Origin of the sequence: Hymenobacter sp. BT491 (genome assembly GCF_014349165.1) — a bacterium.
In the GTDB taxonomy this organism is placed as follows: domain Bacteria; phylum Bacteroidota; class Bacteroidia; order Cytophagales; family Hymenobacteraceae; genus Hymenobacter; species Hymenobacter jejuensis.
In genome coordinates, this window is the sequence record NZ_JACSJJ010000001.1 from 115,343 (window position 1) to 576,715 (window position 461,373).

Consider the following 461,373-nt stretch of genomic DNA (forward strand, 5'->3'; position numbering starts at 1 on the left):
GGTTACGGGCGCGCGAAAAGCGCGCGGGGATTCCGCGAAAACCGGCATCCTTTCCCAACCTGATCCTTCGCTTACTGAATACCGCAGCCGCTATCACAAAGCTTTCGGCCAACTGGCTTTTAGCTGGGAAACTGACCACGTACTATTGGGGCTGGCTTATCGCCTGACTAACGTCACGTTCGAGTCGCTTACTTACAACGGGCAACCTTTCGGCATGCGGCACATGCTACGCAGCGAGCCGAGTTTTATCGGCCGGGTGGGTTCGTCGTATTTGCAGCTGCAAGTGGCTACGGGCTTGTCGTTGGTGCCCAACTACTCAAACGCCAAAGGGTATGCCGACACCCGCTACGTTCGGGACATAAAAGACAGTAGCTGGTACACGAGCGTCGGCTTGGTCTTTTATCCGCACCGCTTGCCTAAGCATAGCAAGGATAAATAGAGTTGTGTAAATTATTGAAATACAATTAGTTGACAACAGATACTAATGCTTTTACCAGCGATAGTTTTGTTGCAAAACAGGAGGAGCGTCTATTATCATCTATTTTGGCTTTTCCAGCTTCGCAAACATGTTGTTCAGCGCCTCTGCCCAGGTTGGGTGGGCAAATACGGTGTCCTGAAGCGTGGTATAAGGCAGTTTGCCGGCCATTGCGAGCTGTAACATCGACATGATTTCGCCGCCCTGCTCACACAGAATCGCCGCACCTATGATCTGGTCTTTGTTGTCTACCAGTACTTTAAAAAAGCCGGCGGTTTGGCCGGTCTGGCGGGCGCGGCCGATGTACTGCACCGGCATCGTCGCTACCCGATACGGGATTTTCTTTTCCTGCGCCTGCGATTCGGATAGGCCAATGCGACCCAACTGCGGCTCGGTAAACACGACGTAGGGCAGCGGTCTTTGCTTGGCTGAGCGGCGTTTGCCCAGCAACAGATTGTCGCGGATGACGCGGAAATCGTCGTAGCTGATGTGGGTAAACTGCGGTCCGCCGTGCACATCGCCCAGGGCGTACACGCCGCGCACACTCGTTTCGAGCCGACTGTTTACCTGAATGTAGCCTTGCTCATCCGTCTTGATTCCGACTTTCTCTAAGTCAATCGCATCTGTGTTGGGGCGCCGGCCGGTGGCTACGAGCAGGTGCGTACCCCGCAGGCGCCGCTCGCCGGCGCGCGTATGCACCGACACGGTAATCGCGCCTTCGTCGTTGCGCGAAACCCGATGCGCCCGAGCGTTGAGCACAAATTCCACGCCTTCTGCTTCTATCAGTTCCTGCATGCTGCGGCATACGTCGTCGTCTTCGTGCTCCAGCAACTCTGCCCCCGATTCTACCACGGTCACGCGGCTGCCGAAGCGCCGAAACATCTGGCTGAACTCCAACCCAATGTAGCCACCTCCCAGAATGATCAGATGCTCAGGTACTTCCTTGATATTTAGTATGTCATTGGTGGTCAAATAGATATCTTTCGACAGGCCATCGATTTCCGGGATGTTGGGGCGGGTGCCGGTATTGATAAAAATTAGTGGAGCCGTAACAGTTTGCTCTTTGCCGCCAGCCAAGGCTACGCGCACGACATGGGGCTCGGTAAAGGCCGCGTGCCCGTTTAGCACCGTGATGCCTTTGTGCTGCTGCTCCAGGTTTTTCCGGATGCCGTCGCGCATCTCCTGAATAACGGCATCTTTACGTGCCACAATGGCCGCCATATTCACCTGTGCTTCTCCGGCTTGTATCCCAAAGTCAGCGGCCGTGCGGATGTGGTGGGCGCGTTCGGCCGAAGCCAGCATGGTTTTGGTAGGCGTGCAGCCGTAGTTGATGCAGGAGCCACCCAGCAGGTTTTCTTCCACGAGTACCACGCGCCGCCCGGCGTCGGCAAAAGCAGTGGCCAGGGGGTTGCCGGCTTGCCCGGAACCAATGATAAGTACGTCGCAGGAAATAGGCATTGGAAGCTGAGCATTAGAGAAATATGTTTGCTATACGGCCGACTGCGTGCGGTGGCCACACAACGAAAATTCGATCTTATCGTTTTGCCCTCATCCTTCGCCCGCCGTTCAAGCATGATTTTTCGCCTCCGCTACCTTTCGCTGTTTCTGCTGCCTTGGCTCGCCAGCTGCTCGTCTCTGTATTTTCCGCCGCCGCCGCAGGTGCCGTTGTTTACCCAAAAGGGCGAGTTTAGCGGCGGCATTCACACCGATTGGAGTAGCAATACCTCGTTGCAGGGCGCGTATGCCGTAGGCGAACACATCGGCGTGATAGGCGACGCCTCTTTCCTGCATTCCAACAAGCGCAAAAAAGCCGAAGACTTTGATTTCGGCGAATTCGGCGCCGGCTATTTCACGCGCATCCGCGACCGGCGCGTGCTGGAATTTTACGGCGGCTATGGTTTTGGCAAATCCAAGCGCGTGGAGCGCGACAGCCGTGCCGGTGATGTAAACTTGAGCGTGCAGGGCAACCTGATCAAGTACTTCCTGCAAGCCAACTACAGCTCGAAAGAAAGTACGACCTGGCACTTTTTCGACCGCGACTGGCCCGTCAGTTACGGTACCGCACTGCGCCTGAGCTACATGCAACTAACTGATGTTAAGATAAATAACGCCTATCATGAGCCGGAGGATAATATTTTCCTGGAGCCCATTACCTACACTCGGGTGCAAGTGCTCGGGCCGGTGCAACTACAATTAATCAGCGGCAGTAACTTCGGCCTGCGGCACCGAAAATATCTGAAAGCGGCTAACTCAGTGTTCCAATTAGGAATCGTGGTGAACTTAGGCGGACAGGAAGGGAAGCGGTAAAGCGTAGCAATTTTGGCGCTGTAAGGTCGCATTGCACGCACCCTTCGTTGAACGGAACGAGCCTCATTTGCCGACATTGTTAACAACGGCGGGCGTCTGCAAGGCGCCCCAACTGTGCTAGCTCTCTTATCACTGCACTCATTTAACAACAAAAAAGCCCCGACGTGAGCCGGGGCTTTTTCGTATTTAGAAAAGCAAAAAGCTTACGCTTCTACTTTGTCGCCTTGCAGCACGCGCAGCATTGTATCGCCGATTTCGGCCGGCGAATCCACTACGTGGATGCCGCACTCGCGCATGATGGCCATTTTGGCAGCAGCAGTATCATCGGCGCCGCCGACGATAGCACCAGCGTGCCCCATGCGGCGGCCGGGAGGCGCCGTCTGGCCCGCGATGAAGCCCACAACCGGCTTCTTGTTGCCGGTTTCTTTGATCCAGCGAGCTGCTTCGGCTTCCATGCCGCCGCCGATCTCACCGATCATCACGATGCCCTCGGTTTCGGGGTCGTTCATGAGCAGTTCCACGGCTTCTTTGGTGGTCGTGCCAATGATTGGGTCGCCGCCGATGCCGATAGCCGTAGTCTGGCCCAAGCCGGCTTTGGTGAGCTGGTCAACTGCTTCGTAGGTCAAAGTGCCTGATTTAGAGACGATTCCAACGCGGCCTTTCTGGAAGATGAAGCCGGGCATGATGCCTACTTTGCATTCGCCAGCGGTCATTACGCCGGGGCAGTTTGGCCCGATCATGCGCAAGCCGTCGCGGCCTTTCAGGTATTCCTTCACCGCAATCATATCCTTGGTCGGGATACCTTCCGTGATGGTGACAATGACTTTGATGCCGGCGTCGGCCGCTTCCATGATGGCGTCGGCCGCAAAAGCCGGGGGCACGAAGATGATGCTCGTGTTGGCGCCGGCTTGCTCTACCGCCTCAGCCACAGTGTTAAACACGGGGCGATCGAGGTGCCGGGTGCCGCCTTTGCCGGGCGTCACGCCACCCACTACGTTGGTGCCGTACTCAATCATTTGCTGGGCGTGAAACGAGCCTTCGGAGCCGGTGAAGCCCTGCACAATCACTTTGGAATCCTTGTTGACCAGAACACTCATAGGAGAGGGGTTAGAGGATAATTCGGTTTGAGGTGGGAAGTGCGACGGCCTCGCTGGGCTGCCGACCCACAAAAGTAGCCTTTTTTGGGCCCGCGGCAAGACCCGAATTTGCCGGGTTCGAGGGTGCTCCAAAGGTAAATTCGTACCTTTGCGGTCCTCTCTTACAAACCGCCCACCCAACTCTATGTATCTGAATCACATAGTCGAAGCCATTGGCAACACGCCGCTCGTTAAGCTCAACAAGGTAACCGAAGGCATTCGGGGCACTGTGCTGGCCAAGGTCGAATACTTTAATCCCGGCAATTCGGTAAAGGACCGTATGGCCTTCAAGATGATCGAAGACGCCGAAAAAGCAGGTCTCATCAAGCCCGGTGGCACCATCATCGAAGGCACCAGCGGCAACACCGGCATGGGCCTTGCGCTGGCTGCCATTGCCAAAGGCTATAAGTGCATCTTCACGATGAGCGACAAGCAGGGCAAGGAAAAGCAGGATATTCTGAAAGCCGTTGGTGCTCAAGTGATTGTGTGCCCCACCGACGTGGCGCCTACCGATCCGCGCTCGTATTATTCGGTGGCCCGCAAGCTGAACGCTGAGATCCCGAACTCGTTCTACCCCAACCAGTACGACAACCTCTCCAACACGGCGGCCAACTACGAAAGCACCGGCCCCGAAATCTGGACGCAAACCGACGGCAAAGTGACGCACCTTGCCTGCGGCGTGGGTACGGGCGGCACCATTTGCGGCATCAGCCAATACCTAAAGGAGCAAAACCCGAACGTGTTTGCGCTGGGCCTCGACACCTATGGTTCGGTCTTCAAGAAGTATAAAGAGACGGGAATTTTCGACGAAACGGAGATTTACCCCTATAAAACCGAAGGAATCGGGGAAGATATTCTGCCTCAGAATGTTAACTTTGACCTGATCGACATGTTCCTAAAAGTTAGCGACCAGGACGCCGCCGTCATGACTCGGCGATTGGCCAAGGAGGAAGGTCTTTTTGTGGGCTGGTCGTGTGGTTCGGCGGTGCACGGGGCGCTGGAATACGCCAAAGAGCATCTGAAAGAAGACGATATATTGGTGGTTGTGCTGCCCGACCACGGCACTCGCTACCTCGGCAAAATCTACAACGACGACTGGATGCGCGAGCAGGGCTGGTTATAGCCTCTGTTAACCGGCACGACGTCCTCACTTACAGCTTTATAACAATGACCAGAAAGCTCCGCAACGTGGTGTTGGTGGATGATAACGAAACCACCAGCTTCCTGAACAATCGTCTTCTGAGCCGTTTGGGCGTCGCCGATCAAGTGCTGACCTTTTCTCAGGCTGAGCAGGCATTCGATTTTTTGTGGGGTGCCGGCCGCGACCAATCCCATACCGTAGCGACGGACGTCCCGGAACTGGTATTCGTCGATCTGAAGATGCCGGGCATGGATGGCTTCGAATTTCTGAAGCTCTACAGCGCTCTCCCGCAGGATGTAAAGCAGAAAACGGTTTTGGCTGTGCTCACAACGTCCATGCACTCCGCGGATACCATTCGCGTAGCCCAGCACGAAGGCGTGGAGTACCTGGCCAAGCCGCTCACGGAAGAGAAGATGCAAAAGCTGCTAAAGAAGCGCTTCAACGAAAACTAATACGGTAACCGTCGATACAAAAGGCCGCTACTCTTCAGAGTAGCGGCCTTTTGTATTCGTATAATTCGGGGTTTAAAAGATTTTAGTGTTATTCACAAGTAATTGATTGATAATTAGTTGTGAATGATGATAGTTGTCTATACAACAGCATCTACAAACTGAAACGCTTCGCCGTCGAAGAGGCCTTTGTCGCTGAGTTTCAGACTCGGAATTACCAGTAACGCCATGAAGGACAACGTCATAAAGGGCGCTTCCAACGGGCTGCCCAGCTTTTTGGCCAGCGCATCGACGGCTGCGTAGAGCTTGGCTACTTGATAGCCATCGTGGTTCGACATCAGGCCGGCTACGGGCAAGGGGAGCAGCAACTCTTCGCCATCGGCCCCGACGGCCGCTAGGCCGCCTTTGGCCTCAATAACCAAGTTTACGGCGCGGGCAATGCTGTCGTCGTCGCAGCCGACGGCCGTAATGTTGTGCGAATCGTGGCCCACACTCGAAGCCAACGCCCCGGATTTCAGCCCAAACCCAGTGATAAAGGCCACCGCCGGTGGTGCCGTCGCGTAGCGATTGACGACGGTGAGCTTGAGCACATCCTGCGCAACATTGGGCACAACCAGGCCTCCGATGATGGAGGCTAGGATGTCTTGCCTTTTAGTAATTAATTGACCATCAAAGCATTGTATCACACGGGTGGTGGCTACTTCGGCCGGTGCCTTCACTTGGAAGTCGGCAGCAGTGAGGGGTTCAGCCTCGAAGTTATTGACCACTTTGCTGGGCACTGCCGAAATCAAGGTGGTGCCATTTTCAGCCACTAACTCACCATTGAGATAGGTTTGGCGCACCCGAAATTCCTTCAGGTCCTCGACCACGATAAAGTCGGCGGGGTCGCCTTCGCGGAGCAGGCCCACCGGCAGGCGGTAATGCAGCACCGGGTTCAGGCAAGCTACGCGCAGGACCTTCAATACATCCTGACCGCGGGCCACCGCGCGTTGCACCAACTGGTTGATGTGGCCCAGCACGAGCGTATCGGGGTGCTTGTCGTCGGAGCAGAACATCATGTGTTCGTAATGCTCTGGCAATAAATCAATTAACGCATCGAAGTTGCGCGCGGCCGAACCTTCCCGAATAAGGATGTGCATGCCGCAAGCCAGTTTGTCGAGGGCTTCGTCGGCAGTGAAACATTCGTGGTCGGTGGTGATGCCGGCTGCGGCGTAGCGGCGCGCCTCGTCGCCGCGCAGGCCGGGCGCGTGGCCATCGACAGGGCGGTTGTAGCGCTGAGCCAACTCAATTTTGCGACGTACATCCGGATCGTGGTGCAGCACGCCGGGCCAGTTCATCATCTCCGCCAAGTAGCCGATGGCCGGGTTCTGAAATAACTGCTCGATATCCTCGGCCGTGATAACTGCCCCAGCCGTTTCGAAAGGCGTAGCGGGTACGCAGGAAGGCGCCCCAAAACAGAACTTGAAGGGTACATGTTGCGCGTTTTCCAGCATGTATTCCACACCCGCCACGCCCAGCACATTGCCTATTTCGTGCGGGTCGGAAACCGTGGCAACGGTACCGTGCGTGACCGCCAAGCGGGCAAATTCGGCGGGCACCAGCAGCGAGCTTTCCACGTGCACGTGCGCGTCCACGAAGCCGGGCAGCGCGTAGGGCAGCGCCGGGTCGGGTGTGGCTGCGCCAGTAGGCTTGATGCTGCGGATCTGGCCATCCGCTACGTGAATCTCGGCTGGCGATATCGTACTGTTAATCAGATCGATATAGTTGGCGCGCAGGTGAAATTTGGCAGGCATAAGCTAGGAAGCGAGCGGTGTAAAATGGGTGTTGCTGAACAGCAGGCGGGTAAAGAACCTTATATTTGCGGGAAAACCCATAGCCGTGAATAAGATTGTAACGATGCTGTTGGCTGCTGCGCTCTTGGGCACCGCAATGGCTTCTACGAGTTGCGCCCGCCGCACGACGCAAGAGCGCAAAACGCGCGCATTTCAGCGCCACCACAAGCCCGGCGATCGTATGCCTTGTCCCACGCACGATTGCTAAGTTCTTGTAAATAAATAACTTGTGAAACGGCTGAGCTTGCCTGCGTAACAGAGTTAAATTCCCTGAGGCAATTTATTCGCCTGATTTGGGAGAGCAGTCCGTTTCCTCTTCATTACTACATGCCCGATTCATCACCTCTTGCGCAACTACAAGCCGCGGCCGAAGCCGTGCGGCGGCAGTTGAATCTTGCTGCCTATGATGCGCAGGCTGTGCAACACTTGGCGCAATTCATTGAAAGCCAGCGGCCCAGCATCAAGGACGCCGAGCGTGAAGGAGTCATTAATGCCTTGGGTTGCTTCTTGGGCCAGTGCATGGTCGAAACGTATAAGGGTGAATGGGCTACCGGCCCCGACAAAAGCACGGGCGTGGGCATCAACGGAACCCATTTTTTCAATCCCTTTTACCGTGTGTCCCAGCAACTTAACCGTGGCTTGTCAGAATCGGTGGCGGTCTTTTTTACCGGAATTCCAGCCCTTTTGAGTAGCCCTATACAGCGTAAAAACTGGATTAAATAGTAACTTTCGGATAAAATTTGAATTTTACCACGCCGGTTATTTAACTTTCTATTCCACCCGCCACCCTATTGTTTCACTTTGTGCCCGCCTCGCGACGGGTACTGATGACGTTTGTGCCGTGGAAGAGCTAAGAAGTGCCGCTGAGGCCGTGCGACAAAATTTAAATATTTCTGCCTTCGATGAAGCCGCTGTGCGCGCATTAGCAGAATTTATTGAGAAAGAGCGTGTTAACGCCAGCCCTGCTGACCGAGCCGCCGTAATTAATGCGTTGGGCTGTTTTTTGGGTGAGTGTATCGTCCGTAGCTTTGGCGGCCAATGGAACCGCGATACGGCCGGAGTGGTGGGAGTGCAGCTTGGGGCAGGCACTTTCATTAACCCCTTCTGGTACGTGGAGCGGCAGTGGCTGTACAAGCTGTCGGATGTAATTACCGGCCTGTATGCGTCCATACCATTGCGGGTGGCTGGAGGGGAGGAGCCCCGTCGGCGCCGCACTTGGATACCTGTGCCCTTGCCGCCTCAACGAATCGTAGCAACATGAAACAAATCGTCATTGCCATAGATGGCTACTCCTCGTGCGGAAAAAGCACGACGGCCAAAGCAGTGGCCGCCGAACTAGGCTATGCCTACATCGACACGGGAGCCATGTACCGGGCAGTGACGCTTTATTTGCTCGAACGGCAAATTGCCTTCGACGACCTGCCGCGCATTGAGCAGGCGCTACACGACATTCACATCTCGTTTAAGCGCAACCGCCGCACGGGCCGCAACGAGCTGTGCCTCGACGGTGAAATTCGGGAAGACGAAATCCGGCAGATGCGCATCTCCAATTCGGTGAGCGAAGTGTCGGTGATTCCGGCCGTGCGCCACGCGCTGGTGCGCCAACAGCAACGCATGGGCCGCAAGCGCGGCGTAGTCATGGACGGCCGCGACATCGGCACGACCGTGTTTCCCGATGCCGAAGTGAAGGTGTTTATGACCGCCGACGTACTGACGCGCGCCCGCCGCCGACAAGAAGAGCTGGCCCTGAATGGAGAATCGGTAGAACTAGACGATATTGTAGAGAACCTACGCAAGCGCGACCACATCGACTCAACGCGGGCCGAAAGTCCGCTGCGTCGCGCGGCGGATGCCGTATTGCTGGACACCACGCACATTACGATCGACGAACAGGTCGATTTTGTGCTGGAACGCGTTTCGGCCGTTCTCTTCTCGCCTGCGACGGCTTTGCCATCGTATGAGGAAGAAGGCGAACGTAATGGCAGCAATACTGTTATCTAGAATTAGGGCGCGAAAGTTGCTGCCAACTGCACGTCTTGTCTATTGAGAGAGTCCATGAACGTCACTATCGATAAAAATTCCGGCTACTGTTTTGGGGTCGAATTTGCCATTCAGATGGCGGAGGATGAGTTGGAGCACGAAGAAACCCTGTATTGCCTCGGCGATATCGTGCACAACCGTATGGAGGTAGAGCGCTTGCACGGCCTAGGGTTGCGCATCATCGACCGCGAACAACTGGCCGAACTGCACGATTGCAAAGTGCTGATTCGGGCCCACGGCGAGCCGCCGGAAACTTACGAGCTGGCCCTGCGCAACAACTTGGAGCTAATCGACGCCTCGTGCCCGGTGGTGCTCAAGTTGCAAAACCGCGTGAAGCACGCCTACGATACCTCGACCCGGCAAAATGGCCAAATTGTCATTTATGGCCAGCCCGGCCACGCTGAAGTAACCGGCCTGACTGGCCAGACCGGCAACCGCGCCATCATCGTGATGACCGATTCCGATCTGGATCAGATTGATTTTACGCGCCCCGTTACGCTCTTCAGCCAAACGACCAAAAGCACCGCCGGTTTCTACCGCATGAAGCAACTCATCGAGGAGCGCATCGCGGCGGCCAAGGGCGAGATAGCTTCCTTCGACGCCAACGACAGCATTTGCCGCCAAGTAAGTAACCGCGAGCCCGCCTTGCGCAAGTTTGCCGAGCTGCACGATGTGGTAATCTTTGTGAGCGGACGTAAAAGCTCCAATGGCAAGGCGTTGTTCAGCGTTGTGAACCAAACGAATGCCCGCAGCTATTTCATTGAGAATGAGCAAGAACTGCAAACCGAATGGTTCCTGGGGGCTCAGTCGGTGGGCATTTGCGGCGCTACCAGCACACCTATGTGGCTTATGCAGCGCGTAGCCGATCACATTGAGCAAGTTGCGCTGGAAGTCGCGTAAGCGTCTGGCAATCCTACTTTTTGTTACTTGCCCGGCCGTTATCGGCTGGGCTTTCTTTTGCTTTCTCGTTTCATGCGCCAGTATTTCAACTACTTCCTCAACGGCTTCCTCATCGTCGCGCCCATCGCCCTGACGATATACATCCTGTACGCGAGCATTCGGTGGCTCAACAACCTGTTTAACTTCTACGACATTCCCGGCTTGGGGCTGCTGCTGGCCATTGTGGCCATCACGGTCATCGGCTACGTGGCCAAATCCTTCATGGTGCGGCCCTTCTTGATCATCACCGAGCGGCTATTGCACCGCACGCCGCTGGTCAGCATTATCTATTCCAGCCTGAAAGATCTATTTGACGCCTTTGTAGGTGACAACCAGAAGTTTAACTGCCCTGTGCTGGTGCGCATCAACGAAGAAGCCCACTGCTACAAAATGGGGTTTGTGACGCAGGATAGCATGGCCGCCATCAACCAAGAGGCCCTACTGGCCGTGTATTTCCCGCACTCCTACAACTTCTCCGGCGAGCTGGTGCTGGTGCCCAAAGACAACGTAACCTACTTGGAGCTGCCCAGCAGCGAGGTAATGAAGTTTATTGTTTCGGGTGGTGTATCAAGGTTATAAATGCTTGACAATCAAATACTTATATAATAGTAATTTGAACATTTATAGCGCCGTGAAAACGGCGCACGTATAAGGAGGCACCATAAGTATTTGCGCTCCTTACCCATATCAGCATGTTCGTGGAAGCGGGCCGGACCCGACTGCATTACCAACGCTATGGTACTGGGCCGCGGGCCGTATTGGCCTTTCATGGCTACGGGCAGGGCGAAGGCCACTGGCGCGGCATGGCCGCCATCTTGGGCTCTGACGTCACGTTGTACGCTTTCGATCTGTTTTACCACGGCCAGAGCCAGCTGGCCAAAACCGATGCGCCCCTTACCAAAAAGCGCCTGAGCGAACTGCTGGGCCAATTTCTCAAGGAGAACGACGTGCAATCGTTTGGCTTACTGGCGTTTAGCATGGGAGCCAAATATGCGCTTACGGCCGCCGAGTACTTTCCGGAACGCGTAGAGCAGATCTGGCTGATTGCCCCAGACGGCATCCGGACGCAGTTTTGGTATTCGCTGGCGACGTATCCGCCGTGGATGCGCGGTGTGTTGGGGCGGGCCGTGTTGCGGCCACAACGCTTGTTGCGCTTCTTGGATGTGCTTCAGGAGCGGCGCCTCGTCAATACGAATCTGGTGCGCTTTGCCCAATGGCAGCTCGATAGCCGGGAAAAGCGCTTGCGCGTGTACCGTAGCTGGGTGGGGTTTCGCAAATTGGTGTTCGATCTGAAACACCTCGCGGCCATCCTGAACCGCCGTCCGACGCCGGTTACCTTTTTTCTGGGCAAACACGACCGCGTTATCCCGCACGCCGGCTTGCAGGAATTCATCAGGTCACTGACCAATGCGCACACCGTATTGCTAGACGCCGGCCACGCCGGCCTGATCTACGATGTGGCGGCCTACCTCCGCCGCCGCCCCGAAGAGGTGCGCTGGTAAAAACTCAGCGCTTCAGCTCCCGCTCGTAGAGGCGATAACTTTCACTGTCGAAAGTGACAAATACAATCGTCTGTAAATCAACATTTTGCTCTAAGAACAGCCGGACTTCGCGAACCGCGATGCCGGTGGCTTCGGGCTTCGGATAGCCATAAACGCCGGTGCTGATGCCAGGAAAAGCAACGCTGTCTAAGCGGTGCTCGGCGGTGAGTTGCAGGCTATTGCGATAGCAATTGGCCAGCAGTTCTGGCTCGCCTTTGCGGCCGCCATTCCAGACCGGCCCCACGGTATGAATGACAAAACCGGCGGGAAGCCGCCCGGCCGTTGTGATGACGGCTTCGCCAGTGGGCAAGCCGTTGGGATAAGCGGAGGCACGAACTGTCTTGCATTCTTCCAAAATCTCGGGGCCGCCAACGCGGTGAATGGCACCATCGACCCCGCCTCCGCCCAGCAGGGAGGAGTTGGCGGCGTTGACAATCGCGGCGGTATCAATCTGGGTGATGTCGCCTTGGTGCAGCAGAATGCGGCCAAAGCGTTGGGCAGTGGCGCGCCAGTCGGGGAGGAGAGAAGCCATGAGTCAGGAAGTGGAAAAGACGAGTCATAGAAGTCGGTTGGTCGCTGGAGCGAACGCTTCTTCTGGCGTATTCAACACTTGAGCGGCAAAGGTTGCGGTTTGGGAATAGTAAGATTGGGAAATGCAGTGCCTTCCGCTACTTTTATCTATTGCTAAACCCCTAATAATCATTCTCATGGAAGCTGCCAACCGTGATCCCGAACTGTGGCGCATGGCCAAAGCCCGCGCCAGGTTTAAGTCTCATTTGTTTACCTACCTGGTCGTAAATTCTGTGCTCTGGGTTATCTGGTTTCTGACCAACGATTATTCCGATTGGCATGGTCATGGGCGCCATTTCGACATTCCCTGGCCAGTATGGCCCACCGTATTTTGGGGCTTTGGCGTGCTGATGAACGGGATTCGCGTGTACAGCGACTTCGGCGGTCGGCAATCGGAGCGAGAATACGAGCGGCTGGTGCGCGAGCGAAAAGGCCGTTAAGACAAAGCAAAGGCTTGGAGGTGAGCGAATCTATATGCCTCTCTTGCGCAGGTACACGCAACCTTCCGGCTCGACAGCGGGTTTGAGGCAGTATGATGCGCCGCCTCCTAGCCTTTGCTTTCCTGACGCCCTTGGTCTTTGGCTTCACTACTGAGCTGCCCTCGGCAGCGGCCGATGCCAACTTGAGCAAGATCAAATTGCCCGCTGGTTTCGCCATCAGCTACTTCGCGCAGAACGTGTCCGGGGCTCGTGAAATCACGGTGGGCCCCGATGGCACTGTGTATGTAGGCACGCGCAACGACAAAGTATACGCCCTGCCCGACCGCAACAAAGACGGCCGCGCCGACGAAGTTGTGACCATTGCGACCGGGCTGAATGCCCCCAACGGCGTAGCCGTGCGCAACGGCGCGCTGTACGTGGCCGAAATCAATCGGGTGCTGCGCTACGACAACATTGCCCAGCATCTTAAGCAAAAGCCCAAGTCGGCGGTAGTGTACAACCAACTACCCAGTAAGGAATGGCACGGCTACCGCTACATTGCTTTCGGCCCCGATGGCAAGCTGTATGTGCCGGTGGGCGCGCCCTGCAACTCGTGTCTGCCCGAGGAGCCCATCTTCGGTACCATCAACCGCATGAACGCGGATGGTACTGGTTTTGAGATAGTTGCAAACGGCGTGCGCAACACCGTTGGCTTCGACTGGAGCCCGGTGGATAAAGCCCTCTGGTTTACCGACAATGGCCGCGACAATCTCGGCGACAACGCACCCGCCGACGAACTGAACCGGGCCAGCGGGCCGGGGCTGCACTTCGGGTTTCCTTATTTTTTCGCCGGCGACATTCCCGATCCGGAATTTGGGAAAGGCAAATCGGCAACTACGTACACGAAGCCTGCGCGCAAGCTTGGCCCGCATGTAGCGGCGCTGGGCATGAAATTCTACACGGGCAAGCAGTTTCCGGCGCAGTACCGCAACCAGATTTTCATTCCCGAACACGGCTCCTGGAACCGTAGCAGCAAGATCGGCTACCGCATATCGCTTGTGCGCCTCGACGCCACCGGCAAACAGGCTACCAGCTACGAGACCTTTGCGCAGGGCTGGCTACAAGGCCAGCAAGCGTGGGGCCGTCCGGTATGCCTGCTCCAACTTGCCGACGGCTCCCTATTGGTCTCCGACGACCAGAACGACGCCATCTACCGCATTTCCTACAAAGGCTAGAAAGCTCGCTTCCTTGTTGAGAGGGGGCGAGCTTTTTAGCCCTAACCTCCTCATTAATCTCTGTGGTTTATCTTGCCGTCCGATGAAAAACAAGCGAGTTGCTAAACGTGTTGTGGGGCGGCGGGAGTTGGTTGACTTTCCACAGTTTCAGCTGTGGGGGGTTGAGGCTAAGGTAGATACCGGGGCTTATACCGGCGCTATTCACTGTTCCAACATCAACGTCGAGCAACTGCCCGACGGGCGCGAACGACTGCGGGTGCAGTTTCTTGATCCGTCGCACCCTAACTTTGACGGCCGCCTCATGGAGTTTGATAGCTTTTTATTGCGCGACATCAAAAGCTCCAACGGCGAAGTGCAGGAACGCTACGTAATCCGGACGATCATCCGGCTGTTCGGGGAAGATTTTGACACTGAATTCTCGCTTTCCGACCGATCCGACATGAAATACCCGGTGCTCATGGGCCGCTCTTTGTTGCGGCGTGGGCGCTTTGTGGTGGATGTAGCCCGGCTTCACGTCTCGTACAAAACCGAGGCCCTGCGCAAACAACTTCGTTCCTGACGCATTCTGGCTATCCGACAGCGGCTCCTGCTCTCTTTATTACACTCTCTCAAGTATTTTCTGATGAAACTGGCGATTCTATCGCGTGAGCCGAAGCTATATTCTACCATGCGTTTAGTGGAAGCGGCCGAGCGCCGTGGCCACGAAGCCGTGGTTATCGATCATTTACACTGCAATCTGGTACTCGAAAAAGGCTCACCAGGCATTATATACCAAGGCAAACACCTCAAAGGCTTCGACGCCATTATTCCGCGCATTGGGGCTTCGGTGACGTTCTACGGCTGTGCCGTAGTGCGCCAGTTCGAGATGATGAAGGTGCGCACGGCCGTCGAAAGCCAAGCCATCGTGCGCTCGCGCGACAAGCTCCGGTCCATGCAAATCCTGAGTCGGGCGGGCGTTGGAATGCCCAAAACGGCCTTCACCAACTACTCCGACGAAGTAGTCGAGATGATCAAGCAGGTGGGCGGCGCCCCCGTGATCATCAAGCTACTCGAAGGCACCCAAGGCTTGGGCGTAGTACTGGCCGAAACCGAAAAAGCGGCTCAGTCCGTGATCGAGGCTTTTCATAACCTCAAGGCCCGCATCATCGTGCAGGAGTTCATCGCCGAAAGCAAAGGCGCTGATCTGCGGGCTTTTGTGGTCAATGGCCAAGTAGTAGGGGCGATGAAGCGGCAGGGCAAAGAAGGCGAGTTTCGCTCGAACTTGCACCGGGGCGGCTCTGGCAACCTCGTCAAGCTAAGCCGAGCCGAAAAAGCCGCTGCCTTACTGGCTACCAAAGCGTTAGGCTTGGGTATTGCCGGGGTTGACATGCTGCAAAGCAAACGCGGGCCGCTGGTATTAGAAGTTAACTCTTCGCCCGGTTTGGAAGGCATCGAGAAAGCCACCGGCCTCGACATCGCCGACAAAATAATTGAGTACACCGAACAACTGACTAAGAAGCACAAAGCCAAGATCGCTTCCAAGCACCCTGCCCATCAGCCCGATAGCCAATCGGATGTACCGGCGGTATGAGCAGGCTTGAGAGACGTAATCCATGACTGTTCAAGTATAATTTCTTGTAAATCAAGAAGTTATAATTAATCTGGTAGCAAGGGAATACACAGCAATCGGCAGCGTGCAAGCCGCGGGATGCCGCGTGGATAGGCTAACTGCTTATATTTAACCTTTCCGCGTAGCATATTGGCACCTTCCACTCCTCCTGATAGCATCCATCTCAACGGCCTGACCATCAAGCCCGGCGAGCGGGTACTCACGCGGCTGGTGATCTCGCGGCTGCCTTCCGGTACCGTCATCGATGTGCCGGTGCACGTGTTTCGCTCCACGCAGCCCGGCCCCACGGTGCTGCTCATGGCCGGCATGCACGGCGACGAAGTAAACGGCATCGAAACCATTCGGCGCATGATTCGCCGCGACTTGCTGCGCCCCCTGCGCGGCACGATCATCGCCATCCCGATTCTCAATATTTACGGCTTTCTGAACTTCTCGCGGGAAGTGCCTGATGGCAAGGATGTTAACCGTAGCTTTCCGGGCAATCCGCGCGGGTCGTTGGCCAGTAGGGTAGCGCATCGGTTTACCCGCGAGATCCTGCCGTTGGTCGATTGCGGCATCGATTTTCACACGGGCGGCGCGGCCCGTAGCAATTACCCGCAGGTGCGCTGCCAACTCGGCTACCCCGATAGCGATGCGATGGCGCAGGCGTTCGCGGCGCCGTTTACGCTGAACGCCTCTCTGCGGCCTGGTTCCCTGCGCGAAGCCGCTTTCAAGCAGCAAAAACCCATCATCGTGTACGAAACCGGCGAGTCGTTGCGGCTGGATGAGCACGGCATCGAGTTGGCCATTGCGGGTACGTTTCGGGTGTTGCGCTCGCTCGGCATGGCGGCCGACGCGCCCGCCGCCACGCAGCCCAACGTGGTGTGCATGCGCCACACGTGGCTACGCGCCCGCTTTGCCGGCCTCTTTCGGAGCCACGTGCAGGTGGGACAGTACCTGGAAAAAGGCGAAGTATACGGTAGCGTGGCCGACCCATACGGCGAAATGGCGGTGCGGCTGGAGTCGCCGGTGGCCGGGTATATCGTGGGTATCAACCACATGCCGGTCGTCAATCAGGGCGACGCGCTCTTGCACATCGGCATGGTAAGCGAAAGCGGCAGTCGGCTTAGCCAAGCGCCGCCGTTTGAGGAGAAGCCCAGCGCCCCAGAAGACCTGGACGCGGAAGAAGTCGAGGAAGAGCCGTAAGCCGGCCCACTCAGCCCAGCGAATCGGGTAATTATAGCAGGGCTTGAAATTCTGCGGGCCTTTTTGCGTTTCTTTGAAGGCCAGTTAGTTGGCATTCGTTTTAATTACCCTTTTTCTCCTGATGAACAATTCCCTGCGCCTGATTATCGACGCTGTGCTGGTCATTGCCGTGGCCGTGCTGTTTTACCTCCATTTTGCGGACAAATCTGCCGCTAAAGTCGCCCCCGCCAAGGTGGTTGCTACCAAAACCGACTCGACTGGCACTGTTACAACCGAGCCCTCCACGGCCGTAGTAGCCGATACCGATAAAGTAGCGTTCGTAGTATCGGACAAGCTTTTGGCTGATTACAAAGGCATGCAGGACGCCCGCAAAGCCTTCGAAGGCAAGGCCAAAGGCTGGGAGCGCCAGAACGAAACCTTGGTGCGCAACTTCCAAGCTGCCGTGCAAAAGTATCAGCAGCAGGCTCCTAGCCTCACGCCGGAACAGCGCGCCGCAACCGAGCAGCAGCTCGAAACCCAACGCATTCAGTCGGGGCAGAAGCAGCAGCAGATCCAGCAGCAGGCTCAGGAGCAAGAAGCCAAAATGACCAAACAGGTCCTCGACCGTGTGGACAAGCAAGTAGAAACGTATGGCAAAGCCAACGGCTACCGTCTCATTCTGATTTCGGCGCCCGGCGGCGCCATCGCCTACGGCCGCAAAGACATGGACATTACGGCCGCCGTGGTGAAGTATCTCAACCAAGAATACACCGCCAAGAAATAACCCGTTTCGGCTTGTAAAACGTCGGTAAAAGCGCCTGCAATTCTCCGGAAAGGCAGGCGCTTTTTCTTGCCTGCGCGGTGCTGGTCGCAACCTTTTGGGGCCGCCTTTTACTCCCGCTTGTGAACCGAGGGAAGCCTGGGAAGGAGTTTTATGATTCCTATTTTATAAACAATTGACTTACAACAATTTAACAGTTCGCGTATGAGGCGACTTCTTCGCTCTTTAGTACTCATCTTATGTTTACAACCCGCCGTAGCGAGTGCCCAGCAAGCTGGCAAGCACACCGTCAGCGGCTACGTTCGCGACCAACAAACTGGCGAAAACCTGATTGGCGTGGCCGTCATTAGTCCGGGTTCGGGGCTGGGCACGAGCACCAACACCTACGGCTTCTACTCGCTCACCCTGCCCGCCACCGATTCGGTGCTGCTGCTGGTCTCATACCTGGGGTATGCCAAGCAGAAATGGGTGGTCCCAGCTTCTGGCAACCTGACGCATACCTTTGGCCTACAGCCGCTTACCTCGGAGCTGGCGGGTGTAGAAGTAGTTGGGAGCCGCGAGGAAAAACTTGCGCAGAGCACGCGCATGGGCACCGTCAATATTCCGCTCAACCAGATCAAGGCTGTGCCGGCGTTGCTCGGCGAACGCGACGTACTGAAGGTGCTACAACTGCTGCCCGGTGTGCAAAGCGGCGGCGAAGGTACCAGCGGCCTGTACGTACGCGGCGGCTCGCCCGACCAAAACCTTATCCTGCTCGACGGCACTCCGGTTTACAATGCGTCGCATTTGTTCGGGTTCTTTTCCGTGTTCAATGCCGATGCGCTCAATAACGTGGAGCTCATCAAAGGTGGCTTTCCGGCGCGCTACGGCGGGCGATTGTCGTCGGTGCTGGACATTTCGATGAAGGAAGGCAACCTGAAGGAGTTTCACGGCGAAGGCGCCATCGGCCTGATCGCTTCCAAAATCACGGTCGAAGGTCCGATCAAGCAGGATACGGCTTCGTTCATCTTCTCGGCCCGCCGCACCTACATCGACATTCTGGCCCGGCCCCTGATTTGGGCGGCGACCAAGAGCGCAAGTGGCAGCAGCGCTACCGTAGGCTATTTTTTTCACGATCTGAACGGCAAGCTAAACTGGAAACCGAGCCGCCGCGACCGCTTGTACTTGAGCGCTTACACCGGCTACGATAAGTTTTATGCCCGCTACAACGATACCAATGAGGGGCTGGCCGACCGCGAAAACTCGGGCCTGGGCTGGGGCAACCTCACGGCCGCGCTGCGCTGGAACCACATCCTGACCGATCAGCTGTTTCTGAATACGCACTTCACTTACACGAAGTACCAGTTCAACGTCGGGATTGAGCAGGAAAGCCAGTACCGCGACCCGCAGAACGCCGTGAAGACGGATAAATTCAACTTGCGCTATCTGTCTAATATTCGGGACTTTAGCCTCAAGTCTGATTTGGAATATCTGCCCAGCCCCGACCATTACATTCGGTTTGGCGGGCAATACATTCTGCACTCGTTCAGGCCGGGCGCCTTGCAAGTGAAAGACAATTCTGGCAGCAACGACCTGAGCCGCCTCAACTCGGTGGCGCGCACCATGGCCAACGAAGCGTCGCTGTATGCTGAGGACGATTACCGGGTTTCGGAGCGCCTGAAAGTAAACGGTGGAGTGCGCCTCAACGGGTTTTGGGTCGATCGCACGTTGTATCCGTCGCTGGAGCCGCGCGTGTCGGCCCGCTTCCTGCTCACGGAGGAGTGGGCGCTGAAGGCCGCGTACGCCCGCACGACACAATACATTCACCTGCTCACCAACAGCGGCATTGGTCTGCCCACTGATCTGTGGGTGCCTGCTACGGCGAAGGTCAAACCGCAACGTGCTCAGCAAGTTAGCTTGGGCGCCGCACGTACGCTTCGGCACAAAGGGGAGGAGTACGAGCTGAGCTTCGAAACGTATTACAAGCCCATGCGCAACCTCATCGAGTACCGGGAGGGCGCCAGTTTTCTGGGAACTACCGACAACAACTGGCAGGACAAAGTGACCAGCGGGCAGGGCTGGGCCTACGGCGGCGAGGTCTTTCTGCAAAAGAAAACCGGCCGCACCACCGGCTGGATCGGCTATACGCTGGCCTGGAGCAAGCGCAAATTCCCGGAGCTCAACCAGGGCCGCATCTTCCCTTACAAATACGACCGCCGTCACGACGCCTCTTTGGTGGTGATCCATCATATCAGCCCAACACTCACACTGTCAGGTACTTGGGTGTATGGCACCGGCAACGCCGTTACGCTGTCGCAAGGTCATTTCACGCTGGATGGCTATGGCTATAACCAATTTGACGACTACGGTCCGCGCAACAGCTATCGCATGCGCGCCTACCACCGCATGGACCTCGACCTGAGCAAGACCAAGAAAAAGCGATGGGGCGAAGTCGTGAACAGCTTTAGCCTATACAACGCGTACAGCCGCAAAAATCCTTATTACCTGTTCCTGCAACAAGGCTCCGAAGACGAATTCGGCAACGTAACCCGCAAGCCCGGATACCGCGAAATCTCGCTGTTTCCCATTATTCCGTCGTTCAGTAAGAGCTTTAAATTCTAAGCATTTGATTATAAGGTATTTATGAAGAATATCATATTTTCTCTTCTGGCCTTGAGTGCCATGCTGGGTCTGGCGGCCTGCGAAACCGCCATCGACGTGCCCGCGCCGCCGCACACACCGCGCATTTCATTACTGTATATCCTCAACACCGATACCCGCGATTCGGCCGTATTGGGGCAGCGGCAAGTGTTTGTGAGTAGCAGTCAAGGGGTGTTTGAAACCAAGCGCCTGACCGGCCGCACCGACGCTACCGTGGAAGTGCAGGATGCCAGCGGCACTGTAATCGAGCGCTTCCAACCGATTGCCAACCCGAGCCCAGGCACGAACAGTTACTTCTACTACGACGGCTATTACCGGCCCACTATGGGCTTTGTGGCCCGGCCCGGCCAGACCTACACGATACGTGCCAAGGTTCCCAGCCTCGAAACCGCCGAAAGCAGCCTCACGCTGCCGGCTACGCCCGTCATCGCGTCGGCAACCTACACTCCCCGAACGCCGCCCAGATCCGATCCTTACAACAGCTACCAACAGCGGGTTTTTGGGCACCTCACTCTCGCCGTAGCCGACAACGCAGCCACTACAGACTACTACATCGCCTATGCCCGAGTGTTGGATGAGCGAGGCCGGTTGTGGGGCTACCTGGAGCGAGATAATAGTAATAACTCCAACGATGTCAGTAACTTACAGCGGTTTGAGCTGTCGGGTACAGGTATCTTGTACAACAAATCGCCCTACGCCGATACCAACGGTAACGGTCAGCAGTTGTCGTTGGCTAATGACGTACAAGGGTATTACAACGGCCGCTACACCGGCAACCCCGCCGACATTCCGGCGCCGGCTTACGTGGAAGTGGTGGTCGGCTCGCTTACCCGCGATATGTACCTGTTCTACCAATCGCTAGGACGCTACAACAACACCGGCGACAACCCGTTTGCCGAGCCGGCGCCCCTGTTTTCCAACATCCGTCCGGGTTACGGCTTGTTTGGCGGCACTTCCGCAACTACTTATCGTATACGGCTTTAGAAGTGATAGCCAATGGCAAAACTTCCATTAAACCTTAGCATCCTCAAGTAGTCTAAGGTAGGTACAAGCGTTTAAAACTCTGCTTGCTCTACGACTATGAAAAAATTTCTGAAAATACCTGCTCTGTTCATTTTGCTCCTGTCGGGTTCGCTGCTGACAGGTTGCGTAGCCTCGGCCGGCACAGCCGTCGTATCAACTGACCCTTACTACGGCCCGTATTATCGGCCTTACCCGCGGCCGTACTATCGTCCGTATTACCGGCCGGCTCGTGTGTACGTGCGGCCTGCTCCGGTAATTGTGCGGCCACAACGCGTGATTGTGGCACCCCGTCCTGGTTATTACAACAATAACATGCGTGGGCACCGTGGTTATCGTGTAAGATAAACGGTTGGCTATGAGCCACATACAAAAAAGGCCCGCTGATTGCTCAGCGGGCCTTTTTTGTATGTGGCTCTGAAATTAGAAAGTGAAGCGCAAGCTCAAAGCCGCATCGTTGTAGAAGCCGCTGTAGCCGTCAAACACCTCGAAAAATGGCTTGTAATCGACGCCTACTACGAAAGGCAGGTCGGGTAATTTGTATTCCAGACCCAAAATCAGGTCGGCCCCGAAGGCGATGTAGTTGGTATCGTCTTCGTAGTAAGTGTAATACACGTCTTTGTGCTTACCGCGCGTTTCCCACCGTCCTACGTAGTAGTAACGGCCACGATAGGAGCCTACGTGGCCACCGGCCCCGTAATAGAATTGCAGGTTTTTGACGTCGGCGACAGGCAGGTGCTTTTCTAGAAGCAAGGTTACGCGGGCGCCATGGGCCTTGTATTCGGTGGTAACCAGGCCTTCAAAAGCGACCCCGTTTTTGCCACTTATGAAATGCTTAAAAGTCAGGCCCGAAGAATATCCGCCGGCGCGCAACCCAAGGCCGGTGTTGTAGCCTGCTCCGGCGCTGCCGCTGCTTCGGCCTTTCTTGCTTTGTGCATGAGCCGCCCCTGACGTGAGCAGCAACAGCAGGATCATCAAACGTGGAAACAGTTGTTTCATAGGAAAATAGAAAGCGAAAAGGAAAGTTGATTCTCTTGCAAAAATACAAATCAACTTCGACGCTTGCTATTTTTATCTTCCAGTCTCCGCAATTTCGTCGGAAAGATGGACGCGCACACCGCCACCATCTTCGGCCGCGGCCCGGATCATGGCGCGGGCAACGGCCGCAGCCGGCACGGCCCGGTACTTACGCAAAGGCCCCAGCAGCAACGGATTCAGCAGCTTCATAAGTACAAAGCCTATTTGCTCGCCAAGCCGTTTTTCGCGGCGCTCGCCCAGCAGCAGCGACGGCCGGAAAATATGAATTACCCGAAACGGCGTTTGCCGGACGGCGTCTTCCATTTCGCCTTTTACCCGGTTATAATAAATGCGTGACTCAGCATCGGCGCCCATGGCCGAAACCACCAGAAACTGCGCCGCGAAATTACCGGCTGTGGTAGCGGCTAGTTTTACAACGTACAGATAATCAACCTTATAGAAAGCTTCTTTGGAACCGGCTTGGCGCATGGTGGTACCTAAGCAGCAGTACACATCATCGGCAATCAGGCTCAGCCGGTTTTCTTCCAGTTGGTCTAGGTCCATGACGCGTTGTTCCAGCTTGGGGTGTACCAGCGGCAAGGGCCGCCGCCCCACGGTGATAACTTTTGCGTAGCGTTCGGAGGCCAGCAGCAAAGGCAGCAATGTGCTGCCTACCAAGCCGGTAGCACCGGCAATGAGGGCAGTTTTCTGGGGAGTCATGGGGCAGTATAGCGTAGGGAAAGAAGCAAGGGGGAGCCGAGATTCGATTCCTCATACGGAAGAAGCGGCACAAAAAGCTACCTGCCTGCCCCCGAAGCTTACTTGCCTTCTACAAGTCGCGTCTCGTCTGGCGCTAGTTGCACTACGCCCTGTTTGTAAAGGCTGCCCAAGGCTTTTTTGAACACTTTTTTGCTCATGCCCAAGCGGCGGTAGATGTCGTCGGGCTCGCTTTTGTCGGAGAGGGGCAGCGTGCCGCCGGCTTTGCGCAACGCGGCCAGTAGCGTATCAGCGGCGGCCACGGCTTCGTCGTAGCCCGTGCGTTGCAGGCTCACGTCGAGCTTGCCGTCGTCGCGGACTCGTCGCACGTAGGCCGTGTGGATGTCGCCAAGGCGCAGCGGCCGGAAGACTTCGTTATGATAGAGCAAGCCGGGATATGCTTTGTTCACGATCACGGCGTAGCCCAGCTCCGACTCGTTGGCGACGAGCACCTGCACGGCGTCGCCGGGTTGGCCGGGGAAAGGCTCCTTGCTGAGGTAGCGTTCGTATTTGGCCGTGGCCACAATGCGGTCGGAAGTTTCGTCGAGGTACACGTACACGGCCACACGGTCGCCGGGGCGCAGGCGGCGGCGCTGGTTGCGGTAGGGCAGGAACAGGTCCTTTTCAAGACCCCAATCCAGGAAGGCACCGATGTCGCTCACGTCGCGCACCGTGAGCACCGCAAACTCATCCACGCGCACCAGCGGCTCCAGTGTGGTGGCAATGAGCCGGTCTTCGGAGTCGCGGTACACGAATACGCGCAGAAAATCGCCCACGCGGGTGCCCTCCGGCACGTACTTGCCCGGTATCAGCAGATCGCCGTCGTCGGAAGTCAGGTACAATCCAAAATCCACTTCGCGAGCTACTTCCAGCTCATTGTAATCGCCCAGCAGCATATGCAATCGGAAATTAAGTTCTCGGGTAAGCTCGCTACAAGCAAGCAGGCAAAGGTAGGTGCTTAAGAAATGTTATTCGAAACAAAGTCATGTATATAAGTGGTTGATTATGAATTGCTTATATACAAAGGCAAACATCGCTTCGTGATTCTTTTCTTCATACTCCGCAATTAATCGAAGCGGGCGGTGTTGGGCTGGCCAAAGCCAAAATCATTGAAGCCGTAATACGGCCGCGAGCTTTCGAAAATGCGCAACCCGTTGTTGGTGTATTGCCCGCGCGGGTAATAGCCGATCAAAATCTGGAGGGTGCGGATGGCCGTGTACTCGTTGCGGAACCGCAAACCGGCGCCAAATCCCATGTACGGCGACTCATGAAACGGCAGCCCACCTTTGATATCAGGCGTTATCCAGGCGGCATCGGCAAAGGCAATGGCCGCCAAGCGGAAGCCCAAAAAGGAAACCGGCGTAAATACGTTGGCCTCGTAGTTGACCACGAAGCGGCTGGCCCCGCGCAACAAGCCGTCGGTCTGGAAGCCGCGCAGGCCCCGCACGCCATCGATACTGAGCAGCGTTTCGCTATCGAGGCGGTGAAAGCCCAACGACGAGCGATTCCAGAAAAAGTGGCGCCACTGCCAGTTGCCGGTGTTATATAAAGGCGTGAAGTACAGGATTTCGGTGTTGAGCAGGCCTTGCTGCCAGTCGTTTTGGGGGCGGCGTAGGAAGCTGCCAAACTCGGCGTTGAGGTAGAGGTACCCGTGCAAGGGGTTGTAGCCCGCCCACGCCGCGCGCACGCCATAGTAATTGCGGTTGAACTCTTCGTTGAGCTCGTAGCCCATGGTAAAGCCCAGCAACGTACCCGTCGGGATATCCTCGGTGCGGCCGAAGCCGAATAGGTATTTGTCTTTGTAGTAGCGCCTTACGCTGTAGCCGATGGTGCCCAGCAGCAGGGAGGTAGTGCGGTACGCCGACTTGTTATTGACCGAATCGGTAATGGGCCGCTCGGAATATTGCGTATGAATGGTCCGTCCTGACAAAATCAGCCGCGCCGGGTTTTCGTAGGCCAAGTCGTAGCTATGCAGGCTGAAGGAGCGGCCCAGCCAGCCATCCTGTACCGTATAGCGCAGCGGATGAAACACATACGGCTGGCCTTCGGGCGGCACGGCCAGCGTGACGCCCTGGTAATAGTCGGCCAAGGAGATGGAGCCCGCGTAGCGCGTTTTGACGGAGTAGAAGCCGCGGCTAAATGTAACGTCGGCTTGGCGGAACTGGTCTTCGTTGCGGTAGTGCAGTCGCCCGGTAACGAAGTTGCGAAACGGCACCTGGTAGCTGCCTTCGTATTTCCAGGTTTGTGGCTTGCCGCGGCCGTACTCGTACACGTTGCGAAACTGGTGACCCTGCCCCAGAAAGTTATTATCGCGCACCCCAACCACCCCGGCGCCCACATCGCGCAGTTGGAACGAACCGGTAATGCTAAATACGTCTTTGGTAACTACCTCAATATCAACGCTATCTGCGGAGGTGGTTTGCTCGTTGACAAACACCCGCGCATCCAGAATTTCGGGCGTCTGGCGCAGCAAGCGTTCCGACTCAGACAGCGCCTGCGGCTGCAACTCCCGCCCGATCCGAAACAACAGCACCTGCCGCACGCGCGAGCGCACGGTTTTGATGTGAAAGGTATTGCCCGTTTTCTCGAGGAAGTTGCGCGGCTGCCGCGCCGGGTCGTTGATGCTGTAGCCGAAGGCATCGAGCGTCGTGATGTTGATGCGGCGCACAATCTTGTAGTTGTGCTGGTCAAACTGGCGGTCAAGGAGTTGGGCGTCGAGGCCAGCGCGGTCTTCGCGGCGCTCGGTGAAGTTGAACAGCGCCGACGCGGCTTTGCCCACAATGGTTTTACGCTTGGTATAGGCCTTCAGACCCGTCAGGATGCGCTCTTGGTCGAAGCGTCGGCGCAACGAATCGGGGCGGGTGTTTTCGGGTTGGATGCGCGTGGTATCCGGCACGGCCGCCGGCGCAGTTTGCTGGGCTTGCACCTGTCCGGCCACCATCCACAACACGAGGGCAGGCCACAGCCACCCCCCGCGCAGGCGAGGCAAAAAGCAGGGGAAAGCAAAGCGCAACATCATAAGGATAACGCAACAATAGCCGGCTTTCGGATGGCGCCGCGCTTCTAGCCCGACAAGATACAAAGTACGCCCGCGAAGGCCGCCGTCAAACAAGCAACGTCAAGGCCATGCGCAGATAGAAAACGGGCCGGAAAGCCGCAAAATTCCTTTTGAGTGCTTAGACCACGGCCCTCGCAAAAGTTAAAAATGCCGCAGGCCGCAAGGAACCATTCCTAAAAAAATTAGCTTAGTTATCTATTGTCAGGTTGGATATAAATCTTTATTTTTAAGCCATCAAACAGGTCGAATGAACGAGCGCATTCAGGAAAAGCTAAGTATTTTGGCAGACGCCGCGAAGTACGATGTATCGTGCTCCAGCAGTGGCGGCAAGCGCAAAAACGAAAATAAAGGCTTGGGCAACGCGGAAGGCATGGGCATTTGCCATTCTTTCACGGAAGACGGCCGTTGTGTGTCGCTGCTCAAAATTCTGCTTACCAATCACTGCATTTTTGACTGCGCCTATTGCGTGTCGCGGCGCAGCAACGACGTGAAGCGCGCCGCCTTCACCGTCGACGAAGTCGTGGACCTGACCATGAACTTCTACCGCCGCAACTACATCGAGGGGCTGTTTCTGAGTTCCGGCATTTTCTCCAGCTCCGATTATACCATGGAGCGCTTGGTTCGCATTATCAAAAAGCTGCGCACCGAACACAAATTCAACGGATACATCCACGTCAAAACCATTCCGGGCGCTTCGCCGGAGCTGATTCAGGAGGCCGGTTTGTACGCCGACCGCCTGAGCGTGAACATCGAGTTGCCCTCCGAAATGAGCTTGCAAAACCTTGCGCCGGAGAAGAATTACGAGGAAATTCTGACGCCGATGGCGCAGATCCGCGATGGCATCACCCAGAATAAGGAAGAAAAAGCCTTATTCAAGAAGGTGCCCCAGTTTGCCGCCGCCGGCCAAAGCACCCAGCTGATCGTGGGGGCTTCGGCTGAAAACGACCACCAAATTATTAAGCTTACCGATTCGCTTTACAAAGGCTACGGGTTAAAGCGCGTGTATTACTCTGGTTATGTGCCGGTTAGCGATGATGCTCGCCTGCCCCAAACCACGCAGCCGCCTGTGATTCGGGAGCACCGCCTCTACCAAACTGACTGGCTCATGCGCTTCTACGGCTTCGACGCCGACGAAATTCTGGATCCTGAACATCCGTTCTTGGATCTGGAGATTGATCCGAAGCTGGCTTGGGCTTTGCGCAATCGCCACGTATTCCCGATTGATGTTAATACTGCTGATTACGAGATGATTCTGCGCGTGCCCGGCATTGGGGCGCGTTCGGCTAAGCGCATTGTGGCGGCCCGGCGCTTTGCTTCGCTGTCGCTCGATCACCTGCACAAGTTTGGGGTGGTGCTGAAGCGCGCCAAATACTTCATTACCTGCCGCGGTCAATCCCTCGAAACCCGCGACTACGACGAGCAAAGCATCCGGCGCCAGATTTTATTTGGCGCCGGCTCTGTGCGTTCGGCGTTGGTAACCCAACAGCTTGACCTTTTTGCCCCTCCCGTACCTACCGACCTGTTTTCACAAGCCAGCTAAGCCTCTCTGAGCTATGACTATTTCTCACCGCGCCACCGACGCGTCGGCCGCCACGCAAACCGCTACCAACATGAAAGTTGTCCGTATGGCTTGTTGCTGCAAACTCAGCGACCTGCTGCCCATCGTGCGCCAACTCCACGAAGCTGCCCGCGCCAACAACGCAGCCGCTACGCAAACCACGCAGACCGAGGCGGCGTAGGCGTGCACCGACAACTCGCGGCCAAGAAAGGCGGTAGAAGCCGGCATGGGTTATCCTTTCGAGCACCACTACGTCCAGACCAACGGCATCAGGCTGCACGTAGTCCAGTGCGGCCCTAGCCAAGGCCCGCTGGTGATTCTGCTGCACGGTTTCCCGGAGTTTTGGTATAGCTGGCGTCATCAGATTCAGCCCTTGGCTGAGGCGGGCTACCGCGTTTGGGCTCCCGATCAGCGCGGCTACAACCTGAGCGACAAGCCATTGCATATACGTGACTATCAGGTCGCCACGCTTGCTGCCGACGTTATTGGCTTACTGGATGTCGCGGGGCATTCGTCGGCAATCGTTGTTGGGCACGACTGGGGCGCTGTTGTAACGTGGTGGCTGTCAATTAAATATCCAAACAGGATACGGCGAGCGGCGATTCTCAATGTGCCGCACCCAAGAACGCTGTCGCGGGCGCTCCGCCGCACGCCCTCGCAGCTGTTTAAAAGCTGGTACGTGTTCTTTTTTCAGGTGCCTTGGCTGCCGGAGCGGGCGACGCGCTGGCGCAACTGGCGCGTCGCCCGCTCCGCATTGCGTGGCACGAGCCGCCGCGGCACGTTTAGCGGTGCCGATTTGGCTTTATATCAGCAGGCTTGGTCGCAGCCGCGGGCAATGCGTAGCATGATTAACTGGTACCGGGCGGCCTTCCGGTTCCGCTCAGGATTAGGAAAGAATGCCCGCGTTAGAATTCCTGTTCGCATTATCTGGGGCAAGCGCGATGCTTTTCTCAACTCCCAACTCGCTCAGATGAGCTTGGAGATGTGCGACCACGGCCAGCTAACCTACCTGCCCAATGCCACGCACTGGGTGCAGCACGAAGAGCCCGCTGAGGTGAATCGGTTGCTGCTGGAATTTTTTAACGAAGCGCACGCATGACTCACGACTATACCTACGACGGCACCTTCGACGGCCTGCTTACGGTAGTGCTGGAAATGTACGAGCGCAAAGCCTGGCCCAACAGCGTGCAGCCGCTCGGGGCCGTGCAGGGCGGGTTGTTTACAGCCACGGTGCACATCGAAACCAACGAAGACAAAGCCACCCGCGTGTGGAAAGGCTTGCTAAAGTACATAGACGGCGAGACGCGTAATCGTTTGTACCACACGTATTTATCGGAGCGGCCCGATCGGGAGATGCTGATCAGTCGGTATGTGCAGCAGGCGGTGGAAGCACGGGGCCAAGTAGATATCTCGGAGAATTACGCCGACGATACCGTGCGCCTCGTGGCACACATTAGCCAGCAGCTCGGCCGCGAAAAGCACCGCATGGAAGCGTTCGTGCGCTTTGAAAAAACAAGCGATGGCCTGTTTCACGCTACCATCGATCCGGATTTTGATGTGTTGCCGCTCATTGCGCCGCATTTTACCAAGCGCTACGCCGACCAGCGCTGGCTCATCTTCGACCGGCGGCGGCACTACGGGCTGTATTACGACCTGCATCATACTGACATCGTGCAGTTTGAAGCCGACGCGCCGCAACGCAGCACCAGCGTGTCGGCAACGGTGCTCGACGAGCGCGAGCCGCTGTTTAAAGTGCTCTGGCAGACGTACTTTGACCACGTCAATATTCCGGAGCGCCGCAACCTGAAACTGCACCGGCGCCACATTCCGTTGCGCTACTGGAAATACCTCAGCGAAAAGCAGCCGCGCGAATTGCGCTTTCAGCCCATCAAAAACAAACGCCGTGACTCGCGCGGTGAGTAGCGCTTGGGTTGAATGAGTTAATTTGGAGCCAAATTCCGAATTGCTTTACGTCAACTAGCACCACTACATGAGCAAAATAGTCGTTTTCGGGGCCTCCGGCCAATTGGGGCAATGCCTGCAGCACGTCGCGAAAGAGCGCAACGTAACGGATGTCGTGTTTCTGCCCGAAGAGCAAGCCGATATTCTGGATGCGGCGAAGCTACAAGCCGTTTTTGCGCAATACCGACCCGCGTATTGCATCAATTGCGCCGCCTACACCGCCGTCGATAGAGCGGAAGACGACGTGGATCTGGCCCGGAAAATCAACCGCGACGGCGCCGAAAACCTGAGCCGGGTGTGCGACGAATTTGAAACCACGCTCATTCACATCTCCACCGATTTTGTGTTTGCCGGCACTGGCAATCAGCCCTTAATCGAAACCGACGAAACGGAGCCAATCAGCGTGTACGGCCTCACGAAGCTGGAAGGCGAGCAGGTGGTAGCCGAACACACCAGCCGGTATTTCATCCTGCGTACCAGCTGGTTGTATTCGGAATTTGCCAACAATTTCGTGAAAACGATGCTGAAGCTGGGCCGTGAGCGCGACGAGCTTCGCATCATCTGGGACCAGATCGGGACGCCCACGTACGCCATCGATTTGGCGGGCTGCATCTTCACCATCATCGAACGCCAGAGCCAGCAGTACGGCGTGTATCACTATAGCAATGAAGGTGTTACGTCATGGTACGATTTTGCCAAGGCCATTTTTGAGTTCAGCAACACAAGTGTCAACGCGGTGCCCATTCGCACGGCCGAGTACCCGACCAAAGCCACGCGCCCGGCGTATTCGGTAATGGACAAAACGAAAGTCAAGACCAACCTGCAACTGGCCATTCCGCACTGGCGCGATAGCCTGAAGGAATGTATGAGTCGTATCTAATTGATCGTCAAATAGATATAAAAAGGCCGCGATTCATGTGAATCGCGGCCTTTTTGCGTTTTAGCGCGCTTGCTGCTTACGACGGTAGAGCTGATTGATGAGAAAAGCGGCCAGCACAAACGAAAAACCGGTCGCGCTTACGCCCGCCCAACCAGCGTTGGCCCACGCAAACCCACCCGCCAACGAGCCCAACGAGCCACCGATAAAATAGGCGGTCATGTACACGGTGTTGAGGCGGCTGCGCGCTTCCGGAATGAGTGCGAAAATGCTCGACTGGTTGGAAATGTGCGTCGCCTGCACGCCCACGTCCAGAATAATGACGCCCACTACCAGTCCCGCGAGGTGGTAGCCGCCGAAACCGAGTATGGCGTATGCGGCCAAGGCCAGCAGCAACCCAATTCGGATGGCGTAATCGGGACCTTTTTTGTCGGCGGCTTTGCCAGCCAGCGGCGCGGCCAAGGCTCCGCAGGCGCCAATCAGGCCGAAAAAGCCCACGACGTCGCTGCCGTAATGGTAGGGGCTGCCTTCCAGAAAGAACACCAGCGTAGTCCAGAAAACACTGAAGCCCGCGAATAAAAAGCCGCCCACCAAGGCCGCCCGCCGCAACGGCTGCAAGTCGCGCGTCAGACTTACCAAGGATTTCATCAGGCTGGCGTAGGTGCCGGTGAAGGACGGACGGCTGGTCGGAAGTTTCAAGGCCAATACGCCCGTGAGCACCAGCATTGCTGCCGAACCAGCCCAGAACATCGTGCGCCAGCCAAAATGCGCGCCCACATACCCGCTTATAGTACGCGAAAGCAGAATGCCGATCAACAGGCCGCTCATGACCTTGCCCACAATGCGGCCGCGATCTTCGTCATTGGCCAGCGAGGCCGCCATCGGAATAAGAAGCTGCGGCACCGCCGAAAATATGCCAATCAGAACGCTGGCGACAACCAGCACCCCAAACGAAGGCGCAAAAGCCGCCAAGGCCATAGCCGCTGCTGCCAGTAGCAACTTCAACAAGATCAGGCGCTTGCGTTCGACTTTGTCGCCGAGCGGCACCACCAGAAACAGCCCCAGCGTGTAGCCAATTTGGGTGGCGGTGGCGATTAGGCTGACTTTGCTGTCGGAGAGGTGAAAGGTGTTGCCGATGTCGGCGAGCAACGGTTGGTTGTAGTAAATATTGGCGACGACCAGGCCGCACGTAATCGCCATCAGCCACACCAAAGCGGCATCGAGGGTCGGAGCAGAAACCGCCGAAGCCGGTTTTTCCTGCTCGAGAAGAGTTGATTTCATGAATTGTAATCCGTGGTAAGGCGGCCCGGTGGGTGGGTGGCAACGTGCGAAACCCAACCCCTAAATCCAGCCGCTTTTGCTCCCTTAAATGCTTTGGGAGTACCTAAATGTTACAACGGTTCAGGTATCTTCTTTTAATATTTTATATAAGTAATTGATAATTAAATAGTTATATAAAATATATTTCTGCCCTTGCATAGGCAGGTTCTCATACGGCGCACCGCTTTTTGTACAAGCCCGGTGTCATGCCTTCGTACTTTTTGAAAAGCACCTGAAAGTAATTGGTGTTGTTGAAGCCCACCCGAAAGCAGACGTCGGCCACGGTCGTGAAGGGGTTGCGCAGCAAGCGTTTGGCTTCGGCCAAGCGTTCCTGAATCACGTACTCGACGGGCGTAAGGCCAAATTCGCGCTTAAAGAGGCGAAAAAACGTCGCCTTGCTCATGCAGGCCAGCTCACAAAGCTTTTCCACCGTGATTTGTTCGGTGAGGTGCTGCTTGATGTAGTGCACCACGTGCGCAAAGCGGTGCGAGGTCAGGTGCTGGGCGTAGTTGTGGAAAATGAGCTTGCGCGCCTGTGTCTGCATCAGCCGGATAAGCAATTCTTGCAGCGTAAACGACGCCAGCACATCCTTGGCGGCGTGGGTTTCCTGCGACAGATGAATGAGGCGCTCCAGCGTGCCGGTCAGCTCGGGCGTGTTGGTCAGGTGCGCGTTCGCGGAGTTGCTCAGGTGCCAGGGCGTGTGGTCTTCGGCCAGCGGAAAGCGCTCGTTGAGCAAATCGACGGTGTGGCGAATGGTGTCGGCCGGAATGGCCACGGCCAGGCACTGCGTCGGGTTGTCGAGGGTGGCTTCCGGGAAGTCGATCTCCATGGTTTGCTGTTCGCCCACAATCACCGATTCGCCGGGCAGGTAGTCGAAAGCGGGGCGGTCGGGGAGGTGCATCACTTTTTTGCCCCGCAGCATGGTCGTGAGCACCAGGCTGCCCATGCTGAGCGGCACGCGGCTGGCCTGCTGGTGCGTTTCGAAAATGTTGAGCTCGAAGCCTTCCAGCGTGTACACCGTGCGGTTTTCGACCAGCGTATCCAGCTTATCGGGGTGGTGAAGGGCAATAGAAGTGGGCTGAGTGCGGCGGGACATGGCGGGTGGGGATAAAGGGCATGAAGGCGTAAGCAGTTCTCCGTTTCTGTAGTGGCCGGCCCTCCGTGGTGGGCAACGAAAACCGGCAGCAGAGGAGCAGAAATCAAGCCTTGAAAGGACAAGTCAACTTGCGATTATCATCAAGCTTAATGAGAGGATACTACATCTTTTCGGGCAATAATAGAAGCTACCTTGGAAGTAGTCTTAACTCCATAACTCCCACAGCATGGAAACGTTAGAAAAACCCACCACCCTGGTTGCCCGTCCTCAATTTAAAGATCATTACGATAACTTCATCGGCGGCAAATGGGTCGCGCCGGTGAAAGGGCAGTACTTCGAGAACCCTTCGCCCATCGACGGCAAAGCCTTCTGTAAAGTAGCCCGCTCGACCAAAGAAGACATCGAATTGGCGCTCGACGCTGCCCACGAAGCCTTCAAAACCTGGAAGCATGCCTCGGCTACCACGCGCAGCAACATGCTGTTGAAAATTGCCGATGTCATGGAAGCCAACCTCGAGCACCTGGCCGCCGTCGAGTGCATCGAAAACGGCAAAGCCATCCGCGAGTGTATGGCCGCCGACTTGCCCCTGGCCATCGACCACTTCCGATATTTTGCCGGCGTAATTCGGGCCGAAGAAGGCTCGGCTACGGAACTGAATGAGAACACGTTATCGCTGGTAATTCAGGAGCCGCTGGGCGTCATTGGCCAGATTATTCCCTGGAATTTTCCGCTGCTGATGGCCACCTGGAAAATCGCGCCTGCGCTGGCGGCCGGCAACTGCGTGGTGGTAAAACCCGCCGAGCAAACGCCCGCCAGCATCATGGTGCTGATGGAAATGATTCAGGACATCGTGCCGGCTGGGGTGCTTAACGTCGTGAATGGCTTCGGGCTGGAAGCCGGCAAGCCGCTGGCCTCGTCGCCGCGGGTGCAGAAAGTAGCCTTCACGGGCGAAACCACCACCGGCCGCCTGATTTTGCAATACGCTTCCGAAAACATCATTCCCGTTACGATGGAGCTGGGCGGCAAATCGCCTAACATCTTCTGCAAGAGTGTGATGGACCACGACGATGACTTCCTCGACAAAGCCATCGAAGGAGCCGTGATGTTTGCCCTCAACCAAGGCGAAATCTGCACTTGCCCCTCGCGGATGCTGGTGCACGAAGACATTTACGACGAGTTCATTGCCCGCGTAATTGAGCGCGTGAAAGCCATCAAGCTCGGTAACCCGCTGGACATGGAAACCATGATGGGCGCCCAGGCCTCCAACGATCAGTTTGAGAAAATCCTGAGCTACCTCGAAATCGGCAAGGCCGAAGGAGCCGAAGTGCTGGTGGGCGGCGACGCGTACCATCAGGAAGACGGAGCGCTGGCCGAAGGCTACTACATTCAGCCCACCATTTTCCGGGGCCACAACAAGATGCGCATCTTCCAGGAAGAGATCTTCGGCCCGGTGCTGTCGGTGACGACCTTCAAGGACAACGACGAAGCCATTGCCATCGCCAACGACACGCTCTACGGCCTCGGCGCCGGCCTCTGGACCCGCGATGCCCACGAGCTGTATCAGATGCCCCGCGCCATTCAGGCTGGCCGCGTGTGGGTCAATTGCTACCACGATTACCCCGCTGGCGCGCCGTTTGGCGGCTATAAGGCTTCGGGTTTTGGCCGTGAGAATCACAAGATGATGCTCAATCACTACCGCCAAAACAAGAACATGCTGATTTCTTACAGCCAGCAGAAGCTCGGCTTCTTCTAAGGTAAAATATTGATAATCAATGCAATATAAAGAGCGTCATGCTTCGCTTACGCTCTGCATGACGCTCTTTATATTTTAGTCGGAGGGCGATAAGTGTCTTTTTTTACAGTAGGTCGCGTTTCTATTAAAACGTGTTACTACCGTACATGAGACACTTGCTTTGTGCTGCTCCGGCGGCGCACGGGTGTTGTTCGTACCTATCGGCGTCACGTCCGCTAATTCATTCCTTTGCCATGTCCACCCTCACACCCCGCGTCTTGGTGACGCCTGCTGCTGAAGCTGTTATCGATTTGCTCCGCGAGGAACACGGCCCCTTGATGTTTCACCAGAGCGGCGGCTGTTGCGATGGCTCGTCGCCCATGTGTTTTGCCGCCGGCGAGTTCAGAGTCGGGGGGAGCGATGTGTGGCTCGGCCGCATCTACGGCTGCGATTTCTTCATGAGCGCCAGCCAGTTTGAGTACTGGAAGCACACCCAACTCACCGTCGACGTGACGAAAGGCCGCGGCGCCAGCTTTTCACTCGAAATCCCTTTGGGCGTGCGTTTCCTCATTCGCTCGCGGCTTTTCACGGAAGAAGAATCGCAGGCGATGGCACCCGTGTTCGCCGGCGATGAAGTGCCAGAGTTGTAAGTACTTGATTGTTAAATACTTGCGATAAGTATTTATTGCTGTTATAACTCGCTCACAATCACCCGAATATCCGTGTTGCGGCCGTGATCGTCGGCGCAGGAAATTTTGAGTGGCCCAGGTGCGGCCCGAAAAAAGACGCGCTCGGTAGCCGCCGCCGCGCGCAGAAACCGATCATTTACATACCAATACACTTGGCGCACCTCGTTGTTGGTGGTGCAGCTGAGCAGCAATTGCTGCTTTTCGCCACGGTTGAGCACGTATTCGGTGTTGGGAAGCGGCGACGTGATGCTGGGCGCGCGTTCGGCACCGCCGCGCACGAGCTGGCACTCCAGGTTGTGTGGCGGCAAGCGACGGTACGGAATGCCTTGGGTTTCCTTGTAGGCCACTATTTCGGGCAACATATTAGGATAAAGCTCGCGCCGGAAACCCACAACCGGCGCGCACGCCCGGCAATATGCATAGCGACCATCCGCCGACAGCAACACTTCCTTTTGGTGCTCGCAACGCTGGGTAGAAGACGTGCCCGGCAGGAAATAATCGATGAGTTGATTAGGGCAATTTGCCCCCGGCAGCAGCCCGGTTTCGGCGCACACCAGGCGAAAATCCAACGAGGCCGGCGGCTGAAACCAGTCGTTTGGCGAGTTGTAGGCAATGGTATTAAACAGGTCGAATAGCAACGGCGTGGCCACGTCGGCACCGGTAAGCGCCGGCGCGCCCTGTCCGCTGAAATTTCCAATCCAGACGCCGATCGTGTATTCGCGGTTGTAGCCAATGCTCCAGGCATCGCGGCGGCCGTAGCTGGTGCCGGTTTTCCAGGCAATTTTGGGCAAGTGCGTGCTGCTTTCGTAGCTAACCGGCAAATCGGGCCGCGTCAGCTGCGAAAGAATATCGGTAACCAGAAAGGCCGCCCCATCCGAGACCAAAGCCACCTCGCCCTTGGATCGAGCGGGAGACGCCGTAGCATTTGGCCGACTTACAATCCATTGCAAGGGCGCGTATCTGCCGCTATTCGCCAGCGTAACAAACAGATTCGTAAGCTCTTCCAACGAAGCGCCGCAACCGCCCAAAATGGTCGATAAGCCTAACCGCGGTGCATCGCGGCCCACGCGTTGGAAACCCGCCTCCCGCAGCTTGTCCGTAAACGTCGCGACGCCCATTTCGGAGAGCACCCGCACTGCCGGGATGTTCAGCGAAAAGGCCAAGGCCCGCTCCAGCGTCACTTCCCCATTGCAATGTTTATCGAAATTTTCGGGCCGATAGCCCGCAAAATTGGTGGGCACATCAGGCAAAACCAGCTTGGGCGTTACCAAGCCGCGATCCAAGGCGAGGGCATACAGAAAGGGCTTTAGCGTGCTGCCCGGCGAGCGAACGGCCTGAATGCCATCGACTTGGCCTTGCGTAAAAGCATCCTGAAAATCGGCCGAGCCCACATAGGCCTCCACGGCGCGGGTGCGGTTGTTGACGACCAATACGGCCGCATTCGAAATGCCCAATTCGTGCAGGCGACGCACGTAGTTGCGCGTTAGGTCTTCGGCTTTGGTTTGCTTGCTGCGGCTGAGGGTAGAGGCAATAATGGCTTGCCTTGGATGTTGCCGCACGAGCCGCCGCGCCAGGTGCGGAGCTAGGGTGGGGGCGGCATGTCGCTGCACCTCAAGGGGTTCTAGCAAGGCATCGGCGATGTCCTGCCTGGCAAATAAGCCTTCCGCGCCAAAACGACGCAGCCAGCGGTTGCGCTCGCGCCGGACGGCCCCGTTGTTTCGACCTAGCACCAAGCCCCGGGGCCGGTTCGGAATGACTGCCAGCGTAACAGTCTGGGCAAGCGACAGATAATCAGGGGGTTGCTGAAAGTACAGTAAGGCAGCTGATTTTATGCCTTCGACGTTGCCGCCGTACGGCACCAAGTTGAGGTAGAGTTGCAGGATCTCGGCTTTGCTATAGTGCGCTTCCAGCTGCACGGCACGCACTATTTCCAGCAATTTGTTGCCCATGGTGCGCTCCTTGGGTTCCAGAAGCCGCGCCACTTGCATCGTGATGGTGCTGGCGCCGGTGGTGCGGCCACGGCCAAACAGGTTGCGGGCGGCGGCCTGCACAAGCGCGAAAGGGTTCACGCCGAAATGCCAGTAAAACCAGCGGTCTTCCTTCGCCACAATGGCTTTGCGCAGCGCCGGGGTGATTTCGCGCAGCTCCGTTTTCATCCGCCACTTCTGGGTGGGGTTCAGAAAACCATGCAGCACCGAGCCATCGGCCGCCGTGACGATGGGGGAGTACTGCGGCGCGGGAGGCAACGGAAACAGGCGGTCGAGGGCCAGCAGCAGCGCCAACAACAGCCCCAGGCCCGCCAGAATCCGAATGAAGATGCGCCGCTTCATGCCAGCAAGATAGCGGCCCCGCAGCTTCACGCAGCCGGTTTGCCCCGGAATCTTTGCCGTGTATTCAACACCTTGTCCAACGCTTTTTTCCATGCCGCCCATCACCGATATTTCCCAGCTTGATTTGACGAAGCGCTACCCGTACGCCGATTATGTGTCGTGGCAATTCGATGAGTTTGTGGAGCTTATCCGCGGCAAAGTGAGCCGGATGAGTCCGGCCCTGCGAGTTCGACACCAGAGGATTTCGTTCAACCTAGGCACCAGCATTGGGTTGGCATTGCGCGGAAAATCCTGTCAGGGCTTTGCCGCTCCGTGCGATGTGCGGCTCACCAAAACGGTGCCCAACGGCGATGCCGCCGTCGAAACGGTGGTGCAGCCCGACCTGTGCGTCTTCTGCGACCCGGCCAAGCTCGACGAGTGCGGCTGCGTGGGCGCGCCCGATTGGATTATCAAAATCCTGTCGCCCGGCAGCACCGGCCACGACAGCAAAACCAAGTTCGATCTCTGCGAAGAAAACGGCGTGACCGAGTACTGGCTGGTAGACCCCGGTTTGAAAAACGTAGCTGTGTATGTGCTTGAAAATGAAGAGTATATTATTCGTGGTGAATACTGCGAACCCGGCCTCATTCCGGTAGCCACCTTGCCGGGACTAGCGCTGGAATGGCATGAGGTGTTTGAGGGCGTGTAAGCCGGCACTTTACGTTTCGCGGATGTAGCAGCGGATAACTTTGCCGTTCTGAAACAAAATGGTCAACGCGTCGCCGTCGATGGAAAGTACTTTCGGGGTCATGCCCAGATAATATTCCCATGCACCCGCGTTGCTAAGATTAGGGCGGCCCAGAAGAGCTTCGACCTGCGGCGGCGATAGCCCCAGCAAGCGTTGCGACGCCAGCAGATCATCCATCATTTCGTAGCGCTTCAGGGGGTCGGCGGCCCACTTTTTGGAGTTAAAATCGCGGTGCGGATAATACGCCAACGCATAGAGCGTGAGCCGAACGCCCGCCCAGCCAAGCAGCGGCGTGGTAATTGCTGCGGCCAGCGCCGCTATTACCACCAGATGCCGCCGTGGCTTCAAAAAGCGGCCAATTAATTGTCGATAGAGGTAATAAAAGCAGGTGCCGACAATCAGCCCAACTATCCCGAGCGCCAGGTAAAATGGGATTTCCATAGGTTTTTCAACAAGTGATAAATAAGGCTTGCGCACCTACCGCACACGCACCATGCCGGCCCCGTTATACGAGTGATAATCAGCGTTATACATCGCGTCGGCGCTTACGGAGCCTAGGCGGAAGGTGCCTTTTGATACGGCCCGCGCGACGTAGTAGAAATTTTTCGGCGTGCCCGTGACGGTGGTGAAAAGGTTGATGCGGTCGTCGCGCAGGTCGAGGTAATCGGGTTGGGCGGCGTCCTTGGCCCAGGTCAGGTCGCGGACGGCGCCGATGCGTGGGTTTTCAATTTCCAGGCCCGCCGGCAGCAAGTCGGTGATGGCTACGTTTTTAACCTCGCCGGCTGCGTCCGCTGCCTGAATCGTGATGCGGACCACCACCAAATCATTTTGCTTGAAAGAAGCTGAACCAACGGCGTTGCCATTGCGGTCTAAGAAGGTGCGCCGGACTTTCAGATAGGCGTCTTCTTCGCGCACGGTATTGGTGGGCGAAATGCCTTCCATCTCCCAGAAATAATAGAGGCTGCCCACGCCGCTGGTGCGCATAGCAATTTGCCGGTTTGCTATCGTGTTAATAGTCAAATTGTTGCCTGTGAAGTTGCCGACCAGCTTGTTATCAGCTAGTAGCGAGGCAGTTACGGTGCTGTTGGCGTTCTGGCGGGCTACTTTGCCCAAGGCCAGCAAGGCAAAGGCCCGTTCCTGGGTATTTAGCCAACCGGCCTGCTTCACTTGGCGGCTGAGCTGGCGCGTGAGCATGGTCACTTGCGAGTTGCCGGGGTCGGCTTCGAGTAAGGCGTTCAGCACCAGGGCTTCATCGCGGATGGGCGAGTAGAATGAGCCATCCAGGGCGCGGGCCGCCGCGGTTTCGCCGCCGAACTTGGTGGGTAGCATGTTGCGGAAGCTGCTCACGTTGCCGTTGAGCGAGAACGTGCAGGCCAGCAAGAACTTAGAGTCCTGAGCCAAGAGTTGGCGGTTGGCTTTATAGTAGTTCTGCGCCACGGCATCCTGCCGGCCGGCCAGCGCGAGCACGTACAGGCCGTAGGCGATTTCCTTTTTGGCGATGGTTTTCTGGCGCGCGATGTTGTTGGCGTCGAAGTACTGGTAGGGCTCGGTTTCGCGCTTGCGGTTGCGGAATTGCAGGTAGCGCAACACCTTGTCCAGCACCGACTTATTCACGTCGAAGCCGGCGCGCTGGGCTTCCAGCAGGAAGTGCGCGGCGTAGGCCGTGGCCCACCAGTTGTCGTAGTCGCCGCCGGGCCAGTAGCTGAGCGAGCCGTTGTAAAGCTGCTGCGACTCAATCTTGCGGATGGCTTCCTGCACGTTGTAGTTGGGGTTAAAGCGCGTGGCCTTGCCTTGCTGCCCCAATGTAGCCGCCAGATCGCCGTAATACAGCTGTGGAAACGCCGCCGACACGGTTTGCTCCAAGCAGCCGTATGGGTATTGCAGCAGGTAGCGCAGGTCTTTGGCAAACTCCGTCATCGGTGAGCGGCTAACCACCAGCTGGCTCCGCAGCGACGAAGGCAGAAAATCAGTTTTCAGGTTCAACGTTTGCCCGCTGCCACCTTTCACAATGCCGGAGCCGTTGCGCTTTTCAAGCGGCGAAGCAGGACGGATGGGGAGTTCGACGCTTTCGGTGAAGGTTTCTCTGCCATCCGAAGTAGTAGCTGAAATGGTCACTTTTCCATTGCCAATGGCACTTTTAGCCACAATACGGAAGCCTACCCGCTTTTCTGAGTTAGAAGGAATTTGGCTAAAGAATGCTTTCTCAATGCGTATTGATGGATTCTGATGCTCATAAATCTTCTCTATTGAGCCTTCCGCCTGTTGACTAATAGTTACCGTAATTTCTTTTGAAGTCGTATTCGTCAGCGTCACCGGCACGTCAATCGTGTCGCCGGGGCTTAGGAAGCGGGGGAGGCTGGTGCTGATGACTACCGGATCGGCGATGCGCATGGTGCGTTCGGCGGAGCCAAAGGCGTCGTCTTTGTAGGCGGCGGCCATCACGCGCACTGCGCCAGAGAATTGCGGAATACGCACGCGGTAGCGCACTTTGCCGCTGGCATCGGCGCGGAGCACGCCGCTCCATTTGGCCAGCAGCTTCACGCGCCGCGAGGGCACGGGCGTAGTGCGGCGCGAGAGGTCGTAGCCGTCGCCGCCGGAGCTGCTGGTGCCGAGCTCGGGCAGGAGAAACGGATACACGTCGTAAGCTGATACTTCCAGGGCGCGCTTCTGGTAGAAGTAGCCGTAGGGGTCGGGCGTGCGGTAATCCTTCATTTGCAGAATGCCTTCGTCCACCACAGCCAGCGTCACGTTGGCGCCGGGCGCTGTCGTCGCTTCGATGGTTTGCCAGGTTTGTGAGCGGCTTTGCTGGGGCACGTTGAGGGCCACTAGCAGGCGTGCCGCAGGCTTTTCTACCGTCAGCGGCACGAAGCCGCGGGCCACGGTGAGCGGCAGGCGGTTGTCGGTGATTTCGCGGATGGCGGTGGCCGTGACGTAGATATTCGGCACGTGATTGCCCCGAATCGGGATGCTGACGCGGGCCGATTTCTCGTCGGTGTTCACGTAGAAATGGTCCAGCACGCGGTCGCGCTCCACGGTCACGAGCACGCGGCCGGCAAAGGGCGTTTTGAGCAGCAAATTGGCCGTTTCGCCGGGTTGGTATTTTTCTTTATCGGCCTCAATCGTCACCTCGCCTTCGTTATTGACCTCGAAGGAATTGCTCTGCGTATCGCCGTAGCCGTAGGCATAAAAATGGCTGGCCACGTAGGTCTGCGCGCCCGGCCGCGACACGCGCACCTCGTACTCACCCGAATACAACGGCGTGAATTCCAGCTTACTACTGCCGCTAATCGAGCGCGTTTGGCTCAAAATCGGCTGCTCGCGCTTCTGCGAATTGTACACGTAGCGGCCGCCCTGGCGCTCAATCACCGTTTCCCACAGCAGCCGCACCACCTGAATTTGGGCCTGCGCGTTAGTTGACTGCCCCCCGGGCGTGAGGGCCACAAACTCCAGCGGCAGCGCCTGTTTCGTACTGATGAGCTCCGGTAAGTTTTTCACGCCGAACAGTACCGGCTGCGTCTGCACCTCAAAGGTGGCGAGGCGGTTTACCGGCCGGCCGCTTTCGTCGAACACCGTCGCGAACGCGGTGCCTTCCAGCGTGCCAAGGTCTTTGTGATCCGGTATTTCATAAATGGCAGTGCCAGAGCCATTTGCGGAAGTGGTGCCTTCGCGCACGGTTTTCTCAAAGCGGTCGGAGATCGGCGTTGATTCTTGGTTGCCGTAATTGCCCTTGCGGCGCTCGCCGCTGCTGATGCTAAAGCTGTAGTCGGCGTACTGCTTGGGGTGGAATGGCTTTTCTTTCAGCGAGAACTCAACCTCAAACTTGCGATCGGCGGCCGGTGGCCCGAAGAGGTTGGTAGCCACGATATTAGCCGAAACGCTTTGGCCGGGCTTTGCCACGGCGGGCGCAGCCTTCACGGTCACTTTCAGGCGGTCGGGGATGAACTCTTCCACGCTGATTTTGCGCGCGGTGAGCAGCACGTCGTTGCCGGTGAACACTTCCAAGGTGTAGAGGCCGGTCATCACGGCCGGGGGCAGAATAAAGCTCGATTCGAACGAACCCGCCGCCGTGAGCTTCTTGCGCAAACTCGCGTATTCTTTCCCCGTGGGCAGCAGCAACCGAATTTTCACCGGTAAATTGGCGGGCGGACTTTTCCAGTCTTCGGTGCGCACCACGGTGTTGGTCCGGATGGTATCGCCGGGGCGGTAGAGGTCGCGGTCGCCGTACAGAAAGGCTTGGTAGCGCGCCGCATTGCTTTGCAGTCCGCCCACCTCAAAGCGCGACGTTTCGACGCGGCTGCGGGGCAAGTCCAGAAAGGTGAAGTCGCTGCCACTCAGGGCCGTAACCATGCTCAGGCGGAAGCGGCCGTTTTGGGCGGTGCTGTCGAATTTGGCCACGCCCTCGCGGTTGGTGACGCCCTTGCCCATGATCTGGTTGTTGGAGCTCACAAACCGCACCTCCACGCCCGAAAGCGGCTTGGCGTTGCGGATGGAGTTGGCAAATACCAGCGTGCTGCCCGCCTTGCCCTGCTTCACGATCAGCCCGATGTCCGTCACGGCCACCAGTTTCGACACTTGCAGCCATTGCCGCTCGGTGTCCTGTATTTTCACCACGTACAGCCCTTTGAGCGGCCCCGTGAATTCAAGGTCTTTAAAGCTCAAATTCAACAGCCTCATTCCCTGTTGCTTGGGCAAGCCCGACACCGTGTAAGTGCGCTCCGAAAGTACGTTGCCGAGGTTTTCGACGTCGTAATACTGGAAGGAGCGGTCGATGTATTCGCCGTCTTCGCCTTGGTCGGACTCGCCATCCTCTTCGTTGTACTCGGGGTAGCCGTACTGGGTGCCGCCGCGCAGAAGCTGCTGAATGTTGTTGGCGTACACTTTCGCGATCGTCACCTGCACCTTTTCGATCTCCGAAACCCGAATGCCGAGGTTGCGAGCGCCCAGCGCGTCGAGGTACATGGCCTTGTCGCCGTTGGCAAAGGAGAGCGTGGGCCGCTCATCGACGAAGGACACGGTTTGGGTAAGCGGCTCGGCCAGCTGACCGCCCAACGCGCCGCGCAAACCGCTGCGTAGGCTTACTTGGTAGGTCTTATCCACATCGAAGCCACCTTTCAGCACAAAGCCGCTTTCCAAGGCTTCCACCGAAAACGCCACGGCCGGCTGCACGGCCACCAACGGCGTGATTTCGTCGGCTGACACCGGCTGGTTGGTGAGCACCGTGATGATCGGCTCGCCATCCACCAGCGAGGGCGTTACTTCGCGCACCAGCAAGGTCTGTTGATCGGGCACCGCTACTTGGGCCGCCAACGGTGACTTGGTGCCGCGGTCGCTGCCAATAGCGCGCAGGCCAGAGGCAATTTCAAGCTTGAGCGGTTCGCCTACGCGCACATCTTGCGTCAGAGCCACGCCTACAACGCTGTCGGCTTGGGTGGAATTGACGACTTCGAACGCCACCGGCCGACCGTCCTGCGTAATGCGCAAGAGCGGTTGTACGTCGGCGGGGCGTACAGCGTAGTTGAACAGCAGGTTGGCGCGCATTTCGGCCGTACCCGCCGCCCGGCGGCTCTGGCTCCAGAACAGCTGCGGATCTTTCAAGCGCAGGTCGGGCGTATGGAAGCGGCTGCGGCTGAGCTTCGGCAGGCTTTTTTCTTTTGCTGCAGCTAGCGCGCTAGGTCGCCACGCCGCCTGAAACGCCGTAGCCGGCCGAAACGGCTCCTGCGGCGAGAAGATCAGTTCGCGGTCGCCGGTCCACTTGAATTTGCCGCGCACGGTCGGTTCAAACTGCACGTACTGCACAGTATCCCAGCGACTTACTTTGCCTTGGCCCAGCGGTTCATCGAAAGTGAAAACGATGTTTTGATACGGCGAAATTTCCTCTCCCTCCGGCGAAGCACCCGCCTCATCCTTATCAGAACCAGACCTGGAACAAGCGCATAGCAAAGCCAACAGCACCAGCAGGGGCAGGCGAAGCAATCGGGAGGAAATCATGGGAAAAGGGAGTAACGGAGGGCGCCGGAAGGTATAGAGAAAACGGGATATTTGGGCGGGTATTGTGGTTGCGGTTAGGCTAATAAATTCGCATTTCTAGCGCTAGTTTAGCAAAGCATAACTCGTGCTTGCCATCGCGTCGAGGCTGTGCCTTGACTGCCGCAACGCGGCAATTTAGATTCCGGGCTATTCAGTAGTTTTCTGGTGGTGCGGTCTCAGATTGCTGCTAATACAGCAAATGAGGTCCAACCTCATTGTCATAAATTGTCATGCGTTACGCTGCGCTAAACTCGCGCCAGAGATGTGCGGCAATATGACAAAACTTAGTTCCTATGCTCGTCCGGATCTAAAACCTAGACGAGAATTTCACTTCCTTACTCTAAGTATGACCAGACCTATCAAATTGAGCCATGATGCTTCTGACGAGGATCTTCTGAATGCGGTACGTGATTGGGTTAGGCTTCTTGCTGCCGAGGAGTATGAAGAGGCGTTGCGGTACACCTATCAAGATCCATATTTTGAATGGACTCCTGATTTGATACGTGATGTAATTTATGGCTATGGATTTCCAGTGTTAGATGAGGGAGACGAGGTGTATAAGGTGACCTCCTTAGAAACGGCAGTAGAGACGAATGGTGGTCTTGGTCCGCGTGCAGAAGTTGATTTCCATATGCCTCGGAAACATAGAATCTCGAATACTCTGATAGTTGCCGAGATATGGTTTGGCCTTCCATTAAATGGGGTTTGGAGTGATGTAACGGCAACATTTAATGTGTTGTTTATGGAAGAGTGTGTTTCCCTAGAATTGCAAGAAATACACGTTTTCTGAATTAGAGCTCGGCGCACTTGCTCCCTACTCCGAACAACTTAACTCCAGCAATGATATACTCCGATCAACAATTAGCGCAGCAATTGGAGCGCACCGAAGCGCGGGCGAACGCGGCCTTTGTGGAAGCACGCGCCAGCCTCTTCCCGGAAAGCAAGGCGCAGTGGATTGAGGTTGCCGGTACGTATGCCATGTTCGATGGCCCAGAGTCGCCGCTGACGCAGACCTTTGGCTTGGGGCTTTTTGGCGAGGTCGCGCATCCGGATCTGGATAAGCTGGAGGCGTTTTTTACAGAACGGAGCGCGCCCATTTTGCACGAAATCAGTCCGATGGCCGATGCTGAGCTGTTGAGTTTGTTGAACGAGCGCAGCTATCAGCCGATAGAATACACCAGCGTCCTGTATCGCGATCTTACAGAAGATCTTGATTATCAGATTGCTGATAATAAACACTTAGCTACGCGCCTGATTGCAACCGGAGAAGAGGAGCGCTGGGCTCGCACCTTGGCGCAGGGGTGGAGCACCGAAATGCCCGACCTCTCGGATTTTATCCTCGAATTAGGCCAGATCACGGCCAACACCGCAGGCGCATTTCCCTTTCTGGCAGCCCTGCACGACGAGCCCATTGCCGCTGGTGGCCTCTACATCTACGACGGCGTTGCCCTGCTGGCCGGCGCCAGCACAATTGCGGCCGGCCGGCGGCAAGGGGCGCAGCTTGCGTTGCTCAATGCACGGTTGCAATACGCTGCCCAACAAGGCTGTACCATTGCCATGATGGGCGCATCGCCCGGCAGTCAATCGCAGCGAAATGCCGAGAAACATGGTTTCCGCATTGCATACACCCGCACCAAGTGGCAATTGTTATCTAATTGATTTAGAGGTAATTAGCCATTGCGAATTTGTCCGTCGCCACGTACAATCCACTTGTAGCTGGTGAGTTCTTCCAGCCCCATCGGGCCGCGGGCGTGCAGCTTTTGCGTGCTGATGCCGATTTCGGCGCCCAGGCCGAATTGTGCGCCGTCGGTGAAGGCGGTGGAGGCGTTGGCATACACGGCGGCGGCATCCACGCTGTTCAGAAACTGCTCGATGTGCACCGGGCTTTCCGAAACGATGGCTTCGCTGTGCTTAGAGCTGTGGTGCGCGATGTGCGTGAGCGCTTCTTCCAGATTATTAACCGTCTTGACGGCCATTTTCAAAGACAAAAATTCGGTGCCGAAATGCTCGTCCGTGGCAGGCTGCAACATATCCGTGGGGTACAGGCCGCGCAGGGCAGCAAAGGCCTGGGCATCAGCATAGAGCAGGACGTTGGCCGCAGCCAAAGGTGCCACCAACGCCGGCAAATCAACCAAGCGGGCTTGGTGCAGCAGCAGGCAGTCCAGGGCATTGCAGACGCTCACGCGACGGGTTTTGGCATTCGCGACAATGGCCCGGCCTTTGGCTAAATCGGCGGTTTCGTCGAAGTAGGTATGCACAATGCCCGCGCCGGTTTCAATGACGGGTACTTTGGCGTTACTGCGCACAAAATCAATGAGTTGCTGGCTGCCACGCGGAATCAGAACGTCCACGAATCCAACGGCTTGCAGGAGCGCTTCGGTCGCCTGACGGTCGGGGGGAAGCAGCGCAACGATGGCGGGGTCGAGGTTATGGCGCAAGATTACCTCCTGGATCACGGTCATGATCGCGGCGTTGGAATGCGCCGCGTCGCTGCCGCCTTTCAGGATGCAGGCATTGCCGGTTTTGAAGCACAGCGAAAACACATCGAATGTCACGTTCGGGCGGGCTTCGTAGATCACGCCTACCACTCCCAACGGTACACGCACCTTGCTGATTTGCAAGCCATTGGGTAGCTCCTTTTGCAGCAGCATCTCGCCCAGTGGTGATGTTAGCCTGGCCACGTTCCGGATGTCGTCGGCGATGGCTTGGATGCGCGCAGAAGTCAGGGTCAGCCGGTCGTATTTCGGATCGTCGGGCGTCATGCGGGCGAGATCCTTCTCGTTTTCGGCTAGCAGGAAAGGCGTTTGCGCCACGGCGGTTTCCGCTAGGTCGAGTAGCAGCGCATCTATCGTTTCGGTAGGCACCAATCCTAAGCCGCGGCTGGCCTCTCGGGTACTTTCGAAGGTGGCTTGAAGATTCATGAGCAGAAAATAGAATTCAGAACTTGAGTAGAACTAGGGCTAAGATTAAAGCTAGTTCCCCTCCTCAGCTGAGGAGGGGAACTAGCCTTAGCTTTGTTTTTTAGTTTGTGTTTATAAATGATTTATAATCAAGTATTTATGAAAAGATAATCATAATGCACCAGTGGCTTTTGGTTTTTTTGGCCGAGGCGCTCCTGCGCTTTTTCGGAGCTGTATTCGGCGATGCCTAGGCCGATGGGTTTTTCGTGTTCGTCGAGCAGGCGGATGATGTCGCCTTTTTGAAACTCGCCGATGATGCTCACGACACCTATTGGCAGCAGGCTCACAGCGTGCGTGGCGTCGGTGAGGGCGGTTTTGGCGCCGGCATTTACCCGCACGGCCCCTTTGGCTGCGCTCTCGGAATGCGCGATCCACTTCTTTCTGCCCGAAGCCGATTTGTTGGGCAGAAATCTTGTGTTGGCCACATCTTCCTGAAGCAGCCGCGGCAGCACGTTGTCGGTTTTGCCGTTGGCGATGTGCACTGTGATGCCCAATTGCGCCACTTTGTGGGCCATGTGGCACTTCGTAATCATGCCGCCGCGCCCGAATTGCGAGCGCTGCGTAGTCACGAACGACGAAAAGCTGGTGGTCGTGGGAGCAATTTCGGCGATGAGCTCGGAAGCTGGGTTCTTGGGATCGCCGTTGAAAATGCCGTCGACGTTGCTCAAGATCAGCAGCGCATCGGCGTCGAGCATGGAGGCGATGAGGCCGGCCAGCTCGTCGTTGTCGGTAAACATGAGCTCCGTGACCGAAATCACGTCGTTCTCATTCACGATGGGCACGATGTTGTGTTGCAGCAGCGCCCGGAAGCAGTTCTGCATGTTGAGGTAGTGCACGCGGTCGCGAAAATCCTCTTTGGTCACGAGCACCTGCGAGCACACCAGCTGGTGCTGGCCAAACAGCTCGGCGTACAGCGTTAGCAGCTTCACCTGCCCGACCGAAGCCAGCAGTTGGCGGCTCGTTACGGCGTCGGCTTTATCCGAAATCTTGATCAGGCTGCGCCCCGACGCCACGGCCCCCGACGACACCACAATTACCTCCAAGCCCTGCGCCTTGAGCGCCGCAATCTGGGCCACCAGGTGCTCGATGCGGGCGGCGTCGGGGAGGCCATCGGCTTGGGTGAGCACGTTGGAGCCAATTTTTACAATGATTCTTTTGTAGGGAAGCGCCATGATGCGAAGGTCGGTAAAGGGCTAGCCCGGCAGCGTTTGAGAGGCAGAAGGTAAGCCGAACTGCGCAGGAGGCCGTAATTTTAGAACTTCCCACGCTAAACTTCCTCCCTGATGCGCCTGCTGCTGTTGCCCGTTTTTCTCTTGTGTTACTTTCTGGCGCCTGCCCAACGCGTGACGGAGCGCGACTTTCGGAAATACTTTGACGAGCAGGGCGTAGAAGGTTCGTTTCTGCTGTTCGACGCCAAAGCTAACCAATACACGGCCTACAACCTTCCGCGCTGCCGCGAAGGCTTTCTGCCCGCCTCGACTTTCAAAATCCCCAATACGCTCATCGGCCTCGAAACCGGCGCCCTGCGCGACACCAGCGAAATCTGCCACTGGGACGGCGTACAACGCGAAATTGCCGCCTGGAACACCGACATGCCCTACGCCCAGGCCCTGCGCGTGTCGTGCGTGCCGTGCTACCAGCAGCTGGCGCGGCGCATCGGCGCGGCGCGCTACCAAACGTGGCTGGCCAAGCTAAAATTTGGCCGCATGAACGTAACCGCCGCCACCGTCGATACCTTTTGGCTCACCGGCACTTCGCGCATCACGCAGTTCGAGCAAATTGATTTCTTGCGGCGCTTCCAAAGCGGAAAACTGCCCATCGCCAAGCGCCACCAAGACGCCGTGAAAGCGTTGCTGGTCCTGGGCAAAGGCCCAAACTGGACGCTACGGGGCAAAACCGGCTGGACGGGCTTCTGGCGCGCCGGCAAAAGCAACCACAACGGCTGGTTCGTAGGCTGGGTCGAGCAAAACGGACAGGCCTATTTCTTCGCCCTGAACATGGAGCCCAAAAACGGCGGTCCGGCCACCCAAGAATTTATTCAGGGTCGCCGGGCCATCACCGAAAAGATCCTGCGCCAAGAGTTTCAACTCATGCAGTAAGCGGGCGTTGTTTAGAATGTTTTATTATAAAAAATTGATAATCAATTGTTTATAATAAATAGTGAATGTCGATGTGCTTGCCTGTAGCTCGCCGGCTTGGCTTGATCTGACGACATTCTATATCTTGGCGGCATGCCCGTTTCTTCTTCCTACACAACCCAAATCCAGCCCCTGACTCCCGTTCTCGAAACCGAGAGACTACGGCTGCGCGGCCTCCAAACTCAGGATTTAGATGAGTTTCTTGTCATGTGGTCAGATCCCGAGTTTTTCCGCTACCTGGGTGGGAAGCCGCAGAAAAGGGAAGAAGTGTGGCGCCGGATGATCGCCCAGCAAGGCCATTGGAGCCTGATGGGCTACGGCTACTGGGGCGTCGAGGAAAAGAGCACCGGCCGGTTCGTCGGCAACGTCGGCTTCGCCGACTTTCGCCGCGATCTTACGCCATCCATCGAGGGGATGCCGGAAATCGGGTGGGTGCTGGCGCCGCGGGTGCACGGCCTGGGCTATGCGACAGAAGCTGTACAAGCGGCCTTGGAATGGGGAGAGCAGCATTTCGAACCCAAGCAAATTGCCTGCATCATCGACCCGGATAACGCTGCTTCTCTGCGAGTTGCCCATAAGTTCGGCTTCCAGGAAATTGCTCGCACTACTTATAACAATGAGCCCATTTTGGTGCTACAACGGTAAGGAAGTCACTAATAACCGTGACAGATTTCATTCCAGTGCTAGTTGGAGTGATTTGAATCCGCTGTTTTGCCAATTTCATCTGTGATATTAATATATTTGTTGATTGTGTTCTTTGGGGAATAATCTACGAGCGTAGTGTCCTTAAAATAGAATATCCATTGTATAGGGTCAATTCTTGCAAGTGGCATTTTTCTCATTTTCTCTATCCTAGTAGAAACAGGAGTTACATGTTTTACAGACAAGAGTTTGTTTTCGCCATTGTCAACAATATAGAGAGTCATGGTGTCTTGAAGCACTTGTGTTGTAATAACTCTCTCGTCACTTGCAAGAGGTAAAGCGTTGGAAATCGATAAAAAAGTAGTGTCATTACTTATGGATGTGTAGATATTTACTGTGCTATCATTTTTGACTTTATTTTTTGAAAGCGCCTTGATAAATGCGGATATTATATTTGGAACAACAGAATTTTTAAAAACCACATTTGTATTTATTTGCTTTGCCTCATTACATGATGTTAGTGTGATAATCAAAATAAATGTTAATATGTTCTTCATCATTATGTATGTTTTTAATTCATATTGAAGATAGCTTCTAGTTTCCAAACGGTATAACCCTATGATCACACGGGGCAGAGCCCCGCGCGGTTGGCCGTTGTATAAGATCTACCATCCAGCCTGACAAAGGCCCAATTTCATCTAGTTTACGTCATACCGAACAGTACAGGAGGGTTGCGGCGAGGTATTCGCGTTACTTGGATACCATCCCACCACTCTTGGCGCCCACCTTCCCGGCGCGGACTTGTTTGTATGAAACGAGGATGCCTGTTTGTCCTTTGCTGGCTTGCTGCGATGGCGGCCGCTGCCCAGATCGTGCGCCAGCCTATTCCGGATAAGCTCGTCGTGCTCACTTTCGACGATGGGCCGGTGACTCACGCCACGTTTGTGGCCCCGCTGCTGAAGAAATACGGCTTCGGCGGCACGTTCTTCGTCTGCGAGTTTCCGCCTCACTTTGCCGACAAAACCAAGTACATGAGCTGGCAGCAGATCCGGCAGCTCGACCGCATGGGCTTCGAGGTGGCCAACCACACGCTCACGCACAAGCACGTCAATAAGCTGACCAAGCCGCAGCTGGTAGCCGAGCTAGATTCCCTCGAAAAGCGCTGCCAGACCTACCAGATTCCGCGGCCCGTCACCTTCGCGTACCCCGGCTACGACACGGCGCCCACCGCTTTTGAGGTGCTGAAAGAGAAAGGCTACCTCTTCGCCCGCGCCGGCTATGATCGCGCCTACAATCCTTTGGTCGATCATCCGTACTTGGTTCCGGGCTTCACAATGAAGACGGACAATAAGGCATTGATTATGAATGCCTTACAACAAGCCAAAAACGGCAAGATCGTGGTGCTCACGGTGCACGGCGTACCCGACTACGAGCACGACTGGGTGACTACGCAACCGGCTCTTTTTGAGGAGTATATGAAATACCTGCACGACAACCACTACCATGTGATTGCCCTGCGGGATCTGGCCAAATACATCAACGTGTCGGAAGCTGCGCAAAAGCTCAGTCTGACCATTCCGAAGTCAGCGCAATGAAAAATGAATTTCATGCGCGCATGTTGAGAAAGCTGCCAAACGGTATGCTGGCGCTGTTTTTATGGCTGAGCGCAACGGGAAACACCCAGGCGCAGCCTTCGACTGGCAAGCCGTTTCCTACTGTCAATATCCAAGTTGATCTCACGCAACCCAAAGGCCGCATGGACCCCGTGTGGGCGTGGTTTGGCTACGACGAGCCCAACTATACCTACATGAAGGACGGCCAAAAGCTGCTTTCCGAGCTGGCCGCCCTTAGCCCCACGCCGGTGTACGTGCGGGTGCACAACCTGCTTAACACCGGCGACGGCACCGCGGCTCTGAAATGGGGTTCGACCAACGCCTACACCGAAGATGCCAACGGCCGCCCGGTCTACAACTGGACCATCATCGACAAGATTTTCGATTCTTATATCAAGCGGGGCATGAAGCCGCTGGCCCAGATCGGGTTTATGCCGGAAGCGCTCTCGACCAAGCCTCAGCCCTACCAGCACCAGTGGGAGCCCGGCAAGCCCTACGAGGCCATTCATACCGGCTGGCGCTATCCGCCGAAAGACTACGAGAAGTTTGCCGAGCTGGTGCGCCAGTGGGTGCTGCACTCGGTGCAGCGCTATGGCAAGGCCGAGGTAGAAAGCTGGTATTGGGAGCTATGGAACGAGCCGGATGCACCCTACTGGGGCGGCACGCCCGAGGAATATCAGAAGCTCTACGACTACTCCATGGGCGCCGTGCGTCGTGCGCTACCAACCGCCAAAGTGGGCGGCCCGCATATCACCGGGCCGGGCAACGCGAAGGCCGCGGCTTTCCTGAAAGCCTTCCTGGAGCACTGCCGCAGCGGCAAAAACTACGTCACGGGCCAGACCGGTTCGCCGCTCGATTTCATTGCGTTTCACGCCAAAGGCGCCCCACGCGTAGTCAACGGAGCAGTGCAAATGAACTTGGGTACGCAGCTGCGCCAGATTTCGACGGGCTTCCAGATTGTGGCTTCCTATCCGGAGTTCAGTCGCTTGCCCATCATCATCGGCGAGTCGGACCCGGAAGGCTGCGCGGCTTGCGGCATGAAAACCAACCCCGAAAACGCCTACCGCAACGGCACGCTCTACGCCAGCTATACGGCCGCAGCGTTTGCGCGCAAATATGAACTAGCTGACTATCATAAAGTTAATTTCAAGGGCGCCGTAACGTGGGCTTTTGAGTTCGAGAACACGCCGTGGTTCTATGGCTTCCGCGATCTGGCTACCAACGGCGTCGATAAGCCGGTGCTGAACGTGTTTCGGATGTACGGCATGATGCGCGGCAACCGCGTGGCCGTAACCGGCAACATGGCCTACAACACGCTCGCCGTGCGCGACTCCAGCGTGCGCCGCGCCCCCGACGTGAACGCCCTGGCCGCCCGCGATACCACCGCCAACGCGGCTACCGTGATGGTCTGGAACTACCACGACGACAACCTGCCCGCGCCCGCTTCGCCGGTAGAAGTAGTCGTGAGCGGCCTCGGTGCGGCCAAAAGCGTGCAGGTAACCCAGTACCGCATCGACCAGACGCACAGCAACTCCTACACGGCGTGGCAGAAAATGGGCTCGCCCCAGCAGCCTACCGCCGCGCAAGTTGCCCAACTCGAAAAAGCGGGTCAGCTACAGCAATTCGCCGCGCCGAGCAAGGCTACCGTCACCAAAGGAGAGGTGCGGCTGAAAACAGAGTTGCCGCGCCAAGCCGTGGCCTTGTACAAGCTAACGTGGTAACCCTAAAAGCGCAGTTTTGAAGAGCGTGAAACGTGTAAACAATCAATTGATAATGAAAAACTTACATGCCTTCCTGAGCGGTTGCTTGGTTCTCTTCAGCATAAACGCTCAAGCCCAGGCCCAACTGGAAACCGGTTCGCAAAAGCCGATGCCTGCGCAGTGGATTGATAAGGACACGGGCCATAAAGTCGTGCGCCTAACCGATAAGGTAACCGGCAACAACGCCAGCTTCTACTTCCACAACAACCCGTTTGTGAAGGGCGCTGCCGGTGCCGGCGATAAGATGGTGTTTTATCACACCGACGCGCAGGGTAAGCAGCTTTATGCCTTGAATCTGAAGACCTTACAGGCTGAGCCGCTGACGCGCCACTTCGCGCAGGTGAGTGGCGAAATTGTCGCGCCCAAGCACCGCGACGTGTATTACCAGACGCAGGATACGGTGTACGCCACCAACATCGACACCAAGAAAACGCGGCGCGTATTCGTGTTCCCCAAAGATTTCAAGGCTAGCATTACCTCGCTCAACGCCGACGAAACCCAGCTGGGTGGTGCGTGGTCGACGGATGCGGAAAAGGAAATCTCGAAGAAGTATCCGGAGAAGTCCGATTACTTCAACCGCATTTACGAGTCGAAGCTGCCGCGCACGCTCTTTACGGTGAACGTGCAGACGGCGAAGCTCGACAAGCTGTTTACCGATAGCGCTTGGCTCAACCACGTGCAGTTTTCGCCCACCGACCCCAACCTGCTCATGTTCTGCCACGAAGGCCCGTGGCACAAGGTGGATCGCATCTGGACGATCAATACCAAAACCAAAGCCGTGAAGCTCGTGCACAAGCGCACGATGGACATGGAAATCGCTGGGCATGAGTTTTTTAGCCCCGACGGCAAAACCATCTGGTTCGACAACCAGTTGCCGCGCGGCGCCACCTTCTACCTGACGGGCGCCAACTTACAGACCGGTCAGGAGAAGAAATACCAGATGACCCGCGACGAGTGGTCTATCCACTTCACCATCTCGCCCGATCAGAAGCTGTTTGCCGGCGACGGCGGCGATGCCGGCCAGGTAGCGAAGGCCCAGAACGGGACCTGGATCTACCTTTTTCACCCCGAAGGCGACAAGTTTCGCTCGGAGAAGCTGGTGAACATGAAGGCGCACGGCTACAAGCTGGAGCCCAACATTCACTTCTCGCCCGATGGCAAGTGGCTGATTTTCAGAGCCAATTTTGAGGGCAGCGAGCAGGTGTACGCCGTGGAGCTGGCTCCGGCTGCGAAGGGCAGTGTCGGGAAAGCGGGTAAATAAGGAACTTCAGTAAGTAATTGATTAACTGATAGATACGGATCATGAGAAAAGGAGCTTTCGGAAGTGCGATGCGGTGGATGAGCTTGTTCTTCGCGCTGGCTGCTTTGCCGCTACAGGCCCAAAAATTGCCCAAGCAGAAGGACATTCTGAAGAAGATGACCTTGGCCAACGCCTACTTCATGAAGAAGTGGCCGGACCCCGGCAAGGAAATCGTGACCAACATCGCGCGGCCCAGCAACATCTGGACGCGGGGCGTGTACTACGAAGGCCTGATGGCGCTCTACAACACCGATAAGCAGCAGCGCTACTACGACTATGCCGTGGACTGGGGCCAGAAGCACAACTGGGGCCTGCGCAAAGGCATCACCGATCGCAACGCCGACGACCAGTGCGCCGGCCAGACCTACATTGATCTGTACCTGATCGACCCCAAGCCCGAGCGCATTCACGACATCAAGGCCAGCATCGACCTGATGGTGCAGAGCGACAAAATCGACGACTGGAACTGGATTGACGCCCTGCAAATGGCCATGCCCGTGTACGCCCGGCTGGGCGTGCTGTACAAGGACAATGCCTACTTCGAGAAGATGTACCAGATCTACAACTACTCGAAAACGCAGCACGGTACCAACGGCCTCTACAACCCGCAAGACCAGCTTTGGTGGCGCGACAAGGACTTTGTGCCGCCGTACAAAGAGCCCAACGGCGAAGATTGCTACTGGAGCCGCGGCAACGGTTGGGTAGTGGCGGCCATGGTGCGCGTACTCGACATCATGCCCAAAGACGCCCCGCACCGCGAAGAATACGAGCAGATGTACATGAGCATGATGAAGGCGCTGCCGCCCTTGCAACGCGCCGATGGCTACTGGAACGTGAGCCTGCACGACCCCACGCATTTCGGCGGCAAGGAGCTTTCGGGCACCGCATTGTTCGTTTACGGCATGACCTGGGGTATGAATAAGGGCCTGTTGGACAGCAAAGTATACAAGCCCATCGTGATCAAAGCCTGGAATGCCATGGCCAAAGAGTGCGTGCAGCGCGACGGTTCGTTGGCCTATGTGCAGGGCACCGGCAAAGAGCCCAAAGACGGCCAGCCCGTATCGCTCACTTCCCGCCCCGATTTTGAAGACTACGGCTTGGGTTGCTTCCTGCTGGCCGGCAGTGAGTTGTACAAGCTGAAATAGAACTAAAAATTAAAGACTAGTTCTCCTCCTCAGTTGAGGAGGGGAAATAGTCTTCTAGCTCCAACGCTAGTTCCTTCATGAATACTGAACGCCTCTCTGAACTATGAAAAAATCCACTTTCGCCCTTTCCCTTTTGTTAAGCCTTGCCACTGCACAAACCTGGGCGCAGGCACCAAAATGGCCGGCCATCACGCAGCAAACCAAACCCTGGACGCGCTGGTGGTGGGAGGGAAGCGCCGTAAACCCCAAGGACCTCACCAACCTGCTGGAACAATACCAGAAAGCTGGGCTGGGCGGCGTGGAAATCACGACGATTTATGGTGTGCACGGGGCTGAAAGTCAATTCATTGATTTTCTATCGCCGAAGTGGATGGACATGCTCACACACACGCTCACCGAGGCCGGTCGTTTGGGCATGGGCGTGGACATGGCACAGGCGTCGGGCTGGCCGTTTGGCGGGCCGTGGGTAACGCCAACTGACGCCTGCAAATACGTGACCTACCAAACCTACTCGGTGAAGGGCGGCGAGCAACTGAAAGAGGCTGTGACCTTCATGCAGAAACCCATCGTGCGGGCTATCAATCACCAGGTCGATATCAAGACGCTGGTGGATCCGGTGGCCAAAAACAAGGATTTGCAGTCGCTGGCGCTCGATCAGGTGCGGTTTGAGAAGCCGCTGCCGCTCCAAACGCTCATGGCGTATTCCGACAAGGGCGAAACGGTGGATTTGACCAGCAAAGTCGATGCGCAGGGCAAACTGAACTGGACGGCCCCGGCCGGCAACTGGACGCTGTACGCGCTGTTTCAGGGCTGGCACGGCAAGCAAGTGGAGCGCGCTGGCCCCGGCGGGGAAGGCGACGTGATCGACCACTTCTCCAAAACCGCCACCCAGCATTACCTCCAGCGTTTCGACGAAGCCTTTAAGGGCCACGACATCAAGCCGTTGCGGGCGTTTTTCAACGATTCGTACGAAGTAGACGATGCCCAGGGCGAATCGAACTGGACGCCACAGATGTTCGCGGAGTTTCAAAAGCGGCGCGGTTACGATTTGCACAAGTATTTGCCGGCCTTATTTGGCAAAGACACCGACGACCGAAACCACCGCGTGCTCTGCGATTACCGCGAAACCATCTCGGAACTGCTGCTCGAAAACTACACCCAAACCTGGAGCGACTGGGCCAAAACCCAAGGCGCCCTAATTCGCAACCAGGCCCACGGCTCGCCCGCCAATATCCTTGATCTGTACGCGGTTACGGACATTCCCGAGACGGAAGGCACCGATTTGCTGCGCATCAAATTCGCCTCGTCGGCGGCCAACGTCACGGGCAAAAAGCTGGCTTCGTCGGAGTCGGCGACGTGGGAAAACGAGCATTTCTTGTCCAAGCTCAGCGACATCAAAGTGGCGATGGATCGCTACCTGCTGGGCGGCGTCAACCACACTTTTTACCACGGCACCAACTATTCGCCGCAGGCGGCTGCTTGGCCGGGCTGGCTGTTTTATGCGGCTGTGCACTTCAATCCCAACAACACCTTCTGGACGGATTTTGGGAAGCTGAACACGTATGTGGCTCACTGTCAATCATTTCTACAAGAAGGAAAGCCCAACAACGATGTGCTGGTATATCTGCCCATCTACGATTCCTTTTCCAACCCCAGCGGCAAGGTGCTTTTGCAGCACTACGATGGCATCGAGCACGGCTTCAAGGGAATGCCCGTGGAAAATACCACCGAAGCGTTGCTGAAAAAGGGCTACGGCTTCGACTTTATCTCGGATAAGCAGCTGCAACGCGTAACGGGCGCCGGCGCGGCGCTGCACACCGGCGGCGTAACTTATCAGACGGTGTTGCTGCCCGATGTGCGCCTCGTGCCGCTGCCTACGCTAGAGCGCGTGCTCACGCTGGCCCAAAACGGCGCGACCATTGTGGTGCAAAACCAGCTGCCTACTGACGTGCCCGGCCTCGGCAACCTCGACGCCCGCCGGGCCACGCTGAAGAAGCTGCTGGGCCAGCTGAAGTTTGCGGACGCCGGCAAGGGCGTGCAAAAAGCGGCCATTGGCAAAGGCAAAATCTTGGTGGGCAAAGACGTGGATCAGTTGCTAGCTGCCGCCGGTGTGAAGCGCGAAGCAATGGTCGATCAGGGGGTGCAATATGTGCGCCGCAGTCATGCCAAAGGCCATTATTACTTCCTCGCTAACCATGGGGAGAAGGCTGTAGAAGGCTGGGTGAAGCTGCAAACCCCCGCCAAATCGGTGGCACTCTATAACCCCATGACCGAGAAGTTCGGCATGGCTTCGGTGCGCAACGCGGGCAGCACGCCGGAAGTATACCTGCAACTCGCACCGGGCGAATCGTGCATCCTGGAAACCAACGAAGCGGCCGTAACCGGCCCGGCTTATGCGTACCTGAAAACGGCCGGAACTCCGCAACCCGTAACGGGCACCTGGGACATCAATTTCGTGAAAGGGGGACCCGAATTGCCCGCCAAAGTGCAGACCAAAGAACTCGGCTCCTGGACCAATTTGAGCGGCGACGCGGTGAAGAAGTTCTCCGGCACGGCCACGTATACCACGTCGTTCCCCATGCCGACCGGCTCGGGCGAAGGCTGGATACTGAATCTTGGGAAAGTAGCCGAAAGTGCTCGGGTGCAGGTAAATGGGCAGGATGTTGGGACGCTAATCGGACCTGTTTATCAGGTATTTATCCCGAAGAGCCAACTTAAGGCGACCAATACGCTAACCGTGAGCGTGTCCAATGCCATGGCCAACCGCATTGCCGACATGGACAAAAATCACGTCGAGTGGAAGAAGTTCTACAACGTGAATATTGCCGCCCGCCTTCCCGAAAACCGCGATGCCAACGGCGTATTTACTGCCGAGAAATGGGCCCCGCGCGAATCTGGCCTGATTGGGCCCGTTACCCTGACGCCAGCCACCACGGGTGCGCAGGTGCAGTAAGGCCCTATTTGTTCTGAAACGAAACCCTGACAAGCTTTTCCGCTGCTGCATGAAGCAAATGACTTCTTTACGCATCTTGTTGACGGCCAGTATATTGGCCTCAACAACTGCGGCTTTCGCCAACGTTACCTTGCCCGCGCTCATCACCGACAACATGGTGTTGCAGCAAAAAGCCAACGCGGCACTTTGGGGGTGGGCCGATCCGGGTGAGGCGATTACGGTGAGTGCGAGTTGGGCCAAAACTCCGGTGAAAGCGGTCGCCGATGCGCAGGGCAACTGGCTCGTGCGCGTGCCCACAACCAAAGCGGGTGGTCCGTACACACTGACCATTCAGGGTAAGAACACACTGAAAATCAATAATATACTGCTAGGGGAAGTGTGGCTCTGCTCAGGGCAGTCGAACATGGCGTTTCCGGTGACGAAGCGGCCCAACAGCGGCTCGTACACGGGCGTCATCAACGCGGAGGAGGTAATCCCGAAGGCAAATTACCCGACCATCCGCATGTTTACGGTGCAGACAAAGACGGGCGATACACCGCAACGCGATGTGCAGGGCAATTGGGTGGCATGCAGCCCCCAGACGGTGGGCGACTTTTCGGCGGTCGCGTATTTCTTCGCCAAAGAAGTGCAGGAGAAGACCCACTTCCCGATTGGGTTGATCAATTCGTCGTGGGGCGGCACGCCCGCCGAGTCTTGGACGCGCAAGGAGGTGCTCGAAAAAGATCCTGATTTGCAGCCGATTCTGGCCCGCTACGAGCGGGGGCTGACGACGATTGAGCAAGACCGCGAAACCTACAAGGCGCAGCTTGCTGCATATCAACAAGAGAAAGCCGCCAACCCCAACACGCCGCGCATGCCACCGCGCGAGCCCGTCGGACCGACCAGCAACAAGTCGCCCTACAAGCTCTACAACGCCATGATTCACCCGCTGGTGCCGTACACGCTGAAAGGCGTGATCTGGTACCAGGGCGAGAGCAACGTCGATCGGGCCTATCAGTATCGAAAGCTGTTCCCGGCCATGATTGCGAGCTGGCGCGCCGATTGGAAGCAGCCCGACCTGCCGTTCTACTTTGTGCAAATCGCACCGCACCGCACCGGCAACCCCGAATTGCGCGAGGCGCAACTCTTGACCATGCAGACGGTGCCGCGCACCGGCATGGCCGTGATCACCGATTGGGGCGATTCGCTGGACATTCACCCGCGCAACAAAGAAGTAGTGGGCCACCGGCTCGCGCTGTGGGCCTTGGCGAAAGAATACGGCGCGAAAAACCTCGTCTATTCCGGGCCGATTTACCACGACATGAAAGTGGAAAACGGCAAAGTGCGCCTGAACTTCGAGTACGTTGATGGGGGCTTAGTAGCCCAAGGCGGTCCGTTGCGGCAGTTTGCCATCGCCGGTCCCGACAGCGTATTTGTGCCCGCGCTGGCCAAAATTGAAGGAAAATCGGTGGTGGTCTGGAGTGACCAAGTGAAGCAGCCAGTAGCCGTCCGCTTTGCGTGGCGCGAAGTGCCCAAACCCAACTTCTTCAACGCCGCCGGCCTCCCTGCCACGCCTTTCCGCACGGACAAATGGCGGACTTCGACGCAAGGGAAATTATAGCGCAGAGCCCCTGCCAGAAAACTTAGATCAATTTCCTGCTTCAGCTGAGGAAGGAAATTGATTTTATAAATAATTGACAGTCAAATACTTGTAGAAATGGAAGAAATCGCCTTCACCATGAAACTCAAACCCGGTGTGGAAGCCGAGTACAAGCGTCGGCACGATGAAATCTGGCCGGAGCTGTCGCAGGTGCTGCACAACGCCGGCATCCGCGACTATTCCATTTACCTCGACCGCGCCAGCGGAACGCTGTTTGCGGTACAGAAGCGCACCGAGGGCCACTTAGCCGACAGCTTGCCAGCGTTGCCGATCATGCAAAAATGGTGGGCGTACATGGCCGATCTGATGGAAACGAACCCCGGCAACTCACCCGTGGTAGTGAACCTGGAGCGTGTCTTTCACGCGGATTGAAATACCCGCCGGATCGAAAAGCGATCCGTATTTCTGTTGAGCTCGATATAAAGCTCAATAACAGGAGGGTACGGGAGGGTCTTGCGCTTGAGAGAAAGCAAGTTTGTATACCGCCTCAGTGTCCTTTTCCGGCAACCGGAATCGCACGGGCTGCTCCTTTCCTGCAAGCGATGCCTCGTATGAAATTGCTGCTTTCTCTACTCTCTTTATTCGCGCTGTGGGCAACCTTGGCGTTCCGCCCGGCTGCTGATGCGCCGGAATGGGTGAAGCAAGCAGGCGCGAAGGCTTTTCCGACGGGCAAAACCACGTTCGCCGCGGCTAAGTATGGCGCCAAAGGCGACGGTACGACGCTCAATACCAAAGCCTTACAAGCTGCCATTGATGCGGCCGCCAAAAAAGGTGGTATCGTAACGCTGGCTCCCGGACGCTACCTCACTGGCTCCATCTTCCTGAAAAAAGGGGTTACGCTACAAGTGGATAAAGGCGTAGAATTGCTTGGTAGCCAGAATATTAAAGATTACCCCGAGATCCCGACCCGCGTAGCCGGCATTGAGATGCCGTGGCCCGCCGCCCTGATCAATATTCTGGACCAGGAAAACGTGGCTGTTACCGGCCAAGGCACCATCGATGGCCAAGGCAAGGTTTTTTGGGACAGTTACTGGGCCTTGCGGAAAGACTACGAGAAGAAAGGTCTGCGCTGGATTGTCGATTACGACGCCAAACGCCCGCGCACACTGCTCGTTGCCAACTCCTCAAATGTTACTTTAAAAGGCGTTACGCTCCAGCGCGCAGGCTTCTGGACGGTGCACATTCTGTACTCCAAAAACGTTACGGCCGATGGTTTGGTAATCCGCAACAACATCGGCGGCCACGGTCCCAGCACCGACGGCATCGACATTGATTCGAGCGGCTACGTGCTGGTACAAAACTGCGACATCGACTGCAACGACGACAATTTTTGCCTGAAATCGGGCCGCGATTACGATGGTCTGCGCGTAAATCGCCCCACGGAGTACATCGTTATTCGCGACTGTATCGCCGGGGCTGGTGGTGGCTTGCTTACCTGCGGCAGCGAAACCTCGGGCGGTATTCGCCACGTGTGGGCGCACAATCTGAAGGCCAAAGGCACGTCTGCGGGCCTCCGCATCAAATCGGCGCTGACGCGCGGCGGCACCGTCGAAGACATCACCTTCGAGGACGTGCAGATGGAAGGCGTTGGGACTACCGTTGAGATCGGCATGAACTGGAACCCGAGCTACAGCTACTCCACGCTGCCCGCCGGCTACACCTCCGAAACCATTCCGGCGCACTGGAAAACGATGCTGATGAAGGTAGAGCCCGCGCGTGGACTGCCGCATTACCGCGACGTGAAAGTGGCTCGCTTAAAGGTGACCAACGCCAAACAAGCCATCCTCGCCGAAGGATTACCCAACTCTTTTCTCGAGAATTTTCACTTCGAAGACCTAGACATTACGGCCAGCAAAGCAGGCGGCATCAACTACGCCAAAGACTGGACGATGAAAAACGTGGACGTAAAGCCCGAAAACCGCGAACCGGTGGCCGTGCAAAACAGCTCCAACATGACTTTTTAGCGGGTGGGGACTTTGCTAAAATGCGGAGAAGCTGCTTCACTATTGAAGCAGCTTCTTTTTTTGTTTATAGTAAAATGGCCAGAGTTAAAGTTAGTTCCCCTCCTTAGTTAAGGAGGGGCTAGGGGTGGTTGAAAGACTAGAGCTAACTATCGCTCAACGATTGCCAACCACCCCTAACCCCTCCTGAGCTGAGGAGGGGAACTAGACTTAGCCTTAATAAACCAATACCACCAGACTGCGCGCGCCGTGGGCCCCGATGACTAGCGACTGTTCAATATCAGCTGTTTTGGAAGGGCCCGCGACGAAAACGCCGTAACCACCTGCCGATGGAAGCTGCGCATACGCCTCGTGCATGGTAGCCACAAGGTTGCGCTGGTCCAGCACCAGCACCAAATGCTGCGTGATGAAGGGCAGCGCCCGGTTCAGCATGTTTTGCTCGGGCAGCCAGATAGCGCCATTTTCCGCCACGCCAATTTCTCCTTGCAACACGGCCAAGTCAACGGCTTCGAGTATGTCGGTGGGCGTTTGGGTATCAACCGCTACGGTGGGCTTCACCAACGTAGAAGCACATCGGTAGGTAGCTGGAAATAGCTTTATGAGAGCAGATCCTAGGTGTTCCGGGCCAGCAACCTGGACTACTTCTCCGCCAATGCTGCGGAGTACTTCCGTGAAGCGCTCCAAGGAGGCCTCACCGCTGTATATGGGCACCGTGGGCAACGGAACTTCCTCGGGCTGATTGGCCCGAACGGCTGCTAAAATGCTTTCGCGGGATGTGCTCATGCCTTGCCGTTGGAGTTTTGCTGCTCATACCATTCGCGAAAGCTTTGCTTGGGCGGTGCGGGCATTTCACGCGCTTTGGCCCACGGATTCAAAGCTTTGGCGTGCGTAAAGCCGTGCGGCAACAACCGCAGCGATTCACGCGCTACCTTGCCGCCCCAGCCGTACACGCCTGGGCTCGACAACACGCGACTCAGGAGCTTCATGCTCCACTTTTTGGAGGCCGGCAATTCGTTATTCTCCCCAATGACTTGGCGCCACTTATAAAGCTGCGTGTGAATATCAATCTTGACGGGGCAAACATCTGTGCATGAGCCACATAGCGTCGAGGCAAAAGGCAGCGACTTGTGCTTGTGCATGTCGATGTTCGGCGACAGAATCGCGCCGATCGGCCCCGGAATCGTGAAGTCGTAGCTGTGGCCGCCGCTACGCCGGTACACGGGGCAGGTATTCATGCAGGCACCGCAGCGAATGCACTTCAGCGACGCCCGAAAGTCGGGGCGGCCGAGCTGCTTGGTGCGCCCATTGTCGACGATGACAATGTGCATCTCCTTGCCCGGCCCTGGCTTGGTGTAGTGCGAGGTGTAGGTAGTCACCGGCTGGCCGGTGGCGCTGCGGGCCAGCAGGCGCGTAAACACGCCCAAATCTGTGAGGCGCGGAATGAGCTTCTCGATGCCCATGCAGGCGATGTGCACTTTGGCGAGCGTCACACCCAAGTCGGCGTTGCCTTCGTTGGTGCACACTACCACACTGCCCGTTTCGGCCACGGCAAAGTTGACGCCCGAAATGGCTACTTGCCCCGACACAAACTTGGTGCGCAGGTGCAGGCGGGCTGCTTCGGTGAGGGTTTGCGGATCTTTTTCGCCTTTGAGAGTGCCCAGATGCAGGTGAAATGTTTCGCCCACATCTTCCTTTTTCAGGTGGATAGCCGGTAGCACCACGTGGCTGGGCGGCTCGTTGCGAAATTGAATAATGCGTTCGCCTAGGTCGGTGTCAACTACCTGAATACCATGCTGTAGCAAATACGGGTTCAGGTGGCATTCTTCCGTCAGCATCGACTTGCTTTTGACGATGCGTTCTGCCCCGTGCTTCCGCAGAATGTCCAGCACAATGGCGTTGTGTTCTTCGGCGTTGGCGGCCCAATGTACCTGCACGCCATTGGCGCGGGCCGCTTCTTCAAACTGCGTCAGGTAGGTGTGTAAGCGGCTGAGCGTGTGGTTTTTAATCTGAGAAGCCAACTCGCGCAACTCCTGAAATTCGGGAATGGCATAGATCGAGCGGTCGCGCTTTTGGCGCACAAACCACAGGGTTTCGTCGTGCCAGGTGGTGCGCTCCGCGTCCTTGACGAATTGCTCCGCCAACTCAGGATGGCTATGGTTCATACAGGGTTTCCATTAAGTAATTCGGCGGCGTGCATCACCTTGATGCCGAGCTGGCGGCGGCGCACAATGCCTTCCAAGTGCATCAGGCACGACATGTCGCCGCCGGTGAGTACCTGGGTGCCGTTGCGTACGTGGTCCTGCACCCGGTCCTGGCCCATGCGGGCCGAAACGGCTTCTTCGGCCACGCAGAACGTGCCGCCGAAGCCACAGCATTCGTCGTTGCGGTCCAGCTCCGTTAGCTCAATGCCTTGCAGCGACGACAAAAGCCGCCGAAGCTGCCCATCGCGCACCGGCGTTATTTCCGATTCGTTGGCCTGGTGCAGGCCCCGCTGACCGTGGCAGCTTAGGTGCAAACCGACTTTGTGCGGAAACGAGCCCGGAATTTCGGTCACGCCGAGTACGGTGGTGATGAAATCCACTAGCTCCAGCGTGTTTGTGCGAACGTGCTGAACCTCTGCGGTTTGGTCGATGATGTCGAAGTGCTTCCGGACGTGGTACACGCAGCTGCCCGCCGGCGCCACTACGTAGTCGTAATCGCGAAACGTCTTGACGAAATGCTGGTACACCGGAATTGCGTCGCGTTCGCACCCACTGTTGGCCATCGGTTGGCCGCAGCAGGTTTGCTGCATCGGAAAATCAGCTTTTACGCCTAGTTTCTCCAGCAGCTGCAGCGATGCCACGCCGACCTGCGGGTAAAATTGGTCCACGTAACACGGGACGAATAAGGCTACTTTCATAATGTGTTAATGAGGCTTTAAGCCTTCAGGGGCCTCAGCGCTAGGAGAGGCGTTCTAGTAGGAATACTAGGAAAGAAGACTAAACCTTACGTCGGTCATGCTGAGCTTGCCGAAGTATCTTACCGAACCAATCAGGTGAAGCGGTAGAGATGCTTCGGCAAGCTCAGCATGACATTTAAGAAGGGGAGACAGCGCTTTTTCCTGAGGTCTTCAGCTCACGAAAACAGCAGTTGCGTTTTCTTCAGCGCCTCGCCTTGCTCTAAGTGAATCAGAGCACCGAGGGCGGTGGCTTGGGGCACTTCCAATGTGCGGATTTTGGCGTCCGGAAATTGGCAGGCGAGCGTTTGCATAAACAGCGGGTTGCGCGCAAAGCCGCCGTCGACGTAAATCATTTTCTCGTCCTGCCGCACCAGGCTAATCGATTCTTTCAGAATGCTCATCAACCCCTGCATGAGGTGCTGATATGCCTCCACGGCCGTGCCGAACATCGACAAATCCCACTCCTGCGCCGGTTGCTCTGGGAAGGGGCCGGTGCCGTGCATACACCATGGCTTGAAAGCACTGGAAAGCTCGTCGGGCGGGCGCACCTGCACCAGCGAGTGGTAAAAATCGGGCTTGACGTGAAAGTGATGCGCAATGCGCTGGACCTGAAAATCGTGCTCGCGGCCGAAGAAAACGCGCGAAGCTTTGGTCATTTCCCCTTTCGGCGACAAAAAACTTAGGCAATCGCGCCGGAGCAATTCCGTGGTGAGCGGCTGGCGGTTGAAGGGGTTGAGCGTAATAGCCCAAGTGCCCGTCGAAATTAACAAAAAAGGTTCTTCGTGCTGTTGCAGATACGGCAGCACCGCCGCCGAGCTATCGTGCAGGCCTACGCCCACCAAAATGCCATCGACCACCGAAGCAATTGAGTCCTTGGTTAGTGGGGCCAGCTTATCATCCACGCCCTCGCGCAGCACCCAATCGTGGTAGCGCCCACGGGTAAAATCCCACAGACCGGTGTGGCAACCCAAAGAGGTGTAATCGCTAAATGCCTCACCAGTAATGATATACGACAAGTACTGCGGCAAGTGCAGCGAGGTGCGAATGCGGGCGTACTGCTCCGGCTTGGCATACTTCAGCCAGTATAGTTGCAGACCCGAATTGAGCATGCCCATCTGCGGGGAGCAGGTATCGGCGGCAAACTCTTGCGGGTCTTGCTCTAAGTCGAAGTAAAACCGAGCCGCATATTCCGAGGGCAGCGGCTTGAGGTAGTTGTACAGCGGCAGCACCGGCTGGCCATTGGCGCCCAAATGCACAAAACTGGCACCATACGACGTGAAATTCACCCCCTTCAGGTGGTAGTGCGGATTGTGGCGCAGGGCCTTCCAGCGATCCTGCACCCATTGGGCCAGGCGTGAAAGGGTTTCGCAGGGGAAGCCATCGTCGTCGACGGTTTCGATGCATACTTGCTGGTGCTCGTCGATGATCTGCCGATCCTCGTCGAACAGGATGACCTTCTTGTTGGTCTTGCCAACGTCGAATACGGCGTAGATGGACTTTTTCATAAGCCAGTGGAGAGGCTAAGCTTGCCGCGCTGCTGAATGAGCTTCTCCCGAATGCCTTCGGCGCGATAGGCGGCAATGGGGTCGAGTACGCCGCCGCTGTGGCGGTAGGCTTCGGCCACCAACGGCCGCACATCGGTCTGGAAGGCGTCGCGCAGCAGCTCCTCGGCCCGCACCACGTCGTTGTTTTCCTGGGCTTCCTGCAAAGCTTCGCGGTCGACGAGCAGGGCTTTGGCGTAGGAAGTCAGGATGTTTTGAATCGATTGCAGCAGGTCCTCCAACGGATCTTTGGTGTTGTGGCTGGCGTCGATCATGTAGGCCACGGCGGCGTTGGTAACGGCTTGGTCGCGGGCGCCGTCCACCAATTCGTTGAAAATCAGGAAGAGCTGGTACGGCTTGATGCTGCCGGTCGTGAGGTCGTCGTCGCCGTACATCGAGCCGTTGAAGTGGAAACCGCCCAAGCGCCCAAATTGCAGCAAGCGGCCCACAATCTGCTCGATGTTGGTGTTGGGCAAATGGTGGCCCAAGTCGACCAATACCTGCGCTTGTTTGCCCAGTTGCTGGCACAGCGAGTAGGAGGTACCCCAATCCGGAATCACCATCGAGTAGAAGTGCGGCTCGTAGGGCTTGTACTCAATGAGCATCGTCCAGTCGGAAGGCATTCCTTCGTAGATGGACGCCAGCGAGTCGGCGGTGCGCAGGTAGGCCCGGCGCAAATGCTGCTGACCCGGAAAGTTGGAACCATCTGCTAACCAAACAGTTAGCGTTTTGGCGCCCAAAGCCTCGCCGTGCCGGATGCACTCCAGGTTGTGCTCGATGGCTTGTTGCCGTACGGCCTGGTCGGTGTGCGACAGCGACCCAAACTTATATGAGTAGTGCTGGTCTTTTTGGTCCTGAAAGGTGTTGGAATTGACCGAGTCAATGACCAGCTTTTGCTCTTGCAGCAGCTGTTGCAGCGCCGGAATGTCGCGCGGAATATCCCACGGAATGTGCAGCGAAATCGAGTTCGAAGAGCCATTGAGCTGGTTGAGCAACCCCACATCTTCGATCTTCTCTTCGAGACTGCGCGGCTCGCCGCCCAGCGGGTAGCGCCCAAAGCGCGTACCTCCGGTGCCCAACGCCCAACTAGGAATAGCAACTTGAAAATCAACGAGTTGCTGAATCACTCCTTGCACATCCAAGGTGCGGCGGCTCAGCAAGTCGGTTAGGTAGCGGAGCCGAAATTCGTGGTCGGCCAGGCCGGCTTCGTTGAGGTCGTGGATTCGCTGTTCAGGTATCATTCGAGCAGGAGTTAGGCAGTGGGATTATGATAACCAAAGTAGCAGCCTTACCCGCCGAAACTCTTCTGAACTCTCCTGCCTACGCGCTTTTTAAATCAAATGAGTCGCAGGGTATTACAAAGAGCCCCGCCGAATCAGGCTGAAGGGATTTTTGACTTTCACGCGCTGTTTTTCGAGTAATAGCTCGGCTGCGGTGCGGCCCATATTCTCGAAGTCCGTGGTGATAACCGTCATGCCGAGCAGCTCTTTGAGGGGCGTTTCGTTGAAAGTCATGATGCCGATTTCGCGGCCCAGGAGGTAGCTGGTTTGGCGTACCTTTTTCACCAGCTCCGCCAAGTCAGTTTCGCGCACCACCACGTAGGCCGTGCCGGCTTGCAATACCTCGTCGATGGCATTTTCCTTCACCGCAAACTCTTTGTGGTAATTGATGCAGAACGTGCGGAAGCCCCAGGCAATCTCCATGGGATAGTTGCCGTCGCTGGGCAGGATGAGCACCATGCGATCGTACTTAACCAGCAGATCCTGAGCCGTTTCCAGAGCCCCGAAAATATCTTTGTCGAAATCCTGAAATACGCTCAGGCAATCGTGCTTGAGGTCCGGGATGTCTTTATCGAGCAGGATCAGTTGGCCGGCCGGAATCTGGTTCAGAATGCTTTTGTAATCGGCCTTGTCGAGGTCCTGCGCAAAGTGCGGCATCACCACGTAGTAGTTGTACTTGCCCAGGTTCTTTTCCATGATCTCCTGGAACAAGTGGGCGCTGTAGTGGTGAATCTGCAAATCGACCTGTGCCTGATCGCCGAGGGCTTGCAGAAAAGCGTAATAGATGATTTTCTTGTAGGAGCTTAACTTATTGAATATCAATAAGATCTTGATTTTGGTCGCGTCGTTGGCCTGTACGTAGTAGCCTTTGCCCTGCACCGACGTAATGAATCCGCGCTCGCGCAGCTCCCGATACGCCTTCTCGACGGTGTCGCGCGCCAAGTAATACTCCACACTCAGCTCGCTGATGCTGGGTAGCTGATCGCCTTTTTTGAGAAGCCCGCGCTCAATATCCGCCACCACCGATTGCACAATTTGCTTGTATTTGGGGGTCTTATCGAACGGTTTGAATTGCAGTTGATACATGCCTGTAGGTTCGGCGCGGTAGATATCTATGGAGCCACCGCCGTGATGACGGTCGCGGTCGAAGTAAGCAGATCTGGCAGGCATCGCGGATGGGATTTAGTAGAAAAAGATCGAGTGAAGCAGGTTGCGGGGAAGGAAGCAACTGTCCAAAAGGCTACAAAAACTACGGATATATAAGGACAACAAGAAAAAATAGGGTGCTTTTCTATGCAATCGTTGTCGGGAACGTTGCCGGAAGGCGGGATCTTGTTAAAGAGAGGGCGACGACCATAAAAAAGCCGGACCAGCAACAAGCTGGTCCGGCTTTTTAGAAGCTAGATACTGAGTGTCTTACCGGACGAAGGCCATGGCGACGCCGCCATCGACGTTGAGCACGTTGCCGGTGCTTTTGCTCAAGGAGCCATCCACGAACACGCGCACGGCTTTGGCAATGTCCTCGGCCAGCAGTTCCTCGCCCAGCAGCGTGCGCTTGGCGTAGTGCTGGGGCAGCTCCTCGACCGAGATACCGTAGGCCTTGGCCCGGCCCTGCGCCCAGGCGCCTTCCCAGATCTTGGAGCCGCGCAGCACGGCGTCGGGGTTGACGGTATTGACGCGGATCTTGTCGGGGCCCAGCTCGGCGGCCAGCAGCCGCGACATGTGCAGCTGTGCCGCTTTGGCCGTGCCGTAGGCCACGTTGTTGGGGCCGGCTACCAGGCCGTTCTTGCTGGCAATGTTGACGATGTCGCCGCCCAGCCCTTGTTGGCGCAGGATCTCCACGGCCTGTTGGCTGACGAGGAACTGGCCCTTCACGAGCACGTCGTTGAGGATGTCCCAGTCGGCCTGCGTGGTGTCGGCCAGGGGCTTGCTGATCGACAGCCCCGCACAGTTGACGATAATGTCCACCCCGCCGAACTGCAGCACGCTGGCCTGTAGCGAGGCGGCAATGCTGTCGGCATCCGTCACGTTGATCGGGGCCGAGAGGGCGCTGTCCCGGCCGTATTTCTGGCGCAGCTCGTCCTGGGTTTCCTCGAGGCGGTCGCGGTCGACGGCCACCACGCAGGCGCCTTGCTTCAGCAATTCCTCGCAGATGGCTTTGCCAATGCCGCCCGTGCCGCCAGTTACGTAGGCCACTTTGCCGGACAACGACTTGGGCGGGGCCATGCGCTGGAGCTTGGCTTCTTCCAGCAGCCAGTACTCGATGTCGAAGGCCTCCTGCTCAGGCAGGCCCTGGTAGGTGCTGACCGCTTCGGCGCCCTTCATCACGTTGATGGCGTTGGTGTAGAACTCGGCCGCCACGCGGGCTGTCTGCTTGTCCTTGGCGAAGGCGAACATGCCCACGCCGGGTAGTAAAATGATGACCGGGTTGGCATCGCGGATGGCCGGGGAGTTCGGGTGCTTGCTGCGCTCGTAATACGCGGCATAGTCCTGGCGGTAGGCCTCAAATTGGCCTTCCAAATAGGTTTTTACGCTGGCGGCGTCGCCCTGCACTTGGGCGGGGTCGAGTACCAGCGGCCGGATCTTGGTGCGCAGGAAGTGGTCGGGGCAAGAAGTGCCCAGGCGGGCCAGGCGCGGCAAGTCGTTGGAGTTGACGAACTCCAGCACGCGGGCGTCGTCGGTGTAGTGGCCCACCATGCGGCGCTGCTGCGAGGCCAGCCCGCGCAAGGTCGGCATCAGGCGCGCGGCCTGCTGGCGGCGGGTGGTGTCGTCGGGGGTGTTGGTCAGTTGTACGCCGCCAAACACGGGCTTGGTTTTGCCATAATGGGCTTCCAGGTACGTAGCGGCCTGCTCAATGACTTCCAGCGTGTTCAGGTACGATTCGTAGCTGGTCTCGCCCCAGGTAAACAGGCCGTGGCCCCCCAGGATGACGCCGCGCAGGTGTGGGTTGTCCTGCACGATCTTTTCCAGCTGCAGACCCAAATCGAAGCCAGGGCGCTGCCAAGGCAGCCAGCCCATGGTGTCGCCCCAGATCTCGTGCATGATCTGCTCGCCATCTTGGCTGGCCGCAATGGCGATCAGCGCGTCCGGATGCAGGTGGTCGATGTGCTTGAAGGGCAAGAGCCCGTGCAGGGGCGTATCAATCGAGGGAGCCGCGCTCTTCGGATCGAACAGGCAGTGGTTGAACAGGGCCACCATCTCGTCTTCGAACTGCAGGCCGCGGTAGCGGTGCTTGAGTTGGTGCAGCTTCTCGACGTAGAGCGTGGCGCAGCCGGCTTTCGTCAGCGTGCCGATGTCGCCGCCCGAGCCCTTCACCCACATCACCTCCACGGGCTGGCCCGAAACGGGATCGGTTTCGGCCACTTTGCAGGAGGTGTTGCCGCCCGCGTAATTGGTCAGGCGCAGGTCGGCGCCCAGCAGGTTGGAGCGGTAAATGAAGAGGGCCACCTCGTCGCCGGCCAGTTCGGCGGCTTTGGCTTCATCCCACAAATAACTGACGTGCTGGAAGGTGAGCGTTTTATCCATCTGTTTGCTGCTGTTTGTCTCCGGCGAGTTGAAGCCGGAAAAGTGCCGGATAGGTTATGCGATGCTTTTCAACAAATTACGCTGCTTGTATGGCTATTAAACCTCCTGCACTCTCCTGCTCAAGCCCGAAAAAATTCGTAATTCGAGCCGACCTCAACCGGCATGAGGAGTCTGGTCTTCCGTTTTCCCGATTTTCAGGAGAGAGCAGGAGGGTTTGGTTGCTCAAACTCAGCAGCTTTGGCTAAAACCCCACTCCCTATGAATATTTTGCTTGGTGTATTGCTTCATGCGCTCGGCGGCTTTGCCTCGGGTAGTTTCTATTTGCCTTACAAAAAGGTAAACGGCTGGGCCTGGGAAAGTTACTGGCTGATTGGTGGGCTGTTTTCGTGGCTAGTGGCGCCGCTGGTGCTTGGCTACCTGACGGTGCCGCACCTGTTCGACGTGCTACGACAGGCTTCTACCGAAACGCTGCTCTGGACGTATTTCTGGGGCATCCTCTGGGGCTTCGGCGGCCTGACCTTTGGCTTGGCCATGCGCTACCTGGGCTTGTCGCTGGGCATGGCCGTGACGCTGGGCTTGTGCGCCGTGTTTGGGACGCTGGTGCCGCCCATCTGGCAGGGCATGTTTGGGGGGTTGGTGGAAACCAAGGCGTTCGGGGAGTTGCTGAGCACCACGTCGGGCCAAGTAATTATGGCGGGGCTCGGGGTCTGCGTATTGGGCATTCTGGTGTGTGGTTTTGCCGGCATGCTGAAGGAAAAATCGCTGACTACGGAGCAGAAACAAGAATCTATTGCCGAGTTTGACATCCGCAAAGGATTGCTGGTAGCGGTCTTTTCGGGGATTATGAGCGCCTGTTTTTCGTTTGGCCTGACGGCCGGGCAATCCATTGCCAAACTGGCGGCCCAACAGGGCACTAATCCGTTGTTCGTCAACAACGCCATCTTGGTGATTATCCTGCTGGGTGGCCTGACGACCAACGCGATTTGGTGCATCTACCTCAATTTCAAAAACAAAACGTTTTCCGATTACGCCAACCCGTCGGCCCCGGCCCTGCGCAACGTCATTTTCTGTGCCCTGGCTGGCGTGACGTGGTATTTTCAGTTCTTCTTCTACGGCATGGGCGACAGCCAGATGGGCGAGTACCGCTTCTCGGGCTGGACGCTGCACATGGCCTTCATCATCACCTTCAGCAGCTTGTGGGGCCTGTTTCTGCACGAATGGCGCGGGGCCAACGCCCCCACCATGCGCACGATTTCGCTGGGCATCCTGACCGTGGTGCTGTCGACTGTTATCGTGGGTTATGGCAATTATCTTGCTTCATAACTATAAGTAATTGACTGTCAATAAATTATTGGGTAAAGTTAGAAAGCCCGTTCTTCGGCTCGGTTGAGCTGAAGAACGGGCTTTCTAGTTTTTGGGCTGCTTTACTTTTTTACATACTTGTTCAGCGGGCATTTCTTTAAGCCACGCAACCCTTCTATCACCGACTCGGCGTTTAGCTTGGCGCCGGCCTCGTTGGTGTGGGTGTGGTCTTCGACGAAGTAGGTAGCTTTCAGCTTAGTTTCGTCGCCGAGGGCATCGTACTTCTTGGCTACGATCTCGTTCAGGTCGATGAAATAAGCGTTTTCTGCCTTGGCGACGTCGGCGGCCCAGGTGCCGTAGCTACCGGTGCCACGTATGATTTTGCCGTTTTGCCACTGGTTGCGCGGCACCAACGACAGCACAATGGGCGTGGCGCCTTTGGCCTTGGCTTCCTTCACGTATTTGCGCATGTACCAGCCGTAGGTGTGCACTACTTCCTGTTTCTTGGTGATGGGGTTGTAAATCTCTTCGCTTTCCTCGCCAATGCCTTTGAGGGTGCCGCGGGCGCGGGCAGTGTCGGCGAGCGGGCCGTTGTCGTTGTGGCCGAACTGCATCATCACGAAGTCGCCGGGCTTGAGTTGGCTCAAAATCTTATCCCAGCGGCCTTCGGTGAGAAAAGTGCGGCTGCTGCGCCCCCCGATGGCATGATTGCGCACGGCAATGCGCGTCGTGTCGAAGTGCTCGGCCAAAAACGAACCCCAGCCCCACATGCGGTCGGCACCTTTGCCGCTGCCGTTGCGCACCGTGGAGTCGCCGATGAGGTAGAGAGTAGGGCGGGAGGCCGGCTTACTGGCCGCCACCAGCAAGCCCAAGGTGAGCAGGAGAAATAAAAAACGGTTTTTCATGGAACAGAAGGTTGGGAGTGGGTTTGGCCAAACGGTTGCCGGCACCAAGTCGATGTCCGCGTACACTGGCTGATTTACGCCCCAATATCTGGTGCGGGCTACATGCGGCTTTCGGGTACCTACCTGCTCGGCCTCGGTTTTTCAGCCAAATACCGCTCAGCTACGCACGCAATGGCTCCTATGCCAGCAGCTGTAGCTTCTGAAAAGGGAGAGGAGCCGGCCGCTGGTTAAAGGGCATTAAATCAACTAGAAAGAAAAATTCAGTTGGCGGCTTGGTACAGCACTCTACAGGAGGGTTTTGGACTTAGGATGAAATAGTTTGGGTGTGTCAAAGAACCCTGCCTCAAACATTCCCCCACATACCTATCCTGAAACCATGAAGATATGCTACGATTGGCGGCAGTGCCAGCCCCTGGTGCTAGCGGCGTTATTGGTAACTGCGGGCCCCGCCCTTTCGCCGGCGATGGCGCATCCGGTGGTTATTTCCGCGCCGCAATGGCAACTGACGGGCAAGGTAGTGTCGCAGGGCAGCGGCCTGCCGGGCGTAACCGTAGTGCTGAAAGGCTCGACGCAGGGCACCACCACTACCGCCGACGGTAGTTTTACTTTGTCGGTGCCCGAAACGGCTGGTACACTGGTGTTTAGCTTTATTGGCTACACCACGCAGGAAAAAGCATTTTCCGGCCCCGAGACTTTCACCATCACGCTGGCTGAAGACACCAAAAAGCTGGAAGAAGTCGTCGTAGTGGGCTATGGTACCCAAAAGCGCGCCGACGTAACCGGCGCCATTGCCAGCTTCGACGCCAGCAAGCTGCAAGAGCGGCCCATTACCCGCGTCGATCAGGCCTTGGTAGGGCAATTGGCGGGCGTGCAGGTACGCCAGACAACCGGCGCACCCGGCCGGGGCTTTTCGGTGCAGGTCCGCGGCTCGGGCTCGATTACGGCCAATAACGAGCCGCTGTATGTGGTTGATGGCTTTCCGCTGGAAGCGGCGGCCCAGAACGCCGCCGGCCGCTTTGGCACCGGCAGCCCGCTGGACAACATCAACCCCAACGACATTGAAAATATTGAGGTACTGAAGGACGCCGCGGCGGCCGCCATTTACGGTTCGCGTGCGGCCAACGGCGTGGTGCTGATCACCACCAAGCGCGGCAAATCCGGCAAGCCCAAGCTCACCTTCAATACCTACGCCGGCGTGAGCCAAGCCGTGCGCCACCTCGACATGCTCAGCGCGGAGGAGTGGGTCGACCGGGCTACTGAAATGATCAATGCCGCGTGGGTAGCTTCCGGAACCGGCCGCACAGCCAGCCAGACCACAGCGCAGCGGCAGGCCATTTTGGGCGTGAATACCATCAACCCCAACCTGATGCTTGACGAGCGCTGGGCCCAGCCCGGCCATCCGGGCCTGACCTACATCGACTGGCAAAAAGAAGCCTTCAAAAACGGTTTCACCCAGGATTATCAGCTGGCCGCTAGTGGCGCCAATGATTTCGTAAACTATTATGTATCTGGTGATTACCTGAGCCAAGGGGGCATCATGATCGGGTTAGGCTACAAGCGCTATTCGGCGCGGGCCAACGTAGAGGTGAAAGCCAACGATAAGTTTAAGTTTGGCCTCAACATATCGCCCAGCTACTCCGTAGCCAAAGACCCCGGCATCGAGGGCAAGGACAACTTGATGCACAACATCGTGTCCTTCACGCCGGTGCAGGAAGCCGCGGCGGGCCTCGACGCCAACACCGGCAACTTCACCAGCTATGCCTGGAGCCTGAGCCGCAACAGCCCAATTCGGGTATTGCAAAACACCACCGGCGACACCAAAACCTTCCGCACCCTGGGCACGCTCTACGGCGACTACCAGCTGCTGCCGGGCTTGGCCTTCCGCACCACGCTCAACATCGACAACACCGACGGCAACACCAAGTCCTACATGCCCGCCTTCGTGAGCGGCAGCGTGGGCAACCGCCAGGCCTCGGGCTCTTATAATGGCTACCGTCGGCAAACGTTTGTGAACGAAAACACGCTGACTTATAACAAGATCTTCGCCGAAAAGCACGACTTCTCGGCCCTGGCCGGCTATTCGTACAACAACTCCAAGATCGATGCCCAGCGCATCAGTTCAACGGGGGGCTTCGTCAACCAAGCGGTAACTACGCTGAACGGCGCTGTAAACATCAGCGGCACGGCCAACAACTTCACCACCGAGACGCGCAACGTGCTGCTCTCGTACTTCGGCCGCGTGCAGTATTCCTACAACAGCAAGTACCTGCTCTCGACCAGTATTCGCCGCGACGGTTCTTCGCGCTTCGGCGACAACACGAAGTGGGGCATTTTCCCCTCGGCTTCGGTGGGCTGGCGCGTGTCGCAGGAGAGCTTCATGGAAGACATCACGCCGCTTAGCGACCTAAAGCTGCGTGGCAGCTGGGGCCGCTCGGGCAACAACGGCATCGGCGACTACAGCAGCATTGCTACGCTGGGCATCTATAACTACACGTTTGGCGGCGCTACCGCCGCGGGCCAGGCGCCCAACCGTGTCAACAACCCCGACCTGAAGTGGGAAAAATCGCAGACGTTTGACGTAGGTTTCGATTTCGGCTTGCTGAAAAACCGCCTGACGGGTTCGTTTGACTACTACACCAAAACCAGCAAAGACTTGCTGCTCAACGTGCCCGTGGTATATGCCTCTGGTTTTGCAACGCAACTGACCAACATCGGCGAGGTGCGCAACAACGGCTGGGAAGTAGAGCTGACCAGCCACAACTTCACCGGCGACTTCCAGTGGAATACCTCGATCAACCTGAGCCACAACGCCAACAAAGTTGTGCACTTGGGACCCACCGACGCACCCATTGAAGTAGCTTCGGCTTTCGACATTCCCAACAACATTTTGCAGGTGGGCCAGCCCATCTACAGCATTTATGTGGTGAAGCAAATCGGGATTCTGAGTCAAGCCGACATCGACAACAAAGTGGCCCTCTACGGCCCGCAAACCGTGGGCGACCCTAAATACCAAGACGCCAACGGCGACGGCAAAATCGATGCGAAGGACCGCCAGATTGTGGGCCATCCGAACCCGAACTACATCTGGGGAGTTACTAACACCTTCAAATTCAAGGGTTTCGACCTGAGCGTGTTGGTGCAAGGGCAGCAGGGTGGCTCCATCTACTCGCTGTTTGGCCGCGCCGTCGACCGCACGGGGCAAGGCTACACCGACAACGCCCTGGGCTTCTACCGCGACCGGTGGCGCTCACCCGACGACCCCGGTGCCGGCAAGCGCGGCAAAGCCTTCTCGGGCTTTGGCCGCATCAAAAATACCGACTGGTTGTATTCGTCTGATTACTACAGAGTTAGAAACATCACGCTGGGTTACGACCTGGGCCTGATCCTCAACAACCGGATTGCGCAAGGGGCCCGCATCTACGTGACGGCCGAAAACTGGTTTGGGCACGACAAATACCTGGGCGGCCTCAACCCCGAGGCGGTGAACACCGACGGTGGCGATGCCAGCTTCCCCATCGGCGTGGATTACGGCGGGCTGCCGCTCACCAAAACGCTCACCTTGGGCCTCAACCTCACTTTCTAGTTTCAAGCTGACAGCGTAACCTGAGTTTTTTCGCTCAAAAGTCGCTTCTAACTTCTGCCTTTCCCATGAAAAAGACATACCTCACTCTGCTTGCGGCCTGCCTGATCGGGCTGGCCGGGTGCGAAAAAGACCTGAACCAAGCCCCGATTTCGAGTGGCTCTACGCCTACCTTCTACGCCACGCAGGCCGACTTTGAGCAAGCCCTCAATGCGACCTACAACATGCTGCGGGTAGGCGACAACGGCGGCTTTCCCGACCGGCAGCTCAACCTCTCCGAAACCCGCTCCGACAACATTTACGGCGTCGGGGATGCAGGTGTGCGCGACTGGGAGCCGGTCAATAATTTCCAGACCACACTGGCCACCAACCCGTACATCGCCGAAGCCTGGGATTCTGATTTCAGCGGCATCTTCCGGGCCAATACGCTGCTCGATCAGCTCGCCGCCAATGGCAGCGTAGTCGACGATGCCACGCGCAAGCGCTTCGAAGGCGAAGCCAAGTTTCTGCGGGCGCTCTATTACTTCGATTTGGTGCGCTACTTCGGCAAAGTGCCCGTTGTGGATCATGCGCTGGTGCCCAGCGAAGTTGGGAAGATTCAGCGGTCGCCGGTGGCCGATGTGTACAAACTCATCCTATCGGACCTGCAAACGGCCATCGACAACCTGCCGGTTTCCTACACCGGCACCAACATCGGTCGGGCTACTTCCGGCGCTGCCAAAGGCATGCTGGCTCTCGTGTACCTGACCCGCTCGGGGCCGACGTACGGCATTGAGGGCCCTGGGCTGGCTACCAACGAATACGCACAGGCCCTGAAGCTGCTCAACGAAATCATCGCCAGCGGCAAGTACTCGTTCCTGCCCAAGTACTCGGACATCTTCTCGTACACCAACGAAAACAACGCCGAGGTGCTGTTTGATGTGCAGTACATCCTGGGCGGCGTGGGTTTGGGCGCTACGTATCCGGGCTTGCTCGTGCCCGACACGTACTTCACGTTCCTGAAGATCCCATATCCTTCCGGGGGGCTCGAAATTCGGCCGATCGCGAATGATTTGCTGAATTCTTATCCGGCCGGCGACGTGCGCAAAACCTTCAACTTCGCCGAAGGCTTCACCAGCACCACGGGCTTCAAGGAAACGCGGTGGCTGATGAAAAAATACCTCAACGAAAACCTGAAAGGCTCTAACCGCAGCGACTGGTCCATCAACTGGATTGTGCTGCGCTACACCGACATCCTGATGATGAAGGCCGAATGCATCCTGCACGGGGCCGGCGGTACCCAGGCCGAAGTCGATGCCATCGTCAACCAGGTGCGCGCCCGCGCCGGCCTCGCCGGCACCGTCAGCAACGTGACGCTGCCCCAGCTGATGGAAGAACGGCGCCGCGAATTTGCCGGCGAGGGTTCGCGCTGGCACGACTTGGTGCGCGAAGGCTTGGTGCTGAACGTCATCAACGCCTGGATTCCGAAAGAAGATACCCGCAACCGCATGAGCCGCAACATCGACGCCAACCAGATCATCTATCCGGTGCCCCAAACCGAGCTGACTTCTTCCGGCGGCTTGTACCAACAAAATCCTGGCTACTAAAGCTTTGACGTAAAGTTCTGTATTACAAGGATTTATATAAAAGACGCTGGCTTTTAGTCAGCGTCTTTTCTTTTTTGCCTAGCCAGCAAAAGCACCGGTCAGTCGCATGGCAGGGCTGACGAAGTTCAGTATCTTGCCTTTGTTTGATATAAACGATTTGCTGCCAATGGAAGACGCTGCCATTGCCTCTGCTGCTGCCGTGCCCACGACGGATGCTCCAGACCTTCTCGCTCACCCTTTCCCCGCAAGTGATCATACCTGCCGCAACTGTGGATTTCAGGGTTCGGGCCGGTTTTGCCAGCAGTGCGGCCAGAGCTACGATACGCACCGCATTACGCTGCCGCATCTGGCGCACGAGGTATTTCACCTGTTTACCCACGTCGAGAAAGGATTTCTCTATACCCTTAAAGAGCTGGCTCTGAGGCCCGGCGACATGCAGCGCCGGTACCTAGCCGGCCAGCGTACCCGCTTTCAGAAGCCGTTTTCGTCGTTTTTTCTGGCAGCTACCATCACGGCGCTAGGGCAATACGCGATTAAAATGCTCCTCATCAAGATGTATGGCATGAGCGGCGAGTCGGAAGATTATTTCCGGCATTATTTCGCCCTGATGCAGGTAGGCTTGTTGCCCCTGTATGCATTCATTACGTGGCTTTTCTTCCGAAAATCGGGCTACAACTACGCCGAAATTGCGGTGGTCGTGTGCTACAGCCTCTCGCTGGTGGTACTCGTTGTGGTGTTGATCAACGCCGCCCGCCTCATTTGGCCGCATTTCGACAGCCGGTACGTGGAGCTGCCGATGGTCGTGCTCTACAACACCTGGACGTATTTCCGGCTGTTTCCCACGGCCTCACGCTGGCAACTAGCCCTGAAAAGCATGTTTATCAATACCGGCTGCTTCTTCCTGTCGCAGTTGGCCGGCTACGTCGCTTCACTGTATTTGGTGCATTGAGGTTGATATCAAGGCTCCGCTTCGGGAAAAATTCAGGAATCACGGGGTGTAGCCAAGCATTATGCCCGGGAGCGGTGTTATTTGCTCGATGCTTTCCCACAAACACGAAATCTTCTTGGAAGTAGCGCGGCTGCTGAGCTTCACCAAGGCCAGCCAGACGCTGTTTATCAGCCAGTCGGCGGTGAGCAAGCAGGTAAAAGCGCTGGAAGAACACTACAAAACGGGCTTATTCGAGCGCTTCGGCAACAGCGTGGCCTTGACGCCGGCTGGGCGGGTTTTGTATAATAAGTTGTTGCAAGCCAAGCAGTTGCAGCACGAATTGCACCAGGAAATTGCCAGCGTAAGCGAAAATTTCTCGCCGCGCCTGCACATGGTCATTGGGGCGAGCACCACCATCTCGCTCTATGTGATTCCGCCGGTGGTTTCGGCCTACCTGACTCGCAACCCCAATATCCTGCTCAGTCTCAAAAACCGCAACAGCGAAAACATCCTCAAGGCGCTGCTCGACCACGAAATCGACCTGGGCATCATCGAAGGCATTCACAAAGTCAGCAACGTCACCTACACGCCGCTGCTCACCGACGATGTAGTGGCCGTGCGGTCGTCGCGCAATCCCCTGAAGAAAAACGAATTAGAGGCCAAAGACCTATACGACATTCCGCTGGCCTTGCGGGAGTCGGGCTCGGGGACGCTGGCGGTGCTGGAAGAAGCCCTGGCCGCCCGGCATATCCGCATCGCCGACCTGCCGGTGCGCGTGCGGTTGGGCGGCACCGAGGCCCTCAAAAACTTTGTGCGGGTCGATACTTGCCTGGCTTTTTTGCCGCGGCAGGCCGTGGTAAAAGAGTTGGCTTCGGGCGAACTGATCGAGGTGAAATTCAGGGACTTGGCCTTGGTGCGGCGCTTCAATTTCATTCAGCGCAAAGGCACCGAAAACAACCTGCCTTACAAAGACTTCGTGCAATTCACAAAGCGTTATTATTCCAAATAGGAATAGCCTATTCCAAAATTGCGCCGATCCGGTTATAGCGAAGGGACGTACTTGCGAGTGTTTTCAACGCCCGAAGCCATGACCCCGAGTAGTACCACCGTCAGTCGAATTTACAACCTAGAGTGCTCCCGCTGCGGCACCCCGCATTCTGCTTTCGCGCTGCAACGCGTGTCGGAATGCTGCGCGCTGCCGCTGGTAGCTACCTACGATCTGAGCGAGCCGCTAAGTCGGCAGAGCATCAACACCAGCGACGGCACCATGTGGCGCTACCAGGAGTTGTTGCCATTGCTCGACGAAGAAAACCGCGTAAGTCTGGGCGAAGGCTTCACGCCACTGCTGCACCTGCGCGGCCTCGCCAACCGCTACGATCTGGCGTGGGTACAGCTCAAAGACGAAGGCCAAAACCCCACCGGCTCCTTCAAGGCGCGTGGCCTGAGCATGGCCATTTCCAAAGCGAAAGAGTTGGGCGTCAGCGGGTGCATCATCCCGACGGCTGGCAACGCGGGCGTGGCAATGGCGGCCTATTGTGCCAAAGCCGGGATGCGCGCTGTGGTAGCCATGCCGCGGCACACGCCCAACGCCTTCAAAGAAGAATGTTATTGGTACGGCGCCGAAGTGCAACTCATTGACGGACTGATAAATGACTGTGCCGCTTGGGTGCGCGAAACCAACGCCCCCGGCGAGCTACTCGACGTCTCGACTCTGAAAGAGCCGTACCGCTTAGAAGGCAAAAAGACGATGGGCTACGAGATTGCGGAACAGCTCAATTGGCAACTTCCCGACGTGATTCTGTACCCCGCCGGCGGCGGCACCGGCCTGATTGGCATCTGGAAGGCCTTTCAGGAAATGAAAGCCCTGGGCTGGTTGTCCGCTGATATTCGGCTGCCGCGCATGGTGGCCGTGCAGGCGGCCAATTGCTGCCCTCTGATCGAAACCTATACGGGCCGGCAGGCCAACGCCCACCACTACGTCGGCAAGCCCACCATTGCCAACGGACTGGCCGTGCCGCGCCCCTTGGGCGAACAAATGATGCTGCAAGTGCTTCAGGAGTCGCGCGGCACGGCCGTCAGTATTACCGACGCCGAAATGATCGAAGGCATGCGCGAGCTGGGCCGGCTGGAAGGCCTGTTTGTAGCGCCCGAAGGTGCCGCCGTCTGGATGGCTGCGCGCAAACTGCTTAATACGGGTTGGCTCGCCGCCGATGAAAAAATCCTGCTGCTTAATACAGGCTCCGGTCAGAAATACATGGATAACGTGGCAGGGCAGTATTAGCCGGCGAATTCTAAGTATACACGAAGGCTGTAGTGAAAAGGTGTTGTTTGGTCAGTTCATTGTAAACAACATCAGCAACGAACCAACCACCCCAGCCGCCGCTGCGCGACGGCGTCCCCTCCTCAGCTGAGGAGGGGAGTTGGAATAGTGCACCAAGTGAAACCTGATTTATAAATGATTGATTATTAGATATTTAATCTTAGAACTTGTTGCTTCTGCTGTTCGTTGGGTGGTTGCGGCCGTATAGGGAGTTCCGTCACCAACGCACTAGAGTATGGAAGCCAACCAGGAGCGGCTGTATGCCGACGTCGAATTTTTGACTTCGATTCTGCCGGCGCGCAATTACCGGAACATGGGCTCGCTCAACAAAGCGGCCGACTACGTGCTCGACGAATTTAAGAAGCTCGACTGCCAAACGACGGAGCAGCGTTTCCTGGCCGATCGGCGCGAATACCGCAACATCATTGCCTCTTTTGGGCCGCCCGACGCAGAGCGCATCATCGTGGGGGCGCACTACGATGTGTTCGGCGACCAGCCCGGCGCCGACGACAACGCCAGTGCCGTGGCGGGCTTGCTCGAAACGGCCCGTTTGCTCCATCAGCACCGCCCGCAGTTGCAGCACCGACTTGATTTTGTGGCGTATCCGCTGGAAGAGCCGCCTTTTTTTGCTTCCAAACAAATGGGCAGCGCCGTGCACGCCAAGTCGTTGCACGATGCCAAAGCGCCCGTGCGGGCCATGCTTTGCTACGAAATGATCGGCTACTTCAGCGACGAGCCGGGCTCGCAGAAATTCCCCAACGAAAAGCTGGCCGCCCAGTACCCAAACACCGGCAACTTCATCACGGTGGTAGGCAAGCAAGGGCAGGAGGCCTTTACGCAGCGCGTGCAGACGCTCATTCAGTCGTATTGCCACCTCGACGTGGAGCGCATCAACCTGCCTGAATCGATGGGCTTGGCCGGCCTTTCCGACCACCGCAACTACTGGGACTACGGCTACGACGCCGTCATGATCAACGATACTTCCTTCCTGCGTAACCCCAACTACCACCAAGTTTCGGACACCATCGACACGCTTGACTTTGAAAGGATGGCCGAAGTCGTGGACGGCGTGTACGGCGCACTTCTGAACCTGTAAGAAACAGGTGCCTGGTAATCCATTGATTATTAAGTAGATATAAATTGCGCTTGGCTGTTATTGTGGCAAATTCTGACTGAAAAGTCACGAAGAAGCAAGGCAGAAAAACCAAGTGTTGGTCGATGCTAAGTGCTTGGTTGTCGATTCTTTGGTGTTGCGGCGAAGCGAATATTCCACCTTCGCATACCCAATCCGCAAGGCGAGCCCGAAACCGTGGAGGTAGAAGAAATTCAGTTTCGCACGCTTCCAGCCGGCAGTGCCCTGCACCTGCCCAACCCCCACGAAGCCGAGCCGATAAGCTTTCTGCACATCTGGGTCAAAGTTGAAGCTGATTTGTAAATATTTGATAATCAGGCATTTGAATTTGAAACCTCGGATTTAGAAAATAAACTGGCGGAAGTAGTGCCCGCCGGTGCAGGTCGTCCGTTTGCCGCAAGTCTAGGCCGATTTGCCGGGCGCGCCGAAGCAACATACGCGGTGAAAAGTAGCCGTTCGCGCTTCTTCGCGTTTGTGGTGACTGGCGCTTTCGAAGTAGAGGGCCGCCTGCTGCACAAACGCGATGGGCTGGCGCTCTGGTATGTGCAGGAAGTAGAGTTGAAAGCGTTGAGCAACGACGCCCTAGTGCTGGTGCTGGAATTGCTCAATTAGGATAAAGCCATCTGTATGAAAGGCCCGGTACGGGGCTGGCCATGAGCCAGTTCCGTACCGGGCCTTTTGCGTGGCCAGCCTTTTTTAGAAAGCAGCGTCAGTCATTCCGAAAGCAATGGGCTGGTCGCAGCCTAAAATTTGCCGGATACCAAGCAAAGTTTTCAAGTCTCCGAAATCAAGGCAGAAATGACCGCAACGCGGGTTTTAGATGTGTAGTAACTGTGGGTATTAGTAAATTTTTAGGTGTTTTTTTAAAATATACATGCGTTTTATCAAAAGACACCTATAAATTAGGGGTGTAAAGCGGTCAAAAGCTGTTATATTTTTCAAAAAGGCATCGTGTTAGAAGGCCTTCCGGAAGAACTCATACTTATTTGAGTAAGCATGTCTACTTTGAAGAAGTCTCGTCCTAGTTACAGTTTAGTCACCCTGCTGGCATTGGTTGGTTTGAGCGGAATGGCAGCTTTTGTGCGTGTGCCGCACCCTACAGCCGCCGCAGGCTCGCTGAATGCCGCCGACATTGCTTGGATGTTGACGGCCACCGCCTTTGTACTGATTATGACGCCGGGCCTGTCGTTTTTTTACGGCGGCATGGTGCGGCCAAAAAACGTGATATCCACGATGTTGCAAAGCTTCGTGGCCTTGGGTGTCATCTCGCTGGTGTGGTACTTCGTGGGCTTCTCACTGGCTTACGGCGACTCTTGGCACGGCTTCATTGGCAACCCTCTGACATTCATTATGTTACGGAATGTGGGCACGGCACCGCATCCGCTGTTGTCGCCTAGCATTCCTTTTATCCTGTTTTTCGCGTTTCAGCTCAAGTTTGCCATCATCACGCCGGCGCTGATCACCGGCTCGTTCGCCGAGCGCGTGCGCTTTAAGGCGTATTTGGCCTTCATGGTGCTGTTTTGTGTGTTTATCTACTGCCCATTGGCGCACTGGACGTGGCATCCCGATGGCTTTTTGCGCAAGTGGGGCGTGCTCGACTTTGCCGGCGGCACCGTGGTGCACATCTCGGCGGGCATCGCTGCTTTGGCTGGGGCCATTGTGCTGGGGCCGCGTTCCAGCCACGGACGTAGTACTTCTTTCTCGACGCCGAACGTGCCGTTTGTGCTGCTAGGCACGGGCCTGTTGTGGTTCGGCTGGTTTGGCTTCAATGCCGGCTCGGCCCTCGGCGCCAACGAAACGGCGGCGCTTTCTTTTGTCAACACCAACTTGGCTTCGGCCGCTGCCTTGGTCGCTTGGATGCTGATTGAGGTAGTACGTGGCGGCAAGCCGACGGCCATGGGCGCCTGCATCGGGGCCGTGGTAGGCTTGGTAGCCATCACGCCGGCCGCTGGGTACGTCGATTACGGCCAAAGCATCCTGATTGGCGTGATTGCTTCGTTGATCAGCCACGCAGCCGTACACTGGCAGAACAGCCGCACCAACATCGACGACACGCTGGACGTGTTTCCGTGCCACGGCCTGGGTGGTATCGTGGGTATGTTGCTCACGGGCGTATTTGCCGATAAGGTAGGCCTAGTCAATGGCACGGCCACCGTATTCAGCTACCACGTATTGGGCCTCGTGATCGTGATTGCCTACACCTTTGCCGGATCGTGGCTACTGCTCAAGCTCACCGACCGCCTCTTCGGGCTGCGCGTAAAGCCCGCCGACGAAGAGTTGGGCCTCGACCTGAGCCAGCACGAAGAATCGACTTACCACGTCGACGAAGAATTCGAGAAAACGTATCGCAAAGAGGTAATCAGCGAGCGCGTCTAGAGCGGCAAAAGGCGCAAAAACTTATTCAGACAAAAAACACGGCGGTCGTGCTGAGCTTACCAAAGCATCTTAGCACGACCGCCGTGTTTTCGCGTTTACTACAGCAACGAACTGCGAAATCAAACTTCTGTTAGTCGCCCATCTTGCTGAGGTAAAAGGCTACTAGAAAGCCAATTACGGTGATAAGGCCCGTAAAATTATGAGCTACCTCGAAGGCCTCCGGAATCATGGTGTCGGCAATCATGGCCAGCACCGCTCCGGCGGCTACGGCCGTGGTGACGGCTATTACATCGGGCGAGAAATGGCTGAAAATGGAGTATCCCGCCAACGACGCAATGCCCGAAATAACGGCAATGCCCGTCCATAAAGCCAGCACAAAACCCGGCGAGCGGCCGGCCTTGCGCATGCCCGCGGCGCTGGACAAGCCTTCGGGCAGGTTGGATAAGAAAATAGCGACCACTGCCACGGTGCTTACGGTGCCGCCGGCCAGCAAGCTCAGCCCAATAACGATGCTCTCCGGAATGCCGTCGAGCAGCGCGCCCAATGCAATGGCCATGCTGTTGTCTTTATCGGAACTGGCGGCCGATTTGTCGTCGGATGATTTGGTTTTCTGCCGCTCTTCGTGCTGCTGCGTGCCCGAGCGCTTGCGGTGTTTGGCACCGGCGTGCGACAAAATCCAATTGGCGAGCGTGTACACCGCTGCACCCCCAAAAAAACCATACGCCGCCGAATCGAAGCCGCCTTTGCGGTAGGCATCTTCCATGAGCTCCAGCGACAAAGTCGAGATCAAAACGCCACTGCCAAAGGCCATTACGGCCGCAATCAGCCGCTGCGATACGTGGGCGTAGTAGCCAATAGCGGCCCCCAGCATGAGGGCAGAGCCTGAAACCAGGCCCCAAAAGCCCGCGAGAGCCCAAGTCGGAAAATGCATACAAGTGCGTATAAGTTGCGATGGCTGCTTATACGCGGTGTTGGGCCAATACGGTGAGAAGCTCTGCGTCGGTGAAGCCCTCGATTTCTACTTTCTTGAAAGGGACGGTGTGGCCCGTTACCAGCGCAAGCCGCGATTTCGGCACGGCCAGCAGGTCGGCCAAGTAGCTCAGCAAACAGGCATTGGCCTTGCCGTCCTGCGCGGGCGCTTTCAGCCGTACCGTAACTGCGCCATCTTCAGATACTTGCAGGGCGTTCTGGCGGGCATTGGGCTTGGCCTTGAGGTGCAGGACCGCCATGCTGCTACGTCTGGGAGTTGTAGGCGTCGTACACGTTCCAGGCCCACAGGGCAAACGGAATCACGATGGTCCACCACAGCAGGAAGCCAACTACGCCGCTAAGAATCCAAATAAAGACGGCTTTAAGTATTTGCCCCTTAATTAGTTGGCCCAGGCCGGGCAAGAAGAAAGAGAAGATGGCGGGAACGCCGTAGGTCTGTTTCATGGCTAAAAGAACGCGCTTAGAATACCCCTAATGATACCGGTTTCTGCGCACTTTAGGGCCGCTACGCTTGCGCAGGTTGTGTTTTTGCTCCCAGCCGCTGTTGGCCAAACGGGCACTGATCCAGCACCACGCAGCGGCCACAGGCGGGCGTATGAAAGTAGCAGCACTTCTGCCCGTGAAACATCAGTGCCTCGTGGTGATCGTAGACTTGCTGGGCATCCCAGTCGGGCGGTAGCAGCGCCGACAGCAGGGCGTGCGACGCTTCGGTGCCCACCTTCGGGCCGATCAGGGCCAAGCGCTGGGCCACGCGATGGTGGTGGCTGTCTACGGGCATGGCCGGAATGCGCAAGGTGCTGAACAACAGCGTGGCCGCACTCGTCTTGGGGCCCACGCCCGAAATAGATTCCAACCAAGCACGGGCCTCCGCAATGGGCATCTCGGCCAAAAACGCTAAGTCGCATGGTCCGTTGCAGCGCGTGCTGATTTCGCGGAGCACCGCTTGCAGGCGAGGCGCTTTTTGCTCGGGCCACGTGCAGGCGCTGATGGCGGCTTCTACCTCGGCGGTGGGGGCGTCGCGCACTTGCTCCCACGTCGGAAACTGCGCCCGTAATTGCTGGTAGGCGCGGTGCGAATCGGCGTTTTTGGTACGGTGCGACAGCAGCGCGCTAATCAGCTCGCTCAGCGGGTCTTTGGTGCTGAAAAACGGGAACGGCGCCCCGTATTCGGCGCAAAGCCGCTCGTGCACGAGCAGGGCTTTGCGCCGGCGCAGGTCAAAATCGGATAAGTCAACAATAGCTTCCACTTGCCTACCTACGCAGCACAAGGGGTTTGAGATGAGCTATTGGGCGCGATTGTAGAGCGAAATGGCTTGCTTGATGTTGCGTTGCTGCTTGCCCTGAAGCACCAGCGGCACAATGAGCAGCGGCAGGCCGGCATACACCAGCGGCGAGATGCGCGCCGCCCCGCTTTCGTTGGAGTTGAAAGTCGAAAAGATACCGGCGGCTACTACGCCAGCCGCGGCAACGTAGCTGAGCGTGGTAATGCGCTGATAGCTACGGGCTTGGTCGAGCAGGGCGCGGCTGGCGGGCAAGTCAGAAGTAGCGACGCTGAGGTTGCGCAGACTCAGATCCTCGATAGGACCGTTGTCTTTGCTAAAGTACTCGGTCTTAACGGTTTGGTAGCCGCCGTACGGGTAGCCGTAGCCATAGCCGCCAAAGCGCCCGAAGCCACCGTACGAGCTGTAGCCGTACGGGCTGTTTGAGTACTGGGTGCGCGTGATCGAGTACAGACTGATCCGGCCGACGCGGTCTCGGCGCAGCGTGGTTTCGCGCTTGGATTTGGGCAGCGTAGTGCGCACGTAAAAGCCCGTTTCATCTTCGTAATACCGCACTTGGTCGAGGTCGAACCGTTGGCCGTCGTCGAGCAGCAAATAACTCCGGCCAAATACGGGCTGCTTGACTATCACATCGTAAGCGCGGTACACTTGGCCGTTTTTTAGGCCCACGGCATAGCGCGTCGTGTTGGGCGGCGGCGCGGGCAGCGCAGTTTGGCGCTGCTGCTGGTGCTGGCGCACCGCCGAATCGGGCAGCGTGGGCTGGGTGTTGAGCTGGCGCGGCGCAGTTTGGGCAAAGGTGGTTGCCGTCGGCAAGGCCAGCAGGGACAGCGAAAAGAGGAGAGGACGGAGGTTCATGCAGTGAACAACGTAAATTTTTGCTGAAAAATGTGCCCGAAAAGTGGGGTTCGCATGAAGTTCAGCGCGATGACTATCAAGCAAATAAAGAACTCCTTTCTGACGGACCAACGCAAGCTCAGCGCACTCGGTAGCAAGACCCCATCACTAGCCTCCACGGTTGCATCAATGCAAAAAACGGCGGACGACACTAAGTCGCCCGCCGTTTTTTTTATTCTTGTAAATGATTAATATTCAATATGTTGTCTTCTGGCAGGCTACTTCAATAGCTGTTCCAGTAGGCTGATGCTATCTACCATGTCGGAGCCCGATTCGAAGTCCAACGGTTTGAGGATGTAGCCGGCCACGCCTAGGTTTTGGGCACTCAGCCGGTCTACATCCATCGACGAGGTCGTGGTCACGAACACCGGAATCTGATTCAGATGGGCGTGGCTGCGTAGTTCTGCCAGAAACTCGTGCCCGTTCATTTTAGGCATGTTCAGGTCCAGCAGAATCACTTCGGGTAACGGCTCGATGGGCTCCACGCCGTTGCGGCCAAGCAGCAAATCCAAGGCCTCGATGCCGTTGAAAGCGGTGTAGAGCTTGTGCGGAATGCTGAATTTGGCAAAGCTTTTCTCCACGGTCATCGTATCGAAAAAATCATCTTCTACCAGCAATACTGATCTCATAATATATTGATTATCAATCATTTATGTAATTGAGCTATGCGCTCACTTTGGAAGCCTGCGAGACTTTGGGCCACGTGAATACAAACGCCGCGCCGCGCTGGCCATCCGACTCGACGTGGATGCTGCCGCGTTCTTCCTCAATGATTTTGCGCACGATGCTCAGGCCGATGCCCGTGCTTTCGGCCGTGTGCCGGTCGCGCAGGGTTTGGAACATGAGGAAGATTTTCTCGTGAAATTCGGGCGCAATGCCCGGCCCGTTGTCGGCTACGGTAAACTCGTATGCTCGCTTGCGCTCGCGGCAGCTCACCGTGATGGTGCCCGCGCCGCGGTCGTGGTACTTTACGGCATTGCTCATGAGGTTGGTGAATACCTGCTGCAAGCTCAGCCGGTCGGTGGTGAGGGTAGGCAGGGTGGAAGCGAACTCCACCGTGAAATCAAGCGGCACGACCATTTCCACTACCTCGCTCACGAGTTGGTGCACGTTTACCTCCTCGAGCTGGTGCTGGGTGCGGCCTACGCGCGCGTACTGCAACAGCCCGTTGATGAGGTCTTCGAGCCGGCTTAGCCGCCCTTTCATCATGGCCAAATAGCTGCGCATCTGGTCGGAAAGCTCGTGCGAAAGCTCTTCCTCAATCCATTTCACCACCGTATTCACGCCCCGCAGCGGCGCTTTCAGGTCGTGCGATGCTACGTACGCAAACTGATCCAGCTCCTGATTGCGTTTTTCAAGGGCGCCAAATACTTCGTCCAGCGTCTGCGTCATGCGGTTCAGGGAGGTAGCGAGGTTGCCGAGGCTGTCCTTCTCCTTGTCCTTGATCTGAACAGAATAATCGCCCTGCACGACTTTATCGGCTAATTGCTCAATGATCTGGATGCGGCGGTTTGTGTCGAGGTTAACTTGCTCTAATTCAGCCTGAAGTAGATCATTGGCCTTCACTTCCTGCGAAATCTTGCGGAAGAGCCACAGCACCGTGATGATCGCGATCACGGCCGAAATGATGATGGCAATGGGCGTGGTTTTCTCGTAAAAATCTTGGCCCGCGTTGCGTTGGTGCAGCAGGTCTTCTTCCGTGCTGCGCATGCGCTGAATCACGTCGCGGAGGCGGTTCAGCAGAGCCCGGTCGTTGGTCAGGAGCGCCCGTGCCGCATCAGCCGAAGGCTTCTTCTGACGCCACTGATTCAAGAATACTTTTTCTTCCTCGGTGATTTGCCTAAGGGTGTCTAAGCGACGTTGCTGCACCGGATTGTCGGCGGTAAGGCGCCGCAGCGAATCCAGATTGGCATCGGTACCGGAAACTGCGGTGCTGTAGGTGGCCAGATAAGAGCTGTCGTTGAGCAACAAGTAGCCACGCACCGAGCTTTGGCCGTCGCGCACGCGCATGCGCAAATCGGAGGTATGTTGCAGCACTCTGTAAGTGTGCCCGACCAAACGCGTGTAGTAGCCCAGCCGCTGAATACTGAAATAGGCGGCCAGCGAAGTGGCCAGCAGCACCGCCAAGGCAATGCTGAAGCCCAGCAGAATTTTTGTATTTAGCTTAAGGCGCATAGACCACAAACTTACGGCCTTTGGCCCGGAATCCGTTGGCTTGGCAGCGGCACCGTATCTTCGCGGCTGGTTTCCAATTCCTGCTCTATGCCTGCCGATCCGATTACCAGCCCGCAGAATCCGCGCATCAAAAACCTGTTGCGCCTGCAGCAAAAGCCTGCCGAACGCCGCCAGCAAGACCTGACCATCATTGAGGGCTACCGCGAGCTGACCATTGCCCACCAGGCGGGCATCGAGGTAAAAGCGCTGTTTCTGTGCCCTGATCTTGCAACGCCCACGCAACAGCATGACTTGCAGCAACTTCTGGGGCCGGCGGTAGAGCAATTTGAAGTGTCGAAAGCCGTATTTGAGCGCGTGGCGTACCGCGAGGGCTCCGATGGTGTGCTGGCACTGGCGCGTCCGCCGCACCGCCGCTTAGCCGACTTAAAGCTGCCCGCAAACCCTTTGCTGCTTATTCTGGAAGCCGTCGAAAAGCCCGGTAACCTAGGCGCCGTGTTGCGCACTGCCGATGCTGCCCGCGTCGATGCCGTTATTGTTTGCGATCCGCGTACCGATCTCTACAACCCCAATGCCATTCGGGCCAGCATTGGCTGCGTGTTTACCAACCAATTGGTAGCCGCTTCCACCGACGAGGTATTGGTGTGGCTGCGACAACACGGCATCCGGAGCTTTGCCACAACGCCCGCCGCCGAAAAGCTTTACACCGACATGGATTTTCGCGTGCCATCGGCCATCGTAATGGGCACCGAAGCCACCGGCCTCAGCGACTACTGGCTGCAAGCAGCCGACGAGCGCATCAAAATTCCGATGGCCGGCTACATCGATTCGCTCAACGTCAGTACCTGCACCGCCATCATGACCTTCGAGGCCGTGCGCCAACGCGGAAAGTGAAATTACATAAATATTTGATTATTAAATATTTATGTAATTTCACTTTAAAACTTCGCCGTGACGGAAAGGTTCGTCACGCGGCCTTCGAGCGGCGCCCAGAGTTGACGAAACGTAGGGTTGGTGCGGTCGCCGAGCACGATGTTTTCTTTGCGCGTGATGCGGTAATTGAGCAGATTTTCGGTGTTGAGCACGAAGGCCAATGGACCGGTAGCGTACCGTGCCATAGCAGCCATGATGGGGTAGCCGGGCGTGGTAGTGCCGTCGTCGAGGTACTGCTTGCCAATGTAGGAGGCCTCGAGGCCGGCTCGCCAATGCTCGCTGAACTCGTACGTACCGACGCCGGCAAGCTTGTGGCGCGCGATCAGGCTCAGGTAAGGATTGGCGGTGTCGTAGCGCTTGCGAGCATCGGTGAACACATAGCCCAGGTATAGCTCTGTTTCGTCTTCCCGCATACGCACGTACGTTTCAAACCCACGCGTCAGGAAGGGCTTCGGCGCGTTGAAAAAGGTAATGAAGCCGGTCGTAGGGTCGAAGTTGAGCAGCAGCGGATGTTGAATGCGCGTCAGGAAAAACGACTGGTTGATGGTCAGCGAAAACTCCCCGTCGGTAAGCTGATAATTGAGATCCCAATTGGCGCCCGCCGATTGCTCGGCCCGCACCGTACTCGCAAAAGGCAGCACATGAGCGAAGTCACGCTCGTCGAGTTCATTCACGAAAAAAGACGGCGCTTTGTAGCCCAGTCCGCCACCCAGCCGCGACGAAACCCGCGCCGAAAATTTATATAGCGCACTGAGGCGCGGCAGCACAAACGTGCCGTAGCAGTTGTGGCGGTCGATGCGCAAACCGGTTTGCAGGTTAAACGCGGCAGTAAGCTTCCAGTCATCCTGCACGAATACGCCCGGCGTCACGTAGTTGTAGGGGCGCAGTTGCAGGTCTGCGAGGTTGCGCGGGCGGAAGCTTTCGCCGGTTACGTTGGCGCCCAGCACCACATCGTGGTGGCCCAGCGAGCCGTTGCGGCGCAAGTAGCTGCCTTCCGCGTAATACGACAGCTGGCGGGCGTTGAGGCCGGTGGTGTTGGTGCGGGCAACGCGGCGAAAGTCGCTCGCGCTGCCTTTCACAATCAACTGATCGCCGCGCTCGGCGTTGGTCGTGCGCTCGTAGCGGGCATCCACAGTGTTGCGCCACGATACGTTGGTGATGAAAAACTGGTGCTGCGAATCGGGTTTATCGTTCAGTACTTGCATGTCGCCGCCCTGCCGCTTTTCGTAAGTACTTGTGTATCCGATGATTACCTTGCTTATGTCATTTGGGTACAGAAAGAAGCGCGGGTGCACCGTCACGCTTCCCAAGCGCGGTACATCCGAAAAGTCATCGTGATTAACATCCACGCTCTGCTGCCGGGTGCCGCCTACAAATAGCGTGTACCCCACCTTGTCGTGGCGAGCGGAAAAATAGCCGTTGGCGTTACTCTCGCGCAGGGTACTCTGGTTGAGCAACAGCACATGTTCGGGCGCATTTTGCAGGGGCTCTTTTGAAATTAGGTTGATCATGCCCGCGATCGCGCCGCCGCCATACAGCGTCGACGAGGCGCCCTTGATGATTTCGACTTGGCGCAAATCCAGCGGCGGAATCTGCAGAATGCCGAAACTGCCCGCATAGCCGCCAAACAGCGGCAGACCGTCGCGCAGCAGCTGCGTGTATTTGCCCTGCAAGCCCTGAATGCGCAAATCGGCGTTGCCGGTCGTGGCCGAGGTGGGCTGCACCTGCATACTGGCCACGTCGCCGAGCAACGACACGATGTTGCCGGGTTTGAAACTGCCTTCCTCTTCGAGTTCTTCCGCGCACAATACCTCCACCCGGGTCGGCAGATCCTCGATGCGCGAGTTGGTGCGCGTACTGGTCACCACGATTTCTTCCAACTCATTGGCATTGGGAGCGAGCAGTACCAACAGCGACTCGCCAGGCGCTTGCGGCAGCGTCAGCCGCATCGTTTTGGCCTTGTAGCCCAACGAGGAAAAATCGAGTTGAACGGTTTCCTCCGGTATATTTTCCAGCGTCACCTTGCCTTTTGCATCCGCGGAAGCGCCGTTGGCGGTGCCGTGCACAACAACTGTTGCGCCCACCAGAGCTTCGTGCGTCACGCTGTCGCGGACGATGGCGCGGCAAGTATTTTGACCAAAAGCAGCTGAGGCCGTAAGCCACAGCAACAGAAAAAATGGTAATTTTAAATACATAGGAAAGCAGGCTGAAGCAGCAAGGATGCGGCTGCTTGCATGAAGAATGCAGGAAGAATCAGACAGCGCGTTAGTGCCACTGCAAATCGCCCTGAAGCATGGTGCCTTTCACCGCGAATGCGTCATCAAACAGGCATAAGTCAGCCAGATAATGGGCTTGTAGCAGGCCTAGCTCATGATCTTGATGAATGACCCGTGCCGGATAAAGCGTCGCCATGCGCAGGCTTTCGGCTAGCGAGAGCCCTACGTGTTGCACGCAATTTTGCACGGCTTGCATGAGGGTCAGCGCCGAGCCGGCGAGCGTGCCGAGTTCATCCACAAACCGCTCGCCGTCGCGCCGAAACCGGTACGCGCCCTGCGTGCTTTCCTCCACGGCGTCGGTAATCAGGAACAGGCGTTCGCCCATGATTTTCTTGCTAATGCGAATGGCGGCAAAGTCGCAATGCTGGCCATCGGCAATGATGCTGGCGTGCGCCGATTCGGCATCGTACACCGCCCCAACCATTCCTGGCTCGCGACTGCCCAACGGCGACATGGCGTTGAACAAATGCGTAGCCGCCGTAAATCCCTGGCGGAAGCCAGCCGTAGCCTGGGCATACGTCGCGTCAGAATGGCCCGCTGAGAGCACGACGCCCGCTTCGCGCAATAACTGCACTACTTCCGGCGTAGCGACTTCCGGCGCCATCGTCATGATTCGAAGTGCACCTTGGCTAAGATTCAATAAATCAGTTACTTCTGAAGTTGTTGGCGCCTTAATGAATTCGGCTTGGTGCGCGCCTTTTTTGATGGGGTTGATGTAAGGCCCTTCTAAATGAATGCCCAGCAGTCCGTAAGGGCTTTGTTGGCAAAAGGCGTTGGCCGCTTCCAGCGCCGCCCGCATCATGGCGGGTGAGTTGGTGGGCATCGTTGCCAGAAAGCGGGTAGTACCTTGGCGCAGAATAGCTTGCTGCAAGCCGGCCAGTACTTCCACAGTCGGCTCGACGGAAAACAGCACACCTCCGCCGCCATAAATCTGCAAGTCGATCAGGCCGGGAGCTACGTTGAGCCCACGGGCATCGGTGCGCGGTATGTCGGCAGGCAGGTCGGTGCTGGGCAATACCGCTTCAATGCGTTCGTCGCGGAGTAGCAGCGCGTGCTGAGGCAGCACCGCGGTGCCGGTATACAGGGTGCAATTGGTAAGAGCGTGGCGCATCCGGAATCGAAGGGTAGGGAGAATACGTAAGCGATTAGGGCCAAAACTACTACGTTGGCGCGCAGTGTATTCTTTTCTGGCTATTCGCAATTGCTTCACTCCATGGTTGAGCACCGCACTTTTCGCATTCATGGCCGCGTGCAGGGCGTTTTCTTTCGCCAATCCACGCAGAAGAAAGCCCAAAAATTAGGTCTCACCGGTTACGTCCGCAACGAGCCCGATGATACGGTTTGGATAGAGGCTGAGGGCCCAACGGAAGCTTTGGACGCCCTGGCACAGTGGTGCCGTAAAGGTCCGCCCGCCGCCCGAGTGGATAGGGTAGACGTGCAGTTGGGTGCCGTGCAGCATTATGCCGACTTTAAAGTGCAGCGATGATGTTTTAGGTATTTGTATAAATAATTGATTATTAGATATTTATGATACTAAAAAGTAACGAAAAAGGCCCGGCGTAAGCCGGGCCTTTTTCTTAAGCTATCTAGTTGCAGATGAATTAATCGCTGCTCTTCGACGAGCGCAACCGCTCATTTTCGTCCAGCAAGATTTTACGCATCCGCACCGATTTTGGCGTTACTTCCAGGTACTCATCCTTCTGGATGTATTCCATGGCTTCTTCCAGCGAGAACTGGCGCTTGGGCACAATCTTCGCGTTTTCATCCGAGCCAGAAGCACGCATGTTCGTGAGCTTCTTGCCTTTCTGGATATTGATAGTCAAGTCGTTGGGGCGGGTATGTTCGCCAATTACCTGACCAGCATATACATCCTCGCCCGGGTCAACGAAGAACTGGCCGCGGTCTTGCAGCTTGTCGATGGTGTAAGCAGTACCAGGGCCGGTTTCCAGCGAGATCAGCGAACCTGCGATACGGCCCGGAATCGGGCCTTTGTGCGGCTCGTAGCTCTGGAAGCGGTGGTTCATGATGGCCTCACCTGCGGTAGCCGTCAGCATGTTGTTACGCAAGCCAATCAAGCCACGAGCCGGAATGTTGAATTCCAAGTGCTGCAAGTCGCCTTTCGGCTCCATGATGGTCAGTTCGCCTTTACGCGCCGACACCAGCTCGATTACTTTACCCGAAGTTTCTTCCGGCACGTCTACTACCAAGTGCTCGATCGGCTCGAGGCGCTGGCCGTTTTCTTCTTTGAACAGCACCTGCGGCTGACCTACTTGCAGCTCGAAGCCTTCGCGGCGCATCGTTTCGATGAGAACCGACAAGTGAAGAATACCGCGGCCGTATACCAGAAAGGTGTCTTCTTTGTCGGTGGGCTCAACGCGCAGGGCGAGGTTTTTCTCGGTCTCCTTGTACAAACGGTCGCGCAAATGGCGCGAGGTTACAAACTTGCCTTCTTTACCGAAGAAAGGCGAGTTGTTGATCGTGAACAACATGTTCATCGTCGGCTCATCAATGCTGATGGTCGGCAATGCTTCTGGGTTCTCGGCATCGGCAAGGGTGTCGCCGATATCGAAGCCTTCAATACCCGTTACCGCGCAGATTTCGCCCGAGCTAACTTCCGAAACCTTGTTGCGGCCGAGACCTTCAAACACGTGAAGCTCTTTGATCTTAACTTTCTTGATGCTGCCGTCGCGCTTGCACAGGCTCATGTTAGCACCTTCTTTCAGTGTACCGCGGTGCACACGGCCAATCGCAATACGACCCACGAAAGCCGAGTAGTCGAGCGAAGTAACCTGCATCTGCGGGGTGCCTTCTGCGGTAGGAGCCGCCGGAATTTCCGACACGATGGCGTCAAGCAAAGGGACCAGGTTGTCGGTCTTCTGTTTCCAGTCGCGCGACATCCAGCCCTGCTTCGACGAGCCGTACAGCGTCACGAAGTCAAGCTGATCTTCCGAAGCGCCGAGGTTGAACATCAGGTCGAAAACCTGCTCGTGCACCTCATCAGGACGGCAGTTTTCCTTGTCTACTTTGTTTACGACCACGATAGGCTTCAGGCCTAAGTCGATGGCTTTGCCCAGCACGAAACGCGTCTGAGGCATGGCGCCTTCGAAGGCGTCGACGAGCAGCAATACGCCGTCGGCCATTTTCAACACGCGCTCTACCTCGCCGCCAAAGTCGGCGTGACCAGGAGTGTCGATGACGTTGATTTTTACGTCTTTATAACGCACCGACATGTTTTTGGAAACGATGGTGATTCCTCGTTCCCGCTCCAAGTCGTTATTGTCAAGAATAAGATCGTCGAAGTGTTGATGTTCGTCGAATATTTTCGAAGCGTGGATAATCTTGTCCACGAGCGTAGTCTTGCCGTGGTCAACGTGCGCAATGATTGCGATGTTCCGGATGTTCTGCATACAAAGGGTTTTGCGGGCGCAAAGGTACGCATTTATCAGCGCAAAAGCCCGCAGTATTAAAATGTTAACTCACTGTGGCTTAAATCCTCGGCAAGCTTCGCGATCCGAACTCTAGTCCAGCTGCGTATGTTGCAACACAGAGCAGCTATATAGTTGTTCCTTATGCTCTCACAGACTTTCATCAATTTCATGTTCATGCGCTCATCTTTGCTGATTTTGTTGGTATCGGGCATCACGTTGAGTACCGCTTGCTCGCAAAAGAAAGGACAAACCGTAGCCGTTGAGAAATCCTTGGCTTCCACTATGCCTTCGGTCTCGGCCAAAGCCTATCCGAAGCCCAAGCTCGTTACGGGCAAGCCCGGCGAGTTTCCAGTGCACAAAACCGACGCGGAGTGGCGCAAGCAACTCACGCCGGCCCAATATTTTATCCTGCGCGAGCAGGGCACCGAGCGCGCATTTGCCAATAAGTATTTCGACAACCACGAAAAGGGCAACTACTACTGCGCCGCCGACCACAACCTGCTCTTTTCTTCCGACACGAAGTTTGAATCGGGGACGGGTTGGCCGAGCTTCTGGGCTCCGGCAACTGAAAATAGCCTGAAGGTAACTGCTGACAACAGCTACGGCATGAGCCGCGACGAATTGGTATGTGCCAAGTGTGGCGGCCATCTAGGCCATGTTTTCGACGATGGCCCCAAGCCCACGGGGCAGCGCTATTGCATGGATTCGGACGGCATGATATTCGAGAAAACGAAGTAGCCAATCGCAGCTCCGATTTCGGGCGGCCCGTTGGCAAATTTTTGCCGACGGGCCGTTTCGTTTGTTATATGAATAAGTCGGATCGATGAAAATGAAGGCGCGCAATTAAATTAACCTCCGGCCAGGGTTAAGCGTTTTACAGAAGCTGACTTGCTCCGGGTTTGCTCTAAGAATGGCGAAATGATAACTAATTATAAATCAAGTATTTACGGTTTAGGGCTACTCGTCGGCCTCGGCTTGCTAACAAGCTGCACGGCTACCGAAGGAACCGCCGCCGAATCGGATCAGCCGCGCGTGCCCAGCGAAATCCGCAACGATGCCGATCGCAAAGCCGCTTATAACAGCAATGCCGGCTACGGCGGCTCCGTACCCGACGCCACGCCAGGACGCGTGCCCATTCGGGAGCAAGCCAGTGGCACCAACGCCCGGCAGCGCCCCGAAAGCGTGAACACCAACAACCCCAACACAACCACGCAGGAAACGCGCCTGCGCCGCCTCAACGACGCACCCCTCGATACTACCCGGCGGCCTTAAAACAGAAGCCCGACCACTTTCTTGTGATCGGGCTTCGCAAAGGATTTTCAACGGGTTGTTTTACGCGTTGTTGTCGGAAGTGCTGGCGTTATCTGTGGAGCTCGAAGTTGTATTGGTAATGGCTCCGTTGGTCGAGGGGCTACCCGTACGGCGCGGCGCGGCGGCCGGAGTCGTCCGTGAGGCGTTGCTCGGCCGGCCTCGGCGGGCGGCGGGTTCAACTACTTGAGCCCGACTCACTGGCACCGGACGTGCAGGCCGAACGGTGGGTGCCGGGCGCGAACTCACGGCAGCCGGACGTTTTGGGGTGGCCGGCGCCGTCAGGGTGATGGCGCTTTCCGATTCGGTAGAGATGCTATCCGAGCCAGCAGGCGTGGCGGCGTCATTTTGCTGCACAATGTTGTACAAAGCTTGCTCAAACAACCGTTGCGTTTCGATATCCAGACGTTGGGTAGCTTCTTTTACCACCTCTTTTAGCTTGGCTTTTGTTTCTTTGCGAATGCGCTTTACCACCTCCTTCATGCGGTTGTCGAGCTCTTTCTGCAACTGTTTGGCTGCCGATTTAAGGGCTTTTTTATGCCCCGCTCGCTTTAGGGTTCGGGCGTCCGTCATGATGTTGGAAGCACGGGCAGCTGCCTTTGCCGCTTTGCGTTGGGCCTTCAGCGCAGGGTCTTTCGGGGCCTTAGTTTCGGATTGCTCCTGGTCGGCTTTTTTCATGATTGAAAATAGAGTTAAATGATTTATTAACAACAAATTAGCGCGTCGTCATTTGCTTTTTGCTTTGCAAAAGCAGGTGGCAGGTTTGCGCACCATCCAGTGAATCGCTTATACGGGAGTTCCTGCTTTTCCTTGTTCCTTTACGCCTAATTAAGCAGAACAGCTAATTCCGCTCTGCTTCTTTAATTTACCTTTTTGCTCTTTCCCTTTCTCATGCAGTCTGATCCTCAACGTTATACAGTTACGGCAGCCTTGCCCTATGCCAACGGTCCGGTACACATCGGGCATTTGGCCGGCGTGTATTTGCCTGCCGATATTTATGCGCGCTACCTGCGCGCTGCGGGACGCGATGTCAAGTTTATTTGCGGCTCCGACGAACACGGTGTGCCTATTACCATTCGGGCGCAAAAGGAAGGGGTTACGCCTCAGCAAGTTGTCGATAAATACCATGCGCTAATTCGCGATTCTTTCGTTGATTTCGGAGTATCATTTGATATTTATTCGCGCACTTCTTCTGCTACGCACCGCGAAGTTTCCAGCGGCTTTTTTCTCAAGTTATATAACGATGGAAAATTCGTTGAGCAGACTTCGCAGCAGTATTACGACGAAAAAGCCGATCAATTTTTGGCCGATCGCTACATTGTGGGCACGTGCCCAAATTGCGGCAACGAAAATGCTTACGGCGACCAATGCGAAAAATGCGGCTCGTCGTTGAGCCCAACCGAATTAATTAATCCGCGCAGCATGCTCAGCGGCAACCAGCCGGTACTGCGCGACACCAAACACTGGTATCTGCCTCTGGATCAGTACGAACCGTGGCTGCGCGAGTGGATTATCGAAGGCCACAAAGGCGACTGGAAAGCCAACGTTTACGGGCAGTGCAAATCGTGGATTGATCAAGGCTTGCATCCGCGGGCAGTTACGCGCGACCTCGATTGGGGGGTGCCCGTGCCGGTGCCGGGCGCCGAAGGAAAAGTGCTCTATGTGTGGTTTGACGCGCCCATTGGCTACATTTCCGCCACTAAAGATTTATTGCCCGATACCTGGGAAACCTATTGGAAAGACAGCGGTACCAAGCTGGTGCATTTTATCGGGAAGGATAATATTGTCTTTCACTGCATTATTTTCCCGGCCATGCTTAAGGCGCACGGCGAGTATATTTTGCCTGATAATGTGCCGGCCAACGAATTTCTAAACCTCGAAGGCGATAAGATTTCGACTTCGCGCAACTGGGCCGTGTGGTTGCACGAATATTTGCAGGATTTTCCGGGCAAAGCCGATGTATTGCGCTACGTATTGTGCGCCAACGCCCCCGAAACCAAGGATAACGATTTCACCTGGAAAGATTTCCAAGCGCGGAACAACAACGAATTGCTGGCTACGTTTGGCAACTTCGTAAACCGCGCCGTGGTGCTCACACATAAATACTTCGGCGGCAAAATTCCGGCGCGCAATGAGCTGACAGATTTCGATCAGGAAGTGCTGCAGCAGCTCAGCGAATTTCCAACGCGCATCGGGCAATTAATCGATAATTATCGCTTCCGCGATGCATTGGCCGAATTGCTGAATCTGGCGCGTTTGGGCAATAAATACCTGGCCGATACTGAGCCGTGGAAACTCATCAAAACCGATGAATCGCGTGTAGCGACCATCCTCAATATTGCGTTGCAAATCACAGCCAGCCTTACCACGCTAGTAGAGCCATTCTTGCCTGCTACATCGGCCAAACTGGAGGCCATGCTGCAAATTGAAAAAACGGCTTGGTACGCCGCTGGCAACCCCGATGCGCTGCCCGCCGGGCATCAAGTGGGGGAGGCTTTCCTGCTATTCGATAAAATCGAAGATGCGACTGTTGAAGCGCAGGTGCAGAAATTGCTCGATACAAAAAAGGCCAATCAACTAGCCAGCGCGCCTGTAACGCCCGCTAAGGAAAACGTGTCGTTTGATGATTTCTCGCGCATGGATTTGCGCATCGGGACAATTATTGCCGCCGAAAAAGTAGCCAAAACCAAAAAGCTGCTCAAGCTCACCATCGATACCGGTCTGGATGAGCGCACCATCGTCAGTGGCATCGCCGAATTCTTTATTCCCGAAGCACTCGTTGGTCAGCAGGTAATGGTATTGCTTAATTTGGCTCCGCGCGAAATCAAAGGCATCGAATCGCAGGGTATGTTGCTGTTAGCAGAAAATGCCGACGGGTCCTTGGCATTAATGCAGCCCGGGCAGCAAACTCGCAATGGTAGTGCTGTTTTATAAATGATTGATAATTAATTAGTTATAAAATAAATAATTCTGGCTGCTGCGTTGAATAATTTTCAATGCAGCAGCCAGAATTATTTTACATTGACCACATTCATGGCCCGCTCTATGCCCAGCGCACCGAACGTAAGCACGGCGTCTGCGGCTTTTTCAATGCGCAACGGCAACTCGATTTGTTCGTCGGGCGAAAAAGGATCTAGCACGTAATCGACCTGCCGGCCTTTCGGAAAATTCGCATCCACGCCGAAGCGCAATCGGGCATATTCGTCGGTGCCGAGCGTTTCCTGAATGTGCTTCAAGCCATTATGGCCACCTGCCGAGCCTTTGCCTTTCAGCCGTAATTTGCCAAAAGGCAGCGCCAAATCATCGGTCACCACCAGCATTTGCGACACCGGAATTTTCAGGGCGCTCAAATAATGCGCAGCAGCTTTGCCGCTCAGATTCATGTAGGTAGTGGGCTTCACCAGCGTAAAGCTTTTGCCCTTCGACTTAATTTCGGTGACAAAAGCATGACGCCCAATTTCGAAATGCGCATCGTGCTTGGCCGCCAAGTAATCGGCAACCATAAAGCCGATGTTGTGGCGCGTATCGGCATACTCAGGGCCGATATTTCCCAGAGCCATCACAAGGAATTTCATATCACTGCTTTTTCGAATTAATGGGGAGATACGGGCTCCGGGACGGAAACAACGCCTCGAATGTATGCTTCACAAAAAAGGCCGCCCTGAAAGAGCGGCCTTTTGAGTTTGGGCGAATCGGCTGCAAAATTACGCGGCTAATTTCTCCCAAAAGTATTGATGCTATTTCTCGGCAGCCATCTGGCCTTTCAGCGCACGTGGGATGGTTACGGTAGCGATCGGAGCCAAGGGGTTGGTCAGGATGGTGTAGTTGGTAGGCTGCACCTTGTTTACCTTGATCGACTTGCCTAGTTCGAGGTCCGAGATGTTAACTTCTACGAAGTCGGGCAGGTTTTCGGGCGTGGCCTTCACTTTCAGCTTACGCAACTTCGACACCAGTTTGCCACCTTGCTGTACGCCGGGCGAAACCCCAATGAACTTCACGGGGATGTCCATCTTGACTTCTTTGCCGCCTTCCAGTTCGAGGAAGTCAACGTGCAGTAGCATTTCGTTTACGGGGTGGAACTGGGCGTCCTGTACAATGGCGCGGTACATCGTGCCTTCTACGTTCAGGTCCACGATGTGAACTTCGGGAGTGTACAGCAGTTCGCGGAAGAGAATAGCAGGAGCCGAAAAGTGAACTTGCTCTTTGCCACCGTACAATACGCACGGTACATAAGAATCAAGACGTAACTGCTTTGCATCTTTCTTGCCGAGATTCGCTCTTTTAAACCCTACAACCTCTAAGCTTTTCATAAAAAGTGTGTTTGAATATTCCGTTGCCCTGACCATCAGGGCAAATCGGGCCGCAAAGATAAGCGGTTTGTTTTATATTCGGAAGGTCAGATCGATTCTGCCTAGTAACGAGGCCGAAACGGTACTCCTAAATGAACAGCGAGCTAATGGACTCGTGCGTCACCACATTGCGGATGGCCCGGGCAAAGAGGTCCGCTAGGGAAATGACCCGTATTTTATCATTCTGCTGCCGCAACGGAATTGTATCAGACACCACCAGCTCCTGTAGCGCCGAAGCCCGGATGCGGTCGTGCGCAGGGCCGCTCAGAATAGCGTGTGTAATGACGGCGCGTACCGATTTGGCGCCGCGCTCCATGAGCAAATCAGCCGCTTTGCAGATGGTGCCGGCCGTGTCCACAATGTCATCTACCAGTACTACATCTTGGCCCGTTACATCGCCGATCACCTGCATAGAAGCGATCTCATTAGCCCGCAAACGCGTCTTGTCACATACCACGATCTCGGCGCCGAAGCGCTTGGCGAAAGCTCGGGTACGCACCACGCCGCCCACGTCGGGCGACGCGAAGATGAGATTTTCCAGGTTCAGCGACTTGATATACGGCACGAACATCGCCGCGCCATCTAAGTGGTCAACCGGAATGTCAAAAAAGCCCTGAATCTGGCCGGCGTGCAGGTCGCAGGTCATAAGCCGGTCAGTGCCAACGCTTTGTATAAAATCGGCTACTACCTTGGCCCCAATGCTGACGCGCGGCTTGTCTTTGCGGTCCTGACGGGCGTAGCCGTAATACGGCATCACGATATTCACCGATTCGGCTGAGGCGCGCTTGGCCGCGTCTACCATCAGCATCAGTTCCATGAGGTTTTCGGCGGGCGGAAAGGTGCTCTGAATCAGAAACACCGCACAACCACGCACGCTTTCGTTGAAGCTAGGGCCTAATTCCGTATCGGCGAAGCGCTGAATGCTCAGGTCACCGAGGGGGGTTCCGAATGCGTCGGCAATCCGAGCCGACAGTTCGGGATTGGAATTGCCGGCAAAAATTTTAACCTGTGGAGCCATGGTAAGGGAAGTAAAGGATGAGGACTGCAAAAAGGAATTGAGCGGCTCCGGGAAAATCGCGGAAACCCAATTTAGCGAAGGAGTAGGCCAAACCAAAAAAGCGAAAGGCGCCGGACTTCCTTTTCGAGGAAGATCCAGCGCCTTTCGCGTTACTTAACCAGTTGTCCGACCAGGGCTCGAACCTGGACTTTCTTGAATCAAAATCAAGCGTGTTGCCAGTTACACCATCGGACAAAATACCCATCAGCTGTGCCGTTTGGGTGTGCAAATGTACGACGGGTTTAATTCAAGGCAAATTTTGCAGCAAAAATTTTTTCCGCCTCCACCGCACCTATTGTGCACGGATGGGGTTTTTGCGGGGCTGAATCCCTGATTTTCAGCACTTCATGCTTTGCCAAACTTTCCGGTAATCCGGCTTTGGCAAAGCGGCATTTTAGCCGTAGTTTTGCGGCCTGAAACCCTTGCCCCACTCATTATAAAGATACGCAATGGCGAATACCGGAAAAATCACCCAGGTCATCGGTCCCGTCGTGGACGTGAGCTTCGCGGGTGAAGGCACCAAACTTCCCAACATCCTCGACGCGCTCGAAGTCACGAAAGACAACGGCCAAGTGGTCATCCTGGAATGCCAGCAACACCTCGGCGAAGATCGGGTGCGCACCATTGCCATGGACTCAACCGAGGGCTTGACCCGCGGGGCTGTAGTTCGTGACTTGGGCTCGCCCATCACTATGCCCACCGGCGAAGGCATCAAAGGCCGCCTGTTCAACGTGATTGGCCACGCCATTGACGGCATTCCACAGCCCAAAAGCGATGGTGGTCTGTCTATTCACCGTCAGGCTCCCCCTTTTGAAGATCTGGCTACTTCGTCGGAGATTCTCTACACAGGTATCAAAGTTATCGACCTGCTCGCCCCCTATGTAAAGGGTGGTAAAATTGGTTTGTTCGGTGGCGCCGGTGTAGGTAAAACTGTGCTAATCATGGAGTTGGTTAACAACATTGCCAAGGCCTATGCAGGTCTGTCGGTGTTTGCCGGCGTGGGCGAACGTACCCGCGAAGGCAATGACCTGCTGCGCGAATTCATCGAATCGGACATCATCAAGTACGGTGAAGAGTTCAAGCATTCAATGGAGCAAGGCGGTTGGGATCTCTCGAAAGTAGACGAAACCGAACTGGCTAAATCACAGGCAACTCTCGTGTTTGGCCAGATGAACGAGCCACCCGGAGCCCGTGCTCGCGTAGCCCTCTCGGGCCTGACCGTAGCGGAAAACTTCCGCGATGGCGACGGCACCGGCGCTGGTCGCGACATCCTGTTCTTCATCGACAACATCTTCCGCTTTACGCAGGCGGGTTCGGAAGTATCGGCTCTCTTGGGTCGGATGCCGTCAGCCGTAGGATATCAGCCTACGCTGGCTACCGAGATGGGTGCCATGCAAGAGCGCATCACGTCAACCAAGCGTGGCTCAATCACTTCGGTACAAGCTGTTTATGTGCCTGCTGATGACTTGACTGACCCAGCTCCGTCAACGACGTTTGCTCACTTGGATGCTACCACGGTATTGTCGCGTAAGATCGCCGAGCTTGGTATCTACCCTGCAGTAGACCCGCTCGACTCGACGTCGCGCATCCTGTCTGCCGACCTGATCGGTGACGAGCACTACAACACCGCCCAGCGCGTGAAAGAGATTCTGCAGCGTTATAAAGAACTGCAGGACATCATCGCCATCTTGGGCATGGACGAATTGTCGGAAGAAGATAAGCTGGTTGTATCGCGCGCTCGTCGTGTGCAGCGTTTCCTTTCCCAGCCGTTCCACGTGGCTGAGCAATTTACCGGCCTAGCTGGCGTATTGGTTGACATTAAGGACACGATCCGCGGCTTCAACGAGATCATCGAAGGCAAGTACGATCACCTGCCCGAGGCAGCGTTCAACTTGGTAGGCAGCATCGAAGATGCTGTAGCCAAAGGCGAGCGTCTGATCGCAGAAGCCAAGTAATTGTTAAAGGCGAAACCAACCACTATATAACTATTTGATTGTCAATTAGTTATATAGTGGTTGGTTTAACGATTCCACTTATGCATTTAGAAATCATCACGCCAGACCGGAAAGTATTCGAGGGCGAAGTGACAGCCGTCGTATTTCCCGGAAGCGACGGACAGTTCGAGGTTCTTAACAACCACGCGCCCTTGATTAGCACCTTGAAACACGGCGAAGTTACCGTGACCAGCGCTACCGGCCGTGAAGCCTTTCGCATTGAAGGCGGCGTAGTAGAAGTTCTTCGCAATAACGTAATTGTACTGGCTGAGGCCATTGTTGCTTAAGCCAGAACTGCTTTTTATGAAAAGCCTTTCCCAACGGGAAGGGCTTTTTTGTTTTGAATTGGGCTGTAAGCTTTAGCTTGCACTGGCTTTCGTGCTTGTCGGAAATATCTCTACAACGCACCGCTACTGCTGGATAAAGCTTACGTTACATGGAAATCCATCCCAAAATCACGCCCATATACCAGACTTCCGTTTTCAAGTTTGCGGATCTCCACGAGCTGGAAAGCTACTTCGAAAGCCCCGAGAGTCGGTACATGTACTCTCGCAACGGCAATCCGAATTCCGATGAACTGGCAAATGCCGTGACGAGGCTGGAAGCTGGCGCCGGCGGTATTGCGACCGGCTCCGGGATGGCCGCCATTTTTGCGGCCCTGATGGCTTTTTGCCAAGCCGGCGACCACGTGCTGTGTGCCGCCGATATTTACGGTGGGTCTTCATCGCTGCTAAACGCCGAATTGAGCCGGATGAACATCACGGTGACATACGTACCGTTTGAGGCCTTGTACTCGCTCGCGGAGTTCGTGAAGCCTACGACGCGCGTCCTGTTGGCCGAAACCATCAGCAATCCGCTGCTTCGCGTTGCCGATCTGCGCCAGTTGGCCGACGAATGCCATCGCCATGGGTTGAAGCTCATCGTGGACAACACGTTTGCCTCTCCCATCCTGACGCGCCCTCTGGCATTAGGGGCAGATATTACGTTGCATAGCGTCACCAAATACATTGCTGGCCACAGCGACGTGACGGCCGGTGCCGTAGTGGCCGCCGACCCTGACGTAGCGGTTCGCCTTAAGGAAATCGGTATGCATTATGGCCTGACGCTGAGCCCGATGGAGAGCTGGCTGGCAGTGCGGGGTCTCAAAACGCTGCACCTACGCATTCGCCAGCATTGCCTCAATGCCATGGCCATCGCTGAGTTTCTGAACCAGCATCCGTCGGTGGCCGCTGTGTACTATCCGGGGCTGCCAACGCACCCGCAGCATGTTTTAGCCGCTGAGCAAGGGAAGGGTTTGTTTGGCGGTATGCTTTCTTTCAAAATAGCCGACGAAGCCGAAAAAGTAAACCAATTGATGCGCCGTAGCCAACGTTTCCCGTTTGCGCCTTCGCTGGCCGGGGTAGATTCATCGCTGTCGTATCCGTTGGGCACGTCGCACCGCTACCTGACGCCAGAGCAGCAGCAGCAGCTCGGCATCACTACCGGCCTGATTCGGCTCTCGGCCGGCATAGAGCCAGTGGAGGAACTGATTGCCGATCTGGAGCAGGCGCTTGCTTAAAGAACCACCTCGCGAAGGGCTTCGACTACCCTTTGCAGGTCGTCCTCCGTCATGCTCGATCCGGAAGGAAGGCATAATCCTCTCATAAACAGATCGTTGCAAACTGCGCCCCCGTACGTGGGGGACGACGCAAAAAGGGGCTGTTGATGCAAGGGCTTCCAGAGCGGCCGGGCTTCGATGTTGCGGCTTTCTAGGTGTTGCCGCACCTGCTCCGGCGTAGCTGAGGTTTGATTAGCGTCGAGCAGAATGGTTGTAAGCCACCGATTGGAACGGCTGCCAACCGGTTCGTGAGGGCCGAAGCTAATCGCTGACACCTCGCGAAGTTTTTCTTTGTACCACGCATAAATTTCCCTTCGCTTTTTTACCCGATCCTCCAGCAATTCCATCTGGCCCCGCCCAATACCAGCTAAAATATTGCTGAGGCGATAATTGTACCCAGTAGTAGAGTGTTGATAATAAGGTGCTTGGTCTTTGGCCTGCGTCGCTAAGAAGAGCGCTTGCTGCGCCCAGCCTTGGCGGTTGGTAACTAACATGCCGCCACTGCTGGTAGTCAGGATTTTGTTGCCATTGAACGAGAAAACGCCCACCGCCCCGAAAGTGCCTAGCGGCCTTCCTGCGTAGTGCGCGCCCAAGGCTTCCGCGGCATCTTCCAGAACCGGAATCTCAAACTCCGCCGCAATGGCCAACAGCTCATGCAATTGCGCCGGTGTGCCATATAAATGCACCAGTATCAGTGCTTTAGGCTTTTTGCCTACTCGGATCCGGTCCTCGATGGCCTCACGCAGCCGCACCGGGCACATATTCCACGTATTTGGCTCGCTATCGACAAATACAGGCGTAGCGCCCTGATACACAATGGGATTGGCCGTAGCTACGAACGTGAACGAGGAGCACAACACCTCATCACCGGGCTCGACACCTAATAAGATCAGGCCCAGATGAATGGCCGCTGTACCAGAGGCCAACGCTACCGCGTAAGCTGCGCCGGTGTACTGACACACATCCTGCTCGAAACCCGTAATGTTGGGTCCTGTGGGAGCTATCCAGTTGTCCTCGAAGGCTTTATGAACGTAGTTGAGCTCGTGGCGACCAAGATGAGGTGGGGAAAGATAGATGCGGTCGTGGTCTCGGCTACGCATGAGTTTTGATAACGGTGGCAGGCACTCCAACGGCAGTGCAGTCGGCGGGCAAGTCGCGCACGGCAACGGCGCCGGCGCCCACAATGGTGCGAGCCCCTACGCGCACTTGGTTGATGACGGTGGCATTGGTGCCCAGATACACGCCCACGCCCAAATGGGCTTCGCCGCCGACATTGGCGTGGGGCATTAACGAACAAAAATCTTCCAGAACCGCGTCGTGGCCGATGGTGCAGCCCAAATTCAGCAGAACGTGCCTGCCCACCCGGATATCGGTGGTCAGGATGCAGCTTTGGGTGATAATGGAGCCTTCGCCCACGCTGATGTGCTGGTATTGCTGACAGGCCACGGAAGGATGAATCAGCGTTGCGAACTGCAAAAGGGGCGAGGTGAGCCGGCTGACCACTGCGGCCCGTGCTTGGCTATTGCCCACAGCCACAATGACTTGCAAGGGTTCCTTGGTAGCATTGAGGTCGGCGGCGGTGCCGCGGTACGGTACGCCGTGAATGAAGGCACTGGCAGGACTTGCGTCGTCGTAAAAACCAGTGAGCAGCCAGGTGGGCGTGACTTCGTTGATTTGACGAGCGAGCAGCAAAATTTCGCGGCCCAGCCCGCCGGCCCCAAAAATAACCAGCGGTTTTAGCGGCTTAGTCATGTTGCGGAGGCTCAGGGGCGACGAATGTACCCGTAAAGGCCTCAGTAGTAGCCTGACCCGGAGCCGTAATATTTCGGGCGCTTACCACCCGTTGAACAGTGAGTAACAAGATGCGAAGGTCTAATTTCAACGACAGGTTATCAGCGTACCACACATCGTATTCAAATTTCTTTTCCCAGGAGATCGCGTTTCGTCCGTTGACTTGCGCCCAACCCGTAATGCCCGGCCGAACCTGATGGCGGCGGGCCTGTTGCGGCGAATACAGCGGCAAGTATTGCGGAAGCAATGGCCGTGGCCCAACTAAACTGATATCACCCCGCAATACGTTCCAGAGTTGGGGTAACTCGTCGATGGAAGTGGCTCGCAGCCAACGTCCTAGCGGCGGCAGGCGGTCCGCGTCGGGAAGCAAGTGGCCTTGGGCATCGCGAGCGTTGGTCATGGTTTGGAGTTTGTAAAGCCTGAACAATTGACCGTGCCAGCCGGGGCGAAGCTGCCGAAATAACACCCGCCCTCGGTTTTGGAATGCCAGTGCCACCGCCGCTGGCAGCAGCAACGGCAACGTCAGCAGCACAAGCGGCGCGGCCAGCCCCAAGTCAAGCAAACGCTTGCCCCAGCGTCGGTACCAATCCAAGCCAATCAGGTTAGGCATACGAAAAAGCCGAAGCAATCAGGCTTCATGCAAGGCCAAAAATACCCTTTTTATGGCGCCTACGCAGTAGCTTGCGGCGCCGGCGCGACGAATTCTGCCGCTGGAATTCTGCTGCGTACGCTACCTCCCGATCATGCTAGTCTTCCCCAACGCCAAACTCAACCTAGGGCTTTACATCACCAGCCAGCGCGCCGACGGCTTCCGCAACCTCGAATCGGTGTTTGTGCCGCTGCCTTGGACGGATGCGCTGGAAATTTTGCCTGCTGAAGCTAATTCATTAACTCTTAGTGGCATACCTATTCCGGGTGAAGTAGAAACCAATTTGTGCTGGCGTGCCTACGAGTTGCTTAAGGCTGACTTTGACTTGCCGCCCGTGCAAATGCATCTGCATAAGGTCGTGCCCATCGGGGCGGGGTTGGGTGGTGGTTCGGGCGATGCTTCCTTTGCTTTGCGCGCTTTAAACGAGCTATTCAACCTGAATTGTTCGCCTGAGGTACTCGAGAATTATGCCCGGCGTTTGGGTAGCGACTGCGCTTTTTTTATTCGGAACAAACCTGTTTTTGCGCACGAAAAGGGCGATGTGTTCGAGCCAATTGCCCTCGATCTGACCGGCGTCGCGTGCAAAGTCATCTATCCTAATCTGCACATCAGCACCGGTGAAGCTTATTCGCGCGTCGTGCCGCGCACGCCCCGCCACGATTTGCGGCAAAGCATCGCGCAGCCTATGGAAACGTGGCGCGAAACTGTTGGTAATGACTTTGAAGATGCCCTAACGCCTTTTCATCCGGTGTTGGGCGAGCTGAAGCAAGCCTTATATACTGCTGGAGCAGCCTATGCAAGCTTATCGGGCTCAGGGTCTGCGGTTTACGGTTTTTTCCCGAAGCAGCAAGTCCCTCCCGTTTTACGGGTTCCCGACGATTATCTCGTCTGGGATGGGTTGCTGTAAGCGACGGGCCCGGCGCTGATTCCACTGGTCGAGGACGGGGTGAATCAGCACGCTAAACAAGATCACCAATGTGCCCAGGTAAAAGCCCGTCGACATCTGCTCTTCGCGGAAGCCGGGCACATGCAGCCAATACATCAGCACCGCCAGCAGGATGCCGTACACGGGTTCTAGGTTGACGGTCAGGTTGATAACGAACGCGGAGAGTCGCTTCATCAGCTCCACCGACGACGAGAAAGCATACACCGTGCAGACGCCTGCCAAGAGCAAGAGCCACACGTAATCCCAGGGTTTTAGGGCCAGATGCAGGCCCGCATTTTCGGTGAAATAGCGGCTGTACAGCGGAAAAAACAGCAAAATAGACAAGCACGCGCCCAGCATCTCATAAAACGTGAGGCGCAACGGTGGGTGCTCTTTCACCAGCTTGGAATTGAATACGCTGAACAAAGCCGACAGTCCCGCTGAAAATACCGCGACGCCCAACCCCAGCAGCTGATCGAATTCTGCCTGCGAAACCAGATACAAGCCCATCATCGTCAGCAGGCCCAGAATTACCTCGTACGCCCGCACTGGGCGCCACAAAATCAGAGGTTCGAGCAAGGACGTCCACAAAGCCAGCGTAGCCATACCGGCCAAGCACACGCTCACCGAAGAAAGGCGAGCCGCCAGAAAAAACGTGATCCAGTGCACGGCTACCAGCGCCCCGACGCCCAGCAGCCGCAGGGCTGCCAGCGGCCTGACGCGCCAGGTTTGCCGGCGCAACATCAACAACAAGCCTAGCCCCACAGACGCAATCAGCGTGCGCCAAAACACCAACTCCACCGGCGGCACCGAAATCAGCTTGCCCAAGATGGCCGTGAAACCCCACAACAAGACGATGAAGTGAAGCCGGAGATAATCTTTGAGCATAATAAGCTGATTGTCAGTAAGTTGGTAAATAACGGCTCGTCGATGCTTACTGCGGTACGAAACGATACAGCGCCAGCCCGATTATGGTAAACACAATGCTCGGTACCCAGGCCGCCAACATGGGCGAAAGCGTGCCCACCGCCGCTAAGTTGCGGCTCAGGATTACGAAAATGATGAACACGAAGGCCAGCACAAATCCCAGCGCAATCTGCCCGCCGACGCCCGCTCGCGACTTGCGGGCACTCAGAATTACGCCAATAATGGTAAGTATCAGAATAGCAAAGGGATACGCGTAGCGTTCGTATTTCTCGCTCAGGTACGTTTGCGTGTCGTCGGCGCCCCGATCGATTTTCTGCTTGATGAACGCGTTCAGCTCCGGCAGCGTGAGGGTTTCGGCGAGGCGGTATTTGCTGGCGAAATCCTTGGGGTAAAGATTGAGCGTTGTATCGCGGGCTGGCACGGTTTGCAGGTGTTCCTGCTGCCCGTTAAAAGTGCGAATTAGCTGCGGCGTGAGGCGCCACGCGTGCTTCGTCGAGTCCCAACTGATGGCATCGGCAGTGAGGCGGCGCTTGAGCGTGGTGCCCACAATGGTTTCGAGCGCAAAGCGGTAGCCGACGTTGTTGATGTTGTCGTAGCTTTCCATCTGGGCATAGGTTTCGGGCCCGATCTTGATGTGAAAGTTGCGCGCGTCGAAGTGATACTGCCGCTTGGTGTAAAGGCGCTCAAAGTTCACGCGCGTCTTGTTGGCCACCGGAATCAGCCAGCCGATGAGCCCAAACGTAGCCGCCCCGATAATCAACCCACCCATAACGTAAGGCAGTAGAAACCGGCGAAAACTCACGCCGCTGGCCAGAATCGCTACAATTTCGGTGCGCGAAGCCAAGCGCGCCGTCACGAATACGGTGGCTATGAACACCGTGATGGGGGAGAGCAGATTGGCGTAATACGGAAACAGATTGACGTAATATTCCAGAATAATCTGCTTGGCGCCGAGGTCGTGCTGGATGAAATCGTCGTTTTTCTCCGTGAAGTCAATCACGCAGATCACGGCCACCAGCACCACCACCGTAAAGAAAAACGAGGTGAGAAATTTCTGGAGGATGTATTTATCGAGCAGCTTCATGTAATCGTGGGTGAGGCAGATTAATGGGATGGGCGCTGATAATCAGCTTTTTACGGAGTTTTAAGCTGATTTGTATAAGTAATTGATAATGAAGTAGTTGTGTAACTGATAATTTACAGGCGCGTCATTAGTTGCTTCACCATGCGATCTTTCCACTCGCGAAAAGTGCCGGCCAGGATGTGCTCCCGCGCCTGCTTGACCAGCCACAAATAGAACGTCAGGTTGTGCACGGACGCAATTTGCGGGCCGAGCATTTCCTGACTCTGAAACAAGTGACGAACGTAAGCGCGCGAGTAAAACGTACTGACGTAGCCGCCTAGTTCGGCATCAATCGGCTCGAAATCGGTGGCCCATTTTTTATTGGTAATGTTCATCACGCCTTGCGTGGTAAACAGCATGCCGTTGCGCGCGTTGCGGGTGGGCATTACGCAGTCGAACATATCAACGCCTAACGCAATGTTTTCCAATATGTTAGCCGGCGTGCCGACGCCCATCAGATAGCGGGGCTTATCTTTGGGCAAGATGTCGCAGACGAGCTCGGTCATTTCGTACATCAGCTCGGCGGGCTCACCTACGCTCAGGCCACCGATGGCGTTGCCTTCGCGCTGCTGCTCGGCCACAAACTCCGCCGACTGGATGCGCAGATCTTTGAAAGTGCTGCCTTGCACGATCGGGAAAAGCGTCTGCTCGTAGCCGTAGTGGCCTTCGGTGCTATCGAAGCGGGCAATGCAGCGCTTGAGCCAGCGATGCGTCATGTCCAGCGAGCGCTTGGCGTAGTCGTATTCGCAGGGCCACGGCGTGCACTCATCAAATGCCATGATGATGTCGGCGCCAATGGTGCGCTGAATGTCCATCACGCCTTCGGGCGAAAACAAATGCTGCGAACCGTCGATGTGGGAGCGGAATTTGACGCCTTCCTCTTTGATTTTGCGCGTGCCGCTAAGCGAGTACACTTGGTAGCCACCGCTGTCGGTCAGGATGGGCCGATCCCAGCCGTTGAATTTATGCAAGCCGCCTGCCTGGCGCAAAATATCGAGGCCGGGGCGCAGGTAGAGGTGATAGGTATTGCCCAGAATGATTTGGGCCTGTACATCGTTAACTAAGTCGCGCTGCTGCACGGCTTTCACCGTACCCACTGTGCCGACCGGCATAAAAATCGGCGTCTGGATGGCGCCGTGCGCCGTGGTGACCACGCCGACGCGGGCTTTGGTCTGGGAATCTTGGGCTACGAGATCGAAGGTCATTCAGTCACAATTACAAACCGCAAAGGTAACCCCTTGGCGCCGTTTGCTGCTGATGAATACCTATTTTTGCCGGCTTATCCGGATACCCCGTGTTGCTTCTTTCTTTTTCGCCGGCCCTGTGGCTGTTGCTGGCCTGCGTGCTGGTGCAGATGTACTACGCGGCCTATTATTTTTTGCCATTCGCCAATCGGCCCACCGAGCCCGAGGACAACGCCGGCGCGGCCGAACCCGTGTCGGTGTTGGTGTGCGCGCACAACGAACTGGAAAACCTGCGGCGCCTGCTGCCTTTGCTCTTGCAGCAAGAGTATCCGGCGGGGTTTGAAATAATTTTGATTGACGACCGCTCAGACGACGACACGTATCTCTACGCGCAGCAGCTCGCCCAGTACTTTCCCAACGTGCAGCTGGTAACCGTGAGTACGACTCCGCTGGGCTTGTCGCCAAAAAAATATGCGCTGACGCTGGGCATCAAATCGGCGCGTTACGAGCAAATGTTGTTCACCGACGCCGACTGCATTCCGGCTACCAATCAGTGGATCAGGCTGATGCAACGCGGCTTTGCCCGCCCCGCCGACTTAGTGATCGGGTACTCGGCTTATGCGCCTGAATCTGGGTTTTTAAATAAGCTCGTCCGTTTTGAAACCCTACTCACCGGAGCACAGTATTTGTCGTTCGCGTGGCGAGGAAAACCTTATATGGGAGTGGGCCGAAACATGGCGTATTCCCTCCGTTGTTTCCGGACAACCAAAGGCTTTGCTTCTCACATTCGCAGCCTCGGAGGCGACGACGACCTGCTGGTGCAGGACGCCGTGCAGCACGGGATGCGGGTGACGGTAGTCGCGGAGCCGGCCGCGCACACGCTTAGCAAACCGGCTTCTACTTGGAGCGCTTGGTGGCATCAGAAACGACGCCACCTGTCGGCCGGCCGCCGCTATCGTTTGGCCGATCAATTCCGAATAGGAAACTTTATTGGTACTAATCTGCTTTTTTATTTCACAACGCTTGGACTACTATTTTCCCGCCCTGATTGGGTACCTTTGGCCGCAGTGTGGTTCGTGCGCACCAGCATCCTTTGCTTTACTTATTCCCAAGTTGGCCGCCGCCTTCATGACCGGCTGCCGATAGTTCTGCTGCCTGTCCTCGACGCTGTTTATTTTTTTTACTATCTCGCTCTGGGAATTTCGCTGTTCCTCTACCGTAACCTCCGATGGAAGTAAACAATCAGGAAATTCAAAAACAGTTTTCTGCTAAAGCCAAGCATGATTTCAAGCTGATTCGGGCAGCTGTGGAACAAGGCGATGAAAAAGCCTATGCCGAGTTGATGCAGATCTACAAAAAGCCGGTATACCACGTGGTCCTCAAGATGGTCCGCAACCCCGACGACGCCGAAGATCTCACGATCGAAGCCTTTGCCAAAGCGTTTCGCAACCTGCACAAATTCAACCCCGAATACGCATTTAGCACGTGGCTTTTCCGCATTGCCACCAACAACTGCATCGATTTTATCCGCAAGAATAAAATCAAAACCATGTCGATTGATTCGGCCATCAAAATCGACAACGGCGACGAGATCACCATTGATTTCCGCGATCAAAACTTGAACCCGCAGGAGTCAGCCATCAAAAATCAGAAAATCGAAATCATGCAGCACGTGGTATCGCGGCTGCCCGACAAATACCAGCGCCTCGTCACGCTGCGTTACTTCGATGAGTTGAGCTACGAAGAAATTGCGCAGGAGCTAAAAGCGCCGCTCGGTACCGTGAAAGCCCAACTGCACCGCGCCCGCGAGTTGCTCTATGATATGGTGAAGAACAAAAAGCATATTATATAACTATTTGATTATCAAATATTTATAAAAGAAAATGCTCCGGCTTCCAGTCGGAGCATTTTCTTTTTACAGATGCCGCGGTTTCGGCATGGGAGCCGTATGGCTACATCCGATACCTTTGTTCCGATGGACATCTTGTTTCGCTACTTCCCCGACCTTACCGACCAGCAGTGCCTGCAATTTGAACTGCTTGAGCAGGAGTTTCGCGGCTGGAACGAGCGCCTCAACCTCATTGCCCGCACCGACGTCGATAACTTGGCCGAACGCCATTTTTTGCATTCGCTGGGCATTGCCAAAGTGGTGCAGTTCGCGCCGGGCACTTCGGTGCTCGATGTCGGCACGGGCGGCGGACTGCCAGGCTTGCCGTTGGCCATATTATTCCCGGAAGTCGAGTTTCATTTGGTTGATAGCATCGGCAAGAAAATCAGGGCGGTGCAGGACATGGCGCATGCGCTGAAGCTGCACAACGTAACCGCCGAGCAAACCCGCGCCGAGCAATTGCGGCCCAAATACGATTATGTGGTGAGCCGCGCCGTTGCGCGCTTGGCTACGTTTTACACCTGGATCGAGCACCGCTACAAGCCCAGCGCCGATGCGGCTACAGGCCTGTATTATTTGAAAGGCGGCGATCTGGCAGAAGAAATTGACGAGTCGGGCTTGCCGGCTGCGGTTTACAACCTGAGCGATTATTTCACGGAGGAGTTCTTCGAAACGAAAAAAGTCGTGTTTGTGCCGAATAGCTTAGCCAAGAAACGCTAAGAGACTGCCGAAAATCTCGAATCAACGCAGTAGTTAGGCCGGGATTTGGGCCGTAAGAAACTCGATGGCTCTGCGCTCCGAGTAATATTCGCCATCGGGCGAGCCTTCGGCAAAACCGACGTGGCCGCCTTCCTGCGGCGTTTCGAGGAAAACATAATTGCTTTTCTCGGCCACCTCTCGCGGAAAGCAAGAGGGCGGCAGGAAGGGATCATTGACTGCGTTTACCAGAAGCGTAGGGATGCGAATCCCGCTCAAATACCGGCCCGAACTGGAATACTCGTAGTATTCTTCGGCTGACTTAAAGCCGTGCATAGGAGCCGTAAAGCGGTCGTCGAACTGCGGAAAGTCCTGCAGCTGATCGATGTCGGCCAAATCGATCTGGCCGGGCAGCAGCTCGGCTTTCTGCCGCATTTTTTCCCGTAGCGATTTCAAAAATCGGTTGAGGTAAATCCGGTTTTGGAAGCGCGAGATATAATGCGAACTCGACTTCAGATCGGTAGGCACCGAAAACACAGCAGCGCGTTCGACTTGACGCGGGACTTTATCGGGGTTTTCACCTAAGTACTTGAGCGTCACGTTGCCTCCGGCGCTAAACCCAGTGAGGTACACCCGCCGATAGCGCGCTTTGCCCAAGGCATAGCGTACTACAAAGTCAAGGTCTTCGGTGTCGCCGAGGTGATAGGTGCGCAACAAGCGGTTCATTTCGCCGCTGCAGCTGCGGTAGTTCCAAGCCAAGGCATCGAAGCCAGCCCGATTCAGCGCGCGCACCATACCGCGTACATACGGCCGGCCGGCATCACCTTCCAAACCGTGTGATACAATCGCCAGGGTATCAGTGTGTTGGTTAGGGAGCCGTGACCAGTCTAAATCCAGGAAATCTCCGTCTTCGGTTTCTACCCGTTCGCGCTGGTAGCTAACGTCCGGTACGGAGCGCAGAATGCTCGGGACAATAGTTTGTACGTGGCCGTTGAATAAGTAAAACGGCGGTTGATAGCGGGAGTGAGTGACGAGCGGCATAACGAATCAATCTAGTTAAGTAGCCGGCGGAATCTAAATATAACGAAAGCTCGGCATGCATACTAGTAAGATATGCCCGATTTTATGTCGTTTTGGTGAAGTAAAACGCTAAGCTTTTGAGTGTTCGGTTTGGGCCAAACCCAAATAAAGAGCCACTAGCAAAGCGATTCCGCCAGAAAGCGCAAAGGTAAGCGCCGGCCCACCCCAAAACCAGATAAACCCAGCCAGCGTGCTGGCTCCCAAGGCCGCTAAGCTGCTCAACCCAGCATAGGTGCCGAGGGCTGCTCCGGTGTCGGTAGAGGCACAAAGGTTGCTAAGCCATGCCTTGCTAACCCCTTCGGAGGCAGCACCATACAGACCATACAGCCCAAATAGAAACCCAAAAAACAGCGGGTCTTTGGCCAATGTGGCCCCGGCGTATACCAGTGCAAACAGCACCAAGCCTGTGGCTAGGGTACGGCGCGGTCCCAGCCGATCGGAGAGGTGGCCGGCTGGAAAAGCCGCGGCAGCGTAGACGAGATTGTAGAAAATATACAGCCCAATAACCGTGGCATCCGAAAGCCCCCTCTGCTTAGCCAACAGCAACAGAAAGGCGTCGGAACTGTTGAATAAGGCGAACAGTAACAAGGCACTGGCGACTCTACGGTAATTTGCCGGAGCTCGCCGCCAGTAGCTAAAGGATGCCCAAAACGGCTGGATGGGCTTGCCCGAAGGAGCGCGCGATCTTTCCCTGACCAGCAGCGTGATGAATATGGCCGCTACGCCGGGCAGAAAAGCCAAGAGAAAGAGGTTGTGGTAATCGGTGGGGCGTGCTGCCAGCCAGAATAAGGCCACAGTGGGCCCTAACACCGCGCCCAGCGTATCCATAGCCCGGTGGAATCCGAACACACGCCCTTTGAAGGCGGGCGTGGTCTCATCGGAGAGTAGCGCGTCTCGTGCGCCCGTCCGAAGGCCTTTGCCTAACCGATCGGTGGTACGCGCCAGAAACACCCACCACGGCAACTGCAGTACCGCCATCATGGGCTTAGACAGTGCGCTGAGCCCGTAACCCCATTGTACAAAGGGCAAACGCCGTCCTACGCGATCCGACCATTGCCCGAAGTAGCCTTTGCTCAGGCCGGCCGTTGCTTCCGCTACGCCTTCCAGAATTCCGATCAGCACTACCGAAAACCCGATGCTTTTTAGGTACAAAGGCATCACCGGATAGAGCATCTCGCTGGCCAAATCGGTGAACAAACTCACCAACGACAACAGCCAGATGGTTCGGGTTAGGTACTTCATAGGCAATAAGAGGCTGGGAGGAAGCCGAAACGCAGCGGTACGCTTACGGGTTGTTACGACCATGCTCGGCTCATGAGCGGAAAGTCAAATTGACAGTATGTGTTTGCTATTTCAAATCAAAGCCTTACCTTTGCCAACCCAATTGAAAACGAATTCGAGCAGAACGTCAACTTTTCCATCATGGCGAATCATAAGTCGGCCCTCAAGCGCATCCGCTCCAACGAAGCCAAGCGCGTGTTGAACCGTTACCAAGCTAAATCTACCCGTACGGCTATCAAAAAGCTCCGTGCCTCTTCCAGCAAAACTGAAGCTCAGGAGCTGTTGAAGAAAGTTACGTCGATGCTTGACCGTCTGGCCAAGAAAAACATCATTCACAAGAACAAGGCAGCCAACAACAAGTCGAGCCTGACCAAGTTCGTGAACTCGCTGGCTGCCTAAGCGGCAACAAACCAGCGTCTCTGCTCTATATAGAAAAGGCCTTGCGTGGATACGCAAGGCCTTTTTGCGTTGCACGCTTACGTATTTTCCAAAACAAAACCCCTTGCCACGATTGCGGCAAGGGGTTTTGTTTTGGAAGCTACGTAATTATCTGATAGACAAATACTTATGCAACACTTACTTTTACCATATTGGCTTTGCCTTTCTCGTTGATGGGCATCGAAGCTGTGTTGATGAATACGTCGCCCTTTTGCAAGTTGCCGGTCGTGGTCAGCACATACTTCAAGTCCGAAACGGTGTTATCGGTGCTCACGAAGCGGTCGTAGTAGAAGCCTCGCACGCCCCATACTAGGCTCAACGTGTTGAGAAGCTGGCGGTTGTCTGTGAAGATGAAGATGTTGGCTTTCGGGCGATACTTCGAAAGCTGGAAGGCCGTATAGCCGCGGTGCGTCATGCCCGTGATGACTTTTGCATTGGTGTCGCGGGCCAGCGAACAGGCTGCTGACAGTACGCTGTCGACCATGAACGAGTCGGAGGCTGGGTCGATGGGGAAGCCTCGGTTGTAGACGTCTTCCCGCACCGTTTCCACGCTGCGGATGGTAGCTACCATCGAGCGGATCACTTCGGTGGGGTAGGAGCCAACAGCAGTTTCGGCTGAAAGCATCACCGCATCGGCACCGTCGAGCACGGCGTTGGCCACGTCGTTGGTTTCGGCGCGGGTGGGGCGTGGGCTCGTGATCATGCTTTCCATCATCTGCGTGGCCACAATTACCGGCTTGCCAGCGCGGTTACATTTTTCGATGATAAGCTTCTGGGCCATCGGCACTTCTTCGGCCTTGATCTCAACGCCTAAGTCGCCGCGCGCTACCATGATTGCGTCGGTGAGGGCGATGATTTCGTCAATGTTTTTCAGGCCTTCAGGCGTTTCGATTTTCGCCACAACCCGGGTTTCCTTGCCGCTTTCGGCAATGATTTTTTTAATAAAGCGAATGTCTTCGGCCCGGCGGGCAAAAGATAGCGCTACCCATTCCACGTCGTTTTCAAGGCCAAATTGCAAGTCGGCAATGTCCTTCTCGGTCATGGCCGGTGCTGATACTTCCGAGCTGGGCAGGTTGATGCCTTTGCGTGGCTTCACTGTGCCGCCGTAAATGACTTCCGCCTCCACTTCCGTTTCGCGGTCGGTGCTGAGCACGCGCAACTCAATTTTGCCATCGTCAATCAAAATAGCATCGCCGGGCTTTACGTCGCGGGCCAAGCCTAAGTAGATGGTGCTCAGGCGGGTTGCTGTGCTAATCTCTTTCTCGCCGCACACCATTTTGATAATGTCGCCGGGCTTGATTTCGACAGCGCCGCCTTCTACTTCGCCCAACCGGATTTTGGGTCCTTGCAGGTCTTGCAGCAAGCCCACGTGGGTGCGTAAGTCCTTATTAAGACGGCGAACCGCATTGATCACCTGCAGGTGATCTTCATAAGAACCGTGCGAAAAATTGAGCCGGAATACGTCCACGCCTTCCCGAACCAAGGTAGAAAGCCGGTCATAGGTATTGGAAGCGGGCCCGACCGTAGCTACGATTTTAGTTTTATTGAAATGAGGAAGAGATTCCATGGGTTGACGGAAGAAGTTTTTGAGTTGTGAGCAAATAGTAAAAACGGCTGACATCCTGAAGGCAGCAGGGCGACAAAGCTCTGCGAGTGTATATCATTGATAATGAAATACTTATCTCGTGTGATGAGCTTCTTCGCGGCGCTCAGGACGGCAGCCGGGCAATTGAGTTGATGCTTCAAAAGAGCAGATTTTCTTTGAATTTCAAGGAGTTGGGGTCGAACTGACACGCGTATTGTACCTCTGGCAGGCGAGTCAGTCGATCCAATATTTCGTCGGATGCCAGCGCCCCGGTGCCGTTGCTGACCTGAATTAGGTAATCGTATTCCTTGATGTCGGGAGCCAAAAACGGCTTTTTCAAGATCGACGGATCGAGCGAGCGGTTACGCAACAAGCGCAGCGTGATGGCTTCGGTGGTGTGCAAATAGTTGCTGATCACGAGCCGGCCGCGGGCCAGCAAATCGTAGATCAGATCTTGTTGTTTGACCAGTCGCAAGCGCAGCGCGTGGTTTAGCGTCCAGGCTAGCTTGTGTTCCCGGCTCGATGAAACCACGCCGAAAAGATCGAAGTCGCACTCGTACTCAACGTCCAGCGTCAGCATTTTCATAGGCAGCTACGAAGGCAAAGAAGGGCAAAAGTACACACGTCAAAAGCCGAAAGGAACAGGCCCGGCCATAATCTTGTACCCTGAAGATTCGGGTGGGTTTGTTTGACAATGTTAGGGAAGATAGTGTTATTTGTGCCTAGTTTTCCTCAAACCCCCACGGAAATGTCTGAAATTGCAGAAAAAGTAAAGGCCATTATCATCGATAAATTGGGTGTAGAAGCTTCGGAGGTCACTCCAGAGGCTAGCTTCACAAACGATCTGGGCGCTGACTCGCTGGATACTGTCGAGCTGATTATGGAGTTCGAAAAAGAATTCAACGTGTCTATTCCCGATGATCAAGCTGAAAACATCGCGACCGTAGGTCAAGCGATCAGCTATCTCGAAGAGCACGCCAAGTAATTCCGGCCTCTTTTTCACGGCTTTCGCTTACCGGCCGGCCCGCCGCCGGCCGTTTTGCTTTTTAGTAGTTCTTCTTTTCGCTTCTTCCGCTAGCTTATGTCTCTTCGGAGAGTCGTTGTAACCGGCTTAGGTGCTCTTACCCCCATTGGCAATTCCGTCGCTGAGTATTGGGACGGGTTGTCGCGCGGCGTGAGCGGTGCGGCCCCCATCCAGCGCTTCGACGCCAGTAAGTTCAAAACCCGCTTCGCCTGCGAAGTAAAAGGGTATAACTCGGAGGACCATTTCGAGCGTAAGGAAGGCCGCAAACTGGACTTGTTTTCGCAGTTTGCTGTAGTAGCTGCCGATCAGGCGGTGCTCGATGCCGGCATTACCGACGCCATCGACCACGACCGCATTGGGGTCATCTGGGGCTCGGGCATTGGTGGTCTGCGCACCTTCCAAGAAGAGTGCGTGGCCTTCGCCAAAGGCGATGGCACCCCGCGCTTCAACCCCTTCTTCATTCCAAAAATGATTGCAGACATCGCGTCGGGTCATATTTCGATGAAGTATGGCTTCCGCGGTCCCAACTTCGTGACGGTTTCGGCTTGCGCCTCGTCATCCAACTCCATTATCGACTCGTTCAATTACATCCGCCTCGGCATGGCCGACGTGATGGTAACGGGCGGTTCGGAAGCGGCAGTGACAGAGGCAGGTATTGGGGGTTTTAACGCCCTGAAGGCACTGTCAGAACGCAATGACTCTGCCGAAACCGCTTCCCGCCCCTTCGATAAAGAACGGGACGGCTTCGTGTTGGGAGAAGGTGCTGGTGCACTTATTCTCGAAGCACTCGAACATGCCCAGGCACGCGGCGCCAAAATCTACGCCGAGATTATCGGAGGCGGCATGTCGGCTGATGCGTATCATCTGACAGCTCCGCACCCAGAGGGTAAAGGTGTGATTCTGGTGATGAACAATGCTTTACGGGATGCTAAAATCACCCCAGAAGAGGTTGATTACATCAACGTGCACGGCACAAGTACACCGCTGGGCGACATTGCCGAAGTAAAAGCCATTCAGCACGTGTTTGGCGAACATGCTTACAACCTCAACATCAGCTCTACCAAGAGTATGACGGGACACCTGCTGGGCGGGGCCGGCGCTATTGAGGCCATTGCGGCCATTCTGGCTATTCAGAACGGCGTCATTCCCCCGACCATCAACCACACGACCGACGATCCCGAGTTGGATTCCCGGTTGAATTTCACGTTCAACGTGGCGCAGAAGCGCGACGTAAACGTAGCGTTGAGTAATACTTTCGGCTTCGGCGGCCATAATACGTCGGTGCTGTTTCGCAAATTCCGCGACTAATGCCAAAGCCCGGTCAGCCACTTCCGCTGTTCGGTTTCTTCCGGCGGCTGCTGGGGCAAGACCGGGCTTTTCGGCAAGCTATTGCCACCGTCACGGGCAGCACACCCGATAATATTCGCCTCTATCACTTGGCCTTCACGCACTCGTCGGTGGTGCGTCAGCAGGGCGATACCGCGCGACACCAGTCCAACGAACGCTTGGAATTCCTCGGCGATGCCGTACTGGGGGCGGTGGTAGCCGAATATTTATTCCGCAAATTCCCGTACGAGCAAGAAGGTTTCCTGACCGAAATGCGCTCTCGTATTGTTAATCGCGAGAGCCTCAATCAATTAGCTTTGAAGTTGGGCTTGGATAAGCTGGTGCAGCTAGATCCAGGTCAAGGCCGCGCCGCGCGTTCGCGCTCGGTCAATGGCAATGCTTTAGAGGCGCTAGTCGGCGCCATTTACCTCGATCAAGGCTATAAGTCGGCGCGAAAATTCGTGCTCGGCAGGCTGATCAAGCCGTTTGTTGACGTAAAGTCTCTGACGCTGACTACCACCAACTTCAAAAGTAAGCTTATCGAATGGGCGCAGCGTGAGGGGAAATCCCTGCGCTACGATATTTCGGGACAACCACGGCCAGGTGGGGTGATGGAGTTTTCGGCAACCGTTCTCCTCGACAACGAAGCCGTGGCAATGGGCATGGGCTTATCAAAGAAACAAGCCGAGCAAACCGCCGCCGAACGAGCCCTCGAAGCACTAGGTATTTAAGGTATATCTATACAGATACTTGATTATCAAGTGGTTATATAGGTGTAGGTATTCTTGCTGGTAGCTTGGCTGCCCAACGTTTTGCGGAAAGCTTGCGGCGGAAAGCGCAACCCCAGGAGAGGCTTTGCGGTTAATATCTGATAGTATTTCGCTTCTTTTCCTCCTGCCTTATGAGAATTGCCGGCGCCGCCCTCAACCAAATCCCGATCGACTGGAAACATAACCTTCGCACCATCTGCGAGGCAATCGAGCAGGCAAAAGCGGCGGGCGTTGAATTGCTGTGCCTGCCGGAGCTATGCCTGACGGGTTACGGTTGCGAGGACTTATTTCTGCACGATTGGCTTTCGGCGGAGGCGCTGGAATATTTACAGCAAATCAGAAGCTGTACGCAAGGGATTTTGGTGTGCGTAGGCTTGCCCATTCGTCTCGCTGGCCGAACCTACAATACTTCGTGCGTGCTGCGCGACGGCGAAATCCTGGGTTTCGCGGCGAAGCAATTTTTGGCCAACGACGGCGTCCACTACGAGCCGCGCTGGTTTACGTCGTGGCGCGCGGGCGAAACGGGCATTGTGAGCTGGCAAGGCCAAGAGTGGCCCATCGGAGACTTGGTATTTGAGCATAAGGGGGTTCGTTTCGGTTTTGAGATTTGCGAGGATGCGTGGCGGCCCGACAACGAGCGTCCGGCCTGCCGGCTCATGGGCCGGGTTGATTTGATTGTCAATCCGTCGGCCAGCCACTTCGCAATGAGCAAAACGGACGTGCGCTACAACCTCGTCCTCAATGCTTCACGCAATTTTCGCTGCACGTATCTCTACGCCAACCTGCTGGGCAATGAGGCCGGCCGCATGATTTATGACGGCGAGATACTGGTTGCGCGCAATGGGCATTTGCTGACGCGTAATCAGTTGTTGAGCTTTAAAGAAGTGGATGTAGAATGCGTCGACGTCGATTTTTCGACGGAGCAACCCGTAGCCGAATCCATCGTGCCGCTGCCCACACCCGATGAGTACCGTGAGCTCAACCAAGCCCTGAGCTTGGCTCTGTTCGACTACATGCGCAAAAGCCGCAGCCGTGGTTTTGTGCTGTCGCTTAGCGGCGGTGCCGACTCCTGCATGTGCGCCGTTGCCGTAGCCGAAATGGTGCGACTAGGAGTGGCGGAGCTAGGCGTGGAAGAATTTAAACGGCGTAGCGGCTGTTTTTCGGCCGTTGAGAAAGTTGTGGCCCAGGTGGGTGCCGGCGGCCCGGCGCCTCAGCAAGTGGAAACGGCACCTGCCACCGAGGAAGACCCAACTGACAATTGGCAGCTGGTGCGGCGGTTGCTGACCTGCGCTTACCAAGGCACTGTCAATTCTTCGGATGACACCCAGCAATCAGCAAAGGAGCTCGCCGATTCGCTGGGAGCCGTGTTCTTCAACTGGACCATCGACGACGAAGTAAGTGGCTACGTAAGCAAAATCGAGCAGGCCTTGGACCGCCCCCTAGAATGGCAGACCGATGATTTGGCGCTGCAAAATATCCAGGCGAGGGTGCGGGCTCCTGGTATCTGGTTGTTAACCAATGTGTTAAACTGTTTATTGATTACAACGTCCAATCGCTCGGAAGCTTCTGTGGGGTACTGTACCATGGACGGCGACACGGCCGGCAGCATTTCGCCCATTGCGGATGTCGACAAAGATTTTGTGAAGAAATGGCTGCGCTGGGCTGAAAAGGAGCTGGGGTATGCCGCGCTTCGCCACGTCAATGCGTTGCAGCCTACGGCCGAGCTGCGCCCCCTCGCCGACAAACAAACCGACGAGCGCGACCTGATGCCTTACGTGCTGCTCAACCGCATCGAGCGGCTGGCTTTTTATAATCGCCTCAGTCCCAAGCAAGTACTTAATACCCTTATTGAGGAAGACCCCGCGCAGGACCCCGAGCAGCTCAAAACCTACGTCAAGCGGTTTTATTCGCTGTGGGCACGCAATCAGTGGAAGCGCGAACGTTATGCTCCTGCCTTCCACCTCGACGACTACAACGTAGACCCGCGCTCGTGGCTCCGCTTCCCGATCCTGAGCGGGGGCTTTCACGAAGAACTCGCGGCGCTGTAGCGTTTGCCCCATAAACCGGCTGGGTTTCCGTACTTTCGGCCTTCCATTTCCTTTCTCTTTTTCTATGAGCCTGCTTGCCTATATTACCTGGACGGCCTCGCCCATCATTGCCAAACTCGGACCGCTCACGTTGCGCTGGTACGGGTTGCTGTTCATGTCAGGCTTTGTGGTAGGGACGTTCATCCTGACGCACATTTACAAATCGGAAAAGGTATCGCCGCGGTGGGTAGATGTCATTACCATCTACATGCTGGTTGGGACCATAATTGGCGCGCGGTTGGGCCACTGTTTGTTTTACGATCCCGACTATTACTTAAAGCACCCGCTCGACATTCTCAAGATCTGGGAAGGCGGGCTGGCCAGCCACGGGGCTACCATTGGCATCTTGTTGGCTACCTGGCTGTTCGCGCGCAATAACAAGTTCGATTACCTGTGGGTGCTCGACCGCATTGTAATCGTGGTCGCTTCAGGCGGTGCCCTGATCCGATTGGGTAACCTGTTTAACTCCGAGATCATTGGCCGCGTGACCGATGTGCCGTGGGCATTCAAATTTGCGCGCTACAACGAGATTCACAACGAGCTGACCAACATTCCCAACGAGTTGCGGCACCCAACCCAGATTTACGAATCGCTGTTCTGCATATTTCTGCTAATTCTGCTCTACAGCATGTGGAACCGCACGAAAGAGCGCACCCCCCGTGGCTTGCTGTTCGGTCTGTTTGTAGTGCTGTTGTTTACCTTCCGTTTTCTGGTCGAATTCCTAAAAGAAAACCAGGTTTCTTTCGAAGATAAACTGCCCCTGAATATGGGTCAGTTGCTCAGTATTCCCTTGGTAATCATAGGGTTGTGGGTGGTGCTTCGGGCCGGCAAATGGCCCGGCAACCCCTACGGATTTGCGCCGCGTGACTTAGAGCAAGACGCCGCAGACGAGAAACCAAAGGCCATTGCCAAATCCAAATAAAAAGGGCCGCTCTCTGGAGAGCGGCCCTTTTTATTTGGGGGCATAAATACCTGCTACTGATTGGGTTGCAATGTGTATTGATACAGCGCACCTTGCTCAGTGCTGATAATTAGGCTGTTGCCGTAGAAGACAACTCCTTCCGTCTGGCCGGCGCCGGGCAGGGCAACGCGGTTCGGAGTGCTCTTGAGCATGGCTTCAAGGCTGTTGCCTTTGTAGAGAAACATTTCTTCGCGCCCCAGCAATACGAGGCTATGACCGTCAGGGCTGAGATTGGCATCGGTGACTTCGCCAGGTATACTCATGCTTGCAACCAGTTGCGCGGTATGCCGCCCCGGCTGGTCGGATACGGCGTACACGTTGCTGGTGCGTTGCTGCGCGCGGTCTTTGGTGAACAAATAGATTTTGCCATCGTGCCAAAGCGAGGCCTCGCAATCGAAGTTGCGGTCTTTCTTCGACGGTGGAAATTCCTTCTGATCCGCGTATGCAAAATGGATGCTGCCTACCTGCTGCGGGTTGGCCGGATTGAGGCGATAAATAACTAGATCGCGCCGCGTATTATCGTTGTTGCCGGTATCGCAAACGTAGATGTTGCCGCTGTTGTCTTTGGCCACGCTCTCCCAGTCTTTGTTGGGTACGCTCAGCTTGATCTCATTCAGAAGCTTGCCCTTCAAATCCACTTTGTAAAGCACCGGCTGGTTGCCGGCGTCGCCGTGGGTGTAAAACGTGCCAGGCTGCTCGGCATTGATAAGGCCGGAGCTTTCGGATACGCTGCCCGCCAATGAGCCAACGCGCTTCAGACCCGGTATTGATGCCCCAATGAGCTTGTTTTCGAGGCTCTCTTTTTTTGACTTTTTTTTGTCGCCCTTATCCGGGCCTTTATCGTTCTGCGCTTGCGAACAACTGGTACTGAGCAGAGCGCTTGCCAAGGTAGCAAGCGCGAAAAAAATGCGCATATCGCCGGAGTTTCAGGTAAAAAAGGCTGCTTCCGCTCACGGCAGAAGCAGCGTTACGAGGGGCTATACGCAAGCGCTCGCAATCAGGGTACAGGATCGTAGCCGTGACCGCCCCACGGATGGCAGCGGCTGATGCGGCGCAGCGCCAGCCGCCCACCCCGCCACGGACCGTATTTCTGCACCGCTTGTGCCGCGTAAGCCGAGCAGGTAGGCTGAAAGCGACAACTGGCCGGCGTAAGCGGCGAAATCAAATGCCGGTAAAACCAGATGAGGGCCAGAAAAAGCTGCCGGAAAAAATAAGCCATGGGTCAAAAGAAAGAACCGCAGCCCTGTGATCGGGCTTGCTGCTCTATAACAGCAAAAGTTTCTATGAGTGCAATGTACAAGTGTATAGCTCCAGTAATTTGAGCGATTTATAAGAATAATTAAATTATTAATATTTATAAGCTTATCTGTTTTACTCGCGTGGGCTTTTGAGTGCGAATTTGTGCAATTATCTTTGCGGCTGTTTATAAGTGAATTATCGTTTAGATCTATTCAAGTTGGTTGCCTATGCGAAAGCTATACTCGTGCCTTTGTCTTTTCTTATTGGTATCCGGTCATACGCTGCTAGCCCAAGGCAACGGCCCGGGCGTGCGGGGCGCCCGGGCGGCAGCGCTCGGCAATTCTTCCGTTACCATCAGTGACGTGTGGGCGATTGGCAACAACGTTGCAGGTATTGGCCAACTTACGCAGCCCACAATAGGGTTTTATGCCGAAAACCGCTTTTTAAGCCGCGCTTTCAATACAGCTGCGCTAGTTGCGGCCATGCCGTTGGGGCCGTTGGCAAATGGCAAGCCCAAGAGCGGAGTAGTAGGCTTCGAAGCACAGCGCTTCGGCGATAAGCTGTATTCCGAGCAGCGCTTGGGCGTAGGGTATGGGTACCGTGGGAGTTTGGTGAGCATCGGTGCCCGGCTCGATGTGCTGCAAGTGAGCATCGAACGCTTGGGCAGCCGACGTACTGCTGCGCTTTCGTTGGGCGGTCAGGCCGAAATCATTCCGAAACAGTTGGTATTTGGTGCCTATCTCTACAACCTCAACCAAGCTAAACTCGCTGAATACCAAGACGAACGCGTGCCCACCGTGTTAAAGGCCGGCCTTTCGTACCGACCCAACGACAAACTCATGCTTAACCTGGAAACAGAAAAAGACGTGGAGCAATCCGCTGATTTTAAGGCAGGTATAGAATATCGTCTCCTAGAAGCATTGGCGTTGCGGGCGGGTTTCGCTACCCTCACCGAGCAAACGACGGCTGGCTTGGGCTTTCAGGCTGGGCATTTGCAAATCGAGTATGCGGCTGCTTGGCAAACCGTGCTGGGGCTGAGCCAGCATTTGGCAGTAAGCTTACGGCTGGACGCCAAATGAGCCGGAAGCTGATGCACCGCCTGGCGGCTTTCCTGGGGCTCTTTCTAAGTATTGTGCCGGCGCTACAGGCGCAGGAATACGTACGCCCGGCGGCCGACCTCGACCGTTTGGTGCAGGAGCTGTTTGCCGAAATTCAGAGCGATCAAGTGCCGTATGAGGACGTGTACGAAACGTTGCTTCAGTATTACCAAACGCCCTTAAACCTTAACACGGCCACCCGCGAAGAACTGCGAAGTCTACTGCTCCTGTCCGAAGCCCAGATTTCTGCCTTGCTCCATCATCGCGAACAGGTTGGTATGTTGTTGAGTATGTATGAGTTGCAAAGCATCGACGGATTTGACCTGCGCAGTATCTACCGCGTGGCGCCTTTTGCAACGGTGCTCGATGGCAGCGTGGGAGGCAACCGCGGCCCGTTGTGGCAACGCGTCCTTCAAGAAGATAATAACGCCTTGCTAGTGCGCTACGAACGTGTGCTACAGCAAAGAAAGGGCTATACTGCCCCCGATACCACCAGCCGCCTGACGAGCCGCTACGCTGGCTCACCCGATAAGCTGCTGGTGCGTTACCGCGTCAGCCATGCCCACGACTTTAGCTTTGGTTTTACAGCCGAAAAAGATGCCGGCGAGGCTTTTTCCTGGAACCCTGGCTCGCGCCGTTACGGAGCCGATTTTTACTCGGCTCACTTCGTTGTGCACGAACGCGGCCGACTCAAAACGCTGGCGTTGGGCGATTACCAGCTGCAATTCGGGCAAGGGTTGTTGCTTTCTTCGGGCTTTCAGGTAGGCAAAGGCGCAGAGACGATCACGACCATTCGCCGCAGCAACGTGGGGGTGCGGCCTTATTCTTCGGTGTTGGAAAACTCATTTTTCCGCGGTGCAGCCGCTACTTTTTCCCTATCTAAAACGCTGCAAGCCACAGCTTTTGCCTCGTGGAAAAAGGTAGATGCCAGCATCCAGACAAGCACCGATTCGTTGGCAGAGTTCGATGAGTTTTCGTCGGGAGTTTTGCTGACAGGCCTGCATCGGACCACTACGGAACTGGCCAATCGCAAAGACCTGCGCGAACTGATCAGCGGCGGCAACTTTACTTACACCAGTCGCAACAGCAATTTCAGCGCCGGCCTCACGGCCGTTGATACGCATTTCGACAAAGCCATTCTGCGCCGCTCGGAGCCTTATAACGCGTTCGAGTTCAGAGGGATGCATAACCTAGCCGTGAGTACGCACTACAGCTACGTGCTACACAATGCGTTGCTATTCGGCGAAACGGCGCGCAGCAGCGGTGGCGGCTGGGGCACTGTGAATGGCGTGCTGGCTAGCTTAGCCTCCAACGTCGATGCTTCGGTGCTGTACCGACGGTATACGCGTGATTTTCATACGTTTTACGGCAACGCGCTCAGCGAAAACACCCGTAATATCAACGAAAGCGGTCTGTATATGGGTCTGAAAATGAGGCCGTTGTACAAATGGGAAATTTCGGCTTATTACGATCAGTTTCGATTTCCGTGGCTGAAATACCAGATCGGAGCCCCTTCGCAGGGCCACGACTGGCTGTTGCGCGTGGCCTTTTCGCCTTCCAAAACCAGTCTGCTTTACGCCCAAATGCGCTTGCGCGTGAAAGACCACGATGGCGACCTCGATCCGGTTCGGCCGGTGCCGGTGCCTACGGAGCGCCGCAGCGTGCTGTTGTTTTACGATGCCAACCCCTCTGCCACATTGAGCTTGCGTACGCGTTTGCAAGGCACGCATTACCGCGAAAACGACGGTCCGCGGCGTGCGGGGTACGTTCTGGCTCAGGATGTTACGGTGGCGGTGGTGCCGAGCGTACAGCTCAGCGCCCGTTACGCCCTCTTCGATACCGACGATTATGATACGCGCCAATACGTGTTTGAGCGCGACGTGCTGTATGCGTTTTCTGTGCCGCCGCTCTATGGGCAGGGTACGCGGGTATATGCCCTGGCCGAAGTCAAATGCAGCCGCCACCTGACGCTGTGGTTGCGCTACGACGAAACCCATTATCGGCACCACACTACGATCGGCTCAGGGCTGGAGGAAATCCAGGGGCCACGCCGCTCGCAAGTGAAAATGCAGGTACGATATAAAATATAAGTATCTGATTATAAAATGATTATGTGCAACCAAAAAGGTCATACAACAGCACGTTGTATGACCTTTTTGGTTGCTAGAAAACTGCTTGCTACTCCTTCAGAAGCCGCAGGACTGTAGTGCCTTCCGGAAGCGTCAGATGCAACTGGTAAACGCCCTTCGCCAACTGGCTTAGATCGAGGCGGTGGTGAAGCGGTGCAGCGCTTTTGGTGAGGGTTTCGGTGGTAACTGAGCGGCCAAGAGCATCCGTAACGCGCAGGCTCAGAGATCCTTGCTTGCCGTTGTCAACAGTAAGTTGAAAGACGCCCGCGCTTGGATTTGGGAAGAGCTCTACGCCTTTAAGCAGGGCCGCATTCTGGCTGCTGAGTACCACACTGGCAATGCTCTCGTTGGAGTAAGCCGACGGCCCGGCTGAGTTCACGGCCCGCACCCGATAATAGTAGCGTCCGCTGAGGGCCACCGGATCGGTATAGGTGGTTGTGTTGGCGGGCAGCGTAGCAATGCGTTGATAGGCCGTGTTGTTATCGGGTGAGCGCTCCAGCTCAAAGCCCGTTTCGTTGGTGGCGTTATCCGTCCACTGCACGTCGATGTTAGCAGTTCCGTTTGCGGTGCCGTTGGCAAACGCGATGAGGCTGGTGGGCGCGTTGGGCACGCCTAGAACGGTGCATAACTCAAGGCTCCAGCCTGTAAGCGCGCCACCGTTGCCGGCCGCATTATCGTTGATGGTCAGCGTCCAGTTGCCGTTGGCTGGGCTGTTGAGCAATTCGCTGAGAGAGTTGGCCGGACGATACGTCGCGCCCGCCGTAAGCGGGCAACTCAAGGCCGCCGCAGCTGTTTCGTCGAGGCTGATAGTGAGGGTGGAAGTACCCGCGCAGATGCGCGGAATCAGGATGGCTGTTCGCCCGGCCGGGTTGGTAAGCGAAATCTGCAATTCGCCCACGTTGGCATGGGTCAGGGTCAAGTTGCGGATGGCAATTGCCGATACGATTTCGGTCGTGCTTACCGGGATAACAGAGGTAGCAGTTGCCGGAGCATCGGCCGGAATGGCAACCGGGACTTGCGCAGCAGGGTACACTTGGCAGGTAGGCGTGCTGGTCTGGAACTGCGTAGCGGCCGAATAGGCGGCGGGGCCGCACAGGCCGTTGCCCCGCACCCGCCAGTAATAAACGGTATTGGCCTGGAGCGGAGCGAGCAGCGTAAAAGTGGTGCCGCTTATGCTTGTTTGGTTGACAATGAGGTTGGTAAATCCCGCATCCGTGGCCACTTGCAGATCGTAGCTGGTAGCGCTGGCCGCGGCACTCCACTCAAACCGCGCCCGGGTGGTGGTGCGCACTACGCTGGTTGGCGCAGTAGGGGTAGGCACCTGCGTAACGATGTCGCGCACCCGCACCCGTACTTGCTGCGATTGCGTAATGCCGTTGCTGGTGCCCGTTAGGTTGACGACGTAAATTCCTGGTGCAGTGCCAGTTGCGACGGAAATAGTGGCTTGAGAGGTTGTGCCTGCGCTGATGCTAGCCGGTGCAAATGTTACGCTAAGCCCCGTCGGCAGGGTGCCGGCCGACAGCTCCACGTTGCCCGAAAAGCCCTGCAAAGTGCTTGCGCCTACGGGTAGGACAACGGAGTTGCCGGGACAAACTTCCGTCAGGCTGCCTTCTACACATGAAGAGTTTAAGTAAAATGTGGGCCCTGTAAGTGCTTGAATAATAAAGTTTTGATCGGATATATCGAAGAAAATGTTGCCTACTGCTTGCACTTTGAGGCGAGCCCCGGTGGTGGCAGCAGTACCCGCGGGCACCGTTATCGACTCGCAGCCATCGTTGGGTGTGTTGGCGGCTAATACCACGGGGAAGGTCAGGCCGCCGTCGGTGGATAGGAGGATGTCTACGTTGGAGGCGCTAATGGGGGCTTGGTTGGTGTTGGACACGTCCCAGGTTACAAGCTGGGAAGCGCCGGCTTGCCACGTTGCGACCGTGTTTGGGGCCGTTACGACGAACGGCCCTGCCGTACCGACCACTGCCACGTTCATCGAATCGTAGTCAACGCCTCCACCGCCGGCCCGGTTATCCCGAGCGACGAGCCGAAACATCAGTTTGCGCGCATATGAAGGCAGCAATTCGCCGATTTGGTGCGTGTTGCCGAGCAAATCGGCGAGACGAGGAAAAGTCCGGAAACCCGAAGTAACGGGCGCAAAAACCCGAAAGAGTGGGGCATTGCCCGTGGGCGCGTTGGGGTTGCCCGAGGGGCCTAGGTCGTATTCTTCCCAGGAATAGGTGAGGGCATCGCCATCAGGATCGGTGGCGGAGCCGGAGAGCGCAAACGGCGTGCTGATCGGGATGCGGTAGTTCGCGCCAGCATTCACAACGGGCGGGTGATTGCCAGTTGGCGTCACCGTGGCACAATTACCAGGGCCCGTAACGTGCGCCAGAATTTGGTCGAAGCTGCGCGAATGAAAGTACGGATCGCTGTTGGTCTGGATGTTGTCGATGGCGCAAATGCCGGCATAGGCCATGATAGACGTGCCGCTGCCGGGCTCATACGCCGATGCCGAGGAGCGATTGCCGCTGCAATTGCCCGAAGTGCTATTGAACGTATGATCGGCGCCGAATTGGTGGCCCATTTCGTGCGCTACAAAATCGACGTCGAACGCATCGCCCACTGGGTTGGGCAGCCCCGTTACACCGCGGGCCTTTCCCTGAACGCACACTGACGGTCGTTGCGCAATGCCTCCGCCTCCCGTACTGAACACGTGGCCAATATCGTATTTGCTATCGCCAATGCGCTGATCTACAGTGCTTTGGTTTTGATCGAGCATGGCCTCCCCGTTGTTGTTGGTGTAGGGGTCGGTGGTGCCGTCGAGGAAAATAAGGGTATCGTTTTTGGCTACCAGTACGAGCCGGATGGCCAATTCGCGCTCGTAGATGCCACTCACGCGGTTTACGGATGTGACAATGCCCGCCAGCGCGCCTTCTTTGGTGCCCTGTTTGGTGGCAGCGTATTCGCCGGTGCAGGCAACCGCCAGGCGGTACGTGCGTAATTCGGTACCGTTGGAGGAGCGCAACAGCGCTCCGGCAGCCGGCGCTGCCGTCTGGGTATCGCCTCCGGTGAGGCACACCGCCCCCAGCGCGTTCGGCGCCATCGCTTGCTTAGAAAAGACCAAGTGGTGCGTTGCGTCGGCGGAGCTAGCCGGGTCGATGTAAATGGTTTGCGAACCAGTTAGGATCTGGGCGTGAAAACCGGCTGGTGACACATCCAAGCGTGCCGTAGCGGAAGGGTCGTCGATGCCCTGCGCTTCGTAGGTGCGGATCTGAGGATAGCGGGCCGCCAATTCGGGCGCCATTACGGGCACCGTCGCCACCCGAAAACGCCCGGAAGTGCCATCGGGTAAAGGCAGCGAAACCACAGTTGCGGAGTTGCGGGCGCCGGCGCCTTTTTCAGCAGGCGCCTGCTTCAATACTTCGCGCAGGGTCGAGAGTTGAAACGACACCGGCCGGAAGCGCAACAAGTCTTTGGTATGGCGGCGCGCCACAGCCGGAGCTTGCGGATCATCGGCCCACAGAACGCGTTGAGCTGCACTTTCGCGCGGGATTCCGGCCGCTGCTACCAATAAGCCACTAAGCAACGAAGCACGCCAACGTTGCCAAAATCTAGTAAACTGTATAGCCATAATAAGCCAGAATAGTCGTGAAAGTATAGCAGTGCGCGTTCCTTTAAATGTAGGCTTTTTGCTTCTAATTACCCCTGCGCGTTGCCAGTCTATAGAAGTGAAACCGTGACCGGATGTTGCACAAAAAAGCCTGCTTGCCAGAAAGGCAAGCAGGCTTCGAAAAGCAACGAAAGCCGAGTGACTCTTACGCATCCGTTTTCAACAACACGACCTGTACCTTATCGGCCGTGCTGATCTTGCGCCGAAAGTCGACGTAGGCCGGATAATCGGTGCGGGCAAAGCGGGTATGGGGCATGCTCAGGCGTCGGACATACTGCAACGTGCCATCGGGCAGGGCCTGTACCTGGGTGGTATAGGTGCCGAAAGCCGTGGTGAGCTGCACCGGCGCCGGCAGGCTTTCGGGCTTAACACCCGCTGGCACGTGAAACCGAATGGTGTCGGCCTGCGAGTACGCGTGGCTGAGCCATACCTCGCTCTGCCGTTCGCCAACCGGCGGTACAATGGCGGATGTTTTGCTTAATAAATTGATATTCAAGAAGATGCGTTTGCCGCTGGCGGCGGCATAATTAGGCAGAGCCAACGCCAAGGTTTCGGTTACTGCGGGCAACCCAGGGAAGGGAGTTGCCGCAAGGTTAAGCTTCGTGATGCTGAAGTTGGCCAAGGCTAAGCTTTCCGCAATCTTCTTTTTCTGCTCGCTTGCGTCCAAGCTGGTGAGCAACGCACTGACGCGTTCCTGCTCCTGGCCGGTGCGCACCGTCCGGATGGTAGCGGTGGCATTGCCTTGGGCATCTACGTACACATCGGCCCGGCGCTCCCGGCGGTTTTCAGCGGCTCCGTACTTTGGCGTAGCCACCAGATGACCACCGCTGGGCATCAGCAACAGCGCATGGCGGTTGCCAGTGAAGCTGCCCATGTAGTTGAAGGCGATGGTTTGGCTGGTGCATTCGAGCCACACGGTATCGCGCTTGGCTCCTTTGGTGAGGGGCACGCACAGCACCACGTGGTTAAACTGACTGCTCGGAAAATCGGTGTGGATGTCGGGTTCATCGGCCCGCACCAATGCGCAGTAGGAAGTAACCCCAGCGGCCTGCAACAAAGCTTTGCCATAGTTAGACAGCGCTTTGCAGTCGCCGTAGCCGGTGCTGCTGACGGTGCTCGCCGGGAAAGTTTGCCAGCCTCCGAGCCCCAACTGGATGGAGATGTAACGGGTATTGGCCTGCAAAAACTCGTACACTTTCCGGATGCGGGCGCGTTCGTCGGTTTCGCCCTGCACCAGCGCCGCAATGCGGGCTTTTACGGTTTCGGGCAACTCGTCGCGACCGGCGTTGAGCTCGTAGGTCCACTGGCTCAGCTGTTGCCACGACGTAAGGCTGCCGCTGTGACCCTGCACTTCAAAGGTGGTAGGCGCCGTAACCACCATGGGCACTTGCTCCGAAATAGGTGGGCTGTCGGCTTCGTCTTCAAAAGCCGGTAAGTTGGCAAGCTCCCATTGGTACACTTCCAACGAACCGTCCTGACTACGAGCTGCTTTCACGCCTTTCGGCAGATGCCGTTCTTGGTAGCGTAATGGCAGAGTAGCTGGCGTCAGTACCCGAAAGGTAGCGTGCTCCACGGCTTGCTGCTCCTCCGTCTGCGGGCTCCACGTTGAGTAGAAAAGCGAGTTGTCGGAAACTACTTCGTATTCAAAATCAACGGTGTAGGGATACGCAGTCTGGCGCAGGTCGGCGAGGCGGCCGCGGTTGTCGGTTGCTAAGCTAGAGCCATCCGAAAGGCCATAATCCTTCACGTCGTTGCTACGCAGGTTGTGAAGCAGCCGTCCGTCGGCATCGTACACGGCTCCGCGCAGGTAGTTGATGCTGTTAAGCTGGCCATACTGTACCAACTCCCGGCCTTGGCTGTCGCCGTTCTCGTCGAGTATCGTCACCACGCGGTGCACCGTGCTCACGGTCCGGCTCGGCGACTTTACCAACAGCGTTTCCTCATACTGCCGTACCACAGCATGCGCGTTTTCCCGCAGCGCCGCAGCTATTGTAGCCACCGGATATTTAGGCTGGCCGCCCGCGTTCGCCGCGCTAGCGGCTCCGAGAAGCACCCCAAAGCAGGATGCGGCTTTTGTTACAAAGTGCATACAGCCAAGATGTTATGATTTCTTCTTCAACACAATTTGCTCGGCCTGTTTGGCAATCAGGCGGGCGTAGAACTCGCGCAGCGAACCGTATTCGGCGGCTGAGTACACTGCCTTGCGCAAGCTCAGGCGGCTTGTTACCTGTAGCGAACTGGCGTTGGGTTGCACCGAGTACATGTAGCGTCCACCATCGTTGGGCAAGTCCAAAACCAAGGCCTTCGGAAGTTCATCAACATCATAACCACTTGGTATACTGATGTTTATGATAATCGTCTCATCAATGGGAGCGCCAAAGTCAACCGGGAAAAGGCGGTCTTCGTGAACAAACGGGTTTTTGTCGTCGCCAAAATGCCGGACTGGGTTTAGGTATAGCGTAGTGGCCGGAGCTTCGGCACCGGGGCTTACAAACTCGTAGTCCAGACCCAGCGGATTTTGCAGCGCCGAGCGCTGGGTAAAAGCGTATTTGGCAATGTTCCAGCCTTCGTGGTTGCTGGCCAACTTCTCCATGAATTTCTTCTCGCCTTCCTTTTGCAGCTTTTCGCGGGTGTAGACCCCAGTGTAGCCGCCGTGCTCCTGGTGTACTTTGCCCGTCCAGCCGCCTCGCTCGTCGAGTGTAAGTTGCACCATGCGGTAATCGACAAAGCGCTGAGCGGGCTTCAGATCAACCCAGCGCGATTGCGCGACATCGGGCATAATCAGGTGGCCTTGGCCATTGAGGCAGCGCGTAGGCAATACGCCGCAAGGCACGAATTCTTCGGTAGCATCGGCCAGCATTTCTTTGCCGTCGGGCAGTGCGATGTGTGCTACCACATAATTAAATTTAGACAGAAGCGGTTGTCCGGAAACATTTACCCAGCCGTTTTCGCGTGTGCTGAGCAAAACGGGGTTGGCCTGAAAACCGGCATCGCGCAGCAGCGCCACAAACAACAGGTTTACATCAGCCGCATTGCCGCTATGCTGGTCAAGAGCCTTGCGTAGCGTGCTGGTGGCGTAAATACGGTCGCTGCCATTATACTTCAGCGAGGTGCGCACGAGTTCGTGTACAGCCGCGATTTTGGCTGCCGGATCGGTGGCTTTGGCGAGCGCAGCGGTCAGCTGTTCCTTCAGGAACGTGTTGGTTTTCAATTGAGTACCAAACTGCTCGTCGGCGAGCAGATCCTTGTCGATCTTGTTCCAGGTGTCGGCTACCGGGTGGTAGCCTTCCTGCGGAAACTGATAGCCTGCCAGCTCAAAGTCGATGCTGGAGATGAAGTTCTCCGAAGCCGTCATGTACGGCTCCTCACGAAACGCCGGGACATTTTTCATCGCCCAACGGTTGTTCGTCACGTTAGCAGTGATCGTACCGGCGTTTGACGAAGAGCCGGCTACGCTGTTCATGTCGCCGTACACGCCAAACCCTGTCCGCGTCACGCTTTGCTCGCGCACATCCAAGGGCTTGTAGCCCCGCATCTGGATTTTGTAGTCGAAGTACTCGGGCATGGCCACCCGGTACTCGCTCCAGCGCACCGGAATGGAGTGCTGAAACTGCCAATCCTGAAAGTTGAACAAAAACTCCGACGTGATGCTGTAGGCAAATTCAATCACGGAGCCCACGCGCACGTTGGGCATCGTGAACTTCTGAATGTTGGTGTTCGCCGTCGATTTTTCCTTGAAAATGGACGTGGAGGCCAGTTTTTCTTTCACCACCTGCCCGTTGACCAAGTTGTAGGTGAAGCCACGCAAGTTGGCCAGGCGCTCTTCCCGGCTGTCTTTGTGGTAAAGGGATATACTCCGCGTAGCCCAGTCGTAGCCCGATTTTTTAAGAATTTTGATGCGCATTACGCGGTCGAAAACCAGTTTAAAGCCTTCGTGGTCAGTGATAAAGCGCGATTGACCGTAGTCGCACAGAATGACGGCTTCCGAAGCGCTGTCGGCCACAAAGCCCTGCTCTTTTAGATCGGCCTCGTCGATTTTGCCGAATTTGATGGGATCGGGGGCTTGCCCCGCCGCTGGCGAAGCCATAAAACCGCCCAAAAGCACTACCAAATAGAAGAGTAGCGAATGTTTCATGCAGTAGGATTGATAGAAAACGGAGTAATAAAGTATCTGCATTCGAAAAGAATGCTGTAGTCAGATGCTAGCAGAGTACAATTAGAAAAGGCGCCAAGCGCGAAGCAATATCTCGGCCAAACGGGCGCCAGTTACAATAATATGCAACGATATAACTATTTTAATTTAAATTTTAAATAGCTGGGTATTTTATTTATAAATTATTGATAATCAAGTAATTGTAAATGATAGCTTGGGCCGCAATTCGTACAGCGGCGCGCTTGATAACAGCCTTGGCAGCAAGTTAGCTTAAGCTAGTCTTACGTTGCAAGCGCACACCCCACATCAAGTACAACAATGCTGTTAATGCAAATGCCGCCGATAGTCCGTACACATAGGAGAGATGCGCTGGCACGTTGCCATATAGCCACCCTGCCGCCAAAGCGCCTATCCCAATGCCTGCCTCCAACGCGATGTACATCGTGGCCACGGCCCGACCGCGGCGGGTTTCTTCACTCAAATCGATGGTCCAGGCGTAGAGGGTAGGAGAGTTGAGCCCGGAGCCCAATCCAAACAAAACGGCCGCCACCAGAAACACAACTCCCGATTGTGCCAGGGCCAGCGTCACCAGCGCCACCACCAATATGGCCGTAGAAACCCGCAACACCGGCACGCGACCATACCGGTCGGAAGCACGCCCTGCTATCAAGCGTACCACCAAAGAGGCAATGGTGAAGAAGCTGAAAAACAGACCTTTATTGCCAAGGTGCAGCAGCTCGCTGTGGTCGGGCACGACGGTAAGAATGCTGCCGTAGGAGAACATGCACAACAGCGTTACCAGCGATGGGGCCAGCACCTGCGGCTCCAAAATCTCGTTCCATTGCAGGCGCAGCAACCGCCAGCTAAACCGTTCGCGCTGCGGCAAGGGCAACGTTTCGGTCATGGTGCCCTGCACGGCCAGCGACAGCAGCGCCGCTCCCGACGAGCAGTAGAACATGGTATTTAGGGAGAAATGATCGGTGATCAGGCTGCCCACGGCCGGGCCGGCGGCCATGCCCAGGCTCCCGGCTACGCCCAGCAACCCCATTGCCTCGCCCCGGCGCTCCAGCGGAATAATATCGGCCACGAAAGCAGCCGTGCCAGTAGGCTTAAATCCCGTGCTGAAGCCGTGCAGTAAGCGCAGCAACAGAAACCCAGCCACAGTCGTCACCCACGGATAAAAAAACCCGCACAGAAAGCACACCAGCGACCCAAACACCATTACCGGAATACGGCCGACCGTATCGGCGAGCTTGCCGCTGAAGGGGCGTGAAAAGCCCGCCGTGAGGGTAAACAGGGCAATGATGAAGCCTTTGTATTCCGCCCCGCCCAGCTGCGTCAGAAAATCGGGCAGTTCGGGCAACAGCATGTTGAAGCTGGCAAAAAACAGAAAAGAGCTCAGGCACATCAACCAAAAACCGGCTGTGTAGATGCTGCTGCGGAAAAAGGGCATGCCGCAAAGGTAGAAATTGCCTAGGCGCCGGTCTAGGCGATAACAAACATAGTTTTAGCACCAGACCAGCGTGAGGAGAAGGGCTGCCAAAACGGCCGCTTGTTGAGTTTGGAGCAAACCTTGTCGTATAGGTGCTGTATGTCTGGACTTTCTGATTTTTTTACGACGATTTCTGCCAAGCGTCCGCGCGCCGATGGCAAACCTGCTCTTACCGTGCGCGAACGCTTTTCGGCGCTCCGCAACCTACCCGAATTTCTGCGCCTGATCTGGGAAACCAGCCCGTCGCTCACCTTGGGCAACATTGCCCTGCGCCTAGTACGGGCCGCGCTGCCGCTGGCGCTGCTCTATGTGGGCCGGCTGATTCTGGACCTCATCGTTGGGCTGGCTCGCAATCCCAGCAGCACGACTTCCCTGACGCCGCTTTTTGAGCTGGTCGGGCTGGAATTTGGCTTGGCCATCCTTTCCGACGCCACGGGCCGGGCTGTGGCCTTGCTCGATAGCTTGCTCGGTGATCTGTTTGCCAACCGTTCGTCGGTGCGGCTAATGGAGCACGCCGCCCAGCTCGACCTCGACCAGTTTGAGGATAGCGCTTTCTATGACAAACTGGAACGTGCTCGCCGTCAGACACTTTCGCGCACAGTGCTTATGTCGCAAGTGTTGTCGCAGGCCCAGGATGCGGTCACGATGGCGTTTCTGGCGGTGGGACTGACGGCGTTTAATCCGTGGCTGCTCTTGCTGCTGTTAGTAGCCGTAATCCCGGCGTTTCTGGGCGAGTCGCACTTCAACGAGCGCAGCTATTCGCTGGTACACGGCTGGACGCCCGAACGCCGCGAGTTGGACTACCTGCGCGTAACCGGCGCCAGCGACGAAACCGCCAAGGAGGTGAAAATCTTTGGGTTATCGGGTTTTCTGATTGAGCGCTTTCAGCAGCTCTCCGATGAATTCTATAACAAGAACAAAAGCTTGGTGGTGCGCCGGGCCACGTGGGGCACCTTCTTCGCGGCGGTTGGGGCGGCGGGTTACTATGGCGCGTACGTGTACATCATCACCCAAGCCGTACGCGGCCAGATCTCGATTGGTCAGCTTACGTTTTTATCGGGCTCCTTTGCGCGGATGCGCGGGCTGCTGGAGGGCATTCTGAGCCGATTTAGCAGCGTAGCGGAAGGTGCCTTGTACCTGCAAGATTTTTTCGACTTTTTCCGATTGCAGCCCCGTATCATTCGCGATGTTACGCGGCCTGTGCGTCCATTCCCCAATCCTATCCGCCAAGGCTTTGAATTCGAAAACGTAGGCTTCAAATACCGCAACGCGGGCAAATGGGCGCTGCGCAACCTTAGCTTCACCTTGCAAGCCGGCGAGAAACTGGCTTTGGTAGGCGAAAACGGAGCCGGCAAAACCACGCTGGTAAAGCTCCTCGCCCGGCTCTACGACCCCACGGAAGGCCGCATTCTGCTCGATGGCTACGATCTGCGCGAGTACGACCCTGCCGAGCTGCGCCAAGAAATCGGGGTGATCTTTCAGGATTTCGTACGCTTCCAACTGTCGGCTGGACAAAACCTGGCCGTGGGGCGCATCGAGGAAAAGGAAAATACGGACCGCATTCAATCCGCGGCGGCGCAAAGCCTCGCCGATTCGGTCATTCAGAAGCTGCCAGCCGGCTACGATCAGATTATCGGGCGGCGCTTTGCGGGCGGCGTCGACTTAAGCGGTGGCGAGTGGCAAAAGATTGCGTTGGGTCGCGCGTATATGCGCGATGCTCAGTTGCTGATCTTGGACGAGCCCACCGCCGCCCTTGATGCCCGTGCCGAACATGAGGTCTTTCAGCGTTTCGCCGACCTTACCAAAGGCAAAACCGCCGTTCTGATCTCGCACCGCTTCAGCACCGTGCGCATGGCCGACCGCATCCTGGTAATTGAGAACGGACAGTTCGTCGAAATTGGCTCGCACGAGGCCCTGTTGGCCAAGGGCGGACGCTACGCCGAGCTGTTTGCGTTGCAGGCCGCGGGCTACCGCTAAATGTCGGTTTACGCCAAAATTTTGTACATGCTTTATCAATTGATACTCAAGATCTAAGCCTGATTTTATTGCGTATCTTAGAGGGTATGTCGGTTATGAATATCACAGCCTATGAAACCTTCTGTTACGCTGCTTTTGGGTGTGGGACTAGCCCTATCGGGCTGCTTTGCTTCCCGGGAAGCCCGCATCGAATCGGACTATAGCTACAACGGCAATTTCCGGCGCTATCGCACCTACGATTTCGTCACCGGCGACGGCTTGGCCTCCGATACCAGCCACATCGGTACGGTGCTGCGCGAAGCCATTCAGTCGCGCCTCCGCATTCAGGGCTACAAGCCCGCCCGCCGGCGTCCTGATCTGTTGGTGAACTTCCGGGTATTTGAAGGCAACCTGCGCTTTCAGGGATATGCGCAGGAAGACCTGACCACCTGGATCAAGAATGGGTTGGTCGAAGACGACGAAACGCCCAAAGAAGAACGGCAGCCTTACAAACCCGTCCGCTTGCTGCTCACCGACGGCACACTGCTGATTTCGCTCATCGATAACCACACCAACCGCGCCGTCTGGAACGGCTATGCCTCAGGAGTGGCGGTGCCGCCTGGCCCCCAAGGCGAAGTAATTCTGCGGCGATCGGTGCGCTCGATATTCGATCAGTACCGCATCTTTACCGAAGGATATATAAATTCAGATCGTTGATAATCAAAGAGTTATGAAATAGGTTGATTGGGCTTTTGACCAAAGCTCCTCAACAACGAAAAGCCCCGCTGCCGAGATTGGTAGCGGGGCTTTTCGTTGTTGAGGGAAACTGTTAGAGGGCTAGCGTCGCGCGGTAGGAATACGGAACTGTATACCCACGCTCGGCACCACCGTAACCCCTTTCAGGGTCGCCGACCGGTTGTTGAGAAGCTGGTAGGTGCCGTAATTCTGGTAGAAAATCGACACGGCCGGAATGAAATAGACGTAGCGATACCCAATCTTGACGTTGGCAAAAGCGCCGTAAGAGGAAAAGTTTTGCCGTTGCGTCAACAAGCTGGCTACCTGCTGATTAACCTGTCCGCTCCCCGGCCCCTGATAAATTCGGTCGGGGCGGAAACCGTAGCGCAAAAACGTGTGCGAGTATACCACTCCGTAAGAAAAGGCGCCTATTTCCTCCTCCGGCCCAAACGAATGGCTTACCACAAGCGGAATGATCAGGTCGTGGCGGGACGCCTGAAAGCGCAACAGATTGGAGATGTTGTCGAGGAAGGGTAGGTTGGGGAGCTTGGCCCGCTGCGTAGCGTATTGCAGTCCGATGCTGGCGTAAGTTGCGTTGGCTACGCGTCCGCCGGGGTTTTCGGGAGTGCCAACGGGGCCCAGAAACTGATACATAGCATCGAAAACATGGGAACCAAACGCGTACTTATAGCCCACATCCAACCGGTCGATGACGCCGTAGCGCAGGTACAGATCGGAAGCAGGCTGCACGGGATCGAGTACGTAGGCCAGGGCCGCAATTTGCAGTCTGTCAACTAGTTGGCTGTACTGGATGGTGTCTTTGCGGGCGGCTTCCTGCGCGGCGGTTTTCAAGGTGCTGCCGACGCGGTTGAGTGTTTCCTGCGGCACGTTGAAAGACATGTTGCCGCCCACCTTGAATTCGCCTTTTGGCGTCACTTTTCCCGTACTCACAATGGCGCGCGGGGCGGTACAGGCGGTGGCAAGCAAAAGGCCCAGGGCGGGCAAAAAGCGGAGTAGAGGCAAGCGATTCATGAAGCGGAGCAAGGAGATGAGGGGCAAAAGTCGGAAAAGAAACGAGTGCTGCGGCTGCTTACGCCAAAACCGGGCCGGATGTATGGCATCCGCTATACGGCAGCCGATGGGATTTTGCCATCTTTGCGGTAATGTTGACTGTGTTTTTGTGTTGGCTTGTAACGGCTTGGCTTACTGTTGCTTTCGGTTGGGTTACTTGGAAAATGGCGGCGCGGATGGGTCTGCCGGGTACTGGTGAGGTACTGAGTTTCGAATGGCTCAGTCTTACCGGTATAAGTGTCCTGACTGTTTTTCTGACGGTTTTATCATTGTTTCTTCCGCTGAACGAAGCGGTACAGATCATCAGCGGAACTACGGGCTTGGTCATCACGCTGGCCGGTCGCAAATCGTGGTGGCGGTACATAGTGCATAAGTGGCAACGGAGGGGTACGGCCTATTACGGGCAGGCCTTGTTAGTTACTATATTGATAATCTGGTTGTTATGGCGGGCGGCCAACCCCACTACCGCTTTCGACACCGGTTTGTATCACCTACAGACCTTACAATGGATCGAGCGCTATCCGGCCGTTCCGGGCTTGGGAAATCTGCACGGGCGGTTGGCCTTTAATTCCAGCCTGTTTCTGCCCATGGCCTTATTGCGGTACGGTACGCCCAGCGGGCCCGCGTATTGCTTGGGCTCTTACTTTTATCTGCTGATGGCTGTGGTGGTGGCTCGGCGTGCTACCGCAAGGCACGCCCCAACGCTATCCGATAGCTTACACTGGGTGTGGGCACCCATATTGTTGTTTTTCGCGCTGATATACTGCTTTCAAGTATGGCTGTCGTCCACTTATTCCGACTGTCCGCTGGCTGTGTTACTGGGCTTGCTATTCCTGCGTTTCGGCGAACAAAGACAATCCTCTTATAATCAAGGGGTTGATGCAAGCGACCTTCTGCTGTTGCTGTTGGCCCTTATTGCCACAACAATCAAGTTGTCAGCGGCTCCTGTGCTGCTGTTGCCGGCTTATAAAATTTGGCAAAAACGGCGTTTGGTAACCTGGCCGTGGCTAGTATGCTTGGTGGCACTGGTGGTTGGGGTAGTCGGGCCGTGGCTGGCCCGCAGCGTCGTGCTGTCGGGATATCTGATCTACCCCTTGCCGGCTCTCGATGTATTCGCAGTTGATTGGAAGGTGCCGGCTACCTACGCCCGCATGGAGCAGAACATCATTGCCAACACGGCGCGGCAAGCGGTGCAAAGCCCCTATGCGCCTTTTGCCGAGTCCTGGCATACCTGGCTTCCGCACTGGTGGTCGTTTGAAACGCCTTATACCAAAGCCGTGCTTCTGCTTGCGGCGCTGTCGCCGCTGGTGGTGCTGGTGCGCTGGCAGCAGCGGCCGAAAGAGCAGGATGGCTGGCTAGGAGGTTGGTTGGTGGCGTGGCTGGGCAGTACGTATTGGTTTTTTACGGCGCCGGATTTTCGTTTTGGCGCCGGGTTCTTGCTGGTAGCTGGGTTATGGCCCTGGCTTTCCGCGCGGTGGCTTGCTTGGAGTGTTCGGTGGCAGTACGCGCCCATGCTGCTGGTATTGTTCTACGCCTTGCACAATCTGCGTGAGCCTGTCTATGAATTTCGAACGAGTCCTGCCATGTTCCTGAGCAAGGCCATCTGGCCGGCTTTGCCGCCCGTACCGGAAACGGTAGAGGTGCCTATTCGCGGAATCGTGGTGCGCGTACCTCGCACAGGGGTACGCTGCTGGGGAGCTCCATTGCCCTGTTCATTTTGTGTAGAAGCAGATCTGGCACCCCGGGGCGCGACTCTGGCGGAAGGTTTTCGCTGGCAAAAAAGCAAGTAGCCCGAAAACTAGTCGCCATTTGTACCATAAAATGCTGATTATAAATATTTTGTCAATGTCTGTGAACAAGCAAGTCTTTTGCAAGACAACTGACGCCTCAACAGGCCGGGGCCTTACGTTTCTGACTATCTTTTTTTCCCAATGCTGAGTTTGCTGCTGTGCTGGTTGCTCGTAGCCGGCGTCACGCTGATCATTGGATGGTCGGTTTGGAGAGTGGCCGCGAAGGTGGGCCTTCTTGCTGGCCAGGAAGCCTTGCCACTAGAGCTGCTGAGCCTGTTGGGACTAAGTGTTCTGGCTATGGCGCTGGGAATCAGTTCTTTGTTTTTTTCTGTTGGGTTGTCTAGCCAAATTGCGGTTGGTGTGGTAGTCTTGGGGCTGCTGTTAGAGCAGCAGGCTGCCTTGCGCAGAACCATCCGGAATGCTTGGCGAGCAGCACATCCGCTGCAAGCGATTGTGTTTGCGGGGGTTCTGGCGGTGCTGGGCAGCTTTATCCTCTGGAAGGCTTCTTTGGGAATCCGCAATCCTGATTCAGGGCTTTATCACGTTCAAAGCATTCGCTGGATTGTAGAATACCCGGCTCTTGTTGGGCTGGGCAACCTACACGGCCGGCTGGCATTCAACTCCAGCGTATTTCAGCTAATGGCGCTGGCGCGGTATATGAGTCCGGTGGGGTCGGTATATAGCTTGTCGGGCTACTTTTTTATGCTGGTAGCAGTAGCTACAGCGCGTAGTGTTACTGCTCCTCTACGAGGAAAGCCCGCAGATGATGCTCGCTTGATCTGGCTGGCGCCGCTTTGGTTTCTGCTACTTTTGCAGGTGTACGGCCCCTGGCTTTCGTCACCTTCGCCCGACTGGGTGCCTCCTATTGTATGCTTCTTCCTTTTCTTCCAATACGCCCGCAAATGGGAGCGCGGACAAGGGCGGCAGCTAGATAGTAATACCTTGCTAACCTTGCTGTTAGCTTTGTTTGCGGTCACCGCAAAGCTGTCGGCACTGCCCATTTTGCTGCTGCCTCTGCATAGTCTGTGGGCGAGTAGGCACCAGCTAAACAGGCGTTGGATAATCGTGTGCCTAGTGGCGTTGCTGGTAGTGCTGGGACCGTGGGTGGCGCGCAATGTGCTCCAGACGGGGTACTTGGTCTATCCTTTGCCCGCCCTCGATGTACTGGCGGTCGACTGGAAAATCCCGATCAATTATGTGCGTCAGGAAAGCTACATGGTAACCAATTATGCTCGGCGCGTTGCCCAGCCTATCTGCACGGTGCCTGCACCGTTGTGGTCTTCGTGGCTGGCGCGCTGGTGGATGCACTTCTTGGAACCCTTCAATCGAGTACTGCTGGTAGCCGTACTGCTTTCGCCGCTGCTGGCTGCTTTCCGGTGGTGGCATCGCACCGACGCGGAGAATGGCTGGGCAGCCGGCTGGTTGATTGGCTTTTTGGGAAGCATATTCTGGTTTCTGGCCGGACCTGATATTCGTTTTGGAACTGGATTTTTGTTCGTGGCTGCTACTTGGCCGCTCATTGGTCCAAGATGGCCCAGCCGACGCGGCTTGGTCGCTGGGCTGCCCTTGGTGGTGATGGTTGCGTGGGGAATTCAGCATCTGCGGGATCCTTTTTACCAGTTGCGTACCCTCTCCAGTGCCATTACCAGCTGCTGGATTTGGCCCACACCCATTCCCGAGGCCGCCACTCGCCCCCTCGCCCTGCGAAACGGCCTCCAAGTAACAGTGCCAGTTACCGGCGACAAGTGCTGGAATGCCCCCTTGCCCTGTGTTCAATGTGCAGAAGTAGGCGTAGAACTGAGGGGTGCGACCATAGCCGATGGCTTTCGAACCGGTGACAACGCCCCGGCGGAAATGTGCTGTCTGCCAATACCCAAAACGCCCGAGGAAGAACTCGCAGAAGCCCGGCAGGATTCGGTACACCGCGCCCGTATGGCGCAGACGAATCGCAGAAATGAGCTGCGGTCTAGGTAAAATGTAGTTATTTACCGCTTCCACTTCGGCTACAATTTCCCCATGAATATACTTTATGGCGTTCCCGGCGAGGGACTTGGCCACGCCACGCGCAGCAAAGTTGTGATTCGGTATCTGCTCGACCAAGGGCACAACGTGTGCGTGGTGAGCAGCTCGCGCGCCTACCAAATGCTGGCAGCCAATTTTCCGGGCCGGGTGCACGAGATTCGGGGCTTTCATTTGGCTTACAAGCACCTTGCCGTGTCCAAATCGCGGACGGCGGCGCTCACGCTACGCTCAGCCCCGGAAAGCCTGCGCGTCAACTTTGCCAAATACCGCGAGCTGCTCTGCGATTTCCAGCCCGATTTGGTGATTTCTGATTTTGAGTCGTTCAGCTACTTCTTTGCCAAGTGGAAGCGCTTGCCGCTGATCAGCATTGATAACATGCAGATAATCAGCCGCACGCAGCTGGATATCACCGTGCCGGCTTCCGAACGCACCAACCTTGCGTTGGCCCGTCAGGTGGTGCGCGCCAAGCTGCCGCGCAGTCAGCGCTATTTTATCACGACGTTTTTTCAGCTGCCCATTACTAGGGAAAACACTACGCTTGTTCCGCCTATTATCCGGCCTGAAATACTGGCGGCGCAATCTACGGTTGGCAACCATGTGCTTGTGTATCAGTCAGCTACTACACAAAAGGATCTGGTGCCGCTGCTGCAAAGCTTGCCAGGGCAGGAGTTTCGGGTATATGGTTTCAATAAGGAAGAGGGCCACGGCAACGTACAATTGCGGGCATTTAGCGAGCAAGGCTTCATCGACGATTTGGCCAGCGCCCGCGCCGTAATCACCAACGGTGGTTTTTCGCTGATCAGCGAAGCGGTGTATTTGCACAAACCCATCTGCGCCATCCCGATTCCGGCGCAGTTTGAACAGTTTCTGAATGCGGCTCAAGTAGAAAAGCTAGGCTACGGCCGCCATTTTGCGGCGCTGACAGCTGATAACGTGAAAGCTTTCCTGTACGACCTCAGCGGGTTTGAGGAAGCATTAGCCAGCTACCAGCAGCACGGGAATGATTTGTTATTCAACGAGTTAGATAAAGCGCTTGAAACAATCAGCGAAGTTGTTTTGTAAGCAATTGTTTATCAGATATTTACAAAATAGCCATGCGGCTTTCGCCGAAGTTGGACAGTTCGGCTGATTTCCTTGGAGCCGGCATGAATGATCGGCAAATGTGATGGGGTTAGCAGAAATGGTAGCGGCCCGAGTACAGGCAGTGAATCCGGTTGGCGCCCCGCCGGGATTTTGGCTACTTTGTAGCCAACCATGAACCAACGTCCCTTTTCTGCCTCTGCTGCCGCGCTTTTTCTAGCGGGGTTGGGCTTGTGCCTGAGTGCCTGCGTTTCGCAGCCTCGGCCCGAAGCTCCGATTGCCACTGCGCCCAATAAGTTTGTGGCCGACGCCGTGCTACGCGAAATCGCTACGGCGCAGGATGAGCGTCGTACCGCCGTGCTGTTGCCGTACCTCGACCGCGCCGAGGCAAAGTACCGCCGCGAGGCCGCATGGGCATTGGCTTCAGTGCAGGACCGGGCGGCCACCGCAGCCCTCAGCGCTCGCCTCACCGATGCGGATGCGACCGTGCGCCGGGCCGCCGCCTATGCTTTGGGTCAAACTGCCGATTCGACGGCAGAAAGTGCTCTGCGACAACGAATTACAACTGAAAATGATCCGGTAGTCCGAAGCTATGTGCTCGAGGCGTTGGGCCGGTGCACGTCGCGGGCGGGGCTGGGCGCGCTGGTGCGGTTGCCAGGCAATTTGGCTGCCGATACCTCCGCACTAGTGGGGCAGGCTTGGGGACTCTACCGGGCAGGGCTGCGGGGCATCACCTCAGAGCCCGCGGTGGCCAGAACGGTCCAATTGCTCAACCGGCCCAACCCTTATGGTGCACGCATGGCTGCCGCCAATGCGTTGGCCCGCACCCGCGGCCTCGACCTGACTACCTACGCTACGGCAATTGGCAGCGCCGCCCAAACTGACCCCAGCTACGTGGTGCGCAGCGCGGCTGCGGCGGCCTTGGGCAAGGCGGGGCAGGCCCCTAGTGTGCCCGCTTTGCTGGCGCTGCTGGCCCGCCGCGACTCCGATTACCGGGTGCGGGTGAGTGCGTTGCGGTCGATGAATGCGGCCATGTATGCGCCGGTAAAGGAGGCAGCGTGGGAGTCACTTACGGATTCCAATAACCAAGTCGCCCTGACGGCTGCTGAGTTTTTTCTGGCCAATGCCAGCGACGAGCCCGGCACGCTCTTTCTGGAAAAAGCCAACAAGCTTTCGCAGTGGCGGGTACGGGCCACATTGTTGGCCACCGCGCTGAAACAAGCCGGTGCCGACCAGCAAGCTATTCAACGGGCGGTGGAAGAACGCTATGCGGCCGCCACCGATCCGTATGAAAAAGGCTATCTGCTCAAAGCCCTGGGCGAGGACCCAACGGCGTATGAGTTTGTGGAAAAAGCCACTTTCACACCAGCCCAGCCAGTAGTTATTGGTACTTATGGGATGGAGGCGCTGGTAAGCCAACGGCGCAAGCCCAGCTTTCCGGAGTCCCAGCAGGCGGCTTTTGCCCTTACGCTGCGGCGGGCCATCGGAAGCGGCGATGTGGCCGTGATGGGAACGGCTGCCGAAGCGATCCGCGATCCGAAGCTGGACATGCGACGCCTGTTGCCCAATGCCGATTTCCTCGTTCAGGCCCGCGAAAAGCTAGTGATGCCCCGCGATCTGGAGGCTTACCAGTCGTTGCAGCAAACTATTGAGTATCTGCAAAAAGCGAAACCGACGCCCGTTGTGCCGGCCCAAGCCGCTTCACATCCCATTGATTGGGCCTTGGTGCAGACCATTCCGGCTGGGCAACGCGCTGTGGTGCATACCAGCAAAGGCGACATCACGTTCAGCCTACTGGTAGAAGATGCGCCGGGCTCCGTGGCCAGCTTCGTGGCTTTGACGCAGCAAGGCTTTTACAACGGCAAAAATTTCCACCGGGTCGTTCCCAACTTTGTGGCGCAAGGCGGCTGCCCGCGCGGCGACGGCTGGGGCAGCACCGATTATAATCTGCGCTCCGAATTTGCCGATTTGCACTACGGCGAAGGTGCCGTTGGGCTGGCTTCGGCAGGCAAGGATACTGAAAGTTGCCAGTGGTTCATCACCCACGCGCCCACTCCGCACTTAGACGGCCGTTACACCATCTTCGCGCAGGTCGTGAAAGGCATGGATGTTGTCAAAAAGCTGGAAATCGGCGACCTGATTGAGCGTATAGAATTGATTCGCTGATAAATAATTGATAATTAATTGGTTATGCATGAGGCCCGTCTGGTAGCCAGACGGACCTCATGCATAATGAAGAAGTGAAGGGTATCCCTATTTGTCTTCGCGGCCGTGTACTTGAGCAGGCGGTGTAGTAGCTTCAACGGCCGTAAAGGCCTCCAAAATTTTGTACGTGTGGGAGGCTCCCTTGGGCACTACCCACGAATTACCCGGCTCCAGAACTACGGTCTGTCCTTCCGAGTGCAGCTCGGCCCGGCCGCTGATGACGTAGCCCACGGTTTCGTAGGGGCGGCTGGCAGGCTCTTTAGCGTCGGAAGGCTGTTCGTTTTCCCACATGCGCATCGAAACGTGAATGCCGGAAGCCAAGTATTTTTCGCCCTCGGGGCCTTTGGGAGAGTGGCGGGAGTCAATTTTGGTGATGGTCGTGTCTGCCATGGTTGTGTGCTTAAAGGCTAGGTAAAGAATACGTTAGTCCTAACGCAAGCAGAAGGGGAGGGGTTGTCCGGCGGCGCGCCGACAAACCTTCGGCGCAACCTGTGGTTATGAAGCGTTGCTGTCTCACTATCTTGACCTCATAAGCCGGAACCGGGTACTGCAACTCGTCAGCTTTGGCGCCCGTCCGTTCACTGTTCATGAACACCTCCTTCGTACAGTCTTTGGCTCTTGCGCATCAGCATACGCCGGCATCGCTGCCGGGGCCGGCTTTTTGTGCGTTCGCCGAGCGCCTACTGCAACTCCTTTTCCCGGAGCGCGCCGAGCGCCCGTTGCCCAATGCCGATGCCGTTGCGGCGCACTTGCAAGAGCTTCAAACCGACTTGGCGCATCTACTGAGTAACGTAACGCTCACCCAGCCCGCCGCGGCGGTTGCTTCCACGTTTATCGATCGCTTGCCCGCGATCCGGGCATTGCTACTACAAGATGCCCGGGCAATCGTGGATGCCGATCCGGCAGCGCAAGGCTTGGAAGAAGTAATTGCCTCATATCCTGGTTTTTACGCTATTTCCATGCACCGCTTTGCGCACGCCCTGCATCAGCTAGGGGTTCCGCGCGTGCCGCGGCTGCTGAGCGAATATGCGCACGCTCGTACGGGCATTGATATTCATCCTGGGGCTCGCATTGGCCCTTCCTTTTGCATCGATCACGGCACCGGCATTGTGATTGGCGAAACGGCTATCATCGGTGCCTACGTCCAGATTTTCCAGGGTGTGACCCTCGGCGCGCTGAGCGTAGCCAAGCATTTGGCGAACATCAAGCGGCATCCCACCATCGAAGACCATGTCGTGGTGTACGCTGGCGCTACCATTTTGGGCGGCAGCACGGTCGTAGGCAGCCACAGCATCATCGGGGGCAACGTGTGGCTAACGGAAAGTGTGCCGTCGCATTCGCGGGTGTATCACCGCGCCCAGATTCACGTAACCCGCTCGGAAGACCCTACTGCCGACATCACCTTTTCTATCTAAGCCTACGAGGGTGAGAAACAGCAACCGGGGGTCATGCTTTTTAAGTCGCGAACCGGCGTCGAGCGGCCGCAGATTACTTCATCTGCGCTACGCGGCTTTGTTATTCTATGGTTGTTGTCGGTCGGCCACTTCTTTTGTTTTGGCGCCACAGCCACATAGCATTCTGTAACTACTTAAACTGCTGATAATTAATTGAAATGAAAGCGAATAATATCCTCGAAACCATTGGCAATACGCCTTTAATCCGCCTCAACCGTATTTTTGCCGACCGTCCGGACGTGGAAGTGTGGGTAAAAACCGAACGCGCCAACCCCGGCGGCAGCATCAAAGACCGCATTGCGCTGTCCATGATTGAGCAAGCCGAGAAAGATGGCTTACTGACTAAGGATACTGTGATCGTGGAACCTACTTCGGGCAATACCGGAGTGGGGCTAGCCATGGTGGCCGCTGTGAAAGGCTATAAGCTAATTGTGGTGATGCCCGAATCTATGTCGATCGAGCGCCGCCGGCTTATGGCTGCTTACGGTGCCCAGCTTGAGCTAACTCCCCGCGAAAAAGGTACGAAAGGCGCCATCGAAAAAGCCCAGGAGATTGTGCGCGATACGCCCGGCACCTGGATGCCAATGCAGTTTTCGAACCCCGCCAACCTCAAAGTGCACGCCGAAACCACTGCCCAGGAAATCCTGCGTGATGCTCCCGAGGGCTTCGATTTTCACATTACGGGCGTTGGCACAGGCGGCCACATCACCGCCGTGACCGAGGTGCTCAAGCCGCATTTTCCCAACATGAAGACCTTTGCCGTAGAGCCGGAGCTTTCGCCGGTTATCAGCGGTGGGGCTCCGGGGCCGCACCCTTTGCAAGGTATTGGCGCCGGCTTTGTGCCCGATAATTTGCACCGCGAAATCCTGGATGGTGTAATCCAGATAAGCCAACAGGCTGCTTACGACATGGCTCGCCGCGCCGCACGCGAGGAAGGCTTATTTGTTGGTATCTCGTCCGGCGCCTCTTTGGCAGCTATCGCCCAAAAACTACCCGAAATGCCCCAGGGCAGCCGCGTACTCACCTTTTGTTACGACACTGGCGAGCGTTACCTATCGGTAGAGGGGTTGTTTGCATAAGTAATTGATAATAAAGCACATACAAAAAAGGCGTTCCGAGATATCGGAACGCCTTTTTTGTATGTGCTGGTAAAAACAAAACCCAGCCGAAGGGCTGGGTTTTGTAGGAGTGGAGAATATCGGAGTCGAACCGATGACCTCTTGCATGCCATGCAAGCGCTCTAGCCAGCTGAGCTAATCCCCCTTATAAAACCAATTGCCTGTTGCATTTGGTGGGACAAAAGTAAGGTTGAAATCCGGATCTGCAAACCGATGACGCAGGTTTCTCTAAAAATTAATGCGCTAGGCCACAAAAAAAGCGGGCGGAGAAAGTTCTCCGCCCGCTTCTGAGAAAGCTAAGCCATTGACTTAGTTGAAGGTATAGCGCAAGCCGAACTGCATGTAGTAAGTTGAGGCGAGTGCGTTGTTGTAACGGAACGTCGACGTGATTGGCTGGCCACGGTCGGTAGCCAGACGGAACGTTGGCTTAACCGTGCCACCGGGAACCAAGCTCGCCTGGTTGGTGGGTACCAAGATCGAAGAGTTGTTGATCGACTGCACCAAGCCCCAATCCTTGTTCAGGAAGTTGCCAAAGTTGAAGATGTCGACAGTGAATTGTAGCACGTTGCGCTTGTTAGCAATGTCTACAAACAAGTCCTGGGCGAACTTGATGTCAACTTGGTTGCGCCATGGCGTGCTGGCACCGTTGCGCTCAGCATACTGGCCACGACGCGTCTTCAGGTATTTGTCTTGGTTGATATACTGGAAGAACAAATCGCTTTGCTCAGCTGCCGTGTACACGTTTGGTGCGGCAGTGGTTCCGTAGTTGAAGTTCGTGAACGTGATTTCCGAAGCATCTTTTGGCACATAGATCAGGTCGTTGGTCTGGCCATCACGGTTTAAGTCGCCACCGTAACCGTAAGAGAAGCGGCCTTGGATCGAGCCTTCGTAGAACATCGAAAGCTGCGTGGCCAAGTGTTTGAAGTACTCCTTGCGGTAAGAAAGCGAAGCCACAATGCGATTGGGCACTACATAGTTGGCGTAGCTCAGGTTCGGATTGTTGGCGTCGTTTACGATAGGAGTAAGCGACCAAGTGTTGATGAGCTGGTCACCGCTGCCATCAAAAAGAACTTTCGCCTGGCTTCTTACATAAGCCACCGAAGCCGTCAGGCCGCTGTTGAAACGCTTATCAACCTTCGCAGAAGCTGACCAATAGTAGCCTTTGTGGGCGTTGCTCAACACGATTGGGTTGAAAGCAGTAGCGGTACTGCCTGTGCCACCGGGCAGACCTGCTGGCGTCAGCGGGTTGATGAATTTGGTAGCGTTGGTAGCCGGATAGATCTGGCGGTTATCTGGGTAGCCTGCTACGTTCAGGGATTGTGGAGCAACCAAGTTGTAGTTTTTGCCCAGTGCGATGGTCAAATCTTTGTTGTAGATACCTTCCAAGGTACCAACCAAGCCCCAAGGCAGTTTGGCATCAACAGCGATGCTGCTTTTCCAAGCCTGTGGGTTACGGAAGTTAGGATCAGTAGCGCTGATGGTGCTTGGGATTACTGCACCAGGCGTCGGCTGCGTTTCAGGACGGTAAGCGTTTGGATCTGGGTTGAAAGGCATGTTTGCGTAAGGCAACTTGCCGCCATTCAGCGTAGACCAGGTTTGGGTTACTTGGAGCAAGCCTGCGTCACCCGACTGCGATACGATCCATACGGTTGGAACCTTGCCAGCGAAAATGCCTGAGCCACCGCGTACTTGCAGCGAGCGATCACCTTTTACATCATAGTTGAAGCCAATTCTAGGCGACCACAGAATGCGGTTCTTAGGCAGTACACCCGTGTCGATTTTCTTGTTGTCGACGAAAGTTAGAGCTGCTACGAGCGGGTGCGTCTGGATCTCTTTTACGTTCAGATAAGAGTTAAGCTCAAGTCGCAAACCAGCCGTTACACGGAGCTTATCGGTTACGTTGATCTCATCTTGGCCATATACCGAGTACTGAGCAAACTTGAAGCGGGGATACGCCTGCTGGTAGTTCGGCAGCAGAGAATACGTAAGGGCGAAATCAACCGGGTTAGCTCCGTTTTTGAAGTCTTCAAACGTATTGAATGTATAGTAGCTGGTGGCAAAACGTTGGAAACCGTTTTTGGTGTTTTGCAGGTCAAATTGGCCACCCACTGTGAAGTTGTTTCTGCCAGTTGTGAAGTTGACGAAGTCTACTACCGAATAAGTTTGTACCTGTCTTAAGTTGCCATAAGTAAATGGCTCATAACCAAAAGAGGTATAAGGGTTACCGTAGGCAGTAGCAGTAGTGTTGCCATCCAGAATGTCTACGAAAGGAAACACCGAGCTATTAGAGCTGCGTGGGTCGTTCTGGTTTGTGTACGTGCCGCGCAGGGTGTTGTAAAACTTACCATTAACGGTAGAGTTCAATTCTGCTGCAAACGAGTACAGGTTTTGCTCCTGGAAGTAGTTCGAGTTACTGAAGGGCAACGCGAAGTTACTGGTGCGGGTGTTGGGGAAGCTGCCGAGTGGGCTTCTGGAAGTACTAACGAAGCTAGGCGCTTTGCTTTCTACTTGGCTATAGCGAACGGTGAAATGGTTGTTGCTATTGATGTTCCAGTCCAAGCGGCCCAAAATATTCGTCCGATTGCTTACAAAGGAATAATTTTGGTAAGGACCTGTCTCGTAGCCGTACTTAGAACTCAGGTAGTCGCTGATCTCGTTCAGGCGGGTTTCTGTAGGACGAACAACGTTAGAGCCGCTGTTGCTGCCATTTGAGGCAATGTTCTGCTGGCCTGGGCTGGTGGCATCTCTTTTTTCAGCGTTTATGAAAAAGAACACCTTATCCTTGATGATCGGGCCACCCAAACGGAAGCCGTATTGCTTGTCGTCGAGCTTCTGCTTTACGAAAGTCTGATCACCAACTTTGTTGCCTTGTTGGTTTTGATTACGCCAGTAAGTGTAAACCGAACCAGAGAAATCGTTGGTGCCCGAGCGGGTAATGGCGTTGACGGCGCTACCAATGAAGCCCGACTGGCGGATATCGAAAGGCGTTACGTTAACAGTGATTTCCTGAATAGCATCCAGTGAAATTGGGTTGCCGCCAGCAGGAAGGTTGGTGCCGATACCGAAGTTGTTGTTGAAGTCAGAACCGTCAACAGTAATGTTGTTTTGACGGTAGTTGCCACCACCTACAGCGCCAGGCGAAGTAGAAGAAGACTGAGGCGTCAGACGCAGGAAGTCGTTCAGGTTGCGCGTGATAGTAGGCAGGCGCTGAATTTCTTGCGTGCTGATATTTGTGGTAGAACCCGAACGTTCGGCGTTGAGCACCGAGCTTGGATCAGAAGCAGTTACGACTACACCACCCAGTTGCGTAGTTGTTTCGCTCAGGTTAATGTCCAAACGTTGATTCTGGCCCAACGTCAGGAAGATGTTTTCGCGAGTAACATCTTGATAACCAATAAACGTAACGCGTACCGTATAAGGCCCGCCTACGCGCATGTTTTGAATGTTATAACGACCCTCCGAGTTGGTTGGCGCTACGTACTGCGTGTTGGTAGGGGTGTGTATGGCAATGACGGTGGCCCCAGGCAACCCAGCTCCCGACTGATCGGTGATCACACCGTTCATCGTGGAGGTGGTGGTTCCCTGCGCCCAACCTTGCTGTACTGACAACACCGTCAGCAACAGCAAAAGCAAGTTGCGTAAACGTAACTGTTTCATAAATGAGGAAATTGGTGAAAAAAGGGGGTGCTCAAACGAAAAAAACGCTGCAAAACTAACGACCGCTAGGGGCATTCGCATTAAGTAATTATTACGATTATCCCTGGGCATCCGCACCTTGCGACTACAAATGTAAGGAGGGGAAATTCATAATCTAGGCCGAACAGCCTTAATAAACCTACTTAGGTAGTAATCACTCTCTAGGCTATTCTCCACCACGCCTAAGCTGCTAGAAGAGTGGATGAACTGAATTCCTTCCGGGGATGCTTCCGTGACCAATCCCACGTGCGTAATGGTGCCGCTGCCAGGGGAAGCCCCAAAAAAAATCAAATCGCCGGGTTGTAAATTTTGGGGTTTAACGGGTTCTCCCCAGGCTGCTTGCTCATTGGAAGACCGTGGAATTTGAACGTCGATCACTGCAAACGAGGCACACAATAGCCCTGAGCAGTCCATGCCTAAGCGCGTCGTGCCGCCGTACTTATAAGGAGTGCCTTGGTAGGAGCGAGCGGCTTCAATTACTGTGGCGAGATCTTCGCTGACGTTGCCCGACCGGGCACGGCTGCCCACCGGGCTTTTAACCACCATCTTGCTTTTTCGGGCTCCTGAACCGTATTTGGCTTTGGATTTTGCCACCGGTAATCCGGCCCGGCGCCGGCGCTCTTCGGCTTTCATGCGCGCCATTTCGCGGGCCGAATAATAGCGCCCGCCTCGGTAATTTACTTTTTTCGAACTACTGCAGCTGGCCAGCCAAACCAACGCTACCAATAACAGCGTTGATACAAAGCAACGCCACTGCGCCGAATGCTGTACCTTCGTAATGTGTTCCCGCATCGCGACAAAGATACGTGAATAGGCCATTTGACCTCCCTTCTTTCCTTCGCTATGGATTTTCAAGTCTTAACTCCTGAGCTGGTGACTGCTTTCGAACAGATTGTAGGACCCCAGCACGTGCTTACGTCTCAACATGCTGAGGCTGACGTATATGCCGGTTACGGCCGCGATCATACGGAAGACTTGCATTTTGCTCCCGACGTGGTGGTTCGTCCCGCTAACGCCGAAGAGATCAGCCAGATTGTACGGTTGTGCTACGAAAACAACATTCCAGTCACGCCGCGCGGAGCCGGTACTGGCCTAAGTGGCGGGGCCTTGCCCGTGCACAACGGCGTAGTAATATCCACAGAACGCCTCAACAAGATCATCCAGATTGACGAGCGCAACCTGCAGGCCACGGTCGAGCCGGGTGTAGTCAACCAGGTATTTCAGGAGGCTGTGCAAGAAAAAGGCCTTTTCTACCCCCCCGACCCGGCCAGCAAAGGCAGCTGTTTCTTGGGCGGTAACCTGAGCGAGAGCAGCGGTGGTCCAAAAGCCGTAAAGTACGGTGTGACAAAGGATTACGTGCTGAACGTGCAAGTGGTCTTGCCTACTGGCGATATCATCTGGACGGGGGCTAACGTGCTCAAAAATGCTACGGGCTACAACCTAACCCAACTGATGATTGGCTCAGAGGGCACCTTAGGTATTATCACTTGCATCGTCTTCCGGCTGATTCCGTACCCGCAGCAGAACATTGTGTTGCTGGTGCCGTTTCGCGATGAGGAACAAGCTGCGACGGCCGTTTCTGAGATTTTTCGCACGGGCATCGTGCCTTCGGGCATGGAATTCATGGAGCGCGAAGCCATCGAATGGTCGGCGCGCTACCTCAACATCGCCATCGACCTGCCCGAAGACATTCGGGCTCACCTGCTCATTGAGCTGGATGGCCAGGAACTAGATCAGCTATATAAGGAGGCCGAACACGTGTACGGCGTGCTGGAAAAATACGATATCGGCGAAATCCTGCTGGCCGATACGGCCGCGCAGAAAGACGAACTCTGGAAAATCCGCCGCAACATCGGCAATTCCGTGCGCTACAACTCTGTATATAAGGAGGAAGACACGGTCGTGCCCCGTGCCGAGCTGCCTACTTTGCTCAAAGGCGTGAAAGAAATAGGGCGCCGCTATGGCTTCCAAAGCGTTTGCTACGGCCACGCCGGCGATGGCAACCTACACATCAACATCATCCGCGGCGACTTGCCCGACGAGATGTGGCATCACGGATTGCAAGAGCCTATTAGTGAGTTGTTTCGCTTGTGCGTAAGCCTGGGCGGCACCATCAGCGGCGAACACGGCATTGGACTAGTGCAGCGGCCTTACATCGGCATTGCCCTAGGCGAAGTGCAGCTCAACTTGATGCGCGGCATCAAAAAGGTATTCGACCCGAAAGGCATCATGAACCCAGGAAAGATTTTTTAGCCTCAAAATGCGTTGTTGTATAAATGATTGATAATTAATTAGTTAAAAAAGGCCCGCTGTAGATGCAGCGGGCCTTTTTGCTAGTCGAGAGACTGGGTAAACTGTAGTGAGATCAACTCACAGCCACCTGTCTACAAACCTTCTTGTTCGCCTTTCAGCTTGTCTTCGCCGCCGTACGGGGCGCCAGCTGTAATATCGCCGCGCAAGCCGCCATCGGAAACGCCGGGAGAACTGCCAGGCTGCTGAGATGTGGTCGTATTTTCGGGCGCAACTTGTGAAGCCGTTGCAGGCTGTCCGCTGCCGGTGATGATGGAAGCCTGCTCCCCAACGGGCCCAGCCAGTTCATCTACCTTTTGGATATACTGACGCTTGGCATCGTCCTCACTCAGGCCCTTAAACTTGCTCCACGAGTCCCATTGCGCCTGCGACATGCCGGGGTCGCCGCTGGGGTTGTCGGGCGAATCGTCGCCTACTACTTCGCCTTTGGTATCGTGGTCGCCTTCAGTGGCTTGCTTGTAAAGGCCGTAGAGTTCGGTCATGTGCGGCGCGGCTTGGTCACCGGGAAGATTATCAACGCGCGTGACGGCGGCTTCAAACTGCTGCTGCAGGTCCATTTGCTGCTGGAGGTTCATATCTGAGTTTCTCAGGGGTGAATACTAGAAAGGTGTACTAGGCTGGCACGGCTTTGGTTGCGACGCCGCGCGACACTTTTCGGAACGCAAGTCCCGATTGTTCGTACTTTTGCCTGCTAATTATGTGTGGAATAACCGGAGTTTTTGCCTTTACGGACGCAGGCCGCAATACGCTGGCCTCTTTGCATGCATCCACGGATGCTATCGTGAGCCGAGGCCCTGATTCACAGGGGCATTTCGTGTACGATCGTTGCGGATTGGGCTTTCGCCGCCTAGCGATCCTTGACCTTACTGCCGACGGCAACCAGCCCATGACCGACGAGTCGGGGCGTTATACAATCGTGTTCAACGGCGAGATCTTCAACTTCCGTGAATTGCGGCAGAAGCTGATCAAGAAAGGGCATCACTTTCATTCTCAAACAGATACGGAAGTAATTCTGCAACTGTACATTAGCGAAGGCCGTAGCTTTATCAAGAAGCTGAACGGCTTTTTCGGCTTTGCCATTTACGACAAAGAGGAAGATTCGCTGTTCATTGCCCGCGACCGAATGGGGGAGAAGCCGCTGCTCGTCTACCGCGACGAAAACCAGCTGCTATTTGCCTCCGAAATGAAATCGTTGCTGGCCTTGGGCATACCACGCAAGCTCGATTACGTGTCGCTGAGCCAGTATTTGCAGCTTAATTATATTCCGGGTCCGGCTACTATTTTCAAAGGCGTAAAAAAGCTGTTGCCCGGTCACTACCTCTTTATAAAAGGCAAAAAGGTAGTGCGCAAGCGCTGGTACAAGATTCCATACGATCCGAAAAAAGTCCAGAAGAACAAGCTTACCTACGAAGAGCAGCAAAAGAAGCTGATCGACCTGCTCGACGATGCCACGGCCCGGCGCTTGGTGGCCGACGTGCCGCTGGGTGCCTTCCTGAGCGGGGGCATCGACTCGTCGGTAATCGTGGCGCTCGCCTCGCGCCATACGCCCCACCTGAACACGTTCAGCATTGGGTACCGCGACGAGCCGTTCTTCGACGAAACTAAGTATGCCAACCTGGTCGCGGATCGGTATAAGACCAATCACACTGTCTTTTCACTGACCAACCAGGATCTGTACGACCATATTTTCGATGTGCTCAACTACATCGACGAACCGTTCGCCGATTCTTCGGCGCTGGCCGTGTACATCCTCAGCAAGCGCACCCGCGAAAAGGTAACCGTTGCGCTCTCCGGCGACGGCGCCGACGAGATGTTTGCCGGCTACAACAAGCACATGGGCGAATTTCAGGTGCGGCAGGGCGGTTTCAAAGCCGAGGCAGTTACCGGCCTGAACCTGCTATGGGATGTATTGCCAAAATCGCGTAACTCCTTCTTTGGCAATAAGATACGCCAATTTCAGCGGTTTTCGCGCGGCATGCTCAACGGCCCCAAGGACCGCTATTGGGACTGGGCTTCGTTCGTGAGCGAAAAAGATTCGCGTAATCTGCTGAGTCCGGCGGCACGGCGTAAAGTCGGTAAGAAACTAGCCGAGAAGCGCCGTCGCGATATTCTGGAGAATCTGCATGCCGATGGCGACCTGAACGAAGTACTGCTCACCGACATGAACCTCGTGCTGCCCTACGACATGCTCACGAAGGTTGATCTGATGAGTATGGCCAACTCGCTAGAAGTTCGACCGCCCTTCTTGGACCCTAAAGTGGTGGACTTTGCTTTTTCGCTGCCCGTCGAAAGCAAGATCGATGCGAAGATGAAGAAGCGAATTGTGCAGGATGCTTTTCGCCCCATGCTGCCCGAGGAACTCTACAAGCGTCCTAAACATGGATTCGAAGTTCCACTTCTCAAGTGGTTCCGTAACGAGCTGCGGCCGCTTATCACCGATGACCTGCTCTCCGATGAATTTGTAGAAGCCCAGGGCTTATTTAGCGTCGATGCCATTAGAGCGCTCAAAACGCAGCTTTTTTCCCGAAATCCTGGTGATATTCATGCTCGGATTTGGGCACTCATAGTATTTCAGTGGTGGTGGAAGAAGTGGATGATGAATTAGTTAGTATATTTTGGATTAGATATATCACTTTTCCTCAAACGCGCACATTATGAAAATTGCAGTAGTAGGCACTGGTTATGTAGGCCTTGTGACAGGCACTTGTTTTGCCGAAGTCGGCATTGATGTCACTTGTATTGACATCGACCAGAAGAAAATTGAAAACCTCAAGAATGGCATTCTGCCCATATACGAGCCGGGCCTAGAGGAAATGGTATCGCGAAATGTGGCGAAAGATCGTCTGCATTTTTCTACCAATCTCGCCGAGAGCATCCAGGATTGCGACGTGGCTTTCATCGCCGTGGGCACGCCGCCGGGCGAAGACGGCTCGGCCGACCTGAAGTACGTGCTGGCCGTGGCCCGCGGCATCGGCGAGCACATGAACAATTACTGCGTAATTGTGACCAAGAGTACGGTTCCAGTTGGTACTGCCGCTAAGGTCCGCAACGCAATCGAGCAGGCGTTGGAAACTCGCGATATGGACCTTGACTTCGATGTGGCCTCGAACCCGGAGTTTTTGAAAGAAGGAGCCGCCATCGACGACTTCCTTAAGCCCGACCGCATCGTGGTGGGCGTGGCCTCGGAGCGGGCCGAAGAGGTGATGACCAAGCTCTACAAGCCCTTTTTGCTCAACGGCCACCCCATCATCTTCATGGACATCCCCTCGGCCGAGATGACCAAGTACGCGGCAAACGCCATGCTGGCCACCAAGATCTCGTTCATGAACGACGTGGCCAACCTGTGCGAAATCATGGGCGCCGACGTCAACAAGGTGCGCCAGGGCATCGGCTCGGACGCGCGCATCGGCACCAAGTTCATTTACCCGGGCATCGGCTACGGCGGCTCCTGCTTCCCCAAGGACGTGAAGGCGCTGATCAAAACGGCTTCCGAAAACGGTTACCAGATGCAGGTGTTGCAGGCCGTGGAAAGCGTGAATGAAGCCCAAAAGTCGGTGTTATTCGACAAGGTGCACCGACACTTCGGCGGCGAGCTGCGCGGCAAGAAAATCGCCGTGTGGGGCCTCTCCTTTAAGCCTAAGACGGATGACATGCGCGAAGCGCCTTCCATCGTAATCATTGATAAGCTATTGGAAGAGGGCTGCACCGTAACGGCGTACGACCCAGTGGCTATGCCTGAAGCCAAACATTCGCTGGGCGACCGCATCACCTACGCCAAAGACCAGTTCGAAGCGCTGATTGACGCCGACGCCCTGCTGGTGGTGACCGAATGGCCCGAGTTCCGCGCGCCCAACTTCGAGGTGGTGGCCCGCCTGATGAAGCAGAAGGCCATCTTCGACGGTCGTAACATCTACGAAGCCAAGGAGTTGCAGGAATCTGGCTTTACGTATCATTGCATTGGTGTGCGTACCAGCCACAAAGAGCCAGTAGTGCAGCAAGCTTAACTTTTGCCCGCAGGTAACTACAATTTCTCAAAACGTAGCGACGGTCAGGGCCGTTGTTAGCTTCGACTAGATTATGTCTGAAAAGAAACGAATACTTATCACGGGTGGGGCTGGGTTTCTGGGCTCACACCTTTGCGACCGGTTTTTAGCCGAGGGTTACCACGTTATCGCGATGGATAACTTGATTACGGGCAACCTGGCCAACATCGAGCACCTGTTTGGTAAAGAGGATTTTGAATTTCATCACCACGATGTGTCGAAGTTCGTTTTTGTGCCGGGGAAGCTGGATTATATCCTGCATTTCGCTTCGCCAGCTTCGCCAATCGATTATCTGAAGATCCCGATCCAAACCTTGAAGGTAGGCTCGTTGGGCACGCATAATCTGCTGGGCTTGGCCCGTGTGAAAAATGCCCGTGTGCTAATTGCCAGTACCTCAGAGGTTTATGGAGATCCCGAAATTCACCCGCAGGTAGAAGAATATTTTGGCAACGTCAACCCAGTAGGCCCGCGCGGCTGCTACGACGAAGCCAAGCGCTTCCAAGAAGCCATCACGATGGCTTACCACAACCACCACGGGCTGGAGACGCGCATCATCCGCATCTTCAATACCTATGGCCCACGCATGCGCCTCGACGACGGCCGTGTATTGCCAGCATTCCTGTCGCAGGCATTGCGCGGCGAAAACCTGACCGTATTCGGTGACGGTTCTCAGACGCGTTCATTCTGCTACGTCGATGACCTAGTAGAAGGCATTTACCGTCTGTTGCTGAGCGATTACCATTTGCCCGTCAACATTGGCAACCCGTCAGAGATCACCATTAAGGAATTTGGAGAAGAGATCGCGAAGCTCACCGGAGTAGAATTCAAGCCGGATTATCGTCCGCTGCCCGAAAACGACCCGATGAAACGCCGTCCCGATATCACCAAAGCCAAGGAGATTTTGGGTTGGGAGCCGAAGGTTGACCGCGCCGAAGGACTGCGTCGGACGCTGGAGTTTTTCAAAGAGCACGTCACGGTATAAGTGTCTGCTTAAATGGGAATCCCTGCTTGATGAAGTTCAGGCAGGGATTTCTGTTTTGTCGGAACTTCATTTTCCACTCCTGCCCTTATGGCCAAACGCCCTGATTTCTCAAAACCTCACCTCGTCGAACTGCCAACTATCGGTGATGGTGAAGTAGGCTATATCACTGTAGGGCAAGGCAATAGCCAAGTGCCTTTTGCTATCAAGCGGGCCTTCTGGACCTATGCTACTCCCGATCACATCGTCAGAGGCCGCCATGCGCACCACCAAACCGAACAGGTACTTGTCGCTATGGCTGGCCGTATTGTAGTGATGACAGAGCTAGCCAATGGCGAACTGATGACTTTCCGACTCGAGCGGCCTGACGTAGGAATATACATTCCGCCCAATGCCTGGCACACCATGCAATACTCCCGTGATGCTGTACAGCTTGTACTCGCCTCTACCGATTTTGAGGCTGAGGATTATATCTATTCGCACTCAGAATTTAAGCGAATTTGGGCATAATTGCCCGGCCGGCCCGTTGCCACTGCAGCCTGCTTTCAGGAAACTGCGATGCCCCTTTTTTCAGAGCAATGAAAATTCCGTTTGTTTCTTTCGAAGCACAAAATGCCCAGATCCGCGCGGCAGCACTGGCGGCGATGGAAACCGTTTTTGACTCCCAGCATTACGTGCTGGGGCAGCAGGTACAACGGTTTGAAGCAGAGTATGCGGCTTTCAATCAGGTGCAATACTGTGTAGGCGTAGGCAACGGCCTAGATGCCTTGCACTTATCGCTGCGTGCCCTTGGGGTTGGGCCCGGCGATGAAGTAATCGTGCCCAGCAATACCTACATCGCTACGTGGCTGGCTGTATCGCAGGTAGGAGCTACCGTAGTACCAGTCGAACCAGATAAAGAAACATATAATATTGATCCTGAATCAGTTGCAAAAGCGATTACGAAGTACACCAAAGCTATTCTGCCGGTGCATCTATATGGCCAAGCCTGCGACATGGAAGCGCTTATGGCTCTGGCGCACCGTCATGGCTTGTATGTAATTGAGGACAATGCCCAAGCGCAGGGAGCTGCATGTAATGGGCGGTTTACCGGCAGCTTCGGGCATCTCAACGCTACCAGCTTTTATCCGACCAAGAACTTAGGAGCACTTGGCGATGCCGGAGCTATTACCACCAACGATCCCGCATTGGCACACAGAATCCGTATGCTGGGCAATTACGGCTCCGAGCAGAAATACCACAACGATCTTATTGGCTATAACTCGCGCCTCGATGAGTTGCAGGCTGCTATACTTTGCGTAAAGCTGGCCAACCTTGAGTTCTGGACTCGACAACGACAGGAGATTGCTTCTATTTACCGGCAAGGGCTACAGGACGTGGCTGGGCTGGTTCTGCCTGCGTTAGCTGAGCAGGGCACCCATGTATATCATGCTTTCGTGGTACGCACATCGGCGCGTGATGCTCTGCGTCAGTTCCTGCTATCACAGGATATCGAAACCCTGATTCACTATCCGGTGCCGCCTCACTTGCAGCCGGCTTATGCCCCCCTGGGTTTTCGGAAAGGTAGTTTTCCTGTGGCCGAAGAACTCGCTACTACGAGTGTAAGTCTGCCGATCTGGCCGGGTATGGAACCGGGTACAGTACAGCGAATAGTGGAGGCAATCCGTAGCTTTCTCAGCCAGCCCCAACGCAACTGAAACCGAGCCGCGAAGGCCGGACCGTCTTGGTACACAGCAACTTCAGGGATCGGGACAGGAAAGCAGGGAATGAGCCGGCCGTAGCCTGCCTTCGACCTGAGCAAAGATGCTGGATTTAGCCTTTTACTTTTGAAGTGTAAGGGTGTAAAAACCTGATATTCAATTTGTTGTGTATTTATGGCGAATTCACAGAATTCGTTTGGCTATCTTTGTGCCGTAAATGCAGCGTTCGTATTGACTGATTTTGGCTAAAAGCCTGGCAACGGCTTCCCGACAGCGATGCATTAATTTTGAGTAAAGGCTCTAATAACCGATAACAACCTCCGAACCGAAATACCTACCCGATACGTGGAAACAACCCAAGCCCTGCAGGAAACCAACCCTTCGCCGAAGCCAATCGCCCCGGACGAAAGCTGGTCAGAAGTTATTGCGCCCAGAACGAGTTTGCTCGACCTTCGCTTGCGGGATGTATGGCGTTATCGCGACTTAGTTTCGATGTTCGTAAAACGCGATTTCGTTTCCACTTACAAGCAGACGATTCTGGGGCCGATCTGGTTTTTTATTCAACCCCTGCTCACCACGTTTACTTACTTCATCATCTTCGGCAAGGTTGCGAAGCTGTCGACGGATGGCATGCCGCAGATTCTGTTCTACTTATCGGGCATTACAATCTGGAACTACTTTGCCCAGACGCTTCTGACTACCTCCACGGTATTTACCAGCAACGCCCACATTTTCGGGAAAGTCTATTTCCCGCGTCTGACGATGCCGCTGTCCATTGTCATCTCCAACTTAATTCGCTTTCTGATTCAGTTTGCGCTGTTTCTGGGCGTGTGGACGTTTTACCTGGTAAAAAACAGTCCCGTGCACCCCAACTGGCTGATTCTGCTGACCCCTGCGCTGCTGGCACTGATGGGACTCATGTCGTTGGGGCTGGGGATGATTTTTAGTGCCCTGACCACCAAATACCGCGACCTAACCATGTTGTTAGCCTTTGGGGTACAGCTGCTGATGTACGCCACTCCCGTCATCTACCCACTGTCCAGCCTGGAGCCCAAATACAAATGGATAATTCTGGCCAACCCGCTGACCTCCATTGTGGAAACTTTCCGGTATGCTTTCCTCGGTTCTGGCTCGTTTAGCTGGGGCTACCTAAGTTACAGCCTGCTATTTACAGTAGTAATTCTGTTTGTTGGGACGATTATATTCAACAAGGTAGAAAAGAGCTTTACCGATACAGTGTAGGCGGTAGTAGTGTATTTTTTATAATATGTTGAATAACAGGTGGTTGCAAATAGGTTTTCATGGGTAAGTCTGCCAATAGCATCGTCATCACTTCTATCTTTGCCCCGACCGTAGCGGTGCAAAAATTTGCTCAGCTAGCCATGCATCAGCTTGTCGTTGCCGGCGACAAAAAATCACCCCAAGACTGGGAAAGCCCTGATACGGTTTACTTATCCATTGATGCGCAGGAGGACTTGGGCTTTAAGCTAAGCAGCAAACTGCCATACAATCATTACGGGCGGAAAATGATGGCGTATCTGTATGCCATCAGAGACGGTGCGGAGCTTATCATCGACACCGACGACGATAACATCCCGTACGAGGACTGGAGCTTCCCCGCGCTGGAAGGAGACTTTTTGACTGCCCCGGACAACCTGGGGTTCGTCAATATCTATAAAACCTTCACCGACAAGCACATATGGCCAAGGGGTTTTCCCTTGGATCTTATTACCAAGGAAAGCAGCCGCCTCCGGAGCGAGCAGCTCGCCACGGCTTCTGCCAAAGTAGGAATTTGGCAAGGCCTCGCCGATGGAGACCCCGATGTGGATGCCATTTACCGGCTCATCGACAACACCGAGTGTTTTTTTAATGACCATGCTTCCGTCGTGTTAGGCGAGGGGACTTTATGCCCTTTCAACTCCCAAAACACAGCCATCCGCCGCGAGCTGTTTCCGCTGCTGTACATGCCGGCCTACGTTACGTTTCGGTTTACCGACATTCTGCGTGGCCTAGTTGCCCAGCCAATCATGTGGACGCATGGCTACCGGTTGGGCTTTACCAAAGCAACGGTAGTGCAGGAGCGCAACCCTCACGATTACATGCGCGATTTCGAATCGGAAATCCCGTGCTACCTACACCCCAACAAGGTAATCGAAATCGTCAAAGCCAGCATCAGTCCTGCTAACTCGATATCGGAAAATCTGTACGCGGCTTACGTGGGCCTGCAACAGGCCGATATTGTGAGCAGCCAAGAGATAGAGCTGTTGAGCTTATGGCTGGAGGATATCGCTCCTTACGCCGGTAAACAGTAAGCTGCTGGTACACCCGAGATGAGTCACGACAACGCAAGCAATCCCTGTCTGGTCATTATATTCAATCATAAGTATGATAAGAATATAGAAGCGCTGGAACAGCTGTACGCTGAAAAATTCAGGAACATGTTCTTTTTGGTACCCTTCTACACGGGCACCAAGAAAAACGTGATACCCGTCTACGAAAGCTCACACTACTTTCAGGGATACATTGCCCAAGGCTTTAAGCACTTCTACCGCCCCGAGTTTACGCACTATTTCTTCGTCGGCGACGACCTGATCCTGACTCCGGCCGTTAACGAACGGAATTATCAGGCCGTGTTAGGGCTCGATCAGAACACCTCTTACATCCCGGAAATAATCACGTTTCATAATACCGGGTATTGGTCCAGAAAGCACCTGAGCATTTCTTTCTACGACAACCGAAACGGGAGCGAAGGCCGCCACGAACTTCCGGCGCCCGACGAAGCGCTGGCCCGCTTTGCCGAGCACAACATCACCCTTGGCAACCTTGGGTACGTTGATATATTTGGGAAAACCAAATGGCAGGACCTAGCCGACTCGCCTGCAAAGGCCGCCCGGAACCTATATAAGTACTATTGGCGTTGGCGTCATCTGAAAGCCCCCGCCGACAACAAGGTGAAGCTGCCTTATCCGGTGGTATTCGCTTACTCCGACATTGCCATCGTGTCGGCCGAATGCATTCAGCGCTTCAGCCATTTGTGCGGCGTGCTTTCCGCGCAGGGCCTGTTTGTGGAGATTGCCTTGCCGACGGCCCTGCTGCTGTCGGCCAAACGGATTATCACCAACAACGATCTGCCGTTTAAGGGAGTGGCCATGTGGACGCCCGAAGAAGTGCAGGCCGTCAGTGATCGCTACGGGTATAGCTTAAAAAAGCTCATAGCGGGTTTTCCGGAGGATGTGTTTTATTATCATCCCATTAAGTTGTCCCAATGGCATAGTAACTAAGCCATTGGAGTATTGCACTGCTAAAATCAACAGATACTATTCGCCAGAATAGTATTTCAGAAGTGAACTCAGCCAAAGGAATTTAAATGAGCGACGTTGCCATCAAAGTAGAAAACCTGGGCAAACTATACCGGCTAGGCGAAATCGGTACCGGTACCCTTAGCCAAGACCTCAACCGGGCGTGGGCCCGCATGCGCGGCAAAGAAGACCCCTTTGCGATAATTGGCGAGGTCAACGACCGCACTCGGAAAGGAAACAGCGATTTCGTGTGGTCGCTAAAAGACATCAGTTTCGAAGCCAAAAAGGGTGAGATATTAGGTATTATTGGGCGAAACGGAGCTGGTAAATCGACATTGCTCAAAATATTGTCGAAGGTGACCGCTCCTACCACGGGTACCATTAAGGTGCAGGGACGCATTGCCTCGCTGCTTGAGGTCGGTACGGGCTTTCATCCAGACTTGACCGGCCGTGAAAACGTCTTTTTGAACGGTGCGATTCTGGGTATGAACAAAGCCGAGATACGCGGCAAATTCGATGAGATAGTAGATTTCTCTGGCGTGGAACGCTACATCGATACGCCCGTAAAGCGCTACAGCAGCGGCATGTATGTACGCCTGGCCTTTGCTGTTGCAGCGTTTTTAGAGCCTGAGATCCTGATTATAGACGAGGTATTAGCCGTCGGCGATGCCGAGTTTCAAAAAAAGTGTCTTGGCCGAATGAAAGATGTCAGTGTCAATGACGGAAGAACAGTGCTGTTTGTAAGCCATGATTTAAACGCAGTAGCGCAATTGTGTACTCATGGTATCATACTGCAGAATGGCTATGTCGCTCATGATGGGAGAGCAAGCGAGGTCATTCCTTTGTATCTAAATCAAGGGAAAGAATCTTCTATATATATAAACAAAGCAGATTATCAGGATAAAAGTATGGCAATTAAAAGTGTGAAAATAAAAGATGTAAATGATGAAATAGCAAGTAATTTCATGTATGATGAAAATATAGTTGTGGAGTTTGATATTTTTATAAAGGATAAATCGGTTAAGGCAGATTTGTTTGTTATGGTGCTTGATTCAAGAAAAAAGCGTGTTTTTTCTTCTGAAACAAGTAATATTAAGGAACATATGAAATTAATAATTGATTCTAATTTTTTAGTTCGTGGTGATTATTCGATTCATGCTTTTATCAATCAGCCGAAGATCGCGCAATTAGACGTTGTTGAAGATGTATGTAATTTTAAAATACTTGATTCTGGCTCCGATTTAGCGAAGCATGGTGAATATGATTATGGGTCAGTATTCGGAAGATATAGCTGGGCATAATCTGGATTTATGTAAAAAATCGCCTCTTGTTCATCAAACCTTAAATAATAGATTCAATGAAAAATTTCTTGAAAAAAGCAGTTGATAAGTTGAAATATAAGGATGTTATTCCTTATGCTCCTGAAAAGAGTTATACGCCTGAAAAGATGCTTGATATAGTTTCTGCTTGGGCTGGTCATGAGAAAGTTATTCTCGATATAATTAAGAGATTTGATTTAGAGCAGAATTCTTGTTTAGAATTCGGTGTTGAATTTGGTTATTCAGCTGTAATTTTTTCTAATTATTTCAAAAAAGTAGTTGGCGTAGATATTTTTGTCGGTGATATTCATACAAACCATAAAGGAGACCACTATGAAGAGACTAAAGATAGATTATCTAAGTATGAAAACATTGAGTTAATAAAAATGGATTATAAAGAATGGTTAAAAAAAGATGATAATTTTTATGATTTAATTCACGTCGATATTGTGCATACCTACGAAGACACTTATAAATGTGGATTATGGAGTGCGCAACACAGTAAATGTGCAATATTTCACGATACTGAAAGCTTTCCGGAGGTAAAAAAAGCTGTCTATGATATAGCTAAAAAGACAGGTAAGAAGTTTTATAATTATCCAGAATATTATGGTTTGGGTATCATTGTTTAATTAATTGATGCTTGGCATTTTTTTGTGTTAAAGTGATTTTTGTTCAAAATTAGTATTGATGATTTCGATTATCATTTGTTCCCGCGAAAATGAGGCAATTCAAAAATTGTCATCGGAGTTAGCAATTAATGTGGGTGTTCCTTTTGAACTTGTTGTTATTGACAATAAAGATGGGAGGTATAATATTTTTCAGGCATATAATCTGGGAATAAGTAACAGTAAATACGACATTCTTTGCTTTATGCATGAGGATATAAGTATTAAAACAGCTGATTGGGGCCAGGTAATAAAAAATTTATTTGACAGAAATCAAGCATTAGGATTAGTTGGAGTTGCGGGAAGTAGTTATAAGCCAGTGATTCCTTCGGGGTGGGCTTCTCCTGTAGGTACAACTATTTACAGTAACGTTTTGCAGCATATTAAAAAAACGGGCGAGGTAATACATAATTTAAGCAATCCAAAGCACCAGTCATATTCAAAAGTGGTGGCCGTAGATGGGGTCTGGTTTTGTACAAAGAGAGAAGTAGTAAACAAGGTAGCCTTTGATGAAGCTACCTTTGCAGGTTTTCATTGTTATGATGTTGATTTCTCTTTGAGTGTATATCAAAAATTTGAGGTAGCTGTAACATTTGATATACTTATAGAGCACTTCTCTGAAGGTAGCTTTGATAAAAAATGGATAGGAGAAACAATTAAATTACATGAGAAATGGGGTAATTATTTACCTATAAATTCTGAAGGTATTAGCAAGCAACATCAGAGGCAAGAGGAGAAAGGGGCTTTTTATTATATGTTGAATAAAATGATTGATACTAATTATATAGATTATAAAATATATCAAATTCTATGGAAAAAAAATATTATTTCTCTGGTTGATATCGTTTTTTTTATGAAAATGAATTATCATATAACTAAGGCTTTTGTTAAGATACTATTTAGCGGTAATAAAGTAAAATCAATTTAAAGATGGACTTCAAGCTAGCGGTAGTTGTTCCTGTTTATAAACCATTCTCTAAATTAGATCGCTTTGAGTTGATCTCTTTGACACGACTTTGCAAAGTTTTGTATAATTATGACATTTATTTTGTTACTCACGTTGGTGTTGACACTGAGGAATATATTTTGAATATTAAAAACGTGGTTAAAATTTATACTTTACATTTTGATGAGTTTTACTTTAAAAATATATCTGGTTATAATAAGCTTTTAATGAATTATAACTTTTATAATTCATTCAAAAATTACAATTACATTTTAATATGTCAGTTAGATGTATTTGTGTTCTCTGATATGGTTCATGAATTTATGAAAAAGCGTTATGATTATATAGGTGCACCTTGGTTTGAGGGATTTGGCTCTGCTACGGGAAGTCACGAAATTATTGGTGTTGGCAATGGAGGGTTTTCTCTGCGTAACGTTGATTCCTTTTTGTCAATTTTAAACGTATTTAAATGGCTCAGATTTCCTTTTTTGTCTTTTTCTAATTTTTTCGAATTTTTTTCATACTTTACCTCATTTTTGAAAATAGTAAAATATGAAATATTCCGCGATAAAAGCATGTATCCTTCAATTTTGCCATGGGTATTCCCATACAATGAAGATGGGTATTGGAGTTTATACATAAAGAAATTTTTTCCTGGGTTTAAAATAGGGACTGTACAGGATGCTATTTCCTTTGCTTTTGAGGTAAATCCGGAAGTGCTTTATAAGCTTAATGGCAATAAGCTGCCAATGGCAGTGCATGCCTGGGAGAAATATGATCTTTCTTTTTGGAAGCCATATATAGAGAAGCTTGGGTATTCGGTCGGAAAATAATCTTAACAAAAATTCTTTGATGAATTACTCGTTACTAGCTTCGCTTCCCCGAGTGCCTCATAAAACCGGGTGGCCGTGGGATGCTGCAAGCGACGCTAACCTCGGAACGGAGAAGGATTTTCCTAAGATATCCATCATTACGCCCAGCTACAATCAGGGCCAATACATCGAAGAAACAATACGGTCGATTGTATTGCAGAATTACCCAAACTACGAGTTGATTATCATTGACGCCGGCAGTACCGATAATACGCTAGAGGTTATCAAAAAGTACGAGCCCTGGATAACGTATTGGGTAAGTGAAAAGGACCGGGGCCAAAGCCACGCCATTCGCAAGGGCCTGGCAGTAGCCACCGGCGACATCATCAACTGGATCAACAGCGACGACATCTGTGCGCCGGGCGCCTTTCATCACATTGCCAACGAGCTAACCCTCGACACAAAGGACGTGGTCTGTGGCTATTGCGACTACTTTTTGGGTGGGCTGGATAATCTGGATCTGCGCAATATGCGCATGGGCATATCGGCCACGGTGGGCGATACCATCTTAAGCCATAAAATAAACCAGCCTTCTACCTTCTTTAAAGCGTCCGTTATCAAGAGCCTGGACATAGATGAGCAGTTTCACTATGCTATGGACCTGGATATGTGGTACCGGTACCTGTTGATTGCGGGTCAGGATCGGGTAGTATTATCTGATAAGCTTCTGACTTACTTTAGGTTACACGATACGTCCAAATCCGTATCGGAGAGTGCGCGGTTTGAGGGCGATATCCGGAAGGTGTTCTACAACATCGTGTACAGCACCAACGGCTCGCCGGCGCTCTTGGCTTTCATGAGCCGTAGCATCCCGGAGTTTGCCGCTTTCACGCCTACCCGTTACCCAGTTCAAATTCCTGAAGCCGAGTTAAAGCCATTCATGCGTTTTCTGGCGTGGCGGGCTGTGAATTTCTACAACGAAGCGGGAGACCTGGCCGCTGCAAAAGAGTGCCTGCGCATTGCGCGGCAGAGCGGGCAGCCGCTTGACGCCACGCTCATCCGTCAGCTGATCAAGCACTACGCAATGCCGAAAGTTCTTCTTCGCTGGTTGGCGCGCTCTTAACGAAAGTCCTGTAGATGAAACTCGTAAGCATCATTATTCCTTGCCACAACTACGGCTGGCTACTGTCCGAAACCTTGGACTCGGTGCTGGCCCAGACTCACCAGCACTGGGAATGCATCGTTGTGGACGACGGCTCTACAGATGCCACGCGCGCCGTCATGGAGACCTACTTGGCGCGCGACCCCCGGTTCCGGTACATATACCGGGATGCAGGGGGAGTTTCGGCGGCCCGCAATACGGGCCTTGCGGCGGCGCAGGGTGAATACATGCAACTGCTGGATGCCGATGATTTGCTCGCGACCCGCAAGCTGGAGCTGCAGGTGGATTTTCTGGAGCGCCACCCCGATTTCGACATCACGTACGGGGATGTGCGCTTTTTTGCGCATGGCAACCGGGAGGTGGAGAGCAGATCTTATGACATGCTCGACCGGAGCTGGACAGTCGGGTTCACCGACGGCGGAAACCAGGTGATCGAGAAGCTCATGGAGCAGAACATCATGGTTGTCGACGCACCGCTTGCCCGCCTTAGCCTGATCCGAAAGGTGGGCCAGTTTGCAGAAAGCCTGCGCTCCATGGAAGATTGGGATTTGTGGATACGCTGCGCTATTGCCGGTGCTCGTTTTTATTACGACGGCCAAGCCGATACTTTATGCTTCGTGCGTGTGCATCCGACTAGTCTGACCAATAATTCGGACCGGATGAGGCATTACGAAATGCTTATGCGGAAGCGAAGCGAAAGTTTATTAAAAAGTCAACACCTGACACGCGCGTCAGGCATAAACCAGGAGAAAATAAAGCTGTACCTGGAGGCGGAAGCGGTTGGGGCCATGAAGCAAAAGCAGATCTGGAAAGGCGTGAAGTCGTTCTTCAAACTGTCGCGGCATACAGGCAAGTACATCTATTATGGTAAGAGCTTTGTGTATCATTTTATTCACACCGCAAGCTTGTCTAATTAATCTGTGATGCTGGGTTCAGATACTGTAGTTTTATTTATCTCTCATGATGCTACACGCACCGGCGCTCCCATTGTTTTATTGCATTTGCTGCGGTGGCTAAAAAGAAACACCCAGGTAGTACCTGTTGTACTGTTGCAGAGTGGGGGAGAATTGGAAGAAGAATTCCGGGCGGTTGGCGAAACCCACATCTGGAGTTTGCCTGTGTCCACGACACTCTGGCAAAACCGCTACGATCGCCTGACAGATAAAATCGGTAAGCACAAACGTCGTATTCAATCTCGGTTGAAACAGCTGAATCTTTCCCTGATCTACGCCAACACAGTAGTGTCGGCTGAGTTAGGGATCGAGCTAAAATCGGTACTGAATTGCCCGCTCGTATGCCATGTTCACGAACTGCAAACCATTATTCAGGAATCTGTAGGCAAGGATAAATTCACCCGGCTAAGCACCCAAATCGATCACTTTTTGGGTGTTTCAGAAGCCGTCTGCGCTAATTTGAGACAAGGGCACGAAATTCCGGCAGCCAAAATTTCCAAAGTATTTGAGTTTGTACCGGTATTGGAGCCTAGGCAGTTTGCCGAGGCTAGCCAGCAGGTCCGTCAGGAACTGGGCATACCTGCCGATGCGTTCTTGGCCCTCGGGGCCGGCACCCTTGACTGGCGAAAATCACCTGCCTTGTTTATTCAAATAGCGCAACACCTGCAACACTTGGAGGGGCGGCCGGTGTATTGTATTTGGATGGGAGGGCAACTGTCTGATTACAATGGACTTAGAGTGTACTATGATTTGGAGCGTGTGCATCTCGAGAATACCCTTCGGTTTGTAGGTTCCAAAGCCAACCCGCACGACTATATCAACGCTGCCGATGTTTTCGTGCTGACTTCGCGGGAAGACCCTTATCCGCTGGTATGCCTGGAAGCGGCCTCCCTGCACAAGCCTGTTTTGTGCTTCGCTGATTCTGGGGGGATGCCAGAGTTCGTATCGCAGGACTGTGGAATTGTAGTGCCGTACTTGCGCTCCGACCTAATGGCGCAGGCGATTGTTCGGTTACGCGACGATGCAGCGTTGCACCAGCGGTTGGGCACGAATGCTGCCCTCACCATGCGGGCAAATCACACCGTCGACACCACCGCTCCGCTTATACATCAGATTATTCTTCGGGTGGTTACCCAGAACATGTAGCCTTTTTTGTATACTTCTGATAATCAACGGGCTATGAATTCTTCGCAAATGACCCCGCTCGTGACGGTGATCATCCCCAACTACAACCACGCGCGGTATTTGCCGCGGCGCATCGAGAGCGTGCTGCAGCAGACGGTGGGCGAGCTGGAGGTGCTGATCCTGGACGACTGCTCGCCCGACCAGAGCCGGGAGGTGATCGCCGGCTACGCGGCCCGCGACGGGCGCATCCGCACCGTGTTCAACGCCGAGAACAGCGGCAGCACCTTCCGGCAGTGGAACAAGGGCCTGGCCCTGGCCCGGGGCACGTACGTGTGGATCGCCGAGAGCGACGACTACGCCGCCCCCACCTTTTTGGAAACCCTGCTGGCCCCGCTCGAGGCCCACCCCCACGTCGGCCTGGCCTACTGCGGCTCCTGGGTAGTGGATGAAGAAAATGTTATAACAGGAGATCATGACATTTTTTTAGGAGACTTAGATCCCGATTTATGGAAGCATGATTTTGTTATGAATGGACTTTCTATTGTAAGAAAGTTTATGTCTTATCGCAATATCATCCCCAACGCGAGTGCGGTGGTGTTGCGGCGTCAAGTACTCGAGCAGGTGGGCCCTGCTGACGAGGAATTTCGACTTAACGGAGATTGGCTCTTTTGGGCGAAAATACTTTCAGAATCAGATATTGCTTTTGTTAGTCAGAAATTAAATTATTTTCGAAAGCATTCTAATAACGTGCGAAGTGCTACCGTTACCAATGGTATTGCTTTGCTGGAGCTTACCCGTGTGTTCAAAGTTATTCAGAAGTACGGAGAGCCGGATGCATTCTTTTTTAACGAAATGTTTAAGGCTACTTTGGAATTATGGTTTAGGTCAATGGTCGAACACCGAATTCCTCTGAAACGTCATAGGTTGATTTATAATAATCTTGTTGATGTTGATAAAAGTTTTACTGGTCGATTTAGAAGAGATTTTTCTAAATTTCTGGTGGGCAATAATTTTAGTGGTGTAAGACAGCTGCTAGGAGATGGATTGCTTTATAAAATAATTAAAAGAAAAGTTTAATTAGAATTATCGCCTTTTAATTAGTCGTCAATAGCTGTTGGTGGATTGTTGGTATTGGTTCGTTATTTTTCTGTAAGCATTTAATTGATAACGGGTAATGCAACCTAGAGTCACGGTGATCATCCCCAACTACAACCACGCGCGGTATTTGCCGCGGCGCATCGAGAGCGTGCTGCAGCAGACGGTGGGCGAGCTGGAGGTGCTGATCCTGGACGACTGCTCGCCCGACCAGAGCCGGGAGGTGATCGCCGGCTACGCGGCCCGCGACGGGCGCATCCGCACCGTGTTCAACGCCGAGAACAGCGGCAGCACCTTCCGGCAGTGGAACAAGGGCCTGGCCCTGGCCCGGGGCACGTACGTGTGGATCGCCGAGAGCGACGACTACGCCGCCCCCACCTTTTTGGAAACCCTGCTGGCCCCGCTCGAGGCCCACCCCCACGTCGGCCTGGCCTACTGCGACTCCTGGGTCATCGACGAGCAGGATAACAAACAAGGCACTTATGAATACCTGCCAGGTGAGCAGGCCGCTGAACGCTGGAACACTGATTTTGAAGAAAGTGGGCTCAGCATTATCCGCGAATACATGTCTTACCGCAACGTGATCCCCAACGCGAGTGCGGTGGTGCTGCGTCGCAGCGTGCTGGAGAAAGTAGGACCAGCCGATACTTCACTGCGTCTAATGGGCGACTGGCTTTTTTGGGGCAAAGTATTGGCGGCCTCGGATATGGCTTTTGTGGCCCGACCGCTCAACTATTTTCGCAAACACTCCAATAACGTGCGCAGTTCAGCCCTGCTCAATGGCGTTGCTTTGCTAGAGGAAACGCACATCCTGCGCACGATGCAGCAGTATGGCCCAACCAACCCGGTCTTGCTGGAAAAGAAGATTGCCTTTATCCTGAAGCATTGGTATCTCTCTTGGGTGTATAACGATATTCCGGCGGAGCGCTACAAGCAGATGTACCGCAACATGCAGGCTGTAGCACCGGACTTTCGGCGGCGGTTCGCGAAAGAGTTGGGCAAGTTTTTATTTGCCGATAAGATGGCAGGACTTCGCCAACTCATCGGCGATGGTGTCATTTACCCCTTGTTTGGGCGCAGGCGGTCCTAAAAAACCCGGCTCCGCAACGGCGGTAGGTGAGGCAGCACACTTATTGCTAAATTTGCCTTTTCTCCACTAAGCATTTCTTCGCAGTATGCCACAAATGACAATTTGTGGCATACTGTGCACTTCCTTCTTCGCATTCCTCTCATGGAAAAAACCATTTTACAGGACAGCTATCAGATCAAGCGCAAACTACCGCTGAACTACGATGAGATCGTTGATAGGGACAAGTTTATTACCGAGCATTATGCGTACGGACACACTTATTTGTATCGGCTGAAGAACGCGTACGTCACGCCCTATGGGGTGGTGATGCACAACTGGAAAGTATTGAAGGATGCTATTTACTCTTACCAGCAAAATCTCAATTTTGTCCCGACGTTTATCAAGAAGATCCTGCTGGGCAGGGTCAAAAAGGTACCCGGCCTGAGCGTTTCTGCCACCCATGTCTGGTTCGAAAATTATTATCACTTCACCACCGAATGCCTCCCACGGTTATACAACCTGCGGCAGTGGGCCGATCAGGCCACGCTGATTCTGCGTGAAAACACCCCCCGTTTTCTGGACGAGTACGTGCGAATGACGGGCTTTACCAAGGTGGTCCGCATAAAAGAAAGCGAACTGGCCAAAGCTGAGGAGCTGCTCCTTTCCACGCATACTGCTACCAGCCTCGACCACAACGACGCGCTGATCCGGGAAATGGCTGCTTGGTATAAAGGGCGGGTCGAGCCGAGCAATTTCCGCTTTGGTGGCTACGAAAACTTATACATCAGCCGCCAGCGGGCTACCTATCGCAAAGTGCTGAATGAGCCGGAACTCATTGCCATGCTGGAACAGCGTAATTTTAAAGTCGTTAACTTGGAAGATTACTCTGTGCAGGAGCAGATAGCCCTGCTCAGCCAGGTGCGCAACCTCGTGGCAGTGCACGGCGCGGGCATGACCAATTTGATGTATATGCCAGCAGGCGGCTTGATGATTAATTTAATCCACGAACACCGCTACGACCCGGCTTTTTATACGCTGGCCAATGCTTTTGATCATGACACCATCATCGTGCAAGGCGCTGCCGCCCACGACGACGAGCGGGGACCTGCCTTCGATAGCTTCTCCGTCGATGTGACTAAAATTAAAGCTTACCTAGACCAATACATGAGATAGGTAGCTCTAGGGCCAGCCCGGTATAGAAGCAGAACCCTGTTTCGCAAGCAATAAGCCGACGCTTTCTGGTAGCCACTGCCCCAGATGCCTCACCTCAGCTACTGTCAAACCGTAGAACACATACGGGTTTGTCTGGTAAATAGTAGCAGAGATGCGGTTAGTCTTTGAATGCCAGGTGCTTAGCATGTTTGTTTTATTTATTAAATATCTGATAGTCAAGTAGTTGTAATTTAGCTATGCGGTGGCTGATTTACTTGAGCCACTGTCCTAATACGGTTGAGGACAAAAAACGCCTCCTGGATGCGTGGGAGAGCCAACTGCCTTTTGCACTGTATATTTGTACGCCGTTTGCCTTCTTGGTGCCAGACTTTTAGAGTATTAACAAAGGCTCTGACGACAGTACAACAAGGAGGAAGTAAAGGAAAGACTTCACTGCAGTTAGGCAGAGATTCATAACGCACTTCGGAAGATTTCACCACACTAATGAGTAACCAACCCCGCGCCAAAGGCATTGTTCAGGAGGCGTTAGCCAACGTTTTTTACTATCTCTCGCCTGCTGATAAACGCAAGTCGGTCTGGATGTTTATTCTGCTGATCTTGGGCTCGCTGATGGATGTTTTTGGTCTTGCGTCGTTGGTACCGGTGATCATGGCAGCTTCCAAGCCAGGATCCATCTTCAAATCTAGCGCTACTTTGTGGCTGTATAATTCCTTGGGCTTTACCTCTGAAAAGTCATTCCTTATCTTCCTAATAGTAGGAGTACTGATATTCTTCATCGCAAAAAACATCTATGTAACCTTTATTAACTATCAGCAGGTAAAATTCACGGCCCACATTGCTCTCAAAATAGTTAAAAATCAACTAGACAAGCACCTGAATATGCCTTTCGGAGAGTTCAGCAAGTTGGGCTCGCCCCACTTGCTGCATTGCACGATAGGTGTGCCCAACACATTTGTTGCATCCATTATAAGGCAACTGTACGCTCTGTTTTCGGATGGGCTGGTAATAGGTATTATTGTTCTGGGTATCCTGATTTACCAGCCAACGCTGTTTGTGATTCTGGGTGTGGTGCTGGGTTTGACTATGTACTTGACTTACAGGGGCTTGCAGCATAGGTCAACAGCGGTTGGAAACCAGATTGATGCGTTGAAACCGGTTTCTATCGGCTTGCTGACGGATGCATTTATCGGCTTTATTGAGCTGAAGCTGGCCGGCAAGCAAGAGCAGTTCAGGCGGCAGATTCTGCAAAAGCAGGAAGAAATACAAGACCTGGAGGCTGTTTCTTACCTCTTCACGCTGCTGCCCCTGAAATTTATTGAGATGGCTGCCATTATTGCGGTGGTCACTATTTATTTATACTCTCTGCTTTTTGCCAGCAATCCCGAAAACTTAGTAATGATAATCGGACTGTTTGCGGCGGCGGCATATCGCCTGATGCCATCGGTAAATCGGTGCATCTTGGCCTTGGTGTCCTTACGGCAACATCGTTTTACGTTCGACAGTCTGGCTAGCTCCCGCGAATACGCTGAGGAAACCTTGCCAAGCCAGCAGCCCTTGCGGTTCTCCCAAGAAATTGTTTTCGATAATCTTTCTTTCAGTTTTGGTGAGTCTGCCAAACCCGTCCTGAACAACGTGTCTTTCCGCGTAAAAAAGGGAGAAAAAATCGGGCTGATTGGCTCATCAGGTTCGGGTAAAACGACCTTGATGAATATTCTGCTTCGTTTCTATCAGGAGCAGCAGGGACATATTCTGGTTGATGGACAGCCTCTTTCCGACGAAAACTTGCAGGCGTGGTATAAGCTGGTCGGGTATGTAAAGCAGGATACCTTCCTGATGGATACGTCCATTAAGGACAACATCACCCTAAACGACGAGGTAGCTGACGAAGAGCGCTTGCAATACGCTATCGACCAAGCGTCTTTGCGAGGATTTATCAATTCATTGCCTGATGGCGTCAATACTCAGATTGGCGAGCGCGGCTCTCGCTTGTCAGGCGGACAACGCCAGCGCATCGGGATTGCCCGTGCTATTTATAAGCGCACGGAGGTGCTAATAATGGACGAGGCCACCAGCGCCTTGGACAACGAAACGGAGCGCGAGGTGAATGAGGCTATAAGGCAACTGGCGCATACTGATATTACCCTCTTCATTATCGCGCATCGCATTACCACGCTGCGGGATTGTAACCGTATCTACGAATTGAAGGATGGACGCTTGCATGCCGAATATCAATACGAAGAGTTAATCGATAAGACTATGTCTTTGGAATCGGCGCACACGGATAGCAAGGCATAGCATGAAAGTGTCGGTAATTATTCCTACTTATAACGGGGCGCATAAAATTCTGAACACATTGCAGGCGCTGGTGGAGCAGACTCACACTCCGGATGAAATTGTGATCGTAATTGACGGTTCCACTGATAACACTGCTGAGTTAGTTGAGGCCAACGCATTTTCCTTTCCTGAGTTGCGCGTAGTCGAGCAGGACAACCAAGGGCGAGCTGTTACGCGCAACCAAGGTGCTGCTGCAGCCTCTGGCGATCTGCTCATCTTTTTCGATGACGACATGCGTCCGCTGCCGGGTTGTGTGGCCGAGCATGTACGACATCACCAGCACCAGACCGGCACTATTGCCGTCGGTACCCAGATCGAAGATTTCGATAAGTGTACGACTGACTTTCTGCGATATAAGGCACTAACAAGTCGTAAATGGATGCAGAAATACGCAGAAGCATCATCGGTAAAACTTAACCCTGCCGAGCCGTTTATCACTGCTGCTAATTTTTCATTGAGCAAAGCGCTGTTCGATCAGATTGGAGGCTTCGATTCCCGCCTTACTGACGCTGAGGATTTCGATTTAGCTATGCGCGCTTCTGAAGCAGGCATAGAAATTTATTTCCTAAATCAAGCCCAGGCATGGCACGATGATCTTATTAGCTGCCGCGTATATGTCAAGCGCCTGCGGGAATACAGAGTTGCGCACCAGAAATTAGCGGCACTCCGGCCCAAGCTATACCCTAAATACGGCCGCTTCAGCCCGCCCCGGCCTGGTTTGCTGAAGGACGCCGCCTTTTCTTTCTTCGCGAAGGCGCAATGGCTTAATTTAATTGATAGCCAGAACTTGCTGGTTCTCAAGCCTGAGGAGGTTCGCTACAAAATATACGATGTGATTATAACAGCATTAGGTGTGTATTATACGCACCGCCCTATCTAGTGCTAGTGCGTGTCTAAAAAGGAGGAATGGCAGTGTAAAGCACAATACGGTCCCGGCAATACAGTCATGCGGGGTTGTTGGCTATGGCCCACTGCTGCAAACAGTTATGCTAGTCAGACGAACTCCCTAAAAAACCTCGTCCTTAAGCGCGCGCAAGAGTAAATATTGTTTGTCATCTAGCCAACTGTACGCCTCAGAACCTGCTCTGGTGCTACTGTCTGATAATGAGAGTGGGCGATGTATTTCAGTATCAAGGCTATTGTTTGGAACCCCGCAAGGATGAGTCTGGCACAGATTAAGTGATCTGTAAGGCGTTGCCCAGCACCGCTGAGCCCTTTTGTTGTGGCGATGAGTGAGGCAAAGGTACTCTGTCGCTCCAAGCGATGTGTTGTATCTTTGCCAAAGACTTGGTTGCAGTTACATCACGTAGTCAGAAGTTGAGAGATATTAATCTCCTCTAGAGTCGTGAGTCATACTTGGAAAACAATCTACTATGTACGTACTGGTCACGCAATCATTTGGGCGAGAAACAGAGTATCGCCGGGCCCTGTTCGCTATTCTAAGCTTCTGGGCATGGTACAGTGGAGATATTAAGCAAGTGCGCACCCATTTGTTCACTGATAACCCCGACTATTTTAAACCTTTTTTAGGTGATATTCCGATTGACTATACGTTGTTGACGCCGGAGAAAATAGCACTGATGCGTGGCAAGATTGATTTCATACATCGTATGAAAATTTGCTTAATCGATGAAACTTTTGTCAAATACCCCGGCGCAAAATTATTGTATGTTGATTCGGACACATTCTTTATTAAAGACCCTTTGCCTTGGATGCAAAGTATTGTGGATGGGCGGAGCTTTATGCACGTATTCGAATATAAATTTGAAGAATATCGTCACGTGCCAATGCCAACATATTGGGCATTTATTAACCTAATCGAAACTAAAATATTTCGTACAAGCAAGGGGGAGAGGCGCGTCAGCCTAGATATGGAATCATGGAATGCGGGAGTAATGGGGTTACCTAGTAGCGTGGCAGAACTACTTCCCGATATTTATGATCTCACAGATCAATTTTATCCACCAACCTCTCACAGTACATGTGAGCAGTACGCTTTTTCATTAATACTTAAAGAGCAAACACAACTCAGTGCTTGTGCTGAATATGTATTTCATTATTGGGAAAATGCAGAGAAAGTTACTGCTGATTTTGTATTTAATGAACTATTTATTGAAGATTATGGAGGTGTTTATAAAGAAACATTGCTTGAAAATATAAAGATTCTCACAACACGTTTGCCTGTTCTTTTTGAAGAGCATGTTCTATCACTGCAGGATAGGTCAATGCAGGCTTTTAGCCATAACAACTTCTATCTTGGTTACAAATTTGCATGGAAGGCCATAAAGAAAGGATCAGTTAATCCTGTCTTTTTTAAGGACGTTCTTTACCATGTTAAACGTCATCTGAAAAAATAATGGAAAAAATAAAAGTAGGACTTTGCGTAGCATACGATTGGTATTTTCTTGCCAATTCAATCCCGCTTATATATGATTCAGCAGATGTTATATGCTTAGGATTGGATAAAGACAGAATAAGTTGGGCTGGGAACCCATTTTCTTTTGATGAGGATGGCTTTCGTGCGCTTCTGAAGCAAGTAGACCCGCTAGGCAAAATTGATCTATACGAGGATGATTTTCATTTGCCTCACCTGACGGCAATGGAAAATGACACACGCCAACGTAATTTAATCGCTAAGCGAATGGGGGAAGGCGGATGGCATGTGCAAATAGACTCTGATGAGTATTTTTTAGCATTTCCTCAATTCGCTGACTGGCTTCGCCGAAAAAAATATTCTCGTCCTGTGAATATTCGTTGTCAATATATTATGTTGTTCAAGCAGTTGAATGATGGTTTTTTAGTAATTAATAATAAAGATTTTTTTAAGCTTGATGGTAATCCGATAGCTACGAATAGGCCTATTTATGAATACGCACGAGTAAATAGTTGGTTTAATATATATGCTCCTTATTTTATCTTGCATCAATCATGGGCAAGGCCTGAGCGGGAGATCCAAGAAAAGATATTCAATTGGGGCCATACAAATGATTTTGATAAAGATCAATATTTGAATTTTTGGATGAATCTAAATATTGACAATTATAAAGAGGCGAAAAACTTTAATCCTCTTATTGCCGAGAAATGGCCTTTTTTAGAATTTGTTCCTGCTAAGAATATTGTTGAATTAACGAATTTTTACACCTTGCATCCTCCTTATATGCCTAGTAAATTTCGATTAGGCATGCAAAACTCTATTTGGTATTCGCGAGTTAAGATGTTGCTTTCAAAAATGAATTGATAAAATATTTTTCTTATATCTAAATCTGGTAAGTAAATATTTTTCAAAATAAAGATGAAAAAAAAGCTTTTGTATGGTCCTTATAATGTTACACGTAGGATGCCCTTGAATTATTCAGATATTAGAGGGGTGAATAATTTTGTTTCGGCAAATTATTCTTATGGACCTACGTATTTATATGAATTGCAAAATGCTTATGTGTCTCCATATGGTGTTGTGATGCATGACTGGCGAGTATTAAAAGAATCAAAAGTTGCTAGACATCATGCAATGCCCAGCTTTTTGAAGAAAATATTTTTGAGAAAAATCAAGGTCGTTAATGAAGTATGTATTAGTGCTATAAATTCGTTTTATGATAATTATTATCATTTTACAGCTGAATCTCTTCCTCGTTTATTCGTGATGAGGGAGTTGGCTAATGATGCGGTTTTATTAATGCATGCTCAAATTCCTGAATTTATTAAGCAGTACTTGGACTTATTGGGTTTTAAGAATATTGTGTTTGTTCGATCAGATGAGGTTGTGCTTGCTAAAAAGTTGCTATTCCCAATGCCAACAGCAGATAGCTTACACCAGAGTGTAGTTGCTATGACGGAAGTAGCCAGTTGGTTGAAAGAAAAATGTCAGTGTGCATCAGCTTTATTGCCTGCCTATCAGAATATTTATATAAGCAGAAAAAGAGCTGCTTATCGCCAAGTCTTGAACGAAGATGAGGTAGTGGCCATGCTTCGGAAGTTTGATTTTAAAGTAGTGTGTTTTGAAGATTATTCCATCGTCGAGCAGATAAGGCTTCTCAGTAATGTGAAAAACTTTATCTCTGTGCACGGGGCCGGTATTTCCAATATTATGTATATGCCTGAAGGTGGATTGGTGATAGACTTAATTCATGAAAAACATTATGATCAAGCATTTTTTAATCTTGCTAATGCAATGAATCATGATATTTTATTTATGCAAAGTAAGCCAGCTAACATTGATCCACGGGGGCCGGCTTATGATAGTTTTTACGTCAATGTATCACAGCTGGAAGTGTATTTAAATAAGTATATGAAATAATATTGTATATGAGATTGGCATATATTATTTCTGGAGTTGACCGGATGGAAAGCTTGGAGCGTACATTGGAAGAACTGCAGAAGATCGGATATTATTTATATGTAATTCAATTAAATCCGAGTAGCGATAAGATGTCAGAATTCTTAAATGAATTTGGCATTGATACTGATGTGATTGCTTGTGGTTCCCCGACAAGATGGGTTGGTAGCATATGGAAGATGCGGAGGATGCTTCTGGAAAGGGGTATACAAATTGTGCATGCTCACTTTTTGCTCGGGGGATTATTGGGGATAAGTGCGGCAGCGTTAGCACATATCAAAACCCGAATTTATACCAGGCATCATGGCAGTGAACACCACTTGTATCACCCACGCGGCGTTGTTCTAGACAAATATATTAATGCAATTGCTACGGATATAATAGCCATATCTCCAGTGGTGACAACCATCCTTAGTGATAGAGAAGGAGTTCCACAGCATAAGCTCCATTCTATTCCGCACGGTCTTGATTTTTCTCGCTATGATGGAATTAGCCAATTGCGGGTCAATAAATTGAAAGAAAAATATGGCTTAGACAAAGATGTATTTCCGGTCGTAGGCGTAATAGCGCGCTATGATGCATCTAAAGGTCATGAATACATCATCAAGGCCTTTAAGAGGCTATTACCAGACTATCCAAGCGCAAAATTGGTGTTAGCCAACGCCAGAGGATCTTATAAAAATCGAATACAAGTTTTCTTAGCCGAGTTGCCTGTTGGGTCTTACGTAGAGGTTGAGTATGAGTATGATGTTGCCGCTATGTATAAATTATTTGACGTTTTTGTACACATTCCCACTTCGTCGGACTACGAATCTTTTGGCTTAGTGTATCTTGAGGCATTAGCATTAGCCATACCCTCGGTATTTACTCTCTCCGGTATTGGCAATGAGTTTTTGCAGCATGAAGCGAATGCTCTACTCGTCCCGTATCGGGATTCGGAAGCTGTTACCGAATCTATCAGGAGGCTCATTACTGATCAGGGGTTAACTGAGCGATTGAAAAAGCAAGGCCGGGCTGAGGTCTTGGAACGGTTTGCCTTCAGCCAGTACTTTTCACGTTTACTGCAATTGTACAAAAGTAAAATCTCTCGTTGAAGCTTACCTTTACGGTTCTTCTCGCCAATAATCTTTTCCATGTGCGGCATAGCTGGCTTTCTAAATATTACCTCCGCTTCGCCCCTTGACGAAGCAGCCCTGCGTGGCATGACAACCTGCCTCGCGCACCGTGGACCCGATGCGGATGGGTTTTACTTCGATGGCAAGGTAGGACTAGGGCACCGCCGGTTGAGCATTCTCGACTTGTCGACGGCGGCTAACCAGCCGATGCACTCGCACAACGAGCGCTACGTTATTATTTTCAACGGTGAGGTTTACAACTTCCACGAGATTGCGGAAAAGCTAGGCGTGCCGATGCGCACTACTTCCGACACCGAAGTGATTCTGGAAGCGTATGTGCGATTCGGGCCGGAGTTTGTGCACCTCATGAACGGCATGTTTGCCATCGCGATCTACGATAAGCAGACGCAAACGCTCGACATTTTTCGGGATCGGATGGGTATCAAGCCGGTCTACTATTACCTTGATAATCAGATATTTGCATTCGCTTCGGAATTAAAATCTATTGTTCATGTTCCCGAAGTCAAGAAGACGCTGACCATCGATGCGGAGGCCGTGCGGCACTTTTTGCATCTGGGCTATATTCCGCGGCCGCACAGCATTTATTCGCAGATCCGGAAAATGGATTCCGGCTCGTATGTGCGGGTAAGCGGCAGTGAACTGACTGAAACGCGCTACTGGAAACTGGAAGATCAGATCAAAGACCAGGTCATAAGCGACCGCCAGGAGGCCAAAGCCCAGTTGAACGAACTGCTGGTTAGCTCAGTCCGGTATCGGATGATTGCCGACGTGCCGTTTGGTACCTTCCTCAGCGGCGGCGTCGATTCGAGCTTAGTGACTGCCATTGCGCAGTCGGTTTCGAGCACGCCCGTCAAGACATTTTCCATAGGCTTCGACTCGGCTAAGCACAACGAATCGGATTATGCCAAGGCCGTCGCAGACAAATTGGGCACCAATCACCACAGCTTTCAGGTCACGTACAAAGAGGCCATGGACACGGTAGGCACGCTGGCCGGAATTTACGACGAGCCTTTCGCTGACTCTTCAGCCGTGCCTACGCTGATGGTATCGAAGCTGGCTCGCCAGCACGTGACCATGACGCTGTCGGGCGATGGCGGCGACGAATTGTTTCATGGCTACGGCATGTACACCTGGGCGAACCGGCTGGCCCGCCAGCCATTGCGGGGGTTACGACAGCCTGCGGCGGCCGTATTGGGTCAGATGGGCAATCGCTACAAGCGGGTTGCACAATTGGTAGCGTTTCCGGATGCCAAACGTGAGCGGAGCCACATCTTCTCGCAGGAACAATACTTGTTCACCGAAACTGAACTGGACAAACTGTTGCAGCCCAAGTGGCAGAGCAAAGCAGCGTTGCGCGAGCAATGGCAATGGCCCGCCGGCCGCACACCCACAGCGGCCGAAAAGCAGGCCCTGTTCGACATGCAATATTACTTGCAGGATGACCTCTTGGTAAAAGTTGACCGGGCTACCATGGAGCATTCTCTCGAAACGCGGGTACCGCTCCTGGATTACCGCGTCGTGCAATTTGCGCTTAACGTGGCGCCCCAATTGAAAATGCACGACGGCGAAAGCAAATCTTTGCTCAAAGACGTGCTGTATGATTACCTGCCGCGCAGCATTTTCCAGCGGCCCAAGTGGGGTTTTTCGGTGCCGCTTGGCACGTGGCTCAAAAACGAGCTGCACTATCTTATCGACGAGCATCTATCGGCTGAATCGATAGAAAGTGCTGGATTTGTGCAGTATAGCGCAGTAAAGCAGTTAGTTGATCGCTTTGAACGTGGCGAAGACTATTTGTACAACCGCATCTGGCTGTTGATTGTATTGCACCAATGGCTAGCCCTGCACCGCGCATCCGCATGATAGCAACCGACTCCACAGCGGCCGCCAACGCTGCTCCGCACGTTTTGTTTATTTCCTACGACGGCATGACTGACCCGTTGGGCCAGTCGCAGGTGCTGCCGTACCTGACCAATCTGGCAAAGCGTGGGTATCGTATTACCCTGCTTTCCACCGAGAAGCCCGAACGCTTCGAGCAGCACCGCGCTACTATCGAGGCGATCGTGCAGAAAGCCGGCATTACGTGGGAGTATATTTTCTTTCGTCGCAAGCCGCCAGGGCTAGCTAAGTTTTTCGATTTGAGAGAATTAAAGCAAAAGGCGCTTTCCATCCATCGCCGCACACCCCTCGACATGACGCACTGCCGTAGCTATGTGAGTGCCGCGGTGGGACTGATGTTGAAGCGCAAATTTGGCATCAAGATGCTGTTTGACATGCGCGGCTTTTGGGTCGACGAGCGAGTCGATGGCGGCATCTGGAACCTGCGCAATCCGGTTTTCCGGTATGCGTATCGGCAATACAAACAAAAAGAAGCCTCTTACATCGCCGCGGCCGACGGTATTATCAGCCTGACCGAAAACGGCAAGCAAGAAATCCAGACTTGGCCGGCTTACAAAGGGGCTCCCATCACCGTAATCCCGTGCAGCACCGATTTCGATCTTTTTCCGCTCATTGACCGGGCGCAACGAGCTCAAGGAAAAGCAGAACTAGGGATTCCTAATAATGATTTAGTTATCAGCTATTTAGGCTCGGTAGGTGGATGGTATCTGCTGGATGACATGCTGCGGCAGTTTTGGGTAATCAAACAGCAATTCCCGACGGCCCGCATGTTGTTCATTACGCAAGACTCCAAGGAGGAAATATTGGCGGCCGCCCGTAAGCTCGAGGGCCTGCGTGAAGAGGACTTTTTGGTCCGCGCTGCCACGCGCCAGCAAGTGCCCAAGCTGCTGGCCGCTTCCGACATCAACCTATTTTTCATCAAGCAGAGCTATTCTAAAAAAGCGAGCTCTCCAACTAAGCTGGGCGAAATTCTGGCGATGGGAATCCCAGTGATTTGCAACGCTGGCGTGGGCGACGTGGAGAGCATCATCCGCGACACGGACGGCGGCATTGCGATACCCGAACTTACCGAGGCATGGCTCCAGAAAGCGGCGGCACAAGTACCGCAGCTGCTGGCCAAAGATCCGGAGACGTTACGCCGCAACGCGCAGCCCTACTACGATTTGGGCCGTGCGGTAGCTTCTTACGAGCAGCAGTACGCACGCATCCTAAATCGGAAAGCGGCTAAGGCCTGATTTATGGCAACATCATATCGTATTGATAATCAATATGATGTTATCTAAGCTTTGTAAAAGCTATTGACCGCAGCAATGACGCGTTGCTGATCGGTTTCGGAAAGTTCGAAATATAAAGGCAAGCGCAGCAGGCATTCGGCGAAGCGGCGGGCGTGGGGCAATTGGCGACCGTCGTGGAGGTTGTGGTAAAACGGGCTGTTGTGCAGCGTTTGGTAATGGAAAACCGCCAAGATCTGGTGCTCCGCGAGGTGTTGGATCAGCGCTTGCCGCTCATTGGTATCACGGCAAATCAGATAGAAAATGTGCCCGTTGTGCGTTGCGTAAGCTGGGATGTCGGGCAACGCGCAATGGCCTGCTTCGGCTAGCGGTTGAAGCGCCGTCGCGTATCGGTGCCATTGCTGCAAGCGTTGCTCCCAGATGGCTGTGATTTGTTCGAGCTGGGCCCAGAGGTAAGCGGCCGTCAGCTCGGACGGCAGAAACGACGAGCCAACGTCAATCCATTGATACCGAGCGGCTTCACCGCGAAAGAAAGCGGCGCGGTTGGTGCCTTTTTCCCACAGAATCTCGGCACGCTCCGCAAAACGTTCGTCATTGATCGCTAGTAAGCCACCTTCGCCGGCAATCACGTTTTTAGTTTCGTGGAACGAGAAGGCGGCCAAATGGCCGATTGCGCCCAACGGTTTCTCCAGATAATACCCTTCGATGGCTTGGGCCGCATCTTCAATTACCCAAATGCCGTGTTCTTCGGCTAGGGCCAACAGCGGCGCCATGTCGCAGGCTACGCCGGCATAATGTACCGGCACTATGGCTTTTGTGCGCGGCGTAATCAGGGATGCAAGCTGACTGATGTCCAGATTCGGATTGCCTAAGTAGCTATCAGCGAATACGATACGGGCACCGCGGAGCACAAAGGCATTCGCCGTTGAGGTGAACGTGAATGAGGGCATGATGACCTCGTCGCCGGGGTGTAGATCAAGCAGTAGCGCCGCCATCTCCAGCGCTGTGGTTGCGCTCGTGGTCAGGAGGGCTTTGGGAATGCCGTAGCGTTGTTGAAAAAAGCGCTGGCAAAGTTGGGTGAACTCGCCGTTGCCCGAAAGTTTGCCCTGCGCCACGGCTTGCCGAATGTAGTGCAGTTCTTGGCCCGCTAGAAACGGTTTGTTAAACGGAATTGGCTTCATCAGAGGCGCTTACGTTGTTGCTTCGATCACGTAAAGCGGCCGATTTCGCACCCCTTCGAATATTTTGCCTACGTACAGCCCAATTATACCTAGCACTAAGATGATGAGGCCGGAGAAAAAGCTGATTGAAATGATCAGGCTGGCGTACCCCTGCACGACAATCTGGCCCAGCAGCGCTCTCACCAGCATAATCAGGCCAAGGGTGAAAGCGCCGCCAGCCAGTAAAAGGCCTAACCAGACAGTGAGGCGCAGCGGTTTATCGGAATAAGCCAGCAGGACATCGGTAGCCAGGCGTAGCTGCCGCACGATGTTGTAGGTGCTGGGCCGCCGATTGGCACCGTGCGCCACAGGTAGGGTGGTTTGCCGGAAGCCGGCCCAACGCACCATCGTCGGAAAGTAGCGAATGCTTTCGCGCAAGCGGCCCACTTCTTGGATAACCCGCTGGTGGTAAATGCCGAAGTTGGCTACCAAAGGATCCTGTGGCGTGCCAGACAGGTAGGAGAGGACGGCATAGAAGCCGCGCGAAAAAGTGCGCGTAATCCAAGGGTCTTGACGGGCCGTCCGGCTGGCCATCACCACGGCGTAGCCTTGTTGTGCTTTCTGATACAGACGGGCTATTTCTTCAGGTTGATCCTGTAAGTCGCAGTCCATCACCACAATCCATTGACCGTGGGCTACATCGAGGCCGGCCGTGATGGCGTGGTGTTGCCCAAAATTACGACTCAGCTTCAATCCGCGAATGCGCGGGTCGAGGGCCGCGTGCTGCTCAATGAGGAGCCAGCTGCCGTCGGTGCTGGCATCATCGACCAGGATGATCTCGTATTCATCGGTGAGAGCAGAGAGGGTAGCGGCCAGCCGTTGCAGCAATTCATTCAACACCGTTTCGGCCTGATAAACGGGACTGACAACGGAAAACAGCGGTGCGCTGGAGGAAACGGCCATCGGCGAAACTAGCAGGACGGATACTGCAGGCCCTAGCTGCAATGCCAATGCCTGATCCTATGAATGTCGACAAAGATAAATCCGTTTGGATAATGCTTCCCGGGCAAAAGCTTAAGTAAATCTGTGGAAGCTAGGAAGTAGCTGAATACTTTGGTATTTATCCGTGTAAATAGTTGGTAATTAGTTATTTGTGTAGATATGGAGTAGCGTTTTATTTCGTGAAAAAGAACCATGATTCTCTGTCCGAATCTTCCTCAACCCAACTGCAGGTCTCGTCAGGCGGCGTGTGCTGCCTTTGGCCGCGGCCGTTGGAAACTCGGCAGACTGCGGCAGTTGCCGTACCTTTGCCCGCTACTTCATGAGAATGCCCACGTGGGCCGCTACTGCTACTTATGCACATTTTATTTATAGTGCCGTATCCGCCCGGAAAAGCGCCATCGCAGCGGTTTCGTTTTGAGCAGTACTTTGATTTTCTGACGGAAAAAGGCCATACCTACCACGTAGCACCGTTTCTGTCGGACAGCACTTGGGCGATTTTGTATAAGCCGGGCCATACGCTGGCGAAAGTGCTGGGAATTTTGGGTGGTTTTGTGCGGCGGGCAGCGTTGTTGTTTACTGTGCCCCGCTACGATCGGGTTTTCATTCACCGAGAAGCCGCGCCTATTGGCCCACCCATCTTTGAATGGTTGATAGCCAAGGTGTTAGGAAAGAAAATTATTTACGATTTCGACGATGCCATCTGGATGAAAGACCCAGCCGGCGAGCAAACGTTCATCAGCAGCCTGAAGTGGCAGCAGAAGGTCGGCAGCATCTGTCGGTGGGCGTATAAGGTGAGCTGCGGCAACGCGTATCTGCGCGAGTACGCATTGCAATTCAATCCCAACTCCATCATCAACCCGACTACGCTCGACACCGAACACCTGCATAACCAAGTGCGCGACCAGCACCAAACCAGCCGCCCCGTGATCGGGTGGACCGGTACGCATACCACATTGCGCCATCTCGATTTGGTTTGGCCGGTATTGGAGAAGTTGGAAAATGAAGGCTACGACTTTGAGTTTCGCGTTATTTCCAACCAGCCGCCCGAGCACGCCGGATTGCGGTCGCTTACGTTTACGCCTTGGCGCAAAGCCACCGAGATCGAGGACCTGTTGGGCTTTCATCTGGGGCTGATGCCGTTGGTGGATGACCCGTGGGCGCGCGGCAAATGTGCTTTTAAAGCGCTGCAATACATGTCGTTAGGCATGCCTGCCTTGGTGTCGCCGGTTGGGATGAACACGGAAGTAGTGCAGGAAGGCCACAATGGCTACATCTGCGATACGGACGCCGAGTGGGAAGCGGCATTGCGCAAGCTGCTCGCCGATCAGGAGTTGCGGGCCAAGCAAGGCGCTATGGCGCGGCGCACCATTGTTGAGCGCTACTCCGTGGTGTCAAACAAAGAGAATTTTCTGGCCTTATTCCAGTAATCGCTAGTAGGTATATGGCTCATAATCAAGTAATTGCTTCTGAGAAGGGCAAATTCGTAATCTCGCTTGACTTTGAGATTAACTGGGGTGTGCGCGATCAGCAAACGCTGGCCCAATACGGCCCTAATTTGCTTGGGGTGCGGCAGGCGGTGCCGGCTATGCTGGCCTTGTTTGCCGAATACAAGCTGCGCGTAACTTGGGCCACGGTTGGGTTGCTGTTTTTTGCCAACAAGCGCGAGATGCTGGCGCATTTGCCAACCGTTCGCCCCGAATACGCCGACCCGAAGCTGTCGCCCTATCTGGCGCTCGATGCCGTAGGCGAAGACGAGGCCAGCGATCCGTACCACTTTGGCCTTTCGCTGATTGAGCAAATCCGTCGCACGCCGGGGCAGGAGATGGCGACGCATACGTTCTGCCACTATTATTGCCTAGAGCGCGGCCAGACGCCTGAAGCCTTTCGGCACGATTTGCAAGCTGCCCAGCGCATTGCTACCGAACAAGGACTTGAGTTGCGTAGCTTGGTGTTTCCGCGTAACCAGCACAACAGCAGTTATTTATCGATCTGTCAAGAATTAGGCATCACCAGCTACCGGGGCAACGAAGCCTCGTGGATTTATAAAGAGCGCAACGAGGAAGAACAGACGCTGTATAAGCGGGGTGCCCGTTTGCTGGATGCCTACGTAAATCTTTCAGGTCATAACTGTCACGCTATGAGTGACATAGCTCGTTCGTTTCCTTATAACATCCCCGCCAGTCGGTTTCTTCGGCCATGGTCGGGGCGGATGAAGGTGTTGGAAGGGTTGCGCCTCAAGCGCATTCTGAGCGGTATGGAGCACGCGGCTCGCCACGGCCTCGTCTTTCATTTGTGGTGGCACCCGCACAATTTCGGAGCTAATCTGCCCGAGAACATGGCTGTGCTCCAACGCATTGCCGAGCATTACCAGCACTTGCAGACTGCCTACGGGATGGAAAGCTTATCCATGCGCGACATAGCCGATCGTCTTCAACTCCAACAATCCCTGCCTGCATGAGCCAGTCTGCTTTCTCCGGGAAAAAAATCGTCATTCTCGCCGGCCCCGGCGAATCCACGGATATTCTGTTTCACGCGCTTGATCGGGAGTTTGGCGTCCACCGCATCATCGTGGAAACGCCAGTGAGTCAAAAGCAATTGCTAAAGCGACGATTGGAAAAACTAGGCTGGCCGACCGTGGCGGGACAGGTGTTATTTAAATTATTGATAGCGAAGCAGTTAGAGGGAAGCTCGAAGCGGCGCCTGCAAGCTATCAAACAACAGCAGCAACTTGATAGCCGTCCCTTACCTGAGGATCGGGTGATCCGGGTAAGCTCGGTAAATGCGCCAGAATGCATCGAGCAATTACAGCAATTGCAGCCCGACGTGATTGTGGTGAACGGCACCCGCATCATCTCGAAGAAGGTGCTAAACAGCGTGCCTTGCAAATTTATCAACACCCACGCTGGTATCACGCCGCTTTACCGGGGCGTGCACGGAGGCTATTGGGCGCTGGCAAACAACGATCGTGCGCATTGTGGCGTTAGCGTGCACCTTGTCGATCCCGGAATCGATACGGGGGCCATCATCGCCCAAGCCCTAATCGATCCGACCCCGGAAGATAATTTCGTCACCTACCCGCTGCTGCAACTAGCGGCTGGGCTGCCTTTGCTCAAGCAGGCCATCCGCGACGCGCTGCAAGGCACGCTGACGCTCAAACCGGCTCCCGAAGGGCAATCGCGGCTGTGGTCGCATCCTACGTTGCAGGAGTATCTGTACAATCGGCGGCGAACCGGCACGCGGTAATAAGTAAGTTACGAAGCAGGCGTTAGCTGCGGTCTAGAAACCACCACACGCCGCGGTGGGCGCTTAGTTTTCTTGGGTATGCTGATATTCTCAAGAATATACAGCCCCGACACATAAAAAGGGATCAGTGGAATCTTGTACCGCACCAAGGTTCCAAAATTAGAAGTAGATACACCCACGGCCACGGCAAAAATTAGGGAAAAGACGAAGCACAGGCTCAAGACCGGCGTGCTGCTGATGTAGCGCAGCGTTTTGCCCACCCCGACGCGCCAGAAAATGCGCAGCGTAAAGAACAGGAAAAACGTGGCCTCTATGGCAGAAAGCAGCATTACGGGGTTGCGGGCTTCAAACAGAAATGGCCGAAACAAAGAGACGATAATGGCCTGTGGAGCTAGCTTAGCCATGCCAGTAAGCGTGCCGTCGAGCTCGCCAATATGGTACGCAGAGCCGCCTTCTTTTATGCTGGTTTGGTACAAATAATCGGCAGTAATCTTGCTGCGTTCTCCAATTTTGGTCACGTCGTATTGGGCATCGCCGGCGGTTAACCGGGTAGTAGCAAAAAAGGCTACTGCCCCGCCCAAACCGAATAAAATAGGCTTTGCCAACATCCGGATCGTAGGATCTTTGATGCGTTGGCTATTTTCATTAAATACCCAAAGCAGCGCCGGCGGCAAAAAAGAAAGCAGGATATATACCTTAACGGCGAATAATAAATAGGCTGCTAAAAAACCAATTATTAACGACTGGGTAGGCCGTTTTTTTTGAATGGCTCCTTGGTAAAAGGCATAAAATAACCAACCGAGAGCCCCCATGCATAGCGAGTCTTTCATCAGCCCGGAGCCCCAAAAAAATACAGAGGGAATAAAGAAAACGGCTGTTGCTAAGCTCTTGTAAATCAATGGTTTGATTTTGACGAAAGTCAAGAACATGGCCCACATACCGCTAAAGCTAAGCCCGGCGAACATAAGGCCAATAACGGTGTAGGTGTTAAAGCAAAAGAGCCCGCAAATAGCGGCGATTCGTATCACCGAAAACTCTTTTGGTGCTGTATACCACTCCATTTGGGCAGCATAATTTGCCGTTGCTGGATCGTACTCACCGTGGGAGAAGATCAGTTTAAGGCCCACGGAAGGGGAGGTAGTGAAGGCGTTGAAAATTACTTTGACGTGGTTGAAGTAATTATAGGTATCGCCGCCGTGATAATAAAATTGATAAATCAGGCCCAGAGCGATTGCGCCAACAAATTTGGCTGTCAGAGCAGGAATGAAATATTTACGCGTAAAGGCATTGGTCGCTTTCTTGCGAACCGCAAACGCGATGGCATAAAAAATTCCCAAATAGAAAGGCGTCAGAAAAAGGTCTTGCAGCTCCATCGCGGTGGGTTACTTTTTATGAGCCTTTATGTACGCTTTGGCCTCGCGAAAACTTTCCGATTTGCGGTCGGCTTTGTCGAGCACCTCCTTGTAGTACCGTATCGCGGTTTTGGGATCCTCTTGTTGATCAGCAATGCGAGCAAGTTCCCGATTAGCGTAGAGGTAAAAGCCGCCGGTAGTTTCACTTGTGCTCTCGGCAAACACGATGCACCGTTGGTAGTAATCCTTGGCTTTCTCGATGTCTTTGTAGCGATACTCCATGAGCCACCCCAAGAAGTAGGTGGCGTACTTGCCGCTTATCGCTTCGTAGCCGGGCATACCCCGGTTGATTTTGTCCAGTATCTCGCGGCTTACTCGTTCGCATTCCCTGTGTTCGCCTTCATTAAAACAGAGCAGAGCGTAGAACCGCTGGAAATAGCCATTGTCGGGATAATTGGTTGCTAGATAACGAGATATGGGCATTGCGGCCTTGCTGTCCTCTTCCTCATTATTCAGAATCTTCATGAGGAAAAACTTCGCCTCCAAGCCGGTGTAGAAGCCGTTGTTGGCCACGTTACGCAACTGTTGCAAGCCCAGTTCACGATTGCCTTTGGGGAAGAACAAGAGCACCGGCCGCAGCAGCGGGTAGGTTTCCGAAATCCAGACGGCGTAATAATTAAACAGCGCTTGTCCGAACAGAAACTCTGGACTTAATCCGTTGGCTTCTTGGCTGATCTGCAAATATTCCAAGGCCCGCTTGCTACTGACCGTCGCCTTGCGCCAATTTTTGCGTTCGGCGTTCAGGCGCGCATCAAATCCGTAAGCAGCCGACAGGAAGAAGCAGGCCTCGTAGTTTTTGTTGTCGCGCTTGTAGAGCTGCTCGCCTTTGGTGATGGCCGTGTCCATGTAGGCGAAAAAGATCTTGTCGTACTGCTTGGTCTGGACGTTGGTGGGCACGATCTTCCACCAGGTGCTCAGGCCCAGCAGGAAATAGGGCATCGGGTGCTGGGGGTAGCGGCGGCGCAGCGAGCGGAACTGCTTTTCGGCCTTGTCGTACTTGAAGTTGTAGAGGTTCTGCACGGCCCCCTCCAACTCCAGCTGGATATCCTTGTCTAGCAGCAACCAACCTTTGGTGTCAACGGCCGAAGGCAGAATGTCTACGTTGTCCACGTCGATGTGCCGCATGGGAGCTGGGGCCTTACGCGCTGTGTCGGTACCCTGGGCCATCGTAAGAAAAGGCATCAGCGCCAGCAACAGGACAAATCGGAGTTTTAGAGTCATGGGTGACGTTTGGCAGCGGCCTCAGCAATTGTAACGGGTGCTGGAAGGCGACTGAACAGAGAAGCTAAAGTATAACTTTTATCCTAGCTTTGGCTAACTAACCGAAGCCCAATGCAGCTCTTGCGAACCTTATGCCAGATAGCGGCTCCTGCCGGGAACGAGGCTCCTTTAACGGAATTCTTGCTCAACTACATCGACCAAAACCAAGCCTCTTGGCGAGTGCAGCCACAAGTCGTAACCGGTAAGGAATTTCAAGATTGCATTATTTTGATATTTGGCCAGCCGCGGACGGCTATTTTTGCGCATTTGGATAGCATAGGATTCACAGTTCGGTATGGGCGACAGCTGGTGCGTATCGGCGGGCCCGATTTGCAAACCGGTTATCGGTTGGTAGGGCGTGATTCTCAGGGTGATATTGAATGTGCGCTCCTTGTTGAGGAAGAAACCGGTGAGTTGGGCTATGAGTTCACGCGTGACATCGATCGGGGTACCGAACTCACGTTCAAGTGCGATTTCCGCGAAACAGAAAGCTCCGTGCAATCCTGTTACTTGGATAACCGACTTGGGGTTTGGAATGCTTTGCGCGTGGCCGAGACGTTGGAGAACGGCATCATCGCATTTAGCTGCTGGGAAGAGCACGGCGGCGGCTCCGTGGCGTATCTGGCGAAGTACATCTACGAGCACTACGGCGTTCGGCAGGCCCTTATTTCGGACATTACCTGGGTTACAGAAGGTGTGCGCCCTGGTCAAGGCGTTGCCATTTCCCTGCGCGACTCCCTTATTCCGCGCCGCGCTTATGTCGAGCGCATCCGCCGCATTGCCGAGCAGTCGGGAGTGCCGTTTCAGTTGGAGGTAGAAGGCAGCGGCGGCTCCGACGCCAAAGAGTTGCAGCATGGCGCGCAGCCTTGGGATTGGTGCTTCGTGGGCGCCCCGGAAGACAACGTACATTCCCCCGACGAAATCGTCGACAAACGCGACATTGATAGCATGGTAGCGCTTTACCAAGTGCTGATGCGCGAGCTATAGCCAAACTCCATTCCACAAACCTAGCCTGATGGCCGGTTGGTAACCCCAACCGGCCTTTTTTATTGCCCACAGGCACATGGGCAAAGTAGGCCCGTTGCGTTTGGCTTTTAGAAAGTAAAGGTTGAGGATTAGGTAATAAATTCTATTTTACAACCCCATAGCAATCAATTCTTTCCAAAATCCAAACACCCACATCTTACCACCGCCTTCTATGACGAATTTTCTTTACGTAGTGCCCGCTTTGGGCGTATTGGCGTTGTTTTACACATGGCTGCGATCGGGCTGGGTTAGTCGGCAGGATGCTGGCGACGAGCGAATGCGCACCATTGCCGGCTACATCGCCGACGGCGCCATCGCCTTTTTGAAAGCGGAATACAAAGTGCTGACCATCTTTGGGTTGATTGCCAGTGCTTTTTTGTTTTACCTAGGCAGCACTGGCGAAAAGTCGAGCCCGGTAATCGTGATTGCCTTTATTATCGGCGCCGTATTTTCGGCTTTGGCCGGCTTTATTGGGATGAAAATCGCGACGAAGGCCAATGTGCGTACCGCGCAAGCCGCGCGAACTAGTTTGTCGAAAGCACTAAATGTCTCATTTTCAGGAGGTTCTGTAATGGGTATGGGCGTAGCCGGTTTGGCCGTGCTAGGCTTGGGTTCGTTGTTTATTATCTTCTACAACATGTTTGTGTTGCGCTACAACGGAGGCGCCAACGGCATCGAAATGGAGCGGGCGCTGGAAGTCCTGACGGGCTTCTCGCTCGGGGCGGAGAGCATCGCGTTGTTTGCGCGGGTTGGGGGTGGCATTTATACCAAAGCCGCAGACGTAGGCGCCGACTTAGTGGGCAAAGTAGAAGCTGGCATCCCAGAAGACGACCCGCGTAACCCCGCCACCATCGCCGACAACGTAGGCGACAACGTAGGCGACGTAGCCGGTATGGGCGCCGACTTGTTTGGTTCGTACGTAGCTACCATTCTGGCTACCATGGTGTTGGGCCGGGAAGTAGTGGCGGTTGGTGACCAATTCAACGGCCTTTCGCCCATTCTGCTGCCGATGGCCATTGCGGGCATGGGCATTGTGGCCTCGCTCATCGGCATTTTGTGCGTGCGGGTAAAAGAAGGCGGCAACGTGCAGGCCGCCCTGAACCTAGGCAACTACATCTCGGTAATTGTGTCAGCTGTTGCGGCTTTCTTCCTGATCCGCTGGATATTACCCAACGGCGATTTGGTAATCCGTGGCGTCACGTTCAATGCCATGAACGTGTTTTATGCCGTAGTAGTAGGCTTGATTGTAGGTACCTTGATGAGCATCATTACGGAGTACTATACGGCGATGGGCAAACGCCCGGTAATGAGCATTGTGCGGCAAAGCAGCACGGGCCACGCCACTACGGTTATCGGTGGGCTGGCCGTCGGTATGGAGTCTACTGTGCTGCCAATCATTGTGTTAGCTGCTGGTATTATTCTGTCTTATGAATGCGCTGGCCTATACGGGGTAGCCATTGCCGCTGCTGGTATGATGGCTACGACGGCCATGCAACTCGCCATCGACGCTTTCGGCCCGATCGCCGACAATGCGGGCGGCATCGCCGAAATGAGCGAACTGCCCAAAGAAGTGCGTGAGCGCACCGACATCTTGGACGCCGTAGGCAACACCACGGCCGCTACGGGCAAGGGTTTTGCCATTGCGTCGGCTGCGCTTACTTCGCTGGCATTGTTTGCCGCCTTCATGGGCACGGCCAATATCACTAGCATCGACATCAGCAATGCCCGCGTGCTGGCCGGCCTGTTCGTGGGCGCCATGATTCCGTTCATTTTCTCTGCGCTGGCAATTTCGGCCGTAGGACGTGCAGCCATGGCCATGGTGCAGGAAGTGCGGCGGCAGTTCCGCGAGATTCCGGGCATTATGGAAGGCACCGGCCGGCCGGAATACGAGAAATGTGTGGCTATCTCAACGCAGGCGGCTATTCGCGAGATGATGCTGCCCGGCGCTATCGCCCTGATCGTGCCCATCATCATCGGCTTTACGATGGGGCCTGAAGTGTTAGGCGGCACATTGGCCGGCGTGACGGTTTCGGGAGTGCTGATGGCCATGTTCCAGAGCAACGCGGGCGGCGCCTGGGACAACGCCAAAAAGTCGTTTGAAAAAGGCGTGATGATCGATGGCACCATGCAATACAAAGGCTCCGACGCGCACAAAGCTTCCGTAACGGGCGATACCGTAGGCGATCCGTTCAAAGACACTTCCGGGCCTTCGATGAACATTCTTATCAAGCTGATGAGCATCGTTTCGCTGGTTATTGCGCCCCATATCGCCGCTCCCGAGCGGGGCATGGCTCCCGTCGAACTGCCTAAGCACGAACTGGATATCCGGCCCAAAGTGCGCTACGCCGACGTGGCCCCTCAAGCCGCCGAAGCCTTATTTATGTTGTTGCGCGAAAGACAATAACCCGAAATTCGTCGCTGCGCTCTGGCTATTGATCTCACCTTCGAGCCGTAGCCTACTATCAACTCGCATCTGGAAGCTGCCTCTCCAAGCCGGAGGGGCAGCTTTTTTTCTACTACCTTTGGCCACGTTTTCGCTTAAGGCCTCAACCCCACTCGGATGCCCTTGTCTTCTATCTCTTTGCATAACAAGCAGTTCGCACCTTACCTGCCCGCTGCTGAAATCACTGCCGCAGTTCGAGAGTTAGGGGCGCGCCTCAACGCCGATTATGCCGACAAACAGCCGCTGTTCGTGGCTGTGCTCAACGGCTCCTTCATGTTCGCCGCCGATTTAATGAAGGAAATGCACGTTCCGTGCGAAATCGCTTTCATTCGCGTCGCCTCTTACGAGGGCACCAGCACAACGGGCGAGGTAAAGGAGATTTTGGGGCTGCGAGAAGAAATCGAGGGGCGCCACATCGTTATTCTGGAAGACATCGTGGATACCGGCCACACGATGCGCGCCCTGCTCCAGACGCTGCGTGCTAAGCAGCCCGCCTCGCTGGAGGTAGCGACGCTGTTCATCAAGCCCGAATGCCTGCAACACGAGTTGGATATTCGCTATATCGGGCTATCCATTCCCAACGAATTTATCGTGGGCTATGGCCTTGATTACGATGGCCTTGGCCGCAATTTCCCCGACGTTTACAAAGCTTTCTAGCCGGGTTACTACGGCCGAGTTCTGCTGAACTTCGTACGTGGCGTTTTAGCCCTGATTTGTTATCTTTCCCAAAACCACCCGTTTTTCCCTCCGCGAAACTCCTCGCTTTATGCTGAATATTGTACTGTTTGGCCCTCCCGGCGCCGGCAAAGGAACGCAAAGTCAGAAGCTCATTGCCCGCTACAACCTCGTGCATCTTTCCACAGGCGATCTGCTTCGTTCACAGATTGCGCAAGGCACTGAATTGGGGCTGCGGGCCAAGAAATTGATGGACGAAGGCCTGCTCGTACCCGACGAAGTAGTTATCGGTATGATTGAGAGCCAATTAGCCAATAACACCAGCGCGGCCGGCTTTATCTTCGACGGTTTTCCTCGTACCGTGCCTCAGGCCGAAAGCCTCGACGCCCTCACCCAGCGTTACAATACCGGCGTAACCTGCATGGTGGCGCTGGAAGTAAATGAGGAAGAACTCGTTACGCGCCTGCTGGAGCGCGGCAAAACCAGTGGTCGCCCCGACGACCAGGACGAAACCAAAATCCGGAAGCGTGTAACGGTGTACAACACCGAAACCGCTCAGGTAGCCGGCTACTACGCTACGCAGGGCAAGTTTCACGCCCTTAATGGCATCGGCGCCATCGAAGATATTTTTGGGCAGATTTGCGCCATAATCGACCGTCACCAAGGTGCCGCTACCTCCGTAACGGACAGTCAAGAAGCGACCGACGAAGTAAAGGCGTAACTTTGTGGCGTTGCCAACAGGCGACGTCCTTTTCTCTGTCCTCCCAAGCAAAGCGAAGGACCTTTTTGGATTATATTATAACTGCTTGATTGCCAGGCATTTGTGATCTAATCCAGAAAGGTCCTTCGCTTTGCCCTCTGTGCAGAGTTTTGCAGCGAGGCGAGTATGCTTTCGTCTTCTACATTCACCCTTCAGAATTTTTTACGCAGTGGCTTCCAATAATTTCATCGATTACGTCAAGATCAACTGCCGCTCGGGCCGGGGTGGGGCAGGTTCACATCACTTCTTCCGGGCCAAAGGTTTGCCCAACGGAGGTCCTGATGGCGGCGACGGCGGTCGGGGCGGCCACATCATTCTGGAAGGCAACTCCCAGCTCTGGACGTTGCTTCACCTGCAATACCGCAAGCACATCATTGCTGGCCACGGCGAGGGCGGCGGCGAAAACCTGCGTTCTGGCGCACAGGGCGAAGACATTGTGGTGCCCGTACCGCTCGGTACCATCGCCCGCGATGCCGAAACCGGCGAGAAAAAAGTAGAGATCACCGAGCACGGCCAGCGCGTGATCCTGACGCCCGGCGGCCGCGGCGGCCTAGGCAACGATCACTTCAAATCGGCCACCAACCAGGCTCCCACCTACGCGCAGCCCGGCGAGCCCGGCATCGACGAATGGATAATTCTGGAGCTGAAGCTACTGGCTGATGTAGGCCTGGTCGGCTTCCCGAATGCGGGCAAAAGTACCTTGCTCTCGGTCGTATCAGCCGCCCGACCCAAGATTGCTGATTACGCCTTCACAACGTTGGTTCCGAACCTGGGCGTGGTGGCCTACCGTGATTATCAGTCGTTTGTGATGGCTGACATTCCGGGCATCATCGAAGGGGCCGCCGAAGGCCGCGGCTTGGGCACGCGCTTCCTAAAGCACATCGAGCGCAACTCCATTTTGCTCTTCATGATCTCGTGCGACAGCGATGACATCGCCGCCGAGTACGGCATTCTGCTCAGTGAGTTAGAACAGTTCAACCCCGAGCTGCTGGAAAAGCGCCGCCTGCTGGCCATCAGCAAGGCCGACCTGATCGACGACGAACTGGAAGCCGAAATCCGGGAAACCTTGCCCAAGGATTTGCCCACCGTGTTCATTTCCAGCTTAGCCAACAAAAATCTTCAGCAGCTGAAGGATATGATTTGGCAGGAGTTGCACGCTAAGGAGTAACCGAAAGAGGTGAAGACATTGAAGTCTCAAGAGGCTTCAATGTCTGTTAACCTTGATGAATCCACTGTAAGTGACTGAGTTATGTTAGCCGAACGTCGTGGGGCTGTAAACTCCATCCTAGTACACGAGCTTGTATTCGGCTACCAACAGAGGGGTAATCCTTAGGATATTCAATACGATGATCTAGTCCTTCTTCAATTTTCCGGAAATGAATAATTTCAAGTAGGGCTTTTACATCCGGCAATTCATCAAGCTGGACGAAGACACCAAATATTGGGCAGGCTGTCACAACGCCTTGTACTAGTGTGCCCGGAGGAAAGGCCAGCATGAATTCGTTCCACTGTTGTTGAGTGTACTCAGGGAATTTAAAAGACTGCATAGCAAATGATTGTGCTGTGAATGTCGGACTTTTCCGTCATCACGTCTGAACTAACTGCTTATGTTGTGAGGTTTCCGTGCCAGATTGACAGCCAATTGGGCTTTGGCAAGTTCCTTGTGCCCTTAGTGTCCGCCCCATGGCTAACCGATTTACCCGATTCCGACGATTTTTAGCGAATATGGCTGACGATAAAACTCCACATCCCGACGATTTCACTGCCGAGCCTACCGCAGCATCTGCTGCCGATAACATTGCCGGCGAATTGCCCGAAGAGCCCAACGCTCCAGAAGTTGGCGAGGTTGAAACCGACGACGCTGCCAAAGCGCAGGCTTCTGCCGGCTCGGAGGTTAATGAACTGAAAGATAAATACTTGCGTTTGGCTGCTGAGTTTGAAAACTACAAGCGCCGCACGGCCAAAGAACGCACTGACTTGTTCAAGACGGCTAACCAGGAACTGATGGTGGCATTGCTGCCGGTGCTGGACGATTTTGAGCGGGCTCGTACCTATACCAAAGATGCCGACGACGCCAACGTGGTGCGCGAAAGCATCGACATCATTTACAACAAGCTGGTTAAAACCTTGCAACAGAAGGGCTTAACTGGCATGGAAACCAAAGGTGGCGCCTTTGACCCCGATTTGCACGAAGCCATCACGCAGATTCCATCGCCTTCGGAAGACTTGAAGGGCAAAGTGGTGGACGAAGTGGAGAAGGGCTACTACCTGGGTGATAAAGTCATCCGGCACGCCAAAGTAGTGCTGGGCCAATAAAAGACGCGCATACAAACTGCAATGGCAACGAAGCGAGATTATTACGAGGTGTTGGGTGTCGCCAAGACCGCGTCGGGGGAGGAGATTAAGAAGGCATATCGCAAGGTGGCCATCAAGTATCACCCCGACAAAAACCCCGACGACCCAACCTCGGAAGACAAGTTTAAGGAAGCCGCCGAGGCCTACGAAATCCTGTCGGACAACGACAAGCGGGCTCGTTACGACCGCTTCGGCCACCAAGGTGTGAACGGCGGTGCCGGCAGCCCGAACATGGAGGATATTTTCTCCCAATTCGGCGACATTTTCGGCGGCGGTGGCTTCGAAGGATTCTTCGGCGGTGGTGGCCGCGGCGGCAATGGCCGACGTGTGAAAAAAGGCTCCAACCTGCGCATCAAGCTCAAGCTTGATTTGGAGGAAGTCGCCAACGGCGTGGAAAAGAAGATCAAGGTGAAGCGCTACGTGGCGTGCAATACCTGCTCGGGCACCGGCGCCAAAAACGGCACCGACTTGAAAGAGTGCGGTACTTGCCACGGCCAGGGCCAAGTGAAGCGCGTAGTCAATACGATGCTCGGCCAGATGGTAAGTTCCTCTACTTGCCCGACCTGTAATGGTGAAGGCAAAATCGTGAGCTCGAAGTGCGACGTATGCCACGGCGAAGGCCGGCAGTTGCAGGAAGAGATCATTCCGATCAACATTCCGGCGGGAGTGGCCGAAGGCATGCAGCTAAGCATGAACGGCAAAGGCAACTACCCCGAGCGCGGTGGCGTGCCCGGCGACTTGCTCATCCAGATTGAGGAAGAACCGCACGAGTTTCTCAAGCGCGACGGCAACAACATCATGTTCGACCAATACATCTCGTTTGTAGATGCGGCGTTGGGCGCGAACATTGAGGTGCCGACCATTGAAGGCAAGGTCAAAATCAAAGTTGATCCTGGCACGCAGCCCGGCAAGATCCTGCGTTTGCGCGGCAAAGGCATCAAAGACTTAAACGGCTATGGGCGCGGCGACCAACTGATTCACATCAACGTCTGGACGCCCAAGAACGTGAGCAACGAAGAGCGGCAACTTCTCGAAAAGCTGCGCGATTCGCACAACTTTACGCCGAACCCTGGCAAAAACGAAAAAGGATTCTTTGAGAAAGTAAAAGAATACTTTCAATAAGTAATTGATAGACAAGTAGTTATAAAAAGCTCGCTTCTGTAAAGAAGCGGGCTTTTTTTGTGCCTTTCAAATGGCGTTATTTTAAATATAGCTTTCCGGAAATTTTTCCGCATTTCCCTGTAATGCGAGCGCGTACTCTGCGATTCATACAGTGAACTTTGGCGAAACTCCTCCCTTGCAACCCGAATACGCCCCGCCTTTTGTTGCCGTAATCAACGGGCATCAGCCGATGATTCAACGGATTTGTCGGCTGTATTGCCAGGATGCCGACGACCGCAAAGACCTGTTTCAGGAGATCGTGCTCCAGCTTTGGCGTGCCTATCCGCGCTACGAGCCGCGGGCTAAGCTAAGCACCTGGTTGTATCGCATTGCTCTGAACGTGGCAATTTCCAGTCTGCGACGGCGCACTCGTGCAGCCGGCACCGATGAGTTGAACGACGAAGTACTCAACGTTGCCCAAGCGCCGCAAAGTGGCTACGATGAGGAAGAAATAGAAGCCCTATACAAAGCCATTGAGCGGCTTTCCGACGTGGAAAAGGCGTTTGTCCTGCTTTACCTCGAAGAGCATACTTATGAGGAAATGGCTGATACTCTGGGGATTACCCAAAACAACGTGCGGGTGAAAATGCACCGCATCCAAGAAAAATTACGTCACCTGTTTAGCGTCATTCAATAATGGAACTACATGAATTGCGGCGGCGCTGGCAGCAACAACCTGCTTCCTCCCAAATTATTGAGCAGCAGGAACTTGATGCTATCTTGGCCCGGCAGTCCGATGGCATCATCGAGCGGCTGCGGCGCAGTGCCCGCCTGGAACTGTACCTGAATTTTGGGGTGCTGCTAGTCTCTCTGGCGCTAGCTTGGCTAGCGCAGCCATTCTGGGTGCGGATGTTAGGCTGGGTACTGGTGGTGGTGGGTGGCGTCTGTATTGTGTACTTGTGGCGCAAGCTGCATTTGTTGCGCCGCATGGATGATCCCGCGGGCGACCTGCGCGCCCACCTGCTGCGATTGGCGAGCGGCCTGCGCGCGCTTATTCGCTTTTACTTCCGCTTCACCCTGGCCATGTTGCCGGTAACGGGCTTTGTGCAGGTGCTGATGGTAGCGTCAACTGCCAAGCGCGACATAAGCCTCACTACATTGCCAGGCATTGCGCTGGTGGTGGGCTTGGTGGTGCTGCTGCCGGCGCTGCTGTACCTGCCGGTGGCCAGCGTAACGCGGCTGTACCTGCAGCGACTCTACGGCCAGCACCTCGACCGCCTAGAAGAATGCTTACGGGAATTGCAAAGCAGCTAATGACCAAGAATTATGTCCCTTATCCTGCATCGACAACCGCCTCCTAAAGCGCCCGAAAGTCCGGGCCACTTTCCTACATTTAGCATGATCAAACCTCTACCTCAGAAGCCGTGAGTAACATTCTCCAAGCCCTGAACGTGCGGAAAGCGTACGCCAACCACGTTGCCCTCGACGACGTGAGTCTCGACATTCCGGAGCGCAGTATTTTCGGCCTGCTCGGGCCCAACGGCGCCGGCAAAACCTCCCTCATTCGCATCATCACCCAGATTACGGGGGCCGACGAAGGTGAGATTCGGTTTCGCGGTGAAAAGCTGAAGCCCAGCCACATCGCCCAGATCGGGTACTTGCCCGAAGAGCGCGGTCTCTACAAAAAGATGAAAGTGGGCGAGCAGCTGCTTTACCTGGCCCAGCTACGCGGCCTGAGCAAAGCCGAAGCCACCGCTCGCATTAAGTATTGGCTGGAGCGCTTCGACATCAAGGTGTGGGCCGCCAAAAACGTGGAAGACCTCTCGAAAGGGATGCAGCAGAAAGTGCAGTTTATTGCTACCGTTCTGCATGAGCCCAGTCTGATTATTCTCGACGAGCCCTTTTCCGGCTTCGACCCCATCAATGCGAACCTGATCAAAGACGAGATCTTGGAGCTGCGGGAGAAGGGCGCAACGGTTATTTTCTCGACGCACCGTATGGAGTCGGTGGAGGAAATGTGCGACAACATCGCCCTGATCAATCGCTCACGCAAGGTGCTCGACGGCCCGGTGGCCCAGATCAAGGACACCTTCAAAACTAATACCTACGAGGTAGAAGGCAAAGGCCGCCTGATGGTTATTCACCCCGATTTTGAGGTGCTGGACCACAAAGAGCGCGAAAACGGCTACTTCTACGACCAGATTCGTCTGCACCACAACACCACGCCCAACGACTTGCTGCGCTACCTCATTAACAACGTGGAGGTGCACGCCTTCCGTGAAAAAATCCCTAGCATCAACGAAATCTTCATTCGCCGGGTGCAGGAAACCATGCCCGAAACCCTCGAAACTGCCAACGCCCTTCTGTAAGCCCTTATGAACTACAAATTTTGGCTCATCGCCCAGCGCGAATACCTGACTCGGGTGCGGAAGCGCAGTTTCCTGGTCCTGACCCTTATTGTGCCGCTCCTGACGGCCGGCTTCTTCTTTTTCATCGCCAAGCTGGCCATGTCGGACAAGGATTCCATCGACGTGATCGAAGTGCGCGATGAGAGTGGCCTGGCCCTAACCAACCGCTTGACTACCAGCGATCGGCTGGTGTTTCTGCCGGTTACAGGTACGCTGGAACAGGCCAAGCAAGGTTTTCAGAAAGCCAAGCACGACGGCTTGCTGTACCTGCCGCCCAACCTCAACGCCGACGATCCCGAAGGCATTCAGTTTTACGCCAAAGGCAACGTAAGCCTGAAAAAGCAGAGTGCCGTAGAATCGGCATTGAATAAGGCATTTTCGGAGCTGCGGATGAAAACTTCGGGCCTTTCGCAGGAACAGCTTGATCGCTTGCGTGCCAAAGTCAATATCACCTCGGTAAGCCTTGACGAACAAGGTAAAGAGAAGAGTAGCAATGCGTTAGCCACCTCAGGTGCCGCCTACGCGCTAGCCCTGCTCATTTACATGTTCATCTTTATCTACGGCGTGCAGATCATGCGCGGGGTAGGCGAAGAGAAGTCTAATCGCATTATGGAAGTGATGCTGTCGTCGGTGAAGCCTTTTGACTTGATGATGGGCAAAATCGTAGGCATCGCGGCCGTCGGCCTGACGCAGTTCATCTTGTGGGGCGTGCTGTCGTTTGGGGCGAGCTCGCTGGTAGGAACAATCGTAGCCAGCACCGCCAAAACCGATCCGGCCGCGACCGTTGCCCTAAACAAGTCGCGTACGGACGCAAATTCTACTTCCACCGCAACTACTACTGTAAAGCAACCCAATACTCGTCCCGAAGCCATGGCAATGGGCGGCAGAATGGCAGTTTTCAGCGCCTTGGGCGACTTGCCACTGGGTACTATTGCCATTGGCTTCCTGATTTATTTCCTCGGTGGCTACCTGCTCTACGGCGCCCTGTTCGGCGCAATTGGCGCCGCCGTCGACGACCAGACCGATACGCAGCAGTTCATGTTTCCCATCACGATGCCGCTGATTCTGAGCTACATCGTGGGGGTGAGTGTGATTCTGCCTAACCCCGATGGCCCGGTAGCGTTCTGGATGTCGATGATTCCGTTTACCTCGCCCATTGCGATGGTCATTCGGCTCCCGTTTGGCGTGCCGCTGTGGCAGATTGCCTTGTCGGTATCACTGCTGATCCTGGGTTTTCTGGGCACCGTATGGGTAGCCGCCCGCATCTACCGCGTAGGTATTTTGATGTACGGTAAGAAGGTGAATTACAAAGAGTTATCGAAATGGATAACGTATAAAGGATAAGTCGCTGAATTCCTTTCGAAAGCCCCGCTACCAAGGTTTATCCCGGTAGCGGGGCTTTCTGCGTACATAGTTTCTGATCTTTACCTGCCTTCGTTTGTTGCTTCTACCATGATCCGAAACCTGCTATTTCTACTGCTGTCACTGCTTACGCTGATGAGCTTCGCCCCGCCCAAAACCAAACCGGCCTATCGCCTTTTCACCGCTGCCGGCAAGTCGGCCGACTACGATAAGATGCTCAAAGAGCTGTCGCAAGCCGACGTAGTGCTCTTCGGCGAGCAGCACAACGACCCTATCGCTCACTGGCTGGAGCTGCAAATCGCCAAGGATTTGTTTCGGCTAAAGGGCGCGCAGCTTGTACTCGGCGCCGAAATGTTTGAGCGCGACGTGCAGCCTCTGGTGCTTCAGTACAACACCGGCGAACTGGACGCAAAAGCTTTTGAAGAACAAAGCCGCCCGTGGCCCAACTATGCCACAGACTACAAGCCGCTTTTGCAATTTGCTCAGCAACAGCATCTTGCGTTTGTTGGTACCAACGTGCCGCGCCGCTACGCTTCGCAAGTGGCTAAAGGCAGCCTCAGCGCCTTGGATGCACTGCCCGCCGACGAAAAGGCCTGGATGGCCCCGTTGCCCATCACTGTTGATTATGAGTTGCCGGGCTACAAAAACATGGTGAAGATGTTTGGTGGCGACGCTGCCCACGCCAGTGCAGGCGTACAAAACATCATTCAGGCACAGGCGCTCAAAGACGCCACGATGGCCTATTTCATTCGCCAAAGCCGCCAACCCGGCCAGACGTTGCTGCACCTAAACGGCAGCTACCACTCCGATAATTTCGACGGCATTTATTATTACCTCCACCAAGCCGACCCGAATTTGAAAATCCGCACGATTAGCACTGTGTCTCAGGAAGAAGTTGGAAAACTGGATAAGGAGAATTTGAAGAAGGCTGATTACGTGCTGGTTGTGCCAGCCGACATGACCAAGACGTATTAGCATGGGTAAAGTAGTCACGTTCCTGACGGCAGAATGGCGCAACCTGTTGATGGCCAACTATGAAGTTGATCCTCAAATCTTAAAGAAGTATCTGCCCAGCCGGGTTGAGCTCGACGATTGGAACGGCACGCATTACGCCAGCCTAATTGGGTTTCTGTTCACAAACACGAAAGTGCGCGGCATTGCTTTTCCTTTTCACCGCACTTTTGAGGAGGTAAATCTGCGCTTTTACGTCCGTTACAAAGACGGCAACACTTGGAAGCGGGGCGTGGTGTTTGTGAAGGAGATTGTGCCGCGTATTGCTATCGTGTTGGTAACGAATACATTGTACAAAGAAAAATATGCCGCGATGCCCATGCGCTACCGCTGGGATTCGTCCGAAGCGGGCAAGCTGAAAGTAGAATACAACTGGAAAGTGAAAGGCGAATGGAATTTTCTGAAAGCTACCGCCGACACGGTTTCGCAGCCGATTCCGGCGGGCAGTGAAGCGGAGTTTATTACCGAGCACTACTGGGGCTACACTAAAATGAGCGAAGCCGTTACGTCGGAATACGAAGTCGTGCATCCGCGCTGGAACATGCAGCAGGTGGTAGAATTCGAGAAGCACTGCAACGTAAAAGCACTCTACGGTGCAGAATTCGTGGAGCCATTGCAACAGCAGCCAAAATCTGTGTTTCTGGCCGACGGCTCAGCGGTAAAAGTGATGGGTGGGGGCAGAGTTTGAAAATAAATGCCCTACTACGTAGCAGGCCTGTACTCTGACTTATCGTCTTATGCTTTCTACCGCCAACTACAGGGATTTACCGGATCAAGCAGACTTACAGCGCATCTGCAAAGCGATTTCTGTGCTGGATGCGCTAAACTCGCCGGAGTGGGAATACCGCTATTACTTCTACAACAAGGATTGGGCGGAAGGCGAGGAGATGTTTGAGATGCGCGACGGCGAAGGCGACCAAATGCTGATTTTGTTTCGCGCCGAAGGATGCGTCATCAATGGCTATGCGCCCGAGTACGATCAGCCGGACAAGAACAAGTTGACGCGCGGCTTGCCGGCTGTGTTTGACGAGTTTATGTTTGGCGAACCCGTTAGCTCCATCGGAACCACCTTTTGCCTGTGGTACACCGCAGCACACAAGTGGCAACTGGGGCAGTTGGGGGAGGACGACGATGCTTCGGAGGACTTCTTGGATATACTCGACAGCAACCCCCAAACGTATATCGAGTGGGCCAGCGAATACTACGATGAGAATCAGGACCGGCCAGCTCCCTCGCTGGCTGCCGTAGCGAGTCTCTATCGGGGCGAAACACTAACGAAAAAGCTCGTCTTTGCCATTGTACCAGTGGTGGAGGATTGGCTACAACTAGAGTCGAATCTTCAGGAAATAGGTTATCCTTTTGATTTCGGCTAAGTATCTGAATATCAATTTATTAGGTGCGAAAAAAGCCCTGGCTACGAAGCCAAGGCTTTTTTTATAACTTATAATTTATAAACTCTTACGCCGAGAACGACGACCCGCAGCCGCAAGTGCTCTTTGCTTGTGGGTTGTTGAATACAAAGCCGCGCGCGTTGAGGCCATCTTGGAAATCGACTTCCATGCCCATCACGTACATGGCGTGCTTCTTATCCATGATCAGCGTAACGCCGTCCACGTCGTAGGTTTCGTCTTGGTCTTTGGGCTTATCGAAACCGAGCAGGTAGCTCAGGCCCGAGCAGCCGCCGCCTTGTACGCCCACGCGAAGGCCGTACTCGCCGGGCACATTCTTCTCGCGCAGGATATTTCTTACCTCCTCCAAGGCGCGGGGAGTGAGGCTGATAGGAGCAAGCTTGGTTGAAACGGCCGTTGCCATAGTGCGTTCGTTTTTAGGAAAGTAGAGTGCAAAGATACGAAGCTGTGTGCATACATAGTGTAGCCTCGTTTCGTATAGAACAGCAGCATGGCCCGTCCGGTTCACCGATTACCTTTACGGACTGATCCTCCTTCAACTTCCTTTCTGCACTCCTGCATGGATACTACCGCATACATTTTCGACCTGCTCAAAATCATCCTGCCCGCCCTCATTGTGGCGGGTTCTATATTTTATCTGATTCAGCAATACCTAGAAAAAGAGCAGCAACGCCGCCTGATTGAGCTGCGCCTGCAAAGCAGCAAGGAAACGCTGCCGCTGCGGCTCCAAGCCTACGAACGCGTAACGCTGCTGCTGGAGCGCATCACGCCCAACAACCTTTTGGTGCGTCTGAACAGCTCTGGCCAAACCGCTCCTGAGTTTCACCGCCTCCTGATATCTGAAATTCGGGCGGAGTACGAGCACAACCTTTCGCAGCAGCTCTACATGAGCGCCGAAACCTGGGCGCAGGTAAAACAAGCCAAGGAAAGCGTGCTCACCATGATCAACAAAGCATACCACGCGCTGCCTACGCCCCAACACGCCCGCGGCACCGAGCTGGCCAAGCGCGTGCTGGAAACCATTATTGCTGACGAAGTTGACCCGACCGAACAAGCACTCAACTCTGTAAAGCGCGAAGCTTCGAGCTTATTCTAAAAGACAACAGGCTGAGCTAAAGGAACTACAACCCACCTGTCATCCTGCGCAAAGCTCAGGATGACAGGTGGGTTTTTTATAATGTATTGATAATCAATTTGCTATAAATCTACGCGGTTGCCAGCTGTGAGCTGACCGCCCGCTGATAGCAGGCTTCGTAGATGGGCAGGATTTTATCAACTGAAAATTCTTCCGCCCGCGCCCGTGCGGCAGTTTTGAAACGCGGCAAATTCTCGTCGCTGAGCACGTAAAGGGCATTCTTGACCATATCGTCTACATCGCCGATTTCACTGACCATGCCGGTGATGCCGTGCAGGTTTAGCTCCGGAATGCCGCCCGCATTGGTACTGATGACGGGTACTTCGCAGGCCATGGCTTCGAGTGCTGCCAAGCCGAAGCTTTCTTTTTCAGAAGGCATTAAGAATAAGTCACTTACGCTCAAGACTTCTTCCACGGCCTCGAGCTTGCCCAAGAAGCGCACGTCGTGGCAATGGCCCAACTCGCGGCAGAGCTTCTCAATGCGCGGTCGGTCGGGGCCGTCGCCAACCAGCAGGAGCTTAGCCGGAACCTGTTCGCGCACACCGGCAAAGATTTTTACCACGTCGTCGACGCGCTTTACCTCGCGGAAGTTGGAGGTATGGATCAGCAGCTTTTCGCCTTCAGGCGCAATGGCTGCCCGAAAATGCCCTTTGTTCTGTTTTTTGAAGCGCTCGAGGTTGATGAAGTTCGGGATGACTTCAATGTCTTTCTCGATGGCGAAATACTGGTAGGTTTCCTTGCGCAAATCGGCTGACACAGCCGTTACGCCGTCGGATTGGTTAATGCTAAATGTCACAACGGGCTCATAGCTAGCGTCTTTGCCCACCAGCGTAATATCAGTGCCGTGCAGCGTTGTCACGACCGGAATGCGAATGCCGCGCGTAATCAAAATCTGCTTGGCCATGTAAGCCGCCGACGCGTGCGGAATGGCATAGTGTACGTGCAACACATCGAGCTTTTCATTCTGCACGATGTCCACCATTTTCGACGCCAGCGCTAGCTCGTAGGGCGGAAATTGGAACAGCGGATACGGCGGAATATATACCTCGTGGTAGAAGAGGTTTTCGTTAAAAAAATCGAGGCGAACGGGCTGGCTGTACGTGATGAAGTGCACACGGTGGCCGTTGAGCGCCAAGGCTTTACCGAGCTCAGTAGCAACCACTCCAGAGCCCCCGAAAGTGGGGTAACAAACAATGCCGATATTCATGGGAGCAGGGCGGGAAGGAGAGGAAAGAAAAAAACGAGGCAAATAAAAATTGGCGGTAAGCCATCTATACAGATTGTCTTACCGCCAAGTGCGGGTTAAGGGTTCGAAATCGGAGCCGGACAACAGATCATGTCTTGGTCAAAGACTTGTAAATAACGTCGTGGATGCGTGTGCGGATGTTGTATTGGCGCAATTTGTTGTTGCCACCGTCCGGATACACCCGATTGGAAAGAAAGATGTAGACGATTTTGTTTTGCGGATCGATCCAGACGCAGGTGCCAGTAAAACCGGTATGCCCGAAAGTGCTTGCTGGTGAAAGGTTTGACGTAGGGCCTTCCGGCTTTTCGGGGTTGCCACGGTCCCAGCCAAGCCCGCGCCGATTGCCAGCTTCCGACGAACGGGCGAACTCGCTCACAACCGGCGTCTGGAAGAAACGCTGCCCACCATAACGACCGTTCTGCAAATCCATCTGCATCAGAATCGCCAAGTCATTGGCATTGGAAAATAATCCCGCATGGCCGCCTACGCCGCCGATCATGGCCGCAGTCTGGTCGTGAACTGTGCCCTGAAGCTGCGTTTTGCGGTAGTATGTGTCGTTTTCAGAAGGCGCAATGCACGACTTGGGGTAACGCTGCAACGGGTTGTACGTCATCGTAGAAAGCCCCAGTGGCTGGTAAAACGTCTTCTGCAAAAATTCCTCAATCGGCTGATTCAGAATCTTTTCGCACAGGCGCTTCATGATGATGAAGCTCAGATCGCTATACTCGACCGGGTACTTGCCCTTTACCTTTGGTAGTAAGCCCGAACGCAACGTCCAGACCCACACCGAATCGTCGGCGGCTTTGGTGCTGTAGGTGCCAGGCACTACTTCATTAGGGAAATCGGCCGACTTGGCAGACGCGTAAAAAGTCGGCTTCAGGCCCGTTTTTCCCACCGTGCGCTCCCACGTCGGGATACCCGGCTTCAGGCCCGCCTGGTGCATGAGCACATCGCGAACCAGAATGTCTTTCTTGTTGGTGCTGCGCAACTCAGGCAAGTATTCCGACACCTTGGCATCTAGATTAAGCTTGCCTTGATCTTTCAGGTACATGACCGCCTGTAAAGTGCCTGCTACCTTCGTGACCGAGGCCAAATCGTAGAGAGTAGTGCTATTGACAGGCTGCGGCGACGATTTATCGTAGGTATAGTTGCCATAGCTCTTGTCGAAAACGACAGCACCGTCTTTGGCTACAATTACCTGACAGCCAGGGGCGGCCGCGTAAGCTACAGTTTCAAGCGCGATGTTGTCGATCTGGCTCAGGATGCGCGAGTCCATGCCCACGCTTTCGGGAGTACCGTAGCGCAGGCGGCGAAAATCCGGAGTTGGCAAGCCTGTGCCGGCCTTTAAGGTAGGCGATACCGTAACGGGCAAACGGCCCTTGGCCGGCAAAGCGCCAAATAATACCTGAGGCACTACTAACTGCGAGGGATAGTTGTCTTCGTAGCCGCACACCAGCGTCCGGGCTTCTTCTAAATACTTCAGGCCGTAGGCGTTACCCATGGCCACCACCACCGTTTTCTGGCGAGGATTTGCCTCGAGCTGCTTAATAAACTTCAACGCAGCCTCCCCAATGCCATAGCTGTGCACCGGCGTATTGTTCATGTTGTGAAGGCTGACCACCACTACATTGTAGGGAGCCAAACGCGGCAGCAAACGCTGAAATGATGAATCGGGCGCGTAGCGGTTGGGTATGGTGTAGACAGCGCCTCCTTGGTACTTGCCCATGATTTCGCCGAACGTGCTGCCGGCGTTGCTGCCAATCATGATGGTGGCAATGCGCAGAGTATCAAGACGATGGAAAGGAAGAACATCGTCCTGATTTTTTGCCACCGTGACGGCGTGCTCATAAATTTGCTGCTGCACCAAGCGGCTCAGGGGCCGGTTGAGGTTGGTGAGCAAATTGGGCAAATCGACAGGTTGGTAATGATTGAGCCCTGCCCAGTATTTGGCCCGCAGAATTTTGCGGACGCGGTAATTGACGTCTTCCTGGGTGATTTTGCCCGCCGTGATGGCCTCCCTGATTTTTTGCAAGGCCACCGGCACATCTTCCGAGAACAGCAGCACATCGTTCCCAGCTACCAAAGCTAGGGCATCGACTTCGCCGGGCTTATACTGCCCGGAAACGCTCTTCATGTTGAGCGCGTCGGTGAAAACCAGGCCTTTGTAGGCCATTTTTTCTTTTAATAGCCCCGTCACGAGGTTGTGCGAAAGCGTAGCGCTCAACGTCCGGACGGTGTCAAACAGCGGCATATACAGATGCCCTACCATGACCCCCATCACGCCGACCTGAAACGACTGCTGAAAGGGGTACAGATCCACGTTCGTCAGCCGGGCCATGTCGGAGTTGATGACCGGCAAAGCAATGTGCGAGTCGACGTCGGTATCGCCGTGGCCGGGAAAGTGCTTCGCCACGGCGATAATGCCATGATCCTGAAGTCCGCGGATGTAGGCAATGCCACGCTTGGAAACCTGATCTTTATTTTCGCCGAACGAGCGGTTGCCAATAACCGGGTTATCGGGATTAGAATTGACGTCGATGACCGGCGAAAAGCTCACGTGTACTCCCAATGTCTTGAGCTTCAACGCGATCTCGCGGCCCATTTGGTACACGTATTGATCGTCGTCCATGGCGCCCAGCGTCATTTGCTTGGCAAAGTGCATGGAGCTGTCGAGGCGCATGTCGAGGCCCCACTCGGCATCCATGGCGATCAGCAAGGGTACTTTGGCTTCGGCTTGGTACCGGTTGGTCAGGCTGGCCTGCCGGCGCGGACCGCCTTGCAGAAACATCAAACCCCCAATGTTATAGGTGCGCACCAGCTCGTCGATGTGCTGAACGTGCTTCTTATCTTTATTGGAATACGCGGCCACCATAAACAGCTGGCCAAGGCGCTGATCCGGCGTCATAGCGTTGAAAACGCTGTCGACCCAATTCTCCTCTGCCACCGACGGCGGTCGGGTGCCATCGTCGTCGTTCGGAGCCGACGACGAAACCACTAACCCCGTAATGGTCAGTAGGAGTACTAAAATTCCTATCCGAAAATCTTTGAGCATCGGCTCCTGGGGTTCGTCCTGAGGTTAACGCGTGGTTGAATGCGAGCGGAAATAGCCCTACTTTTGTCTAGCGCGGAGCGTGTCAGGAAGAAAGGTCAGTTGGGGCGATGACCTGGTATTGGCCTTTGCTACCCTTCCGCTTCACTTCCTAACGCATCGATTCGGGAGCCGGTTCGGTTCCGCGAACACAAAAGTTGGCCGCAAACTTACGGATTATTTCCCTACGCTTGACGCTGCGATAATCGCGCCAGCCTAATTTGCTGCCGCTAACCCCTTCATTCTCAACTTCAGTTCCCGGCCGATGGCGGACGTGATTCAGTTGCTTCCCGAATACTTAGCCAACCAGATTGCGGCGGGCGAAGTAGTGCAACGCCCGGCTTCCGCAGTCAAAGAGCTCCTCGAAAATGCCGTGGATGCGGGCGCCACCCAAGTGCAGCTCATCATCAAAGATGCCGGCAAGCAACTCGTGCAGGTCGTGGACAATGGCTCCGGAATGACACCAACGGACGCCCGCATGAGCCTGGAGCGTCACGCTACGAGCAAAATCCGAACAACGGAAGACCTATTCAAGATTCGCACCCTAGGGTTTCGGGGCGAGGCATTGGCTTCCATTGCGGCCGTGGCGCAGGTAGAAATTCGTACCAAGCAGCGCGAACACGATACGGGCACGCTGCTGCTGGTAGAGGGCTCGCAAGTGACTAGCCAGCAGCCGGTCGCGTGCCCGGACGGGACGTCGATTTCGGTCAAGAACCTGTTTTATAACGTGCCGGCGCGCCGAAATTTTCTCAAGAGCAATGCCGTTGAGATGCGGCATATTCTGGACGAGTTTCAGCATGTGGCGCTGGCTAACCCCCAGATTGCCTTCTCGTTATACCAGAATGAGCTAGAGGTATTCAACCTGCCCGCCGGCAAGCTAAGCCAGCGCATTGTGGCGCTGCTGGGAAATGGCTATAAAGAGCAACTGGCTGCCTGTGAAGAAGTTACGCCTTTCTTGACCGTTCGAGGCTTTATCGGCAAGCCCGAATCGGCCAAAAAAAGCCGTGGCGATCAGTTTTTCTTTGTCAATAACCGCTTCATCCGGTCGGCTTACCTCAACCATGCGGTGCTGGCAGCCTACGAAGGCTTGCTACCGCGCGACACCCATCCGTTTTACGTGCTGTTTCTGGAGCTCGACCCCAAAGCGATCGACATCAATGTGCACCCGACCAAAACGGAAATCAAGTTTGAGGACGAGAAGACGGTCTATGCCATCGTGCGGGCCGCGGTGAAACAGTCGTTGGGCATCCATAACATGGCGCCTTCGCTGGATTTTGAAGGTGACGTGAATTTTGCCCCGATTCAGCCGTTGCGGCTTTCGCCAAATTCCCGCAATCCGTTCAGCGACGATTACAAGCCCGATGCTTTAGCCGCCGCGGCCGCGCAAGCAGCTTCGCCTGCTTCGAAAGAAGCACGCACGAGCCGAAGCGATGCCTACGAGCGCGCTTTGCCCCAGCGCCCCACGGAACAGGCCAAACGCGATCTGGAGGAATTTTACCGGTCGTTGGGCCAAGTACCCACTCCGGCAGACGAAGTCCCCAAATCGCCTTCCTTCGACGACCCGATGGAGGAGGACGAAGCCCCCAATGCCAGTCCGGAGCTGCCATTACGGGAAAATAATGCTGGGCCCGGCAACCGCGTGGTGCAGGTGCATCAGCAGTATTTGCTGGTGCCGGTGAAGTCCGGGGTGATGCTTATCGATCAGGTGGCGGCTCGCGAACGTATTCTGTATGAGCAGTATACGCACGCTCTGGAACGCGACAACAGCGGTTCGCAGACGCTGCTATTTCCCCGAACGGTTACGTTTACGCCCTCCGATTTTGCGGTGCTGCGCGAAGTAACCGATACGCTTCAGGCACTGGGCTTCCGCTTTGCCGAGTTTGGCCCCAACACCATCGTGGTCGAAGGCATTCCGGCCGACGTGCCCGCCCGCGACGAAAAAGAGCTGTTTGAAGGCCTGATCGAACAGTTTCAAACCCAGGCCGGCAACGTGCGCTTCGACCGCCGCGAGCAGATGGCGCGGGCGCTGGCCCGGCGCGTAGCAACCAGCGCCGCGAGCAGCCGGTTGTCGGAAGTGGAAATGAATGCTTTGGTGGATCGGTTGTTTGCCTGCGCCGTGCCGAGCTACACGCCCGATGGCCGCCGGACGCTGGTCTTGCTGGAGCTTAGCCAATTGCAGGACTTCTTTCGTAAACCCTGATTTTCTCTCGTTAACTAGCCGATTCGTTAAGTGATTGGCTGTCAAGTACTTGTGTTTGTAAATACTTGATAATCAGATGCTTAGCTTTCTAACGTGCTTATGTTCAATCTGACCCCAACGGTTCGCATTATTCTCTTTATCAACATTGGGGTGTACCTGCTCCAAACCCAACTCGGTCCGCGGCTCGATTTCATTGCCTTGTTCCCGGTCTTCTCGGAGTTGTTTAAGCCCTGGCAGTTTCTGACGTATATGTTTGCGCACGGCGGCTTTATGCACATCCTGTTCAACATGTTTGGCCTGATTTCCTTTGGACCCCTGTTGGAGCAACGCTGGGGCGGTAACCGGTTCCTAACCTTCTGGCTGGTTTGCGGAATTGGGGCAGGCGTGTTGTACTCTGGCGTTCGTTACTACGAACTGAAGAAGATGAACGAGTCCCGCATCGAGTTTATAAACGAACCCAGCGGCGGAAACTTTGCCGATTTCTTCAGGGCCAATGCGCCTGAGGCTCGCGGGTACGAAGTGGTGGCGACGGCCTTACAGCGCAATGCTCAGGACAAAGGACTTGTGGCTTCTGCCACTGAGAGCGTAAACGCCGTGTATGAAAGAAGCGTCAATAGCCCGATGGTGGGGGCTTCGGGGGCACTCTTCGGGATTTTATTTGCCTTCGCGTACCTCTTTCCCAACACGGAGCTGATCATGCTCTTCTTGCCGATTCCCATCAAAGCCAAGTACTTAGTGTTCTTCTACGCGTTGTTTGAGCTCTACAGTGGCGTGCACCGCGCGCCGGGCGACAATGTGGCGCACTTCGCACATTTGGGCGGAATGTTGATTGGCTTTCTGCTGTTGAAATTCTGGGAGCACACCCGCACTCGGTTTTACTAAGTTGACATGAGTATTGTAAACGATATCCGTACCGCTTTTAGCCGCCGCGACAACGCCTTGAACCAGCTGTTGCTGATCAACGTGCTGGTGTTTGCCGTACTGATTCTCATTCGGGCGATCTTCTATTTCACCGGCATCGGTCTTTACGACGATATCCTGCGCTTCATTGCCTTGCCATCCAACCCGGTGGCCCTCATGTATCGGCCCTGGACGGTGCTCACGTACGCTTTCGTGCACGAAGGCTTTCTGCACATCCTGTTCAACCTGCTGAATCTCTACTGGTTCGGCTCGTTGGTCCGCGAATACCTCGGCGACCGCAAGCTGGTGAACCTGTATATCCTGGGGGCGCTAGCGGGCGCTTTTCTGTTTGTGCTGAGCTACAGCTTCGTGCCCGTGCTCCAACATGCCCCCGCGACTATCGTGCTGGGCGCTTCGGGGGCCGTAATGGCTGTTATTGTGGGTGCTGCTACACTGCTGCCCGATTACACGTTCAACCTTATTTTTATTGGGCCGGTCAAGATCAAATACATTGCGTTGGCGGTGGTGCTGATCTCCTTAGCCGGAGTAGATGGCGGCAACACAGGCGGCGAAATTGCCCATATCGGCGGCGCCATGTTAGGCTTTTTGTACGTGCGTCAATTGCAGAGGGGCCGCGATTTGGGCCGGCCTGTGCAAGCCGTCGGCGATTGGGTAGGCGCGTTGTTAAGTGGGCGTCCGCGGTTGCGCGTTACGCACCGCAGCCGCCCTGCTGAGGATACTACCGCGCCGCGCAAAGGCAAGCTCGTAAAGCCGGAGCAGGAGGAAATAGATCTGATTCTGGACAAGATTTCCCGTTCGGGCTACGAAAGCCTCTCGAAAGAGGAAAAGCAGAAACTGTTCCGGGCCAGCCAGAAGTAGTGAGTGCTTTTTTGAATCAGAAAACCAGAACCAACCGCATACAAAAAGGCCCGCTAGGATACTCTAGCGGGCCTTTTTGTATGCGGTTGATTTATAAGATATTATGCGGTTTGCGACATTTTGTCCAAGGCTTCCATTACTTCCTTCACGTGGCCGCGGGAAGTTTCGAGCAGGGCCTTCTCGTCGTCGTTGAGTTGCAGCTCGATTACGCGCTCGATGCCATTCTTGCCCAAGATTACCGGGGCACCGAGGTACACCCCGTCGATGCCGTACTCGCCTTTCAGCTCGATGCACACGGGGAACACGCGGCGCTGGTCGCGCACGATGGCTTCTACCATCTGGGCAGCGGCTGCACCGGGGGCATACCATGCCGAAGTGCCCATCAGCTTCACCAACTCACCACCGCCTACAGCAGTGCGCTGTACGATGGCATCAAGTTGCTCTTTGCCAATGAGTTCGGTAACCGGAATGCCGCCTACCGTGGTGTAGCGGGGCAGGGGCACCATGGTGTCGCCGTGGCCACCCATGAGCACCGCTTGAATGTCTTTGGGGCTCACGTTCAGGGCTTCGGCTAAGAAAGCGCGGTAGCGAGCCGTATCCAAGATGCCAGCCATGCCAAACACCTTCTCGCGGGGCAGGCCCGAGGTCAGGTGCGCCTGATACGTCATCACGTCCAAGGGGTTAGAAACCACGATGATGATGGCGTTGGGCGAATATTTTACTACCTGCTCCGTCACCGTTTTCACGATGCCCGCGTTGGTCGAAATCAGGTCGTCGCGGCTCATGCCGGGCTTGCGGGGCAGGCCCGAAGTGATTACCACTACTTCCGAACCAGCCGTGCGGCTGTAATCGCCGGTGACGCCAACCGTGCGGGAGTCGTAGCCGATAATCGGAGCTTTTTGCCAGATATCCAGCGCTTTGCCTTCGGCGAAGCCTTCTTTGATGTCAACCAGAACAACTTCGTTGGCGATTTCGCGGGTGGCAAGTACGTCGGCACAGGTAGCGCCTACGTTGCCAGCCCCAACTACGGTAACTTTCATCGGGTTAGGAATTGGGTGTATGAATAAGGATTCGCGGGGGTAAAAGTAAGCGAAAACGGTTTTCGGAATGAGCTTTTTATAAACTCTAAAAAAGCATCAAACCTATAGTTTGCACAGCACCAGCACACTCTGCGTTTCCTCCGTGATCTTGTAACGGTCGTCGGGGCGAAAGCCGATGACCCAGGCAATGCGCCCATCGGCCGAAACCAGCACTCGCACATTGTCCTTGAGGTTGAGCGGCACCTTCTGATCAATCAGAAAATCGCTGATTTTTTTCTTGCCCTTCATCCCGATGGGCATAAACCAATCGCCTTCCTGCCAGCGGCGCACAATCAGCGGAAATTGCAGGCGATCGGCGTCTAATGCTGTTATGTTTTTGCCTCTTGGAATCTCAAATCCTTCTACCTCAACTAGTTCTGCGGTAAGGCGTAACCCATCGGCATTCAGCTCACGTTGCCCGGCCATAAGCTGGTGCGTACCAAAGCTGGTGAGCTTCTTGGCCGTGATGACCAATTGGTCGCGGTCCTTTACTAAAGTATGCGAAGGCGATTCGAACCGACGACCGGCAATTGCGCCGAAAGAGCTAACTATCTCTTTTACAACAAGATACGAAAAATTGAAAGGGCGCAGCAATTCGTGGAGTACCAATGGGAGGGCAGCCGTGCGTTGCAGGGTCGCGATGCTCAGGTAAACTACCTCATCCTCTTCGCGGCGGGCCTCACGGGCAGTTTCCTCCACATAATGCTGCATAATTTCCTCGGCGCCGCCCACGCGCTCGGCAGTCCATTGCAGTGTCTGGTCGAGGTTGGGGTTGATTTCGCGCAGCACCGGCAGCACGTCGTGGCGGAGGCGATTGCGCTGGTAAGTGGTGCTGTCGTTGGAAGAATCTTCGCGCCACACCAAGCGGTGCTCGACCAAGTACTCAAACAAATCTTCCTTGCCAATGCCCAGCAACGGCCGCACTACATAGCCATTTTTCGCTCGGATGCCGTGCAGCCCCGCCAGGCCCGTGCCGTGGGTTAGGTTGAGTAGCATGGTTTCGGCGGCGTCGCGCTGGTGGTGCGCCGTGGCGATATAGTCGAGCTGTTGCAACTGACGCAGGCGCTCAAACCAATTGTAGCGCAGCACGCGTGCTGCCATTTGGGTAGAGATGCCTTCCTGAGCCGCAAATTCCTTGGTTTGAAAAAATTCGGCGAAATACGGCACTTCGTATTTCTTGGCCAGCTTACGCACAAATTGCTCGTCGGCGTCGGCTTCTTCGCCTCGTAACCCAAAGTGACAGTGCGCGATAGCAAATTGAACCCCCAAGCGGTGCAGCACATCGGCCAGCACCACCGAGTCCATGCCGCCGCTGACGGTTACCAGCAATTGGTCGGTAGCAGGGGAGAAGAGTTGATTTTCGTCGATAAATTGACGGACACGGTCGAGCATAAGAAGCGAATTCAGAAAAGCAATGCAGGCACTACAATGCAAAGATGGGCGTTACCAAGGCGCCTTCTGTACCTTTGTCGCGAAATGGCATTTTTAAAGTCTCTATTTTCTTTTCTGCTTGTCCTGCTGCCCCTCTTCGCCGTTGCCCAGCAGCGGTCGGTGCCGCAGCGCCCGACCCCGCCGCCGCCCAAAGGCCAGCGCATCGAGCTCTTGCCCGGCGCCGGCCAGCTGATTGGCGGTAAGTTCAACGGCGTTGAGATTCGGAAGTTGATCGGCAACGTCAGCTTTAAGCAGGAAAATACGCTGCTGTATTGCGATTCGGCCTATCAGTACATCGATCGCAATGCCATTGAGGCGTTCAGCAACGTGCGCATTGTGCAGGGCGATACCGTGACCATCACCGGCGACCGCGCCACCTACGACGGCGATACCCGCAAAGCCCGCATGACTGGCAACGTAACCATGCGCGACCCGCGTATGACGCTCACCACCACGCTGCTCGACTACGATCTCAACCGCAACCTTGCGTACTACAGCACCGGAGGCCACCTAACCGACCCGGAAAACACGTTGGATAGTCAGTTTGGCTATTACAATACGGCCACTAAAGTCTTCAGTTTCAAGCGCAATGTGGAGCTGGTTACCAAAGACAACCACATTTCTACCGATACGCTGCAATACAATACGGTTTCCAAGATCGCTTACTTTTTGGGGCCGACGCGCATCAAAGGACAGCAGGGCACGCTTTACGCCGAAAACGGCTACTATAACACCATTACGCGCCTGTCGAATTTCCAGCGCAACGCCAAGATCGAAACTCCCAACTATCTCATTGGCGGCGATAAGTTGATGTACGACGAAGCCCAAGCGTATGGGGTGGCTACGGGCAACGTCACGATGGTGTCGAAGAAGGACAACATCACCATCCGGGGTGAGGTAGGGCGCTACTGGCGGGGCTTAGGTCGGGCCAAGGTGTACGGCAGCCCGGTAATGCGCAATATCTCAGGTAAAGACACGCTGTATTTGGCGGCTGATACGTTGGTAAGCGTGGAGGGAAGGCCGCCACAGAACGCTGCTGGTGTGTTATATGCGTACCGGAAGGTGAAAATCTTCCGCCGCGACCTGCAAGGCCGTTGCGACTCGCTCACTTATAATCGGCAGGACTCTATTATTTACCTGGACAAAAATCCGGTGCTCTGGAGTGACCAGAACCAGCTCACTGCCGATAGCATGCAGATTCGGCAGCGCAAAGGCAAAGTCGATCAGATGCGTCTGTATGCCAACGCGTTCATTGTCGGGCAGGACACGCTCCTGAACTTCAATCAGGTGAAGGGCCGCAACATGGTGGCCTACTTTGTCGACAACCGCATAAAAAAAGTTGACGTGCTTGGCAACGCCGAGAGCCTCTACTTTGCTCTTGATGGTGACACCGCCGTGACGGGCATGAACAAAGCCGTCAGTTCGAACATGGCGTTGCGCTTCGCCGAGAACAAGCTCAAGACCATTTCTTTCCTGACCAACCCCGACGCCAGTTTCATCCCGCCGCACGAGCTCAAGGAACCCGACAAAAAGCTGAAAGGCTTTCAATGGCGGGCGACGGAACGCCCGGCGCGCCGGGCTGTGTTAGGAAAATACTTTGCTTCGCCGGCCAAGGCTAAGGTGAAAGCTCAAGCCAAAACCATTTCTACTAAACCCAAGCCCGCTGGCAAGTCTGCGCCGCCGAGCAAGCCCAAGGCCACTCCGACTAAGCCTGCGCCCCGGCCCCCGGCCACCAAATAGCCTGCCAGTAAGCTGCCTTTGATTCGGCTTCGTAATCCGTTACCTTTGCGCCCCCTATGCTCTCTTTTCGCCCTACCTTCTTTGTCCTGTTTCTGAGTGCGTTGCTGCTCGGCTCGTGCACCGGCTATCAAAAGCTACTCAAGAGCGGCGACGTCAACAAGAAGTACGAAGCTGCCATTCAGTACTACGACAAAGGCGATTTCTTCAAAGCCGGTACGCTGCTGGAAGACTTGATTCCGTTGCTGAAAGGCCGCCCCGAGGCGGAAAAAGCCCAGTTCTACTTCGCCAATACCAACTACCGCCAGCGCAATTACGTGCTGAGCGCGTATTACTTTAAGTCGTTCTTCGAAACGTATCCTAACTCGCAGTACGCCGAGGAATCGACTTTTCTGTACGCTAAGTCGCTGTTTCGCGACTCGCCGGGCTTCGAGCTCGACCAGACCAACACGTACACCGCGATCGAGTCCATTCAGGACTTCCTGAACCGCTACCCGACCAGCCAGTTCCGCCCGGAAGCGGAGAAGATGTCGCAGGAATTGCAGCGGAAACTGGAAGTGAAGGCTTTCGAAAGCGCTCGTTTGTATTACCAGCTGCGTTATTATCAATCAGCCGTTACGGCGCTGGGCTCTTTTCAACAGCAATTTCCGTCTTCGGCTTACAACGAGGAAGCGGCGTTCCTGAAATTTAGCGCCCAATACGACCTGGCCAAGGAAAGCGTGGAAGAAAAGCAACGAGATCGTTACCTAGAAGCCATCGCGTTTTACCAAAGCCTGGTCGACAACTATCCGCAAAGCAAGCGGCTGAAAGAAGCGGAGTCTATGTACGCCAACGCCCGCGACGAAGTAGCGAAGCTCAAGCCCAAAGACGCTACCGCAGTAAAATAAATTTTGTAACCGTTAAATTGTCAAGCTGTTAAGCTATTGATCATCAGAAACAAAATGCAGCCTACGGGCTTTATTTTGTAAGTGCTTGATAATCAAATAGATAGCAATTTGGTCGTTCAAACCTTTAGTCTTCCCAAGATGAAAACCCCGAATAACGTACCAGCTTCCATCGTAACCCGCAATCTGTCGGATTTTGCTGCTGAAACCGGCAACGTGTACGAGACGATCGCCATCATTTCGAAGCGCGCCAACCAGATTTCGGTGAAGCTGAAAGAAGAATTGAACGGTAAGCTGGCCGAGTTTGCAACTACCGTCGATAACTTGGAGGAAGTGTTCGAAAACCGCGAGCAGATCGAAATCTCCAAGCACTACGAGCGCCTGCCCAAGCCCACCAACTTGGCGTTGGAAGAGTTTCTGGAAGGCAAAATTCACTACCGCACGCCGTCGGAGTTCGACGAGAACGGCAATCTGCGTGTAGTCGAGTAAGCTTTAACAACGCTGCTTGATGTCGCTGCAAGGCCGCAAGATCCTGCTGGGCGTAACGGGCAGCATTGCCGCGTACAAAGCCGCCACGCTAGTGCGGTTATTGGTAAAGGCCGGGGCTGAGGTGCAAGTCATTCTGACTGCCTCGGCCGCGGCCTTTGTCACGCCGCTCACTTTGGGTACGCTCTCCAAAAAACCCGTGCTGACCAGTTTCCTAAAGGACGAAGCGGCCGGCGAGTGGCACAACCACGTGCATTTGGGCCTCTGGGCCGATGCACTGGTAATTGCGCCGGCCAGCGCCAATACCGTAGGGCATTTGGCTAATGGGTTGTGCGACAACTTGTTAGACGCAGCTTATCTGTCGGCGCGTTGTCCGGTGTTTCTAGCGCCTGCCATGGATTTGGACATGTATGCGCACCCCGCCGTCACGCGTAATTTCGAGCAGTTGCGGGCTTACGGCAACTATGTGCTGGAGTCGCCGGCCGGCGAGCTGGCCAGCGGCCTATCGGGGCCGGGCCGGATGCTGGAACCCGAAGCTATCGTGGCGGAACTCATGAAATTTTTCGGCGCATAGGCCACTACCGCATTTGTCAGCACACAATTTTCTATGCGCGTACTAATTACCGCCGGGCCAACTTACGAACCCATCGACCCCGTTCGGTTCATCGGCAACCACTCGACTGGCAAAATGGGCTACGCACTGGCCGAGGCTTTTGCCGAAGCCGGCGCGCACGTAACGCTGATCAGCGGGCCTACCCAGTTGTCGGTGCAACACGCTGCTATTCAGAAGGTTGACGTAGAGACAGCAGACCAGATGTTTGCGGCGGCTACCGCTGCCGCGCCCGAGGCAGATATCTGGGTATTTGCCGCAGCAGTTGCCGATTACAAGCCGCGTCACGTTGCCGAAAATAAGATTAAGAAAGAAGGTGATACGCTTACGCTCGAGCTAGTCAAGAACGTAGATATTGCCGCTACCTTGGGGCGCACCAAGCGGCCTGAACAATTTTCGGTGGGTTTTGCGTTGGAAACTATAAACGAGGAAGCCCACGCCCGTGAGAAGCTTGAGCGCAAGAATTTTAACCTGATTGTGCTCAACTCCCTCCGCGATAACGGTGCTGGTTTCCGCCACGATACCAACAAAGTGACGCTGCTGGAAGCCGGAGGGCAAATGACTATCTTTGAGTTGAAGCCTAAGGCCGAGGTGGCCCGCGACATCGTCCGAACCGTACTTGCCCGCTTGCACCCCGATGCGTAACTATCTGCTGCTGCTTCTGCTGATTTTGCTTTGTGCCTGCTCCGGTGCTTGGGCGCAAGAGCTGCAAGCAACCGTTGCCGTGACAACTGAAAACGTCACTATTTCGGATCCGCAGCTGGTGCGGCAAATGCAAAACGACATCCAGGGATTTCTGAATAACCGAACCTGGACAACCCAGACCTACCGGCCGGAGGAGCGCATTCAGTGTAAGTTCTTCGTGGGCATCACCGAAATTCCGCAGACCGGTACGTACCGCGCCACCGTGCGTATCCTGACTTCGCGGCCTGTATACGGTACCGGCTACGAAACGAACCTGCTGTCATTTGCCGATAAGGGCTGGATATTCAATTATTCGCCGCAGAATCCGCTCGATTACTCGGAGAATACTTTCATCTCCAACCTCTCGTCGCTGCTGAGCTTCTATGCCTACATCATCATCGGCATGGATCAGGACAGCTTCGCCCGGCTTGGCGGCTCGCCTTACTACGATCGGGCGCGCAACATTTTGACGTTGGCGGCCTCACAATCATCTACGAATGAGCAAGATCCCGGCTGGAAAGATGCCGAGCCACGCAATCGCTACTGGTTGCTCAATAACTTGCAGGATCCGCAGTTAGAGGCCTTCCGGACGGCCATTTATGCCTACTACCGGCAAGGCATGGACATCTTCATTGAAAAGCCGCAAGATGCCCGCGCCAGCGTGTTTACGGCCTTGCAAGGCGTACAGCAGGCCATCGTGCGGCGGCCCGGCACCTTGCTAGCCCGTGCGTTCTTCGATACCAAGTCCGACGAAATCGCCAACATCTTCCGCACTAGTCAAGATCCGCAGCAGAAGCAGCAACTCGTAACGCTGCTCTCGGAAGTAGACCCAACCAATTCGGCTAAGTATCAGTCGATTCTGCGGCAACGATAGCTGCTGGATAAACACCGGTAAAGCTGCTAAGAATATTGGCGCAAATTTGTTCTCTTGACAAAAGCGACTAATTTTATTAGTTGGAAGGGTGTTAATGCGCTGAAGCGACGAGTTCTTAAGGGAATTTGACCCTTCATAACGGCGTTTTTCGGAGCAAAAAGCCACTTTCTGCTCTTTAGTCGAACACTAGAGGGTAAATGCTGGAATCAGGAATTCTGAGAGGCGAAAAGCACCGTGAGCTTATTCGGTTCAGGATTTTTACGCTTACTTCTTAACTGACGACCCCGTGCTGGTTGACCTTCGCATAAAAAATTATGCTCTTATCGAGCAACTCGAACTTCGTCCTTCGGCACTGCTCAACATTATCACCGGCGAAACTGGCGCCGGTAAGTCCATTATGTTGGGCGCAATTGGGCTATTGCTTGGCAACCGGGCCGATTCGCGCATGCTGTTCCACACGGAACGTAAGTGCGTGATTGAAGGGCAGTTCAATATTTCGAACTATCAATTGCAGGACATCTTCGAGTCCGAAGATTTGGATTACGACGCCCAATGCATTCTGCGCCGGGAAATCAGCCCAACTGGTAAGTCGCGTGCTTTCGTAAACGACACGCCCGTAACGCTGGAAACCTTGCGCAAAATCGGGGCGAACCTGATGGACATTCACTCGCAGCACGATACGCTGCTGCTGGGCGACGCTGTGTTTCAACTCAACCTGCTCGATTTATACGCTGGCTTGGTGCCGACGCGAGCGCAGTACAGCAACTCCTACCGTTCGTTCCGGAAGCTGGAAGCGGATCTGAAAGCGCTCGAAGCGCAAGTGGTGCAGGCCAACAAAGAGCTTGATTATCACAGCTTTCTGCTGAATGAACTCGAAGAAGCCCGCCTCGACAACGAGGATCAGGAGGCTTTGGAGCAGGAAATCAAGCAGCTGGAGCACGCCGAAGAAATCAAGTTTAAGCTCGCGCAGGCTTATCAAAGCCTCAGCGAAAGCGAGTACTGCGCCACGGGCAGCATGAAGGAAGCGGCTGTATTACTTGGGCAGATTTCAACCTATGCCGATACTTTCCAGACCCTCAAAGAACGCCTCGACAGCTGTCTCATTGAGCTTCACGACATCGCCGACGAAGTAGAAGCCGCCGAGCGCCGCACTGAAGGCGACCCAGTTCGCATCGACGAATTGCAGGCGCGCCTGAATGTTCTCTACAACCTACAGCGCAAGCACCAAGTGCGCGATACGGCGGGCCTCATCGCCGTCCGCGACGAGCTGCGCCAGAAAGTTGGTTCGGTACTAAACCTAGACAAAGAAATTGCGCGCCTGCGCAAAGACACCGACGGCGCCCTTAACACGGTGAAACGCCAAGCGGCTAAGCTCTCGGAAAACCGCCTGAAAGCTTTCCCCAAGTTCGAAAAGGAGTTGGCCGCATTGCTTTCCGATCTGGGCATGCCGCACTCGCGCATTGTGGTGCAGCACAGCGCCGGGCAGCCGACTGCGAGCGGTACCGATGTGGTTAGTATTCTATTTACGGCTAACAAAGGGGCTCAGCCTCAGACGCTTAGCAAAGCTGCATCGGGCGGCGAATTCTCGCGTTTGATGCTGTGTATCAAATACATGCTGGCCGACAAAACGGCTCTACCGACCATCGTATTCGATGAAATTGATACCGGTATTTCGGGCGAGATTGCGGTGAAAGTAGGCCGCATGATGCAGCAAATGGCGAAGAAGCACCAGTTGGTTGCTATTTCGCACCTGCCGCAAATGGCTGCTGCGGGCGATGTGCACTACTTCGTGTACAAGGAAGATCGGGAGGACCGCACGATTAGCCGCATCCGTGAGCTTTCTGCCGAAGAGCGCGTGCGCGAGATTGCACAGATGATTTCGGGCGCCAACCCCAGTGAGCATGCTTTCCAAAGCGCTCGCGAATTGCTGGCTTTGCGCGGCGAAGCGCTGGCTGCTTAACCTTAATAAGTGGTTGAAAAAGAGAGGCTTGGCAAACTGCCAGGCCTTTTTGTTTTGACCTGGCAAAAGCTGCATTCAACTGCTGGCGCTCAGCCAAACAGGATAAAGCAAGAGGCTGCTGTAGGCCTAACTGATTGCGAAAGCGCGTTGGGGTTCCGGATGAAAAGCTATTTTTGCTTACTTCTTTCCTCCGAAAACCCACAACCACATGTCTAATAACCTACTCGCTGGCAAGGTCGGCATCATCTCCGGCGCGCTCGACGAAAAATCCATTGCTTGGAAAGTGGCCCTGAAGGCGCACTCCGAAGGTGCCCGTTTTGTGCTCACCAACGCGCCGCTGGCCATGCGCATGGGTGAAATCAAGAAGCTCTCGGAGCAGTGTGAGGCCCCGATTGTCCCGGCCGATGCTACGTCGGTGGAGGAGTTGGAAAACCTGTTTACGCAGGCCCAAGAGCACCTCGGCGGCAAGCTGGATTTTGTGCTGCACAGCATCGGCATGAGCACCAACATTCGCAAAGGCAAGCACTACGGCGACCTGAACTACGAGTGGTTTCAGAAGTCTATTGACGTGTCGGCGCTGTCGTTTCACAAGATGATGCATGTCGCTGAGAAACAGGATGCTATGAACGAGTGGGGCAGCATCGTGGCCTTGTCGTACATCGCCGCCCAGCGTGTATTCCCCGACTATACCGACATGTCGCAGGCCAAAGCCGTGCTCGAAAGCATCGCCCGCAACTACGGCTACCGCTTGGGCCGCCTGAAGAAAATTCGGGTGAACACCATCTCGCAATCGCCAACCAAAACCACCGCCGGCACCGGCGTAGGCGGTTTCGACGCTTTCTTTGACTACGCCGACAAGATGTCGCCGCTTGGCAACGCACCCGCCGAAGCCTGCGCCGACTACTGCGTGGCCCTCTTCTCCGACCTAACCCGCTACGTGACCATGCAAAACCTGCTGCACGACGGGGGCTTTAGCAGCGTAGGCATCTCGGAAGACATTGTAGAAGCCCTGACGAAGGCTAATTCATAATCAACTGATAATCATTTGATTGACAAAAGCCCAGCCACATCGGCTGGGCTTTTTTTGTAAACCTGCCGCTGGTACTGGACTTGCGCCGCTTTTCAAGCGAATATCCCTAAGCTGTGGCTCGCCTTCGGAAGTATTGCCTCACGCCGATATGGACGCAGGCAGTACTAAGCGTCCCGCGGCTTCCTGATAAAATTGGTAACCATTTGATGGTAACGAGATTGCTAATTAGTAGCCAGATGTTGTGGCTTCGTCTAGGAAGGAATTGGGGTGCTTGCTGCGATATAAGCTCAGTGGCACCGTGATGAGGCGATAGAGCAAAGCATGCGTGTGAGGGCTGGGAGCGCGCACGTAGGCTTGCTTCACGGTTTTGCCCTCGGCCAGAAAGGAAAACCGAAAGCCAGTGCCATCCAAAACGATGCGGCTGCGGTTGGCTTCGGGGTTTTCCAGCGTTTCCGGGCTGGCCAAGTACGCCGAATCGAGGAGCGCCACCAAGGCTTTGTTGCGGGCCACGGGTAGCAGCAGGCTGTCTTTGGTAAAATAGGAATGCTTTTCAATAACCACTTCGAGGGCATCCGACAAGGCCTTAATGCTGTCGCGTGGGAGGGACGGTTGCAGTTGCCGAGCCAGCTTTCCGTAGAGCGGGTCGGCGCGCAGCTGGGCTTGGTTGACGCCTTCCTGCTTCTGATAAATCAGCGTAACGGTGCGGCGCTCCCGCCGCATGGTAATATCGAAGCGGCGGCCCGATGCCGCCGAATGCGCGCTCACTTGGATAGTGTAGGGCGGCAGCGCGCCCGCCGAAGCGGCAGGGTTGCTGGAGATAAAAAGTAATAAAAACAGGATTTTCATAATTAAATGCTAATCAAATATTTGTGTAATAAACGTAATCAAGGGTCAGCGTAATCGGATGCAAAATGTCGGGCCAATACTTCGACGAAGACGGTAGTTCAACCCCAGCGGATCTGCAATGTTAGCAGGTTTGCCGACGATGAAAGCGAGCCTGCGCTTACGGGCTGGCCGATGAAAGGCGGCGTACAAAGCAACAACTTTCCCAAAGGGCGATCGTTGAAGAAAGCACCCGTTTGCCGGACCTGATTTTGGTAGCGGCCGCCGACGGCAAGCTCCAGAAGGCCGAAAGCCAGTTTTTGCTGCAAATAGGCAACCGCCTGGGCCTCACGCCCGAAGAAGTAATGCCCATCGCCGACAACCTGAGCGTGTTGAGCTTCATCACGCCGGCCGAAGGCCTTCAGCGCACTATGGAGTTGCAAACGCTGGTGCAAATGATGCTGGAAGACGGCGACATGGACGATCGCGAATACGGCCTGTGCCTGGAATACGCCAACCGCATCGGCTACAGCAAACAAATCCTGGACGACATGGTGCAGCAGCTCTCCGGCAACGGACCCGCCGCGAATAATCCGCCCACGGTAAGCTAAGCGGAGGCACAGAGCCAGCCGCGAAAGCAACAGAAGCACAGCAGGCGCCGGCAGGAGAGAGGAGGGAGCAAAATACTTGCTGATCTGCTTTCCCGGCCGGCGCCTGCTGCCGTTTTGGGCCGCGGCAAACTTTTTCTGTTCAGCTTCGTTCTTCGCCAAGAAATAGGAAAATACTCTTATGGCATGGTGATTGTACTTCACCTTTACAGCTGAGTATAATTTTCGGAACTCAAATTTCAATCGTCATGAAAAAGGCCACTTATATCATCAGTCTGATCTTGATCCTGGCCGTTGCTTTTGGCAACTCGGCCCAAGCCCAACGCAAGCCTTGGAGCCCCCAAGCTAAAGGTGCCGTCATCGGGACCGGCGTGGGCGCTGCTGCCGGCGCACTCATCAACAAGCGCAACCGCGTAGTAGGTGGCGTAGTGGGCGGTGTGGTAGGCGGTGGTGCCGGATACGGCATCGGCAAGCACATCGACAACAAAAACAAAGCGCGGATTGCCGCTGCCAACCGCGCTGCTGCCGAAAGAGCGGCCGCTAACCGCGCCGCCGCCAACCGGGCGGCCATTGCCCGGCGTGAGGCTGCTCCCACCCGGTCTGCTGCGGCAGCGCCTATGGCCAACAGCCTCGTAGCTACCAACGCTGCCGTAACAGGCGTAACGCCTGCGCCTTATGCAATGGGTGCGGCGTATCTGCCCAACGAGTCGTACGGCGACCATACTACGGCTTACTCCACCTCAGAGTACAGAAGAAAGAGCTGGTAATCCGGAGCTTCTCCCATTTCAAAGCCCAAGCTCCTGTGCTTGGGCTTTTTTTGCATCTTCGCGTCCCTCCCTCCAAACCCTACTTTCATGAAATCGCTGACCGGCATTTTGCTCGCCACTGCCCTCCTCGTGTCTTGCTCCGACAAGAAAGACGATGTCAACGTTCAGGATCTGAACCAACAGTTTATCAGTGCCTGGAATAACAAGGATGCCGATAAATTGACCGCGCTGTTGGCCGACGACGCCCAGTTTTTGCAAGGCGAAACGCACTTCAAAGGCAAATCGGAAGTAACCGACAAATGGGTGAAAGCCACACTCGGCACCATCACCGATCTGAAAACCAACGTGGTAAGCTCCGACGTCGATAGCCATCTGGCCTACGAAGCCGGTACTTTCTCGGTAGATGTGATGCCTTCTGCCCCCGACCAGCCCCACGGCATCGGGGAAGGCAATTTCATCCTGCTCTGGAAAAAAGGTGCCGACGGCGCCTGGAAATTAAGCTACGCCCAACTGGAAGATCTGCCCGTGCAGGTCAAAAACCAATAAACATATCATTTATACAAGTATTTGATTGTTAGAGACTTGTATAAATGCCCATTGCGGCTACATGATCGCTCCAAAACCAAAAAGGACAACCCACCGGGTTGTCCTTTTTGGTTTTAAAAGCTTTTGCAACTTTGTGCGAATCAGCGCTAAACCTCTTTCCGATGAACGTTCAGCAAGCATATAATTCTTGGGCCGCGACATACGATGCCGTTCTGAACAAGACGCGGGATATCGAAGCACTGGCCATCCGAAGCGTGGTGCCGCCCGGCGCATTTGCCGAAGCCATCGAGATCGGTTGCGGCACTGGCAAAAACACCGAATGGCTGGCAAGCTGCGCTGCACACGTCACGGCCGTTGATTTTTCGGCGGAAATGCTGAGCAAAGCCAAGGCGAAACTAGCGCTGCCCAACGTAGATTTTCAGCAGGCCGACATTACCAATGCTTGGGCGTTTGCCAGCACCCCAGCCAACCTGATTACCTGTAGCCTGATATTGGAACACATTGAAAATCTTGACTTTGTGTTTCAACAAGCTAGCGAGGCGCTGGCGGCCGGCGGACTTTTTTACGTTGGCGAACTGCACCCCTTCAAGCAATACCAAGGCAGCAAAGCCCGCTTCGACACCGCCCACGGCGTACGGGAGCTAGAATGCTACGTCCACCACATTTCCGATTACATGGAAAGTGCCCGGCACCATGGCTTGCGCTGCGTCGCGGTGCAGGAATGGTTCGACGACGGCGACCGTGCTACCACGCCGCGGGTGGTATCGTTTGTGTTTCAGAAACCTTGAGGCTACTGGAAATCAGCTTTCTTCCTCAGGGCTAGTATCGGCCTGAGTAGTAGCCTCGTAGGTGTCGGCGTATTTGAAGTCGTCGAGCCAATACGCCGAGCTTACAACTTCAAAGACCACGCTCTGGCCCTCGCTCTTGATCTTACGAAGCTGCCAGAGAATGTCCTGCGCCTCGGGAAAGCTAGTGCCTGCCAATTGCTCGCTAAACAGGCGTTTGAGCAAGGTGTTGTCCGGCATGCCTTGGGCCAGCAGCCTCAATACGGGCGCCTCCGGCTGCTCCTCAAACACGGTCAGGCCATCGGGCTCGGCGGCCGTTAGCTGCACCTGAAACTGCACGGCCTCGGTCCGCGGAAATTTGCCGTTGTAGGCTTCGTAGAGCAGTTGGGTCGCTTTAAAAAAGCCTTCGTGCTGCGAAAGCTCCGGGTTTTCTTCCCACAGCTTTTCGGTCAGCATTTGGTGGGCTAGGTTCTCGACCTGGCCGGCATTGAGCTGATCGGCAAACAGGTAGTTCAGTACCAATTCGGCGGCTTCGTTGGGCTCTAAGTCCGTCAGCGACATCAGGCACATGGCTTTCAGCTCCGCGGGCTCAATCTCTTCGGGGTTGTCGTAGCTCATGTTGCGCAGCAGCTCCTGGTAGTCGGAGTTTTGCCAAGCGTTCGGCAGTTCGGTAAGCGTATCGAAGGAAAGACGTTCTACAGTGAAATTTTTCATGGAGGGCAGCGCTGAATCTCAACGCGTTGTAAGTCAAGTAAAAGGCGCAGAATCGCGCCCCGACAATCTTGTTTACGGCTCAGCTCGCCAAAGACTCATCCAGCTGCTTTTAATTATTCGTGAAATAACACGGGATTTTATAAATAATTGATTTTAAGGAGATTATATAATTAAAATGTCTGTGCTTACCTCCCTTTCACACCGGGATAAAGCTCCTTTACTACGTCGCTCTGTACAAATTCTTTGGTGCGCACATTCATCATGCTCAAGCGGCCGCTGTACGCCGCCCCCTGATCCAGATTCCAGACGTTTTCGTGGTGGCAGGGTACCAGATGGGCAGGCCAAGTGGGCGTGTGGCCAATAAAGCACTCCTTGTAGCCTGTGGCCGGCTTCCGGTAGCGCCATAAGCTCCGCGTCCAGATCAGGTCGTACGGGTCTTGCGCTGCGATGGGCAGCTCGGGGTCATACCCGGCGTGCACGTACAGGTTGCCTAGGTTGTCTTCGAAATAAGGAAGCTGCTTACCGAAGAAATTTCGGAAATGGTGTTGGAGGCGGCTTTTGGGCACTTGCTGGTACGCCTCGTAGGTGGCTTTTCCACCCTGCAAGTACCAAATCTTATTTATGTCCGGAAGCGGCAATTGGGTAGCCATCCACTCGGCAGCCCACCAGTCGTGGTTGCCTTGCAGCCAGATGCTTCTGGGAATGGACAACAGCCGCTCCACGCATTCCGGTGTTTCGGGCCAGCCATCGGCCACGTCGCCCAGATGAATCAGGCGATCGATGCCCGGTCGGAAGGGGCTGCGCTCCAAAACTTGTTCCAAAGCGCGATAAGCCCCGTGAATGTCGCCTAGTACATAGGTTTCCATGCCTGCACTACGTCAGTCAAGATTACATGGGTGAAAGAAAGCCACGGAACAACGTCTGGAGAGCGCTATATCAAAAAAGGCATTTTTCCGAAAAAGACCTAAAATATGATGGCATGCCTAACATTATTATACCATTATTTCTGATAACTACCCTAAAATTTTAGGTGGTTTATTTTGACAATGCATATAATTCTATACATTAGGGGTAAAATGAAGGGTGGATACTTTAGGGAAATAGGTATTTTTCAGGCCGTTCCCTACGGATCGTTACCGCTACACACAAGCCACTAACCCGCAAGCGCCGGCTGGCAATGAACGCCTAGTGTAGACTGGTACTGCAGGACCAGGAGAGTTTTGAGAACAGCATAGCATACACTTTCAGCTAAGTGCGGATGACGCACGGGCCGCAATCCTGGCCCTGGTTTTCTGTGCGCTTTCGAAAGTGAGAACAAAGGCTCCGCATACCTGCCTGGCTTCCCAAACCGGCGGGCTCGTTTCATGACCTTTTTCGTGTGTCACTCATAACCCGGACCGTATGCTTTTTTGTACAACAGTTTTTGCGCTGTGCTCACCATTTATTGCCGATCCGGGAGATTCTGTGCAGGTGAAGCCCTTTAAAATTTCCGGCTACGCAGACGTGTACTACCGGCATAATTTTAATAACCCCAAAGAATCTCCTTACAACAACCTGACAAGCTTTACCAACAGCCACAATTCGTTTGAATTAGGCATGATTTCGCTGAAAGCGGAGCATTCTTTTGGCAAAGTAGGCCTGGTGGCTGACGTCGGATTTGGTCGGCGCGCCGAGGAATTTTCTTACAACGACGCCAACACCCGATTTGCGATCAAGCAGTTGTTTATTACCTACGCGCCCACCGACAAAATCAAGATTACGGGCGGCAGCTGGGCCACGCACGTGGGCTACGAGTCGGTGGACCCGTACCTGAATCGGAATTACAGCATGAGCTACATGTTCTCGTATGGGCCCTTTTTCCATACGGGCCTAAAAGCCGAGTTCACGGTGGGCAACAAGACGGTGCTGATGGCCGGCATTGCCAACCCAACGGACCTGAAAAGCGCCAGCCGAATGCCCAAAACCTTTATCGCGCAGGTTGCAACCAGCACCGCCGACGATAAAATAAAGGCTTATTTCAACTACCAGGGCGGCAAACAGCAGGATTCGATGCGCGTGCAGCAGGGCGATGTGGTCCTGACGTTTGCGCCGTCGCCGAAGGTTAGCTTCTCCTACAACGGCACGATGCAGTACCGGCAGGAGCGCACCGAAACCGGCTGGCAGAACTACCATTCGTGGTGGGGCTCGGCGCTGTATGCCAACCTCGATCCGGTGCCCTGGTTTGGGCTTACGCTGCGGGGCGAGTATTTCAACGACAAAAAAACAGTGCTCGGTTTCGGGAAGGATATCGTCGAAACCACGCTCTCCGCGAATTTCCGAAAGGACAACCTGACCATTATTCCGGAAGTGCGCCTGGACAGCAGCGGGTCGGGCGCGGGCATCTTCGCGGATAAATCCGGCAACAGTAAAAAATCAACGGTAAGCGGGCTATTGGCGGCGGTCTACAAATTCTGAAGAACGCGCTTGGGCGTCCGCTGCAAAAGCGGCCTGTCAGCTGCTTGGCTTTTCATTTAAACAAAGAAGGTTGAATTAAAACGATTACTCTCCCATGGAAAACACGCTTCCTTCCACCACCAAAATGAATTACGGCACGCTCACGCTGCTCGTGTTATTCGTGCTGAGCGGCATTGCGGCTTTTGTGCCCATGCCGCATCCGTCGGCGGCCGCGCCCACCGACCTCAACGCCGCCGACATCGCCTGGATGCTAACCGCTTCGGCTTTTGTGCTGCTCATGACGCCGGGTCTGTCGTTTTTCTACGGCGGCATGGTGCGGCCTAAGAACCTGATATCTACCATGTTGCAAAGCTTTGTGGCACTGGGAGTTATCTCCATTCTGTGGTATTTCGTGGGCTTCTCGCTGGCCTACGGCGACTCGTGGCACGGCCTCATCGGCAACCCTCTGACATTCCTGATGCTGCGGAACGTTGGAACCGCACCTAGCCCGGCTTTGTCGCCCACGATCCCGCTGATTTTGTTTTTCGCGTTTCAGCTTAAGTTTGCCATCATCACGCCGGCGCTGATCACCGGCTCGTTCGCCGAACGCGTGCGCTTCAAAGGCTATCTGGCGTTTATCGTCCTGTTTTGCCTGTTTATTTATTGCCCGCTGGCGCACTGGACCTGGCATCCCGATGGCTTTTTGCGCAAGTGGGGCGTGCTCGACTTTGCCGGTGGCACTGTGGTGCACATCTCGGCGGGCGTGGCAGCGCTGGCTGGAGCACTGGTACTAGGGCCCCGCAAAGCACACCGCGGCACCTCTTTCTCGACGCCGAATGTGCCGTTTGTGCTCTTGGGTACGGGCCTGCTGTGGTTCGGCTGGTTTGGCTTCAACGCGGGCTCGGCCTTGGGGGCCAACGAAACGGCCGCGCTGTCCTTCGTCAACACCAACTTGGCTTCTGCTGCCGCGCTGCTGGCCTGGATGCTGATTGAAGTAGCCCGCGGCGGCAAGCCGACGGCCATGGGCGCCTGCATCGGGGCCGTGGTAGGCTTGGTGGCCATCACGCCGGCCGCCGGCTACGTCGATTATGGCCAAAGCATCCTGATCGGGATGGTGGGCGCTGGTGTCAGCTTTATGGGTGTGCACTGGAAAAACAGCCGTACGCGCATCGACGACACGCTGGACGTGTTCCCGTGCCACGGCCTGGGTGGCATCGTAGGCATGATCCTGACGGGCGTATTTGCGGCGAAAGTAGGCTTGGTGCATGGCAGCACCACCGTGTTCAGCTACCATCTGCTGGGTCTCGTGATCGTGATTGCCTATACGTTTGGCGTTTCCTGGGTGCTGCTGAAGCTCACCGACATGCTGTTTGGCCTGCGGGTAAAAGACGCTGACGAAGAGCTGGGCCTCGACCTGAGCCAGCACGAAGAATCGACCTATCACGTCGACGAAGAATTCGAGAAAACCTATCGCAAAGAGTTGGTTTCGTAGCCTTTGCCTAATTGCCCGACTCAGTAGAAGGGCGCGTTGCGGACGCGGTGCGCTCTTCTACCCGGCTCGGTTTTATTGTCCATCCTTCACTTACGGGACTTCTCTCCATGTCAATTTTGCGCTTCAAAGCGCTGGAACTGGTCGATCATCGCAAGCCGGTTTTAGTTGTTCCAGCTACCGAAAGCCGGTCCGCCAGCTTCGGCAAAAACGTATTCAACACCGAAGCCATGCGCGTTTCCATGTCTGGCTCGGCATTCAAAAAATTGCAGGCCACCATCAAGCAAGGCCACGCCATCGATTCGGATCTGGCTGATGCCGTGGCAGCGGGCATGAAAGCTTGGGCCCTGGCCAAAGGTGCTACGCACTACACGCACTGGTTCCAGCCGCTGACCGGCGCCACCGCCGAAAAACACGATTCATTCTTCGACCTCGACGGCGAAGGCAAGGCCATCGACAAGTTCAAAGGCTCGGCGCTGGTGCAGCAGGAGCCCGACGCTTCGTCGTTCCCCAACGGCGGCATCCGCAACACCTTCGAAGCCCGCGGCTACACGGCCTGGGACCCCACGTCACCAGCTTTTATTTTGGAGACGGCAGGGGCGAAAACGCTGTGTATTCCCACGATTTTCGTGGCCTACACCGGCGAAGCGCTCGACTACAAAGCGCCGCTGCTCAAGTCGCTGGCTGTGCTTGAAAAAGCGGCCGTCGATGTCTGTCACTACTTCGACAAAGACGTGCAGCGCGTGCACACCACGCTGGGCATCGAGCAGGAATACTTCCTCGTGGACAAAGCCCTCTACGACGCCCGCCCCGATTTGGTCATGACCGGCCGCACGCTGTTTGGGCATGCGCCGTCCAAGGGTCAACAGCTTGAGGATCACTACTTTGGCTCGATACCAAGTAGGGTGCATGCTTTTATGCTCGAATTCGAGGAAGAGGCTACTAAGTTGGGTATTCCGCTGCGCACGCGCCACAACGAAGTGGCGCCCAACCAGTTTGAGTGCGCCCCGACTTTCGAAGACGCCAACCTAGCTGTCGACCACAACCAGCTCCTGATGGATTTGATGGGCAAAGTGGCAGAGCGGCACAACTTTAAGATCTTGCTGCACGAAAAGCCCTTTGCAGGCATCAACGGTTCGGGCAAGCATAACAACTGGGCCATGAGCACCGACACGGGCGTCAACTTGCTCGCGCCTGGCGGTCGGCCGAAGGAAAACCTGCAATTCCTGACCTTTTTTGTGAATGTGATCAAGGCCGTGCACCGCTACGGTGAGCTGTTGCGGGCCAGCATCGCGTCGGCTTCAAACGACCACCGCCTGGGGGCCAACGAAGCGCCGCCGGCCATCATGAGCGTGTTCGTGGGCTCGATGCTGGACTCGGTCCTGGACGAGCTGGAGCGCACGGCCAAGCTGCCCCTGGACAAGGGCGACAACATCTACCTCAAGCTGGGCATCGACAAGATCCCGGCCATCCTGCTCGACAACACCGACCGCAACCGCACCTCGCCCTTCGCCTTCACGGGCAACAAGTTCGAGTTCCGCGCCGTGGGCTCCTCGGCCAACTGCTCCTCGGCCATGACCACACTCAACGCCATCGTCGCCGATCAATTGATCGATTTTAAAGCCACCGTTGACGGCCTGATTGAGAAGGGCAAAAAGAAGGAAGTCGCCATTGTGGAAGTGCTCCGCGACTACGTGATTTCTTCTAAAAATGTACGCTTCGAGGGCAATGGCTATTCGGATGAATGGAAGGAAGAAGCAGCGAAGCGCGGCCTCGCCAATGTGCCTACGACGCCCCATGCCTTGGACGCGCTCATTCGGGAAGATGCAGCCGCGTTATTCGAACGCCATCATATCTTGACGCACGTCGAGCTACACGCCCGCCACGAGATTCTGCTGGAAGACTACATCAAAAAAATTCAGATCGAAGGCCGCACGATGGGCGATTTGGCCATCAATCACATCATCCCGACGGCCATTGCCTACCAGACCAAGCTCATTAACAACGTGTGCGGCCTACGCGAGATTGGCCTCGACGGCGACCATACCAACGTGACCCTGGATACCATCAAGGCCATTTCGCGCTACGTGTCCACCATCAAGACGGAAGTAGACGCGATGGTGGAAAGCCGGAAAGTGGCCAACAAGATCGAAGACACGCACGAGCGCGCCGTAGCCTATTGCGAAACCATTCGCGATCGGTTCGACGTCATCCGCCGTGCCGTGGATAAACTGGAATTGATGGTGGCCGATGAAGACTGGCCTTTGGTGAAATACCGCGAATTGCTATTCAGGCACTAAAAGAGCTTAATAACCAATGCCTTATGCCTAACGCAGCCGAAGTGGGAGAGAGGTGCTTCGGTTGCGCTCGGCATGCAAGGTTGGAAGATCTAGCGCAGCAGCTCAACGATAGCTAGGTCCTTACCATTGGGTTGCCAAGTCGTCGGTGGGCTTGTGCAACATGGTCTGAATCAGGTCGTTGATGATTTTTTTTGCGTGTGCATCTACTTCGGTTAGCTTCTGGTCGCGGTACTTGCTAGGCCGGGTGTACACGATTTTTTCGATGCTGGTGGTAGTAGGGCCAGTGCTGTATTTGCCCACACGGAGATAATCGGGTTCTGTATATAATATATTGGTAATCAAGTACTTATAAAATCCGTCTTTCACCGAAACGGACACTGCATACGTGTAAGCTTCCTGCCCTTTTTTGCGCGTAATCCGCGTCCGGACGACGCCCACTTCCTGATTGTTCCGAAGTTCCGTGGCCTTATAATCGCGCACCTGCTGCGCCGACCATTCCTGCGCCCGCGAGAACAATTGGTCTTTCGACGCATCGGCTACGGGCACTACCGCCGTGTATACTACTTTATGTGTGGCGTTGTCGAGGGGTAAAATCGAGAAAGTATAAGGCACCTGCTGAGCGCTGGCCGCACTGCCGAGCAGGGCAAGCCAGAGAATAAGTAAAACTTTCATGGGGTGGGGTTTGGGTACGGGGTGGAACCAAAACGGAAGTAACAGTATACGACAGAAGTGCCAAGGAGGTAGATCGCTGCCCGTGGTGGACGAGGCATTGGTTGTACATACTTAATGGCCACAAATTACGCGCCCAATTCACGATAATAATCGGGGGCGGCGTTACCGCGCGGGCGCCAAGATAGATCGGGCTCTGAAAAACTCGTCCACCTTGCTGTTAAACGCAGCGGCGTGCTCCCGTAGCGTGGCATGGCCGCTGTTGGGCACAATCCAGAGCCAAGCGCGGGGCAGATTCTGGTAAATGGCTACGGTGTGTTCGGGCCGAATTACGTCGTGATCGCCGGCAATGATAAAAGCAGGCGCCTTGATGCGGCCCAGCGCCGACAGCGGCACGTGCGGCTGGTTCCAATCGAGCAGGAATACCTTCCAGTCGTTTTTGCGGGTGGGGTCGGTGAACTTTTGGCTTTTGCCTTCCTGGTAGCCGCGCTTCATTTGTTGCCACAGTTCCGGCATGAGCGCCGTGGAATCAGGCCAGAGGTTGGCGCCGGTGGCGGCCAGCTTTTTTACCTTCTCGGGGTGGCGCAAGGCCAGCAGCAACGCCGTAATGCCGCCGTCGCTCCAGCCCAGCACATAGGCCGAATCGAGGCGCAATTGGGCGAGCAACGCGGCACAATCGTCGGCCATCATCTCGAAGCTCAAGGAATCGGCGCGATCCACGGATTTGCCGTGGGCCCGGCTGTCGAGGGCCAAGACGCGGTAGCGCTTGGCGAAGTAGGGAATGGTTTTCTGAAAGTCCTTGCTGCTGCCGCCATTGCCGTGCAAAAGCAGCAGGGGCGGGCCGGTGCCATACGCTTCGTAGTACAGCTTCACGCCGCGCACGGTAGCGTACTTGCCGGCGGCAGGGTTGTTGCCATAGGGTACTGTCTGAGCCACAGCCCATTGGCAAAGCAGCAGAAGCGAAAAGAACAGCAAGTGGCGTTTCATAAAACCAAGGTAATGCCTTATAAGCCTTGGTCTGCAAAACCGTTTTCGGCAACTACCAACGGCTTGCGCACGAAGTGGCTGTAGCGCTCGGCAGCAGTCTGGATTTCCTGATCGGTAGCTTGGCTCACAGGCCCGAAAAGCTTCTTAGTGACCACCACGCTGTCTTTTTTGTGCATTCGTGCCCACGTGCCGAGCACCCGCCCGTTCTGCACAATGGTCGGATTGAAAATGCCGTTTACCGTAATCACTTGTCGTGTGTAAGCTTCAGGTAGACAGATACTTCTGTTGCGGTAGCCCAACACATACTCATCGAAACCGGCCAATAGGTGCGTGTCAGTAACCTGCGGCTGCGGTGTAGGAGTAGCGAGTGAAAGCCAATAAGTTTCTCCATCCAGGGTTTCGCAGACCAAAACGGCCTTGTTCAGCTCCAGGCCTTGCTTGGCCTCCTTGAGCGTCAGACCCGACCACCAGGCAAAATCTGGCAGCGTGGCCGGGCCGTGGCTGGTAAAATACCGTTTGGCCAACTCCGCCAGTGCCTCTTCCCGACCTAGGGGCTGGGACGGGGCAATCCACTCATCCAGTAAGGTGAAAGTCGGGCTGGCGCCTCGCCGAGTGCCGTAGCAAAGCAGCTGCGAGAAAGCTGCTCTCTGGATGATGTGCGACAAACGAAAGCCGGTGGCCTCAATGCCCGCTTGCCCAAACACGCCGGATAATTCCTCGCGGGTTAGCTGATTGCCTCCCTGCAATGAGTTGATTAACAAATCTTTACAACGATCAAAGGTGGCGTCGTCAAGCGCCTCCTTCTTATACAATGTTGCGCAGGCGGCAATTCTGCGCGGCCCCACTAAGGTGAGCAGCCAACGAATATCGGCCGCCGCCACTACATGCAGCGTGCCTCGCAGCAACGAGGTACGGACGATGGATTTATCGGCAAATGCCTGCTCAATAGTCTCCTCAGTAGCTCCCGGCACCCTTATGCCAAGCGCCCATTTAGCCTGCGCATAGTCCTGCGCCTGAAGGGCGCCAAACCAAGCCGCTACTTCCGCGGGGCCAGTAAATCGCGGCGCGGTAAGCTGATGGTTAGCAAGGCGGAGTTGGGCAATATCGAGAGCGTTCATGCAGCGTATTATCGAGGTGCACGATTTGCGGCAGTTGGGTCATTGAAAGTAACGCTGTTGGCTCGCTGGTTTGGTAGCATTAGTCAACAGTGAGAAGCGACAGGCGGTGTATGCTCAGGGCAGAGTGGCTCAGGTGTCGGTCGTGACGTCATCCCATTCTTGGTCCATATACTTGATGAGCCAATTAAAGGAATAATGTCTTTCAAATACCACCCCTCGGTCGAGATTACCCGGATTTGGTTTTTGCTTCATTCTCGCATCGGTGCACGCCCAATTCAGCCTCAGTATTAAATCTGCTTGGTCGAGAATTTCCTTTTTGCTTCTCAGCTTAGCTTTTTCACGAAAATCATTCTCAGATAAGTCATGAATGATTTTCACGTCACTGGCCACATTACACATGCGATCGGGATAGCTCAAGGTGTCGACAAAGCCTAACGCCCACAGCATGACGTGTAAGCTTTCGTAGCGCCAACCGGCGTCGGTTTTCTGCTGTTCGGTCGGCCGCTTTGCCCTTGCATATCCTTGCTCGGTTGGCGTCAGCTTGGAAGAGATGTGAAAGTCCGCATCCATTTTTGCCAAGTAACGCTGCTCAAGCCCTTCGCTTTTTAAGCCGATGTAGCACAGCGCCAAGGCCCTATCAACTACTTCATCTTTCGTGCGGAAAGATGCCTCTGCCTCTGAATCGACGAATAGTGAATTTGGGTTTGTGTAAACAGGAATACCGTGAGCTTTACAATAAGCCTCAGATTGCATTCGTCTGTCTTTTTGATCTTTAGTAGGAACAATGTTTTCTACTGGTATTTTATCTTCCGACGAAGCTTTGGCATTACTATAACTACTGCAAGAGAAAAGACCAGTAGCTAGAAGAAGGGAAGAAATTCTGAGCATTTTTAAATGACAGTTTGAGAAGCAGGCAACACGCGGTTTTGCCGTAGTCTACAAACTTATCAATCTGCTCCAGACGCACAATCACCTCACTTTGCCGCTATAACAAAGAATTTCCCTTACCCCGCCGTATCCATTACCTCATCGCCATCGTCGGCCATCACGCGCGCAATTTTCTCGATATTCAGGCTGCGGGCGGAGGCGTCAAAAATTTCGCGGTAGGTGCCTTTCATGTCGTAAAGCTCGTCGTGGGTGCCGCTTTCCACCATGCGGCCCTGCTTCATGACGTAGATGCAGTCGGAATCCACGATTTGGGCGAGGCTGTGGGAGATGATGACCACCGTGCGGCCCTGCTTGATGGCATCGAGCGAGTTCTTGATTTGCTCCGTCGCGATGGCGTCGAGGGAAGCGGTGGGCTCGTCGAGGAAGATGATGGGTGGGTTTTTCAGGAACAGCCGCGCAATGGCGATGCGCTGCTGCTGACCACCGCTAAGTTGTTGAGCATCTGACTGATACTGTTTAGGTAATTCCATAATCTGCTGGTGCAGATAGGCTTGCTTGCCGGCTTCGACCACTTCCTCAAACGTCGCGTGCATGTTGCCGTAGCGAATGTTTTCTTCGATGGTGCCTTTGAAAATGTGGTTTTTCTGGAGCACCAACCCGATGCGCTGGCGCAGGGCGTGCGTGTCGTAATCGGCGAGCGGGCGGCCGTCGAGCAGCATTTTGCCGCGGTCGGGCTCGTAGAACTTGCAGAGCAGATTGATGATGGTGCTTTTGCCCGCGCCACTCAGGCCCACCAGCGCCGTGGTTTTGCCTTCTTCTATGGTCAGGCATACATCATAAAGGGCCTGTGTGCCACTGGGATAGGTAAAATCGACGTTGCAGATCTCGAATGTGCCGCGCACCTGATCGGGCTGGATAGGGCCGGTTGCTTCTTTGGCGTCGTCTGCGTCGAGGATGTCGAAAAAGCCTTCCGAATAGGTAAGGGCTTCGTTCATCTCGTCGTAGATGCGGTGCAGCTGCCGGATGGGCGCCGATACGTTGTTAAACAGCAGAATATGGAACATGATGGCCCCGATCGAAATCTGCCGGTCGAGCACAAGATAGGCCGTCAGGATGATGATAAGCACCACACCGACCTGCTCCACAAAGGTTTTGAGGCCGTCGTAGAGGAAGTTGGTTTTGCGCGTCTGAAGCTGGGCTTCTTGAAGGTTCTGTTGCAGCTGATTCTGCTTTTCCTCCTCGTAGTCTTCGCGCACGAAGCTTTTAATGACTACTGCCGAATCGATGAGGTTGACCAAGCCTTGGCTTTTCTGCTCACGCAGGCTGCGCAACGCCCGGCGCGTGCCGTTGAGCTTATCGGCCTGTCGGTAGCTGATCCAGAAATAGATCGGCAGAATAAATAGCGCCACCAGCCCCACGTACACGTTGGCCGTGAACATGATAACCAAGGCTACCACGGCATTGGCAAACAGCGGCAGAATGTCGATAAAGAAGTTTTGCACCAGCTTCATCAGGCTTTCAACGCCGCGGTCGATGCGGGTTTGGAGCTTGCCAGTCTGGTTGCCGCTTTCGGAGTAAAACCCTAACTGATAGCCCAGCAGCTTATGAATCGCGTCCTGCGAGAGCGTGCTCGACACGTTGATGCGAATTTTCTCGCCATAAAACTTCTGCCCGAACTGGATAAACGTGTTCACTATTTCCTTGCCCAGCAGCAGCGCACTCACAACTATCAGTAAATCAAGGCCTTGTGCGAGCCCTTTGTGGGCGTCGAGTAGGCCTTGCACCGTGTCTACGGTGTAGCGCAACACAAACGGGTTGACCTGCGCCGCCAGCGAGCCCACTAGCGTCAGGAGCAACGTGCTGATTACTAATCGCTTATAAGGAAGAACGTAGGGGTAAAGTCGGCGAATGATTTCCCAAAGACTCATAACAGGTGCGGATTGATGAAGCGGCACCTTGTTAGACGTGAGCAGTGGGAGTGGGGTTTATTCGGGGGTGTATGAAGGAGGGCAGGCTGCGCTGCGCATGGCGAACGCACGAAGCGAAATAATATTCAGCCGTCGTGGCTTACAGAAAGCTCGGTGTTCAGAAAGAATGTGAAACCCAACGGCTTTTCCTGTTTCTTTAAGGCAAGAAAATCTTCTGATCCTTCAATATCTTCTGGATGAACAAATTAGCATTTCTAGCGCTAGCCGGCAGCTTGGCGGCCAGTGCGCCGGCCGTGGCCCAACAGGCCGAAAAAGTCGATCAGGCCATGATTGCCAAGATCAAAGACGAAGGCCTGAACCGCTCCAAAGTAATGGAAACGGCCTTTTACCTCACCGATGTCTGTGGCCCGCGTCTCGCCAACTCCGAAGGCTTGCAGCGCGCCAACCAATGGACCAAAACGCAGCTCACCAAGTGGGGCTTGGTTAATGCCAACATCGAGCCGTGGGGCGATTTTGGTCGTGGCTGGGACATTGAGAAGTCGTACGTGGCCATGACCAAGCCGTATTACCATGCCATGATCGGGGCGCCGAAAGCCTGGACGCCTTCCACCAGCGGCCCCATCAAGAAGCAGGTTGTGTACGTGAAAGCCGCCGCAGAAACCGATCTCGACAAATACAAAGGCCAGCTGCGTGATAAAATCGTGATCACGGAAGTGACCTCGCCGCCCAAGGCAGGTTTTGAACCGGATGCTAAGCGCTACACCGACGAGGAATTGCAGAAAATGACGGCCGCCACGGCAGGCCCGTCGGCTCGCCCGGCTCTCTCCGACGATGCCATGGCTGCTTACCGCGCCCGCATCGCGCTGCGCGGTAAAATCACGGAGTTCCTGATGAGCGAAGGTGCCTCCGCCGTGTTGAGCAACCCCCGCGGCGGCTCCGACGGTACGTTTTTCACCAGCAACGGCGCGCCTTACGCCGCCGACGCTAAGCCTGTGCTGCCCGAAATTGAAATGGCTCCCGAAGATCAGCTGCGCATGATTCGGCTGGTGGAAGGCGGCATTCCGGTGGAAGTGGAGATGGAAACCATCACCAAGTTTCAAACGCAGGATTTGAAGGGCTACAACGTCATCGCCGAAATTCCCGGCACCGACCGCAAGCTCAAAAGCGAAATCGTGATGCTGGGCGGCCACCTCGACTCGTGGCACGCCGCCACTGGCGCCACCGACAATGCCGCCGGTTGCGCCGTGATGATGGAGGCGGTACGCATCCTGAAAGCCCTGAACGTCAAGCCGAAGCGCACCATCCGGATTGCCTTGTGGGGTGAGGAGGAAGAAGGCCTGCACGGCTCGAAAAACTACGTGAAAAACCACTTCGGCGACCCCGCCACCATGAAGATGCTGCCGGATCATGAGAAGCTGGCGGGCTATTTTAACCTCGACAACGGCACCGGCAAAATCCGCGGTATCTATCTGCAAGGCAATGAAGCAGTTGCGCCAATCTTCACGGCATGGCTGCAACCCTTCGCCGACCTCGGCGCGACTACTATTACGCCCCGCAACACCGGCGGCACCGACCACTTGTCTTTTGACGCCATTGGCTTGCCGGGTTTCCAGTTTATTCAGGATGGCCTCGATTACGGCACGCGCACCCATCACACCAACATGGATACCTACGAGCGCCTGCAACCCGACGACCTCAAGCAGGCTTCGGTGATCGTCGCCTCATTCGTGTACAACACCGCCATGCGCGACCAGAAACTGCCGCGCAAAGCCATGCCGCAGCCCAAGTCGTAAGTCAAGCTGAGCATAAACACAAACGCCCCGCTGGTTCCAAGACTAGCGGGGCGTTTGTGATTGGAGCGGTCTTTTGCTACCCCAACTGCTCGTGAAACAACCGTAGCGTCCGTTCCCAGGCCAGTTTGGCTGCTTCCGCATTGTAGCGCGCCGGCGATGAGTCGTTGTTGAAGGCATGATTAACTCCTTCGTACACATACAGCTCGTAGCGCACGCCGGCGGCTTTCAGGGCCGCTTCGTAGGCCGGGATGCCCGCATTGATGCGCTCGTCGAGGCCGCCGTAGTGGAGCATGACCGCCGATTTGATTAGCGGGACGTCTTCGGCTTTGGGCTGCTGACCGTAGTAGGCCACGGCAGCATTGAGCTTGGAATCGTGCACGGCGAGCTGGTTGGCGAGGCCGCCGCCCCAGCAAAAGCCCACGCAGCCGGTTTTGCCATTGCTGTCTTTGCGGTTGCGCAGGTATTCGAGGGCCCGAACGTAGTTGCTGAGGTTCTGCTGTGGGTCGAGCTTGCCAATCATTGTGCGTCCTTCGTCTTCGTTGGCGGGCGTGCCGCCGAAAGGGGAGAGCGCATCGACACCCAACGCTAGGTACCCGGCTTTCGCCACGCGGCGCGTTACGTCTTTGATGTGGGGCGTAAGCCCGCGGTTTTCGTGAATTACCACCACTGCGCCGCGCTTCTTATGGCCTTTGGGGTGCACTAAGTAGCCTTTCATGGTGGTGTCGTCGCCGGGCCAGGTTACGTCTTCCGCCACGAGGTCTTTGTCGTCCTCGGGGATGGTCGCGGCCTTGACGTAGCCAGGGTCCAGCACGGCCAACGCCGACATGGCCAGCGCCATGCCGCCAGTCAGTTTCACCAACCGCTCCATGAATTCCTTACGCGTTAGCGGCTTGTGGGTATATTCGTCGAAAAGATTGATAATGCGCTGATCCATAGCTAGATATGATTGGGAAGAGTGGAGAGGTGTGTTCTAGCTAAATCTACTACTAAAAAGCTAGCTCCCCTCCTTTTTTAAGGAGGGGTTGGGGGTGGTAAAAGGCGTTGTTTATGTAGAAAGTCATGCAGAGGCGCAGCCGAAGCATCTCTACTGGTTAGTAATCCAACGAAGCGGCAGAGATGATTCGCTCCGCTCTGCATGACCGCTGGGTTTCTAACATTAACCTTCTAGTTCTAGCTGACCACCCCGGCCTGCGGCCACCCCTCCTCGAAAATAAGGAGGGGAGCTAGCTTTTTAGCTCCAGCTTATTTGGCCATCTCGTTTTTGTACACCGAGCCTTCCTTCATCACGAACTTCACCTTTTCCAGAATCGTGATGTCGTCGAGTGGGTTGCCCTCCACGGCTACGATGTCGGCGAGCTTGCCTTTGGTGATGGAGCCGGTGCGGTCTTTCCATTCCAGCAGGTCGGCGGCGTTGAGCGTAGCCGATTGGATCGCCTGCATCGGCGTGAGGCCAAATTTCACCATGTAAAAGAACTGCTTGGCGTTCCAGCCGTGCGGATACACGGCGGCATCGGTGCCGTAGGCGACTTTCACGCCGGCTTTTACGGCTTTTTGGAAGTTCTCGCGCTGCAATTTGCCCACCGAGCGCTCCTTCTCGATGATCTTGGCGGGATAGCCCTTCTTGGCATATTCCGACAGGATGTAATCGTCGTCGTAGATGTCGGAGACGAGCCAAGTGCCGTTTTTCTTCATCAGCTTAATATCCTCATCGTCGAGCAGACTGCCGTGCTCAATGCTCGTGACGCCAGCCAGCACCGCCAGCTTGATGCCCTCCGCACCGTGGGCGTGGGCGGCTACTTTTTTGCCCCAGCGATGCGCTTCGTCCACGGCCGCTTTCATTTCCTCCAGCGAATAGAGAGCCGCCCCGGCGCTGCCTTCTTCGCTCAATACGCCCGCCGTAGCGTGAATTTTAATCCAGTCGGCGCCGAATTTTACGTTGTTGCGCACCCGCTTGCGAATCTCGTCGGGGCCGTCGGCAATGCCGGTGTAGTCTTTGTTTGTTCTCCAGTCAATTTCTGGCGAAAAGCCCGTCAGGTCGCCGTGGCCGCCCGTGGCGCTGAGCGCAAACGTAGCCACCAGCATGCGCGGACCGGGAATAGTACCCGCGTTGATGGCGTTACGCAACGACACGTCTATCAGGTCGCTGCCGCCCAAGTCGCGCACCATCGTAAAGCCTGCCGCCAGGGTGCGCTGGGTGTTGAGGTGGGCTACTACTGCCTTGTCAATGGCAGTTTTGCGGAAAATGTCTTCGTAATAATTATCGCCGGGCGTCATGGAGAGGTGCGTGTGGCAATCGATCAGGCCGGGTAGCACCGTGGCGTTGCTCAAATCGATTACCTCGGCGCCCTGCGGAATCGCCAGCGAGGGGCCCACGTCCACTATTTTATCGTTGTCGATGAGGATGATCTGGTTGGTGAGCACCGTGCCTTTTACCACATCGACCAGACGGCCGGCTTTGATGGCTTTGAGCTTCGACTGCGCTTGCGCCGCGTTGCAAAGCGAAAAATACAATGCAATGATTATCAGTAACTTAAGTTTCATGAAGAAAGGCTTGATTTCGAATGGTGATGAGTACGTGCTTTTAAAGCTACGCCTGTGTTCTTAGCTGCACAACGAACGCCCGATCGCAGCAAAAAGCCCAACCGGCTCGGTTGGGCTTGTATTGTTCTGATAATCAAGAAGTTATTCCTCTCGATTTACGGTATCGGGGCTGAAGGCAGGCACGCAGATTGACCAATATTCCACTTCTTCGTCGAAGGGGTTGGAATATTGCACCCGCGCGCCGGCTTTGATCAGCAGCGATTCGCCGGCCGTAAGCTCAATTACGTCGCCGTCGACTTCGAAGCGTTTGCGGCCGCGCACCACAATCGTAACCTCATCAAATTCAGGCGTTTGGTGCGGTTCGCCCCACTGCGGCGGCGCTACCATGTGCGCCACGCTGTACGCGCCGGTGTGCGTGCTGGCAAGGCCAATGTGCTCTTCGATCAGCTTGCCGTCGGTGGTGGGAACGCGGAAAGGATTTTGCTGGCGGAAATATCGTTTTTCGGACATCAGGAACAGGAGTTAGTTGGTTTTGGTGGGGCATTCGCCTTTGGTGAAAGAAGTAACGCCGGCGTTGGTGGCTACGCACGCGTTGCTGTATACTTTGCCGTCGCAGCCACAAACGGGGTCGTATTGCATGGTGCAAATGGCGTCTGTGCGAATCTTGCTGGCGTCGATGCAGGTCGTTTTGGCCGTGGCGGCCGGCTGCGCAGGGCGGCTACAAGCAGCGCTCAGCAATAGCAGGGAGGCAAGGAAAGTAGGTTTCATACGAAAAGGCAAAAATGGGTGCTGATGGGCAGATCAGTTGGAAATACGGGCGGCTAGCCGCCTGTGGCAATCTTGCGTATATATTTTACTTCAACTATTTTTAGCTTACTCCCAAAACCCCGGCCGCCGTGCTTCGTATAGGCAGGCAGACCGGCTAAAAGCAAGCCCACACAGCTTGCTGGTTACCTGCTCCGTTGGCAGAACCGCCGCTACACTATTGTTTCATCCTCCACTTTCTCCCCATTTACTAACATGTCGTATCACGAAGAAGACAACTCGGGTAAAATCCTTCTCGCCGCTCTTGCTGGTGCCGGTGCTGGCATCATTGCCGGTATGCTGATGGCCCCCGACAAAGGCAAAGCTACCCGCGACAATCTGAAAAACGCAGCCACCAAATATAGCGGCCAACTCGGCGAGCAGCTTTCCAAATACGGCGAGCAACTCGATACCCAATTCAAAGGCTACATGGAAAAGCTTGAAGATCTGGGTATTACGGGTGCTGGCAGCGGCCTCAAGCTGAAAGGCAGCTGGGACGAGGCCAAAGGCAAATTGCGTCAGCAGTATGCCCAGCTCACCGACGATGATCTGAACTACGTGGAAGGCCAAGAGGACGACCTTTTGGGCCGTCTGCAACAAAAGCTTGGCAAAGGCAAAAAGGAAATCACTAAGATCCTGAACGACTTGTAAGTCGTGTGACCTTTTTAAAAGATGACTGATAAAAAGCCTTTCTCATACTTGAGAAAGGCTTTTTTCTTCAACCCTGTTTCCGGCCGAGCCGTTAGTACACCAACAGCCAAGCACAACAAGTTGGCTTTCTTCCAACGCTTCCATCCTTTTCACGCTTACCTACTATGAAAGACAACAGTGGCAAAGTAATTCTCTCCCTGCTCGCCGGCGCAACGGCTGGCATCGTTGCTGGCTTGTTGCTGGCGCCCGAAACCGGCGACGAAACCCGCAGCGGCCTCAAAAAATCGGCTGCTAAGCTCGGCGACGACCTCAGCAAGCTGCTCAAAGACGGCCTCGCCCGCGTAAACGACCTCAAAGGCAACGCCACCGGCGACCAACAGCCCGCCGGGCAATCGGCCGCCGACGAAGTGCTCCAGTCCATGGCCGGCGATACCGGTACGGGCTCCCACCACGGCGCCGAACCCGTCACCAGCCCCGACGACCGCAGCATCGCCTCCACCCAATCGCCTAGCGGCACCAGCCTCAGCGACGTAGGTGGCGACGACGCTCCCGACGGAGGCCTCGGGCGCCCAGGCGCCAGCAGCTACGGCCAAGGTTTGTAGCATAAGTTTTTCGGGGATTTGCAACCCTCGTCTTCCGATTTCGTAAACCACTTCACAACCGACTTGAAAGAAAATCGGCGAGGTTTCAGAAGTAAAATTGCCGAGTGATAGAGCTTCTCGTAGGTTTTGGTTTACTAGCCTACTTGTAAAATCGTATCAGTCCATCGCAAGCTTCTTCTAAGTACCCCGATTGGAAGGGTAAGTCAGTTGATTAGTAGGAAAGCCTCTTGCGATTACCGCAGGAGGCTTTTCGTTTTTCTGGGCTTGTATACCAAGCAACTCAGATAAACTGAGTTATTGCTTGTTATTACAAATAATTGATAGTCAATCAGTTGTAAATATGTTATAAAATTGTTGCTCAGTTTGTAACACTAGCTTAGCACTCTCCGTAAAAGAAGCCATAACCGACTTAGAAGAAGATCGGAAAGTAATTCGAAGTAAAATTGCCGGCGGTAGAGCTTCTATCAGGGGTTGGTTTTAATTAACCTGGTAGCAAAATCGTATTTGCCCATCGCAAGTTTCTTCACGTTTTCCTTTCTGCTGAAAAGTTAGTTTTTAAAAGAAAAGCCTCCCGCGACATGCGCGGGAGGCTTTTCGATTTTTAGGCCCATGCCGTTGGTTACTTCGGCGCTTCCGTTTTGGGCGCGTTTTCCGACTTGGTGTACTCGGGCTTCATTTGCGGGAAGAAGAGCACATCCTGAATTGAGTTGGAGTTAGTCATGATCATGCTCAGGCGGTCGATGCCGATGCCCAGGCCCGCGGTGGGCGGCATGCCGTATTCTAGGGCGCGCAGAAAGTCTTCGTCGAGCACCATCGCTTCGGTGTCGCCGCGCTTGCCGAGCTCCAACTGGTCTTCAAAACGCTGGCGCTGGTCGATGGGGTCGTTGAGCTCCGAGAACGCATTACAGATTTCCTTGCCGTTACAAATCGCCTCGAAGCGTTCCACCAAGCCGGGCTTGGAGCGGTGCTTTTTGGCCAGCGGCGACATCTCGACGGGGTAGTCGGTGATGAAAGTCGGCTGAATCAGCTTTGGCTCGCACAGCTCGCCGAATAGCTCGTCGATGATTTTGGCTTTGCCCATGCTGGGGTCAAGTGGCACGTGCAGCTTGGCAGCAGTTTCGCGCAAGCCCGCTTCGTCCATTTCCGAAATGTCGACGCCTGAAAAGTGCTGGATGGCTTCGTACATAGTAAAGCGCTGCCACGGCCGCTTGAAGTTGATCAGGTTCTCGCCGACTTGTACTTCCGTTTTGCCGTGTAGCTCCATCGCCACGCGCTCGACCATCTCCTCCACGAGGTCCATCATCCAGTAGTAGTCTTTGTAGGCTACGTACAGCTCCATCTGAGTGAACTCGGGGTTGTGGAAGCGCGACATGCCTTCGTTGCGGAAGTCCTTCGAGAACTCGTACACGCCGTCGAAACCGCCTACAATTAACCGCTTGAGATACAACTCGTTGGCAATGCGCAGATACAGCGTCATGTCCAGCGTGTTGTGGTGCGTCTTGAAAGGGCGGGCAGCGGCCCCGCCGTATAACGGCTGCAAGATGGGGGTTTCTACTTCTAGGTAGCCTTTGTCGTTCAGGTAGTTGCGCATGGCTTGCACCAGTTGCGTCCGCTTGATGAAGGTGTCGCGCACCTGCGGATTAACAACCAGATCAACGTAGCGCTGGCGGTAGCGCTGCTCGGGGTCGGTGAAAGCGTCATAGGTAATTTTCTCGCCGGTAGCTTCATCGACGCGCTCCTTCACTACGGGGAGCGGGCGTAAGCTCTTGCTAAGCAGCGTGAAACCAGTGACGTGGATAGACGTTTCGCCTACCATCGTCACGAAGACGCGGCCTTTTACCCCAATGAAGTCGCCGAGGTCAAGCAGCTTCTTAAACACAGTATTATACAGCTCTTTGTCTTCGCCCGGACAGATTTCGTCGCGGTTGATGTAGAGCTGAATGCGGCCCGAAGCGTCTTGCAGTTCCGCAAACGAAGCCTTGCCTTTCACGCGCACCGACATCACCCGGCCGGCCAGACTCACGTCCTGGAAGTTGTTGAGTTCAGGATGGTAGTTGTCCAGAATTTCCTGGGCGTAGAAATTCACATCGAATAGCTCGGAAGGATACGGCTCGATGCCGAGCTTCTGAAGTTCCTCCAGCTTCTGGCGGCGTATCTGTTCCTGTTCGCTGAGGTGCTGCATGGGGAGTGTCGTTGAATAAGCCTGCAAAGGTAAACTCTAACCGCAGATTTTAACAGATTCATTGGCACTACGGGGCGCCACAAACAAAAAGCGCCGTCCCAGTGGGGCGGCGCTTAGGTCTATATGCAGTAGTGGGTGAAAAAGCAGTGCTATTAAGCAGCAATGTTCATCTGCGTAGGAGCTTCGCCCGTGAGTAGCGGCTCGACTTTGCTACGCAAACGCTCGGCTACGAAGCTGTTTTGCAGGTGCTTAGGCAGCTCAGCTACTATTTGCTGATATCGTGCCAAACCTACTGCTTTCGCGATGTAGCTTTCATGAATTCCATTCAGGAAGCTCACAATGTTGAGCAGCGATTGGTGAAACAGCTTGAAGTCGATCTCGGCTTCCACATAACGCTCGATCTCACGGCTGGTCTGGGAGATTTGCAGACGGCCTAGCAGATCGAAGATGGTGGTATAGCCCAAGCGCCACGTAATTTGCTGCCAGTGCGAAGCGGTCCACTTGTCGAGCAGCTTGCCCGTCTTCTGGCTGCGCAAGGCCGTGTTGGGGTTAGCCTGCACCTGCTGACGCGTCCACTGGGCTTTCATGCGGCGCGTGGTGCGCAAGAACTGTCCGATCTGGGCCTGAGCGTCAATCTCTTTAGCCGCGATGTGCAACCCCGCCTTATAACCGGCCAAAGGCAAACGGTGGATGCTAAAGTCGCCATACGGGCCAGCGGCATAGAACGACACCGGGCGCGGATAGGCATTCTTCACCACCAATCGGCCTACCTCGCGGCGCACCAACGACGGATTATTAGAACGTACCCCGGTCGTGTACAGAAAGCCCTGCAAACCGGCCATGATGGTGTGGTAAGCCTGGGGGAAAGTCCAGTGCAAGGCATTGCGCAGGTAATCTTCGTCGCCTAGCTCGGCGGTGGTCCGCAATGCGTACTCCGTGCTCCAGCAAGCGTGCAACAGCTTTGTGATGGCCTGCACGTCCGTATCCGTCAGCTCCGCTTGGTGCGCGCGGAAATAGGGAAGATGCTGCAAACAACCCGCCTCATCGTCGTACCCCTGGATGTGGTAGTTGATCGCAAAGAAATAGTTGAGGAAAACCTGGGCTGGAATGGATTTGCGCCACGTTTCCTCAGCTTGCTTCTGCTCGTCAGTCACGAGCGGGAAGATGTTGTTTTCCGTTATCGTTGTCATGCTAAGTAAACAGGGGCAGTAAGCTTTGAGTTGCATATTTACTAAAAATATTTGCCATGTTTAACCTTGTATAAGATGGTGATAATCATTAATTTATGTATGACACAGCAGATTGTTTTAGAACAGGAAATCTAGGTCGATTTACTAATTTAATTGTCAAAACGGAAATAGCAAAGAAAAAGCCCTCGCGCCATACGGCACGAGGGCTTTTTCTTTCTCTACGAAACTCTAGATTTCGTCTTTGATTACCGAAACGGCCTCGTGAAGGATGATGTCCTTCTTCAGAGGCTTCACGAAGCGTGAAGCACGGTTTACTTGTACCGAATCGCTGCCTTTGGCTTTGAGATCAACGGCCAGCGGTGCAATAGCCAGCGCTTGAGCGGCCTTCTGTACCTCTTCGTATTTATCGGACTCCACTTTGGCTTTCTGCTGCTCGGCACGGTACGCAGCCAGCTTCAGCGACACCATTGTTTCGTTCTTGCGCTTGACCATGCGCTGTACCATCTCGCTCATCAACCGGAAGCTAGGGTTGGTAGCCACGCGCTTCTTGCTGCTGTCGTTGAGCTTAGCAATTTGTGGGGCGTCGTTCCAGGTCTTATAACGAGCGGGGCTGATTTCATCCCACTTCAAGGGATAATCCGATTCCTTTTCGCCTTGATCGAGGAAAGCATACGCATCGGGCACCATGATGTCCGGAACTACACCTTTGAACTGGGTAGAGCCACCGTTAATCCGGTAAAACTTCTGCGTTGTCAGCTTCAGCGAGCCGAAAGGCTTCAAGTTATTAAACTCGGAAGGCAAAGCATCGTCCAGATCGAAGATGCGCTGCACCGTGCCTTTGCCGTAGGTAGTAGTACCCATTACCACGCCGCGCTTGTAATCCTGCACAGCGGCCGCCAAAATCTCGGAAGCAGAAGCACTGTACTTATTCACCAGCAAAACCAGCGGGCCACTGTATTGTACGCGTGGATCTTTGTCGGTCAGAACGCTAGCGGCGCCTTGGCTGCCTTTTACTTGCACCACAGGACCGTTGTCGATAAACAGACCAGCCATCTCTACGGCGTCTTGCAAAGAGCCACCGCCGTTGAAGCGCAGATCAAGTACCACGCCCTGCACGTTTTCCTGTTGCAGTTTGGCCAGCTCTTTCTTCACGTCTTCGGCGCTGCTGCGGCCGCCATTCTCGTTGAAGTCAGCGTAGAAGCCCGGCAACTTGATGTAGCCGATTTTCTTACCGCCTTCGTTGATTGTAGCCGACTGCGCGTAGGTTTCTTCGATTACCACCACGTCGCGCACAATTGGGATCACCTTCGTGCTGCCGTCGGCCTTACGGACCGTCAGGCGCACTTCAGTCCCCTTCTTGCCGCGAATCAGCGTGATGGCTTTGTCCAAGCGCCAGCCTTCTACCGATACGGGCTCTTCAGCCGCTTGCGCTACCCGCAGAATAATGTCGCCGGCTTTCAGCTCGCCTTGGCGATAAGAAGCACTGCCGGGCACAATGTCGTTTACTTTGATCTGGCCATCCTTCTCTTGCAACGTGGCGCCGATGCCTTCAAAACGACCCGTCATGGCCAAATCGAAAGCGTCCTTGTCTTTTGGTGCAAAATACTCAGTATGAGGATCATATGTATTAGCAATCGTATTAGCATACACGGCTAAGCGATCGTCGGCGTCGTTTTGGAGCAAGTCGTTGAACTGGTCGTCGAAATACTTTAGCACACGCTTGCGGGCTTCGGCTTCCATTTCGGCGGGCGTGCGAATTGGCTCAGAAGTAGTTGCAGCAGAAGGCGTTACCGAAGTAGCTGCCAGCGGTTTGTCTTTCTTCTTGGCCTGCTCGTCCATCATCTCCGACACGCGGATCATGGTCTGATACTTCAGGAACTTGCGCCAATCTTCGCGCTGGGCAGCTTTGTCGGCTGCAAACGTCATCTTGTCGGGTTCTGTCTCAAAAGACTCTTCGGTCGTGAAGTCGAAGGGCTTGGACAGGATATCGCGGTACAAGGCTTGGATATCCTTGGTACGCTGCGTCACCATTTGGGTGCTCAGGTCGAGGAACTCGTGCGAACCACGTTTTACCTCGTCATCGATATCGTTTTGGTACTTAGCTAGTTGGGCTACGTCCGTTTGAAGTAAGAACTTCTTGTTGACGTCTAGGCGCTTAAGATACAAGTCGTACACGCGCTTCGAGAAGGTGTCGTCGATCTTCTCGGGCTGGTAGTGCGCGACGGTGAGCCCCTGCAACATGGCCTTAATCAGTACCTCGTCTTTCTGGGGTGCGCGTGCGTCGTTGCGCCGGTACAGTTTGTAGGAAGCCAGCACAAAGACGGCCAACACCAAGGAGGCATACAGGCCTATTTTGAGTCGGGGGGAAGACATGGAAATGGCAGTAAGATGGTAAAATCAAGTTTAAGTAAAAGCGGCTCTGAGGCTTACGCAAGGCATGATGAGCCGGTTTACCTGAAAACGCCAACAACGGCTAAATAAGTGCCCTGCTGTTTTCGTCGGTAGCAAAAAGGCACAGTAGCACAAGGCTAAGTTGCACCGAATTTGCGACGGAAGTACTCTATTTTGAAAAAATCCTGCCAAAACGAAAATGCAGTGGATTGGCCGGCTGAAAATTATTTTCTCTACCTCTCTGTATAAACAAAAATGCCCTTCCGTGGGGAAGGGCATTTTGTATTTAATGGGCTTTAGCAGCTACTAAAAACGAGCTACACGGTCGCCTTGGTTGCGACGGAACTCATCTTCGAAATAACGAGCGTCTTCGTCGTTGCGGGGTTTCACGCCCATTACGATGCCGCCGTTTTTGATATCGCTCTCATACTGAGCAGCATGATCTTCTGGGATGCCCGAGCCTACTAGAGCGCCTACTAAGCCACCCGTCAGACCGCCCGCACCGGCACCTGCCAAGGCAGCTGCAATCGGGCCTGCAATCACCAAGCCCAAGCCTGGCAAGGCTACTGAAGTACCAATGGCCGCGATAGCGCCGATTACGGCACCGGCAGTACCACCAATGGCCGAACCTACGCCAGCGCCTTCCATGGCCTTGTCGCCTAGGTCGGTATCAGGAGTATTATCGCCAAAATGCTTTTTGCGGGTTTCATCCGACATGAGCAAGTTCACATCGTCTTTGCCGTAACCGCGCGACGATAGTGAGTTGTAAGCACGCTCGGCGCTGTCACGGTCTTTGAACGTGCTGGTCAGCATGCCACCCGAGGTAGAGCCCGAAGTTGAGCTATAAGAAGAGTCGCTGCTGCCCGACAGGTTAGAACCTGAAGTAGTGCTTGAAGAAGTAGAACCGGTAGAACCAGCCAAGCTAGAATCGCCGGTGGTAGAATTACTCATATTGCCGCTCGAACTGGCTTCGCTGCCTGTGCCGTAACCGCTACCGGCCGAGCCAGTACCATAGTTTGCGCCTGAGCCAGTGCCTGAATTCGTCGGGTTGATTGAATCGTTGGTGTTCATGGGGGTGGATAGTTATGTGAAAGGGAGAATAACAGTCACACATACCAGCAGTTGGAAAGGAAGCTGGTGTCGCTGACTTGGTTAGCTTAACGATGAGCCAGACGCAGGGGTTACAGAAATTTATCCTGCAAGTCAATTCGGGCTAGCTCATTTTTCCCTTTACACAATTCCTCAATCCATCCCTAATCTATGCAAAGCGCTTGAAATTTGCTTCGTCTTTCCAGAAAGCACGGCACTCAGTGCGCAGGTTTTTTAGGAAATCGGGATCTTGTTTTAGCGTGCGCCACTCTCCCAACCCGAGGCGCTCGCAGAGCTTAAAAAAATTATCTCCTTGTCCTTTAGCGCCTTTCACGGTTACCAAGCAGCTCAGCAAAGGCCGCCCGGCATGAAATTCCTTCTCGGAAATTTCGGACAGGATGTCGTTTAGGCGCGCTTTCTCGTGCGAAATCTCCAGGTTGAACCCTAGCTCGGCTTCCTGAACCAAGTTGAGGTAGCTAGTGGTGCCCACCTGGTGGCGGGAAAAGCGAATCAGATGGCTGCGTACTCTGCCGTTCATCAGCGAATAAAGAAGGGATTAGGGGTGGGAAATTAGCAAAAAAAAGCCTCCTGCTTGTGGTGGGTGCCCAAGCAGGAGGAACTTTTAAGCTAAAATTGTGCCGATAGGGAAAAATCCTATCTAATAGACTTCCGCCGCGAAATTTCTTTCTGGATTAATAAAAACTCCCGGCTGCTCTGCCCGGCAATGGCCGTATTCTCGTCGGCGCGGCGAAGCAGGTATGGCATTACGGCCTCCACGGGGCCGTAAGGAACATATTTGGCCGTGTTGTAGCCCGCATTGGCCAAATTATAGCTCAGGTTGTCGCTCATGCCATAGAGTTGGGCAAACCAGATGCGCTGGTCGCCGGGGCGTAGGCCGTGTTGCTGCATCAACTGCGTGAGCAACAGCGAGCTAGCTTCGTTGTGCGTGCCGGCACAAATGCTGATGCGGCCAACGTGTTCCACGCAATAACGCAATGCGTCGTTGTAAAGCTGGTCTGATGCCTCCTTCGTGGGGTTAATAGGAGTAGGATACCCCTGCGCCACGGCCCGACGGGCTTCTTTTTCCATGTAAGCCCCGCGCACCAGCTTGGCTCCTAGGTAATAACCATCGCGCTGGGCGTTTTCGCAGTCGCGCTGAATGGCTTCTAATCGATCGTGGCGGTACAGCTGATAGGTGTTGAAAACGATGGCCGACTCGCGGTTGTACTTGGCCATCATGTCGTAGGCGAGGTTGTCGATGGTCTCCTGAAACCAGCTTTCCTCGGCATCCACAAACACCCGAACGCCATAGCGGTGAGCCCGCTCACAAATGGCATCGACGCGGGCTTTGGAGCGATCGTAGCTGGCCTGCTCGGCGGCCGATAGAGGCTGGCTAGCCTGTACTTTCTCCAGCACTCCGCTATCGGCGAGGCCGGTTACTTTGAACACCGAGAAGGGAATGTGCTTGGAGCGATGCGCCAGATCGATGGTCGCCAGAATCTCGTCGCGGGTGTGGTCGAAGCTTTTATCGCTGCCTTCGCCCTCCACCGAATAGTCCAGAATGGTGCCGATGTTGTAGCGGCCTAGCTCTTCTACTACCGGCACACATTGCTTGATGGTTTCGCCCCCGCAAAATTGGCTGAAAATGGTGTTTTTTATAAGTGCCTTAGTACCAGGAAGATGCCATTTCAAGGCGACTTTCATCAGGCCGCCGCCGGCTTTCACTAGCGTGTTGTTGTTCATGGCGGCGAACAGGGCGTACATCTTGCGCAGTGCAAAATCGGGTTTGGAGGCAAACGCGACGGCCGTGTCTTCGAAGGAAATGGGCGGAGCTTGGGTTACAGGCATACGAAGCAAAATTTGGGCGGGGATTTTGGGTGGGCGAAGATACTTTTAAACATCGTTTCGGCGGACAGAGTTACCTTCCCGCCAAATCTTTTCCGGGTGGAGCGTGCAGCTTGGGCCTGCATCTTTTGCCGGTCTTGTTTGTTCTGTTATTAGTTATGGAAACCACTGCTGCTACCGATACTTTCTTCACTCGCAAATTAGCTGCCAAGGGCCAACCCCTGATTTTCGCCGGGCCGTGCAGCGCCGAAACCGAGGCCCAGGTCTTGACTACAGCTTGGGCCCTTAAGGATTTAGGCGTGGATTTGTTCCGGTCGGGAATCTGGAAGCCGCGTACCCGGCCCGGCTCCTTCGAGGGCATCGGCACGGTGGGCCTGAAGTGGCTGCAACGCGTGCGCACCGAAGTCGGCATCCCCGTTACCGTCGAAGTAGCCACGCCGCGCCACGTCGAAGAGGCGCTAGCACACGACGTCGATGTACTCTGGATTGGGGCGCGTACCACCGTCAACCCGTTTGCTGTGCAGGAATTGGCCGATGCGCTGGCTGGAACAGGCGTGCCCGTCATGGTCAAAAATCCGGTCAACCCCGACGTGGCACTGTGGGCCGGGGCGTTGGAGCGGCTGGAGCGCGCCGGCATCCGGGACTTGGCGGCGATTCACCGTGGGTTCAGCACGTTTGCGCCTTCGCGTTACCGCAACGCCCCGACTTGGCAAATCGCCATTGAACTCAAAACCCGCTTTCCACACATTCCGTTGATTTGCGACCCGAGCCATATGGGCGGCAAGCGTGACCTAATTTTGCCCATCGCCCAGAAAGCACTCGACCTCGATTACGATGGGCTAATCATCGAAACCCACCCCGACCCCGACCATGCCCTCAGCGATGCGGAGCAGCAAGTGACGCCGGCGCGGCTCGGCGAAATCTTAGGTGAGCTCAAGTACCGCTACCGCTCCAGCAACAACGCCGACTACATTAATAATGCTGAGGAGCTACGGCAGAAAATGGATGTGGCCGACCGCGAAATCGTCGAAGCGCTGGCCCGGCGCATGGCTTTGGTAGAGGAGCTGGCCGAATACAAGCGAGAAAACAACGTCAAGATTCTGCAGTTGGATCGCTGGAACGAAATCTTCACGTCGCGGCCGGAATGGGCAGCCAAGCTGCACGTCAACGAGAAATTCGTGGCCGAGCTATATAAGCTCATTCATTTGGAAAGTATTCGAAAACAAACGGAAGTGCTCAACCGCCCAGAATAGTACAAGCTCAGCACCTCAGGGAAAAGCAAGAAATGCGTTATTTACATAAGTATCAGATTGTCAGATGCTTATGTAAATAACGCGTTTCTTATTGCTGGTTCATCGCTGTAGCAAATTTGCGATGCGATGCTTCTTTGAAAAACACGTGGCTACCTTTCGTGCCACCCGCGTCCTCCAAGAACAGTTTATCACCGGAGACCGAGCAAAACTGCTCGTTATTATAGCCCCGATAGATGATGAAATGGCCTTTACGGTGGTTTTTGGCGCTTACTCCCCGGCGGACCGAAAACATGGCGGCTCCCGTCAGGCTGCCGTCGTGGTAGAAACGAGCGCGGCCACGCCGGTCGAATTCGATAACGTTGGTATGGCCCGTGTTGCTAGGCGTAGCGGCGTTCACACCGGATTTAGTTGTAGTTTGAACCCACTCCCAACGACCTACTAATTGTTCTTCGACGGTGGGCACGGAATCGCGACTGCAATTCCACGTAACTATAGCAAGGCCAACCAAGCAGCCCATAGCTAAAACCCGATAAAAAAAGTGCATAAAATTCTTAAATAGGCAAAACTAGTTTGTGAATGTATGAGCAGAACGTACCAGACAGGGTTGCATCAAAACAAGGTATTTTTGTGTGGTAAAACACAGAAGCAGAACAAATATTTCTTTTAATGCTACAATTTTCAGACCAATCTTTGGTAATCGGCCCAGAAGCTTTGCCTGCTTTGGCTACTTTGTTGCGGCAACCCGCGGTCAGTCGGGTGCTGGTGCTTGCGGATTCCAATACGGCGCGTGTCTGCTACCCACGGTTGAAGCCACACTTGCCCATAGACCATGTATTGATTGAAATTCCGGCCGGGGAGGAGTACAAGACGATCCAGACCTGCGACACCGTCTGGACTACCCTGACCGAAGAGCGCGCCGACCGATTTTCGGTGCTCGTAAACTTGGGTGGGGGCGTAGTAACCGATTTGGGGGGCTTTTGCGCCGCTTTGTACAAGCGGGGCATTCGTTGCGCCCAGGTGCCAACCACACTGCTAGCGCAGGTAGATGCTAGCGTCGGAGGTAAAACCGGCGTTGATTTTCTGGGTTTCAAAAACCAATTGGGTGTATTTCAGGAGCCTGCGGGCGTTTTTATCGAGCCGCAGTTTCTGGCCACACTTGATCCGCGCCAGCTCAAAGCTGGTTATGCCGAAATCGTGAAACATTGGTTAATTGCTGATGCTGAGGCGTTTAACACCGAGCGCCACAACGGCCTTTTTGTCGATGACTGGACTAGCATCATCCGCGAATCCGTGACTACCAAGCAGCGCATTGTAGCCGCCGACCCTTTGGAGGGTGGCCTGCGGAAAGTGCTCAACTTCGGGCACACGGTCGGCCATGCCATTGAGAGTTACTTACTGACACAACCGGGCCGCGAAGTGCTACACGGCGAGGCCATAGCTGCTGGCATGGTGTGCGAAACGTGGCTTTCGGTAAAAAAAGGGTTGCTCGATGAAGACGCCCTCGACAAGATCGAAACCTTCCTCTTTTCGGTGTTCGAAAAGATTCAGTTTATCCTGCTGGAAACCGAAGCCATCGCCGAATACGCCCGGCAGGACAAGAAAAACGCAGGCGATGTGATCAATTGTACCTTGCTGGAACGCATTGGCAGCGCCGTGTACGACCAGCCGGTGACGCTTGCAGAAATCATCGATTCCTTGCGTTATTACCACCGCCTGTAGCCATACAGTCGGCCTCAGAGTTTCATCTTTAAAGTAGTAAGTTATTAACGCTCAGTCTTCTCTGACCCTGCGCTGGCTCGGTGGCCAGCTCGGTGGTACGGCCCAACTGCCCGCTTCCAAGAGCGAGAGCAACCGCGCCCTCATCCTGCAAGCGCTCGCCGGCGGCGGCCAGCTCGACAATCTTTCGGATGCCAACGACACGCAACTGATGCGTCGCTTGCTAGCCGAGCCGAACGCCGAAGTAGTGGACGCCGAAGACGCTGGCACCGTCATGCGGTTTCTGACGGCCTACCTCACCGTTACCGATCGGCGGGTGCTGCTCACGGGCACACCCCGCGCTCAAGAACGACCCATTGGCATTTTGGTGGATGCGTTGCGGCAACTGGGAGCTACCATCGAATACGCTGCTAATCAGGGCTATCCGCCGTTGCGCCTGCAAGGGTGGCAGCCAGAGCTGACCGCCACCGAACCAGTTGAGCTAACCGTGCGCGGCGATATCAGCAGCCAGTACATTTCGGCCCTGATGATGATTGGGCCAACGTTGCCGGCGGGCTTGCGCATCCGGCTTACTGGCAAAGTCGGCTCACGGCCTTACATCCGCATGACGCAGTCCTTGATGCAGCATTTCGGCAACAATTGTCGCGATTTGGGTGCTGCTATTGAAGTGCGGCCGCAGCCCTATCATCCCGCCGATTACACCATTGAAAGCGACTGGTCGGCAGCGAGTTATTGGTACGCAATGGTTGCGCTAGCACCCGCCGGCTCCGAGATTACGCTGCCCGGCCTGCGGCAGCAATCGTGGCAGGGGGATCAAGCCATAGTGGGCATTATGGCGCAACTAGGCGTGGCCACGGAGTTTTTGACCGATGGCGTACGCCTTACACAATGCTCTTCGCAAGATTCAGTTAGTCAAGACTTTAGCGATTGTCCTGATTTGGCCCAAACGGTAGCCGTAGTAGCTGCGGCCAAAGGCACTGTACTGGAAATGACCGGTTTGGAAAGTCTGCGAATTAAAGAAACAGACCGGATTGCGGCGCTGCAAAACGAGTTGGCCAAATTTGGCGCCTCGCTCACGGAAGAAGGCACCGAGCTATTCTACGTACGTTCCAGCGATTTCCAAGTTGATGGCCAAACCATAGAAACCTACCACGACCACCGCATGGCCATGGCATTCGCTCCCTTGGCGCTGCTCGGACCGCTGGCAGTGCAGGCACCCGGAGTGGTATGCAAATCGTATCCGCAGTTTTGGGCAGAGCTGGAGAAAGCTGGTTTTGAGATTGGCTAGTTGCTAAGTGTTTGCAAGAGAATTAGTTAGTGAAGAAATATAAGCAGCCGCGTATTGCAAACGGCTGCCATACCAGCTGAACATTTCACCGTCGACAATGCGCACCTGAGCCGTTGGACATAGTGCTTGAAATTCGGCGATGTGCTTTTCGGCGAAGGGGTAAGGCTCAGAGGAAAGCAAAATGACGGCCGGCCGAGCCGCCGCCAGTTGGTCGGCGGTGATTTCGGGGTAGCGTGCTTGTTGCGAAAAAACGTTGGCAAACCCTGCGCGCGCCAGCATAGCATCGATAAAAGTGCCGGCAGCGGCTACCATATACGGTTTGCGCCAAATAAAATAGGCAGCGGAACGAACCGCTTGCGCCGGCGGCAATTCAGCAAACGTTACCTCGATTTGCTGGGCCAAGCGGTCGGCACGCTGGGCCATGCCGGTAATCAGGCCGACTTGCCGAATCATGCGCAGCGCTTCGGGCAGCGTCGAAATGTCGCTCATCCAGACCGGATGCTGTGTCGCTAGCTGTTCAATACCTTCCTGAGAATTTTCCTCCTTGTTGCCAATAATCAGGTCGGGTTTCAGGGCCATTATTTCCTCGACATGAAAGTTTTTGGTACCGCCGATTACCGTAGCGTGCTGGCGTGCTTCTGCCGGATGAATGCAGAATTTGGTTACTCCCACAATCCGCGCTCCCAGCCCCAAGTCGTAGAGTAATTCCGTTTGGGAAGGCACCAACGACACGATGCGTTGCGGCGGAAACGGCACCACCACTCGGCGGTTCATTTGGTCGGTGGTAGTTAGGGGCAAAGCCGGCGGGTGGCCTTTGTCGAACAACTCTTCCATTAGGGTCGGCAAAATCAGGAAGCCAAAAGTATCCAAACACAAAACGCCCGATATAGGCGGGCGTTTTGAATATTATAATGAACAGTAATTTAGTTAAGGATCTGATTAACAGTGGTTTCTATTTGAAATACCGGAAATCATGCCCGTCTTCGATGCGTAGCAAGGATTCGTAGATCAGCTTGATCACGTTGTCTACGTCCTCCGCATGAACGGTTTCTACCGTTGTGTGCATGTATTTGAGGGGCAAGGAGATAAGTGCCGAAGCTACGCCGGCGCTGGAATACGCAAACGCGTCTGTATCGGTGCCGGTGGCGCGAGTAGCCGCTGCGCGCTGGAAAGGAATTTCCGTTTCCTGCGCTGTCCCAATGATAAGATCGCGCAGGTTATTCTGCACCGCGGGGCCGTACGTGATCACCGGGCCTTTGCCGCAATGAATGTCGCCGCTGGTTTTCTTCTCGTACATCGGCGCCTGCGTATCGTGGGTTACATCGGTGATGATGGCCACGTCGGGCTGAATGCGGTGCGCGATCATTTCGGCACCGCGCAACCCGATTTCTTCCTGCACTGCGTTCACAATATACAAGCCAAATGGCAGCGTCTTGCCGTTTTCCTTCAGCAAGCGCGCTACTTCCGCCACCATAAAGCCGCCCACGCGGTTGTCGAGGGCCCGGCCCACGTAGTACCTGCTGTTCATCACCATGAAGTCGTCTTCAAAAGTGACCACCGAACCAACGTGAATCCCCATTTCCTCGGCTTCTTCGCGAGAAGCCGCTCCACAATCCAGAAATACGGTTTCGATGGTGGGCGCTTTGTCCTGCTCCACTTTGCGCACATGGATAGCGGGCCAGCCAAATACCGCTTTCACAATGCCCTTGGCCGTGTGAATGTTAACGCGCTTGGAAGGCGCTACCAACGGGTCGGAGCCGCCGTTGCGCCGCAAATAGATGTAGCCTTCCTTGGTGATGTAATTGACGAAATACGAAATCTCGTCGGCATGCGCTTCGATTACAACTTTATACTTGGCTTCCGGATTGATGACACCCACTACCGTGCCGTAAGTGTCTACAAAATAGTCATCTACGTAGGGTTTGATGTATTCAAGCCACAGCTGTTGGCCTTCTTTTTCGAAGCCGGTCGGCGAAGCGTTATTAATGTATCTCTCTAAAAAATCGAAACTTTCAGTGCGCATGTAGGTGTGAGATTAGGGCCGGAATAAAAGTGCTTTCGCGCAGAAGGCAGGTTTAGATGTGCTTTTGGCCAAAAACTTTGGAGCCTCAACAAGCAATAACGAAAGTAGGTGCCACTGGCAAAGCCGAAACTACAACGAAGGCTGCATGCCTCCTAACTCAACGGCATTTTCATCCGCCAGTTGAGTATTGTTGATATTTGTAATTGTATGATAATCAGGTATTTACAAAGGGATGTTGCCGTGTTTCTTCCGCGGCATCTGATCTACTTTGTTTTCCAGCATTTTAAACGCACGAATGAGCTTTTGGCGTGTCTGGGAAGGCAAAATAACTTCGTCGACGAAGCCGCGGTGCGCGGCCCGGTAAGGCGTGGCAAACTTGGCCTGGTACTCTTCAACTTTCTCTTGCAGCTTGGCTTCCGGGTCGGCGGCGGCCGCGATTTCGCGTTTGAAGATGATTTCGGCAGCTCCTTTCGCGCCCATCACCGCGATTTCGGCCGTGGGCCAGGCGTAGTTCATATCCGCCCCGATGTGTTTGGAGTTCATCACATCATAGGCGCCGCCATACGCCTTGCGGGTAATGACCGTGATGCGCGGCACAGTAGCTTCGCAGAACGCATACAGCAACTTAGCGCCGTTGGTGATGATGCCGCGCCACTCTTGGTCGGTGCCAGGCAGGAAGCCGGGAACGTCTTCCAGCACGAGCAACGGGATGTTGAATGAATCGCAGAACCGCACGAAACGCGCGGCCTTGGTACTGGCATTGATGTCGAGCACGCCGGCCAGCACAGCCGGCTGATTGCCCACAATGCCAATGCTGCGGCCACCCAAACGGGCAAACCCTACCACAATGTTTTCGCCGAAGTTCTGGTGTACTTCTAGGAAGGAGTCGGCGTCGATGATGCCATTCACCACGTCGCGAATGTCGTACGGCTGGTTCGGATTTTCCGGAATGATATTGTCCAGTTCAGGGCGCAACTCGTCGCCCTGCGCTTCATAAGGTAGCATCGGAGCCGTTTCCTCGCAGTTCTGTGGCATGTAGCTCAGCAACTGTTTGATATGGTTGATGCAGGTTACTTCGTTGGCGCACGAAAAGTGAGTAACCCCGCTCTTGGCGCTATGGGTGCTGGCGCCGCCCAACTCCTCGCTTGATACGTTTTCGTGGGTGACGGTTTTGACCACGTTCGGCCCGGTCACGAACATATAGCTTGTGTTTTCCACCATCAGAATAAAGTCTGTGATGGCCGGCGAATACACTGCTCCGCCCGCACACGGCCCCATAATGGCCGAAATCTGCGGTACTACACCCGAAGCCAGCGTGTTTTTGTAGAAGATATCGGCATAACCTCCTAGGCTCACCACGCCTTCCTGAATCCGGGCCCCGCCCGAATCGTTGAGCCCGATGACAGGCGCGCCGTTTTTCATGGCCAGGTCCATGATTTTCACAATCTTCTCGGCATGCGTTTCGGAGAGCGAGCCGCCAAACACCGTGAAATCCTGGGAGAATACATATACCAGTCGGCCATGTACGGTGCCGTAACCCGTTACCACGCCGTCGCCCAAGTAATACTCTTTGTCCAAGCCAAAATCCTTGGAGCGATGCATCACAAACTTGCCAATTTCCTCAAACGAACCTTCATCAGCCAGCAAATCAATGCGTTCGCGCGCCGTTAGTTTGCCCTTGCTATGCTGAGCATCAATACGAATCTGGCCGCCACCAAGTAGAGCTTCGGCGTTTTTGCGTTCGAGTATGTCGAGTTTGCTGAGTTGGATATCGACGTTGGAATCAGACATGCGGGTGGAATGCAGAGTAGGAATTGAGACAGGAACCAAAGGTAACCGGACAGCGCAAAAAAAGCTGCACAGTTTTGCGCTTACCATTCAACCGAAATTTTTAGTATTCTGGAAAATGTAAAATGGCATAGGCTATAACAAACAAAAGCCGGCTTCCACTGATGGAAGCCGGCTTTTATAGATTCGGTTATTACTTACTTGCCCTTCTCCGCATCCGGAGATTCGGGTGCCTCAGCGGGGCGCTCATCACTCGGCAGGTTCGGCTTCTCACCACTTTTTGAGACGGAGAAGTTGAGCTCTTCTTTACCGTCTTCAAAATCAGCTGTAATCACGTCACCCTGAGCGATTTCCGCCTTCAGGATTTCCTCCGCGATCGGGTCTTCAATGTATTTTTGAATGGCTCGGTTCAGCGGACGTGCCCCATACTTCGGATCGTAGCCTTTCTCGGCAACGAAGTCCTTGGCCTTCTCCGTCAGCTCGACCTTGTAGCCCAGCGTTTGGATGCGCGACAACAGCTTCGAAAGCGAGATGTCGATGATGCGGTGGATGTCCTTCTTGTCGAGCGAGTTAAACACGATCACGTCGTCCAAGCGGTTCAGGAACTCTGGCGAGAACGTCTTACGGAGCGCATTAGTGATCGTGCCCTTCGTGATCTCATCAATGTTCTCTGACCGGGCTTTGGTGCCGAAACCAATACCAGCACCGAAGTCCTGCAGGTCACGAGCGCCAATGTTGGAGGTCATGATGATGATCGTGTTGCGGAAGTCCACTTTGCGACCCAAACCGTCGGTCAGGATGCCATCGTCGAGCACTTGCAACAGCAAGTTATAGACGTCAGGGTGAGCTTTCTCAATCTCGTCAAGCAAGATTACGGAGTACGGCTTGCGGCGAATTTTCTCCGTGAGCTGGCCGCCTTCTTCGTAACCTACATAGCCGGGAGGTGCACCAACCAAGCGCGATACGCTGAATTTCTCCATGTATTCGCTCATGTCGATACGCACCAGAGCATCCTCTTTATCAAAGAGATATGTAGCGAGCACTTTGGCAAGTTCCGTCTTACCTACACCCGTTGGGCCGAGGAACACGAACGAGCCAATGGGTTTCTTCGGGTCCTTCAAGCCAACGCGGGTACGCTGAATGGCTTTCACCAATTGCTTGATGGCCTTCTCCTGACCAATTACGCGACCCTGAAGCTCTTCGCCCATGTTGAGCAGCTTCTGGCTTTCGTTTTGGGCCACACGGCTTACCGGAATGCCGGTCATCATGGCGATTACCTCGGCCACGTTTTCCTCCTTCACGGTGTAACGCTTCTTCTTGGTCTCGTCTTCCCAGTTCTTTTTGGCCTGGTCGAGCTGTTCGAGAAGCTTCTTCTCCTTATCGCGGAGCTGAGCAGCTTCTTCGTACTTCTGAGACTTCACCACGCGGTTTTTCTCCGTCTTGATGTTCTCGATGCTCTCCTCGAGCTTCAAGATATCTTCCGGCACCACGATGTTGTTGATGTGCACCCGGGCGCCGGCCTCGTCGAGAATATCGATGGCTTTGTCTGGGAGGAAACGATCCGACATGTACCGATCCGACAGCTTTACGCAGGCTTCGATAGCCTTGTCGGTGTACACCACGTGGTGGTGATCTTGGTACTTGTCTTTGATGTTGTGCAGAATCTCGATGGTTTCCTCCGGCGTAGTTGGGTCAACCATTACCATCTGGAAACGACGGGCCAAAGCGCCGTCTTTCTCGATGTACTGACGGTACTCATCCAGCGTGGTGGCACCGATGCATTGAATTTCGCCGCGGGCCAGAGCCGGCTTGAACATGTTCGAAGCATCCAGCGAGCCCGAAGCACCACCAGCGCCCACGATCGTGTGCAGCTCGTCGATGAACAGGATTACGTCGGGCGACTTCTCCAATTCGTTCATTACGGCCTTCATGCGCTCTTCAAACTGACCGCGGTACTTAGTACCAGCTACCAGCGAAGCAAGGTCGAGGGTAACCACGCGCTTATTGAACAGGACACGCGATACCTTTTTCTGCACAATGCGCAGGGCAAGGCCTTCGGCAATGGCCGTTTTACCAACCCCGGGCTCACCAATGAGGATCGGGTTGTTCTTTTTACGACGCGACAGGATCTGAGCTACGCGCTCAATTTCCTTTTCCCGGCCCACGATGGGGTCAAGTTTGTCGTCTTCGGCCAGTTTGGTGAGGTCGCGGCCGAAGTTATCGAGCACCGGAGTGCGCGACTTTTCGCCGGGCTTCTTAGCAGCCGAGGAGCTGCTGCCAGCCCCGCCGCGGCTAGAGCCACCAAACAGCTTGTCGTTGTCGTCGTCGTCGGTATCGGGGGCGCGGTCGGTGGGGGCAGTATTGCCGTGATAATCCAGCGAGTCGCGAACGGCTTCGTAGTTCACGTTGAATTTGCTAAGGATCTGAGAAGAAATATTGTCTTCGTCGCGCAAAATTGATAGCAGAAGATGCTCTGTACCAATGATTTCGCTCTTGAAGATTTTAGCCTCCAGGTAGGTGATCTTGAGAACTTTCTCGGTTTGTTTTGTCAGGGGGATCGAGCCGGTGATGCTCGTGCCCTGCGTGGCCGTATTACGGGTGGCCTGTTCGAGGGCGTACTTGAGCTCCTCCACCGATACACCCAATTTCTTGAGCAAACCAATGGCGGTGCCTTCCCCTTCGCGGATCATTCCCAGTAATAAATGTTCGGTACCGATATAGTCGTGACCGAGCCGGATGGCTTCTTCCCGGCTCAGGGAGATTACCTCCTTGACTCGATTTGAGAATTTAGCTTCCATGCAGATAAGTAATGAAGAAAAACGGAACCCCGCAACCGGAGCGGCGGATTGGGCCGATTCTACCTGAAAACAGGTTGATTCGGGCGAAGGTTCGAGCTGGGTACAGATACTACGTAAGAAATCTGCCCGCGGCCGGACCCTGCATAAACAGCAGGTCTAAGATACTGAGCCTCGGTACAAAAGATGCGCCAAAGCTCTGCGGGTAGGGCCGGACGCTGCCGTGGTCGGACGTGTTGTCAGGCTCCGCAGGATGCGCAGCTTTTGGTGTCAGCCAATCGCGTCGGTCCCGGACCGCTTCGGTGGGGTAGGAGGAATGATATTCGGCGGTAAACTCCACGGGAATTTGCAGCCGAAGGCAGCGCAGATAAAAACGCAAAAGCGTCAGGTTCAGGTCGAAGAGAAGTGAGTGTTTCTGTACGTAAATGTCGTGCAGGTAGTCGGCGTAGTATTCGAAATACGGACTGCTGCTGTATGCGGTTTGCAGGGTGCGCCAATGCTGATGAATCCAGTTCTGGCTGTAGTCAATTTCGAGCTCCGAAGTCTTTACTTTCTCGCTACGGTTGCCATTGACCACCGGCACGGTAAGCGGCTTTACGCCCTGCACGGTAAGTATAAGACAACGATTACGATACGTTTGTTTGTGGTAGTGCTCGTGTCGTTCCAGCCACAGGGCATCGGCACCGGCCAGCTCCGCAAAAAAGGCCGCCGGAGGATTGTATTGCGATTCAAATAAGATGGGCACGCGACGAATGTTCAAGGGTAAAAGCAGCTGCCGAAAGGCGTTGGTTTCGCCCGGCCGCACCAAGGGGCACGTACGCCTGAACCATTATCCTACCAAAAAGCCTTTTGCGCAGTAGTGCGTACTTTCACCCGACAATCTGACACGATGCGTCCACTCCTTATTCTGTTTTTTGCGCTGCTTGCTTGCACAGCCCGCGCGGCTTCGCCCCAACTCTTGCTCGACGTAGCTCGATTTCATAACGAAGACATGGCCGTGAAAGGTGCCATCGTGGAGATTTATGCGACCGTGCCGGGGCAGTCGCTCACGTACATGCGCCGGGCGCCCAAAGCTTTTCAGGCCGCCGCCGTGGTGACGCTGGAAGTGCTGAAGGCCGATGGCAAACCGGCCTACCAAGAAACCATCACGCTGAAGCCGCCGGTACTCAGCGATACTTCCATTGCCCTCAAAAACCCGGTTAGCTTTCAGAAGCGCATTGCCTTGCCCGACGGCCAGTACACGCTGCGCGGCAAAGTGCGCGACCAGTACCGCGCCGGCCAGGAAACTACTGTAGAGGTGCCTCTGGTATTAGAAGCCGGCGCCAAAAAGGCGAGCCTGAGCGACATCGTGCTGCTCTCGCGGCCAGCGGCTAAATCGCCGGCCCAGAACAGTTTTGCGCGGGGTGGCTACAACTTGGTGCGCACCCCCGGCGGTTTGTACGCCCGCGGCACCAGCCAGATTTTCTTTTACACCGAGCTTTATCAAGCTCCGCAAGGGCAGCCGCTGAGCGTGCGTTACAAGCTAGCCTCCGAAGAGGGAGCGGCTGCCGAAGCCGAAGTGCAACTGGATCAAGCGGCGGCGGGCCGGCCTACGCCGGTGGTCGGCGAACTGCCGCTGGGCCCGCTGCCTTCCGGAAAGTACACCTTTACGATGGAAGTGCGCGATTCGAAGAAACAGCTGATCGCTACGCAAACCACTCATTTGCAACGCGATATGGAAGAATATGCGCCTTCTGGCGCTTCTTCTAATTAGCTAATTGATAATGAAGTAGTTGCGGAAGGGATTGATTAAGCCGTGCGCACCTAGTTGTTTTGCAACCCAAAGTCCTGCTTATGTGGCAGGACTTTGGGTTTTGTATACGCCCGGTTTCGGTGGCAAATCGGTGACGCGTGGTTGATCGTTATGAGCACAATTTCAAAATCGTATCCGTGGTATTATCGGCCGCTTGAGTGGCTGTTGGTGGCCTTGGCGAGTTTGCCGCTGTCGGTGCTATATGTGATTGCCGACGGAGTGTATTTGCTCGTAGCTTACGTCGTGCGCTACCGCTGGCGGGTAGTGACGGAGAACCTGCGCAATTCTTTTCCTGAAAAAAACGAAACCGAGATTGCCGCCTTGGCACGTGGGTTTTACCGCCATTTTTCGCAAATCTTGGTCGAGATTCTGAAGCTGCGTACCATATCGCACGCCGAGCTCCAGCGTCGCGTGCGCATGCGCAACCCAGAGGTGATGACGGACTTGTTTGACCAAGGGCGTACGGTGCTGGCGATGGGCTCGCACGCCGGCAACTGGGAGTGGATACTTTCGGCCGGCGCTTTCTGGTTTCCCGACAAAGCCGATGGCGTGTATAAGCCGCTCAGCAACCCGTTTTTCGAAGATTTTATGTACCGCCTGCGCACCCGTACCGGCGCCCGTATGGTGCCCATGCGCGACACTCTGCGCGACCTAGTGCGGCGGCGCAACGAAGTGCGGTCGCTGAGCCTGCTGTCCGATCAGGCGGCCGGGCCGGAAGACCAGCCTTACTGGACGACCTTTCTGCACCAGGACACAAGTTTTTATACCGGTGCCGACAAATTGGCCGCCCAGTTTCACTACCCGGTGGTGTACGTGGGCATCCGGCGCGTGCGGCGCGGCTACTACGAGGTCTGGCTTGCCCCGCTGTACGACGGCGACAGCCCGCTCGACAAAAACGACTTTGTGCTGGCCGAGAAATTTGCCCGGCAACTGGAGCTCGACATTCAGGCGGCGCCCACCGAATACCTCTGGTCGCATCGGCGCTGGAAGCACAAGCGCACCCCGAAGCCCGCCGTATAGCTGAACAGTCTGCGTTTTTTTGCATCTAGTAGTCCCACTTAGTTGGTGCGATTGTTTTTCTTCCCCTGCTTACAGATTTGCCTTGCCTATGCCCACCCATGCCGTTTCGGCTGCCACTACCCATCACCCAAAGCCAACTCGCCAGTTTGCATGGTATTTCTTGCCCCTAGAAGGGCTGTTGATGGCGCTCGCGTACTTGCCCATGCCGGTGCTCTACCTCGTTTCCGATTTCCTGCGCTTGTTGATGCAACACGGGTTAAAATACCGTAAGAAGGTGATTGTGAGTAACTTGCGTAATTCATTTCCGGAGAAGTCGGAAGCGGAGATTCAACAAGTGGCAACAGGTTTCTACCGGCACCTGTCCGACCTGATTGTGGAAATCGTGAAGCTGGCAGCCATCACCCCAACCGAGCTAAACCGTCGCATCACCATCGTAAACGGCGAATTGGGCGATGCCTATTTTGCCAAAGGGCGCACCATCATGACCCTGGGCTCGCATTTCGGCAACTGGGAGTGGGTGGCGCCGGCGGCGGCCATGCGCTGGCCCGGCAAGGTAGATGCTGTGTATAAGCCCTTGAGCAACAAGTTCTTCGATTACTTCGTGTACCGGCTGCGCACGCGGTTGGGTACGGCGCTCATTCCGATGCGTGAAACGATGAAAGACATGGAAACGCGGCGCGGCGAAGTGCGGTCGCTGAGCATGCTCTGCGATCAAAGCCCATCGAAAAGCAAATACGCGTACTGGACGCGCCTTCTTCACCAAGACACCGCTTTCCTGACCGGCGCCGACCGCCTGGCCGTCGAATACAATTGTCCGGTGCTCTACGCCAGCATTCAGCGGGCAAAACGGGGGCACTACACCTTCACGCTGCACGAAATCTACGATGGCAATGCCACGCTGAACTTGGCCGAACATCCTATCACCGAGGCATTTGCGCGCTGCATTGAGCACGACATCCGCCAGCAGCCTTCCGACTATTTGTGGTCGCATCGGCGCTGGAAGCTGAAGCGCGAAGAGGAGTAACAAAAAAGCCCGGTATACCGGGCTTTTTTGTTACTCGTCTGATTGTGAAGAAGTTATAAATATTGCTCGATGTCGCCGGCTCCCTGCCGAACGAGCTCGAAATCTTCGTTGGTACAATCGACTACGGTGCTGGCGATGTTGTTGCCGAAGCCGCCGTCGATGACCATATCCACGAGTAGGCGGTATTTTTCATACAGCAAATCGGGATCGGTGGTGTACTCCACCAAGTCGTCGTCGTCGCGGATGGACGTGCTGACAATCGGGTTGCCGAGCTCGCGCACCAAGCTCGTGCAAATCGCGTGGTCGGGCACCCGGATGCCCACCGTTTTGCGTTTCACGCCGCCGTAGCGCGGGGCTTTGGGGCTGGCCTCGAAGATGAACGTAAAGGGCCCTGGCAGCGCCTTTTTCAGCACTTTATACACCGGCGTCGTGATGCCGTGGGCGTAGTCGGTGATGTGCGAAAGATCTTGGCAGATAAACGACAGGTTGGCTTTATCGGGATGAATGCCTTTGATGCGGCAGAGTTTCTCGACCGCTTTGGCATTGTGGATATCGCAACCCAGGCCATAAATGGTGTCGGTAGGATAAATAATAACGCCCCCATTGCGAAGCACTTCTACGGCTTGCAGAATGCGGTTGAGGGGCGGATTATCGGGATGGATGCGAAGCAGTGTGGCTGGCATAGCAGGACGGAAGTAGATGGACAATCGGAAAGGAAACGCCGACGGGCGCCGGGCAAGGTAATACGTGGCGCATGTACCTGCCACTCATTCGCGCTTTTTACCCGGAAAGTTGTGGTATAGTTTTTCGGGGCTTCCCAAAAGCCGTTTCTGAGCGCATGGCGTACTGTAAGGCCGCGTTTTTTCGGCTTTTATTGCTTTATAAAAGTGCGGGTCACCAAACCCGCCTGGGTCGTGAGCCGCACCGAATACAGGCCCGCGCTAAGGGCCGTAACGTCAAGTGGTAGCTCATCGGCGGTGGCAACGGCGTGGCGCACGCATTGGCCCAGGGCGTTGAGAACATCAACCTGCGCGCCGCGCCCCGCCGCACCCAGCCGCACCACCAGTTGCGAAGTCGTCGGATTGGGAAACACAGAAACAGCCAGCTGCCTCGCCGACGAGTTGGTACCCGTCACGATGTTGGTAACTCCGTTTATTCGTACATTATCAATGGCCCAGCTACCCGCTTCATTCTCAGACTTATAACCATACAACCGAAACTCCACCAAACCCTCGATTTTGGAAAAGGGCGCCGGCAAATTAATCTGGCGGTTGGTGCGCGGGTCCTCGTTGTCGGGCACGGAAACCTTAGCCACATCCGCCGTGAAGTTGTCGAGGCTGGAGCGCAGCACCCACTCGCCAATGCCGGTAGCGGAGCGCTTCTCGTCGAGGATAAAGTTGTCGAGGCGAATGACGTAGCCCTTGGCCGGCTGCACCGAAAAAGAAAAATAATCGGCTGCGTCGGGCGCAGCGGCACTAGTCCAGCCGATGGCCGCAAAAGCGTCGGCAGCCGGCGTCGGCGCAACGCCCGTGCCCCGATTCATTGGGGTAAACGTAGCATTAAGCGGTTGGGCATCAACCTGATAGCTTTCTTCGTTGCCGCGGGCAGCTGTGAAGGAGTATACCGCTAACTGAGCTTGCGCGGCCGAAACAGCACCCGCCCAAAGCACAGCGGCTACGCCCGCCGTTTTGGTGAAATTGCGGAAGAAGTTTTTCGTCATGGAGCAACGGATAAAGAAAAAGCGTTGAGAGATAGAACTCGTACTTTTGGCGTCTTCTAGCTACTCTAAACGGTGTGCCCGCGCAAAGGATTGACGACGGGCCTTACTTCTCTTTCTGTTACGTTGCCACTCATGGCCAAAACCCACCTCGACTACAAAGCGCAGGCAATCAAGCGACGCAATCGGTACGCTACCATAACGGCCGTTCTGGGGCTGTTTTTCGTCTGCTTTTCCTATTATTTCTATCAGATTTTTTTCACAGCCAACGTCGAAACCAAAGGCCAGCCGACCTACGTGCTCATCCGGCGCGGGCAGCCGTACAAAGCCGTGCTCGACAGCATCAACGCTACGGGCGTGATTGTCGACCGGCTGTCTTTTGCTTTCGTAGCCAAGCTCATGAAGTACGATCGGCTGGTGAAGCCCGGTCGGTATGAGTTGAAAGATGGCTATACTAACCGTCAGTTAGTCAGTGACTTGCGTGCAGGCCGTCAGTCGCCGCTGAAATTGACGTTTCAGAACATCCGGCTGCGCGAAGACTTGGCCAAGAAGCTCAGCACCGCCATCGATTCCCGGCCCCATCAGTTCGACTCGCTTCTGAGCAGCCCCAGCTACACCCGCAGCCTGGGCTTCGACACGACGACCATTCTGTCTATGTTCATCCCGAACACCTACGAGCTGTATTGGAATACGTCAGCCGACAACCTCATGCACCGCATGAAAAAGGAGTACGAGAAATTCTGGACGCCGGCCCGCGATGCCAAGGCCAAAGCTCTGGGCCTCAATCGTCAGCAAGTCAGTACGTTGGCCAGCATTGTGGAAGCCGAGCAGCAACAGCACGCCGACGAACGCCCCCGCGTGGCCGGCGTATATCTCAACCGCCTCAAGCGCGGTATGCTCCTGCAAGCCGACCCTACCGTAGTATATGCCAACCGCGACTTCACCATCAAGCGCGTCCTGAACGTGCATCTGGCCAAAGATTCGCCTTATAACACCTACAAATACAAGGGGTTGCCACCCGGCCCCATCAACCTGCCCAGCATCGCCAGCATCGACGCCGTGCTGAACCCGGAGCAGCATAACTACTTGTATTTCTGCGCGAAAGAGGATTTCAGCGGCTACCACGCCTTTGCTACCAACGAAGCAGCTCACCTCGTCAACGCCCGTCGGTACCAGGCTGCCCTGAACCGCATGGCGATTATGAAGTAGGACGCGTAAAAGCTCATCCGAAAGCAGATGCGTGCGCTCCGCGCGTTGAATTATTCCAACTAGCACATTCAAAGATGTATACCTCCGACGTCCAAATCCGAGTCCGCTACGCCGAAACCGACCAAATGGGCTACGTGTACCACGGCAACTACGCAGCGTATTTTGAAGTGGCTCGTACTGAGGCATTTCGCCAATTGGGCATTCGTTACAAGGACCTTGAAGCCGATGGCGTAGGAATGCCGGTAGGGGAGATCCGCACTCGTTTTCGTCGTCCTGCCCGCTACGACGACCTGCTGACTGTGCGCTTGTTGTTGCGTCAGCCAGCGGAAGGCTCGCGGATCCTGTTTGAGTACGAGATTTACAACGAAGCCCAGACGCTGCTTACCGAGGGCCACACGCTGATGGTGTTCGTAAGCACGGCCACCGGTCGGCCCGTCCCGATTCCGGCGGATATTCAGGGCAAGCTGGCCCCGTTTTTTACGGATGAAGAGATTGTAGGTCCGGTTATTCCGCCCGTGCAAAAGCGCCCAGACGACGCACCGGCGCCAGCTACTTTTGGCAAGTAGACTAGCCCTTTTATTTTTATAAGTTATTGATAAAAAGAAGGTTATAAAACTATAAAATCTCGGACGTGGCAACGCGTCCCTACCTAATAGCTTATGCATCTGCCCGTTCGCCGTTATCAGTTTTCCGACGTGCGCAAGCGGCGTACGTACCGCAAGTTTATCGTGTGGCTCAAGGGGTTGCACATTGCCGAAGGGCGCGCCTCGGTGTACGATGTCGTGGATCGGATGATTCAGGAAGCCAAGCTCGACAGCATCACGAAGCGGGCGAGCTACATGGCGTTCAACTTCACGATTGCCATTTTCCCGACCATCATCTTCCTGTTTACGCTCATCCCGTACATCCCGGTCCCGAACCTAAACGTGGATATCCTTCAGTTTCTGAGCGACTTAATGCCCAAGGAAATGTACGCCGCCACGGCCACGACCATCGAAGACATCGTGAACATTCCGCACGGCGGTTTGCTTTCCTTCGGGTTTGCTACGGCGCTGGTGTTGAGTTCCAACGGGCTTATGGCATTGCTGGACGCCTTCGAGAAGAAGTATCCCTCGTTCAAGCGCCGTACTTACCTACGCAAGCGCGTGATCGCTACGCTACTGACGGTGGTGCTTTCCTTCGTGCTGCTGTTTGCGATTGCCGGTATTTTCTTTGGTACATATATCATTGATGATCTGGTGTTTAACGAAATAGTGCCCGAGCAGTTTACCAGCCAGCTTATTGCCCTGATCAAGTACGGATCGGTCGTGGGGCTATTCCTGATGACCACATGCCTGGTGTATTACTACGTGCCGCCCGTGCACGACAAATGGCCTTTCATTTCGGCGGGCGCCGTTGTGGCTACGTTGCTGATTTTCTTGGTGTCATTTCTGTTCATCCTCTACGTCAAGATTTTCGACAGCTACAACCATTTTTATGGGTCGGTGGGCGCGTTGGTAGGCTTTATGGTATGGCTCGACTTCGTGTGCATGACTCTGATTCTGGGCTTCGAAGTAAACGTCAGCATCGACGCCGTGACGGGAAGACTGAAAGTGCGGTAACTGCTTCACAGCGAACAGGTAACGCTCAATACTTGGTCTGTGGCCTCACCACAAGCTGCTGGCCCGCGTAGAAAAGGGAAAAATTTGCCGAGCCGAGCTTGCACGGCGTGCCGCGCCCTACTACTTTTGTCGTCCCCAAACCACTCATTGGGGCCTTAGAGAGGTGGCAGAGTGGTCGAATGCGACGGATTCGAAATCCGTTATACCTGCAAGGGTATCGGGGGTTCGAATCCCCCCCTCTCTGCAACTGGCTTTTTCGTTCGCTGAAAAGCCATTGTTTATATCTTAAGCGAACGGCCATCCAGAGGAGTGGCAGAGTGGTCGATTGCGGCGGTCTTGAAAACCGTTGAGGGTTAAACCTCCGGGGGTTCGAATCCCTCCTCCTCTGCAGAAAAAGCCCCGTTTCCAGTTCGGAAGCGGGGCTTTTGCTTTGATGGGTACGATTGGGGGTACAGTAATTTATGCCATCCTGCGAGTCAGTTGTCTTTGTTGACCTCATTGTCACCTGCCTTGGGGCCGGGGAGAGCTTCAAAGCCCGGCGCTATCGCGGCTCGATATCCATTTGTAGCAGCAGGCCTTCTTGGAGGGTGTATACGTGCGTCACCGATCCCTCGAATACCAAGTTTCCCTGTTTGTCCTTCACAACTTGTTGCACCATCACTTCTAGTCTGCCGTCGGGTAGCTCGCGAATATGCGTGGGGTCGACGTGCGGGTCGAGTTGCTGCCACTGCCGCTGCCAGTACGTGCGCACTTCGTCATGGCCCGTGGCATAGCCGCCTTCCCAGGCCCGCGACCAGCGCACCTGTGGATGAAGCGTGGACAGTATCGCCGGGAGGTCGCGCGAATTGAACGCCGCATAAGCTTGTCGAATCAAGTGTTGAGGAGTGTCCATGTGTCGGAGTCGTTGGGGTTTAGTAGTTAATCTCATTTGGGCGCTGCGATCACCGATTACCCTCAGAAAAGTGTTTGCAGCGAACTATTCCGCCAAAGCAATATCGCGTCGGCCAACTTGCACAGCCCCGGGCCAAACCGGTGGTCCGCCCCGGTCCCGGTGCCCCCGCTCACATATCCTGACCAGCCCGTGGCTGCGTCCCGGGCACCGTTGAGCAGCTGCGAGCACGGGTGCTGCTGAAGGCCCAGCCGTCGCCCGCGGCCTGTAACTCGTAGCAACCCTGCCAGCAAACGTACAGCTACCCGAATCCGACGTCATGCCAGACCTGCACCGCGGGTGTTTCCTCAGGGGAGTTAAGTTCCTGCTTGTCAAATAGTTATGGCCATTTTTGAGCAAAGTTGGCCAAATGAGGGCGAACAGTGCCCGCCGAAACGGACTTAAAATTCCAGGATAAAGCCGACAGTGGGTGTCACGAGGCGATTATCGTTGGCCAGCAGGATGGGCACTGCGTTGCTGCCGTTGTTCTGGATGGGCTGGCCGTCGGTGGTCACGAAGCCGGAGTTGTCGGGTAGGCGCTGGAAGGCGTACTCGTCGGGGCCGGGGTTGTTGAGCACGAAGGCATTCTGCACGTCCAGAAACAAATCCAGCGAGAGCTTGCGCCAATTCAGTCGCTTGTCGAGCCGGAAATCGAACTGCTGGAAGGGCTTCAGGCGCTGCGTGTTGAGGCGAGCGTAGTCGAGCACGGGCCGGCCGGTGGGCAGGAAGCTGGCCTGCGAGGCCGCCAAATCATACGGTGTGTAGGGTGAGCCGCCGGCCGCCCGGTACTTGATGCCCATCTCCCAGCCCCGGCCCAGCTTGCGCCCCAGCAGCGCGGAGGCCAGAAAGCGCGAGTCCCAGGCCGAAGGCTTGTACACCCCGTCGCGCCCCGTAAACTCGGAGCGAAAACCGGTGAGCGACACCACGGCAAACACCTTGTTGGTGAGCTTCTGTTGGAAGAAAAACTCCAGCCCGTAGGCGCGGCCCCGGCCGGTGCTGGTCACGGCCTCGTTGCCCAGGGCCGTGAAATCGCCGCCCAGGTTGGCCAAGCTCAGGCCGTCACGCACGCTCACCGGGTAGTCGTTGTACTTCTTGTAAAAGCCTTCCAGCGTGAAGCGCGTGGCCGGGCCCGGCAGCCATTCCAGGCCCGTGACGTAGTGGTCGGACTGAATGTAGCGGTTGTTTTTGTTCACCAGATTGCCGGCATCGTCGCGGAAGCCCAGCAGGGTGTTGACCGGAATTTTGTAGTAGCGCCCCACCGAAACGTTCAGGTTCAGCGTGGGCCGCAGGGCGTAGCTGGCCGACACGCGCGGCGAGAGCGTGCGCCCCAGGTTACGGCCGTCGGTAGTGAAAGAGTTGCCGTCGGTGCGCAGGCCGGCCGAGAGCGTAAGCCGGTCGCCGTCGAGAAACGAGCCGGTGAGCTGGCCAAACGCCCCGAAGCGGAAAAAGTCGATGGCCGTCTGAAAGCGCACGTCCACGTCGGGCTGCAGCACCTGGCCCGAGGCGTCGACCACGGCGCGCCGCACCCGGTTGAAGAAGCGGTTGTCGTACTGCACGTACTGGCCCATCAGCCCGTAGCTATACTGCCAACGGCCGGCCGTGCCGTTCACGTCGGCCCGCAGCTTGTTCTCGGTTTCCATCGAGCGCGTGAGCAGGATGCGCTTATTCTCGTCCGTCACGCCGGGGCCGCCCTCAAACAGGTCGAGGGCGTTGTGGAGTTGCGTGCGGCTCAGGGCCACGTTCACAAAGCCCTTGCGTATGAGGTGGCGCAGGTTCAGGCCGGCCGTGTAATTCCACTGGGCAATGGTGGGGTTGCGCCGCAGAATAAGCTCCTTTTCCGGCGTGGTCTTGCTCGGCACTTCCACCCGAAAGTGGTCGATGGCCCCGAGGCCCAACGTGGTGAGCGTGGTTTTGGGCGAGATTTTGCTCGTCACCTTGTACTGAAAGTCGTAGTAATCGGGCCGGATGGGCAGGTCGAGCACCTTGAACAGCAACTGCAGATACGAGCGCCGGGCCGACAGCAGAAATGTGGTGCGGGCCCGGCCGCTGCTGTCCTTGCGCCCCAGCGGCCCTTCCAGCGTGCCCGCCACCTCCGTGCCCGAGGTGCGCAGGTTGCCCTGCACCCGCTCGGCGTTGCCGTCGCGCTGCCGGAACTGCAGCACGGAGCTGAGCGGGTTGTCGTAGCGGGCATGGAAGGCCGAAGTGCTCAGCGTCACGTCCTCAATGAAGCTCACGTTCAAGATGCCCGCCGGCCCGCCGGCTGAGCCCTGGGTCTGGAAGTGGTTGATGACCGGCACCTCTATGCCGTCGAGGTAGTACACGTTTTCGTTCGGCGCTCCACCCCGGATGATGATGTCGTTGCGAAAGCCCGCCGTACCGCCCGTGCCCCCGCCGCCCACGCCGGGCAGGGTCTGCACCACCTTCGAGATGTCGAAGTTGCCGCCCGGGTTACTCTTGATTTCTTCGGTGGTGATGCGCTGCACGCTCAGCGGGGTTTCGGCCGTAGCTACCCGAATGGCGCGGTTGGCCACTACCTGCACCTCGCCCAGCTGCTGCGTCCCGGAGTTCAGCTCCAAGCTGAGTACGTTGGCGTTGCCGCTGTTGACTAGCACGTTGGCGCGCAGCAGCGGGTCGTAGCCGATGAAGGTAGCCCGCAGGTTGTAACTGCCCGGGGGTATGCCTGTGAGCCGGAACCGCCCTTCGCCGTCTGAGGCCGTGCCCAGCGTGGTGCCTTCCAGCGTGATGGTGACGCCCGGCAGCAACTCCTGTGTTTTGCGGTCGCGCACGCTGCCCGAAATCGTGCCTGTGCTTTGGGCCAGCGCCGTGGCGGTGAGAAACAGCAGCATCAGCAGTTGGGCCACTACTGGCGGCAGGCAACGAACGGAGAAGGACATAATAGATGGGTTTCACTCTAAAATTTCATCAAAATTACATGATAACGAATAATACCATTCTATTTTGCCTGGCAATTTCCTTTGCTGCGGCACCGCGCGTAATTTTGGAGAAGCGTATTGCCCACCCGGCTTACTTTCGACGCGCTTCCGGCTTATGATGTACGACCTGCTTTCCGACCTGCTGCCCCTGCTAGGCCAGTATCAAGAGGCCACCCCGGCTGACCGGCAGGGCGTGCAGGACTTTGCAGAGTGGGTGCGGCAGCACGCCGCCCCGGCGGCACCCGCCAACCCCCATGCGGCCGCCCGCACGCCGCCCAGCCCCTACGAAACCGAGGAGTCGGTGCTGGTGAAGCTCCTCACCTTTATGCACCGGTACGTGCGCGGCTACGTGCGCCTGGCCCTGGCCGACACGCCCCTAGTGGGCTTCGATGATTTCAGCTACCTGATTGCCCTGTTTGCCGGTGGCCCACGCACCCGCACCGAACTGATGACGCGCAACATCCATGAAAAAGCCACTGGCACCGAAGTCATCCGGCGGCTGCTGCGGCACGGCCTGGTGAGCGAAGGGCCCCACGCCACCGACCGCCGCCGCAAGGAGCTGCGCCTTAGCGAGGCGGGTCGGGCGCTGCTGTTCAGTGTCACGGGCCGCATGTCGCAGGTGGCGCAAATGGGTGCCGGCGACCTCAGCCCCGCCGAGCGCCGCGAGTTGCTGCACTTGCTGCACCGGCTCGATGCCTTCCACTTCCCTGTATTTGCCGAAGCGCGGCCCGCCTCCTTCGCGGCCCTCATGGCCGAGCATTTTCCGGATGTACAGGCTAATTGGCCCCCGGCCGGCGCGTCGCACGGTTCCGGCTCGTAAGGAAGGCCGTCGCGCAACCTTTGTCGTTCGCACGACTGCTTTAGCGACAACCAACCACGCGACGGAATTGCGTAGCAGCAAAGTGTGACTGGAAGACTTGGACTTAACCTTATTCATTCAACCGCTTCACAAATTATGAGATTGGTTGTAAGAATCCCTTGACGAGACGTACACTACTCCATCAGCAGGGAGTAGCGCTTTCATTTTCAGAAAGGATACTTCAGGTCCGATAAGACCAGCGTATCGGGCCCTTTCGGGCTACCAAAACGGCAAGCTGTCGCATAAAATCCTTCCTGTTTTGAGACAGATTCGGATAACCAACGAGTGGACTAACCGCCTAATCGGGGATAAGCTCGCGGGCCCGGACAAAATGGTGCTGGATGCCTACACGGCGCCTTTCGGCGGGCAATATGCATTGGGTCCATCCGGACTGCTGGGGCCTGTCCGAATTATAGCCGTCGAGAAAGCCGAGAGCCTTGGCAGTAAACCTCACTCTTTAACCATGCAAACCAAATGAAGCCTGTTTCCCACTTCTCTGTTGCCCTGGGTTGTATTGCCATCAGCTTGTTACCCAATGCCTTGCAGGCTCAGGCCCAGACGCCAGCCCCGGCACCTGCCCCCGTAGCGAAGCCGGCGCGCGTGGTGGCCGGCATTCCGGTAAACTATAGCGAAGATTCTGTTGGCACCTACACGCTGCCCGACCCGTTGGCGTTGAGCAATGGAAAAAAAGTGACCGATGCCACCACCTGGGGCAAGCAGCGGCGGCCGGAAATCCGGACGTGGTTTGAGCAGAACGTGTACGGCCGAGCCCCCGGCAAGCCGCGCAACCTACGTTTTGAGGTGTTCGACAAAGGCACGCCCGCCCTCAATGGGAAAGCCACGCGCAAGCAGGTAACAGTGTATTTTTCCGAGCGCAACGACGGGCCGAAGATGGACTTGCTGGTGTACCTGCCCGCGAATGCCACCAAGCCGGTGCCGTTGCTGCTCAACGTCAACTTCATGCCCAATTCCTCGCTCATCGATGACCCCGGTGTGCGGCCCGGGCAGCTCTGGAACAAGGAAAAGCAAAAGGTACCTGCGCCCGCTTACAATCCCAGCGGCCCCATGAAGCTCACCGTAGAGCCGTTCCTCGACAAAGGCATTGCCGTCGCCTCGGTGTATTACGGCGACATCGAGCCCGACTTTGATGGTGGCGTCAAATACGGCGTGCGCAGCCTGTACCTCAAGGCCGGCCAAGAGAAATTTGCGCCCGACGAGTGGGGCGCCGTGGCCGCCTGGAGTTGGGGCCTGAGCCGGGCGCTGGACTATTTCGAAACGGATAAAGCTGTGGATAGCAAGCGCGTAGCCCTGCTCGGCGCCTCGCGGCTGGGCAAAACCGTACTCTGGACCGGCGCCAACGACCCTCGATTCGCCTTGGTCATTGCCAGCGTGTCGGGAGAAGGCGGCGCAGCCTTGGCCCGGCGCAACTACGGCGAAACCATCGCCCACTTGGTGGCACCTACTCGGTATCCGTACCAGTTCTGCCAGAATTACCAGCGGCTCGCCAATCGTACCGACGCACCCATGGACTCGCATATGCTGGTAGCCTTGGTCGCGCCGCGGCCCTTGCTGCTGCAAACCGGCAGCACCGATTACTGGAGCGACCCCAAAGGGGAGTTTTTGTCCGCAGTGGCTGCTACGCCGGTGTACAATTTACTGGGTCGGCAGGGCGTACTGGCCGGGCCGATGCCGGCACCGGGCCAATTGGTTGGACAAACACTTAGCTACTACATGCACGAGGGCGGTCACGGCATTATTCCCTCTGATTATCAGGCGTTTGCAGAGTTTTTGCGGGTAAATCTCTTGCAAAGCAGGTAGGAAGCTATGCTGCGGTCGGGTTTGGTTCGTATTCGGTTGCTAGGTGAATATTAGGGCCCGCTTGCCGACCCGACGGGTGGAGGCAGGTGTTCGTCGAACCCTTTGACCAACAGCCAGATCGCCACCGCGATTTGGATGGGGAGCAACGGCATCGCCAGCGTGCCGATGGCGCGCTGCCCCAGCAACATCATAAGGGTGACGCCACTGAATTGGAGGACGACGCCCAGCAGGCCGATTCCAGCCAACACCCGCGGTACCAGGCGAAAGCGCAACAGCGAACCATAAAACACAAACAGCCAAGCTCCAATTGCCACCAACTGCGTGGTATGGGCCGCTCGCCGGGCAGCCGCGACAACTACCCCAACCACTTGGTAGCGCTCAGCCTCGGCGGCCCCAGCGGCCACAAACGCCTGGCTAACGGCCAGCATGGACAGGGTGTGTGCTGCCTGCCCAGATCCAGGGTGGCGCTGCCGGCACACACGACCACGAACCCGATCGCTGCCGCTTGGCTATGGCGCCGCCAGATTGGAAACGCCGTGATTCCCAACAACACAGTTAATGTGGCGCCGACAAATGAAAGCAACACCGCCGCGCGAATCGTTGCCGCATGCGCTGCGCCCGCCGTCAGGAACGCTAGCGAGCCCCCAACGAGGGATTGGGTTAAGATAAAGGGCAGTGTGAGCGCGGCAGCTAACTGCAACAACAAAAGCAAACCTACTCGCCGGCCAATAGCAAAGGCCGACCCAAGGGATGAGAGACCTGTGAAGTGCATAGGAAGAAGGTCGGAGCAGATGGTAGAAGGTAGTGGGGTGCGGACGGAGGCGCGTGGCTAATTACCTGGGCAGCCAGCAGCTCGGTAGCGAGAGGGGCCGGAGTCGGATGCGGCAGGCATCGAAGGAAGGTGTCGCAACTTGCTGATTCCTTTTTAGTTAGCTCTCGCTTAGGGCCAAAAGTGTGCTCAATGCAGTGAGTCAGAGCTAATATGACCTTTACAACGGCCAACGGCCCGACGGGCAGCGCGAACAACTCCCGGTTGCGCTCCCATCTAACCCGCCGTAGTACGCATCGCGTATTAATATCTAGCATTTATATATGTCTGATTATGAGAAGTTTATGAATCTGCAAGAAATCGCTCAGCAACGGGAAAACCGCTCTATCTAATTGTCTTTGGAGGGCACAGGTCAGCGGGGGAATTCAGCCGGAGCACGGGAGTGACCCTTGGTGCTGTACCCATCCGCACAGCATCAGATCCATAACGCGGTAGCGGCAGCCATTTCGCCCACCGCCAGATAGGTAGTAGGCAGCAAGATGCTTCACATTCAGGCTGGCGAAAAAGGGGGTTCGTTTGCAGAATAATGCGTTTCTTGGCCTTTCACCCAAACGACTATCTATGCAGATTTCCTGGGCCGCGGCCCGGCGGTGGCAGCCGACTCCGGTGCGGTTGCTGGGCGCGGCGCTGCTGCTGCAGGCGGTTTTAGTGTGGCGGGCTTTTGGGGCCTTGCTGCGCGAACCCGGCCAGCACCTGCTGATGAGCACCTACGACGGGGCCAAGAACTACTTCACCTTTCAGGCCTACGTGCAGCAGCCCTGGGCCAACGGCCTGCGCTGGTTCGGCCAGATGAACTACCCCTACGGGGACTACCTCTTCTACACCGATAACACCCCGCTGCTGGCCGTGCCCGTCCGGCTCTGGTCGCACTACGTCTTCATCCTCGCGCCTCATGCCCTGGACGTTTACCACGCCCTGCTGCTGGCGGGGTTTTTCTTCAGTACGGCCTTGCTGACGCTGATTTTGCATCGGTTGCTGCGGCACTGGGGGCTGGTGCTGCTTTTTGCCGTGCTGCTGCCTTGGCTCAACCCGCAAACCAGTCGCCTGCTGGTCGGCCACTTCAACCTAGCCTACAGCGGCGTTGTGCTGCTGGCCATCTGGGGTCTGCTAGGCCTCTACGACCGAGTCGAGGCGGGGCGCCCGGTGGGCCGGTGGGTTGCTTGGCTGGTAGGGGCCTTTGCCTTGACTGGGCTGGTGCACCTCTACTACCTGCTCATCCTGGCCCTGACCACGGCCGGCTTCTTCGCTGTTTGGCTGCTGCGTAGCCCGCGGGCGCGTACCGCTAGAGTGGGAGCAGTGCTCACGCTGGCGCCTGTGGCCCTGTGCTACGCGGTGGTGCGCCTCACGGACGGCTACTACTCGCTGCGGCGCGAGGCCACGGGATTTAATTACGGCCCTTGGCGGTTGCAGTTCTCGGCTTTGTTTCGGGCCTACGATTACCAGCGGGTGCATTTCTTAGTGGAACCCCGCGACCCACCCCCCTACGAATCGGCGGCGTACTTGGGGGCGTTTGCCTTATTTGGCCTCACTTTGGCGGTGGCCGTTTGGGCGCTCCGGCCGCAGGCAGTACGTGCGTTCCGGGCCGCGTGGCGGACTACCCCGGAGCGGCAGTTTCTGGGGCTGTGGTTGGGCGCTTCTCTTTTGGGGCTGGCGGTGGCGCTGGGCACCGAGTACGACGTAGCCGACGGCCAATACAAGGTCTACAACTACTTCAGCGTCTTCTTTTACCTCCAGAAGCTGACCGGCGCCGTGGCCCATTTCCGCACAGTGGGCCGATTTAGCTGGCCGTTTTTCTGGGCCGTGAACCTGCTTGTGCTCGCCGGCCTCGACTATTGGCTGCGCGTCAGCCGCTGGCCGTGGCGCTGGGCCGTGGCCATTGGCTTGGTTGCCCTGGCTTTGCTCGACACCTATGATACCGTGAAGCACAACCGCGAGGGCTTGTTGCCCAACGTGCTCACCGATCCTGCCCAATTTCCCGAGCTGGCGCCTTTGCTGCAAGGCCTTCGGCCCGAGCAGTACCAAGCCCTGTTGCCGGTGCCCTTCTTCCACGTGGGCAGCGAGGACTTGCCTTTGACTGTGGACGACGACAACCCCCATTCATTGCATGCCTACCAACTGGCCCTGCGCACCAATCTGCCGCTGATGGCCAGCAAGATGTCGCGCACGCCCCCGGCCCACGTGCAAGCACTGCGTACCCTGTTTGATGCTGATGGGCCTGCTCCCGAGCTGCGCACCCGGCTGCGGGCGGCGGGCAAACCCATTTTGGTGCTGTTTGACCAGAGCTACTACGACGGCACCAACCCGCTGAGTGCCCAGCAAAGCAACCCCCAGGCGCGAGCGCTTATCGAAGCGGGCGGATCCTTTCCTGCCCGCCAGCACCTCACGTTGCTGGCCACGTCGGGCAAGTTGCGTCTCTACCGCTGGGACGTGCCATAAGGGGGAGCAGCTTTTTCTTGATAGTGCGTAGAAAGCAAAGGAGTTTTATCTTTGATTTCTACAATCGTAAGCCATGAAATCTGACTCGCTCGAAGAACTCTACACCAAATTCCCGCCTGGGACGTCGCCAGCCGTTGACCGGCAGCGGGAAGTCGGGCATTTCAACGTGTTCAACGTGGCAGACCTTATGCTCAGCTACCGCAGCCGGCCGCCGATGACGTTTGACCGGCGGGCTTTCTACAAAATCAGCCTGATTCGCGGGCGCAGCCGGATTGAGTACGCCGACCAAGGAGTAGAGGTAAACCACAACGCCCTGTGGTTTGCCACGCACCGCGTGCCTTATCGCTGGTTGCCACACGACTTGGCGCAGAACGGCTACTTCTGCGTTTTTACTGAAGAATTCCTGCTGCCTGCCAAAAGCGGTATGGTGCCGAGCGAGCTACCCGTTTTCCAACCGGGTGGGGTCCCGGTGCTGATCATAACGGATGAAGAATACGCGGCGCTTGAAGTCATCTTCCGGAAGATGGAACAAGAAATTGCCTCCGATTACTTGCACAAGTACGACCTGCTGCGCGCCTATTTGGTGGAGTTGATTCACCACGGGCAGAAACTCCAGCCGACTACTGCCTTGGCGCCTACCCCCAATGCGTCGGCCCGGCTGGTTGGCCTATTTACCGACCTGCTGGAACGGCAGTTTCCTCTGGAAACTCCGCATCAGCAACTGCGCTTGCGTACCGCCACGGACTTCGCCTCGCATTTGGCCGTGCACGTCAATCACCTCAACCGGGTACTGAAGGAAACGACCGGCCACACCACTACTGCATTGATTAGCAACCGGGTAGCGCAGGAGTCTAAGATGCTGTTGAAGCAAACCAACTGGACGGTTTCTGAAATTGCCGACAGCTTGGGCTTTGCCGACGTAGCGCATTTCTGCCATTTCTTCAAACGGCAGACGGGTTTAGTCCCGAGCGCCTTCCGCGGGTAAGGTGGTTGTTTGAATTATACAGTAAATGGTTTGGCCCGCGCAACTACGTTGCTGCCGCGCCGCTGGACCTTTGCTGAGTATTAATTCACCGTCTAACCACACTGCCACATGCGAGTCTTCGTCACCGGCGCTTCGGGCTTCATCGGCTCGGCTATTGTTCAGGAATTACGCGGCGCGGGCCACCAGGTGCTCGGCTTGGCCCGTTCCGAGGCCTCCGCTCAGGCTCTCACGGCCGCGGGCGCCGAAGTTCATCGAGGCACCCTCGAGGATGTAGACAGCCTGCGGCGCGGCGCCGCGGCCGCAGATGGGGTCATCCACGCGGCCTTCATCCACGACTTCTCACAGTATGTGGCCGCCGGCGAAACCGACCGGCTAGCCATTGAAGCGCTTGGCGAAGCACTGTCCGGCTCAGACCGTCCCTTGGTCGTCACTGCGGGGCTGGCTGGGTTTGCCCTAGGCCGCCCCGCCATCGAAGAAGACACCCCCACCGTTGGGCCTCGTATGTCGGAGCAGACAGCCCTGAAACTGGCGGCGCAGGGCGTGCGCGCATCTGTGGTGCGCTTGGCGGCCTCAGTCCACGACGACGGCGGCTACGGCTTTGTGCCGACGCTCATCCGCATTGCCCGCGAGAAAGGTGTGGCCGCATACCTGGGCGAAGGTCTCAATCGGTGGCCGGCGGTCCATCGGCTCGATGCTGCTCACCTGTTCCAGTTGGTGCTGGAACAAGGGGCAGCGGGCGCCTGCTACCACGGGGCAGCCGACGAGGGCGTGCCGCTGCGCGACATCGCAGCCGTCATCGGCCGGCACTTGGATGTGCCAGTAGTGTCCAAATCACCCGAAGAAACGGCCGACCATTTTGGCTGGATGGCGCGCTTTGTGGGAATGGATGCGCCGGCCTCCAGCGCGCTTACGCAGCAGCGGCTAGGCTGGCACCCAAGCCATCGCTCGCTGCTGGCCGACCTTGAGCATGGGCGCTACTTCGAGAGCGTATGACCACGCCGCTAATAATCGCAGCAGCCTGCTTTCCCGGTGCTGGTAAAGGCGATTTCTGCCCTTGATAGGGCTATAGTGGGCCCACCCGGAAGTGCCTTTCCAGCACCGCTACTGGGGCGTATTCGTCGCTTATGCGCTATATTTTTGAACTTACGGCCCGGCTTGGTACAGCCGGGCCTTTTTGCGTTAGGGCCCCGCAAGCCACTAAGAGGATGCTAGAACAGAAAATCACAGCCAGTCGTTAATTTATAAACATTTGATAATCAATTACTTATCTAATAGAATAGAAAGCCGGCAATGATTTTTCTCCCACTTCCAAGCCGCGCAGCCATCAACTAGCTTTTTCAACCCTGACCACGCGCGCTCTCCCCACATACAGTCCCCTTCAACCTTTTCCGTATGCTGTTTTTACCCCCGGCTCGCAAAGCCCTTCTGTTGCTCTACCTGTGCGCGCTGAGCGTGTTGGCGCAGGCGCAAGAAGTCAAATCGCCCAATGCCCAACTTACGCTTCGGTTTGCGCTGCAAAACGGCGGTGTGCCAACCTACCGCCTGACGTACAAGGGCCGCGACGTAATTAAGCCCAGTAAGCTAGGCTTCGAATTGAAAAATGCCCCCGCGCTTACCAGCGGTTTTGCGGTGGCGGACTCCAAGCAGCGCAGCTTCGACGAAAGCTGGCAGCCGGTGTGGGGCGAGGTCAAAACCATCCGCAACCACTACAACGAACTGGCCGTGACCTTGACGCAGGCGGCCACCAACCGCACTGTGCTCGTGCGCTTCCGCGTGTTCGACGACGGCTTGGGGTTCCGCTACGAATTTCCGCGGCAGAAAGCCCTCGACTACTTCGTGGTGAAGGAAGAGCAGACGCAGTTTGCTTTGGCCGGCGACCACAAAGCCTTCTGGCTGCCCGGCGACTACGACACGCAGGAATACAGTACCGTCACGTCGAAGCTCTCGGAAGTGCGCGGCAAAATGAAAGCGGCCGTCACGCCCAATGCTTCGCAAACGACGTTCTCGGACACGGGCGTGCAAACGCCGCTCATGCTCAAAAGCCAGGACGGCCTCTACATCAACCTGCACGAAGCGGCCCTGATCGATTACTCCACCATGTCGTTGGAGCTTGACGACAAGAACTTCGTGCTGACTTCGCACCTGACGCCCGACGCCCTAGGCGACAAAGGCTATTTGCAAACGCCCTGCCTTTCGCCGTGGCGCACGGTGGTGGTCAGCGACAAAGCCGCCGACATTCTTGAGTCGCACCTGATTCTGAACCTGAACGAACCCACTAAGTACAAGGACGTTTCGTGGATTAAGCCGGTGAAATACGTGGGCGTGTGGTGGGAGATGATCACGGGCAAAAGCACTTGGTCGTATACCAACCTGGAGAACATCAAGCTCGACTCGCTGGACTATTCCAAAACCAAGCCCAACGGCACGCACGGCGCCAACACGGCCCACGTTAAGGAGTACATCGACTTCGCTGCCAAACACCACTTCGACGCCGTGCTGGTAGAAGGCTGGAATACGGGCTGGGAAGACTGGTTTGGCAAGAGCAAGGATTACGTCTTCGACTTCGTGACGCCCTATCCGGATTTCGACGTGCAGGAGCTGCACCGCTATGCGGCCAGTAAAGGCGTGAAAATCATCATGCACCACGAAACTTCCGGCTCGGTGCGCAACTACGAGCGCCACATGGATGCCGCTTATAAGTTCATGGTCGACAACGGCTACAACGCCGTGAAAAGCGGCTACGTGGGGCCCATTATTCCGCGCGGCGAGCACCACTACGGGCAGTGGCTCAACAACCATTACCTCTACGCCATCACCAAAGCGGCCGAGTACAAAATCATGGTCAATGCCCACGAGGCCGTGCGTCCCACGGGCTTGGCGCGTACTTACCCCAACCTGATCGGCAACGAAGCGGCTCGCGGCACCGAGTACGAGGCCTTTGGCGGCAGCAACCCCGACCACACCACCATCCTGCCTTTTACGCGCCTGATGGGCGGCCCAATGGACTACACGCCCGGCATTTTTCAGACGCAAATCAGCGCCATCAACCCCCAGAACACGTCGTTTGTACACAGCACGTTGGCCCGGCAACTGGCCCTGTACGTGACCATGTACAGCCCTTTGCAAATGGCGGCTGACCTGCCCGAAAACTACAATAAGCACCTCGACGCTTTCCAATTCATCGAAGACGTGGCCGTGGACTGGGACGACACGCACGTGCTGGAAGCCGAGCCCGGCGACTACGTGACCATCGCCCGCAAGGCCAAGGGGAAAAGCAGCTGGTTTATTGGCAGCTCCTGCGACGAGCAGGGCCGCACGTCGAAAATTAACCTGAACTTCCTGGACCCCGGCAAGAAGTACGTGGCCACGATTTATGCCGACGCCAAAAATGCCCACTACGAGAAGAACCCGCAGGCCTACACCATCCGCAAAGTCAACGTGACTAGCAAGTCGAAGTTGACGCAGTATTGCGCGCCGGGCGGCGGTTACGCCATCAGCGTGATGGAAACAACCCGCTAGTACAACCCGTCCGAATTCGTACGCAATTCGTCTGCTACTAAAAGCCCCGTTTCCAGTCTGGAAATGGGGCTTTTGGCTTAGCGTAACGCGCCAAGTTGTTTTTCGATTTGTTAAAGGAATTAAATTATTGATTATCAATATTTTATCATGAATACAAGCACTTGCAAAACTGCGCCAGTAAATTTTGAGAAGCTAAGGGCGCAGTACGTAGTCCAGCGCCGGGTCCTGGCCGGCCAAATAGCTGCTGGCCTGCTGCTGCACCTGGTGGACGGGCTGCAAGGTTTCTACTGCTAAATCGCGGTATAGCCACCGGGCCTCATCGGCCGTTGGGGCCCGGCGCGAGTACCCGTGAAAGCGGTCGGCGTAATGCACAGTCAGGCCCGAGTTAGGCAGCACGAAGTTGCCGCCTTCGGCCCAGAAATCCAGTGTGTCGCCTGCCGGTTCGCCCACAACCTGCGCGTCGGCCAGCTGTCGTAGTTGGGCGGCGTGGTACAAGCCGGCCGAAAATGTGGCTCGCCCAGTCAGCACATACACCCGCACCGCGTGTTGCCGTGCCTGAGCGGCCAACTCCTCGAAGAAGGGCGAGGCTACGTCTAGGTTACCGCCGGTGTTGAAGCGCAGATCTACGATGAGCTTGCCCCCGGCAAGCGCGGGCAACAGAGGCAACACTCGCGCACCCCACGCCTTCACCGATTCGCCGCTGGGCATGTCGCCCGCGCGGTTGTATTGCAGGTAGAGCGCATGTTGCGCTGGCAAAGCCTGGTGCCAGTATCCCTGCTCGGGCCGCCGCAAATACAGCGGCAGCCGCGCGCTGTCGGCCGGCAGCACGCTCTGCCAAGCGGCCCCGCGGCCGGGATGCAAAGGCGAGAGGTCCCACCACGCCTCCAAGGCCTGACGGCTGCGCTGCCCTGACAGAGGCACCAACTGTCGCGCCACGTGCTGCCCGGTGCGCGTGCGCACCACGAGCGGCAAGGTCCCGGCCGTGTCGGTAAGTATTCCTAGTCCTTGCAGGATTTCCGGGCTGGTGAGCGTGTACGTGCTGATGTACGCTTGCCAGGACGCATTGCCTGCATAAAGCGGTGCTACCCGCCGCAGAGCCTGAGCCGCGTTAAGCCCCGCTAGGCGCAAGACTTTAGCGCCGAGCAGATCCGCGTATTCGGCCGTCGTTTTGACGACGTACAGGCCGTCGCGGAACCACCACACCCGGATGGGATAGCGTCGCAGCTCGGTACGGTTGCGCAGCAGATAGAGGCGGGTGTGAGCGTTGCCAGCTCCGGCTACGGCGCGAGCCAGTCCCACCACGCGTTGGGGCTGAGTCTGGTTGACTGCTACAGCTTGCAGGTGCTTTACTTCTTGGCGGAACGCAGTGCGCGCCGCCGGCGTAAAGCTGCGGTCGTGGGCCAGCAGCGAGTCGCAGGCCACCTGCAAATCCTGTTGCCACTGGGTCGGGGAGAGCGGGAGGAGGCGCTGGGCGTTGGCCGGCACGGCTGGCAGCAAGCAACACAACAAACCCGCCAACAGGAGGCCGGGGCACCAGCGGGAAACAACCATGAAGCAGACGTAAGGACCGACACCGTTGCCGACCACCGAAAAGATGCCCTAGCCTGCTTCAGGGTTGCTTCTGATCGCCCGGGCTATTCCTCAGCCGATATGGCCGCGGGGCCTTCTGTCAGGTTCAGCAGTGGGCCCAGCAACAGGGCGTTGGCAAACAAGCGCGAAGTGCCGTGCCAGTAGTGCCGGAAATTGGGGTCGTCGGCGAAAAGAACGACGCGCCCGGCTCCCACTTTGCTGACCACCACGGCCGCTGAGTTGCTGATCTGTTTTAGGTTGGCCTGTGATACATAGCCGCTTACGAGGGGCTTGGCCGCGTATTGCACCACCGTTGCGTAGGGGTTCCGGCTAGGGCGCAGGAAGGTGGTGCCGTTGCGGAACACGTACAGGCGGCGGTTGGTCAAACCGAAGCCAATGGGGTTGGTGATGTCGATATCGGCGGCGTAGATGGAGCCCGCAATGGCACGGGTGCCTTCCTGTTCTTGCTGCACAAAATCGGCGCGGCGCGCGGCAGATTGCTTGCCTTTTGCGGAGGCGGTAGCCGTGGTATCGGCCCAGCCGCTATTGGCCGGAATCAGTAGCTTCTCTTTTACAATGCCTTGTTTAACAGCCCATTCCGAAGCGTTCTTCAAGGTGATGAGCGTGCCGCCTTCCTGCACCCACTGGCGCAGTTTTGCTACGGCGGCTTTGTCCAGTGATGTGTAAACGCCGCCCACCAACACAATGCTGGTATAGCGACCCAGCGGCGCCCGTCCGAAGTTGCCCAACTCAATCCGGCTCATTGGCAGACCGAGCTGCTGACTGGCCACAAACCATGCTTCGCCCACTTCCGAGGCGTTGGTGCCCGTTCCTACTAAAATAGCTGCTTTTGCTTCGGGCACGGCCCGCACGTTGCTGGAACCCAGGTCGATACCGCCTGCGCTGAAGCCAGTGGCCACGCTCGTAAACGTCACCTGATTCTGTCGGCTCACGCGGCTCACAATCTGAAACACCGTGTCAGCAGAGAGTTTTTGGCCGGCTACGGGTATCACCAACGTGCCATAGCCAAAATCGGTGTGCTTTTCTTTGGTGCCTGCGCTAAACGGCTTGAAGCTGACTTTCGCCACGACGCCGGCCCGTTGCAGAGCCGTGAGCGATTTGGCAGCGTTGTAGTCCGACCAGGGTAGCAGGTAAGCGTAGCTGCTCTGTCCGCCTATTACGCTGCCAGTCAACTCTTTAACTTTCTGGACCGGCGCGCCTTGCACCAAGTTGGTATTCTTCTGTTTCGACACGGCCAAGCCGTATGCGTGGGCTTGGCTCCAACCGGTTACGTCGTAGAATACGCTGTCGTGGAATGTGGTTAACTCTTCGAATAAAGAGTTGACGATGCGGTACTGGGGCTGACTGGTGGGCACTACGTAGGCTTTGCCTTTTTCAAACTGCTGCTTGTCGAGCGTAACGTTCTTGCCCAGTTCATGCACCTCGATTTTGTGCTGAAGCAACAGCGACAGGAATTTGTTGGTGAGCGTCTCGTCTTGGGCGTTGCCGAAGACGTAGGCTTTGGTCGGAAACTTGTGGGCGTCGGTGAGCGCCGACGTGAAAAAATCGCGCTGGTGGCGCAGATACAGGTCTTTTTCCTCTACTGCCCCGCGCACAGTTGCCAGGCCCGTGGCTACGTGGTTGCGAATGGTAAAAGGAAATTTCACCACGCCGTTGACGCTTTCCTGCGCCAGGCCGCGCGAGCTGCCGACTTCAAATGTGATGCCCACGCCGCCCTCAAAATCGGGGTATGTCGAGCCGTAAATGGGCGACAGGTTGTCGTACTGTTCCTTGGTCCAATACAACGAACCTAAGTTATCCAGGGCTTTGGCGAAGTACTTGGCCATGTGCACGTTAAGTACTTCGTAAGTAGCCCGCGGAATCAGGTCGTTTTCGGTGCTGAAGGGTTTGGAAGGCTCGAAATAGTAGGTGCCGTTGGTGCCCATTTCGTGAAAGTCGATCATCACGTTGGGATACCATTCGTGGAAGAACGCCATGCGGGCGCGGCTTTCGGGCTGCGTCAGGGGCAGCCAGTCGCGGTTGAGGTCGGTGTAGAAGTGGTTGGTGCGGCCGCCCGGCCACGCCTCAGTGTGCTCACGATCCAGCGGGTCGGTCACGTTGGGCCACGACTTATTCTGGTCAAACCAATGCGAGGCGCGGTCGCGGCCGTCGGGGTTTTCCAGCGGGTCGAGGGTGATAACCGATTGTTCCAGCCACTGCTGGGTTTCGGAGCTGGTGGAGGCCGTGAGGTAATAGGCCAGCAGCAAAGCAGCTTCGGAAGAGCTGCTTTCGTTGCCGTGCACCCCAAAGTTCAGGCTTACCACTACGGGCAACTTACGATAGTCGGGCGCGGCTAATTTCGGGTCGACCAGCGCCCGCCGGGCCTGCTGGATGCCGGCCAGATTCTGCTGGTTTTCGGGCGTGGTGATGGTGGCCACCACCTGTGGGCGTTCCTCAAACGTGTTGCCGATCACCCGCAAACTCACCCGATCCGACACCCGATCCAGCTCGCGTAGGTACGCCACGATTTGGTCGGAACGCGTGTAATGCGAGCCAATGGGGTAGCCTAAAAACTGCTCCGGAGTAGGGATTTTAGCATCGAAGCTGTTGGCCTGAGCCGCGGGGAAGTAGTAGCTGTTTTGCGCGCTAGCCGGTACGGCCAAGCTGAGCCCCAAGGCCAGCAGTGCCGCGGAAAAATATGATTTCAACATGAAAGCTGTTGTTGTAAATTATTGATTATTAGGCACTTGTGTAAAATTCACAAGATGCTAGTAACCAGGGTTTTGCTGCAAATCGGGGTCGGCCACGAGGTCGTTGAAGGGAATCGGGAACAGCCAGCGCTTCTGATCGGTAACGCCGAGCACGGTGCCGGCGCGGCCAGTGCGCACGAGGTCAAACCAGCGATCGGCCTCGAAGGCAAACTCCACCCGGCGCTCGTTTTCAATGGCCAGCAGCAACTGATCGGCAGTGGTAGCGGTGGTTGGGCCAACCCCGGCGCGGCTGCGCACGGCGTTCAGATCGGCAATGGCTTCGGGCAGCTTGCCCAACTTGGCGCGAGCCTCCGAGCGGATCAAATACTGCTCCGCGAGGCGCAACACATAGCTGGGGTCGTCGCGCTGGGCCGAGCGACTGTAGAGGTTGCCATACGTGACGTTGGCACCGGCAATGACCGTGGTAGCCAGCAGCGCGGAGCGGCTGCCGCCCACGGCCGGGTCATTGAGCAAAGCAATGGCCGCTGGCACCGGCTGGAAGTTAAACTGGCCGCCCAAAGCGCTGGGGAACCAGTTGTTCCACATGGTATTGGCGTCGGAGTTGCTGAAGGTCAGCTCGAATACGGATTCCTGGCTCAGAAAAGGTGCCGTCGAGAAGGTGCGGTAAGGCGTTGCTAAGCGGTAGTTGCTAGTGCTGATTACTTGGGTGGCATACGTCTCAGCATCAGCCCATTGCTGGCGGTAAAGGTGCAGCCGCGCCCGCAAGGCGCGAGCGGTAGACTTCACAGCCCGGTTGCGGGTGGTGCCGTCGGGCAGCAGGGTTTCTGCTTGGGTTAGGTCGGCGAGCACCTGGTCGTAGGTTTGGGCAAGGGTACTCCGGCCTACGCCTTTGCCGTTTTCCTTGGTGCGGGTAGGGGTGAGCACCAACGGCACACCGCCCCAGCCGCGGCCGAGGTCGAAGAACACCAGCGCCCGCAGGAAGTAGGCTTCGCCCAGCAGTTGGTTTTTCTCGGCCACAGGCAGCAACGGATCGTTGACGCCCGGCACGCCGGCAATGACATTATTCGCCGCATTAACGGCCTGATACATCTGCGTCCAGGCTTCGGTAATCAGCACATTATCAGCACTTAGCTGGTTCTGATCAATTTGCAGGAATTGATTAAGCGTACCGTTGAAGCGCACATTCTCGCCGGGCAGAAAACCCAGCACGGGCCAGTTGAGCTGGTAATATGCCTGCACCCGGTCGTAGGCCCCGATGGTGGCGGAGCGGGCACTGCCGGCATCCGTAATGGCCTTGTCATCAGGCAGTTGCTGAGCCGGGGTAGGTTCCAGTAAGTCGTTGCAGGCCGTGAAACTCAGGGTAACGGCAGCGGCCTGGAAGGCAAAAAGAAGGCGGTATATCGACTGTCTCATCTTTGTAAAAGGCTTATAATCCGACCGTTACGCCCACCTGGAAAGTGCGGGGCTGGGGCACCGTGGCCCAGTCGATGTTCTTGGTATTGCTCACGCCGCTCTGCGAATTGACTTCCGGGTCGAGGCCCGAATAAGGCGTGATGGTAAAGAGGTTAGCAGCCTGCACGTACACGCGCAGGGAGTTTAGGTGCGCCTTGGCGATTGCATCTTTCGGTACGGTGTAGCCCAGCGTGAGCGTGCGCAGGCGCAGGAAAGAGCCGTCTTCGAGGTAGCGGTCGCTGAGGTTTTGAACCACGCCGCCGTAGTTGTTGCTGGAAGCCACCGTAGTCAGGCGCGGGATGTCGGTGATGTCGCCGGGCTTCTGCCAACGGTCCAGTTGTTCGCGCAGGTACCCAATGTTGCTCTGGGTGCCGCCGTGCACCAGAAAGAAGCGGTTCATGTTCATGATCTTCGCTCCCTGCTCGAAGTTCAGCGTGACGCCAAAGTCGAAACCTTTGTAAGTCAAGGAGTTGCTTACTCCTCCGAAGTACTTGGGCCAAGCATTGCCAACCAGTTTGCGGTCGGCTACCGTGATCTGGCCGTCGCCGTTTACGTCTTCGTACTGCGCATCACCGCTTTCGGGGTTCACGCCGGTTTGGTGATAGAGCCAGAAAGAATACAGCGGCGCGCCCTCTTCCAACCGGAAAATATCGCGCGAGCCCGAGGTGATCGGGGCCGCCAGCTTCTCGATCTTGTTCACGTTGCGAGCCACGTTGAAAGTGGTGCTCCACTGCACAGCCGGCTTCGAAAGCCAAGTTGCAGTGAGCTGAGCTTCAATGCCTTTGTTGCTCACAGCGCCGTAGTTTTCAACTACCGAGGAGAAACCCGTTTTGCGCGGCACGGGCACGTTCAGCAGCAGGCCGGAGGTGTATTTGTCGTAGTAATTCAACTCCAGCGCCAAGCGATTTTGCAGCACGGCTGCGTCTAAGCCCACATTCCATTGCCGTGTTGATTCCCAGCTCAGGTTGGGGTTGGCCAATTGGAGCGGCGCGGTGCCCGGCAGGTCGAGGTAGTTGGCGCCGCCCTGCACCAAGCCCAACGCCGCAAAGTCGCTGATACCGGCTTGGTTACCCGTTTTGCCCACGCTGGCGCGCAGCTTCAACTCCTGAAAAACATTGAGGTCGCGAATGAAGCTTTCTTCGCCCAAACGCCAGCCAAGCCCAACGGCCGGGAAATAGCCCCAGCGCTTGTCGCTGCCGAAGCGCGAAGAAGCGTCGGCCCGCACGCTCAGGTCGGCGGTGTAGCGCTGCTTGAAGCTGTAAGTGGCTTTGCCAAAGAACGATACCAACCCAGCCTGCGAGCGCGACGAAGAGCCCGTTTGCGTGGCCGCGGAAGCAATAGTCGTCAGGTCGTTGCCGGGAAACTGCTGACCGGCCAGGCTCGTGCGCTGGAACGTGTTCTTTTGCAGCGTGTTACCCACCAAAGCTTGCAGTGAGTGGTCTTCGCCAAAGTTGACGTTGTAGTTCAGGGTCTGCTCGTTGAGCAGGGTAATGTCGCGCGAGAGGAAGGATGAAGCCGTGCCGCGGGGCTGCCCGGCCAAGATGAGCGTGTTGTTGAAGTTGTTCTCGTACATGTCGTTGAAGTCGATGCTCCAACTGCTGCGCAGGGTCAGGTTTTTGAGGAAATGATATTCCCCGTACACGTTCGAGATGATGCGTGAGCCCACCGCATCGTTGTTCAGATTGTCGATGAGGGCTTGGTGATTGTCAAACGAGCCGTACTTGGCGTAGGAGCCGTCGGCGTTGTAAATCGGTAGATTCGTCCGCGGAAACAGGGCCGAGTTGATGACGCCCACCGGGTTGTTGTCGTTGCTGCTTACGTTGCGATGCGTGCGGGTCAGGGCGGTGCTGGTGCCGATGCGCAGCTTGTCGGTCACGGTGTTGTCGAGGTTTACGCGCAGGCTGAACCGGTCGAAAGCCGTTGGCTTCGCAATGGACTCCTGACTGAAATAGCCCGCTCCGATGTAGAATTGCGTTTTGTCGGAGCCGCCGGCGGCCGAAAGCTCGTAGCTCTGCGTCTGGGCCGTCCGAAACACATCGCTGAGTCGGTCATACGTCTGCTGCTCTTCCGGCAAGCCACGGCCGCCGGAAGCCACTGAGCGATAGGGTACTTGCGCTGGGTTGCCGCCGTCGTTCAGAAACCGCTCATTTTCCAGCGTTGCCAACTCCGGACCACTCACCAACTTATACTGTTTGGCCGCCTTCGACCAGCCATGGTAAGTGTTGAACGTGATCCGAGTTTTGTCACCGGCCTTGCCGCGCTTGGTGGTGATGAGCACCACGCCGTTGGCCCCGCGCGAGCCGTAAATCGCCGTGGCATTGGCGTCTTTCAGGATCTCGATGTTTTCGATATCCTGCGGATTCAAGTCAGCTAAAGGGTTGGAAGACACTTGGTTGCCGAGGCCGGTAGCAATCAGGTTGGTGTTGTTGATAAACACGCCATCCACCACGTAAAGCGGGTCGTTGCTGGCGTTAACGGAGTTGCTGCCCCGAATCCGGATGAACACGCCGCCGCCCGGCACGCCCGAGTTGGCCGATACCTGCACGCCGGGTGCTTTGCCCTGCAACAATTGGTCGGCGCTGGCGGCCGGAATGTCTTTCAAGGCATCGCCCTTCACCGAACTGATGGCACTGGTCAGGGTCTTGCGGTTTTGCTCGCTGTAGCCCGTCACCACCACTTCGTTGAGCTGCTTGACATCGGCTGTCAGGGCAATGCGCAAGGGGCTCGAAGTCGCCTCAATGGTTTGGCTCTGATAACCTACTGCGCTAATAACGAGGGTGTTGCTGCCCGCTGGCAAAGCCAGCGAAAACTGGCCATTGGGGTCGGTGGAGGCACCCGCTGTGGTGCCTTTTACCACTACCGTCACGCCCGGCAAAGGGCTGCGGTCGGTGACGTCGGTGATGGTGCCGCTTACGGTTTGTGCAGGGGCCGTTTGGGCATACCCCGCGCTGACGAGGCTCACTACAGCCACTGGCACCGTCAGAAAAGTAAAGAATCTCATGTGGAAGAAGGTTACAGATGTGCGCCAAAATGAGCTTGGCTGGTTTCCGGTTTCGCTTTCCCCTTTACCCCATCAATAGCTGTATAACATTCTGATTATCAGATATTTATACTTATTGGTGGGCGTAACTCGTAGCGCATTCACCACTGTTGCGGCGAAGGCTAAAAAGGATGGGTAAGCGGAAGATTGAAGCGCTTCCTTCCCGGCCTCGACTTGTGCACAGTCGGGCGCAGTTGCCTCACGAAACGGAGAGCAGAAACTCTAGTGGGAAGGGGAGAAGCGGTTTGCCAGAAGGATTTCCGGCGCCTACGGTCGCACCCGTCCGGCGGGAGTGCGACATAGGGGGCCAAGACCGAGAAGCGGCCTCAACAGGTGGTACGGACCCAAGGTGCTAGATCAGAGCCGTACGCGAGCAAACAAAAGGAGAAAGGGAACAGCCTGATCCTTAGCAGCTCATGCCCAGAATTGGCATACAGACCACTGGGCGCAGCATAATACAACACCCATGCTGTACAGCAGCGAGGTTGATTTTGATGGCGGGGGAGCTGGCGAAGCTTTTCACGGCATTGTTGTTTTTATATGGTCAGGACTTGGCACCGTTTCGGATGATCCGAGGGTTGTCGGCGTTTCATAGAGCCTGTCTCTCCACGCCTCTGTATAAAAACAATCCTTTGATGGGGAAAGAATTGATGTCCTAAAGGTAGGGACGCGTTTTTCAAAAACGCAAATTTTATTCTGATTTCTCGGTCAGGTAGTATTTATGTGGGATACCCAACAGGCCACAACGCACCTCGTGTGCATTGTGGCCTGCGGCTTTTGTCTGCATACTGTAAGCGCAGCTAATAGGGATATTAGAGAAAACAAAAAACACATATCTTATTGATAATCAATAAGATATGTGTTTTTTGTTTTCTGATTTTTCTGCTGGGCTATGGCTGAATGTATCGGGCGAAAAATTCGTAGGTGCGCAGCATCTGGTCAATGCGCTGGCGGTTGTCGCCCGACCGGGTGAGTTCGTGCGTGCCGCCAGGGTGGCGCACGTATTCCACGGGGCGGTTCAGCACTTTCAGGCTCCGGTAGAGCATTTCACCCTGCACAAAACCGGTGCGGCGGTCGTTTTCGCCGTGAAACATAATGTAGGGCGTGGTGATGTTTTGCACGGTCGTAATGGGCGATTCGCGGACGAGCGTGGCTTTCACGGCGGGCTCCCAGGGGTAGCCGCCAAAGTAATCGGGCACGAGTTGCCAGGCGTTGCCTTCGCCAAAAAACGTGGCCAGATCATAGACGCCCCGCTGCGAGCAAGCGGCCTTAAAGCGGTGGTCGTGGCTGATAATCCAGGCGACGAGGTATCCGCCATACGAGCCGCCCGTGATGGCGAGCTTTTCGGCGTCGGCCCAGCCTTCGGCCACAGTTTTGTCGAGGGCCGTGAGCACGTCGCTGCTCGGGCCAGTGCCCCAATCGTTGACGTTGGCACGCAAAAAGTCCAAGCCGTAGCCGCCCGAGCCGCGCGGGTCGGCATACACTACCCCGTAGCCTTGGCTGCAGAAATACTGAAATTCGTGCCACATGCTGGCCTCACCGGGGCCCCACATCGCTGCGGGGCCACCGTGAATTTCGAGTAGCAACGGGTATTTCTTACTGGCCTGGTAAGCAGTAGGTTTCATCACCCAATAGTCCACGCTCAGGCCTTTGTCGTTGACAAACGTATGCTTTTCGGGGCGCGACAGCTGACGCGTTTGAACCCAGTCGTTGAAGTGGCCAATGCTTTTTACCTTCTTTAACTCGGCGTCGGCGAGGTAAAGACCCGACGGATTGGCGATTTCGGTGCGGGCAAACACCACTTTGTCGCGGGCGACGCCGAAGCTGGTAATGCCGCTATCGTAATCCGAGAGTTTCTCCACTTTTCGGTTGCTGAGCTTCGCCCGATACAGGGGAACGCCGCCGTTGCTTTGGGCCGTGAAATACAGGTACTTATCATCTTGGCTCCAGGCAAGGCCGGCTTTGGCTCGGTCTAGAGGAAGGGTCACAATATCTTTGGATGAGCCAGCCAGCGGCATCACCGCCAGCGTAGCTACAGAAGCGTAGGAAGCGGGGCCAAATTGAAACGCCAGCCATTTGCCCGAGGGCGATACGGTCGCGCTGGTGTATGAAACCCCTTTTTGGCCCAGCAGCAACCGCAACTGAGTGCCGTTGCGATTGGCCAGGAAAATCTGGCTTTCGCGGGAGCGGTCGGGGTTTTGCAGGGAGTCGAGCTGCCCGGTCAGAATCAGGTGCTGGCCGTCGGGCGTAAAGTCAACTTGCTTAAAGTCATAGAATCCGTGCGTAACCGCTACCGGTTTGGCACCGGCCACGGCATCGACAACGAAGAATTGCGTAAATGATTGATCAGCAGATACATCCCTTTCATCCTGAAAATTGAGCTTGGTCAGCACTTTTGCTTTTTTATCGACCACGTCGTTCTCCAGATACGCTCGGATTTCGGCCAAGCTACCGTCGGCGTTGGGCTTGGCCGAAGAGGTAACTAACTGCTCGTTTTTATCGAAGCCCGGTTTTTCAAACGACCATCGGGGCAAGGCTTTGGCTGGGTTCAGCAGCGAATCGCGCAGCAGCGTATTGATCGGAATGGAGGCCGAAAACAGGATCTGCTTGCCATCCGGCGACCATTTCGGACTGGAGGCGCCCAGCGTGTAATGCGTCAGTTGCACGGCTTCGCCGCCTTCACTGGCTAATAAAAACACCTGCGGCTTTTCGTCCACGGTGCGGGTAAAAGCCAGCTGGCGGCCATCGGGGCTCCAGGCCGGCTGGGCCGCGCCTTCCTTGGCATAGGTTAGCTGTCGGACGGTAGCCGTGCCGTCGGTGTTGACCACGTACACTTGGCTGACGTTTTTGTAATCGGATTTTTTGGCGGCGTCGGGTTCCGTGCTCAGCACCGTGAACGCCGCCTTTCGGCCATCTGGAGTGAGCGTAATGCCGCCTACTTGCTGAATTTTGAGCAAATCGGTGACTTTGATCGGCTCCCGGCTAGGCTGGGCAAAACCGGAGTGCGCAAATAACAAACCGCAGAGCAGAAGTAGCTTTTCTTTCATAAGTGCACAAGAGTTTCCGCAAACTCGAACAAAATCCGCTAAGGAACTAGCCTGGCGCCCAAGCCGCTTGTACTGGGCGTGAAGCGCAAGAAACGGGATTGCGCTGCTCAGGCTTTTACAGTGTTGAACTCATGCACATTCTTAAAACAGAAACCCCATTTTCAGCATGAAAACGGGGTTTCTGTAAACGAGCGCCGGATAAAAGCCGGCTTTATCAGGACTGATCGAACTGGCGGGCGACGAAGAAAGCGGCGGCAGCGGCCAACGCGCCGGTACCGGCCATTTTGAAGGCGCCCCACACAGGCGGCTGGCCGGTCATGCGGCTTTTGAAGTACCCGAAAACCAGCAGGCACACCAACGTAATCACGGCCGACCACAGCAACCCCTGCGAGGGGGTATCCGTGACGAAATAGGCGCTGAGCGGAATCAGGCCGCCCACGGCATAGGCAATGCTGATGGTGGCCGCGCTTTTGGGCGCTTGTTTGGGGTCGGGCTTCTCCAGGCCCAGCTCGTACCTCATCATAAACTGCACCCACTGCTCTTCGTTGGCCGTAAGCTCGTGCACGGCAGCGGCGCGCGTAGCGGGCGAGAGGCCCATTTCGGCCAGCAATTCGTCTACTTCGGCTCGCTCGCGGTCGGGTACCTCCAGCACTTCGCGGTGCTCACGCGCAAGCTCCGAAGCGTAGTGCTCAATTTCGGTGCGACCGGCGAGGTAGCCGCCCAGCCCCATCGCAATGGACCCGGCCACGACTTCGGCCAAGCCCGCCGTAATCACCAGCCCCGACGACTGTACTGCCCCGCTTAGTCCCGCCGCCAGTGCAAAAGGTACCGTAAGCCCATCCGACAAGCCAATTACGATATCCTGCAACATGGCCGAACTGGTCAGGTGGTCTTCGTTATGCGGGTGCGCGCCGGACATAGCAGAATGGGTTAAAATGAGTTATTAGGTAAGATATTGATTATTAATTACTTGCAACAAGGCGGCTAGCGTTGTTAGGCTACGGCATGGTAAACGACAAATCAGCACTGATGAGGTTGGCCGTTAGGCCGGTGCTTTGGCGGTAATAGGCGTAGCGCAAATCCAAGGCTTTGAACTTGGCCACCCGCCCGCCAAAGGGCGTTTTGAATCGGCCCAGCCCATACACCGGCGAATAGCGCAGACCCAAGCCCACCTTGTTGGCCGAGAAAGAAGCCAAGTCGTAATCGGAAGTGTAGTAAGTATCTGTAAGTGAGTGCGCTAGATAAGGCGCAAAATACTTGGCCGACGTTTGGGTGTGGTAGCGATAGAAGGGGTAGACCACAAAAAACGGCGTTACTTTCACCGGCGTTTCTAGCTCAAAAGTGTGGGCCTGAATACCAAAATTGTCGTTGTAGAAGCGGTAGAAACCGCGTACCTGCACCAAGTCGGTGGCGTAGTACGTGGCGCGCAGACCCAGCGGGTATTTGTAGCGCTGGCGCGGCAGTAGCTCGGTTTTGGCCGTGCCCAGCGCCCCACCGGTTTCGCGGAAATATACCCGGTGAAACGGCGTGCTTAGCAAGCCGCGTTGGGCTACTAGCTCGGTGCTCACGGCCAGTTGCAGACGCTGGGTTAGTACCTGCGAGTACACCAAGTTCAGGTTGTAGCTCTGGCGCGTGTCGAAACCCGAGCCGTGTTCCTGACCGCGGCCCGCCGGACGCAATTCCGCCGGTAAGATGAGCGTGGCCCGATCGAAGAACGCCTGGCCCGCTACACTTAGCTCGCGGTTGCCGTCGGCAGAGGCGTGTGCCCACGAAGCGGTCAGGTTAAACGACAGGTAATCATACTCTTTCGAAAACCCGCCGCCCAGCCCCACGATGGTTTGCTTGTCGGCCAGCTGGCGCGAGTAGCCCAAATCGACGTGGTAACGCGTATCGCTCGACGAGGGCGACGACAGTACCTGATCAATCCGGTCGGTGGAAGCCGAAGCGTAGTAATCCATACCCACGTTGGCCGATACGCGCGTCACGGAGTCCAGGGGAATGTTCAGGATGATGGTGGGCGTCAGGTCGGTCAGATGCTGGGTGCCGCGGCCCCCTTCCACAGCGCCGTGGTCGCCGTCCTGCTGGTAGTAGCTGGTCAGGATATTGACTTCCGTTTCGCCTTGGTTGGTAGGGTTAGGCGGGTTCGGAACGGTGGTATTGGGCGCGCCGTACCCATCGACCCGGTTTGGGGTCGGGGTGGCCTGCGCCCAGGTGAGGGTAGGGGCCAGCACCAGGAGCAGCGGGGCAGCAAAGCGCAGAAAAGAAGCGCTAAAATTGCGGTTCATATATAATGATCTTAAAATCAATTAGTTGCAACCGCAGCCGCCACCTACCTTGCCTCCGTTGGCTCCGCCAGCGCCTTCGCGGTAGCTCTCGAAGTTGGTTTCGTACACTTCGATGCGCTTGTTGGCCAGCTTCATGTCCTCGTCGTTGAGGTACACCTTCTGGTAAGCCGCCACCGATACACAGCTTGCCAAGCCGCTGCTGCCCGCCAGCGCTAGTACTAGCCCCAAAATCAGGCGAGGCAAAGGATTGGTTTTCAGAATCTTGGTCATGGTTTGGAAGTAGAAGCTGCCTGGGACTTGGGGTTGGAATAGTAGTTGGCAGTCATGCCTTTGGAAGTCAGCGTACGGCCGTCGTTGGTGATAAGTGCGCAATCGATGCCCTGAAGGCGATTAATAAAGGCCAACCCTTCTTCCGGACCTTTTACAAACACCACTTCGTCGAGGCCATCGGCTACTTCTACGTCGGGGCAGATGATGGTCACTGAGCGCAAGCCCGTGGCCGGGTAGCCCGTATGCGGATTGATGATGTGGCCGTAGTATTTGCCCTTTACCGTGAAGTACTGCTCGTAGTTGCCGGCCGTCACCACAGCCATGTCGGTCACGGTAAGCCACGACGAAACCGACTGCGGATAAGCCGGATCGCCGATGGCAATGCGCCACAGCGAGCCATCGCCCTGCCGGCCCCAGCACGATACGTCGCCTGAGCCGTTGATCAGGCCGCCCTGGATGCCCATTTGCTTCATCAGGGCCTGGGCGCGGCGCACCCCGTAGCCTTGCAGAATGCCCGCCAGGTTCATGCGCATGCCTTTTTCCTGAAGCATCACGGAGTGAGCGGCCGGGTTGAGCAGCACTTTCTGGTAGCCAATGCGGCGCACCGAAGCACGCACCACGGCCGAATCGGGGAGGGCGGCGTGCTCCTGCCGGTCGAACTTGTAAATTTTCTCGCCCCCGGCGAAGGTGATGTCAAAAGCGCCGCCGCTCAGCGCCGAGAGCTTTAGCGTGCGGGCAATCAGATCGTACACCTCCTGATCCACAACCACCGGATGCAGGCCCGCAGCGCGGTTAACCTGCGTAATCTGCGACGTAGAATCCCAGTACGAACACAGCCGGTCGATGCGCTGCGCCTCCCGGATGCCCGCCCGAATGGCGCGCCACGCCAGCGAATCGTCGGCCGAAACCGCCGTAAACGTAAAGTGAGAGCCCATTAGGTGGGCACTGCGCGTGAAATTGCGGGCTTTGGGCGCCGTCGGTTGGGCGCGGGCTATAAAGCTGCCAGTCAGCAGAATACTGAGCAGGAACAGCGCCGACGCCTTTTGCCAGAAAGCGTCGAGTAGGGTCAGGGGGTTGCGCACAGGGCTTATTTCTTGGCCAGCAACTGCGTCAGATAAGCGTCGTAGGCGGCGGGGCCGCCGGGGCGGTAGCCGGTCTTGGCCAGCACTTTACCTTCGGGCGACAACAGCACCACCAGCGGAAACGAACCTTCTTTGTTTAGTTGGGCCGCGGCCTGCTCGTTGAGCTTGGTTTGGGTGGCAGGCAGCTTGTTTTTCTTGCTGCGCGGAAAGTCGAAGCGGGCCAGCACAAACTTGTCTTGCGCGTATTGCGCAAACTCAGGCTTATCAAATACTTCCTGCTTGAGCATGATGCAGGGCTTGCACCAGTCAGAACCCGAAAAAACCGCCAGTACCGGTTTGTTGGAAGCTTTTGCTTGTTGCAAAGCCGCATTCAGGTCGGCAGTCCAGGTAACGGTGGGCGACGACTGCGCGGTAGCTCCAAAAGCAATCAGCAGCGCGAAAAGACACAGAGCAAGGAAACGCATGGAGAAGAAAGGTCAGAGTGAAAATTAAAATCAACTTAATTCACAAACTGTGCTACCATACGATAGCAGTTCCATTACGACGTGTTCTTAAGCGTATTTTAAGAATTTCCGGGCTGGGAAAGCCAGAGAATGCTTTTGCGTTGCCTTGTAACTATTTGTGCAACAGATAGTTGCAAGGGGGAGTTAGATGAGATTCTGCCAGTTGCTCTAAGCAGCGTTAGCTGCGGGCCGTCGACTTCCGTTCGATCAGCTCGGAGTTCAGAACCAGGCTTTGCGAAGCGGTTAGGGCTCGGTTTTTATCCAAGGCCGTAAACAGAATGCAGGCGGCTTCGCGGCCCATAGCATAAGCCGGCTGCTTAATAGCCGTGAGCGGCGGATCGAGCAGGGAAGCGATTTCCAGGTTGGAAAACCCGATGATCTTGACGTCCCCGGGGATGCTCAGGTTCAGGGCTTTGCAGGCCTCGTAACTGCTTATGGCCAAGCGCTCTACGGAAGCAAAAATGCCGTCGACCTTTTGCGTTTCGAGCAGCTGCTGAATCAGCGTACGGTTGTGCTCGTTGCTCTGGTGGCCGCTTACAATCAGGTTGGCATCAAACGGAATCGCGTGATCTTCAAGGGCTTGCCGGTAGCCTTGCATGCGCTTCTGCCCGATGGACAGGTGTTCGGAAATCAGCAGGTACGCAATGCGCCGACAGCCGGCCTCCAGCAAGTGCCGGGTGGCTTTGTAGCCGCTCTCAAAATCGTTGGTCGTTACCCTGACCGTGGCCATTTCCTCGCACACCCGGTCGAAGAAAACGATGGGAATGTTCTTGTTTTTGAGCTCCTGCAAGTGTGCAAAATCGGCGCTTTCGCTGGCCACCGACATCAGAATGCCGTCCACGCGCCCGTTGGCCAGATACTGCGCGATGGCGGCCTCGCGGGTGTGGTCTTCGTGGGTGAGGTAAATGAGTACGTGGTAGCCGTTGTGGCGTGCTACTTCCTCTATGCCGTTGATTACCAACGAGAAGAAGCTATTGGCGACCTCCGGAATAACCACGCCGATGGTCTTGCTTTTTTGGCGCCGCAAACTGCTGGCGTGCGGATTGGGCTCGTACCGCAGCTCACGAGCCAGCGCCCTGACGCGCTCTTTGGTATCAACGGCGATTTCATGGCTGTCGCGAAGGGCTTTCGAAACAGCCGAGATGGATAAATTTAATTCTTGGGCAAGCCTTTTCAGGTTAACGCTACTCATGCCCCTAAATTCCGCAAAATTAAGGACAACTCACCTAGGTGCTCATTCTGTCAGCCCACTGCAAAGCAGTGCGTACAGCGTTTGGAGCGCGATTCTGCGCACAGAATCAAGGACATAGTATCCGTCTTTGCAACACGCTAGCTAATAGCCACTTGCTCACATGAGTGTAGGCTTATTCGCCTCCCTTGGTACTGTCGAGATAGGCTGTTTGCAATCGATTTCGAAAACGGTTTCGTGAATAAATAGGATAAATTCCGTTGCGCGGGCGCAAGTTTTCGGTACTTACTGCTCTCAAGGAAAATGCAGGAATCGGTATGAGCTTGCGTTTCCCTCGCTTTTATTTCGCTCACTTTCCGTTTCACCGCATGAACATTCGACCTCTGCTGAACGCCCTAACGGCGCTGGTGCTGCTTGTGGGCCCTTTCGCTAGCCACAACCTGCGGGCGCAGTCGGCCCAGTTGCAGAATGCGCCCGGCCGGCGCATTCTCAACTTAAATGGCAGCTGGAACTACATCATCGATCCGTACGAAAACGGCTTTTACGACTACCGCCGCGAAGCTTTCGATCAGTCGAAGTCGGGCAAGGGCGGCTACTACGACAATCAGAAACCCAGCTCGAAGCAGGAAACCGAACTGATTGAGTATGACTTCGATAAGTCGGCGGCGTTGCAGGTGCCCGGCGACTGGAACTCACAGGACCCGAAGCTGCTCTACTACGAAGGCACCATTTGGTACAAGAAGAGCTTCAGCCTGACGCCGAAACCCGGCAAGCGCTATTTTCTGTATTTCGGAGCGATCAATTACGAATCGCATATCTATTTGAATGGCAAGAAGTTAGGTATGCATAAAGGCGGCTTCACGCCCATCCAGTACGACATCACCGATCGCCTCAGCAGCACCGGCGACAACTTCGTGATCGTGAAGGCCGACAACACCCGCCACGCTGACGAAGTACCGACTATCAACACCGACTGGTGGAACTACGGCGGCATCACCCGCGACGTGTTCATTGCCGAAACCCCGGCCACCTACATCACCGATTACAAGGTTCAACTGGCCAAAAACGACCCCAACACGCTGGCGGGCTACGTGCAGCTTAGCGGCGAGGGAAAAGCCGGGCAAACCGTAACCCTCAACATTGCCGAGGCCGGCATCAAAAAGAGCCTGAAGACCGACGCCGAAGGCCGCGCCACGTTTGCGGTCCCGGCCAAGAAGCTTACGCGCTGGTCGCCCCAAAACCCGAAACTGTACGCTGTGAGCCTGACCAGCGGCCCCGACGCGGTGCAGGACCGCATCGGGTTTCGCACCATCCAGACAAAAGGCACGGACATTCTGCTCAACGGAAAATCGACCTTTTTGCGCGGCATTTCCATCCACGACGAAAATCCGCTCATTCCGGGTCGGGCGCGCGGTGAAGGCGACCTGCGTATGCTCCTGACCTGGGCTAAAGAGCTCGGTTGCAACTATGTACGCCTGGCGCACTACCCCCACAACGAAGCCATGCTGAAGCTGGCCGACGAAATGGGCCTGCTCGTGTGGGCCGAAGTCCCCGTGTACTGGACCATTGCTTGGGAAAACCCCGCCACTTACCAAAACGCCGAAACGCAGCTCACGGACCTTATTTCGATGGGAAAAAACCGCGCCAGCATCGTGGTGTGGTCGGTGGGCAACGAAACGCCGCCCAGCGACCCGCGTCTGAAATTCATGACCAGCCTGGTCAAGAAAGCCCGCAGCCTCGACGATACCCGCCTGATTTCGGCTGCTTTGGAGCTGCACCGCGATGGCTCTAAAATAACCGTAGACGACCCGCTGGGCGCCGAACTCGACCTGACCAGCTTCAACGAATATGCCGGTTGGTATTGGGGCGGCAAGCCCAGCGAAATCACGCAGTATACTTTCGACATCAAATACAACAAGCCCGTCATAATCAGTGAGTTTGGCGGTGACGCCCTGGGTGGCTACCACGCCGACGCCGATACCCGCTGGAGCGAGGAATACCAAGAGGCCCTGTACCAAAACCAGTTCAAAATGCTCAGCGGCATTGCCGGCCTGCGCGGTCTGACCCCTTGGATTCTGACCGACTTCCGCGCCACGCGCCGTCAGCACCCCGTATATCAAAACGGCTTCAATCGCAAAGGCTTGATTTCCAATACGGGGCAAAAGAAGAAAGCTTTTTACACCGTGCAGGAATATTACCGCCAAATGGCGCAGAAATACGATGGCAAATAACCTCCCCGTTTGGTAGCCTCCATGCGTTGCGCTGCTGTAAAATGGCCCGGCTTCCTCGGCTTGCTGTTGCTCTTACTAGTCGCCGAAAGGCTACCGGCGCAGGGCCTGCAACCCCGACTTCGCGAACAGGCTACGCCGCCTAAAACGAAGGAGAAATTTAAACTGTATCTACTTGTAGGTCAATCAAATATGGCTGGACGAGGTGCGGTGGAAGCGCAGGATACCGTACCCAACCGGCGCGTATTGCGCCTGAACAAAGAAGGCGTCTGGGAGATTGCCAAAGACCCCGTGCACTTCGACAAAGCGGCGGCAGGCGTAGGGCCTGGCCTGACGTTCGGCAAAACGCTGGCCGGCTTGGATACGAGCGTAGTTATTGGCTTGGTTCCGTGCGCGGTAGGGGGCTCCGGCATCAATGTCTGGCAACCGGGCGCCTTCTACGCTGCCACCAATACCAACCCCTACGACGATGCCATCAGGCGGGCCAAAGCGGCCATGCAAAGCGGCACCTTAGCGGGCATTATCTGGCATCAGGGAGAGTCGGACAGCAAGCCCGACTTGAGCTCGGCCTACGGCAAGAACCTTACAGAACTAATTGCCCGCTTCCGCAGGGATTTGCAGTCGCCCGACGTGCCGTTCGTGGCGGGGCAATTGCCGGAGTTTCAATTTGTGCAGCAGGATAGTGTTGGTAAACAACACGTTAACGCAGCAGCAATTCGCGTCAATGAGGCCGTGGCCCGGCTAAAAAAGACGGTGCCACACTACGATTACGTCACGGCCGAAGGTACCCGCGACCGCGGCGATAAGCTACATTTTGACGCGGTTTCGGCCCGCCTCATGGGCCGTCGGTATGCCTTGGCTATGAAGGCGCTACAGCAAAAAAATGCCAAAGATCGGTCACGCGTCAAAGTGAAGTAGTTCCTAGGTCATCAAATTCTAGCTTATTTGTTGAGGTGAGAAAGCAGAGCCTGCTTGCCAATAGGCAGGATTAGCTAGATCAACTATCGAACGGGAAGGTTGGTGCTCTGGGACCTGCCAAGGCCCGTTACACTGGAGCAAGTAAGGCTGGCAATAGTATTAGTCGAAGAATGAATATTGCCTTCTGAATTTTATAATATTTTTAATATTTATCTTGCTTCATATGTCAGAAAAGGCATTTACATTGAACTGTTCTTTTAGGGTTTGCGATCAGTTTATATGGCTTTTTCTACTTCGTTGCGTCTTTTTCGTCGGGCTTCTTACGCGTTGCTAATGGTGGCAGGTACGGCCTGCGCCAGCATTCACGAACGAGCATATGCCGTGCAGGAACAACCGGAGGAAAGCCATCAGCCGGAAAATCAGTTGGAACTGCTGCGTTTCCGCCTCGTGCCCGATGCCAGTGGGCAGCGCGTGCAATGGGTGACTCCTGATGAACTGGCTTGCTCTTACTTTGTGGTCGAGCGCCGCACCGAGCAAGGAGCATTTCAGGCGCTGGGCCGCGTGCCCGGCGATGCCATGGCCGTGAGCGCTCGCAGCCATGAGTTCGTTGATACGACGCCGGTGCAGGGACGCGCGCAATACCGACTGCGGCAAGTTGACTTAGATGGCTTGGTGCACACTGGCCCCGTCCTTGAGACGATGCCAAGCAGCACAATTTTCGCCGCGCGCTAAGAAAAATTTATCAGAAGGCTAATAAAAGTAACTGATATAAGTATTTGATCGTCAAATAATTATATCAGTTACGAGAGGTTAACGCTGCCTCGTGCAACGGTAGGCTAGCGCTGCCCAGGATGTGGCGCGATGATTTTTCCTGTACCAGCACTACGGCGCGCAGGTTTTGGGCTTTCCACTGCGCATTCAGGTTTAGCGGGGCTGTGGCCGAGAAGGTGCCGTTGTCGAGGGTGGTGCCCAATGGGCGCAGGCTTCGCACCACGGACGCGTGTCGGAGCAACCGGCCCGAATTTTCGCCCCGGCCCACTTGGCTCGACAGGCCGCTTTCGTTCAAGGCAAGCAGCACCTCGGCTGGGCCGGTGCCGGCGGGCAGGTTGGCTACGGTTACGACCAGCATATTATTCGAGCGGGCTAGGGTAACGGTCGCGCGAGGCGCTTTGGCAGCCTTGGCAATGGACTGTGCTACAAGCTTTTGCTGGCTGCCCACAAATTCGTACTGGCCATTTACGATGGCTTGGGGCGTGTACGAGCCCGTGCCGAATAGGGCGGCGTAGTCGCGCTGGCGGCGGGTGAAGACGGCGGACGAGAAGGGGTCTTTCCAGCCCAGGTTGTTCCAATAATCGACGTGCTGGCCCAACACGATCACCTCCACGCCCGCAATAGTCTGCGTGGTTTCGAGTTCGCGCAAGGCCGCATCGGCCGCCGGGCAGCTCGAACAACCCTCCGAAGTGAAGAGCTCCACCACTACCGGCACCTTGCCCGCCGCATCTGGCTGGCGCCCCATCGGCAAGGCGTTCCTGAACACTGCGGCCGAAGCGGCCGTCACGCAAAGCAGCAGAGCGAAGGCGAAGCGTTTCATAGGAGCGGACGTTTGGCGTTTCGTAAGGGTAGACGGGCCACTTTCCCAAACCTTTCCGGAATGGAGAAAAACGACGCTATAGTCTAACGCCTTGGTTTCGTGGAGGTTGCTAGAGGTGCAAAGGCAACAAGGGCTGATGGTGAGTAAGAAGGAGCAGAGAGCAATGAAGTAGCCAGAACTTATTGTAAATATAAATAATTGACTATCAATATAATAGCTATGTACTTAGCAGTTTGAAAAAGAAGTAGCGCCGCAGTACTGTTTAGCAGATGTGGGCGTCTGTTGGCACAAGTAAGGCGCCAATGCTGTTACTATTGCTGGCAAGCTCGCTTCCTGATGCTACTTTCACTTCGTCCCTGGATTCGATGAAAAAATTAGTTGAAAAGCATCCGTTGGCCATTCGTTGGTTTCACTGGATCAACTTCCCGGTGCTGGCCCTGATGATCTGGAGCGGCATCCTGATTTATTGGGCCAATGACGTGTACCGCCTTGGCTGGGGCAACGTCACGCTGCTGAAGTTTTTTCCGAAGTCGTTTTACCAAGCGTTTCACGTCGATCATAAGCTGGCGCAAGGCATGGCGTGGCACTTTGTGCTGATGTGGGTTTTTGCCCTGAACGGGCTGCTGTACGTGAGCTACACGCTCGTGTCGGGCGAGTGGCGAGCGCTGGTGCCCAACCGCCGCAGCTTCGCCAGCGCCTGGCAAACCGTGCTACACGACCTGGGCATCCGCAAGGAGCCGCTGCCGCCGCAGAAGTTCAATGGCGCCCAGCAAATCGCGTACACGTCGGTGGTGCTGATGGGGGCGGGGTCGCTGCTGACGGGCCTTGCCATTTACAAGCCTGTGCAGTTCGCGTGGCTGACCTCGCTGCTGGGGGGGTACGAATGGGCGCGCATCGAGCATTTCACCCTGACCGTTGGCTACGTGCTGTTTTTTGTGGTGCATATCGCGCAGGTGGTCAGGGCGGGCTGGAACAACTTCCGCGCCATGGTCGCCGGCTTTGAAATCGTGGACGAACCGGCCGTGCAGCCGTCAAGCGCCTCATTACCGACGGTGGCCTCTGCCGCGCCTTCGTCCCAGGCTTAATTTTCTTTGTCTCATGGCTTACCCCGAATCCTCCCAACCTGCCGCTTCCGGTCCGGCTTTGCCTGAGTCCCAACCGACAACCCCCGTTTCAGATGAAGCCGTGGAGCGCCAGGCTGCGCGCCGGACGCGCCGGGCTTTTCTGGTGGGCGGTGTGGCGGCTTTGGCGGGCATTGTAGGCTGGAACTGGCTGCTCGATGCGCCGCAGGAAGATGGCTTGGCGGGGCCGTTGCGCCGCGTGCTCGATGCCAACGGCCGTTTGGCCACGGCGTATTTTCGCAATACGCGCCTCGCCACCGAGTTTCCGAAAAGCCACGCCAAGCCGCTGCGGAAAAACGGCACCGAAGGCCTGAAATCGGCGCTGGGCGCGGTAGCTTGGCGCTTACAGGTTCAGGGCTACGCCCCTGCAGGCACCACGCCTCGCATGCAGGAATTCACCCTCGATGAGGTGAAAGCGCTGCCCCGCGTCGAGATGACTACCGAGTTTAAGTGCATCGAAGGGTGGAGCACCATCGTGACCTGGGCTGGCACGCGCCTCTCCGATTTTTTGGCGAAATACCCGCTGGCTACCAGTTCCGGCCGCCCCGTCGATCCCAACAATCCGCCCACCGATCTGGCACCGTATGTAAGCTTGGTTACGCCCGATAAAGAATATTACGTGGGACTCGAAATCGAAAGTGCCCTGCATCCTCAAACCCTGCTGTGCTACGAGATGAACGGCGCTCCGCTCACGCCCGAACACGGGGCACCGCTGCGGCTGGTTACGCCGCTCAAGTATGGCATCAAGCACATTAAGCGCATCGGTACCATTGCCTTCCTCGACCAACGCCCGCCCGATTATTGGGCCGTTCGGGGCTATGATTGGCACGCTGGTCATTAGATAGTGATGAAGCAGTAACAGCGCAAAATACAGCGTTACAGATCACACTAATCGCCTCATTCTGTTGTTGTAAGGGCTTCCCACCTAGCGCGTCGGCTCGGTCCGAAACCACCCCCTCCTTTTTGACTCTCTATACCTATGCAAACCCGTAATTTCTTTTTTGCCCTAGCTATCGCAACCAGCAGTTTGGCTTCGCTGGCCTTCGTGCCGCTGAGTCCCGATAATCCGACTGTAAGCTTGAAACGTTCCACGGCTAGCCCTGCACCCAAAGACCTGACGGGCTTAGCGGTGGCTACTTTTGCCGGGGGCTGCTTCTGGAGTAATGAAGAAACATTCGAAGAAGTACGCGGCGTCACAGCCGTGGTGTCGGGCTATGCAGGCGGCACTGTCAAAAATCCGAGTTACGAAGATGTGGCTAGTCAGCGAACCGGCCACGCCGAATCGGTGCAGGTGTACTACAACCCCAAGCAGATAACCTATCAGCAGTTGCTCGACGTGTTTTTCCTCGGTGCCCACAATCCCACTGAGCTCAACCGCCAAGGCCCTGATACTGGCCCTGAATACCGTTCGGTGGCGTTTTACCGCTCTCCGCAGGAAAAGCAGCTTATTGAAGCAACCATCAAGCGCATCGACGCTTCTCACCATTACGATGCGCCCATCGTAACGCAGGTGGCGCCCTACACGCAGTTTTGGGCTGCCGAAGACTACCACCAAGGGTACTACCGCTTGCACCCTACGCAAGGCTACATCGACCATGTATCACGGCCGAAGGTTGAGAAATTCAGAAAGGCCTTTCCCAATCTGCTCAAGCCTGCCGAAGTGCTTTAGGAACTCGCCGGATAATTTATTTAGCTAAAAAAGCCCGCTTCCATGTTGGAAGCGGGCTTTTTCGTGTGAAGAGACACTATGCTATGCGCAGCTTTAGCTCTCGTTTATAAGTGTTTACAACACGGTAGCTGATGCGAATTTGTGGGAAACAATGCGTAAAATATTAGCTAATATCATTGGATATAATGCTAAATATATTAGATTTGTATATCGTATTTCTGGCCACCCACTAGCTCTTTACTTCTATGGATAAGCGTTTGCGATATCAGGTTCGGTGCCAGGTTACTTTGGCGCAACTTGATTGTGGTCAGGTAGTTGGCCTGCACCAAGAAGAACACCACGTGACCAGCGACACAGCCGAGCTTAACGAGCTGTTTGTGGATTTGTGTGATCACTTTCGCAGCCCGCGTTTGCTGGGCCTGCAGATCCTTTCCATCCGGCGCCAACGACGCATGCTCCGGCGCATCCGTCCCTTGCCCTCCGCCCTGATGGTCGTGCGGTAGACGCTTACTTTTTGCCAGTCGGTAAGAAGCGAAAGCGTATTACTCGGCGTTGCTGTGCCACTGAATGGCAAAATAGCCGCACGGCGTGCTGCCCGTGTTGGTAAAGGCATGCGGCACGTTGGACCGCAGCAAGATCACGTCCCCCGTCGTGGCTTTGTGTGATTTGTCGCCGATCAGCATTTCGCCGTTGCCTTTGGTCATCAGAATAATTTCTTCGGCGCGGTGCGTGTGCGGTGGATGGCTGGCTTTGCCGGGGTTGAGTACCGTTGCGTGCACGTCAAACCGTTTGAATACCGACGAGGGCCGATCGAACACGGGGCGGGTTTCGCCCTTGTCGGTTTTGGTCATCTTAAACTGGCTCCAGTCCTTCAGAAAAGAGCCGCCTCCAGCCTGGCCACGCTGCACGTCCACGGGGTCTTTCGCCTTGAATTTCAGCACGTAATACGTTGCCGGTACCTTGGTGGCATTGCGAAAGCTTTGTTTGTCGCCGGCCACAATGAGCGCGAGGCCGCCGGGGCCCAGCGCCTTAGTCGAGTCTTTCACGGTTGCCGTCAGGGTGCCCTCCTTCACGATCACGAGCTCTTCCGCATCGTTGTAGCCTTGCAGCGGGTGGTTCATTTGCCCCGGCCCGAGCGTGGAGGTATGAATGGTCAGCTCTGCCAAGTCTAGCGTACTGCCTTTGGCCAGTTGCCGGCTTTCGCGCCCGCCGTCCTTCTTTACCGCTTGATTAGTAGGGCTATACACTGCCGAGGGCAAGTCATCGGTTTGCACGAAACCAGCAGTAACCAAGGCGCCAAGGGCCAGCAATGTCATTTTCATAAAGCAGGTGGGTAAACTCAGGTAGTGAGAAGGAAGAAAAAGCAGAGGGAAGATTTGAGTGGTTGTTAAGTAAGTATCTAATTATCAAATAGTTACTTATTAGGGCTTTGCAAAGCCATTTCCAGCCCTTTGGTGGTGGTGTAGTATTTGGCGAGCATGTTGGGCACTTCCCATTGGGGCATGTTCCGCTGCTGAAGGTACTCCAGAAACTGCTGGGTGACGCGGGCAAAATGCGATTCGTGGCCTTCGCGGTAGCTGTCGGGGATGAGCACCTCCCAGCCCTTATCCGATTTTTTCAGTGCCACGCCGGGGTATTTTACCTGAATCGGCTGGAGTGCGTCTCGCAGGGTCTTTTCGTACGCCGCATTGTTTGTGCGCGGCTCCACATACAGGGCCGTTTGGTAATGCTGCGCGGCGCCCTGCCGAACCACCAGATTGGCTTTGGTGCCCCGCAGCATCGAATAATGCGTGTCGCCGGCTCCTTCGGGCGCTTTGTACGCCCAGATGGCCGAAACCTTGGCGTGCACGCCCAACAGCCGGTACACAATCGAGCCGTTGCTGTATACTTTCAGCAGGCTGTCGTTGGCGAGGTCTGGTTTTAAGTAAGCCGGAAAGGCCGGGAGCTGGGTAATGGTCTTGAACTGACTGAGGCTCATGTCGGTAGGCCAACGCTTGGCCGAAAGCACCTGGATATCTTTTTTATAATCCAAGGCCTTTTCCGGAAAGCATTCCCACTGTACCAAGTCCACGAGGTGCGTGGTCACATCCACAATGCCTTCGCCTTCCTGCCGGACATCCATAAACCACGGTGGCCGCGTTAACACGTTGCCTGACACGTACTTATAAAAGTAGTGCACGCTCTCCTTTACGACAGCCGGGTTGTCAGGCGTGCCTTTTTCCAGGGTGCCAAACACCTGCGGCAGTTGAGAAAGCGCCTTTTGCAGCACAGTGGTGATCTCAAACCGCTCCGTCATGATGTCGTAGAGCAGCAAGTTGCGTTGGCGAGCGGTCGCAAAGGCGCTTTCCAGCGTTCTGAACTCCTGGCTGTTGATTGCCATCGGCTTGTCGGCCAGCACGTTAAAGCCAGCTTTTAGCGACTCAGCGATGTACTCGGTTTTCTTTTGATTGTTGCCCGCAATAACCACCACGTTGCCCGCTTTCTCGGCCAGCATTTTCTGAAAGAAATCGGGGCCGGTGTACACCTGCTCTTGCCAGTGCGTGGGGTTGTCGGCGCGGGTGTTGTACGCCGTAATCCTATCCAGATGCAGTTGCACGTCGGGGCCGGCCGCGGCATACACGTGCACCGTCGGGTCGACGGTTGGGTACATGGACTTTTGCACCAAGGCCGCATGAAAATGCCCCGGATCAAGCGTTACCAATCGCACGGCGGCACTCGGTTTGTTGGTAGTTTGCCCCAAGCAGGAGAGGGTAGTCAGAAAAATGAAGGGCAGGGCAAGGCGAATAGTCTTCATTTTCTCGAACTAAGGGTCTGGTAAACCGCAATCCAGTTACCTGATTTGGGTTCTGTGGTAAATGCTTGACAATTAATTAATTAGCCAATCATGGTATAAGGCTTGCGCTGAGGACGCGAAAGCATGCCGTTGGCCTCGTCATCATTCTTGAAGCGTTCTTTGGCAGGGTCCCAGTACACTTTGCGTTGCAGCTTCATCACGATGTGGTGAATCAGGCAGGTAGAGCAGGAGCGATGCCCAACCTCTACGGGCGCAATCGGCGGCTTGCGCGATTTGATGCACTCCAGCCAGTTGCCGTGGTGCTCTTTGCTCTCGTAGAGGTGTATTTCGTTCGGCCCAATCACCGATTGGATGAGCTTCGGATCGCTGGCGTCCAGGGCTTTGGCTGCCTGAATGCTGGCCGGGTCGCTGGCCGTGGCCTTGGCGTCGCCGCGCGACACGAAGATCCAGCCGTCGGTTCCTTCGAACTTAATGCCGTTTGGGAAGCTGTCGCTGATGATCATGTGTACGCCGTTGGCATACAATCCCTCGGTCTTGAAGGGTCCGTGCACGTTCCAGAGGCCTTTTTTGGGAAATTCGGCGGTGCCCCACACCTCTATCGGGCCGGTGTGCTCGGTGTCCATGGCCCAGTGCGCGCAATCGACGTGGTGGGAGCCCCACCCCGTGATCATGCCGGCGCCAAACTGCTCGCAGCGCAACCAGCCGGGGCGGTCGTAGCCCTGCTGCGGGTGCACGCGCTTTTCGGTGTAATACACCTCCGGCGTCGAGCCCAGCCACATATCGTAGTTTAGGTTTTTGGGCACCGGCATGGGCGGCTCTTCGTCGCCGGAAGGGTCGCCGGGCAAGCCGATGTACACGGTTTTGAGCTTGCCGATGCGCCCGTTGCGCACCAATTCAGCGGCGTAGCGAAACTGGCTGGTCGAGCGCTGCTGGCTGCCGATCTGGAAAATGCGGCCGGTTTTTTTCACCGCGTCGCTCAGCGCCCGGCCTTCCGCAATGGTCAGGGAAGTCGGCTTTTGGCAGTACACATCCTTGCCCGCCTTCACCGCCGCCATTCCGATGAGCGCATGCCAGTGGTCGGGCGTGCTGATCAGCACGGCGTCCACGTCTTTGTTCTGCAATAAGGCTTGGTAATCGTGGTAAACCTTCACCCCATCGAACGGCTTGCCGTTTTTCTTGGAGTAATAGTCGTTGACCAACATTTTGGCGTCTTCGGCGCGCTTGGTATCCAGGTCGCAAACGGCCATGATCTGGGCCTGGTCGTACTGCCAGACGCCGGGCATGTCGTGGCCGCGCGAAATCCGTCCGGTGCCAATAGCGCCGATGTTGATGCGGTTGCTGGGCGCGTTTTTCCCAAAAACGCTGGCCGGCACTATCGTCGGGAAGCCGCCAAACGCAATGGTCGCCACGGCTGCTTTGGCCGAAGTTTCCAGAAAATTCCGCCTGGAAACCTGAGGTGTTTTTTCTTCGCTCATGCGCTTTGTGGGTTAAAATGGCCAGAAGAAAATCCTTACTTAAGCTTCACCGTGACTTTGGGCGCGTGGCCGAAATACTGCCAGCCGCTCTCGGCTTTTTCTTTCGTAAAATGCCCGTTGTACACGATCAACCGGTACTTGAGCGTGTAAGTCTGGCCCGGATTGAGCAGCCAGTTTTTGTTCTTGGTGGGCGAAAAATTCGCGAACATGTCGCCGCGGCCGTTCATCGTTTCGGGCCAGATGCGCAACGGCTCGGGGTAGTTGTAATTGGTTGGGTATGACATCATTACCAAGCCGCCGTAATCGTTGTCGAGCTGGCCCTGCACGATGCACCAGCGGGCCGTCGAGCCGTCGGCTTCCTTGCGGGTTTTGCCTTCGGAGGTGAGCACTTCGCTGTTGTCTTTGTTCCATTTTTCGGTGGTGCGCCAGCCAAACCCACCATACCGATACGCCAGCAGCAACACCGGGCTGGGGCTAGCGCAATTCATGTTGATGGTCACGTCAGCAATGTAATAGTCCTGGTTTGTAGGCTGATACACGCGCACCGATTGCAGCTCGTTCAGGGCGACTTTTTCGCCGCCTCCTTTTTTGAAAGCCACGTGTTTCTGCAACACCTCGTATTCGCTGAACACCGGCCCGCTGGTAGTAGCCACCGTATTGGCAAAGCGCACCGTGCCTTTGCGGTCGCGGATATTCCAGAAATCAACCGTGTCTTTTTCAAATAACACGTGCGTCCACGGGTTCCAGATGCCGTAATGGTGGTAGTGATCCGGCGCCTGAATACGGGTCAGTTCCTGCCCATGCGGCGTCCAGAGGGGATGAATAAAGCCGCTGCGCTTGTAGGCCGTATCGATGCCCGCGGGCGGATACACGGTTTTGTAATTATACCGCAGCAGGTTTTTAGTGCCCGCCTGAATGGTCAGCGCGCCTTTTTCATCTTTTACGTTGATGCTGGCCGGGGCTTTTTTGCCGGTCCCTTTTACCAGTTCGTAAGTGTGCTTTGCAGACTTGGCATTTGCGGTTTCAATAATCCAATGGATGAACCGTGCGTTCCCACTCTCAATCTGGTAAGCAATCGGCGTCCGTTGGCTGCCCTGTACCTCTACCAGCTGCAAAACCGAATCGGGTAGAAACGTAATGGCGTCCAAGCTCGTCGTGACCGGGATGCTTAATCCGTTGGCAGGTTGCGCCAGATTAACTTCCAGTGTTGCAATTTTTTGCGCTACCCCCACGGTATGTATCCCGGCGAAAAGCAGAATCAGCCAATATTTCATCGTCATTATAGCGTCTGGCTTGGTCTTTCATCTCCGGGCTCGCAATCGGCAAGTCTGGGCGAAGTGGATGCTAAGTAAGGAAATAGTCTGAGGGCCAAGCTGCTACGAGCTGTAGATAAGCCAAATAGAGTATCACAATCGTTTCCGGAAACGGTTGTGATACTCTATTTCTGGTCTGGCCATGCGGTTGCGTTGCCACTCGCAGAAACGTTGCTGGGGGATGCTTCGACAGCGCTAAGTTACAAGCTACGAGAATAAAGTTATTCATAACATTCTGACTATTAATGTCTTATATTGGAATGGTGAAATCTGCTTAACAGCCACATTTCCATCGGCATATCATCCTATTCGTTGCCACAACCACTGTTGGGCTTCTGCGTAGAGCCTACCGCTTGGGTTCGGTGCCAAAATCGGAGCAGGCAACTCTTTTTTTCATGCTGAAATGGCTTTTCCTGAGCTTCGTAGCTCTCTGTTTTCTCCCGTCATCGGCTGCTGGCTATTCCGTCCTGACCCATCAGGCCAACGTCGATTCGTGCTGGCGGCGCTGCTTGGTGCCGTTGTTGACCCAACGCTACCCCGGTGCCACTCCGGAGCAGTGGAAAGAAGCCAAATCCTACGCCTACGGCGGCTCCATTATCCAGGACATGGGCTTCTATCCATTTGGCTCTAAGCTATTTACAAACCTGACGCATTACGTGCGCAGCGGCGACTTTGTCCGCAATCTGCTCGACGAAGCCCAAGACCGCAACGAATACGCGTTTGCGCTGGGCGCGATGGCGCATTACGTGGCCGACATCAAGGGGCATTCGGAAGGCACCAACCGGGCCATGCCTTCGGTGTATCCGGAGCTGGCGGCCAAGTACGGCGATGTCATTACGTACTTCGAAGCGCCCAAGCAGCACACCCAACTCGAGTTTGCTTTCGACGTGGTGCAACTGGCCGCCGGCCGGTATCGCTCCGATAATTACCACGATTTCATTGGTTTTCAAGTGAGTAAGCCGGTGTTGGAGCGGGCTTTTCAGAAAACGTACGGGCTGGAACTGGGGCAGGTGGTGCTCAACGTCGATGTTTCCATTGGCAGCTTCCGCTTTGCGGTGCAGCAACTGATCCCGACGGCGGCCCGGGCAGCCTGGCACGCGGAGCGGAAGAATATTCGCAAGCTCGATCCGCAGGCCCGCCGTCGTGATTACGTGTATCGGCAGAGCGAGCGTAAGTTTCGGCGTGAGTACGGCGTGAAGTACGAAAAGCCGGGTTTTGGCGCGCGGCTGGCCTCGAAATTCATTGGCATTTTGCCCAAAATCGGGCCGCTCAAGCCCTTTGCTTTCCGCCTGCCTACTCCGAAGGCCGAAGCGTACTTCAAAAAGAGTTTCGCCGATGTCATGGCCGACTACTGCCAGATCTTGGAGCGCGAAAAGGCAAATACTACCGCTTCGGCCAAGCCTCTGCCCAACTACGATTTCGACACGGGCCACACCACCAAAGCTGGCGAATATGGCTTGGCCGACGAAACCTACGGCGAGTGGCTGCGCAAACTGGCCGACAAAAAGTTTGAGGGCATAAGCCGGCCTCAGCAGCAGGACATCGTGCAGTTTTTTGGCGATATGTCGCGCCAGCCCGTCAACGAAGACGAGAAGAAAGCCAAAACCCAGGCCGAAACCCGCGAAGCCCTGAAGCAACTACGCCAACTAACGCTGGTGCCTAACGAAAGCCCCGCGAAATCAACTCCCTAAAATGCTTCAGAAAGCGATAGTGGATAAGTTAATAACTTGTTGATAACTAAACATTTACAAAGTAAAAAGGCCGCTCATATTGCATGAGCGGCCTTTTTACTTTGTAACGTAGCTGCCTTTACTGGCCGCCGCCTTCCTGCACCAAGCTGCCGCTGAGGCGGCGCAGCACGGTTTCGGCTTCCTTGGCTTGGTAGCGAATGTCGAGCAACCGGGTTTCGGCGTCGATGCGGTTGCGCTGGGCTTCGCGGAGCTCAAGAGGCGTCAGTAAGCCGAGGCGGTAGCGCTCCAGGGCAATGGCTACGTTTTGGCGGGCAAGGGTAATGTTATCTTCTTCTAATTCAAGTAGTTGTAGTCGGTTTTGGTATTGCGCATAGGCTTGCTCAGCCTGCGATTCTAAGTTGAGCCGCGTCTGATCCAACTGAATGCGGCTTTGTTCTTCGGCTACGCGGGCGTTCTGCTCCAGCCGGTTGCGGTTGAACCCGTCGAAAATGGGCACGGAAGCCACCACGCCGTAGTTAGGACCAAAAACGCGGTTGGTATTAGAGCCCAGCACGCTGCCTTGGGCCGTATTGATCAGGAAGGCGTTGTTGATGTTGCGCGTAAGACCATAGCCCCCCGTCAGATCGACCTGCGGATAGCGCGAAGCCCGCACCAACTTGCGGTCGAACTGAGCCACATCTACGCCGAAGCGGGCCTGCTGCAAACGCGGGTTGCGCGCTACAATTCCTTGGTTGATGGCTTCCCGATCGAGATCGCGCGTGACCACAATCGAGTCGGAGGGACTGAAATCGAGTTGCGGACCGCGGCTGAGCAAGTTGTTGAGGTTGACTTTGGCCGTTTTCAGCGCTTCCTGTTGCTGAATGAGCAACGAGCGGTCGGCGTTAAAATCGACGCGCGCCGTCAGAACTTCCACCTTGGCGCTCACGCCCACATCTACCTGCGCCTGCGTCAGGTCAATGCGTTGCTGACCGATGGCCAGCGCTTGTTCCAGGGACTTGATTTTGCCCGATTCGCGCACCACGGCGAAGTACGCGTTGGAAATGGATTCCACGGTTTCTTCCATGGTCGCGCGGGTGATCTGGCGCTGGCCGTTTTCCAGCGTCCGCAGCCGGTCGTAGGCGATGAACATGCCAAACCCGTCGAAGATGGTCCAGTTGACGCCCACGTTGGCATTCAGCGCGTTGGCCTTGCCACCGTTGATGACCACCGCCTTCTGCTGCTCGCGTTGCTGCCGGGTGTTGTTGATGTTGAAGGTGCGCGAAAAATTACCGTTTACCGAGGGCAACTGGCCGGCGTTGCCGCGCGTCACGTTGTTGCTGGCAATTTCTTCGTCGCGGCGGGCCAGCTGGATGCCGAAGTTGTTTTCCAACCCAATGCGGATGGCTTCCTGCAACGAAAGAGGCGGTCCCTGCGGCACCGTTTGGGGTTTTGCTAGTTGATTTTGTTGCTGGGCCCGCCCCACCAACGGCGCGAGCAACAACAGCAAAAAGAGGTAGCGGGTGTTCAACTTCATTCTAAACGCAAAAACGCGGGCGGGAAACGTAAGTAATTGATAATTAAATACTTATAAATAAGCAACTTAGGCAGCTACTGCTTCGCGGGGCTCTGCCTCGGGCTTCTTCTTGCTGTGCTTTTTGGCCGTAGCAAAGTACGAGTACATTACCGGCACCACGTATAGCGTAAGGCCGGTGGCAAACAGCAAGCCGCCCACAACGCCAATGCCCATCGCACGGCGGCTAAGGGCGCCTGCGCCCGTCGCCACGGCAATCGGCAGAATGCCTAGCACGGCGCACAAGCTCGTCATCAAGATGGGGCGGAAGCGGGCCGTAGCGCCTTCCACGAGGCCGGTCATGTAGTCGGCGCCGTGTTCCACGCGCTGGTTAGCAAATTCCACGATCAGGATACCGTTTTTCGTCACCAGACCCACGAGCATGATGATGCCGATTTCGGAGAACAGGTTGACCGTTTGGTTGAAATACCATAAGCTCAGCAACGCGCCCGACAACGCCAGGGGCACCGTAATCATGATGATGCCAGGGTCGCGGAAGCTCTCGAACTGTGCCGCCAGAATCAGGTAAATCAGCACCAGAGCCAAGCCAAAGGCAAATAACAGGGATGAGGAGCTTTCCTCGAAGTCACGGGAAGCACCGGAAAGCGCCGTTGAAAACGAATCGTCGAGGTCCTTGCTGGCAATAGCGCGCATGGCCGCAATGCCGTCGCCCATCGTTTTGTTGGGGCTAAGTGCCGCCGAAATTGTGGCTGAGTTGTAGCGGTTGAAGCGGTAGAGTTGGGGTGGTGTGCTCTGTTCTTCCAACCGGATTACGTTGTCGAGCTGCACAAGCTGGCCGGCACGGTTTTTCACCGAGAGCGTGCGTACGTCTAAGGGCTGGTTGCGGTCTTCGCGCGCCACTTGGCCAATGATCTGGTACTGTTTGCTGTCTTTGATAAAGTAGCCGTAGCGCGAACCACTAAGGCCGGCTTGCAACGTCTGCGAGATGTCCTGCACCGAAATGCCCAGCGTCTGTGCCTTTTCGCGGTCGATCACCACGCGCAGTTCGGGTTTGGTAAACTTCAGGTTGACATCGACAAAGCTAAACGTGGGATCTTGGCGGGCGGCCTCCAGAAACTTCGGTACCGCTTCGCGCAGTTTTTCAAAGTCCTGGTTCTGAAGCACAAACTGCACTGGCAAGCCGCCACCGCTGTTGCCAATGCTTTGGTCTTGCGACACGGAGGTGCGGCCGCCGGTCAACTGCTTCACGCCGTTGGTGAGGGCATCGGCAATCTGCTGCTGGCTGCGCGTGCGTTCAGAAGCATCTTTCAGTAGTATGCGGGCAATGCCCGAATTGACGACGCCAGCACCGCCACCGCCACCGGGGGCCGTCACAGTCAAGATGTTATCCACATCATCGCCAACGGTGTCGGCCACCAGTTTGGTGAGCTCGGCCATGTAGTCGTTCATGTACTCAAACGAGGCGCCTTCCGGCCCCGTCGCCGATACGTTGATGCGGTTCCGGTCTTCGATAGGAGCCAACTCAGAGGGCAGCGCACCCATAAAAAACCAGATGCCCACGCCCGTCAGGGCTACAATGCCCCAGGCCATCCAGCGGTTCCGTAAAAACGTCTCTAAACTGTGCTGATAACCGGTAGTGATCTTCTCGAAAAACGGCTCCGTTTTGCGGTAAAACCAATTGTGCTTCTCTTGGCGCTTCAAAATCTGCGAGCACATCATGGGCGTCAGGGTCAGCGACACGAAGGCTGAAATCAGCACCGAACCGGCCAGCACGATACCAAACTCGCGGAACAAACGGCCCGTGATGCCTTCCAGGAAAATAACCGGCAGAAACACGGCCGCCAGCACGATGGTCGTCGAAACAACGGCCATCAAGATCTCTGCTGAACCTTTCAGGGCGGCTTCGCGCGGGTCGTCGCCTTCTTCAATGCGTGAATAGATGTTCTCCAGTACTACAATGGCATCGTCCACTACCAAGCTGATAGCCAACACGATAGCCAACAGGGTAAGTACGTTGATGGAGAAATCAAGCAGGTACATGATGAAGAAAATCCCGATCAGCGACACCGGAATGGCTACCACCGGAATAATCGTGGAGCGCCAGTCACGCAGGAACAGGAAAATCACGACGACCACTAGCACAAAGGCCTCAATAATAGTGTCTTCTACCTCGGCAATGGAAGCGCGAATGAACACCGAGTTGTCGAAGCCGGTACTGAGTTTAAGGTCTTTGGGTAAGTCGGCTTGATACTGCTTGACGCGCCTGTTGAACTCGTTGGCAATGTCGATCTGGTTGGAGCCTGGCTGCGGAATCGCGTTGATGCCAATCATTGGCACACCGTTGCGGCGCAGGGCCGTCTGGTCGTTTTCGGGATAGAGTTCAGCGTACCCCACGTCGCTGAGGCGAACCAGCGAAGTCGGGTCGTTGCGCAAAATCAGGTTATTAAAGTCCTCCACTGTCGAGAGGCGACCCATTGTGCGCAACGTGAGCTGGGTGTTTTGGCCTTGTACGGCCCCGCTCGGCAGTTCTACGTTTTCGCGGGTCAGGGAGGTCTGTACGTCCACTGGCGAAATGCCCAGCGCGGCCATTTTTACCGGATCAAGCCACAGGCGCATCGAGTATTTGCGCTCGCCCCATATCCGAATTTCGCTCACCCCCGGAATGGTCTGGAGGCGCTCTTTCAGGACGTTGTTGGCGTAGTCGGTCAATTCCAGCAAGCTGCGCGAATCGCTGCTAAGGTACGTCAGCACAATGGGTTGGGAGTCGGCGTTGGCCTTGCTAACGGTGGGCGGATCTACGTCGCGGGGGAGGCGGCCCTGCGCGCCCGATACCTTGTCGCGCACGTCGTTGGCGGCCGCTTCAAGGTCGGTGTCAAGGTCAAATTCGACGGTGATTTGCGAGCGGCCGTCGCGGCTGACCGACGTCAGGTTGCGAATGCCCGCGATGCCGTTGATGCCTTCTTCCAGCGGCTCCGTGATCTGGGACTGAATTACGTCGGCCGAAGCGCCAGTATAACTAGTTGATACAGTGATAATTGGCGGATCGACGCTGGGGTATTCCCGGATACTGAGATAGCGGAAGCCGATGATACCAAAGATAACGATGAGCAAGCTCATCACGATGGATAGCACCGGCCGGCCAATGCTAACGGATGAAAGACTCATATACTAAGGGCGGTTAGAAAGCTCAACAAATCGGTCTCGGGTACTTCGGCTTGCTACATCTGCAAACTATCTAATAATTAGAAAGTTGCGAATGAAGCAGGGCGGCCGTAGCGCCAAGGAATATTTACTTTTGGATGGCTACGCGGTCGCCAGGTTTAACCTGTAGGATGCCGGTGCGCACAATGCTGTCGCCCACGGCCAAGCCATCGGTGATCTGGATCACCTTGTCGGAGCGGATGCCGATTCTCACTTTCTGGCTGATGGCTTTGCCACCTTTGATCTTGAATACCGAATATCCGCTGGCTTCCGGAATGACGGCTTCGGTCGGAATCTGCAGAGCGTCAGCCGTTTCGCCGAGTTGCAGGTTGATTTTTACAAACGCGCCGGGCCGCAGTTCCGAGTTGGTATTCGGGTAAACGGCCCGCGTGGTCAGCGTCCGCGACACCGGGTCGATCTGCGGATTGACGGCGTATACTTTGGCTTGGTATTTTTTGGTAGTGCCTTCGTCGGTCACCACCACCGGGTCACCGACGCGCACGGCGTTGGCAAACCGGCTGGGCACGGCAAAATCAATCTTGACGGGCTTCACCCGCGAAATGGTAGTGATAGACGTACCCGGCGATACATAAGCCCCCACCGACACGTTACGCAAGCCCAAGATGCCATCGAATGGAGCCCGAACGTAGGTTTTGGCCAGGTTGGCTTGCAAGGCCTGTAAATCGGCCTGCGCGGTAAGTAGTTGATTATTAGACTGTTCGTATTCCTGGCGGCTGATGTATTCTTTTTCCAGCAAGGTGCGCTGCCGTTGCTCCTGGTCGCGGAAGAGCTTGATGTTGTAGCGTACTTTGTTGAGCTGCGCCTGAATGTCGGCGGCGTTGATAGTGAACAGCAACTGGCCTTTCCGGACCGGTTTGCCTTCCTCAATGTTGAGGCTGGTGATTTTGCCCGCGATCTCGCTTTGCACCACCACCGACTCGTCGGCCAGCACAGTGCCTGTCGACGAAACCTCGTTGGCCAGCGAAGTAGGCTGCACCACGTACACTTTTACCGGAGTGCGTGCGCCGCCGCCGCCGCCTTTGCCACCCTTAGCGGCGCCCGGCCCACCGGCTGCCCCTTTGCCGCCGCCACCTTTTCCGCCTTTGCCAGCAGTTGGGGTAGGGAAGTAGTGGATCTTGACAAATGCCAGCGCCCCGATCAGGGCCAGGGCAAGCACAATCCACAACACTCGGCGTCCGGCGGGGCGCGTTTCGGCAACTTCTGGTTCTTGTTCTTTCGTCTGCATGTACGATCTAGGGCGGGCTTCCCAATTCATCAAGCTACCTAAATCACAGGTAGTCAAGGTTCCACAACGACAGGGCTGCCTTAAGGGTTCGGTTGGAGTTGGTTAGGATGTCAACAAAGATCGTAAGACACAAAAAAAGCCCGCAGGTTGCAGCCTTTTTTCTTTGCCGGAGCATTTTAAACGGCCCGGCCTTTTCCAAAAGGCCGGGTTTTGACTTTTTTGCCGGCCTTATTGGCCTGCTAACTTGCCCCCATGAAAACTCCCAAAGAACCGACCGAAAAGCAGCGCAATTTTTTTGAGGATGTGCACGAAGTAGTGCGCCTGGTGCCGCCCGGTCGCGTGACCACGTACGGCGCCATTGCGCATTACCTCGGCGCCCGCCACGGCGCGCGCATGGTGGGCTGGGCCATGATTGCCTCCAATCCGGCGCTGGGACTGCACGCGGTGCCCGCGCACCGCGTTGTGAACCGCAACGGCTTGCTCACGGGTCGGCACCACTTCGCCACGCCCACCGCCATGCAGGAAGCTCTCGAAGAAGAAGGTGTGCGCGTCGAAAACGACGAGGTTCAGGAATTCAAGCGCCTGTTCTGGGACCCCAGCATAGAGCTGATGTAGCCTGCCGCAGCAAACGGCCTCTAAAGCAAAAACCCAATGAAAGTCATTTCATTGGGTGCATAAATAATTGATAATCAATTATTTGGCTCTATAATGCTGGTATGGCGGCGTGCGCTTCAGCTTTGCGAATGACCGTCAGGATGGCGGCGTGCACTTCCTCGGGGTCGGCATTCTTGAGCAGGTAGCCGTGGGCGCCTTCGGCCCGCAGGCTTTCAATGAGTTCCGGCTCGTCGTGCATGGAAATAATGATAACGCGCACGTGCGGAAACTGCGAGCGCAGCAAGCGTGTAGTTTGCAGTCCGTCGAGGTTGGGCATCTGCAAATCCATCAGAATTACGTCCGGCACTTTGCCGTGGTCGAGGTGTGCGAGTAGTTCTTCGCCGTCGCCCGCCTCAAAAATGACCTCCATACTGGGAAATCCGCTGACCAGCGCGTGCAATCCTTTCCGAAAAAGGATGTGGTCATCGACAACGGCAATGCGTACGCTGGGCGAAGTCATAGAGAGGAAATAGTGCTAGTTTCTTGATTTGCAGCAAGGTACTGAAGCGGTAAGGAAATCCAAACCTGACTGCCCAGTCCCGGCGACGACTCGTGCCGAAGCGTTCCGCGTAATAACGCAACTCGGCTGCGTAGGTTCGTCAGGCCCAGGCCCGTACGCGAGCCAGGGCTGGGCTGCACATCGCCGGCCGAGGGGTCGAAGCCCACGCCGTTGTCGATGTATTGTAGGGAAAGTGAATCGACGCCAAAGTTGATCATGATGTCGATGTTGGCGGCTTTGGCGTGCCGCAGCCCGTTGCCGAGCAACTCCTGCACCACCCGGTACACCGTCAGCTCCTGCTGCGGATCGAGGCGGCGGGGCGTGCCGTTCTGGGTGATGTGCACCCGCGTGGGGCCGTCTTCGGGCACGGTGCGGGCGAGGGCTTCGAGCGCGAACGGCAGGCCAAATTTTTGCAGCACGGCCGGCAGCAGGTTGCGCGAAATGCGGCGTACTTCCCCAATCGCCTGGTCGAGCAGGGCCGTGGCCTCGCGCGTGAGATCGGGGCGATTGAGGGTGCTCAGGTGCAGCTTCACAATGGAAAGCGTGGTGCCTACGCCGTCGTGCAGATCGGCAGCGATGCGGCGGCGCTCTTCTTCCTGAGCCAGCAGGGCCGCTTCAAGTGCTTGTTGCTGAGCTGCTTCCCGGATTTCGCGCACCTCGCCTTGCTGCTGGAGCAACCGCCGCTGGTAGCGCACCACAAACCCGACAATGCCCAAGGCCAGCAGGAGCAGAATCGGCGTGATCAGGATAAGAGGAAGCAGCGCGTCAGGCATACACAGCAGCAGAAAAAGAAAAGGCCGCCGTCGCGGGCAATGGGTGGATAAGATACGCAGGAATACGTCCGAAAGCACCCGAAATTGAGGCCCGGATCGGATGTTAAGACCAATACACAAACGGCCCCGCAAGGAGCGCGAAGGGCGAATCAGCTAAAACTTCGAGATAAACTTAACTATATAAGCAATTGAGGATGAATTAGTTACAAAGCGGCCGTTTCGTTTGGTAATTCGGCGGCCATTGGCTTACGCCTGGGCCGCAGCGACCTCGGCCGTGATCGGGGCTTTGGGTCGAAACCGGCCAAACCGCAGCCACTTGGGCAAGGCTTGGCGCGGCGGCTTGTTTAGCGGAAAATATGCAAACAGCCGGGTCAGCAGGCCCATCGAGATGCCGTAGATAAACGGGAAGGGAAGATTGAAAAGATTGTCCAGCCGTGCGTGCTCTTCGTAGGAGAAAGCAGGGTTCTTGTATTCAATGTAAACGGCCAAATGAATAGCCGCCAAAGCCGAATACAGAACCAGCACAGCTATGCTCAGCAGGAGTGCCGGCCGGCTGTTGGAAAGTTGCTCCACGGGCTGGCTACTCAGGTAGTCGAGGTGCACAAAGGCCAAGGACAGCAGCACCAAGGTTGCCGCCGAGCGGGCATACACATTCTGGTGTTTCATCCAGCCATTTAGCACGGTCGCGTCCAGCAAGGCCACAATCCCGAACAATACGACCCCGATCACGATGCCCACGCGCACCTTCGGCAACGGCACAAGCCGATAGTAGGCCAAGCCGAGCAACGGCACCTCGGCGGCGGTGGTCAGGTGAAAGACAAAGATGTTGTTGTGCAACGCATACCGGCCGAAGGTGCTCAGACACCACATGCCCGTTAGGGTCGCCACGAAATAATAAACGGGCAAAAAGCGGTAAGGAATGTGCCGGCGTCTGATCCAGGCGGCGGCGAATGGCACCAACGGGAAGCACTCGGCTGACCTTACCATCAATCTCTGGAAAACCGCCATTGCGTCCATAGGCACTTCGTAAAGCAAGTGCGATTAAGGCAGCATCAGCGGGCTATTGACGCCACATTCGTTGGGGCATTGGTTGCCCTGATCCAGCACCACATAATCGTCGGTCTGGTCGGCACCGGGCGGCGGCGTCACGATGTCGTTGCCGTTGATATCGACGGCTACCAGCACCACGCGGCGTGTTCCGGAGTCTTCGGTGGCTTGGTAAATGCGCAGGCCCTTGCACTCGTCGCCCCACTGGGCCATAAAATCCTCGAGGTATTGCCGGCTAAAAGCCGTGGCCCAGGTAACGTCCTGCGTGGTGCCGTCTTCGGCCTTGGCCGGATGATCTTTCTGGTATTTCTTCGTCCATTTGGCAGCCTCTTTCAACGAGATTTTCTGGCCGGCGGTAACAATCGGATTAGTAGGCATTTAGCAAAAGCGTGCAGAAATTAAGAGAATAGGAAACAGCGAATAGCTTACCGGGAGTAAGCCTCTGAAACGGAGGTAGAATCGGAGCTTGGTACCAATAATAAGGCTTTGCTGAGGAAGCCGTACAAAATCAGGGTCAGGACGGAGCTAACGTTGAACATCAGCCAGATATCATCGAGCAGCTTAGCGGCTATGAGCATGTTTTCCAGCAGATACAACCCCACTGTGCCCGCATAATAGAGGGCCACCCCAACGCTCACCAAAAACATAGGATCCTGCTTGGGCTCAACGTGTCGCACCGAGCGTAGCATCTGCTCGAAATACAGCAGCGACAGGCACAGCAATCCGATGGTTTGCAGCGCTACCGTGTATGCGTTGCGTTGCCACAATCCGCTGATTAACAGACTATCGGCGAAAGCAAATGCCACAAACGCCACGCCTGCCAGCCGTAGCCAATACCGAATCGTAGCGGAAGCCAAGAAGTTGTAGAAAAGCCAGCCCAGCAACAGCGAATCGAGGAGGGTGCCGAGGTGCAGCAAGGCAATGTTGTAATGCAGCAACCGCTTGGCAAGCTCCGATAGCACAAACAAGACCAGCCTAGCAACGCAAAACCATCGTAATGGCACAAAGGCAGGAGCCAAGTTGCGTCCTGGCCGGAAGGCCACTACCAAAGGCAAGAATACGGTAAGCTCCGATACAACGTAAAATATTTTACTGAAGGAAACCAGCCAATCAGTAGAAATAGGTTGCATCTTAAAATGCTTATAATCAAGCGTTTAGCTCATTTTCGGTAGCGCAGCTAGGTGGGCAGCAGGGGCCGTTCACCAGAATCAGGCTGGTTGCTTCTGCTGGTGCTGCCAAGGCTACGGAGCGCTCAGCGCCCTCGGGGTGGTGCAGCAGATCCTTTTCCTCGGCATTGACGCCCACAACCACAAAGCCGTGTTGCCCTTCGTCGCTTTTGGAGTTATAAATCCGAATGCCAACGCAGTCGGGGTGGTTGAGCAGGTGCAGGAGCTTTTCTTTGCCAAAAAACTGCGAGGAGATGCTCTCCGGATGGTCGGTGCGGTGTTTCTTGGTGAGCGAAGCCGCGTGTTGCTTGTGCGTGAAGGAGCCTTCGGTGCCGTCGAATGCCATGAGGTACGAGGAGTGGAAACTGGAGGAAGTACAGAAAGGATTGGATTTTCAAATATAGTCTAAACTATATTGTGACTCAACCAAATTCCGACTTAAGGGCGGCTGGCAGCGCCTAAAACAGCCGGCCGCGCGGCGCACCCCGGTCGGTATCGTCTTCGTCTTCCTCCTCGTCTTCTTCTTCACCGTCGGAAAACTCTTCCTCCTCTTCTTCCAGATTTTCCTCTTCCTCATCCAGGTTTTCAAACACCCGGTCGATGGCGGATTCGGCCGAGCGCAGCTTTTGCTTGCACAGCCGAATGAGTTCAGCCGAGCGCTGCACGCGCGCCGTGAGGTCGTCAACGTCCACGGTTTCGGTTTCGAGGCTGCGCAAAATGGTTTCTAGCTCCGCAATGGCTTGGCGGTAGGTGATATCGTTGGTCATAAAGCAAATCAAGTTAAAGCGGAAGGGCAGGAGCCGGGCTGGGCTGGCGGGCGGTGATGCACGCCTGTAAATCGGCTTCCGGCAAGCGTAGCAATACTTCGGTGCCCGGCGTAGCGGCTTCGAGCGGGAGAGCCTGGCCATCGGAGCTTAAAAGCTGGACGATGGGAGCGGGCGCTTCCGGCAGCCGATAGGCCGTGGCATGCGCCAAACGCAGCTCGGCGCGGTGCAGCACACGCTCTGCTAGCAACTGCACGTGATAGCGCTGCCGCAGCAACTGCTCGCGCCGCCGCCGATGCAGGCGCCGAAACCGCTGCTCCAGCAGCCGCCCGAACTTGCGCAGCCGCCGTTGCTGCCCCGCCAGCGCCCGGCCAGCGGCCCGAGGAAGGGCATGCCGAATGCGGACTAGTTGCCGAAACTGCTGCCTGAGCTGCGCGCGCGGTGCCACCGTAGCCGCCCGAATGCGCTGCTGCAACGCATCGCGCTGCTGATCGAGCTGGCCTTGAGCCGCTTGTTGGGTGTAGCGGGCCAGTCGGGTAAGGTAGTCGTTGGCGTCCTGCACCTGGGCGGCTGCCAGCTCCCGAATGCGCCCGGCGTAGCCGCTAAATACGGCATCGAGGCGGGCCAAGCGTTCGGTCAGGAAAGCGGCTACCGCCGTGGGCGTTTTGAGAGAAAGATGTGCCGCCAAGTCGATCACGGCTTCGTCGCGTTCGTGCCCGATGCCCGTGAGCACCGGCACCGGAAAGCTGCCTACGGCGGCGCTTAGGCCGTAATCGTCGAAAGCCAATAAATCGGTTTTGCTGCCGCCGCCCCGGATAATGATCACAGCATCAAACTGTTGACGACGCGGGCGAATCAGATCCAAGGCCGCCCGAATGCTGGCGGGCGAGTCTTCGCCCTGCATCGAAGCCGGAAACAGGGCTACCGCAAAATCGTAGGGTGACTCGCCGAGCTGGTGCACAAAGTCCTGAAAACCAGCCGCAGTAGGAGAGGAGATAACCGCCAAGCGCTGAGGCCCCAACGCTAGGGAAAGCTCCTTCTGCCGATCCAACAACCCTTTGGCTTCCAGCTTTTTAATGGTCAGCAGGCGCTGGCGGGCCAGTTCGCCCACCGTGTACGTCGGGTCGATGGCCAGCACGTCGAGACTCAGGCCGTATTGCTCGTGAAAAGTCACTTTTACCCGCAGCATCACCTTCAGGCCGAGGCGCAACGACTGGCCGGTTTGCTCCTCAAACGCCGGAGCGAGCTGCTGAAAGCGCTGGCTCCAGATGGTAGCGCGTGCCTGCGCCTTGAGCTGCGCGCCGCGCCCCGTAACGTGCTGATCAGTAAGGACTAAGTAGCAATGGGCGCCGTCGAAGCGCGGCAGCGTAAGATCCGCAATTTCGGCCACTACCCAATACGATTCCGGAAAGCGGTCGGCAAGGGTTTGGCGCACGCGCACCAGCAATTCGGCAAGGGCCAGCGGTGCCGGCGGCAGCGAAGGGGACAACCCGATTTCAGAACGGCGATTAAACAGCGGCGGCATAGGGAAGCAAGGTACGGATTTAGCCCCGGCTGCAACACCAAAAACCGCTCCTTAGGTTCAGCAACACATGCGCCGGATTATAACACTACACGCGAAATTTCAGTCGAGTATAGACAAATGCTAATTGATCAATGTGGAGCCAGTGGAAAGTGGTGCTCCTGCTTTTTCGGTATTTAATTTCCAGCTAAAGTTTTCTGAGAGCGTTGCCAGAGAAATAATAATTTAAAAATAAAATATTTATCCGTAAGTAATTAACAATCAATATTTTATGTAAAATAAGATTCCGGCATACTTAAGCATTTTTCCTGCTTATGTAAGTAAAGCCACGGAATCGGAGGGGCAGAGCGATAAGGAGGTTCTAGCAAAATGCCATTTTCTGAATTTAGCACATAACTATGTTAAGTCAAACTAGGATAATATCGCTTATATTTCTCGCCTGATTTTTAAGTCCCTCACAATTCACAGCTTACATGAAAAACAAAAACAATTTAACGCTGGCTGCCGTGGCCATAGCGGGATTGGCTTTGGCGGGTTGCAGCTCGTCGAAAACCGCCGCTACGACTACTGCGCCAGCAACTACGGCTTCTGCCACGGCGGCTCCGGCCGAAGAGCCCATGGTAAAAGGCGTAGGTCTGGACGTAACAAATATTGATGCGGCCGTTTCTCCTTGCGACGACTTCTTTCACTACGCAAGTGGTAGCTGGCTGAAAAACAATCCGATACCGGCCGCCGAAGTTCGTTGGGGCAGTTTTCAGCAGCTAGCCGAACGCAACAACGCCGTTAGCCGTCAGATTCTGGAAGAAGCCGCGGCCAACCGCAGCGCTACCAAAGGTACCAACGCACAAAAAGTAGGCGATTTCTACGCCTCGGCCATGGATTCGATGGCCATCGAGAAAGCGGGCATCGCGCCCCTGAAGCCCGAGCTGGCCCGCATTGATGCCGTCAAGGACTTGAAAGGCCTGCAAACCCTTATTGCCCACGAGCAAATGCTCGGCACCGGTCCGTTTTTTCGGGCTGGCGTGGCGCCCGACCGCAAGATGAGCACGGTGTATGCCGTGAACCTCAACCAAGGCGGCCTGAGCATGCCCGACCGCGATTATTACCTCAAGGATGATGCGCGCTCGAAAACCGTACGCAATGCGTTTGTGACGTACATGACCAATACGTTCAAGCTCATGGGCGACAACGAGGCGACGGCGGCCAAGAAAGCCGCGGCCGTGTTGCGCATCGAAACCAAACTGGCCGAGGCCTCGAAAAGCCGCGTAGAGCTGCGCGACCCGAACGCCAACTACAACAAAATGACATTGGCGCAAGCCAACACGGAGTTTCCGAACATTGGTCTGCCTACTATGCTGGCGCAGAACAAGTTGGGCGCAGCCAAAGAAGTGATTGTGGGGCAGCCTGCGTTCTTCAAGACGCTGAGCGGCATGATGAAATCGGAGCCGCTGGCGGATATGAAAACGTATCTGCGCTGGCAGCTGGTGAGCTCTGTGGCCTCGGCCCTGCCAAAAGCGTACGGCGACGAGCAATTCCGCTTAGAACAAGTACAAACCGGCGCCAAGCAACAGCAGCCGCGCTGGAAGCGCATGTTGGCTTCGACGAACGGTGCTCTCGGCGAGGCTTTCGGCCAACTCTGGGTAGATAAGGCGTTTACACCGGAAGCCAAGGCGAAAGCCATGGAAATGGTGAACAACCTGAAGGCTTCATTTGCCGAGCACATTCAGCAGAACACCTGGATGAGCGACGCGACCAAAGCGGAGGCGCTCAAAAAGCTGAATGCCTTTACCGTGAAGATCGGCTACCCCGACAAATGGAAGGACTATTCGGCGCTCAACGTGAGCCGCGACTCGTATTTGCAAAACGTGCTGAATGCGCGTCAATGGTCTTATAATCAGAACATTAACAAATACGGCAAGCCAATTGACCGCACTGAGTGGGGCATGACGCCGCCGACAGTGAACGCGTATTACAATCCGTCGATGAACGAGATTGTGTTCCCGGCTGGCATCATGCAGCCGCCGTTCTTCGATCCTAAGGCCGACGACGCGGTGAACTACGGCGGTATGGGTGCCGTAATCGGGCACGAGATGACGCACGGTTTCGACGACCAAGGCCGTCAGTCGGATGCGGTGGGCAACCTGCGCGACTGGTGGACCAAGGAAGACGCAGACAAGTTTGTGCAGCGTGCTACGCTCGTGGGCAACCAATACAGCGCCTTCTCACCCGTTGATTCGGTGTTTGTAAATGGCAAGCTGACGATGGGTGAAAACCTGGCCGACCTCGGCGGGTTGAACCTGGCCTACACGGCTTTGCAAAAGCAGCTGGCCGGCAAGCCCAAAACCAAAGTAGACGGCTTCACGCCCGAGCAGCGCTTCTTCCTGGCCTGGGCCCAGATCTGGCGCACAAATTCTCGGCCGGAATACTTGCGTCAGCAGGTATTGACCGATCCGCACTCGCCGGCGCAGTTCCGTACCAACGGTCCGCTGCAAAACATGCCGGAGTTCTACGAAGCATTCGGTTGCAAGCAGGACGCCAAGATGGTGCGCGCCGAAAACGTGCGGGCTAAAATCTGGTAATCAAGCTTCAGCTAATTGCTTAAGTTAAAAAGGTGACTAACATGGCGTTAGTCACCTTTTTTGTTTCGATATGATTAATTTTAGAATCTGAGTACCCGAAGCCTTTCAGGGGTGTGCTCAGATTCTACTTATCTTTCTTTTCTGGTTTCCTAATCCACTCATATTCCACCCATGAAAAACCGAAATAGTCTGACCCTGGCCGCCGTGGCCGTTATGGGTTTGACCTTGGCGAGCTGTAGCTCGTCGAAAACTGCTGCTACCACCGCCCCAGCGGCGGACAGCGCTCCGGCTACAACAGCTGCGCCGGCCGCCGAGCCCGCCGTGAAAGGCGTAGGCATTGACGTTGCCAACATCGATACGTCGGTGTCGCCGTGCGACGATTTTTTCCATTATTCCAGCGGCAACTGGCTAAAAAAAGACCAGATCCCGGCCTCCGAAACTGGCTGGGGCAGCTTTAATGAGCTCATCGATCGGAATACGGCTGTCATGCACGATATTCTGAATGATGTTGCTAATCAGGCTACTACGGCGGCCAAAGGCAGCAACACCCAAAAAGTAGGCGACTACTATGCCTCGGCGATGGATTCGATGGCCATCGAGAAAGCGGGCATCACGCCCTTGAAGCCCGAGCTGGCCCGCATCGACGCCATTAAAGACCTCAAAGGGCTGCAAACTGCCTTAGCCCGCCAGCAAATGCTGAGCACGGGTTCGGTGCTCAACATGGGCGTTGGGCAAGACGAAAAGAACAGCACGCAATATGCGGTTCAGTTTCGCCAAGGCGGCTTGGGCCTGCCCGACCGCGATTATTACCTCAAGGATGATGCGCGTTCGAAAGCCATTCGTGCGGCCTACGTGACCTACATCACCAACACGTTCAAGCTCATGGGCGAGAGCGAGGCGACAGCCGCCAAAGAGGCCGCCGCCATTATGCGCATCGAAACGCGGCTGGCGAAAGCTTCGAAAACCCGCGTGGAGTTGCGCGACCCCTACGCCAACTACAACAAGATGACCGTGGCCGAGCTGCAAAAGCAGTTCCCGAACTTGGGCATCCCGACGCTGCTGGCCCAAACCAACCTGGGCGCGGCCAAGGAAGTGATTGTGGGCCAGCCAGCTTTCCTGAAGGAAGCCAACGCAATGCTCAAAACCGAGCCGCTCAACGACTGGAAGACGTATATGCGCTGGCATTTGGTGAGCTCCGTGGCAGGCGCCCTGCCCAAAGCCTACAGCGACGAGCAGTTCCGTTATTCGCAAGTCCTCAGCGGCGTCAAGCAACAGCAGCCACGCTGGAAACGCATGCTGCGCTCCACGGACAATGCATTGGGCGAAGCCTTTGGCCAAGTGTATGTCGACAAAGCCTTTCCGCCGGAAGCCAAAGCCAAAGCACTGGAGCTAGTTAATAACCTGAAAGCGGCCTTTGCCGAGCACATTCAGCAAAGCGATTGGATGAGTGCTGCAACCAAGGCGGAGGCTCTGAAGAAGCTGAATGCCTTCACCGTGAAAATCGGTTATCCCGACAAGTGGAAGGACTATTCAGCCCTGACCATCACCCGCGATTCGTACCTGAAAAACTTCTTGAACTCCCGCATCTGGGCCTCGAACGACGAAGCGAATAAACTCGGTAAGCCCATTGATCGGGGCGAGTGGGGCATGACGCCGCCGACGGTAAATGCCTACTACAACCCGCCGATGAACGAGATCGTGTTCCCGGCCGGCATTCTGCACCCGCCGTTCTTCGACCCGAAGGCTGACGATGCCGTCAACTACGGCGCTATTGGCGTAGTAATCGGGCATGAAATGACCCACGGCTTCGATGACCAAGGCCGGCAATACGATGCGCAAGGCAACCTGCGCGACTGGTGGACTAAGGAAGACGCAGCCAAATTCACGCAGCGTGCCGACGTAGTAGGCAAGCAATTTGACGCGTTCATGCCGCTGGATTCGCTGCACATTAACGGCAAGCTGACGATGGGCGAAAACCTGGCCGACTTGGGTGGCCTCAACATCGCCTACACGGCCATGCAGAAAGCCATGGCCGGCAAGCCGCGCGTCAACTACGACGGCTTCACGCCCGAGCAGCGCTTCTTCCTGGGCTACGCGCAGGTGTGGCGCAGCCAGATGCGCCCCGAAGCCCTGCGCCAGCGCATCCTCACCGACCCGCACTCGCCGGGTCAGTACCGCGTTATCGGTCCGCTCATGAACATGCCCCAGTTCTACGAAGCCTTTGGCTGCAAAGAGAACTCGAAAATGATGCGTGCCGCCGCCGATCGCGCCAAGATCTGGTAGATAATTTAATCATCTAATAATCAATTATTTAAAAGGTGATCTGCGCAAAGCAGATCACCTTTTTTATTGGAGTTTAAGATGACAGACGGGAACGAAGGAAAAATATGTAGCAAGCCGACCGAATTGCTGGCGGCCATCCCCGCAGAGTGCTGTGCCTAGCGCTTGGTATTATCGTACGACATATGTTTATACAAATAATTGATTATTAACAAGTTATATAAGTATCTATGATTTCTGCAACGCGGTTGCTTACATTCAGCCACCTAATCTCACTTTTTCATGAAAAACAGAAATACTATAACGTTAGCCATAGTGGCAGCGGGCCTTTCGCTGGCGAGCTGTAGCTCGTCGAAGCCGGCTGCTACCGTGGATTCGGCCGCTACCACTGCCCCTGCAACTGCCGCGGCCGAAGAAGCCACGGTGAAAGGAGTCGGAATTGCGGTCGCCAACATCGATCCGTCGGTGTCGCCGTGCGACGACTTCTTTCAGTATGCCAATGGCAATTGGCTGAAAAACAATCCGATACCACCGGCCGAATCGTCGTGGGGCAGCTTCGATGTACTGTCGGACAACAACTTGGCCGTGATGCGCCAGATTCTGGAAGAAGCCGCGTCCAAATCGCAGTCGGCCGCCAAAGGCAGCAACGACCAGAAAGTGGGCGACTATTTCGCCACCGGCATGGACACGATGGCGATTGAGAAAATCGGGATCGCGCCGCTCAAGCCGGAACTGGATCGCATTGCCGCCGTCAAAACGCTGAAAGACCTCCAAACCGCGCTGGCACGGCAGCAAAAGTTGCAAACTGGTGCGCTGGGCTTCGTGGGTGTGGGCCAAGATGACAAGATCAGCACGCAGTACGCCGTGTTTCTGTACCAGGGTGGCCTGGGCATGGGCGACCGCGATTATTACCTCAAAAACGACACCCGCTCCAAAACCGTCCGGGCGGCCTACCGCACCTACCTGACCAACATGTTTAAGCTGCTCGGCGACAACGCCGCCACGGCCAGCAAGAACACCGAAACGGTCATGCGCATCGAAACGCGGCTGGCGAAAGCCTCGAAAACCCGCGTGGAACTGCGCGACCCGAACGCCAACTACAATAAAATGACGGTGGCGCAAGCCAACCAACAGTTCCCGAATCTGGGCCTGACGGGCCTGCTCGGCCAGCTAAATCTGGCGCCGGCAAAAGAAGTGATTGTGGGCCAGCCGGTTTTCTTCAAGGAAGTAAGCACGATGCTGAAAACCGAGCCCGTGGCTGATTGGAAGACGTACATGCGCTGGCACTTGGTGACGTCGGTGGCGCCGGCGTTGCCGAAAGCTTACGATCAGGAGTCGTTTCGCTTCACGCAGGTGTTGCGCGGCGCCAAGCAGCAACAGCCCCGTTGGAAGCGCATGATTCGCTCCACGGATAACTCGCTGGGTGAAGCGTTCGGCCAACTCTACGTTGACAAAGCGTTCCCGCCGGAAGCCAAACAGAAAGCGCTGAACTTGGTAAATAACCTGAAAGCGGCTTTTGAGGAACACATCAAGAGCCTCGACTGGATGAGCGCTGCCACCAAAGAGCAAGCGCTCAAAAAGCTCAACGCCTTCACGGTGAAAATCGGCTATCCGGATAAATGGAAAGACTATTCGGCGCTAACTATCAGCCGCGACTCGTACCTGCAAAACGTGCTGAACGCGCGGCAGTGGAGCTACAACGACAACGTGAAGAAGTACGGCAAGCCCGTCGACCGGACGGAATGGGGCATGACGCCGCCCACGGTAAACGCGTATTACAACCCATCGATGAACGAGATTGTGTTCCCGGCCGGCATTCTGCAACCGCCGTTCTTCGACCCCAATGCCGATGATGCCGTCAATTATGGAGGTATCGGGGCGGTAATCGGGCACGAAATGACCCACGGGTTCGACGACCAGGGCCGCCAGTACGACGCCGAAGGCAACTTGAAAGACTGGTGGACCAAGGAAGACGCCGCCAAATTCACCCAACGTGCCGCGTTGGTAGATGAGCAGTTCAGCGCGTTCTCGCCGCTCGACTCGGTGTACGTCAACGGCAAGCTGACGATGGGCGAGAACCTGGCCGACCTCGGTGGTCTCAACATCGCGTACACAGCCATGCAAAAAGCCATGGCTGGTAAGCCCAAAACCAAAATTGATGGCTTCACGACCGATCAGCGGTTCTTTTTGTCGTGGGCCCAAATTTGGCGCAACACCAGCCGGCCGGAGTATCTGCGCCAGCTGATTCTGACTGACCCGCACTCGCCGGAGCAGTTCCGCACCAACGGCCCGCTGCAAAACATGCCGCAGTTTTACGAAGCCTTTGGCTGTAAGGAAGACGCCAAAATGGCCCGCGCCCAAGCCAAGCGCGCGCGCATTTGGTAGGTTATTTTGCCTTTATGGTTATATGAAAAGGGCGGTTCGTGTGCAACGAGCCGCCCTTTCCGTACGACCATGCATGTAGCCTGTAAGTAGGCAAATCGAGCTTGTTTTATAACTATTTGATTATAAGTTAATTATAAATAAAGGCCGGTTGGCTCTTACAGTTTCAGACTTTAATTTTTTGGTAGCATAACTCCCATTTTCATGATCAGACAACCTCGCCTGACCCTGGCCACCTTAGCAGTAGCTGGGTGGGCTATCGCGGGCTGCGCCACCAGCAACCCCAGTGCTACGGCCACGGCTCCGGCCGCTGCCACTACGCCGGCTCCGGTAGCCGAAACCGTCGCGAAAGGCCAGGGCCTCGGCCTAGCGTACCTCGATAAGTCGGTAGCACCCTGCGACGACTTCTTCCAATACGCCAACGGTAACTTCTTTAAGAACAACCAGATACCGGCTTCCGAAACGGCGTGGGGCGTTGATAACGAAGTAAGCGACCGCAACCAGGCCATCATGCGGCAAATTCTGGAAGATGCCGCCACCGACCATACGGCGGCAAAAGGCAGCAACAACCAGAAAGTAGGCGACTACTATGGTTCCGGCATGGATTCGGTCGCGATTGAAAAGGCTGGTATTGCGCCGATTAAGCCCGAGCTAGACCGTATTGCCGCCATCAAAGACCTGAAAGGGTTGCAAACAGCACTGGCCCGCCAACAGATGTTGCGCACAGGTTCGGTGTTCAGTGTGGGGGTTCGGCAAGATCCCAAAATCAGTACGCAGTATGCCGTGGCCATGAGCCAAGGCGGCCTAAGCCTGCCCGACCGCGATTATTACCTTAAAGATGATGCGCGTTCCAAAAGCATTCGCAACGCCTACCTCGCGCACCTGACGAACACCCTCAAACTGCTCGGCGACAACGAGGCAACGGCGGCCAAGAACGCGGCTACCGTTGTGCGCCTGGAAACCCGGCTGGCCAAAGCGTCGAAAACGCGTGTGGAATTGCGCGACCCCTACGCCAACTACAACAAAATGACCGTGGCCGAGGCCAGTCAGCAATTCCCGAATCTGGGCTTGCCGACGGTGTTGGCGCAGGACAAACTGGGCGCGGCCAAGGAAGTGATTGTGGGTCAGCCCGTGTTCTTCAAAGAAGCTAGCACGATGCTGAAAGCCGAGCCGCTCAGCGACTGGAAAACCTACCTGCGCTGGCACCTCGTGAACGCCATGACGCCGGCTTTGCCGAAGGCCTACGTCGACGAGAACTTCGCCTTCGAGAAACTGCTTTCTGGCGCGCAACAGCAGCAACCCCGCTGGAAACGCATGCTCCGCGCCACCGACGCTGCGCTGGGCGAAGCGTTCGGCCAGCTCTACGTTGACAAGGCCTTTCCGCCAGAGTCGAAGCAGCGGATGCTGGAAATGGTGCGCAACCTGCAAGCCGCTTTCGCCGAGCACATTCAGGCCAACACGTGGATGAGCGCCGCTACCAAAGAGCAGGCGTTGAAGAAGCTGAATGCTTTCACCGTAAAAATCGGCTACCCCGACAAGTGGAAGGATTATTCGGCCCTGACCGTCTCGCGCAACTCGTATGCGCAGAACGTGATCAACGCCCGCATCTGGTCGTTTAATGAAAACGTCGGTAAGCTGGGCAAGCCGGTCGACCGCACCGAATGGGGCATGACGCCGCCCACGGTGAACGCGTATTACAACCCTGCCCGCAACGAAATCGCCTTTCCGGCCGGCATTCTACAGCCGCCCTATTTCGATGCCAAAGCCGACGATGCCGTCAATTACGGGAGCATTGGGGCCGCCATCGGCCACGAGATGACGCACGGCTTTGACGACCAAGGCCGCCAGTACGATGCCGAGGGCAACCTGAAGGATTGGTGGACCAAGGAAGACGCTGAGAAGTTTACCCAGCGCGCTTCCGTCGTCGGGAGCCAGTTTGATGCTTTCTCGCCCCTGGATTCGCTACACGTCAACGGCAAGCTGACGATGGGCGAGAACCTGGCCGACCTCGGCGGCTTAAGCATTGCCTACACGGCTTTGCAAAAACAGCTCGGCGGCAAGCCCCGCGTCAACTACGACGGCTTCACGCCCGAGCAGCGCTTCTTCATTGCTTATGCTCAAAGCTGGCGCTCGCAGCGGCGGCCCGAGGCGCTCCGTCGCATGGTGCTCACCGATCCGCACGCCCCGGAGCAATTCCGCGTGAACGGACCGCTGCAGAACATGCCGGAGTTTTTCCAGGCTTTTAGCTGCAAAGACGACTCGAAAATGGTGCGCGGCGAAAGCAACCGGGCGCTTATTTGGTAAGCCTTCTTGAAGCTTTATCTGCAAAAGGTAGTCGGCAATCGTCGGCTGCCTTTTTTCGTGCGGTAAGGATCGGCTTGCTGCCTCGGTTGCTTGCTCCACCAACAGACCTGGCGGCGCGATCCGTGCGTAAGTCGTTATTTGCGGTTTCTTCCTTAATCCCGCGTAGCATGTTCTCTCTTCCCAACCTTTCGTCGGCACCAAAGATTTTGCTATTTGGTAATCTATTGATAGTCAATTTATTATCTGGATGTAATCAACAAGCCAAAACCTCAAGCGAAAGCCAACCCGCTGCTGTAGCCCCGGTTGTGGCGGCTGCGCCGCCCGACTCCAGCCACTTAAATCTTATGGCCGAGCCCAAAGTAAACGACCTGTACGTGGTTCGTTTTCAGCCCACCGGCTCTACCGACACGCGCTATTATTTCTATCGCCTTTACCGCGTCACGTCCGATAGCGCCTATTTTCACCCGGCCCGCCAGCCCGTGGCTACGCCCGATGCAATCGCAACCAGCCCAAATTTTTTTGCTCCCAAAAGCGTTCCCTACACCCGACAAGAGCTACAGGAGCTAACCAAAGAACAGCCCGGCGACGAGCAAAAAACAGTGTTGGTCAGTATTCGGCGCGAGTAAGCCGGTTCTGGAAGCTAGGTTCAGAATGGCGTCCAAAGCATTCTGCGACCTAAGCCGAAACCCACCCCGCGCCCGTCATCCAGAGCGCCGCGAAGGATTTCTATATGAGTAACACACCCAAAGAAGCGGGCGAGATCCTTTGCGGCACTCTGGATGACGGACTATATAAGTATCTGTGATTTAGTTAGTTGTATTTATACTTTGGGGCGCTTCTAATTAAGCCCAACCTTGCCCTGCATCGACTCGAACAGCTTCGGGGAATCGAATCCGATCCCTTTCTTGAACACGATTTCCATGTTCCGGATTTGCTTGATGTCCTGTTCGGGGTCGCCGTTGATCAAGATTAAGTCCGCCGTTTTCCCTTCTTCAATAGTGCCGATTTCTTTTTCGCGGCCCAGATAAATGGCGCCGTTGAGCGTGCTGATCTTGATGGCTTGCACGGGCGTAAAGCCGCCTTCTACAAGCAACTCGATCTGGCGGCGGTTGGAGTAGCCTGCAATGGTGCGGCCCGCACCCGTCGGGTCGGTGCCCGACACGAGCAGCCCGCCCGCATCGTAAAACTGCTTTTCCCAGGCCAGCTCTTTCTTAAACAAGGCCACGCTGGCCGAATCCTTCTGCTGGTTTTGCTGCCAGGTCTTGGTTTCGCGCTCCTGCACAGCCGGCATCAGCGCCGAAAGGCCACCGCCTAACACCACTTCGCGGTTGGTGTAAGGCTCAAAAACCGGCAGCGTGGAGGTAAGTGCCACTTTTTTGCTAATCAAAAACTGAATCAGGTTTTTCATTTCCGGGCTGTTGGCCGGCAGGTTTTGCAAGGATTTGCGCGCGGCCGGATAGTCGGCAATGTTTTCCTGCTTATTAGCCTGAAAATCAGAGCTGGCCATGAAGCCGTGCTCCAAATTGTCGATGCCGATTTCGGCCGCTTCGCGGTAAGTAAGCGAGCACAAATGCCCCGTAACCTTCAGGTTGCGCTGGTGCGCTTCCTTCACCACAGCCGCTAAATCGGGCTTCGTGACGTGCATGTACATCTTGAAAGAAGTGCAGCCTTTGTCGGCCCAATAGGCCGTGGTACGCGCGGCGTCTTCAGGCCCTTTGATGGTATTCAGGGCCGGGATATCCAGGGCCGGTTCCTCGATGTAGGGCGCGGTCACGTCCATGTCCGGGCCAATGAGCTTGCCTTCCCCGATCATGCGCTTGATGGCCAGATCGGTTTGGGGTTCGATGCTGCCGGCCGTCCGGATGGTGGTCGCGCCGCCGGCCAGATACAGCCTCGGGAACGAATACGGCATCTGGGCGATGTTGAAATACGAGCCCATCGGCATGGTATAGTACAGGTGCTCGTGCAGCATCACCAACCCCGGAATCAGGGTTTTGCCAGCGCCGTTTATGACCTCCGCGCCGGCGGGGATTTTTACTTTCTTCACGGGCCCAACTTGGGCGATACGGCCGTCGCGGAGCAGCACAGTTTGGTGCAGTCGCGCGGGCTTGCCGGTGCCGTCGATGACCTTCACGTCGGTGAGCACCACGCTGGCCGCCTTCACCTTGATGAACTCGCTCACCTGCGGCGTAACCTGCTGGGCAAAAGCTGGCGCGGCCAACGCGCAGAGCAACACGACCGCACAGGCCGACCAAGAAGAACGAGTAGTGATCATGCAGATTAGGAAGGCAAGATGGGGGTAAAAGGGAATGTAATACGACTACTTCACGACCTCAACCGTGACGGTAACGTCTTTCTTGGGCCACTTATAAGGATCGACGGGCTCGGCGGCTATTTTGTCGATAACCTCCAGACCTTCAATTACTTCCCCAAACACCGTGTAGCGGCCGTCGAGGGAAGGCACCCCGCCTACGGTAGCGTAGGTGTTGAGCTGTTCGGGGGTGAGCTTGCGGCCTGCCATCGCCTGCGCTTGATAAGGGGTGAGCTTTTCGCCTTGCACGAAATAATAATCGGTGGAGGCGGAGAGCTTGCCGGGGTTTTGCTCGTCGTCGTAGCGGGCCATGCCCAGCGCGCCGCGTTTGTGGAAGTGCTGCGGCCGAATTTCGGGCGGCAGCCGGTAGCGCCTGATCGGCATGGTGGTGTGGTCGGAGCGCCCAGCCTGCACCGCAAATCCTTTGACTACCCGGCTAAACACCGTTTCGTTGAGCAGGCCTTTGCGCGCTAGCAACAGGAAATTGGCTTTGTGAATGGGCGTATCGTCGTAGAGGCGTACGCGCATGTCGCCCAGGCGGGTATGCACGATCACCTCCGAGCCCGGATGTTCTTTCAGGTACGGCGTAAGCAGCGAAACCACATTGCTGTCGGCTAGGCTGGTGAGTTCCGGGCCGGGCACGGCCGGGGCAGCCGGCTTGGCATCGGTCGTTTCGACAGCGGGCTTTTCAGGCTGGCCGCAGGCCGTCAGAAGAGCCAAGGCGACCGCCAACGGCCACCCGCGATAAGCTGGCAAATGGAGAAACCGGGTAGGCACAGGGTAGGGCATAGGCAAAGCAGCAAACCGGCACGCAGAAGTATGTCCCGTGGGGTGGAGATGCGGCAAGATAAAAACAAAGGCTGCCATTCGTAAATAGCAGCCTTTGTATGTAAGTGTTTGAATATAAATGAGTTATAGTTTGATGCCCAATTTCTTGGCAATGTCCGAGAACATCTGCGGGTCAAAATCATCGGCGCCAGGTGAGTTGAGTTGCGGCTCTTCTTCCAAATCAGAATATGGAACGCCCTCAAAGCCGCCTTGCACAAGTTCCAGCGGCTGGCCGTCTTCGGGGTGCGTACCGTTCCAGATGATGCCGGCTTGCTTGGATTGAATGAAACAAAAAAGAAGAGCCTACTCCGATTGCCGGAGTAGGCTCTTCTAACGGCCTGATAACGCTAGGGTTTGTATAACTTATTGAAGATCAGCTATTTACTCAACTGTAAGGGCTAGTTCCAACCGTCGTCGGTTTTGGCAGCTTTTACCTTAGTTTTCTGCTTGATACCGTCGTCGGTTTTGGCTTTTACTTTGGCCTTAGCGGGGGCTGCAACCGGAGCGGGCTGAGCAGCGGGCGCGGGCGCAGCGACGGCCGGCTCGGGCTCGGTGGGCGCCGGAGCCATGTCCACGGCCGACTTAATCTCGTCGGGGCGCTCTACGGTTTTCTCTTTCTGCATGGCCAGCAACTGGTTTTGAGGCACCAGCTGGTTGTCTTTCCACAGCTTCAGCTCCGAGGCCAGCTTTTCCTTTTCCTCCTTGCTGGGCTTTTTCATCAGCAGGTCGAGGTCGGGGCTGCCGGCGTCTTTCCAAGCGGTCAGCCACATCGAAGCCACCATGGTCGGGGCCAGTTGCAGACGGTTCATGACCATGCCGCCTACTTTTTCGTGGTAGGCATCGGCGAAGGCGTCGGAGTAGGCACGGCGCGTTTTGCCGTACTTGTGGGAATAAGTGTACTTGGTTTCGGGCGTGTATTTGCGGCTCACTTCTTCCTCCATGTCGAAGGTGGCACCCAAGAAGCCATACGAGCGCTGCACTACCTGCCAGATGGCCGCCTGCGGGTCTTTCAGGTAGCTGCCGGGCTTGGAGCGCAGCTTGTAATCGGCGATGTGGCGCTCCGGCAGTTTGCTTTCCCAGAGGCTATGCAAACCGGCTTGGTTGCTGAGCTGGCCGTCGTAATTTTCGGTGGTGTGCAGCGGCACAAACGCATCCGAAACGTAGTGGCCCAAGTCGGCAGAAAGGGTGATGATGGCCACGGTATCACGTTGGCGGAACGCTTCCGTCAGCTTTTCCTTTACTTCCGTTACCACCCACGGCACCGTCCCGTATTTACGCAGCGTATCGGCCGAGTATTTGGCCACAGCTTTGTCCCATTCTTTGGGCATGGCGCCAAACGGATCGGATCCGTAATGGTCCATGTCGATGAAGTGCTTCGGCGCTTCGGCGGGGTCGCTTTCGCGGCGTTCGTCGGGAGCCGTGATTTTTTTCACCAGCTCGCCCATGTGCCGGTAATAGAAGCCCTGCATGGAGCCGGGCAGCGAATACACGGCCAGCTGAGCGATGGTTTTGTGCGCAAAAAAGCCCCAGCCGGGCGAAAGCACTGGCAGGAGCAGCACGAGAGCAAGCGTAAAACTTAGTTTTTTCATTGAGTAGAAATGAGGCGTCACTGTGGGTGCGCGAATTTCGCGATTATTTGGCACTAGCTTTAGCTTCATGACCAGCATCTCCAAAAAGAAAATCAATTATTCCATCGGCGAGCGCCTGCGCAATTACCTGCACGCGTACGACCGCGAAACGAAGCTGCCGGTCACTTACAAAGACCTGTTGCGCATCAGCGGCGCCTACCCGCTCGTCGATAGCAAGGGCCGCGATACGCTCTGGGAAACTGTGTTTTATGAGCCCAGCACGCTCATGGAGTTGTCCGACGGCTTGACGCAGGTGTATGCTTTGCTCAAAACCGATGGCGATTTGTCGTTTACGGTGCACCTGATCGCCGACCGCATCGACTATTGCCGCTTCGGCAACTCCAACCCGTTTCGGGTGCGCATCGTCAATCAGCTCAACGACAACTATGATTATTTTTACGTGAAGCGCGCCGATGCTTCGCGCGTATACGGACTGGAGCTAGAGCACCTGCTTTCGCCTAACAACATCAACTACTTGGTAAGCGGCGAAACGCTGATTGAGGAGCACATTGCGGGCATCCCCGGCGACGATTTTATCCGCGATCATTTGCAGCGGCCCCACCTCAACCAAGTGCGCATTGCCAAGGAGTTCGTCAAGTTCAACGAGCGGTGCTTTGCCCGGCTGCTCGGCGACATGCGCGCCTACAACTACATCATCAACGTCACGCCCGACTTCGAAGACGAGCAATACCGCGTGCGGGCCATCGACTTCGACCAGCAGAGCTACGAAGGCAAGAAAACGATGTATCTGCCGCAGTTTTTCAAAGACAACCGGGCCGTGGTGCTGCTGTGTAGCAAGCTGTTGAAGGCCGAAACCATTCGGCAGTATCAGACCGAGGAACGTACGCTCATGGCCCGCCGCGCCCGCTCGGAGCGTTACCGCCTCAAGGATTTGATCGACTGCATGCGCGCCGACGACATTTCGCCCGCTGAGAAAACCGAGCAACTCAAAGCCGAGTTAAACGAGCACCACCACACGCAGGAATTCAACCGCTGCCGCTCGATGGGCGATGTGGTACGCCTGAATCTGCGGCTCATGCTGGCGCGCCCGCGTCCCCAATAAACCTTAGGTAATACATTGATTATCAAAGGATTATAAAATGAACCCTATTTTGCTTTCTGCATCAGCGTAGCTTGCTCGGGGCTGTCCTGATGGCGGCTCATCAACTCGCTGATCTTTAGATAGATAAACTCGGCGGCTTGCTGGCGCAGCTTTTCGCCGGTGCCTTTGAACACTTCGCGGTATTCGTGCGCGCGGCCCTGCCACAGAATGGTGATGAAAACCGTCCCGACGGGCTTTTCGGGCGTTTCGGAAGCGCCGGGGCCGCACAGGCCGGTCACGGCCACGCACACATCGGCGTTGGGCAGTTGGCGTTGCAGGCCCTGCACCATTTCGTTGGTGGTCTGTTGGCTTTCTGCGGTGTAGTCTTCTAGGGTTTTCTTCTTTACGCCTAATAGGCGCTGCTTCGCTTCGGCATTGTAGGTTACTACTGAGCCGAGCAGGACTTCACTAACGCCTTCGGCTTCAGCAAGTTGAGCAGCAACTAAGCCGCAGGTGCAGCTTTCGGCGAGGGCCAGGGTGAGCTTGTGCTGGAGAAATTGCTTGACAAGAACGGAGAGGTCGGTGGGCTTCATACAAGAATGATTGTAATGGCACTGCCTTACGAAACTGTGTACAGGAAGTTAAAGCCGAGCTTAGTCAATATGACATTTTATATTGTTGAATTACTGGCGTAATCAATTGACGAACAATCAATTGTGTAAATATCATGCAGGGTTGGTTTTCCGCTTCATCAGTCGCCATATGGGGTAGCTGGCGGCTACCAAGCCAGCGGCCAGCAGGGTGTTGCCCGGTTCGGCTACGGCATTGCCAATCAGAAACAGCACCGAGCCCAACAGGACCAGCCACGTCGTAAACGGATGCCCCCAAGCCCGATACGGCCGCTCCAAGTTGGGTGCCGTGCGGCGCAGCACCAGCACAGCCGCAAAGCCTACCGTGTAGTAGCCCACAAATAAGATGCTCGTTACGGCTAGCAATTGGGCTGCTGTGCCCGTCGCGACCAACACCAACGTCAGGCCCAGAGCCACCAAAAGCGCGGCCCGCGGCGTACCGCGCGGATGCACGCGGGCTAGGGGAGAGGGCAGCAGCCGGTCGCGGCTCAGGGCAAACAGCACCCGCGTGGCCATCAGCAGCACCGAATTGAGTACGCCCAAGTGCCCCAGCACGGCCACCGCCAACATGACGCGCCGGCCCCAAACACCAGCTAATTGAGCCGCTACTTCCGCCAAGGGTAGCTCGGCCGTCGTGAGCTGATGGAAGGGTAGTGCGTGCAACAGCACCGCATTGAGCAAAGCATATATCAGAATGATCAGCCCGACGCCGCCCAGCATGGAGCGCGGCACCTCGTGGGCGGGGTCGTGGTCTTCCTCAGCAAAATAAATGGCCGCGTACCAGCCATCGTAGGCAAAAATGACCGACTGAAACGCCACCACCAGCGCGGCAGCTCCGGGCATACTGGTAGTAGTCGGAGCCGGAGCCGCGGGCAGCCACCAAGCAGCCGCCAGAATCACAAACAGCGCCAAGCCCATCAGCAGCGAAGTCAGCTCCTGCGCGCGGCTGGCTGCTTGCACGCCACGCCACTGGATGAGCCCCAGCACAGCCACCGACCCTAGGCTCACCACGCGCTCGTGACCTGCCAACGCAGGCACCAGCGCGGCGGCATACGTGCTCATCATCAGGGCGACTAAGGCGCCGGTTACGCAGCTGCTCATCCAGTCGCCCCAACCCACTACTACGGCTACAAACTCGCCGAAAGCGCGGTGGGCGTAGCCGTACCAGCCGCCGGCCTGGGGCAGCATTGCGCCGAGCTCGGCAATGGCATTGGCGCCGAGCAAGGCGTACAATCCGCCGGCCAGCCACACCAGCAGCACGCCGCCGGAAGCGCCTACAGCTTCGGCAATCTCCCGCGGCGACCGGAGCACGCCGGTGCCCGTAGTGCCGCCCACCACCACAGCCAGCCCAAAGCCTACGCCCAGCAAGCGCAGCAGCCGGCTAGAGCGGCGAACTGGAGAAACAGCAGTGTTGTCAGACACGGAAAGATGAATAAAATCCAAAGCAGGCCATAGAGAGCCACAGCCCACTATTCGGCTGTCATCCTGAGCTTTGCGAAGGACCTTGTCACGGCAGAACAAATAATTGTTACGTGACAAGGTCCTTCGCAAAGCTCAGGATGACAGCCGATTATAAAAATGCCCCATGATTTATAACCTAAGTAGGTGTGGCAGGAGAATGCCAGAGGGATCTTCGCTTGTGCAACCGCCTTACTTAAACTGCACACCTTGCTTCATGACGAAGCTCACGTGCTGCATCACCTTGATGTCCTGGAGCGGATCGCCATCGACAGCAATGAGGTCGGCGAATTTTCCGGGCTCGACGGTGCCCAGGTCTTTGCTTTGATCAAGTAAGTCGGCGGCGTTGACGGTGGCCGTGCGCAGGGCTTGCAGCGGCGGCATGCCGGCTTCTACCATGTATTGAAATTCGAGCCCGTTGACGCCGTGCCGCGACACGCCCGAATCCGTACCGAACGCAATCTTGACGCCCGCCTTGTAGGCTTTGCCAAAGGTCGTTTGCAACATAGGCCCAATCGACAGCGCTTTGGGCACAACTGCCGCCGGAAAGTACCCCGCGATTTTGGCCGAATCGGCCACCGACTTGCCGGCAATAATTGTGGGCACGTAATAAGTGCCCATTTTCTTGGCCAGCTTCATGCCTTCGTCGTCCATGAGCGTGCCGTGTTCGATGCTGTTCACGCCGGCCCGAATGGCCCGCTTGATGCCTTCGGCGCCGTGGGCGTGGCAGGCCACGCGCAGGCCCAGATCGTGAGCGGTTTGCACCACCGCCCGAATCTCTGCTTCGCTGTACTGCGGTCCGCTGCCGTCTTTCGACAGGTCGAGCACGCCGCCCGTGGAGGCAATCTTGATGACATCGGCGCCGCGTTTAAACTGCTCGCGTACGGCTTGTTGGCACTGGTCGGGGCCGTTGGCAACGCCGGTGGCCGGCGAAACGGGCATCTTGTCGATCAGCTCATTCGAAAGCCCCACGGTTCCGTCCATGTGGCCGCCGGTGGCCGAAATGGCCGTGGCCGCCGTGAAAATGCGCGGCCCAACGGCCTGCCCGCGGTTGATGGCATTGCGCAACGACACATTAACGCCGGAGCCACCCATATCGCGCACCGTCGTGAAGCCCGCAAACAGGGTTTTCTGGGCGTCGCCCAAAGCCCGGTAGGCAATATCGGCGGGGTTCAGAATGAAGCCTTCCACGAAGCTGCTCTTGCTCGGGTGCGACTCGACGTGTACGTGGCAGTCGATGAGGCCTGGCAGTACCGTCTTGGTTTTCAGATCGATAACCTTGTCGCTGGCGCCGCCCGCCTGGAAACCTGGTTGTACGGCTACCACGCGGCCTTTTTCGATGACCACCGTCATCTCCGACTGTGCTCGGTCGGAGCGCATGTCGAGCAGGCGGCCGCACTGCACGTAGGTTTTCTGGGCGTAGGCACTCGAAAGGCCCAAGCAAGCACTGCCGGCAAAGGCAACAAGCGAAGTAGAAAGGCGCATGGGAACGGGAAAAGTGAAAGAGTAGGAAAAAGGATGCATGCAGCATAATCTGGGCAGATTACCTAACTTGCTCGACCCTATACTAGTCCATTCTTTTCCTCCAACCTAATCTTGCCATGGCAACGCACGAAGAATTTGAAGCCGCCGCCCAGCGCGCCCAACAACTCCCCACCAAGCCTTCCAACACGGTGCTTTTGCAACTCTACGCGCTCTACAAGCAAGCCACCGAAGGCGATGTGCAAGGCGACCGCCCCGGCGGCTTCGATTTCAAGGGCATCGCCAAATACGATGCCTGGTCCAGCCTCAACGGCAAAAGCAAGGACGCCGCCCGCCAGGAGTATGTGGAGCTTGTAAACTCACTTTTTGTATAAGTATCTGATAATAAAGTAGTTAACAAAAAGGGCTCGTGCGAAAGCACGAGCCCTTTTTGTTGGGTAAAATGGTAAGTACCTATCCGACTACACCTTCGGAGCAGGCAGGTCGAAAGCTTTGGCATCGTGTTCGAAATGGCCTTTGTGCGAGCCGTCGCAGAAGGGCTTGTTGGCCGACAAGCCGCAGCGGCAGATGCTCACGCGCTCGCGGCCGGCCAGGCCGTAGTTCTGGCCTTGGGCATCCACGATTTCGAATTCGCCCTCTACGCGCAGAGAGCCGTTGCTGAGGACGGTGATTTTGGTTGGCATGGGAAAAGAAGTTGGTGAGAAAATGAGGTTAGGTAAGTACTTGATTATCTATTCTTTGCAATGACCGCCGCCGCAAGTAAGCGGGGTGAAGATGCCGGACAGAATAGCCCAGCGGTTGTTTTCGTATTTCCACATCAGCCAGTACTTGCCGGTGATGCGAGTTTTGGACTGGTCCTGCGTGTTGGTCCACGACTCGTTCCATTCGCCGGTTTCGTAGGCAACCTGCCATTGATCGTCGATTTCGGTGAACTGCGTGCGGTTCATCCAGGCGATGTCGGGGCGCAGCCGGAAGAGAGCCCGGAAGTTGCGCATGTTTTCGGCCGCACCCACGCGGCTGCCGTTGGCGTTGGAGAGCGTAACCTGGGCCGAAAACAACCCCGCCAGCGCCGTGGTGTCGCGGCTGTTGAAGGCCTTGTTCCAGGTTTCACTGCGCGCCTTAAGCAGCTCCAAGTGCTTTTGCTTGGAAATCTGGCCGTAGCTCAGGTGGCTAAGGCTACACAGCACAGCGATGAGCAGGAGAAGAGCAGAGTAGTTTTTGATCATTGCAACGGAGAAAGCAAGGGCTGAAAACCGGAAGGTAATGTAAATCACCAGGCCCGTCAAAGGTAAGGAGCGACCAACTGCCACCGCCAACAAAAAACCCCAACCAAGTGGTCGGGGTTTTTTGTTGGCGGTGCGCAGGGCAGTTACTGCGTGAGTACGGCCGTAAATACGCGTTGCTCAGTGGTGCCATCGGGCAGCACCGCTTTCACAAACAACGGATAAGAGTTGTTGGCACGGCTGCCGGTACCGGTGCCCGCAGCGCCGGTAGAAGGCGCACCTACTATGGCGCCATCGGCGGTGTTACGCAATGCGCTGGCCGGCACACTCAGGGTTGCGGTCCCGTTAGAAACGGTCAGCGTACCCAAATCTTTCGACTTAGAAGGCGAGTACGTGCTGGTAACCTGCACGCCAGTAGCCGTAGCCAAACCGCTGATTTTGAGCGTTAAAGTGGCGTCTTTTTTATAGTCACCGGTGATTTTCTCGATGTTGTCATCGAATGTGATGCTAGTCTTCGGGATGATCATGTCATCCAAAACGCCATCCTTCTTGCAACTGCCTAAAAACAAGGCAGTTACTAGAAGCAAGAAAAAGGTATGAACGTATTTTTTCATGTGAAATCAAGTTGAAAATAGACAAGGGGGAAGCAAGCAAAGCCAACCGCGCGCTACTTGCCCACGCACGGTTCACTGCTAGAGGCCTGGATCCCAGAAAACGGAAGCGGTCGTCAGGTCTGTGCGAGCGGGCGTGTTTTCCCGGTTGGCCACGCGCTCCAAGTCGGAGTAGGGCAGAATGCGTGGGATCTGCTTCAGCACCCCGTTGGAAACAGGTGTCAGGGCTGGGTAGCCCGTGCGGCGCCAGTCCGACCAAGGCTCTACTGCCACCCCGTAGTTGGCCACGTACTTCTCTTCGATGATCGTGCGAAGCGACTGAGCCGACAATGCCGTCAGCGGTGTCAGCTTACCCAAATAAGCCGTGATATCGGCAGCGGCTACCCCTGCCATTTGCATGGAAGCCGTAACGCCAGCGTTGAGCTTGGCTTGGGCATTGACTACGTCGCCGGTGCGCAGGTAATATTCGGCCAGAATGAAGTTGTATTCGGCAAACGTGAGCATCCGGATCGGGGCATCCCCGGTGTAGTCCTGTACACCGGTACCGGTCCGGGCGCCGCGCAGGAAAGTATTGATGCGCGAAAAGTTAGTCGACAGGTTCACGCCTGTGCCGTTCGCTACCCCGCGATATCCCGTAAACGAACCATCGGTAGCGGTATAGACCGTGAAATAAGAAGGCCGGCGTGGGTCGGTTTTGGCATTCATCAACTCCACCAGCGTAGCGCTGGGGAAGAAGTTGTTCAGACGGCTCGTTTCAAACTGGTTGATCGGGTTGGTCTTGCCTGCTACGGCGTCAAAAGTGAGCTGGAAGTTGTCCGTGTTGTCCTGCATAAACGTAGCCGGCCCCTTGGCTAGCAGCGTAGCAAAGCCCGGATTGACCGTAGCACTCAGCTTATTGGAGTAGTGCAGGTACAGGCGCAGCTTCAGCGTGTTGCCAAACTTCTTCCATTTGGCCAAAGCACCCCCGTAAATCAAATCGTCGGTGGTTGGCGTGAGCGCCGAGGCTTTGTCCAAGTCAGCGATGCCATCGTCGATGAGCGGGATGAGCTTGGTGTACACGTCAGCCGACTTATCGTAGACCGGCTTCACGTTTTCCCCAAACTTCAGGGCGTCTGTGAAAGGAATGTCGCCAAAAGCATCCGTCGTGACGGAGAAAGTATAAGCCTGCATGAGCTTGGCAATGCCCGAGTAAGCGGGGCTGGTGCCGGTGGTTTGCTCGTTGAGCTTCTGCATGTCGGCCAAGGCGCCCCCGTAAATGTTGGAGCGCCACAGGTTGTTAACGTCCGTAGCCGAGATGTTGTACGTGTCGTAGTTAACGGTTTGGACAGAGGCACCACCTTGCCCGGCGTTCTGCTGAACGAACAGGGAAGTGTAGCGGTGAATGTCCGATCCCATCAGAAAGCCCATTTGCGTTTGGGCCGAAACCAAGACATTGCTTGCGGGAGCTACGAGAACGGCATTCGGACTCGCATTGACATCGAGGAAATCATCGCATGAGCTAAGAAAGCCCAAAGCAGCCGATAGCGCGATATATTTAGTAAAGCGAAGAAATTGCATGTTGTTGAGATAAGATGCCGTTAGAAGGTAAGCCGGATGGAGCCGCCGAAAGTACGGGCTTGTGGCAACGCGTTGAATTCTAAGCCTTGCGAGTTGCTCACGCCTTGGGCGTTTACCTCAGGGTCGATGTGCGGCACGTTGGGGGCGTACAAAAACACATTGCGGGCATTAAGGCCTAGTTCTACCGTGCCAAGGAAAGTCTTGTCCGTCAATGACTTGGGCAATGAATACGTGAGGGCAACCTCGCGCAGACGAATCCAAGAAGCATCGAAGATGATGAATTCGGCTACGCCCGAACCGTACAGATCCGTGAAGTAGTCTTCGGCGGTGATCTGGGTGGTGTTAGGCGAATAGGTGCCGTCGCTGTTGGCCACTACCCCTTTGTGGATGTAAGTGCGGCCGCGCTCCTGCGTTTCTTTGGCTGCGCCCGAGCGACGCAAATCGGTGATGTTACGGCCATAAATATCGCCGCCGTAACGCACGTCGATTAACGTATTGAGACTCAGGCCTTTCCAAGAGAATGTATTGGTGAAGCCACCCGTCCACTGCGGGTTAGGGTTACCCACTACTTGGTTGTCAAGCTGAGGCGTTGGGCGGCCCGTAGCGCTGAGCAACAGTTCGCCGTTGGGAGCGTGCTGGAATACGCTACCGAAAATAACGCCGTAAGGCTGGCCTGCAATCAGACGCGTGCTGGGCGTAACGAAACCACCCAAGGTGATTTGCTCTACACCAGGAGCCAGCGATTTGACTTTGGTTTCGATGTGCGTCCAGTTGATGGAGTTGCTGTAGGTGAAGCCACCAACCTTAATGGGCGTGGAGGTCAGCAACACTTCGATGCCTTTGGCTTCTGATTTGCCGATGTTCTGATACTGGTTTGTGAAGCCCGAAGCAGCAGCAACCGGTACCGCAAAGATGATGTCGGTACTTACTTGGTTGTAGGCCGTTGCCTCCAAGCCCAAGCGGCCCTTAAAGAAGCTCAGGTCAATACCAGCTTCATAGCTCGTCGTGAACTCTGGTCCTAAAGTGGAGTTGCCGGCTGCATCATCATACGTCTGACCCGACAAACCGCGGAAAGGGTAGCTTACAGCCGGACCAAAGCCGTCGGAAGGACCCGTAGCCGTGAAGTAAGAATCGGTGAGGTAAGTATCAGCTTCACGGCCTACTTTGGCGGCGGCACCCCGGATGGTACCCGACGAGAAAATCGCGTTGTCCTTCAACGAAGGAATAAGCTCGGTGAAGATAATGCTGGCCGAAGCGCCTGGGTAGAAGTAGGACCGGTTTTCCTTGCTGAAAGTAGAAGACCAGTCGTTGCGACCACGCAGAGTCAGGAACGCGATTTTGCGGTAGTCAAAACCTGCTTCGCCAAATACCCCAATCAGGCGGCGCTGCGTCTGGGTGCCGTAAGGCGTGTAGTTCAGGGTGTTGCGGATGTTGTCGTAGCCGCGAACCTGAATGTTGTTGCCTACGACGCCGATGTCGGTGGTGCGGCGCTGGTTGATCTCGTTGCCCAAGAGCACCCGAACCCCGAAGTTCTCGTTGATGTCGTGGTGGGCATTCAGCAACAAGTACGAGCTAAGCTCGCGACGCGTGTAGCTTTCGTCTTCGATGGCACCCACGCCACCCACGGCCGAGCCGCCTTTGCTATCACGAGCGTTGATGCGCTTGAAGGTTTGGGAATAAGTGTCCGTACCCAATTTGTAGTCAAGCGAAAGCCAATCCGTGAAATCGTAGCCTACGCTCACGTTGCCCACGATGCGGTTTAGTTCGTCGTGGTAGCGGTTGTTTTTGATGGTCCACAGGGGGTTGTCATCGGTGCTGTACCACGTGTTGTTGGACGACAGGCGGCCGTTGGTAGCCGTTACGTCGCCGGGTACCTGTTGGCCACCATTAGGCAGCTCGAAAGGGTAGCGGTTGATGTCGTAAGAGCGGGGCAGAAACCACGTGCGGAAGAATGGGTTAGCCAACTGGTTGCCCTGCTGCGTCCGCGACGAAGCGTTGTTGGTGAAAATCGCGCTGATGCCGGTCCGTAGTTTCTTGGTCAGGTTAGCGCTGCCGTTGAAAGTGACCGTGTTACGCTTCAGGTCGTTGTTGTCCAGGATGCCTACTTCGTGCAAGTTGCCGTAAGAAGCGTAGTAGCGCGTGCGCTCAGTAGCACCGGAAAGCGAAACGTTGTTCTGGAAGTTAGAGCCCGTTTTGAACAGATCCTTTACGTTGTCTGGGTTAATGCTCAACTGCTCCTGCTCGCCGCGGAAGTTCGTAACGGTTTGACCGGTTACTGCGGGTCCCCATGAGAGGTTGCTAAGCGGGTTGAAAACGCCCCGGCTGCCCTGGCCATAGGTATTCTGGTAATCGGGCAGGCGACCTACTTTTACAATGTTGTAATTCGACAGAAAGGTAACTGTCTGTTTCTTAGAGCCTTGTGCGGCGCCTTTCTTGGTCGTGATAACCACTGCACCAGCAGCAGCCCGCGAACCATACAGAACGGCAGCAGCGGGGCCTTTCAAGATAGACACCGATTCGATATCGTCTTGGTTGATGTCGATGGCACGGTTGGAGTTAGAAACGCCAGCCTGGAGTGAGTTGCCACCGCCGCCGTTGTCAATCGGAATACCGTCTACTACAAACAACGGCTGGTTGCTGCCCGTGAATGTCGTCTGGCCACGAATGAAGATGTTGGCCGAAGAGCCCACCATGCCGTTAGCGCCTTGTACCCGTACGCCGGCTACTTTACCCGCCAACGAGCTTACTACGTTGGTCTGACGTGCCTGCGTCAATTCCTCGTTTTTGATCTCCGAGACCGAATAGCCCAACGATTTGCGTTGTTGCTCAACTCCAAACGCTGTTACGACGACTTCGCTCAGCTGCTTGGTGTCTTCAGTCAGCCGGATGTTAATTTTAGAGTCGTTGCCGATGGGGCGCTCGGTCGCCAAATAGCCCACGGAGCTAATAACCAGTGTGCCCCCGGTGGCCGGTACGCTCAGTGTGAAGGTGCCATCGGCATTGGTTGATACACCCTGGTTGGTGCCTTTCAGAATGACGGTGGCACCCGGAAGTCCGTTGCCGGACGTTTGATCCGTTACCTGACCTGAAATACTTCGGTTTTGAGCTACTGCCTGCTGCAACAGGGCGAGCGAAAACAGAAGTACCATGAGTAGTAATTTTCTCATGTGAACTAGTGTTTAAATGAAAAGATGAAGAATGAGTGAAAATCGCTTCCGCAATCAAGCTAGAATATCTATAAAAGCAAGACTCACAGAAAAATACTTTGTGAAGATAAAATTGGAAATAATTCGGCGAATCAATTAAAAATATCAAAAAACTAAGTAATTAATTGTATTTTTCTCGTAAATAGAACGCTAACTCACTCTTCTTAGCTTTGGCTATAATGGGTTTAATTATATTGTCACCCCCAATTTGAAAGGTAACCCCAATATCATGGTGGTCTTTGAGAGTGGTCCTTAGCTCACAAAAATGATAGTCCCACAAAAAAAGGCTACCCTTCGGTCAGGGTAGCCTTTTTTACTTGGTTGGGGCTGCTTAGATCAATTGCGCACTACCAGCGAATTCGTAGCAATTTCGGTAGCCGGGATTGGCCACACATACAACGTATTGGTTGGCGCAATAGCACCTACCGAACCTTTGCCCGGAATGGTAGCATTAAGGCGCATCAAGTCGTTGTTGCGAATGCCTTCGCCTAGGAACTCGATGCGTCTTTCCAGCAGAATGGCATTAACAGCGGCATCCGTAGCAGCAAAAGCAGGGTAGATGCCGGCTGGATTGGAGCGGCCCCGCACGGCATTGAGCAGAGCAAGTGCCTGCGGGTCGGCGGCACCGGCCGTGCGGAAGCGGGCTTCGGCAAGGTTCAATAGTACTTCCGCATACCGAATCACGGGGGCTTTGTCCGTATAGGGCGTGCCTGTGGGGTATTTGTTCAGGAAGAACTCCGTACCCGACTTAGTTACGAGGCTGGTGCGGCGCACGTCGGTAGCCGCAAATCCAGCGTTGGCCAGAATACCGTTGGGGTTCAGGCTATACTCGCCGTTGCCGATGGGGGCCGGTGCGAAATAATAAGCCAACTGGTTCTGCGTACCGGGGGCGTTCTGAGCTGTGAAGGGGAAAGAAAGGATGCTTTCCGTTGTCTCCTGAGGCGCTGCAAAGACGGTTGCAATAGAAGCGTTCAACGCATTCGGTACACCAGTAGCCGCCGCGAAAGGAGCAGCCGTCGGTACGATTTTGTTGGCTTCCTTGATTACGTCGGCATAGCGACCCATCGACAAATAAACTCGCGTTTTCAGTGCGATGGCCGTGTTGCGGTGTGCCCGCGTCACGTTCAGCGGGGCGCTGCCGTTCGTCAGAGGCAGGTTTGTTTCGGCATAGTCCAAATCGGCCAAGATTTGGGTATACACCTCGGCTACCGTACTCCGGGCCAACTCGTTGCCAGTAGCATTGGTTTCGGCCTGCAAGCGTAGGGGCAAACCAGGCTTGCTGCCATTTCCATCGGCGTAAGGACGAGCATAAAACTGCAGCAGCGAGTAGTAGCTCAGGGCGCGCAGCAACCGGGCTTCGGCCTTGTAGTTAACTGCCGTGGTGGTGGCGAAATCTGCTTTGAAGGTAGGCGCAACGTACTTAGCTGCGTTGGCATCCAGCCCCGCCAAGAACACGTTGATCTGGTTGATGGCGCCGTAAGCGGCCGTCCAAAGGTTAATCACGTCATTCTGAGACGTTTCTGTAATCGTATGGTTCCAGACACTTAGCCCCGTAACGGCGTTGGACGTACGGTTAATGAAGTCATCGGCCCGGATGTCGCCGTAGATCTGGTATCGGCCGCCTAGGAAGTTGCCGACTTTGACAAAGCTATATAAGCCATTGACTTGCAACTCGATACGAGCTGGGGTGTCGAATACAACTTGGTCGGAAAAAAGGGTTTTAGGAACCGGATCTAGTAAGTCTTTCTGGCAGGAGAAGGTGCCCAGCGCCAACAGCGTGGTGCATACCGCCACCTTCACTTTTTGCTTTACAATATTCATCAGAATGCTGTTTTTAGAAACCAATGTTTAAACCTACCGTGTACGTTCTGGCCTGTCCAACCGAGTTGCGGTCGACGCCTGCACCGGTATTATTGGAGCCGTTGGTAGAGATTTCCGGGTCGATGCCCGAGTACTTCGTCAGCAGCGCAGCGTTCTGCACCTGACCATAAATCCGGGCGCTGGCTACGCCAAGCTTGCCCAGTACAGTTGGGTTGAGCGAATACCCCAGCGACACCTGACGCAGACGAGCGAAGTCGCCTTTTTCAACGTTCGACGACATCACGAGGGCCGAGCCGTTCGAAACGTTGTCGCCGTACACCACGCGGGGCCAATCTGCTTTTTGACCTTCCGTGGTCCAACGGTTGAGGATATCAACTTCGTTGTTCCAGAAACGCTGGTCGTGCAGGCCCGACTTGGTGCCGTTGTAGATGTAGTTGCCACCCGAAAACTGGATGAAAACACCCAAGTCGAAGCTGTGATAACGGAACGTGTTGTCGAAACCACCGTACCACTTCGGCAAGGTTGGGCCGTAGTACACACCGTCCGTGAGCTGGTTCGGAGCCGTAGCAGCTTTGCCGTCCAAGGTCGTCCAGCCGGTACCCAAGTGGTCGTACTGCACTACGGTGCCGTCCGCTTTTTGCAGCATGCGGCGACCGTTGGCAGGGTTCACACCCAATGAAGGGATCGCCAAGATTTCGCCTACTGAGTGGCCAACTTCGGTGAAGTTTACCGTCTCCAGGCCCGACGTAGCCGTGCCAATGCGCTGACCTGGGGTAGCCAATGCCAACACCCGGTTTTTCAGCGTGGTGAAGTTGCCATTCATCGTCCAGGTGAAGTTCGTTTTCTGAATGGCGTTAAAGCGCAGGTTCAGTTCGATGCCCGTATTACGCATCGATCCAACGTTGCCCAAAATGACGTTGGCGTTGGTGAAGTCGCCGGGAGCGCCGCCGCCAGGAATGCCTTTCGAAGGCGCTTGCGGTACACTCAGGATCAGGCCATCGACGAGGTTGCGGTAGTACGAGAAGTCACCCTGAATCCGATCTTCGAGCAGGCCGAATGCCATACCAACGTCGGTTTTCTTACTGGTTTCCCAAGTCAGGGCTTTGTTGCCGGCGCCGCTGAAATACAGCGAAGCAGCGCCGCCGTACAAGCTGGAAGAATAAGTTTGCAGCGAAGCAAAGTCGTCGATGCCTTGGCTGTTGCCTACTTCACCGTAGCTGCCCGTGAATTTCAGGAAGTTGATGGCGGTTGCGAAGGGCGCGTTTTTCCAGAAGTTTTCTTCCGAAACGATGTAGCCCACCGAAGCGCCGTAGAAGTTACCCCATTTCTTGGCCCAGGCCGAATAGCCATCGCGACGAACGTTGACCGAAGCAAGGTATTTCTTGCCGAAGTCGTAGTTCAAACGGCCGAAGTACGAAAGCAAGTAGTTCTCGCCCTGGAAGTTACCGGCAACCGCGATGTTGGTGAAGTTGCCCTGGAACGTATTAAAGAAAATGTCGGCCACCGACGTGCGGTTGGCGCCCCACCGATCGACAACGGTGCGCTGCTGCTCGTTACCCAGCAACAACGAGATGTTGTGCTTGTCGGCAATGGTACGGTCGTATTGCAACGTGTTCTGCCAGTTCCAACGCTTGTTGGTGCGGTAGTAGTTAAGTGCTTGACCACCAGATGAATAGCCATCGCCAGCAATAGAAGTGTAGAAGGCACGGTCTTCAAACGAAATGTTGTTGATACCGTAGCTCGTGCGGGCATTCAGGCCTTTGATGATTTCCCAGTTGGCATACACGCTGCCCTGGATCTCGTTGCCATCCGACTTGAAGTAGTTGTTCTCCAGATCCACAACGGGGTTGTAGTAGCCAGGGAGCAGGGGTGCGCCAGTCGCCGACGAGGGGTTGGTGTTGGCACCTGGGCCAATGCCCGCGCCGCTGGTGTTGTAGCTGCCGTCGGGGTTGAAAGCGGGTACGTTAGGAGGCAAAACCAAAGGCAGACGGCCCAAGCCAGCTGTTCCGAAGGCGCCATCGGCCACCGAGCCCGAGTTGGGCGAGGAGTTTTGGGTGTTGGAGTAGCCAATGCGTGCGCCAACGGTGAAGTTGTTGTAGACTTTGTGGTCTACGTTTACGCGGGCAGAGGTGCGCTTAAACTCGTTTTTCTCCAACATACCCTTCTGAGTAGTGTAGCCAACTGAAGCGTAAAAGGAAGTTTTCTCGGTGCCGCCCGAGAAGTTGACGGTGTTGGCGTTCGAGAAACCGGTGCGATAGATGTAATCGTACCAGCGCGTATTAACGGGGTTGCCGTTGCCATCCAGCGTTGGCTTGAAGCCTTCCACGTTGGTTGCGGCCTGGCCGAGTGCTGCACGGTTGGCGTTCAGGTTGCGAACGGCTTCGTTCTTGATGCTGATGTATTGCTCGGCATTGAGCATATCATACAAGCGTACGGGCTTGGACCAGCCAGCCCACGAATCGAGGGAAATGTGGCTTTGGCCTTTCTTGCCTTTTTTGGTAGTTACCAGAATAACGCCACCGGCAGCACGCGAGCCATAAATGGCGCTGGCCGAGGCATCCTTCAGCACTTCCATGCTTTCGATGTCGTTGGGGTTCAGGTTACTAAGGGGGTTGTTGGGTACGCTGCCTACTGCGGAGCTGTTGCCGCTGAAAGCCGGGATACCGTCAATAACTATCAGAGGAGCGGAGCTCAGGTTAATCGAGTTCACACCCCGGATGCGAATAACCGGCGGGTTGTTCAATACCCCGTTAGGAGTCGTGATGTTAACGCCCGTTGCCCGACCCTGTAGGGCTTGGTCGAAGCTCTGCACTGGGGCAGTGGCAATTTCCTTACCGCTGATGGAAGCCACCGAACCCGTCAGATCGCGGCGGGCCTGCGTACCATAGCCCACTACTACTACTTCGTTGAGCTGCTTGGTGTCCTCGGCCAACCGTACATTAATCGTGTTATCAGTGCCAAGCGTACGTTCGGCAGCCAGATAGCCTACCGAACTAATTACGATGGTGCCCCCGGCTTCGGGCACGCTGAGCGTGAAGGTGCCGTCGGCATTGGTCGATACACCCTGGTTGGTGCCTTTCAGAATGACGGTGGCTCCTGGCAGACCACTTCCGGAAGTCTGATCCGTTACTTTACCTGAAATACTTCGGTTTTGGGCTACTGCCTGCTGCAACAGGGCGAGCGAAAACAGAAGTACCATGAGTAGTAATTTTCTCATGTGAACTAGTGTTTAAGTGAAAAGATAAAGGATGAGTGAAAATCGAAGCTACAATGAAGCTCTAGAATAGCTATAAAAGCAAGACTCACAGAAAAAATACTTTGCCATTATAAAATTGCAAATAATACTGTGAAATCGTTGATAATATCAAAATATAAAGCCGTTAATTGTATTAAATAAATAAATTAAAAGTACTTAGCTAAATTTTAATTTTGCCTGTAACGGATTTAATTATATTGTGCCCCCTATTTTTATGAACAAGCTTTGGTTTTCTTAAGAACTTTGAATTTTTCTTAGATATTGCTCTGAGTTGGGTGTAAAAATTCGGCCCAACGCTCCTGCAGTATGCTACAGGAGGGTTGGGCCGAACTTATGACTATGGCAAGAAAAGTGGCAGCAAAGCCGCGCGCGGGTTCTGCCCTAAAGATTCTTACGCATTACATAATCGTTCATCCAATAAGGGCCAATCGGGACATCGACCTCGCGGTGACGGTGGAAACCCTGGCGTTCGTAGAAAGCGATGGCGGGATTATAGCGATTTACGTTCAACTCCAATGTATGTCCTCCGGCTTGTTGCACGGCATTCTCCACGGCTTGTACTAAATATTGCCCCAAGCCTTGGCCTTGATGCGAAGGCAATACATAGATCTTGTGCAGCTTAAAAAGCGATTCGGCGGCCGGTTGGGGAGAAAAAGAGGCATAGCCCGTAGGCTGCCCATCGGCGTAGAGCAGCAAAAATGTATGCCCTTCGTCGGTCATCTGGCGCTGTAGCGAGGCCGGCGTATAGATCACCCGGTACATATAGTCGATCTGCTCCTTCGAGATAATGAAGCGATAAGTAGGCTCCCAAGTGGCCTCGGCCAACCGAATAATCGTGGGAATGTCGGCCACAGTGGCGGGCTGGACGGTAATGGAGGCGGTATCGGAAGGTGACATACGCTGCAAAAACGCGATTTTTTAGAGAATAAACGAACCCTGTAGCATTGTGGCCACGTTTTGGGACGGAAATTGCCGAGTTGAAAATACTTTCGGCCCCCGTGGGCCGTTTCTACCCGAACCAAATTCCCTTTCTCTATGAAACGTCTTGTGTTGCCGTTGTTCCTGCTCACAGTTGCCACGGTCGGTGCGCCCAGCGCTGCCTCGGCTCAGCAAACGACCACCAAAACCACTAGCTCCACTTCCTCCACTGCCGTTTCGGTAGAGCGGGATTTGCGCTCATTCAGCGATTGGGTGAACGATAAAGTAGACAAGGCACAAGCGGGCGCGCGTCGTAACTGGCCTAAGCTGATGTCGGATTTTGATCGCCAGAGCCAGCGCCTCGACCGGGCCACCGACAGTCTGTCGGCGCAGGGCAAGCGCGAATACAGCGCCCAAAAATCGCGGTATCAGGAGTGGGCTGCCGAGCAGCAACGCCTTGACTCGCAAGCCCGCCAGCCCGAAACGGCTCAGGATACGCAGAAGCGCTTGCTCAACGAAGACGTGAACATTGCCAGCGCCCGTGCCACTGAGCTGCCAGATCTGTATTTGCGCCTGCTCGAAACCACCCGCGACCAGCGCAGACAGTGGTCGCAGGCCGATTGGAGCGCCGCCAGCGTGGTATTGGAGCGTCTGAACGCCCGCTACGATAAAGTCCGCGACCAACTCACCGTGGAAGACCGCCTGCGGGTGCGCTCGTTGCAGGCAGAATTTCGGACGCTGGAAAAAGCCCGGGCCGCCAAAGACCTGATCAACGAAAGTAAATAGCATCATGTTCACGCATAACTACTTGATTATCAAGTAGTTATGCGTGAACATGATGCTTCTGCAACCACTCCCAGGCGGTATCTATGTTGTAGAAGGTTTCTACAGCCAAGTTGTGACTGGTAAGGCTTTCCAGAAAATCAAAGCTGGTCAGCTGATCGTGGTACTCGGGCGAGAACACGTAAGCAAACGCCCTGAGCCCCTGTTGCATGGCCTGCGGAAGCCACTCAAATTCGATGAAAGGAAACGCATCGGACCAATCGCCGGTGGCCTCGGTTTTGTCGTCGAGCACCAACTGAAAAGGAAACTGCTGTTGCAGCGGAATGGCTGTTTCGGCCACGCGTATTACTTCGTTGCCGGTCAGGTTGCCCTTCCAGAGCACGTGCAGCAGGTAATCGGCGGGGTAATAGCGCAGCACCGCAATCAGCTGGCCGTGCTCGTCGTAGACGTCCGGGAAGGCCGTGTACACACTGGAAAGAGTTGCCATACAAGGGATAGCTTAAAAGGAGAAGCCAAAGCTTAGCTTAATCAGTAGGGCAATAGGTAGTGGCAAAGCGGCGCGGTACTCAGGGCGAAACGACGCTCACAAGCCAACGACAACCCAACTAAAATACAGGCGGTAACTCTTTCGTGCGCAGGCGGCGCAGAGCCGCCTCGCTAAAAAGTATGCCAGCCTCGAGTAGGTGCCAATGGCTTGCGGCGAAAAGGCAATGTAGCAAATAGGTAGGATTTTAAAAGGGGCGGGGTTCACGGGGTTTCTGCTACTTTTGCAGGCTCTTTTCTGCTTCGCAATCTGCTACCTGCTCATGCACATCGCTATCGTCGGCAACATCGGGGCCGGCAAAACCACGCTGGCCAACAAATTGGCGCATCATTTCAACTGGGAAGTGTTTCTGGAAGACGTTGACGACAATCCTTACCTGAAGGATTTCTACGACGACATGCCCCGCTGGGCGTTTCACTTGCAGGTGTACTTTCTCAACAGCCGCTTCCGCCAAACCCAGCACATCAAGCAGATTCAGCAGCAGCGCAAAGGCGTAATTCAGGATCGCACGATCTATGAAGACGCGCACATCTTCGCCGCCAACCTGCACCAGTCGGGCCTGATGACGCCGCGCGATTTTGAAAATTATCTGGGCCTGTTCAACTCCATGATCAGCATGGTGGAGCCGCCGGATTTGCTGCTTTACCTCAAAGCCGACTTGCCCAAGCTCATTCAGCAGATTGAGAAGCGCAACCGCGACTACGAGAACAACATCAAAATCGAATACCTCAAGAACCTCAACGAGCACTACGACCACTGGATCAGCAACTACAAATCCGGGAAGCTGTTGGTAATCGACGTCAACAACCTTGATTATCTGCACAACCCCGAAGACTTGGGCTTTATAATCGAGCGCATCAACGGAACGTTGTTTGGCCTGTTCTAGGCTGCTGCCTCATGATGAAGCGCGAAAGGCCTGTTTCACAAGTAATTGACTATCAATTACTTGTGAAACAGGCCTTTTCTATGTAAGCGGCTCAAACCAAACGTGTGGTTACTCTTCGGCCAAGGCTTGGTTTAAGAACTGCACCAGCGGTTGGCCCGCGCGCAGGTCAGCCACCACGGTTTTAACAAAATCGGGGCGCAGCACGTCGGCGTCGGAGAAGCTTTTGAACACCGTAAAATCCTTGAGCTTCAGCCATTCGAGGTCGGGGTCGTTTTTGTCGTAGCCTTTTGGTGGCCGCTGCAAGCGCTCGCCCTCCAGGCCGGCCGGGAAGTGCCGCAGCAAATCGGCATCCTGACGCATTTGATGAAACGCATCGGAGTTGTAGTGAATTTCCTGGCGAATACGCGCCAGCCCTGCCGATTCGGGGTGCCATTTGCCCACCCCGATCCAGGAGTCGCCGGGCTCGATGGCCAGGAAGTAGCCGGCCCACGGCGCGTGCCGTCCGCCGCGCGTCATGCCCGCCCCCATGTGCCGTTTATAGGGCTCATCGCTCTGCTGAAAGCGGTCGTTTTTGTTGATGCGGTACATCGTGTCGTTGGCCGTGAGGCTGCGTAACTCGGGCTCAAAATCCTGCACGCCCTGCAACACGCCCTCGACCAGCTCCCGAAATACGGCACGGGCGCGGTGGTACTCGGCCCGGTTAGCGTCCATCCAGGACTTGTGATTATTAGCGGCTAATTCGCGCAAAAAATCAAGCAAAAAGGCAAGCGTCATACACCGACGAGTTGAAGAAAGGAAAGTCGAAACACCAAGGGCACTGCGCCAAACAAAAGCGCCGCTTCAGTGCTAACTGAAGCGGCGCCAGAGAGGTTGCGTCGTTGTGGAAACTGCCTAGCGCATGGCCTGCGTCAGCATCGCGGGCTGTTGCGCGTTGAGCGACCAATCGAAGGGTAAAAAATCTACTTGGGCCGTGGGCTCGATGCGGATGGGCGCGTAGCGGTTGAGAAAGGCAATCAGGGATTCGCCTTCGCCAAACTCGGCGGCATACCAGTTAAACAGGCTCGACACCTGAATACGCTCGTGGGCTAGTTGGTTGCGAGAGTGATCGGCGAGGAAATAGCGCACCTGATCGTCCAATTGCTTTTCCAGGCCAGTGGCAGTGTAAGCTTCGTTCAGGAGGGTGGGGCTGGCCGCCGCCGCGCACACCAGCGCAAAATGAACGCGCGGATCGCGGAAATGCTGGCCTAGAATCTGCCGCTCAATCTCGTTCAGCGAATACCATTTTTTGCCCACTCGCACTTCCTTGGTATCCCAGGGTGAGCGGTAGCCTTTCAAGGTCTTGATGCGGATCTCATTCATCCGGTCCACCTCGTAATACTGCACGATCAGGTTGATGGTAGCGGCGTTGTAAATGTTTATCCAGTAGGCTTTTACCTCAGCAGCGGGCCACGTGGTTTCGTCGGGTGCATTTTGGGCCAGCGTATGCAGGTAGGCTTGCAGCTGGCCTTCGTCGTCAATAAAACCCTGATAATCAACCTTTCCGTCGCGCGAAACGTGTTTGGTCAGCAGTTCATCCCATGCTTGGTGCAGCGCTTGGTGCGTGGTGGCTTCACTGGCTTTTCCCAAGCCCGGAATTAACAGGCAAACCAAGAGCAGAAGAACCAAGCGGAAACACTTGCGCGTGTGCATAGGGGCGGTGGGCTGATTTTCACCAAAACTGATTTCTAGCCGCTGCTTTCAGATCCTGAAACTCGGCTGGTGGAAATAGTAGTTTTGTGAGAAAAGGCGGTTAGAGTTTGACTATTAACTAAGAATGATCAAATCTACATGAGATTATTTATATATTCAAAAATATTATAAAATTTTTCTTGTCGAATAGGACTATATGCTGTTCTGATGCAACAGAGGGCTATTTGCTCTTGGAATAGTATAGTTATTTGAAGCTGTCAATCTGTACGGAGGTACCAACACGCAGCGTTCCATAGCCGGGCCCGGTTACATTTTGGCCAAATATCACTTTGTTGCCCGTTGTACGATAGGTAGCCAGCGTACGCAACGGCTCGGGAGTTTTGGTGGCCGTTTGCTGATTAATGGTCGTTACGACGCACCGCCCGCAACCCCGAACCGCCCGAAATGGCAAGCCCTCAATCGTAAAGCGATCCCAATCGTCTTCTTCGAAAGCCGTGCCTCCCGTAAACACAAGATTAGGTCGGAAACGATTCATCGGTACGGTTTCGGACAGCCGGCTATTGAGTTCGTCGAGCGATGCCTGCCCGATCAGCAAAAACGGATACCCATCGGCAAAGCTCACCAGTTGCCCTTCCGGATTGAACTCGGGTTCTACGTCGCGCCGCACCATATCCGACATGTACACCAGCTTGCAGGGCCGGCCGAGTGCTTCGCTCAGCCACTCGTCGGCGGCTGGGGTGCCGCGCCACGCAAATACCATATCGTCCCAGATGGTTACGAACAGGGTGCGCTCGGGTGTGGCCTCAAAAGGCACGTACAGCGGGAGCAGCTCAGGCCGGGTGCGGTGAGTAAGCAGAAAGCCGTTGTAAGCCGGTGAGACGTGCAAGAGAGCCATTTCGGCGGTCTGCCGCTGGGTCATGAACTGGTTGCGCTCGTCCACGATCAGCCAGCGCCGGTCGTGGCGCAGGCCACGGGCTTCGACAGTGGCTTCGGTCACGCGAATGCCGCCGAGCGATTTGACGGGATAGAGATAAAGGTCGGAGAGAAGGAGAGAGGACATAAGGGCAAAGGTACGACGGGAGCCGGATGGACACGGCCCACGCGAGCGCTACGTCAGTTAATTGGTGCAGCTCAGTAAGCCGCTTTAAGCAAAACGCATCTGCTCCCGAGCGGGGGCAGATGCGTTTGGAAAGGCAGGTTTCGCACGAGGCGAATGAAAAGCCTATTGTTTTACGAAGCGGGCTTTTTGCAGGCGCGAGCCAGCGCCTGCGGCCTGAACTACATAAATACCTGCTGGCAACCCAGCTACCGATAGTTCGGTAGTGCTACCCGAAACGGCTTGGTGCAACACCCGCTGGCCTAGCAGGTTATACACATCGACCGTACTAACGCTGTTGGATAAATAATTGATATTCAAGGTATTGACAGCAGGTATTGGGCTCATGCTCAGGGCATTGCTGCTGGCAAAAGCATCCGGCTGCACCGCTACTATGGGGGAGTAGGCACTGGTACCGTCGGTGTTTTTCTGATGCAGGCGGTAGTAAAGCGAAGCGCCCTGCGGAGCCGTGCGATCGAGGTAAGAGTAGGCAGTGGTTTTGGTGCTATTGCCTTGTCCTTTTACAAAACCTAAGGTCAGCCAGCTGCCCGAAGCCGTCTGACGCTCAACGTCAAAGCCTTCGTTCTGCTTCTCGGAAGCCGTAGTCCATTGCAGCTGAACGCCGGCCGCGCTGGCTTGGCCCGTAAACTGCGCCAGCTCGACGGGCAGGGGATTGCGCTGATCGGAAAGCGTCCAGAAACCGTTGAGGCTGACATTATCGAAGTTGACGAGGTTGGCGCCAGCGTTGGAATCTCTGGAGTCACGTCCAATCAAGGTCCACGGCCCGTCCAGTGCTGGCGCTTTGAATAATGCTAACTGCCCTTCGGGCGCGCTGTTCTCGCTATCCCGATAGAAGAAGGTAAGGCTAGCGCTAACGTTTTCAAGATTGGTAGGGCGAATCTCGAACACACGGGCAATGCCTTGGTGGCCGTTTCCGCTGGCTCTTATCCCGGTAAGCCGCCTGACCGTTGTGTTGCCTGGGACGGCAATTGAAGTTATCTGTAGTTGTAATCCCATGCCCCGATCTGTCGTGGTGCCTGCTCCTCCAAAACCAAAGGCACCTTGGCTGGTAATTGGCCGGTTCTGCATCTGAACGGTACCCAGAACGTAGCCTGTGCCCAGCTCACTGAAAGTAGCAGTGGGGTCTAAGTTTATGGAATACTTGTTGACGTTGGCGGGTACATCAGTGGTTGACAGGGTCAAGTTCGAGACGGAAAAAGCATGTCGAACGGTAATGTTGCCGGCTAAGTTTTTAGCTGCACCGGTCAGAACAACATCATAATACGTCCCCAACGCAAGGGTATTTGTAGCATCACCCAATGGAGACGTATAACTCATTTGCTGAAAAGGCCTAACGACTTGCGGGCTTACAGGGTCCGTATTGTTGACGCTATAGTAGTACGTGTAGTTGGGCCCGGCAACGTTGGCTGCTGGTACGGAGTTGGTACGCACGCCGCCAGTAGTCACATAGCCTTGCCAGCCGAACGCTGCCGGTAACACGGGAGTTGGAGTAGTGCCATAGAAACGCGCCCACGGAATGCGTACTTCACGCGTGTTATTGATCGTTGCCATGGTTATGGTGCCGCCTGGTGCGCTGGTACCGGTGACGGGACCCCAAGTTTGCGTGCCTCCATTGCTCACAGCAAGTCGCATTTCGGGAGTGGTGCCGATTGATACTTCCGCATCCGCCTTGAAGGGCAGATAAATGGCTAAGCCCGAAGTAGCAGGTACCCCGGTATTGCCGTCAGGGTCGGTATCAAAGTATATGGAGATAGGGTCAGTGGCGTTGGGACCTGCAACTGCCACATACAAATAGGTATTATCCCACGTCATGTACCAAGTGCTACCGCCGCTGGTAACCCAGTTTCCATTCTCGGCCCCATATTCACAAGGAGTTGCACTACCATCCGCCTGAATAGGGCACTGTTGAGCCCGGACGTAGGAAGTGCTTGCTAATAAGAGTGCTCCTAATCCAAAAAGTACTTTGGTAAGATGGTATAAATATGTCATAATCTAGAAATTTATTGATTATACGAAGATAATAAAGGATATGGTGATTTATATAATTTTTTGTGCGGATAGTGAAGATAGCAGTTCCTTAATATTGCAAAAAGGCATAGACTAAAAAGCGTGTTTTAATGTATTTGATTTAAATACAGATAGTTAATATAAGGTATAAAGATAATTATGCGGGGCTATTATCTCTCCTTTGCGACAAAGCAGATTATTGTACAACTCCACCGTAAGTTATGCTTGAGATAAGCACTTGTCAGTGAATAACTTATACCAACCAATGGTAAGGTGTTAGACAACACTCAACTCTAGGCGCACCGACTATGCAACTGAAAAATTTAGTCTCAAGGGGCCAACTGATATCAGGCTCAATGGCTGGTTTTGAGCTAAGACGTGATGCTGATTGGCTTAAAACTCATCCAACGAACCGTTTGGGCGCCATCTCTGATGATAAGGCTGCGGCATAGCGCATTCTGTTTCTACCTTTACCTTCTTCGCCTCAATACACCTTCTGATGCGCCTAAACTTCTTTCGGGCTGCGCTGCTGGCCTTGCTGTTGCCAATCAACGTCCTTGCTCAAACGCCCAAATCCTACTCGGCTGCCGATATTGCGCTGGGGCTCCGTAAGTTAAATGTCTTAGGGTCAGTGCTTTATGTAGCAGCGCATCCCGACGACGAAAACACGCGCCTTATCGCCTACATGGCCAATGGGAAGCTGCTTGAAACCGGTTACTTGAGCTGCACCCGCGGCGACGGTGGCCAGAATCTCATTGGCCCAGAGCTGCGCGAGCAGCTCGGCGTCATCCGGACGCAGGAGTTGCTGGCCGCGCGCCGCATCGACGGTGGGCGTCAGTTTTTTACCCGCGCCAACGACTTCGGTTTCTCCAAAACGGCCGAAGAAACCTTTACCATCTGGGACAAAGAACAGGTGCTTTCCGATATGGTGTGGGTGATTCGGCAACGGCGTCCCGATGTGCTCATCACCCGTTTTCCGCCCGACAGCCGTGCTGGCCACGGCCACCACACGGCGTCGGCCATGCTGGCTATTGAGGCTTTCGACGCGGCCGGCGACCCCAAGCGTTTCCCGGAGCAACTAAAATACGTGCAAGCTTGGCAGCCCAAGCGCCTGCTCTGGAACACGGGCAGCTTCTTTGTTAAGCCCGGCGATGACATGAGCGGCTACCTTAGCCTCGATGCCGGGGCCTACAATGCCCTGCTCGGCCAGAGCTACGGCGAAATCGCGGCCCGCAGCCGCTCGCAGCACAAAAGCCAAGGCTTCGGGGCCGCCGCCACGCGTGGTGAAGCACTGGAATATTTCCAACCGCTAAAAGGAGAAAAGGCCGCGAAAGACCCGTTCGAAGGCGTAGATATGAGTTGGAACCGCGTAAAAGGCGGCGCGGCCGTGGGCAAGCTCATCGATGAGGTAATCAAGAAGTACGACCCCGCCAATCCGGCGGCGAGCGTAACGGGGTTGTTGAAGGTGCAAAAAGCTCTCGATAGCCTGACGCCGAAAAGCCTATCCGAGGATGAGTTTTGGATACAGCAGAAAAAAGAGCAAGTCAAGACGCTGCTTCGTGCTTCACTGGGGCTTTACCTGGAGGCAACGGCCAATTCTTCTACAGTAGTAGCTGGCGATAAGGTGCCCATTTCAATCGAGATAACGCCTCGCTTTCAAGCTTCTAAAGAAAACCCTGCTGTTGAGTTGCTGCGCATCGCATACGCGGGAAAGGATTCAGCTGTAAAAGACATGAGGCTAACCAGCGGCCGACAGCTTTTGCTTCGTAAGCAGCTAGTGTTACCTAGTGCTGCTGTACTGGCTTCCCAACCTTACTGGCTACGTACCCAAGGTACTGTGGGGATGTATAGCGTAGAAGATCAATTGGGACGGGGCAAACCAGAAAATGATCCGGCATCGGAAGTAAAGCTAATCTTCGGGATTGATGGTCAAGTAGTTGAGTATACCGTTCCCGTCCAATACAAAAACACCGACCCCGTAGAAGGCGAAAAATACCGCCCGCTTACCGTCGTTCCGCCTATAGCCGTGAATATCGGCGGCCGGGCCTACGTCTTTGCCGACAACCAACCCAAGACTGTGCCCGTGACGTTGCGCGCCGGCAAGGCTGGGGTGAAAGGCACGCTGGCGCTTACGCTGCCTACAGGCTGGAAAGCCGAGCCGGCCAGCTTTAGCTTCGACCTGGCCTCCAAAGATGCGGAGCAAACCGTGCAGTTTCGGGTGCAGCCCGGCGCGGGCGCAGCCGAAGGCAAAACCGAGCTGCGCGCCGTGGCTACCGTCGAAGGCCAGGCGTACTCGCGTGGTTATCAGGCGATTCAGTATAATCACATTCCAACGCAAACGCTTTTCCCCGAGGCTGTGGCGCCGCTCGTGAAGCTGGATCTCAAGCGCAAAGGCCAGGAAATAGGTTATCTCATGGGCGCCGGCGACGAGGTGCCCGATGCCCTGCGCCAGATCGGCTATAACGTAACGCTGCTCAAAGAGTCGGACCTCACCGCCGACAACCTGCGTCGCTTCGACGCCGTGCTCCTGGGTATTCGGGCCTACAATACCCTGGATCGGTTGCGCTTTCTGCAGCCCGTGTTGCTGGAATACGTGCAGCAGGGCGGTAATCTCATCGTACAGTACACCGTCAACTCGCGGGTGGTGCTGCCCGAAATCGGGCCGTATCCGCTCAAGCTCTCTTACGATCGTGTTACGGTTGAAAATGCTGAGGTACGGTTCCTACAACCCAAAAACCCTTTGCTGAATACGCCCAACAAAATCACCAGCCGCGACTTTCAGGGCTGGGTGCAGGAGCAGGGCCTGTATTACCCCAACTCCTGGGACGCGCACTACCAAACCGTCATCAGCAGCAACGACCCCGGCGAAAAGCCCAAGGATAGCGCCATTTTGGTAACTGATTATGGCAAAGGTCATTACATGTACACAGGCTTGGCATTCTTCCGCGAATTGCCGGCTGGCGTGCCCGGTGCCTACCGCCTCCTGACCAACATGATTTCACTGGGCAAGTAAATGGCAGCGGACCCTCAGCCAGCGCCGCGGCGCGAATTGCTGTACTTTATTGCAGCTACCGGTGTGCTGGGCTTGGTCGCACTGCTGGTGCTGGACAGGCCGCTGGCAGTCTGGCTGCATCAGCACGAGGGACTGCGACCGTTCTTTTCAACGCTCACCACGGGCGTTGATACGGTGTTTGAGGCGCTGTTTTATTTTGGCAACCTCGGAAACCTGCCCGCGGGGTATGTCATTCTGTTCTTGGTATTTCTGTTGGGGCGATTTTGGCTGCATTCGCCCAATGCCGGGGTGTTTTTGCTGGTTTTGCTGACGCGGGTGAACAGCGAAGTAGCCGTCAACTTGCTGAAAATCTATTTCCGGCGCCCGCGCCCCAATGTATTTCTGCTGCACGGCATGACCGGTACCGGCTTCTGGCAGAGCGCGGGCTTTTGGCAGACTGCTACGCTCGATTTCTCATTTCCTTCAAGCCACGCAGCTATATACCTCAGCATGTTTTTACCTGTGGCGTGGTTCTACCCGAAATATCGCTGGCCCTTGTTGGTGCTGCCGTTGCTCATAGGAGCCGGGCGAATGGTGCTGGAACTGCATTTTCTGAGTGATGTGCTGTTTGCGTGGTTTATAGTAGGCATCATTATGCTGCTTTTCAGCCGCTTGCCGTTCATTACGCCCCGACCACCGTTTCAGCTACGTCGGCTGCGCTCCGCAACTTCGGGTTTGCGCGGCTCTTCGGATAGCGGAAAGGAGAATTAGCTCTACTTTTCAGGTATGAAGCACAAGTTGCCCACCAAAGAGCATGCAGGACCAGAGAAGCCGCCGTTGTTTAGCTCGTGGCGCGGCTGGTATGCGTTGGTGCTGGGGGCCTTGGCAGCAGAGATAATCCTATTCACCGTCTTAACTCGCTGGTTCGCGTGAGTGCTCTCGACTGGCTGGTACTAGGCAGCACGCTGTTGTTTATTGTCGGATATGGCACCTGGCGAACCCACCGCGCCGGCCATTCTCTGGATTCTTACTTACTGGGCAATCGCGAAGCCAAATGGGGCAGCATCGGCCTGAGCATCGTCGCGACGCAGGCCAGCGCCATCACCTTTCTTAGTACGCCAGGCCAAGCCTACGACGACGGGATGCGCTTCATTCAGTTTTACTTCGGCTTGCCGCTGGCCATGGTGCTGATTGCGGCCGTAGCCGTACCGATTTATCACCGGTTACGCGTTTTTACGGCCTACGAATACCTCGAAACGCGCTTCGACCGGCGCACGCGTACGCTGGCGGCATTGCTGTTTCTGGTGCAGCGCGGGCTCAGCAATGGCCTGTCGCTGTATGCCCCGGCGCTGGTATTATCGGCCATTCTGGGCTGGAACGTCAGCCTGACTGTCTGGCTCATTGGCGGCCTGATGATTAGCTACACCGTGGCAGGAGGCACCCGCGCCGTGGCCGTTACGCAGCAAGGCCAGGTAGCCGTGATTTTTACCGGCATGGTGGTAGCCGGCTACTTGCTGGTGCATTATCTGCCGCCCGGCGTCGGGTTTGGCGATGCTATGCAAGTGGCTGGTAATCAAGGAAAACTGAATCTGGTTGATTTCCGCTTCGATCCGAAAGACCGCTACAACTTCTGGACCGGCATGACGGGCGGCCTCTTTCTGGCGCTGTCGTATTTCGGCACCGACCAAAGCCAAGTGCAGCGCTACCTCTCCGGCGAAAGCGCCGCTGAAAGTCGGTTGGGCCTGTTGTTCAACGGGTTGGTAAAAGTGCCCATGCAGTTTGGGATTCTGTTGGTGGGCGTGCTCTTGTTCGTGTTTTACCAGTTCAATCAGCCTCCCATTACCTTCAACCGCCCTGTCCGCGAGCACTTGGTACGCTCTGCCGAGTTTGCGCCGGCTTTGCGTACGTTGGAGAAAACGCAAACCGTCCTGTTCAACGCCAAGCGTGCGGCTACTGCCAACCTGCTTACGGCCTTGCGCTCCGACAATGCCGCCCAAGTAACGGTCGCTCAAACGCAACTGCAAGCGGCTACCGCCGCCTACGGTGGCCTGCGCACCGACACCCAGGCCCTTATCAAAAAGGCAATTCCTACGGCCGAGGCCAAAGACACCGACTACGTTTTCCTGACGTTTGTGCTGCACTACATGCCGCGCGGGCTGGTGGGGTTGCTCATCGCTGTGGTCTTGAGTGCAGCCATGAGCAGTGCCGCCGCGGGGCTCAACTCGCTGGCCTCCACCACCATCGTCGACTTGTACCGTCCGTCGCGGCCCGATTTGTCGGAAGCGGCTTGCGTGAGTGCCTCGCGCTGGGCTACGGTCACATGGGGCACGCTCGGCATCGGATTCGCGCTGTTCGCCGCCCGCCTCGAAAACCTAATTCAGGCGGTCAATATCCTCGGTTCGCTGTTTTATGGTACCATCCTTGGGATTTTTGTGGTTGCTTTTTTTATGAAGCGAATTGGCAGCAAAGCCGTGTTTTTAGCGGCCATTCTTACCCAATCGCTCACGTTTTTGCTCTTCTTTACCACCGATATCGCTTACCTCTGGTACAACATCATCAGTTGTGCGCTGGTGATGCTGATCGCGGCTGTAGTGCAGATGGTGATGCCTCACGAAGGCATAAAAAAGCCCGCTTAGTAATCTAAGCGGGCTTTTTTGCTATCCAGAAGCCAGGATTACTTCGCAGCTGGTGCTTTGTTACCGGCGATCAGATCTTCGTTCATCTTCACGTATTCGGCATTTTTGGCTTCCAGCGCCAGTTTGCGCGATTGCTCGGCTGAGGCCACAGCGCCTTTAAAGTCCTTCAGCTTCATCTGGATTTTGGCCTGCGTGTGCAGGTTCCAGAACTTCGGATCGGTGGCGTTGGCCTTCTGAATCCAAGTTAGGGCTTGCTTCAGATCTTTGTTGTTGTCGTAGTAATATACGGCAGCAGCAGCGTAGTCATTGGCCGTGGCGTTGGCGTTCTTCACTACTTTTTCTTCGATCTGCGCCTGCACTTTCGCATCGACTTCGGTCGTGACCTTGAACTTGGCGCCGGTCAGTTCCCACTGCATGTCCACATTGGTGGTGGCAGGGGTGAGGTCGGCGAAGTTGACGGTGAACGTTTCTACTTTGTTGCCCAGTTTATAGGGCTTAGCTGGGAAACGGGCTACGTCTTGGTCGTCTTTAAAGCCGTCAACGTCAGCGCCTTGCTTCGTGCTCTTGTTGAGCACCACCATCCATTCGGGCTTGTTCGGAATGGTGTAGAGGCCGTATTCGCCAGCCGGCACTTTTTTGCCTTCGATGGTTACATCGTCGGAAAATTTGATTTTGGTAGTGGCGTTAGCGCCCGTGCGCCAGCGTTTGCCAAAGGGCACCACCGTGCCAAACACGGTACGGCCCTTCGCACTCGGCCGCGAATACGTGATGGTAATATCTGTGAGGCCCACACGCTGGGTAACAGTGCTCAACGGGCTAGGCTGGGGCGTAGTGATCTGAGCTTCAGCGCGGCCAGATAGCAGCAGGCTGCCCAATACGAGCGTTGCGCCTAAGGTGCGGGAAGTCTTCACGAGGGAAGTTGTCATAAAAAGAGTGGGGTAAAAGGAAAATTGGATGGGTAAAAATACGCAAATCGCCCAACCAGCCACTTTTTAATGCACCGCCAGCCCTTGCTCATGTACCAGCTCCAACAAATCATCCGGTGTGGCTGGCCCGATAACGCGGCGCGTATCTACGTAATAACAAGCAACTTGACTCGGATAAAGCAACAGCCAATCGCCCACGCACACGGCATGGTGTAAGGCCTTCCAACGCGTTTCAAAAGTGCCTGCTACGCTGCTACCTTTGATCGATTTTGTATCAAATTGATAATCAATTGGTTGGTGTAAGCCGGCGTTTTGGGCATAACCGCGCCGCAACAACTGCTTCACCTGCCACGGCCGCCATATTGCAAACGCCACCGCTAGCGCCCACACCGGCACAAAACCCCAGGAAATTTCCGCTGCCGAGTTGCGCACATATTGCCAAATGCCTAACACTAAGCTGATTGTGAGCAATACCAACGCAATGTAAAGCAGCCAGTTAAGCCGACGCGTGCGAGGCTGCCGTCGCCATAATTCGTAGTTGACAGCCACGTATTCGTCGGCTGACATTGTGACCTGGCGGACTTGGATAATCAAAAATAGAAGCTGAATATGAGGAGTTTACGTAAAATTAGACTTGCTACTACGCTTCAGTATTTACCGTTATTAACAATAAGGAAGTACTTGATGTGCTGCTTTTGTAAAAATTGAAAAAGGGGTATTACTTGGCTTAACAACAAATCTTTATCGGCTCGAATGCAGAAGTATAGCCTTTTGCCATAAACGGCGCGGCTAACTTGGTTTGCATTAGATATATAATCGAAGACTTGATTATTCCTGTATGTTGCTGGAATACCCACGGGAAATTGGCTGCGATCACTTTCTGGAGCAGAAAGCCAAGCAGGTAACAAACGAATATCGTGGCTTAAAAACGGAATTTTGTGTAGGTCTTTTAACTGAGCCTTAGTGAAGTAGACTTGATGCTGAGCAGCCACCTGCTGAATTAGTAGCGATTGCAGTGAATCGTCGTTTACCTCTATATAAGAACGGTTTTTAGAGTCGACTGAAATGATTAAAGCTTTATCGATCGTTTGCCAACAAACTTGAGTGTTAATTGAAGGTAGTCGTACTGGTGGGGTAGGGTAAGTAAACCGTCCTCCAATCAGAAACGGAAGACTAAACAAGAATAGTACTCCTGCCCAAGGTCCTAAGCCGGGTTGTAGCAATAAAGGGCGCAGGCGCTTTATTCGAGTGGGCAACATAACAGAATGGTTATATATCATAGGAAGATAAAGGAAAGGCCGAAACATTGTTTCGGCCTTTCCTTTATTCTAACTGTAACCTAATCGCTTAACTCAACTCAAACTGCAGCTTCAGCAGGTTCGCGTACAGGCCGTTTTCGTTGTGGCTTAGTTCGTCGTGGGTGCCTTGCTCCACGATGCGGCCGCCTTCGATCACCAAGATCTTATCGACTTTGCGGATGGTACTGAGGCGGTGAGCAATGATAATGCTGGTGCGGTTCTGCATCAGCTCGTCCATGGCGCCTTGCACCAGCTTTTCCGACTCCGAATCGAGAGAAGAAGTAGCTTCGTCGAGAATCAGGATAGCCGGGTTTTTTAGGATGGCGCGGGCGATGGCCACGCGCTGGCGCTGCCCGCCCGAAAGCTTGATGCCGCGCTCGCCCACTACCGTATCCAAGCCTTCGGGGAAGGAGGAAATAAACTGCCAAGCATTGGCTTTGCGAGCGGCAGCCGTGATTTCGGCGTCGGTGGCGTCGGTTTTGCCGTAGGCGATGTTTTCGCGGATGGTGCCGCCGAAAAGCAAGGTTTCCTGTGGCACAATGCCGATGTGACGACGCAATTCGGTGAGGTCGTACTGGCGCACTTCGCGGCCGTCGATCAGGATTTTACCGCCGCTCAGCTCGTAAAACTGCATGAGTAGCTGCACGATAGTCGACTTACCCGCCCCGCTAGGCCCAACCAACGCGATCTTTTCGCCGGCCTGAATCTCGAAGTTGATATCTTTCAGGACGGCCAGATCGGGACGCGTCGGATAGCGGAAAGCCACGTTCTGGTAGTCAATATCGCCGCGAACGGATAACGGAGCTATACCCGCGAGGCGTGGCTTGTGCGTAGGTTCGCTCGGCTCGCCCAGGATTTCCAGAATGCGCTCGGAAGCACCCAGCGTGCTTTGCACCTTGCCGTACATTTCGCCCAAGCCACCCACCGAGGCGCCAATAAAGGCGGTGTAGATGATAAACGAAACCAATTGACCCTGAGTGAGTTCGCCAGCATAAACCAGCGAAGCCCCACGCCACAGCACCAGAATAATGCCGCCGAAAAGGCCAATAATCACGAACGACACAAAAGCCCCGCGGTAGAGGTTGCTTTGCAAAGCCGCCTTCACCGCTTTATTCAGCGATGAATTGTAGCGGCCGACTTCAAACAGCTCGTTGGTAAACGCCTTCACCGTGTTGATGGCTTGCAGCGTTTCTTCCACAATGACGTTGGTTTTGGCCAGCTCGTCTTGGGTGGTTTTGGCCAGCTTGCGAATGCTGCGGCCAAATACAAAGGCGAGCAGTACCAGTACCGGAAACGTAGCCAGCATAAACAGCGACAGCTTCACCGAGGCCACCATAATCAAGATGGTACTGACGACGAGCGTCACGATCTGGCGGAAAAATTCGGCCAGCGTCAGCGAAAAGGTGTCTTGAATCTGCCCCACGTCGGAGGTGATGCGCGAGGTGATTTCGCCGACGCGGTGCGTTTCAAAAAACGGGATCGGCAAGGTCATGAACTTGTTGTACAGCGCTTTGCGAATGTCGCGCACGGTAAACTCGCTGACCTGCGTAAAAAAGTAGATACGTCCGAAGGAGAAAATCCCCTGCATCAGAATAACGCCAAACAGCACCAAAGCTATCCGGTTGATATCCAAGGTGAGACCGCCGGGAGTAGTAACCCGCTTGCCGTTAGCGGCGTCCACGAGTTTGCCGGCTACCCACGGAAAAGCCATGAACGTACCGCTCGACAAGGCTAGCAGCACCATGCCAAAAATAAACTTGACGCGGTACGGCAGCACGTAACGGAAAATCCGCAGGCTCCGCTGAAAACTCTCTTTGGTTAGTTTGACTTTTGGTACGTCGCTGCCGACGTTGCCACTCGTATTCAATCCACTTCTGGCCATATAGTCGGATAGGGGCGGGAACGCGTTTCCGCCCGCTGGTTATGTAATCGGGACCGTTGTTGAGCTAACGTAAGGTACTGTTCAACAGCGGGTTAGTTTATCAATTATTCAAACTTGGTTTTGGTTTTTGCCTTCTCCACGTTCAAGTTGGTCGAGTTGCCGAACGGTACCGGCAGCCGAACCTGCACGGCCACGGGTTCGCCCTTGCGGGTGGCAGGCTTCCACGCAGGCATCAGCTTGAGCACGCGCAGGGCTTCTGCATCACACTCTGGCGTGAGCGGCGTCACCACCGTCAGGTTCGCAAGTTTTCCGTCGGGCTGAATGGTGAAAGCCGTTACCACGTTGCCGTTAACCTGCTTGACGCGCGCGGCCTCCGGATACTTTACATTCTGCTGAAAAAAGTCGTTCAGGGCCTGCGCGCCACCCGGAAATTGCGGGGGGACGTCGGGCCGGTTGGCCGCCGGTTTGGCCTGGGCCTGCATGTGGCCTGCCTTCAGTTCGATGGGATGCTTGGCGGGCGGAGTGGCCGGCGTTTGGGCTTGTGCGGTGGCGCCCGAAGCTACGAGCGCAAGAATGAAGAACAGATGTTTCATAGGTCAGCGAGGTGCCTCAGGCAACCTACTGCAAAGGTACGCACAAGTACCCGCGCCGACTGCCGTCTTCGTTAACAACGCTTAGCGCGCTGGGTTCAACTCCGCGACCCGCGGCCGTGAAATTGCCAGCAGCCCCATAAAGGTGAGTAACCCGTTCAGGATCAGGATCTCAAACCCAAATTCATACCCGCCAAACCACTCCTTTGAGTGGGCATTGATGATATACGTGATGATGGGCGTCGCCAGGCAGATGTACGGTACCAGCTTGTCGGTGAGGCTGCGGCGCGTGAAAATGCCAAACGAGTACAGGCCCAACAACGGCCCATACGTGTAGCCAGCCGCCTTAAATACTGCCGTGATCACGCTCTGGTCGTTGATGGCCTTGAAAATCAAGATGATGATAATCAGGACGATAGAAAACGCAAAGTGCGAAAGCTGGCGCATTCGGGTTTGCTTTTGCTCGGGAAAGCGCTTGATGTCCAGAAAATCGACGCAGAAGGACGTCGTGAGCGCCGTCAGGGCCGAGTCGGCGGAGGCGTAGGTTACGGCAATGATGCCCAGGATGAAAATGATGCCCGCAAACAACGTGAAATGCTCGGTGGCCAGCAGCGGAAACACATTGTCGCCCACTACTTTACCGGCGTCGTTCAGCGGCAGCTGAATGCCCTTGGCCGCGGCAAATTTGTACAGCAACACGCCCAGCGACAGGAAAAAGATGTTTACAAACACCAGCGAAATCGTGAACCAGAACATGTTTTTCTGCGCATCGGCGAGATTACGGCAGCTCAGGTTCTTCTGCATCAGATCCTGATCGAGGCCCGTCATGACGATGGTAATGAACGCTCCCGACGCAAACTGCTTCCAGAAGAACTTGTCGTCCTTCAGGTCGGAGAAGTAGATGCGCGCCATATCGCTGTTCTTTACGGTCTGCACCATTTCCTTGAACCCTAGATTCAATTCGCTGGAAATCAAATAGATACTTACGCCAACGCACAGCAGCATCGCCATCGTTTGGAAAGCATCGGTCCAGAGGATGGTTTTGAGTCCGCCGCGGAAGGTGTAGAGGTAAATCAGTAGAATACTGACACTTACCGTAACAGCAAAGGGCACGCCCATCTGATCGAACACGGCAAACTGCAACACCCCCGCCACCAGAAACAGGCGAAAAGACGCGCCCACGGCCCGCGAAACCAGAAAATAAAACGCTCCGGTTTTGTAGCTCCAGAACCCAAATCGCTGCTCCAGGTAGGTATAGATCGAAACCAGCTGCAAGCGATAATACAGCGGCATCAGCACCATGCCAATCACCAGATAACCAACGATATAGCCAAATACCACCGCCATGTAGCTCCACGACTGCGAGTACACCATGCCCGGCACCGAAATGAACGTGACGCCGGAAAGCGAGGTCCCGATCATGGCGAACGCCACCATGTACCACGGGGCGTTGCGGTTGGCCACGAAAAAGCTCTCACTGGTCGCTTTGCGCGAGGTGAGAATGGAAATGATGACCAGAACCGTGAAATAGCCCGCAATCAGGCTCAGTACAAGGGTGGGGGACATTCGGAAACGGGAATGTGGAGTGTTACATCTGAAACGAGGCTGCACAGGGCCTCACCGATCGCCTGTGGGTACTCTCAGGCAGAACGTAACATCAAAGCTAACCAGCAATTCAACATTCAGCATTCTGCCCCCGACATTTCCCTTACTCCCAGTCTGGCCAGCGCATGATTTCGCCCACGGCCGGCGCGTGCAATTCGCCCCGAAGCATGCCGCCAGCGGCTACTTCTTGCAGGAGGCGCAGGGGCTCGGAAGCGGGCTCGTCGGAAAGGTCGAAGGTGCCGTAATGCATGGGCACGACGTGGCCGGCCCGCATAATGTTCACGGCTTTGGCCGCTTCGTGCGGATTGACGTGGCTCAGCTGCATCATGAAGGCCGGCTTGTACGCCCCAATCGGCGCGATGGCGATGTCGATGGGGCCAAATTGCTGTTCGATTTCTTCAAAATGGTCGGCGAAGGAGCTGTCGCCGGCAAAATAGATCGTGCGGTGGTCAGCAGTCCGGATCATGAAGCTGCCCCACAACACCCGGTTCAGGTCGTTGAGGCCGCGCCGATGCCAATGTGAGGCCGGTAAATAGCTGATTTCCAAGGGCAAGTCAGGCCGCAGATTATACTGTTGCCACCAACCGGCTTCCTGCACCACCAAGCCCTTGGCCATGTCGCGCAGCAGCGGAGTCATCTGCAACGAGGTCAGGACCTGCATCTGCGGATTTTGACGAGCCAGCAGTCGCATGGATTTCTCGTCGAGGTGATCTCGGTGGCCGTGGCTAAGTAACAGATAGTCAATGTTTTGCAATTCTTCGGGCTGGCAGGGTAGTGGATGCCGCCGGCGCAGAAATGGCGAATCGAACAGGACCGGGTCGAAAAGCAGTGTCGCGCCGGCTACGCGCAGCAAAAAGGTTGCGTGGCCCAGCCACACCAGCATGTCGTCGGTGGAGTTGAAGAACTCGGTGCAAGGCACCACGGTGGGTGCCCACGTGTCGCGCTTTTTCTCTTCCTTCTGCGGATTTTCGGTCAGCACTTTCCAGCGAAAAACGGTGCCGAAGCTTGGCTCGTAGAGCGTGTCGCCGTTGCAGAATTCGCGCCCGATCATCTTGTTGCCAGGGTAGCCGGGGCGAATGGTTTTCAGGTTTTCGTTGCGAACGAAGTGGGTTTTAGCCATGCGAAGAGGAAAGAGAAGCTATACAACTGCCAGATTATGAACTCAGTAGCAGTGGTAGCAAAACAGTATAGGTAGTTTGGCAGCGCCGAAGTGCATCAAGTGCAAGCTACGCCACTCACTTCCAGCACAACAAAAAGCCCGGGCATTTTGCCCAGGCCAAATTGATAAAAAACAGAAATGCATAAAGCGAGCCTAGTAGCCAAACGGGGCGTAAGGTGAGCCAAGCAAACCAGGCGTATAGCCATTCGAAACCCGCACGCCGCCCGACACGGAAAGGTGCTCCGTAACCCGAAAATCGGCCCGCAGATTTACGCCCGATCCCATGTTGCCCAGGCCCGAATACGGACTGAAACCGCGCGCTGCCGGCATATTGGACAGGTCTTTCCAGGCGCTGCCAGTGAGGGCTACCCGATCGCTGAGGGCGTAAGTGCCGCCCCCTTGCACCAGATAGTGGTTCGTGCCCATCGTCATTCCCGCCAACCGACTGCCTTCCGCCGGAAAAAAAGCCGTACCCGGCATGGAGTGGAGGTACGTGACGCCTCCAAACAGGTAAAACCGGTCGGTGAGGCGATAAGAAGCCGTGGGGCTGAGGTAAGTGGCTGATCCATAGCGCCCTGCAAACATAGCGCCGGCATTGAGGCTGTACGAAACCCGTGGTGCTTTCAGCCCCACCGGGGCAGGCTCAGCGGCCGAAACCGGCGCCGATTGGGCCATCGCCGACCCAGCTTGGGCCAAAACCAGCAACGCCAACAAGCCAGTACTATAGAGGAAGCGCAACATAAACGAGGCAGGAAAAGAAGTTTGCTCTGCTAAGATACGAAACCCGCTAGCAGGAAGTCGTGGGTTTGGTGCTTTCGTAAGGCTTGTCGGCGGGGAATAATTCCCTGGTAACGTTGAGAGACAGATTGTCGGTTACAAGTTGCTGCCTGTTATGAGTTTTTCTTGCTTCTGAGTAACTTATTGATTGTAAATAAGTTAAGTAACATTATTTTGCTTTGCTTCCTAGCCATGCTGCGCGGAAAGTCTTCATCTTTTTGGTAAGCGGCTGCTTAACGGTTTCGTAAGGCACGACCTCTACCAGCGGATCTTCGGCCAGCGTTACCTGAGCCGTACGCTGCTGCCCACGCGAACGGTATTCTACCGGAAGTACGTCGCCGGGCTTGTGGTTCGCCAGCAGATCAACCAGCGTTTTGCGGTTCACAATACGTTGGCCGTCAAGCTTCGTGATTTGGTCTTCGCGGTCGAGGCCGGCCCTGTACAGCGGGCTGCTGATGATGGTGGTGCCGGCTACCGTAACAGTGCTGTCGGGGTTGAAGGTGAGGCGGTTAAAGCCCAGGCTAGCCTGTCCGGCGTGGGCTTTGCGTACCACGAGGCCCGCTGGAGCCAGCAGCTCGTCGAACTTGAGCTGCTCATGCCCCAGCAGGTGCTGCCGGAAAAAGCGCCCGGCAAAAGCCGTGTCCCGGCTTACCTGGCCCAGCACACGCTGCAAATCGGGAAGGGTGTAGGGATGCTCGGGCGCGTAGTCGCGTTGGGGCTTGCCGTACTGCTGCCACACCGCGCGCATAAAGGCGTCGAGGTCGGTTTTGTAGTTCTGACGCAGCAGCATATCCAGTGCCAACGCATTTACCGCCCCGATGTAATAGTATGATAGATAAGTATTTGAGCGATTGTTGGGGTCGATGCTCACGGCCGCATCCACAAATGGCGCTTGCTGACTCATCTGCACGGGCGAGTATTGCTGCGCACCCGGCGAGTTGACCATCGCATTCACCAGTCCGCTTACTTCTTCCAAATATTGTTTGTCGGTGAAAGCGCCTGCGCGGCGGAGCAGCAAATCGCCGTAGTACTGCGTGAAGCCTTCGGCAAACCACAGCGCTTCGCTCATGTTGGCCCGGTCGAAGTCGAAGGGCTCCAAGGACTTAGGTCGGATGCGCTCTACGTTCCAGGAGTGAAAAAACTCGTGTGAAACCGTGCCTAGGTTATCGAGCGCACCCGTGCGCAGCGGGCGGGCACTCGTGATGCTGGTGGAGTTGCGGTGCTCCATGCCGTCGCCGCTAGTGCCAGGCAAGTAGTTGGCCACGAAGGTGTACCGCCCGAAATCATAGGCTGGCAACTCGCCAAACACGGCAGCGGCTTCCTTCACTACCTTCTTGGCTTGGTCGACGTAGGCATCCAGCTCGGCATCGGTGCCGTCGTGCAGCACCGACATTTCGATGGTGCGCCCTTGTTCCTGCCACGAGCGCACTTTTTGCGCCCCCAGCGAAGTAGGACTATCCATCAGGTATTGCAGATGCGGCGCGAAGTACGTGCCTTTGCCATCGGGGCGGAGTTGGGTGGCCACCTGCCAGCTCGCGGGCGCGTCGAACCGAACCTCGATGGGGCGCTGTTCGAAGCCGCGTGCGTAGGCCAGCGTAGCGGGCATGTTGAGGTGGGCGTGCTGAAAATCGATGCCCGCGTACGTGCCGTCGGTGCGATCGCCGAAAAGCGTGTAGGCGAAGCGCACGGTGCCATCGTGGCCGCTTACGTCCCAGCTGTACGGATCGGAGCGGCTGATAGACAATGCTTTACCTTTTGAATCGGTCGCCTGCACATTGTACACGTTCTTGGCAAACTCATGCAGCGCGTAGCGGCCCGGAGAGCTGCGCGCCATTCGGACTTGCAAAGTGCCCGGTTTTACCTCGGTAAAAACGGCCGTGACCTGCGCTTCGTGGTGTACGGCATTCGGGAAGGCAACTGTGTATTGCACAGGACTTTGTGCTTGCGCAAGAGTGGTCAGGGTACAGGCAAAAGGAAGTGCGCAGGCGAACAGGAGCGTCGCGGCCGGGTTCCGCATAAGAAATGAGTAAGAAAAAGCTGAAACGGTAAGAACGGGCCGAAAATAGTGATTTGGCTTTTGAGCCAACTGCTTTTCTGCCAAGAGCTAAGCCGCACGGGCTACTGCCCCGACGGAGGCAGCTCCTCGAAGAGCTGATCGCACTTACGTTGCCGGGCCCTCGTTCAGGACCGCGGCCTCTACTAAGCCGCCGTAGAAAAACTGCTGCTTTTGAATGTGCAGCCCCAGCCTGGCCATTTCCTCCCGAAACGGCGGTAGTTGCCGGCCACTGATGCCCGTGGTAAGGCGAAAGAACTGATACATAGTGCTTAGCAACAGCCGTTGCCACCACCAGCGCGGCGGATAGAAGTCGGCCAACAGCCACGGCGCACTTGGATTGCGAGCTTCGTAGAGGCGATGCACAAGCGAGCGCGTCCGAATGGGTTCAAACAAATCCAGCAGGAAAAACGTGATCAGCGCGTCGAACTGCTCGGTTGGCAACAGCGCATTTTCGGTGCCCAAGCGAAATTTTACTTGCCCCAACAAGCCGGGTAGCGTTTGCTGCATCAGCCGCCGCGATTTGTCCAACATAGCCGGGGCCGCCTCCAAGTACACTACCCGAGCAGTCGGCCGCCGGCGCAGTACCTCCGTCAATACCCAGCCCGAGCCCCCGCCGATGATCAGCACGTTGGGCGAGCCAGGCGGCAGCCCAGCCAACGCCGCGCGCTGCGCCTGTTGCAACGCCCGGCCAAATACCAGCCGGGCCAGCGGGTCGTAGAAAGTCGCTACCCGGTCGAAGCCGGCATCGGGAAGGGGCATAAGGAGTGGTCAAAGTGAGCCTGCAAAAACGCCCAGGCCGCTTGCTGCGTTGTAGGAGCAGCTTCGCATAGCGCTCGTGTTGGCGCAAGCTAAAGCATATGCCCCACTTATGACCAACGCCCTTCGTCGCCTGCTGGCCGGGTTTACGCTGTTTCTGACCGAATTTGCGATCACGCTGATACTGGGCGTGTTAGGCGTAGTGGCTTTTCTGGCGCTGAGTCGTGAGGTGTTCGACCAAGATGCCGCAACCTTTGATGCCAACGCTTTTGGGTGGGCGCAGCACTTGCTGGGCGCTAAGCGGCAACAGTGGGTAGAAGCCGTCACTTTCTTTGCTTCCCGCAATTTTATCGTGGTGGCAGCACTTGCTCTTATCGGGTATTTTCTGTTGCTGCGCCGGCATCGGTGGTATACGCTTATGGTGCCTGTGGTGGCTTTGGGAGGCATTTCGCTCAATCTGGTGCTCAAAAACTTCTACCAACGGCCGCGTCCGTTGTTGCCGTTGGTGTCGGCCACGGGCCTGAGCTTCCCCAGCGGTCACGCCATGATCAGCGCTACTTTTTACGGCCTCCTGATTTACCTAGTACAAACGCACGTGCGGCACTCGGCTTGGCTACGCTGGACGCTTACGGCGGGGCTGGTGGTGCTGATTCTGCTGATCGGAATTACGCGAGTATACCTGCGCGTACACTACGCCACCGACGTGATTGCGGGCTTCACGGCTGGGGCCGTATGGCTCGTTATTGCCATTCCTATGTTGCGGCGCTTGGAGGATGTGGTAAAAAAGCGGTTTCGGGCCGTTGCGCAACCAGTTGAGAAACAGTTATAACGGGGTTCAAACCCTGGCTTTGGGTAATTTTTTTCGGGCGGCATTGTCAGAAATTGCGCGCCGCCTGTATCTTTGCAGCGTTAAAAGACACCTCCAAACGGGAAATCAGTCTTTTGGCCTCTAGTTGCGCTTGTGGCGAAATTGGTAGACGCGCTGTCTTCAGGCGGCAGTTCCGAAAGGTGTGAGAGTTCGAGTCTCTCCGAGCGCACCACGAAAGCCGACCCCAAAGGGTCGGCTTTTTTCGTTTCCGTCGGCTTCCCGTAGTACAAAGTTTTCCGCTTCTTCCAACGCTCCCAGTTATGAAACAAGCCCGGCGGCTTCTGGCGCTGCTCGAAATCCTGACGGCGGAGGTACTGCTGATGGGGCTCGTGTTTGTCAGCTCCCTGCTCGCGTTCTTTTACTTGGCGCGGGTGGTTTTTGTGGAGCACTCCACGGCGCTCGATCAGTTTGGCTTTGCAAAGATGGATGCGCTGCGCCAGCATGAGCCGGGCCTCACGGCTTGGGTCGGTGTGATTACGTTTTTTGCTTCGCTGCCTTTTCTGGTGATGGTAGGCCTTATCGTGCCCGCTCTGATGTGGTGGCGGGGCTTGCGACGCGAAGCCACCGAAGTTTTTTTGGCCGTTGCAGGAGCCTCGGCGCTGAACCAGCTGCTCAAAAGCAGTTTCCATCGGGTGCGGCCTAGTTCGGCCTTGTTGCAGCAGATGGGCCTGAGCTTTCCCAGCGGCCATTCCATGATCGGGATGGCTTTTTACGGCTGCTTGGCCTGGATTTTATGGCGCCATCGGCAGCACCCGCTCTGGGCCGTGCTGCTCATGGCGTGGTCGGTGCTTATCGGCCTGACGCGCGTGTATTTGCACGTCCACTACACCACCGATGTGCTAGCCGGCTTTGCCGCTGGGTTGTTTTGGCTGATTCTACTGCGGATGGGCTTTCACTTCTGGTGGCGCAAAGAAGAGGAAACGCGGAAAAGCGTCCAATCATAACTAGTTGACTATTAACTAGTTATGATTGGACGCTTTTCCGCGTTTTAGCGGCAAGTGCTGGTGCTACAATTTTACTTTGACGCGCAGGGCCAAGAGGCCTTTCACGCCCTGTAGCTCTTCCAGTTCCAATTCCTCGATTTCGGGTTCGAGTAAGCCCCTATCTTGCAGATAGTCAAGGTATTCCATGTATTCTTCGGCGTCGCGCTGTTGTGCGTACACCAGCGCAATATGCCCCGGCTGGGTAAGCCGTTCGCCCGTTCCCAGGATGGTCGCTTTGTCGACGCGCTTCTTGATAATCTCGTAGCGGATGTTGTAGGTGCCGTCGACGTCAAACTGTCGCTCATCTTGCCGGAAACGGATGCTTAGCGGCTGGCTGTGAATCAGGATAAGCTGCGTCGTTTCGAGCGGCACCACCAAGCGTTGTTTAAGCGAGCTAGAGATGCGCGTAACCTCGACCATGACCAGTAACTGCCACAGTCTCAGGTTTTTCAGGAAAACTAGGTCAAACGGCTTATTCTCTACCAACGAGGCGCCGACGTAAATGCTGTGCTCGACGCCGTCGGTTTTGAACCGCTGGAAATAGTGCGGAAACATTTCCTGGGCCTTGGCTTCTTCTTCGTCGAGGTAGTCGCTGACGGTGTCGTTGAGCAGCGTGACGCTTTCCTCGAAAGCCTTGCGCCGCTTGTACAGAATGCCCAGTTCCGGGTCGATGTTGCTCCAATAATCGGCAATGACGGCGCGGAGTTCCGGCGTATTCTGGCCCAAATATTCAAACAGCGGCTCTACCTCGCGCTTCAGCGATTCCAGAATGTTCACCTCGTCGCCCGACAGAATGCCTTGTCTGAGTCGGCGTAAGTTCTTGTTAACGTAGAACTTAAGTTCGTCTAAGATTGGCAGGGCCTGAAACTCCGAGGCTTTTTTGAGGACTTTGTTGGCCAGCGAAAGGTGCTCAATCAGGTCGCTCTGGATGGCTTCGTTACGGGCAATGCTGCTGCCCCGAATGTCCGAGACGCCGTAGAGTGGGTACACGTCGTGGAAGACAATGTCCTCCATCTCCGCGTTTTTATTGCCTTCTTCTATCTTCTCCAGCAGATTGAGCGCCGCGTCGGTGAAGCGCCATTCCATGCTGGGGTGAATGGCCGTAAACTTCTCTTTGATAATGGATTGCACGCGCGTCTGGATTTCTTCAGCGTTGCGCTTGACGGCCACAGCAAACAGCGGCACAAACTGGTTGACCATCTCCAGGCAGAACTCGTTCAGATCGCCGGTGTTGGGCGAGCCGAGTTCGAGCAGACCCACGGTGTCGTCGCCGTAGGGCAGCAAGGCCAAAATGGCGCTGCGAATGCCGATATCCAGGATTTGCTGGCGAAGATCTTCCGGAATATCGGCCTTTTCCACGTCTTCGAGCACCAACGGCTGCCGGTCGAGCAGCAGGCGCTGATAAATCTGGCGGAAGCCCGAGGACGCGTCCTGGTTCTGAATCTGCTTGGTCAGAAAGCTGTGGTTAATCTTCCGCCCAAAATCCACGAAGGCGCGCTTCTTTTCGTCGTACGCCGCAATGCCGAGCTGCAAAAACGGGCGCTTGAAGAGTACACGCAGCTTCTCCTGAATTTGCTCCAGGCGGTCGGACGCCTGCAACACGTCGCGCTCCAGCAGGTCGTATTTCAACTCCGACAGGATTTCCTGATCGGTGACATCGACCAGATGCACAATGTTGAACCCAACAAATTCAAACTTTTCGGGCGGCAACAGTTCCCGCCACAAATCGGAGCGGTGCAGGTTGCGACTCAGCTGGTCAATCTGTTCGGGTGAAAGTTCAGGCTTTTCTCCTACTAAGCTCACTTTCAAGAACTTATGGTTATAGTCCACGCCGTAGTGTCGATACAGGCCGATGCTGTAGTCGGGCACGGTGAAGATGATGGTACCCGGACTCGGAAGCCGCACGCCGTAAATTTGTTCCAGCACCTGCAAATACGCCAGCCGCGTCAGGTACACTTCCATCGCCCGCATCGTTACGTTGAGCGGCTGCTTAACCGTTTTGTTGGGATTGAGCAGTACTTCGCCAAAGCGCGGCGTATGGTAGAAGCTAAAGCGCTGAAACGGACCCATCACCCCGCTGATATCGGAGTAAAAAGAGGCCGGCGGAAACACCGCTAGCATCAGCGTTTCCACTAAGTCGCAGCCGCAGTTGAGGGTTTCCAGGTCGGAAATGGGGCCGTGGGCCCAGTCGGCTTCGGCCACTTGCTCGCCGATGGAACGCGCCAGCAGGGCTACGCCGGGGTTGCTATCCGACTCACGCTCGCGCCAGTACGCGATAAGCGGCTCGAGGCTGAGCGTCGCCTTGAACGGAAAGGTCCCGATGACCGGAGGAACAGGTGATTCTTTGAGCATAGCAAAAATAAAACACGCTGTTTTCGTAATTGATTTCAACGCCTGCCCTGTGCGCCAGGGCAGGCTTCTATACGCTATTGCGCCCAGCAGCGGCCACGGCCAGCAACCGGGCGCAAAATGGGTTTATGCTAAGATAATGATTAATAGCGGGTTGTGCTTAGGCCAGAACCCTATGCTTATGGGGTGATGACAATCGGGTTGAGCAGGTTTTTGCCCGTAGCATCGGTGAGGTCGTAGGGCTTGCCCTGAAAGACCAGGGTTTTCTTCTTGTTGCGGTAGCAAGTGCAGCAGCCGTTTACATCGTCGAAGTCGCCGTCTAGGTTGATGTTGCGGACGTGGTAAATGGCCTTGGTGCGGGGCAGGTAAATGTCGTAGCGATACGAGTTGAGCTTGCGCGTGCCGGTCTGTAAAAAGGGCGCGTTGTTGTTGAGCAAAATGCTGTCGCCTGCATTGACGACGGGCCGATACAGCCGCACCTTATCGGGTGTACTTTTCGCCGAATCGCTGGTGACGAGGTAGCGCGTCAGCACCACCGAATCGACTTGCGCCGGCTGAAACCGGTTGGCACTGCTCGGGTCGAGGTTAAAGCGAAACACGACGGCATCGGCGTAGGCATCCTGGCAAGTGCAGGCTACGCTGCCGCAGCAAGCCGCCACGAGCGCAGCCGAAGAAATAACCAAAAGCCAAGTAAAAAAGGAGCGAAGCATACTGCGAAGATAAGCGCCGGCCGCTTGCTCGGGCACAACAAAAAAGCCAGCCCGAAGCCGGGCTGGCTTTCTACGCATTGAACGGTGGATTATTGTTTGACAAAGCGCTTGGTTTCGGAGCCGGCGCGTGTCGTGATTTTGTAGTAGTAAGTGCCGGAAGGCAAGTCGCCCACGTTCACCGATAGGGTTTGCGGACCTTTTTCCTGCTGTTGGCTTTGCTGCACTGTGCGCAGCGTGTTGCCACGGCTGTCCAGCAAATCGATCGTTACCGGGCCGGCTTTTTTTACGCTGTATTCCAGCTGACTCGTGACGACGGCAGGGTTCGGATACACGTTAGAATCGGCACCGAGTCGCTCCGCGCGGTCGCTTTGTTGCGGGGCGTTAGGGTCCATGAGCAGAAACACGGCCGGTCGGAAAAAGCGCCCAGCACCGTTTTTGTGCCTGCCCTTGCCCGTACGGGCCAGTTGGTTAGGCTGGTCGCTGGCAGGAGCATATTTGCCGGCAATCGCTTGCAGATCAGCCGTCCACTTGGCTTTCTGCGGCTCGACTTCCTGCGCCAGCTTGCTGATGTTGGCGTCGTATTTCTGCGCCAGTTGGGCCACGTTCAGCATCACCGCGCGGCTTTCAGTGCGTAGCTGTTGCAGTTGCTGTTTTTGGGCATCGGTCAGGGCGGCGCGAGGGGTGTTGGCCGCCGCACCGGCTGGCCGCAGGCTTTGGCGCAAGGCTTTGCCGCGCTCGCGCACCTGCTGCAACTGCGTGCGATACGTTGCCAGTTGCGACTTGTCGGCGGCGGAAAGCTGTTCTTCCAGCTTCAGGCGTTGCTGGCGCACAACGGGCAGAACATTCTGGCGGACGTAAGCGGCGGCTTCTTTGCGCCCTGGCTTGTTGCCCCAACGGCCCTGGGCTCCTTCCTGCGCTTGGCTGCTCAGTCCGCTTAGCAGCACAAACAAGGTCAGCGTCAGGGTTTTGAAGAAATTAATTTTCATAAAGGAATACTGATAGGAGATGATGACTCGGGAAGTATTCCATAGATGCGGCCACAATAGCTGCGTTTAATGAAGTGCATAAAAAAACCACTCTGCTTACCAGAGTGGTTCTGTAAATAATTGATAGTGAAGTTCTTATATAATTATGTTTTTCTCCGTTGCTAGAGTCCCGCGCTTACAATGCTCCGCTTGATGCCTTCGGGGAAAGGCGATACGTTGATTTCGTGCATCTCCAACTTGATGGCGTTTTGATCAATGGGCTCAGTGGCAAGTAGTTGCATGCGCAGCGTGTCGGAATCGGTTTCCAGCTGCGGACGAATCTGGGCGAGGGCGAGGCGCAACGCATCGGCATCGGCTAGGCGGGGCGCATCGCTCTGCGAATAGCCGTGGTACATGGCGACCCGCACATTGGAGCGGCCAATGCCTTCATAGGTGCCGATAACCTGGCCCCGGTCGTTCATAATCTGGACTTCGGCGCGCAGGCTGGTCCGGCGATATTCTAGGGGCATCCCGAAAAGGCTCGGCGCCATGAAGGTCAGCATCTGGAAAGCCTGGAAGCCGCGGCCGGCGCGGGCGGCAGTAGCCTCGGTTACCTGGAGGCGGGCGTAGCCAAACAGCAGGCTATCGCCCGAATCGGTAATGTTTTGGTTAATTTCGTTTTGAAACAGCTTTTGCGGGTCTTCGGGCAGGGCTCCGTCGGAAGCCGCCAGCGGTCCTGTCTGCACAGCTACCTCCAGCGTAGGCAGGCGAGTCGAAAGACTGGCGCTAGGCGTGCGAAACATAGCCTGGTCAGCCGATTTGCATCCTGCTAATGTGGCCCCGCTGAGCAAAAGAAGGAATGTTGAGCGTAAAAAATGTTTCATATTACCTGAAAATCAAGTTTGTAAGCCCGATAGAGGTAACAAATTTACTGGCTTTCCAAGTAGCATGAAATAACATTTATATTAATATTCTTCTAAAATGTTTGATCTCTTGCAGGGTGAAATCGGGTAATGTGATTAAACAAAAAAGCACCTGCATTTTCCGCAGGTGCTTTCGGCAAGAGGTTGCCCGTGAGGATTTTGACTTTAATGCAGCTGTTGGGCTACGCTGCTATCCGTTTCGGCCAGCTCGGTGAGGGGCTCACCGTAGTAATCGTCGATGAATTCGCCTTCCCACCGGGCCACGACCGCCGAGGCCAGGCAATTGCCGATGACGTTTACGGCTGTGCGAGCCATGTCCATGAGGGCATCAATGCCCAAAATGATGAAAACCGGCCATGCCGGCAGGTTAAACGATGCTACCGTAGCCAGCAGAATCACGAGCGACGCGCGCGGCACACCGGCTACGCCTTTGGAGGTAAGCATGAGGGTGAAGACCATCACCAGCTGCTGCCCAAACGACAGTTCGACGCCGGCGGCCTGCGCCACAAATACCGCAGCCAGCGATAGATACAGCGTCGTGCCGTCGAGGTTGAAGGAATAGCCCGTTGGCATGACGAACGCAACAATGCGGCGTGGCACACCGATGCTTTCCATCGCTTCCATAGCTCGCGGCAACGCGGCTTCGGAACTGGTGGTGGCAAAGGCAATGCTCACGGGTTCGGCGATGGCTTGCACGAAGCGTTTGACCGGGATGCGGGCAATCAGGGCGATGGGCAGCAGCACCAGCAGCAGAAACGCAAAGAGCGCCGCATACAGCGTCAGGAGCAGTTGGGCAGCATTCAGCAGCGGGGCAAAACCCATTTTGCCCACCGTGTAAGCCAGTGCGCCGCCCACGCCCAGCGGCGCAAAAAACATCACCACGTTGGTGAATTTGAACATCACTTCCGACAGGCTTTCGGCCCACACCAGCATGGGGCGGCGGTGCTTCTCGTGCACCATGGCTAGGCCAATAGCGAAAATAATGGCAAAGATTACTACCTGAAGCACTTGCCCTTCGGCTACCGACTTGGCAATGTTCTCGGGAAAGATGTGCAGAATAATATCCGAAGCGGTTTGGCTGACCGCTTGCAGCTTTTCTGCCCCAGTGTCGGCACCGGCCTGGCTGACGCCCACGCCGGCCCGCGAAATATTAATGGCCGCCAACCCAATGAACAGCGCGAACGTGGTGACAATTTCGAAGTACACCAGCGCCTTCAGTCCCATTTTGCCCACCTGTTTCAGGTCGGCGTGGCCAGCAATGCCGACTACCAGCGTGGCGAAAACCAAGGGGGCAATGATGGTTTTCACCAGGCGCAAAAACGCATCGCTGAGCACCTTCATGTTCAGGGCCATGGCCGGGAAGTCGTGCCCAAACTCAGCGCCCACAAACATGCTGACCACAATCCAGAACGTGAGCGAGCGGCGCTGGGCCGCGTAGGCCGCCAGCGCCAGCAAAAACAGCCAACGCGCAATGCGGGGCACCTGAACCGAGAGCGAGTCGGGATTGTAAACCTGAAAAATAGTAAGAGCTAAGGCAATCAGGAAAAGGATGCCTGCCAGCGGAACGAGGCGCGAAAACTTCATGCGGAAAATGCAAGGGGTGAGAGGCGAAACTCAGCAAAGATAAGTTTTGTCCGTTGCCGGTTGCGGGTGTCCGCCACCGGTTATTGAATCCCGGTGGATATCTTTCGGTTTCGAATGCTGTGTCGCGCCTGCTACTGCCTCAATAGCAGCGCCGAACACCCGTTAAGCCCTCTTTGCATGCTCACTTGGTCGCTGGAACCCTACGAACTACCGTTGCGCTTTACCTGGAAGATTTCCCGCAATGCTTCCGATGCCAAAACCAATCTGATTGTATCGGTGCGCGACTCGGCCGGCGGCCCCGTCGGGTGGGGCGAAGCAGCGCCCAACGTCCGCTACGGCGAAGTGCCCGCTGAATTGGCTTTAAAGTTTAATAAATTGATTGTCAACGGTTTAAATAAAATTAAATCATTGACTGAACTCGACGAATTTCTCAACGCTAATGCGCCGGCCCATGCCTTGCGGTTTGCTATTGAGTCGGCGTATGTGCACCGCGAGGCCTTGCGCACCGGCCGATCGGTGGCGCAGGTGCTGGGGTTGTCTGCGCCGGCCGCAGCCGTGCCTACGGCCTTCACGCTCCCGATTATGGAGCCGGGTGCCGTGGCTGCTTTCGTGCGGGAGCAGCGCATGGAGCGGTTTAAGCTTTTGAAAATCAAGGTGAACCAAGAAAGTGGCTTTGACCTACTCCGCGAGCTAAACCGGCTGTTGCCCGGTCGGCCGCTCATCATCGACGGCAACGAGGCCTGGCACGATGCCGACAGCTTGCTGCGATTTTTGGAGCAGGCCGCAACGCTACCCGCTCTTTCGGTGCGGGCTCTTGAGCAGCCGCTGCCGGCCGCCTGCGCCGACCATTACCGCTACTTGCGCTCGCGCGTGCCTTATCCGCTTTTCGCCGACGAATCGGTGACCGACGCTGCCGACTTTGGCGACATCGCGCAGCAATTTCACGGCGTAAACATGAAGCTGATGAAGGCCGGAGGCTACCTGAACGGTGTGCGTCTGTTGCGTCAAACGCAATCTCACGGCCTCCAAACGATGCTTGGCTGCATGGTGGAAACGACGCTGGGCATCTGGTCGGCGCTGCAAGTCAGTAGCTTAGCTCAAATCTGCGACCTTGATGGTATGCTCGTCGTGCGCGACGAACCTTTCGGGCTGGTTACCGAAGCCGACGGCTTGCTCCGGCCCCAAACCGAGGTGCCGGCGCTTGCCTTGCTAACCGAACCACGCTAGCCAAACCTTATTTGACTTGGCTGAGCTGCTGGTCGAGCGCTTTGAGTTGCTGATCAATCTGGGTGGTGTTGGCCGGGCGCTGGCCGCTGCTGAGCAAAGAGATCTTGTCGTTGAGCAACTGAATTTTCTGGGCCATCAGCGTGATCTTGCTGTTTAGGCTCGTAAGGCGGCTTTCCATCTCGGCGGCGCTGCTAGGCGTGTCGCGGTCGATGTACTGCTGGTATTGTGCCGTGGCAGGCACCGAATTGTCGCCGCGCGCGGCAGCGGCGCTGGCGGGCGTCGCAAACACGATATCGCCCTGCATGGTCACGTAGTCGCCTTCGCGCAGCGTGGTCATTTTGCCTACCGGCAGCTCCACAATACCGCTTTTGTAGTTGACTTTGGTGCCGTTGGCGAGCTGCACATTTTTGGTAAGAGGCGTGATTTTTGTGCCCTGCCGCAACACTACCGCGCCGTCTTTCATCAGAAACTGGTCGGTAGAGTTGGCCGATACCGCGCCGGCTGGTTTGGGTGCGGTTTTGGATTGAGCCGCAGCAGCCAGCGGTAGTGAGAGGGACAAGGCCAAAAGAGCAGAGGGGAAGACGCGGTTCATGGAGATGAAAATCAGGGAAGAGGGATGAGCTTTCTCTTACGCGAAAGCGTAAGAGAAAGCTGCAAAGGCAGGTTTGTAGGAATATTTTCAAAAATCTTCGGAACCATGTTGCAACATTAAATGTATGTACATATATTTGCAACGCATTCCGGTAACGGCTTATGCTTTCTATGAAAATTGAAGACGAGATCAAGCAGCGCACTTTCAAAAACGAATACCAGAAAGCCTACATCAACACGGTGTACACAGCTGGTTGGCTAGAGCAGCGGCAAGCAGCTGCCTTCCGCGATTTTGGCATTACGTTGCCGCAATACAATGTATTACGCATTCTGCGGGGCCAGCACCCTAAGCCTTCTACAGTTAATCTCTTGATTGAGAGAATGTTGGATAAGACCAGCAACGCCTCTCGCATCGTGGATAAGCTGGAAGCGAAACAGCTGGTAACCCGCACCGTGTGCCCCTCCAACCGGCGGGCCGTGGACATTCGCATCACCGAACAAGGCCTAAACCTGCTGCTCAGCATGGACGAGGTCGCCAATCAACATACGGGCCTAAGCAACCTCAGCGAGGGCGAAGCCGCCCAACTCAACGCTTTACTCGATAAAATCCGCGACTGACGGCTTTCAGTTACTTTTCTTTTTCACTCATGAAAAAAATTGCTCTGTCGGCCCTGGTAGTGGCCACCCTGTTCACTTCTTCGACTTACGCCGAAAATCCTGCTGCCACCAAGACTGCGCCCCGCACGACCAAAGCTGCCGGTACCGTTTATAAGCTGCAACCCCAACTCAGTACCTTGGGCTGGGACGCCAAAGCCGTAACCCACGGCCACAACGGTACCCTGCAATTCTCTGATGGTCAATTGGTTGTGAAAGGCAATCAACTGATCGGCGGTACGGCCACCGTGGACATGAAAACGCTGAAAGCCACCGACATCACCGATGCCGAAAACAACGGCAAGTTCATGGGCCACATGAATTCGGATGATTTCTTCAGCATCGCGAAGTACCCAACGGCTACTTTCAAAATCACGAGCGTAACGCCGATCAAAGGTGCTGCTGCCAACGCCAACAACGCCACCATCACTGGCGACCTGACCATCAAGGGCAAAACCAATCCCGTGACGTTCCCGGCGAAAGTAGGCGTGAAAAACGGCGTAGCGGCTGCTAGCGGCACAGCTACCATCGACCGCACCAAATACGACATCAAATACGGCTCGAAGTCGTTCTTCGAAGGCATTGGCGACAAAGCCATCTACGACGAGTTTACGTTGAACTTCAACGTAATCGCCAAGCAGTAATTTCGTAACGTGCTTATAATAAGCGCGTTATACATACCCGTTGCACCAACAAAAAAGGCTTCTCCTGTTCAGGAGAAGCCTTTTTTGTTGGTTCGCTGTCCAGTCTAGCGGCCAGAGCCCGAGGACGCGGGCGCTAGCTGAGCAGGGGAAGCAGGTGCTGCTTCGGGCGCCGCAGCGGGCACCGACGGGGTAGCAGGCGCCGCCGTGGGCGTTGGCTGCACCGTGACCGCGTTGTTGCGCAGCACCAGGTGCAGGGGCGATAAGCCGGCTTCCCGCAGGCTCACGATTCCGTAAACGGTTTCGCCGGGTTTGATGAACCGGTTCGTCAGGTCGAAGCTGGTAAACTCGCGCTGGAGGTTCTTATTGGCTGCACTGGCGCCCAGAATGTTGCCGCCCGCGATGGCAAAGCCCGTCGGCAGAAAAGTAGCGCCGGTCGTCTGGCCTGTATTTGCGTTATACGTGCCGCCCACATTCACATTGGCCATGAGGTAGAGCAGGTAAATCCAAACGCCCTGTTTCAGGTCGAGGGAGGCCTGCAAGGAGGGCACCGGCTGCACCGGCCGGTCGCCGAAGTACAGCTCCGTGTCGCGAGAGAAGTTCAGCTCCGAAGCCGTGTTGTTGGTCACGCGAACGGCCACTACTTGGTAGCCGCGCTTGCGTTCTCTCTTAACGTACTTCTTGTTGTGGCCGCCCGTGGCAAGAGCGCTGTACTGGTAGCCAAAGCTGATGGGCGCGTTCTGCGAAGTAACGGATTGATAGCTCGCTATCCGGTTCGGACGAATAGGTGCGTAGCTGCCAGCGCATCCGGTGGCCATTAGCAGGGTGCTGCCTGTCAGGAAATAAGTAAAGTTTTTGAGCATAGAATAAAGCAAAGGATGAAGTGAAGAATCGGGCAAACAGTGATAATCGTGTTTGCTGCAAAACTATACTTCATCTTTTCTTCACCAAGTGCGTGCCCTTATATTCCTTTATAATTATAACATTATCCGGCTTAGGTTATAAAATTCAGAAGGTGCTAAAAGCAAAGTATTTAGCTTGGGATATGCAGCTCGTGAGGTAGTACAAACTTAAGGTTGCGACTCTTGCTGCGCCCGTGTAGCTGCCCCAAAAACTCATCTACTTCCGACTTGTATTCGAGCCACAAATCCTCGTGTAAGTTCTGCAAAATCAGCTGCGTGGTGCGGGCCGCCAGACGCGCGGTGCTCACAAAAAAACCGTTGTATACGCTTTCGAACTGACCGGTGTAGTTGTCAAAAATCAGCCGCAGCGTGTACAGGTTCAGGTCGACTTCCAGGCGCTTGTCTTTGGTAATGCGGCGGGCGCGGGCTGTTTCCTTGGTGGCTTTGGAAAGCGCTTTGTTGAGGCTGCGGTTGAGCAGGCGGCCCGTCACGGCCACGTTGAACAGCTCGTGGATGCGGTCGGAGGTTTCCTCGAACACCTGCTCCAGCGTTACGTCGGGCAGTAGCTCGTAGGCGAAGGTTTCGTACAGCTCGGCATCGCGGCGCACGGCGCGCAGTAACAGGGTTTCCTTCTCCTTGTCGGAGAGGCGTTTGAGGGCCTTTTTGAAATCGGCGGAAGGAACAGGCATTAGAGAGAGTCAGTTAGGACCGGGTAGAGGCGGGAAGAAGGCCGAAAGTACGCCGGATTTCGGAGTGCGGCGTACCCGTTGCAGCCTACGGATTGAGGGCGGTTTGGGTAGTATAGATAAAGCCGAATACGACGAAACGATTCTGCCAGCCAAGGGGTTATAGAAGGCCGACGGGGCATATCAATGCACTTTTTGCCTGATTTTCCGTATTTTTGCACTATGAATACCAAACCGCAAATCGATTACGACGAGGACGTACTGCTACTGGAGGAAACCATCGATGTGCGCGACCTGATCGTGTACAACGACGACGTCAACACCTTTGAGCACGTCATCCAGACCCTCATCGACGTGTGCGGCCACGAAGCCGAACAGGCCGAGCAGTGCACGCTGCTTATTCACTACAAAGGGCAATGCACGGTAAAGCACGGCGCTTACGACGAGCTGGCCGACATGTGCACTGCCATTCACGACCGCGGCATTTCGGCCGACGTAATGTAGTATTTGGTAGCAAACACAGGTAGCGGTTCGCTTTTCACTCTGGTAGAAAAGCGAACCGCTATTGTTTCATATACCAAGACCTGTTTTGTAAGCAATTGATAATCAATTACTTGTATTTAGATGGAATTTCCTTCCAAACTGATAGAGAACGCCGTAGGGGAGCTGGCTAAGCTGCCGGGCATTGGGCGCAAAACCGCGCTGCGGTTGGCGTTGCACCTGCTCAAAGCCGAAACCGAAACCACGAGTTCGCTGGCCGAAGCACTGGCCAAAATGCGCTTCGAAATCACGTATTGCGACACTTGCCACAACATCTCCGACACGGAGGAATGCAGCATTTGCGCCAACAAGCTCCGCGATCATGGCACGGTGTGCGTGGTTTCGGACATCCGCGACGTGATTGCCATTGAGAACACGGGCCAGTACCAGGGCGTGTACCACGTGCTGGGCGGCGTGATTTCGCCCATCGAGGGCGTCGGCCCCTCCGATCTGCACATCGATACGCTGATGCAGCGCATTCCGGAGTCGGAGATAAAGGAGATTATCCTGGCCATCAGCCCTACGATGGAAGGCGACACGACGGCGTTTTATTTGTCGCGCAAGCTCAAGGAGTTTCCGGAAGTGCACATCAGCAGCATTGCCCGCGGCATTCCGGTGGGCGGCGAGCTGGAGTACACCGATGAGGTCACGTTGGGCCGCAGCATCGTGGAGCGCCAGCGGCAAGTGCGCTAACGAAGCGTACAGAAGCGGAAGGGGCGGAGTCTGCTGCCGCCTGTCGAGTTTGATTTGCAGCGCTAGAGTTACTATCTAGTGTAAGTCTTTCAACGGCAGGCGGGGCAGGCGCCGCCCTTTGTGCATTTGGTGCGGCAACTCTGCTTACCTTTCGCAGCACCCGAATCTTTGCTTTCTGCGCCCCGTGAAGCTATCCGTCGTCATAGTCAACTATAACGTCTGCTATTTCCTGGAGCAGACGCTGCTGTCGGTGCGGCGGGCGGTGGAGAAGCTGGGCGCGCCCGCCGAGGTGTTTGTCGTCGACAACAACTCCGTGGATGGCTCCGTAGCAATGGTACGCACCCGATTCCCGGAAGTGATTCTGCTTGAAAATCAAGACAATCCGGGTTTCTCCAAAGCTAATAACCAAGCCATTCGGCAGGCGCGGGGCCAATATATTCTGCTGCTCAACCCCGATACGGTAGTCGAGGAAGATACCTTCCGGGCCTGCTGCGATTTTCTGGACCAACATCCCAACGGGGGCGGCTTGGGGGTAAAAATGCTGGACGGGCAGGGCGAGTTTCTGCCCGAAAGCAAGCGCGGGCTGCCTACGCCTTGGGTGGCTTTTTACAAGGTGTTTGGGCTCGCCAAGCTTTTCCCGAAATCTCGTTTATTTGGCCGCTACCATCTGGGGTATCTTCCTAAGGATCAGATACATGAGGTCGATGTTCTGAGCGGGGCGTTTATGCTGCTGCGCCGCGAAGCGCTGGACCAAGTTGGGCTGCTCGACGAAGACTACTTCATGTACGGCGAGGACATCGACCTCTCGTACCGGCTCACCCGCGGCGGCTGGAAAAACTACTACTTTCCCGGTACGCGCATCATTCACTACAAAGGCGAAAGCACGAAGCGCACGAGCGTCAATTATGTGTTCGTGTTTTATCAGGCGATGGTCATCTTTGCCCGCAAGCACTTCGCGCCGGGGCGAGCGGGCATCTTTTCAGTGCTCATCAACTTGGCCATCTGGCTGCGGGCCGGCATGGCCGTGGCTCGGCGGCTGCTGGTGCAGGCCGCTCCCGTGCTGCTCGATGCCGGCCTGATTTACGCCGGCATGTACTTGCTGAAGACGTACTGGGAAAACAACCACAAATACGTCCGGGTACCGTATCCGCCGCAATTTATGCTCGTGGCGGTGCCGGCTTACATTGCTGTGTGGCTCGGGTCGGCTTACCTGGCGGGTGCTTACGACCGGCCCACGAAAACCTCGCGCATCGTGCGCGGCATATTCGTCGGTACCATCCTGATTTCAGCCTTTTCCAACTTTCTAGATGCGTACCGTTTTTCCAAAGCGCTCATTATTCTGGGCGGTGTCTGGAGTGTGGCGGCTTTGGCAGGAAGACGGGCCCTGGAGCATTTTGTGCGCTATCGCAATTTTCGCCTGAGCGAGCGTCGGCACAAAAACGTCGCCATCGTCGGGTCGTGGGAGGAAAGCGTTCGGGTGCGCCACCTGTTGGAAGCCTCGGGTGTGCAGGCGCGCGTAATTGGCTACGTAAGCCCGGTGCCGGTACCCGATGCCGTCATGGCCACGGCCACGGACTTCGAGCCTGCCGAAGCACCCGCTTCGCCCGTCGGCGATTTGCTGGGCGAGGTGCGCCAGCTCGACGACATCATCCAGGTCTATGAGCTCAATGAACTGATATTTTGTGGTAAAGACCTGTCAGCCAGTCAGATAATAGCTCTGATGGTGAGCTTGCACGAACACCAGACGGTAGCTTACAAAATCTTGCCGCAGGACAGCGAATATATCATTGGCAGCTCCAGCAAAGACGCGCCCGGCGATTATTACGCCCTCGACATTGCTCTGAACCTGTTTCAACCCCAACAAGTCCGCAACAAGCGCCTGCTCGACGTGTTCTTCAGCCTTGGGCTGCTGCTTGGGGCACCTGTTCTGATCTGGGCTGAGCAAAGCAAAATGGGGTTTTTGCGCAATTGCCTGCGTGTATTAGCGGGAGGCTACACTTGGGTAGGGCTGCGCTACGCGGCCGGGCCGCGTCGTACGGCGCGTGCGGTGCTATCGCCCGCCGATGCGGCCGACGCGGCCGTGACGCTAACGCCCGCCGCCCGCCGGCGCCTGGAACTGCTCTACGCCAAAGACTACGAGCCGTCGGCCGATTTGCGGATCATGTTCCGCCACTTTCGGTGGTTGGGCACCGAAAGGAAATCATCAACCAAAAAATAGAGAAATTGCCTGTCGAGTTGGTTGTATCCCTTACATTAACCGTGGAAGGGAGACGCCGGTAGCTTTCTAGGGGCTACTTACATTCTCCGTACTTTTGCCGCATTCCATTCAGTTTCGTTTCCTATGGCCAGTTCCGCTGCACTTGCTGCCTCCGTTTTATCCGATCGCATCAGCGCGTTACAAGAATCGCAGACCATTGCCATGGCCAAAAAGGCCCGCGAATTGATCGCCCAAGGCATTGACGTCATCAATCTGAGCTTCGGCGAACCCGATTTTCAAACGCCTGAATACATCAAGGACGCCGCCAAGCAGGCCCTCGACGAAGGCTACACCAAGTATACGCCAGTGCCCGGCTACGTGGATCTGCGCCAAGCTATTGCCGACAAGCTGAAGCGCGAAAACCATTTAGACTACGAGTGCGAAAACATCGTGGTCAGCACCGGCGCCAAGCAAGCTCTGGCCAATACCGTGCTGAGTCTGGTGAACCCCGGCGAAGAGGTCATCGTGTTTGCGCCTTACTGGGTAAGCTACGAAGAGATGGTGCGGCTGGCCGAGGGCGTTTCGGTTACGCTGATGGGCGCGCTCGAAAACGACTTCAAAGTGACGGCTGCGCAGCTCGAAGCCGCCATCACGCCACGCACCAAGCTCATCATGTACTCCTCGCCCTGCAACCCTACGGGCTCGGTGTTTTCGCGCGAGGAACTGGCCGAGATTGCGGCTGTGGTAGCACGCCACCCGCAGGTGCACATCATTGCCGACGAGATCTACGAGTACATCAACTTTGTGGGCGAGCACGTCAGCATCGCACAATTCGATGAGATTAAAGATCGCGTTATCACCGTCAACGGGTTCTCCAAAGGCTACGCCATGACGGGCTGGCGCGTGGGCTACCTGGCGGCGCACAAGCAAATTGCGTCGGCTTGCGAGAAAATGCAGAGCCAAATTACTTCTGGCACCTGCTCCATTGCGCAACGCGCCGCGCTGGCTGCCTTGAAGGGTGGTCGTTCTTCGGCCGATGAAATGGTAGAAGCCTACCGCCGCCGCCGCGATTTGGTGCTGGAGCTAGTGGCTGATATTGAAGGACTTATCACGCCCAAACCCAGCGGCGCCTTCTACATTTTCCCTGATGTAAGCGGCTTTTTTGGCAAAACGGCCCCCGACGGTTCCGTTATCGAAAATGCCACGGACTTGGCGATGTTCCTCCTCAACGATGCCCACGTAGCAGCCGTATCGGGGGAAGCTTTTGGTGCTCCTAGCTGCGTGCGCTTCAGCACAGCTGCCGCCGATGAAAAGCTGCGGGAAGCATTTCTGCGAATCAAAGACAGTCTTAAGCGGTTGGTTTAACTATTTGTGTATCAATAGTTTGCAAAAGAACGCGCTGCGGTGCGTTCTTTTGGTTTTAGAGCAATTCTGACACTGCGGCTTTGGTTTTCGGAGCAAGATTGCCTGCCAAAATCGAATGGGAAGCATCCCTGAAGCCATATCAAGGGGCTAAGTTGAACTTGGCGTCTTGCATGCGAAAAATGCATTCTACCTTTGCGCCTTCATTTCAAATCACTGCAATGCCCACTGCTCCGTCGCCCACTGCGCTTCCCGATTTGTTTGACGCCTTCAACCGGCTTACGGTCCTGATTGTGGGCGATGTGATGATGGACGCGTACGTGTGGGGCAAGGCCGGGCGTCTTTCGCCGGAGGCGCCGGTGCCAGTTGTAAACGTCAGCCGTACCGAGCAGCGCTTGGGCGGGGCCGCCAACGTTGCCCTGAACGTGCAGGCGATGGGCGCCACGCCGTTGCTCTGCGCCGTAGTAGGCGACGACGCTGGCGGCGATCAACTGCTTGGTTTACTGCAAGATAAAGAACTATCGGCCGAAGGTATTGTGCGTAGTTCGCACCGCCCGACTACCGTAAAGCAACGCATTCTGGCGGCCGGACAACACCTGTTGCGCATCGATTCGGAAGTAGAGCACGATCTGAACGCCGAAGAAAGCCAACTGCTGGTAGCCCGTTACGAAGCCTTGTTGCCCCGCGCCGACGTGGTTATCTTCGAAGATTACGACAAAGGCGTGTTGAATCAGGCTAGTATCCAGCACTTTGTCACGCTGGCCCGCAAGCACGGCGTGCCCACAGTAGTCGACCCGAAAAAGAAGAATTTCCTGGCCTATACGCAGTGCACGCTCTTTAAGCCCAATCTGAAGGAACTGCGCGAAGGCCTGAAGCTGGATTTCGACGATACCACCGCCGACCGACCCATGTTTGAAGCCGCCGTAGATCGCTTGCGCGAATTGCTGCAGCCCGAAATAATATTGGTAACACTCTCAGAGAGAGGAGTTTTTAGTGAGTCAGCCGCGACAGGCCGTACCTACATTCCGGCGCACGTACGCATGATATCCGACGTATCCGGGGCCGGCGATACGGTGATCAGCATTGCGGCCTTGTGCGTGGCTTTGGGCGTAGCGCCGCCGGTGTTAGCGGCTTTGGCCAACCTAGGCGGCGGCTTGGTGTGCGAGCAGGTAGGCGTAGTGCCCATCGAGAAGCAGCGGCTGCTCGATGAAGCTATGCAGGTAAAGCTATTGGGCTAACAATCAAATTATTGCCCAATTATTACTCCGTATTTGTTAACCAGCCCAGGCAGGCCTTCGAGTACGAAGCGGGCCTTTTTGAGCGGGTTGATGTCGGGGTCGATGATGAACCCGGTAGCGGTGCGAAAATCGGCGCCGGAAAGCTGCGTTTGGTGAAATACCGCTCCGTTGAGGGTGCATTCTTGGAAATCAGCGTTGGCTAGGTCGGCGCCAGTGAAGTCGGCGTCTGTTAGGTTGCAGTGCCCGAAGTGCGTACCCGGCATCCGCTTGCCATAAAAGGAAGCATAGGAGAGCTGGCAGCGGTCGAAATGCACTTCAAACAGCATGTCGCGGCAGGCCGTAAACTGCAATCCCGAGAGCTTACAGTCTTGAAAAGCAACGTTTTGCAGCCCCGTGCCCGCCAGCGAAGCCAACGACAGGTTGCAGCGCTCAAACAGACAGTCGACAAACCGCTTATTGCCCAAAGTGGCGCTGGCAAAGTCACCGCCGATAAAATGGCATTGCTCAAATTCAGCATGCGGACGCAAGTGTTCGCTGGTCCAGCGCTCAAATACGTTTTCGGCCGGAAATTTATCCGGCTTGCAGGAAACAGAACGACGTTTCATACAGAGCAACAATCCGGGCTAAAGGCTGCCTTCGCGCGCTAACACGCTGAATTCCTTCACCGTATTGACGAACACCTTCACGTTGTCCGGATTGGTATCGGGGTACACGCCGTGGCCCAGGTTGGCAATGTGGCGGTGCGGACCAAATTGCTTAAGCATCTGAATAGTAGCGTGTTGTACTTGCTCGGCCGTGCCGTATAGGGCACAAGGGTCGAGGTTGCCTTGCAGGGTTTTGTCGTTGCCGATGGCGGCGCGTACTGCCCGCGGGTCTTCGTTCCAGTCCAAACCAATGGTGCGGCAATTCAGGCGGGCAAATTCCGGAATGGCGAAGTAAGCGCCCTTGGCAAATACCGTAACTGGCACTTCCGGAATCGCGTCGCAGATTTCGGCGATGTAGCGCGTCGAGAATTCGTGGTAATGAGCCGGAGGTAATATACCAGCCCACGAGTCAAAAACCTGCACCAGATTGGCACCGGCAGCTACCTGCGCCTTCAGGTACGCGATGGTGGTTGCCGTGATTTTGCGCAACAACTCGTGCGCCAGTTCTGGCTCGGCATACAGCAAACGACGGGCTTTGGAGAAGGTTTTGGATCCGTGTCCTTCCACCATATACGCCAGAATCGTCCAGGGGGCGCCGGCAAAACCAATCAGCGGCACACGGCCATTGAGGGCCCGCTTGGTCACGCGAATGGCTTCCAGCACGTAACCCAAGTGCTCCTCGGGGTCGGCGATGCGCAGGTTTTGCACGTCCTTTGCCGATTTGATGGTGGTCGGGAAGAGTGGCCCGCGGGCCTCCAGCATCTCGTAAGGCAAGCCCATGGCTTCGGGCACCACCAGAATGTCGGAAAAGATAATGGCCGCGTCAACGTCCAGCGCATCCACCGGCTGAATGGTGACTTCCGCTGCCAGTTCTGGTGTTTCGACAAGCTCCTTAAAACCGCTCAGACGTGCCCGCAAAGCACGGTATTCGGGCAAAATGCGGCCGGCCTGGCGCATGAGCCAGACGGGAGTACGTTCGGTTTCTTCGCCACGAGCGGCGCGGAGCAAAAGGTCGTTTTTGAGCATAACAGAAGCAGATGGAACTGCAAGTTACAGTGCCCAAATGAATAGCGGTATTTATTTAACGTAACTATTTGATTAATAGATAATTACGTATTATTATGACTGAGAAAGCATCTCGCAAACTCTAGCTGCTCAAGCCCGGAAACAGTGCCTTGATCGCCGTAGCTAAAAAATTGACACCAATAGCCAGCGTAATAAAACCCATGATGCGTGCCAGCGCCGACATGCCCGGCCGGCCCAAAAACCGCGTCAGGCGCAAGGACGACATCAGGATGATGTAGCTGGCCAAGGCCACCAACACGAACCCCAGAAAGATCAGCGCCATATCGAAGAAAGAAAGGCGGCCAGTAAACAAGCTGATGCACACGGCCATCGAGCCCGGCCCCGACAGCATGGGCATGGCCAGGGGCGTGAAGGAAATATCGTCTTTGTGCTTGCTCTCCTCCAGCGCGGCGGGCGAAACGCGGTCGCGGTTGCCGCCGGGCGTGAGCAGGTCGAAGGCCGAGCGCATGAGCAGGATGCCCCCAGCAATGCGCAGGTGATGAATATTGATGCCGAAAAAGTTGAGGACATACTGGCCCGCAAAAAACGAAACGCTCAGTACCCCAATCATATACAGACAAGCCCGTAGCCCGATTTGCTTGCGCTGGCTGGGCGTTTCCTGCTCCGTCAGGGTCAGAAATACGGGCATGGCCCCAAACGGATTGACCACTGAAAAGAGCGTAGTAAACGTAGCGAGCAGAATTTCCATAGGCGAAGGCAGGTCGGCGGGGTAAAGGTACGAGGGAACCGCAATCGGCAAATCCCACAAATTAGTATGTTTACTCGCTACAACCGCCTGCGGGCTGACGCGTAGAAGCCCTAAAATGGTAAAGTAACTGACTTTGCATTTTTCGGATTCTGGGCAAACTCGGCCGGCTTCTTGTACCCATCTGTACCCATCCCAATAGCAGCTCATTGTCTTTTGTAAGATGTTGTGTTGCTGTAGTTTACACTTCTACCCACCCATTGCCTATCGGCATTACTTTACTGCATGGACGTTTCGCTGGGGCTGTCAATAGTCCGGGGTTTGATCCTCTTGATTGGCATTGCGGCCATCGTAGCTACGCTCTTGCCCTTGCTACGGGAAGAGGCATGGTGGATTCGCATTTTTGATTTTCCGCGCTTGCAAATCACGGCCGTGGCGGCCATCAGCGCGGTTGGGGCTTTACTTCTGGGTGTACACCACTGGGCGGCCGGAATAGGACTTATCGCGGCTTTGTTCGTGTGCGCGCTGTATCAGTTTTACCGCATCGCGCCGTACACGCCGTTGCGCCCTCGCCAAGTAGAAAACAGTAGCCCGGCGGGTTTGGCCAACAAACAGCGCCAGCTCAGCATGATGGTGACCAACGTGCTGATGACCAACCGCGATTCGGAAGCGTGCCTGCGTGTGATTCGCGACTGCGATCCCGACATCATCTTGGCCGTCGAAACCGACCAATGGTGGTTGGAAAAGCTGAGTGTGCTGGAAGCCACGCATCCGCACACCGCCTATGCGCCGCTGCCCAATACCTACGGCCTGTTGCTGTTTTCGCGCCTGGAGTTGATTAATCCGCAGATTAAATTTCTCCTCGACGACGACATTCCTTCATTTCATGGGCACGTCAAAATGCCCTCGGGCGAACTGGTGCGGTTGTATTGCCTGCACCCCAAGCCGCCGGCACCCCAAGAATCCAAAACCAGCACCCGCCGCGATGCGGAATTACTGCTCGTGGGCAGCGAGATTGAGAATTCCGAAGAACCCACCATCGTGGCCGGCGACATGAACGACGTGGCGTGGTCGCATACTTCCGAGCTGTTTCGGCGCCTGAGCGGCTTGCTCGATCCGCGCATTGGGCGCGGCTTACTCCCGACGTTTCACGCCGAATATTCGCTGATGCGCTGGCCTTTGGACCATATTTTTCACTCGCCCGATTTCAAAGTAGCTGACATTCGTCGCTTGCCTTACACCGGCTCCGATCACTTCCCCATCTGCATTCGCCTTAGCTACGAGCCCCACGCCAAAGCCCAACAAGAAGTGCAAGCCGAAAAGCCTGATGCTGAGGATTATAGAGAGGTTGAAGAGAAAATCGAAAAGGGCTTTCAGGAAGAAGCTGACGAAGAAATGCAGGAAGCTATGAACCCGAAGTAGAAAACGAGTTCTTCTGCCTGATTTGCGTATTGCATTGCTAATCAGGTTGATACAAGAAATCCATCTGGCTGTTCTGCACGCTGGCGGGCACGCGCCGCATTACGGCATCGCGCAGAAAAGTGAGCACAGGGTTTTGCAGCTGCGCCACCCGCCCCATCTGCCACGATAGCTTGACTACGCGGGTCGTGCGAGGGCGACGCAGGCGCTCAAACTCGCGAAAAGCGTCTTCGGGCTTGGGCTGCCGGCTGAGGCACGCGGCCAAAACGGCGGCATCTTCCACGGCTTGTCCTGCACCTTGCCCTAAGTTGGGAGTAGTGGCATGCGCTGCGTCGCCGAGCAACAATACGCGCCCAAATGCAAAGTGGCGCAACGGCTTGATATCCAGAATGTCATTCCACAAAAGCTGGTCGTCGCGCGTCAGGGCCAGCATTTCGGGCACGGGCGCATGAAAACTGCCGAAATGCCGCTGCAAATCGGCCACGCGAAATCCCCGAAAACGCGGGTTATTGGCTTCCGGACTGTTGATGCAGGCAAACCAATAAGCTTGCCCATTGGCCATCGGGACGTATCCAAAACGCCCCGGCCGGCCCCAAAATTCCGAAGCGTATCCGGCCTTCAGGTGCAGTGAAGTGGCATTGACCACTGCCCGCCAGCATGTATAGCCTGCATAACGCGGCTGGCTCTGGGGCAGTAGCTGGCGCCGCACCCGCGAACGAATCCCGTCGGCACCGATCAGGGCGTCGGCAGTCGTTGCCGAGCCGTCGGCAAAATGGGCCGTTATGTCGTCGTGTGTCGCCTCAAAGCGCTCAAAGGGCTTGCCCACTTGCACGATTCCGGGCGGCAAAAGCCTAAGGAGCGCATGCTGGAGCGTAGCGCGGTGAATGCCAAGATTGTCGAAGCCCAGGCGCTCAGTAAATGGCGTTGTATCCGCAGCATTCAGCAGATCGCCTTGCTGGTTGTAGAGGTGCAAATGCGTCACCGGATGACCCAGCGGCCGCACGGCGTCGTGGGCTCCGAACTGTGCTAACGCCCGCATGGCATTTGCGCCCAGCACCACGCCTGCACCTACTTCGCGCAGCTCCGGAGCCGCTTCCACGACCTGTACTTCGTGTCCCTGCCCCAGCAGCGCCAGCGCCGTAGTCAAGCCCCCTATTCCAGCACCGATGATGAGAAATCGCATGGTAAACAGATTGTTAGTCAGTAAGCTAAGGGCGCAATACGTTGTTTTTTATGAAGATGAAACGCTTCACCTATTCTGTTGAATTGGCCTCAAAACACAAAAGCCCGAAGCATTGCTTCGGGCTTTTGTATATGTTTGGTTATCAATTACTTATTGCCAACTTCTTCGTAATCCACATCAGTTACGTTGTCGTGGGGCTGGCCTTGCTGACCGTTGCCGCCGTCGGCGGGGCCTTGGCCGTCGCCGCCGGGGTAGCCTTGCGGCTGACCTTCGCCTTGCGTAGCGTTGTACATCTCGGTCGAAGCAGTTTGCCAAGCGGCGTTGATAGCAGTCATGGCCGTATCAATCTGAGCCAAGTCTTTGCTTTCGTGCGCTTTACGCAAGTCAGCAAGGGCGTTTTCGATGGCGGTTTTGTTGCCAGCGCTCAGTTTGTCACCATACTCTTTGAGTTGCTTCTCGGTCTGGAAGATCATTGAGTCGGCTTGGTTCACCTTCTCAATGCGCTCTTTCTCAGCCTTATCCGATTCTTCGTTGGCTTTGGCTTCGTTGCGCATCCGCTCGATGTCGGCGTCAGACAAGCCCGACGAAGCTTCGATGCGGATTTTCTGCTCTTTGCCGGTGCCTTTGTCCTTAGCCGATACGTGCAGGATACCGTTGGCGTCGATGTCAAAGGTTACTTCGATTTGCGGAACGCCGCGCGGTGCTGGCGGAATATCGGCGAGGTGGAAGCGACCAATCGTGCGGTTTTGCGAAGCCAGCGGGCGCTCGCCTTGCAACACATGGATCTCAACCGAGGGCTGGTTGTCGGAAGCCGTCGAGAACGTCTCAGATTTCTTAGTTGGGATCGTGGTGTTCGACTCGATGAGTTTGGTCATCACGCCGCCCATTGTTTCGATACCCAGCGAGAGCGGAGTAACGTCGAGCAGGAGCACGTCTTTCACTTCACCCGTCAGCACACCGCCTTGGATGGCAGCACCCACGGCTACTACTTCGTCGGGGTTAACACCTTTCGAAGGCTTCTTGCCGAAGAATTTCTCTACTTCTTCCTGAATGCGCGGAATGCGCGTCGAACCACCCACGAGGATTACCTCGTCGATATCCGAAGTCGACAAGCCAGCGTCTTGGAGCGCCTTTTTGCAAGGGTCCATCGAACGACGCACCAGAGAATCAGCGAGTTGCTCAAACTTGGCGCGGCTCAGTTTTACCACCAAGTGCTTCGGGCCAGTAGCCGTGGCGGTGATGTAAGGCAGGTTGATTTCGGTTTCGGTTGAGCTGGAAAGCTCCACTTTGGCTTTTTCGGCGGCTTCTTTCAGGCGCTGCAGAGCCATGGGATCCTGACGCAGGTCCATGTTTTCGTCACGCTGAAATTGCTCGGCCAAGAAGTTGATGATAACCTGGTCGAAGTCGTCGCCACCGAGGTGGGTGTCGCCGTTGGTGCTTAGTACTTCAAACACGCCGTCGCCAAGCTCCAAGATGGAGATGTCGAAAGTACCACCACCTAGGTCGTACACAGCGATTTTCTGGTCTTTGTGCTTTTTATCCAATCCGTAAGCCAGTGCAGCGGCCGTCGGCTCGTTGATGATACGCTTTACGTCGAGGCCCGCGATAGCACCAGCTTCTTTGGTAGCTTGACGCTGAGCATCGTTGAAATATGCCGGAACTGTAATAACGGCTTCGGTTACGGGCTGGCCGAGGTAATCTTCAGCAGTCTGCTTCATTTTCTGAAGCACCATAGCCGAAATCTCCTGCGGAGTATACTGACGGTCACCGATTTGCACGCCGACCGTGTCGTTGGTGCCGCGGGTTACGTCGTAGGCTACGTGCTTGGTTTCCTCGGTTACTTCCGAGAAACGACGGCCCATAAAGCGCTTAATCGACGCGATGGTATTCGTGGGGTTGGTAATGGCCTGACGCTTAGCTGGGTCACCAACTTTGCGCTCGCCTTTGCCATTGTCGAGGAACGCCACAATCGAGGGGGTTGTGCGGCGACCTTCGCTGTTCGGAATCACCACCGGCTCGTTGCCTTCCATGACGGCCACGCACGAGTTAGTAGTGCCGAGGTCAATACCGATTATCTTTCCCATATTAAATGGATATCGTTAAAGAGTTAAGGTGTCTGGTTTTGGATGCGATTTGCTCGCGGTGGGGTAGGTACAAGCAACGTACCAAGGCCAAAAACTGCCTTTTCCCGTGACAGATTGTCACCAAAGCGCCACGCTATGCCCAGAATCCCGACGGAGTGACTTTCACGGGAAATTATTAGGAAGGGATAACGGAAGAATTGGCGGTAGTAAGGCTAGGCCTCACTAGATAGCTTGCAGAAGCCAATAGATGGACAGCAATTACTTTATAGCCAGATACCCGAATGCAGCACCATAACTTGACTTTATGCTCTAAACTAAATAGCTAAGTCAGGTTTCATCCTGACGAAGGAAGGAACTTGTCAGGATGACACGCGTGAGGAAGAGAAAACGAGCCTGCTGAGATGGCAATTACCGACTGGGCTTTTTATCCCCGCTTGCCATTGCGGGCTGCGCCGGGGTTGCGGGTAGGCTTGTTTGTGCGACCTGCGCCCGTAGGCTTTGGTTTGCTACCGACGGGTTTTTTAGGTGCTACTGCATTTGGGGCGGCCGTTTTGAGAGTTTTTGGGGCTACACGGCGCTCCGCCGGGTCTTTGGTCGCCGAAAAAGCAGCTTTTAGCTTCTTAATTTCTTCGGGTGTCAACTCCCGCCATTTTCCCGGCGCCAGGCCTTCGATGCCAAGGTGAGCGATGCGAGCCCGCACGAGGCGCAGCGTTGGGAAGCCCACGGCCGCGGTCATCTTGCGCACCTGCCGGTTCATGCCCTGCGAAATCGTGATTTCTAGCCAACTGGTCGGGATGTTGGCCCGGAAGCGAATGGGTTTGCTGCGCTCCCACAACTCGGTGGGCTCGGGGATGATTTTGGCTTCGGCGGGCGCGGTAAAGCTGCTTTTCATGTCGACGCCGCGCCGCAGCGTAGCCAGCGCTTCTTCGGTGGGTTCGCCTTCTACCTGCACCCAGTAGGTTTTGGGCACTTTGAAGCGCGGCTCCGAAAGACGGTTTTGCAGCGGTTTGTCGTCGGTGAGCAGCACGAGGCCTTCGCTGTCGTAATCAAGCCGGCCGACGGGGTACACGCCCGGCACCGGCACAAATTCTTTGAGGGTGGTACGCCCATTCTCGTCGGTGAATTGGGTGAGTACTTCGTAGGGCTTGTTGACGAGGATGTAACGCATGGGAAAAGAGAAAGAAATTCGTTGTATACTATGCTTAATCGACTGGTATTCTGAATTTTGCGCGCAACTTCTGCGCAAAGCTTAGAATGGAGGTGCTTTATTAACTAACTGATTGTCAATTAGTTATCGCTGAGTGCTTTTTGCCTGTTTCAAGCGGGCTTGCAGCACATGATTGGCAAGCAAGGGCCGAACCACGCCTTTCGGAGATACCACAAACTCCCCGCTGTCGCGCATAGTGAAGCCGGTGCCGTTTTGCTCTTTGTAAGTGTGGCTGACAAAAGTACCAATGCGTACCGAATCGGCGGGAGTGGGCGCCGGGACTGCGGCCGGCGCTGCTACTGCCTGAGCCGGGGCATTGGCAACTGGGATGTAGTCGGCGGGCCGATCGGCAAGCGCGTTGAGCTGCGCCAGGCTGGCCACGTAAGTCAGCGAATCTTTGCGGGTGTAGGGCCGACACGTAAAACGCCCCGCCTGATAGTAGCGCGTGTTGCTCATGCCGTTGCTGATGAACTCCGAAACGGCCGATTGGGCCCGCTTCTCAACCGAAGGTTTGCAGGCTGGCAGGAAAGAGGCCGCGGCGAGCAGGCCAAACAAATACAATTTCATACGGGAGGGAATGCTGACTTTGCGGCTCTGAAACAAGCTGCAAACAAAATGAATTTCAGCGAGTTAGATGCTGCCCGAGTATTTGCGGGTAGCCCATTCGGTGGCGAGCAAAGCCAAGATCAGGAAGAACAGCCACTTCAGGTTGATCACATCCTTGATGTCGTCCTGACTGTAGATAACGGGCTTATAATCAGCCTTTTCTATGTCCTGGCTAAGCTGTTGAAACTGAGATGGGTAGTAGAGGCGCGAGCCGCTGCGACGGGAAAGCTGGTGCAGCAGGTTGTGGTTGGCGCGGGCATCAAGCGCTTCGAGCTGCTGCTCCTGCACCAGCAGCTCGCCCCGGTCTTGTTGGGGCTGACCACCGAGGGTAGCGCGGGCGGCGTAGCGATAGAGGCCGCCCGGCAACGCCCCCAAATGCAGGGGTGCCGCATCGTCACTGGTGGTGAAAGTGAAGGTACGGTTGCGGTTTTTTTCGTCGGTGAGCGTAAGCGTAATCTGCTGACCGTAAATGCGTTCGAAAATAGCGTTATAGGTCTCGGCGCCGAAGGTCACGTCGTCGGAGGTGGTAAAGGCGTCTTGCGTGGGGTATACATCGAGGCGTTTTTTGTTGGTGTTCTGGGTGAGTAACTGCAACGTCCGGATGATGAGGCGGTCGTAGGCTTCGGGGCGGTCGTCGTGGTCGGCAGCTTCGGTAAGGCGCCATTGCCAACTGCCGTCGGTCAGGAGTGTCGCCTGCCGATGCTCCGATGAGCCGCCAAATACGAGCAGCGGCTTTTGGGTTTTCAATCGACCAACTTGCTGAAAAAGAGCTGCTTCGGCTCCGCCACCGAACCGGTACTCGGCAAAAGGCACCGGCGCTGGCGGATAGGTCGCGTAGCGCCGCAGAGATTCTTCCTCAAACGAAAACCGCGAGAAGGCTGGGTTCAACACGGGCGTTACCTCATCCGTTTGCTGGGCGCGCGGCGTGAGACTCAGGCCCGTACCCAAGGCGTTGTACGCACTCAAATCAGACTGCGGCCCCAGAATATAAAACGCCGGAATGCGCTTCGCACGAACCTGAGCCAGCACTTCGGCGCCTACGCCGCCCTGCGCCGGCAGTTGGTGCAGGATGGCTACGTCGTAATCCTGCGCCTTTAGCGGCGCGATGCCGGGCAGGTAGGTAGTCAGGTCGAAGTTGTCGTTTTGCAGAATGGCGGCCCGCAGCGCTTTCAAATCGGGGTGGGGCGCGGCGCCGGCCAACAGCACGCGCAACTTGCCTTTCACCACTTCGACGTAAACAAACTTAGAGTTGTTGAGCGTGGTAAACTCGCCCGCTTTCGGCGTGATCAGTACTTCGTACCGGCGCTTGCTGGGCGCGGGAGCGGTTACGAGGAACGTAGTTTTCTGACGTCGCCGGCCCGCGGGTAGGTTTACCTGCTTGGTTTGCAACACACGGCCGTTTTCACGCAGCTGCACAGTGGCCGTGCCGCCGCCAAAGCCGTCGTAACCAATTTCTGCCTCAATCGGGAAACGGTTGCCGCTGAAAGCCACGCGGTTGTAGTTAATCGTCGGCAGGCTCAGGTCTTTTTTGGGCAATGTATCGCCCACGGCCACGCTGTAAATTGGGAAGTTGTACTCCGAATACACCGGCGAACGGCCCTGATTGACAATGCCATCCGACACCAGCACCACGCCCGCCAGGTTGCGGCCGTCATACGCATCTTGAATGTTGCTGAGCATGCCGTCCAGGTCGGTAGCGGCCGTTTGAAAGCGGATGGAGTCGGGTCGCGAGGGGTGAGCTGAAGGGTCCAGGGTTTGAATCTCGACCTTGAAGCCGCGGCCGCGTAGCGTTTGGCTGAGCTGCTCCAAGCCGGTAGTCGTTTGCTGCAACGTCGGGACCGGCGTAAACAGCCCTACCGACTGCGAGTTATCGACGGCCAGCACCACAGTAGGGTTTTCGGTAGTGGTAGTCGTCGTTTTGACGAACGGCGACAGCAGCAGAAAGCACAGAAAGCTTACCACCAAAAAGCGCAGCAAAGCCAGTCCGTAGTTCAGCGGCTTGCTCCAAGGCGCTTTCGCCGAGTACAGAAGAGCTGCATAACCCACGCCGGCGGCCAGGCACAGCAGAATCAGCCAAGGAGAGGAGGCGAAGGATATCAAAGGCGATACAGGGATAGAGCACTAAGAACCCCGAAGCGAGCGGTTTGGTTGCTTGCTGCGGTTAGCTGCCAAAGCATGGCAGTAGCTTGGGCGAAGTTAGGAAGTTGCGGCAAAGGAGCAGCCGCTTCAGATACTGCCTCCGATATCTTATCCTGTCACAAGTTCCAGCTTGACCTTATTTCGTCGCCGGGCTACCAGTGCCACGCAGCATAAAATTCCGCCTGCAACCAGCGCTGCACCCACAAATTCAGGCGACGTGTAGCCCAGGCCGGCTGCAATGGGCAGGCCGCCTAAATAAGCACCCAGCGCATTGCCCGTATTAAAGCCTGATTGACTAAGCGACGATGCCAGCATTTCGGAGCCTTTCGCTGCCCGAATCATCAGCATCTGAATCGGCGCCGCCGTTGAAAATGCCAGGGCGCCCGTCAGCATTGTCATCAGTAGTGTCGGGATCTGGTAGTGCGCCGCGATCGGGATAATCAGCAGTGCTACTGCCATGGCCATCAGCAGCCACGAGGTTGCCCGCAGCGGCGACATGCGGTCGGTGAGCCAACCGCCGAGCAAGTTGCCCAGGGCCATGCCCACGCCGGCCAGCACCATCAGGAAGGTTACCGCAGTGTTGCTGAAGCCCGTAACGTCGGTAAACAGCGGCACGATGTAGCTGAACCACGCAAAAAAGCCGCCGTTGCCCAATATAGTGATGCCAATAATCATCCAGGGTTCCAGCTTGGTAAAGGCATGAAACTCATCTTGCAGTCGCGTTACTTTCGCCGGCAGATCGGGCAGCCACTGCCGCACGCTCCACACCGTGAACAATGCTACTAACACAATGATTATGAAGGGAATACGCCAGCTGAAATTGTGGCCCAAATACGTGCCAATCGGTACGCCGATGATGTTGGCGATGGTAAGGCCCGCAAACATGATCGAAACGGCTTGCGCTTCCTTGCCCGGCGTCGCCAAGCGGCCCGCTACCACTGCACCCACGCCGAAAAAAGCCCCGTGCGGCAAGCCGGAAATAAACCGCGTCAGCAGCATAATCTCGTAGCTAGGCGCCAGCACCGAAAGTCCGTTGCCGATGGCAAACAGGCCCATGAGCAACGCCAGAATCTGCTTGGGCGGCAGCTTGCCGGTAAGAGCCACCAGCAACGGCGCCCCGACCACCACACCCAGCGCGTAGGCCGAAATAAAGTGCCCCGCCGTCGGGATGCTGATGTGCATGGCTTGTGCGATGTCGGGCAGAATGCCCATCATGACGAATTCCGTCATGCCAATGGCCAGCCCGCCCAACGTGAGGGGCACCAGTACAAGTTTTGATTTCATGGAAAGCTTTGGTGGCGCTTTGGGCCGCGCCGTAAAAAGGGTCGGGCCGCTAAGCTCCGTAAACCGAAGCCTAACAACCCGACCTGCTTTGTTCTTGTTCAAAAAGGCTGGCTTATGTCAGCATGCCGCCGTCTACCTGCAACACTTGGCCGGTGATATACGCCGACTCATCCGACGCCAAGAAAGCCGTGGCTTTGGCGACGTCTTCGGGCGAGCCGCCACGCTTGAGCGGAATGGCTTTGCGCCACTCGTCTACTTGCTTGGGGTCAAGGGCATCGGTCATTTCGGTTTCGATGAAGCCCGGCGCGATGGCGTTGCAGCGAATGTTGCGCGAGCCCAGTTCCAGCGCCACCGACTTCGTGAAGCCGATGATACCGGCTTTCGAAGCTGCGTAGTTGGCTTGGCCCGCGTTGCCTTTGATGCCCACCACCGACGTCATGTTGATGATGCTGCCGGCTTTGGCGCGCATCATGGGTTTGGTGGCGGCTTTGGTCAGGTTGAAGACCGATTTGAGGTTCACGTTCAGCACCTGGTCCCACTGCTGCTCGCTCATGCGCATGAGCAGACCGTCCTGCGTGATGCCGGCATTGTTGACCAGAATATCCAGTTTGCCAAACTCAGCCACTACATCTTCTACCAACTTCTCGGCTTGGGCGTAGTCAGAAGCATCTGAGCGATAGCCTTTTACCTTGGTGCCGTGGGCGCCAAGATCTTGTTCGAGCTGCTGGCCTTTCTCTACGCTGGAGAGGTACGTAAACGCCACATTGGCGCCAAGCTGGGCAAAATACACGGCAATGGCGCGGCCGATTCCTTTGGAAGCGCCCGTGATGAGGGCGGTTTTTCCGTCGAGCATTTTTGTCATGGTGACGAAGGTAAGTAGCGTAAGCTTTAGCTTGCGCTTTCATCCGACGAAATGTGGCGCGAAGTCCTGCTCAGGACACGTCTGCGCTGCGCAAGCTTGTGTATGCGGGAAGTTGACATTTGCATTTTAGGCGCGGGCCCCGGCGGCGCAACGGCGGCGCTGCATCTGGCCAACGCGGGCCACCATACGTTGCTCCTCGACCGCGCCACCTTCCCGCGCGATAAAATCTGCGGAGATGCACTTAGTGGCAAGGTAATCAACGAGTTGCGGCGAATTAATGAGCAGTTGCCTGCTCGTTTGGCGTCGTCGCCTATTCAGGTAGCATCCTGGGGCATCAACTTTTACGCTCCCAACGGACAGCGGCTGGCCGTGCCCTTCAAGCCGCATTTCGACAAAGCCACCGATCGCGCCGCGGGTCATATCGCCAAACGCATTGATTTCGATAATTTTCTGATCGAAGAAGTGCGCCGGCGCCCCGAAATAGAACTGCTTGAAGGTGTGGGGATTACGCAGCACGAGCGCACGGCCGAAGGGCGTTGGCTGCTCCGCACCGCCGATGGGAATGTCGTGGCTTCAGCACGTTTGCTGCTGGTGGCCAACGGGGCACAGTCGGCGTTTGCGCGCCAGGTTGGCGGCCACAAACTAGAGCCCGACCATCACTGCGCCGGCCTGCGGGCTTACTACCGCAACGTTCAGGGTCTCAATGCCGACAACTTCATTGAGCTGCATTTCATCAAAGATTTTCTGCCCGGCTACCTCTGGGTTTTTCCGTTGCCCAATGGCGAAGCCAACGTGGGAGTAGGTATGTTGACCAAAGCCGTATCAGAAAAGAAAATCAACCTGCGCGAGCGGCTTCACGAAATCCTGGAAACGCATCCGGCTCTGCGCGAGCGCTTTGCAAGCGCCGAGCGCCTTGGGCCCGTACGCGGATTCGGCTTGCCCCTAGGCTCGAAACGGCGCGCGCTGTCCGGCGACGGTTACCTGCTGCTCGGCGATGCCGGCTCGCTCATCGACCCATTTACGGGCGAAGGCATCAGTCATGCCATGGTAAGCGGTCGGCACGCCGCGGATTGGGCCGCGCAAGCTATTGATTGCAATGATTTGACAATCAAATACTTACAAAAATACGATGCGGCTGTGTATCGGCGCTTGTGGCAGGAATTACGCCTGAGCCGCGCGATGCAGCGGCTGCTGGTTTATCCGTGGCTCTTCAACTTTGTGGCCAACCGCGCGGCCAACAACCCTACGTTAGCCGAAACCTTGTCTAACATGTTCATGGACTTGGACTTACGCGAACGTCTGCGGCAACCTAGCTTTTATCTCAAGCTGCTATTTGGCCGTAAATAGTACGAGTTACTTGTTTGAGTAGCGACGTAATGTCTTGGTAATCTTTGGGTTAAGTTTTGCAGCCTTTTCCAAGTCGGCGCGGGCCTCGGTGGGCTTGTTAATGGACGAATAACTGATGCCCCGCGCTTCGTACGCGTCGGCGTAGGCCGGGTCGAGCTCGATGGCGTGGGTAAAGTCCGGGATGGCACCTTTGAAATTGAACATCTGCATTTTGGCAGTGCCCCGGCCAAAAAATGCTTCCTTATCGTCAGGGCGATACTTTAAGGCTTTGGAAAAGTCGGAGATGGAGGCGTTGTATTCCTTCAGTTTGAGGTGCGTCAGGCCCCGGTTGTAGTACGCATCAGCATTGGTAGGCGTGATGCGCAGCGAAGCGTTGTAGTCGAGCATGGCCTCACGGTAGTCCTTGAGGTTGCTCTTGGCTTTGGCGCGCGCCAAAAGCGCATCTGCGTCGCGCGGCGACGCCTTAAGCCTAACATCGGCTGCCCGTATTTCTGCCTTATAATCAACCGGAACGGCCGTTTTAGCTGCGGCGGGTGCGGCCCGTGGGGGAGCAACCGTTGAAGTAGCCGACAGCTTGGCATCGGGTGCCGTAGCGGCGGCACCCGTCGAGTCGATGTAGCGCGGGTTGCCGGGCTCGTGTTGCATTTCCCGCTGCGAGGTGAGGGTCCTGGGTTTTTCGGTTTCTACGGTGGTAGCGCATTGCGTTGTGAGCAGCAAAACCAGCGCGCCCGAAAGGAGGGGAAGTATAGTTGATCTCATAGGGTGAAAGTCAGTAGAAGGAACAAAAACCTTGTACAGGCCTCGTTATGGCGCTTTCTACGACTCGATCGGAATGTTGGACACCTTCTGACCGCCTTTTTTTGTTATTACACAAAGCCTGCGCATTCCGCGCGCCCGGCATTGGGGCGAGTTGCGCGGGCTGCCTATCTTTGTCGCGCCCTGGCGGTCCGCGTCCGGCGCGGTTCTTATTCTTCTCAATCAACCAATACACTAACATGGCATTGCAATACGACCTGGTCGTTATCGGCAGCGGCCCCGGCGGCTACGTAGCCGCTATTCGGGCTTCGCAGCTCGGGCTAAAAGTAGGCGTGGTAGAGCGCGAGTCGCTCGGCGGTATCTGCCTCAACTGGGGCTGCATCCCGACGAAAGCGCTGCTCAAAAGCGCGCAGGTATTTGAATACCTCAAGCACGCCGACGAATATGGCCTGACAGCCGGCCAGCCGGGCTTCGATTTCAATGCCGTGGTCAAGCGCAGCCGCGGCGTGGCCGATGGCATGAGCAAAGGCATCAATTTCCTGTTTAAAAAGAACAAAATCGAAACCGTGTTGGGTACCGGCAAACTGCTGGCTCCTGGCAAGGTGGAAGTCACCAAAGCCGACGGCTCGAAAGAGACCGTAGAGGCTAAGCACATCATTCTTGCTACCGGCGCCCGCGCCCGTGAGTTGCCCAACTTGCCCATTGATAATCAGAAGATTATTGGGTACCGCAAGGCTATGTCGTTGGAGCAAATGCCAAAGCGAATGGTAGTAGTCGGCTCGGGCGCTATCGGCGTTGAGTTTGCCTATTTCTACCGTACAATGGGCGCGGAAGTGACCCTTGTGGAGTTCTTGCCGCGCATTGTGCCAGTGGAGGATGAGGAAGTATCGCGTCAGATGGAGAAATCCTTCAAGAAAATCGGCATCACCGTCATGACCAATTCGTCGGTGGAAAAGGTGGACACCAGCGGTCCCGGCTGCAAAGTGACCATCAAAACCCAGAAAGGTGAAGAGCAGGTGGAGTGTGACATCGTGCTTTCAGCCGTCGGCGTGTCCACCAACCTGGAAAACCTAGGCTTAGAAGAACTCGGCATCAAAACCGATCGTGGTCGCGTCGTCGTTGACGATTATTATAAAACCAACGTGGACGGCATCTACGCCATCGGTGACATTGTGCCTGGTCCGGCGCTAGCGCACGTCGCGTCGGCCGAAGGCATTATCTGCGTGGAGCAGATTACCGGCCATCACCCAGAACCCCTTAATTATCAGAACATTCCGGGTTGTACGTATGCGCAGCCTGAAATCGCCTCCGTGGGCCTCACCGAGAAAGAAGCCCGCGATCAAGGCCTCGAGATTCTGGTAGGCAAATTCCCGTTCTCCGCTTCCGGCAAAGCCTCGGCTTCCGGTTCGAAAGACGGCTTTGTGAAGGTCATTTTCGACGCCAAATACGGCGAATGGCTCGGCGCCCACATGATCGGGGCCAACGTCACCGAGATGATTGCCGAAGTAGTGGTAGCGCGCAAGCTCGAAACCACGGGCCACGAAATCATCAAGTCGGTGCACCCGCACCCCACCATGTCGGAAGCCATCATGGAAGCGGCAGCGGCGGCTTACAACGAAGTGATTCACTTGTAAGAAAAAGCGTTCATAGAAAAATCCTGGTTTCATTCTTAAAAAGAAGAAACCAGGATTTTTATTTAATAAGTCTGTAATATCCTCTAATGAGTCAGATAGCTACTGAAAATTTAAGTGTAGGAGCCAACCAATCCAACAAGATTCACCTCAAAGGCTTAAATGGTATGAGAGCAATTGCTGCGTTGGCGGTAGTTATCTCTCATACCAACATGGGGCTCTATGAGTTTGGTTTGGCCAACGCCGCTTCACTTGATCTGGCTGGCTATGGAGTAACATTGTTTTTTGCGCTTAGCGGATTTCTGATTACTTATCTTTTGCTAAAGGAAAAAGAGAAAACCGGAACTATAGCAATAAAGGAATTTTATATTAGAAGAATCTTAAGAATATGGCCTCTCTATTATTTTTATATTGGTTTATGTATTTTATTCTTTTTGGCATCAGGCCGATCGGGTGAAGTTAATTCTTCAATATTGTTCTATTTATTTATGTTTCCTAACATCCCATTTATTGGGATCGCAGGTTCATTAATGGGACTAATAGGGCATTACTGGTCGTTAGGGGTTGAAGAACAATTTTATAGCTTTTGGCCTGTTCTGGTCAACAAATCTGCCAATGTTTTTAAATCGCTTATTGCTTTTGTTATTATCTTTCTCTGTGTAAAATTTTTTTGTAGAGTTTTAGATGCAAAGTTTGGCATGCATCTTCTGTATCAAACTCTATTCATAGTTCGTTTTGACTGTATGGCTATTGGTGGGATAGGTGCCTGCTTATTATTTTACACAAAATACAACAAGGTTATTAATTTGCTTTACAGTAAATATGTTCAGATGATATGCTGGGCGATTTTTGCCTTAGTGGCGTTTAATAAATTTCATACAGCTTCTATATTAGATCAAGAAATATTCTCTGTTGTTACAGTAATTATTATTTTAAATGTAAGTTCAAACAATAAATCTATTATCAATTTAGATAATAAAATATTTGATTTTTTAGGTAAGATATCTTTTGGTATTTATGTGTATCACCCACTAATGATTGCAGCCCTAGGTTTGTTGATTAAGCCTATAGTTATTAACAAAGAAGCTAAGCTAATACTTATTTATCCTAGCATTATAGCTCTGACGTTGGTAGTAGCGTATTTGTCATACACTTATTTGGAACTATATTTTATCAAAAAGAAAGATAAATACAGTATCGTTCATAGTGGTAGCTCAAAGTGGTAATCCCTCCAGAAAGCTGATGCGAGCAGCGCTCAGTCCTGTATGGGCTCGAAGGGCACTTCTACTGAGGACGGTGCCTGTTGTTTGGGCCGCTTGCTTACAAGAAATACCCCGATAAAAATCAGCGAGGCTTGCAAGGCTTTTGTTACGGTAAAAGTGTCTTTGCCTAGGCTCACGGCAATAATCACGGCCAGTACAGGTTGCAAATAAATGTACACACCCGTCAGAGCGGGGCTGGCGTGCTTGAGTGCCCAGTTATTAAGTAGATATGCTAAAATGGTGAGAAACAATACCATATAAATGATCTCCGACCAGATTAATACCGGTAGGTGTGGGTAATCAATTGCTACGGCCTGCCGCCAACCGAAGGGCACAACTGCCACGGCGCCCACCAGAAAAATTCGGGCTAACACCGTGAAAGGATGGTACTTACGCATCAGCGGCGTCACGATGACTAGGTAAATTCCGAAGGCCGTGGCGTTGAGCAAGATAAAAGCGTTGCCCAGGGGTGTATCCTGTCCGGGATGGGCTGCGCCCGGAGCACGCCCCAGAATAATGAGGGCTGCACCCACACCTGCCAGCACAATGCCCAGGGCCCGCATCGGCGTAATTTTTTCACCCAGCAACACCGCCGAAGCCAGCACTACCACTATCGGTGACACCGTCTGGATGAGGGACGCGTTGATGGGCGAGGTGAGGTTGAGACCCGAGAAAAACAACAATTGATTGGCTGCAATGCCAATTAGTCCGCACAGGATGGAGCGGATGGTATCGCTTCGGCCCTCAATGCGTTCGTTGGCTACCACCCGGCTCAGAATATTAAATACCAGCGCAGCGCCCAAAATTCGTAGTGTGACCAGCCCAAATGGCAACGCGTACTGCGGCATTACGTCTTTGGAAAGGCTGTAATTTGCGGCATAAATAAAGGTCGCTCCAAACAGAGCGGCGTGTACGCGGAGAGAATTTTTCATTGCCAACAAATGTAGCGTAAGCGATAGCTTGCAGCCGCATGCGCCGTGTGCAAACGGCCGTACAATGACTTCGCAAGCTTCTAGGCTTCCGTTACTTTCCTTATGACAACTGGTTCTCTCTTCGATTCCGAGCCTTCGGCTTCTACCCAACACACTGCTGGGCCGCGACCCGGTGCGCCGCTCGCCGAGCGTCGTAGGCCGCGCACGCTGGACGAATACGCTGGCCAACAGCATCTTGTAGGCCCGCAAGGTGTGTTGCGCCGCTACCTCAACGCCGGCCGCATCCCTTCCCTTATTCTGTGGGGGCCGCCCGGCGTGGGCAAAACGACGCTTGCGCATTTGCTGGCCGATGCTCTCCAACTGCCTTTCGCGGCCCTGAGCGCCATCAATGCGGGCGTGAAAGACGTGCGCGAGGTGATTGAGAAAGCCAAATCGCGCCGCGGCACCCTGCTCTTTATCGACGAGATTCACCGCTTCAGCAAGTCGCAGCAGGATGCGCTGCTGGGGGCCGTGGAGCAAGGCGTGGTTACACTGATTGGGGCCACCACCGAAAACCCGTCTTTTGAAGTAATTCCGGCTTTGCTGTCTCGGGCACAAGTATATGTCTTAGAAGGGCTTAGCAAAGAAGTGCTGACGGAGTTGGTGGACAAGGCGTTGGCAGAAGACGAAATCCTGAAGCAAAAAAAGGTGCGCGTGGCCGACTACAACGCTTTGCTCACCATTTCGGGGGGCGATGCCCGCAAGCTGCTCAACCTGCTCGAAATCGTGGTAGAGGCTGGCACTCCCGATGCCAAAACGGGCGAGCTTGTCATTACCGACGAGATGGTGCAACAGCTTGCCCAGCAGCACCTTGCGCGCTACGACAAAGGCGGCGAAATGCATTACGACGTCATTTCAGCCTTCATCAAAAGCATGCGCGGCTCCGACCCCAATGCTGCGTTGTATTGGCTGGCCGTGATGCTGGAAGGCGGCGAAGACCCCAAGTTCATTGCGCGGCGCATGCTCATTCTGGCTTCCGAAGACATCGGCAATGCCAACCCCAACGCCCTGATTCTGGCGCAGAGTTGCTTTCAGGCCGTCACCGTGATTGGACTGCCCGAGAGTGATTTAATCTTGGCGCAAACTGTTGTCTATCTGGCAACTAGCGTCAAGAGCAATGCGTCGTATGTCGCCATTAATGCCGCGCGGGCGTTGGTGCGGCAGCAAGGCGTACAACCCGTGCCCATTCCGTTGCGCAATGCGCCTACCAAGCTTATGAAGCAGCTAGGCTACGGCCAGAAGTACCAGTATTCGCACGATTACGATGGCAACTTCGCGGCCCAGGAATTTCTGCCCGAAGTCCTCAGCGGCACTGTTTTCTACCACCCCGGCAACAACGGCAGCGAGGCCAAAATCCGCGAGCGGCTGAAAGGATGGTGGGGCGATAAATACAGGTATTAAAAGCCCAAACTAGCTGATAAGCTCCGTGTGCTTGTCACCAAAAGCCCGTTACATTTGTTGAGCTCAGGTTATAACTCCCTTTTCTGATGAGACAATTTCTTAAGTACGTACTGGCTACGCTCACGGGCCTCGTGCTATTCGCTGTTGTGGGCTTTCTGGTGCTGTTTGCCGTGGCGATTTCCGCCGCCAAGTCTGACAAAGACGTGAGCGTGGCGAGCAATTCGGTGCTGGAAATCAAGCTCAATAAACCTGTTTCGGAACGTGAGAGCCGCGATTCGTTTGCAGCTCTGTTCTCCAGCCAAGCCGACAATACCGGCCTGGATCAGCTCAAAGCAACCATTCGCCGCGCCAAAAACGACGACGACATCAAAGGCATTTTCTTGAACGTGGAGCTGGTGCAGGCCGGCATGGCGTCGCTGGAAGAAATTCGGGACGCGCTGCTTGACTTCAAGAAATCGGGCAAGTTTGTGGTGGCGTACAGCGACATCTCCTCGGAGAAGAGCTACTACTTGTCTTCCGTGGCCGATAAGCTGTACCTCAACCCGCAAGGCTCGTTGGAATTCAACGGCCTCAGCTCCGAGACTTATTATTACAAAAACCTGTTCAACAAGCTGGGCATCGAGCCTTACATCTTCCGGGTGGGCTCTTTCAAAAGCGCGGTGGAGCCTTACTTCCGCGAGAACATGTCGGATTCGGCGCGGCTGCAAACCTCGTCGTTTCTTAACTCGCTGAATAACTTCATGTTACAGCACGTGGCCGCCGCCCGCAAAATCGCGCCGGCGCGGTTGAAGGTGATCAGCGACTCGATGCTCGTGCACAACGCCGACGATGCCAAGCGCTTGGGCCTTGTTACGGATCTGGGCTATTACGATGAGGCGCTGGACTTTATGAAGTCGAAAGTCGGCATTGCCAAAAAGAGCAGGCTCAGCCTCGTCAGCCTCGACGACTATAGCAAAGACATCGACGAAAACACCAGCAGCAACAACCGCATCGCGGTGATTTATGCCGAAGGCGACATCGTGACGGGCAAGGGCGGCAACGACAACATCGGCAGCACGCGCTTCGCCGACGCCATCCGCAAGGCTCGCCTCGACGATAAAGTAAAAGCCGTGGTGCTGCGCGTCAATTCGCCCGGCGGCTCGTCGCTGGCTTCGGACATCATCTACCGCGAAGTGGCGCTCACTAAGGCCGTAAAGCCGATCGTGTGTTCGATGTCGGATGTGGCGGCTTCGGGCGGCTATTTCATTGCTATGGCCTGCGATACCATTGTGGCGCACCCCAATACGATTACGGGCAGCATTGGCGTATTTGGCGTGCTGCCCAACATCCAGCCCTTGCTGCGCGACAAGCTCGGCATCACCACCGACCGCGTAACTACCGGTAAATTTTCCGATCAGCCAACCATTACGCGGCCGCTCACGGAGTTTGAAAAGCAGCAGCTGCAAAAAGAAGTTGATCGGATCTACGCCGACTTCACTACCAAGGCCGCCAAAGGCCGGCACATGCCCGTCGAGCGCCTGAAGCGCTTTGCCTCCGGCCGCGTGTGGTCGGGCACGGAAGCCAAGCAGCGCGGCTTGGTCGATGTGCTTGGCTCCTTCGACGACGCCATGCGCATCGCGGCCCGGCGGGCGCATCTGAAGGGCGACGACTACAGCATACAACGCCTGCCGCGCCAGAAAACGATGTTTGAGAGCGTTTTCAGCGGCATCAGTGAGGAAGTACGCATGCGGATGGTGAAGCAGGAAATGGGCCCGCTGTATCCTCTGTACGAACAGTACAAAACCCTCTCGACCATGAGCGGCGTACAAGCGCGCATGCCTTTCGAGCTGAACATTCAGTAAACCAAAACCAGGTTTTCCTGCTTTAAAGCAGGAAAACCTGGTTTTGGATATTGTGTAACTGTCTTATAATCAAGTATTTATGATGCAGCAGCTTCGCGAGGCCGCAGACTACATCCGTCCGATTCTGGGCGATTTTCAACCGGAATTTGGGATTATACTCGGTACGGGCCTTGGGGCGTTGGCCGAGGAGCTCGACGTGGTGCAGAGCTTGCCTTATGCTTCGTTGCCGCACTTTCCGGTTTCTACGGTCGAAAGCCATTCGGGCAATTTGCTGGCGGCTACGCTCGGCGGCCGGCGGGTGCTGGTGATGCAAGGGCGCTTTCATTACTACGAGGGCTACACTATGGAGCAGGTCGTGTTTCCGGTGCGCGTCATGAAGTTGCTGGGCATTCAGAAGCTGTTTGTGAGTAACGCATCTGGTGGCCTCAACCCCGAGTACAACTACAGCGATCTGATGCTAATCGAAGACCATATCAATTTGCAGCCCACTAACCCGCTCATTGGTAAGAACTTAAACGAGCTAGGCCCACGCTTCCCCGATATGCTAGAGCCTTACGACCTTGGTTTGCTGGCCCAGGCCGAAGCCGCAGCGCAGCAGTTGGGCTTTGCCGACAAAGTGCGCCGCGGTGTGTACGCCAGCTTGCCCGGCCCCATGCTCGAAACGCCGGCCGAATACCGCTACCTGCGCACCATCGGGGCCGACGCAGTAGGCATGAGCACCGTGCCAGAAGTAATCGCTGCCGTACACCTAGGTTTGCCGGTACTGGCTGTATCCGTGATTACCGATTTGTGTTCGCCCGGCAAACTGAAGCGGGTGCAACTTGCTGATATACTGCGGGTCGCGTCGGATGCCGAGCCACGACTTACAGCGCTGCTAAAAGCCGTCGTGGCGCAACAGTAGGATTGATGTTTGAATCAAAAAGGCCGCTACACCCTGTGTAGCGGCCTTTTTGCTGGGCAGCAAGTGTAGCTAGTACACGAGCTTAAAGCTATAATACTCCTGCTGTCCGGCTTTGTTCGGCCGCGAGTATGCCAGTGTCTGATCGCTAACGCTGATAATGGTATATTCCTGAATATCACCTTTTTGATCGGTGAGGTGCAGCATTCGGTTGTCGGGATCCATCAGCATCCACGTCCCGGTGTAAGTAGTGTTATCGGCGAGCAGCGTTTGGGTGTATGTGCCATCGGTTCGGAACTCGATGGCATAGCGATTTTTGATGTCGTTGTCCCTAACAACTACCGATGGCGTGCCAACTTGTAATTCGCTCTGTTGCCACTTATGAAGCAGTTGCGCTGCCGTAACATGGGGTGCTGGCGGTGGCGCGCAACCGCAAGAGCTTGGATCGCAGCTGCTTAGCAGTGTAGCTAGCAGCATCAGGCACGACAACAGAATGGCTTGAGTACGAGTGCAGTACATAGGATATCGGAAAACGTATAAAGTGGAATAACTTCTGGAGTCGTTGTCTGCGGCGAAAGTTGCAAATGCCTGTTTGGGGAGGCTTATTTGATAATAATGGTTTTGCGCTGGTAGCTTAGCACCGTGAACACGCCTAAGCCGCCTTGCACCGTCGATTGGATGGCCGAGGGCTGGGCAAAAGGGTTGCCGTTGGCATTGCGTGCGTTCTGCACCGATTGCATGTAGCGGTAATACGGCTGGTCGAAGTGGTAGAGGCTAACCACCAGCGTATCACTCGATTCGAACTGATAACTCGTGCCGAGAGTGATTTTCTTGCCGTCGTTGAGGCGGTCTTCCACCATATAATCGATTTCCGAACCGTTGGCGAGGCTGTTTCGGTGGATCTGAAAGCGGTAAAAATCCAGCGTGCCCGCGGGGTCCTGAAAGGTATTGAGCACGTAGGCCTGGCGCTCTTCAGCGGGCTTGTCGTTGAATTTCCACTCTAGCGTGTCGATCGTAACCACCGTCGGGGCAATGGCTGTGCCGGTAACGTGGCGGCCCTGCGTGTCCGTTACGTCGAGTACAAACTTGTCGCCGGGCTTCACCGTCAGGCGTTGCTTGCCGATGTGCGTGTAGGCTTTGCCCTGGCGGCTGATGCCGGGGCCGTAAGCCAGCGTTTCGCGATGGCCATCGGGGTAGGTGAGCACCACTGTAGCGTCGGTCGGGACGGCAGGGGTGGGATCGGCCAAATAAGGCGTTGTTTCCGAGACCGTTAAGCGCGGAATCTGGTTGTTTTCCAGATAGCATTCTACCACCAGCTGCGCTGGTCCGGCGGGCAACTCCACATCGATGTCTTTTTGCAAGCCGCAGCCAGCAGCAAACGCCAGCACAAGCAACGCCGACAATCCGCCTAAATACTTCTGTAAATACCTGATAATAAACAAGTTATGCATTTTAAAAATTCGGTATAACGCGACCGGATTATTCTTTAAAATTTGAAATTATAGGTAATCGAGGGAATCACGGGGAACAGCGACACCTGCCGGGCACGGTAGCTTAGGATCTGTTTGGTTTGTTTGTCCTTCACCTGATCGAAGTATACAAAATACGGATTACGCCGATTGTACGCATTGTAAATGCTCAGCGTCAGATCGGATTCGCCGTGGCGCGGGCGCAACTTGTATACTACGCCCAAATCAAGGCGGTGGTAGGGCGCCAGCCGGTAGCTGTTGCGGTCAGGATACACTGGCACAGCCGTGTATTCTACGCCCTGCACATCCTGAAAAAAGTACCGGCTCTGCGGCAAGGTAGTCGCTGAGCCTGTGGTATATACAAACGAGCCCGTCAGGTTGAAGCGCTCCGAAAGCTGGTGCAGCGCTACCACGGTCAGGTTGTGGCGACGGTCATACGTGGGGTAGAAAATACGCCCGCCGTTGATGCCCTGCGTGCCCAGCTGAGGCGGGAAGCGCCGCTTCGACCAAGAAAGTGTGTAGCCAATCCAGCCGGTGGTGCGGCCCTGCTTTTTCTCTAGGTACAGCTCATTGCCGTACGCCCAACCCTTGCCAAACAGAAACTCGGCGTCGAGGTTGTCGTTGGCAAACAGCTGAGCGCCGTCGCGGAAGTCAATCTGGTTGTGCGCCCATTTGTAGTATATTTCATTGGTAAGCAGATACTTGCCTTTGCCCAGCAAGAAACTGACTCCCGTAGCTACCTGCTGCGAGCGCTGGGGCTTCACCGAAAGCCGCGACGGGTACCAAATGTCGGTGGGCAGCGTGGCTCCCGTATTGGTGACCAAGTGCACGTACTGATACATCAGGGCGTAACTAGCTTTCAATGAGGTGGTTGGCGTAAGCGAATACCGGACGGCACCGCGGGGCTCTAGGCCGCCATACGTATCGGAGCCGCTGTGAAAGCCCGACAGCCGCAGTCCATAATCGAGCTGGAGCTTGTTGCTGAATTTGAAGTTGTCGGAAACATACACCCCGGCTTCCTGCCCCAGATAGCTCACATCGGAGCCAAAGTCAATCCGGCCGTCGGCGCTACCGGCTTTTAGGCGCCCAACTCCGAAGTCGTGTGCCGTGATAATGGCTCCGAATTTCCAGGTGTGATGGCTGTTGGGCGTGTACTCTACGTCGGTCCGCAGGGCGTAATCCCGAATTTGGGAAGTCAGCCCGAAGCTAAACTGATCGAGCTTGTTGGTAATGTTGTATTGGTAGCGCGTAAACGAAGCCGTGGTATTGACGAACAGCTTCGACGAAAACACGTGGTTCCAGCGGGCCGTTGCCACGGCGTTGCCCCAGCTAAAGTCAAAATTGAATCCGTTGGAGCTGTTAAACCCGAATATGTCGTGCCCGTAGTAGCCGCTGAAGAAGACCTGATCTTTCTTGCCAAGCGCGTAGTTGGCCTTGGCGTTGAAGTCGTAGAAGTAGTAGTTTGGAATAGGATTATAGTCTTCCTTACCTTCATTGATCTTGTTGATCTGGCGCGTAAAAATGTCGAAATAGGTGCGCCGCCCCGACAGAATAAAGGAGCCCTTTTTCTTCACAATCGGTCCTTCCACCGTCAGACGCGACGAAATCAGACCCAGCCCGCCGCTCACGCTGTACTTCTCGCGGCTGCCTTCGCGCAGCTTCACATCCACCACCGACGACAACCGTCCGCCGTACTGCGCCGGAAACCCGCCTTTGAAAAGGTCCACGCTTTGCACCGCATCGGGGTTAAACACCGAAAACAGGCCGAACAAGTGCGCCGGGTTGTAGACCACCGCGTCGTCCACGAGCACCAGGTTCTGGTCGGAAGAGCCGCCGCGCACGAAGAGGCCCGAGGTGCCTTCGCCGCCATTTTGCACGCCGGGCTTGAGCTGTAAGGTTTTAAGCAAGTCGACTTCGCCAAACAAGGCCGGCAGCAGCTTGGCTTCCTTCACCGAAAGATGCTCCACGCTCATCTGGGTTGTCTGAAGCTTCTGCTCCAGCGAGCCCGAGCCTTCTACCACTACTTCGCCCAACTCGTTGTTGGAAGACGAAAGTGCAAAGCCTTGGCGCTGGTTCTGCGTCAGGTTGATGTCGCGGGTTATCGTCTCGTAGCCAATGAAGGAAATGACCAACCGGTGCCGGCCCGGCGGCAGGGGCAAGGCATAGAAGCCCGTCGAGTCGGCGGTGGTGCCGGTATTGAGCGCCGGCACGGCCACCGAAGCGCCGGGTAGCATGCTGCGGTCGGAGGAAGCGCGTACGTACCCGCTCAGCAGGAAGCGCCCCTGCGCGACTAACGCCAAGGGTGCAGACCAGAAAACCAGAAAAGCAAGGCAGCGGAACAGTAACGGAGTTAATCGCATTGGTTGGGGCAGCGGTGGGGAGCAGTAGCAAAGGTATAGAAGTGCGCTTCCCCAACGCCTTACCAAGCTAGTTAGTTTGTGGTAAGATAGTAATCAATTTTCGGCAGCCAGAACGCAGCTACAGAGTAAGTTAGCCGTGGCGCTCTATAAATAAGCCTGCACTGCCTGCGTGAGTTGGGTTGCCGGGACCACGCCCGACTGCCGCCACACTTGCTGCCCTTTGTGAAACAAAATCAGTGTAGGGATGCCCTGCACCCGGTACTGTTGGGCTGCCGCCGGATTGCGGTCCACGTCCACTTTTATCACTTTGAGCTTGCCTTCGTGCTGTGCGGCTACCTGTTGCAGAATGGGCGCCATCGTTTTGCAGGGCCCACACCAGTCCGCATAAAAATCGACGAGCACCGGCATGCCCGGGCTACTAATGAGTTCGGCAAATGATTTCTTAGCCATCGCACTTCTTGCTGAAAATGAATACAAGTTCTCGGCGGGTGCTTTCACCGCCTATCCAGCATACGTAAAATTTTGGCAAAGAAGTTTCCCAAGCCCACAATAGCAAAAGCCCGGCGCTGCTGCGTCGGGCTTTCATAAGTTGTTGCAAGATAATTACTTGCGTTTGTCGATAACCGTCACATCGTTGCCGGTCTCGGAAAAAGTAAAGCGGCCGCCTACTACTTTTTTGCCGCCTACCTGGCACTCCCACACGAAAGCGTTGGGAACAAATTTCGCGGCTTCTCCTCTTTCGGTTTTGAAATAATCGGCTTCGGAAGCTTCCGAAGGGAATAGCACATCGACGCCATTCTGGCCTTTGGTTACTTCTTTCACCAAGGTGTAGGTTTTGCCGGAGCTCTGGTCGGTGACAATGAATTTGGCGGTGTATGCGCCGAGCTGCCCAAACTTATCCATGACGCCAATTTTAGCATACACGTCTGTCGATACCATCCAAGTCTGCGCCCGCGAAGTGGAGGGCATCAGCAGCACCAAGGCCACCAGCAGGCCACCTGCCCGCAGAGCATTTTTGAGGTTACAGGGAAAAGGGCGAGTAGAAATGATCATATTTAAACAATAAGTGGTGTGAAATGTGGACTGGGGCTTTTAGGGTTATAAATCCATCTTTGCCAAGAGAGAACTACAACCTGTTGTTCGTGGTTTACAGCGTATTGTGCTGTTTCCGCAACCAAATATATATTTTATCTAATCGGCTTAATACAATTTTGAATATTTTTTTTGCGGTTGGCTATTTTCGGGATTATGCCAAGAATATTTAAGATAACTACTTGCTAACCTAGTATTTATGTCGAGACGTGCCAACGAAGCCCGACGGGGCCAGCTTGCTGCCCAAAGCCCAAACGAGCCGCAGTGCCAACTGTGCGAGCGGCAAGTGCGGTATGTGTCGCGGCACCATTTGGTACCGCGTGAGGAAGGGGGCCGCCACGGGCCAGTCGTAGATTTGTGCCAACCCTGCCACAGCACAGTGCACTTGCTGCTGACCAATCGCATCTTGGCAAAGCAATATTCCACCATCGAGGCGCTGCGCAGCGCCGAGGAGCTGCAAAAGTACCTGCACTGGATTCGGCGCAGTCGGGTAGAGCACATTTCCAATCGCCGCCGAAAGCAATAATGGCCTTTGTGGTGACGAACTGCGTTGCTGTTGGTTACTTGCCTTCTGGTTCTTGCTTATTGCTACATGAAGTTTGTTCCCTTCGCACAAGTGCGCCGCCAGCCCACCATTATCGTCGATAGCACTGGGCTAGGAGCGGTGCTTGTGCTGGCTCATTGGCGCGGGGCTGCCACGCCCGAGCTCTTCCGCGACGATACCAGTGCTGGTTCGGTACTGCGCTTTCTCCACTCTTCAGTGCTGGAAAATGTAGCCAACGCGGTGACAGCCAACCATTTCGATGTTGACGGTTTTGTAGGCGTCTGGGCGATGCTGAATCCCGAGCAGGCGCTGCGGCATGAGCATCTGTTGCGCTTAGTAGCTACGTTGGGCGATTTTCGGGAGATAAACTGGCACGACCCGCACGCCGACCATGCCCTGAAGCTCGTGTGCTGGCTGAATGCCAAGGAGAAAGAGCTGTTTTATCCGCCTTTTGGCGCTCCTGTACTACGCCGCCGCGAGGACGAAGCATCGGCGGAAAAGTTTGAGTGGTTTCTGCCGCGTTTCGGCAATATCCTCGAAAATCCGGAGCTGGACCTTACCGTTTGGGAACCCGAATACGAGCGGGTACGCCAAGCAGTAGCTGTAGTGCAAAGTGCCGCTACGCACACAGTTGGCTATGAAGATATTAGTTTGGTTGTGGTGCGCACGCCGGAGCCGTTGCCTTATTATGCGTTGTTTGGCTCCACGGCGGGCTTCGACATGGTGCTAAGCATTTACGAAGGCAATCGGTATGAATTTGAGTACAAATACACCACTTGGATTGACCTCGAATCGCGCCCGACGCTGCCGCGTTTGCCGTTGGACGCGCTGGCTGCCCGCCTCAACGCCCTCGAACAAACCGCTCGCCGTTGGACTTTCGACGCTGTGACGGACACGGGGCCCTTACTGCGCCTTTCGGGCAAAGGCCTCAGCAAGATGCACCGCTACGCCGACCCCGATCAGCGGCCGATTTACGCCTCTTCTATCGCTCCCGAAACTATTGAGCAGGAGGTGGTTGGCTTTTTCCAGCAGCGATACGCGGGTATCCAACCCCGACGTTACTGGTTGTGGGCGGAGATACGGGAAGCAGGTGCGCAGTAGCGCTACAATGCTTCGCCGAACCCAACTACCCGCAGTGTGCTTACGCCACCAGCGCCTTTGCGCACGTTGATCTGGGTTGTGACGCGCTCTTTGAGGGCCTCGACGTGCGAAATGATGCCGATCATCTTGCCCGAGCCTTGCAGCATTTCCAGCGCCGACAGTGCAATGTCCAGCGTATCGGGGTCGAGGGTACCGAAGCCTTCGTCGATGAACAGCGTGTCAATCTGCGTTTTGCGTCCTGCCAACTCAGACAACCCCAAGGCCAGCGCCAGGCTCACCAAGAAGCTTTCGCCGCCCGAAAGCGAGTTCATCGAGCGGGCGCTGTCGCCTTGGTAGTGGTCGGTGATGAGCAAATCGAGGTGCTCGTCGGGGTTGCGCGTGATGCGGTAGCGGTCGGTGAGGCGCTGCAAGTGGCGATTGGCCAACTCCACCAAACGGGCCAGCGTGAGGCCCTGCGCAAACTCGCTGAACTTCTTGCCGTCGGCCGAACCGATCAAGTCGGCCAGCTGCCGCCAACGGCGCGCTTCCTGCTGCTGCCCTTCGAGTTGAGCCGCCATTTCGGCGTGCCGCTCCAAACCGCGCTGATGGTCGGTGAGGCGCTGCTGCCGCTGCCCAAGTTGCTGATTAAGGTCAGCAATCAGCTGCCTCGTGACAACTAGCTGACTATCAATGGATTCGATGGGGTCATTTGTCAGCGCGCGCGCCTGTTCCATCTGAAACTGATGTGCGGCTTCCGTCAGGGCCTGTTGGGTGGCGGCTACATCCCGCTCGTGTGCTTGCAGCTGGTCGGCAAGGCGGCGCACTTCCGAATCGGGCAACAGCAGCGTTGCCAGTGCAGTGGGGTCAGGCGTGAGGCCCGCGGTTTGAAGATTGGTGACCAGCGCCGCGTACTGCTGCTCGCGTTCCTGTTGGCGCCGCGCCGCATCCTGCTGCCGCTGGCGCAGCTGCTCGTCGGTACGAGCCAAGCGGTTTTCGTGCTCCTGAACTTGTCGCTCCGCTTGTTGCAAGAGCGCGTCGGCTTGCTGCACGGCCGCGGCCAGTTCCCGGAAAGCCTGCGCCACGTCGGGGCCCGCGTAAAGTGCCTGGCGCTTCGCTTTTTGCTGCTGAATCGCGGTGTGCTTTTCAACAATGTCGTGCTTGTGCTCGCGCAGCCACTGGTTGGTTTCGGTGTGCGATTTGGTTAGTTCCTCCAACCGGATCTGGTTCTCGTCCCGCTGCTTTTCGACGGTCGCCTGCGCGAGTTTCTTTTGCTCAAAATCGGCAATCAGCTGTTTGCAGCGCTCTACCAGTGCCCGCCCGTTTTCGCCATTGAAGGTCAGGCCAAAGCTGCTCAGAAGGCTGGTAATCGGCTCCTTAACCACCGGAACACGTTCTTCAGCGTCGCGTAAGCCAGCCGCAATCTTGGCCGCATCCGCTTGATAGTCTTGCTGTTGCAGTTGGAAAGATGCCTGCTGGCTAATAGCCTGTGTCAGAGCCACTTCTGCGGCGGCGTGTTGCTGGTCCAGCTCCCGAAGCTGCTGCACGATGCTTTTTACTTCGTCGGCCGCTGCTTTCTCTTCCGATTCGGGCAGGAGAGGGATGGTTGCCGGCGGCGTATCCGCGAGTTGGCCGCCCGCTTGTTCGAGCATGCCTACGTATGTGGACGCCCGATTCAGACGGGCATTCAAGGCGCGCACGCGCTGACTGAGTTCTTCTTCGCGCTGTTGGTCGCGCTGCAACGATTCCTCGCTCACGCCCAGTAAGCCCGCGGCAAACGGGTGCTCGGTAGCGCCGCACACGGGGCACGGCTCGCCCGGCGACAGGAGTTGGCGGGTTTCGGTGTGCGACAGAATAAGCTGTTGGAGCGAATTGGAGCGGCGCAAATCATCCCAATGCTGCTGTTGAGCATCGTATTCGTGCTGCAAACCGGCCGCGTGGTGCTGGAGCCGCCGAAACCATTCGTCGCGCCGCATCGCCGTATCGTGTTGTTGGGCTTTGATATCCGACAGACGTCGTTGCCCAGTAAGTGCCTGTTGCTGGTAACGTTCAGCGGTATTTGCGGCATCCTGAAGCCGGCGCACCGACTCGGCCTGTCGCTGCCGCAACTGGCCTAGTTCGGCTTGCAAGTGATCCCAGTCCTGGAGGTTAGCCGTTAGCTCGGGCAGCGCGTTGGTGAGCTCAGCCAGTTGAGTGTGCTCGCCGAGCCATTTGGCCAACTCCTTCAGCTGCTGCCGAAACGTGTGGGTTTGCTGCGTCAGGTGCTCGAGTTCGGCTTTCTGGCGCTTGCATTGCTCGTTACGCTCGTCGTACTTCTGGCGGTCGGACTGAAGCTGCACCTCTGCTTGGCGCATGAGGCTGTCGAGCTGTTCGGCTTCCCGCAATTTAGGCTCCTGCTCTTGCTGCACGGCCAAGGCAGCCGTCCGGGCTTGGCGCGCAGCCTCGCGGGCCTGCTGGGCCGTGGCTACTTCCGCCTGTAGCTGGGGCAGTTGGTGTTGCAGGCTCTCTGCCTCGCGCAGTAGCTGTTGTATCTGGCCTTCTGCTTGTTGCAACAAAGCCCAAGGCGTTCGGAAGGGCAAGGCCTGCTCGTGGCGCTGCACCTGTTGGCGCACAGGCGCCAGCGTTTCGGCTTCACCGGCCAAGCGGCTCAATTTGCTTTGGCCCTGGTGCTGACGAGCCGTGAGTTCTTCCAGTTTGCGCAGCCAGTTTTGCGCTTCGATAAGGCGTTGTTGCTCCTGGTTGGCAATGGCGAGCTGGGCCTTAAAATCTTGAAGCTCCGTTTCCAACAAGGCCAGTTCCTCTGCCGAAAGCAGCGTAACCCCCGCCATGCCGGCACGCAAGACTTCCACGCGCTGGGCTTCGTCTTTGGCCTTGCGGAAAGCCGCAACGGAGATGTCGGAATACTTGCGCGTGTCCGTGATCTTCTCCAGAAGTTGCGCCCGTTCGCCGGGGCTCGACTTCAGAAACCGTGTAAAATCGCCTTGCGCCAGCAGCACCGAGCGCAGAAACTGCCGGTATTCGAGGCCGCTCAGCTCGGCAACTTTGCCGGGAACCCTGGATTTGTACGTTTCCAGAAAGGGCCACGTCTCTTCTCCGTCTACAATTTGCTGTTCGCTGAGCTCCATTTTCGAGTCCTGCAGCGGACCGTCGGGCTTGCGCCGGGCGCGGTGCTGACCCCACTTGGCGCGGTATACCCGCTCATTGACCTGAAACTCCACTTCCGCCCAACTCTCGCCCGTCCCGTGGCTCATTACCTGCTCCGAGCCGCTGCCGTCGTGGCGTGGCACTTGGCCGTAGAGCGCCAGCGTGATGGCATCGAGAATGGTAGTTTTGCCCGCGCCGGTGGGCCCGGTAATAGCGAATAAGCCCGAGTCGGACAATGGCGAATTGCCAAAGTTGACCTCGTGCTGTCCTCGCAAGGAATTCAGGTTAAAGAAACGGACGCGGAGAATTTTCATGTAAGCGAAGCAGGGTCAACTAACGGGACTCAGAGCCCTTAATGACGTAATATAAGTTATTGATAAATAATTAGTTGTGTAGATATGGGTTTGATTTAGGGCTCGATAAAGCTAAAAACTACAGCCTTGCTGGCTATTCTTCCCGCATCAATTCCAACAACTCGTCAAACGTGCTCAGTAGTTCAGTACGCGACTCTTGGGGCTCATCGTCCAGGCGGCGCTCAAAGACTTCGCGCTCCGTGAAGTCGTCGAGGCCGCGGGTGAGCGGCTCCGGCTCGTCGAGAGGCCGGAGCGTTACGATGCGGAAATGGCGGCGGGCCAGCACCTCCAGCTGCGTACGGTCGAGCAGGTCGATGACTTTCAGAAGTTGCTCAGCTACTTCGAGTTGCGTGAGCTCCGAGCGCACTTCCACATCAATCCAAGCGGGGAGTTGGTAACCCGTATTGTCGTAGGTAGTTAAGTGGTTCAGCACTTCTTCCAGCGAGCCGTGCCACCGGATGAGCCTGCGGGCGCCGGGCACCTCCAGCGTTTCGAGGCTCAGCGAACCGGGCGTGATATCGAGCAAAACGACTTGCTTCGGATGATCGACCTCGGAAAATGAGAGCGGAATAGGGGAGCCCGAGTAGCGAATGTGCTCGCGGCCGCCTACCCGCTGTGGGCGGTGCAAGTGGCCAAGTGCCACATAGTCAAATACTTCTGGGAAATGCTCGGCAGATACTTGCCCCAGGTTGCCGACGTGAATGGTGCGCTCCGAATCGGAGGCGGCCCCACCGGCGGCGTACAGATGGCCCGTAGCCAGCACTGGCAACCCGGCGGCTTTGTGCGCCGCCACTAGCTCTGTGAAGCGGGCGTAATGATCGGCAATGCCCTGTCGGATGCGGATTTCGCGTTCCTCCGCCGACTCGCCCGGCACCGACAGGCGCACGTCGCGGTCGCGCAGAAACGGTACGGCACACACCACCAGACCCGGCTGGTCCTGGGCATCGTTCAGGATAATTACCTGGTCCTCAAAGCAATCGGGAACGCAGCCGACTACGTGCACCCGCAAATGACGCAACAGGCGCGCCGGGGCGTTGAGCGTGGCCGGGGAGTCGTGGTTGCCGCCCACAATCACGATGTCGCGGCAGCTGGTGCCGCGCATGTTCATCAGAAACGAGTAATACAGCTCCAGGGCCGCATTGGAAGGCGAACCCGTATCGAAGACATCGCCGGCCAGCACCAGCACTTCCACGTTCTGCTGGCGCACCGTTTGCACCAGCCACTCCAGAAAGAAGCGGTGCTCGTCGGTGCGCTCGTGGCCACTGATAAAGCGCTGGCCCAAATGCCAGTCGGCGGTATGAAGAACTCGCATAGACTACGAAGATACATCAAGACTCCACACGGCTAGGCATAAGCTTACTATAGTACTTTCGACTCTTGTTGCTTCAAGTTGACTCTACCAAGTGCATTATTAAAGAAAAATAATATACTGAATTGAATGTGACCGCACGGACCTCTTTACTTATTTTCTCTCCATTTTTTCTTCTTAAATAATAAGGATACACCTCGTTAAACTTTTCATAACTTAATTTTCTCGTGCCTTGTATCTTGCTTGAAGGCTGCTTGAAGGCTGCTTGATGGATGCGCTATCAATGTAAATAATACCTGCATCATATTTAGCGGTAAACCATAAAGGTTGTTTATTAATCGTAGGGGTTGTTGCAAATTCTGACGGTTCGCCAGAAAGCTTACCTACTAATTGATTCCAAATTTCGCGGCTGTTCATATTCCGAATTTATAATCATTAATTTAGTGCACAGCCTGCTTCTGAAACTCCGTCACGGCTTCTCCCAAATCGTAGATTTCGGCGTTGGGCAAAGCCGCCTGCAAAATGCTGGCGCCCGCTGCCGAACGGTAGCCGCCCGCGCAATGCACCAAAATGGGCTTGTGAGTAGGCACCTCGTGGGCGCGTTCACGCAATTCAGGCAGCGGAATCAGGTGCGCATCTGCAAAAATGGATTCCTTGGCCTCTGTGCGGTTGCGAATGTCGACGATGGTGAAATCTTCGGGGTGCTCGCGCACGTGCTCGATGTTGGCCAGCGCGCTGGTGGCAGGCAGGTCCCGCGGCGTCAGAAAAGCACCTTTGATGTTGATTTCATACCCGATTTTTGCCGTTTTGCGAATGACCGCATCCAAGGCAATCTGCGAGTCGGCGAGGAGGTAAAACTGCTCCTTCGGCCCAATGATCGAGCCCAGCCAAGTTTCAAACTTGCCACCGTCCTGCAAATTGATGGCACCGCGCAAATGGCCTTCCCGAAACTGCGCGGCAGGGCGGGTGTCGATGATGGGAATGCCGGTTTCCAAATAAGCATCAGGTTGCAGGCGTGGCACAGCCCGAATGCTGTCTTCAAAAGGAAGCGCGCCTTGCTTGTTCAGCACCACGTCGTGGCTGAAGTACTTGGGCATAAAGGGCTGATCTTCCAGCAACACCCGGATAAACTCGTCCTGCGACATGGGCTGTAGGGCGTAGTTGGTTTTTAGCTCCTTTCCGATGGTGCTGTCGAGCTCGGTGCTGGTGGTTTTGCCGCACAGCGAGCCGGGGCCGTGCGCCGGATAAACGCGCGTGGCCGGCGGCAGCGCCATCAGCTTGTTGCGGGTGCTGGCGTAAAGCTGAGCGGCTAGCTGCTCGCGCTGGTGGCCACCAACTGCCTGATCTTCACGCAAATCGGGGCGGCCTACATCGCCTACAAACAAGGTGTCGCCGGTAAATACGGCGCGGGTTTGGGCCATTTCGTCGATCAGCAGCACCGAAATGCTGTCGGGCGAGTGGCCGGGCGTGTTGATGGCGTGCAGCTCAACGGCGCCGAGGTGAATGCGGTCGCCGTCGTCGAAGTTTTTGTGCGGGTACGTAGCTTTTACCAGCTTGCTACAGTAGATGGTAGCATCGGTTTCCTCGGCTATTTCGAGGTGCGAAGAAACAAAATCGGCGTGGGGGTGGGTCTCGATTACTGCGATAATGTCGGCCTCGTGTTCGTCGGCAAAGTCGTAGTAAGGCTGTGGATCGCGGGCCGGATCGATGATGGCTACTTGGCGGCCGCACCGGATGGCATAACTGGCGTGGGCCAAGCCCTTGTCATAAAATTGCTGAATTTGAACCGAGGACGGACTACTAGGCAGGGGGCTCATGGTGATAGGTTGTAGTGGAAGCGTTTGGCTCAGGCAAGTAAAGCCAATGAAGTGGTGCCGAGACCGGGGCAGCCATCGCGGGCGGCTGCCGAACGCATATTCTCAAATATAAGCAAGCAGCGAATGCGATAAGCACAACAGAACGGAGGAAAAGTTATGAATAATTTATAATTAATTGATTATAAGATCATTGTCTATTAGATGATAGGCTTTGTTCCTCATTCTTAGGGCTTGATTTTTACCCGATTTCAGGCTGACAAGCATAAAAAAAGCCCCGGCCTTACGACCGGAGCTTTTCGGAACTGATAGGCGCAGATTTAGCTTTTGGCTTTCTTCTTATCCTTTTTGATTTTAACCTTTCCTTCCTCTTTTCCATCGCGCGGGCCGCGGTTTCCGCCGCGCTCCTCCCGCATTTGGGCGTACTTGGTGTACTGCTCGGCGGTCAGGATTTCTTTGAGTTTCGCGTCCTGTTGGTCGCGCATGGTTTTCATTTCCGTGCGCATGGCTTCACGGTCGGTGCTGGCAGTGGCCTGGCTGCGACGGGCCTGCATTTCCTGGCTTTGGGTGAGCGAAAGTTGACGCACCTTTTCGGTCTGTTCAGCCGTTAAGCCTAGTTGCTGGGTCAGGCGCTGGGCCATGCGGTCGGCGCGCTGCTCTGGGGTTTGTTGGGCGTAGCCACCACCTTGGCGGTTGCCGTATTGGCCCGGTTGGCCGGCGGGTGGAGGAGTAGTCGGGGAAGTTTGAGCGGAAGCTGCACCGGCCGTCAGCGTGACGGCGGCGAGCAACATGAGCATCTTTTTCATGGAGATATTTTTCTGAATGGAATTTGGCGGTTAGATAGAGGCCGCCGCCCAAGGTTTAATGAAGTAAAATTCATCGCTGTTATTTTCTGATCACGGACATAACTGCCTGGCCCCGCTAGTTGCCTGCCCGATGGCCCGTATCCGGCGCAAAGCACGGCTGCCCTTAGCGCTAGGGTGCAACCAATCCGGCGCAGTTGCCTCTTTGGCGCACCATTGCTGATTATCGCCTATATTCGGGCTCTCTGTAACGACTTTCGACTTTCCATACCTCTCACCTTTTTCCTTCTCTCTTTACTTACTGTATGGCAAATATTTTCGCCAAAAAACCGTTGGCCCTGTTGCTGGGGGAGGCCAACTCCACCGGGCACGGTACCCTCAAGCGGACGCTGGGCGCGGGCAACCTCGTGGCGCTGGGCGTGGGCGCCATCATCGGTGCGGGCCTGTTTGTGCGCACCGCCGCTGCCGCCGCGCAGGCTTCGGGGCCGGGCGTGACGCTGGCCTTCATCGTGGCCGCGATCGGCTGCGTGTTCGCGGGCTTGTGCTACGCCGAGTTTGCCGCCATGATCCCGATTGCCGGCTCGGCCTATACCTACGCCTACACCACCATGGGCGAGTTTGTGGCTTGGGTCATCGGCTGGGCGTTGATCATGGAATACGCCCTAGGGGCCGCCACCGTTTCCATTGCCTGGAGCGAATACCTCAACAAGCTCTTAGCGGTCTTCGGGACGAGTATACCGTATAATCTGAGTCACTCGCCCTTCGAAAGTGCCGTTGTCAATGGCGTAACCGAACACGGCATGATCAACCTGCCGGCGCTGCTGGTGATCGTGGCGCTGTCGCTGCTGCTGATCAAAGGCACGCAGGAATCGGCTCTGTTCAACGCCGTAGTGGTGGTGCTGAAAGTGGTGATCGTATTGGTATTCATCGCCGTGGGCTGGCAGTTTGTGAATCCGGCCAACCACACGCCGTATCTGATCCCGGAAAACGCGGAGCCCGTGAAAAACGCGGCCGGCGACATCGTACGCGAATACACGGCCTGGAACAAGCACGGCTGGGGCGGCGTGTTGGGCGGGGCGGCCATCGTGTTCTTCGCCTTCATCGGCTTCGACGCGGTGAGCACGGCGGCCCAGGAGGCCAAAAACCCCAAGCGCGACATGCCCATCGGCATTTTGGGCTCGCTGGCGGTCTGCACCGTGCTCTACATCCTCTTCGGCCACGTGCTGACGGGCGTGGCCAACTGGCGCGAGTTTGCCGACCCGGCCAAGGGCGGCGAGGCTTCCGTCACCTACGCCATCAAGGAGCACATGCCCGGCTACGAGTGGCTGAGCACGGCGGTCACGGTGGCCATTCTGCTGGGCTTTTCGTCCGTAATTCTGGTGATGCTCATGGGCCAGAGCCGCGTGTTCTTCTCCATGGCCAAGGACGGCCTCATGCCAAAGGCGTTTTCGGAGTTGCACCCCAAGTTCCGCACGCCTTACAAGTCGAACATCGCACTGCTCATTTTCGTGGGGGCGTTCGCCGCCTTCGTACCCGGCTCGCTGGCCGGCGACCTGACCTCGTTCGGTACCCTGCTGGCCTTCGTGCTGGTCTCGGCCGGCGTGTGGATCATGCGCCGCTCCGACCCCGCGCAGCCCCGCCCGTTCCGGGCGCCGCTCTCGTCACCGGTGTTCCCCTTCGTGCCGATTATGGGTATTCTGGTGTGTACCCTTATGATTTTGGCTCTTGACGCGTTCACGCTGAAGGTGGCTATAGGATGGATGTTGCTCGGCTTCATCGTGTATTTCATCTATGGGCGCAAAAACAGCAAGCTGCAACAAGGCGTGGTGGTAGTGCCCGAGGAAATGGACGAGCAGGCGTTCATTGAGCCCGATGTACATAACCGCTAACCAGTAATGCGGCACCGCCGCTCAGCTAACTGAAAAAGCTCCACCAGCCTCTGCTGGTGGAGCTTTTTTATGTTGTTGATTATCAATTAGTTGTATTTATTTCTTCGTGGCGGCTTTTACCTCACTTTGCAGCTTGATGACGCGATCGCCGTTGTCTTGCACAATGACGAAAGCCGGATTGTCGGCGGTGCCGTTGCGGGTGATGTCGCTGCCTTTGAGCTTGCGCGTGACGGCTTCTTTGTGCACTTCCTCAATTTTGCCGGTGGCGGTGCCGGTGCCGTATTTCCAGGTGACTTGTGTGCCTTTGCGCATGGCGTGGGGGTGGGGATTGAAGCAGTGGCTGACAATAATGAACATACTGCTGCAAAGGCCGAAATGTTGAGGTAAAATCGAGCGCTCCGGTACTAGGCAGCCTGGTTTCTTTGGGTACATTTGGGAGCGAGCCTTTGCATGGTCCCATTTATTCTGCTTAACGTCTCCTTTTGTCAGCACTTTTACCCAAACTCAATGCACATGAATCTGCGCCAGCTGGGGCTGGCTACCGGGCTATTCGGGCTTAGCCTGGGTGCGTACGCCCAGCCCTCGACGTACCCGCGCAACGGCGTTTACGATCAGCGGCCGGGCCTGTACGCTTTCACGCACGCCACGATCTTCACGGACTACAAAACCCGGCTCAACGACGCGACGCTGCTCATCCGCGATGGCAAAGTGGAGGCCGTAGGCCCAAACGTAAAAGTGCCCGCCGGTGCCGTCGTCACCGATCTGAAAGGCAAGTACATCTACCCCGGCTTCGTCGATCTGTACGCCAGTTACGGCCTGCCGGAAGTAAAACCCGCCGAACGCCGCAGCCGCCGCGACCGCGATCCGCAGTTTGAAAGCCAGAAAACCGGCGCTTATGACTGGAATCAGGCTGTGCACCCGGAAGTGGCTGCTGCTGAGTCATTTAAGGTAAACAATGACCAAGCCGACGTTTACCGCAAACTAGGCTTCGGAACTGTGCTTACCCAAGCGCCCGACGGTATTGTGCGCGGCACGGCGGCATTGGTGACGCTCAACACCAACCGTAAGGAGAACGAAGTGGTGCTTCTTGATCGGGCGGCGGCCGGGTTTTCGTTCGACAAAGGCTCTTCCACGCAAGATTATCCGGGCTCGCTAATGGGCAGCATTGCCCTGCTGCGCCAGACGTTTCTGGACGCCGACTGGAACCAACGCAACCCGGCCAAGGAGCAAAACTTGTCGTTGCGGGCCTTCAATCAGCAGCGCCAATTGCCGCAGATTTTCGAGGTGCGCGACAAACTCAGCGCCCTGCGCGCCGACAGAGTGGGCGATGAGTTTGGTATTCAATACATTATCAAGGGCCATGGCGACGAATACCAGCGTTTGCAGGACGTTCAGGCCACCAAAGCGCCCATTATCGTCAGCCTCAATTTCCCCGATGCCTACAACGTCGACGACGTGTACGACGCCTCGCGCGTACCGCTCGAAGACCTGAAGCACTGGGAAATGGCGCCCGCCAACGCCGCCATACTGGCCAAAGCTGGGGTACCGTTTGTGCTGTCGGCCGCCGACCTGAAGGACAAGAAGAAATTCCTGCCCAATCTGAAAAAAGCCATCAAATACGGTCTCACTGAGGAGCAGGCGCTGAAAGCCCTCACGGCCACGCCCGCTGAACTCATCAAGGCGCAAAACCAAGTCGGGAACCTGAAGCCCGGCGCTACGGCCAACTTTCTGGTCTGCACCACGCGCATTTTTGCCGATGATAACGTGCTGCTGGACAACTGGGTACAAGGCGAGCGCTACCAGCTCAGCCAGCTTCCCGCTGATTACCGCGGCGTGTACACCCTGAAGGTTGGTAACCAACCCGACGTGCATATGGTGGTAGCCGGCAAGCCCGAAACGCCGGAGCTGCGCGTGCTGCTGGCGCCCAAAGATTCGGTGCGCGGCACCATTGCCGTATCCGGCGATCTGGCCACGATCGTGTACAATCCGACGCCCAAAAGTAAAGGCACCGCCGTACGGCTAAGTGGCTTCTACACAGCCGATAACCGCACCTTTCAAGGCGACGGGCAGCTGGCCGATGCCAGCCAGGTGAAGTGGTCGGCAAAGCGGCTTGAGGAGGCTAGCCGGGCCGCGCGCCGCGATTCGGCCAAAGCCCCGGAGCCCGTACAACTAGGTCAGATGATGTTCCCGTTTGTGGCTTTTGGTCGGGCAGAAGTACCTCAGCAAGAAACCGTTGTGATCAAAAACGCAACTGTTTGGACGAGTGAGAAGGAAGGCAAGCTCGAAAACACCGACGTGCTGCTGCAAAACGGCAAAATCGCCAAAATCGGGAAGAACCTGGCCGTGCCGAAAGGGGGCCGCAGCATCGACGGTACCGGCAAGCACCTCGCGCCGGGTATCATCGACGAGCACTCGCACATTGCCATTGCCGAAGGTGTAAACGAAGGCACCCAAGCCGTGACCTCGGAAGTGCGCGTGGGCGATGTGATTGATCCTGAGGATATTGACGTGTACCGCGATCTGGCGGGCGGCGTAGTGGCTTCGCAGCTCCTGCACGGCTCAGCCAACCCCATCGGCGGACAGTCGGCCCTAATCAAGCTGCGCTGGGGCATGGGCCCCGAGCAGATGAAAATCCAGGATGCGCCGGGCTTCATCAAGTTTGCCTTGGGCGAAAATGTGAAGCAGTCGAACGCCGGCGAACGCAACGTGTTGCGCTTCCCGCAGTCGCGCATGGGCGTAGAGCAGGTGTTTGTGGATGCATTTACGCGGGCCAAGGAATACGAAAAAGATTGGGCCGCTTACAACAAACTCTCGAAAGCCAAACAGAAGAAAACCGAAGCGCCCCGCCGCGACCTGGAGTTGGACGCGTTGGTGGAAATCCTGAACGGCAAGCGCAACATCACCTGCCACAGCTACGTGCAGAGTGAAATCAACATGCTGCTGAACGTGTCGGACCGGATGGGATTCAAAGTCAATACGTTAACGCACATTCTGGAAGGCTACAAAGTAGCCGATAAGATGAAGGCGCACGGCGTAAACGCCAGCACATTCTCGGACTGGTGGGCTTATAAAAATGAGGTGCGCGATGCCATTCCGTACAACGCGGCCATTATGCACGACGCCGGCCTGAACGTGGCCATCAACTCCGACGATGCCGAAATGTCGCGCCGCCTAAACCAGGAAGCCGCCAAAACGGTGAAATACGGCGGTTTGTCGGAGGAAGAAGCCCTGAAGCTGGTCACGATTAACCCCGCCAAAATGCTGCATTTGGAATCGCACATGGGCTCCATCAAGGAAGGCAAAGATGCGGATGTGGTGCTGTGGAGCGCTGATCCGTTGAGCATCTACGCGCGTGCTGAACGCACTTTTGTAGACGGCCGCCAATTTTTCGACCTCGAAAGCGACCAGAAAATGCGCGATGACCTGAAGCGCGAACGGCTGCGCATCGTGCAGAAGATGCTGGATGCCAAGAAGTCTGGTGCGCCCACCCAAACGCCCGTCGCCCGCGCCACCGGTCATTTCCACTGCGACACCATGGGCGAAGAAAAAGACCTGGATCAGT

The 461,373-nt window shown here is 55.3% G+C and carries 386 protein-coding genes, 5 tRNA genes, 1 pseudogene and 1 riboswitch (2 of these 393 only partly in view); of the genes and pseudogenes, 204 read left to right on the forward strand and 188 right to left on the reverse strand.

Annotation, left to right across the window (positions count from 1 at the left end):
• Nucleotides 1-63, forward strand: partial view of a hypothetical protein gene (locus H9I52_RS00510; RefSeq protein ID WP_187452218.1) — the 3' portion only. It extends 321 nt beyond the left edge of the window; only the last 63 of its 384 coding nucleotides appear in the window; its start codon lies beyond the left edge, outside the window; the stop codon is at nt 61-63.
• Nucleotides 64-145: 82 nt separating this feature from the next.
• Nucleotides 146-439, forward strand: a complete 294-nt coding sequence (locus H9I52_RS00515; RefSeq protein ID WP_187452219.1) for a hypothetical protein — start codon at nt 146-148, stop codon at nt 437-439.
• 99 nt (nt 440-538) lie between these two features.
• Here the strand turns inward: H9I52_RS00515 and H9I52_RS00520 are convergent, their stop codons facing one another.
• The gene (locus H9I52_RS00520; RefSeq protein ID WP_187452220.1) at nt 539-1,933 is read right to left on the reverse strand and encodes a mercuric reductase; all 1,395 of its coding nucleotides are present in this window, start codon (nt 1,931-1,933) and stop codon (nt 539-541) included.
• A gap of 114 nt (nt 1,934-2,047) precedes the next feature.
• On the opposite strand from H9I52_RS00520, the gene H9I52_RS00525 reads away from it, so the two are divergent.
• The gene (locus H9I52_RS00525) at nt 2,048-2,782 is read left to right on the forward strand and encodes a hypothetical protein (protein ID WP_187452221.1); all 735 of its coding nucleotides are present in this window, start codon (nt 2,048-2,050) and stop codon (nt 2,780-2,782) included.
• Nucleotides 2,783-2,985: 203 nt separating this feature from the next.
• Here H9I52_RS00525 and sucD read toward each other — a convergent pair whose 3' ends face one another.
• Entirely contained in the window at nt 2,986-3,879 is an 894-nt protein-coding gene (gene sucD / locus H9I52_RS00530; RefSeq protein ID WP_139514666.1) for a succinate--CoA ligase subunit alpha, read from the reverse strand.
• 184 nt (nt 3,880-4,063) lie between these two features.
• Here sucD and H9I52_RS00535 point away from each other — a divergent pair.
• Together H9I52_RS00535 and H9I52_RS00540 are read left to right on the forward strand one after the other, a co-directional pair.
• Nucleotides 4,064-5,038, forward strand: a pseudogene (locus H9I52_RS00535) (PLP-dependent cysteine synthase family protein); the annotation flags it as partial.
• Between the two features lie 47 nt (nt 5,039-5,085).
• A complete protein-coding gene (locus H9I52_RS00540) occupies nt 5,086-5,511 on the forward strand; it encodes a response regulator (protein ID WP_139514664.1) in 426 nt (141 codons plus the stop codon).
• 137 nt (nt 5,512-5,648) lie between these two features.
• Here the strand turns inward: H9I52_RS00540 and ade are convergent, their stop codons facing one another.
• Nucleotides 5,649-7,301 (reverse strand): adenine deaminase, encoded by a 1,653-nt coding sequence (ade, locus tag H9I52_RS00545; protein WP_187452222.1) that lies wholly within the window; start codon nt 7,299-7,301, stop codon nt 5,649-5,651.
• A gap of 85 nt (nt 7,302-7,386) precedes the next feature.
• Between ade and H9I52_RS00550 the strand changes: the two genes are divergently transcribed.
• From H9I52_RS00550 to H9I52_RS00580, 7 genes are all read left to right on the forward strand, one after another.
• A complete protein-coding gene (locus H9I52_RS00550) occupies nt 7,387-7,548 on the forward strand; it encodes a hypothetical protein (protein ID WP_165699308.1) in 162 nt (53 codons plus the stop codon).
• Between the two features lie 119 nt (nt 7,549-7,667).
• On the forward strand, nt 7,668-8,063 hold the full coding sequence (locus H9I52_RS00555; RefSeq protein ID WP_187452223.1) for a hypothetical protein: 396 nt from the start codon (nt 7,668-7,670) through the stop codon (nt 8,061-8,063).
• A 190-nt stretch (nt 8,064-8,253) separates the two neighbouring features.
• The gene (locus tag H9I52_RS00560; protein WP_165699306.1) at nt 8,254-8,601 is read left to right on the forward strand and encodes a hypothetical protein; all 348 of its coding nucleotides are present in this window, start codon (nt 8,254-8,256) and stop codon (nt 8,599-8,601) included.
• A complete protein-coding gene (gene cmk, locus H9I52_RS00565) occupies nt 8,598-9,341 on the forward strand; it encodes a (d)CMP kinase (RefSeq protein ID WP_139514660.1) in 744 nt (247 codons plus the stop codon). Before H9I52_RS00560 ends, cmk begins: the two co-directional genes overlap by 4 nt.
• Before the next feature lie 54 nt (nt 9,342-9,395).
• Complete coding sequence (locus H9I52_RS00570) at nt 9,396-10,280, forward strand: 4-hydroxy-3-methylbut-2-enyl diphosphate reductase (RefSeq protein ID WP_187452224.1); 885 nt, start codon at nt 9,396-9,398, stop codon at nt 10,278-10,280.
• A 72-nt stretch (nt 10,281-10,352) separates the two neighbouring features.
• Complete coding sequence (locus tag H9I52_RS00575; RefSeq protein ID WP_139514658.1) at nt 10,353-10,898, forward strand: DUF502 domain-containing protein; 546 nt, start codon at nt 10,353-10,355, stop codon at nt 10,896-10,898.
• 113 nt (nt 10,899-11,011) lie between these two features.
• On the forward strand, nt 11,012-11,821 hold the full coding sequence (locus tag H9I52_RS00580) for an alpha/beta fold hydrolase (protein ID WP_187452225.1): 810 nt from the start codon (nt 11,012-11,014) through the stop codon (nt 11,819-11,821).
• Nucleotides 11,822-11,825: 4 nt separating this feature from the next.
• Here H9I52_RS00580 and H9I52_RS00585 read toward each other — a convergent pair whose 3' ends face one another.
• Nucleotides 11,826-12,392: an O-acetyl-ADP-ribose deacetylase gene (locus H9I52_RS00585; protein ID WP_187452226.1), complete on the reverse strand. Its 567-nt coding sequence runs from the start codon at nt 12,390-12,392 to the stop codon at nt 11,826-11,828.
• A 175-nt stretch (nt 12,393-12,567) separates the two neighbouring features.
• Between H9I52_RS00585 and H9I52_RS00590 the strand changes: the two genes are divergently transcribed.
• The 9 genes from H9I52_RS00590 (at nt 12,568) to H9I52_RS00630 (ending at nt 21,646) form a co-directional block, all read left to right on the forward strand.
• Nucleotides 12,568-12,870 carry a 2TM domain-containing protein gene (locus H9I52_RS00590; RefSeq protein WP_165699305.1) on the forward strand — a complete coding sequence of 101 codons (303 nt, stop codon included), beginning with the start codon at nt 12,568-12,570 and terminating at the stop codon, nt 12,868-12,870.
• A 92-nt stretch (nt 12,871-12,962) separates the two neighbouring features.
• Nucleotides 12,963-14,084 carry a PQQ-dependent sugar dehydrogenase gene (locus H9I52_RS00595; RefSeq protein WP_222940384.1) on the forward strand — a complete coding sequence of 374 codons (1,122 nt, stop codon included), beginning with the start codon at nt 12,963-12,965 and terminating at the stop codon, nt 14,082-14,084.
• An 82-nt stretch (nt 14,085-14,166) separates the two neighbouring features.
• Nucleotides 14,167-14,643, forward strand: a complete 477-nt coding sequence (locus H9I52_RS00600) for an ATP-dependent zinc protease (RefSeq protein ID WP_187452227.1) — start codon at nt 14,167-14,169, stop codon at nt 14,641-14,643.
• Nucleotides 14,644-14,706: 63 nt separating this feature from the next.
• Nucleotides 14,707-15,654 carry a 30S ribosomal protein S6--L-glutamate ligase gene (gene rimK / locus H9I52_RS00605; RefSeq protein WP_187452228.1) on the forward strand — a complete coding sequence of 316 codons (948 nt, stop codon included), beginning with the start codon at nt 14,707-14,709 and terminating at the stop codon, nt 15,652-15,654.
• A gap of 168 nt (nt 15,655-15,822) precedes the next feature.
• On the forward strand, nt 15,823-16,878 hold the full coding sequence (locus H9I52_RS00610) for a succinylglutamate desuccinylase/aspartoacylase family protein (RefSeq protein WP_139514652.1): 1,056 nt from the start codon (nt 15,823-15,825) through the stop codon (nt 16,876-16,878).
• Nucleotides 16,879-16,999: 121 nt separating this feature from the next.
• Nucleotides 17,000-17,641: an OmpH family outer membrane protein gene (locus tag H9I52_RS00615; protein WP_187452229.1), complete on the forward strand. Its 642-nt coding sequence runs from the start codon at nt 17,000-17,002 to the stop codon at nt 17,639-17,641.
• A 201-nt stretch (nt 17,642-17,842) separates the two neighbouring features.
• Nucleotides 17,843-20,239, forward strand: coding sequence for a TonB-dependent receptor (locus H9I52_RS00620; protein ID WP_187452230.1), 2,397 nt, complete (start codon nt 17,843-17,845; stop codon nt 20,237-20,239).
• Nucleotides 20,240-20,260: 21 nt separating this feature from the next.
• The gene (locus H9I52_RS00625; protein ID WP_187452231.1) at nt 20,261-21,262 is read left to right on the forward strand and encodes a DUF4249 domain-containing protein; all 1,002 of its coding nucleotides are present in this window, start codon (nt 20,261-20,263) and stop codon (nt 21,260-21,262) included.
• Nucleotides 21,263-21,358: 96 nt separating this feature from the next.
• Nucleotides 21,359-21,646 (forward strand): hypothetical protein, encoded by a 288-nt coding sequence (locus tag H9I52_RS00630; RefSeq protein ID WP_139514648.1) that lies wholly within the window; start codon nt 21,359-21,361, stop codon nt 21,644-21,646.
• 75 nt (nt 21,647-21,721) lie between these two features.
• On the opposite strand, the gene H9I52_RS00635 is transcribed toward H9I52_RS00630, so the two are convergent.
• From H9I52_RS00635 to H9I52_RS00650, 4 genes are all read right to left on the reverse strand, one after another.
• Nucleotides 21,722-22,297, reverse strand: a complete 576-nt coding sequence (locus H9I52_RS00635) for a hypothetical protein (protein WP_139514647.1) — start codon at nt 22,295-22,297, stop codon at nt 21,722-21,724.
• A gap of 72 nt (nt 22,298-22,369) precedes the next feature.
• Nucleotides 22,370-23,035: an NAD-dependent epimerase/dehydratase family protein gene (locus H9I52_RS00640; RefSeq protein WP_187452232.1), complete on the reverse strand. Its 666-nt coding sequence runs from the start codon at nt 23,033-23,035 to the stop codon at nt 22,370-22,372.
• 98 nt (nt 23,036-23,133) lie between these two features.
• Nucleotides 23,134-23,967 carry a S1 RNA-binding domain-containing protein gene (locus H9I52_RS00645; RefSeq protein ID WP_187452233.1) on the reverse strand — a complete coding sequence of 278 codons (834 nt, stop codon included), beginning with the start codon at nt 23,965-23,967 and terminating at the stop codon, nt 23,134-23,136.
• A gap of 170 nt (nt 23,968-24,137) precedes the next feature.
• Entirely contained in the window at nt 24,138-26,090 is a 1,953-nt protein-coding gene (locus H9I52_RS00650) for a hypothetical protein (RefSeq protein ID WP_187452234.1), read from the reverse strand.
• A 286-nt stretch (nt 26,091-26,376) separates the two neighbouring features.
• Between H9I52_RS00650 and H9I52_RS00655 the strand changes: the two genes are divergently transcribed.
• The 5 genes from H9I52_RS00655 to rfbD all read left to right on the forward strand — a co-directional run bounded on the left by H9I52_RS00655 (nt 26,377) and on the right by rfbD (nt 30,529).
• Nucleotides 26,377-27,669 (forward strand): putative DNA modification/repair radical SAM protein, encoded by a 1,293-nt coding sequence (locus H9I52_RS00655; RefSeq protein WP_187452235.1) that lies wholly within the window; start codon nt 26,377-26,379, stop codon nt 27,667-27,669.
• Between the two features lie 13 nt (nt 27,670-27,682).
• Nucleotides 27,683-27,868, forward strand: a complete 186-nt coding sequence (locus tag H9I52_RS00660; RefSeq protein ID WP_187452236.1) for a hypothetical protein — start codon at nt 27,683-27,685, stop codon at nt 27,866-27,868.
• Between the two features lie 45 nt (nt 27,869-27,913).
• The gene (locus H9I52_RS00665) at nt 27,914-28,786 is read left to right on the forward strand and encodes an alpha/beta fold hydrolase (protein ID WP_187452237.1); all 873 of its coding nucleotides are present in this window, start codon (nt 27,914-27,916) and stop codon (nt 28,784-28,786) included.
• Nucleotides 28,783-29,610, forward strand: a complete 828-nt coding sequence (locus H9I52_RS00670) for a TIGR03915 family putative DNA repair protein (protein ID WP_139514640.1) — start codon at nt 28,783-28,785, stop codon at nt 29,608-29,610. The genes H9I52_RS00665 and H9I52_RS00670 overlap by 4 nt, the downstream gene beginning before the upstream one ends.
• 67 nt (nt 29,611-29,677) lie before the next feature.
• Complete coding sequence (gene rfbD, locus H9I52_RS00675; protein WP_187452238.1) at nt 29,678-30,529, forward strand: dTDP-4-dehydrorhamnose reductase; 852 nt, start codon at nt 29,678-29,680, stop codon at nt 30,527-30,529.
• Nucleotides 30,530-30,589: 60 nt separating this feature from the next.
• Here rfbD and H9I52_RS00680 read toward each other — a convergent pair whose 3' ends face one another.
• Together H9I52_RS00680 and H9I52_RS00685 are read right to left on the reverse strand one after the other, a co-directional pair.
• Nucleotides 30,590-31,807: an MFS transporter gene (locus H9I52_RS00680; protein ID WP_187452239.1), complete on the reverse strand. Its 1,218-nt coding sequence runs from the start codon at nt 31,805-31,807 to the stop codon at nt 30,590-30,592.
• A 208-nt stretch (nt 31,808-32,015) separates the two neighbouring features.
• Nucleotides 32,016-32,942 carry an AraC family transcriptional regulator gene (locus H9I52_RS00685; RefSeq protein WP_187452240.1) on the reverse strand — a complete coding sequence of 309 codons (927 nt, stop codon included), beginning with the start codon at nt 32,940-32,942 and terminating at the stop codon, nt 32,016-32,018.
• Between the two features lie 226 nt (nt 32,943-33,168).
• Here H9I52_RS00685 and H9I52_RS00690 point away from each other — a divergent pair, with 226 nt between their 5' ends.
• Both H9I52_RS00690 and H9I52_RS00695 read left to right on the forward strand, forming a co-directional pair.
• Nucleotides 33,169-34,695: an aldehyde dehydrogenase family protein gene (locus H9I52_RS00690; RefSeq protein ID WP_139514636.1), complete on the forward strand. Its 1,527-nt coding sequence runs from the start codon at nt 33,169-33,171 to the stop codon at nt 34,693-34,695.
• Between the two features lie 233 nt (nt 34,696-34,928).
• Nucleotides 34,929-35,324, forward strand: coding sequence for a DUF779 domain-containing protein (locus H9I52_RS00695; protein WP_187452241.1), 396 nt, complete (start codon nt 34,929-34,931; stop codon nt 35,322-35,324).
• A gap of 41 nt (nt 35,325-35,365) precedes the next feature.
• On the opposite strand, the gene pbpC is transcribed toward H9I52_RS00695, so the two are convergent.
• The gene (pbpC, locus tag H9I52_RS00700) at nt 35,366-37,786 is read right to left on the reverse strand and encodes a penicillin-binding protein 1C (protein ID WP_262385913.1); all 2,421 of its coding nucleotides are present in this window, start codon (nt 37,784-37,786) and stop codon (nt 35,366-35,368) included.
• On the opposite strand from pbpC, the gene H9I52_RS00705 reads away from it, so the two are divergent.
• Nucleotides 37,785-38,381 (forward strand): Uma2 family endonuclease, encoded by a 597-nt coding sequence (locus H9I52_RS00705; RefSeq protein WP_187452242.1) that lies wholly within the window; start codon nt 37,785-37,787, stop codon nt 38,379-38,381. The two genes, pbpC and H9I52_RS00705, sit on opposite strands and share 2 nt — an antisense overlap.
• Nucleotides 38,382-38,390: 9 nt before the next feature.
• Here the strand turns inward: H9I52_RS00705 and H9I52_RS00710 are convergent, their stop codons facing one another.
• Entirely contained in the window at nt 38,391-38,861 is a 471-nt protein-coding gene (locus tag H9I52_RS00710; protein ID WP_187452243.1) for a hypothetical protein, read from the reverse strand.
• 36 nt (nt 38,862-38,897) lie between these two features.
• Entirely contained in the window at nt 38,898-44,408 is a 5,511-nt protein-coding gene (locus H9I52_RS00715) for an alpha-2-macroglobulin family protein (RefSeq protein ID WP_187452244.1), read from the reverse strand.
• A 385-nt stretch (nt 44,409-44,793) separates the two neighbouring features.
• On the opposite strand from H9I52_RS00715, the gene H9I52_RS00720 reads away from it, so the two are divergent.
• Together H9I52_RS00720 and H9I52_RS00725 are read left to right on the forward strand one after the other, a co-directional pair.
• The gene (locus H9I52_RS00720) at nt 44,794-45,237 is read left to right on the forward strand and encodes a hypothetical protein (RefSeq protein WP_187452245.1); all 444 of its coding nucleotides are present in this window, start codon (nt 44,794-44,796) and stop codon (nt 45,235-45,237) included.
• 50 nt (nt 45,238-45,287) lie between these two features.
• A complete protein-coding gene (locus H9I52_RS00725) occupies nt 45,288-46,106 on the forward strand; it encodes a GNAT family N-acetyltransferase (protein WP_187452246.1) in 819 nt (272 codons plus the stop codon).
• Between the two features lie 11 nt (nt 46,107-46,117).
• Here the strand turns inward: H9I52_RS00725 and H9I52_RS00730 are convergent, their stop codons facing one another.
• Together H9I52_RS00730 and proB are read right to left on the reverse strand one after the other, a co-directional pair.
• Nucleotides 46,118-47,368, reverse strand: coding sequence for a glutamate-5-semialdehyde dehydrogenase (locus tag H9I52_RS00730; protein WP_187452247.1), 1,251 nt, complete (start codon nt 47,366-47,368; stop codon nt 46,118-46,120).
• Between the two features lie 128 nt (nt 47,369-47,496).
• Complete coding sequence (proB, locus tag H9I52_RS00735) at nt 47,497-48,579, reverse strand: glutamate 5-kinase (protein ID WP_187452248.1); 1,083 nt, start codon at nt 48,577-48,579, stop codon at nt 47,497-47,499.
• Nucleotides 48,580-48,690: 111 nt separating this feature from the next.
• Here proB and blaOXA point away from each other — a divergent pair, with 111 nt between their 5' ends.
• Nucleotides 48,691-49,506 (forward strand): class D beta-lactamase, encoded by an 816-nt coding sequence (gene blaOXA, locus H9I52_RS00740; protein WP_187452249.1) that lies wholly within the window; start codon nt 48,691-48,693, stop codon nt 49,504-49,506.
• 132 nt (nt 49,507-49,638) lie between these two features.
• Nucleotides 49,639-50,190: a GNAT family N-acetyltransferase gene (locus H9I52_RS00745; protein WP_187452250.1), complete on the forward strand. Its 552-nt coding sequence runs from the start codon at nt 49,639-49,641 to the stop codon at nt 50,188-50,190.
• Nucleotides 50,191-50,228: 38 nt separating this feature from the next.
• Here H9I52_RS00745 and H9I52_RS00750 read toward each other — a convergent pair whose 3' ends face one another.
• Nucleotides 50,229-50,792, reverse strand: coding sequence for a hypothetical protein (locus H9I52_RS00750; RefSeq protein WP_187452251.1), 564 nt, complete (start codon nt 50,790-50,792; stop codon nt 50,229-50,231).
• A 204-nt stretch (nt 50,793-50,996) separates the two neighbouring features.
• Between H9I52_RS00750 and H9I52_RS00755 the strand changes: the two genes are divergently transcribed.
• The 8 genes from H9I52_RS00755 to H9I52_RS00790 all read left to right on the forward strand — a co-directional run bounded on the left by H9I52_RS00755 (nt 50,997) and on the right by H9I52_RS00790 (nt 62,561).
• A complete protein-coding gene (locus H9I52_RS00755) occupies nt 50,997-51,782 on the forward strand; it encodes a polysaccharide deacetylase family protein (protein WP_187452252.1) in 786 nt (261 codons plus the stop codon).
• Between the two features lie 20 nt (nt 51,783-51,802).
• Entirely contained in the window at nt 51,803-53,521 is a 1,719-nt protein-coding gene (locus H9I52_RS00760) for a GH39 family glycosyl hydrolase (protein WP_187452253.1), read from the forward strand.
• A gap of 52 nt (nt 53,522-53,573) precedes the next feature.
• A complete protein-coding gene (locus H9I52_RS00765) occupies nt 53,574-54,821 on the forward strand; it encodes an oligogalacturonate lyase family protein (RefSeq protein WP_187452254.1) in 1,248 nt (415 codons plus the stop codon).
• 68 nt (nt 54,822-54,889) lie between these two features.
• Nucleotides 54,890-56,005, forward strand: coding sequence for a glycoside hydrolase family 88 protein (locus tag H9I52_RS00770; protein ID WP_222940409.1), 1,116 nt, complete (start codon nt 54,890-54,892; stop codon nt 56,003-56,005).
• A gap of 103 nt (nt 56,006-56,108) precedes the next feature.
• Nucleotides 56,109-58,958 carry a glycosyl hydrolase gene (locus H9I52_RS00775; RefSeq protein WP_187452255.1) on the forward strand — a complete coding sequence of 950 codons (2,850 nt, stop codon included), beginning with the start codon at nt 56,109-56,111 and terminating at the stop codon, nt 58,956-58,958.
• 49 nt (nt 58,959-59,007) lie between these two features.
• Nucleotides 59,008-60,558: a sialate O-acetylesterase gene (locus H9I52_RS00780; RefSeq protein ID WP_187452256.1), complete on the forward strand. Its 1,551-nt coding sequence runs from the start codon at nt 59,008-59,010 to the stop codon at nt 60,556-60,558.
• Between the two features lie 96 nt (nt 60,559-60,654).
• Entirely contained in the window at nt 60,655-60,969 is a 315-nt protein-coding gene (gene rhaM, locus H9I52_RS00785; RefSeq protein WP_187452257.1) for an L-rhamnose mutarotase, read from the forward strand.
• 170 nt (nt 60,970-61,139) lie between these two features.
• A complete protein-coding gene (locus H9I52_RS00790; protein ID WP_222940385.1) occupies nt 61,140-62,561 on the forward strand; it encodes a glycoside hydrolase family 28 protein in 1,422 nt (473 codons plus the stop codon).
• Nucleotides 62,562-62,774: 213 nt separating this feature from the next.
• Here H9I52_RS00790 and H9I52_RS00795 read toward each other — a convergent pair whose 3' ends face one another.
• The 7 genes from H9I52_RS00795 to H9I52_RS00825 form a co-directional block, all read right to left on the reverse strand.
• Nucleotides 62,775-63,341, reverse strand: a complete 567-nt coding sequence (locus tag H9I52_RS00795; protein ID WP_187452259.1) for a lactate utilization protein C — start codon at nt 63,339-63,341, stop codon at nt 62,775-62,777.
• Entirely contained in the window at nt 63,338-64,720 is a 1,383-nt protein-coding gene (locus H9I52_RS00800) for a lactate utilization protein B (RefSeq protein WP_187452260.1), read from the reverse strand. Before H9I52_RS00800 ends, H9I52_RS00795 begins: the two co-directional genes overlap by 4 nt.
• The gene (locus H9I52_RS00805) at nt 64,717-65,457 is read right to left on the reverse strand and encodes a (Fe-S)-binding protein (RefSeq protein WP_187452261.1); all 741 of its coding nucleotides are present in this window, start codon (nt 65,455-65,457) and stop codon (nt 64,717-64,719) included. Before H9I52_RS00805 ends, H9I52_RS00800 begins: the two co-directional genes overlap by 4 nt.
• Before the next feature lie 215 nt (nt 65,458-65,672).
• Nucleotides 65,673-67,001 (reverse strand): FGGY-family carbohydrate kinase, encoded by a 1,329-nt coding sequence (locus tag H9I52_RS00810; RefSeq protein ID WP_187452262.1) that lies wholly within the window; start codon nt 66,999-67,001, stop codon nt 65,673-65,675.
• The gene (locus H9I52_RS00815; protein ID WP_187452263.1) at nt 66,998-68,278 is read right to left on the reverse strand and encodes a TIM barrel protein; all 1,281 of its coding nucleotides are present in this window, start codon (nt 68,276-68,278) and stop codon (nt 66,998-67,000) included. The genes H9I52_RS00810 and H9I52_RS00815 overlap by 4 nt, the downstream gene beginning before the upstream one ends.
• 114 nt (nt 68,279-68,392) lie before the next feature.
• Nucleotides 68,393-69,403, reverse strand: coding sequence for a GntR family transcriptional regulator (locus H9I52_RS00820; RefSeq protein ID WP_139517691.1), 1,011 nt, complete (start codon nt 69,401-69,403; stop codon nt 68,393-68,395).
• Nucleotides 69,404-69,733: 330 nt separating this feature from the next.
• Nucleotides 69,734-71,842, reverse strand: a complete 2,109-nt coding sequence (locus H9I52_RS00825; RefSeq protein WP_187452264.1) for a bifunctional aldolase/short-chain dehydrogenase — start codon at nt 71,840-71,842, stop codon at nt 69,734-69,736.
• Nucleotides 71,843-72,100: 258 nt separating this feature from the next.
• On the opposite strand from H9I52_RS00825, the gene rhaT reads away from it, so the two are divergent.
• On the forward strand, nt 72,101-73,165 hold the full coding sequence (gene rhaT / locus H9I52_RS00830) for an L-rhamnose/proton symporter RhaT (RefSeq protein ID WP_139514611.1): 1,065 nt from the start codon (nt 72,101-72,103) through the stop codon (nt 73,163-73,165).
• Nucleotides 73,166-73,266: 101 nt separating this feature from the next.
• Here rhaT and H9I52_RS00835 read toward each other — a convergent pair whose 3' ends face one another.
• Entirely contained in the window at nt 73,267-74,049 is a 783-nt protein-coding gene (locus tag H9I52_RS00835) for a rhamnogalacturonan acetylesterase (RefSeq protein ID WP_187452265.1), read from the reverse strand.
• A 376-nt stretch (nt 74,050-74,425) separates the two neighbouring features.
• On the opposite strand from H9I52_RS00835, the gene H9I52_RS00840 reads away from it, so the two are divergent.
• The 6 genes from H9I52_RS00840 (at nt 74,426) to H9I52_RS00865 (ending at nt 83,559) form a co-directional block, all read left to right on the forward strand.
• Nucleotides 74,426-77,632, forward strand: coding sequence for a SusC/RagA family TonB-linked outer membrane protein (locus tag H9I52_RS00840; RefSeq protein ID WP_139514609.1), 3,207 nt, complete (start codon nt 74,426-74,428; stop codon nt 77,630-77,632).
• A gap of 65 nt (nt 77,633-77,697) precedes the next feature.
• Entirely contained in the window at nt 77,698-79,215 is a 1,518-nt protein-coding gene (locus H9I52_RS00845; protein WP_187452266.1) for a RagB/SusD family nutrient uptake outer membrane protein, read from the forward strand.
• 166 nt (nt 79,216-79,381) lie between these two features.
• Complete coding sequence (locus H9I52_RS00850; RefSeq protein ID WP_187452267.1) at nt 79,382-80,164, forward strand: DUF3667 domain-containing protein; 783 nt, start codon at nt 79,382-79,384, stop codon at nt 80,162-80,164.
• An 88-nt stretch (nt 80,165-80,252) separates the two neighbouring features.
• On the forward strand, nt 80,253-81,152 hold the full coding sequence (locus tag H9I52_RS00855) for a LysR family transcriptional regulator (RefSeq protein ID WP_187452268.1): 900 nt from the start codon (nt 80,253-80,255) through the stop codon (nt 81,150-81,152).
• Between the two features lie 78 nt (nt 81,153-81,230).
• Entirely contained in the window at nt 81,231-82,424 is a 1,194-nt protein-coding gene (locus H9I52_RS00860; protein WP_187452269.1) for a threonine synthase, read from the forward strand.
• 274 nt (nt 82,425-82,698) lie between these two features.
• The gene (locus H9I52_RS00865) at nt 82,699-83,559 is read left to right on the forward strand and encodes a M28 family peptidase (protein ID WP_139514604.1); all 861 of its coding nucleotides are present in this window, start codon (nt 82,699-82,701) and stop codon (nt 83,557-83,559) included.
• A gap of 84 nt (nt 83,560-83,643) precedes the next feature.
• Here H9I52_RS00865 and H9I52_RS00870 read toward each other — a convergent pair whose 3' ends face one another.
• Entirely contained in the window at nt 83,644-83,868 is a 225-nt protein-coding gene (locus tag H9I52_RS00870) for a hypothetical protein (protein WP_187452270.1), read from the reverse strand.
• 93 nt (nt 83,869-83,961) lie between these two features.
• Here H9I52_RS00870 and H9I52_RS00875 point away from each other — a divergent pair, with 93 nt between their 5' ends.
• Together H9I52_RS00875 and H9I52_RS00880 are read left to right on the forward strand one after the other, a co-directional pair.
• Nucleotides 83,962-84,207, forward strand: a complete 246-nt coding sequence (locus tag H9I52_RS00875) for a hypothetical protein (RefSeq protein ID WP_316247986.1) — start codon at nt 83,962-83,964, stop codon at nt 84,205-84,207.
• Nucleotides 84,208-84,591: 384 nt separating this feature from the next.
• Entirely contained in the window at nt 84,592-85,971 is a 1,380-nt protein-coding gene (locus H9I52_RS00880; protein ID WP_187452272.1) for an ammonium transporter, read from the forward strand.
• Nucleotides 85,972-86,101: 130 nt separating this feature from the next.
• On the opposite strand, the gene H9I52_RS00885 is transcribed toward H9I52_RS00880, so the two are convergent.
• The 7 genes from H9I52_RS00885 to H9I52_RS00915 all read right to left on the reverse strand — a co-directional run bounded on the left by H9I52_RS00885 (nt 86,102) and on the right by H9I52_RS00915 (nt 91,309).
• Nucleotides 86,102-86,902: a ZIP family metal transporter gene (locus H9I52_RS00885; protein ID WP_139514601.1), complete on the reverse strand. Its 801-nt coding sequence runs from the start codon at nt 86,900-86,902 to the stop codon at nt 86,102-86,104.
• A gap of 28 nt (nt 86,903-86,930) precedes the next feature.
• Complete coding sequence (locus H9I52_RS00890; protein WP_187452273.1) at nt 86,931-87,200, reverse strand: DUF167 domain-containing protein; 270 nt, start codon at nt 87,198-87,200, stop codon at nt 86,931-86,933.
• A gap of 4 nt (nt 87,201-87,204) precedes the next feature.
• On the reverse strand, nt 87,205-87,405 hold the full coding sequence (locus tag H9I52_RS00895; protein ID WP_139514599.1) for a hypothetical protein: 201 nt from the start codon (nt 87,403-87,405) through the stop codon (nt 87,205-87,207).
• Between the two features lie 61 nt (nt 87,406-87,466).
• Nucleotides 87,467-88,207: a Fe-S cluster assembly protein HesB gene (gene nth, locus H9I52_RS00900; protein WP_316247987.1), complete on the reverse strand. Its 741-nt coding sequence runs from the start codon at nt 88,205-88,207 to the stop codon at nt 87,467-87,469.
• A 36-nt stretch (nt 88,208-88,243) separates the two neighbouring features.
• Nucleotides 88,244-89,095 carry a hypothetical protein gene (locus H9I52_RS00905; protein WP_187452274.1) on the reverse strand — a complete coding sequence of 284 codons (852 nt, stop codon included), beginning with the start codon at nt 89,093-89,095 and terminating at the stop codon, nt 88,244-88,246.
• Nucleotides 89,096-89,352: 257 nt separating this feature from the next.
• Nucleotides 89,353-89,763, reverse strand: coding sequence for a response regulator (locus H9I52_RS00910; RefSeq protein ID WP_230471290.1), 411 nt, complete (start codon nt 89,761-89,763; stop codon nt 89,353-89,355).
• A gap of 34 nt (nt 89,764-89,797) precedes the next feature.
• Complete coding sequence (locus H9I52_RS00915) at nt 89,798-91,309, reverse strand: sensor histidine kinase (protein WP_187452275.1); 1,512 nt, start codon at nt 91,307-91,309, stop codon at nt 89,798-89,800.
• Nucleotides 91,310-91,396: 87 nt separating this feature from the next.
• On the opposite strand from H9I52_RS00915, the gene H9I52_RS00920 reads away from it, so the two are divergent.
• Nucleotides 91,397-92,200, forward strand: a complete 804-nt coding sequence (locus H9I52_RS00920) for a TrmH family RNA methyltransferase (protein ID WP_187452276.1) — start codon at nt 91,397-91,399, stop codon at nt 92,198-92,200.
• Nucleotides 92,201-92,244: 44 nt separating this feature from the next.
• Here H9I52_RS00920 and H9I52_RS00925 read toward each other — a convergent pair whose 3' ends face one another.
• Nucleotides 92,245-94,434, reverse strand: coding sequence for a TonB-dependent receptor (locus H9I52_RS00925; protein WP_187452277.1), 2,190 nt, complete (start codon nt 94,432-94,434; stop codon nt 92,245-92,247).
• A 70-nt stretch (nt 94,435-94,504) separates the two neighbouring features.
• Entirely contained in the window at nt 94,505-95,626 is a 1,122-nt protein-coding gene (gene nagA, locus H9I52_RS00930; protein WP_187452278.1) for an N-acetylglucosamine-6-phosphate deacetylase, read from the reverse strand.
• A gap of 102 nt (nt 95,627-95,728) precedes the next feature.
• Here nagA and H9I52_RS00935 point away from each other — a divergent pair, with 102 nt between their 5' ends.
• The gene (locus tag H9I52_RS00935) at nt 95,729-96,001 is read left to right on the forward strand and encodes an acylphosphatase (protein WP_187452279.1); all 273 of its coding nucleotides are present in this window, start codon (nt 95,729-95,731) and stop codon (nt 95,999-96,001) included.
• Between the two features lie 115 nt (nt 96,002-96,116).
• On the opposite strand, the gene typA is transcribed toward H9I52_RS00935, so the two are convergent.
• Nucleotides 96,117-97,922, reverse strand: coding sequence for a translational GTPase TypA (gene typA / locus H9I52_RS00940; protein ID WP_139514591.1), 1,806 nt, complete (start codon nt 97,920-97,922; stop codon nt 96,117-96,119).
• A gap of 162 nt (nt 97,923-98,084) precedes the next feature.
• Between typA and msrB the strand changes: the two genes are divergently transcribed.
• Together msrB and H9I52_RS00950 are read left to right on the forward strand one after the other, a co-directional pair.
• On the forward strand, nt 98,085-98,681 hold the full coding sequence (gene msrB / locus H9I52_RS00945; protein WP_262385914.1) for a peptide-methionine (R)-S-oxide reductase MsrB: 597 nt from the start codon (nt 98,085-98,087) through the stop codon (nt 98,679-98,681).
• 180 nt (nt 98,682-98,861) lie between these two features.
• Entirely contained in the window at nt 98,862-99,215 is a 354-nt protein-coding gene (locus H9I52_RS00950; protein WP_187452280.1) for a hypothetical protein, read from the forward strand.
• Nucleotides 99,216-99,275: 60 nt separating this feature from the next.
• Here H9I52_RS00950 and H9I52_RS00955 read toward each other — a convergent pair whose 3' ends face one another.
• On the reverse strand, nt 99,276-99,929 hold the full coding sequence (locus tag H9I52_RS00955; RefSeq protein ID WP_187452281.1) for a hypothetical protein: 654 nt from the start codon (nt 99,927-99,929) through the stop codon (nt 99,276-99,278).
• Between the two features lie 213 nt (nt 99,930-100,142).
• Here H9I52_RS00955 and metG point away from each other — a divergent pair, with 213 nt between their 5' ends.
• Nucleotides 100,143-102,185 carry a methionine--tRNA ligase gene (metG, locus tag H9I52_RS00960; protein ID WP_187452282.1) on the forward strand — a complete coding sequence of 681 codons (2,043 nt, stop codon included), beginning with the start codon at nt 100,143-100,145 and terminating at the stop codon, nt 102,183-102,185.
• 77 nt (nt 102,186-102,262) lie between these two features.
• On the opposite strand, the gene pth is transcribed toward metG, so the two are convergent.
• From pth to H9I52_RS00980, 4 genes are all read right to left on the reverse strand, one after another.
• Nucleotides 102,263-102,826 carry an aminoacyl-tRNA hydrolase gene (gene pth / locus H9I52_RS00965; RefSeq protein WP_187452283.1) on the reverse strand — a complete coding sequence of 188 codons (564 nt, stop codon included), beginning with the start codon at nt 102,824-102,826 and terminating at the stop codon, nt 102,263-102,265.
• Between the two features lie 162 nt (nt 102,827-102,988).
• On the reverse strand, nt 102,989-103,561 hold the full coding sequence (locus H9I52_RS00970; RefSeq protein WP_139514586.1) for a 50S ribosomal protein L25/general stress protein Ctc: 573 nt from the start codon (nt 103,559-103,561) through the stop codon (nt 102,989-102,991).
• Nucleotides 103,562-103,688: 127 nt separating this feature from the next.
• Nucleotides 103,689-104,618: a ribose-phosphate pyrophosphokinase gene (locus H9I52_RS00975; protein ID WP_139514585.1), complete on the reverse strand. Its 930-nt coding sequence runs from the start codon at nt 104,616-104,618 to the stop codon at nt 103,689-103,691.
• A gap of 161 nt (nt 104,619-104,779) precedes the next feature.
• A tRNA-Gln gene (locus H9I52_RS00980) sits at nt 104,780-104,852 on the reverse strand.
• A 254-nt stretch (nt 104,853-105,106) separates the two neighbouring features.
• On the opposite strand from H9I52_RS00980, the gene atpD reads away from it, so the two are divergent.
• The 3 genes from atpD to H9I52_RS00995 all read left to right on the forward strand — a co-directional run bounded on the left by atpD (nt 105,107) and on the right by H9I52_RS00995 (nt 108,209).
• Nucleotides 105,107-106,612, forward strand: coding sequence for a F0F1 ATP synthase subunit beta (gene atpD, locus H9I52_RS00985; RefSeq protein ID WP_139514584.1), 1,506 nt, complete (start codon nt 105,107-105,109; stop codon nt 106,610-106,612).
• Nucleotides 106,613-106,692: 80 nt separating this feature from the next.
• Nucleotides 106,693-106,938: an ATP synthase F1 subunit epsilon gene (gene atpC, locus H9I52_RS00990; protein WP_139514583.1), complete on the forward strand. Its 246-nt coding sequence runs from the start codon at nt 106,693-106,695 to the stop codon at nt 106,936-106,938.
• A 149-nt stretch (nt 106,939-107,087) separates the two neighbouring features.
• Nucleotides 107,088-108,209, forward strand: a complete 1,122-nt coding sequence (locus tag H9I52_RS00995; RefSeq protein ID WP_187452284.1) for a trans-sulfuration enzyme family protein — start codon at nt 107,088-107,090, stop codon at nt 108,207-108,209.
• Here H9I52_RS00995 and H9I52_RS01000 read toward each other — a convergent pair.
• From H9I52_RS01000 to H9I52_RS01010, 3 genes are read right to left on the reverse strand one after another with little or no spacing between them, the layout of a single operon-like run.
• The gene (locus tag H9I52_RS01000; RefSeq protein WP_187452285.1) at nt 108,206-109,348 is read right to left on the reverse strand and encodes a DegT/DnrJ/EryC1/StrS family aminotransferase; all 1,143 of its coding nucleotides are present in this window, start codon (nt 109,346-109,348) and stop codon (nt 108,206-108,208) included. The genes H9I52_RS00995 and H9I52_RS01000 overlap by 4 nt on opposite strands.
• Nucleotides 109,341-110,000: an acetyltransferase gene (locus H9I52_RS01005; protein WP_139514580.1), complete on the reverse strand. Its 660-nt coding sequence runs from the start codon at nt 109,998-110,000 to the stop codon at nt 109,341-109,343. The genes H9I52_RS01000 and H9I52_RS01005 overlap by 8 nt, the downstream gene beginning before the upstream one ends.
• Complete coding sequence (locus H9I52_RS01010; protein ID WP_187452286.1) at nt 109,993-110,649, reverse strand: sugar transferase; 657 nt, start codon at nt 110,647-110,649, stop codon at nt 109,993-109,995. Before H9I52_RS01010 ends, H9I52_RS01005 begins: the two co-directional genes overlap by 8 nt.
• A gap of 133 nt (nt 110,650-110,782) precedes the next feature.
• Between H9I52_RS01010 and ispE the strand changes: the two genes are divergently transcribed.
• Complete coding sequence (gene ispE, locus H9I52_RS01015; RefSeq protein ID WP_187452287.1) at nt 110,783-111,595, forward strand: 4-(cytidine 5'-diphospho)-2-C-methyl-D-erythritol kinase; 813 nt, start codon at nt 110,783-110,785, stop codon at nt 111,593-111,595.
• Here ispE and H9I52_RS01020 read toward each other — a convergent pair.
• From H9I52_RS01020 to tgt, 3 genes are all read right to left on the reverse strand, one after another.
• Nucleotides 111,551-112,501 (reverse strand): DMT family transporter, encoded by a 951-nt coding sequence (locus H9I52_RS01020; protein WP_187452288.1) that lies wholly within the window; start codon nt 112,499-112,501, stop codon nt 111,551-111,553. The two genes, ispE and H9I52_RS01020, sit on opposite strands and share 45 nt — an antisense overlap.
• Nucleotides 112,502-112,547: 46 nt before the next feature.
• Nucleotides 112,548-113,624 (reverse strand): LptF/LptG family permease, encoded by a 1,077-nt coding sequence (locus H9I52_RS01025; protein ID WP_139514576.1) that lies wholly within the window; start codon nt 113,622-113,624, stop codon nt 112,548-112,550.
• A 113-nt stretch (nt 113,625-113,737) separates the two neighbouring features.
• The gene (gene tgt / locus H9I52_RS01030; RefSeq protein ID WP_139514575.1) at nt 113,738-114,868 is read right to left on the reverse strand and encodes a tRNA guanosine(34) transglycosylase Tgt; all 1,131 of its coding nucleotides are present in this window, start codon (nt 114,866-114,868) and stop codon (nt 113,738-113,740) included.
• 89 nt (nt 114,869-114,957) lie between these two features.
• On the opposite strand from tgt, the gene H9I52_RS01035 reads away from it, so the two are divergent.
• From H9I52_RS01035 to rsmG, 3 genes are all read left to right on the forward strand, one after another.
• The gene (locus tag H9I52_RS01035; protein ID WP_187452289.1) at nt 114,958-116,085 is read left to right on the forward strand and encodes a glycosyltransferase; all 1,128 of its coding nucleotides are present in this window, start codon (nt 114,958-114,960) and stop codon (nt 116,083-116,085) included.
• Nucleotides 116,076-116,699, forward strand: a complete 624-nt coding sequence (locus tag H9I52_RS01040) for an RNA polymerase sigma factor (protein WP_139514573.1) — start codon at nt 116,076-116,078, stop codon at nt 116,697-116,699. The genes H9I52_RS01035 and H9I52_RS01040 overlap by 10 nt, the downstream gene beginning before the upstream one ends.
• 123 nt (nt 116,700-116,822) lie before the next feature.
• On the forward strand, nt 116,823-117,455 hold the full coding sequence (gene rsmG / locus H9I52_RS01045) for a 16S rRNA (guanine(527)-N(7))-methyltransferase RsmG (RefSeq protein WP_187452290.1): 633 nt from the start codon (nt 116,823-116,825) through the stop codon (nt 117,453-117,455).
• A 33-nt stretch (nt 117,456-117,488) separates the two neighbouring features.
• Here rsmG and H9I52_RS01050 read toward each other — a convergent pair whose 3' ends face one another.
• A complete protein-coding gene (locus tag H9I52_RS01050; protein ID WP_187452291.1) occupies nt 117,489-118,472 on the reverse strand; it encodes a YheT family hydrolase in 984 nt (327 codons plus the stop codon).
• A gap of 108 nt (nt 118,473-118,580) precedes the next feature.
• Nucleotides 118,581-119,753: an MFS transporter gene (locus H9I52_RS01055; RefSeq protein ID WP_187452292.1), complete on the reverse strand. Its 1,173-nt coding sequence runs from the start codon at nt 119,751-119,753 to the stop codon at nt 118,581-118,583.
• Nucleotides 119,754-119,933: 180 nt separating this feature from the next.
• Here H9I52_RS01055 and rpsT point away from each other — a divergent pair, with 180 nt between their 5' ends.
• Nucleotides 119,934-120,191, forward strand: coding sequence for a 30S ribosomal protein S20 (gene rpsT, locus H9I52_RS01060; protein WP_139517687.1), 258 nt, complete (start codon nt 119,934-119,936; stop codon nt 120,189-120,191).
• Between the two features lie 166 nt (nt 120,192-120,357).
• On the opposite strand, the gene pyk is transcribed toward rpsT, so the two are convergent.
• Complete coding sequence (pyk, locus tag H9I52_RS01065) at nt 120,358-121,797, reverse strand: pyruvate kinase (protein WP_187452293.1); 1,440 nt, start codon at nt 121,795-121,797, stop codon at nt 120,358-120,360.
• A 175-nt stretch (nt 121,798-121,972) separates the two neighbouring features.
• The gene (locus tag H9I52_RS01070) at nt 121,973-122,401 is read right to left on the reverse strand and encodes an IPExxxVDY family protein (protein WP_139514569.1); all 429 of its coding nucleotides are present in this window, start codon (nt 122,399-122,401) and stop codon (nt 121,973-121,975) included.
• A 162-nt stretch (nt 122,402-122,563) separates the two neighbouring features.
• Here H9I52_RS01070 and H9I52_RS01075 point away from each other — a divergent pair, with 162 nt between their 5' ends.
• From H9I52_RS01075 to lgt, 5 genes are all read left to right on the forward strand, one after another.
• A complete protein-coding gene (locus H9I52_RS01075) occupies nt 122,564-122,800 on the forward strand; it encodes an acyl carrier protein (protein ID WP_073109216.1) in 237 nt (78 codons plus the stop codon).
• A 96-nt stretch (nt 122,801-122,896) separates the two neighbouring features.
• Nucleotides 122,897-124,147: a beta-ketoacyl-ACP synthase II gene (gene fabF, locus H9I52_RS01080; protein WP_139514568.1), complete on the forward strand. Its 1,251-nt coding sequence runs from the start codon at nt 122,897-122,899 to the stop codon at nt 124,145-124,147.
• Nucleotides 124,147-124,896, forward strand: coding sequence for a ribonuclease III (rnc, locus tag H9I52_RS01085; protein WP_139514567.1), 750 nt, complete (start codon nt 124,147-124,149; stop codon nt 124,894-124,896). Before fabF ends, rnc begins: the two co-directional genes overlap by 1 nt.
• A 170-nt stretch (nt 124,897-125,066) precedes the next feature.
• Nucleotides 125,067-126,983 (forward strand): NAD(+) synthase, encoded by a 1,917-nt coding sequence (nadE, locus tag H9I52_RS01090; RefSeq protein ID WP_187452294.1) that lies wholly within the window; start codon nt 125,067-125,069, stop codon nt 126,981-126,983.
• Nucleotides 126,984-127,047: 64 nt separating this feature from the next.
• Complete coding sequence (gene lgt, locus H9I52_RS01095; RefSeq protein WP_187452295.1) at nt 127,048-127,944, forward strand: prolipoprotein diacylglyceryl transferase; 897 nt, start codon at nt 127,048-127,050, stop codon at nt 127,942-127,944.
• A gap of 53 nt (nt 127,945-127,997) precedes the next feature.
• On the opposite strand, the gene H9I52_RS01100 is transcribed toward lgt, so the two are convergent.
• Complete coding sequence (locus H9I52_RS01100; protein ID WP_187452296.1) at nt 127,998-128,897, reverse strand: hypothetical protein; 900 nt, start codon at nt 128,895-128,897, stop codon at nt 127,998-128,000.
• Nucleotides 128,898-128,980: 83 nt separating this feature from the next.
• Nucleotides 128,981-129,202, reverse strand: a complete 222-nt coding sequence (yidD, locus tag H9I52_RS01105; RefSeq protein ID WP_139514563.1) for a membrane protein insertion efficiency factor YidD — start codon at nt 129,200-129,202, stop codon at nt 128,981-128,983.
• Nucleotides 129,203-129,449: 247 nt separating this feature from the next.
• Between yidD and H9I52_RS01110 the strand changes: the two genes are divergently transcribed.
• Both H9I52_RS01110 and H9I52_RS01115 read left to right on the forward strand, forming a co-directional pair.
• A complete protein-coding gene (locus tag H9I52_RS01110; protein WP_187452297.1) occupies nt 129,450-130,301 on the forward strand; it encodes a hypothetical protein in 852 nt (283 codons plus the stop codon).
• Nucleotides 130,298-132,409, forward strand: a complete 2,112-nt coding sequence (locus H9I52_RS01115) for a helix-hairpin-helix domain-containing protein (RefSeq protein WP_262385915.1) — start codon at nt 130,298-130,300, stop codon at nt 132,407-132,409. Before H9I52_RS01110 ends, H9I52_RS01115 begins: the two co-directional genes overlap by 4 nt.
• Before the next feature lie 88 nt (nt 132,410-132,497).
• Here H9I52_RS01115 and H9I52_RS01120 read toward each other — a convergent pair whose 3' ends face one another.
• The 4 genes from H9I52_RS01120 to H9I52_RS01135 all read right to left on the reverse strand — a co-directional run bounded on the left by H9I52_RS01120 (nt 132,498) and on the right by H9I52_RS01135 (nt 141,715).
• Nucleotides 132,498-136,070: a reprolysin-like metallopeptidase gene (locus H9I52_RS01120; RefSeq protein WP_187452298.1), complete on the reverse strand. Its 3,573-nt coding sequence runs from the start codon at nt 136,068-136,070 to the stop codon at nt 132,498-132,500.
• 184 nt (nt 136,071-136,254) lie between these two features.
• Nucleotides 136,255-138,108: a DUF3857 domain-containing protein gene (locus H9I52_RS01125; protein WP_187452299.1), complete on the reverse strand. Its 1,854-nt coding sequence runs from the start codon at nt 138,106-138,108 to the stop codon at nt 136,255-136,257.
• A 102-nt stretch (nt 138,109-138,210) separates the two neighbouring features.
• Complete coding sequence (locus H9I52_RS01130) at nt 138,211-140,244, reverse strand: DUF3857 and transglutaminase domain-containing protein (protein ID WP_187452300.1); 2,034 nt, start codon at nt 140,242-140,244, stop codon at nt 138,211-138,213.
• Nucleotides 140,245-140,527: 283 nt separating this feature from the next.
• Nucleotides 140,528-141,715, reverse strand: coding sequence for an MFS transporter (locus H9I52_RS01135; protein WP_187452301.1), 1,188 nt, complete (start codon nt 141,713-141,715; stop codon nt 140,528-140,530).
• A 138-nt stretch (nt 141,716-141,853) separates the two neighbouring features.
• On the opposite strand from H9I52_RS01135, the gene H9I52_RS01140 reads away from it, so the two are divergent.
• Nucleotides 141,854-143,731: an ABC transporter ATP-binding protein gene (locus H9I52_RS01140; protein ID WP_187452302.1), complete on the forward strand. Its 1,878-nt coding sequence runs from the start codon at nt 141,854-141,856 to the stop codon at nt 143,729-143,731.
• A gap of 111 nt (nt 143,732-143,842) precedes the next feature.
• On the forward strand, nt 143,843-144,427 hold the full coding sequence (locus H9I52_RS01145; RefSeq protein ID WP_187452303.1) for a DUF4136 domain-containing protein: 585 nt from the start codon (nt 143,843-143,845) through the stop codon (nt 144,425-144,427).
• 120 nt (nt 144,428-144,547) lie between these two features.
• Here the strand turns inward: H9I52_RS01145 and H9I52_RS01150 are convergent, their stop codons facing one another.
• Complete coding sequence (locus tag H9I52_RS01150) at nt 144,548-145,477, reverse strand: hypothetical protein (RefSeq protein ID WP_139514555.1); 930 nt, start codon at nt 145,475-145,477, stop codon at nt 144,548-144,550.
• Between the two features lie 131 nt (nt 145,478-145,608).
• Here H9I52_RS01150 and H9I52_RS01155 point away from each other — a divergent pair, with 131 nt between their 5' ends.
• The 4 genes from H9I52_RS01155 to H9I52_RS01170 all read left to right on the forward strand — a co-directional run bounded on the left by H9I52_RS01155 (nt 145,609) and on the right by H9I52_RS01170 (nt 152,574).
• Nucleotides 145,609-147,306: an LIC_10190 family membrane protein gene (locus H9I52_RS01155; RefSeq protein ID WP_187452304.1), complete on the forward strand. Its 1,698-nt coding sequence runs from the start codon at nt 145,609-145,611 to the stop codon at nt 147,304-147,306.
• Between the two features lie 141 nt (nt 147,307-147,447).
• Entirely contained in the window at nt 147,448-149,280 is a 1,833-nt protein-coding gene (locus tag H9I52_RS01160; protein ID WP_187452305.1) for an LIC_10190 family membrane protein, read from the forward strand.
• Between the two features lie 42 nt (nt 149,281-149,322).
• Nucleotides 149,323-150,390 carry an MJ1255/VC2487 family glycosyltransferase gene (locus H9I52_RS01165; protein WP_187452306.1) on the forward strand — a complete coding sequence of 356 codons (1,068 nt, stop codon included), beginning with the start codon at nt 149,323-149,325 and terminating at the stop codon, nt 150,388-150,390.
• Between the two features lie 192 nt (nt 150,391-150,582).
• The gene (locus tag H9I52_RS01170) at nt 150,583-152,574 is read left to right on the forward strand and encodes a peptidylprolyl isomerase (protein ID WP_187452307.1); all 1,992 of its coding nucleotides are present in this window, start codon (nt 150,583-150,585) and stop codon (nt 152,572-152,574) included.
• An 87-nt stretch (nt 152,575-152,661) separates the two neighbouring features.
• Here the strand turns inward: H9I52_RS01170 and H9I52_RS01175 are convergent, their stop codons facing one another.
• Nucleotides 152,662-153,003 carry a cupin domain-containing protein gene (locus tag H9I52_RS01175; RefSeq protein WP_187452308.1) on the reverse strand — a complete coding sequence of 114 codons (342 nt, stop codon included), beginning with the start codon at nt 153,001-153,003 and terminating at the stop codon, nt 152,662-152,664.
• A 197-nt stretch (nt 153,004-153,200) separates the two neighbouring features.
• On the opposite strand from H9I52_RS01175, the gene H9I52_RS01180 reads away from it, so the two are divergent.
• Nucleotides 153,201-154,028 carry a serine O-acetyltransferase gene (locus H9I52_RS01180; RefSeq protein ID WP_187452309.1) on the forward strand — a complete coding sequence of 276 codons (828 nt, stop codon included), beginning with the start codon at nt 153,201-153,203 and terminating at the stop codon, nt 154,026-154,028.
• A gap of 197 nt (nt 154,029-154,225) precedes the next feature.
• Complete coding sequence (gene cysK / locus H9I52_RS01185; RefSeq protein ID WP_139514548.1) at nt 154,226-155,146, forward strand: cysteine synthase A; 921 nt, start codon at nt 154,226-154,228, stop codon at nt 155,144-155,146.
• Nucleotides 155,147-155,256: 110 nt separating this feature from the next.
• On the opposite strand, the gene H9I52_RS01190 is transcribed toward cysK, so the two are convergent.
• From H9I52_RS01190 to H9I52_RS01200, 3 genes are all read right to left on the reverse strand, one after another.
• A tRNA-Ala gene (locus H9I52_RS01190) sits at nt 155,257-155,330 on the reverse strand.
• 164 nt (nt 155,331-155,494) lie between these two features.
• On the reverse strand, nt 155,495-158,842 hold the full coding sequence (locus H9I52_RS01195; RefSeq protein WP_187452310.1) for a carboxypeptidase regulatory-like domain-containing protein: 3,348 nt from the start codon (nt 158,840-158,842) through the stop codon (nt 155,495-155,497).
• Nucleotides 158,843-158,989: 147 nt separating this feature from the next.
• Nucleotides 158,990-159,673 (reverse strand): C40 family peptidase, encoded by a 684-nt coding sequence (locus H9I52_RS01200; RefSeq protein ID WP_262385917.1) that lies wholly within the window; start codon nt 159,671-159,673, stop codon nt 158,990-158,992.
• A 51-nt stretch (nt 159,674-159,724) separates the two neighbouring features.
• On the opposite strand from H9I52_RS01200, the gene H9I52_RS01205 reads away from it, so the two are divergent.
• Nucleotides 159,725-161,134: an FAD-binding oxidoreductase gene (locus tag H9I52_RS01205; protein ID WP_139514546.1), complete on the forward strand. Its 1,410-nt coding sequence runs from the start codon at nt 159,725-159,727 to the stop codon at nt 161,132-161,134.
• A gap of 131 nt (nt 161,135-161,265) precedes the next feature.
• Here the strand turns inward: H9I52_RS01205 and H9I52_RS01210 are convergent, their stop codons facing one another.
• Entirely contained in the window at nt 161,266-161,766 is a 501-nt protein-coding gene (locus tag H9I52_RS01210) for an acyl-CoA-binding protein (RefSeq protein WP_187452311.1), read from the reverse strand.
• A 122-nt stretch (nt 161,767-161,888) separates the two neighbouring features.
• Between H9I52_RS01210 and asnB (H9I52_RS01215) the strand changes: the two genes are divergently transcribed.
• From asnB (H9I52_RS01215) to H9I52_RS01340, 26 genes are all read left to right on the forward strand, one after another.
• Complete coding sequence (gene asnB, locus H9I52_RS01215) at nt 161,889-163,796, forward strand: asparagine synthase (glutamine-hydrolyzing) (protein ID WP_187452312.1); 1,908 nt, start codon at nt 161,889-161,891, stop codon at nt 163,794-163,796.
• Nucleotides 163,797-163,845: 49 nt separating this feature from the next.
• Complete coding sequence (locus H9I52_RS01220; protein ID WP_187452313.1) at nt 163,846-165,195, forward strand: UDP-glucose dehydrogenase family protein; 1,350 nt, start codon at nt 163,846-163,848, stop codon at nt 165,193-165,195.
• 73 nt (nt 165,196-165,268) lie between these two features.
• On the forward strand, nt 165,269-166,216 hold the full coding sequence (locus tag H9I52_RS01225; RefSeq protein WP_139514542.1) for a UDP-glucuronic acid decarboxylase family protein: 948 nt from the start codon (nt 165,269-165,271) through the stop codon (nt 166,214-166,216).
• A gap of 87 nt (nt 166,217-166,303) precedes the next feature.
• Nucleotides 166,304-166,723: a sugar 3,4-ketoisomerase gene (locus H9I52_RS01230; RefSeq protein WP_187452314.1), complete on the forward strand. Its 420-nt coding sequence runs from the start codon at nt 166,304-166,306 to the stop codon at nt 166,721-166,723.
• A gap of 68 nt (nt 166,724-166,791) precedes the next feature.
• Nucleotides 166,792-167,910 (forward strand): DegT/DnrJ/EryC1/StrS family aminotransferase, encoded by a 1,119-nt coding sequence (locus H9I52_RS01235; RefSeq protein WP_187452315.1) that lies wholly within the window; start codon nt 166,792-166,794, stop codon nt 167,908-167,910.
• A 348-nt stretch (nt 167,911-168,258) separates the two neighbouring features.
• The gene (locus H9I52_RS01240) at nt 168,259-169,155 is read left to right on the forward strand and encodes an ABC transporter permease (protein ID WP_316247988.1); all 897 of its coding nucleotides are present in this window, start codon (nt 168,259-168,261) and stop codon (nt 169,153-169,155) included.
• 59 nt (nt 169,156-169,214) lie between these two features.
• Nucleotides 169,215-170,225, forward strand: coding sequence for an STELLO glycosyltransferase family protein (locus H9I52_RS01245; protein ID WP_187452316.1), 1,011 nt, complete (start codon nt 169,215-169,217; stop codon nt 170,223-170,225).
• Between the two features lie 126 nt (nt 170,226-170,351).
• On the forward strand, nt 170,352-171,194 hold the full coding sequence (locus H9I52_RS01250; RefSeq protein ID WP_187452317.1) for a hypothetical protein: 843 nt from the start codon (nt 170,352-170,354) through the stop codon (nt 171,192-171,194).
• An 86-nt stretch (nt 171,195-171,280) separates the two neighbouring features.
• On the forward strand, nt 171,281-172,513 hold the full coding sequence (locus H9I52_RS01255; RefSeq protein WP_187452318.1) for a polysaccharide ABC transporter ATP-binding protein: 1,233 nt from the start codon (nt 171,281-171,283) through the stop codon (nt 172,511-172,513).
• 56 nt (nt 172,514-172,569) lie between these two features.
• Entirely contained in the window at nt 172,570-173,163 is a 594-nt protein-coding gene (locus H9I52_RS01260) for a class I SAM-dependent methyltransferase (RefSeq protein ID WP_187452319.1), read from the forward strand.
• A 58-nt stretch (nt 173,164-173,221) separates the two neighbouring features.
• On the forward strand, nt 173,222-174,127 hold the full coding sequence (locus tag H9I52_RS01265) for a glycosyltransferase (RefSeq protein ID WP_187452320.1): 906 nt from the start codon (nt 173,222-173,224) through the stop codon (nt 174,125-174,127).
• A 2-nt stretch (nt 174,128-174,129) separates the two neighbouring features.
• A complete protein-coding gene (locus tag H9I52_RS01270) occupies nt 174,130-174,978 on the forward strand; it encodes a DUF5672 family protein (RefSeq protein ID WP_187452321.1) in 849 nt (282 codons plus the stop codon).
• Nucleotides 174,979-175,030: 52 nt separating this feature from the next.
• Nucleotides 175,031-176,080 (forward strand): glycosyltransferase family 2 protein, encoded by a 1,050-nt coding sequence (locus tag H9I52_RS01275; RefSeq protein WP_222940386.1) that lies wholly within the window; start codon nt 175,031-175,033, stop codon nt 176,078-176,080.
• A 14-nt stretch (nt 176,081-176,094) separates the two neighbouring features.
• Nucleotides 176,095-177,036, forward strand: a complete 942-nt coding sequence (locus tag H9I52_RS01280) for a glycosyltransferase family 2 protein (RefSeq protein WP_187452323.1) — start codon at nt 176,095-176,097, stop codon at nt 177,034-177,036.
• 6 nt (nt 177,037-177,042) lie between these two features.
• The gene (locus tag H9I52_RS01285) at nt 177,043-178,218 is read left to right on the forward strand and encodes a glycosyltransferase family 4 protein (protein ID WP_187452324.1); all 1,176 of its coding nucleotides are present in this window, start codon (nt 177,043-177,045) and stop codon (nt 178,216-178,218) included.
• 33 nt (nt 178,219-178,251) lie between these two features.
• Nucleotides 178,252-179,274, forward strand: a complete 1,023-nt coding sequence (locus tag H9I52_RS01290) for a glycosyltransferase family 2 protein (protein WP_187452325.1) — start codon at nt 178,252-178,254, stop codon at nt 179,272-179,274.
• Nucleotides 179,275-179,371: 97 nt separating this feature from the next.
• Complete coding sequence (locus tag H9I52_RS01295) at nt 179,372-180,382, forward strand: glycosyltransferase family 2 protein (protein WP_187452326.1); 1,011 nt, start codon at nt 179,372-179,374, stop codon at nt 180,380-180,382.
• Between the two features lie 141 nt (nt 180,383-180,523).
• The gene (locus H9I52_RS01300) at nt 180,524-181,534 is read left to right on the forward strand and encodes a glycosyltransferase family 61 protein (RefSeq protein ID WP_187452327.1); all 1,011 of its coding nucleotides are present in this window, start codon (nt 180,524-180,526) and stop codon (nt 181,532-181,534) included.
• Nucleotides 181,535-182,017: 483 nt separating this feature from the next.
• Nucleotides 182,018-183,829 carry an ABC transporter ATP-binding protein gene (locus tag H9I52_RS01305; protein WP_187452328.1) on the forward strand — a complete coding sequence of 604 codons (1,812 nt, stop codon included), beginning with the start codon at nt 182,018-182,020 and terminating at the stop codon, nt 183,827-183,829.
• Between the two features lies 1 nt (nt 183,830).
• Nucleotides 183,831-184,748: a glycosyltransferase family 2 protein gene (locus H9I52_RS01310; protein WP_187452329.1), complete on the forward strand. Its 918-nt coding sequence runs from the start codon at nt 183,831-183,833 to the stop codon at nt 184,746-184,748.
• Between the two features lie 493 nt (nt 184,749-185,241).
• Nucleotides 185,242-186,225, forward strand: coding sequence for a hypothetical protein (locus H9I52_RS01315; RefSeq protein WP_187452330.1), 984 nt, complete (start codon nt 185,242-185,244; stop codon nt 186,223-186,225).
• Nucleotides 186,225-187,106 (forward strand): hypothetical protein, encoded by an 882-nt coding sequence (locus H9I52_RS01320; protein WP_187452331.1) that lies wholly within the window; start codon nt 186,225-186,227, stop codon nt 187,104-187,106. Before H9I52_RS01315 ends, H9I52_RS01320 begins: the two co-directional genes overlap by 1 nt.
• A 54-nt stretch (nt 187,107-187,160) precedes the next feature.
• A complete protein-coding gene (locus H9I52_RS01325; RefSeq protein ID WP_187452332.1) occupies nt 187,161-188,162 on the forward strand; it encodes a glycosyltransferase family 61 protein in 1,002 nt (333 codons plus the stop codon).
• Nucleotides 188,163-188,170: 8 nt separating this feature from the next.
• Nucleotides 188,171-189,295: a glycosyltransferase family 4 protein gene (locus H9I52_RS01330; protein ID WP_187452333.1), complete on the forward strand. Its 1,125-nt coding sequence runs from the start codon at nt 188,171-188,173 to the stop codon at nt 189,293-189,295.
• A gap of 39 nt (nt 189,296-189,334) precedes the next feature.
• Nucleotides 189,335-191,197, forward strand: a complete 1,863-nt coding sequence (gene asnB / locus H9I52_RS01335) for an asparagine synthase (glutamine-hydrolyzing) (RefSeq protein WP_187452334.1) — start codon at nt 189,335-189,337, stop codon at nt 191,195-191,197.
• A complete protein-coding gene (locus tag H9I52_RS01340) occupies nt 191,167-192,468 on the forward strand; it encodes a glycosyltransferase (RefSeq protein ID WP_187452335.1) in 1,302 nt (433 codons plus the stop codon). Before asnB (H9I52_RS01335) ends, H9I52_RS01340 begins: the two co-directional genes overlap by 31 nt.
• 44 nt (nt 192,469-192,512) lie before the next feature.
• On the opposite strand, the gene rffA is transcribed toward H9I52_RS01340, so the two are convergent.
• Entirely contained in the window at nt 192,513-193,646 is a 1,134-nt protein-coding gene (gene rffA / locus H9I52_RS01345) for a dTDP-4-amino-4,6-dideoxygalactose transaminase (protein ID WP_187452336.1), read from the reverse strand.
• 9 nt (nt 193,647-193,655) lie between these two features.
• A complete protein-coding gene (locus tag H9I52_RS01350; RefSeq protein WP_187452337.1) occupies nt 193,656-194,588 on the reverse strand; it encodes a glycosyltransferase family 2 protein in 933 nt (310 codons plus the stop codon).
• A 392-nt stretch (nt 194,589-194,980) separates the two neighbouring features.
• On the opposite strand from H9I52_RS01350, the gene H9I52_RS01355 reads away from it, so the two are divergent.
• The 3 genes from H9I52_RS01355 to H9I52_RS01365 are packed head-to-tail and all read left to right on the forward strand — an operon-like array spanning nt 194,981 to nt 197,870.
• The gene (locus H9I52_RS01355; protein WP_187452338.1) at nt 194,981-196,054 is read left to right on the forward strand and encodes a glycosyltransferase family 4 protein; all 1,074 of its coding nucleotides are present in this window, start codon (nt 194,981-194,983) and stop codon (nt 196,052-196,054) included.
• 14 nt (nt 196,055-196,068) lie between these two features.
• Nucleotides 196,069-197,085, forward strand: a complete 1,017-nt coding sequence (locus tag H9I52_RS01360; protein WP_187452339.1) for a polysaccharide deacetylase family protein — start codon at nt 196,069-196,071, stop codon at nt 197,083-197,085.
• Nucleotides 197,082-197,870, forward strand: a complete 789-nt coding sequence (locus tag H9I52_RS01365) for a formyl transferase (protein ID WP_187452340.1) — start codon at nt 197,082-197,084, stop codon at nt 197,868-197,870. The genes H9I52_RS01360 and H9I52_RS01365 overlap by 4 nt, the downstream gene beginning before the upstream one ends.
• Nucleotides 197,871-197,878: 8 nt before the next feature.
• Here the strand turns inward: H9I52_RS01365 and H9I52_RS01370 are convergent, their stop codons facing one another.
• Both H9I52_RS01370 and H9I52_RS01375 read right to left on the reverse strand, forming a co-directional pair.
• Nucleotides 197,879-199,243 (reverse strand): hypothetical protein, encoded by a 1,365-nt coding sequence (locus H9I52_RS01370; protein ID WP_187452341.1) that lies wholly within the window; start codon nt 199,241-199,243, stop codon nt 197,879-197,881.
• A gap of 9 nt (nt 199,244-199,252) precedes the next feature.
• The gene (locus H9I52_RS01375) at nt 199,253-200,503 is read right to left on the reverse strand and encodes a tol-pal system protein YbgF (protein WP_139514513.1); all 1,251 of its coding nucleotides are present in this window, start codon (nt 200,501-200,503) and stop codon (nt 199,253-199,255) included.
• Nucleotides 200,504-200,614: 111 nt separating this feature from the next.
• Between H9I52_RS01375 and H9I52_RS01380 the strand changes: the two genes are divergently transcribed.
• The 5 genes from H9I52_RS01380 (at nt 200,615) to obgE (ending at nt 206,614) form a co-directional block, all read left to right on the forward strand.
• Nucleotides 200,615-201,529, forward strand: a complete 915-nt coding sequence (locus H9I52_RS01380; protein WP_187452342.1) for a M20/M25/M40 family metallo-hydrolase — start codon at nt 200,615-200,617, stop codon at nt 201,527-201,529.
• A gap of 211 nt (nt 201,530-201,740) precedes the next feature.
• Nucleotides 201,741-203,972, forward strand: coding sequence for a sodium-translocating pyrophosphatase (locus H9I52_RS01385; RefSeq protein WP_139514511.1), 2,232 nt, complete (start codon nt 201,741-201,743; stop codon nt 203,970-203,972).
• Nucleotides 203,973-204,128: 156 nt separating this feature from the next.
• Nucleotides 204,129-204,668: a hypoxanthine phosphoribosyltransferase gene (gene hpt / locus H9I52_RS01390; RefSeq protein WP_187452343.1), complete on the forward strand. Its 540-nt coding sequence runs from the start codon at nt 204,129-204,131 to the stop codon at nt 204,666-204,668.
• Between the two features lie 109 nt (nt 204,669-204,777).
• Nucleotides 204,778-205,407: an adenylate kinase gene (locus H9I52_RS01395; RefSeq protein ID WP_139514510.1), complete on the forward strand. Its 630-nt coding sequence runs from the start codon at nt 204,778-204,780 to the stop codon at nt 205,405-205,407.
• Nucleotides 205,408-205,615: 208 nt separating this feature from the next.
• Nucleotides 205,616-206,614 (forward strand): GTPase ObgE, encoded by a 999-nt coding sequence (obgE, locus tag H9I52_RS01400; protein WP_139514509.1) that lies wholly within the window; start codon nt 205,616-205,618, stop codon nt 206,612-206,614.
• Between the two features lie 79 nt (nt 206,615-206,693).
• On the opposite strand, the gene H9I52_RS01405 is transcribed toward obgE, so the two are convergent.
• Nucleotides 206,694-206,993 (reverse strand): S1 RNA-binding domain-containing protein, encoded by a 300-nt coding sequence (locus tag H9I52_RS01405; RefSeq protein ID WP_187452344.1) that lies wholly within the window; start codon nt 206,991-206,993, stop codon nt 206,694-206,696.
• 178 nt (nt 206,994-207,171) lie between these two features.
• On the opposite strand from H9I52_RS01405, the gene H9I52_RS01410 reads away from it, so the two are divergent.
• From H9I52_RS01410 to H9I52_RS01450, 9 genes are all read left to right on the forward strand, one after another.
• The gene (locus tag H9I52_RS01410) at nt 207,172-207,762 is read left to right on the forward strand and encodes a nucleotide exchange factor GrpE (RefSeq protein ID WP_187452345.1); all 591 of its coding nucleotides are present in this window, start codon (nt 207,172-207,174) and stop codon (nt 207,760-207,762) included.
• A 21-nt stretch (nt 207,763-207,783) separates the two neighbouring features.
• Nucleotides 207,784-208,923 carry a molecular chaperone DnaJ gene (gene dnaJ, locus H9I52_RS01415; protein WP_139514507.1) on the forward strand — a complete coding sequence of 380 codons (1,140 nt, stop codon included), beginning with the start codon at nt 207,784-207,786 and terminating at the stop codon, nt 208,921-208,923.
• A 229-nt stretch (nt 208,924-209,152) separates the two neighbouring features.
• Entirely contained in the window at nt 209,153-209,599 is a 447-nt protein-coding gene (locus tag H9I52_RS01420; RefSeq protein WP_187452346.1) for an RNA polymerase sigma factor, read from the forward strand.
• Nucleotides 209,599-210,216 (forward strand): hypothetical protein, encoded by a 618-nt coding sequence (locus tag H9I52_RS01425; RefSeq protein WP_187452347.1) that lies wholly within the window; start codon nt 209,599-209,601, stop codon nt 210,214-210,216. Before H9I52_RS01420 ends, H9I52_RS01425 begins: the two co-directional genes overlap by 1 nt.
• Nucleotides 210,217-210,326: 110 nt before the next feature.
• The gene (locus H9I52_RS01430; RefSeq protein WP_187452348.1) at nt 210,327-211,271 is read left to right on the forward strand and encodes an ABC transporter ATP-binding protein; all 945 of its coding nucleotides are present in this window, start codon (nt 210,327-210,329) and stop codon (nt 211,269-211,271) included.
• Between the two features lie 6 nt (nt 211,272-211,277).
• Nucleotides 211,278-212,654, forward strand: coding sequence for an ABC transporter permease (locus H9I52_RS01435; RefSeq protein WP_187452349.1), 1,377 nt, complete (start codon nt 211,278-211,280; stop codon nt 212,652-212,654).
• Nucleotides 212,655-212,762: 108 nt separating this feature from the next.
• Nucleotides 212,763-213,647 (forward strand): ChaN family lipoprotein, encoded by an 885-nt coding sequence (locus tag H9I52_RS01440; RefSeq protein WP_187452350.1) that lies wholly within the window; start codon nt 212,763-212,765, stop codon nt 213,645-213,647.
• Between the two features lies 1 nt (nt 213,648).
• Entirely contained in the window at nt 213,649-214,371 is a 723-nt protein-coding gene (locus H9I52_RS01445; protein ID WP_187452351.1) for a YqjF family protein, read from the forward strand.
• A gap of 49 nt (nt 214,372-214,420) precedes the next feature.
• Nucleotides 214,421-215,056 carry a hypothetical protein gene (locus H9I52_RS01450; RefSeq protein ID WP_187452352.1) on the forward strand — a complete coding sequence of 212 codons (636 nt, stop codon included), beginning with the start codon at nt 214,421-214,423 and terminating at the stop codon, nt 215,054-215,056.
• An 85-nt stretch (nt 215,057-215,141) separates the two neighbouring features.
• Here H9I52_RS01450 and H9I52_RS01455 read toward each other — a convergent pair whose 3' ends face one another.
• The gene (locus H9I52_RS01455; protein WP_139514500.1) at nt 215,142-215,495 is read right to left on the reverse strand and encodes a HesB/IscA family protein; all 354 of its coding nucleotides are present in this window, start codon (nt 215,493-215,495) and stop codon (nt 215,142-215,144) included.
• Between the two features lie 156 nt (nt 215,496-215,651).
• Between H9I52_RS01455 and H9I52_RS01460 the strand changes: the two genes are divergently transcribed.
• The gene (locus tag H9I52_RS01460) at nt 215,652-216,188 is read left to right on the forward strand and encodes a hypothetical protein (RefSeq protein ID WP_139514498.1); all 537 of its coding nucleotides are present in this window, start codon (nt 215,652-215,654) and stop codon (nt 216,186-216,188) included.
• A gap of 109 nt (nt 216,189-216,297) precedes the next feature.
• On the opposite strand, the gene bshA is transcribed toward H9I52_RS01460, so the two are convergent.
• Nucleotides 216,298-217,434, reverse strand: a complete 1,137-nt coding sequence (gene bshA, locus H9I52_RS01465; RefSeq protein ID WP_139514496.1) for an N-acetyl-alpha-D-glucosaminyl L-malate synthase BshA — start codon at nt 217,432-217,434, stop codon at nt 216,298-216,300.
• Nucleotides 217,435-217,561: 127 nt separating this feature from the next.
• Nucleotides 217,562-220,525, reverse strand: coding sequence for a glycoside hydrolase family 3 N-terminal domain-containing protein (locus H9I52_RS01470; protein WP_187452353.1), 2,964 nt, complete (start codon nt 220,523-220,525; stop codon nt 217,562-217,564).
• Nucleotides 220,526-220,826: 301 nt separating this feature from the next.
• Here H9I52_RS01470 and mutL point away from each other — a divergent pair, with 301 nt between their 5' ends.
• The 3 genes from mutL to H9I52_RS01485 all read left to right on the forward strand — a co-directional run bounded on the left by mutL (nt 220,827) and on the right by H9I52_RS01485 (nt 224,540).
• The gene (gene mutL / locus H9I52_RS01475) at nt 220,827-222,761 is read left to right on the forward strand and encodes a DNA mismatch repair endonuclease MutL (RefSeq protein ID WP_187452354.1); all 1,935 of its coding nucleotides are present in this window, start codon (nt 220,827-220,829) and stop codon (nt 222,759-222,761) included.
• 99 nt (nt 222,762-222,860) lie between these two features.
• The gene (locus H9I52_RS01480; protein ID WP_187452355.1) at nt 222,861-223,643 is read left to right on the forward strand and encodes a rhomboid family intramembrane serine protease; all 783 of its coding nucleotides are present in this window, start codon (nt 222,861-222,863) and stop codon (nt 223,641-223,643) included.
• 6 nt (nt 223,644-223,649) lie between these two features.
• Nucleotides 223,650-224,540 carry a rhomboid family protein gene (locus H9I52_RS01485; protein WP_139514487.1) on the forward strand — a complete coding sequence of 297 codons (891 nt, stop codon included), beginning with the start codon at nt 223,650-223,652 and terminating at the stop codon, nt 224,538-224,540.
• A gap of 101 nt (nt 224,541-224,641) precedes the next feature.
• Here the strand turns inward: H9I52_RS01485 and mdh are convergent, their stop codons facing one another.
• Together mdh and tilS are read right to left on the reverse strand one after the other, a co-directional pair.
• The gene (gene mdh / locus H9I52_RS01490) at nt 224,642-225,580 is read right to left on the reverse strand and encodes a malate dehydrogenase (protein ID WP_139514485.1); all 939 of its coding nucleotides are present in this window, start codon (nt 225,578-225,580) and stop codon (nt 224,642-224,644) included.
• 102 nt (nt 225,581-225,682) lie between these two features.
• The gene (gene tilS, locus H9I52_RS01495; protein ID WP_187452356.1) at nt 225,683-227,011 is read right to left on the reverse strand and encodes a tRNA lysidine(34) synthetase TilS; all 1,329 of its coding nucleotides are present in this window, start codon (nt 227,009-227,011) and stop codon (nt 225,683-225,685) included.
• Nucleotides 227,012-227,095: 84 nt separating this feature from the next.
• Between tilS and H9I52_RS01500 the strand changes: the two genes are divergently transcribed.
• From H9I52_RS01500 to H9I52_RS01535, 8 genes are all read left to right on the forward strand, one after another.
• On the forward strand, nt 227,096-228,790 hold the full coding sequence (locus H9I52_RS01500; protein WP_187452357.1) for an OstA-like protein: 1,695 nt from the start codon (nt 227,096-227,098) through the stop codon (nt 228,788-228,790).
• 56 nt (nt 228,791-228,846) lie between these two features.
• Nucleotides 228,847-229,674: an outer membrane protein assembly factor BamD gene (locus H9I52_RS01505; protein WP_139514480.1), complete on the forward strand. Its 828-nt coding sequence runs from the start codon at nt 228,847-228,849 to the stop codon at nt 229,672-229,674.
• A gap of 138 nt (nt 229,675-229,812) precedes the next feature.
• Nucleotides 229,813-230,160, forward strand: coding sequence for a DNA-directed RNA polymerase subunit omega (locus H9I52_RS01510; protein WP_139514478.1), 348 nt, complete (start codon nt 229,813-229,815; stop codon nt 230,158-230,160).
• Nucleotides 230,161-230,179: 19 nt separating this feature from the next.
• Nucleotides 230,180-230,731, forward strand: coding sequence for a flavoprotein (locus tag H9I52_RS23185; RefSeq protein ID WP_187452358.1), 552 nt, complete (start codon nt 230,180-230,182; stop codon nt 230,729-230,731).
• A 33-nt stretch (nt 230,732-230,764) separates the two neighbouring features.
• Nucleotides 230,765-231,412: a phosphopantothenoylcysteine decarboxylase gene (locus tag H9I52_RS23190; protein ID WP_187452359.1), complete on the forward strand. Its 648-nt coding sequence runs from the start codon at nt 230,765-230,767 to the stop codon at nt 231,410-231,412.
• Nucleotides 231,405-232,325 (forward strand): DUF4835 family protein, encoded by a 921-nt coding sequence (locus H9I52_RS01525; protein WP_187452360.1) that lies wholly within the window; start codon nt 231,405-231,407, stop codon nt 232,323-232,325. Before H9I52_RS23190 ends, H9I52_RS01525 begins: the two co-directional genes overlap by 8 nt.
• A 286-nt stretch (nt 232,326-232,611) precedes the next feature.
• Nucleotides 232,612-234,285, forward strand: a complete 1,674-nt coding sequence (gene recN, locus H9I52_RS01530; RefSeq protein ID WP_139514474.1) for a DNA repair protein RecN — start codon at nt 232,612-232,614, stop codon at nt 234,283-234,285.
• A 208-nt stretch (nt 234,286-234,493) separates the two neighbouring features.
• On the forward strand, nt 234,494-235,315 hold the full coding sequence (locus tag H9I52_RS01535; RefSeq protein ID WP_139514473.1) for an enoyl-ACP reductase: 822 nt from the start codon (nt 234,494-234,496) through the stop codon (nt 235,313-235,315).
• Nucleotides 235,316-235,540: 225 nt separating this feature from the next.
• On the opposite strand, the gene H9I52_RS01540 is transcribed toward H9I52_RS01535, so the two are convergent.
• The gene (locus H9I52_RS01540) at nt 235,541-236,161 is read right to left on the reverse strand and encodes a hypothetical protein (protein WP_187452361.1); all 621 of its coding nucleotides are present in this window, start codon (nt 236,159-236,161) and stop codon (nt 235,541-235,543) included.
• Nucleotides 236,162-236,394: 233 nt separating this feature from the next.
• On the opposite strand from H9I52_RS01540, the gene H9I52_RS01545 reads away from it, so the two are divergent.
• From H9I52_RS01545 to H9I52_RS01560, 4 genes are all read left to right on the forward strand, one after another.
• A complete protein-coding gene (locus tag H9I52_RS01545; protein ID WP_187452362.1) occupies nt 236,395-236,748 on the forward strand; it encodes a hypothetical protein in 354 nt (117 codons plus the stop codon).
• A 245-nt stretch (nt 236,749-236,993) separates the two neighbouring features.
• On the forward strand, nt 236,994-237,512 hold the full coding sequence (locus H9I52_RS01550) for a YMGG-like glycine zipper-containing protein (RefSeq protein WP_187452363.1): 519 nt from the start codon (nt 236,994-236,996) through the stop codon (nt 237,510-237,512).
• A gap of 87 nt (nt 237,513-237,599) precedes the next feature.
• Nucleotides 237,600-238,058 (forward strand): YybH family protein, encoded by a 459-nt coding sequence (locus H9I52_RS01555; RefSeq protein ID WP_187452364.1) that lies wholly within the window; start codon nt 237,600-237,602, stop codon nt 238,056-238,058.
• A gap of 161 nt (nt 238,059-238,219) precedes the next feature.
• Nucleotides 238,220-238,846, forward strand: coding sequence for a class I SAM-dependent methyltransferase (locus H9I52_RS01560; protein ID WP_187452365.1), 627 nt, complete (start codon nt 238,220-238,222; stop codon nt 238,844-238,846).
• A 12-nt stretch (nt 238,847-238,858) separates the two neighbouring features.
• Here the strand turns inward: H9I52_RS01560 and H9I52_RS01565 are convergent, their stop codons facing one another.
• Nucleotides 238,859-239,557 carry a hypothetical protein gene (locus H9I52_RS01565; protein ID WP_187452366.1) on the reverse strand — a complete coding sequence of 233 codons (699 nt, stop codon included), beginning with the start codon at nt 239,555-239,557 and terminating at the stop codon, nt 238,859-238,861.
• A gap of 185 nt (nt 239,558-239,742) precedes the next feature.
• A complete protein-coding gene (locus H9I52_RS01570) occupies nt 239,743-240,423 on the reverse strand; it encodes a metallophosphoesterase (RefSeq protein WP_187452367.1) in 681 nt (226 codons plus the stop codon).
• A 604-nt stretch (nt 240,424-241,027) separates the two neighbouring features.
• Between H9I52_RS01570 and H9I52_RS01575 the strand changes: the two genes are divergently transcribed.
• The 3 genes from H9I52_RS01575 to H9I52_RS01585 all read left to right on the forward strand — a co-directional run bounded on the left by H9I52_RS01575 (nt 241,028) and on the right by H9I52_RS01585 (nt 245,779).
• Nucleotides 241,028-242,011 carry an outer membrane beta-barrel protein gene (locus tag H9I52_RS01575; protein WP_222940388.1) on the forward strand — a complete coding sequence of 328 codons (984 nt, stop codon included), beginning with the start codon at nt 241,028-241,030 and terminating at the stop codon, nt 242,009-242,011.
• Nucleotides 242,012-242,105: 94 nt separating this feature from the next.
• Complete coding sequence (locus H9I52_RS01580; RefSeq protein ID WP_222940389.1) at nt 242,106-243,482, forward strand: ammonium transporter; 1,377 nt, start codon at nt 242,106-242,108, stop codon at nt 243,480-243,482.
• Nucleotides 243,483-243,589: 107 nt separating this feature from the next.
• Nucleotides 243,590-245,779: a glutamine synthetase III gene (locus H9I52_RS01585; RefSeq protein ID WP_187452369.1), complete on the forward strand. Its 2,190-nt coding sequence runs from the start codon at nt 243,590-243,592 to the stop codon at nt 245,777-245,779.
• A gap of 120 nt (nt 245,780-245,899) precedes the next feature.
• Here H9I52_RS01585 and H9I52_RS01590 read toward each other — a convergent pair whose 3' ends face one another.
• The 5 genes from H9I52_RS01590 to H9I52_RS01610 form a co-directional block, all read right to left on the reverse strand.
• Nucleotides 245,900-246,451 carry a DUF4468 domain-containing protein gene (locus H9I52_RS01590; RefSeq protein ID WP_187452370.1) on the reverse strand — a complete coding sequence of 184 codons (552 nt, stop codon included), beginning with the start codon at nt 246,449-246,451 and terminating at the stop codon, nt 245,900-245,902.
• A 162-nt stretch (nt 246,452-246,613) separates the two neighbouring features.
• Entirely contained in the window at nt 246,614-247,435 is an 822-nt protein-coding gene (locus tag H9I52_RS01595; protein ID WP_187452371.1) for an alpha/beta fold hydrolase, read from the reverse strand.
• A 17-nt stretch (nt 247,436-247,452) separates the two neighbouring features.
• Nucleotides 247,453-248,553, reverse strand: a complete 1,101-nt coding sequence (locus H9I52_RS01600; RefSeq protein ID WP_187452372.1) for a winged helix DNA-binding domain-containing protein — start codon at nt 248,551-248,553, stop codon at nt 247,453-247,455.
• Nucleotides 248,554-248,682: 129 nt separating this feature from the next.
• Complete coding sequence (locus H9I52_RS01605; RefSeq protein WP_187452373.1) at nt 248,683-249,441, reverse strand: DUF4272 domain-containing protein; 759 nt, start codon at nt 249,439-249,441, stop codon at nt 248,683-248,685.
• A gap of 116 nt (nt 249,442-249,557) precedes the next feature.
• A complete protein-coding gene (locus H9I52_RS01610) occupies nt 249,558-251,369 on the reverse strand; it encodes an ABC transporter ATP-binding protein (protein ID WP_187452374.1) in 1,812 nt (603 codons plus the stop codon).
• A gap of 236 nt (nt 251,370-251,605) precedes the next feature.
• On the opposite strand from H9I52_RS01610, the gene H9I52_RS01615 reads away from it, so the two are divergent.
• Nucleotides 251,606-253,162, forward strand: a complete 1,557-nt coding sequence (locus H9I52_RS01615; protein WP_187452375.1) for a M28 family metallopeptidase — start codon at nt 251,606-251,608, stop codon at nt 253,160-253,162.
• 76 nt (nt 253,163-253,238) lie between these two features.
• Here H9I52_RS01615 and H9I52_RS01620 read toward each other — a convergent pair whose 3' ends face one another.
• From H9I52_RS01620 to H9I52_RS01635, 4 genes are all read right to left on the reverse strand, one after another.
• The gene (locus tag H9I52_RS01620; RefSeq protein ID WP_187452376.1) at nt 253,239-254,096 is read right to left on the reverse strand and encodes a dienelactone hydrolase family protein; all 858 of its coding nucleotides are present in this window, start codon (nt 254,094-254,096) and stop codon (nt 253,239-253,241) included.
• 308 nt (nt 254,097-254,404) lie between these two features.
• On the reverse strand, nt 254,405-255,703 hold the full coding sequence (locus tag H9I52_RS01625) for a metal-dependent hydrolase family protein (protein ID WP_187452377.1): 1,299 nt from the start codon (nt 255,701-255,703) through the stop codon (nt 254,405-254,407).
• A gap of 141 nt (nt 255,704-255,844) precedes the next feature.
• Nucleotides 255,845-256,213: a cupin domain-containing protein gene (locus tag H9I52_RS01630; RefSeq protein ID WP_187452378.1), complete on the reverse strand. Its 369-nt coding sequence runs from the start codon at nt 256,211-256,213 to the stop codon at nt 255,845-255,847.
• Between the two features lie 12 nt (nt 256,214-256,225).
• The gene (locus tag H9I52_RS01635; RefSeq protein WP_187452379.1) at nt 256,226-256,471 is read right to left on the reverse strand and encodes a Kazal-type serine protease inhibitor domain-containing protein; all 246 of its coding nucleotides are present in this window, start codon (nt 256,469-256,471) and stop codon (nt 256,226-256,228) included.
• Between the two features lie 252 nt (nt 256,472-256,723).
• On the opposite strand from H9I52_RS01635, the gene H9I52_RS23195 reads away from it, so the two are divergent.
• Nucleotides 256,724-257,158, forward strand: a complete 435-nt coding sequence (locus tag H9I52_RS23195) for a YtxH domain-containing protein (protein WP_139514435.1) — start codon at nt 256,724-256,726, stop codon at nt 257,156-257,158.
• Nucleotides 257,159-257,322: 164 nt separating this feature from the next.
• Nucleotides 257,323-257,760, forward strand: coding sequence for a YtxH domain-containing protein (locus tag H9I52_RS01645; protein WP_187452380.1), 438 nt, complete (start codon nt 257,323-257,325; stop codon nt 257,758-257,760).
• Nucleotides 257,761-258,379: 619 nt separating this feature from the next.
• Here the strand turns inward: H9I52_RS01645 and lysS are convergent.
• The 6 genes from lysS to H9I52_RS01675 all read right to left on the reverse strand — a co-directional run bounded on the left by lysS (nt 258,380) and on the right by H9I52_RS01675 (nt 266,460).
• On the reverse strand, nt 258,380-259,942 hold the full coding sequence (gene lysS, locus H9I52_RS01650) for a lysine--tRNA ligase (RefSeq protein ID WP_187452381.1): 1,563 nt from the start codon (nt 259,940-259,942) through the stop codon (nt 258,380-258,382).
• A gap of 152 nt (nt 259,943-260,094) precedes the next feature.
• Nucleotides 260,095-261,132, reverse strand: a complete 1,038-nt coding sequence (locus tag H9I52_RS01655; RefSeq protein WP_187452382.1) for a hypothetical protein — start codon at nt 261,130-261,132, stop codon at nt 260,095-260,097.
• Nucleotides 261,133-261,360: 228 nt separating this feature from the next.
• A complete protein-coding gene (locus H9I52_RS01660) occupies nt 261,361-263,505 on the reverse strand; it encodes a carboxy terminal-processing peptidase (protein ID WP_187452383.1) in 2,145 nt (714 codons plus the stop codon).
• 324 nt (nt 263,506-263,829) lie between these two features.
• Nucleotides 263,830-264,594: a hypothetical protein gene (locus H9I52_RS01665; protein ID WP_316247990.1), complete on the reverse strand. Its 765-nt coding sequence runs from the start codon at nt 264,592-264,594 to the stop codon at nt 263,830-263,832.
• A 187-nt stretch (nt 264,595-264,781) separates the two neighbouring features.
• Nucleotides 264,782-265,150 (reverse strand): hypothetical protein, encoded by a 369-nt coding sequence (locus H9I52_RS01670; RefSeq protein ID WP_139514425.1) that lies wholly within the window; start codon nt 265,148-265,150, stop codon nt 264,782-264,784.
• Nucleotides 265,151-265,266: 116 nt separating this feature from the next.
• Entirely contained in the window at nt 265,267-266,460 is a 1,194-nt protein-coding gene (locus tag H9I52_RS01675) for a proline dehydrogenase family protein (RefSeq protein ID WP_187452384.1), read from the reverse strand.
• A 155-nt stretch (nt 266,461-266,615) separates the two neighbouring features.
• Here H9I52_RS01675 and H9I52_RS01680 point away from each other — a divergent pair, with 155 nt between their 5' ends.
• Nucleotides 266,616-267,710: a bifunctional 3-deoxy-7-phosphoheptulonate synthase/chorismate mutase type II gene (locus H9I52_RS01680; protein WP_187452385.1), complete on the forward strand. Its 1,095-nt coding sequence runs from the start codon at nt 266,616-266,618 to the stop codon at nt 267,708-267,710.
• 88 nt (nt 267,711-267,798) lie between these two features.
• Here the strand turns inward: H9I52_RS01680 and H9I52_RS01685 are convergent, their stop codons facing one another.
• Nucleotides 267,799-268,173 carry a hypothetical protein gene (locus H9I52_RS01685; RefSeq protein ID WP_139514418.1) on the reverse strand — a complete coding sequence of 125 codons (375 nt, stop codon included), beginning with the start codon at nt 268,171-268,173 and terminating at the stop codon, nt 267,799-267,801.
• Between the two features lie 203 nt (nt 268,174-268,376).
• On the opposite strand from H9I52_RS01685, the gene aroB reads away from it, so the two are divergent.
• Both aroB and H9I52_RS01695 read left to right on the forward strand, forming a co-directional pair.
• Nucleotides 268,377-269,429, forward strand: a complete 1,053-nt coding sequence (gene aroB, locus H9I52_RS01690; RefSeq protein ID WP_187452386.1) for a 3-dehydroquinate synthase — start codon at nt 268,377-268,379, stop codon at nt 269,427-269,429.
• Nucleotides 269,430-269,637: 208 nt separating this feature from the next.
• Nucleotides 269,638-270,714, forward strand: a complete 1,077-nt coding sequence (locus H9I52_RS01695) for a 3-phosphoshikimate 1-carboxyvinyltransferase (protein ID WP_262385919.1) — start codon at nt 269,638-269,640, stop codon at nt 270,712-270,714.
• Nucleotides 270,715-270,717: 3 nt separating this feature from the next.
• Here the strand turns inward: H9I52_RS01695 and H9I52_RS01700 are convergent, their stop codons facing one another.
• The 5 genes from H9I52_RS01700 to H9I52_RS01720 form a co-directional block, all read right to left on the reverse strand.
• Entirely contained in the window at nt 270,718-271,548 is an 831-nt protein-coding gene (locus tag H9I52_RS01700; protein WP_262385920.1) for an ABC transporter substrate-binding protein, read from the reverse strand.
• A gap of 118 nt (nt 271,549-271,666) precedes the next feature.
• Nucleotides 271,667-272,737 (reverse strand): M42 family metallopeptidase, encoded by a 1,071-nt coding sequence (locus H9I52_RS01705; protein ID WP_187452387.1) that lies wholly within the window; start codon nt 272,735-272,737, stop codon nt 271,667-271,669.
• A gap of 222 nt (nt 272,738-272,959) precedes the next feature.
• On the reverse strand, nt 272,960-274,528 hold the full coding sequence (locus H9I52_RS01710) for an acyl-CoA carboxylase subunit beta (RefSeq protein WP_187452388.1): 1,569 nt from the start codon (nt 274,526-274,528) through the stop codon (nt 272,960-272,962).
• 194 nt (nt 274,529-274,722) lie between these two features.
• Nucleotides 274,723-277,323: an ATP-dependent Clp protease ATP-binding subunit gene (locus H9I52_RS01715; protein WP_139514396.1), complete on the reverse strand. Its 2,601-nt coding sequence runs from the start codon at nt 277,321-277,323 to the stop codon at nt 274,723-274,725.
• Nucleotides 277,324-277,432: 109 nt separating this feature from the next.
• A complete protein-coding gene (locus tag H9I52_RS01720; protein ID WP_222940390.1) occupies nt 277,433-278,080 on the reverse strand; it encodes a WbqC family protein in 648 nt (215 codons plus the stop codon).
• 129 nt (nt 278,081-278,209) lie between these two features.
• Here H9I52_RS01720 and H9I52_RS01725 point away from each other — a divergent pair, with 129 nt between their 5' ends.
• From H9I52_RS01725 to H9I52_RS01735, 3 genes are all read left to right on the forward strand, one after another.
• Entirely contained in the window at nt 278,210-279,073 is an 864-nt protein-coding gene (locus tag H9I52_RS01725; RefSeq protein WP_187452389.1) for a hypothetical protein, read from the forward strand.
• A gap of 150 nt (nt 279,074-279,223) precedes the next feature.
• Nucleotides 279,224-280,132 carry a lysophospholipid acyltransferase family protein gene (locus tag H9I52_RS01730; RefSeq protein ID WP_262385921.1) on the forward strand — a complete coding sequence of 303 codons (909 nt, stop codon included), beginning with the start codon at nt 279,224-279,226 and terminating at the stop codon, nt 280,130-280,132.
• Between the two features lie 88 nt (nt 280,133-280,220).
• Nucleotides 280,221-281,156, forward strand: a complete 936-nt coding sequence (locus H9I52_RS01735) for a lysophospholipid acyltransferase family protein (RefSeq protein ID WP_262385922.1) — start codon at nt 280,221-280,223, stop codon at nt 281,154-281,156.
• 53 nt (nt 281,157-281,209) lie between these two features.
• Here the strand turns inward: H9I52_RS01735 and H9I52_RS01740 are convergent, their stop codons facing one another.
• Nucleotides 281,210-281,839 carry an L-threonylcarbamoyladenylate synthase gene (locus H9I52_RS01740; protein WP_187452390.1) on the reverse strand — a complete coding sequence of 210 codons (630 nt, stop codon included), beginning with the start codon at nt 281,837-281,839 and terminating at the stop codon, nt 281,210-281,212.
• A gap of 188 nt (nt 281,840-282,027) precedes the next feature.
• Nucleotides 282,028-282,876 carry a T9SS type A sorting domain-containing protein gene (locus H9I52_RS01745; protein ID WP_187452391.1) on the reverse strand — a complete coding sequence of 283 codons (849 nt, stop codon included), beginning with the start codon at nt 282,874-282,876 and terminating at the stop codon, nt 282,028-282,030.
• 132 nt (nt 282,877-283,008) lie between these two features.
• Between H9I52_RS01745 and mltG the strand changes: the two genes are divergently transcribed.
• The 5 genes from mltG to H9I52_RS01770 all read left to right on the forward strand — a co-directional run bounded on the left by mltG (nt 283,009) and on the right by H9I52_RS01770 (nt 286,071).
• Entirely contained in the window at nt 283,009-284,082 is a 1,074-nt protein-coding gene (mltG, locus tag H9I52_RS01750) for an endolytic transglycosylase MltG (RefSeq protein WP_187452392.1), read from the forward strand.
• Between the two features lie 74 nt (nt 284,083-284,156).
• Entirely contained in the window at nt 284,157-284,648 is a 492-nt protein-coding gene (locus H9I52_RS01755; protein WP_139514384.1) for an acyl-CoA thioesterase, read from the forward strand.
• A 93-nt stretch (nt 284,649-284,741) separates the two neighbouring features.
• On the forward strand, nt 284,742-285,683 hold the full coding sequence (locus H9I52_RS01760; RefSeq protein ID WP_187452393.1) for a YihY/virulence factor BrkB family protein: 942 nt from the start codon (nt 284,742-284,744) through the stop codon (nt 285,681-285,683).
• 157 nt (nt 285,684-285,840) lie between these two features.
• Nucleotides 285,841-285,927, forward strand: a tRNA-Ser gene (locus H9I52_RS01765).
• Nucleotides 285,928-285,986: 59 nt separating this feature from the next.
• Nucleotides 285,987-286,071: transfer RNA gene (locus tag H9I52_RS01770), tRNA-Ser, on the forward strand.
• A gap of 153 nt (nt 286,072-286,224) precedes the next feature.
• On the opposite strand, the gene H9I52_RS01775 is transcribed toward H9I52_RS01770, so the two are convergent.
• Together H9I52_RS01775 and H9I52_RS01780 are read right to left on the reverse strand one after the other, a co-directional pair.
• Nucleotides 286,225-286,575: a nuclear transport factor 2 family protein gene (locus tag H9I52_RS01775; protein ID WP_187452394.1), complete on the reverse strand. Its 351-nt coding sequence runs from the start codon at nt 286,573-286,575 to the stop codon at nt 286,225-286,227.
• Nucleotides 286,576-287,012: 437 nt separating this feature from the next.
• The gene (locus H9I52_RS01780; RefSeq protein WP_187452395.1) at nt 287,013-289,505 is read right to left on the reverse strand and encodes a TonB-dependent receptor; all 2,493 of its coding nucleotides are present in this window, start codon (nt 289,503-289,505) and stop codon (nt 287,013-287,015) included.
• Between the two features lie 154 nt (nt 289,506-289,659).
• Here H9I52_RS01780 and H9I52_RS01785 point away from each other — a divergent pair, with 154 nt between their 5' ends.
• Nucleotides 289,660-290,364 carry a MarR family winged helix-turn-helix transcriptional regulator gene (locus tag H9I52_RS01785; RefSeq protein ID WP_187452396.1) on the forward strand — a complete coding sequence of 235 codons (705 nt, stop codon included), beginning with the start codon at nt 289,660-289,662 and terminating at the stop codon, nt 290,362-290,364.
• Nucleotides 290,365-290,877: 513 nt separating this feature from the next.
• On the forward strand, nt 290,878-292,221 hold the full coding sequence (locus H9I52_RS01790) for an acetylxylan esterase (protein ID WP_222940391.1): 1,344 nt from the start codon (nt 290,878-290,880) through the stop codon (nt 292,219-292,221).
• A gap of 50 nt (nt 292,222-292,271) precedes the next feature.
• On the opposite strand, the gene H9I52_RS01795 is transcribed toward H9I52_RS01790, so the two are convergent.
• Nucleotides 292,272-292,700, reverse strand: a complete 429-nt coding sequence (locus tag H9I52_RS01795; RefSeq protein WP_410403008.1) for a DUF4386 family protein — start codon at nt 292,698-292,700, stop codon at nt 292,272-292,274.
• Between the two features lie 911 nt (nt 292,701-293,611).
• Here H9I52_RS01795 and H9I52_RS01800 point away from each other — a divergent pair.
• The 4 genes from H9I52_RS01800 (at nt 293,612) to H9I52_RS01815 (ending at nt 299,990) form a co-directional block, all read left to right on the forward strand.
• Entirely contained in the window at nt 293,612-295,486 is a 1,875-nt protein-coding gene (locus H9I52_RS01800; RefSeq protein ID WP_187452398.1) for a hypothetical protein, read from the forward strand.
• A 73-nt stretch (nt 295,487-295,559) separates the two neighbouring features.
• Nucleotides 295,560-296,471, forward strand: a complete 912-nt coding sequence (locus H9I52_RS01805; protein ID WP_187452399.1) for a helix-turn-helix domain-containing protein — start codon at nt 295,560-295,562, stop codon at nt 296,469-296,471.
• 108 nt (nt 296,472-296,579) lie between these two features.
• Nucleotides 296,580-297,464, forward strand: a complete 885-nt coding sequence (locus H9I52_RS01810) for an SDR family oxidoreductase (RefSeq protein WP_187452400.1) — start codon at nt 296,580-296,582, stop codon at nt 297,462-297,464.
• 399 nt (nt 297,465-297,863) lie between these two features.
• Nucleotides 297,864-299,990, forward strand: a complete 2,127-nt coding sequence (locus H9I52_RS01815) for a glycoside hydrolase family 97 protein (protein WP_187452401.1) — start codon at nt 297,864-297,866, stop codon at nt 299,988-299,990.
• 192 nt (nt 299,991-300,182) lie between these two features.
• Here H9I52_RS01815 and H9I52_RS01820 read toward each other — a convergent pair whose 3' ends face one another.
• The 11 genes from H9I52_RS01820 to H9I52_RS01870 form a co-directional block, all read right to left on the reverse strand.
• Complete coding sequence (locus tag H9I52_RS01820) at nt 300,183-301,541, reverse strand: hypothetical protein (RefSeq protein ID WP_187452402.1); 1,359 nt, start codon at nt 301,539-301,541, stop codon at nt 300,183-300,185.
• Between the two features lie 83 nt (nt 301,542-301,624).
• Entirely contained in the window at nt 301,625-304,270 is a 2,646-nt protein-coding gene (locus tag H9I52_RS01825; protein WP_187452403.1) for a M14 family zinc carboxypeptidase, read from the reverse strand.
• A gap of 57 nt (nt 304,271-304,327) precedes the next feature.
• Nucleotides 304,328-305,683, reverse strand: a complete 1,356-nt coding sequence (locus H9I52_RS01830) for a RagB/SusD family nutrient uptake outer membrane protein (RefSeq protein ID WP_187452404.1) — start codon at nt 305,681-305,683, stop codon at nt 304,328-304,330.
• 13 nt (nt 305,684-305,696) lie between these two features.
• On the reverse strand, nt 305,697-308,723 hold the full coding sequence (locus H9I52_RS01835) for a SusC/RagA family TonB-linked outer membrane protein (protein WP_187452405.1): 3,027 nt from the start codon (nt 308,721-308,723) through the stop codon (nt 305,697-305,699).
• A 572-nt stretch (nt 308,724-309,295) separates the two neighbouring features.
• A riboswitch (SAM riboswitch) is annotated at nt 309,296-309,387 on the reverse strand.
• A gap of 265 nt (nt 309,388-309,652) precedes the next feature.
• Nucleotides 309,653-311,809, reverse strand: a complete 2,157-nt coding sequence (locus H9I52_RS01840) for a S9 family peptidase (RefSeq protein ID WP_187452406.1) — start codon at nt 311,807-311,809, stop codon at nt 309,653-309,655.
• A 214-nt stretch (nt 311,810-312,023) separates the two neighbouring features.
• A complete protein-coding gene (locus H9I52_RS01845) occupies nt 312,024-312,728 on the reverse strand; it encodes a VIT1/CCC1 transporter family protein (RefSeq protein ID WP_187452407.1) in 705 nt (234 codons plus the stop codon).
• Between the two features lie 79 nt (nt 312,729-312,807).
• Nucleotides 312,808-314,094: a DUF3570 domain-containing protein gene (locus H9I52_RS01850; protein ID WP_187452408.1), complete on the reverse strand. Its 1,287-nt coding sequence runs from the start codon at nt 314,092-314,094 to the stop codon at nt 312,808-312,810.
• 21 nt (nt 314,095-314,115) lie between these two features.
• On the reverse strand, nt 314,116-314,364 hold the full coding sequence (locus tag H9I52_RS01855) for a DUF4266 domain-containing protein (protein ID WP_187452409.1): 249 nt from the start codon (nt 314,362-314,364) through the stop codon (nt 314,116-314,118).
• Nucleotides 314,361-315,446 (reverse strand): FAD:protein FMN transferase, encoded by a 1,086-nt coding sequence (locus tag H9I52_RS01860; RefSeq protein WP_187452410.1) that lies wholly within the window; start codon nt 315,444-315,446, stop codon nt 314,361-314,363. The genes H9I52_RS01855 and H9I52_RS01860 overlap by 4 nt, the downstream gene beginning before the upstream one ends.
• A 5-nt stretch (nt 315,447-315,451) precedes the next feature.
• Nucleotides 315,452-315,910: a thioredoxin family protein gene (locus tag H9I52_RS01865; protein WP_187452411.1), complete on the reverse strand. Its 459-nt coding sequence runs from the start codon at nt 315,908-315,910 to the stop codon at nt 315,452-315,454.
• 217 nt (nt 315,911-316,127) lie between these two features.
• Nucleotides 316,128-317,141: a LacI family DNA-binding transcriptional regulator gene (locus H9I52_RS01870; protein ID WP_187452412.1), complete on the reverse strand. Its 1,014-nt coding sequence runs from the start codon at nt 317,139-317,141 to the stop codon at nt 316,128-316,130.
• Between the two features lie 365 nt (nt 317,142-317,506).
• Here H9I52_RS01870 and H9I52_RS01875 point away from each other — a divergent pair, with 365 nt between their 5' ends.
• From H9I52_RS01875 to H9I52_RS01885, 3 genes are all read left to right on the forward strand, one after another.
• Nucleotides 317,507-319,369, forward strand: coding sequence for a glycoside hydrolase family 2 protein (locus tag H9I52_RS01875; RefSeq protein ID WP_187452413.1), 1,863 nt, complete (start codon nt 317,507-317,509; stop codon nt 319,367-319,369).
• 66 nt (nt 319,370-319,435) lie between these two features.
• Nucleotides 319,436-320,284, forward strand: a complete 849-nt coding sequence (locus H9I52_RS01880; protein WP_410403014.1) for a sialate O-acetylesterase — start codon at nt 319,436-319,438, stop codon at nt 320,282-320,284.
• Between the two features lie 279 nt (nt 320,285-320,563).
• Nucleotides 320,564-321,016, forward strand: a complete 453-nt coding sequence (locus H9I52_RS01885; protein ID WP_187452415.1) for a hypothetical protein — start codon at nt 320,564-320,566, stop codon at nt 321,014-321,016.
• Between the two features lie 64 nt (nt 321,017-321,080).
• Here H9I52_RS01885 and H9I52_RS01890 read toward each other — a convergent pair whose 3' ends face one another.
• Complete coding sequence (locus H9I52_RS01890) at nt 321,081-321,875, reverse strand: DUF1223 domain-containing protein (protein WP_187452416.1); 795 nt, start codon at nt 321,873-321,875, stop codon at nt 321,081-321,083.
• Nucleotides 321,876-322,240: 365 nt separating this feature from the next.
• On the opposite strand from H9I52_RS01890, the gene H9I52_RS01895 reads away from it, so the two are divergent.
• From H9I52_RS01895 to H9I52_RS01910, 4 genes are all read left to right on the forward strand, one after another.
• On the forward strand, nt 322,241-322,960 hold the full coding sequence (locus tag H9I52_RS01895) for a cytochrome b/b6 domain-containing protein (RefSeq protein WP_187452417.1): 720 nt from the start codon (nt 322,241-322,243) through the stop codon (nt 322,958-322,960).
• A gap of 13 nt (nt 322,961-322,973) precedes the next feature.
• The gene (locus tag H9I52_RS01900) at nt 322,974-323,837 is read left to right on the forward strand and encodes a molybdopterin-dependent oxidoreductase (RefSeq protein ID WP_187452418.1); all 864 of its coding nucleotides are present in this window, start codon (nt 322,974-322,976) and stop codon (nt 323,835-323,837) included.
• Nucleotides 323,838-323,975: 138 nt separating this feature from the next.
• Nucleotides 323,976-324,665 carry a peptide-methionine (S)-S-oxide reductase MsrA gene (gene msrA, locus H9I52_RS01905; protein WP_187452419.1) on the forward strand — a complete coding sequence of 230 codons (690 nt, stop codon included), beginning with the start codon at nt 323,976-323,978 and terminating at the stop codon, nt 324,663-324,665.
• Between the two features lie 245 nt (nt 324,666-324,910).
• Entirely contained in the window at nt 324,911-325,168 is a 258-nt protein-coding gene (locus H9I52_RS01910) for a hypothetical protein (RefSeq protein ID WP_187452420.1), read from the forward strand.
• 39 nt (nt 325,169-325,207) lie between these two features.
• Here H9I52_RS01910 and H9I52_RS01915 read toward each other — a convergent pair whose 3' ends face one another.
• From H9I52_RS01915 to H9I52_RS01930, 4 genes are all read right to left on the reverse strand, one after another.
• The gene (locus H9I52_RS01915; protein ID WP_187452421.1) at nt 325,208-325,987 is read right to left on the reverse strand and encodes a cupin domain-containing protein; all 780 of its coding nucleotides are present in this window, start codon (nt 325,985-325,987) and stop codon (nt 325,208-325,210) included.
• Between the two features lie 92 nt (nt 325,988-326,079).
• Complete coding sequence (locus H9I52_RS01920) at nt 326,080-327,459, reverse strand: putative oxidoreductase C-terminal domain-containing protein (protein ID WP_187452422.1); 1,380 nt, start codon at nt 327,457-327,459, stop codon at nt 326,080-326,082.
• Between the two features lie 80 nt (nt 327,460-327,539).
• Nucleotides 327,540-328,934 (reverse strand): Gfo/Idh/MocA family protein, encoded by a 1,395-nt coding sequence (locus H9I52_RS01925; protein ID WP_187452423.1) that lies wholly within the window; start codon nt 328,932-328,934, stop codon nt 327,540-327,542.
• A gap of 35 nt (nt 328,935-328,969) precedes the next feature.
• A complete protein-coding gene (locus H9I52_RS01930; RefSeq protein WP_187452424.1) occupies nt 328,970-330,214 on the reverse strand; it encodes a PmoA family protein in 1,245 nt (414 codons plus the stop codon).
• 428 nt (nt 330,215-330,642) lie between these two features.
• On the opposite strand from H9I52_RS01930, the gene H9I52_RS01935 reads away from it, so the two are divergent.
• A complete protein-coding gene (locus tag H9I52_RS01935; RefSeq protein WP_187452425.1) occupies nt 330,643-331,938 on the forward strand; it encodes a zinc dependent phospholipase C family protein in 1,296 nt (431 codons plus the stop codon).
• 118 nt (nt 331,939-332,056) lie between these two features.
• On the opposite strand, the gene H9I52_RS01940 is transcribed toward H9I52_RS01935, so the two are convergent.
• The 3 genes from H9I52_RS01940 to H9I52_RS01950 all read right to left on the reverse strand — a co-directional run bounded on the left by H9I52_RS01940 (nt 332,057) and on the right by H9I52_RS01950 (nt 337,895).
• A complete protein-coding gene (locus tag H9I52_RS01940; RefSeq protein ID WP_139514317.1) occupies nt 332,057-333,451 on the reverse strand; it encodes a TolC family protein in 1,395 nt (464 codons plus the stop codon).
• A gap of 66 nt (nt 333,452-333,517) precedes the next feature.
• Entirely contained in the window at nt 333,518-336,613 is a 3,096-nt protein-coding gene (locus H9I52_RS01945) for an efflux RND transporter permease subunit (RefSeq protein ID WP_187452426.1), read from the reverse strand.
• Nucleotides 336,614-336,737: 124 nt separating this feature from the next.
• Entirely contained in the window at nt 336,738-337,895 is a 1,158-nt protein-coding gene (locus H9I52_RS01950) for an efflux RND transporter periplasmic adaptor subunit (RefSeq protein ID WP_187452427.1), read from the reverse strand.
• A gap of 252 nt (nt 337,896-338,147) precedes the next feature.
• Here H9I52_RS01950 and H9I52_RS01955 point away from each other — a divergent pair, with 252 nt between their 5' ends.
• Nucleotides 338,148-338,510, forward strand: a complete 363-nt coding sequence (locus tag H9I52_RS01955; RefSeq protein ID WP_139514311.1) for an MGMT family protein — start codon at nt 338,148-338,150, stop codon at nt 338,508-338,510.
• 88 nt (nt 338,511-338,598) lie between these two features.
• On the opposite strand, the gene H9I52_RS01960 is transcribed toward H9I52_RS01955, so the two are convergent.
• From H9I52_RS01960 to xseA, 8 genes are all read right to left on the reverse strand, one after another.
• Nucleotides 338,599-339,009 carry a response regulator transcription factor gene (locus tag H9I52_RS01960; protein WP_187452428.1) on the reverse strand — a complete coding sequence of 137 codons (411 nt, stop codon included), beginning with the start codon at nt 339,007-339,009 and terminating at the stop codon, nt 338,599-338,601.
• Nucleotides 339,006-339,821, reverse strand: a complete 816-nt coding sequence (locus H9I52_RS01965) for a sensor histidine kinase (protein ID WP_187452429.1) — start codon at nt 339,819-339,821, stop codon at nt 339,006-339,008. The genes H9I52_RS01960 and H9I52_RS01965 overlap by 4 nt, the downstream gene beginning before the upstream one ends.
• 246 nt (nt 339,822-340,067) lie before the next feature.
• Nucleotides 340,068-340,808 (reverse strand): hypothetical protein, encoded by a 741-nt coding sequence (locus tag H9I52_RS01970; RefSeq protein ID WP_187452430.1) that lies wholly within the window; start codon nt 340,806-340,808, stop codon nt 340,068-340,070.
• Between the two features lie 54 nt (nt 340,809-340,862).
• On the reverse strand, nt 340,863-341,246 hold the full coding sequence (locus H9I52_RS01975; protein ID WP_139514304.1) for a hypothetical protein: 384 nt from the start codon (nt 341,244-341,246) through the stop codon (nt 340,863-340,865).
• A gap of 47 nt (nt 341,247-341,293) precedes the next feature.
• Nucleotides 341,294-341,998 (reverse strand): hypothetical protein, encoded by a 705-nt coding sequence (locus H9I52_RS01980; protein WP_187452431.1) that lies wholly within the window; start codon nt 341,996-341,998, stop codon nt 341,294-341,296.
• 16 nt (nt 341,999-342,014) lie between these two features.
• Nucleotides 342,015-342,380 carry a hypothetical protein gene (locus H9I52_RS01985; RefSeq protein WP_139514300.1) on the reverse strand — a complete coding sequence of 122 codons (366 nt, stop codon included), beginning with the start codon at nt 342,378-342,380 and terminating at the stop codon, nt 342,015-342,017.
• Between the two features lie 112 nt (nt 342,381-342,492).
• Nucleotides 342,493-342,801 carry an exodeoxyribonuclease VII small subunit gene (gene xseB, locus H9I52_RS01990; RefSeq protein ID WP_139514299.1) on the reverse strand — a complete coding sequence of 103 codons (309 nt, stop codon included), beginning with the start codon at nt 342,799-342,801 and terminating at the stop codon, nt 342,493-342,495.
• A 13-nt stretch (nt 342,802-342,814) separates the two neighbouring features.
• Nucleotides 342,815-344,323: an exodeoxyribonuclease VII large subunit gene (gene xseA / locus H9I52_RS01995; RefSeq protein ID WP_187452432.1), complete on the reverse strand. Its 1,509-nt coding sequence runs from the start codon at nt 344,321-344,323 to the stop codon at nt 342,815-342,817.
• A 470-nt stretch (nt 344,324-344,793) separates the two neighbouring features.
• On the opposite strand from xseA, the gene H9I52_RS02000 reads away from it, so the two are divergent.
• The 5 genes from H9I52_RS02000 (at nt 344,794) to H9I52_RS02020 (ending at nt 354,491) form a co-directional block, all read left to right on the forward strand.
• Nucleotides 344,794-346,899, forward strand: coding sequence for a M13 family metallopeptidase (locus tag H9I52_RS02000; RefSeq protein WP_187452433.1), 2,106 nt, complete (start codon nt 344,794-344,796; stop codon nt 346,897-346,899).
• Between the two features lie 171 nt (nt 346,900-347,070).
• Complete coding sequence (locus H9I52_RS02005) at nt 347,071-349,182, forward strand: M13 family metallopeptidase (RefSeq protein WP_187452434.1); 2,112 nt, start codon at nt 347,071-347,073, stop codon at nt 349,180-349,182.
• A gap of 279 nt (nt 349,183-349,461) precedes the next feature.
• A complete protein-coding gene (locus H9I52_RS02010) occupies nt 349,462-351,564 on the forward strand; it encodes a M13 family metallopeptidase (protein ID WP_187452435.1) in 2,103 nt (700 codons plus the stop codon).
• 201 nt (nt 351,565-351,765) lie between these two features.
• Complete coding sequence (locus H9I52_RS02015; RefSeq protein ID WP_187452436.1) at nt 351,766-353,865, forward strand: M13 family metallopeptidase; 2,100 nt, start codon at nt 351,766-351,768, stop codon at nt 353,863-353,865.
• Between the two features lie 344 nt (nt 353,866-354,209).
• Nucleotides 354,210-354,491 (forward strand): hypothetical protein, encoded by a 282-nt coding sequence (locus H9I52_RS02020; RefSeq protein ID WP_187452437.1) that lies wholly within the window; start codon nt 354,210-354,212, stop codon nt 354,489-354,491.
• Between the two features lie 212 nt (nt 354,492-354,703).
• Here the strand turns inward: H9I52_RS02020 and H9I52_RS02025 are convergent, their stop codons facing one another.
• The 3 genes from H9I52_RS02025 to H9I52_RS02035 form a co-directional block, all read right to left on the reverse strand.
• The gene (locus H9I52_RS02025) at nt 354,704-356,140 is read right to left on the reverse strand and encodes an amidohydrolase family protein (RefSeq protein ID WP_187452438.1); all 1,437 of its coding nucleotides are present in this window, start codon (nt 356,138-356,140) and stop codon (nt 354,704-354,706) included.
• Between the two features lie 45 nt (nt 356,141-356,185).
• On the reverse strand, nt 356,186-356,965 hold the full coding sequence (locus tag H9I52_RS02030; RefSeq protein WP_187452439.1) for a peptidylprolyl isomerase: 780 nt from the start codon (nt 356,963-356,965) through the stop codon (nt 356,186-356,188).
• A gap of 437 nt (nt 356,966-357,402) precedes the next feature.
• On the reverse strand, nt 357,403-358,593 hold the full coding sequence (locus H9I52_RS02035; RefSeq protein WP_187452440.1) for a zinc dependent phospholipase C family protein: 1,191 nt from the start codon (nt 358,591-358,593) through the stop codon (nt 357,403-357,405).
• Nucleotides 358,594-358,660: 67 nt separating this feature from the next.
• Between H9I52_RS02035 and H9I52_RS02040 the strand changes: the two genes are divergently transcribed.
• Nucleotides 358,661-359,695, forward strand: coding sequence for a hypothetical protein (locus tag H9I52_RS02040; protein WP_139514280.1), 1,035 nt, complete (start codon nt 358,661-358,663; stop codon nt 359,693-359,695).
• Nucleotides 359,696-359,739: 44 nt separating this feature from the next.
• Here H9I52_RS02040 and H9I52_RS02045 read toward each other — a convergent pair whose 3' ends face one another.
• From H9I52_RS02045 to H9I52_RS02055, 3 genes are all read right to left on the reverse strand, one after another.
• Nucleotides 359,740-360,267 (reverse strand): CinA family protein, encoded by a 528-nt coding sequence (locus tag H9I52_RS02045; protein WP_187452441.1) that lies wholly within the window; start codon nt 360,265-360,267, stop codon nt 359,740-359,742.
• A 132-nt stretch (nt 360,268-360,399) separates the two neighbouring features.
• Entirely contained in the window at nt 360,400-361,725 is a 1,326-nt protein-coding gene (locus H9I52_RS02050) for an APC family permease (protein ID WP_187452442.1), read from the reverse strand.
• A gap of 228 nt (nt 361,726-361,953) precedes the next feature.
• Nucleotides 361,954-363,246, reverse strand: coding sequence for a metal-dependent hydrolase family protein (locus H9I52_RS02055; RefSeq protein ID WP_187452443.1), 1,293 nt, complete (start codon nt 363,244-363,246; stop codon nt 361,954-361,956).
• A gap of 116 nt (nt 363,247-363,362) precedes the next feature.
• Between H9I52_RS02055 and H9I52_RS02060 the strand changes: the two genes are divergently transcribed.
• A complete protein-coding gene (locus tag H9I52_RS02060; RefSeq protein WP_139514275.1) occupies nt 363,363-363,617 on the forward strand; it encodes an acyl-CoA-binding protein in 255 nt (84 codons plus the stop codon).
• Nucleotides 363,618-363,704: 87 nt separating this feature from the next.
• Here H9I52_RS02060 and H9I52_RS02065 read toward each other — a convergent pair whose 3' ends face one another.
• From H9I52_RS02065 to H9I52_RS02100, 8 genes are all read right to left on the reverse strand, one after another.
• A complete protein-coding gene (locus H9I52_RS02065) occupies nt 363,705-363,926 on the reverse strand; it encodes a CDGSH iron-sulfur domain-containing protein (RefSeq protein ID WP_139514274.1) in 222 nt (73 codons plus the stop codon).
• Between the two features lie 48 nt (nt 363,927-363,974).
• Nucleotides 363,975-364,469: a YybH family protein gene (locus H9I52_RS02070; RefSeq protein WP_187452444.1), complete on the reverse strand. Its 495-nt coding sequence runs from the start codon at nt 364,467-364,469 to the stop codon at nt 363,975-363,977.
• Nucleotides 364,470-364,612: 143 nt separating this feature from the next.
• Nucleotides 364,613-365,080 (reverse strand): hypothetical protein, encoded by a 468-nt coding sequence (locus tag H9I52_RS02075; RefSeq protein WP_139514272.1) that lies wholly within the window; start codon nt 365,078-365,080, stop codon nt 364,613-364,615.
• Between the two features lie 78 nt (nt 365,081-365,158).
• On the reverse strand, nt 365,159-366,634 hold the full coding sequence (locus H9I52_RS02080; RefSeq protein WP_187452445.1) for a SusD/RagB family nutrient-binding outer membrane lipoprotein: 1,476 nt from the start codon (nt 366,632-366,634) through the stop codon (nt 365,159-365,161).
• A 20-nt stretch (nt 366,635-366,654) separates the two neighbouring features.
• Nucleotides 366,655-369,801, reverse strand: a complete 3,147-nt coding sequence (locus H9I52_RS02085) for a SusC/RagA family TonB-linked outer membrane protein (protein WP_187452446.1) — start codon at nt 369,799-369,801, stop codon at nt 366,655-366,657.
• Nucleotides 369,802-370,176: 375 nt separating this feature from the next.
• Nucleotides 370,177-371,661, reverse strand: coding sequence for a RagB/SusD family nutrient uptake outer membrane protein (locus tag H9I52_RS02090; protein ID WP_139514269.1), 1,485 nt, complete (start codon nt 371,659-371,661; stop codon nt 370,177-370,179).
• A gap of 13 nt (nt 371,662-371,674) precedes the next feature.
• Complete coding sequence (locus H9I52_RS02095) at nt 371,675-374,878, reverse strand: SusC/RagA family TonB-linked outer membrane protein (RefSeq protein ID WP_139514268.1); 3,204 nt, start codon at nt 374,876-374,878, stop codon at nt 371,675-371,677.
• 420 nt (nt 374,879-375,298) lie between these two features.
• Nucleotides 375,299-375,814, reverse strand: coding sequence for a GNAT family N-acetyltransferase (locus H9I52_RS02100; protein WP_187452447.1), 516 nt, complete (start codon nt 375,812-375,814; stop codon nt 375,299-375,301).
• 138 nt (nt 375,815-375,952) lie between these two features.
• Here H9I52_RS02100 and H9I52_RS02105 point away from each other — a divergent pair, with 138 nt between their 5' ends.
• A complete protein-coding gene (locus H9I52_RS02105; RefSeq protein WP_187452448.1) occupies nt 375,953-376,621 on the forward strand; it encodes a DUF6565 domain-containing protein in 669 nt (222 codons plus the stop codon).
• Between the two features lie 37 nt (nt 376,622-376,658).
• On the opposite strand, the gene H9I52_RS02110 is transcribed toward H9I52_RS02105, so the two are convergent.
• The gene (locus H9I52_RS02110; RefSeq protein WP_187452449.1) at nt 376,659-377,105 is read right to left on the reverse strand and encodes a hypothetical protein; all 447 of its coding nucleotides are present in this window, start codon (nt 377,103-377,105) and stop codon (nt 376,659-376,661) included.
• Between the two features lie 319 nt (nt 377,106-377,424).
• On the opposite strand from H9I52_RS02110, the gene H9I52_RS02115 reads away from it, so the two are divergent.
• Nucleotides 377,425-378,048 (forward strand): deoxynucleoside kinase, encoded by a 624-nt coding sequence (locus tag H9I52_RS02115; protein WP_139514264.1) that lies wholly within the window; start codon nt 377,425-377,427, stop codon nt 378,046-378,048.
• Between the two features lie 108 nt (nt 378,049-378,156).
• Here the strand turns inward: H9I52_RS02115 and H9I52_RS02120 are convergent, their stop codons facing one another.
• The 4 genes from H9I52_RS02120 to H9I52_RS02135 all read right to left on the reverse strand — a co-directional run bounded on the left by H9I52_RS02120 (nt 378,157) and on the right by H9I52_RS02135 (nt 382,666).
• The gene (locus tag H9I52_RS02120) at nt 378,157-378,822 is read right to left on the reverse strand and encodes a DUF2461 domain-containing protein (protein ID WP_187452450.1); all 666 of its coding nucleotides are present in this window, start codon (nt 378,820-378,822) and stop codon (nt 378,157-378,159) included.
• A 117-nt stretch (nt 378,823-378,939) separates the two neighbouring features.
• Nucleotides 378,940-379,737, reverse strand: coding sequence for a DUF547 domain-containing protein (locus H9I52_RS02125; RefSeq protein ID WP_187452451.1), 798 nt, complete (start codon nt 379,735-379,737; stop codon nt 378,940-378,942).
• A 244-nt stretch (nt 379,738-379,981) separates the two neighbouring features.
• On the reverse strand, nt 379,982-380,797 hold the full coding sequence (locus H9I52_RS02130; RefSeq protein WP_187452452.1) for an MOSC domain-containing protein: 816 nt from the start codon (nt 380,795-380,797) through the stop codon (nt 379,982-379,984).
• A 162-nt stretch (nt 380,798-380,959) separates the two neighbouring features.
• Nucleotides 380,960-382,666 carry a T9SS type A sorting domain-containing protein gene (locus tag H9I52_RS02135; RefSeq protein ID WP_187452453.1) on the reverse strand — a complete coding sequence of 569 codons (1,707 nt, stop codon included), beginning with the start codon at nt 382,664-382,666 and terminating at the stop codon, nt 380,960-380,962.
• Between the two features lie 694 nt (nt 382,667-383,360).
• Between H9I52_RS02135 and H9I52_RS02140 the strand changes: the two genes are divergently transcribed.
• The 3 genes from H9I52_RS02140 (at nt 383,361) to H9I52_RS02150 (ending at nt 388,489) form a co-directional block, all read left to right on the forward strand.
• Nucleotides 383,361-385,874, forward strand: coding sequence for a PIG-L family deacetylase (locus H9I52_RS02140; protein ID WP_187452454.1), 2,514 nt, complete (start codon nt 383,361-383,363; stop codon nt 385,872-385,874).
• On the forward strand, nt 385,875-386,624 hold the full coding sequence (locus H9I52_RS02145; protein WP_187452455.1) for a phosphatase PAP2 family protein: 750 nt from the start codon (nt 385,875-385,877) through the stop codon (nt 386,622-386,624). It abuts the gene before it with no gap.
• A 158-nt stretch (nt 386,625-386,782) separates the two neighbouring features.
• Nucleotides 386,783-388,489, forward strand: coding sequence for a sodium:solute symporter (locus H9I52_RS02150; protein ID WP_187452456.1), 1,707 nt, complete (start codon nt 386,783-386,785; stop codon nt 388,487-388,489).
• A 38-nt stretch (nt 388,490-388,527) separates the two neighbouring features.
• Here the strand turns inward: H9I52_RS02150 and H9I52_RS02155 are convergent, their stop codons facing one another.
• The 10 genes from H9I52_RS02155 to H9I52_RS02200 form a co-directional block, all read right to left on the reverse strand.
• Entirely contained in the window at nt 388,528-389,415 is an 888-nt protein-coding gene (locus tag H9I52_RS02155) for a DUF2911 domain-containing protein (RefSeq protein WP_187452457.1), read from the reverse strand.
• A 66-nt stretch (nt 389,416-389,481) separates the two neighbouring features.
• Nucleotides 389,482-389,982 carry a hypothetical protein gene (locus tag H9I52_RS02160; protein WP_139514255.1) on the reverse strand — a complete coding sequence of 167 codons (501 nt, stop codon included), beginning with the start codon at nt 389,980-389,982 and terminating at the stop codon, nt 389,482-389,484.
• Between the two features lie 80 nt (nt 389,983-390,062).
• The gene (locus tag H9I52_RS02165; protein WP_187452459.1) at nt 390,063-390,674 is read right to left on the reverse strand and encodes a hypothetical protein; all 612 of its coding nucleotides are present in this window, start codon (nt 390,672-390,674) and stop codon (nt 390,063-390,065) included.
• An 88-nt stretch (nt 390,675-390,762) separates the two neighbouring features.
• Nucleotides 390,763-392,595: an ABC transporter ATP-binding protein gene (locus H9I52_RS02170; RefSeq protein ID WP_187452460.1), complete on the reverse strand. Its 1,833-nt coding sequence runs from the start codon at nt 392,593-392,595 to the stop codon at nt 390,763-390,765.
• A 104-nt stretch (nt 392,596-392,699) separates the two neighbouring features.
• On the reverse strand, nt 392,700-393,188 hold the full coding sequence (locus H9I52_RS02175; RefSeq protein WP_187452461.1) for an energy transducer TonB: 489 nt from the start codon (nt 393,186-393,188) through the stop codon (nt 392,700-392,702).
• Nucleotides 393,189-393,269: 81 nt separating this feature from the next.
• Complete coding sequence (locus tag H9I52_RS02180; RefSeq protein ID WP_187452462.1) at nt 393,270-394,751, reverse strand: sodium:solute symporter; 1,482 nt, start codon at nt 394,749-394,751, stop codon at nt 393,270-393,272.
• A 142-nt stretch (nt 394,752-394,893) separates the two neighbouring features.
• Nucleotides 394,894-395,910 (reverse strand): MBL fold metallo-hydrolase, encoded by a 1,017-nt coding sequence (locus H9I52_RS02185; protein WP_187452463.1) that lies wholly within the window; start codon nt 395,908-395,910, stop codon nt 394,894-394,896.
• Between the two features lie 192 nt (nt 395,911-396,102).
• On the reverse strand, nt 396,103-396,690 hold the full coding sequence (locus H9I52_RS02190) for a hypothetical protein (protein ID WP_187452464.1): 588 nt from the start codon (nt 396,688-396,690) through the stop codon (nt 396,103-396,105).
• 205 nt (nt 396,691-396,895) lie between these two features.
• On the reverse strand, nt 396,896-398,743 hold the full coding sequence (locus tag H9I52_RS02195; RefSeq protein WP_262385923.1) for a M61 family metallopeptidase: 1,848 nt from the start codon (nt 398,741-398,743) through the stop codon (nt 396,896-396,898).
• 144 nt (nt 398,744-398,887) lie between these two features.
• Entirely contained in the window at nt 398,888-399,541 is a 654-nt protein-coding gene (locus H9I52_RS02200; protein WP_187452465.1) for a class I SAM-dependent methyltransferase, read from the reverse strand.
• Between the two features lie 109 nt (nt 399,542-399,650).
• Between H9I52_RS02200 and H9I52_RS02205 the strand changes: the two genes are divergently transcribed.
• The 3 genes from H9I52_RS02205 to H9I52_RS02215 all read left to right on the forward strand — a co-directional run bounded on the left by H9I52_RS02205 (nt 399,651) and on the right by H9I52_RS02215 (nt 401,350).
• Complete coding sequence (locus tag H9I52_RS02205) at nt 399,651-400,367, forward strand: phosphatase PAP2 family protein (protein WP_187452466.1); 717 nt, start codon at nt 399,651-399,653, stop codon at nt 400,365-400,367.
• Between the two features lie 126 nt (nt 400,368-400,493).
• Nucleotides 400,494-400,578 (forward strand) — tRNA-Leu (locus H9I52_RS02210).
• A gap of 88 nt (nt 400,579-400,666) precedes the next feature.
• Nucleotides 400,667-401,350, forward strand: coding sequence for a phosphatase PAP2 family protein (locus H9I52_RS02215; RefSeq protein ID WP_187452467.1), 684 nt, complete (start codon nt 400,667-400,669; stop codon nt 401,348-401,350).
• A gap of 63 nt (nt 401,351-401,413) precedes the next feature.
• Here H9I52_RS02215 and H9I52_RS02220 read toward each other — a convergent pair whose 3' ends face one another.
• From H9I52_RS02220 to H9I52_RS02240, 5 genes are all read right to left on the reverse strand, one after another.
• Nucleotides 401,414-403,741, reverse strand: a complete 2,328-nt coding sequence (locus H9I52_RS02220; RefSeq protein WP_139514245.1) for a GAF domain-containing protein — start codon at nt 403,739-403,741, stop codon at nt 401,414-401,416.
• 176 nt (nt 403,742-403,917) lie between these two features.
• Nucleotides 403,918-404,448 (reverse strand): hypothetical protein, encoded by a 531-nt coding sequence (locus tag H9I52_RS02225; RefSeq protein WP_139514244.1) that lies wholly within the window; start codon nt 404,446-404,448, stop codon nt 403,918-403,920.
• Between the two features lie 89 nt (nt 404,449-404,537).
• On the reverse strand, nt 404,538-405,434 hold the full coding sequence (locus H9I52_RS02230) for a T9SS type A sorting domain-containing protein (RefSeq protein WP_187452468.1): 897 nt from the start codon (nt 405,432-405,434) through the stop codon (nt 404,538-404,540).
• A 161-nt stretch (nt 405,435-405,595) separates the two neighbouring features.
• Nucleotides 405,596-406,216 carry a hypothetical protein gene (locus tag H9I52_RS02235; protein ID WP_139514242.1) on the reverse strand — a complete coding sequence of 207 codons (621 nt, stop codon included), beginning with the start codon at nt 406,214-406,216 and terminating at the stop codon, nt 405,596-405,598.
• Between the two features lie 285 nt (nt 406,217-406,501).
• Nucleotides 406,502-407,920, reverse strand: a complete 1,419-nt coding sequence (locus H9I52_RS02240; protein WP_187452469.1) for a dicarboxylate/amino acid:cation symporter — start codon at nt 407,918-407,920, stop codon at nt 406,502-406,504.
• A gap of 177 nt (nt 407,921-408,097) precedes the next feature.
• Here H9I52_RS02240 and H9I52_RS02245 point away from each other — a divergent pair, with 177 nt between their 5' ends.
• Entirely contained in the window at nt 408,098-409,147 is a 1,050-nt protein-coding gene (locus H9I52_RS02245) for an enolase C-terminal domain-like protein (protein WP_187452470.1), read from the forward strand.
• 7 nt (nt 409,148-409,154) lie between these two features.
• Here H9I52_RS02245 and H9I52_RS02250 read toward each other — a convergent pair whose 3' ends face one another.
• Complete coding sequence (locus H9I52_RS02250) at nt 409,155-409,706, reverse strand: DUF6799 domain-containing protein (RefSeq protein ID WP_187452471.1); 552 nt, start codon at nt 409,704-409,706, stop codon at nt 409,155-409,157.
• A 203-nt stretch (nt 409,707-409,909) separates the two neighbouring features.
• Between H9I52_RS02250 and H9I52_RS02255 the strand changes: the two genes are divergently transcribed.
• Nucleotides 409,910-410,356, forward strand: a complete 447-nt coding sequence (locus tag H9I52_RS02255) for a MarR family winged helix-turn-helix transcriptional regulator (protein ID WP_139514238.1) — start codon at nt 409,910-409,912, stop codon at nt 410,354-410,356.
• A gap of 29 nt (nt 410,357-410,385) precedes the next feature.
• Nucleotides 410,386-411,036, forward strand: a complete 651-nt coding sequence (locus H9I52_RS02260; RefSeq protein WP_139514237.1) for a YceI family protein — start codon at nt 410,386-410,388, stop codon at nt 411,034-411,036.
• 104 nt (nt 411,037-411,140) lie between these two features.
• On the opposite strand, the gene H9I52_RS02265 is transcribed toward H9I52_RS02260, so the two are convergent.
• Together H9I52_RS02265 and H9I52_RS02270 are read right to left on the reverse strand one after the other, a co-directional pair.
• Nucleotides 411,141-411,896 carry a hypothetical protein gene (locus tag H9I52_RS02265; protein ID WP_187452472.1) on the reverse strand — a complete coding sequence of 252 codons (756 nt, stop codon included), beginning with the start codon at nt 411,894-411,896 and terminating at the stop codon, nt 411,141-411,143.
• Between the two features lie 170 nt (nt 411,897-412,066).
• Entirely contained in the window at nt 412,067-412,624 is a 558-nt protein-coding gene (locus H9I52_RS02270) for a hypothetical protein (protein ID WP_187452473.1), read from the reverse strand.
• 219 nt (nt 412,625-412,843) lie between these two features.
• On the opposite strand from H9I52_RS02270, the gene H9I52_RS02275 reads away from it, so the two are divergent.
• The 5 genes from H9I52_RS02275 to H9I52_RS02295 all read left to right on the forward strand — a co-directional run bounded on the left by H9I52_RS02275 (nt 412,844) and on the right by H9I52_RS02295 (nt 418,651).
• Entirely contained in the window at nt 412,844-413,125 is a 282-nt protein-coding gene (locus H9I52_RS02275; RefSeq protein ID WP_139514234.1) for an ATP-dependent Clp protease adaptor ClpS, read from the forward strand.
• Nucleotides 413,126-413,245: 120 nt separating this feature from the next.
• A complete protein-coding gene (recR, locus tag H9I52_RS02280) occupies nt 413,246-413,854 on the forward strand; it encodes a recombination mediator RecR (RefSeq protein ID WP_139514233.1) in 609 nt (202 codons plus the stop codon).
• Between the two features lie 184 nt (nt 413,855-414,038).
• Nucleotides 414,039-416,072, forward strand: a complete 2,034-nt coding sequence (locus tag H9I52_RS02285; RefSeq protein ID WP_187452474.1) for a glycosyltransferase — start codon at nt 414,039-414,041, stop codon at nt 416,070-416,072.
• A gap of 123 nt (nt 416,073-416,195) precedes the next feature.
• The gene (locus tag H9I52_RS02290; protein ID WP_187452475.1) at nt 416,196-417,416 is read left to right on the forward strand and encodes a pyridoxal phosphate-dependent aminotransferase; all 1,221 of its coding nucleotides are present in this window, start codon (nt 416,196-416,198) and stop codon (nt 417,414-417,416) included.
• Nucleotides 417,417-417,634: 218 nt separating this feature from the next.
• On the forward strand, nt 417,635-418,651 hold the full coding sequence (locus H9I52_RS02295; protein ID WP_139514230.1) for a bifunctional heptose 7-phosphate kinase/heptose 1-phosphate adenyltransferase: 1,017 nt from the start codon (nt 417,635-417,637) through the stop codon (nt 418,649-418,651).
• Between the two features lie 8 nt (nt 418,652-418,659).
• Here the strand turns inward: H9I52_RS02295 and H9I52_RS02300 are convergent, their stop codons facing one another.
• From H9I52_RS02300 to H9I52_RS02310, 3 genes are all read right to left on the reverse strand, one after another.
• Nucleotides 418,660-419,256: a pentapeptide repeat-containing protein gene (locus H9I52_RS02300; RefSeq protein WP_187452476.1), complete on the reverse strand. Its 597-nt coding sequence runs from the start codon at nt 419,254-419,256 to the stop codon at nt 418,660-418,662.
• Between the two features lie 18 nt (nt 419,257-419,274).
• The gene (gene hemE, locus H9I52_RS02305; protein WP_187452477.1) at nt 419,275-420,321 is read right to left on the reverse strand and encodes a uroporphyrinogen decarboxylase; all 1,047 of its coding nucleotides are present in this window, start codon (nt 420,319-420,321) and stop codon (nt 419,275-419,277) included.
• 121 nt (nt 420,322-420,442) lie between these two features.
• On the reverse strand, nt 420,443-421,069 hold the full coding sequence (locus tag H9I52_RS02310) for a MarC family protein (protein ID WP_139514227.1): 627 nt from the start codon (nt 421,067-421,069) through the stop codon (nt 420,443-420,445).
• A gap of 282 nt (nt 421,070-421,351) precedes the next feature.
• On the opposite strand from H9I52_RS02310, the gene H9I52_RS02315 reads away from it, so the two are divergent.
• On the forward strand, nt 421,352-422,488 hold the full coding sequence (locus H9I52_RS02315; protein ID WP_187452478.1) for an endonuclease/exonuclease/phosphatase family protein: 1,137 nt from the start codon (nt 421,352-421,354) through the stop codon (nt 422,486-422,488).
• Between the two features lie 37 nt (nt 422,489-422,525).
• On the opposite strand, the gene H9I52_RS02320 is transcribed toward H9I52_RS02315, so the two are convergent.
• The 7 genes from H9I52_RS02320 to fabG all read right to left on the reverse strand — a co-directional run bounded on the left by H9I52_RS02320 (nt 422,526) and on the right by fabG (nt 431,850).
• Nucleotides 422,526-423,668: an FAD-dependent monooxygenase gene (locus tag H9I52_RS02320; RefSeq protein WP_187452479.1), complete on the reverse strand. Its 1,143-nt coding sequence runs from the start codon at nt 423,666-423,668 to the stop codon at nt 422,526-422,528.
• A 146-nt stretch (nt 423,669-423,814) separates the two neighbouring features.
• Complete coding sequence (dnaK, locus tag H9I52_RS02325) at nt 423,815-425,752, reverse strand: molecular chaperone DnaK (protein ID WP_187452480.1); 1,938 nt, start codon at nt 425,750-425,752, stop codon at nt 423,815-423,817.
• A gap of 424 nt (nt 425,753-426,176) precedes the next feature.
• Nucleotides 426,177-426,920, reverse strand: coding sequence for a pseudouridine synthase (locus tag H9I52_RS02330; RefSeq protein ID WP_187452481.1), 744 nt, complete (start codon nt 426,918-426,920; stop codon nt 426,177-426,179).
• Nucleotides 426,921-427,043: 123 nt separating this feature from the next.
• Nucleotides 427,044-427,526 (reverse strand): hypothetical protein, encoded by a 483-nt coding sequence (locus tag H9I52_RS02335; protein ID WP_187452482.1) that lies wholly within the window; start codon nt 427,524-427,526, stop codon nt 427,044-427,046.
• Between the two features lie 63 nt (nt 427,527-427,589).
• Nucleotides 427,590-429,665 carry a VWA domain-containing protein gene (locus H9I52_RS02340; protein WP_262385925.1) on the reverse strand — a complete coding sequence of 692 codons (2,076 nt, stop codon included), beginning with the start codon at nt 429,663-429,665 and terminating at the stop codon, nt 427,590-427,592.
• Nucleotides 429,666-429,812: 147 nt separating this feature from the next.
• Nucleotides 429,813-430,988, reverse strand: coding sequence for an MFS transporter (locus H9I52_RS02345; RefSeq protein ID WP_187452483.1), 1,176 nt, complete (start codon nt 430,986-430,988; stop codon nt 429,813-429,815).
• A 112-nt stretch (nt 430,989-431,100) separates the two neighbouring features.
• Nucleotides 431,101-431,850: a 3-oxoacyl-[acyl-carrier-protein] reductase gene (gene fabG / locus H9I52_RS02350; protein ID WP_139514220.1), complete on the reverse strand. Its 750-nt coding sequence runs from the start codon at nt 431,848-431,850 to the stop codon at nt 431,101-431,103.
• A 102-nt stretch (nt 431,851-431,952) separates the two neighbouring features.
• Here fabG and H9I52_RS02355 point away from each other — a divergent pair, with 102 nt between their 5' ends.
• Entirely contained in the window at nt 431,953-433,197 is a 1,245-nt protein-coding gene (locus tag H9I52_RS02355; RefSeq protein ID WP_187452484.1) for an NAD(P)/FAD-dependent oxidoreductase, read from the forward strand.
• 6 nt (nt 433,198-433,203) lie between these two features.
• Here H9I52_RS02355 and H9I52_RS02360 read toward each other — a convergent pair whose 3' ends face one another.
• The gene (locus tag H9I52_RS02360; RefSeq protein WP_187452485.1) at nt 433,204-433,956 is read right to left on the reverse strand and encodes a tetratricopeptide repeat protein; all 753 of its coding nucleotides are present in this window, start codon (nt 433,954-433,956) and stop codon (nt 433,204-433,206) included.
• 236 nt (nt 433,957-434,192) lie between these two features.
• Here H9I52_RS02360 and lpdA point away from each other — a divergent pair, with 236 nt between their 5' ends.
• Together lpdA and H9I52_RS02370 are read left to right on the forward strand one after the other, a co-directional pair.
• Nucleotides 434,193-435,587 (forward strand): dihydrolipoyl dehydrogenase, encoded by a 1,395-nt coding sequence (gene lpdA / locus H9I52_RS02365; protein ID WP_187452486.1) that lies wholly within the window; start codon nt 434,193-434,195, stop codon nt 435,585-435,587.
• Between the two features lie 86 nt (nt 435,588-435,673).
• On the forward strand, nt 435,674-436,810 hold the full coding sequence (locus tag H9I52_RS02370; protein WP_187452487.1) for an acyltransferase family protein: 1,137 nt from the start codon (nt 435,674-435,676) through the stop codon (nt 436,808-436,810).
• Nucleotides 436,811-436,839: 29 nt separating this feature from the next.
• Here the strand turns inward: H9I52_RS02370 and H9I52_RS02375 are convergent, their stop codons facing one another.
• The gene (locus tag H9I52_RS02375) at nt 436,840-437,778 is read right to left on the reverse strand and encodes a DMT family transporter (RefSeq protein WP_187452488.1); all 939 of its coding nucleotides are present in this window, start codon (nt 437,776-437,778) and stop codon (nt 436,840-436,842) included.
• A gap of 102 nt (nt 437,779-437,880) precedes the next feature.
• On the opposite strand from H9I52_RS02375, the gene H9I52_RS02380 reads away from it, so the two are divergent.
• From H9I52_RS02380 to H9I52_RS02390, 3 genes are all read left to right on the forward strand, one after another.
• Complete coding sequence (locus tag H9I52_RS02380; protein ID WP_187452489.1) at nt 437,881-439,218, forward strand: replication-associated recombination protein A; 1,338 nt, start codon at nt 437,881-437,883, stop codon at nt 439,216-439,218.
• 86 nt (nt 439,219-439,304) lie between these two features.
• Nucleotides 439,305-441,059 carry a signal peptide peptidase SppA gene (gene sppA / locus H9I52_RS02385; RefSeq protein WP_187452490.1) on the forward strand — a complete coding sequence of 585 codons (1,755 nt, stop codon included), beginning with the start codon at nt 439,305-439,307 and terminating at the stop codon, nt 441,057-441,059.
• Between the two features lie 79 nt (nt 441,060-441,138).
• A complete protein-coding gene (locus tag H9I52_RS02390) occupies nt 441,139-441,960 on the forward strand; it encodes a purine-nucleoside phosphorylase (protein WP_187452491.1) in 822 nt (273 codons plus the stop codon).
• A gap of 69 nt (nt 441,961-442,029) precedes the next feature.
• On the opposite strand, the gene H9I52_RS02395 is transcribed toward H9I52_RS02390, so the two are convergent.
• The 5 genes from H9I52_RS02395 to H9I52_RS02415 all read right to left on the reverse strand — a co-directional run bounded on the left by H9I52_RS02395 (nt 442,030) and on the right by H9I52_RS02415 (nt 446,839).
• On the reverse strand, nt 442,030-442,476 hold the full coding sequence (locus H9I52_RS02395) for a lipocalin family protein (RefSeq protein WP_187452492.1): 447 nt from the start codon (nt 442,474-442,476) through the stop codon (nt 442,030-442,032).
• A gap of 83 nt (nt 442,477-442,559) precedes the next feature.
• Nucleotides 442,560-443,408 (reverse strand): DUF4249 domain-containing protein, encoded by an 849-nt coding sequence (locus H9I52_RS02400; protein ID WP_187452493.1) that lies wholly within the window; start codon nt 443,406-443,408, stop codon nt 442,560-442,562.
• Between the two features lie 35 nt (nt 443,409-443,443).
• The gene (locus H9I52_RS02405; protein WP_187452494.1) at nt 443,444-445,786 is read right to left on the reverse strand and encodes a TonB-dependent receptor; all 2,343 of its coding nucleotides are present in this window, start codon (nt 445,784-445,786) and stop codon (nt 443,444-443,446) included.
• Between the two features lie 144 nt (nt 445,787-445,930).
• Nucleotides 445,931-446,236 carry a thioredoxin gene (trxA, locus tag H9I52_RS02410; RefSeq protein ID WP_139514210.1) on the reverse strand — a complete coding sequence of 102 codons (306 nt, stop codon included), beginning with the start codon at nt 446,234-446,236 and terminating at the stop codon, nt 445,931-445,933.
• A gap of 153 nt (nt 446,237-446,389) precedes the next feature.
• The gene (locus H9I52_RS02415) at nt 446,390-446,839 is read right to left on the reverse strand and encodes a hypothetical protein (protein WP_187452495.1); all 450 of its coding nucleotides are present in this window, start codon (nt 446,837-446,839) and stop codon (nt 446,390-446,392) included.
• Nucleotides 446,840-447,077: 238 nt separating this feature from the next.
• Here H9I52_RS02415 and H9I52_RS02420 point away from each other — a divergent pair, with 238 nt between their 5' ends.
• Nucleotides 447,078-447,404 (forward strand): HNH endonuclease, encoded by a 327-nt coding sequence (locus tag H9I52_RS02420; protein ID WP_230471268.1) that lies wholly within the window; start codon nt 447,078-447,080, stop codon nt 447,402-447,404.
• Between the two features lie 66 nt (nt 447,405-447,470).
• On the forward strand, nt 447,471-448,523 hold the full coding sequence (locus H9I52_RS02425; protein WP_187452496.1) for a DUF6687 family protein: 1,053 nt from the start codon (nt 447,471-447,473) through the stop codon (nt 448,521-448,523).
• A 2-nt stretch (nt 448,524-448,525) separates the two neighbouring features.
• Here H9I52_RS02425 and H9I52_RS02430 read toward each other — a convergent pair whose 3' ends face one another.
• The 5 genes from H9I52_RS02430 to H9I52_RS02450 form a co-directional block, all read right to left on the reverse strand.
• On the reverse strand, nt 448,526-451,957 hold the full coding sequence (locus tag H9I52_RS02430; RefSeq protein WP_187452497.1) for an AAA family ATPase: 3,432 nt from the start codon (nt 451,955-451,957) through the stop codon (nt 448,526-448,528).
• Between the two features lie 133 nt (nt 451,958-452,090).
• Entirely contained in the window at nt 452,091-453,308 is a 1,218-nt protein-coding gene (locus tag H9I52_RS02435) for an exonuclease SbcCD subunit D C-terminal domain-containing protein (protein WP_187452498.1), read from the reverse strand.
• 213 nt (nt 453,309-453,521) lie between these two features.
• Complete coding sequence (locus H9I52_RS02440) at nt 453,522-453,722, reverse strand: hypothetical protein (RefSeq protein ID WP_187452499.1); 201 nt, start codon at nt 453,720-453,722, stop codon at nt 453,522-453,524.
• Between the two features lie 23 nt (nt 453,723-453,745).
• Nucleotides 453,746-455,122: an MBL fold metallo-hydrolase gene (locus H9I52_RS02445; RefSeq protein ID WP_187452500.1), complete on the reverse strand. Its 1,377-nt coding sequence runs from the start codon at nt 455,120-455,122 to the stop codon at nt 453,746-453,748.
• A gap of 317 nt (nt 455,123-455,439) precedes the next feature.
• Nucleotides 455,440-455,925: a hypothetical protein gene (locus H9I52_RS02450; RefSeq protein ID WP_187452501.1), complete on the reverse strand. Its 486-nt coding sequence runs from the start codon at nt 455,923-455,925 to the stop codon at nt 455,440-455,442.
• A gap of 302 nt (nt 455,926-456,227) precedes the next feature.
• Here H9I52_RS02450 and H9I52_RS02455 point away from each other — a divergent pair, with 302 nt between their 5' ends.
• Entirely contained in the window at nt 456,228-457,811 is a 1,584-nt protein-coding gene (locus H9I52_RS02455; protein ID WP_187452502.1) for an amino acid permease, read from the forward strand.
• 96 nt (nt 457,812-457,907) lie between these two features.
• On the opposite strand, the gene H9I52_RS02460 is transcribed toward H9I52_RS02455, so the two are convergent.
• Nucleotides 457,908-458,168 (reverse strand): DUF2945 domain-containing protein, encoded by a 261-nt coding sequence (locus H9I52_RS02460; RefSeq protein WP_262385926.1) that lies wholly within the window; start codon nt 458,166-458,168, stop codon nt 457,908-457,910.
• 156 nt (nt 458,169-458,324) lie between these two features.
• Here H9I52_RS02460 and H9I52_RS02465 point away from each other — a divergent pair, with 156 nt between their 5' ends.
• Nucleotides 458,325-461,373, forward strand: the 5' portion of a protein-coding gene (locus tag H9I52_RS02465) for an amidohydrolase family protein (protein ID WP_187452503.1). It continues 2 nt past the right edge of the window; only the first 3,049 of its 3,051 coding nucleotides appear in the window; it begins with the start codon at nt 458,325-458,327; only part of the stop codon is in view: it crosses the right edge, with 1 base visible at nt 461,373.

Coding starts and splice junctions, on each gene's coding strand:
- H9I52_RS01505 (WP_139514480.1), top strand. CDS start 228,847: ATGCTCTCTTTTCGCCCTACCTTCTTTGTCCTGTTTCTGAGTGCGTTG.
- H9I52_RS01210 (WP_187452311.1), bottom strand. CDS start 161,766: ATGAACCTCCAGCAGCAAATGGACCTGCAGCAGCAGTTTGAAGCCGCC.
- H9I52_RS00765 (WP_187452254.1), top strand. CDS start 53,574: ATGAAAAACTTACATGCCTTCCTGAGCGGTTGCTTGGTTCTCTTCAGC.
- H9I52_RS02195 (WP_262385923.1), bottom strand. CDS start 398,743: ATGCGGAACCCGGCCGCGACGCTCCTGTTCGCCTGCGCACTTCCTTTT.
- H9I52_RS01565 (WP_187452366.1), bottom strand. CDS start 239,557: ATGAAAAATTTCACTGTAGAACGTCTTTCCTTCGATACGCTTACCGAA.
- H9I52_RS02135 (WP_187452453.1), bottom strand. CDS start 382,666: ATGACGTGGGATAATACCTATTTGTATGTGGCAGTTGCAGGTCCCAAC.
- H9I52_RS00840 (WP_139514609.1), top strand. CDS start 74,426: ATGAAGATATGCTACGATTGGCGGCAGTGCCAGCCCCTGGTGCTAGCG.
- H9I52_RS00955 (WP_187452281.1), bottom strand. CDS start 99,929: ATGAAAAAAGCCGACCAGGAGCAATCCGAAACTAAGGCCCCGAAAGAC.
- H9I52_RS01405 (WP_187452344.1), bottom strand. CDS start 206,993: ATGCAGTCTTTTAAATTCCCTGAGTACACTCAACAACAGTGGAACGAA.
- pbpC (WP_262385913.1), bottom strand. CDS start 37,786: ATGGAAAAAAGCGTTGGACAAGGTGTTGAATACACGGCAAAGATTCCG.
- H9I52_RS01925 (WP_187452423.1), bottom strand. CDS start 328,934: ATGAGCGAAGAAAAAACACCTCAGGTTTCCAGGCGGAATTTTCTGGAA.
- H9I52_RS02255 (WP_139514238.1), top strand. CDS start 409,910: ATGAAAATTGAAGACGAGATCAAGCAGCGCACTTTCAAAAACGAATAC.
- H9I52_RS02260 (WP_139514237.1), top strand. CDS start 410,386: ATGAAAAAAATTGCTCTGTCGGCCCTGGTAGTGGCCACCCTGTTCACT.
- H9I52_RS01940 (WP_139514317.1), bottom strand. CDS start 333,451: ATGAAGTTGAACACCCGCTACCTCTTTTTGCTGTTGTTGCTCGCGCCG.
- H9I52_RS02130 (WP_187452452.1), bottom strand. CDS start 380,797: ATGTCCTCTCTCCTTCTCTCCGACCTTTATCTCTATCCCGTCAAATCG.
- H9I52_RS02265 (WP_187452472.1), bottom strand. CDS start 411,896: ATGCTCAAAAACTTTACTTATTTCCTGACAGGCAGCACCCTGCTAATG.
- asnB (WP_187452334.1), top strand. CDS start 189,335: ATGTGCGGCATAGCTGGCTTTCTAAATATTACCTCCGCTTCGCCCCTT.
- H9I52_RS00775 (WP_187452255.1), top strand. CDS start 56,109: ATGAAAAAATCCACTTTCGCCCTTTCCCTTTTGTTAAGCCTTGCCACT.
- H9I52_RS01820 (WP_187452402.1), bottom strand. CDS start 301,541: ATGGTTGTTTCCCGCTGGTGCCCCGGCCTCCTGTTGGCGGGTTTGTTG.
- H9I52_RS00885 (WP_139514601.1), bottom strand. CDS start 86,902: ATGCATTTTCCGACTTGGGCTCTCGCGGGCTTTTGGGGCCTGGTTTCA.
- pyk (WP_187452293.1), bottom strand. CDS start 121,797: ATGGAATCTCTTCCTCATTTCAATAAAACTAAAATCGTAGCTACGGTC.
- H9I52_RS01025 (WP_139514576.1), bottom strand. CDS start 113,624: ATGAAGCTGCTCGATAAATACATCCTCCAGAAATTTCTCACCTCGTTT.
- H9I52_RS02290 (WP_187452475.1), top strand. CDS start 416,196: ATGGCCAGTTCCGCTGCACTTGCTGCCTCCGTTTTATCCGATCGCATC.
- H9I52_RS01010 (WP_187452286.1), bottom strand. CDS start 110,649: ATGCCTAACCTGATTGGCTTGGATTGGTACCGACGCTGGGGCAAGCGT.
- H9I52_RS01385 (WP_139514511.1), top strand. CDS start 201,741: ATGACGAATTTTCTTTACGTAGTGCCCGCTTTGGGCGTATTGGCGTTG.
- H9I52_RS00615 (WP_187452229.1), top strand. CDS start 17,000: ATGAACAATTCCCTGCGCCTGATTATCGACGCTGTGCTGGTCATTGCC.
- H9I52_RS01280 (WP_187452323.1), top strand. CDS start 176,095: ATGAAACTCGTAAGCATCATTATTCCTTGCCACAACTACGGCTGGCTA.
- H9I52_RS02270 (WP_187452473.1), bottom strand. CDS start 412,624: ATGCCTGTTCCTTCCGCCGATTTCAAAAAGGCCCTCAAACGCCTCTCC.
- H9I52_RS01315 (WP_187452330.1), top strand. CDS start 185,242: ATGTACGTACTGGTCACGCAATCATTTGGGCGAGAAACAGAGTATCGC.
- H9I52_RS01950 (WP_187452427.1), bottom strand. CDS start 337,895: ATGCAGACGAAAGAACAAGAACCAGAAGTTGCCGAAACGCGCCCCGCC.
- H9I52_RS01020 (WP_187452288.1), bottom strand. CDS start 112,501: ATGCTCAAAGATTATCTCCGGCTTCACTTCATCGTCTTGTTGTGGGGT.
- H9I52_RS01470 (WP_187452353.1), bottom strand. CDS start 220,525: ATGCTCAAAGATTTTCGGATAGGAATTTTAGTACTCCTACTGACCATT.
- H9I52_RS01320 (WP_187452331.1), top strand. CDS start 186,225: ATGGAAAAAATAAAAGTAGGACTTTGCGTAGCATACGATTGGTATTTT.
- H9I52_RS01900 (WP_187452418.1), top strand. CDS start 322,974: ATGGCTTACCCCGAATCCTCCCAACCTGCCGCTTCCGGTCCGGCTTTG.
- H9I52_RS01175 (WP_187452308.1), bottom strand. CDS start 153,003: ATGGCAGACACGACCATCACCAAAATTGACTCCCGCCACTCTCCCAAA.
- H9I52_RS02055 (WP_187452443.1), bottom strand. CDS start 363,246: ATGCGCCTTTCTACTTCGCTTGTTGCCTTTGCCGGCAGTGCTTGCTTG.
- H9I52_RS01070 (WP_139514569.1), bottom strand. CDS start 122,401: ATGAAAATGCTGACGCTGGACGTTGAGTACGAGTGCGACTTCGATCTT.
- H9I52_RS00915 (WP_187452275.1), bottom strand. CDS start 91,309: ATGCGCCTTAAGCTAAATACAAAAATTCTGCTGGGCTTCAGCATTGCC.
- H9I52_RS01810 (WP_187452400.1), top strand. CDS start 296,580: ATGCGAGTCTTCGTCACCGGCGCTTCGGGCTTCATCGGCTCGGCTATT.
- nadE (WP_187452294.1), top strand. CDS start 125,067: ATGAGAATTGCCGGCGCCGCCCTCAACCAAATCCCGATCGACTGGAAA.
- H9I52_RS02120 (WP_187452450.1), bottom strand. CDS start 378,822: ATGACGCTTGCCTTTTTGCTTGATTTTTTGCGCGAATTAGCCGCTAAT.
- H9I52_RS01755 (WP_139514384.1), top strand. CDS start 284,157: ATGTATACCTCCGACGTCCAAATCCGAGTCCGCTACGCCGAAACCGAC.
- H9I52_RS01540 (WP_187452361.1), bottom strand. CDS start 236,161: ATGAAAATCCTGTTTTTATTACTTTTTATCTCCAGCAACCCTGCCGCT.
- mdh (WP_139514485.1), bottom strand. CDS start 225,580: ATGAAAGTTACCGTAGTTGGGGCTGGCAACGTAGGCGCTACCTGTGCC.
- xseB (WP_139514299.1), bottom strand. CDS start 342,801: ATGACCAACGATATCACCTACCGCCAAGCCATTGCGGAGCTAGAAACC.
- H9I52_RS00725 (WP_187452246.1), top strand. CDS start 45,288: ATGATATACTCCGATCAACAATTAGCGCAGCAATTGGAGCGCACCGAA.
- H9I52_RS01840 (WP_187452406.1), bottom strand. CDS start 311,809: ATGAAAGAAAAGCTACTTCTGCTCTGCGGTTTGTTATTTGCGCACTCC.
- H9I52_RS01330 (WP_187452333.1), top strand. CDS start 188,171: ATGAGATTGGCATATATTATTTCTGGAGTTGACCGGATGGAAAGCTTG.
- H9I52_RS00755 (WP_187452252.1), top strand. CDS start 50,997: ATGAAACGAGGATGCCTGTTTGTCCTTTGCTGGCTTGCTGCGATGGCG.
- H9I52_RS02045 (WP_187452441.1), bottom strand. CDS start 360,267: ATGAAGCCCACCGACCTCTCCGTTCTTGTCAAGCAATTTCTCCAGCAC.
- H9I52_RS01615 (WP_187452375.1), top strand. CDS start 251,606: ATGAACAAATTAGCATTTCTAGCGCTAGCCGGCAGCTTGGCGGCCAGT.
- H9I52_RS00670 (WP_139514640.1), top strand. CDS start 28,783: ATGACTCACGACTATACCTACGACGGCACCTTCGACGGCCTGCTTACG.
- H9I52_RS00650 (WP_187452234.1), bottom strand. CDS start 26,090: ATGATGTTGCGCTTTGCTTTCCCCTGCTTTTTGCCTCGCCTGCGCGGG.
- cysK (WP_139514548.1), top strand. CDS start 154,226: ATGAAAGCGAATAATATCCTCGAAACCATTGGCAATACGCCTTTAATC.
- H9I52_RS01625 (WP_187452377.1), bottom strand. CDS start 255,703: ATGAAACTTAAGTTACTGATAATCATTGCATTGTATTTTTCGCTTTGC.
- H9I52_RS01725 (WP_187452389.1), top strand. CDS start 278,210: ATGCGTCCACTCCTTATTCTGTTTTTTGCGCTGCTTGCTTGCACAGCC.
- yidD (WP_139514563.1), bottom strand. CDS start 129,202: ATGGCTTATTTTTTCCGGCAGCTTTTTCTGGCCCTCATCTGGTTTTAC.
- H9I52_RS01845 (WP_187452407.1), bottom strand. CDS start 312,728: ATGTCCGGCGCGCACCCGCATAACGAAGACCACCTGACCAGTTCGGCC.
- atpC (WP_139514583.1), top strand. CDS start 106,693: ATGCATTTAGAAATCATCACGCCAGACCGGAAAGTATTCGAGGGCGAA.
- H9I52_RS02235 (WP_139514242.1), bottom strand. CDS start 406,216: ATGTTTCGCACGCCTAGCGCCAGTCTTTCGACTCGCCTGCCTACGCTG.
- asnB (WP_187452312.1), top strand. CDS start 161,889: ATGTGTGGAATAACCGGAGTTTTTGCCTTTACGGACGCAGGCCGCAAT.
- H9I52_RS02445 (WP_187452500.1), bottom strand. CDS start 455,122: ATGAGCCCCCTGCCTAGTAGTCCGTCCTCGGTTCAAATTCAGCAATTT.
- H9I52_RS00580 (WP_187452225.1), top strand. CDS start 11,012: ATGTTCGTGGAAGCGGGCCGGACCCGACTGCATTACCAACGCTATGGT.
- H9I52_RS00695 (WP_187452241.1), top strand. CDS start 34,929: ATGTCCACCCTCACACCCCGCGTCTTGGTGACGCCTGCTGCTGAAGCT.
- H9I52_RS01165 (WP_187452306.1), top strand. CDS start 149,323: ATGAATATACTTTATGGCGTTCCCGGCGAGGGACTTGGCCACGCCACG.
- rfbD (WP_187452238.1), top strand. CDS start 29,678: ATGAGCAAAATAGTCGTTTTCGGGGCCTCCGGCCAATTGGGGCAATGC.
- H9I52_RS00865 (WP_139514604.1), top strand. CDS start 82,699: ATGGAAGCCAACCAGGAGCGGCTGTATGCCGACGTCGAATTTTTGACT.
- H9I52_RS01460 (WP_139514498.1), top strand. CDS start 215,652: ATGGATACTACCGCATACATTTTCGACCTGCTCAAAATCATCCTGCCC.
- H9I52_RS01790 (WP_222940391.1), top strand. CDS start 290,878: ATGAAGCCTGTTTCCCACTTCTCTGTTGCCCTGGGTTGTATTGCCATC.
- rimK (WP_187452228.1), top strand. CDS start 14,707: ATGAAACTGGCGATTCTATCGCGTGAGCCGAAGCTATATTCTACCATG.
- H9I52_RS00760 (WP_187452253.1), top strand. CDS start 51,803: ATGTTGAGAAAGCTGCCAAACGGTATGCTGGCGCTGTTTTTATGGCTG.
- H9I52_RS00595 (WP_222940384.1), top strand. CDS start 12,963: ATGATGCGCCGCCTCCTAGCCTTTGCTTTCCTGACGCCCTTGGTCTTT.
- H9I52_RS00525 (WP_187452221.1), top strand. CDS start 2,048: ATGATTTTTCGCCTCCGCTACCTTTCGCTGTTTCTGCTGCCTTGGCTC.
- H9I52_RS01230 (WP_187452314.1), top strand. CDS start 166,304: ATGGCCAAACGCCCTGATTTCTCAAAACCTCACCTCGTCGAACTGCCA.
- H9I52_RS02005 (WP_187452434.1), top strand. CDS start 347,071: ATGAAAAACCGAAATAGTCTGACCCTGGCCGCCGTGGCCGTTATGGGT.
- H9I52_RS01160 (WP_187452305.1), top strand. CDS start 147,448: ATGCTGAGTTTGCTGCTGTGCTGGTTGCTCGTAGCCGGCGTCACGCTG.
- H9I52_RS01310 (WP_187452329.1), top strand. CDS start 183,831: ATGAAAGTGTCGGTAATTATTCCTACTTATAACGGGGCGCATAAAATT.
- H9I52_RS01200 (WP_262385917.1), bottom strand. CDS start 159,673: ATGCGGGAACACATTACGAAGGTACAGCATTCGGCGCAGTGGCGTTGC.
- H9I52_RS02215 (WP_187452467.1), top strand. CDS start 400,667: ATGAAACAAGCCCGGCGGCTTCTGGCGCTGCTCGAAATCCTGACGGCG.
- H9I52_RS01635 (WP_187452379.1), bottom strand. CDS start 256,471: ATGAAACCTACTTTCCTTGCCTCCCTGCTATTGCTGAGCGCTGCTTGT.
- H9I52_RS01600 (WP_187452372.1), bottom strand. CDS start 248,553: ATGAACGCTCTCGATATTGCCCAACTCCGCCTTGCTAACCATCAGCTT.
- H9I52_RS01525 (WP_187452360.1), top strand. CDS start 231,405: ATGCGTAACTATCTGCTGCTGCTTCTGCTGATTTTGCTTTGTGCCTGC.
- H9I52_RS01300 (WP_187452327.1), top strand. CDS start 180,524: ATGGAAAAAACCATTTTACAGGACAGCTATCAGATCAAGCGCAAACTA.
- H9I52_RS00810 (WP_187452262.1), bottom strand. CDS start 67,001: ATGAAAAAGTCCATCTACGCCGTATTCGACGTTGGCAAGACCAACAAG.
- H9I52_RS01730 (WP_262385921.1), top strand. CDS start 279,224: ATGAGCACAATTTCAAAATCGTATCCGTGGTATTATCGGCCGCTTGAG.
- H9I52_RS01930 (WP_187452424.1), bottom strand. CDS start 330,214: ATGACGATGAAATATTGGCTGATTCTGCTTTTCGCCGGGATACATACC.
- H9I52_RS01130 (WP_187452300.1), bottom strand. CDS start 140,244: ATGAAACATTCGCTACTCTTCTATTTGGTAGTGCTTTTGGGCGGTTTT.
- rsmG (WP_187452290.1), top strand. CDS start 116,823: ATGGACATCTTGTTTCGCTACTTCCCCGACCTTACCGACCAGCAGTGC.
- H9I52_RS02315 (WP_187452478.1), top strand. CDS start 421,352: ATGGACGTTTCGCTGGGGCTGTCAATAGTCCGGGGTTTGATCCTCTTG.
- xseA (WP_187452432.1), bottom strand. CDS start 344,323: ATGCCGCCGCTGTTTAATCGCCGTTCTGAAATCGGGTTGTCCCCTTCG.
- H9I52_RS23185 (WP_187452358.1), top strand. CDS start 230,180: ATGTCGCTGCAAGGCCGCAAGATCCTGCTGGGCGTAACGGGCAGCATT.
- H9I52_RS00540 (WP_139514664.1), top strand. CDS start 5,086: ATGACCAGAAAGCTCCGCAACGTGGTGTTGGTGGATGATAACGAAACC.
- H9I52_RS01000 (WP_187452285.1), bottom strand. CDS start 109,348: ATGCGTAGCCGAGACCACGACCGCATCTATCTTTCCCCACCTCATCTT.
- H9I52_RS00620 (WP_187452230.1), top strand. CDS start 17,843: ATGAGGCGACTTCTTCGCTCTTTAGTACTCATCTTATGTTTACAACCC.
- ade (WP_187452222.1), bottom strand. CDS start 7,301: ATGCCTGCCAAATTTCACCTGCGCGCCAACTATATCGATCTGATTAAC.
- H9I52_RS02090 (WP_139514269.1), bottom strand. CDS start 371,661: ATGAATATTGTAAAGCAAAAAGTGAAGGTGGCGGTATGCACCACGCTG.
- H9I52_RS01205 (WP_139514546.1), top strand. CDS start 159,725: ATGGATTTTCAAGTCTTAACTCCTGAGCTGGTGACTGCTTTCGAACAG.
- H9I52_RS02450 (WP_187452501.1), bottom strand. CDS start 455,925: ATGAAAAAGATGCTCATGTTGCTCGCCGCCGTCACGCTGACGGCCGGT.
- H9I52_RS00770 (WP_222940409.1), top strand. CDS start 54,890: ATGCGGTGGATGAGCTTGTTCTTCGCGCTGGCTGCTTTGCCGCTACAG.
- rpsT (WP_139517687.1), top strand. CDS start 119,934: ATGGCGAATCATAAGTCGGCCCTCAAGCGCATCCGCTCCAACGAAGCC.
- H9I52_RS01245 (WP_187452316.1), top strand. CDS start 169,215: ATGGGTAAGTCTGCCAATAGCATCGTCATCACTTCTATCTTTGCCCCG.
- H9I52_RS02360 (WP_187452485.1), bottom strand. CDS start 433,956: ATGAGATCAACTATACTTCCCCTCCTTTCGGGCGCGCTGGTTTTGCTG.
- H9I52_RS01395 (WP_139514510.1), top strand. CDS start 204,778: ATGCTGAATATTGTACTGTTTGGCCCTCCCGGCGCCGGCAAAGGAACG.
- H9I52_RS01510 (WP_139514478.1), top strand. CDS start 229,813: ATGAAAACCCCGAATAACGTACCAGCTTCCATCGTAACCCGCAATCTG.
- H9I52_RS00715 (WP_187452244.1), bottom strand. CDS start 44,408: ATGATTTCCTCCCGATTGCTTCGCCTGCCCCTGCTGGTGCTGTTGGCT.
- H9I52_RS01760 (WP_187452393.1), top strand. CDS start 284,742: ATGCATCTGCCCGTTCGCCGTTATCAGTTTTCCGACGTGCGCAAGCGG.
- H9I52_RS00905 (WP_187452274.1), bottom strand. CDS start 89,095: ATGAACCTCCGTCCTCTCCTCTTTTCGCTGTCCCTGCTGGCCTTGCCG.
- hpt (WP_187452343.1), top strand. CDS start 204,129: ATGCCCTTGTCTTCTATCTCTTTGCATAACAAGCAGTTCGCACCTTAC.
- H9I52_RS01250 (WP_187452317.1), top strand. CDS start 170,352: ATGTTCTTTTTGGTACCCTTCTACACGGGCACCAAGAAAAACGTGATA.
- H9I52_RS02075 (WP_139514272.1), bottom strand. CDS start 365,080: ATGAAAAAATACGTTCATACCTTTTTCTTGCTTCTAGTAACTGCCTTG.
- H9I52_RS01295 (WP_187452326.1), top strand. CDS start 179,372: ATGCAACCTAGAGTCACGGTGATCATCCCCAACTACAACCACGCGCGG.
- H9I52_RS01040 (WP_139514573.1), top strand. CDS start 116,076: ATGGAAGTAAACAATCAGGAAATTCAAAAACAGTTTTCTGCTAAAGCC.
- H9I52_RS01580 (WP_222940389.1), top strand. CDS start 242,106: ATGGAAAACACGCTTCCTTCCACCACCAAAATGAATTACGGCACGCTC.
- H9I52_RS02155 (WP_187452457.1), bottom strand. CDS start 389,415: ATGACAACTTCCCTCGTGAAGACTTCCCGCACCTTAGGCGCAACGCTC.
- H9I52_RS01055 (WP_187452292.1), bottom strand. CDS start 119,753: ATGAAGTACCTAACCCGAACCATCTGGCTGTTGTCGTTGGTGAGTTTG.
- H9I52_RS01120 (WP_187452298.1), bottom strand. CDS start 136,070: ATGGCTATACAGTTTACTAGATTTTGGCAACGTTGGCGTGCTTCGTTG.
- H9I52_RS02335 (WP_187452482.1), bottom strand. CDS start 427,526: ATGAAATTGTATTTGTTTGGCCTGCTCGCCGCGGCCTCTTTCCTGCCA.
- H9I52_RS00745 (WP_187452250.1), top strand. CDS start 49,639: ATGCCCGTTTCTTCTTCCTACACAACCCAAATCCAGCCCCTGACTCCC.
- H9I52_RS00815 (WP_187452263.1), bottom strand. CDS start 68,278: ATGATACCTGAACAGCGAATCCACGACCTCAACGAAGCCGGCCTGGCC.
- H9I52_RS02380 (WP_187452489.1), top strand. CDS start 437,881: ATGACAACTGGTTCTCTCTTCGATTCCGAGCCTTCGGCTTCTACCCAA.
- H9I52_RS02145 (WP_187452455.1), top strand. CDS start 385,875: ATGGCAGCGGACCCTCAGCCAGCGCCGCGGCGCGAATTGCTGTACTTT.
- rffA (WP_187452336.1), bottom strand. CDS start 193,646: ATGAAGCCAATTCCGTTTAACAAACCGTTTCTAGCGGGCCAAGAACTG.
- H9I52_RS02240 (WP_187452469.1), bottom strand. CDS start 407,920: ATGAAGTTTTCGCGCCTCGTTCCGCTGGCAGGCATCCTTTTCCTGATT.
- H9I52_RS01425 (WP_187452347.1), top strand. CDS start 209,599: ATGGAACTACATGAATTGCGGCGGCGCTGGCAGCAACAACCTGCTTCC.
- H9I52_RS01865 (WP_187452411.1), bottom strand. CDS start 315,910: ATGCGTTTCCTTGCTCTGTGTCTTTTCGCGCTGCTGATTGCTTTTGGA.
- H9I52_RS02425 (WP_187452496.1), top strand. CDS start 447,471: ATGAAGTTTGTTCCCTTCGCACAAGTGCGCCGCCAGCCCACCATTATC.
- H9I52_RS02375 (WP_187452488.1), bottom strand. CDS start 437,778: ATGAAAAATTCTCTCCGCGTACACGCCGCTCTGTTTGGAGCGACCTTT.
- H9I52_RS01830 (WP_187452404.1), bottom strand. CDS start 305,683: ATGAGACAGTCGATATACCGCCTTCTTTTTGCCTTCCAGGCCGCTGCC.
- H9I52_RS02440 (WP_187452499.1), bottom strand. CDS start 453,722: ATGAACAGCCGCGAAATTTGGAATCAATTAGTAGGTAAGCTTTCTGGC.
- proB (WP_187452248.1), bottom strand. CDS start 48,579: ATGGCGCTTCCCTACAAAAGAATCATTGTAAAAATTGGCTCCAACGTG.
- metG (WP_187452282.1), top strand. CDS start 100,143: ATGCAGTCTGATCCTCAACGTTATACAGTTACGGCAGCCTTGCCCTAT.
- H9I52_RS02105 (WP_187452448.1), top strand. CDS start 375,953: ATGAAACGTCTTGTGTTGCCGTTGTTCCTGCTCACAGTTGCCACGGTC.
- H9I52_RS02020 (WP_187452437.1), top strand. CDS start 354,210: ATGGCCGAGCCCAAAGTAAACGACCTGTACGTGGTTCGTTTTCAGCCC.
- H9I52_RS00925 (WP_187452277.1), bottom strand. CDS start 94,434: ATGTATTTAAAATTACCATTTTTTCTGTTGCTGTGGCTTACGGCCTCA.
- H9I52_RS00995 (WP_187452284.1), top strand. CDS start 107,088: ATGGAAATCCATCCCAAAATCACGCCCATATACCAGACTTCCGTTTTC.
- H9I52_RS01260 (WP_187452319.1), top strand. CDS start 172,570: ATGAAAAATTTCTTGAAAAAAGCAGTTGATAAGTTGAAATATAAGGAT.
- H9I52_RS00975 (WP_139514585.1), bottom strand. CDS start 104,618: ATGGCTCCACAGGTTAAAATTTTTGCCGGCAATTCCAATCCCGAACTG.
- H9I52_RS00910 (WP_230471290.1), bottom strand. CDS start 89,763: ATGAGATCAGTATTGCTGGTAGAAGATGATTTTTTCGATACGATGACC.
- H9I52_RS02065 (WP_139514274.1), bottom strand. CDS start 363,926: ATGCCAACCAAAATCACCGTCCTCAGCAACGGCTCTCTGCGCGTAGAG.
- H9I52_RS01605 (WP_187452373.1), bottom strand. CDS start 249,441: ATGCTCAGAATTTCTTCCCTTCTTCTAGCTACTGGTCTTTTCTCTTGC.
- H9I52_RS01595 (WP_187452371.1), bottom strand. CDS start 247,435: ATGAAACGCCACTTGCTGTTCTTTTCGCTTCTGCTGCTTTGCCAATGG.
- H9I52_RS02080 (WP_187452445.1), bottom strand. CDS start 366,634: ATGCAATTTCTTCGCTTTACTAAATATATCGCGCTATCGGCTGCTTTG.
- lysS (WP_187452381.1), bottom strand. CDS start 259,942: ATGCAGCACCTCAGCGAACAGGAACAGATACGCCGCCAGAAGCTGGAG.
- H9I52_RS02085 (WP_187452446.1), bottom strand. CDS start 369,801: ATGAGAAAATTACTACTCATGGTACTTCTGTTTTCGCTCGCCCTGTTG.
- H9I52_RS01360 (WP_187452339.1), top strand. CDS start 196,069: ATGGCTCATAATCAAGTAATTGCTTCTGAGAAGGGCAAATTCGTAATC.
- H9I52_RS01195 (WP_187452310.1), bottom strand. CDS start 158,842: ATGAAACAGTTACGTTTACGCAACTTGCTTTTGCTGTTGCTGACGGTG.
- H9I52_RS01305 (WP_187452328.1), top strand. CDS start 182,018: ATGAGTAACCAACCCCGCGCCAAAGGCATTGTTCAGGAGGCGTTAGCC.
- H9I52_RS02040 (WP_139514280.1), top strand. CDS start 358,661: ATGACCAGCATCTCCAAAAAGAAAATCAATTATTCCATCGGCGAGCGC.
- H9I52_RS02200 (WP_187452465.1), bottom strand. CDS start 399,541: ATGCCCCTTCCCGATGCCGGCTTCGACCGGGTAGCGACTTTCTACGAC.
- H9I52_RS02460 (WP_262385926.1), bottom strand. CDS start 458,168: ATGTTCATTATTGTCAGCCACTGCTTCAATCCCCACCCCCACGCCATG.
- recR (WP_139514233.1), top strand. CDS start 413,246: ATGGAATTTCCTTCCAAACTGATAGAGAACGCCGTAGGGGAGCTGGCT.
- H9I52_RS00825 (WP_187452264.1), bottom strand. CDS start 71,842: ATGGATAAAACGCTCACCTTCCAGCACGTCAGTTATTTGTGGGATGAA.
- H9I52_RS01555 (WP_187452364.1), top strand. CDS start 237,600: ATGAAATCGCTGACCGGCATTTTGCTCGCCACTGCCCTCCTCGTGTCT.
- H9I52_RS01740 (WP_187452390.1), bottom strand. CDS start 281,839: ATGCCAGCCACACTGCTTCGCATCCATCCCGATAATCCGCCCCTCAAC.
- H9I52_RS01745 (WP_187452391.1), bottom strand. CDS start 282,876: ATGACGAAAAACTTCTTCCGCAATTTCACCAAAACGGCGGGCGTAGCC.
- H9I52_RS01075 (WP_073109216.1), top strand. CDS start 122,564: ATGTCTGAAATTGCAGAAAAAGTAAAGGCCATTATCATCGATAAATTG.
- H9I52_RS01920 (WP_187452422.1), bottom strand. CDS start 327,459: ATGAAGACTATTCGCCTTGCCCTGCCCTTCATTTTTCTGACTACCCTC.
- H9I52_RS01290 (WP_187452325.1), top strand. CDS start 178,252: ATGAATTCTTCGCAAATGACCCCGCTCGTGACGGTGATCATCCCCAAC.
- H9I52_RS02320 (WP_187452479.1), bottom strand. CDS start 423,668: ATGCGATTTCTCATCATCGGTGCTGGAATAGGGGGCTTGACTACGGCG.
- H9I52_RS02060 (WP_139514275.1), top strand. CDS start 363,363: ATGGCAACGCACGAAGAATTTGAAGCCGCCGCCCAGCGCGCCCAACAA.
- H9I52_RS01715 (WP_139514396.1), bottom strand. CDS start 277,323: ATGGAAGCTAAATTCTCAAATCGAGTCAAGGAGGTAATCTCCCTGAGC.
- H9I52_RS02185 (WP_187452463.1), bottom strand. CDS start 395,910: ATGGCTAAAACCCACTTCGTTCGCAACGAAAACCTGAAAACCATTCGC.
- H9I52_RS01800 (WP_187452398.1), top strand. CDS start 293,612: ATGCAGATTTCCTGGGCCGCGGCCCGGCGGTGGCAGCCGACTCCGGTG.
- H9I52_RS02415 (WP_187452495.1), bottom strand. CDS start 446,839: ATGATCATTTCTACTCGCCCTTTTCCCTGTAACCTCAAAAATGCTCTG.
- H9I52_RS02220 (WP_139514245.1), bottom strand. CDS start 403,741: ATGCTCAAAGAATCACCTGTTCCTCCGGTCATCGGGACCTTTCCGTTC.
- H9I52_RS00935 (WP_187452279.1), top strand. CDS start 95,729: ATGGTTGAGCACCGCACTTTTCGCATTCATGGCCGCGTGCAGGGCGTT.
- H9I52_RS01985 (WP_139514300.1), bottom strand. CDS start 342,380: ATGGCATTCGACGGCACCGAAGGCTCCTTCACGCACAAGCAACACGCG.
- H9I52_RS01365 (WP_187452340.1), top strand. CDS start 197,082: ATGAGCCAGTCTGCTTTCTCCGGGAAAAAAATCGTCATTCTCGCCGGC.
- mltG (WP_187452392.1), top strand. CDS start 283,009: ATGGCCAAAACCCACCTCGACTACAAAGCGCAGGCAATCAAGCGACGC.
- H9I52_RS01915 (WP_187452421.1), bottom strand. CDS start 325,987: ATGAAAATGACATTGCTGGCCCTTGGCGCCTTGGTTACTGCTGGTTTC.
- H9I52_RS02345 (WP_187452483.1), bottom strand. CDS start 430,988: ATGAAATCAAAACTTGTACTGGTGCCCCTCACGTTGGGCGGGCTGGCC.
- H9I52_RS01270 (WP_187452321.1), top strand. CDS start 174,130: ATGGACTTCAAGCTAGCGGTAGTTGTTCCTGTTTATAAACCATTCTCT.
- H9I52_RS01710 (WP_187452388.1), bottom strand. CDS start 274,528: ATGTCTGATTCCAACGTCGATATCCAACTCAGCAAACTCGACATACTC.
- H9I52_RS01735 (WP_262385922.1), top strand. CDS start 280,221: ATGCCCACCCATGCCGTTTCGGCTGCCACTACCCATCACCCAAAGCCA.
- H9I52_RS01695 (WP_262385919.1), top strand. CDS start 269,638: ATGCGTCGCTTGCTAGCCGAGCCGAACGCCGAAGTAGTGGACGCCGAA.
- H9I52_RS00720 (WP_187452245.1), top strand. CDS start 44,794: ATGACCAGACCTATCAAATTGAGCCATGATGCTTCTGACGAGGATCTT.
- H9I52_RS01665 (WP_316247990.1), bottom strand. CDS start 264,594: ATGAACACCAACGATTCAATCAACCCGACGAATTCAGGCACTGGCTCA.
- H9I52_RS02180 (WP_187452462.1), bottom strand. CDS start 394,751: ATGTCCCCCACCCTTGTACTGAGCCTGATTGCGGGCTATTTCACGGTT.
- H9I52_RS01895 (WP_187452417.1), top strand. CDS start 322,241: ATGAAAAAATTAGTTGAAAAGCATCCGTTGGCCATTCGTTGGTTTCAC.
- H9I52_RS01785 (WP_187452396.1), top strand. CDS start 289,660: ATGATGTACGACCTGCTTTCCGACCTGCTGCCCCTGCTAGGCCAGTAT.
- H9I52_RS00855 (WP_187452268.1), top strand. CDS start 80,253: ATGCTTTCCCACAAACACGAAATCTTCTTGGAAGTAGCGCGGCTGCTG.
- H9I52_RS01485 (WP_139514487.1), top strand. CDS start 223,650: ATGAGTATTGTAAACGATATCCGTACCGCTTTTAGCCGCCGCGACAAC.
- H9I52_RS01410 (WP_187452345.1), top strand. CDS start 207,172: ATGGCTGACGATAAAACTCCACATCCCGACGATTTCACTGCCGAGCCT.
- H9I52_RS00570 (WP_187452224.1), top strand. CDS start 9,396: ATGAACGTCACTATCGATAAAAATTCCGGCTACTGTTTTGGGGTCGAA.
- rhaT (WP_139514611.1), top strand. CDS start 72,101: ATGAATATTTTGCTTGGTGTATTGCTTCATGCGCTCGGCGGCTTTGCC.
- H9I52_RS01935 (WP_187452425.1), top strand. CDS start 330,643: ATGCTGAAATGGCTTTTCCTGAGCTTCGTAGCTCTCTGTTTTCTCCCG.
- nagA (WP_187452278.1), bottom strand. CDS start 95,626: ATGCGCCACGCTCTTACCAATTGCACCCTGTATACCGGCACCGCGGTG.
- H9I52_RS00895 (WP_139514599.1), bottom strand. CDS start 87,405: ATGAAACAGACCTACGGCGTTCCCGCCATCTTCTCTTTCTTCTTGCCC.
- H9I52_RS02205 (WP_187452466.1), top strand. CDS start 399,651: ATGACCAACGCCCTTCGTCGCCTGCTGGCCGGGTTTACGCTGTTTCTG.
- H9I52_RS01375 (WP_139514513.1), bottom strand. CDS start 200,503: ATGACTCTAAAACTCCGATTTGTCCTGTTGCTGGCGCTGATGCCTTTT.
- H9I52_RS00630 (WP_139514648.1), top strand. CDS start 21,359: ATGAAAAAATTTCTGAAAATACCTGCTCTGTTCATTTTGCTCCTGTCG.
- H9I52_RS01445 (WP_187452351.1), top strand. CDS start 213,649: ATGGGTAAAGTAGTCACGTTCCTGACGGCAGAATGGCGCAACCTGTTG.
- H9I52_RS00590 (WP_165699305.1), top strand. CDS start 12,568: ATGGAAGCTGCCAACCGTGATCCCGAACTGTGGCGCATGGCCAAAGCC.
- H9I52_RS02035 (WP_187452440.1), bottom strand. CDS start 358,593: ATGAAAAAACTAAGTTTTACGCTTGCTCTCGTGCTGCTCCTGCCAGTG.
- H9I52_RS01100 (WP_187452296.1), bottom strand. CDS start 128,897: ATGCGCATTTTTTTCGCGCTTGCTACCTTGGCAAGCGCTCTGCTCAGT.
- H9I52_RS01220 (WP_187452313.1), top strand. CDS start 163,846: ATGAAAATTGCAGTAGTAGGCACTGGTTATGTAGGCCTTGTGACAGGC.
- dnaK (WP_187452480.1), bottom strand. CDS start 425,752: ATGGGAAAGATAATCGGTATTGACCTCGGCACTACTAACTCGTGCGTG.
- H9I52_RS00690 (WP_139514636.1), top strand. CDS start 33,169: ATGGAAACGTTAGAAAAACCCACCACCCTGGTTGCCCGTCCTCAATTT.
- H9I52_RS01975 (WP_139514304.1), bottom strand. CDS start 341,246: ATGCCTACTAATCCGATTGTTACCGCCGGCCAGAAAATCTCGTTGAAA.
- H9I52_RS01350 (WP_187452337.1), bottom strand. CDS start 194,588: ATGGCCGTTTCCTCCAGCGCACCGCTGTTTTCCGTTGTCAGTCCCGTT.
- H9I52_RS00520 (WP_187452220.1), bottom strand. CDS start 1,933: ATGCCTATTTCCTGCGACGTACTTATCATTGGTTCCGGGCAAGCCGGC.
- typA (WP_139514591.1), bottom strand. CDS start 97,922: ATGCAGAACATCCGGAACATCGCAATCATTGCGCACGTTGACCACGGC.
- H9I52_RS00710 (WP_187452243.1), bottom strand. CDS start 38,861: ATGGAAATCCCATTTTACCTGGCGCTCGGGATAGTTGGGCTGATTGTC.
- H9I52_RS01655 (WP_187452382.1), bottom strand. CDS start 261,132: ATGACAACGATAACGGAAAACAACATCTTCCCGCTCGTGACTGACGAG.
- H9I52_RS02170 (WP_187452460.1), bottom strand. CDS start 392,595: ATGGCCAGAAGTGGATTGAATACGAGTGGCAACGTCGGCAGCGACGTA.
- H9I52_RS00555 (WP_187452223.1), top strand. CDS start 7,668: ATGCCCGATTCATCACCTCTTGCGCAACTACAAGCCGCGGCCGAAGCC.
- H9I52_RS01620 (WP_187452376.1), bottom strand. CDS start 254,096: ATGGATCAGCGCATTATCAATCTTTTCGACGAATATACCCACAAGCCG.
- rnc (WP_139514567.1), top strand. CDS start 124,147: ATGCCAAAGCCCGGTCAGCCACTTCCGCTGTTCGGTTTCTTCCGGCGG.
- msrB (WP_262385914.1), top strand. CDS start 98,085: ATGCTCTCACAGACTTTCATCAATTTCATGTTCATGCGCTCATCTTTG.
- H9I52_RS00835 (WP_187452265.1), bottom strand. CDS start 74,049: ATGAAAAACCGTTTTTTATTTCTCCTGCTCACCTTGGGCTTGCTGGTG.
- H9I52_RS01550 (WP_187452363.1), top strand. CDS start 236,994: ATGAAAAAGGCCACTTATATCATCAGTCTGATCTTGATCCTGGCCGTT.
- H9I52_RS00705 (WP_187452242.1), top strand. CDS start 37,785: ATGCCGCCCATCACCGATATTTCCCAGCTTGATTTGACGAAGCGCTAC.
- tgt (WP_139514575.1), bottom strand. CDS start 114,868: ATGACCTTCGATCTCGTAGCCCAAGATTCCCAGACCAAAGCCCGCGTC.
- msrA (WP_187452419.1), top strand. CDS start 323,976: ATGCAAACCCGTAATTTCTTTTTTGCCCTAGCTATCGCAACCAGCAGT.
- H9I52_RS02435 (WP_187452498.1), bottom strand. CDS start 453,308: ATGCGAGTTCTTCATACCGCCGACTGGCATTTGGGCCAGCGCTTTATC.
- H9I52_RS02095 (WP_139514268.1), bottom strand. CDS start 374,878: ATGAGAAAATTACTACTCATGGTACTTCTGTTTTCGCTCGCCCTGTTG.
- H9I52_RS01135 (WP_187452301.1), bottom strand. CDS start 141,715: ATGCCCTTTTTCCGCAGCAGCATCTACACAGCCGGTTTTTGGTTGATG.
- H9I52_RS01180 (WP_187452309.1), top strand. CDS start 153,201: ATGAACACCTCCTTCGTACAGTCTTTGGCTCTTGCGCATCAGCATACG.
- trxA (WP_139514210.1), bottom strand. CDS start 446,236: ATGGCTAAGAAATCATTTGCCGAACTCATTAGTAGCCCGGGCATGCCG.
- sppA (WP_187452490.1), top strand. CDS start 439,305: ATGAGACAATTTCTTAAGTACGTACTGGCTACGCTCACGGGCCTCGTG.
- H9I52_RS01340 (WP_187452335.1), top strand. CDS start 191,167: ATGGCTAGCCCTGCACCGCGCATCCGCATGATAGCAACCGACTCCACA.
- H9I52_RS01050 (WP_187452291.1), bottom strand. CDS start 118,472: ATGCCGCTCGTCACTCACTCCCGCTATCAACCGCCGTTTTACTTATTC.
- H9I52_RS01675 (WP_187452384.1), bottom strand. CDS start 266,460: ATGCCTGTAACCCAAGCTCCGCCCATTTCCTTCGAAGACACGGCCGTC.
- H9I52_RS01560 (WP_187452365.1), top strand. CDS start 238,220: ATGAACGTTCAGCAAGCATATAATTCTTGGGCCGCGACATACGATGCC.
- H9I52_RS02165 (WP_187452459.1), bottom strand. CDS start 390,674: ATGTTGCCCACTCGAATAAAGCGCCTGCGCCCTTTATTGCTACAACCC.
- H9I52_RS01775 (WP_187452394.1), bottom strand. CDS start 286,575: ATGGACACTCCTCAACACTTGATTCGACAAGCTTATGCGGCGTTCAAT.
- H9I52_RS01435 (WP_187452349.1), top strand. CDS start 211,278: ATGAACTACAAATTTTGGCTCATCGCCCAGCGCGAATACCTGACTCGG.
- H9I52_RS01145 (WP_187452303.1), top strand. CDS start 143,843: ATGAAACCTTCTGTTACGCTGCTTTTGGGTGTGGGACTAGCCCTATCG.
- H9I52_RS01325 (WP_187452332.1), top strand. CDS start 187,161: ATGAAAAAAAAGCTTTTGTATGGTCCTTATAATGTTACACGTAGGATG.
- sucD (WP_139514666.1), bottom strand. CDS start 3,879: ATGAGTGTTCTGGTCAACAAGGATTCCAAAGTGATTGTGCAGGGCTTC.
- mutL (WP_187452354.1), top strand. CDS start 220,827: ATGGCGGACGTGATTCAGTTGCTTCCCGAATACTTAGCCAACCAGATT.
- H9I52_RS01235 (WP_187452315.1), top strand. CDS start 166,792: ATGAAAATTCCGTTTGTTTCTTTCGAAGCACAAAATGCCCAGATCCGC.
- H9I52_RS01965 (WP_187452429.1), bottom strand. CDS start 339,821: ATGCCTGACGCGCTGCTTCCTCTTATCCTGATCACGCCGATTCTGCTC.
- H9I52_RS02125 (WP_187452451.1), bottom strand. CDS start 379,737: ATGCACACGCGCAAGTGTTTCCGCTTGGTTCTTCTGCTCTTGGTTTGC.
- H9I52_RS02100 (WP_187452447.1), bottom strand. CDS start 375,814: ATGTCACCTTCCGATACCGCCTCCATTACCGTCCAGCCCGCCACTGTG.
- H9I52_RS02430 (WP_187452497.1), bottom strand. CDS start 451,957: ATGAAAATTCTCCGCGTCCGTTTCTTTAACCTGAATTCCTTGCGAGGA.
- H9I52_RS00655 (WP_187452235.1), top strand. CDS start 26,377: ATGAACGAGCGCATTCAGGAAAAGCTAAGTATTTTGGCAGACGCCGCG.
- H9I52_RS01110 (WP_187452297.1), top strand. CDS start 129,450: ATGCGAAAGCTATACTCGTGCCTTTGTCTTTTCTTATTGGTATCCGGT.
- H9I52_RS02420 (WP_230471268.1), top strand. CDS start 447,078: ATGTCGAGACGTGCCAACGAAGCCCGACGGGGCCAGCTTGCTGCCCAA.
- H9I52_RS01855 (WP_187452409.1), bottom strand. CDS start 314,364: ATGACCAAGATTCTGAAAACCAATCCTTTGCCTCGCCTGATTTTGGGG.
- H9I52_RS02010 (WP_187452435.1), top strand. CDS start 349,462: ATGAAAAACAGAAATACTATAACGTTAGCCATAGTGGCAGCGGGCCTT.
- H9I52_RS02455 (WP_187452502.1), top strand. CDS start 456,228: ATGGCAAATATTTTCGCCAAAAAACCGTTGGCCCTGTTGCTGGGGGAG.
- H9I52_RS00860 (WP_187452269.1), top strand. CDS start 81,231: ATGACCCCGAGTAGTACCACCGTCAGTCGAATTTACAACCTAGAGTGC.
- H9I52_RS02355 (WP_187452484.1), top strand. CDS start 431,953: ATGCGGGAAGTTGACATTTGCATTTTAGGCGCGGGCCCCGGCGGCGCA.
- H9I52_RS00625 (WP_187452231.1), top strand. CDS start 20,261: ATGAAGAATATCATATTTTCTCTTCTGGCCTTGAGTGCCATGCTGGGT.
- H9I52_RS01780 (WP_187452395.1), bottom strand. CDS start 289,505: ATGTCCTTCTCCGTTCGTTGCCTGCCGCCAGTAGTGGCCCAACTGCTG.
- H9I52_RS00730 (WP_187452247.1), bottom strand. CDS start 47,368: ATGAATCTTCAAGCCACCTTCGAAAGTACCCGAGAGGCCAGCCGCGGC.
- H9I52_RS00790 (WP_222940385.1), top strand. CDS start 61,140: ATGCCTCGTATGAAATTGCTGCTTTCTCTACTCTCTTTATTCGCGCTG.
- H9I52_RS01285 (WP_187452324.1), top strand. CDS start 177,043: ATGCTGGGTTCAGATACTGTAGTTTTATTTATCTCTCATGATGCTACA.
- H9I52_RS02140 (WP_187452454.1), top strand. CDS start 383,361: ATGCGCCTAAACTTCTTTCGGGCTGCGCTGCTGGCCTTGCTGTTGCCA.
- H9I52_RS01955 (WP_139514311.1), top strand. CDS start 338,148: ATGAAAACTCCCAAAGAACCGACCGAAAAGCAGCGCAATTTTTTTGAG.
- H9I52_RS00585 (WP_187452226.1), bottom strand. CDS start 12,392: ATGGCTTCTCTCCTCCCCGACTGGCGCGCCACTGCCCAACGCTTTGGC.
- H9I52_RS02245 (WP_187452470.1), top strand. CDS start 408,098: ATGCTCACTTGGTCGCTGGAACCCTACGAACTACCGTTGCGCTTTACC.
- blaOXA (WP_187452249.1), top strand. CDS start 48,691: ATGCGCCTGCTGCTGTTGCCCGTTTTTCTCTTGTGTTACTTTCTGGCG.
- H9I52_RS01155 (WP_187452304.1), top strand. CDS start 145,609: ATGTTGACTGTGTTTTTGTGTTGGCTTGTAACGGCTTGGCTTACTGTT.
- H9I52_RS01885 (WP_187452415.1), top strand. CDS start 320,564: ATGGCTTTTTCTACTTCGTTGCGTCTTTTTCGTCGGGCTTCTTACGCG.
- H9I52_RS01610 (WP_187452374.1), bottom strand. CDS start 251,369: ATGAGTCTTTGGGAAATCATTCGCCGACTTTACCCCTACGTTCTTCCT.
- H9I52_RS00890 (WP_187452273.1), bottom strand. CDS start 87,200: ATGGCGGTCCTGCACCTCAAGGCCAAGCCCAATGCCCGCCAGAACGCC.
- dnaJ (WP_139514507.1), top strand. CDS start 207,784: ATGGCAACGAAGCGAGATTATTACGAGGTGTTGGGTGTCGCCAAGACC.
- H9I52_RS01115 (WP_262385915.1), top strand. CDS start 130,298: ATGAGCCGGAAGCTGATGCACCGCCTGGCGGCTTTCCTGGGGCTCTTT.
- H9I52_RS01980 (WP_187452431.1), bottom strand. CDS start 341,998: ATGCAACCTATTTCTACTGATTGGCTGGTTTCCTTCAGTAAAATATTT.
- H9I52_RS02025 (WP_187452438.1), bottom strand. CDS start 356,140: ATGATCACTACTCGTTCTTCTTGGTCGGCCTGTGCGGTCGTGTTGCTC.
- H9I52_RS00600 (WP_187452227.1), top strand. CDS start 14,167: ATGAAAAACAAGCGAGTTGCTAAACGTGTTGTGGGGCGGCGGGAGTTG.
- H9I52_RS01440 (WP_187452350.1), top strand. CDS start 212,763: ATGATCCGAAACCTGCTATTTCTACTGCTGTCACTGCTTACGCTGATG.
- H9I52_RS00950 (WP_187452280.1), top strand. CDS start 98,862: ATGATAACTAATTATAAATCAAGTATTTACGGTTTAGGGCTACTCGTC.
- H9I52_RS01875 (WP_187452413.1), top strand. CDS start 317,507: ATGAACATTCGACCTCTGCTGAACGCCCTAACGGCGCTGGTGCTGCTT.
- H9I52_RS01140 (WP_187452302.1), top strand. CDS start 141,854: ATGTCTGGACTTTCTGATTTTTTTACGACGATTTCTGCCAAGCGTCCG.
- H9I52_RS02115 (WP_139514264.1), top strand. CDS start 377,425: ATGCACATCGCTATCGTCGGCAACATCGGGGCCGGCAAAACCACGCTG.
- H9I52_RS02300 (WP_187452476.1), bottom strand. CDS start 419,256: ATGAAACGTCGTTCTGTTTCCTGCAAGCCGGATAAATTTCCGGCCGAA.
- H9I52_RS01835 (WP_187452405.1), bottom strand. CDS start 308,723: ATGAGATTCTTTACTTTTCTGACGGTGCCAGTGGCTGTAGTGAGCCTC.
- H9I52_RS01815 (WP_187452401.1), top strand. CDS start 297,864: ATGCTGTTTTTACCCCCGGCTCGCAAAGCCCTTCTGTTGCTCTACCTG.
- H9I52_RS00805 (WP_187452261.1), bottom strand. CDS start 65,457: ATGAAAGTAGCCTTATTCGTCCCGTGTTACGTGGACCAATTTTACCCG.
- H9I52_RS02110 (WP_187452449.1), bottom strand. CDS start 377,105: ATGGCAACTCTTTCCAGTGTGTACACGGCCTTCCCGGACGTCTACGAC.
- fabG (WP_139514220.1), bottom strand. CDS start 431,850: ATGACAAAAATGCTCGACGGAAAAACCGCCCTCATCACGGGCGCTTCC.
- H9I52_RS01850 (WP_187452408.1), bottom strand. CDS start 314,094: ATGAACCGCAATTTTAGCGCTTCTTTTCTGCGCTTTGCTGCCCCGCTG.
- H9I52_RS02295 (WP_139514230.1), top strand. CDS start 417,635: ATGCCCACTGCTCCGTCGCCCACTGCGCTTCCCGATTTGTTTGACGCC.
- H9I52_RS00685 (WP_187452240.1), bottom strand. CDS start 32,942: ATGTCCCGCCGCACTCAGCCCACTTCTATTGCCCTTCACCACCCCGAT.
- ispE (WP_187452287.1), top strand. CDS start 110,783: ATGCTAGTCTTCCCCAACGCCAAACTCAACCTAGGGCTTTACATCACC.
- H9I52_RS02190 (WP_187452464.1), bottom strand. CDS start 396,690: ATGTTGCGCTTCCTCTATAGTACTGGCTTGTTGGCGTTGCTGGTTTTG.
- H9I52_RS01450 (WP_187452352.1), top strand. CDS start 214,421: ATGCTTTCTACCGCCAACTACAGGGATTTACCGGATCAAGCAGACTTA.
- H9I52_RS01670 (WP_139514425.1), bottom strand. CDS start 265,150: ATGAACGGCAGAGTACGCAGCCATCTGATTCGCTTTTCCCGCCACCAG.
- H9I52_RS02370 (WP_187452487.1), top strand. CDS start 435,674: ATGAGTCAGATAGCTACTGAAAATTTAAGTGTAGGAGCCAACCAATCC.
- H9I52_RS00920 (WP_187452276.1), top strand. CDS start 91,397: ATGCCTGCCGATCCGATTACCAGCCCGCAGAATCCGCGCATCAAAAAC.
- H9I52_RS01535 (WP_139514473.1), top strand. CDS start 234,494: ATGTCTAATAACCTACTCGCTGGCAAGGTCGGCATCATCTCCGGCGCG.
- H9I52_RS01645 (WP_187452380.1), top strand. CDS start 257,323: ATGAAAGACAACAGTGGCAAAGTAATTCTCTCCCTGCTCGCCGGCGCA.
- H9I52_RS02390 (WP_187452491.1), top strand. CDS start 441,139: ATGATGCAGCAGCTTCGCGAGGCCGCAGACTACATCCGTCCGATTCTG.
- atpD (WP_139514584.1), top strand. CDS start 105,107: ATGGCGAATACCGGAAAAATCACCCAGGTCATCGGTCCCGTCGTGGAC.
- H9I52_RS01570 (WP_187452367.1), bottom strand. CDS start 240,423: ATGGAAACCTATGTACTAGGCGACATTCACGGGGCTTATCGCGCTTTG.
- H9I52_RS02015 (WP_187452436.1), top strand. CDS start 351,766: ATGATCAGACAACCTCGCCTGACCCTGGCCACCTTAGCAGTAGCTGGG.
- H9I52_RS01420 (WP_187452346.1), top strand. CDS start 209,153: ATGATTCAACGGATTTGTCGGCTGTATTGCCAGGATGCCGACGACCGC.
- H9I52_RS00880 (WP_187452272.1), top strand. CDS start 84,592: ATGTCTACTTTGAAGAAGTCTCGTCCTAGTTACAGTTTAGTCACCCTG.
- H9I52_RS01960 (WP_187452428.1), bottom strand. CDS start 339,009: ATGACTTCGCCCAGCGTACGCATTGCCGTTGTCGATGACCACATCCTT.
- H9I52_RS00795 (WP_187452259.1), bottom strand. CDS start 63,341: ATGAGCACATCCCGCGAAAGCATTTTAGCAGCCGTTCGGGCCAATCAG.
- H9I52_RS01170 (WP_187452307.1), top strand. CDS start 150,583: ATGAACCAACGTCCCTTTTCTGCCTCTGCTGCCGCGCTTTTTCTAGCG.
- H9I52_RS02400 (WP_187452493.1), bottom strand. CDS start 443,408: ATGCATAACTTGTTTATTATCAGGTATTTACAGAAGTATTTAGGCGGA.
- H9I52_RS00635 (WP_139514647.1), bottom strand. CDS start 22,297: ATGAAACAACTGTTTCCACGTTTGATGATCCTGCTGTTGCTGCTCACG.
- lpdA (WP_187452486.1), top strand. CDS start 434,193: ATGGCATTGCAATACGACCTGGTCGTTATCGGCAGCGGCCCCGGCGGC.
- H9I52_RS01005 (WP_139514580.1), bottom strand. CDS start 110,000: ATGACTAAGCCGCTAAAACCGCTGGTTATTTTTGGGGCCGGCGGGCTG.
- fabF (WP_139514568.1), top strand. CDS start 122,897: ATGTCTCTTCGGAGAGTCGTTGTAACCGGCTTAGGTGCTCTTACCCCC.
- H9I52_RS01705 (WP_187452387.1), bottom strand. CDS start 272,737: ATGCGCACTGAAAGTTTCGATTTTTTAGAGAGATACATTAATAACGCT.
- H9I52_RS00645 (WP_187452233.1), bottom strand. CDS start 23,967: ATGCTGCTGGGCGATTACAATGAGCTGGAAGTAGCTCGCGAAGTGGAT.
- hemE (WP_187452477.1), bottom strand. CDS start 420,321: ATGCTCAAAAACGACCTTTTGCTCCGCGCCGCTCGTGGCGAAGAAACC.
- H9I52_RS00850 (WP_187452267.1), top strand. CDS start 79,382: ATGGAAGACGCTGCCATTGCCTCTGCTGCTGCCGTGCCCACGACGGAT.
- H9I52_RS01945 (WP_187452426.1), bottom strand. CDS start 336,613: ATGAGTCTTTCATCCGTTAGCATTGGCCGGCCGGTGCTATCCATCGTG.
- H9I52_RS01225 (WP_139514542.1), top strand. CDS start 165,269: ATGTCTGAAAAGAAACGAATACTTATCACGGGTGGGGCTGGGTTTCTG.
- aroB (WP_187452386.1), top strand. CDS start 268,377: ATGCTACAATTTTCAGACCAATCTTTGGTAATCGGCCCAGAAGCTTTG.
- H9I52_RS01585 (WP_187452369.1), top strand. CDS start 243,590: ATGTCAATTTTGCGCTTCAAAGCGCTGGAACTGGTCGATCATCGCAAG.
- H9I52_RS01370 (WP_187452341.1), bottom strand. CDS start 199,243: ATGGAGCTGCAAGACCTTTTTCTGACGCCTTTCTATTTGGGAATTTTT.
- tilS (WP_187452356.1), bottom strand. CDS start 227,011: ATGCTCGACCGTGTCCGTCAATTTATCGACGAAAATCAACTCTTCTCC.
- H9I52_RS02175 (WP_187452461.1), bottom strand. CDS start 393,188: ATGAAACATCTGTTCTTCATTCTTGCGCTCGTAGCTTCGGGCGCCACC.
- H9I52_RS00575 (WP_139514658.1), top strand. CDS start 10,353: ATGCGCCAGTATTTCAACTACTTCCTCAACGGCTTCCTCATCGTCGCG.
- H9I52_RS02330 (WP_187452481.1), bottom strand. CDS start 426,920: ATGCGTTACATCCTCGTCAACAAGCCCTACGAAGTACTCACCCAATTC.
- H9I52_RS01910 (WP_187452420.1), top strand. CDS start 324,911: ATGGATAAGCGTTTGCGATATCAGGTTCGGTGCCAGGTTACTTTGGCG.
- H9I52_RS00780 (WP_187452256.1), top strand. CDS start 59,008: ATGAAGCAAATGACTTCTTTACGCATCTTGTTGACGGCCAGTATATTG.
- H9I52_RS01825 (WP_187452403.1), bottom strand. CDS start 304,270: ATGTTGAAATCATATTTTTCCGCGGCACTGCTGGCCTTGGGGCTCAGC.
- H9I52_RS00665 (WP_187452237.1), top strand. CDS start 27,914: ATGGGTTATCCTTTCGAGCACCACTACGTCCAGACCAACGGCATCAGG.
- H9I52_RS01590 (WP_187452370.1), bottom strand. CDS start 246,451: ATGAAAGTTTTACTTATTCTCTGGCTTGCCCTGCTCGGCAGTGCGGCC.
- H9I52_RS00640 (WP_187452232.1), bottom strand. CDS start 23,035: ATGACTCCCCAGAAAACTGCCCTCATTGCCGGTGCTACCGGCTTGGTA.
- H9I52_RS02070 (WP_187452444.1), bottom strand. CDS start 364,469: ATGATCAAAAACTACTCTGCTCTTCTCCTGCTCATCGCTGTGCTGTGT.
- pth (WP_187452283.1), bottom strand. CDS start 102,826: ATGAAATTCCTTGTGATGGCTCTGGGAAATATCGGCCCTGAGTATGCC.
- H9I52_RS00845 (WP_187452266.1), top strand. CDS start 77,698: ATGAAAAAGACATACCTCACTCTGCTTGCGGCCTGCCTGATCGGGCTG.
- H9I52_RS01150 (WP_139514555.1), bottom strand. CDS start 145,477: ATGAATCGCTTGCCTCTACTCCGCTTTTTGCCCGCCCTGGGCCTTTTG.
- H9I52_RS00680 (WP_187452239.1), bottom strand. CDS start 31,807: ATGAAATCAACTCTTCTCGAGCAGGAAAAACCGGCTTCGGCGGTTTCT.
- H9I52_RS00970 (WP_139514586.1), bottom strand. CDS start 103,561: ATGAAAAGCTTAGAGGTTGTAGGGTTTAAAAGAGCGAATCTCGGCAAG.
- H9I52_RS23195 (WP_139514435.1), top strand. CDS start 256,724: ATGTCGTATCACGAAGAAGACAACTCGGGTAAAATCCTTCTCGCCGCT.
- H9I52_RS00820 (WP_139517691.1), bottom strand. CDS start 69,403: ATGTATCAACTGCAATTCAAACCGTTCGATAAGACCCCCAAATACAAG.
- H9I52_RS01480 (WP_187452355.1), top strand. CDS start 222,861: ATGTTCAATCTGACCCCAACGGTTCGCATTATTCTCTTTATCAACATT.
- H9I52_RS00800 (WP_187452260.1), bottom strand. CDS start 64,720: ATGAACCATAGCCATCCTGAGTTGGCGGAGCAATTCGTCAAGGACGCG.
- H9I52_RS02030 (WP_187452439.1), bottom strand. CDS start 356,965: ATGCCCTACCCTGTGCCTACCCGGTTTCTCCATTTGCCAGCTTATCGC.
- H9I52_RS01680 (WP_187452385.1), top strand. CDS start 266,616: ATGGAAACCACTGCTGCTACCGATACTTTCTTCACTCGCAAATTAGCT.
- H9I52_RS01255 (WP_187452318.1), top strand. CDS start 171,281: ATGAGCGACGTTGCCATCAAAGTAGAAAACCTGGGCAAACTATACCGG.
- H9I52_RS02000 (WP_187452433.1), top strand. CDS start 344,794: ATGAAAAACAAAAACAATTTAACGCTGGCTGCCGTGGCCATAGCGGGA.
- H9I52_RS02160 (WP_139514255.1), bottom strand. CDS start 389,982: ATGTCAGCCGACGAATACGTGGCTGTCAACTACGAATTATGGCGACGG.
- H9I52_RS01265 (WP_187452320.1), top strand. CDS start 173,222: ATGATTTCGATTATCATTTGTTCCCGCGAAAATGAGGCAATTCAAAAA.
- H9I52_RS02310 (WP_139514227.1), bottom strand. CDS start 421,069: ATGGAAATTCTGCTCGCTACGTTTACTACGCTCTTTTCAGTGGTCAAT.
- H9I52_RS02230 (WP_187452468.1), bottom strand. CDS start 405,434: ATGAAAATTAATTTCTTCAAAACCCTGACGCTGACCTTGTTTGTGCTG.
- lgt (WP_187452295.1), top strand. CDS start 127,048: ATGAGCCTGCTTGCCTATATTACCTGGACGGCCTCGCCCATCATTGCC.
- H9I52_RS01805 (WP_187452399.1), top strand. CDS start 295,560: ATGAAATCTGACTCGCTCGAAGAACTCTACACCAAATTCCCGCCTGGG.
- cmk (WP_139514660.1), top strand. CDS start 8,598: ATGAAACAAATCGTCATTGCCATAGATGGCTACTCCTCGTGCGGAAAA.
- H9I52_RS01455 (WP_139514500.1), bottom strand. CDS start 215,495: ATGGCAACGGCCGTTTCAACCAAGCTTGCTCCTATCAGCCTCACTCCC.
- H9I52_RS01630 (WP_187452378.1), bottom strand. CDS start 256,213: ATGTCCGAAAAACGATATTTCCGCCAGCAAAATCCTTTCCGCGTTCCC.
- H9I52_RS00660 (WP_187452236.1), top strand. CDS start 27,683: ATGACTATTTCTCACCGCGCCACCGACGCGTCGGCCGCCACGCAAACC.
- H9I52_RS01970 (WP_187452430.1), bottom strand. CDS start 340,808: ATGGTAAGGTCAGCCGAGTGCTTCCCGTTGGTGCCATTCGCCGCCGCC.
- H9I52_RS01870 (WP_187452412.1), bottom strand. CDS start 317,141: ATGAGTAGCGTTAACCTGAAAAGGCTTGCCCAAGAATTAAATTTATCC.
- H9I52_RS23190 (WP_187452359.1), top strand. CDS start 230,765: ATGCGCGTACTAATTACCGCCGGGCCAACTTACGAACCCATCGACCCC.
- H9I52_RS01500 (WP_187452357.1), top strand. CDS start 227,096: ATGGCATTTTTAAAGTCTCTATTTTCTTTTCTGCTTGTCCTGCTGCCC.
- H9I52_RS01355 (WP_187452338.1), top strand. CDS start 194,981: ATGCACATTTTATTTATAGTGCCGTATCCGCCCGGAAAAGCGCCATCG.
- H9I52_RS02395 (WP_187452492.1), bottom strand. CDS start 442,476: ATGTACTGCACTCGTACTCAAGCCATTCTGTTGTCGTGCCTGATGCTG.
- bshA (WP_139514496.1), bottom strand. CDS start 217,434: ATGAATATCGGCATTGTTTGTTACCCCACTTTCGGGGGCTCTGGAGTG.
- H9I52_RS01660 (WP_187452383.1), bottom strand. CDS start 263,505: ATGTCTTCCCCCCGACTCAAAATAGGCCTGTATGCCTCCTTGGTGTTG.
- H9I52_RS02225 (WP_139514244.1), bottom strand. CDS start 404,448: ATGCTTCGCTCCTTTTTTACTTGGCTTTTGGTTATTTCTTCGGCTGCG.
- H9I52_RS01890 (WP_187452416.1), bottom strand. CDS start 321,875: ATGAAACGCTTCGCCTTCGCTCTGCTGCTTTGCGTGACGGCCGCTTCG.
- H9I52_RS01380 (WP_187452342.1), top strand. CDS start 200,615: ATGCAGCTCTTGCGAACCTTATGCCAGATAGCGGCTCCTGCCGGGAAC.
- H9I52_RS02405 (WP_187452494.1), bottom strand. CDS start 445,786: ATGCGATTAACTCCGTTACTGTTCCGCTGCCTTGCTTTTCTGGTTTTC.
- H9I52_RS02275 (WP_139514234.1), top strand. CDS start 412,844: ATGAATACCAAACCGCAAATCGATTACGACGAGGACGTACTGCTACTG.
- rhaM (WP_187452257.1), top strand. CDS start 60,655: ATGGAAGAAATCGCCTTCACCATGAAACTCAAACCCGGTGTGGAAGCC.
- H9I52_RS01700 (WP_262385920.1), bottom strand. CDS start 271,548: ATGGAAGAGTTGTTCGACAAAGGCCACCCGCCGGCTTTGCCCCTAACT.